This is a genomic window from Roseomonas sp. F4 (genome assembly GCF_053891155.1).
Genome location: NZ_JBSSHK010000006.1, coordinates 56,512 through 499,452, shown reverse-complemented (window position 1 = coordinate 499,452; position 442,941 = coordinate 56,512). Strand labels below are relative to the sequence as shown.

The following is a 442,941-nucleotide window of genomic DNA, read 5'->3' as shown; positions in this document are numbered from 1 at the left end:
ATGCCCGACCCGAATGCCGGCCTGCCGCCGCGCTATCTCCGCACCCCCGAGGCCGCCCGCTTCCTTGGCCTGTCCGGCCGCACCCTGGAAAAGCACCGCACCTATGGCACCGGCCCGCGCTACTCGAAGCTCGGTGGCCGCGTCGTGTATGCCGTCACAGACCTCCAGGCCTGGGTGAACCGCGGCACCAAGGCCTCGACCAGCGACGACACGGGCGCGACCGTGCTGCCCGCCAAGCGCCATGCGGCAGTCTCGCCGGCCTATGCCGGCGCGGCCCGGCGTTGAGGGCGTCGCCAAATGCACCCCAAAAATGCCGGCAGCGAACGGCTCCGGCTCAGCCCCTTTGACGCGCTGCCGGAGGACGGTCCGCCGCGCCGCGACCAGCGCGATCTCATGGAGCGACCGTTCTTCTCGCTGGCAAAAGGCCGTCGAACCGCACCGATCCTGTACCGCGCCGGCTGCATCGAGGTGCAGGTCCACGCCGTCCCCGAGCACGGCATGGCGACTATCTGGGACGCCGATGTGCTGATCTGGGCCGGTTCGCAGATCGTCGCAGCAGCGGAACGCGGGGTGACAACCTCACGGTTCCTCCGCTTCACGCCATATCACCTGCTGACGGCCATCGGCCGAGGCGCCGGCCAGCACCAGTACCTCCTCCTCAAGGCCGCCCTGGCGCGCCTGCAATCCACGGCCGTCCGCACCACGATCCGCAACGGCGCGCAGTGGCGGCGCCAGCAATTCTCCTGGATCAACGAATGGGAGGAGCGCGTCACGGCCTCCGGCCGCTGCGAGGGGATGGAGTTCATCCTGCCCGACTGGTTCCACCGCGGCGTCCTCGACCAACAACTCGTGCTGACGATCGACCCGGCCTATTTCCGTCTGACCGGTGGCATCGAGCGCTGGCTGTATCGCGTCGCACGCAAGCATGCCGGCCATCAGCCGCGCGGCTGGGCGTTCGAGTTTCGGCACCTGCACGCCAAATCCGGCAGCCTGGCGCGCTTTACCGACTTCGCGCTGGATCTGCGCCGCATCGCAGCCCGGCAGCCACTCCCGCGCTACCGGCTGGCTGTTCAACGGACGGCCGCAGGGGCCGAAGTTCTCCACATCTCGCCTGGACAACTCTGTGGGCAAACTGTGGATAACATACGTGCGCCTGTGGATCAGCACGGCAGATCAGGCGCAGAAGGTATCGGCACATCAGGCGCAGGACTATCGGCAGATCAGGCGCAGGAATGCCCCGCAAACCATTGCCACGACAACGAAATTCGGCCGCTTAATGAGTCTAATAGAGAGTCTAACTCTAAACTGGTAGTGGGGCGCCCGCCCGGCGGGAAAGCCGACCGAGACGGGGAACGGGAGGGCGCGCCATGACCGCGCTGACCGGCGTCGAGCTGCTCTGGCTCGAGGGCCGCGTCGAGCGCTGGATCCGCTTCGGGCGGATCGCCGAAGAGACGATCCTCGACCGCCGCCGCCGCGTCGTCGCCTTTGCGCCGGGTGAGGTCTTCGCGTTCGTGCGGTGGGCGTCGAACGGCTATGGCACCGTCGTCAGCCGCATCGACATCCTGCGCGCGGTTGGGCCTGGCGAGGCCTACAGCACGATCGGCTTCGTGACGCCGGGGGCAGAAATCCTGCTGCGCATCTCCGGCTGGCCGAAGGTCAACGAGGTGCTGCGCGCGATCGATGCGGTCGAGCAGACGGGCGTCGCGCCGGAGGAGGCCTGCCCCGACCATTGGCGGCACGTGATGAACCGCTTGGCAGCCGGCGAGCAGCCGCGCGCCTACACGCGCGAGCGCCACCGCGCCTGGCTGCTGCGCCGGAGGATCGACGCATGATGGCGCTGCGCAGACGCCGCGCGGTGCCCCTCGCGGCCATACTGGCCGGGCTGGGGCTGATCGCTGTCCCGGCAATCGCGGGTTGGCAGCCGCGCATCATCTGGAACGCATCAGCGAGCGTGCCGCTCGGCCTCTACATCGCGGCACCGGCCGACGATGTCGCACTGGGCGACCTGGTGCTTGTTAGCCCGCCCGAGCCGCTGGCGAGGTTCCTCGACGAGCGCGGCTACGTCGCGCGCGGGGTGCCGCTTCTAAAGCACGTCGTCGCTCTGCCGCCGCAGGTGGTGTGCGCGATGGGTGACGCCATCAAGGTAGACGACCAGAGGGTGGCGCATCGTCGCGTCGCCGACCGCCTGGGCCGCCCGCTGCCGGCCTGGCACGGATGCCACGGGCTCGAATCCGATCAGGTGTTCCTGCTCAATGCGGCGGAGCCCGACAGCCTTGACGGCCGCTACTTCGGACCCATCCCGCGCAACAGCATCGTCGCCAGGCTTCGCCCGATCTGGATCACGGAGCGCGGACTGTGAGCAAAACGCCCCCTTTCCACGCACGCCCATCGACGACGCACGGCGCTCCGACAGCGCGCGCTGGACGCCACGCGTCTTCCCTCCCGTCCCGGTCGCTCCACTTCATCGCGGCCTTGCTGCTGCTACTTGGTCTGCTGCCGACCGGGTCGGCGGCGCAGACGCTTCACGGCGCCGAGATTGCGGCTGCATCGGAGCGCTTCGGCATCCCAGAGGCTTGGATCAGGGCGGTCATGCGCGCCGAAAGCGCCGGCGATCGGCTCGCTGTGTCGCACCGTGGCGCCATGGGGCTGATGCAGGTGATGCCGGCGACCTGGGCAAGCCTGCGCACGCGGCACGGCCTCGGCGCCGATCCCTTCGCACCGCAGGACAACATCCTGGCGGGCACCGCCTACCTTCGGGAGATGCTGGACCGCTTTGGATCGGCGCCGCTCATGCTGGCGGCCTACAACGCCGGTCCGGGACGAGTGGAGGCCCATCTGGTGGCCGGACAGCCGCTGCCGGCGGAGACGCGAGCGTATGTCGCGGCCCTCGCGCCGATGATGACCGGCGGCGCTGGCAATGCGGCGCCTGGCCAGCTTGCGGCGAGAACGGCGCACGGTCCCGACGGCATCTTTGTGCTGCTCGGCGGTGACGCACCGGCGGAGACAGCAGCACTGGCCCGGTCGATCTTCGTGCCTGTCGCGGACACATCGATCACCGCCGGTGGGCAAGCGGCGCAGCCGATGGCTCGCAGATCCCGAACAGCCGAGGCGCCCGAGTTTGACGGCCCGGGAACCGATCGCGACCACATTTTCGCCATTCGTCGTGGCAGCGGTGGGCATGATCAGTGACCGCCACGCAGCGCGGGATCGCGCAGCCCCTTTCCGCTCAGCATGCGTCGCCCCCCCGCGCGCGCTGATGTGCTGCTGTAGTGTCATCGGATACCGCCGGGAGGGACAACGGAAGTGGAGAGCCGGGCATCTCAGGAACCCCGACCGCCGATTGCCAGATAAAAGCAGGGCTGGCGGTCGGACGTATGTCACTAATCCAACACAGAAATCCCCGCCTCGCGCCGAAGTGGCGGCTGGCTCTTCCTGCCAAAATCCAAAGCAAATCAACGGCCTCAGCGCCAGCCGCCGCTGCGCGCCGGCGGCTCGGCGGCCATGACGACCCGCGACGACGATCTGAACGTCCGCCCCGGCCGCATCGGCGACACACGTGCGCCAACCCGCCGGGCGCAGAGCTTCGTCGGTCAGGTCATGCGAGCTGTCCGCAAGGCCGGCCATACCGGCCCCGGCTTTGGCGGCGGGTCGCGGGCTAGCAACCGCTCGCGTTTCGGGCGGGGCCGCGCCGCTGCGGCACAGGCAGCGCTTCGCTCGCCGTCGCGCCGCGTCGTGATCAAGGCGCGCGTCGTGCGCCATCAGGGCACGCGCTTCCGCTCCGCCTCCCTCGCCACCCACATCTGCTACCTTCAGCGCGATGGGGTGACGCGCGTCGGCGCCAAGGCCCAGCTCTTCGGCGCGGGCACCGACAATGCCGACGGCCGGGATTTCGCGGAGCGCTGCGCCGATGACCGGCACCACTTCCGCTTCATCGTCAGCCCGGAGGACGCGCCCGCGCTCGCAGACCTGAAGGCCTGGACGCGCGACCTGATGCGCCAGGCCGAGCAGGATCTTGGCAGCCGCCTCGACTGGGTCGCGGTCGATCACTGGAACACCGACAACCCCCACGTCCATGTCCTGGTGCGCGGCCGGGCCCAGGATGGCGGCGACCTGGTGATCTCGCGCGACTACATCTCGCGCGGCTTCCGCGGCCGCGCCGAAGCGCTGGTCGAGCTGGAACTTGGGCCGCGGACCGAGAAGGAGATCCGCAGCGCATTGGAGGCTGAGGTCGGTGCCGAGCGCTGGACCGGTCTCGATCGTGCCCTCCGCGCCGCCGCCGATGAGGGTGGCGGCATCCTGGACCTGCGCCCCGGCGGCGCGGACGCTGCCGATCCGGAACTCCGCCGGCTGATGATCGGCCGGGCGCAGACCCTGGAGCGGTTCGGTCTCGCCGACCGGCATGGTCCCGCGGTCTGGACGCTCAAGCCCGGCATGGAGGAGACGCTTCGCGACCTCGGCACCCGCGGCGACATCATCAGGACCATGCACCGCGCCATGCAGGGCCTCGGTGCCGAGCGCGCGGCCGGTGACTTCGCCATCCATGGCGACCGTCCCGAGCCCATCATCGGCCGCCTCCTCGAGCGCGGCATCGCCGACGAGCTCAAGGGCAGCGGCTACGCGATCATCGACGGCGTCGATGGCCGCGTGCATCATGTCCGCTTCGCGGATATCGATGCAACCGGCGACGGGCACCCAGGTGCGGTCGTCGAACTCCGTCGCTACCAGGACGTCGGCGGGAGGGAACGCAGCGCTCTGGTCGTGCGGTCGGATCTTTCGGTCGAGGCGCAGGTCACCGCCAATGGCACGACCTGGCTGGACCGGCGCCTGCTGGACCGCGGGGCGCTACCACTGGCGGGGCAGGGCTTCGGTGCGGAAATCGAGGGCGCGCTCGCGCGCCGGACCGAGCATCTCGTCGCGGCCGGTCTCGCACGACGGCAGGGTCAGCGCGTGGTCTTCGCGCGCGACCTGCTCAACACGTTGCGCCAGCGCGAGGTGGAGGCGGCTGCCGCGCGGGTAGCGGCCGAGACGGGCAAGTCATGGCGGCCGGCGCGGGAGGGTGACCCTGTCTCCGGGGTGTTCACCCGACGCCTCGACCTGGCCTCGGGGCGCTTTGCGATAATCGAAGACGGGCTGGGCTTCCAGCTTGTACCGTGGAAGCCATCAATGGAGCGACAGCGAGGGCTGGCCGTGGCAGGGAGCATTGCGCCTGGCGGCGGTCTCGAGCTCACACCCACGCGCAAGCGAGGCCTCAGCCTCTGAGCGGATGCCGCGCCACCGCATCGGCTAGGTAGGCGTCCCCGCCGTTTCGCGCGATGCGCTCGCCGCGGGCACGATGCCGGCCGCTGGCCGCTTGAAGGTCACCGCGTCAATCGCGCACCTCTCATGGCATGTCCGCCGCGCTCCCCACCCGTCGATGACCGCCACCAAGATCCTCTGGGGTCAGGTCCTGGTCGTCTTCCTGATCGTCCTCGCCGCGGTCTGGGGTGCGACGCAGTGGGTCGCCTGGCGCCTTGGCTACCAAGCGCAGCTCGGGCAACCGATGGACGTCTGGGGGAGCGTGCCGGTCTACCCCCCGCCCGCCTTCTTCCTCTGGTGGTACTGGTATGACGCCTACGCGCCGAGCGTGTTCTACGAGGGCGCCATCATCGCCGTCGCCGGTGGCTTCGCGGCGATCGGCATCGCCATCGGCATGTCCGTCTGGCGCGCCCGCGAGGCCCGGGACGTGACCACCTACGGCTCGGCCCGCTGGGCGACGGAGCGCGAAGTGCGAGACGCCGGGCTGCTTGCCCCCGATGGCGTCGTCCTCGGCTGGTTCGCGCCGCGCTACCTCCGGCATGACGGCCCCGAGCATGTGCTGTGCTTCGCGCCGACCCGCTCCGGCAAGGGCGTGGGGCTCGTGGTGCCGACACTGCTGACCTGGCCCGGCTCGGCCATCGTCCACGACATCAAGGGCGAGAACTGGCAGCTCACCGCCGGCTGGCGGGCGCGCTTCGGCCGGGTGCGGCTCTTCGACCCCACCAACCCGGCGAGCGCCGCCTACAACCCGCTGCTCGAGGTGCGCCGCGGCGACAGCGAGGTGCGCGACGTGCAGAACATCGCCGACATCCTGGTCGACCCCGAAGGCGCGCTGGAGCGACGGAACCACTGGGAGAAGACCAGCCACTCCCTGCTGGTCGGCGCCATCCTGCACGTTCTCTACGCCGAGCAGGACAAGACGCTCGCCGGCGTCGCGGGCTTCCTCTCCGATCCACGCCGCCCGATCGAGCGCACACTGGCGGCGATGATGACGACGCCCCATCTCGGCAACCGGCCACACCCTGTCGTCGCCTCCGCCGCGCGAGAGCTGCTCAATAAGTCGGAAAATGAACGATCCGGTGTTCTATCGACCGCGATGAGCTTTCTCGGTCTATATCGTGATCCGGTCGTCGCGCAGGTGATCCGCCGCTGCGACTGGCGGATCGCCGACCTGGTCGAGGCGCGCGAGCCGGTCACGCTCTACCTCGTCGTCCCGCCCTCCGACATCGTGCGGACCAAGCCGCTGGTACGACTCGTGCTGAATCAGATCGGCCGGCGCCTGACCGAGGCGCTGGAAAACGATCGGCGACGTCATCGGCTGCTGCTGATGCTGGATGAGTTCCCCGCACTCGGGCGGCTCGACTTCTTCGAAAGCCAGCTCGCCTTCATGGCTGGATACGGCATCCGGTCCTTCCTCATCGCGCAGTCCCTGAACCAGATCGAGCGGGCCTACGGACCCAACAACGCGATCCTCGACAACTGCCATGTCCGCGTTGCCTTCGCGACGAATGACGAGCGCACGGCGAAGCGCGTCTCCGATGCGCTCGGCACTGCGACTGAGATTCGGGATAGCCGGAACTATGCGGGGCATCGCCTTTCGCCCTGGCTCGGCCACCTCATGGTCAGCCGCCAGGAGACCGCGCGGCCGCTGCTGACGCCGGGCGAGGTGATGCAGTTACCACCGACGGATGAGATCGTCCTGGTCTCGGGCTGCCCGCCAATCCGCGCGCTGAAGGCGCGCTACTACGAGGACAGGCAGCTTCGCGCACGCGTGGTGGCGCCGCCGGACCCCGTATCGGTTGAGCCGTCAGTGCCCCGCCCGGATGACTGGAGCGCGCTTAAGCCCCCCGCGTTTGAGGCAGCAAAATCCGCCTCCGCCGCGATCGACAATACGGAGGGCGGCATCCGACGGGAGCCTACCCTGCCGGAGCATGAGCAGATCGCGCCTGAGCCAGGGCCGCCGTCCGATAAAGAGTTCGTCTTCTCGGAGGACGAGCAGGACGACGATGTCGCCCGTACGCGGGCCCTCGCGGCGCGCGCACGTCGCTTGGTACGCCAGGCGGCGCTCGACCCCGATGACGGCATTGCCCTCTGACCCGCCATGAGGACCAAGGCAACTTTCCGGCTGCCCCCGGGTCTGATGCGCCGCCTCGCCGATTACGCGACGCGCAAGCGCATGAGCCAAGCCGTCGTGGTCGAGGCCGCACTCGAGAGCTACCTGTCGCCGGACGGTCCTGAGCGGCTGGAGGCAGCCCTCGCACGTCGGCTCGATCGCCTGTCGCGTGTCAGCGAGCGGCTGGAACGCCACACCACCATCGGCAATGAGGCGTTAGCCCTGTTCGTACGGTTCTGGCTGACCAGTACGCCCGCATTACCGGACACTGCTCCGGCCGCCACTCAGGCCAAGGGACGAGAACGTTACCAGGCATTTATAGAGGCGCTAGGACGCCGACTGGTTCAAAGCCGGGGTCTTGCAGATGAGGTCGCTTCTGAGCGTGAACCAAGTCAATCCGACTAGCGGCGGCGACGCTTTCGGTGGAGGTGACGAAGCGAAGGATGCCGTGACCATCCTCACCATCCCGCCCGAACGCCTCTGACCCATCAGCGCATCGCGCCTGATTCTACCGTGGCCAGCTCTGGTGAAGGTCGTCGATCACGAAGGCATGGCGGTGGCGAAGCGCGCCCGTCGGATCCGGTCGCGCATCATCCAGATGTGCATGCCCGGGTGGAAGCTGATCGTGAATGTGCTCGACCTCCTCGGCATCATTCCTCGGCCACAGCAGCATGGCCGCTACCAACCCCACGGCGCCGAGCGCAGCGAGCACCAGGAAGGTGGCATCCATGCCCGCTGCAGCGCCGAACCGCCCTGCCACCGGATAGGCGACAAGCCAGCAGGCGTGGCTGAGTGCGAACTGCGCCGCAAACAATGCAGGGCGATCGCCGGCATGAGCTGAGCGTCGTAGCAACCGTCCGCTCGGCGTCAGCACGAGCCCGTTGCCAAGGCCCAGCAGCATCCAAAGCGGCAGCAGCATCGACCAACTCGGCACCAGCAGCCCGATCAGCAAGCCCGCAACAAGCAGTCCGGCACCGGCCAACATGGCGGTGCGGTCGGTCATCACGCCGTCGAGCAGCCGCGGCACCGCGAGTGCGGCAAGCATGGAGCCGGCGCCATAGGCCGCCAGCGTCCAGCCCAGCTCGGCTGCGCCCAGGCCGAAGCCCGCGCGCACGAGCACCACGGTGTTCACGATCACCATCGCGCCGGCCATGGCCACTGTGACGTTCAGCGCGAGCAGCCCGCGCAGTCTGGGCGTGGCAAGGTAGATGCGCGCACCGCGCGTGATGCGGCCCCAGGCGCCCTCCTCCGTCGCCAGTGGCTTGGGCGAGGGCAGCGCCACGTTCAGCACGAGAACGGCCGAGGCGAGGAAGCCCAGCGCATTGCCGGCGAACAGCCAATGGAATCCGATCAACCCGAGCAGCGCAGCGGCGATCGCGGGGCTAACGAGCGCCTCCAGGTCGTAGGCGAGGCGCGAGAGAGACAGCGCCTTGGTGTAGCCGGCCTCATCCGGGAGAATGTCGGGGATGGTCGCCTGGAAGGTCGGCGTGAAGGCGGCGGAGCCAGTTTGCAGCACAAAGATCAGCACATAGACCTGCCAGATCTCGGTCACGAAGGGCAGCGCCAGTACAACCGCGGCGCGCAGCAGGTCGAGTGCCACCAGCAGGCTGCGCCGAGGCACCAGATGCACGAAGGCTCCGGCGACGGGCGCGATGCCCACATAGGCGATCATCTTGATTGCCAGCGCCGTGCCCAGCACGGTCCCGGCATCGGCGCCGGCGAGGTGATAGGCGAGCAGCCCCAGCGCGACCGTGGAGAGGCCCGTGCCGAGCAGCGACAAAACCTGCGCCGCGAACAGGCGGCGATAGGTCAGGTTGGCAAGCGGGCTGAACATGGAGGGCATCCGTGTGCCATTCTATGGCATCAAACGAACGGCGACACGCGCCGGTAGCGACACCAAAAGTCAGGATTCGATTGAACAGTAGGCATGCTGGACGTTTCCCCCCCCCATTATCGGCTGGCCCCTTTGGGAACGTCCTCCGCCCGGCGCCGGAGCTCTTGCGGCCAAGTGCTGGCAATATAGGCAATGACAGCCGCGATCTCTGCGTCGGTGAGCACGCCCTCGAAGGCGGGCATGTCACTCTCGTAGCCCGGCACAAGGCCGGTGACCCCCTTGCGGGTCAACTCGATCAACTGGGCAGTCGGGTGGTGCCAAGTGTGGCCTGTGGCGTCATGCGGCGGCGCGGGCAAGCGGCCGTTCGGCCGGCGCGTCCGCCAGTTCGGCTGGCCCTCGAGTTTCACACCGTGGCAGGAGGCGCAGTTCTCCGCATAAACGCGCCGCCCGAGATGGATACTTGCCTCGTCTCCCTCCAAGCTATCACTGCTTGGTCTCCACAGGTTCCACCCCCCCCCCCGCGAGCGCCGCCGCCACGACTACACCTACTGCCGCGGCGAGCAGGTGGGAATGAACCCGCATCAGTTGCGTCGTCCGAACACGTATTTGGCAAGCGCGAGGATCGCCAGGACAAGAAGGGCAAGGAACAGCAGCCCAACCACACCCATTCCCCAGAACATCCCGCCACTCATCATCGTTTCATTCATCATACTCTTCCGTGCCCTCCTCAGCAGCGATCAGGCATCTTCAATCGAGCCGCGTCGCCCTGAGCCGCAGCGCGTTGCCCACAACGCTCACCGACGATAGCGCCATCGCCGCCGCCGCGATGATGGGCGTGAGCAGAATCCCGAATATCGGATACAGCACGCCCGCGGCGATCGGCACGCCGGCAGCGTTGTAGGCGAAGGCGAAGAACAGGTTCTGCCGGATGTTGCCCATCACGGCCTCCGACAGCCGCCGCGCTCGAACGATCCCCATGAGGTCACCGCCGAGCAGCGTGATGCCCGCGCTTTCGATCGCAACGGCCGTACCCGTGCCCATGGCGATGCCGACCTCGGCAGCCGCCAGCGCAGGCGCGTCGTTCACGCCATCACCCGCCATCGCCACGCGACGCCCTTCGACCTTCAGCTTTTCGATGATGCGCTGCTTGTCCTCGGGCAGAACCTCCGCCTCGACCTCTGTGATGCCAAGGCGCCGCGCCACAGCCTCCGCCGTCGTGCGGTTATCGCCGGTCAGCATCACCACCCGCACGCCATCCTTCGCGAGACCCGCGAGCGCCGCTGGTGTCGTCGCCTTGACTGGATCGGCCACGGCGACAATTCCGAAGGCGCGGCCATCCACCCCCACGAAGAAGACGGTGGCGCCATCCCCACGCAGGCGCTCGGCTTCCGCCGACAGCGCGCCGACATCCACCTTCGCCTCGTCCATCAGACGGGCGTTACCAACCGCGACCTGGCGTCCCTCGACCGCCCCCGTCACGCCACGTCCGATTGGCGCATCGAAGCCCTCGACCGCCGGTACGGCCAAGCCGCGCTTCTCCGCCGCCCGCACCACGGCTTCAGCGAGCGGATGCTGGCTCGGCCGCTCCAACCCCGCAGCTAAGCGCAAAACCTCATCCTCGGCCACGCCCACCGCCGGGATCACCGCCACCACGTCCGGCCGCCCCTGGGTAAGGGTGCCGGTCTTGTCCACGACCAGCGTGTCGATCCGCTCCATGCGCTCCAGCGCCTCGGCGTTCTTGATGAGCACGCCGGCCTGCGCGCCCCGTCCCACGCCCACCATGATGGACATCGGTGTCGCCAGCCCTAGCGCACACGGGCAGGCGATGATCAGCACCGTCACCGCGGCGACCAAAGCAAAGGCGAGGCGCGGCTCTGGTCCCCATATCGCCCAGACCGCGAAGGCAACTATGGCTATTGCCACTACCACCGGCACAAACCAGCCAGAGACCTGATCGGCCAAGCGCTGGATCGGCGCGCGGGAACGTTGCGCTCCCGCGACCATGCGGACGATCTGCGCCAGTACCGTGTCCTGGCCGACGCGATCGGCGCGCATGATGAAGCTGCCCTGGCCGTTCAGCGTGCCGCCGACGACCTGATCGCCCACCGTCTTGGTGACCGGCACTGCCTCACCCGTCACCAGGCTCTCATCGACGTTGGAGGTGCCCTCCAGCACCGCGCCGTCGAGCGGCACCTTGTCGCCTGGGCGGACGCGGAGCCGATCGCCGACCACGATTGCGGCCAGCGGGACTTCCTCATCTGATCCGTCGTCCCGCAGCCGCCGGGCCTGGGCTGGTGCCAGATCGAGCAAGGCGCGGATTGCGCCGCCTGTCTGCTCGCGCGCCCGAAGTTCGAGCACCTGCCCGAGCAGCACCAGCACGACGATTACCGCAGCCGCCTCGAAATAAACGGCAACCGAGCCATCGGTCGCGCGGAAGGCCGCCGGGAAGATATCAGGCGCCAAGGTGGCCACGACGCTGAACACCCAGGCGACCCCAGTGCCCAGGGCGATCAGGGTGAACATGTTGAGGCTTCGGTTCACCAGGCTCTGCCAGCCCCGGACGAAGAACGGCCAGCCAGCCCAGAGCACCACGGGTGTCGCCAGCGCCAGCTGAATCCAGTTGCCGACGCGCGGCCCGCCGACGAGGTGCATCATCCCCGTCAGGTGGCCACCCATTTCCAGCAGGAAGACCGGGATGGTCAGCACAAGGCCGATCCAGAAGCGCCGGGTGAAATCCACAAGCTCCGGGTTGGGTCCCGTCTCGGCCGAGGGGGTTTCAGGTTCGAGTGCCATGCCGCAGATCGGGCAACTGCCGGGGCCCGGCTGTCGGATCTGCGGGTGCATCGGGCAGGTGTAGATGGTGCCCGGCGCCACAGCCTCGGCGCGCAGCGGGGCACCTGGCTGCAGATACTTACCAGGCTCGGCGATGAACTTGGTGCGGCAACCTGCTGAGCAAAAATGGTAGGCATGCCTTGCATGATCGGCGTGGTGAGCCGTCTTTGCCGGGTCCACCGTCATGCCACAGACCGGATCCTTCACGGTTCCCGATGCCGAGGCAGTCCCTTCAAGCTCAGGATCGTGCTTGCCGTGGGCGGTGTGGGGGCCGTGATGTTCCATGTCCGTCTAACTCCTCAGCGCGCGAAAGGTCGCGCGGGCGGCCGCACTGTCAGCATCGCCAGTGGCGGCAACAGCAGCCATTGAAGGAAAGGGGTGAGCCCGGTTCCCCACGGCGGAAGGCGCGGCATGGCGGCCGTGTAGGCCCACGACTGGCGCAGATCGACGTTCAGCCACTCGCTGAACACCGTGTATCCAAGGCCCGCCAGGGTCGTGGTAACGGTGACGCGTCCCCACCCCCGGCTCGGCCATTGCCAGGCTCTCGTCAGCAGTATCGCGATCGCCAGCGCGGCAGCGGCGATCATCGCGTCCCCGCCGGTGCAATGACCGACGGCGAAGGCAATCTCGCCCGGCGTTCCCTCCGCCCACAACGTGTAGAGGGGGAGCTGCGCCACTTCCCAGATCAGATTCAAGGCTACCATGACCGCGAGGTAGCGTGCCGCGGGGGTGGCCAAGGCAGCCCACCCTTGCGGCGCAAGTTGCATCATTTGGCGCCGGTGCCACGATCTGAACCAGCATTTTGCCCGCCTCCGCCGTGGCCATGCCCGTGGTGCATGAACAGGTGCAACAGCGGACAGGCGAGGAGGATAGAATACGGTAGCGCGCCGAACGCGTGGCCCCAATGCTCTCGCAGGACGTAGAAGGCCGCGACTAGCGCGAAGCCGATCACGGCGATTCCGGTGCGGGTGCGCCACCAGGATGGCGCGCCCTGCGCATGGACGCCAACCATGCGGTCCATGTCACCGCATCCCCATCCGCATGCCGCGCAGGTGCTCGGCCATTAGCTCGTCGGCGGTGCGGCGCTGCTCCTCGGACAGCGCTGCATAGAGCGGTGTCGCCGCCGCGCTGACCGCGCGAATCGCTTCCAGATGGGCGGAGAGCAGGGCGATACGGCGCTCCATCTGTTCTGGCGCGGTGCCAGGGCCGGTGCTGCTGCCCATCGCCTGCTGCATTGCCTGCCGAAGCCTGTCGCTCTGGGCGCGAACCGCATCCGCGAACGCGTTCCATTGAGAGATCTGGCCGTCCGTGATCCGCAGCTCAGCGCGGAAAAAGGCCAGATGTCCCTCAATCCGGCGGAAGGGCTGCATCGATGCAGCTGCCATCCGGCTCTGCATCATCTGCTGCATCATGCGGCCCATGTCGCCACCCATCATTCCGGCACCCGGGCCTGCCATGCCGGGACCTGGCGCGCCGTGTTGGGCTGGCGGCGTCGCTGGCTGCGGGGCGCCGGTGGGCGCTCCGGGATGATGGGGATCGGTTGCTCCGCCAGCAGGTGCTGGCGCTTGCGCGAGCGCCGTTCCGGCCACTCCGAGCGCCAGAATGGCTGCCGTTGTGAAACTGCTGAGCTTCCTCATGGTCTTGTCCTCTTCGGTTGTTGGGCAACCGTGTTGTGAGACGAACGGGAGCCGGTTGAGTGCGCGCAGGGTGCCGCCCGGCGTCGGCTCAGAGCGTCACCGGGGAGGCGTATGCGCCAAAAAGGCACGCAATTCGGTGATCTCCCGCTCCTGCTCGCGGATCACGGCTTCGGCCAGTCGGCGCATCGCCAAATCCCGACCGTGCGCAAACTGAATGCGCGCCATTGCGATCGCACCCCCATGATGGGGGATCATGGAGGCCGCGAAATCGAGGTCCGCATCGCCCGTGAAAGTGATGGCCATGTCGCGGTGCATCTTCTCGTTCGCAGCTAGAAAGGCGACGGTCGAGGGGACTGCCTGCCCGATGCGCCCAGCTGCTGCGCGGTGGGTGCGTGCTGCATCCCGGGCGTGTGACCAGGCGCATTCGGCATTTGGCCGTGCATCATCGTGCCGTCCGGCATGAGATGCCCTGGAGAAATGCCCTGCGACACGGCGTAACCGAGGCCAGCGCTAAAAAATATGCCGGCTGCGAGAGACAGCACGAAGGATTTGCGAGGCATCAGATGGCTTCCTTCCCTTGAACGATCTGCATCATCAAGTCGGCGTATATCTCCGGCTTCACAGCGCCAGGACGAAGCATGTCGCCGTGGGATCAGGCGGTGATGCGCTCGGCCTGCCAACCACCATCGCGCAGCGCCTGCTCGAGACGCGCTGTATCCATGGTCGACTTCACGGAGGCTTCGCGCGTGTCCAGCTTGATATCGATTTCCGCCTGCGGGTCGACCTGCCGGAGCGACGCCGTTACGCCCTTCGCGCAGCCGCCGCAGTTCATGTTTGTGATCCGAAAGCGATGCATAACGCCCCCCTAATGAAATCTCGCCTCCTCACATGTGGTGATTGCCACAAGGGTAAGGTCAAGAGGCGCAACAGTGTGCGACAAGCGATTTCCTGGACGGCCGATTTCGCGCAACCTTCCGCGCATCGGCCGCTGTCGCCAGGTTCGCCAGTAAGATTTAAATCGCCCCCTAACGCCCAGGTCTTTCGGCCAAGAGGACAAAGGCTGTCAGCGCGTCCGCTGCGATCCCATGGACCGGTCCATCTGGTCGCATTGTGTCATCATCTGCTGCATGTCAGAGGACAACTGCGCACCCTGCTGCACCGACTGCCGCATCTGGGCGCAGTGCGTCATCATCGCCTGATGATCCATGCCCCCCATACTGTGTCCCTGCATGCCGGACATTCCCTGGCCCGGCGGTGCCTGTGAGCCACTCGCGCTCCGCGCTGAGGCCGCTGCGGGAGAATTCTGCTGCGGTGCACACGCAGCTGCGCCCACGGCGAGCAGCACAGCCAAGCTCACGCCGATACCCCTGGTCAGTCCTATCACGGCATTCTCCTCTTGCTCGCCCTTGTTGACGCCGACCGAAGGACCTTTGAGCACCGTCGATTGGCGCGAGCCCTTCATAATGCGCGAATCTCCCCAATGGTTGTAAAAGTCCTCCACCAGCAATACTTTGTCTCATTGTAGCAGAGCCGTGGACACCTTTCTCGGCGATCATCCCTACGACATGCTGCGCGGCTCCGTCGCTGGTGGGTTGTGTGAGGAAGAGTAGGGATCTTCCGCTGTAGCTCCCCGGGCGTCCGGACGCTTCTTGAGCGCAATGCCTTAATGAGAACCAAGACGCTGGAGCGTCCCTTCGCGGCTGCTGCGAGGATCGGCGAGCGCAGTATGCAGAAGGCAGGATGCAGTGCGCCCGCGGCCACCGGGATCAGCGCGCCATTGTAGGCGGAAGCCGAGAACGGGTTCTGGCGGATGTTCCGGATCGTAGCATGGCCAAGAGCAATGGCGTTCGGCACGCCGAGTAGGTCGCCGCGTATAAGCACCCCGTCGGCGCTCTTGATGGCGATGTCAGTGCCTGCTCCGCGCCTCGAGCCGGCGGTCAAGCAGGATCAGGGTGGCGATGACAGCCTCCGCCTCGTAAAAACCGCCAGTGCCTGCGCAGGTAGCAGCCCCGGCGCGAAAGCTGCCACGACCGAGTAGGCCCAAGCGGTGCCGGTGCCGATCGCTACCAGCGAGAGTCCATGCTAGGCGCACCGCGCAGCAGGTCGGTCAGCCCTTCAAATGGAAGCACAGGCCAAGCCCGAAGAGCATCACCGCGGCCAGGGCGAAATGCAGTTACCAGAACACCTCCATCCGATCGCGCCGGCTATCCAAAGATGCAGCGCACGCACAAGGTGGCCCACCATCTCGAGTACGAACAGCGGCAGCGTAAGCGTCGCGGCAAGCAGTGTGGCGTGGCCAAGCGAGTGAATCTCGCGAACACGTGTCTCACATTCGCGATCCACACGGGCGCCAGCAGCCTCGAGCGAGATTCGGCGGGCTTCGCAACCCGCCTTGCGATCTTCTCCGCCCGCTACGTCTCGCCACTTCGAACCTCGGCGAACGGCTTCACATCTTTCCAATCGCCTGGCTTCACAGCGAGAACCGGCGTCGTCGGTTCCTTCTACGGCTTCGGCGGATATAGCGGGAACACCGGACGAGATTGCCGGGTGGCCGCGCAAAGCGGTCAGGCCGGCTCGCCGCCCCGGAAACGCATGAAGCTCATTCGGCCGCCAGTGCCGTCGAAAGCGATTACGTCGTAGGTATCCGGCGCTGCGCCAGGCATCTCCATGCCCGGCGATCCCAGCGGCATGGCCGGCACCGAGAGCCCGCGGACACCTGGGGGACGCGTTGCCAGCAGGCGCTTCACGGCAACCGCTGGCACATGGCCTTCCAGTACATAGCGGTCGACTAGCGCCGCATGGCAGGAGAGCAGGTCAGCCGGTGTGCCGAGCGCCCTGCGCGCAGCGGCTACCGATCCCACAACATTGTCTTCAACGGCGAAGCCTGCCGTGCGCATGTGCTCCACCCACGCGCCACAGCAGCCGCAGTTCGCATCTCGCCACACCTGAACGCGCGGTAGCCCCCCCGCGACCGCAGCGGCCGGTGCAGCCAGCAAGGTTAATCCCGCCGAAAACAGTCCACGTCTTCCTAGCGTCACGACGCACTCTCCTTTGTCGATGTGTTTGTTGATATCGGTAGCGTAACTACTGCCAACAACCCAGTAGCGGGCAGATTTGAAAGCCGCAGCGTACCGCCGTGCCGCTCGACAGCCTGACGAGCGATAGTCAAACCGAGCCCGCTGCCGCCGGTGCCGCGATTGCGCGATGTCTCGAGGCGCCGGAACGGCTCGAACACTGCCTGCATGTCCGCCTCTGGAATGCCGGGCCCGTCATCTTCAACTCGGATTAGGATCCGGGATCCCTCATCGATCAGCCCGACACGAGCGCCGCCTCCATATTTCACGGCATTGTCGATCAGGTTCGAGAACGCTCGCTTCAGCGTCACCGGGCTGCAGACCAGCCTCGCCTGCGATGGGCCGGTATAGGTCACGGCCGCGCCCGCATCGGCGGCCGCGTCGCACAGGGTCTCGATCATCGCCACCAAATCGGCCGCCTTGCGCGGCTCGCTTTCGGTTTCGCCACGCAGATAGGCGAGTGTTGAGTCAATCATTGCCTCCATTTCGTCGAGATCGGAATCAATCGCACGCGCCGCCTCGCCATCCTCGACGAAGCCGGCGCGCAGCCGCAGTCGCGCGATTGGTGTGCGCAGGTCGTGGCTGACGGCGGCCAGCGCCTGCGTGCGGTCGGCGATGAGACGGTCGATGCGCCCCTGCATTCGGTTGAAGGCCTGCGCCGCCTGGCGGACCTCACGTGGCCCCTCCTCCGGGATCGGCGCCTGCGACCCCACCCCGCCGATCCGGTCCGCCGCCTCCGACAGCGCGCGCAGCGGTCGGCTTATCAGCCGAACCACGAACAGCGCGAGGATGAGGATACCCACACCCATGGCCGTGGTGGACAATACTGTCGCGTGTTCGGGTGCACCCGAACGGAGCAGCGTCGCCGAGAAGTTGAGCCAAGTTCCATCCGCCATTGGCAGTGCGCCTAGAAGCAGGTGGCGCGCCGGGTCGGCCTGATTCGCGCCCTGCTCGGCATAGCCCAGCCGAAGGCCGGCAAGGTCGGATACTGGCACGAGTTCGCCGAGCCTTGCCCGGAGCGCCTCAATGCGTGAGCTTGCCTCCTCCACCAAGTTTACGGCCGGGTCTGCGGTCCAATGCAGGTCCAGGCTAGCGGTTGATAGGGCATGAGCTGTGCCGTCGCGCTCCGCAAGCGGCAGCGCGACCACCGCGCGCTTGACGGAAACCAGACGCTCCGCGAGCACTGCTTCCCACGTCGTGCCGAGCAGCGCCGCAGTTCCCGCCTGGTGCACCCAAAGGCTGCCGACATGGAAGGTGAGCAGGCCGACCAGCAGGACAAGGACGACGCGCCCGCCAAGCGTCCCGGGAACCAGCCAGCCGAGCCACCTCACACGCCGCGCTTCACGGCAGGCACCAACATATAGCCGGCGCCGCGGATCGTTTTGATCACTGTCGGGCTTTCGTCGGTCGGTTCAAGCTTCCGCCGCAAGCGACTCACCATCACATCCACCGACCGGTCGGTGCCGTTGAATGCATGGCGGTTCCGCGCCAGGTCGAGCAGCTGGTCCCGACTCAGAACCCGCTGTGCGTGCTCGCAGAAGGCCAGCAGCAAATCGTATTCGCCGCCCGAGAGGTCGACCGCCACGCCGTCCGGGGACGCCAGCTCCCGCCGCCGGGCATCAAGCGACCAACCGCCGAAGGTAATCGTGCCTCCCGTCGTGCCTGCCACCGGCTCGCCAGCTGCGCCGCTGGACCGACGCAGCAAAGCCCGCACACGCGCCAAAAGTTCTGCGCGGCCGAACGGCTTTGGGATATAGTCGTCTGCACCCAATTCGAGCCCGAGCACCCTATCTGCCTCTTCACCGCGCGCCGTCACCATGATGATCGGCACGCCTGACTTCGCGCGCAGGGCGCGGCACAGATCGAGGCCGGATTGCCCGGGAAGCATGACATCGAGAAGAATAAGGTCCACCGGGGCGCTGCCTAGCACGTCCCACATCTCCCGCCCGTCGCGCGCGCCAGTGACGCGGAAGCCGTTCTGGCGCAGGAATTTCGTGATCAGGTTTCGCATCTCCCCGTCATCCTCGACAACGAGGAGATGCGCTTCTGGTGACAATTGATCGGCCCGCATAGCTGACTACCTCCGTGTACGCGGGCCCTGTAACATCAGAACATCGATCGAATGCCAATGACAGCATAGCTGTTGGAAATTCGCTCTCCATTCGCGCGTGCCAGATTGGCGGTCTCGCCCAACTGACGCTCCCAGCCGACCTGGACGTAGGGCGCGATCTGAGGGGTAAATTCGTAGCGCAGCTGTAGCGACAGATCCATGTCCGTCAGTCCCCGCCTTATCTCCAACTCGCGGTCATTGCCCGCACTTGCGTTGATCTCGATTGCGGGCTTCAGATAGAGACCTGGTCCGTTGTCGTTGAAGATGCTTCGGGCGATCAGCAAGTCGGTTGAAGACTCCAGGCGCCCGCTCAGCACGCCTTCTTCGCTGACATAGGCGGTTGCCTCGACCTCAAAGAAGTAGGGCGCGATGCCCGAAAAGCCGAAAGCGCCGTAGTTCCTATTGGTCCGGAAGAAGTCGCGGCGCCACCCGACGTTGACGTCCCAGAATTCCGAGATGGGTCGGTTGTAGAAGAGTTGGATCTCGGCCTTGTCTGTCTGACCACGGATTTGCTCGCCTTCCGTACGGAACAGGAGCCGATGATCGTAAGTTCCAACCCGGGCATCGAGATCCCATGAGAATCGATCGCCCTGCGAAGACCCGCCGTAGTCGAGATTATTGAGGCGGACCACTGAGTTAATGGCGTTATGGCTGTGGGCCAGGGCGGGCATAGCGGGCGCCAGAAAGGCACCCGCGACGGCAGCAAGGACAACATTTCGCATCAACCGGCGCTCGCCACGCGAGCCGGCTCGACGATGAAGCGCGTCATCATGCCGGCTTCCATGTGGTACAGGAGGTGGCAGTGGAACGGCCAGTCGCCTACCTCGTCGGCGGTGAGCAGAACGGAGGCTTCGGCACCCGGGCGGACGAGCACAACATGCTTGTAGGGCAGCCGGTCGCCTGCGCCGTTCTCCATCTCCATGAACATCCCGTGCAGGTGCATGGGATGCGCCATCATCGTCTCATTCATGAATCGGATGCGAATGCGGTCACCCTCGCGGACCCGGATTCCCTCCTCCATGCCGAAGCGGCGGTCGTTCAGTGACCAGGAATAGCGCCCCATCTGGCCGGTGAGTCGCAGGATGATGTCCCGTGAAGGCTGCGGCGCGTTCGGGCGAGCTCGCGTGCTACGGAGGTCGGCGTAGCGCAGTGCACGCTTGCCTTCGGGTGTGCCGGCCTGTTCCCAACCCAAAGGGTTGTTCGGATCGGCCATGGCAGTGGCACTAGGCATTGCATGTCCCGCATGGGGGTCGGCTGCGGCTTGCGCCGGCGCGCCGGGCATCACATGCCCCGCATGAGGGTTGGCCGCGGCCGGGCCGGTGCCACTTCCACTCATCGGCATGCCACCATGGTTCATGCCCGCCATCGCCGAGCCACCCATCGCCATACCGCTATGATCCATGCCAGCCATCGCTGAGCCGCCCATCGCCATCCCGCCATGGGCCATGCCCATATCTGCCATGGTCAGCACGGTCCTCGGCCGACGTGGCGGAATAGCCGCCTCCATCCCTTCGCGCGGTGCCAGCGTGGCGCGCGCATAACCGCTGCGGTCGAGCGGCTCCGACATGATGGTGAAGGCTCGCGCCTCCGTCGGGTTGACCACCACGTCGTAGGTCTCGCCGACGCCGATGCGGAACTCGTCGACCGGCACCGGGATGACAGGCAACCCGTCCGCCGAGATCACCGTCATCCGCAGGTCGGGAATCGCTACGTCATACATGGACATGGCTGATCCGTTGATGAAGCGTAGCCGCACCCGCTCGCCCGGGGTGAAAAGGAAAGTCTTGTTGTCTTGCGGGCCGCGCCCGTTGACCAGGAAGCTGTAGCCGGTGACGTCGGCTAGGTCCGTCGGGTCCATCCGCATTTCGCCCCAGGCCTTTCGATCGGCCATTGTGGCACTCCAGCCATCACGTCGAACGTCACGCATGAAATCCAGAAACGTGCGCTGGCCACGGTTGTAGTAGCCTTCGCGGTTCCGGAGATTACGGAAGATAGCGTCCGGCGCTTCCGGGCTATGATCCGAGAGCAACACGACATAGTCGCGCGTCACGCGCACCGGCTCCGGTCTCGCCGGCTCAATGACGATCGCGCCGTACATGCCCGCCTGCTCCTGCGCCGCGGAGTGGCTATGGTACCAGTAGGTGCCGGCCTGCCGGAGCTGGAAGCGGTAGGTGTAGGTCTGACCGGGCTGGATCGCCTCATAGCCGTTGAAGCCGGGCGCGCCGTCCATGACGCCGGCGAGCAGCAGCCCGTGCCAGTGGATGGAGGTCGGCTCGCTCAGGCGGTTGGTGACCCGGATCACCACCTCCTCGCCCTCGCGCCACCGAAGTACCGGGCCGGGCACAGTGCCGCCGATGGTCAGCGCATTGGTCTGCGTGCCATCAACGGTGATGCGCGTAGCCTCCACCGCCAGATCCTGAACGCGATGCGCATTGGCGAAGCTCTGGCGGCCTGGGAAGGCGGTCACCACGCCCGCCATCCCGGCGGCGGCGGCCAGCTTCAGGGAGTCACGACGGGAAAGCGGGCTGGTCATGTGCGTTCTCCGTCGTTCAGCGCGGCGTCACGACGAGTTCGGCCGCCATGCCGCTCTCATAGTGGCCGGGGATGTTGCAGGCGATCTCAATGGTGCCGGCGCGCGTGAAGCGCCAGGAGATCTCGCCGGTCTTGCCCGGCTCCACGAGCACCGTGTTGGGCGCCGTGTGGTCCATGCGTGTGCCGTCCGGCATCGTCATCGTCAGGCTGACGACGCGCTCCGGCGTGATCATGCCGTGCTCGAACATGCGTGCCATCTCGGGCCGGTGCGCGGCCGCGACGGCAGCCGGCGCAAAGCTGAACTCATGCAGGAACTGGCCGCGATTCACCGCCACGAAGCGGATCGTCTCGCCGGCGCGAACCTGGATGCGTGGCACGCTGTAAGCGTTTTCCGTCATCTCGATCCGCACCACGCGGCCGGTGCCGCGCGCGGCTGGCTGGCCGAGCAACTGGGCGTTGTTGCCATGACCTTCTGGCGAGGCGAGCGCAGGGGCTGGAACGAGAATCGCAGGCGTCGCGGCGGCGGCCGCCAGCAACGTCAGGGCAGCCAAACGGGACATCTTGATCACAGGTCTCTCCTGGAATGGTTGGGCGGGGGGCGGACGGAACAACCCCTCGGCATGGAGGATGCCTTGCCAACATGTACGGGGCACGTCCCGATCATGACAAAATATTGCTGACCGGGACGTCCGGAGGATGGTCAGCGGACCGAATTGGACAGCCGCTGGAGGTTCCAGAGTGCCGAATTGTGGCCCCCACCCATGTCGGGCATCGTGTGAGGCGCGGCGGCGGTCGCGGCCTCGTCGCACTCGCTGCTGGCGTTCTCCCCAGTTCCGACAATGCGTGGATTGACGCAGCTGACGACAGGACTCGGTGTGGCGGAGGTGTCGTATTCGATCTCAACGTTCTCTCCGCTGCCGGTCACGCGCCGCACCGGTAGCGAGGTCACCATTGAAGCGCGGTTGGAGTAGATCAGCACAGGCAGGCGACCCAGGTACATCGGCTCCAGGGAGACCACCGGCTGACCGTTGGCGTGCGCCAAGGTTGGCGCCACGGCCAGGCCGGCGACGAGTGCGAGGGCTAATCCAGTGGGTGAAGTCGGGGACATGGTGGCTCTCTCCTTGCGTGGGCCGAGCACCTTGCGGTGCGGCACAGGCCACTTATGGAATGCCTCCGTTGCAGCGGTTTATCGGCTTGCCGACAAAGCATATTCAATACGTCGCATTGCGACGCTGCGTTCGCACCGCGACGCGTGAGCGTCTTGCATCGGGCGGACGACCGCAGCAGGGATGCCCTACGGGCCAGCGGAGGCGGCTGTCCGCGGCGGGGGTTGTCACAATATGTGAGACGCGTCTCGTCTTCGGAGTCGACGCGTCCCGTGTGTTGGATCCTCACAGTGCCCGTGGGCGAAGTCTGCAAGGGTCTCAATGATCCGACACTCTCCAACCACGCCGCCCTCGCAACTCGTCGCCATGCGCTGAAGTTCCGCGCGCAGAGCCGTGAGCCGCCGTAGCCGCGCGTCGATCTCGCCAATCTGCGCGGTCGCAAGCGTATGCGCCTGACCGCAGTCTGCGTCTGGCCTGTCCGCAAGGTCGAGCAATGCGCGGATCGCCTCGCTCTCGAAGCCCAGTTCTCGGGCGTGGCGAATGAACCCGAGGCGGCGCAGATGCGCGGCGCCATAGGCGCGATGGCCGCCCTCGGTCCTACTTGGCGGCGGCAGCCACCCCTCCTGCTCGTACCACCGGATCGTGGTTGGCTTGACGCCCGTGGCGCGCGCGAGATCGCCGATCGAGAATGTCGCGCTCACTTTGGGTCGGCCTCATGCTTGGCGAGAAAGCGTGCGAAGGCGGCCAGGGCTTTCTCGCTGGCATGATGCTCAAGCCCCTCGGCATCAGCCTCCGCAGTCTCGGGGTCGAGCCCCACCGCCAGCAGGAAGCGGACGACCAATTCGTGTCGCGCCCGGGCAGCGGATGCCACCGCCTGGCCGGCAGGCGTCAGGAACAGCCCGCGGTACGGTTTGGTTTCCACCAGGCCGTCGCGCTGCAGCCGCGCGACCGTCGCGGCGACGGTCGCCTGGGCAACACCCATGCGTCGGGCAATATCCACGGCACGCGCCTCGCCTTCCTCCTGAAGGAGGTCGGCGATCAGCTCGACGTAGTCTTCGGCAATGGCCGAGCGATCGGCTTCGCGCTGCTGCGTGAAGCGCGCTGCGTGATCTTCCGGGGGCGGGAGGGAACGTGGCGAGGCGCGAGGCATGCCTGACATTAGCGCCTCCGCTTGACATCAGCCATAGTCCGATCACTATAATTTAGCAGACACTAAGTTTTGGAGGCCGTGCGTGAACCCGCCATCCGAGGTTGTCGCCTCGCCCGCACCCGCCGGGCTGCCAAGCCTGCCGGAGGTGCACCGCTCGGTTGCGGTGCCAAACGCAGGCGGGTTCCTCCGCAAGCTCTTTGCCTTCATGGGTCCAGGCTACCTGGTTGCGGTCGGCTACATGGACCCGGGCAACTGGGCGACCTCGCTCGCCGGCGGATCGGCCTTCGGATACACCCTGCTCGCCGTCGCACTGACCTCCTCGCTGATGGCGATCCTGCTGCAGGCGCTGTGCGTCCGGATCGGCGTCGCCACCGGCCGCGACCTCGCCCAGCTCTGCCGTGAGCGGTTTCCAAAGGTGGTCGCCTATCCACTGTGGCTGTTTGCCGAGATTGCGATCTGCGCCACCGACCTCGCCGAGCTGATCGGCACGGCCATCGCGCTGGAATTGCTGTTCGGCATTCCGCTGCTGTACGGCGTGTTCCTGACCGCGCTCGACGCCTTCCTGATCCTGTGGCTCCAGAACAAAGGCGTGCGCTGGTTGGAAGCGCTGATCTTCGGCTTCATCATGCTGATCGTCGGCTGCTTCGGCATCCAGATCGTGTTGTCCGACCCGGACTGGGCGGCGGTGCTGAACGGCTATATCCCTGCCGTCTCGATCGTGACTAACCAGACGCAGCTCTACATCGCCATGGGCATCCTCGGGGCCACCGTGATGCCGCACAACCTGTACCTGCATACCGCCGTGGTGCAGTCGCGGTCCTGGAACTTCGATGAAGCGGGCAAGCGGGAGGCAATCAAGTTCGCCACCATCGACAGCACTCTGGCGCTGACCCTGGCGCTGCTGATCAATTCGGCGATCCTAATCACCGCAGCCGCCACGTTCCACGCAAGCGGCAATACCGAGGTGGCGGAAATTGGTGAGGCCTACCAGCTGCTGACGCCGCTATTGGGCGCAGGCATCGCGGCCACCGCCTTCGGCGTGGCGCTGCTGCTGTGCGGACTTAACGCCACCGTCACCGCCACCCTGGCGGGGCAGGTGGTGATGGAGGGCTTCCTGCGGTTCCGCTTGCCCCCGGTGTTGCGGCGGCTGGTGACGCGGCTGATCGCCATCATCCCCGCTGTGATCGTCACCTGGATGTATGGAGCGTCCGGCACCGCGCAGCTGCTGATCCTCAGCCAGGTTATCCTGTCGATCCAGCTGCCCTTCGCGGTGATCCCGCTGATGCTGTTCGCGCAGGACCGCAACCGCATGGGTGTCTTCACGGCACCGGCTTGGCAGATCGCGCTTGGCTGGGCGACGGCGGCGGTGATAGTCGGGCTGAACATGAAGCTTTTGTTTGACGCAGGGCTTGGGGATTAAGGCAGGTCCCGCGCGTCCGGCGGCGGTTGCACCGCATCCAGGTCTGCTGGCGCGATCTATGCTGTAGCCGGCTCCACTTGCCCAAGGGCGCCCGCAACGCCGGTACAGAGGCCCAACGGGCCGCGTCAGCGATGCAATGTGAGGCTATATTGGTGCTGCCCGCTAATCGCTCCCGTTGGCAACGAGCCATGGCACCGGTTCCGCTTGACCTTCCCACCGGGGCAAACCGGCTTATGTCGCCAGCTTAGTGTCACCGCCCGTCCGGCCGAGATGAGGAACACCCATGACGTCACGCCGCTCTCTCCTCGCCACCGCCACACTTGTTGCGCTGCCGATGCCCGTACTTGCCCAGCGCGCCACGCAGATCGGCGTATGGCGCGACCCGAATTGCGGCTGCTGTTCGGGCTGGATCGCGCATTTGCGCGCTGAGGGCTTTACCGTGGCGGACCAGGTGGTGCAGTCGGTCGCCCCAGTGCGGCGCCGCCTTGGGACGCCGGCCGACCTCCTGTCCTGCCACGCGGGCGAGGTCGAAGGCTTCGCGCTCGAAGGCCATGTGCCCGCGGCTGCCATCCGCCGGCTGCTGGCAGAGCGCCCCGCGGGCGTTCGTGGCCTCGCTGTGCCGGAGATGCCGGTTGGCTCGCCCGGCATGGAAGTGCCCGGCGCACCGGCTGACAGCTACGACGTGATCGCCTTCGGCACCGGCCCACACCGGCCTTTCATGCGCTTCAACGGGTGAACCCCGACTTGAGCTGGCCGATAAGAAGGGGCTTGAACCTCTAGCCACTAGAGGTCCCATACCTACCGCCTGTACGATCGGACGGATGTCATGGGCGCTGTAACAAGACAGACCTGGCGGGTGGAGGGCATGGATTGCGCCTCCTGCGTTGCCAAGGTCACCAAAGCCGTGGAACGGCTTCCGGGGGTCTCGGGTGTCGAGGTCAACCTCATGGCCGAGCGATTGACGCTCGACCTCGATACGGCCGGCCGGCCTGAGGCCGTCGAGGCGCAGGTTGCGGCACTCGGCTATTCGACGAAGCGGCTCGATGGCGCCGCGACGGCGGCAGGCCCAGGCGGTGCGGCGCCCACCTGTGGCCCTGACCATCCACACGATCATGATCACGAGGATGGCCATAGCCACGAGTCTGCCTCAGCGAAGCCCGCGGCACATGGCCACAGCCACACCGACCATGAAGATCCTGTCGACGCCACGAAGTCTTGGTGGGCGACCGGCAAGGCAAAGCTGGTCTGGCTGCTCGGCGCGCTGGTTCTTGGCGCCTATGCGCTATCGCTGGTTCTGCCTGAGCAGCTGACCTATCCGCTCTTCCTCGTCGCCACCGCCGTGGCGCTGTTTCCCTTTGGCCGGCGCGCCATCGCGCTGGCCCGTGTCGGCAGCCCCTTCAGCATCGAGACGCTGATGTGCACCGCGGCCATAGGCGCCGTGGTGATTGGCGCGGCGGAGGAGGCCGCGGTCGTCGTGCTGCTCTTCGCGATCGGCGAGTTGCTGGAAAACGTTGCCGCCGGCCGTGCCCGTGCCGGCATCCGCGCTTTGGCCGACCTTATGCCGCGCGTGGCGCTACGCGTGCGGCCAGATGGCACCACCGAGCAACTGCCCGCTGACAGGCTGGCGATCGGCGACTTGGTGCTGATCCGGCCAGGCGACCGGGTGCCCTGCGACGGCACCATCGAGGAAGGCACCTCAGCCCTGGATGAAAGCCCGGTGACCGGGGAAAGCATCCCGGTGGCACGCGGGCTGGGCGAGGCGGTGATCGCGGGATCGATCAACGCAGATGGCGTGCTGCGCGTCCGCGTGACGCGCGCGGCCTCCGATAACACCATCGCCCGTATCATTCGCATGGTGGAGGAAGCGGCCGCGTCTCGGGCGCCGACCCAGCGATTCATCGAGCGCTTCTCCGAGTGGTGGACGCCCGGGGCGATGATTGTATCGGCGCTGGTAATCCTGTTGCCGCCCTTCCTGTTCGGCTGGGATTGGGGCACCAGCGTCTATCGCGGCCTCGCGGTCCTGCTGATCGCCTGCCCCTGCGCGCTTGTGATCTCGGTACCGGCCGCCATGGCCTCCGGTCTCTCGGCCGGCGCCAGGCGCGGGTTGCTGGTGAAGGGTGGTGCTGCCCTGGAAGCCATCGGTGCCGCCCGGACGGTGGCCTTCGACAAGACCGGCACGCTCACCGAGGGTCACCCGCGCGTGACCGAGATCCTTCCGGCGCCCGGCCAGATGGAGCAGCAGGTCCTTGAACTGGCGGCTTCCGTCGAGCAGGGCTCGGCGCATCCGCTGGCCAAGGCGGTCCTGGCCGAGGCCTCGGCGCGGAGCCTTACCCTGCCGACAGCAACCGATCTCGCTGCCATCCCCGGCAAGGCGGTCACGGCCATGATCGGCGGGCGCCGCATTAGCGTCGGCAGCCCGCGCCATGCGCGCGAGGCAGGCGCGCAACTTGGCATCCTTGAGATGAGGCTGGCGCGGCTGGAGTCCCAGGGCAAGACGGTCGCCGTGGTGCTGGCAGACGGCACCACGCTCGGATTGATCGCGCTGCGCGATGAGCCACGCGTCGATGCGAAGGAGGGCATCGCAGCGCTCTCAACCCTCGGCGTGCGGTCGGTGATGCTGACTGGCGATAACCGCCGGACCGGCGAGGCCATCGCCGTCTCGCTCGGTCTGGACGTGAAGGCGGAACTGCTCCCGGATGACAAGCTGCGGGAGATCGGCCGCCTGATGGAGGGTGGCCCGGTCGTGATGGTCGGCGACGGCATCAACGATGCGCCAGCGCTGGCGGCGGCTTCTGTCGGCGTGGCGATGGGCGGCGGCACCGACGTGGCGCTGGAATCGGCGGATGCCGCAGTGCTGAAGGATCGTGTGACCGGCGTGGCGGAACTGGTCTCCCTCTCGCGGGCGACCATGGCCAACGTGAAGCAGAACGTGGCAGTGGCGGTCGGGCTGAAGGGCGTGTTCCTGGTGACGACGCTGATCGGCCTGACCGGCCTCTGGCCCGCGATCCTGGCTGACACTGGGGCCACGGTGCTTGTAACCCTCAACGCCCTGCGCCTGCTGCGCTGGCGGCCCCAGGCTTGATAGGGGGACCTGATGTCCGAGGGACATGACCATGCGCCGCACAACCATGCTGGGCCCGCGCACGGCGCGCGGGTGACGGCAGGCAGCGAGCGGCGGATCCGCACCGTCCTCATCATGACTGCCGGCTACGCCGCAGTGCAGGCCGTCGGCGGCTGGCTCTCAGGGTCCTTGGCGCTGATCGCTGATGCTGGTCACATGGTGTCCGACGCGGCGGCCCTGCTGCTGGCGCTGATCGCCTATCGTGTCGCGGCAAGGGCGCCGGATGCGGTACGGACCTATGGCTTCCACCGGCTCCGGGTGCTGGCCGCATTGGCCAACGGCGCCTCCCTGCTGCTGCTGGTCGCCTGGATCGCCTGGGAGGCCGTGTCGCGTCTGCGTGAGCCATCGGAAGTCCTGGCCGGACCCATGCTGGTGGTCGCGGCCATCGGTCTCGCCATCAATATCATCGGCGCCCTGATTCTGCGCCGCGGCGACCAGGGTGACAGCAACCTGCGCGGTGCGATGCTGCATGTGTTGGGCGACCTGCTAGGCTCGGTAGGCGCGATTGGCGCCGCCATCGGCATCATGCTGACCGGTTGGACCCTGCTTGACCCGATCCTGTCGGTCCTGGTCGCCGTGCTCGTGGTGCGTTCCGCATGGGGGCTGGTGTCTGAATCGATCCGCGTTCTGTTACAGGCCGTACCACGCGGCCTGGATGCCCGCGCCGCCGAGGCCGATCTTGCCACTCTTCCCGGCATTGCCGAGGCCGGACACTTCCATGCCTGGACGCTGACCGACGAGAGCAGCGTGGCCACGGTCCATGTCGTCCCGGAGGCCGGTGCCGATCCGCTGGCGCTGCCGGCGCTGGTCGCGTCACGGCTGCGCGAACGCTATGCTATCGACCACGTCACCACGCAGGTTGATCCACCTGGCGCCCTTGTCGCCGGCAAACACTGAGGATCTCACCGCATGACCGTTCCTTTCGACTGCCCACGCTGTGGCACCGTGCTGACAATGAGCGACCGCGCCGGCATTGAGATCGACTACTGCCCGAGCTGCCGAGGCGTGTGGCTAGACCGCGGCGAGCTGGACAAGATCATCGAGCGTGCGGAGGCCGCGCCTGCCGCGCCAAGTTCAGCCTGGACCAGGCCGAACGCAAGTGGATGGCGGCCGGAAGGCGGCCACCGCGAGGAGCACGGGGGCCATGGAAAGCAAGCCCTACATGGGCGCCGAAAGTCTTGGTTGCAGGAGATGTTCGATTGAAGGACCTGCATGAACCCCAACGCCGCTGGCTGGTGATGGCGATTGCCTTGGCTTGGCGGGCGATCTCGTCGCGCTCGGCCGAGGCGCAGGATGGACAGGGAGGACCGGTCGTCGTCAGCGGCGCGTGGGCGCGAGCCGTGCCGCCTGAAGCTCGCGAAAGTCAGGGATTTTTCATCGTCCGCAATGTCGGCGCGACAGCGGATCTTTTGGTCTCCGCCTGGTCGCCCGACGTCGAGACAACACGCGTGCTGGAGCGCGATCCGATCTCAGCCGGCGCATTCCGTCCCCCAGCCGAGGGGCTTCCCATTCTTCCTGGCGGAACTCTCACACTGGAACCCGGCGGGCCATACCTTGCGCTGAATGGACTGCGTCAGCCTCTCGGGTCGGGCAACATGATCCGGGTGTTCCTTAGGTTTGCGCAGGCCGGCGACGTACCTGTTGAACTTCGAGGTCATGACCATTGAACGATGACACGTCGCCCGATGCCCTCCGCATCCGTGCCCAAAAGCGCCGGTCGCGCGCCATCCTTGCCGTGCTCTTCACCCTCGTAGCCGTGTTCTTCGCCATCACCATAGCGCGGATGGACGAACAGGCGGAGGCGCGGAAGGCGCGTGCGACGGAGCAAAGATGAAGGCCGGCCCGCTGGTCGCAGCAGCCGGCACCGCATCGGTGGGCAATTCGACCTTGACGCCGCTCCGGCTTGGGGTGCGGTCGAGTGCGGCCGCACTTGCTCTCGGGGCTATGACGCCGCTCGCTTTCGCGCCGCTGTACCTTCTGCCGGCCTTCCTTCTCGGCTTCGGCGGGTTGTTTCTGCTGCTGGAGCGGACGCGCTCGGTCCAAGGCGCCTTCCTTCTTGGATGGCTGTTCGGCATCGGCAACTTCGCAGTCGGGCTTGGCTGGATCACCGAGGCATTCGCTGTGGATGCCGAGACCTTCGGTGCGCTTGCCGTTCCAGCACTCGTGGCGTTGTCGGCGGGTCTGGCCTTGTTTCCCGCCTTATCGCTCGCGGCTGCGCGATACGTGGCGGGTTCGGGGCGCGGTCCGCGTCTTCTCATCGCATTCACGATCTGCTGGACGGCGGGTGAATGGCTGCGCGGGACGGTCCTGACCGGCTTTCCATGGAATCTCGCAGGGCACGTCTGGGGGTTCGCCGACGCGCCCCTTCAGCTTGCCGCCTTCATTGGAATTCATGGCCTCGGTCTGGCGACCATCCTCCTCGCGGCGCTGCCGGCTTTCGCGCTTTCCGCTCGGCGGGTCTGGCCGTTCGGACTCGCAGCCTGCTGCGTCGCGCTGCTGTGGGCCGGCGGCGCGGCAAGGCTCGCGGTGCCGCCGCCACCGGACCTGCCGGATGTTCGGCTGCGCCTGGTGCAGCCCGACGTGGCGCAGTCCCTCAAGTGGGCGCCCTCGGAAAGGGCTCGCATCCTCGCGGATCTTCTTGCTCTCAGCCGCGTGCCGGGAGCATCGGGCGCAGAACCGACGCATCTAATTTGGCCCGAGACGGCAGTTCCCTACCTGATCGCAGAGGAGCCTGCCGTTCGCGCGGCAATCGCCGCTGTGGTGCCGCCGCGGGGCGCCCTCGTGACCGGCGGGGTGCAGCGCGGGCTGGACGTCGCTGGGCAGACCTCGATGCGGAACAGCGTGTTGGTCCTCGATGGCACGGCCCGGATCCTGTCGGCCTACGACAAGATGCGGCTGGTGCCCTTTGGCGAATACGTGCCCTTCCGCGCGTGGCTACCGGGGGTGCCGAAGCTGACGGATGGCGCAGTGGATTTCTCGCCGGGCACGGACCCGGCGCCATTGCTGGTTCCCGGCTTGCCCGCCGCCATGACGCTGATCTGCTACGAGGCAATCTTTCCTGGTGGTGGCGGTGGAACAGCACGCGACGCGGGTTGGATTCTGACCCTCACCAACGACGCCTGGTTCGGCCGCTCCTGGGGGCCGCATCAGCATGCGCTTGCGGCCAGGATGCGCGCGGTGGAACTTGGATTACCGATGGTGCGCGTTGCGAATGGCGGGGTTTCCTTCGTCACCGATGCCTACGGGCGGGTGCGGCAGCAGTTGGCACTCGGCACGCGGGGCGTACTGGACGTGGCGCTACCTGGAGCGTTGCCGAGCCAAACGCCCTACGCAAGCTTCGGAGACTGGCCGCTGCTGGCGGTCCTGTTCACAGGGCTGGCAGGCTTAGCCGCGACCCGCAGGGGAGGCGAGCCGCATGACGCTTGAATTCTCGGCCCTCGGCCTGCTCCTGGCGTTCGGCGGCGGCCTGGTCTCCTTTCTGTCGCCCTGCGTGCTGCCGCTGGTTCCGGGCTGGGTGGCCTACGCCTGCGGCACTGGCGTGCGGGATGCGCCGCCACGAAGCCGCGCCATGCTGCTGGGTGCCAGCTTTGTCCTAGGCTTTTCCCTGGTCTTCGTGCTGCTCGGGCTCGGTGCCTCGGCGCTGTCGCAATGGCTGCGGCGCTGGAGCCTGGAGTTCCAGGTCGCCGGCGGGGCACTGGTCCTGGCCTTTGGCCTGGTGCAGATCGGTGCGCTGCGCCCCTCCTGGCTGCTACGGGACGTGCGGCTGCCCGCCTTCGCAGCCGGCGGCACGCCCGGCGGCGCGGCGCTGCTCGGCGTCTCCTTCGGCTTTGCCTGGACGCCCTGCATTGGCCCTGTCCTCGGTGCAGTGCTGGCGGTCGCGGCTATCCAGGGTGATGGCGCAGGGGCACCGCTGCTGCTGGCCTACTCGTTGGGCCTGGGCGTGCCCTTCCTGCTGGTCGCCTTCTACCTGCCTGCGGCCGCGGCGACGTTGCGGCAATGGCGTGGCTTCGGCCGCGGAGCGCAAGTCGCCTCTGGCTTCGTCATGGCTGCGATGGGCGTGCTGATGATGCTGGGCGAAATGACCAGCATCGCGGGCTGGTTCGTCCAGACATTTCCCTTCCTGCTGAGGCTTGGCTGATGCGCTTGATCGGAATTATGGCGGCGCTGGCCGCCGGTGCGGTGGACCAGGCCACCAAAGCCTGGGCGCTCGGCGCCCTTTGGCCACCCTATAGTGAGGGCATCACGGTGCTGCCCGTGCTGAACCTGCGCCTCGGCTTCAACACCGGCGTGACCTTCGGCATGTTCGCCGACAGTGCAGCCGGCGCCGCCTGGGTGCTGGTGCTGGTCACCCTCGCCATCACAGGTGTTCTGCTGCGCTGGCTCTGGCGCAGGACATCAAGAGTGGAGGCCCTGGCGCTCGGCCTCATCATCGGCGGCGCCCTTGGCAATGCCGTCGACCGGCTGCGCATCGGGGCCGTCGTTGACTTCCTCGACGCGCATTACGCGGGCTGGCACTGGCCCACCTTCAACATGGCCGATGTTGCAATCGTCTGCGGTGTCGCCCTGCTCATCCTTGCCGGCCTGCGTCCCGCATCGGCCGAGAACACCACCGCCTTTCAAAATACTGGGAGCAAAATCCAATGAGCAAAGATCTTTCGCGCCGCGGCACCCTGACCGGCCTGGGCGTCCTGGTCCTGTCCGCCCCTGCCTTGGGACAGCAAGCGGCAGCCCCACCCTTCGCGGTCACCGAGCCTGGCCCGGAGACCCCGCGCCCACTGCCTAGCGAGCGCGCGATCGGGCGGGAGGACGCTCCTGTGACGGTGATCGAGTTCCACTCGCTGACCTGCGGCAACTGCGCCAATTTTCACACCCAGCATTTTCCCCGCATCAAGGCTGCCTATGTGGATCCTGGGCTGGTGCGCTTCGTGCTGAGGGACTTCCCGCTCGACCGCGTGGCGGTCGATGCCGCCGCGCTTGTCCACTGCGCGGGGCCGGAGCGGTTCGAGGCCCTGCTCTCCGTGCTCTACACCAACAAGGAGGCTTGGGCGCACAGCCCAGATGCTCGCGGCTGGCTGCGCCGTACGGCTGGTTTGGCGGGTCTTTCTCCCGCTCGCCTGGAAGCCTGTTGGACCGACCGCGGCTTCTCCGACCCCATCATCGCATCCCGGCTGCAAGCCGAACGGGAGTTCAGCATCAGCGCAACGCCTTCCTTCGTCATCGGCGGCCAGGTACAGCGCGGTGTGCTGACCTTCGAACGTTTCGCGCAGCTGGTGCAACCGCTTCTGCCGCCAGGGGCGGTCCCTGCTCCGGCTCCCAGAGTGCTTCCGCGCCTATGAGGCGCGCAGGGTTGCGCGTATGGCTACCCTGCGGCACATCCTGTCGCACTATGGGACTGCGTTGCATAATCCTGGGTATAACCCTTGCATTCGTCCCAGCCACTGGCATGGCGGCCCCGTGTCCGGCAGCCATGCCCGTGGCTGGGGAGCTTTCCTCGGGCTTCGGGCCCCGCCATGGCCGGATGCATTCGGGGATCGACTTGCGGGCCCCGGAAGGCACGACGGTGATCGCGGCCGGGCGAGGGGTTGTGCTTTTCGCCGGGCGCTACTTCGACTACGGCCTGATGGTCGAGATTGAACATCCGGACGGCTCACGCGCGCGTTACGCCCATCTTGCCCGCTTCGCGCCAGGCATCCGCGCTGGAACGCTTGTGAACGCGGCAGTGGAGATCGGCGTCGTTGGACGCACCGGACGCACCACCGGGGCCAACCTGCATGTCGAACTCCGCCGCGGGGGCAGGCCCGAGAACCCCTGGCCCTGGCTGACGCGAACCGCATGCGTGCCTTTGACCGAGGTCGCGGAAGCTCCGACAGCGCAATGAAATCTCTCGCGATCTACCTCGCGGCTGCCGCGGCCGAGATCGCCGGCTGTTATGCGATCTGGACCAGGTGGCGGCTCGGCGGGTCTATTGGCTGGGCTGCTGCTGGCGTCGTATCTCTTGCCCTGTTCGGCTGGCTGCTGTCGCTGACGGATGTGGAGAGCGCCGGCCGGGCCTTCGCGGTCTATGGCGGCATCTACATCGCGGCTTCGCTGGTCTGGCTGCGGGCGGTGGAGGGCGTTTCGCCCGATCGCTGGGACCTGATCGGTGGCGCCGTCTCCGTCATTGGCGCGCTGATCATCCTCTACGGACCGCGCCAAGCATGAGGCGCATCTGGGCAGAACTGCGCGCGCCTGTCTCGGCGCTGGTGCTGCTCGGGATCATCGCGCGCCTGTTGCTGCCGCTGCCGGCCTTCGCGACGGTGGAGCGTTCGGCCTTCGACGCGCTGCTGCGTTCATCGCTCTGCCTGCCCTCCGGACAACCCGGACCCGCGGAGGAAGAACAGGCTCCGCATGCGGCGCCGGCCGGGCATTGCCCACTGTGCCGTCTGCCGGATGGTGCCTGGGCGCTGCCGCCGGCCGACGTCGTTCTGCATCAGCCCGCTTGGGTGAACCTCGAACAGGCTCGTCCGCCTGGCCGTCGGCTCGTTTTCTCGCCGCCAGCGCGTGGCCCGCCGCCAGCGCGTGCACCGCCCACACCTCCGAATATCGGCTGATCGTCATCGCCGGCGTCGTGCGCCGGCTGCTTTCCATTCCGATTCGGAGTTCTCCTTCATGCGTCGCACTTTCCTGCGCGCGGCCCTCATGGCCGGCGCGACCCTCACTGCCTCTGCTCTGCCATCCGGGTCTGCCACCGCGCATGATTTCCGCGCCGGCGACCTGCAGATCGGCCATCCCTGGACGCGCGCGGTCACGGCCAGCGCCCCGACCGCGGCGGGTTACATGACCATCCGCAACACCGGCAGCGTCGCCGATCGGCTTGTTGGAGCCGAGATGTCGCGGGTGAACAAGGTCGAGCAGCACGAGATGACCTTGACTGACGGCATCATGCGCATGCGCCCAATCCCTGGCGGGATCGCCATTCCGCCCGGGCAAGAGGTCCGCCTCGCACCTGGCAGCCAGCACCTGATGCTGGTCGGCCCGCAGGGCGGCTTCACCCAGGGTGCGCGCATCCCACTCACGCTGGTGTTCGAGCGGGCCGGGCGCGTCGAAGTCGAACTTGCGGTCGAAGCAGCCGGCGCGCGCGGCTCCGGCCACGACGGGCATTGAGGCCGTGCGATGAAGCTCTTGCGCCTGATGCGTTGGCTCGCCTGGGGTGCCGTCGCTGTCGTGGGTTTCGCTCTCCTGGCGACCACCGGCGGCTGGCTGGTGACCGATGGGCCCTTGGCTCCCGAACGTGTCGCAACCGGCCCGTCGAGCCTTGCGATCGGCGGGCCATTCCGACTGACTGACCACCGCGGCCGGCCCGTGACCGAGCAGGATTTCCGCGGACGGCCTGTGGCGATCTTCTTCGGCTTCACGTCGTGTCCCGATGTCTGCCCGACCACCCTCAATGAGATGACGAGCTTCATCGAGGCCATGGGTGCGGATGCGGATCGGATCCAGTGGCTGTTCGTGAGTGTGGACAGCGAGCGCGACACACCGCAGGCGATGGCCAACTACCTCGAAGCCTTCGATCGGCGGATCACGGGCCTGTCTGGCACCGAGCCGCAGATTGCGGAGGCTGCGCGAAGCTTTCGCGTCTATTACCAGCGCGTTCCGCTGGAGGGCGGTGGCTACACGATGGACCACTCGGCGAGCATCTTCCTGCTGGATGCCGAGGGGCGCTTCGCCGGGACGGTCGACTACAAGGAGAGCGAGCGGGTCGCGTTGGAGAAACTGCGGCTGCTGGTGGGTCAGAATTGACGACGAGGGAGGGCACACTGAGCCTCTCGCTTGACTTGACGACTCCCACCGCCAAGTCGCCTTCAGCAACGGGGTCACGATGAGTGTCTGTCCGCAGACATCTTGATTCCTTTGAGTCACCTGTGATTCGCTCGGCTGGAGCGATTTGCGGAGGCGTTGCGGATGTGGACGACGGAGAACCGGTCCCGGTATGACCGGCGCGGGTTGCGCTACCCGAGTGACATGACCGATGCGGATTGGGCGCTGATCGCTGGGATGATCCCGCCGGCGAAGCGCGGCGGCAACGCGCGGACGGTGAACCTGCGCGAGGTGGTCAACGGTCTGCTCTACGTGCTCGGCACCGGCTGCCGGTCGCGTGCGATCCCGAAGGACCTGCCGCCGCGCAGAATGCTGCATGGGGCAAGAAGCGCCACGTCCTTGTCGACATGCTCGGTCTGATGCTGCACGCGGTGGTGCACAGCGCTGGTCTGCAAGACCGTGACGGCGGCGTGTTGGTGATGGCGACCTTGTTCAGGATGTTCCCTTTCCTGCGCAAGCTCTCCGCCGATGCCGGCTACCAGGGGCCGAAGTTCCAAGCCGCACTGAAGCGCGTGTTGCGCCAGGTGCAGATCCAGATCGTCAGGTGCTCCGACACAGCGCAGGGATTCGAGGTGCTGCCCCGGCGATGGGTCGTCGAACGCACCATCGCATGGCTCAATCGATGGCGCCGCCTCGCCAAGGACTGGGGGAACCTCAGCCGCACCGCGCTCGCATTCCTCCGCCTCGCATCCATTCGCCTCATGATGCAAAGGCTCTGCCAACCTTGAAAATGTTCGCGGACCGACTCTGAGACGTCACCATAGAGATGTCACGCGGATCAGCCGTGCCGCATCGCTAAACCAAGAATGACAGTTGGGCGTCAGAGATACTTGGTGAGCGCCTTGAGATCATCGATGGGCCCGCGATTGGCGCGCGGGATCGCGCCGACCATATGGTCCAAGCAATGGTCGAGATGGTCATGGATGAGGGTGCGCTTGGCGTTCGCAATCGCCGCTTCGACGGCGTGGAGCTGCTGCGCAATGTCCAGGCATGCCCGGCCCGCCTCGATCATCTCTACCACGCTGCGTAGATGACCCTCGGCCCGCTTCAGGCGCTTGGCGATCTCCGGGTGGGAGCCGTGGACATGGCGATCATTCATGAGTCTGTCCTATCCTCCTGGTAGGGATACCGTCAATCTGCAATCTGTCGCCGCGATGGCCGATTGGAGCAGCATCGCGGCATGAGGGCGTTTCGACCCATACTCAGGCTGCTGCTCGTGGCGCTGCTGATCAGCACCTTCGCGCCGCCCCTCGCCGCGGTGTCGACGCACATTGCCGGTGACCATGTCCACGCCACCGACGATCCGGGTCTGCCCGGGTCCCACGATGCTGCCGATCATGCGATCACAGACCATGTGCATGAGGCGGTGACCGTGCGCCTGACCTCCTTGGCACCGCGCTGGATGGCGCGTGCCCGGCTCGGAATACTGGGTCAGGACAACTTTGCGCCGGCGCCACGCAGCAGGATGGAACGGCAACCCCGCGGGCTGGACTGAGCAACCCTTGCCGTCGTCTTCGGACGGTTTCTTCCTTATCTCACCTGAGCGGTCTCATCTCATGATTTCCACCGTCGCGGGCGCCACGCGCCTTTCGCGAATTCCATGGCTATGCGTCCTGGTCCTCGGCCTCACCCTGCTCGGCGCCACCGCCGAGGCGCTCGCCCATGCCGTCGCCGAGGGCGACAAGGGCTACATCCAGGAGATCACCGGGGTTAACCTGCTGCCGTTCGTCTACCTGGGCGCCAAGCAGATGATGACGGGCTACGACCACATCCTGTTCCTGTTCGGTGTGATCTTCTTCCTCTATCGGCTGCAGCATATCGCCCTCTATGTGAGCCTGTTCTCGCGCCGGCCGGAGCTGCTGGAGCGGGGCAAGGCTTATTTCCTGCGGCGCGGCGCCAGCAGCATCCTGATCGCGCGTTTCGTCCCGGTGATGCGTTCCACCGTGCCGATTGCCGCCTGGATGCTCGGCATGGGGGCCGGGCGGTTCTATGCCGCCAACATTGCCTCCGCGCTGGTCTGGGCGCCAGCGCATGTCCTGCCGGGCGTGCTGGCGGCCACGGCTTTGGCGGGTGCCGGCGCCATCAGCCTGCGGCTGGGGCTGGCGATCGCCTTGCTTCTGGCCCTGCTACTGGCGACGCTGAAGGGGCTGCGGGCAGCGGCCCTGTTCGGACATCGCTGGGTCGGGCAAGGCCGCGCCGCGCTCGCCGCCTGGGCGGCGCCGCGGCGCGATCTCGCGGGCCGCCTCGGGCGCCTCGCGGCCGCGCCGGAGCATGCGGGGCTTCGTGGCAGCGCCCTGCTGATCGCGCTGGCCGCCTTCTGCCTGCTGGCCTTCCTGGCGCTGCTGGAAGGCGTGGTCGGGCGCGAGGCGATCGTCCGTGTCGATGCCGCGGTGCTGACGCTGGTCGGATCGCTGCACACCCAATGGACCGATCCTGTGATGCTGGCCGCAACGCGGCTTGGCGACACCGCGATGAACCTGGTGGTCAGCGGCGCGATGATCGGCTGGCTGCTGGTCCGGCGCCAGTTCCGGCTGGGCGCCGGGGTACTGGTCGCCATAGCCGCGACGGCGGCGCTGATGACCGCGATCAAGCTCGGCGTCCATGCCGGACGCCCGCCGTTGGTGACCCCGATTGCTCCCGGCTTCTCTTTCCCCAGCGGCCACAGCACGATGGCGGTGGTGACACTGGGGCTGCTCGCCTGGCTCGTCGCCGGCGGGCCAGGGGGGCGGTGGCGCCGGCTGGCGCTGGCCCCGATCCTGGCGCTGATCGTCCTGATCCCGTTCTCGCGCGTATATCTGGCCGCGCATTGGCCGTCCGATGTCGTGGGCGGGATGCTGCTGGGTGCGGCCGTGGTGGCGGGCTTCGCGCTCGTGTTCCGCGATCTTCGGCACGAGGCCGTGGCGCCCTTGGCGATGGCGGCCGTGGTGGGGGTGCTGCTGTTCGGCGTTGGCGGCGCGCGGATCGCCACGCATATCGGCCCTGACATGGCCGTGCTGCGCGGCAATGAATTGCGGCCGAGCCTGCTGGCCGAGCCCTGGCTGGCGGGCGGTTGGCGAAGCCTGCCCGCCCATCGCAGCGACCTCGGCGGCGAGGACGAGGAACCCATCCTCCTGCAATGGCAGGGCTCGGCCGCCGCCCTCGCGGCGGCGCTCGCGGCTGATCGCTGGCAGAGCCTGCCGGGCTGGTCGGCGTCGGCGCTCGGCCGCATGATTGCCCCCGGCACGCCGGCCATGGACCTGCCGGCCATGCCGGTGATGGACCGCGGCAGGATTCCGGCGCTGACCCTGGCCCGGCCAGCCGGGTCTCCTGACCAGCGGCTTGTCCTGCGGGCATGGTCATCCGGCTGGCAGGATCCGGAGCGACCAGACCAGGCGCTGCTGATCGCGTCGGTGATGTCGGAGACTTTGGCCCCGATCGCGGGCGTGTTGTCCTTGCCCCGGCCAAGCGCGCAGGGCGATCGCACTGCAATCGGTGGCCTGGCCGCGGCCGTGCAGACGGACCGCGGCCTGGCGCCACGCGACGGCGGCTGCGGAGGCGTGCTGCGCCTCGGCCAGGCCGCGCCATGATGGCCCGGGCATGGCAGGCACTGCGCGCCTGGGCGCGAGACCTCAAGCGCGAGGTTCTGGCGCTTTACCTCGCCGCTCGCGACAAGCGAACGCCCTGGCTGGCGCGGGTGCTGGCCCTGATGGTCGCGGCCTATGCCCTCTCGCCGATCGACCTGATCCCGGATTTCATCCCGGTGCTGGGCTATCTCGACGACATCATCCTGGTGCCGCTCGGTATCTGGCTCGTGCTGCGGCTGATCCCCGACGAGCTGATCGCGGAGCATCGTGCCGCAGCCATGGCCATGGCGCGGCGCCCGGTTAGCAGGATTGCTGCGGCAGTTATCGCCATTGTCTGGATCGGTACAGCGGCGCTGCTGGTTTGGGCAGTCATAGCCTGATGTGGCGCGATGTTCTCCGAAACCTGGGTTCCTCATCGTCCCTTGACCTTCGCATGGGGGCAATCGCCATTTTCTCCGAGCCGACCTGGGACTGATGTCCAAGATGGTGCGGATAGGGCTCGCTAGCTGGATTTGCAGGGTATGCGCGACGCGCTTCCGCGGCGGTCGCAGCCCTGTATGCCGGGGATTGAGTCGCGCGGCCCAGTACGACGACAGATGGCGCGCCGAAGCGCAAGGCCGCCGAAGGCCGCTTCTCTTCGCGCGCCTATCCACGACGCTAGCATTCGTCGATTGCGAGCTCGCCGTTCCAGCGCTCCTAAATCGTCCCAGCCTGCTTCGGCATCTCCGCCGCGGCACCACCACGGGGACCGCATGTCGCTGCATCTACTCAAGGCCGAGACGACCGCGCGTGGCGCGCGCATGCTGCGTACGGCCTTCGGTCCCGGCATCGCGGCATGGCTCGAGGACCCGGCCGTCGTTGAGGTCATGCTCAACCCCGACGGCCGGCTGTGGATCGACCGACTCGCGGAAGGCCTCGCCGACACGGGCCAGCGGCTCGCCTTCGCCGATGGCGAGCGCATCATCCGCCTCGTGGCCCACCATGTCGGGGCGGAGGTGCATGCGGACCGCCCCTGCGTCTCGGCGGAGCTGCCCGAGACGGGTGAGCGCTTCGAGGGACTGCTGCCCCCGGTCGTCGCGGCCCCGGCCTTCGTGATCCGCAAGCCCGCCGTCGCCGTGTTCACGCTGGAGGACTACGCCGCCTCCGGCATCATGACGGCCACGCAGGCGGCCGCGCTACGCTGTGCGATCGCAGAACGCAGCAACATTCTAGTGGCTGGTGGTACCTCGACCGGCAAAACAACGCTGACCAACGCCCTGCTCGCCGAGGTGGCGCGCGAGGGCGGCCGTGTCGTGCTGATCGAGGACACGCGCGAGCTCCAGTGCCGCGCGCCGAACCTGGTCGCGCTGCGTACCAAGGATGGCGTCGTCTCGCTCTCAGAACTCGTCCGGCGCGCGCTCCGCCTGCGCCCCGACCGTATCCCCATCGGCGAGGTCCGAGGCGCCGAAGCGCTCGACCTCCTAAAGGCCTGGGGCACAGGCCACCCCGGCGGCATCGGCACCATCCACGCGGGCTCTGCTCTGGGCGCACTGCGTCGTCTTGAACAACTGATCCAGGAAGCCGTCGTCACCGTTCCGCGCGCTTTGATCGCCGAGACGATCGACGTCATCGCCGTGCTCGCCGGCCGCGGCGTGGACCGCCGCCTCGTTGAACTCGCCCAGGTCCGTGGCCTGACCTCAACCGGCGACTACGACCTCACCCCATCAGGAGATACCCCATGACATCCACGCTGCGCACGCGCCTCGCCGGCGCGGCCGCCTTTGCGCTCTGCCTCGCGCTTGCCGCGCCCGCCCAAGCCGCAGGCTCCAACATGCCCTGGGAGCAGCCGCTGCAGCAGGTGCTGGAATCAATCGAAGGGCCGGTCGCCAAGATCATCGCGGTGATCATCATCATCGTCACCGGCCTGACGCTGGCCTTCGGGGACACATCTGGCGGGTTCCGACGGCTGGTGCAGATCGTCTTCGGGATCTCGATCGCCTTCGCGGCGTCGAGCTTTTTCCTCTCCTTCTTCCAGTTCGGCGGCGGGGCGCTGATCTGATGGCCGCGCCGGCCGATCTCGTCCCGGGCTTTTCGGCGCCGGTGCACCGCGCGCTGATCGAGCCGATCCTGCTCGCCGGCGCGCCGCGCGCAGTCGCGATTGCCAACGGCACGATCGCCGCGGCGATCGGCCTCGGGCTGCGCCTTTGGGTCGCCGGCTTATTGATCGGGCTGGCTGGCCATCTCGCCGCCGTCTGGGCGGCTCGACGCGATGCGCAGTTCGTCGAGGTGGTGCGCCGGCACCTGCGCTACCCCGCCTGGCTGCGCGCGTGAGGCGGCGATGCTGAACCTCGCCGAGTACCGCACGAAACCCCAGACGCTGGCGGACTTCCTCCCTTGGGCCGCCCTGGTCGCACCCGGCGTGGTGCTGAACAAGGACGGCTCCTTCCAGCGCAGCGCACGCTTCCGGGGCCCCGACCTGGACAGCGCCACCCCAGCAGAGCTCGCCGCGACCGCCGCGAGGCTGAACGGCGCGCTGCGCCGCCTCGGGTCAGGCTGGGCGGTCTTCGCGGAGGCCCAGCGGGTGCCGGCGCGCGGCTACCCGGCCAGCACCTTCCCCGACCCCGTCTCGGCCCTGGTCGATGCTGAGCGTCGCGCCCAGTTCGAGGAGGCCGGCTCGCATTTCGAGAGCCGCTACTTCCTCACCTTCGCCTGGCTGCCCCCGGCCGACGACGCCACCCGCGCCGAGGGCTGGCTCTACGAGGGCACGGAAGGCGCAGACGCTGCCACCGGCCGCGAGGCGCTACGCGGCTTTATCGACCGAACCACCCGCGTGCTCGACCAGATCGAGGCCTTCGTGCCGGAGGCGGGATGGCTCGACGATGGTGAGACCCTGACCTTCCTGCACTCGACGGTCTCGACCCGCCGCCACCTGGTGCGCGTCCCCGAGACGCCGATGCACCTGGATGCGCTATTGGCTGAGCAGCCGCTGGTGGGCGGCCTCGCGCCCCGGCTCGGCGATGCGCATCTGCGCGTGCTGACCGTCATTGGCTTCCCGAGCGCCACCTTCCCCGGGATTCTTGACGAGCTGAACGCGCTCGCCTTCGAATATCGCTGGTGCACCCGCGCCATCTGCCTCGACCGGACAGATGCGCAGAGGCTGCTCACGCGCATCCGCCGGCAGTGGTTCGCCAAGCGCAAGTCGATCGCCGCCATCCTGAAGGAGGTGATGACCAACGAGCAGAGCGTGTTGTTGGACAGTGACGCCGCCAACAAGGCCGCCGATGCCGACGAGGCGCTCCAGGAGCTCGGCCAGGACATCGCCGGCTGGGCCTATGTCACAGCAACCGTGACGGTCTGGGACGAGGACGCCCGCGCGGCGGACGACAAGCTCCGCCTGGTCGAGAAGGTCATTCAGTCCCGCGACTTCACGGTCATCCGCGAGGGGGTGAACGCCGTCGAGGCATGGCTCGGCAGTCTTCCTGGCCATCTGTACGCCAATGTTCGGCAGCCGCCGATCTCGACGCTCAACCTCGCCCACATCGTGCCGATCTCGGCGGTCTGGGCAGGGCCGGAGCGGAACGAGCATCTCGGTGGCCCGCCGCTCTTCCATGCGCGGACGGAGGGCACGACGCCTTTCCGCTTCTCGCTGCATGTGGGGGATGTCGGGCACACGCTGGTCATCGGTCCGACCGGCGCGGGCAAGTCGGTGCTGCTGGCGCTGATGGCGCTGCAGTTCCGCCGCTACGCGGGCGCGCAGGTCTTCGCCTTCGACTTCGGAGGCTCGATCCGCGCGGCGGCGATCGCCATGGGTGGAGACTGGCACGACCTCGGCGGCGCGCTGGCTGGCGACATGGCCCAGCCTGTCGCGCTGCAACCGCTCGCGCGGATCGATGCGTCGGAGGAGCGCGCCTGGGCAGCGGAGTGGATCGCCGGCCTCCTCGCCCGCGAGGGTGTCGCGATCGATCCGGCGGTGAAGGACCACCTCTGGTCCGCGCTGACCAGCCTTGCCTCCGCGCCGACCCACGAGCGCACCGTGACCGGCCTTGCAGTGCTGCTCCAGTCTCAGGCGCTCAAGCGCGCGCTCGAGCCGTACACCCTAGCCGGCCCCTGGGGCAGGCTGCTGGACGCCGAGGCGGAGCGGCTGGGCGAGGCCGAAGTGCAGGCCTTTGAGACCGAGGGGCTCATCGGCACCGCCGCCGCCCCCGCTGTGCTGGCCTATCTCTTCCACGCCATCGGCCGGCGCCTCGACGGCCGCCCGACGCTCATCATCGTCGACGAGGGCTGGCTCGCGCTGGATGACGCCACCTTCGGCGCGCAGCTGCGCGAATGGCTCAAGACGCTCCGCAAGAAGAACGCCTCGGTGGTCTTCGCGACCCAGTCGCTGGCCGACGTGGACGGCTCGGCTATCGCGCCGGCGATCATCGAGAGCTGTCCGACGCGCGTCTTCCTGCCGAACGAGCGGGCGCTGGAGCCGCAGATCGCCGCCATCTACACGCGCTTCGGTCTGAATGACCGCCAGATAGAGATCCTCGCCCGCGCCACGCCCAAGCGCGACTATTACTGCCAGTCTCGCCGCGGCAATCGGCTCTTCGAGCTGGGGCTGTCGGAGGTTGCGCTCACCTTCTGCGCGGCCTCCTCCAAGACCGACCAGGCCGCCATCGCCGAGACCCTCGCCAGCCATGGCCACGCGGGGTTCGCACGCGCCTGGCTGCTGCGCCACGGCCTGGAATGGGCTGCCGAACTGCTGCCCGACCCTATGGAGGATTCTCCCCCATGATCCGCCGCCCAATTCACGCTGCGCTGATCGGTGCGGCCCTGCTAGGCCTCCCTCTTCCCGTCGCGGTCACACCCGCCATGGCACAACGGACGGTCTTCGACCCGTGGAACTACGCCCAGAACATCCTCTCCGCCGCCCGCGCACTCGACCAGATCAACAATCAGATCGCCTCGCTCCAGAACGAGGCGCAGATGCTGGTCAACCAGTCGCGCAATCTCACGAGCCTGCCCTATTCGTCGCTGGCGCGGCTTCAGCAGTCCTTCGCGCGGACGGAAATGCTGATCGCCCGCGCTCAGCGCCTCGCCTACGACGTAACGGACATCGAGCGCGCCTTCGCGCAGGGCTACGGCAGCGCCGCCTCGCTCGGCTCCAGCCAGCAGATGTACGCCAATGCCCGCGAGCGCTGGCAGACCTCGGTCGCGGGCTTCCAGGACGCGCTGATGACCCAGGCGACCGTGATGGGCAACCTGACCGGAACGCGCGCCGAGGCCGAGACGCTGATGAGCCAGAGCCAAGGCGCGACCGGTGCGCTTCAGGCGGCGCAGGCGGGCAATCAGCTTCTCGCTCTCCAGTCGCAACAGATCGCAGACCTCACGGCCGTCGTCGCCGCCCAGGGCCGGGCAGAAGCCTTGGAGGCCGCACGCGTCGCCAGCGGCGAGGAGCAGGCCCGCGAGCAGAGGGAGCGCTTTTTGGCACCCGGCGTCGGCTATCAGCCCGGCTCCGCCCGCATGTTCCATGGTCCCTGAGAGCGTATCGTGGCGCCACATCCCTGCCGCCCCCTGGACGTGCCATGAACGGCACCGGCGTCATCGACAGCTTCCTCGACGTCTTCACCCGCTACATCGACAGCGGCTTCGGGCTGCTCGGCGGCGAGGTGGCCTTCCTTGCCGCGACGCTCATCGTCATCGACGTCACACTCGCCGCCCTGTTCTGGGCCTGGGGAGCCGACGACGACATCATCGCCCGCCTGATCAAGAAGACCCTCTTCGTGGGCGTCTTCGCCTGGATCATCGGCAACTGGAATTTTCTGGCTCAGGTCATCTTTGACAGCTTTGCCGGCCTCGGCCTGATCGCCTCTGGCTCGAGCATCACCGCCCAGCAGCTGCTCCAGCCCGGCCGCGTCGCGCAGGTCGGTCTCGATGCCGGGCGGCCGCTGCTCCAGGCGATCTCCGGATTGATGGGCTATATCTCCTTCTTCCAAAACTTCCTGCAGATCTTCGTCCTGCTCTTCGCCTGGGCGATCGTCCTGCTGTCCTTCTTCATCCTGGCGATCCAGCTCTTCGTGACGCTGATCGAGTTCAAGCTGACGACGCTGGCGGGCTTCGTGCTGGTGCCCTTCGGGCTGTTTGGCAAGACGGCCTTCCTCGCCGAACGCGTGCTCGGCAACGTCGTCTCCTCCGGCGTCAAGGTTCTGGTGCTGGCCGTGATTATCGGCATCGGCTCAACGCTCTTCACGCAGTTCACCGCGGGCTTCGGCGCCAACCAGCCGACCATCGACGAGGCGATGTCCATCGTCCTCGCCGCGCTGGCGCTGCTGGCACTCGGGATTTTTGGGCCGGGTATCGCCAATGGGCTGATCTCCGGCGGGCCGCAGCTCGGCGCTGGCGCGGCGGTCGGCACGGGCCTCGCGGCGGGGGGCGCCATGGTCGCCGGCGCGGCTGCCGTGCGCACGGGCGCGGCCGTGGTGGGTGCAGCAGGATCGGCCATCGGAGCCGGCGCGCGCGGCTCGGCCTACGCACTCGGCGCCGCGAGCACCGCCTACCGCAGCGGGGGCGCCTCGGGCGTTGCGATCGCCGCGGGCTCAGCCGCCATCAGCCCGCTGCGCAGCGTGGCGGGGAGCCTTCGCGCCAGCCACGCCGCCGGCAGCACGACTGTCTCCGACGCCGGCTCGCCGCCCGCCGACCCGCCACCATCCTCCGGTGCCCCGGCCTGGGCCCGCCGCATGCGGCGCGGCCAGGCGCTCAGCCACGGTGTCACGACCCTCGGCCACGCCATCCGCTCGGGTGACGGCGGCGGCGCCGGCACTTCCATCCGCCTCTCGGAGGATCGCTGATGTTCCGTCGCCCGTCCGTCCGCTACGGCCGCACCCCCGAGCCCGAGACGCCCTACCAGCGCGCCGCCCAGGCCTGGGATGAGCGCATCGGCTCCGCTCGCGTCCAGGCGCGCAACTGGCGCCTCATGGCGCTGGGTGAACTTGCCCTGATCGCCGGCTTGGCGGCCGCCCTGGTCTGGCAGTCCGCCCGGGGCACCATCGTGCCCTGGGTCGTGCAGGTGGACCGGCTCGGCGAGGCGCAGGCGGTCGCCCCCGCCGTCGCGAGTTTCCGGCCGACCGACCCGCAGATCGCCTGGCACCTTGCGCGCTTCATCGAACAGGTGCGCGGCATCGCCGCCGACCCGATCATCGTCCGCCAAAACTGGTTGCGCGCCTATGACTTCGCGACCGACCGCGGCGCGCTGGCGCTGAACGACTTCGCCCGCGTCAGCGACCCCTTTGGCCGTGTCGGGCGTGAGCAGGTCGCAATCGAGGTCTCCAGCGTCATCCGCGCCTCCGACGACAGCTTTCGCGTCGCCTGGATCGAACGGACCTACGAGAACGGGCAGCTCTCTCGTACCGAGCGCTGGACCGCGATCCTGACCATTGTCGTGCAGCCCGCACGCGATGCCGAGCGTCTGCGCAGGAACCCTCTCGGCATCTTCGTCCACGCCATCAACTGGTCACGGGAGCTCGGGCAATGAGGCAGGCACATATCATCCTGGCGCTGCTTCTCCTTGGCGCCTGCGCCTTCCGCCCGCCCGAGATCAGCTACGATGACGAGCCAATCCAGGCGACGCAGATACCGGAGCCGCCGCGATCGGTTGAGATCGTCGAGGTGCCAACGCCGCTACCGCTGCCAGGGCAGCTTCAGCGGCTCCCGCCCTCAAGGCGCACAGCCGAGCCGCCCGATCCCACCGTCCGAGTCAACCAGGCCAACGCCGCGGCCCGGGTACAGCCGCTCCGGGCTGGCTTTATCAACGCGGTGCAGGTCTACCCCTTCACGCCCGGCGCGCTCTACCAAGTCTACACAGCGCCCGGCCAGGTCACGGCCATCATGTTGCAGGAGGGCGAGACGCTGGTCGGCAATGGCCCCGTCGCCGCCGGCGACACGGTGCGCTGGATCATTGGCGACACCGAAAGCGGCACGGGTCCTGCGCGCCGCGTGCACATCATCGTCAAGCCAACGCGGCCCGACCTCACCACCAACCTCATCATCAATACCGACCGGCGCACCTACCTGCTGGAGCTGCGCTCCACCGAGCGCACCTTTATGGCCTCGGTCTCCTGGCAGTATCCGCAGGACGCGCTGATCGCTCTGCGCCGGCAGAATGCTGCGGCGCCCGTCGAGCAAGGACTCGATCTCTCGCGGCTGCGCTTCCGCTACGAGGTCGAGGGCGACAGCCCGGCCTGGCGGCCGCTGCGCGCCTTCGACGACGAGCGGCAGGTCTTCATCGAGTTCCCGCGCGGCATCGGCCAGGGCGAGATGCCGCCGCTCTTCGTCATCGGGCCGAAGGGCGAGGGGCAGCTGGTGAACTACCGCGTCCGGCAGAACTTCATGATCGTCGACCGGCTCTTCGCCGCGGCGGAGCTGCGCCTCGGCGACCGCCAGCAGCGCGTACGCATCGTGCGCACCGACGGCCGGGCGCGATGAGCGGGGCGGCACCGGAACGGGGCGGGAGCGAGCGCGACATCGCGGCGGCACTGCGCCTGCGCCCCGATCCGCCCAGGGTTATGCGGCTCTCCCGGCGGGTGTTGATTGGCCTTGGCGTCGCGGCCGGGCTCGGGATCGGCGGGGCGCTGATCGTGGCACTACAGAGCCGCAGCGGCGGCGAGGGCCCGCGCGAGCTCTACAGCACCGACAGGAATCCGGAGGCCGATGGCCTTGCCAACCTGCCGCGCGACTATGCGGGCATTCCGCAGCTGGGGCCGCCGCTGCCAGGCGATCTGGGCCGCCCGATCCTGCGCGCCCAGGAACGCGGTCAGCCGGTCGTGCCGCCGGCGATGCCGACAACCGCCGATCCTGCCGAGCAGCGCCGGCTACAGGAAATCGAAGCAGCGCGCACCAGCCGGCTCTTTGTGCAGGTCGAGGCGCGAGGTGCGCCGCGCGGCGCCGAGCCGGTCGGGCCGCAAGCTGTGGAACCCGGCGCATTGCCCATAGGCCAGGATGCGACCGATCGTCGCACCGCCTTCCTCGGAGGCCAGGCGGATCGGCGCACAACCTCAGCGGACCGCCTTCAGGCACCGGTTAGTCCGTTCGTCATCCAGGCCGGCAGCGTCATCCCCGCGGCGCTGCTCACCGGCCTCCGCTCCGACCTGCCCGGGCAGATCACCGCCCAGGTCACTGCAAACGTCTTCGACAGCCCAACGGGGCGGCATCTGCTCATCCCGCAGGGCGCGCGCCTGATCGGCGCCTACGACAGCCGGATCAGCTTCGGGCAGCGGCGCATCCTGCTGGCCTGGAACCGGCTGATTCTACCCAGCGGCCGCTCCATCGTGCTGGAGCGCATGCCGGGTACCGATGAGGCGGGCTATGCGGGGCTTGAGGACGGCGTCGACCACCATTGGGGACAGCTCTTTTTAGCCGCGGGCCTCGCGACACTGCTCAACCTCGGCCTGGAACTGGGCCAGGACGACGAGAGCGACATCGCCCGCGCCATCCGCGAAAGCGGCCAGGATACCGTCGGCCGCGCCGGCGAGGAGATCGTCCGCCGGCAGCTCTCGGTCCCGCCGACGCTGACCGTACGCCCGGGCTTCCCGGTCCGCGTCATCGTCCACCGCGATCTCGTGCTCGAACCGTATGGAGGCTGACCCATGCCGAAGCTAAAGCTCGGTCCGATCCTCGACGACCGTCCGGTCAAGCTCACCGTGGAGCTGCCGGCCGGACTGCATCGCGACCTGGTCGCCTACGCCGACGCGCTCTCACGCGAAACCAGCCAGCCGGTGGAGCCGACGAAGCTCGTAGCGCCGATGATGGCCAGCTTCTTGGCGAGTGACAGGGGGTTTCGCTCGGCCCGAAAGCCCGCGCCTAAGTCACGCATGCCGCAGCCTCAGACGCCGCCACGGGACCTCTGAGTGGCCCGAAGTAGCGCCAGGAACCGACGCAGGGCAGGGTTGTCTCGCTTGGGATCCCAATAGGCCGCAGCCTCCACCATCGTCGGCCCTGCCTCGTCACCGACTGGCCGGAACACGACGCCAGGATAGGATGCGCCCGAAGCGGACTCCGCGAGCACGGCAACGCCGAGCCCCGTGCCGACCAGGTTGAACATGCCCTCCCGACTGACATCGTGCGTCGCGAAGCGGGCTGGGTGCTCGTGAGGCAGCATCCTCTGGACCGTGGCGCGGGCCTCCCGTCCGGATCCACGGGATGTGGTGATGAATGTCTCGCCCGCGAGGCCCCGCCACGGGACCAGGTCCGAGGCGGAAAGGGGATGGCCCTCATTCAGGGCGACCATGCCTGTCTCCTGCCATAGTGCAAGTCGGTCCAGGCCCGTTTCGTCGTGGGGCCCGAGGAGGATCGCGACGTCTGTTCGGCCGCGGCGCAGTTCGCCAAGTAGGTGTTCGCGATCGCCCTCGACCACCGAAATTTCGACATGACGATTCCGTGCCACAAAGCGTAGGAGGGCATCGCGGAAGCGACCGCTCGAGGCCGAGAAGTAAGTGCCGATGACAAGCTGGCCGACCAGGCCAGAGCCCGCTGCTCGGGCTGCACCGGCCGCACCATCGAGCTCGGCTAGCATCCGGCGCGCGGCCTCCAAAAACCGAGCGCCCGCCGCGGTTGGCCGAAGACCTGACGTTCGCCGCTCGAACAGAGACACGCCCAGCTCATCTTCCAGAAGGGCGATCCGTCGGCTGACGACTGAAGCGGTAATGTTGGCGGCTTTAGCCGCGAGTCGAATGCTACCGTGACGCTCGACATGGATGGCGAGCTGAAGCGTCCGGAGATTGATCGATCCGTTTAGATGCCCTGGTACGGGGCCTAAACCGCGCTTTCCTTCCACCGCCACCGGCCACAATTTCGGCCGACCCCGACCCGCGCACGCCTTGGAGCGCAATCAACCTCAGCAGGACCGGCCTTGATTTAAAGGTTATCCTGCCGAACCTGCCTGAGCCTGCGATTTGGCTGCAATCACATTTCGGCGGGAAGGGCTGAGTTTGCGCGCTCGGGGGGGATCGGTAAGCCCCCCTTGCCTGACCGCGTGAGCGGTCGCCGGCTCAGAGTGTGGGCTCGAAACTGGCAGGCCAAGCCGCCGCGCATGCACCGACTAACTCAGGGCCGGTTTCAACCGCATGCTTCCGTGGTGCTTCCGTGCGCCTGCGCGACACGCTCCGGCCCGGAAGTGCTTCCACTAGCGCGTTGATTAGTGTAGATAAGTTGGCGGACCCGAAAGGATTCGAACCTTCGACCTCTGCCTTCGGAGGGCAGCGCTCTATCCAGCTGAGCTACGGGTCCTGGCCGCAACCTCCATAGCCCGGCCAAACGGCTTGGGGAAGTCCCGATCAACCGTGCATCAGCCGCCGTTTCACGTAGCGCCCGGTGCCCATGGCCGCGGGGTCCAGCGCCCCGTCACGCAGCGCCGGAAGGCCGCGGACCAGGGTATGCACGACGCGGCCGGTCAGCTCCCAGCCCTCATACAGGGAGTATCCAGCGGCGGAGAGCACCTCCTGCCGCTCCACCACCCAGCGCGCCTTCAGGTCCACCAGGGCCAGGTCGGCGTCCAGCCCCCGCGCGATCCGCCCCTTGGAGGACAGGCCCATGGCCCGCGCCGGCCCCTCCGCCACCAGTTCGGCGATCCGCGCCAAAGGCAGGCCGCGCCTGGCATGGCCCTCGGAGAGCAGGACGGGCAGCATCGTCTCCATCCCCGGGCAACCCGGGGAGGCCTTCCAGATGCCGCCTTCCTTGCCGGTCAGGTCGCGATGCACATGGTCCGTCGCCACCGTGTCGACGCTCCCATCGGCCAGTGCGGCCCACAGCGCCTCCCGGTCCGCAGCCTCCCGCAAGGGCGGGTTGATCTTGCCGATCACGCCGCCTTCCCAGCCGATGTCATGGGTCAGGTAATGCGGGCAGGTCTCGATGAAGATGCGGCCGCCGGCGGCGCGCTGGCGCAGCGCGGCCTCTAGCGCGGCGGCGGAGGAGGTGTGGACGATATAGACCGGCGCCCCCGCTTCTCGCCCCACCAGTCCCGCGCGCTGCACCGCATCCGCCTCGACGAAGGGGGGGCGGGAGGCGTTCCAGCTTGCCAGCCCGCCCTTGCCCTCCGGGTCCGCCGCCATGATCCGGGCGCGCCGGACCCAGGCGAGTTCGATGTTCTCGGGATGCGGGCAGACCATGCCGCCATGCGCGGCGGCCGCCTCCGCCAGGCGCAGCAGGAAGCCGTCATCGATGTCCGGCAGGCCGAGGCGCTTTCCCTCGCCGCCGCGGTTGTTCATGAAGATCTTGAAGCTCGGCGCGCCATAGTCGCGGGCATAGAGCGGCACCTCGGCCAGCTGCGCCTCGGTGGAGATGATCGGGTGGAAGCCGAAATCGATGCGCGACCCCGCCTCGGTGACGGCCACCACCTCCTCCCAGAAGGTCGAGAAGGGATCGGTCGCCATCAAATAGGGCAGGAAGCAGGTGATGCCGCCCGCCGCCGCCGCCCCACTCTCCCGCGCCGCATCCTCCGGGACCCGGGGACGGGAGATGTCGGCGCCGTGGCCGAGGTGCAGATGCGCGTCGATCGCCCCCGGCAGCGCCACCAGCCCGGTGATGTCCCAGACCTCCGCCGCCTCCGCCGCCGCGCCCGGGGCGAGCAGGGCGGCGATGCGGCCCTCCGCCACGGCGATGTCGCAGGCGGTCGGGCCGAGCCCCGGCAGCACCGCGGTTCCGCCGCGCAGCAGCAGGTCGTGGCGGGTCACGGCAGGGCGCCCAGCGCCGCCAGCGCCTCGTCCGTCGGCATCACATCGGCGTATTTCGCCGCCATGTCGAACAGGTTCACGGCGTGGGAGGTGGCGGAGCGGTCATAGACCGCGTCCTGCGGCACCAGCACCCGCCAGTTATAGGCAAAGGCATCGACGACGGAGCCGCGCACGCAGCCGCTGGTGGTGCAGCCGGTGACCACCAGCGTGTCGACGCCGAGATCCACCAGGTAGCTGGCCAGCGGCGTGCCGAAGAAGGCGCTGGGGTGCTTCTTAGGCAGCAGGATGTCACCGGGCTGCGGCGCCACCTCGGCGACGAAGGCGTAGCTTTCCTGCGGCACCGTCATCAGCGCCGGCACCTTGGCCGCCAGCCGGCCGGTGTCGAAGCTCTCCTTGGGCGAGACATGGGGGTACAGCACCGGCCAGCCCCGGCTGCGGAATAGGGCCATCAGGCGCTGAATCTGCGCCACCGCCTCCCAGCCGACCTGGCCGCAACTCGTGGGGTATTCCTTCACCGCGTCCCAGAAGGGCATTGGGCGGGTGCCGATGGTGCGGTACTGCACGTCGATCACCAGCAGCGCCGGCTTGCGGCCGAGCCCGGCGCGGCGACCGAAGCCGGCGGCGTTGTAGGCCCGCTGCTCCTCCTCCGAGATGATCCCATCCCACGGCTTCATGCGTCGCTCCCCCGGGCGCTTTGCGGGTGGCGAGGATGGCCGACCGCACACAAGATGTATCCTAGAAATGACCATCTCCGCAAATGATCTGGCCCGCCACTGCCGGGTCGTGGCACATGCCCGGGCATGCAGGATGACCCCTTCGACCTGATCCTCGCCGATCTGCGGATCGCCGGCGCCGCCCCCGAGCTGGGCTTGGTGGACCTGGGCCTTCGGGCCGGCCGAATCGCCCGCATCGCCCCAGCCAACACCCTGCCTGGCGACAGGGTGGAGGCCTGCGGCGGGCTGCTGGCGCTGCCCGGCCTGGTGGATGGGCATATCCATCTGGACAAGACCTTCCTCGGCCTGCCCTGGATGCCGCATCGGCCGGATGGCAGCGTCGCCGGCAGGATCGCCGCGGAAAAAGCGCAGCTGCGCGCCATCGCCGAGCCCATGGCGGTGCGCGCCCGGCGACTGGTGGACAAGATCTCCGCCCAGGGCACCACCGCCATCCGCACCCATGTCGACGTGGATTCCGACACCGGCCTGAAGGGGTTGGAGGCGCTGCTGGCGCTGCGCGAACAGGTGGCGCATCTGCTGTCGATGCAGATCGTCGCCTTCCCGCAATCCGGCGTGGTGCGGCATGCCGCGGTGCTGGAGGCCGCGGTGGCCGCCGGCGCCGATCTGGTGGGCGGCCTCGACCCCGCCGGCATCGATGAGGATATCGAGGCGCAGCTCGCCATCGTCTTCGGCATCGCCGAGCGCCATGGCGTGCCCATCGACATCCATCTGCACGACCCCGGCGAGCTGGGCGCCTTCGAGCTGCGCCGCATCGCCGCACGGACCAGGGCGGCCGGACTGCAAGGGCGCGTCGCCGTCAGCCACGCCTATGCGCTGGGCGAGGTCGCGGAGGGCACGCTGGCCCGCACCGCCGCCGCTTTGGCGGAAGCCGGCGTCGCCATCATGACCAATGGCCCGGGGCCGGAGGCGATTCCCCCGGTGAAGCGACTGGTGGCGGAGGGCGTCACGGTCTTCGTCGGCTCCGACAATATCCGCGACGCCTGGTCGCCCTATGGCCATGGCGACATGCTGGAACGCGCCCGCCTGGTCGGCTATCGCGCCGCGCTGCTGACCGATGCCGAACTGCGCCTGGCACTGGACCTCGTCACCACCGCCCCCGCCCGGGTGATGGGCCTGCCCGCGCCCCTGCTGGCCGAAGGCGCCCCCGCCGATCTGGTACTCGTCGCCGCCGGGGATGTGCCGGAAGCCGTCGCCGGCGCCCCGCCCCGCGCCTTGGTGGTCAAGGCCGGCCGCATCGTGGCTCGCCCGGCCGGCTAAACCCCCAGCCGCGCCCAGGCCGCCCTTTCCTCCACCGCCGCCATCGCCCCTTCCGCCAGAGTTGCGCCCGACAGCAGCCGCAGCGGCCAGGGTGGCCGGCGCCCACCGATGTTCAGCAATTGCGCCTTCTCCCCGAAGCGGGCGCGCAGATCGGCCGAGACCTCCCCCAGCCGGTCCGCCAGCCCCAGCTCCACCGCGCGCTTGCCGATCCAGAAGCGGCCGCTGAACAGCTCCGATTCCGGCGCCGTCAGCTTCGCGCCACGCCGGCTGCGGACCCAGTCCCGGAAGGTCTCGTGCAGGTCGTTCAGCAGCGCCTCCAGCCGCGCCACATCCTCCGGCTCCTCCGGCCGGAAGGGGTCCAAGAAGCTCTTGTTCTCGCCGGCGGTGTGCAGGCGGCGGCGCACGCCGATACGGCCGATCGCCTCCTCCAGCCCGAAGCCGGCGCTGATGACGCCGATGGACCCCAGAATGCTGGCCGGGTCGGCCACGATCTCATCCGCCGCGCAGGCCAGCCAATAACCGCCGGAGGCCGCCGCATCCTCGACATAGGCGGTGACGGGGACCTTCTTTTCCTCCGCCAGCCGGCGGATGCGCTGGGCCACAAGGCTGGACTGCACCGGGGACCCGCCGGGCGAGTTGATGATCAGCGCCACGGCCGACAGACGCTTGATAGCGAAGGCGCGCTCGATCAGCGGGCCGGTGGCCTGGGCGCTGATGCCGGCGGCGGCGAAGGCGCTGGCCGGGCGCGCCGCGATCAGGCCGGACAGCCGCAGCACGGCGATACGGGGGGCTTTGGACAGGAAGGGAATCTGCATCCTTCCCAGATACGCCGCCGCCCCCGCGGAACAAGGCGCCACCCCTTCCGCCCGGCCTCGTGACGGGTCATTGTCCGGACAACATCTCCCGAGGGTTCCCGATGGCCAAGCCTTCCCCTGTCCTGATTGCCGGCGCCGGACCGGTCGGCATGGTCGCCGCCGCCTATCTGGCCGGAGAGGCTATTCCCGTCACCGTGGTGGAGCAGGCGCGGGAGCTGCCGAGCGACCTTCGCGCCTCCACCTTCCACCCGCCGACGCTCGACATGCTCGGCAAATTCGGCGTGGTGGACAGCCTGATCGAACAGGGGCTGGTCTGCCCGAACTGGCAGTTCCGCGACCGCGCCACCGGCCCCATCGCCACCTTCGACATGGGCGTGCTCTCCGCCGACACCGACCATCCCTATCGCCTGCAATGCGAGCAGTGGCGGCTGACGCAGATGCTGCGCGACCGGATGGCGGCGAATCCGGATGTCACCTTCATCTACGACGCCCGCGCGGCGGATGTGGCGCAGGATGCGGATGGCGTGACTCTGACCATCGAGCGCGCGGATGGCAGCACGGAAAAGCTCTCCGGCAGCTACCTGATCGGCGCCGATGGCGCGCGCAGCGCCGTACGCCGCGCGGTGGGCACGGAATTCCGCGGCCAGACGATCCCCGAAATCTTCCTCTCCATGTCCACCACCTTCCCCTTCCATGAGGCGATCCCGGACCTCGCGGATATCTCCTACATCTCCGACCCGCAGGAATGGTTCGTACTGCTGCGCACCGCCTCGCTCTGGCGCGTGCTGTTCCCCACCGATCCGGAGGAGACGGAGGAACAGATGACCGCACCGGCGCGGATGAACGAGCGCCTTCAGGCGGTGGTGCCGAACCCGAAGGGCTATGAGGTGGTGCATCGCACCGGCTACCGGGTGCATGAGCGGGTGGTGGACGATTATGTCCATGGCCGGGTCTTCCTGGCCGGCGATGCCGCCCACATCAACAACCCGCTCGGCGGCATGGGCATGAATGGCGGTATCCATGATGCCTTCAACCTGGCGGAAAAGCTGACCGCCGTGTGGAAGGGTGCCGACCTTTCCAGCATGGGCCGCTACCAGCGCCAGCGTCGCAAGGTGGCGCTCGACGTCGTGCAGCAGCAGGCGCTGCGCAACCGGCAGATCCTGAACCAACGCGACCCCGAAGCGCGCCGCGCCTATCACGACGAGCTGCGCGCCACCGTGGCGGACTCGGCGAAGCACCGCGCCTATCTGCTGCGCTCGTCCATGATCCAATCCCTGCGAGACCTGGAGAGCGTGGCATGAGCGGACATCCCGAGGCCGAGATCTACCACCGCCAGGGCATGGGCCAGACCGCCGGCATGGGAAAGCGGCCGGCGCTGGTCATGGTCGATTTCGTCGTGGGTTTCGCCGACCCCGAGCATTTTGGTGGCGGCAACATCGCGCCCGCCATCGAGCAGACCGTGAAGCTGCTGGCCTTCGCCCGCGCCCATGGCTGGCCGGTGGCGCATACCCGCGTGGTCTATGCGGAGGATGGCTCGGATGCCGGCGTCTTCACGCTGAAGGCGCCCTCCCTGCTGAAGCTGACCGAGCATTCGCCGCTGTCGCAGATCGTGCCGGAGCTGACGCCTGTTCCGGGCGAACACATCGTGCGCAAGCAGGGCGCCAGCGGCTTCTTCGATACCAACCTCGCTTCCTGGCTGCGCTACCAGGGCGCCGATACGCTGGTGGTCACGGGCTGCACGACCAGCGGCTGCGTGCGCGCCACCGTGGTGGACAGCCTGCAGCACAACTTTCGGACCATCGTCGCGACGGATTGCGTCGGCGACCGCGCGATCGGGCCGCATGAGGCGAACCTGTTCGACATGGGCCAGAAATACGCGGATCTGATGACACGGTCGGAGATCGAGGCAGCGGCGGGGTAGACCGCAGGCTCTGCCAATGCCCTGCCGGGGGATAGCGGCCCGACGATCGAAAATGCGGCCGATTGCGCGCCCGGCATTCTATCCCACCCCGCGGCGGAGTGGTTATCTCTCCGTCCAATCCCGCAGGGGTAGAAAGAAATGCCTGGCCTGACCTACCTCTACCTCCCGGTAGGCTCTGCGGAGATGATGGACTTCGCCAATGACTGGAACGCCGACCTGCGCCGCACCGGCCGGCCGGAATGCCCGGTCATCGCCAATACCAGCTCCGGCGGGCTGAAGGCCGTGCGGCGGCTGTTCGGCAACGGTATGCTGAAGGTGCTTGGCACCGAGGACACGCTGTTCGTCATCGCCCACGGCGCCGCCAGGGGTTCCCGCCGCATCGGCGCGGATCGGGGCGGCGTGCAGGTCGGGCGGGAATGGGAAGGCGGGGTGATGAAGTCCTGGCTCGCCCCGGAATTCGCCCGGCACCTGGACAAGGAAGGGCTGCGCAAGGATTTCGTTGACCTGCGGCTTTTTGCCTGCGGCTCCGGCCTCGTCGCTGAATCAACGGGCGTGTCCTATGCGGAGGCGCTGTGGAACGCCATGCGGCGGTCCGGCTATGCCCGGCTGGAGATGACCGGCTATCTGGGGTCCGTCCGCACATCCTTCCTCGGGCAACCGGTGGTGGAATATGCGCCGCGTGGCGGCATCACCATGGTGCCCGTGCATGAGGCCTGCGTGCACTACCCCCAGGTGGAAACCCGCCCACGGCGCTGATGCGGCGTCATAATGCCTGGGTGAAGCGGTCGCGATGCGCCTCGGTGAAGCGCATCTCCCGCTCCGACCAGTCGATCACTTCCTGGATTTTTGCGCGCGGCGTCGGTGGCCCGTCAAAATGGGTCAGGCGCTGCTGCCACAGCACCTTGTTCGCCGCCTGCCGCTGGATGATGGCCGGCACCAGCCCCGACCGGGCGGCCGCATCCAAGCCATAGGCATCCGCCAGGCACCGCAGCTGCGCCGCCTGGATGGCCGGCGGCCCGCGATCGGGGCGGGAGGAGATGCACCAGCTCCAGCCCATATAGGCCAGGTCGACCAAGGGCTCGCCCGGCGCGGCATAGTCGAAATCGATGAAGGCCACGGGGCGGCCGGATCGGAACACCGTGTTGTTCGGCCCGGCATCGTGGTGACAGACCACCGGGCTCGGGCCGGCCACGGCGCTGCCGCGCGTCGCGTCGTGGAAGCCACGCAGCAGCCGCGCCGCCTCCGCCACCTGATCGTCCGCAAAATAGCGGAACTTGGCGGGCACCTCGCCGGGGATGTAGTCGAAAATCTCGCGCCCCGCCGCATCCTCGCCGAGATGCCGCGGCACGCCGCCGAATCCCGCCCGCTCCAGATGCCGCAGCAGCTCGCGGACAAAAGCGGAAGAAACTTTGCGCGGGCGCCGCACGGTCTCACCAACCCGCACCACGCCGCGCGTGTCGCGACCGCCCGAAAGCGGCTCCTCCCGCATCACTCCGCGGCGGCGGGCAGCTTCATCCAGCCCGGCACGAAGGGCGTCAGCACCGCCCCATCGGCGGTCAGCGCCACGCCCGGCGCCACCGCATCCAGCCGCAGCAGCGCCAGCCCGTGGCCATCGCGGGCGGAGCGCATGGCGCCCACCTCCACCCCATCGCGCAGCACCGGCGTGCCGGCCGGCGGCAGCCCACCTTCCACCGTCACCGGGAAAATCCGGCGCTTCAGCAAGCCGCGATACTTGGTCCGCGCCGTCAGCTCCTGCCCCATATAGCAGCCCTTGGACCAGGACACGCCGCCGAGCTCGTCGAAGCCGGCTTCCAGCAGCACGGTCTTCTCCGCCTCCAGGTCGCGCGTGCCATCGGGCAGGCCGAGACGCAGGCGGTGCAGGTCCCAATCCGCTTCCGTCGCATCCGCCACCGGCAGCGGCACGGAGCGGTCGGCCAGCAGGCGCCAGCCGGCCTCCGGCAGGCGGGGATCGGGGGCGGCGATCGTCCCGGGCGGCGGCATCGTGCCACCCCAGGCCGCCAGCACCGCCAACTCCGCCGAGGCATCGCGCAGCACCACCTTGGCGCGCAGCCGGAAGCGCGACAGCCGCTGCACCAGCATGTCCAGCTGATCGGCCTCCACATCCAGCAGCAGCCGCTCGGCTTCCGCCAGGATGAAGAAATCGGCCAGCCACTTGCCCTGCGGCGTCAGCAGCGCAGCCCAGACCGCGCGTTCGGGTGTGGCAGCGGCGACGTCATTGGACACAAGGCCTTGCAGGAAGCCGAGCCGGTCCGGCCCGGTCAGCTCCACAACACCACGTCCGCTCAGATGGGCTATCGGCATAAGCGCCAGATGGGCCGGCGACTGTGCGGTTGCAACATTCGGAAGCGCAATCGGCAGCGCGCCTGTTTGGGGCGGCTCCGATGGCCGTGCTATGGCCGCGTCCTGCATGCGCATCCTCTTCGTCACCGCCACCCGGATCGGCGATGCGGTCCTGTCCACGGGGCTGCTCGATCACCTGCTTCGCACCCATCCGGGGGCGCGGATCACCGTCGCCTGCGGCCCGGCGGCGGCCGGCGTCTTCACCCGCATGCCGGGTCTGGAAAAGCTGATCGTGCTGGCCAAGCGGCGCGGCTCGCTGCACTGGCTCGACCTCTGGCGGCAGGTGGCCTTCACCCGCTGGGACCTGGTGGTGGATCTGCGCGCCTCCGCGCTCGCCTGGCTGGTGCCGGCGCGGCGGCGGCTGACGGGCAAGGGCGGGCGCAGGGCGGGCCATCGCCTGACCCATCTCGGCGCGCTGTTCGGCCTGGCGCCGCCGCCGCTGCCGGTCGCCTGGACAGCGCCGGAGGATGCGGCCCGCGCCGCCGCCCTGCTGCCCGGCGGCCCCTGGCTGGTGCTGGGGCCGACCGCCAACTGGTCCGAGAAAGTCTGGCCGGCCGATCGCTTCGTGCAGGTGGCCCAGGCGCTGACCGCCCCCGGCGGCGCGCTGGCCGGCGCGCGGATCGCGGTGCTGGGTGGGCCGGGCACGGGGGAGCGGGAGATGGCGGCGCCGGTGCTGGCCGCCTTTCCGGGTGCGGTCGATCTCGTCGGCAACCTCACGCTGCCGGAGGTCGCGGCGGTGCTGCGCCGGGCGGCGCTGTTCCTCGGCAATGATTCCGGCCTGATGCATCTGGCCGCCGCCACCGGGGTGCCGACCATCGGCCTGTTCGGCCGCAGTAGCGCCGCGGAATATGGTCCGACCGGCCCGCATGCCGTGGCGGTGGAGGCCGATGGCCCGCCCTTCGAATCCCCGATGACCGACCTGCCCGCCGACCGCGTTCTGGCCGCAGCGGAACGGCTGCTGGCCGCGCCGGTGCCCGCATGAGGGTCGCGCATGTCATGGCCGGTGCCGCCCAGGGCGGGGCTGAGGCCTTCTTCGAGCGCCTGGTCCTGGCCCAGCACCGCGCCGGCATGGAGGTGCTGCCGGTGATCCGGCGTGAGCCCGGCCGCGCCGCGCGCCTGACCGAGGGCGGCCTGCCCCCCGTGCAGCTCCGCTTCGGCGGCCCCCTGGACTGGCTGACCGCACCGCGCCTGGGTCGCGAATTGAAAAAATTCCGGCCGCAGGTGGTGGTGGCCTGGATGAGCCGCGCCGCCGGCTTTGCCCGCGCCGCCTCCGGCCGCAATCCGCCCTGGGCCATGACGGGGCGGCTCGGCGGCGCCTATCCGCTGCGGCATTACAGCGCCTGCGACCTGCTGGCCGCCAATACCCAGGGGCTGTGCGACTGGATCACCGCGCAAGGCTGGCCGGCGGACCGGGTGCGACGGGTGCCCAATTTCGCCGCCGATCTTCTGGGGGCACCGCCCGCCACGCTGCCCTTCGCGCCGGGCGCCATCCCGCTGCTGGCCATGGGCCGGCTGCATCCCAACAAGGATTTCGCGACCCTGCTGCGCGCCATGGCGCTGCTGCCAGGGCAGGTACATCTGGCGCTGGCAGGGGAGGGGCCGGAACGGATCATGCTCGAAACCCTGGCCGGGGAACTCGGGCTGGGGCGGCGGGTTGCCTTCCTCGGATGGCGCCAGGATGTGGGGCCACTGCTGGCGGCCAGTCAGATGCTGGTGGTGCCGTCGCGGATCGAGCCCTTGGGGAATGTCGTGCTGGAAGGCTTTTCGGCGGGCCGCCCCGTGGTGGCAACCATGGCCGATGGACCCTGCGAGGTCATCAGGCCGGAGGAGAACGGGATGCTGGTGCCGATCGGCGATGCGCCGGCCCTGGCCGCCGCCATCACCACCCTGCTGGACCATCCGGACCGCGCCGCCGCGCTCGGCGCCGCGGGCCGCGCCGCCTTCCTGGACGAACATGCCGAAGCGGCCGCGCTGGCCGCCTGGTCGCGATTCCTGGAAGAAGCCGCCCAGCGCCACGGGGGAACGGCCTGATGTGCGGCATCGCCGGCCTCGCTTTGCGCCAGGGCCTGACGCCCGATCCGGCGATCCTCAAGGCCATGCTGGGCGCCCTGGCGCATCGCGGGCCGGATGGGGAGGGTGTGCATATCGCCGACAATGTCGGCCTCGCCCATAATCGCCTGGCGATCATCGACCTGGCGACCGGCGACCAGCCCCTGTTCGCCGGGCCGGCCACGCTGGTCGCGAACGGCGAGGTCTACAACTACATCGAGCTGCGGCAGGCGCATGCGCTGGTCTGCGCCACCGGTTCCGACTGCGAACCGCCGCTGCACCTGTACCGCCGCGACGGCATCGAGGCGACGGCGCAGGCGATGCGCGGCATGTATGCCATGGCGCTGCATGACCGCGCCACGCGCCGCCTGGTGCTGACGCGCGACCCCTTCGGCATCAAGCCCATGTACCTCGCCGAGGTGGAGGGCGGCATCGCCTTCGCCTCCGAGCCCCAGGCGCTGATCGCCGCCGGGCTGGTGAAGCCCGTGGTGCGGGCGGAGGCGCGGGACGAGCTGCTGCAATCGCAGTTCACCACCGGCGCCGAGACCATCTTTGGCGGCATTTCCCGAATTCTGCCCGGCGAAACCGTGGTGATCGCCGATGGCGCGATCGTGGAGCGCCACCGCCGCGCCGCGCTGCCGGAAGGCGGGCCGGTGCCGATGACGGAGGAGGAGGCGCTAACCCGCCTCGACGCCGCCTTCGAGGATAGCGTGCGGCTGCACCAGCGCAGCGACGTGCCCTATGGCCTGTTCCTGTCGGGCGGCATCGATTCCGGGGCGGTGCTGGCGATGATGGCGCGGCTGAACAGCCAGCCCGTGCGCGCCTTCACCGCGAGCTTCGACGTGCCCGGCGCGGCGGATGAGCGCGCGGCGGCGGAGGCGGCGGCGAAGGCCCACGGCGCGCTGCACACCACCATCACCGTGACCGAGGCGGATGTCTGGCGCGAGTTGCCCAAGATCGTCGCGGCGATGGACGATCCGGCGGCGGACTACGCCATCATCCCCACCTGGTTCCTGGCCCAGCGAGCGCGGCAGGATGTGAAGGTGGTGCTGTCCGGGGAGGGTGGGGACGAGCTGTTCGGCGGCTATGGCCGCTACCGCAGCGCCATGCGGCCCTGGTGGCTCTGGGGCCGCCGGCCCCGCGCCACGGGCGCTTTCGACCATGTGAAGAACGTGCTGCGGGAGACGCCCCGCGCCTGGCGGGACGGCATCACGGCGGCGGAGGCCGCGACCGCCCTGCCCGGCCGCAGCCGGCTGCAGGCGGCGCAGGCGGCGGACATCGCCGACTGGCTGCCGAACGACCTGCTGACGAAGCTCGACCGCTGCCTGATGGCCCATGCGCTGGAAGGGCGGACGCCCTTCCTCGACCCGGCCGTGGCGGACTGCGCCTTTCGGCTGCCGGATTCCCTGAAGGTGCGCGGCCGTACCGGCAAATGGCTTTTGCGCGCCTGGACCGCCCGGCATGTTCCGGGCGCGAAGCCCTTCGCGCCAAAGCAGGGTTTTACGGTGCCAGTCGCGGCCTGGATTGGCGGGGTGGGGGAACGCCTCGGGCCGCTGGTCGCGGCACAGGCCGGGGTGGCGGAAGTGGCCCGGCCCGACCGCGTCACCGCCCTGTTCCGCAACGCCGCCGGCGACAAGCATCGCGGCTTCGCCGCATGGCACTTGCTGTTTTATGCGCTGTGGCACCGCGCCCATGTGGAGCGGCGGGATGTGCGGGGCGATGTGTGGCAGGTGCTGGGGGGGTGAGAGCCGGTGTCCGAACGGGCGCGCAACATCGCATCCCGGCCCTGAGAGGACCTTCAGGCGACACAGCACGTCCAGGCGAGACAATGCGGTTCGACCGCCTCATTCCCTGAAGCGCAGCGCGTTCGCCAGCAGGGCGAAGGCCGGCGTGGGCTGACGTCGGCTCGGATAGTAGAGATGGTAGCCCGCAAAGGGCGGACACCAGTCGGCCAGCACGCGCACCAGCCGACCCTCCGCGAGGTGCGCCCGCGCCTGGTCCTCGAACACATAGGCCAGACCGAGCCCCGCAAGGGCCGCCCTCAGTAGCGGGGGTGCCACGTTGAACACCAGCGGCCCTTCGGCGCGCACGCGGAGCTCGCGCCCGTCCTTTTCAAACTCCCAGGCGTAGACCCCGCCATGCGTCGGCAGGCGTATGTTGATGCAGGCGTGGCCGATCAGATCCTGCGGCGTCTTCGGCGGCGGCCTCCGCTCGAAATACGCCGGCGCGCCGACCACCGCCATGCGCAGCTCCGGCCCGATGCGCACCGCCACCATGTCCTTCCCCACCAGCTCGCCGATGCGGATGCCGGCGTCGAAACGCCCGGCCGCGAGGTCGGCGAGCGTGTTGTCCACATGCACCTCGACCGTGATGTCCGGATAGGCCGGGAGCAGCCTCTCAAGCGCCGGCCACAGCACCATCTCGGTCGCGTGCTCCCCCGCGGTGATGCGGATGGTGCCGGACGGCCTCTCTCGCAGGTCGCCGAGCGCGGCAAGCGCAGCCTCGATCCCGTCGAAGGCCGGGCCCAGGGCTCTCAGCAGGCGCTCACCGGCTTCGGTGGGGGCGACGCTGCGGGTGGTGCGGGTCAGCAGTCGGAGCCCAAGCCGCGCCTCCAGCCCGCGGAGCGTCTGGCTCAGCGCCGAGGGTGACACGCCGATCTGCGCTGCGGCGCGCGTAAAACTCCGCTCCTGGGCCACGGCGCGGAAGGCCTGGAGGTCATTCAGGTCGGCCTGCGGCATTATGAAGTCCTGCTTCAAGGTCTATGCGGATTCTACCGGCTAATCGCGCCGGACCGCATCTGCCATCTGTTCCGCCACATGCAACAGGCATCGGGCCCTGGCCGGCCGCCGCAACGAAGCGGCTCCATCCTGGAGAAGACCACATGCTGAAATCCATCATCGGGGCGGCGGTCCTGACCGCCTCCCTCTCGGCTGGCCCCGCCATGGCACAGGAGCGCATCCGGATATCGTCCGACTGGGGCGAGGTCGTCGCCGAGCTGGCCGACAACGCCGCCACGCGCAGGCTCGTTCAGATGCTGCCGCTGTCGATCCCGATGCGCGACCACCTTCGGCAGGAGAAGACCGGCCGGCTGCCCGAGGCACTGCCCTCGGCGGAACGACAGGTGGATTTCGCGGCCGGAACCCTGGGTTTGTGGGGGGCGAGCGACTTCGTGGTCTACACCCGAAGCGGTCGCGTTCCAGCGCCCGGCATCGTCGTGCTCGGCCGCGTCACCGGCGATGTCTCGATCTTCGACCGACCGGGCGCCGTCACCATCCGCGTCGAGCGAGGCCGATGACGGCCATGGCTGCGCCGGGCCTGGCGCGTGATGACCGTGCCCACGGCATCGGATGCAAACCCCATACATCGCAAGGAGATACGCCGATGAATGACACCCACGAAGGTCCGAAGCAGGCCCGCAACCCGGCTGTCGATCTCAGCCGCCGCGGCCTGCTGCACCTGACCGGCGGCGGCGCCGCCTTGTCGATCCTCAATCTCCCCTCCGCAAAGGCCCAGGACATGTCGAACGGCGCCAACAACTTCTATACCAGCGACCGGGTGACCACGCAGAAAGTCGTCTTCAAGAACCAGTACCAGATGGACGTCGCGGGCAACCTCTTCACGCCCAACGGCCTCGACCGAAACGCGTCGACCCCGGCAATCGTGGTGGGGCATCCGATGGGCGCGGTGAAGGAGCAGAGCGCCAATCTCTACGCCACCAAGATGGCGGAGCAGGGTTTTGTGGCGATGTCCATCGACCTGCCCTTCTGGGGCGAGAGCGAGGGCCAACCCCGCAATCTGGTGGCGCCCGACGCCTACGCCGAGGCGTTCAGCGCCGCGGTGGACTTCCTCGGCACCCGAGCCTTCGTCGACCGGAACCGGATCGGCGCGATCGGGGTCTGCGGCAGTGGCAGCTTCGTTGTCAGCGCCGCCAAGATCGACCCCCGCATGCGCGCCATCGCGACTGTCAGCATGTACGATATGGGTGCTGCCACCCGCGATGCGCTCAACAAGTCGCAGACGGTGGAGCAGCGCAAGCAGATCATCGCGGTGGCCGCCCAGCAGCGCTATGCGGAATTCGCCGGTGGCGAGACGCAATATACCGGCGGTACGGTGCATGCGCTGGCGGCGGACACCCACCCGATCCAGCGCGAGTTCTACGACTTCTACCGCACACCACGGGGTGAGTTCACGCCCGCGGGCGGGTCGCCGCTGCGCACGACGCATCCCACGCTGACCAGCAACGTCAGGTTCATGAACTTCTATCCGTTCAACGACATCGAGACGATCTCGCCGCGCCCGATGCTGTTCATCACGGGGGACCAGGCGCACTCGCGAGAGTTCAGCGAAGACGCCTACAGGCGCGCGGCGGAGCCGAAGGAGCTTCACTACGTGCCGGGTGCAGGACATGTGGACCTGTACGACCGGGTGGATCTCATCCCGTTCGAAAAGCTGGCGTCGTTCTTCCGGCAGCATATGGTCTGAAGCCCTGGCTTTGGCGGGCGTCGGTCCAAGGGACCGCTGCCCGCCCATTTCGGCCGTTCCGGCATCATGCCGGAACGGCCGCTCAGTGGCTGTGCCGCCCGCCACGGGGCGTTTATAAAAACCCCGACAGCACAGGAAAGCGCCGCCATGACCCAGACCTATGACCTTGTCCTGCGCGGCGGCACCGTCGTCCTGCCCTGGGGGATGGAGGCCACGGATGTGGGCGTGCGCGCCGGGCGCATCGCCGCCATCGGTGACCTGCGCACCGCCACTTCGGCCGAAACCATCGACTGCGCCGGCCTGCATGTGCTGCCCGGGCTGATCGACAGCCATGTGCATCTGCGCGAGCCCGGCGACCCGGCGGTGGAAACCATCGCCACCGGCACCAAGGCCGCCGTGCTGGGCGGCATCACCACGGTGTTCGACATGCCGAACACCAACCCCTCCATCACCAACCGCGAAAGGCTGGACTGGAAGCGCGATTTCATCACCGGCCGGGCCTGGACCGATATCGGCTTCTATGTGGGCGCCGCGAAGTCCAACATCGCCGATCTGGCGGCGCTGGAAGCCGAGCCCAATGTCTGCGGCGTGAAGGTGTTCGCGGGCAGCTCCACCGGCGACCTGCTGGTCGAGGATGATGCCAGCCTGGAAGCCGTGATGCGCAGCGGGCGGCGCCGCATCAGCTACCATTCCGAGGATGAGTACCGGCTTCAGGCCCGCAAGGGCGCCTACACCACCGGCATGCCGCACCGGCTGCATGCCGAATGGCGCGACGTGGAATGTGCCTTCCTCGGCACCCGCCGCCTGATGGCACTGGCCCGCAAGACCGGCCGCCCTGCGCATATCCTGCACGTCTCCACCGCCGAGGAGCTGAACTACCTCAAGGATTTCCGGGATGTCTGCACGGTGGAGGTGCTGCTGAACCACCTGACCCAGACGGATGAGGCCTATGACCGCCTGGGCGGCTACGCCGTCATGAACCCGCCGATCCGCGATGCGCGCCACATGGAAGCGGCGTGGGAAGCGGTGGCGAATGGCACGGTGGACAGCATCGGCTCCGACCACGCACCGCATAGCCGGGCCTCGAAGGAAAAGCCCTGGCCGGATTGCGGCGCCGGGCTGACGGGGGTGCAGACGCTGGTGCCGGTGATGCTGGACCATGTCAGCGCCGGGCGGCTTTCGCTGCCGCGCCTGGTGGACCTGCTGAATGCCGGCCCGGCGCGCGTCTTCGGGCTGGTCGGCAAGGGTCGCATGGCCGCCGGCTACGACGCCGACTTCACCGTGGTGGATATGAAAAAGACCCGCACCATCGAGGAAAGCTGGATCGCCTCCCCCTGCGGCTGGACTCCCTTCGCCGGGCATAGCTGCACCGGCTGGCCGGTGATGACCATCATCCGGGGCCAGGCCGTGATGCGGGAAGACGCGGTGCTGGGCGAGCCCATCGGCGCCCCGGCGCGCTTCGCGCCGTAAGGTCGCTCGGCGGGACCGGTCGGTCCCGCCGTTATCACAACGGCCTGATCGCAGGCCCTTCAGCCGCCTGAGGCGGCCGTCGGCATCACGCCAGCTTGGTGGCGACCCAGTCCTTCAGCGCGCTGCGCGGCAGCGCGCCGACCTTGGTGTCCACCGGCTTGCCATCCTTGAACAGGATCATGGTGGGGATGCCGCGCACCGAATAATCGTTCGGCGTCATCGGGTTGTCGTCGATGTTCACCTTCGCGATGGTCAGCTTGCCGGCATATTCCTGGGCGATCTCGTCCAGGATCGGCGCGACCATGCGGCAGGGGCCGCACCATTCGGCCCAGAAATCGACCAGGACGGGGCCGGAGGCTTCCAGCACGTCCTGCTTGAAGCTGTCATCCGTGACAGCCTTGGTGAATTCGCTCATCGGGAGTCTCCGGGCGCCTCGCGGGGGGCTGGCGCTTTGAAGGCAAGATCGTGGCGGGGAGGGGCCGGGTCAAGCAAGGGGCATGTTGCGCCGGGCGCGGGTCGTCATGCACCCGGTGCATGGAGGTCCAGAAGACCTTCCGGAATGCGCATGAAACGCGCCCCAAATGTCCAAACCAGCGCGCATTCGATGGGCCGGTCCGGGAAGGCCTGGGCCAGCACGGCGCGATAGGCCGCCATCTGCCGCAGATACAGCGCCGGCACCTGTGCGGCCTCCGCCGGCGGCGGGCGGTTGGTCTTGTAGTCCAGCACCAGCACCCGATCGGGCGTTACCAGCAGCCGGTCCACCTGCCCACTGACCAGCCGGTCACCCACCCGCCCGGCGATCGGCGCTTCCGCCAGGGCTTTGGGGCCAAAGGCCTCGGCGAAATTTGGCGCGGACAGCAGCGCCATCACTTCCACGAGCGTCGCCGCCTGCTCCTCCTCCGCCAGCCCCTGGCCGCGCCGGGCGAGGAAGGCCTTCGCGGCCTGTTCCCGCTCCGCGGGCGGTCGGTCGGGCAGATGCTGCAACAGGGCATGCACCAGCCGGCCGCGACGAAAACGCCGGCCGGTGGGGTCGGCGGCGCCATGCGGGGCGGCGGCGGGGCCTTCGGTGTTCTCCCCGGGCACGGCGGAGGGGGCGAGCGCATCCACCACCACCTCCAGCGGCGCAGGGCGGCGCGCCCAGTCGGGCAGGTCGGCGGCGGCGGGCGGCGGGGCGTCGCGCCCATCCGGCCGGGGCGGTGCCTCCTGCGGCGTCTCCACACGGCGCAGGGTGGTGCCCGCGAAACCGCAATCGGCCGGGGCGCCGAACTCGCCCATCGGCAATTCGGCCGCGCCGAGCCGCCCGAAACCCTGGGCGATCAGGTCGTACCAGCAGCCCTCCGGCAGATCGCGGGTTTTCGGGCGTCGGCGCTGCCAGCCACAGACCAGCAGCCGGTCCTCCGCCCGGGTCAAGGCGACATAGAGCAGCCGGTGCTCCTCCGCCGCCCGCGCCGCCTTTTCCTCCGCCAGCAAAGCGGTGAAGGCGGGGGCGTGGTGGTCCTTGTTGGGGGCCCAGAGGGGCAACGGCGGCGAGGCCTCCGATTCCACCCACCGCACCTCCGTGCTGTCGCGGCCGCTGCCCACCGTGTCCGGCAGGATCACCACCGGGGCCTGCAAACCCTTGGCGCCATGCACGGTCATGATGCGCACGGCATCACCGGCGGCTTCCTGTTCCCGCTTCACCACCGCGCCGCCGCGCCGCAGCCATTCGACAAAGCCTTGCAGGCTGGGCGGGTGGCGGCTGCCATGGTCCAGCGCGGCGTTCAGGAATTCATCCACCGGATCCGCCGCATCCGGCCCCAGCCGCGCCAGCAGTTTTTGGCGGCCGCGATGCTCGCCCAGAATTTCGGCGAAGAGCGCATGAGGGGTGACGAGATCGGCGCGGGACATGAGGCCAGCGAGGAAATCGGCCGCACGACCCTCCGGCGTGGCCTGCCCGCGCGCCATCGCGAGCTGCCGCCACAGGCTGCCCTCCCGGCCCGCCGCAAGTGCCAAAAGTTGGTCGTCATCCAGCCCGACCAGGGGCGACTTCAGCGCCGCCGCCAGTTGCAGATCGTCCTCCGGCAGCAGCAGCGCATCAGCCAGCGCCAGCAGATCCTGCACGGCGATCTGCTCGACCAGCCGGATGCGGTCGGTGCCACCCACCTTCACGCCGCGCTCCTTCAGCGCCCGCACCAGCCGCGGCAGCAGCCCGCCGGAACGCTTGCGCACCAGCACCAGAATATCCCCGGCCTGCATCGCCCGGCCGCGGCTGGGCAGCATTTCGCCATCCCGCAGCCAGGTGGCGATGCGGGCGGCGATCGCTTCGGCCAGCTGGGCATCGGCGCCGGTCGCGCCGGCGGGGGTTTCGGGGACTTCCCAGGGCGGCGGCGGCTCGGTCTCCGCGCCGTCCAGCATGGGCCAGAGCTCGACACAGCCGGCCTGGCCGATGCGGTCGGGGCGGTGGCGCAGCGCCTCGCCTTCCGCCACCACACCCTCCCGCGCCGCGCCCTCGGCGAAGACGGCATCGACCAGCGCCAGGACCGGCGCGGTAGAGCGGAAGGAGACCTGAAGCTGCACATCCCGCAGCTTCGCCCCCCGCGTCGCCAGCCGGTCGGCAAAATGGCGCTTCCAGCGGCCGAAGCCGGCGGCATCGGCGCCCTGGAAGCCGTAGATGGACTGCTTGACGTCGCCCACCGCGAAGATGGTGCGCGGCGCTTCGCTGCGCCGTTCGGCGCCGTCGCCCGCGAAAAACTCCTCGGTCAAAGCGGCGGCGATGCCCCATTGCGCCGGGTTGCTGTCCTGCGCCTCGTCCAGCAGCACATGATCCAGCCCGCCATCCAGCTTGAACAGCACCCAGGCGCTGCCCGGGTCGCGCAGCACCTGCCGCGCGGCGAGGATCAGGTCGTCGTAATCCATCAGCCCACGCGCCTGCTTGCGAGCGCGGTAGCCCTCCAGCACCGGGGCGCCGAGGCTGAGCAAGGCGCGGGTCGCCGCCAGCAGCCGGCCGGCGCGGCGGCTGCCCTCCACGGCGGCGACACGTTCGCCCTCCCGCCGCAGGATTTCGGCGCATTCCGCCTGGCGCGGGCCGACATCCTTGGTCGCCATGCGGGCGCGTGGCGTGCCTTCCAGAGTCAGCAGGCATTCCACCCAGTCGGACCAGCGGGCGGCGCGGGTGGCGGGCGGCAGTTCCAGCCAGGCCAGCAGCCGGTCGCCCCGCGCCCGGTCATTGGCGTTGCGGCTGCCTTGCAGCAGCCGGGCGGCGACCACCGCCTGTTCGTCCACCATCTGTGCCCCGGCGCTGACCAGCGCCTGTTCCTCCGCCCCCTCCGGCAGGCCGAGATGGCGGCCGATGGCGTCGCAGAGTTCAGGGAGGGAGCCGGTGCCGCGCAAGGCCGCGCCCAGCCTTTCCCGGTCCCGGTCCAGAGCGCCCACCAAACGAGCAAAAGCATCCGGCGGCACCAAGCTGGCCAGGGCCTCCAGCGCCGGGGCCTGGGCGGGGCTGGCCAGCACCGCCTCCCGCGCCTCGGCCAGCAAGGCGGCGGCATCGGCATCCTCGACCACGCCGAATTGGGGGGCGAGGCCGGCTTCCAGCGGGAAGGCGCGCAGCAGGGACTGGCAGAAGGCGTGGATGGTGCTGATGCGCATGCCGCCCGGCAGGTCCAGCACCCGCGCGAAAAGGCCCCGCGCCGCATCCAGGTCGCGGCGTTCCGGCGCCCGGCCGAGCAGGCCCGCCAGCCGCGCGGCCAGGGCGGCTTCCGGCAGCACCGCCCAGTCGCCGAGGCTGCGCGCGAGGCGCTGCGCCATCTCGGCCGCCGCCGCCTTGGTGAAGGTCAGGCAGAGAATGGCGCCCGGCCGTGTACCCGGCGCCAGCAGCAACCGCAGCACGCGATCGGTCAGCACCTTGGTCTTGCCGGAGCCGGCGGAAGCACCGACCCAGGCGGAGGCGGCGGGGTCCGAGGCCGCCGCCTGGTCGCGCTCGGCTTCCTGGCGGGGGGTGAGGGTGAGGCTCATCCTTCCTCCGCCTCCGCATCCGCCCATTCCGCGATCCGCGACAGGTGGTCGTAATCGCCCCCCCTTGCCGCGCGCCCCGGATGCGGCCGCGCCGGAAAGGCGGCGTCGCCGAGCAAAAAGCGGTCAACCAGCCGGCCCAGGGAGTCCAGCGCCTGCGCCGCCAGCGCCGCCACATCCTCCGGCTCCGACAGCATCCCCTTCACCTCCCCGGCCGTCTCGCCGCCCGAGAGCTTCCAATAGGACAGCGCCCGCACCGTGGCGGCGGGCAGGCCGGTGAAGGCGCCGGCCTCAGCCAAGGCGGCCTCCAGCGGCAGCTGGGGTGCGCTGCCATCGGCCAAGTCGTCGGGCTTCGGCAGGGTGCCGGTCTTGTAGTCGAGGATTTGCAGGCTGCCGTCGCCCAGGCGGTCGATCCGGTCTGCCCGCGCCTTCAGCGCCACCGTGCCGCGCGCGCGTTTCAGCTCCATCCGGCCTTCCACCTCGGTCCAGCTCCGGGCGATCTGGCCGTCGCGCCGCATCTCCGCCTCCAGGGTCACGACGAAGGCGCCGATCCGGGCGAGGCGAGGCCGCCAGAAGGCGGCCAGCGAGGGGCGCGGCCCCTGCGCGGCCAAGGCGGCGGCGGCGGCCTCCCCCCAGGCGGCCAGCGCGGCCTCCTCCCCCGGCCAGCCGCCGGGGGCGGCGCCCACCGCCTGGATGAAATGCGCCAGGGTGGCATGGACGATGATGCCGTAGTCGAGCGCGCCGACATCGGCATCCAGCGGGTCCAGCCGCCGCAGCCGCAGCACGCGGCGGGCATGGAAGGCGTAGGGGTCGGCCAGAAGCGTGGCGACCTCCGTCACCGAAATCTCCTTCGGCCGCAGCGCCAAGGCCGGGCGCGGCGCCGGCCGGGCGATGGGGGTCACACGCGCCGGCGTATCCAGCGCCGCCGCCAGCCGCGCCGCCGCACTGTCGGCCAGCGCCAGCCCCTGGCCGGCCAGAAAGGTTTCGAGCCGCGTAAGCCAGCGCGCCGGCACCGTCGGCGCCCCACCGCGCCGCGCGGCGCGGGACAGCACGGCCTCCGGCGCCGCGCAGGCGAACAGCAAGAAGTCGGTGCAGACGCGGCCGATGCGCGCCTCGGGCTCCGGCAGGCCGAATTGCGCGCGCATCGGGCGGCTCATCCAGGGGCCGGGATCGGTGGCCAGCGGCCAGACCGTCTCGTCCAGCGCGCCGAGCACCAGCCGGTCGAAGGTCAGCAGCCGGGCTTCCAGCAGGCCGAGGATTTCGACGCGGGGATGCGCCGTCTCGTGTTTTCGGACCTGATAGGTCGCGACGCCTTCCAGGCAGGCCTCGAACAGCGCCGGCCAGCGGGCCGGATCGACCGGCGGCAGGTGCCGCAGGGCCGGGGCGAGGTCGGCCATGTGGCTGGCCAGCACCTCCCCCTCCTGCGCCGCGTAAAGCCGCAGCCCGCCCGGTTCCTCCGGCGTGGAGGCCAAGGCCTCCGCCGCCGCCAGATGCGCCGCCAGCAGATCGGCTGGCGGCCGGGCGGCGGCGTGGGACAGGGCAAAGTCGCCCAGCGCCCCCGCCAAAGCTTCATGCAGCCGAAGCAGCAGCGGCTTGCGGTCGTCGTCGCGCAACGCCTCGATGGCCTGCAAAAGCCCATCCAGCCCACCCAATGGCCTTGGCCCACGCAGCACGCGCCGTTCCAGTAGACGCACGGCGTCCAAAAAATCCGCGCGCGGCATGCCCGCCGCCGCCAGCGGGTGCTTTGTCAGGGCCAGCAGGGGGACCGGAGCAAAATCCTCCGCCACGGTGCGGGCCAGGAGGCGCAGGAAGACGCCGGTGGGGGTCTGGGCCAGGGGCTGGCCGGCGCTGTCATCGGCGCGGATGCCGTGGCGCACCAGCTCCGCCGAGACGCGGCGCGCTAAGTCGCGATCCGGGGTGACCAGAGCAGCGCGGGCGCCCGGTGATTCCAACGCCTCCCGCAGCAGCAGCGCGATGCCGGCGGCCTCCGCCTGGGCATCCGGCGCGGCGAGAATCTGCAATCCCGCCAGGCCTGGGGACCAGCGCGCGGGATCGGGGCGGGTCCAGTCGGCCATTCCCTCCGGCGGGCGCAGCGCCATGTCCAGCAGCCGGGGACGGGCGGCGGGGATGGTGCCGACCACCTCGGCACAGGCGGACCAGGGGCGCACCTGCCGTGGCTCCGCCCCCATCGCATCCAACAGCCGCGCCTGGCTGGAGAAGGGGTGGGTGGGCGCGGCGCGGATCGCGTCCCACACCTCGGCGAGGCCGATGCGGTCCACGCCGTGCAGCACCACCGCGCCCTGATCGAGCCCGGCCAGCACGCGCAAAAGCTCCACCGCCGCAGGGATGGTGCCACCAACGCCGATGCCCGCGGCGATCACCGGATGTGCGGGCGGATTGTCGCGCCACGCCTTGGTCTGTTCGCGCAGGGCCAGCACCCGGCGCAGGCCGATATCCAGCAGCCCCGCGTCCTCCAGCCATCCGGCCCAGGTGGTGGCGACGCCGCGCAGGAAGGTGGTGGTGATCTGCCAGTGGACAGCCTGGCTTTCCGGCACCAGGGCTTCGAGCCGGGCGAGCCAGGTCTCAGCGAAGTCGGCGGGGCTGCCCTCGGCGAGCAGGTCGGTGTCCTTCTCCTCCAGCGCGATCTCGTCGAACAGCCGCGCCATTTCGGCGGCGAGGCCCCAGGCCTGTTCCGGCGTGGTCGGGCCGCCATGGCGCGGCGGCAGGCGCAGCACCAGGCTGGTCAGCACCGCCTGGCGCGTCAGCGCCGGCACGGCCGGCGGCAGGTCGAGCAGCGCCGGCAGCGCCAGCTCATCCGCATCCTCGGTGGAAAGCCCGGCCAGCGCCCGCATGCGCGGCAGCAGCAAGGCGCGCCCGCCGGCTTGTGCCAGGAAGGCGTCGCGCAGCCCCCGGGCGGAACGGCGCGTCGGCAGCAGGATGGTGGCGCGGGACAGCGCCTCGGTTGGCTGATCGCGATGCTGCGCCAGCACCCCGGCCGCGAGGCAGTCCAGGAAGGGCAGCTCGGCGGGGATATCGAACAGATTCATGGTCCGTTCCCAGCCTAACAGCCCGCCGTCTTTCAGAACAGTGCGGTGAGCATCCCCGCCCGCAGCATCGTCTCCGCCCGTTCCAGGTCGCGCGGGGTGGAGAGGTGAAACCAGGCGCCGTCATGCACCAGGCCGAACAGCCGGCCGTTCTCGATGGCGCGGTCGTAAAGCAGGTTCAGGCTGAAGGGGCCTTCCGGCACATCCTGGAACAGCGCGGGCGAGAGGATCTGCACGCCGCCGAACATATAGGGGGAAATCTCCCGCTCCTTCGGCCGGCGCATGCGGCCCATCGGGTCGATGAAGAAGTCGCCGCGCCCGGCCTCCCCATCCACCTGGGCGGTGCGCACCAGCAGCAGCAGCGCGTCCATCTCCGCCGGGTCGAAGCGCGCCGCGAGCCGGTCGAGCGCCGGCGTCGGGCCGTCCAGCCAGAAGGCGTCGCCATTGATCACGGCGAAGGGGTCTTTTCCCAGATGCGGCAGGGCGTTGGCGACGCCGCCGCCAGTCTCCAGCAGCACATCCTCCCGCAACACCACCCGGCCGGGGGCGTCGTGGCTCTCCACGGCCGCGGCCACCTGGTCGGCGAACCAATGGGCGTTCACGACGTGATGCGCGACGCCGGCATCGCGCAGCCGGTCCAGCGCATGGTGCAGCAGGGACTTGCCGTCCAGCTCCAGCAAGGGCTTCGGCCGGTCGTCGGTCAGCGGCCGCATCCGCGTGCCGAGGCCGGCGGCGAGCACCATGCCATGGGTCAGGGTGATCATGCCGCGTCCGTCTCCAGCCCCACCGGATTTCGCCGCAGCGCCGGGGGAACATGCCTGTCGAGAAAATCCGCCAGCGGTGCCGCCGCAGGATGCGCCAGCGCCTGGCCCAGCAGCGCCCAGCAACGCGGGCCGTGGCGAAGGTAATGCCGCTTGCCGTCCCGCCGCGCCAGTCGCACCCAGAGGCAGGCGACGCGCAGATGGCGTTGCGCCGCATGGGCGGCCATGGCGGCGCGGAACTCCGACGCATCCAGATCGGGCCGCAAGGCCAAATAGTGGTCGATACAGGCCTCCCGCAGCGCCGGGTCCACATCCCGCCGCGCATCTTCCACAAGGGAGACCAGGTCATAGGCCGGGTGGCCCAGCGCGGCGTCCTGGAAGTCCAGCAGCCCAACATCGGCGGGCGCGGCGCGATCCGGCAGCGGCATCAGATTGGCGGGGAAATAGTCCCGGTGGACGAAGCCGGCAGCGGCGAAGGGTGCCAGCATGGCGTGGATCGCCTCCCCGAATTGAACGCCGATGGCCTCGGTCGGCGCCTCACCCAGCGCCTCCGGCCACCACCATTCCAGGAAGGTCGCGGCGGCGGTATCGGCCATGCGCACCGCGCCCCATTCCGGCAGGCCTTCGGGCGGCGGCACCGCATGCAGCCGGGCGAGGGCGGCGGTGGCAGCCAGGTAGTGCGGCGCCGGGTCTTCGCCGGCGTCCAGGCGCTGAGCCACCGTCTCGGTCCCAAAGTCCTCGATCAGGCCAAAACCCTGATGCGGATCGGCGGCCAGCACTTCCGGCGCCGAGAGGCCGGCGGCGGCGAGGTGTGCGGCGATGCGCAGATAGGGGCCGAGATCCTCCTGCGGCGGCGGCGCCTCCATCAGCAGGGCCGGGCGCGGCCCGCCGACCAGCCGCGTGTAGCGCCGGAAGGAGGCATCGGCCGGCAAGGGCTGCCGTTCGGCCTGGACGAAGCCATGCTCCGTCAAAAAGGCCACTGCCTCCGCCTTCATGCCGCCAATCCTTCGAGCCGGCCGTCCCAGCCGGTCAGTGTCGCCACGCGGGCATTCTCCGTCGCGCCGGGGGCGAGGGTGATGGCCAGCGCATCCTCCGGCCGCAGCGCGCCCAGCCGGTCGGGCCATTCGATCAGGCAGATACCCTCCCGCGCCTCCTCCCATCCCAGCTCGTCGAGCCCCTCCGGACCCTCCAGCCGCCAGAGGTCGAAATGGAAGGCCGGGCCGGCGGGCAGGTCGTAGGATTGCACCAGGGTGAAGGTGGGGGACGGCACCTCCAGCCCCGGATCGCCGCAGGCCGCTCGCAGGAAGGCACGCGCCAGGGCCGACTTGCCGGCGCCGAGCGGACCCTCCAGCAGGATCGCATCGCCCGGCCGTGCGCGCGCCGCCAGCTTCGCCGCCAGCGCCACGGTCGCGGCCTCATCGTCCAGGGGGAGGGTCAGGGTCATGCGCGCCGGCAATTTGCCCCGCCGCTGCCGCGCCGCACAAGACGCGGCCGTGATCCCGGGGCCTTGATCCAGCCGGCACCTTGGTCCAAGCACGCTGCCGATCTGGGGAATGAGGACGAGATGCCGGCAGTGGTCGAGACGGATGTGGCGATCATCGGCGCGGGTCCGGTCGGGCTCTTCGCCGTGTTCGAATGCGGCATGCTGCGGATGAAGACGGTGGTGATCGATGCACTGTCCGAAATCGGCGGCCAGTGCAGCGCGCTCTATCCCGAAAAGCCGATCTTCGACATCCCCGCCCATCCGGAGATTGCCGGCGCCGACCTGATCGCGGCGCTCCACAAGCAATGCGCGCCCTTCGACCCGCTGATGATGCTCGGCCGCCGCGTCGAATCCCTGCGGCAGGAGGGTGAGAAGCTGGTGCTGGGCACCAGCGAGGGCGACACCATCACCTGCCGCGCCGTCATCCTGGCCGCTGGCGCCGGCGCCTTCGGCCCGAACCGGCCGCCGCTGGAACGCCTGCCGGAATTCGAGGCCAGCGGCGCCGTGCGCTACCTGGTCAGCAAGCGGGAGGAGTTTCGCGGCAAGCGCGTGGTCATCGCCGGTGGTGGCGACAGCGCAGTGGACTGGGCGCTGAGCCTGAAGCAGGTGGCCGCGCAGGTGACGGTGGTGCATCGCCGCGACAAGTTCCGCTGCGCGCCCGAAAGCGCCGCCCAGTTGAAGCAGGCGGCGGAGCGCGGCGAGATCGAGATGGCCATCCCCTACCAGCTCCATGGCCTGGAAGGGGAGGGCGGCGTGCTGACGGGCGTGTCGCTGGCGACCCTGAAGGGGGAGGTGAAGACCGTGCCGGCGGACCATCTGTTGGCCTTCTTCGGCCTGTCGATGGAGCTCGGCCCGATTGCCGATTGGGGCCTCGACCTCGACCGCAGCCACATCACGGTGGAGCCCGCCACCTGCGCCACGAATATCCCCGGCGTGCATGCCATCGGCGACATCGCCACCTATCCCGGCAAGCTCAAGTTGATCCTGCAGGGCTTCTCGGAGGCCGCGATGGCCGCGCATGCGATCCATCCGCGGGTCTTCCCGGGGGAGGCGCTGCATTTTGAGTATTCGACCAGCAAGGGATTGCCGGTTCCCGGCTGACGACACGAATCGCCGAAATCAAGACGCATGCGACATGATCCAGGGCGCTAACCTCCCTCTTCAAGACCGCCCGGCAGGCGGCATGGGGAGGATGGGAGCATGCCGTTCGAGCCACCTTGGGCGGATTTTCGCCGGCGGGATCTCGTCTACGGGGTGGAGGAGGCGCCACTGCCGCACTGGTGCCGCAGGCGATATCTGGATGACCCGCACCTGTTCCTGGGCGGCCTGACGATCGAGGATTTTCACATCATGCAAGGCGAGGCCAACGCCAACAGGCGAGGCCAGGCGCATTTCAAGCTGATGCTCCAGACCCATAAATTCGGCAGCAGCGTCGATGCACCCATCACCAACGAGGCGGCGCGGCGGAAGGATAAAGGCGGCCTGCTCTGGGCTGCGCAGATCGGACGCACCGTCCACTTCGTGCTGGACGGGCTGGATATGGCGGCGGTGGTGAATAAGAACTTTGTCGGAGCGAACCCGGATCGGGAGGCGACGGCATTTGGACCCAAGAACCGGGCGGTGACAGGTTCCGAATTGCGATGGTTGTACCGAAATCGGTACATGCCGCAGGTAAAAAAAGTTGTGCAGTTCTGGTTCCGAGGCGTCCAGGTGCCGCCACCCTGGGTCGCCTATTATGAACTCGGCCATGACGACGAGGGAACCGTTCTGGTCATCCCTCATGCAGGCGCTGCGCTATGGGCCCAGTACCATCCTCACTTGGTGCCCGTGCCCGGCTGATCCGCCGGACGCGCGCCTGCACAGGCGCGCCGTCGGCGCGACCCGGGCATTAAGCCGCCTGCAACAGCCCCTCGATCCGCCCTGCATCCGCGCGCGGCACGCGCAGCTTCAAGGCCCGGCCCTCGAGCTCGGTGGCGCTCCGGTCCAGCGGCACGCTGCGCACCAGGCTTTCCAGCGCGAGCTTGGCGGCCTCGTGATCCGGGAAGTCGCGGGACAGGGTCACGGCGTCGCGCACCTCCGGCCCCTCCGAATCCCCCTGATCGGCCTGCACGGCGCGCGGACCCTGGGTGGAGGTGACGGAATTCGGGTCGCTGGCCGGGAAACTGTCGCGGACGCCGATCTCGACATCGACATCGGCTTCCTTGTCGGGCCGGTCGCTGGGCTTCTGCATGGCGGGACTCCCCTCTGTGAGCCAGCGTAACGCTTGGCTGCCCCAGAAGTTCGGCGCCCCGCCGGCGCCGATGGCCGCCAGCCGGGCCAGATTCGCGCTCATGCCCAGCCTCAGGCGAAGAGGAAATCGGCGGCGGTGAGCGACATGGTGCCGAGCACATGCCCCACCAGCTCATCCGTCGCGGTGAAGCGGCGGTCGCCGTCGGTATCGGCGTAGATCGCCGTCCCCGTCGCGCCGGACAGCGTTTCCGACCGCAGGAAGTAGCTCCCGACATCGTCCGAGAGCTGGATGCGGTCGCCGCGCTGAAAATCCAGGATGCGGCCGTAATCGGCCCGTCCGGCGGCGCCGGCCAGCCCGTCATTGTAGAACAGGCCGCGGGCATCGCCGAAGACGAAGATGTCGTTCCCGGCCAAGCCCCGCAGCGCGTCGATCGTGCCCTTACCCAAAAAGCTGCCGGATTGCGGCACACCGCTGAGGATATCGACGCCGGTCGTGCCGGTCAGCGTTTCGGACGCCGTGGTGCCGTACAGCCGGCCACCGGTCGAGGGCGGCAGGATCGGCACCGCATCGCCATCGCCGGCGCGCAGCATCGCCTCCGCATCCAGCCTGCCGCCGGTGGCGGTGCGGCCGGCGAGGGAGGCGGTCGCGGTGGTGGAACCCAGCAGCGCGGCGCGGATCTCCGCCGCGCTGTCGCCCTGGTTGGCCGCGGCATAAAGCGCGACGGCGCCGGTGACATGCGGCGCGGCCATGGAGGTGCCGCTCATCGTCCCATAGCCGCCATTGGCGGTGGTGGAGAGGATGCCCTGCCCCGGTGCCGCCAGGTCCACGGTGGTCGCGCCGTAATTGGAAAAGCTGGCCAGCCCGCCGGTGCTGGTGATGGCGGCGACGGAGACCACGGCCTCATATCCCGCGCTGGCCAGTGTGCTGTAATTCGCCGGGTAGCTGGCGGTGCCGTCGGTATTCACCGCGGAATTGCCAGCGGCGGCGATAAACAGATTGCCCGCCGAGGCCGTGCGGTCGATGGCCGCCTGCATGGCGCTGGAATAGCCGCCGCCGCCCCAGGAATTGTTGGTGGCGACGAAATCCTGCACCACCGTCGCCTTGCCGGCCGCCGTGTAATAGTCGAGCGCCTTCACGGCATTGCCCAGGCTGCCGGAGCCATTGGCCCCCAAAAATTTCAGCGCCAGGATCTGCACGTTCCAGGCGACGCCCGCGACGCCGGCGCCATTGCCGCCGATTGCGCCGATGGTGCCGCTGACATGGGTGCCGTGGCCGTTGTCGTCGAAGGGGTCGTTGTCGTTGTTGACGAAGTCCCAGCCGAACAGGTCGTCGCGATAGCCGTTGCGGTCCTGGTCGTCCTTGTTCGACCACCGCGTGTCGCGCAGCAGGTCCCCGGCATCGATCCGGCCGTTCTTGTTGAGGTCGGAGACGAAGCCGTTATTCGCCGCCTGGTTCAGGTCGCGAAAGGTGATCTGCCCGTCGCGGTCCACATCCGACAGCTTGCTGCGGAAGCTGACGGGGATCTCGCCCTGGTTGATCCAGACATTCAGATACAGGTCGGCATGGGTGTAGTTGATGCCGCTGTCGATGACGCCGACCACGATCTTGGAGGACCCCGTCGCGCCCGCCGCCCAGGCCTCCCCGGCCTGGCTGCCAAAGGCGTTCTTCTGGGCCGTCGCATCGCCGTACATGCCCCAGAGGGACCCGTTGGTGTAGCTGGCGTCATTCGAGACGGCCGTGACCGATACCGTGAAATTCTCCTCCGCGAATTCGACGCCGGGCTGGATCGACAGCAGCTCGATCGCGGCCGCTTCCTCCGTCCCCTCTGGCAGGGCGACGCGCAGCAGCAGCCCATCCTCCTGGCCCGGCAGGTTGCCGCGGATGATCTCGATGGCGGTGCCGGAGACGCGGGCCAGGGCCTGCTCAATGAGCGCCGGGTCCAGCCCGGGGCTGAACTGCACGAGCAGTTCCTCGGCGGCAGCCGGCGTCATGGCGGGCAGCGGGGCGACGGCGGGGGCAGCAGGCAGTTCCATGGCGGCGGCGGGGGCCAGGACCGGGATGGAGACCGGCGCGTCGGCCGGCTCGGTGGCGAGGCTGGGCCCCGGTACCCAGGCCTGGCCCTGGACCAGGTCCTCCTCCGGCAGGTCGGAGGACAGCGCGTGGGCGACGTTCAATTTTGGGATCAACACGCATCCTCCGGGATTCTTGGGCCACAAGGCCTGTTTTCCGGGAGAAAGGTGAAGGAGAGGTGAGCGCGCTCTGGTGGGGCTGTCAGGGCGCTACAGCCGCGCCTCCCGCCACAGCCCCAGCTTCTGCTGGGCGGCCGCGTCGGAATAGCCGAACAGCACCAATTCGCTCTCCGCCGCCAGGGTCAGACTCGCCCAGGAGGGCACGACCAGAAGGTCGCGAGGGCGCAGGGCGAAATCCTGCTCGCCGATCCGGGCCGTGCCCGTGCCTTCCACGACCACCAGCACCATCGCATCGGTGGCGCGACGCGGCCTTGTCGCAAAACCGGCGGGCAGCAGGCGGACATGGGCGGCGATGGTGGGCATGACCGGCCCGCCATCGGCCGGATTGATGAATTCCAGCGCGTGGCCGAGATGCGGATCGGGGTCCCCGGCGCGGGCCATGGCGGCCAGGCTCTCGCGCCACTCCGCATAGGGGTAATGGAACAGCGGCAGCGTCTGCGGCCGCCGCGCGCCCAAAGTGCCGCCATAGGGCCGCAGGTTGCGGCCGTAGCGGGCGGCGGTGTCGCCGGCCGGCGCCGTCTCGGGATGCGCCATGACGCCATCCGGCAGGCGTTCTGCGAAACTCGCGGCGAAATGGCGCACGGTGGGGATGTCCAACCCATCCAGCCAGATCATCGGCGCGGCGCTGGCATTGCCGTGGTCATGCCATTGCCAGTTCGGCGTCAGCACCAGGTCGAAGGGGCGCATCACCGCCTTCTCGCCATCCAGCGCCGTGAAGGCACCGTCGCCTTCCATCACGAAGCGCAGCGCGCATTGCGTGTGGCGGTGGCAGGGCGCGACCTCCCCGGGCAGGATCAGTTGCAGGCCCGCATAGAGGCTTGTGGTGACGGAGGATGTGCCGGGCAGCCCCGGATTTTCGAGGATCAGCACGCGGCGCTCGGCCTGTTCCGCGGTGATCAGGTCCCCGGCGCGCAGCAGATGGTCGCGCGCCGTATCGTAATGCCAGAGATGCGGCTGCACCGGGGAGGCCGGGGTCGGCGTGACCAGCGCGTGCAGCACTTCCCACAGGGGGAAAAGATGCTGCGGCGCCATCTCGGCATAAAGGCCCCGCAGCAGCGCCTTCGGGTCGTTTGTCCCGTCCATTGTCGTTCGCTCCCAACCCGCGGATCGGGAGCGGCTGCGCCCGATCAGCTCTTTCGGACAGCCTCCGCCAAATCACGCACCCGGTCCAGCACAGCCGGCACCGTGGCCGGCGTGGCGCGGCCCTGCGGGTCGAGGCTGGCGACCAGCCCCTCGATCAAGGCGGAGGCGACCACCGCGCCATCGGCGATGCGGGACGCCTCGGCCGCCTGTTCCGGCGACCGCACGCCGAAGCCGATGGCGATGGGCAGGTCGGTGAACTTGCGGATGCGCGGAATGGCGGCGGCCAGATCGGCCGTGCTGGCGCTGCGCGTGCCGGTGATGCCGGTGATCGCCACGTAATAGACGAAGCCGGTGGTGGCGGAGAGCACCTTGGGCAGCCGCGCCTCATCGGTCGTCGGCGCCACCAGGCGGATCAGATCGAGGCCGTTGGCCGTCGCTGCGGGCTGCAACTCATCGGCTTCCTCGGGCGGCACATCCACCACGATCAGCCCATCCACGCCCGCCTCGGACGCTTCGGCGCAGAAGCGGGGCACGCCATAGGACAGGATCGGGTTGAAATAGCCCATCAGGATGACCGGCGTTTCCCGATCCCCCTGGCGGAATTCGCGCACCATGCCGAGCGCGCCGGCCAGCGTGGCGCCGGCCTTCAGCCCGCGCTGCCCGGCCTTCTGGACCGTCGGCCCATCCGCCATCGGGTCGGTGAAGGGCACGCCGATCTCGATCAGATCGGCGCCGGCCGCCGGCATGCCGCGCAGGATCGCCATGGCGGTCTCGCGGTCCGGATCGAACGCCTCCAGGAACGGAATCAGGGCGCCGCGGCCCTGGGCCTTGAGGGCTGCGAAGCGGGTGGCAATGCGCGACATGTCAGATCTTCTCGCCCAGGTGCCGCGCCACGGTGAAGATATCCTTATCCCCACGGCCGCACAGATTCATCAGGATGATTTTGTCCGCCGGCATCTTGGGCGCCATTTTCATGACTTCGGCCAGCGCATGCGCGGGCTCAAGCGCCGGGATGATACCTTCCTGGCGGGAGCAGAGCTGAAAAGCTTCCAGCGCCTCGTCATCCGTCACGCCGCAATACTGCACGCGGCCCAGCTCATGCAGCCAGGAATGCTCGGGCCCGACGCCGGGATAGTCGAGGCCGGCGGAGATGGAATGCGCCTCCGTGATCTGGCCGTCGCCATCCTGCAGCAGGTAGGTGAGGTTGCCGTGCAGCACGCCCGGCCGGCCGCGCGACAGGGCAGCGGCATGTTCGCCGGAATCGAGGCCCCGCCCCGCGGCTTCCACGCCGACCATGGCGACGGAGGGATCGTCCAGGAAGGGGTAGAACAGCCCCATGGCGTTGGAGCCACCGCCAACGGCAGCCACCAGCACATCCGGCAGGCGCCCCTCGGCTTCCTGCATCTGGGCGCGCGCCTCGATGCCGATCACGCTCTGGAAATCGCGCACCATGGCAGGGTAGGGGTGCGGGCCGGCAACGGTGCCGATGCAGTAATAGGTGTCGTGGACATTCGCGACCCAGTCGCGCAGCCCTTCGTTCATCGCATCCTTCAGCGTCGCGGCGCCGGAGGTCACGGGCACCACCTCCGCGCCCAGCAGCTTCATGCGGAAGACGTTGGGCTGCTGCCGTTCCACGTCAGTGGCGCCCATATAGACCACGCAGGGCAGGTCCATCAGCGCGCAGGCGGTGGCGGTGGCCACGCCGTGCTGGCCGGCGCCGGTCTCCGCGATGATGCGCGTCTTGCCCATCTTCTTGGCGAGCAGGATCTGGCCGAGCACCGCGTTGATCTTGTGCGCGCCGGTGTGGTTCAGCTCGTCGCGCTTGAAATAGACCTTGGCGCCCATGCCGGGTGCCGCGTCCTTGCGCAGATGGGCCGTCAGGCGCTCCGCGAACCAGAGCGGGCTGGGGCGGCCGACATAATGGGTCAGCAGGCGGCGCCATTCGGCCTGGAAGGCGGCGTCGGTCTTGCTGGCCTCATAGGCGGCCTCGACCTCCAGGATCAGCGGCATCAGGGTTTCGGCGACGAAGCGGCCACCGAAATTGCCGAAGCGGCCACGCGCATCCGGGCCTTGGCGGAAGGAATTGGGCAGGGCTTGGGTCACGGGCACATTCCTGGACGTCAGGCGGGTCTTTAGCTCAGCCGGCGCGGCGGGTCACGCCATGCAGGTCGGCCCAGACCCGGGCGGTTTCCGCGATGGCGACATCGCCATGCCAGCCGATCTGGCTTGTGCCCGGCTTGGCGCCCGTGGCGGCGTAGAAGGCGCGGGCGCGCAGATTGCCATCCAGCGCCCAGGCGCCGGCATCGGCATGGCCCGCTTGCAGCAGCACCTCCGCCCCCGCCGCCAGCAGCGCCCGGCCCAGCCCACGCCCCTGGGCGCGGCGCAGCAGATACAGGCCGGAAACCTCGCCGGAGGCGCCGAGCGCCGGATCCCGCGCGGCGCAGACGGAGATGAAGCCCAGTATGGCGCCCGCCTCCTCCGCCACCAGGGTCCCGCCCGGCAACAGCGGCGTTGCCAGATTGCGCGCCCAGGCGGCGCGGCGGCGGGCGGGATCGGTCATCTCGGTGAGCAATTCGTCCGGCACCAGGCCAGGATAGGTCTCGGTCCAGGCCTCGGCATGCATCTCGCCGATCGCCGGTGCATCCGCCAGGGTGGCGGGTCGGATCACGCGGCCTTCGCGGCGGCCACGAAGGCGGCGATGCGCGCCGGGTCCTTGACCCCGCGCGAGGCCTCGACGCCGGAGGAGACATCGACGCCCGGTGCGCCGCTGGCAGCGATGGCCTGCGCCACATTGCCCGGCGTCAGCCCGCCCGCCAGAAGCCAGGGGCGCGGGATCGTGCGGCCGGCGGTCAGCGTCCAGTCGAAGGGCGCGGCATTGCCGCCAGGCCGCGACGCGCCGGGCGGCGCCTTGGCATCCAGCAGAAAGTAATCCACGGCCGGGGCGTAATCCTCCAGCGCATCCAGGTCAGCCGCCTGCGCGATGCCCAGCGCCTTCATCACCGGCCGCCCGCATTTCTGGCGGATTTCGGCGCAGCGTGCGGGGGATTCCTCGCCGTGCAATTGGATCACGTCCAGCGGCAGCGCCGCCAGGACCTCCACCAGAAGATCATCAGTCGGATCGACGAACAGCCCGACCCGCGCCGGCCCACCCGGCACGGCGGCGGAGAGCGCCGCCGCCCGCGCCGGCGTCACCGCGCGAGGCGAGGGTGGAAAGAAGACAAGCCCACAAAAATCGGCGCCGGCGTCGCGCGTCGCGCGCAGCCCGGCCTCATCCGAAATGCCGCAGATTTTCACCAGCATCAGTTCACCCGCAGCGCCTGGGCGATGGCCCAGGCCGCCTCCGCCGGATCGGCCGCCTGGGTGATCGGCCGTCCGACCACGATCCAGTCCGCGCCGTCCCGCGCCACCTGTTCCGGCGTTGCGGTGCGCGCCTGATCATCCGCCGCGCTGCCGGCCGGCCGCACGCCGGGCACCACCAGCACCGGCAATTCGCCCAGCGCATCTCGGATCGGCGCCACTTCCCGCGGCGAGCAGACCAGCCCATCGGCGCCGGCCGCCATGGCCAGACGCGCCAGCCGCAGCACCTGCTGCACCGGGCCGCCGGACACGCCGGTATCGGACAGCGTCGCGGCGTCGATGCTGGTCAGCACCGTCACCGCCAGGATGCGCGGCCGCGCCATGCCGGGCTGGCCCTTCACCGCCGCTTCCGCCGCCTGGCGCGCGGCAGCCACCATGGCCGGGCCACCGGCGGCGTGGATGGTGATCCAGGCCGGGCCGAGCGGTGCCAGGGACCGCACCGCGCCGGCCACCGTGTTCGGAATGTCGTGCAGCTTCACGTCGAGGAAGACCGGCCGCCGGGTGGCGATGCGGCGCACCGCTTCCCCGCCCTCGGCCGAGAACAGCTCCAGCCCCACCTTCAGCAGCCCGGCATGCGGCGCCACCGCATCCGCCCAGGTCTCTGCCGTGGACAGATCCGGCGCATCGAGCGCCACGCAGAGCCCGCAGCGGCGCATTCTCAGTGCCCGGCTGGCAAGGTGAGGGTCATGGGTGCCGGCGCGCCGGCATGCCGCGCCTGCGCTTCCTTCGCCTTCATCACGGCCAGTTCCGCTTCCACCAGCTTGGCGGCGGCGGCCACGTCCCGCGCCCTGCGGCGGGCGGGCAGGCCGGCGGCCCAGGCCAGCACGGCGCCGACCAGGAAGCCGACGCCGGACAGGATCAGCACCGCCACGCCCAGCGGCGCCGCCCAGGCGAGGTCGAAGGGCCAAAGACGCAGCTGCACCTCCTGCATGTTCGACAGCGCGAACAGCGCGAGGAGGATGAGCAGCGGCAGGAACAGCAGCCAGCGCATGGGGGGCCTCTCCGATCTTCGCGCCTGTCCTACAGCCCCGCGTTCCCGGTGTCACATCACCGGCGCGATGTCCGGTCGCCGAGGTGGCGGAGGGCTCAGCGGCTGCTGACGCCCTCGGCCTTGGCGCGGGGGCGGCGGGGCGGGTCCTGCAACGGGCCGCCATTCACCCTCTCCCGCAACTCCTTGCCCGGCTTGAAATAGGGCACCGCCTTGCCGTCCACCGACACGGCCGTGCCGGTGCGCGGGTTGCGGCCGGTGCGGGGTTCGCGGCGCTTGGTGGAAAAGGCGCCAAAGCCGCGCAGCTCCACCCTGTCGCCGCGCGCCAGGGCGCCGATGATCTCGTCGAAGATGGTGGTGACGATCAGCTCCACATCCAACTGCCGCAGATGCGGGTTGGCCGCAGCAAGCTGCGCGATCAGTTCCGACCTGGTCATCCTGCCCCCCGGCACCCCCAACCCCGGGCGCGCCGGCCCGAAGGGGTCGGCGGACTGCCCGGGACGTCTTGATGTCTCAAAGCGAAGGCTGCCAAAGCGCGCGCACGCGGTCAACGCCAACCCATTCATTCGCAAAGCTTTTTGTCACGAAGCCCAGAACGGCACCGAAAGTCCGTTCCGCCAGTCCACGAATCTCGACATCCCGTGCCGGCAGGCTGGCCGGAACCTCCCGCGTCTCGGCCAGCCAGGCGCGTGCCTCGGCCTCCCCGCCAATCGCATCCACCAGGCCCAGCGCCAGCGCCTCCCGCCCCGTGAAGACGCGGCCATCGGCCAATTCGCGCACCCGGGCGGGGTCCATCGAACGGCCTTCCGCGACCATGGTGATGAATTGCGTGTGCAGATCACTGACCACGCGGGCCAGTTCGGCGCGGCCTTCCTCGGTCAGCGGCCGGAACGGGCTGGGCTGGTCCTTGAAGGGGCCGGAGGCTACCGTTTCCGGCCGCACGCCGAGCCAGGCCAGCAGGCCGGAGGCATCGAAGCTTTGCAGAATGACACCGATGGAGCCGGTGACGGTTGCCTGACGGGCAAAAATCCGCTGCGCCGGCAGCGCCACCATATAGCCGGCGGAGGCCGCGGTGCCGGCCATCACCGCCACCACCGGCTTGTCGGCCGCCATCCGGGTCAGCGCCGCATGCAGCGACTCGCCGCCCGCCACGCTGCCGCCAGGGCTGTCGATCGTCACCACCACGGCGCGCACCGCATCGTCCCGCCGCAGCCGGTCCAGCTCCTCGATCAGCTTGCGGTCGTCGCCGATGAAGCCGGAGATGTTCAGCCGCGCGACATGGGCGCGGCCCGGCAGCAGCCCGGCCCCACGGTCATCCGCCAGTGTGAATGCCAGCACCACGGCGGCCACCGCCAGCACGGCGGCGGCGCGCCACAGGGAAAGCCGGCGCTTCAGGCGGCGGCGGTCGAACAGAAGGTCGGCATCGAGGGACATGATACGATCACTTGGTGCGGCGCTGGCGTGGGGCCAGGGCCTGATGGGGCCGGGTGGGCAGCCTATATCCGGCTGCCCAGATACCAGATCCACAGCGGCAGCGTGATGATGGACAGCACATGCTCGCTGGTCGTGATCGCGGCCATCAGCGGCGCGTCGCCGCCCATGGCCCGCGCCATCACATAGCTGGTGGCCGCGGTGGGCAGGGCCATCAGCATCACCGCGATGGCGGTGGGCAGCGGCCCTAGCCCCAGCGCGGTGGCGAGCCCCAGTGTCATCAGCGGCACCACCCCCAGCTTGAGCACAGCTGTCAGCGCCTGGGTCAGCGGCCGGTCGCCCAGGCCCCGCAGGGTCAGCGCCGCGCCGACGCAAAGCAGGCCGAGCGCCACCGAAGCCTGGCCCAGCGCCCGCACCATCGGACTGATCCCGGCCGGCAACCCGCCCGCGAAGGACAGCAGAAAGCCCAGGGCGCAGGCCAGGATCAGCGGATTCAGCACCACCTGGCGCAGCAGCCGCAGCGGCCGCATGCGGGATTCGCCACCCAGCGCGAAGGCCAGGGTGGAGATCACCTGCACCATGGGCACGATGAAGCCCGTGCAGATGGCGCAGAGCGCGATGCCCGGCGCGCCCCAGATCGCCCCGCCAATGGCGAAGCCCATCAGGTTGTTGAAGCGGATGCCGCCCTGCAAAATGGAGGTCATGGCCGCATGGCGCGCGCCGAGCATCCTCGACAGCAGCAGCGCCAGCCCCGTGCCGGCCAGCAGCGCCCCCCAGATGGTGCCCGCCAACCCACCCACCGGCAGTTCCGCCAGCCGCATGCCGGACAGGGCGTTGACGATCAGGCTGGGCAGCAGCACCCAGAAGACCAGCTTCTCGATCCCCGCCCAGATCGCATCGTCCCGCAGCAACTGCCGGCGCAGCAGCGCGCCAAGCCCGAGCAGGCCGAAGATCGGCACGAAGGCATCCAGCCAGTGGGTGATCATTGTGCTGCCCTCAAGCGCCGGGCGCGGCCTACGGCCGCTTGGCCACGCGCCACCTGGCGCGGCGGCCATTCGGCCGCTCGGCCGGCGGTGAAAGCCGGCCGCAGTGCGGCGCCAACTGTGGTCATACGCTGATCGCCCTGCCTGCCCTGCTGCGCTGCATCATCCTGGCCGACCGCTCAGCGCCGCGCCACCGCCACCACGTAGCGGCAGGGCTGCGTGGCGGAGGGGTTTTCATAGGCGCAATCGGCGGGCGGCCCGAGCGCGAGGCAGTCGCCGGGTTCCAGCCGGTGGGTCCGCGCGCCCTCATGAAACAGCAGCTCCCCCTCCAGCAGCCAGATGCAGCGCCCGTCGAGCAGGGCATAGGAGGCGGCGGGATAGGGCACCCGCGCCCCTGGCGGCAGCTCGACATGCACAAGCTCCGGATTGGCACCGGGGGGCGAGACCATGCGGCGCAGATAGCCGGTGCCGGGATCGCGCCACAGCGCCTGTTCCGCCGCCCGCACCACCACCCCGCCCGGCGCCGAGGCCTCCGCCCGCGCCAGCAGGGCGGAGACGGTCAGGCCGAAGGGGCCGGAGAGGCGGCCGAGCAAAGCCGCCGTCGGGCTCGCCTCCCCGCGCTCCACCTTGCTGATCATGGCGCGGGAGACACCGGACCTTTCGGCCAGCTCGGCGATCGACCAGCCCCGCGCCTCCCGCTCCGTCTTCAGGCGGGCGGCGAGCTGTCGGGAGGCGTCATCGGCCGGCGTCGCGGTATCGTCTTGCATGGTGGATTTCCGTCTACCATAGTTTCATCTCGCCGCACGAGAGGCCCGCCGCATGGATGACCGCATGCCCGCACCACCCGGCCACAATGGTGGACCGCCGCTGGAGGAGCCGGATCCCGAGGAAGGCTGGCGGCTGCATTGCTGGCGCCAGGCCCATCGCAAAGCCTGGCGCAACCCGGGGCGGGAGGTGGTGCTGCGTCGGCTGGCGCGGGCCGAGGAGCTCGGCATGAGCTACCGGGACTACACCTTGGAAATCCTGGAACGCGGTCGTTACCTGTAGAAAGGCGTCACAGCCCCGATGGCGCAGCCGGCTCCGCCGAGGCGGGCGCTGACTCGGCAGGATCGGCGGTCACGGGGATGGCGCCAGGCGGGGTGCCGCGGGCGATGTCGCGCAGGCAGGCGGCCTCGCTACGTCGGGCCGTGCCGATGGCGCGGGCCGCGGCGAAAGCCACGCGCAGCCCGCCGTCCCGCCCCGGATCGCGATAAAACACCAAGTCCAGATGGCATTGCGGACCCTGGTAGTGCCAGATCTCCGCCCCCTCCTCCTCCCGCCGCAGGCGCGGATTGCCGAACCAGCCGGTGATGCTGGCCGGAGGGTGCCCCACAAGCTGGCCTGCCATGCCGGGCGGCGCGCCAGGGATACGAGGGGCGGGGCGGGGCGGCGGTGGCACGGCCGGGGCGACCGAGCCCTCCCCGCCCGCAGCGGCGGGGCGCGGCGCGATGCCGGCCAGGCTGGCCTGATGCGAGGCCAGCGCCTCCTGCAACACCACAACCGGATCGACCTGATCCGGCTGGGTGCAGGCGGCGAGCAGCGGCAGCAGCAGAACCAGGCGGCGCATCCTGCGGCGCGGTGCCATGCGGTGGCGATCGGTCACCCGGCCGCCATCGCGATGCACGTCAGCCTTCGGCGTAGGCGCGGGGCGCCGGGCCGGCGGGCACCTGGCCTTCACCCAGCATTTCCATCTTGCCGGTGATCTGGCCGCCATCCTCGACCATCAGGCGGCGGCACCGTGCCGTGCCGATGACGCGGCCGGTGCCTCGGATCACCAGCTGGCCGCGCGCGGTCAGCGTGCCGTCGAACACGCCGGCAACCTCGGCATCCTCGACCTGGACCTCGCCCTTGAAGACGCCGGTCTGGCTGATCGACAGCTCGGTCGCCTGGATCATCTGGCTCTCGACCGTGCCTTCCACCACCAGGCGCTCGGCATCGGCCACCGTGCCCTGCAGGCTGATGCCGCGGCCCACCACCAGCGTGCGGCGGTCCGGCGTCTGAGCCCTGGGGGACGGCATGGTCGGAGAGCCCGGCATCTGGCCCGGCTGACCCCCCATCTGGCCGCCCATCTGCGGCGGGCGCGGCGGGATGGCGGTGCCGGCGGGCGGCGTCGGACCACCCGGCATGGTGGGCGACGGCGGCTTGGGGGCGAGGCTCATGGTCGAGGCATCCCTGGAAGGTCGGAGTGAGGACGCGCCCAGATCCGGGTCGCGGCTGGTTGGTACCGTGGTGGACTGGTCGGGGTTGGGCTCGGCCGGTTTTTCTTCCCGGCGACGGCCGAAGACATTCATCATCGTCCCCCTATCAAACTGTCGTGGCTGCCTGCCCGGGCGGTCCGTCGCGTCGCGCGGCGACCCTCACGGGCAGGACACCAGGCCGCGTCCCTGTCGCATGCCGGCAGGTACCGCCTGGCTTTGCATCAAGGCGCGGCACGGCGCTCCGTGCTGCCTCCTCGGCTAACACGCCCCGCCGCCGAGAGACAACGGCGGGGCGGGCCGCTTCGGCAATTCTTGCCGAACCATCCACCGGAAATTCCAACCGTAAGGTTTCGCCCACGGAGGGAATGGCCCCCCGGCCTGAGTCATCTCAGGCGATGCAGCAGATGCGTCATCGCCGCGGTGCCGAGCACCGGGACCAGCAGGTTCAGCACCGGCACCGCCGCCAGCAGCGCCAGCACACCGCCCAGGGCCCAGATCCGGCCACGATGCCGCCGGCGCAGCGCTTCCGCCGCGTCGCGGCCCATGCGGCGCAGGGCCACGCCCTCGAACAGCCCCTGGCCCAGGCCGATCGCGGCGACCACCCAGAGCAGCAGCACGCCCACCACCGGCAGCAACAGCGACAAGGGCAGCAGGATGAGCGTCAGCGCGCCCAGCTTGGCGGCCAGCACCAACGCCCCCCAGGCCTGCGCCGCCGCGCTGGCGCCGCGCGGCGGCGGCAGTTCCGGATAATGCCGCGCCTCCACCGCCGCGGCGACGCCATCCAGGAACTGGCCGGCGACGGCCAGCAGCAGCGGGATGAACAGCCACCAGGCGGCGAAGACCACCAGGACCGCCCCGGCGGTGGCCGCCGCCGTGGCAAGCCACCCCTCCCCGCCCGCCAGGGCGCCAAGACCCCAGGCGGATAACAGGCCAAGCCCCAGAAGTCCCAGCAGGGCCCCCAGCGCGCCAAGCCATAACGGCCGACGGAAGGCCGGGTCGGGGATCTGGCGCAGCGCCAGCAGCAGGGGGGTCAGCATGGCGGCCCAGATGGCCCGGCCGAGGCGCAGGGCCAAGCCAGGCGCCGGTCACATGACCTTGCAGCCGTACTGCCTCCAGGCCTTGCGGCCGTACTGCCTCCAGGCCTTGCGGCCTGGGGGCCGCTGGCGCAAACCACGCGCCGCACCTGACGCCGAGGCCCGAACCGCGATGACCGACGCCCCCCCGCCCAAGCTCGACCTGCTCGGAATCGGCAATGCCATCGTCGATGTGCTGGCCCGCGCCGAGGACAGCTTCCTCGATGCCCAGGGCATGGCCAAGGGCGGCATGGCGCTGATCGACACCGCCTCAGCCGAGCGCATCTACGCCGCCATGGGTCCGGGCGTGGAGGGCAGCGGCGGGTCTGCCGCCAATACCTGCGCGGTGGCCGCGGCGCTCGGCGCCCGCGTCGGCTTCCTCGGCAAGGTCGCGGCGGATGAGCTGGGGAAGGTCTTCGGGCACGACATCCAGGCCGCCGGCGTGCGCTTCCCCACCACGCCCCTGTCCGGCGGCGCGCCGACCGCGCGCTGCCTGATCCTGGTGACGCCGGACGGCCAGCGCACCATGAACACCTATCTGGGCGCCTGCGTCGCCTTCGGCCCGGACGATGTGTCGGAGGCGGAGGTGGCCTCCGCCGCCGTCACCTATCTCGAGGGCTATCTGTTCGACCCACCCGAGGCCAAGGCCGCCTTCTTCAAGGCCTCCAAGGCCGCGCATGCGGCCGGCCGGAAAATCGCGCTCACCCTCTCCGACCCCTTTTGCGTCGGGCGCCACCGCGCCGCCTTCCAGGATTTCGTGAAGAACGAGACCGACATCCTCTTCGCCAATGAGGCCGAGATCCTGTCGCTCTATGAGACCGACGACCTCTCGGCGGCGATCGCCAAGGTTCGGAAGGAGGTCTCCCTGGCGGCCATCACCCTGTCCGAAAAGGGCAGCCTGGTGGTCGCGGGCGATCAGGAATGGCGGGTCGCGGCGGTGCCGACCCAGGTGGTGGACACCACCGGCGCGGGCGATGCCTATGCCGCCGGCTTCCTGGCGGCGCTCGCCCAGGGCAAGCCCATGGCCGAATGCGGCCGCTGGGGATCGGTGGCGGCGGCGGAGGTGATCAGCCATTTCGGCGCCCGCCCGCAGGCCGATCTGAAGGCGCTGGTTTCCGGCTGAGCGCCGGAAACTTTCGCCAGATCAAGACGTTGCGCCGCCTGGAACCACAGGCGGCGGGCGGCGTTGGAATCGCCAACGGGCCAATTCAGGCCCAGGAAAGGAGGTTCCATGCGTATCCGTCCCACTCTCACCGTCGCCACGGTTCTGGCTCTGCCCTTCGCCTTGGCTGGTCTGGCCAATGCCCAGGGGATGAGCCCCACGCAGGGCGCCGCCTCGCGGCATGCAACGCCCAGCCACAGCATGGCCAGCCCCAGCCCGGTCGCCGCCGACCAGGCCGAGACGTTCCTGCGCCAGGCGCGGGAATCACTCGCCGCCGGCCGCATCGCCCAGGCGCGCGAAAACCTGGAACAGGCCGAGACGCGCATCCTGACCCGTTCCGTGATGCCCGATCTCGCCAGCACGCCCGCCAGCTCCGGCGCCATCAGCGAGATCGGCGCGGCGCGGGATGCTCTGAACCGGCGTGACCGGGCGGAGGTCAACCGCCGCATCGACCAGGCCATGGCTGCCCTGAGCGCCCCGAGCCCGGCGGCCGAGAGCACCGGCGCGGTGATGAACCGTGGCGCCATGGTGCCCGACAGCATGACCGGCACGGGCACCGCCACGCCGCCGGCGATGAGCGGCGGCGCGCCCCGGAACCTTGGCCCGGCCCCGGCGCCGATGTTCACGCCGGGCCCGATGCCGGCGCCGAGCACCCGATAAGCCCCTCCAGGCAGCCCCGCCCAGGAAGCGGGGCTGCCTTCCGGGCCGGCAATGCGCTTCGTGCTCGCTTTTTGCCCGCTTCCGCCCTATGTGTGCGCCGCATCAATGCCAATGGCCCAGCGTGGTGCCTGGATGATCGTCGTCAGACGGTCATGCCCGGGGCGGCGGGGGTCGGCGCGAAGGGTCCTTTTCGGATTCCTCGCTGAAACTCTTGTTGCCGGAACCCGGACAGAACCATGGATATTCGCAACGTCGCGATCATCGCCCACGTCGACCACGGCAAGACCACGCTCGTCGACAACCTTCTGAAGCAGGCCGGTGCGTTCCGCACCAACCAGGTCGTGGCCGAACGCGCCATGGACCGCAACGACCTGGAACGCGAACGGGGCATCACCATCCTCGCCAAGTCCACCGCGGTCGAGTGGAAGGGCGTGAAGATCAACATCGTCGACACCCCCGGCCACGCCGACTTCGGCGGCGAGGTGGAGCGCATCCTCTCGATGGTCGACGGCGCCGTGGTGCTGGTCGATGCCGCCGAGGGCGTGCTGCCGCAGACGAAGTTCGTGCTGACCAAGGCGCTGGCCCGTGGCATCCGCCCGATGGTCGTCGTCAACAAGGTGGACCGCCAGGACGCACGCCCTGACGAAGTCCATAACGAGATGTTCGACCTGTTCGCGGCGCTCGGCGCCGACGACAACCAGCTCGACTTCCCGATGCTCTTCGCCTCCGGCCGCCAGGGCTGGGCCGATGCGACGATGGACGGTCCGCGCAAGGACCTGTCGGCGATGTTCGACCTGATCCTGTCGCATGTGCCGGCGCCGGGCCTCGACCCGAACCTGCCCTTCGCCATGAACGCCGCGATCCTGGAGGCCGACAACTTCCTCGGCCGCATCCTGACCGGCCGCATCGAGCAGGGCACCGCCCGGCTGAACATGCCGGTGAAGGTGCTGCGCCGCGACGGTTCCGTGGTGGAAACCGGCCGCCTGACCAAGCTGATGACCTTCAGCGGCTTGGACCGCGTGGTGGTGGACACGGCCTATGCCGGCGACATCATCGCCATCGCCGGCCTGTCCAACGGCACCATCCCGGACACCATCTGCGATCCGTCCGTGGCCGAGCCGCTGCCGGCCATCCCGGTCGACCCGCCGACCCTGTCCATGACCTTCCGCATCAATGACGGCCCGCTCGGCGGCCGCGAGGGCAAGAAGGTCACCTCCCGCCAGATCCGCGACCGCCTGTTCAAGGAGGCCGAGGGCAATGTTGCGATCTCCATCAAGGTGTCCGAGGAAGTCGACGCCTTCGAGGTGGCCGGCCGCGGCGAACTCCAGCTCGGCGTGCTGATCGAGCAGATGCGCCGCGAGGGCTTCGAGCTGACCATCGGCCGCCCGCGCGTGCTGATGCGCGAGAATGCCGAGACCGGCGAGCGCGAGGAGCCGTTCGAGGAATGCCTGGTCGACGTCGACGAGGAATATTCGGGCGTGGTCGTCCAGAAGCTGTCCCTGCGTAAGGGCCAGATGCAGGACATGCGGCCCTCCGGCGGTGGCAAGCAGCGCCTGACCTTCCTGATCCCGTCGCGCGGCCTGATCGGCTATCACGGCGAGTTCCTGACGGACACGCGCGGCACCGGCATCATGAACCGCATCTTCGCGGGTTATCAGCCCTGGGCCGGCCCGATCGAGGGTCGCCGTAACGGTTCGCTGATCTCCAACTCCGATGGCGAGGCGATCCAGTATTCGCTGTTCTCGCTGCAGGAGCGGGGCACGCTGTTCGTCGATCCGGGCGTGAAGGTCTATGTCGGCATGATCCTGGGCGAGCACAGCCGGGACAACGACCTGGACGTGAACCCGATCAAGGAAAAGAAGCTGACCAACATCCGTGCCGCCGGCAAGGATGAGGCGCTTCTGCTGGTGCCGCCGCGCCGGATGAGCCTGGAACAGGCCATCGCCTATATCGAGGAAGACGAACTGGTGGAGGTGACGCCGACGGCCGTCCGCCTGCGCAAGCGCTACCTCGACCCGCATGAGCGCAAGAAGAACGCCCGGAAGTCGGAGAGCGAAGCGGCGTAAGCCGTTCGCGAACGTCTTTCAGTAGCCTTGCAAGGCCCATCCGCCACCGCGGATGGGCCTTTTGCTTTGGGGTCGAATGGTCAGGCGCAGCCTATCGCCGCTATCGGAACGGCCTGCCTGCCGGCCGCGCCAGCCCGGGCCTAGCTTCCCGCCACGATATTCGGGCAGGGGCCAGGACCATGGGCGTGAATCAGGGTGGATCAAGCGGGCGGCGGCGGGTCGGCAATCTGCCGAACTGGCGCGAAATGGCGCAGCATTGGGGCAAGGCCGGCCCGGCCCATGCGGCGCGGCCGCGCAGCCCGCGCCCGGCGCGACCCCCGGCGCCGCCGGAGGCCTGCGCGAGTTGGAGCCCGATGGATGGTGATGCCATGTTCAAGGGCGCGCCGGGGATGGACGTGCTGGCGCTGCGCCATGTCAGCCTTTCCCAGCTCGTCTACGCCATCAATATCCTGGAACCCGGCCTGTCCCTGCATCTCGACCAGGATGGCGGGATCGGCTTCCTCAACCGGATGGGGGAGGCGACGCCATTCAGCGGCGACCTCACGCTGAACGACTCGACGCTGCGCTTCCATAGCGTGTCGAAGCTTCTACTGGGATAAGGTTTCGCCCCCTTGGCCCCTTGGGCCGGGCAGAAGGCCCCGCGGCGCACCGCCGGAGGAGGTCCGGTGAAGGTGGTAGTGCGGCGCGCCGCAGGGGAACGGCTGAGCGGCGGGGGGCGCCACTCAGCCTCAATTGGTGAGAGTACACGGCGTGTCCCGCACCACCAAAAGGATTTCGGTCAAACGGCATGCGAGCCAGTCGTTGCACCCATGCCACGGACGCGACCCCCTTTGCACCGGGGCGTGAATCTGCGCCAAACTGCTCAACCGCAACGGTCGGATTTATCCATGCGTCCCCAGAGACTGCGCCTTGATACCCGCGGCCGGGTGCTGCTGACCCCGGCACTGCGCGACGCCACCGGGCTGGTGCCCGGCGTGAAGCTGATGGTGACGGTCGAGGATGACACGTTGCATGTGCAGCCGGGGGAAGGGGTGGCGGGCCGGGTGCCGACGCTGGATCGCAAGGGAAGGCTGACCCTGCCGGGTTCGCTGCGCAAATCCCTCGGCCTTCTGCCCGGCGCCACGCTGCTGATGAAGGTGGAGGCACCGGGCCTGCGGCTGGTGGCGCCCGGCCATCTGCTCGCCCGGCTGCGCGCCGCGCGGCAGGCGCTGAACGCGGCCTTGAATGAAAGCTAGCGCTTGCGGACGAATTCCGTCCGCAGCACCAGGCCCTTGATGCTGTCGTGACGACAGTCGATTTCCTCGGGATTGTCGGTCAGCCGGATGCTGCGGATGACGGTGCCCTGCTTCAGGGTCTGATTCGCGCCCTTCACCTTCAGATCCTTGATGAGGGTCACAGAATCCCCATCGGCCAGCACATTCCCGGCAGCGTCGACCACCTTGGCCGAGACCGCCTCCGCGGGGGCGGCGATCTCGCTGGCCGGGCGCCATTCGCCGGAGGCCTCGTCAAAGACATAGGCATCGTTCGTATCGGCCATGGTCGCCTGGTCTCCGGAAGGTGTGGCGTTCTCCGGCACGGCGGGGATCTCGGCAAGAGGTGGCGGGTTCCACCGCCCCCGCCGCCCCTGTAAGCAGCGAATTGGCGAGAGGAGTCCCGCTTGGCCAATCTGTTCCGCGACCGCCGCTTCCTGGTCCTGCTCGCGCTCGGCTTTTCCGCCGGCGTGCCGCTGCCCCTCACCGCCTTCACCCTGCGGCAGTGGTTTTCCGAATCCGGCATCTCGCTCACCGCCATCGGGCTGACGGCGCTGATCGGGCTCGCCTATGCCTTCAAGTTCCTCTGGTCCCCGGTGCTGGACCATGCGGCGCCGCCGGCCTTCGGCTGGCTCGGCCGGCGGCGCGGCTGGCTGGCGACGATCCAGCCGGTGCTGGCGGCGGCCATCCTCGGCCTCGGCTTCACCAATCCGGTGACGGCGGCGGAGGTGACGGTGATGGTGGCCGTGCTGGTCGCCTTCCTCTCGGCCAGCCAGGACATCGTGGTCGATGCCTATCGCATCGAGGTGCTGGAGGAGAGCAACCAGGGCTATGGCCTGGCCTGCTACATCTGGGGCTATCGCGGCGCCCTGCTCGCGGCCAATGCCGGGGCGCTGGCGATCGCCGAATTCGCCGGCTGGACCGCCGCCTTCGCCTATTGCGCCGCGCTGATCGGTGTCGGCTTCCTCGCCGTGCTGCTGGGGCCGGAGCCTGCGGCACCGCCGGTGGAGGTGCTGCCCTGGGCGCGCCGGCTGAAGCTCGCGGTGGTCGATCCCTTCGTCGATTTCATGGGCCGCCGCTACTGGGTGGCGATCCTGGCCTTCGTCGCCCTGTTCAAGCTGGGCGAGGCCCTGGCCGGCATCATGACCGCGCCCTTCTACCGCTCGCTCGGCTTCTCCCGACTGGAAGTGGCCGCGGTCGGCAGCGTCTTCGGCCTGTTCATGACGCTGGGCGGAGCGCTGGCGGGCGGCTGGGTGGTGGCGAAGCTGGGCACGGCGCGGGCACTGGTGGTGACCGGGCTGCTGCAGATGCTGTCCAACCTGATGTATGTGGCCCTGGCGCAGACCGGCTATTCCATGCCGATGCTCTGGACCCAGGTCGGGGTGGAGAATTTCACGGATGGCCTCGCCGACGCGGCCTTCGTCACCTACCTCTCCGCGCTGACCAGCCGGTCCTTCACCGCGACGCAATATGCGCTGCTGTCCTCGCTCGCCGCGGTGCCGCTGCGCACCCTGGGGGCGAGCAGCGGCTGGCTGGCGGAGGGGCTGGGCTGGTCCTGGTTCTTTGCCCTGACCACCCTGGCGGCGCTGCCCGCCATGGCGATCATGCTGTTCCTCCTCAAGCGGTTGCCGCCGCCCGCCCCACCCGTGGTCCAACCCGCGAGAGACCTTCCCGGATGACGAGCCCCTATTTCCTGACGCCGCTGCTGCTGGTGTTCTCCAACGTCTTGATGACCTTCGCCTGGTACGGCCATCTCAAGCAGCCCTCCTGGCCGCTGTGGTTGGCCGTGCTGGCCAGCTGGGGCATCGCCTTCTTCGAATACTGCTTTGCCGTGCCCGCCAACCGCATCGGCTACGGCACCTTCACGGGCCAGCAGCTGAAGGTGATGCAGGAAGTCATCACCCTGGCGGTCTTCGCCGTGTTCAGCGTGATGTTTTTGGGTGAGCAGCTGCGCTGGACCTATTTCGCGGCGATGGGCTGCCTGGTCGCGGCGGTGGTCTTCATCTTCCTGCCGGTGGACTGACCGCCGCCCCGGTGGTCAGGCAGCCAGCACGGACTCCGCCAGTGCGACCCAGTAGCGGATGCCATGCGGAATGGCCGCGTCGCTGAAGTCATAGGCCGGATCGTGCAGGCCGGCCGTATCGCCGTTGCCGATGATCATGATGGCGCCGGGCCGCCGCTCGAGCATGTAGGCAAAATCCTCGGAAGCCATGCGCGGCTCGATATCCGGATTGACGGCGGGCTCGCCGGCAACCGACCGCGCCGCCGCGATCGCCAGTTCGGTTTCCGGGCCGTGGTTGAAGGTCACGGGATAGCCGCGGCTGTAGGAAAACGCCGTCGTCGCTCCGTGCGCCGCCGCGATGGAGGCTGCCATGGTGGCCAGCCGGCGCTCCGCGAAGGCGCGCACCTCGGGACGCAGCGTGCGGACGGTTCCCAGCAGCCTGACCGTGCCCGGGATGACGTTATGCGTGGTGCCGCCATGGATGGAGGCCACCGTGATGACGGCGGCCTGCAGGGGATTCGTCTCGCGCGAGACAAGCGACTGCACGCCGACCACCACATGCGCGGCCGCGACGACGGGGTCCACCGAAAGATGTGGCATCCCCGCATGGCTGCCGCGCCCCTGGACCACGATCTCGAAGGTATCGGCGGCGGCGAGCATGGCGCCCTTGCGGATGGCGAAGTGTCCGATGGGCAGATGCGGCTCATTGTGCAGGCCGAAGACCTGCTCGATGCCGAACTTCTCCATCATGCCGTCCTCCAGCATGGCCAGGGCGCCCGCGCCGCCCTCCTCCGCCGGCTGGAAGATGACGGCCACCGTCCCCGCGAAATTGCGTGTCGCGGCGAGATGCCGGGCCGCGCCCAGCAGCATGGCGGTGTGCCCGTCATGGCCGCAGGAATGCGCCTTGCCGGGCGTGCGCGAGGCCCAGGGCTTGCCGCTGCGCTCCAGGATCGGCAGCGCGTCCATATCCGCACGCAGGCCAATCACCGGCCCCTTGCCACCGGCGCCCTTGATGACAGCGACCACGCCAGCCTTGCCGATGCCCGTCTCAATGACATCGCAGCCGAAGGTCCTCAGCTTCTCGACGACGAAGTCCGCCGTCTGATGCACGTCGTAGAGAAGCTCCGGATTCTGATGCAGGTGGCGCCGCCATGCGACGACATCGGCCTGGGCAAGCTGCTTCGTGATCTGCATGTGCGTGAATCCTGTCGACGTTGGACGATCCGTGCCCGTCTGCTGGCGGGACGGAGCGCGAGGCTTGGCTTGAAGCGGCAGCGGGCGACGCGGCCGGTGCAGCGAGGGGGGGAGTCGAGGCCGGGGATGCGGCCGGAACGCCGCTCAGTCGGCCGCGCCGAGATCCCGGAGGAACTGCTGCAGGCAGTCGTTGAAGGCTGGCGTGTTCTGCAGGAAGGGCGCGTGACCGGCGCCAGGAAGGCGGATGCATTCGCGGCGCCACAGACGCGAGAAGGGAACGCCGTCGATGTAGTCCAGGTTGACGACAGGATCGTCCGCCCCGTTCACGACGGCGGTCGGGATACTGGTCGTGCTCACCACCTGTCGCTGATCGCTCTTCTCCCCGAAGCGCGCCTGGGAGAAGAGGGTGCGGCGGAACGCGCCATCGACCCGCATCGCCGCCTGTTTGAACAGCGGGCTTCCGGCCTGGCCGAACACCTTCTCGACAAACTGGCGCGCCTGTTCCCGCGTGAACTGGCCCTGGGCGGCCAGGCCCTTCAGCAGGCTTCCCTTGAACCCCCCCGCCATATCGGGCCCGACCGGCGGTGCGCCGGTGATGAACAGCCCGCGAAAGGCCGCCCCGCGGGACAGCATCTCCATGGCGATGTGGCCGCCCAACGACCATCCGAGCAGGACGGGACGCTCGACGTGCAACTTCTCCAGCAGTTCAAGCGCCGCCTCGGCAAGTCCCGGCAGGGGGTAGGTCCTGTCCTTGTCCGGTGCATCGCTTGATTCGCCGTGGCCGGGAAGGTCGAAGCTGATCAGCCGGTGCTGCGCGCCGATCTCCGATTCGAGCTGCATCCGGAAGACGCCGCGGCAGGAGGAGTTGCCGTGCAGCAGGACCACATCCGGCCCTCTCCCCTTGCTCATCTCCACGGCGATCGTGCCATGGGATGTCTCAACCTGGCGCACCACACTGCCTGTCATGACTTCTACCCGATCCTGCCATCAGGAGATCGGCGCCCGGTCTGGTGGCGCGATCTCCGGCCCGCAGAGACGGTACAGTCGCGTCAATGTCCGACTGTTTCAGCGCAGAGGCGTCCGGCTACGACTGAAGCCTGGGCCGTGGCACCCCTGTGGGACGCGGCCCGTAAAACTGTGGAGCCTCAGGAATCCAGCACGCCGTGCTGCCGCAAAAAACGCAGCAGCGGCAGCAGGGGCAGGCCCAGGATGGCGCTGTGTTCGCCCTCCACCTTGGCCATCAGCTGCACGCCCAGCCCCTCCAGCCGATAGGCACCGACCGAGGCCAGCAGAACCTCACCCTCCGCCGCCAGATACTGGTCGAGAAAATCCTCGGAAAAATCGCGCAGCGTCAGGCGCGGCGTGGTGACGTCCTGCCAGATCCGCTCCCCGCCGCGCCAGGCGACGGTCGCCGTCACCAGCTCATGCCGCCGGCCACGCAGTTCCAGCAATTGGCGGCGGGCCGCGGCCATGTCGACCGGCTTGTCGTACCAGCGCAGCACGCCGGCCTCATCGGCACAGACCAGAAGCTGGTCGCCGCCGATCACCAAAGCGTCGGGCCGCTTGCGGGCAACGCGCATGGCCTTGGCCTCGGCCAGGATCAGCGCGGCCTCGGCCGGCGGAATCCCTTCCGCCTGCGCGCCTTCCTTGATCGCCGCCTCATCCACCGCGGCGGCGATCGCCTCGAAGCGCAGCCCGGCCGCGGCGAGCACGGCGCGGCGGCTGGCGGAGGCGCTGGCCAGGACCAGCTCGGGCGTTCCGGCCTGCATCACCCGCCACCCGCCTCGCGTGCCAGCACCGTGGAGGCCGGGTCGATGGACCGCAGCGGTTCCTGGGGCCGGGCGCCGCGGCGGGCGTGCCAGGCCTCCATCAACTGCAGCACGGTGGCCGCCGTCTCCTCGATGGAACGGCGAGTCACGTCGATCACCGGCCAGCCATATTTGGTGCAAAGCCGACGGGCCGCCTGGATCTCCGCCTTCACCGCCTCATGGTCCACATAATCGGTGACGTCGTGATGCACCCCATGGCCACCGATCAGCTTCAGCCGATGCCGCCGGATCTCGATCAGCGCATTGGTTTCGATATGCAGGCCGATCACCGGGCAGGGGGCCTGGTCCAGCTCCGGCGGCAAAGGCGCGCCGGGCACCAGGGGCACGTTGGCCGCCTTGATGCCGCGGTTCGCCAGGTAGAAGCAGGTGGGCGTCTTGGAACTGCGGGAGACGCCGACGATGCAGACATCGGCCTCCGCGATGCCGGCCGTGCCCTGGCCGTCATCATGCGCCAGCACATAGTGCATGGCGTCGATACGCCGGAAATAATCGGCATCCATCACATGCTGAGCGCCACGCTTTTCACGCGCCTGGGCGCCGATGGCCGTTTGCAGCAGCTCCATCACCGGCTCCAGCGGCGACAGATGCTCGATATGCAGGCGCTGGCAATGTTCCTCCAGGGCCAGGCGCAGCGATCGGTCGACCAGGGTGAACAGCACCGGTCCGGGCTCATGCTCGATACCCTCCAGCACCCGGTCGAGCTGAAGGCGGGATCGGATCAGCGACCAGCGGTGATGGATGACATGGGCGTCCTCGAAGCGGGACAGGGTGGCGCGGGCGATCGAATTCAGCGTCTCCCCGGTGCTGTCGGAGACCAGATGCAGGTTGATCGTGCGGCTGGGCATGGTGATGCGCCTGATCCCGGGGCCGGGGCGGCCCAAAAACTCCCCATCCGCAGGCTTACCGTAAGCGGATGGGTCGTGACAGGCCAAGCATGGCCGGTGGATGAGGGTGGATGATGGGGACAAGTCGGGGCGCCCGAGGCCCCTTTCCGATTCAATGGGGACAACCCCATTCCCGGCTGCACACGGGACTGATTCCCACGGCTGCGGACAGCTTCCGGGGACAGATGGAATCCACCTGCCGAGTCAGAGGCTTGGCGGACGCAGCGCGCGGGACAGGCCTGTGGATGAAAGGCGGGTCAGCCGTGATCCCCATCGCCCACAGGGCCCTACATCTACCCCAGACTCTTTAAGATTCTTTCTTTCTATTGGGGAATTGGCGTTTCGACGGCTGTGCCTTAGGCAAGGGAGCATGGGGCGGGACCAAGGGAGGCCGGTTTGACGGTGGAGCCAGCAGGCGTGGACGCACTCGAAAAGCCGCTTCTGCGGGCGTTGTCGGGGGAGGCGGTCTGGCCGCCACCCATGTGGCTGATGCGCCAGGCGGGCCGCTACCTGCCCGAATACCGGGAGGTGCGGGCCCAGGCCGGCGGCTTCATCACGCTCTGCACCACGCCGGAGATGGCGGCGGAGGTCACGCTGCAGCCGATCCGCCGCTACGGCATGGATGGCGCCATTCTGTTCTCCGACATCCTGATGGTGCCCTGGGCCATGGGCCAGCCGCTGCGCTTCGCCGAGGGCGAGGGGCCGCAACTGGAACCGTTGCGCGACCTGGCAGCGGTGAATGCTCTGGACGTGGGCGCCGTGCGGGAAAGGTCGGCCCCGATCTTCGAGACCGTGCGCCTGGTGCGCACGGCGCTGGAGGCGCAGCACCCGAAGACCGCGCTGATCGGCTTTGCCGGCAGCCCCTTCACCGTCGCCTGCTACATGGTGGAAGGCCATGGCAGCCGGGATTTCGCCACCACCCGCCAGATGGCCTATTCCGACCCGGCGCTGTTCGGAAAGCTGATCCGCACCCTGGTGGAGGCGACCACGGACTACCTGCTCGCCCAGGCGGAAGCAGGGGCGGAGGCGCTGATGCTGTTCGACAGCTGGGCCGGCCTGCTGCCGCCGGCGCAGTTCCGGCGCTGGGTGATCGAGCCCACCGCGACCATCGTGCGCTCGCTGAAGCGGCTGCACCCCTCCATCCCGATCATCGGCTTTCCGCGCCTCGCCGGCCCGCTGATCGGCGAATACACGCTGCGGACGGGGGTCAATACGGTCGCCATGGACACCAGCATGGACCCGCGCTTCGCCGCCACGGCGGTGGCGCCCACGGTCGGGCTTCAGGGCAATCTGGATCCGCTGGTGCTGATCGCCGGCGGCGCGGCGCTGGAGCTGGAGGCGCGGCAGATCCTGGCCGCCATGCGCGGCCGGCCTTTCGTGTTCAACCTGGGCCATGGCATCGAGAAGGTGACCCCACCCGAACATGTGGCGCAGCTGGTGCGGATCGTCCGCACCGGCGGCTGAGGCCTACTTCGGCAGCAGCACGAACAGCTCGGCCCGGTTGCGCATCCGGCCGGCCTGTTCGGCCGCGGCGTCGCCCCAGCCGGTGAACAGATCGGCCCGCGCCGCGCCGCGGATGGCGCCGCCGGTGTCCTGGGCCACCGCCAGTCGTCGCAGGGGCGCCTCCCCAGCCAGCCAGACGGGCGTGCCGAGGGGAGTCCTGGTGCGGTCCACCGCCACGGATCGCCCCGGCGTCAGCGGGGCGCCCAGGGCGCCGAGCGGCCCTTGCTCCGGTGGCAGGTTCAGGGGGCGGAAAAAGACGTAGCTGGGGTTGCGGGCCATCAGCGCCGCCGCTTCTTCCGGCGTCGCCGCGGCGAGCCAGGCGCGGATGGCCTGCATGGACATCTCCTCCCGCGTCAGCACGCCGGCTTCAAGCAGGGCGCGGCCGATGGCGTAGTAGGGATGGCCGTTCTGGGCGGCGTAGCCCAGGCGCAGCACCCGCCCATCGGTCAGGCGGACGCGGCCGGAACCCTGGATCTGCAGGAAAAAGGCATCCGCCGGGTCATCGACCCAGACCAGCTCCAGCCCGCGCCCGTCCAATGCGCCGGCCATGATCTCGGCACGGCTGGGGAAGGGATGCAGACGGCCATCGCGTACTAGGCCGGCGGTGCGGCGCCCGCGGAGGTCGCCGGCGAAGGCGCCAAGATCGACCTCCACCAACTCCGGCGGGCGGGCATGCAAGGGGGTGGCGTGGCGGGCATCGGGCGTCGGGCTGCCGCGCAACTCCGGCTCGTAATAGCCGGTCAGGGTATCGCTGCCGACCGCATGGGCGGTGAAGCGACTTTCGAAGAAGTCGCGTGCCGCGTCGTCATTCTGGGGAAGGTTTTGGGCGGCGGCGCAGGCTTCGGCGAAGTCGCCCGCCGTGCGGGCCAGCGCGCCCTCTCCGCCAAGCGGCCGGTCGGCTGGCAGTTCGGCGATGACCTCGCAACTGCGCCGAAAGGCCGGCAGTGCCTGCGCCAGCTGATCCTGCCGCCACCCCGGCAGTTCCGAAAACGCGACCTGCCGAAGCTCAGGCCCCGCCTCCGAACACCCCGCCAGAAGCACCACTGCCCCCAGCACCCATGTCCGCCAACCCGGAAAAACCTTCACCAATGGACCGCGGCAGCGTCCCAAAATCAGGCGGAGCGGGTGGCGGTGAGGCGCCAGGTGGGGTCGGTGCTGCGCAGGTCGCGCTGGAAGGTCCAGATATCGGTCAGTTCCGTGACTGCTTCCGCGCCGGCCGAAATGCTGCCGTCGCTGGCGGTCGTCAGGTTGATCTGGTCGGAGACGAAGCGGACGACGACATCCGCCACCGTGCCGCGCAGATCCGCGGATTCAATCCCGGCTTCCTGCATCGCGCGGACTTCGGAGCGCTGGGTCTCGCCGGCCTGTTCGCGGGCGGTGATCGCACCCTCGAAGCCGCCATAGACGTCATCGGCCAGCAGGGCGCGCAGGGTTTCGCGATCGCCGCGGGCGAAGGCGTCCACCACCATGCGGAAGGCGCCCTCGGCGCCGTTCAGAAAGGCATGCGGGTCGAAGCTGGGATCGATGCCCTTGATGCGAACCAGCGCCTGGCCGGTGGGCGTGCGCGGATCGGGGACCACGAGGCGGGTGGTGCTGGCGGCTGCGGCCGGGGGCAGTTCCGGCACGTCATCGCCCGCCGGGCGGGCCGCGCGCGGGTCATAGGGCGCGGTCGCGTCGCGGGGCGGGCGCTCATAGCCGGTGCGGCGGCCGAGCACGCTGCGCAGGCGCAGCACCAGGAAGGCCGCGACCATTGCGAACAGGATCAGATCGACAGGAAAGCCGCCCGACATTGCCAACTCCTCATCAAGCACTCACTTAAGGCGCCCTCTGCCCCCCCGCAACGCCCTGCCACGGATTGGCTGATCGATCCCCGGTCGGGATGTTGTTGACCAAAGCCTGCAACACCTGGCCGACGCGCAGTATTGACCGCGGCGCCGCCATTCGGGAGCCTCGCTTTCATGATCCTGCTGCGCCATGGCCAAAGCGAGTTCAACCTGCATTTCAGCGCCACACGGCGCGATCCCGGCATCATCGATCCGCGCCTGACGCCGCTGGGCCATTCCCAGGCGGCGGCGGCGGCGGAGGCGCTGGCGGCCGAGGGCATCACGCGCATCATCGCCTCCCCCTATAGCCGGGCGTTGCAGACGGCGGCGCCGCTGGCCGAGAGGCTCGGCCTGAAGGTGCTGGTACAGCCGCTGGTGCGCGAACGTTACGCTTTCACCTGCGATGTGGGCAGTCCTGTTACCGCCTTATCCGCCGAATGGCCGCATCTCGATTTCGGCCATGTGGAGGAGGTGTGGTGGCCGGCGCAGGAGGAACCGGCCGAGCAAGTCATGGCCCGCGCCGCGCTGTTCCGTGGTGAAATGGCGGCCTTAGGCGACTGGTCCAATACGCTGGTCGTGGCGCATTGGGGCTTTATTCTCGCGATGACGGGCCAGTCGGTCGCCAATGGCACCTGGCTGCGCTGCGATCCGACGGAACCGGCGCTGACCGAAGTGTCCTGGAAGCATCATTAGCTGCCCTCAAGCGCCGGGCGCCGCCTCCGGCGGCTTGGCTCGCCGCATAAGCGGCGGCGCCCATTCGGGCGCTCAGCCGGCGAAGCCGGCTGCATTTTCGGTATTTAGGTGGCGGTGGGCGCGGGACGGCCGCCAAAAATGGCGGTGCCAACGCGGATATGGGTGGCGCCCTCGGCGATCGCAGCCTCGAAATCGCCGCTCATGCCCATGGACAGCGTGCCCAGGCCATGGCGGCCGGCCATTGTGGCCAGGGCAGCAAAATACGGGCGCGGATCACCCTCCACCGGCGGGATGCACATCAGGCCGGTGACGTTGAGGCCATGCTCCTCGCGGCAGGCGCGGATGAAGGCATCGGCCTCGGCGCGGGCGATGCCGGCCTTTTGGGGCTCGTCGCCGATATTCACCTGGATCAGGAAGCTGGGCTGGCGGGCTTCCTTCACCATCGCCTCCCGCAGCGCCAGGGCCAGTTTGGGGCGATCCAGGCTCTCAATCACATCGGCGATCCGCACCGCGTCCCGCGCCTTGTTGGTCTGCAGCGGGCCGATCAGGTGCAGGCGCAGGGCCGGATGATCCGGGCGCAGGGCGGGAAATTTGGTCGCTGCCTCCTGCACCCGGTTCTCCCCGAACACCGTCTGACCGCAGGCCAGTGCCGCGACCACCGCCTCCGCCGGATGGGTCTTGGAGACGGCGACCAGGGTCACGGAGGCCGGGTCGCGGTTGGCGCGCAGGCAGGCCTCGGCGATCCTGTCCCGGATGCGGCCGAGGTTGGTGGCAATGGCGGCGTCGGCGGGGGAGAGTTCGGGCATGACGGGAAGGCTAGCGCAGGATCGCCACGCCGGAAATCGGTCTGGCGGTCTGGCCGGGCAGGCCGCCAGGCTGCGCGCGGCGCCGTTGCGCGGTGGCCTTGCCCTGCCGCGGCTTTGGCTGGTGTCCGACCCGCTGCGACTGCCCGATCCCTGCGCCGCGGCGGCCCGGCTTCCACGCGGGGCGGGGGTTTTGGCGCGCGGGTTGGCGCCGCCGGTGCTGGGGCGGCTGCGGCGGATCGCGGCGCGGCGCGGGCTTTGCCTGCTGTTGGGTGGCGATGCGCGGGCGGCCCTGCGGATGCGCTGCGGGCTGCATCTGCCGGATCGGCCCACGGGTGCGGGGATGGCGGCCTTCCTTCTGGCGAGGCGGCGGGGCGCACCGTGGGCGGTGCTGTCGTTGGCGGTGCATGGCCGGGCTGGCGTTGCGCGGGCGCGCCGGCTGGGCGGGGATTTCGGCTTCGTCTCCCCCGCCTTTCCCACCGCCAGCCATCCGGGCGCGCCGGCGCTGGGGCCGTTGCGCTGGGCCGCGCTGGCGGCGCGGCTGGGCCGGCCGGCGGTGGCTTTGGGTGGTGTCGCGCCGGCCAGCGCCCGGCGCCTGCCGCGCGGCGGGCCGGGCAAAGTCGCCGGGCTGGCGGCCATCGGGGCGCTGGCGGGCTGAGGCGCTGCGTCTTCGGGGTCACGAGGGTGTGTGGCGCGTCTGCCACAGTGTCTCAACGAAGTCGCTTAGACGCGCCAAGCGCCGTTGCCGGGGCTGCATCCCCAAGACCATTATCCGCCCGGGCCTGACTGCTACCGGGGGGGAACCTGGTGGCGGCGTCCTGCCGAGGGGGGCAGGCGGGTCGTGGCATGCCGGGGGCCACCCGGCGCAGGAGGAGGTTTTTGGATATGCGCAAGATTCTGTTGGGCACCACCGCGGTGGTTGGCGCCGCGCTGATGGGCATGGGTGTGGCCCAGGCGCAGGAAGCCCCGACCGTTCGCGTGGGCGGCTACTTCGAGTTCACCGGCGGCTACATCGACGACAACTTCGACACCGCCGCGACCACTGGCCTCCCGGCCTCCCGCTCCAAGGTTGATTTCCGCTCCGACATGGAAATCACCGTCATCGTGCGCGGCAAGGCGGCCAACGGCCTGTCCTACGGCGCCGAGATCGAGCTGCAGATGGACAACGTCACCAACGGTGGCAGCCAGAACAGCGGCAACGGCGGCATCGTCGACACCGACGAGATGTGGGGCTTCATCTCCTCCCCGACCCTCGGCACCCTGCAGTTCGGTGACCAGGACAGCGCCGCCGACCAGCTGAAGGTCGCCGCCCCGTCCGTCACCAACCTCGGTGAGTCGGGTGGCTGGGACGAGTTCATCGCGCCGGAAGCCCTCGGCACCCGCTACATCACCACGACGATCAACGACGGCAGCGACAGCACCAAGATCATCTATCTGTCCCCGCAGTTCTTCGGCTTCGACTTCGGCGTCAGCTATGCGCCGAACCAGTACGAGGGTGAGAACTACCTGCTGCCGAACGCGACGACCAACTCGGCCCTGCAGCGCAACACGAACGTCGGCTCCATCCGCAACGAGCTGTCCGGCGCCATCCGCTACCGCGGCAGCTTCGGCAACGTCGGCGTGGCCGCGGCCTTCTCCGCGATGCGCGGCGATGCCCCGACCGGCTCCGGCGTCCGCGACCCGAACGCCTACCAGGCTGGCCTGAACCTGTCCGCCTACGGCCTGACGGTCGGCGGTCACTACGTCTGGGGCCGCTTCACCGGTTCCGCTCCGGGCCGCGCTGGTCTGGCCCCGGGCCAGGACAACTCCACCAACTGGACGGTCGGTGCGACCTACCGCATCGGCGCCGTGCAGCTGGGCGCCTTCTACTCCCTGGCCAAGCAGGACGTTCTCCTGGCCGGCGTGTCGGATCGCGAGCAGCAGGTGATCGGCGTCGGCGCCGTCTACACCCTGGCGCCGGGCCTCGAGGCCTTCGCCAACTACACGAACATCGAGGACGAGAACGTCCGCGCCTTCGGTGCCGCGAACACGGTGGCGAACTACCGCAACCGCAGCATCGACGTGTTCATCGTCGGTACGCGCCTGGCCTTCTGATCTTCGGATCAGCGGACCGAAAGGGGGCGGCAGGGAAACCTGCCGCCCCTTTTTGTTGCGCCGGGTTTCCCTGGCGCACCCCCGGCTTTGCGATTGGCCGGCATGCGGGTAAAGACGCTGCCGAGAAAAGGCCCCGCCGGGCCGGGATGGGAAAGATGCGCCTGACGCGACCGATGATGCTGGGCTTCACGGCGATCCTGATCGCCGGGTGCAGTGCGCTTGAGGGCAATGTCCGCACGCCGGGGCTGGATGAATACAGCTCCGACCGCCGGCGCGACCAGGTGCGCGGGCGGCTGGGTGGAACCGATGGCATCCTGCTGTTCGGCACGGATCGCGACCGGCAGCGCGGTGGCGCCGGCGCCGGGGATGCCGCGGGCATCGGCGTCAACGCCTATCTCTGGCGCGCGGCGCTCGACACGCTGTCCTTCATGCCGCTTTCCTCGGCGGACCCCTTTGGCGGCGTGCTGATCACAGATTGGTATTCGCCCCCTGGCACCACCGGCGAGCGCTTCCGCGCCACCGCCTATATCCTCGGCCGCCAGCTGCGCTCGGACGGCGTGCGCGTGGCCCTGTTCCGGCAGGAACTGCGCGGCAGTGCCTGGGTCGATGTCCCCGTCGCCGCCTCCACCGCCTCCGAGCTGGAGGACCAGGTGCTGGCCCGGGCGCGGGAGCTGCGCGCACAATCCGCCGCGGCGTCGCGGTAAGGCCGCATATCATGGCTGACCGCCGGGGCGTTCCGCCCTGGCGGATAGTGCGCTATTCCCCAGGTTCAAACCCAGGCCAGCGCACCCCAGCACGATGAACGATATCGCCTCCCCCCCCGACCAGAAACAGCCGCCCCGGCATGATTTCGCCGCGGCGGAGCCGCGCTGGCAGGCGGAATGGGACCGCCGCGGCTGCTTCTCTGTGCCGGACGTGCCGCCCGAGGGGGCGAGCAAGTACTACGTGCTGGAGATGTTCCCCTACCCCTCCGGCAAGATCCATATGGGTCATGTGCGGAACTACACGCTGGGCGACGTGGTGGCGCGCTACAAGCGCGCCCGCGGCCATCTGGTGCTGCATCCGATGGGCTGGGACGCCTTCGGCCTGCCGGCGGAGAATGCCGCGCGCGAACGTGGCGTGCATCCGGGCGAGTGGACCTACCAGAACATCGCCAATATGCGCACCGAGCTGAAGCGCATGGGCCTGTCGCTGGACTGGTCCCGCGAATTCGCCACCTGCGACGTCGCCTATTACGGCAAGCAGCAGAAGCTGTTCCTGGATTTCTGGAAGGCCGGGCTGGTCGAGCGCAAGGAGTCCTGGGTCAATTGGGACCCGGTGGACGGCACCGTGCTGGCCAATGAGCAGGTAATCGACGGCCGCGGCTGGCGCTCCGGCGCGCTGGTCGAGAAGAAGAAGCTGTCCCAGTGGTTCCTGGCGATTACCAAGTATGCGCCGGATCTGCTGGAGGCGCTGGGCGGGCTGGATCGCTGGCCCGAGCGCGTGAAGCTGATGCAGTCCAACTGGATCGGCCGCAGCGAGGGCGCGCGCGTTAGGTTCAAGCTGACGCAGCCAGTAGCGGAGACGGCGGAGGTCGAGGTCTTCACCACCCGCCCCGACACGCTGTTCGGCATGTCCTTCCTGGCCGTTGCCGCGGAACACCCGCTGGCCGCCGCGGCGGCGGCGGCCAATCCGGATGCCCAAAAGTTCGTGGCGGAATGCCGCAGCATGGGCACCAGCGAAGTGGCCATCGAGCAGGCGGAAAAGCGCGGCTTCGACACCGGCTTCCGCGTGGCGCATCCCTTCCTGCCCGGAAAGACCTTCCCGGTCTGGATCGCGAATTTCGTGCTGATGGAATACGGCACCGGCGCCATCTTCGGCTGCCCCGGCCATGACGAGCGCGATTTCGAGTTCGCCACCAAGTACGGGCTGGAGATCAAGCCGGTGGTGCTGCCGCCGGGCGCCGACCCTGCGACCTTCAGCCTGGGTGACGCGGCCTTCACCGATGACGGCACGCTGTTCAATTCCGACTTCCTGGACGGCAAGCCGGTGCCCGCCGCCAAGCGCGCGGCCATCGAAAAGCTGGAAGCCCAGGGCCAGGGCACCGGCGTGGTCAATTGGCGCCTGCGCGACTGGGGCGTCTCCCGCCAGCGCTACTGGGGCTGCCCGATCCCGGTCATCCATTGCGATGCCTGCGGCGCGGTGCCGGTGCCCGAGGACCAGCTGCCGGTCGAACTGCCGCAGGACGTGGATTTCTCCCGCCCCGGCAATCCGCTCGACCACCATCCGAGCTGGAAGCACGTCAACTGCCCGTCCTGCGGCGCGCCGGCGCGGCGGGAGACGGATACCTGCGACACCTTCGTCGACAGTTCCTGGTATTTTGCGCGTTTCTGCTCGCCCGGCGCCGCCGAGCCCGTCACCCAGGCGGCGGTCAATGCCTGGCTGCCGGTGGACCAGTATATCGGCGGCATCGAGCACGCGATCCTGCACCTGCTCTATTCTCGCTTCTTCACCCGCGCCATGCAGGCCACCGGCCATCTGGATGTGAAGGAGCCCTTTGCGGGCCTCTTCACCCAGGGCATGGTCCAGCACGAAAGCTACAAGGGCCCCGACGGCCGCTGGCTTTATCCGGAGGAGGTGGATTTCAACCTCGCCCCGGATGGGACGCGCACGGCCACGCTGAAGGGTGGCAACGAACCGGTGACCATCGGCCGGGTCGAGGCGATGTCGAAGTCGAAGCGCAACACGGTCGACCCCGGCGCCATCATCGGCAAATACGGCGCCGACACCGCCCGCTGGTTCATCCTCTCCGACAACCCGCCGGAGCGGGACATGGAGTGGACGGAATCCGGCGTCGCCGGCGCGTTTCGCTTCACCCAGCGCGTCTGGCGTCTCGCCAACAACGCCTTGCCCAGCCTGCCGCCCGCCGGCACGCCCATGGGCGAGGCCACCGGTGCGGCGAAAAAGCTGCGGCAGGTGACGCATCGGACCATCGTCGCGATCACCGAGGCGCTGGACAGTTTTGCGTTCAATGTCGCGGTTGCCCGTATTCATGAATTCGCCAATGCGATCGGCGAGGCGGAGGCCCAGGCCGACGCCCCGGGGATGGCTACCGTGCGGCGGGAGGCGCTCGAAATCCTGGCCCGCTTGGCCGCGCCGATGATGCCGCATCTGGCGGAGGAGCTATACGCGCTGCTCAACCCCGCCGCTGACCAGCTGGTGGCGCAACTGCCCTGGCCGGAGGCGGAGGCCGCCCTGGTGAAGGCGGAGACGATGACCTTGGCCGTCCAGGTGCTCGGCAAGCTGCGCGCCACCATCGAGGTGGCGGTGGGTGCGGCGGATGACGAGATTTTCGCCCTGGCCGAGGCAGAGGAGAACGTGCAGCGTGCCTTCGGCGGCAAGCCAGTGAAGAAGCGGATTCATGTCCCTGGGCGGGTGGTCAATTACGTCGTCTGAAAACCTGACGCGGCGCGGGCTGCTCGGCCTCGGGCTGCTCGCGCTCGGCGGCTGCGGCTTCCGGCCGCTCTATGGCCGCGGCGGCATGGCGGCCGGGGAGCCGGATGTGCGGTCCCAGCTCGCCACGGTGCGCGTCACCCTGGTGCAGGAACGCTTCGGCCAGTTGCTGCGTCGGGCGCTGTATATGCGCATGGGCCAGGATATCGGTGGGCCGGCCCAGGCGGTCTATGAATTGCGCGTCTCCCCCGCCTTGCAGGCGGAAGGCGTGGGCATCCAGCTCGACGGCACCGCCACGCGGGTGCGCTATCTCGGCACCGCCAACTGGCTTCTGGCGCGCATCGGCCCACCGCCGGAAACCCAGGCCTCCGGCGTCGAGCGTGCGATCGAGGCCTATAACATCCCGCCGAACCAGTTCTTCGCCTCCGACAGCAGCCGCGAAGCGGCGGAGCAGCGGATGGCGGAAGTGCTGGCGGAGCTGGTGGTGACGCGCCTCGCCGTCGATTTCCGCCGCCGTGCCTCGGGCGCCGGCGGACTGGCGCAGGGCGCGCCGGAACCGCCCGCCGCCGCGCCCATGCCGGCGCTGCGGCCGGAGCTCGCGCCCGGGCTCACCTCGCCCAACCGCTGATACCGCCTTGGCCAAGCTCGACCCCAAGCGGATCAGCGGCTTCCTGGCCGATCCCGGCAAGACGCGCGTCGTGCTGCTGCATGGCGACGATGCCGGCCTGGCCCGTGAAAGGGCGGAGGCGCTGCTGCGCGCCGTGCTCGGCGGCGACCTTTCCGACCCCTTCCGCCTCGCCGAGCTGAGCCGGGAGGAAGCCGCCCGCCCCGGCGCCCTGGCCGGGGAGGCGGCGGCGCTGGCGATGACCGGCGGCCGCCGTGTGGTCCGGTTGCGCGACGCCACCGACGCCCATGCCACCCCGTTGAAGGACGCCCTGGCCGGAGCCGGGGAGGCGCTGCTGATCCTGGAAGGCGGGGAGATGACCGCGCGGTCCAAGCTGCGCGCCCTGGCGGAATCCGCGCCGGACGTGATGGTGATCGCCTGCTGGCGCGAGACGCCGGAGGAGCTGGTCGGCACCATCACCAGGCTGCTGCGGGAGCAGGGCGTGCAGGTGGAACGCCCCGTTGCCGCCTGGCTCGCCGCGCGGCTGGGCGAGGACCGCATGCTGCTGCGCCGCGCGGTGGAGGTGCTGGCCCTGCATGCCGGCCCGGGCGGCACGGTGGATGAGGCGACGGCGCTGGCCTGCGTGGCCGAAGGCGCCAGCGCCGACCTCGACACCGCCTTGATGGCGGCCACGGCTGGGGAGCCGCTGGCCGCCGATGCCGCGCTGGATGCCGCCTTCGCCGAGGGCGCGAATGCCGTGATGGTCGTGCGCGCCACGCTGCGCCATGTGCAGCGCCTGCATGAGGCGCAGATCGCTGGTGATTCCGGCGGTCTGCGGCCGCCGGTGTTTTTTCGGCACAAACCCGCCTTCGATCGCGCTGTCCGGCTGTGGCCCACCGCGGCGCTGGAAGCCCAGGGTGCCGCGCTTCTGGAGGCGGAGCGCCGCACCAAGACGACGGCGTTCCGCGAGGTGCATGAAGCCCTGGCCCGCGCCGGCATCGCCGCCCTGGCCCGCCAGGCCGCGGCCTACGCCCGGCGCTGATCGCCTCGGGTATTGCACCGCAATACTTCTCACGCAGAAATATTTCTTACTGCTTGAAGTCGCCCCACAAGCTGCGGTTGCATGTCCCCGTGATGTCGTGGGAGGTCGCGGATGCGCCGCAGGTCCCTTCTCGTCGCGGCGGGCGCCGCGGCCGGCTTGCCTCCCCCCCGACCCGCCAGGGCGGAGGAGCCGGTGGATGTCGCGCTGGTCCTCGCCGTCGATGTCAGCCGCTCGGTCGATGAGGATGAGGCGCGGCTGCAGCGAGAAGGTTATCGCAGCGCCATGACCGATCCCCGGCTGGTGGAGGCGATCCGCGGCGGCATGATGGGCGGCATCGCCGTGGCCTATGTCGAATGGGCCGGCATCGAATTCCAGCGCATGACCCTGCCCTGGACCCGCATCGCGGCACAGCGCGATGCGGAGCTCTGGGCGGACCGACTGGCGGAGGCTCCGCGCGCCTCCCTGTCCTGGACCTCCATCTCTGGCGCCATCGACTTCTCCCGCCGCGCGCTGGAGGACTGCCCCTATGAGGCGACGCGCAAGGTCATCGATGTCTCCGGCGACGGGGTGAACAACAGCGGCCCGCCGGCGGAGGAAGCCCGCGACCGGGCGGTGGCGGAGGGCATCACCATCAACGGCCTGCCGATCCTGAACGACCGCCCGACCTTCGGCCGCCGCCCGCCCGTGCCGCTCGACATCTACTATCGGGAAAGCGTCATCGGCGGCCCCGGCGCCTTCATGATCGCGGCGGAGGATTTCGAAGCCTTCGGGCAGGCGGTGCGCCGCAAGCTGATCCGCGAAATCGCCGCCCTGCCCGAAGTCTGGCGCGCCGGCTGATACGGCGCTGAGGCAGGCTACTCCGCCGCCTGCCGCGTCGCCTCCCCCGCCGCGCCCGGCCGGCGCACGCGCAGCCGACGGATGCGTCGCGGATCGGCATCCAGCACCCGGAATTCGAGGCCGGAGGGGTGGGAGATCAGTTCCCCTCGGGCGGGCACGCGCCCGGCCAGGGTGAAGATCAGCCCGCCGACCGTGTCGATATCCGCGCTGCGTTCCTCCTCCGTCAGCACCGCGCCGAATTTCCGCTCGAAGGCCTCGACCGTGGTGCGGGCATCCAGCTCCACTGTGCCGTCGGGGCGGTCCTGGATGGTGGCGGGCGCGACCTCGTCATGCTCGTCGGAGATGTCGCCCACGATGGTCTCGACCAGATCCTCGATCGTCACCAGCCCGTCGATGCCACCATATTCATCCACCACAAGCGCCATGTGGATGCGCGCGGCGCGCATCTGCAGCAGCAGGTCCAGCACCGGCACGGTGGGCACCACGAACAGGGGGCGGCGCAGGATGGCCTTCAGCGAGAAGCTGTCCGGGTCCTTGCCGACGCCGGCGAAGACATCCTTGATGTGCACCATGCCGACGATGTCATCGAGGTTCTCCCGATAGACCGGGAAGCGGCTATGGCCCTCGCGCTGGATCAGGCGGATGGCCTGGTCCAGGGTCAGGTCCTGCGGCATGGCCAGGATGTCGGCGCGCGGCACCATCACGTCATAGGCCGCCTTGTCGCGCAGCCGCAGCACATTGCCCAGCAGCGCACGCTCATTCAGGTCGAGGCCGCCGCCGATGCCGTCCGGCATGCGCGGCGCGCCTTCCTCCTGCCGGCCTTCGAGCAATTCCTCCACCTGGTCGCGCACCGTATCCGCGGTGCGGCGGCGCAGCAGGCCCTGGATGCGCCAGAGCAGGCTGTTGCGGCGTTCGATCGGTGTGGCCAGGGGGTGTCCGCGATCCCCCGTACTGCCCGGTTCTCCCTTGTCGCTCATGTCGCTGGCCGTCCCCGGCCCTCCTTCCAGGGGTTGGGGCGGCCGAGGCGGCGCATGATGCGGGCCTCCGCCTGTTCCATGCGCCGGGCCTCGCCGGCCAGCAGATGGTCGTGGCCGGCCAGATGCAGGGCGCCATGCGCCAGCAGATGCGCCAGGTGATCCTCCGGGCGGCGCCCGGCTTCCCGCGCTTCGCGCCGCACCACGCCGAGCGCGAGCGCGATGTCGCCCAGATGCCCCGGCATGCCGCCCGGGAAGGACAGGACGTTGGTTGGCTTCGCCTTGTCGCGATGCGCGTGGTTCAGCCGCTTCACCGCGTCGTCGTCGGTGAGAAGCACGGTCACGGCGCCTTCGGCACCGGCCTCCCGCAACGCGGCCGCCACGGCGCGGCGCGCCAGGTCTTCGGGACGGCGCACCGTGGCGCGCCATCCCTGTGTTGCCAGGACGACGGTGACATCCGCCGCCTTGACCTGCATCCCGGCCCTGGCGTTCCTGCCCGGGTCGGGACGACTACTTAACGGTTCCATCGCTCTCCAACTGCCTTCAACCCTTGCCCGGCCGTTTCAGGACCGGGGTGCAGGTCGCTCCGCCCGCATGCGGGCCTGGTCCATACGACCATAGGCCGCGACAATGCGCGCCACCAAGGGATGCCTTACCACATCCGTTTCCGCAAATCGCGCCACCGTGATGCCCTCCACGCCCTCGAGGATCGAGAGCGCCTCGACCAGCCCGGATTTCTGGCCGGGCGGCAGGTCCACCTGGGTGGGGTCGCCGGTGATGACCATCCGGCTGCCCTCGCCCATGCGGGTCAGGAACATCTTCATCTGGGCCGCGGTGGTGTTTTGGGCCTCGTCCAGGATCGCGTAGCAATGGGCCAGCGTCCGCCCGCGCATGAAGGCCAATGGCGCCACCTCGATCTCGCCGGCCGCCATGCGGCGGGTGAGCTGGTCGGCCGGCATCATGTCGTGCAGCGCGTCGTAGAGCGGGCGGAGATAGGGATCGACCTTCTCCTTCAGGTCGCCCGGCAGGTAGCCGAGCTTTTCGCCGGCCTCGACCGCGGGGCGGGACAGCACGATGCGATCGACCCGCCCGGCCTGGAGCAGCGCCACGCCCTGGGCGACGGCGAGGTAGGTCTTGCCGGTGCCGGCCGGGCCGACGCCGAAGACCATGTCGTTCCGCGCCAGTGCGTCGATATAGGCGGCCTGGGCCGGGGTACGTGGGGCGATGGCGCCCTTGCGGGTGCGGATCGCGGGCAGGTCCTGCAAGGGCAGGCGCGGGTCCTGGAGAGGCAGACGGGGATCGGCTTCCTGCGCCCCCTCGGCCATCCGCATCGCCGCTTCCACCTCTGCCCCGCCCACTGGTTCGCCCTTCTGCAATCGGCGCCACAGCGCCATCAGCGCCGCTTCCGCCACATCCGCCCGGTCCGGCGAGCCGGTGATGGTCAGGCGGTTGCCCCGGCTGCCGAGGCGGATGCCGAGGCGCATCTCCATCCGGGCCAGGTTGCGGTCATGCTCGCCGTAGAGCAGCGGCACCAGCGCATTGTCATCGAACTGCATGGTGACAACACGCTGCGTGTTCTGGTCCCGCAGGGCGGGACGCGGCGGGGGGCGGAGGCTGAGCGCGGCGGGGGGTGTGTTCAAGCGGCGGCCTTCTCCTGACGGGGCGTTTGTGGGGGCGGACCGAGCGCCTCATTCCCCTCGAGGCGGACAGTGAGCGAATTGCGCAGGGCAGCGGTGATGGTGACCTGCACCATCTGGCCCGCCATGCCCGCGGAACCAAGACCATGCACCGGCTGAAGCCAGGGCGAACGGCCGGCGAACTGGCCTTCATCCCGACCGGCGCCGGTGACCAGCACCTCGCAGCTGCGGCCGACGCAGGCGCGGTTGAAGGCATCCTGCTGGTCGCGCAGCAGGGCCTGGATTTCCTGCAACCGCCGGTCCTTCTCGGCCTCCGCCACCTGCATCTGGGCGGTGGCGGCCGGGGTGCCGGGGCGGGAGGAGTATTTGAAGGAATAGGCCAAGGCGAAGCCGACATCCTCGATCAGCTTCAGCGTCGCCTGGTGATCCGCCTCCGTCTCTCCGGGATGGCCGGCGATGAAATCGGAGGACAGGGCGATATCCGGGCGCACCGCGCGCAGCTTCTCGGCGATGCGGCGATAGGCATCGGCCTTGTGGCCCCGGTTCATGGCCTGGAGCATGCGGTCCGAGCCCGATTGCACCGGCAGATGCAGGAAGGGCATCAGCTGCGGGATTTGGCCATGGGCGGCGATCAGCGCGTCGTCCATGTCACGCGGATGGCTGGTGGTGTAGCGCAGCCGGGCGAGGCCCGGGATCTCGGCCAGCTCCAGCAGCAGGCGCGACAGGTTCCAGGTGCCGCCCGAAAGCCCCTCCCCATGCCAGGCATTCACATTCTGGCCGAGCAGCGCAATTTCCCGCGCACCCTGGGCGACCAGCCGCTTCGCTTCCGCGATCACGGCTGTGGCACTTCGAGAATATTCGCTGCCGCGGGTGTAGGGGACGACGCAGAAGGAGCAGAATTTGTCGCAGCCTTCCTGGATGGTCAGGAAGGCGCTGACGCCTTGGGGCGTGGTGGAATCCGGCAGGAAGTCGAACTTCTGTTCCGTCGGAAAATCCGTCTCGATGACGGAGCCCGTGGCGCGGCTGATCCGCGCCACCATTTCCGGCAGCCGGTGATAGCTCTGTGGGCCGAGCACCAGGTCCACATAGGGGGCGCGGGCGGTGATCTCCGCGCCTTCGGCCTGGGCGACGCAGCCGGCGACGGCCAGGATCATGCGCGCGCCGCCCTGTTCCTTCGCCTGTTTCAGGACCCGCAGCCGGCCGAGCTCGGAGAACAGCTTTTCGCTGGCCTTCTCCCGGATATGGCAGGTGTTCAGCACCACCATGTCGGCGTCTTCGGGTGTCTCGGTCGGCGCATAGCCGAGCGGGGCCAGCACATCGGCCATGCGGCCGCTGTCATAGACATTCATCTGGCAACCCCAGGAGCGGATAAAAAGCCGCTTGCGGGGGGGTGCGGGGGGAAGGGTCATTCCGGGCCAAGCTCCGTCGCCCCGCCGGGAAGGCCGCGGGGGGAAACGGGGGATTTGCGCAGGCCGCGCGGCTGGGTCAAGCGAAGTGCTGAAGCCAGGGTTGCGGGGAATGTCTCGCCATGGCGACAGGCTGCGGGATGCCGCCGCGCCGGGTCAAGCGGGAAGCGTCTCGGCCGGCAGGTCAGCGCGGCGCGGCGGGACCATCCGCAGCGGCCTGGCGGGGCGGTTCTGCCGCAGCGTGGAGCAGCCATCCCCAATGACCTCGGCGCAGGCCAGGGTCAGGGACTTGCGGTCGGGGAAGGCGGCGGGATCGACCGGCGCGTGCAGGATGATGGTGGCCCGCCCGCCGGGGCGCCGCGCCAGGCGCCAGAAATGGGTGAAGATGTCGGTGTCGCCGTACCAGGCGAAAAGCGGCCGGTCGCGGCGGCAGGCGGGCAGGCCGCCCAGCCGGTCGAACACCACGGAGATGGGCTGCACCTGCCGCGCGGTGTCCGCGACGGAGAGGAAGGCGCTGCGGAAGGGCAGCACCCTTCCGCCATCGCTGGTCGTGCCCTCGGGGAACAGGATCAGGCTGTCGCCTTCCGCCAGGCGGCCGCGGATGGCATCGGCCTCCCCCTTCGTCCCGGTGCGCTTGCGGCTGACGAAGACGGTGCGTCCCAGCTTGGCCACGGTGCGGATCAGCGGCCAGCCCTCGATATCGGCCTTGCCGACGAAGCTCGCCTCCAGCGTCGCACCCAGCACCAGCACATCGAGCCAGGAGGAATGGTTGGAGACGAACAGCACCGGCGCGTCGCGGGAGGCTTCGCCCACCACCTGGATGCGCAGCCCCATCAGGGCGCAGAGGGTGCTGTGGTAGAAGCGCGCGAAGCGCAGATGCAGCCGGCCCGGCAGGATCAGCAGAAGGGCCTGGATCGGAATGGCGATCAGAGTCCAGATCAGCAGGCTGACCAGCCGCCTGACCGCCCGGAAGCGCCCGCCGAGCGGACGCAAGCCCAGCACATCCCCCCAGAGACCCTCAGGGTCGGAGGAGGAGAACTGGATCGCCAGGCGCCGCTTCCGCGGGCGCAGGGCATCGGGGGCGGAGAGACGGGCTGTTGCCTGCATGGACTGGCATTAATACCGCGAACCAAGTCAGGGCAATGAATCCCTTGCGACGGTCCTGTGAACTCCGCGCCAGCGCCGCAAGTTTTGTTGGGGTTGTGGCAGGTTCGGCCCCGGTTTCCGCCGGCGCGGGGTGCGGAGCCCGGCAACTGGCTGTAAGGTTCAGGCAATGAGCGAGATTCGAAGCCCCTCCCGCCGCCGGCGCATGCCGCGCCAGATGGCCTGAACCGCATGCGCCTGGCCGTGCTCGGCGCCGGGTCGGTGGGTCCGGGGGCCGCGGCGCTCGCGGTCAGCCGCGGGCATGCGGTGGCGCTGTGGTCGCCGCGCGGGGGCGGCACCCATGGCATCGGCAGCAGCCTGACGGTCCAGGGCGCGCTGTCCGGCACCGCACGGGTGGATGTGGCGGTGGATGTGTCCCGCGCCCTGGCCGGCGCCGATGCGGTGCTGATCTGCGTGCCGCCCCATGCGCTGGGGCCGGTGCTGCGGCGCATCGTGCCGATGCTGGCGGAGGGCGTGCCGGTGCTTCTGGCGCCGAGCCAATCCCTCGCGCCCCTGCTGCTCGACCGGTTGCTGGCGCGCCAAGGCCGTCAGGCGCCGATCGGCGCCATGGCCGTGCCGCCCGTGCTGGCGGAACGTCTCGCAGGCGATGAGCTGCGCATCCTGGCGCTGGCGGAGCGGGTGCAGATCGCCGCGGTGCCGGCCAATGCCGCGCCTGGCCTGGCCGCGCTGTGCCAATCCCTGTTCGGCATGGAATTCGTGCCGCTGTCGGACGCGCTGGGCGCGGCGCTGGCGGCGCATGAGCCGGTGATGCAGGCCGCCCTGGTGCTCGGCAACGTCACCCGCATCGAGGCCGGGGAGGATTGGGACGAGCACGGCCGCATGACCCCCGCCATCTGCCGCCTGGCGGAGCGGCTGGATGCCGAGCGGTTGGCGCTCGCCCGCGCCCATGGCCATGCCGTGCCGAGCCTGGTGGCCGCGCTGCATCGCCAGCACGGGGTGGCGGAAGCGCCAATGCCGGTGATGGCCCGCGCCTTGGCTGCCGAGCGCCCCTCGCCCGGCCTGCGCGGGCTGGATGCCGCGCATCTGGCCCGCAGCGTGACCTACGGCCTGGCGCTGTGGCTGCATCTGGCGGGCGCGCGGGGGGTGGAGATGCCGCTGACCGGCGCGGCGGTGGCGGTGCTGGAGGCGATGTGGGGCACCGGGTTGTCGGGGGACGACCTGCTGGAGGGGTTGGATTTTGCGGCGTTGCCGGCGCTGCTCAGGGATGGGCATCGGAGGTAGCGGCGGGGCCTGTGGGCAAGTGCTACCTCCCCGCCGCCCGCCTCAGCCTCGGCTTCTCCCCCGCCGGAATCTCCCGGTCCAGCAGCCCGTGCATCGCCGCCACCGTCTGCGGCGTCAGCCGGTGGATGGCCTCCGCCAGCCGGTTGGCCAGCGCCGTCGCTTCCGGGGTCAGGCCGCCGGTGTCCAGCGTGACCTTGGGCTGCGACAGTTTCGCGAGTTCCGACAGCGCCTCCGCCTCGTCCCAGATCAGGCCGAAGAACTCATTGACCTGATGCACCAGCCCGGCGGAGGGCCGGCCGCGATGGCCGTGCTCCAGCGCCGAGAGATAGGCCGAGGAGACCTGCAAGTGGGTCGCCAGATCCTTCAACGTCACCCGCCGCTGACGCCGCAGCATCCGCAGCCGGGCGCCGAAGGGGGTCATCGGGCGGGGCTGCCATTGGTGCGGCGGCGGCGCAGCAGCAGGTTCACGGCGCCGGAATTGGTCGGGTGCGGATGCGCGGCGCCCAGCACCAGCGGCCGCAGGTCCGGCGCGTTCAGCCAATGCGGCAATTCGCGTTGCAGGATGCCGCCCTCCGGCTGCGGGCCCTTGCCGGTCACCACGGTGACGGTGCGGATGCCCTCCGCCGCCGCGCGATGCAGGAAGGCCCGGAACACCAGATGCGCCTCCGCCACCCGGCGCCCATGCAGGTCCAGCGTCCGTTCCGCCCGCATGTCGCCGCGGCGCAAGGCCTGCCAGCGCTTGCGGTCCAGCCCGCCCGGTACCTCCCCCACCCGGATTTCGGGCGGCGGGGCGGGGCGTGCCGGCTTGGGCGGGGGGGCGATGGCCAGCTGGGCGGGCGGCGCGGCGACCGGCACCGGCGCGGCTTCGGGCGGTGCCGGCGGGCGCTGGTGCCCGAACAGCGGCTTGATCTCCGCGGTGAAGGCGCGCCACAGCGCGAGATCGGCCTGATGCAGCCGCTTTTCGCGCATGTCAGCCGGCTGGAATGCTGACGCATTCCAGCCCCTTCAGTCGCCAGGCGGCTGCATCCGTGGCCTTGGCTTCGCGGCAAAAGCCGCGGGCCGCATCCGCGGCCTCAGCCCGCCTGAAGGGCGGCGGGCTGCATGTATCGCCGGCCTCGTGCATGTCTCAATCGCCCGGTGCGGCGGGCGCGCCCGGCTGGGTAGTGGCTTCCGGCCGCGCTTCGGCGGGGCTTTCCATGCGCGGCGCCGGCTCATCCTCCACCAGCAGGATATGCAGGCGGCGCGGGCCATGCGCGCCCAGTTCCAGCGTCTGCTCGATATCGGCGGAGCGGGAGGGGCCGGTGACGAACATGATGTTGCGCGGCATGAAGCCGCCGGTCAGCGCATCCGCCGGCCCGGCGCGCAGCCGGTCCCACACCTCCTCATAGGCGCCCACGATGTCAGAGGCGCGCAGCACCGCGATCTCGGTATCCGGCAGCAGGTTCAGCGTGGTCGGGCGGGTGGGGTCGGAGGGCAGGACCAGCGTGCCGGTCTCCGCCACGCCGGACCAGGCATGTTGCAGGGACACCGCATCGCCTTCCCGCGCCCGCCGCGCCTCCCGCTCCAGCATCGGGCGGCTCGACCAGTCGATGCCCAGCAGGTCCGGATGCGGCGCCATCACCAGGCGGGCCGGCAGGTTTTGGGCCGCCAGGTAATCCGCCACGGCGGCGGGGATGGCGGCGTGGTCGGGCACACGCTCGACCGTGCCGAATTCCTTTTCGACGTTGCGGATGAACAGCGCGATCTGCTCGGCGCGCGGCAGGCGCGACCGGGCCGGGATCAGGTGGCGCGGATGCGTCGCGATGCGGCCGGCCAGCATCGCCTGCTGGTCGGCGGGCAGCGGCCCGCGTTTCAGGCCACGGCGGATGCCGCCCAGGATCGCTTCCTTGCTCATCGCTGATCCTCCGCCATGGCGTCGCGCACCGCCTGTTCCAGCTTGGCCAGCGACTCCTCGATCCGGTCCAGATCCTCGTTCAGCCGCGCCGCCGGGGTGTCGGCATCGATGCGGGCGTAGATTTCCTCCAGCGTCCCGGTCGGCCGCGGGCCGATGCGGCTGGGGGAGCGCTGGTCCGGAAAGCGGTAGCCGTGGATGCGCTCGGCCTCGTCATTCTGGCTCATCGGCGCGTCCTCTTCTGCGCCTTGTAGCGGGCCATGAAGGTGCCGCCCGGCTCCGGCACCGGCAGGTCGCGCCCCGTCGTCCAGCCGCCGGCCAGCGGCAGGGAGGTGAAGGCGCCCTTGCCCCGGCCAAGCAGCGACAGCGCGCCGATGCCGAGCTTCGTCGCCATCCGATAGGCCGTCGGCCGCTTGGCGAACCAGGCCCAGATGCCGAGGCCGGTGCGGACGGATTGCGGCGACAGATGCCGCTCGAACTCCCGTTCCCGCCAATGGCGCATCAGTTTTGGCAGGGGGATCTTCACCGGGCAGACGCTTTCGCATTTGCCGCAGAAGGTCGACGCATTGGGCAGATTGCCGGCCTTGTCGATGCCGATCAGGGTCGGCGTCAGCACGGAGCCCATCGGGCCGGGATAGACCCAGCCATAGGCATGGCCGCCGGTCACGCCATAGACCGGGCAGTGGTTCATGCAGGCGGCGCAGCGGATGCAGCGCAGCATTTCCTGGAAGTCGGTGCCGATCATGTTCGACCGACCGTTGTCGATCAGCACCACATGATAGTCCTCCGGCCCATCCAGGTCTGGTTCGCGCCGGATGCCGGTGGAGAAGGTGGTGTAGACCGAGAAATCCTGGCCCGTGGCGGACCGTGCCAGCAGCCGCAGCAGGCTGGTCGCATCCTCCAGCGTCGGCACGACCTTTTCGATGCTGGCCAGCACAATGTGCGTCTTGGGCAGCGTCTGCGTCAGGTCGCCATTGCCCTCATTGGTGACGATGACGTTGCTGCCGGTCTCCGCGATCAGGAAGTTGGCGCCGGTGATGCCGACATCGGCCGCGAGGAAGCGCGACCGCAGTTTGGTGCGGGCTTCGGCCATGATGTCGCTGCGCTCGTGGAACACGCGGTCCTTCGGCAGCTCCGTGTGGATTTCGCGAAACGTCTTTTCCCAGTCTTCGCGATTGAGATGGAAGGCCGGGCCGATGATGTGGCTCGGCGGTTCCTTGCGAATCTGCAAAATGTATTCGCCGAGGTCGGTTTCGACCGGCTCGATGCCATGGGCTTCGAGGTGCTCGTTGATGCCGAGCTCCTCCGAGATCATCGACTTGCCCTTGGTGACCGTGCGCGCGCCCTTGTCGCGGCAGATCTTCAGGACCGCCGCGCGGGCCTCATCCGCCGTCGAGCACCAATGGACGGTGCCGCCCGCCTTCTCCACCTGAGCGGCATAGGCCTCCAGGTAGAAATCCAGGTTGGCGAGCGTGTGGTTCTTGATGTCGCGGCCGATCTCCCGCAGCCGCTCGAATTCCGGCAGGGCTGCGACGGCGGCGGCGCGCTTGGCGTGGGACGTGCCCTTGCTGCGGTCGAGCGCCTTTTGCAGCCCGGCATCGGCCAAAGCGCGGGTGGCATTCGCCTTGAAGGCGGGGGAGGTGATGTGGACCACGGGCGCTCTCCTGCTTCCTGCTGATATAGCGCGGAAAGCCGGCCCGTGCAGCCTTGGCCAGTGCTGGACCGCCGCTTATCCCAGCAGCCGCCCGATCACCCGCGCCGTGTAGTCCACCACCGGGATGATCCGCCCGTAATTGATCCGCGTCGGCCCGATCACCCCGATCGCCCCCACGATTTGCTCCGCCCCATTCCGGAAAGGCGAGACCACCATCGACAGGCCGGTGCTGTCGAACAGGCCGCTTTCCGCGCCGATGAAGATCTGCACACCCTCCCCACGCTGGGCGAGGTCGAGCAGGCGCAGCATGGTTTCCTGCGCTTCCAGCCGTTCGAACAGGGCCTGGATTTCCTGCACGCGCTGGGCGTGGTCCAGGTTTTGCCCAAGGTTCTGCAACAGTTTGGCCTGGCCGCGCAGGATCAGCGATCCGCCGGCGCCGCCGGCCCAGGTGCCCAGCCCGGCCTCGATCACCTGGTTGGTCAGGGCATCCAGCGCGGTGCGGTTGCTGGCGATTTCCTCCGCCACCGTGCCGCGCGTTTCCTCCAGCGTGCGGCCGGAAAGGCGGGCATTCAGGTAGTTGCTGGCCTGTTGCAGGGCGGAAGGCGGCAGGCCGAGCGGCACCTCGATGACGCGGTTTTCCACCTGGCCATCGGCCGTCACCAGCACCACCAGCGCCCGGCCGGTGCCGAGCGCCACGAATTCGATATGCCGCACGGGGGCTTCCCGCTTCGGCGCCACCACCAGCCCGGCCGCCCCGGCCAGGCCCGACAGCATCTGGCTGGCCTCGCCCAGGGTTTCCTGAAGCGAGCGCCCGCCGGCGGCGCAGCGGGCGGTGATAGCGTCCCGCTCCTCCTCCGGCAGGGCGCCGAATTGCAGCAGGCCATCGACGAACAGGCGCAGCCCGCGCTCCGTCGGCAGGCGCCCGGCGGAGGTATGGGGGGCAAAGAGAAGCCCGGCATCTTCCAGATCCGCCATCACATTGCGAATGGTGGCGGGCGACAGGGCCTGGGGCAGGCGGCGCGACAGGGTGCGGGACCCCACCGGCTCCCCGGTCTGGACGTAGGTTTCGACCAATTCGCGGAAAATCGCCGCGCTGCGGTCATCCAGGCCCGGCGGCAGCGGGATGGAGGTGGCGGAGTGGCTCATGGCGGGCGCCCCGGTGGGGCGGGGTGGCCTGGTGATCGGACCCATCGTGGGCGTTTTCCAAACCGTGAACATTCAAAGACCAAAGCTAGGGGCCGCCCGGTGGCCGGGTCAACCTTGCGTTGCCAGAAGGTCATGTCGCTGGGGCGCAACCGCAAGCCCAGGCCTGCGGCAAGGTTTCGACACAGTTGTGCCATGCGATGGTTACGACCCCTGGCCTAGCCTGACACCGGATCGGATACAGGAGTGGTCAAATGCCGAAGCAGGAGGCGACGGGGCTCTGGGCCGTGCTGCGGAATGTCTGGCTCAAGGGTGGCCAGGCGTGACGGCGGTGTTCACCGCGGCGTCCCTTCTGCTGGCCGGGGGTGCGGGGCTGCTGTCATCCCTGCTGGTGGCGCCGGTGCGCGGCGTGCTGCGCATGGCGGCGCTGCTGGTCGCCTCCGCCGCCGCGGTCGGGCTCGGGCTTCTGCTGCTGGCGGGGCCGCCGGAGCTGGACGTTTTGTTGACCGCGACGCGGACCGCCTTCGCTTGACGCCAGCCGCGCGGCGCGGGCAGGTGGGCGCATGCCGCGCCTCTGGATCCTTGCCGCGCTGCTTCTGGCCTGGCCCCTGACCGCCGCGGCGCAGGAGGAGGACCCCTGGACCGCCTGCACCCGCGCCATCGCGGCGGCGGAAGCGCGCAGCGGGATTCCGGACGGGCTGTTGCTGGCCATCGCCCGGGTGGAAAGCAGCCGCGCCCGCCCCGGCGGCGGCGCCGCCCCCTGGCCCTTCGCCCTGAATGCCGGCGGCGAGAGCCTGTTTCCCGAAACGGCGGCGGAAGCAGTGGCGCGGGTGGAAGCGCTGCGTGAGTCCGGGCGGCCTTCCATCGATGTCGGCTGCATGCAGATCAACCTGGCCTGGCACCCCGAGGCCTTCGACCGGCTGGAAGACGCCTTCCACCCCCCGACCAACGTCGCCTATGCGGTGCGCTTCCTGCGCGAGCTGCGCGGCCGCACCGGCGGATGGGCGGAGGCCGTGGCCCAGTACCATTCCATGGAGCCGGGGCGGGGCCTCGCCTATCACACACGGGTGCGGGTGGCGCAGGGGGCCGCGGCGCTGCCGCCGCGCGCGGTGGCGGGGCTCTGCGCGCCGGGGCTGCGGGCGCGGCTGGTGATCCCGCCCGGTGCCGGGGCAAGGCCGCGGCTGATCTGCCGCAGGTAGATTTATGTCACGGCGCGCAGGGAAAGAGTGCGGCGCAACATCGGCCTGGGGAACCCGGGATGATTCCCGCGCTTAGGGGCGCATCACGCGGAGGCGAGGGCTATGGGTTTCATCTGGACGATCATCATCGGCTTCCTGGCCGGCGCATTGGCGAAATTCCTCATGCCGGGGCGCGACCCCGGCGGCTTCATCATCACCATCCTGCTCGGCATTCTCGGTGCCCTGGTGGCGACCTGGCTGGGCCAGGCGATCGGCTGGTACAGGGCCGGAGAGGGCGCGGGCTTCATCGGCGCGGTGGTCGGCGCCGTGATCGTGCTGGCGGTGTACCGGGCGGTTGCCGGCCGGCGCGCCTGAGCCGACCAACGACTTTGGGTTGAAGGGGGTCCATCCGGTGGGATGGACCCCTTTTCGTTTTGGACCGCGGCACAAAGGATCAGCACATGGCCGGAACAGCTTTGGTCGTCGGAACCAGCGGCATCGTGGGCAGCGCGATGGCCGCGCTGCTGGCGCGGGAGGATTGGCAGGTTCTTGGACTGGCGCGCCGCCCCCCGGCGCAGCCGGGCGTCACCCCGATTGCCGGGGATTTGCAGGACCCCGAAGGGCTCGCGCAGGCGCTAGCAGGGGTGAAGCCGGACGCCGTCTTCATCGCCACCTGGTCCCGCCAAGCCAATGAGGCGGAGAACATCCGGGTGAATGGCGGCATGGTTCGCAACCTGCTGGCCGCGCTGCGCCCCGCCGGCAGCCTGCGCCATGCGGCGCTGGTGACCGGCCTGAAGCACTACCTCGGCCCCTTCGAGGCCTATGGCCAGGGCGCCCTGCCGCAGACGCCGTTTCGCGAGGAACAGGGGCGGCTCGATGTGCAGAATTTTTACTACGCGCAGGAGGATGAGCTGTTCGCCGCCGCCGCCCGCGACGGTTTCGGCTGGAGCGTGCATCGTCCGCACACCATCATCGGCAAGGCCGTGGGCAATGCGATGAACATGGGCACCACGCTGGCCGCCTATGCCACGCTGTGCCGGGAGACGGGGCGGCCCTTCCGCTTCCCCGGCTCCGCCATGCAGTGGAACGGCCTGACCGACATGACCGATGCGAGGCTGCTGGCGCGCCACATGCTGTGGGCCACGGAGACCCCGGCGGCGCGGGACCAGGCCTTCAACGTGGTGAATGGCGATGTCTTCCGCTGGAGCTGGGGCCGCATCGCCGGCTGGTTTGGCCTCGACCCGGCCCCCTTCGACGGCACGGTGCAGCCGCTGGAGGTCCAGATGGCCGGCGACGCCCCGACCTGGCGCGCGATCGCGGCGCGGGAGGGGCTGGTGGAGCCTGACCTGTCTCGCCTGGCCTCCGCCTGGCACACGGACGCCGATCTCGGCCGCCCGATCGAGGTGGTGACCGACATGGGCAAAAGCCGCCGGCTGGGCTTCACCGCCTACCAGCCCACCGACGACGCCTTCTTCGACCTGTTCGCGCAGCTGCGCGCGGACCGGCTGATTCCGTAGAGGACTGGGGCTTTAGCGCGAAACCTTCGCCTCGATCGCGTCCCACAGGGCGCGTTCCAGGTGGACGCCGTCGAAGCGGGCGATCTCCTGCAAGCCGGTGGGGGAGGTGACGTTGATCTCGGTCAGATAGCCGCCGATCACGTCGATGCCCACAAAGATCATGCCGCGGGCCTTCAACTCCGGCCCGATGGCGGCGCAGATTTCCTTCTCGCGGTCGGTGAGCGTGGTCGGCATGGGTGTGCCGCCGACATGCATGTTGGACCGCGCCTCCCCCTTCGCCGGCACGCGGTTGATGGCGCCCATGGCGACGCCATCCACCAGGATGATGCGCTTGTCGCCTTCCCGCACGGCGGGGACGTATTTCTGGATCACCAGCGGCTCCCGCGACCGCTCGGTGAACATCTCCACCAGGGCATTCATGTTCGGGTCTTCGGGGCGCAGGTGGAAGACGCCGGCGCCGCCATTGCCGAACAGGGGCTTGATGATGATGTCGCCATGCGCCTCGCGGAACTTGCGGATCTGGACGACATCCGCCGTCACCAGCGTGGTCGGCATCAGCTCGGGGAAATGGGTGACGAAGAGCTTCTCGGGCGCGTTGCGCACGCTGGCGGGGTCGTTCACCACCAGGGTCCTGGGGTGGATATGCTCCAGGATATGGGTGGCGGTGATATAGGCCATGTCGAAGGGCGGGTCCTGGCGCATCAGCACCACATCGACCTCGCCCAGGTCCAATTCCTCCGCCGCGCCCAGGGTGAAATGGTCGCCCTTCACCCGGCGCACCTCCACCGGCTGCGCCCGGGCGATGACCTTGCCGCCCAGCAGCGCCAGGTCCCGCACATGGTAGTGCCACAGGGCATGGCCGCGGCTCTGCGCCTCCAGCATCATGGCGAAGGTGCTGTCGGCGTCGATGTTGATGGAGGCGATCGGGTCCATCTGGACCGCGACCTTGAGGCTGCGCGCCATGGGGGTGGTTCTCCGCTTTCGGCCCTTCCTGTGGCATTGCCGGGCGCCGGTTGAAAGAGGGGGCGTCGCCATTGACCGGCGCGGCAGGGGCGGGGCACTTCAGGCGGCATGAACATCCTTTCCGGAAAGGCCCGCAAGGCGGGCGTGCTGGGCTGGCCCGTGGCGCATTCCCGCTCCCCCCGCCTGCACGGCTTCTGGCTGGCCCGGCACGGCATCGACGGCGCCTATCTGCCGCTGCCGGTGCGGCCGGAGCATTTTCGGGACGCTGTCATCGCCTTGTCCCGGCTGGGCTTTGCCGGGGCCAATGTGACCATCCCGCATAAGGAAGCGGCCTATGCGCTGTGCGATAGCGTCGATGCGGTGGGGCAGCGTGCCGGGTCGGTGAACACGCTGTTCTTCCGGGAGGATGGCCGCATCGAGGGCACCAGCACCGACGGCTACGGTTTTGTGGAATCCCTCCGTGAGCAGGCGCCGGGCTGGCAGGCGACGGATGGGCCGGCGGTGATCCTCGGCGCCGGCGGGGCGGTGCGGTCGGTGGCCGCCGCCTTGCTGGATGCCGGCTGCCCGAAGCTGGTGCTCGTCAACCGCACGCTGGCGCGGGCGGAGGCTTTGGCGCGGGACCTCGGCGGGCCGGTGGAGGTGACGGACCGTGCCCGGCTGGAAGGCGCCGCCCTGCTGGTGAACGGCACCTCCCTCGGCATGGTCGGGCAGCCGCCGCTGGAGATCGACCTCGCCCCCCTGCCCGGCCATGCCGTGGTGGCGGACCTTGTCTATGCGCCGCTGGAAACCGCGCTTCTGGCCCAGGCTCGGGCGCGTGGGCTGCGGGCGGTGGATGGGCTCGGCATGCTGCTGCACCAGGCGCGGCCCGGCTTTCATCAGTGGTTCGGCGTGGCCCCGATGGTGGATGCCGAATTGCGGGCCTTCGTTGCCGACGACCTGCTGCGATGAAGGTCATCGGCCTGACCGGCAGCATCGGCATGGGCAAGTCCACGGCCTCCAACACCTTCCGGCGGCTGCATGTGCCGGTCTTCGATGCCGATGCCGCGGTGCATTCCCTGCAAGGCCGAGGCGGCGCCGCCGTCGCCCCGATCGAGGCCGCCTTTCCCGGCACCACGGCCGACGGCCGTGTGAGCCGGGAGGCGCTGCGCGCCCGCGTCCTCGGCGACCCCGCCGCGCTGAAGCGGCTGGAGGCGATCATGCACCCGCTGGTGCGCCGCGCCGAGCAGCGCTTCCTCGCCGCCTGCTGCCGGCGGGGTGAGAGGCTGGCCGTGCTCGACGTGCCGCTGCTGCTGGAAACCGGTGGCCAGACGCGGGTGGATGTCGTGCTGGTGGTCTCCGCCCCCGCCGCCGTGCAGCGCGCCCGGGTGCTGCGCCGGAAGGGGATGACGCCGGACCGCCTGGCCGCCATCCTGGCCCGGCAGATGCCGGATGCCCGCAAGCGCAGCATGGCCGATCATGTCATTCATACCGGCCTGACCCGCCACCACGCCCAGCGCCAGATCCGCGCCTTGGTCCGGAGCCTCTGAGATGCGCCAAATCGTGCTGGATACCGAGACCACCGGCCTCGACCCCGCCTCCGGCGACCGGGTGATCGAGGTGGCGGCCATCGAGATCTTCAACTTCATGCCCACCGGCGCGACCTACCACCAGCTGGTCGACCCGGAGCGTGACGTGCCGGAGGAGGCGACGCGCGTCCACGGGATGACGGCCGAGATGCTGCGCGGCAAGCCGCTGTTCCGCGACATCGCCGGCGCGATGATGGATTTCCTGGGGGATTCGGAAATCATCGCCCATAACGCGCCCTTCGACTTCGGCTTCCTGGATGCCGAGCTGGTGCGCGCGGGCTTCCCGAAGCTGGACCGGACGCGGATGGTGGACAGCCTGGCGGTGGCCAAGCGGCGCTATCCCGGCCTGCCGAACAGCCTGGACGCGCTGTGCCGCCGCCTCGGCGTCGATAACTCCATGCGGACGGCGCATAACGCGCTGCTCGACGTGAAGCTGCTGGCCGAAGTCTATCTGGAACTGATGGGCGGCAAGCAGCCCGGCCTCGAACTGGCCGCCCGCCCGGCCCGTGCGCTGCCCATGGGCGCGGTGGTGGTGGCCCCCGTCATCCGGACGCCGCGCCCGATCATTGCCAGCGAGGCGGAACTGGCGGCCCATGCCGCGTTTGTGGCGAAGAAGCTGAAGGACCCGCTCTGGTCCACCCTCGCAGCGCCGGCCGGCTTGGCCTAGGCTTCCCAACCATGGACCAGACCCGCCCCCGCGTCGCGCTGTTCGTCACCTGCCTGGTGGACCTCTATCGCCCCTCGGTCGGCTTCGCCGCGATCAAGCTGCTGGAGCAGGCGGGGTGCCAGGTGGTGGTGCCCGAGAGCCAGACCTGCTGCGGTCAACCCGCCTATAATTCCGGCGACCGTGCCACGGCCATCGAACTGGCCCGCGCCGTGGTCGATGAATTTCTGGCCTATGATTATGTCGTGGCGCCCTCCGGCTCCTGCGCCGGGATGATCAGCCATCACTTCCCGGGCCTGTTTGCCGACGACCCGCATTACCGCGGCAAGGCGGAGGCGCTGGCCGCCAAGACGCATGAGCTGATCTCCTTCCTGACGGACGTGCGCGGCCTGACGCAGGTGGAGGCGCGCTTCGACAGCATCGCCACCTATCACGACAGCTGCTCCGGCCTGCGCGAACTCGGCGTGAAGGCGCAGCCGCGCAAGTTGTTGGGGACCGTCGCGGGGCTGGCCCTGCGGGAGATGGGCGACAGCGAGCTATGCTGCGGCTTCGGCGGCACCTTCTGCGTCAAATACCCCGACATCTCGACCCGCATGGTCGGCGACAAGACCAAGGACATCACCGCCACCGGCGCCGACACCTTGCTGGCCGGCGACCTCGGCTGCCTGCTGAACATGGCCGGCAAGCTGGCACGGGAGGGTTCGCCCGTTCAGGTGCGCCATGTGGCCGAGGTGCTGGCCGGCGTCACGGAGGATGTGGCGCCGATCGGGATGGTGAAGCGGTAGCGCTTCAGCGTGGGGCTGCGCCGTTGTCCCGCGCCATGAGCGGTTCCAGCGGTGCAAGCGCGAGAAGGCGCCCTACAGCCGGTGTGGTTATAAAGGTGACTGGGTCGTCTAACGATCCACTCGTTGTCATTATCAGGCCCGAGCGCATTGCGCTCGCAGCTGCCGCCCGCACTTCTGGTTCGGTTCCGAAGGGATCCGGAATAACTGCCTGCAGGACGGAAGCCCATTTGCCAGTGGGCACCCACATGAGGCGCGCCTTCTCATTGATGTCGGCCGGCATATTCGTCTCGGCGCGATGCATCGCGCCGATCAAGATCAGCTCCTCGCGGCGCAGGCCTTCCAAGGCATTCGCCCAAGCAAGAAATTCGTTGGCGGAGAATCCGGTCCTTGCTGCCTGACCTGCGGCCACCGCCGCCAAGAGACGCAAGTTCAGGCGAGCGGATCCTTCGATCGCTGCACGCTGGTAGCGGAACAGGATGGCGGCCAACTCATCCTCGTTCCCCACCTCCGAGAGTTGACGTTCGGCGTGGCTGATCTCGGCGATCCAGATCTTGCGTGCCGCCTCCAAACGCCCATCGACGATGCGTCGCACGGCCTCGCTCAACAGGCCGCCACCTGGCAGTGAGCATGCCGAAAGGATGTCGCCAGCAAGCGCGCCTATAAGTTGAAGCCCGCTCATGGTCCCCGCCAATCCGATTTCGTATCGAGATGGATTGGAGAGAACCTCAGCGCCAGCCCTGCGCGGTGGCATAGGCCACAATCCGGTCCGCCGTGCCACGCGCCAGCGCGCCGATTTCCTGCGGCCCGCGGGCCTCGCCCATGGCGCCGCGGATCGCGGTGCCGGCGACCACCATGCCGGCGCCACGCCCTGCGCCGATCACGCCGCCGGGCATGCGGCCGCTATCGGCATCCAACGCAAAACTGTCCACCTGGCGCGGCTCGGTCGTCGCGCTGTCCTGGAAGGCCAGCATCGCGGTCCCTGCCACCCGGCTGGCGCCGAGGCCGAAGCCGACGACGGTGCGGCGGGCGCGGTTGCCTTCCTGCAGCGCGCTGAACTGGCCGCGCACCAGCAGGCGGGGCGTGGCGGGGCTGGCCTCGGCGGCCGGCACTGCGGCAAAGCCGCGTTCGCGAAGGGCGGTGACCAAAGCGGTCTGGAAGCCGGCGACGGCCTCCTCCGCCGCCGTGCGGCGGGCGGCGCGGTCGTCGCCGCCCATGGCGCGCTGCGCGCGCAGCAGCGGCGCGCTGTCCAGCGTCACCTGGCTGGGATGAAGTGCGAAGCGCTCCACCACGATCTGCGCCGGCGCCGGCAGCCGTTCCGCCACGGGCTGGCCGGGCACCGGCGTGGCCATGGGGGCGACATTCGCCTGGGCGCAGGCGCCAAGAAGCAGCAAGGCGAACAGGGCGGACAGGCGATGGGTCATGGGGCGTTTCCTCTGGAGAACGCCCCTTTTGTACCGCAAGCGGTTCAGAAAGTGTTCAGACGATCCGCACGGACCCGTCATTCGGCATGTCCGGCGCGCCGAGCGCCACCAGCAGGGCGCTGCGCAGCGCCGCCAGCTTGCGTTCGTTCTCCACCTTCAGTCCGAAGACGTCCTTCACATAGAAGACGTCCACCGCCCGCACGCCATAGGTGGTGATATGGGCGCTGGCGATCTGCAGCCCCTGGCCGCTGATCGCCGCCGTCACCGCATGCAGCAGCCCCGGCCGATCGCGGCCGTTCACCTCGATCACCGTGTGGGTGTTGGAGGCGTGGTTGTCGAGCACGACGCGCGGCGGGATGGTCACCGCCCGCAGCCGCGCCGGTTCGCGCCGCAGCTTGGCGATTTCGCTGTCCAGCCGCAGGCGGCCGGAGAGGGCCTGTTCGATCAGCACCGAAAGCCGCGCCAGACGGTGCGGCGCGTCGAAGGCGCCGCCGGCGGCGTCCTGCACCCAGAAGGTGTCGAGCGCCATGCCATTGGTCATGGTGTGGATGCGCGCATCGACGATGGAAGCGCCGGCCACGGCCAGGGCGCCGGCGATGCGGCTGAACAGGCCGGGATGGTCGGAGCAGTAGACCGTCACCTCCGTGACCGAGCGCGCCTCGATCACGCGGGACCGGACGGTCAGCGGCGCGTTCTCCGCCTCCGCCTCCCGGATCATCTCCGCATGGCGGGCATGGGTCTCGGGGTCGAAGGACAGCCAGTAGCCGGGATAGCCGAGGCCGAGGAAGAAATCCGTCTCCGCCTGGGTCTGGTGCGTCAGCAGGCTGGCGGCGGCGGCGCGGGCGCGTGCCACGCGGGTGTCGCGTTCCGGCACGGAAAGCCCGCCGGCGAGCACTTCGGCCACGCGCCAGTACAGCTCCCGCAGCAGGGTCGCCTTCCAACCATTCCAGACTTTCGGGCCGACCGCGCGCATATCAGCGACGGTCAGCACCAGCAGCAGCCGCAACCGTTCGGGCGACTGCACCGTCTCGGCAATATCCAAAATGGTCTTGGGGTCGTCGATATCGCGCTTGAAGGCGGTCTGGCTGATCAGCAGGTGGTTCAGCACGAGCCAGGAGACGGTCTCCGTCTCCTCCGGCGATAGACCGAGGCGCGGGCAGATCTCCTGCGCCACCTGGGCGCCGAGTTCCGAATGGTCGCCGCCGCGGCCCTTGGCGATGTCATGCAGCAGGACGGAGACATACAGCGCCCGGCGCGACTGGATCTGGCCGATCAGCTCGGAGGCGACGGGCGCGATCTCGTTCAGCGCGGCGCCTTCCAGCTGGGACAGCACGCCGATCGCCTCGATCGTGTGCTCCTCCACCGTGAAGACATGATAGGTGTCGAACTGCATCAGCCCGACGATGCGCGCCCAGTCCGGCATGAAGCGGGACAGGAAGCCCACCTCGTTCAGCACCCGCATGAAGCGCGCCGGGTCGCGCCCGGTCAGCAGGTCGAGGAACAGGGCATTGGCCGGCGGATCGTCCCGCAGCTGCACCGCATAGCGCGCATTGCGGATCAGGGCGCGGTGGGCGAGGGGGTGGATTTCCAGATTGCGGTCCCGCGCCGCGCGCACCAGGCGCAGCATGATGGCGGGGTCCTCGGCGATATTGCGCTCCGGCGCGAACAGCACCTTGCCATCGGCCAGCGCCATCCCGGCCTGCGACAGCGCGGCATCGCCGGCGGGCAGCACGGCGGGGGGGCCGAGGGCGGCGCGTTCCAGCGCGGGTTCCAGCAGGCGGGTCAGGCGCACCACGTCCCGCGCCGTCAGGAACAGATGCTTCATGAAGCGCTCGACGCCGTCCTGCACACCATGCCGTGTGTATCCCATGCGGGCGCCGACGACGGGTTGCAGGTCGAAGGTCAGGCGTTCCTCCGCCCGGCCGGTCACGTAGTGCAGGTGGAAGCGGACGGTCCAAAGGAAGTTCCAGGCGCGGCGCACCGCGCGCGCTTCCTGCGGCGTCAGCAGCCCGCCGCCGGGGCTGTCCGGCCCCACCAGCTCCGGCATGCGCTGCACGCCGAAGGCATGGCGGGCCAGCCAGTACAGGGTTTGCAGGTCGCGCAGCCCGCCGCGGCCTTCCTTCACATGCGGCTCGACCAGGAAGGGGCTTTCGCCGTAGCGGGCGTGGCGCGCCTGGCGTTCGGCGCGTTTCGCGGCGAGGAAGGGGGCGAGGCCACTGGCCTTGCGGGCGGCGGCGAAGGCGATGTCGAAACGCTCGAAGACGGGCCGTTCGCCGGCCAGGAAGCGGGCATCGATCAGCGCGGTCTGGATGGTGACATCACCCCGCGCATCCTCCAGGCATTCAGGCAGGCTGCGCGTGGCGTGCCCCACCTTCAGCCCGAGATCCCAGAGCAGATAGAGCAGGAATTCGACGGAGCGCCGCCCCTGCGGGCCGAGCGGCTGGTCGGACAGGAACAGCAGGTCGATGTCGGAATAGGGGGCCAGAACGCCGCGACCATAGCCGCCGGTGGCGATCAGGGCGAAGGGGGGTTCGGACTGTGCCTCCGCCGGGCTGGTACAGCTCGCCAGGGTATAGGCGTGGATGGCGGAAACCAGCCCATCGGTGAGCGCCGCCAGCCAGCGGGCGGCGCCCAGGCCGGACAGGTCATGCGCCTCGAAGGCTCGTTGGACCCGGCCCTGGATGCGGCCCAATTGTCGCCGCAGCAGGCCGAGCGCGACGTCACGGGCGACGGGGCGACCGTTCTCGACCAGCCCTGCGATCAGGTCCGGAAGGACCTCGGGCGGTTCGGCAGGTAGCGCGAGTGCGGCCGCCTGGGTGGGCGGTTGGCCGAGGCTGGCGATCATTCCTGTCACACTACCGTGTCACCTGTCTCAGCAACAGGGTTCTCTTGCTGCGCTGCGATAACTTCCGCCGCCGTATCGTCTTTTCCAGCCGCCAGGGCTTTGAGGCGGTAGAGCGCATCCTGCGCCTCTCGCGGCGAAAGCGCATCCAGATCGATGCTGGCAAGCTCCGCGTGCAAAGGGCTCAGTGGCTGTGCCTTGGCCGGGGCGGGCTGGGCGAACAGCGGCAACTCCTCCGCCAGCGTGTCCGCGCCGCCGGCCCGGGCGCGGGCTTCCAGCGCCGCCAGTACTTCCGCCGCGCGCTTCAGCACCGGGCGGGGCACGCCGGCCAGTCGCGCCACATGCACGCCCCAGCTGCGTTCGCTGGCGCCGGGGCCGACCAGGTGCTGGAACACCACCTCCCCCCGCCATTCCCGCACCTGCATGCGGGCCAGCTGCAATTCCGGCAGGCGCCCGGCCAGCGCCGTCAATTCGTGAAAGTGGCTGGCAAAGACGGCGCGGCAGCGGATGCGGTCGTGCAGCGCCTCCAGCACCGACCAGGCGATGGCCAGGCCATCCCAGGTCGCGGTGCCGCGCCCGACCTCATCCAGCACCACCAGGGAACGGGCGGTGGCCTGGTTCAGGATGGCCGCCGTCTCCGCCATCTCCACCATGAAGGTGGATCGCCCGCCGGCGATGTCGTCGCCGCCGCCGACGCGGGAGAACAGCCGATCCACCAGCCCCATCCTTGCCCGCGTTGCCGGCACGAACAGGCCTGACTGGCCGAGCACGACCATCAGCGCATTTTGCCGCAGCCAGGTGGATTTGCCGGCCATGTTGGGGCCGGTCAGCAGGCACAGGCGGCGGCCCGGCGACAGGTCGCAGTCATTGGGGACGAAGGCGGGACCGCGCGCGCGTTTCTGCACCGCTTCCACCACCGGGTGCCGCCCGGCGGTGATGCAGAACTCCGCGCGCTCCGTCAGTTCGGGCCGGCACCAGCCGCCCTCGGCGGCCAGCGTCGCGGCGGCGGCGTGCAGGTCCAGCTCCGCCAAGGCGCGCGCCGCCTCTGCGATCTGGCTGCCCTGGCGCAGGGCCAGCGTCTTCAGATGGGTGACGCAGGTGCGTTCGCGAGTGGTGGCGCGCTCCCCGGCCTCCGCCACCTTGCGGTCCAGCTCGGCCAGCGCCGTGCAGGTGAAGCGCATGGCATTCGCCATGGTCTGGCGATGGATCGGCGCCATGGCGCCGCTGGCGGGCGGGGTCTGCACCAGCTTCTGGCCGGCCACTGCCGGTACCTCCGCCAGGAAGCCGAATTGCTGGTGGTGGCGGATTTTCAGGCTGGCGACGCCCCAGGCCTGGGCGAGCTCCATCTGCAAGGCGGCCACCGCCTCCCGCGCCCCATCGCGCAGCCGGCGCAGGGCATCGAGCTCGCCGTCATAGCCGGGGGCGATCACCCCCCCATCTTCCAGCCGCGCCGGCATTTTTTCGAGGTTCAGCGCCCGGCCGAACTCTTCGGTGAGACCGGGATCGAGCCGCAAAGCGGCTTCGGCCGCCTCGATCAGCGGCGGGCCGGGCAAGGCGGCTTCGGCCAGCGCGGCCCGCACCGCCTCGGCACGGGCAAAACCATGTGCCAGCGCGCCCAGGTCGCGCGGGAAGAAGCGGTCGAGCGCCAGGCGGCCCAGCGCGCGGGCCATGTCCGGCGCGCCCTTCAGCGCGGCACGCAGCCCGGCCCGCACGGCCTCGGCCTCCAGCAGGAAGGACACGGCATCATGCCGCGCGCCGACCGCCTCCGCCTCCGCCAGCGGCGCGGCCAGCCGCGCGGCGAGCTCGCGGGCGCCGGCGGCGGTCAGGGTGCGATCGACGGCGGCAAACAGCGTGGCCTCCGTGCCGCCGCGCTGGTCCCGCAGAATCTCCAGGCTGCGCCGCGTCGCCGCATCCAGCGCCAGCGTGCCGGCGGCGCCCGCCTGGGGGCGGGGCGGGTCGAGGCGCGGCAGGGCGCCGGCCTGGGTTTCCCGCACATAGGACAGGGCCAGGGCGGCGGCGGCCAGTTCGGCGTCTGTGAAGCGACCAAAGCCATCCAGCGTGGCGACGCCAAACGCCTCCCGCAACAACCGGCCCGGGTCGCGCGGCGGGGCGCGTTCGGCGATGCGGCCGGGCAGGCGCTGGGCGAGGTCGGGCAGTTCCGCCAATTCGCGCGGCGCGCAGGCCTCCACCGGCTCGATCCGCGCCAGCAGCGCGCCCAGATCCTCCCGCGCCAAAGCCATCGTCTCGAAACCGCCGGTCGAGACATCCACCCAGGCGGCGGCGAAGCCCGGTCCGACCTCGGCCAGGGCCAGCAGCCAGGCGGGGCGGGCGGCGTCGAGCAGACCGTCCTCCGTCACCGTGGCCGGGGTGACCACGCGCACCACCTCGCGCCGCAGGGTCGAGGCCTTGCGCTTCTTCGCCTGTTCCGGCGTTTCCATCTGGTCGCAGATGGCGACCCGATGGCCCTGGCGGATCAGCCGGGCGAGGTAGGATTCCCAGGCATGCACCGGCACGCCGCACATCGGCACCGGCTGGCCGCGATGCTCGCCGCGGAAGGACAGGGCGATGTCGAGCGCATCGGCGGCGATGCGCGCATCGCCGAAGAACATCTCGAAGAAATCGCCCATGCGGAAGAAGACCAGCGCATCGGGATGCGCATTCTTCGCCACGAACCATTGCGCGAGGGCTGGGGTGGCGCCTTCGGCCGGCGGGATGTCGTCGTCGGGGTTCGTCACGCTCCATCCCTAAACCGCCGCGCCCGCGCTGCGAAGGTGGGAAGCGGTACTTACCCTCATGCGTCGGGCGCCGCCTCCGGCGGCTTGGCTGCGCGGCATCGGCCGCGGCAGCCGTTCGGCCATGCTTACCCCCCCAAAGCCCCCCAACGCAGCTGCGAAGCGCCTGTCTTCCCAGGCCCGCCGCAGGCTGCAATGAAGGGGGGAGAGACGTGAGTTGGGGAAGACACGCACCATGGATGACGCGCGCAAGGAACCGGGCGAGGCGCTGGCGGATACCCGCACCGCCCGCATCACCGACCAGGAAGCGCTGGCGATGCATGCGGAGGGGCGGCCGGGCAAGCTGGAGATCCGGCTGACCAAGCCGCTGACCACGGCGCGCGACCTGTCGCTCGCCTATAGCCCCGGTGTGGCGGCGCCCTGCCTGCACATCCACAAGGACCCGGCGCTGGCCTATGACTACACCAGCAAGGGCAATTTCGTCGCCGTCATCAGCAACGGCACCGCCGTGCTCGGCCTCGGCAATCTCGGCGCGCTGGCCAGCAAGCCGGTGATGGAGGGCAAGGTCGCGCTGTTCAAGCGCTTCGCCGACGTGGACGGCATTGACCTCTGCGTCGACACGGAGGATGTGGACGCCTTCGTCAATTCGGTGCGCTACCTCGGCCCGTCCTTCGGCGGCATCAATCTGGAGGACATCAAGGCCCCCGAATGCTTCGTCATCGAGCAGCGGCTGCGCGAGCTGATGGACATTCCGGTCTTCCACGATGACCAGCACGGCACGGCCATCGTCGCCGCCGCCGGCCTGATCAATGCCTGCCACCTGACCGGCCGCGACCTGAAGACGGTGAAGCTGGTGATCAACGGCGCCGGCGCGGCGGCGGTGGCCTGCGCCGAGCTGGTGAAGGCCATGGGCATCCACCCGCAGCATGTGATCCTGGCCGATACCAAGGGCGTGATCTATCGCGGCCGGACGGAGGGCATGAACCAGTGGAAGTCGGCCCATGCCGCCGACACGCAGTGCCGCACGCTCGCGCAGGCCATGGAAGGCGCCGACTGCTTCATGGGCCTGTCCGTGAAGGGCGCCGTGACGCCCGAGATGGTGCGGTCCATGGCCGCCCATCCGATCATCTTCGCCATGGCGAACCCGGACCCGGAGATCACGCCGGATGAGGCGCGCGCCGTGCGGCCGGACTGCATCATCGCCACCGGGCGCAGCGACTATCCGAACCAGGTGAACAACGTCCTCGGCTTCCCCTTCATCTTCCGGGGCGCGCTGGACGTGCGGGCTTCCACCATCAACGATCAGATGAAGGTCGCCGCCGCGAACGCCCTGGCGCTGCTGGCGCGCGAACATGTGCCGGAGGAAGTGGCCGGCGCCGGTGCCGGCAAGTCGCTGCGCTTCGGGCCAGAGTACATCATTCCGAATGCCTTCGACCCGCGCCTGATCAGCCGCATCCCGCCCGCCGTCGCCAAGGCGGCGATGGACAGTGGCGTGGCGCGCAAGCCGATCATGGACCTGCACCGCTACGCCCGCGATCTGGCCGGGCGGATGGATTCCACCGCCCATGCGATGGAGGTGATCGCCGAGCGCGTGCAGGCGAACCCCCGCCGCGTGGTCTTCGCCGAAGGGGAGGAGGAGCGTGTGATCCGCGCCGCCATCGCCTTCCGCAATGCCGGCTACGGCACCCCGGTGCTGGTGGGGCGCGAGGACCGGGTGAATGCCGTGGTGGCCGGCCTCGGCATCGCGATGCCGGAGGGGATCGAGATCCACAACGCCCGGATCTCCGACCGCAACACCGCCTATGCCGCCTGGCTCTATGCCAAGAAGCAGCGCGAGGGCTTTTTGCAGCGCGACTGCCAGCGGCTGGTGAATCTGGACCGCAATGTATTCGCCGCCTGCATGGTGGCGGCGGGCGATGCGGATGCGATGGTCACGGGCGCCACGCGCAGCTACGCCGCGGCGCTGGAGGGCGTGCTGACGGCGATCGATCCGGCGCCCGGCACGGTGCTGTTCGGGCTGACGCTGATGCTGGCGCGGCGGTCCGGCACCGTGCTGGTGGCGGATACCGCCATCCATGAACGCCCGGATGCGCCGACGCTGGCCGAGATCGCCATCCAGGCCGCCGCGGCCGCGCGGCGTCTGGGGCATGAGCCGCGCGTCGCCTTCCTGGCCTTCTCCACCTTCGGCGACCCGAAGGGCAGCATCCCGGGCAATGTCCGCGACGCGGTGAAGCTGCTGGACCAGCGGCAGGTGGATTTCGAATATGACGGCGAAATGGCCGCCGACGTGGCGCTGGACCCGGGACTGCGCGCCGCGCTGTACCCCTTCTGCCGCCTGACTGGCCCGGCCAATGTGCTGGTGATGCCCGGCCTGCACGCCGCGCATATCCTGACCAAGGCGGCCCCGCGCCTGACCAGCGCCCAGACCATCGGGCCGCTGCTGATGGGGCTGTCGGCGCCGGTGCAGATCGTGGGGATGGAGGCTGGGGTGAACCAGATTCTGGACCTCGCCTGCCTCGCGGCGCATGCGGCCCTGCCGAAGTAGAGATGGCGGGGCCGGTCTTCACCATCGGCTATGAGGAGGCGACGCCGGCGCGGCTGATCGCCGCGCTGCGGGCCGAAGGCGTCACCACGCTGGTCGATGTCCGGGCGCTGGCCAATAGCCGCAAGCCCGGCTTCGCCAAGCGGGCGCTGGGCGCGGCGCTGGCGGAGGCGGGCATCGCCTATCAGCACGTGCCCGCGTTGGGCACGCCGGCCGAGGGCCGCGCGGCGGTGCGCGCGGGCCGCCCGGCCGAGATGCGCCGCATCTTCGGGGCAAAACTGGCGGGGCTGGAGGGGCAGGCGGCGCTGGCCGCGCTCACCGCCCAGGCGCGGGGGGAGCGGGTCTGCCTGCTGTGTCTGGAAGCCGACCCGGCGCAGTGCCATCGGACCCTGGTGGCGGAGGCGGTGGGCTTGCCGATCCGGCACCTGACGCCCTAGGCCGGTCCGGCTCAGCCTGCGCGATGACGTATTCTTGGGTCGCAGGACCAGCTCGATGCCTTACATCGGTGTCATGATCCGACCCCTCCTCACCCTCGCCGCCCTGCTCCCCCTTTTCAGCCCCCTGGCCGCCAAGGCGCAGGAGGGGGAGGTGGTGCGATCGGAACGCGCCAGCTTCCGCCTGACCACCTTCGCCACCGGGCTCGAAAGACCCTGGGGCGCCGCGCTGCTGCCGGATGGGCGGCTGCTGGTGACGGAGCGGCCGGGCCGGCTGCGGATCGTCGGCCGCGACGGCGCTGTCTCCGCCCCCCTCTCCGGCGTGCCGGAGGTTGAGGCCGCCGGCCAGGGCGGGCTTCTGGACGTGGCGCTCGGCCCGGATTTCGAAACCAGCCGCGAGATTTTCCTCTGCCAGGCCATGGTGGTGCAGGGCGGGGCCCTGACCCGGCTGGTCCGCGCCCGGCTGGGCGAGGCGGGGCTGGAGGCGGTGACGCCGATCCTGGATGCGACCCCGGCGCAATCCTCCGGCCGCCAGCATTACGGCTGCCGCATCGCCTTCGGCGCCGACGGGCGACTGTACCTCGCGACCGGCGACCGCAATGTGGACCGCATGCGCTCCCAGCGGCTGGACGACCTGGCGGGCAAGGTGATGCGGGTGGACCGGGAAGGCCGGCCGCAGCGGGACAACCCCTTCGCCGACCGTGCCGGCGCGCGGGCGGAGGTCTTCACCTATGGCCACCGCAACCCGCAGGGCATGGCGTCCAATCCCTGGACCGGCACGATGTGGCTGGTGGAGCACGGGCCGCGCGGCGGGGATGAACTAAACATCCTGCGCCCCGGCGCGAATTACGGCTGGCCGATGGTCACCCATGGGGTGAACTACTCCGGCACCCCGATCAGTGACCGGCAATCGGCCCCGGGCATGGAAGACCCGCAGCGGGTCTGGACCCCGGTCATCAGCCCCGCCGGCATCGCCTTCTACGACGCCACCGCCTTCCCCGAATGGCGCCGCAGCCTTTTCATCACTGCGCTGAACCAGCCCGGCCTGGTGCGCCTGACCACGGATGGCGACCGGGTGACGGGGGAGGAGCGCCTGCTGTTCGACCTGCGCGTCCGCATGCGGGACGTGTTGGTGGCGCAGGATGGCGCGCTGCTGGTGCTGACCGATGAGGCGCGCGGCCGCATCCTGCGGCTGGCGCCGGAGTGACCCTGCCGGAGCTGGTCTTCCGGCCCGCCGAGGCGGGTGAGGGCCAGATCCTTTTCGACCTGACCTTCCTCTCGGTCAGCGGCCTGGCGGCCGGGCATTATTCGGCTGCCCAGATCGCCGGCTGGATGGGCGCGCGCACGCCGGCGACCTATGAGGCCATGATCGCCCAGGGCGGCACGGTCGTCGCTGAGCGGCACGGCGTGATCCTGGGCTTCGTCGATGCCGTGCCGGGGGAGGTCACACGCCTGTTCCTGCACCCGGATGCCGCGGGCGGTGGGCTGGGCCGGCGGCTGCTGGAGATTGGTATCGCTGGCGCACGGCGCGGCCATGCCGGGCCGGTCCGGCTGGATGCGACATTGAATGCCGAGGGTTTTTATCAGCGCTGCGGCTTTCGGCGCATCGGCACCGGGGTGTTTTCCCAGGGCGACAACCCGATCGCGATCGTGACCATGGAACTGCCGGCGGCCTGACAAACGTCAGTGGTCGTAATGCAGCCGTAGCTCCTGCCGCCCATCCGGCAGCACCGCCTCGGTCGTGCGGTCGGCGGCGCGGCGCAGCATCAGCGCGGCGAGGCGGGCGGCCAGCGCCGCGTCCTCGGCATCCTCCAGCCGCGGGGCCTTCCCATCGGCGGGCAGCAGCGCCTCCCCCGCCCAGCGCAGCGTGGCGTCCAGGTTGAATTCGTCGAAGCGCGCCGTCAGCTCGACCGCCGCGCGAGGGGCGAGCAGGCCGGGCAGGGCCTGGGCCACCTCCTCCAGCGCCGCTTCCAGTCGCGCCACCACCTCCGCCCGCGCGCCCCAGGCGGCGCCGGACTGGTGGGCGAAGTCCTGGAGCACCACCGCCCCATCTTCCGGCCGCCAGACCAGCCGGCGCTGCTGCGCGGCGCCGATCCGGAAGGCCGCGACCAGCCCCAGCGCGACGACCATGGCGAGGACCAGGGAGGAGGAGACCAGCAGCCGCGCCGCCGGCGGCAAACTGGCAAAAATCTGCGGCGCGGCGTCGTAGGACAGGCCGATCACCAGCGCCGCGCCGACCACCAGGGTGCGGCGCGCATCCATCAGCCGCTGGGTGACGATGCCCATGCCGGTCACCGCGATGAAGGCCGCCGCGAAGAACAGCGCCGCCCCCAGCACCCCGCGCGGCACGGCCAGAACCACCGCCGCCGCCCCCGGCACCAGGGCAAGGCCGATCCATAGCGCACCCACCGCCAGCCCGACCCGCCGCGCCGTGACCCCGGTGGCGATGGCGAGGCCGACACTGGCCGTGTAGCTGTTCACCCCCGGAACGCCGAGCAGGCCGGCCAGGCAGGTGCCGAGCCCATCGGCCAGGGCGCCGGCCCGCATCTGCCCGTAATCCGGCCGCCGCCAGTGCGGGTCGGTCGCCCTCTGACAGGCCACCACATCGCCGCAGACCCGCACCAGACAGGCCAGCGCGCCCATGGCGAAGCCGGGCAGCAGCGTCCATTCCAGCGCCGGCATCGCCACCGGCCAGCTCGGCAATTGCCAGGCCACCGCCACCGGCAGCAGCACGCCGCCGGTGGCGAGCACCGTTCCGACATGGGTGGCGAAGCCCAGCACCAGCCCGGCCAGCACCGCCACCGGGCGCCAGCGCGGCCCGCCCCAGATGGTGGCCCCGATGATGACCAGCAGCGCGACCGCAGTGGCCGGCAGGTCATCCGTGCCGCGATCCTGCCCCGGCCCGAAGCCCAGCATCAGCCGCAGCGCCAGCAGGCCGAGGGCGACGCCAATCATCAGCACCACCAGCCCGACCAGCTCCGTCGGCAACCAGGGCCGCAGCCGCTTCACGGCGAAGGACAGCAGCACCTGCGTCACCCCTGCCATCAGCGTCATTGCCGCGACGGCTCCAAGCCCGCCCAGCTGCGCGGCGATCAGCGTCGGCGGCAGGTAGATGGCGGTGAAGACGGAGGGCAGCAGGAAGCCGGAGCCGACGCCATGTCGCCCCCAGGCCTGCAACAGCGTGCCAAGGCCCAGCGCCAGCATGGCCAGCGACAGATAGGAGGAGAGCATGGCCGGATCGGCGCCCGCCGCATCGGCGACGATCAGCGGAAAGACCAGGGTGACGGAGCCGAGGCCGATATGCTGGAGCGCGGCCGGCCAGAGGATGCCGGGCGGCGGCGCACTGCGCAGCGTCCAGCTCGTGGTGGTGTGCTCCATCCGCCTCCCTATCGGCCTGACCTGAATGGCCTCTGCGGGCCGATGGCGGGGGAAGACTACACGCGAAGGTTGCGAAGTGTGAACCGATCTGGCGCCGGCGCCATCACATCTCGAGCTTCAGCACTTCCCCGGCAAGATAGAGGCTGCCGCAGATCAGCACCCGGGCCGGGCCGCCAGCACGGGGCAAGGCGGCCAGCGCCTGGGCCACGGTGCCGCCCGGATGTGCCGTGCCACCGCTGGCGGCGACCACGCCCTCCACGCTCATCGCCAGATGCTGGCCGGGCTCGGCGACGGCCCAGAGGCTGCTGGCCACCGGGATGATCGGGGCGAGGAATTCCGGGACCTGCTTGCCGGCCTTCATGCCGACCAGCACATGCAGCGGCCGGTCGCCAAAACTCTCGCGGATATGCTGGCCGAGCACCACGCCGGCGCCGGCATTATGGCCGCCATCCAGCCACAGCTCCCAATCCGGTGGCAGCAGCGCCGCCAGCCGCCCGGTCAGGCGCTGCATCCGCGCCGGCCACTGCGCTTTGGCCACGCCTTCGCGGATCGCGGCCTCGGTCAGCCAGGGGGGGTTCCAGCCGCGCAGGGCGGCGATGGCGATCCCGGCATTGTCCGCCTGATGCGGGCCGATCAGGCCCGGCCGCGGCAGGTCGAGGGTGCCGGCCTGGTCGCGGAAGGTCAGCGTGCCATCGGCATGGCGCGTGACGTCCCAGGCCTTGCCGCGGGCCGACAGGGGCGCGCCCTGGGCCGCGGCCTCCGCCTCGATCACCGCCAGGGCGGCGGGCGGCTGGGCGCCAGTGGCGCAGGGCACGCCGGGCTTGATGATGCCGGCCTTCTCCCAGGCAATTCGGGAAATGTCCTCGCCGAAGAAGTCCATGTGGTCGAGGGAGATGCTGGCGATCGCGGCGGCCGCCGGGCGGTCCACCACATTGGTCGCGTCGAAGCGCCCGCCGAGGCCAACCTCCAGCACCAGGAGGTCGGCCGGGACGCTGGCGAAAAGATGCAGGGCGACGGCCGTCGTCACCTCGAACACCGTGATCGGCAGGCCGGCATTGGCCTGTTCCACATGCTCCAGCGCCGCGATCAGCGCCGGTTCCGTCACCAGCTCGCCGGCCAGCCGGATGCGTTCGTGGAAGGAGACCAGATGCGGGCTGGTAAAGACATGCACGCGCAGCCCGGCGGCTTCCGCGATGGCGCGCAGGAAGGCGCAGGTGCTGCCCTTGCCATTGGTGCCGGCCACATGAACCACTGGCGGCAGCCGCCGCTCCGGATGGTCCAGCGCCGCCAGGCAGCGCTGCAGCCGGTCCAGGCTGAGGTCGATCAGCTTCGGATGCAGGCTGTGCAGCCGGTTGATGATCTCCTCGCTGCGCGAGGCGGGTAGCTCGGTCACGCCGGCTTCACGGCCTCGGGCATCGACTCGGCGGGCTCCGGCGCGGGCAGGGCTGGCAGCGGCTCCGGCGTCGGCTCGCCCGGCAGGGTCGGTTCGCGCAGCAGGGAAATCACCTGGGCCAGGGTGGCGCGCATGTCATGCCGCTTCACCACCATGTCCAATATGCCATGTTCCAGCAGGTATTCGGCCCGCTGGAAGCCTTCGGGCAGCTTCTCCCGCACCGTCTGCTCAATGACGCGGGCGCCGGCGAAGCCGATCAGCGCATTCGGCTCGGCGATCTGGATGTCACCCAGCATGGCGAAGCTGGCGGTCACGCCGCCCGTGGTCGGGTCGCAGAGCACGACGATGAAGGGCAGCCCGGCCTCCTTCACCATGCGCGTCGCGATCACGGTGCGCGGCATCTGCATCAGGCTGATGGCGCCTTCCTGCATGCGGGCGCCGCCCGAGGCGGTGAAGACGATCAGCGGCGCGTCCTGCAACACGGCGAGCTTGGCCGCCGTGACCAGCGCCTCCCCCACCCCGGCGCCCATGGACCCGGCCATGAAGCCGAATTCGAAGACGCCGAGCACCGCCTTGCGCCCCAGGATCTGGCCCTGCGCCACCAGCACCGCGTCATCCATGCCGGATTTCTGCTGGGCTTCCTTCAGCCGGTCGGCGTATTTGCGCTGGTCGCGGAAGCGCAGCGGGTCGGCCGGGGCCTTCGGCAGCTCGATGCGCGACCAGCCCTCATCCAGCGTCGCCTTCACCCGCGCGGCGGCGGACAGCCGCATGTGATGCCCGCAATGGGTGCAGACATGCAGGTTCCGCTCCAGGTCGCGGTGGAAGATCATCTGCTCGCAGGACGGGCATTTGTGCCAGAGATTGTCCGGCACCTCCCGCGGCTGCCCGAACAGGGCTTTGACCTTCGGCAGCGCCCAGTCGGAAATCCAGTTCATCTGTCATGCCCTCAAGCGCCGGGCGCCGGACCCCGGCGGACCCCGTACAGGCCCTCGTCACGCGCCGCCAATATCGGGGCGGAGGTAGGAGCAATGGGGGTCGCGGCGCAAGAGGGGGCCGGCTGGCGGCCCGCGAAGCCAGGTCAGAAACGCCGGTTCAGGCCGATCCGCAGCGCATGCAGATCAAGCCGGTGGTCCCAGCCCGGCCCGCTGGCCGGCGGCAGCACCAACTCCTTCCGATAGGCGTGCCAGGCATAATCCGCCCGCACCCGCCAATCCGGCGCCACCGCATGCTCCACGCCCAGCCCCAGCACCAGGCCCAGCGTGGTGCCGCTGGCGCTGGCGCGGGAGGAGGTGCATGCGCCGGAACAGCTCTCCGTCGTGCTCGCCTCGAATTGCGCCAAACCGGCACCGGCCCGCAGGAACAGCAGCGTCTGCGGGGTGGCCAGCCAGCCGAGCCGGCCGGTCGCCGCGCCATGCAGGCCGAGCGAGGCTTCGCTGCGCACCGCCCCCGTCGCATTGGCGCTTCCGACATCGCCGGACTGGCCCAGATGACCAAGTTCCAGTTCCAGCCCCAGCACCAGGCGGTTGCGCTGCCAGTTATAGCCGGCCTGCACGCCACCGAGCGCGCCGCGCGTCTCCGCCTGCCAGGCGCGCGGCCCGTTGATCTCCGTGATGTCGTCGCCGCCCCCGGCATAGCCGAGATGCAGGCCGAGATAGGGGCCGGTCCAAACCTCCGCCCTTCCGGCGGCCGGCAGAAGACATAGGGGGGCGATCAAGAAGGCATTGCGCAGCAGGCGGGTCATGGCCTCTCCTTGTCGTTGCGGACGATAACCGCTACGATTTGCATCAATGTTTTTATGTTTTACGATAAGGATCGGCGCGCGGTCAACGCCGCCGTGGCACGACATGACGCTCGACCGGCTCGGCCTGACCCTGCGCCTCGCCACCCTCGCGGTGGTCGCCCTGCTGCTGCTGATCCCGCTGGTCGGCCTCGCCGCGCCCGGCGCCGTGCCGACCAACATGGCATTTCGGCACGTCGCCTCGTTGCCGCTGCCGTCGCGCTTGCCGGCGTCGCTGGCCCTGGCGCTGCCCTACCTCGCCACCGCGCTCGCCTTCGCGCAGCTGCACCGCTTCGCCACCAGGCTGCACAGCATGGAATTGTTCACCCTGGGAGCGGCCGAGGCGCTGCGACGTTTCGCCGGCTGGCTGCTGCTGGCGGCGCTGCTGTTGCCGGCGGCCCGCCTCGCCGCCCTCGGCCCCAGCGGATTGCTGGCCCCGGCCCCGCTGCTGGGCAGCGCCGTGGGCCTGGCCATCGGCCTGGTCTTCCTCAGCTTCGCCGCGGTGCTGCGCGAAGCCACGCGCGCCATCGAAGAGAATGCCACGATCATCTGATGCCCATTATCGTCCAGCTCGACATCATGCTCGCCCGCCGCAAGATGCGCTCCCGCGAACTGGCGGCGCGCATCGGCATCTCCGAGGTCAACCTCTCCCTGCTCAAGACCGGCCGCGTCAAAGGCATCCGCTTCGAGACGCTGGAGAAGCTCTGCCGGGAACTGGACTGCCAGCCGGGCGACCTGCTGGTGCACGTGCCGGAATAGGGCATTTTCCGGCCACGCGACGTCACAAAGCGAGACGGAAACGCGCGAAACGCCCGGACCTGCTGGAGCATGTCCGGGCGTCGAGGGCACGTGGGCCGATCGTTCGATCGGCCCGGCAGCTATTCCGCCGCCTGAGCCATCTGCCTGCGGCTGGCCACCGCGGCCCGCACCCCGGCGCCGTATTCCGGATGCACCTGGTCGAACAGCACGCATTGCCGTTCCACGATGAAGTCCGGCACGCCACCCATGGCATCGGCGATATTGTTGAACAGCCGCTGCCGCTGCGCCGCGTCGAACAGCCCGAACAGCGCCCGGGGCTGGCCGAAATCGTCATTGCCGTCGCGATGGTTCCAGCGCGCCGCATCGCCCGAAATCCGCAGCGGCGGCTCCGCCACGGACGGATCCTGCGTCGGCCCGCCAAAGCTGTTCGGCTCGTAATAGGCGTCCGGATTGCCGGTGTCGTTCTGGAAGAACCGCATGGCGCCGTCCTTGTGGTAATGCGCCACCGGCACCTTCGGCGCATTCACCGGCAGGGCCTCATAATGCGTGCCGATGCGGTGCCGATGTGCGTCGGCATAGCTGAAGATGCGCGCCTGGAGCATCTTGTCGGGGCTGGCGCCGATGCCGGGCACCAGGTTGGAGGGGCTGAACGCCGCCTGCTCGATCTCCGCGAAGTAGTTGTCGGCGTTGCGGTTCAGCTCCATCACGCCGATGTCGATCGGCGGATAGTCCTTGTGCGGCCAGACCTTCGTCAGGTCGAAGGGGTTGTAGGGCGTTTTCTCCGCATCCGCCTCCGGCATGATCTGCACCTGCACCTTCCAGCGCGGGAACTCGCCGCGCTCGATCGTGCCGAACAGCGCCTCCTGGTAGCTTTCCCGGGTCTGGCCGATCACCGCGGCGCTTTCCGAATTGGTGTAGTGCCGGTGGCCCTGCATCGTCTTGAAGTGGAACTTCACCCAGAAGCGCTCACCGGCGTCGTTCCAGAAGCCATAGGTATGGCTGCCATAGCCATTCATGAACATCGGCGCCGTCGGGCAGCCACGATCCGACATCAGGATCGTCACCTGGTGCAGGCTTTCCGGGCTCAGCGACCAGAAATCCCACATGGCGGTCGGGCTGCGCAGATGCGTCTTGGGATGGCGCTTCTGGGTGCGGATGAAGTCCGGGAACTTCAACGGATCGCGCACGAAGAACACCGGCGTGTTGTTGCCGACGAGGTCCCAGTTGCCGTCCTCGGTGTAGAACTTGATGGCGAAGCCGCGCACATCCCGCTCGGCATCCGCCGCGCCCAACTCCCCGGCCACGGTGGAAAAGCGCAGCAGCAGCTCGGTCTTCTTGCCAGGCTGCAAGGCCTTCACGCGGGTGTACTTGCTGATATCGCCGGTGATGGTCAGCGTGCCATGCGCGCCCCACCCCTTGGCATGCACCACCCGCTCCGGAATCCGTTCGCGGTTCTGATGCGCCAGCTTCTCGAGCAACTGCCAGTCCTGCAGCAGCACCGGGCCGCGCGGGCCGGCCGTCAGGCTGTTCTGATTGTCGGCGATCGGCGCGCCCGCCGATGTCGTCATGCGCTGGGTCATGGAACCTCTCCCTGGTTGGTTGATGGCCCGGGGAGGCTAAACCCTTCACACCTCCCCCTGGAAATCGGAACGATCAACCGCAACGATTGATGCCATGCATGACACAACCGCCTCCTCCCCTGGTAAAGACAATGACCAAGGCCAAACCAGGGAGGTCCGCACCCGATGAACCTGCGCGACCTGCGCTATGCGCTGGCCGTGGCGGAACAACGCCACTTCGGCCGCGCCGCCGAGCTGTGCCACATCAGCCAGCCCACCCTCTCCACCCAACTCCGCAAGCTGGAGGAAGAACTGGGCGTGGTGCTGTTCGAGCGCACCAACAAATCCGTGGCCCCCACCGCCGCCGGCGAAGCCCTGCTGGCCCATGCCCGCACCGCCATCGACGCCGCCGACGCCATGCTGGCCCTCGCCCAGGCCTCCCGCGACCCGCTGCGCGGCCGACTCCGCCTCGGCGTCATCCCCACCCTCGCACCCTACCTGCTGCCCCTGGTCTTCGGCCCTCTGCGCGACGCCCTGCCCGACCTGGTCGTCGAACCCTGGGAAGACGTCACCACCGTCCTGATCGACCGCCTGCGCAGCCACGACCTGGACGCCGCCCTGCTCGCCACCGACATCGACAGCCCCGACCTCGAAGCCCGGGACCTGTTCCACGAACCCTTCCTCGCCGCCCTGCCCCCCGACCACCCCCTGGCCAGCCAGGACCGCATCCACGAAGCCGACCTCGCCCCCGACATCCTGGTACTGGCCGACGGCCACTGCCTGCGCGAACAAGCCCTGGCCGCCTGCGGCCATATCGGCCTGCGCGCCGGCGCCCTCCGCGCCGCCTCCCTTTCCACCCTGATGAACATGGTCGCCGCGGGCTACGGCACCACCCTGATCCCCGGCCTCGCCGCCGGCATCGCCCGCGACACCGGCATCGCCCTCCGCCCCCTGCACGGCAACACCGGCCGCCACATCCGCCTGATCGCCCGCACCACCTTCCCCCGCCGCGCCGCCATCCACGCCATCGCCACCCTCATCCGCAGCCGCCTCGCCCCCTTCGCCGAAGGCGCGGCCGAGGGCGATGTCTGAAGGGTCTTGGCTTGGGGGAGGTGGCGCTGGGTGATTGCAAGGAGGGCTCTGCCCTCCCTGCACCCTCCCGCCAGGAGGCAGAGGCCTCCTGGACCTCAGGACCTTGAACGGAAAAGGAGAGGGGCCTGAGCGACCGCTTGTTCGCCGCGCCCGTTGGCCCCTCTCCTTTTCCGTTCATGAATCAAAGGGTTCCAAGGGGCCACTGCCCCTTGGCGGGAGGGTGTGGGGAGGACAGCGTCCTCCCCGCGAACAACCCGCGCTGCCCTTCCCCAAAGCCATTCCCTCAGGACATCGTCATCCGGCCCGCGTCCTCCGGTGGACAAGGGCTGGGTGGATGCGCACGGTGGCGGTTTGGTGAGAGGGGTTGGGGTGATGGTGGAGCGGGCGTTTGATCTGGTCGTGCGGGGTGGTGTGGTGGCCACGGCGGCGGAGGTGTTTGAGGGGGATATTGGCATTCTCGGCGGGCGGATTGTGGCGTTGGGCCGCGGTTTGTCGGCGGGGCGGGAGGAGGTGTCCGCGCGGGGCATGATTGTCACGCCGGGGGGGTTGGACCCGCATTGTCATCTGGAGGAGTTGGGCCAGGACGGGTCGGTGCATGAGGAGAGTTTCGCCAGGGGTTCGGCGGCGGCGCTGGCGGGTGGGACGACCTCGTTCATCTGTTTTCTGCCGCAGTGGAAGGGGCATTCCCTGGCGGCCAGCGCCCCGGGCTATGAGGCGCGCGCCGAAAAGTCGCGCTGTGACTATTCCTTCCATCAGATCATCACCGATCCGACGCCGGAGGTGCTGGAGCGGGAGATTCCGGCCTTGATCGCGCGGGGTGTGCGCAGCCTGAAGGTGTTTCTCACCTATGATCCGTTGCGGCTGGACGATGCGCAGCTGATCCAGGTGCTCGCGGTGGCGCGGCGGCACCAGGCCTTTGTCACCATCCATGCGGAGAACTACGAGGCGATTGGCTGGCGCATTGATGCGCTGCTGAAGGCCGGGCTGACGGACCCCTTGCAGCATGCCTGGTCGCGCCCGCCGGTGGTGGAGCGGGAGGCGACGCATCGCGCGATCGCGCTGGCGGAGCTGGTGGACCAGCCGGTGCAGATTTTCCACGTGAGCTGTGAGGAAGCGGCGGAGGAGATCGCCCGGGCACGGGCACGTGGCGTGAAGGTCTGGGGCGAGACCTGCCCGCAATACCTGACCCTGTCGCATGACGACTTGCAGGGGCCGGATTTCGCGGGCGCCAAGGCGGTCTGCTCCCCGGCTTTGCGGGCGAAGGGCGAGAACGAAAAGGTCTGGCGGCGCATCCTGGATGGCACGCTGGATGTCGTCTCCTCCGACCATTGCGGCTTTTCCTTCACCACGGCGAAGCGGGCGCCGGGCAGTGGCGGCTATGGCATGGGCAGTGCCAATCTGCGCGCGGATGGCACGCCGGCCTTCAATGCCATTCCGAATGGCGTGCCGGGCATCGAGACCCGGTTGCCGGTGCTGTTCAGCGAGGGTGTGTCGAAGGGCCGCATCGACCTGCCGCATTTCGTCCGGCTGAGTTCCGCCAATGCGGCGAAGCTGTTTGGACTGGGTGGCCGCAAGGGCAGCCTGATGCCGGGGGCGGATGCTGATCTGGTGGTCTGGGACCCGGATGCGGAGCGGACCATACGCAACGCCGATCTGCACCACGCCATCGACTACACACCGTGGGAAGGCTTCGCCGTGAAGGGTTTCCCCAAAGTCACCATTGCCGGTGGCAAGGTGGCGGTGCGGGACGGCGAAGTTCTGGCGCAGCCGGGTGATGGGCGGTTCCTCGCACGCGGTGCCTATGACCTGGCGAAGCCGAGCGGCCGCGTGCCGGATGGCTTCGACGCGGCCTCGGTCGGGTAGACTTTCGTCGCGCTGCAACATGAAGCGGCGCGACCTTCACGGTTTTACAACCACTCCCGGTCATTCTCTGGTCGTCAGCCGATGCGCTGCTGACGTTCAGGGGCGACACAGACCGTGGCGATCGAACTGAATCTGCGGGACGAGCCCGCGCCCTATCTGATGGCACGGCCTTTGGCCGCGCGGCGGCGGCAGGCAGCCCTGCCGCTGGCGGGTTTCGTGCTGGGGGCAGCGGGCGCCACGGCGGCGCTGCTGTTCTTCTGGCCAGGCACGCCAAGCTCCGCCGGTTCCACCGTGCCGGCGGTGGTGCTGGCGGTGGAGGACCGCGCCGCGGCGCTGGACACGCTGTTGCGCCAGACCTCGGCGCAGATGGCGGTGCAGGTGGGTCGCGCCGAAAGCGCCGCGCAGCTGGCGGAGGCGAGCGCGCAGCGTGTCGCCACCTTGTCCGAACATGGCCCGATGGCCGATCGCTTCATGATGGCGGCTCTGGTGCTGCAATCCAGCGTGGCGACTCAGCGCCCCTGGCTGCGGGAGTATCAGGCGATGGTGGCGCTCGCCCCGCCGGGCGCGCTGCCGCGCCCGCTGGCGGAGGTGCTGGCCAGCCATGCCGCGCGTGGCCTGCCCAGCGAGGCGGAGTTGCGCGACCGTTTTGCGATCCTGGCGCCGCAGCTTCTGGCGCGCGCGCCCAGCGGCACCTCGATGCTGGAACAGGCCGGCGGCACGATGCGTGGCTGGCTGGCGGGCTTTGGCCTTGTGGCGCCGCCCGAACCCGGCGCGCAGGCCGCGGCCATTGCCGGCATCGGGGAACATTTGCGGCGCGGCAATCTCGCCTCGGCGGTGGCCGATGCGGGCGCGCTGGACCCTGCCCTGCAGCCCTTGGTCGCCGGCTGGCTGGCCCAGGCGCGGGCGCGCATGGCGGTGGAACAGGCGGTGCAGGAGACGCTTCTGCGCGCGCTCGGGCCGCCCACACCGCCACCCAGCCTCGCCACCGCAGCCCGGCGGCCCTGATTTCCTTCCCGTCCCTTCATCGTCCGGAGTCCAACATGGGCCGTTTCCGCAGCCTTCTGATCGGCTTGGCGCTGGCTGCCGGCGTTGTGGCGCCTGCCGCTGCGCAGGGCACGATGCGCGACCGCCTGGTCGTCATCAGCTCCACCTCCGCCGGCACCGTCGCCCGCATGCTGGGAGCCAGCTTCACCGAGCGCTTCGAGGGTGTGCTGGAGCCGACCCGGCGTGCCCTGCCCAGCACCGCGGCGATGGAGCTGTTCTGCGCCGGTATCGGGCCGCAGACGCCGGACATCGCGATCATGGTGCGGCGCATGCCGCGCACCATGCTGGAGACCTGCCAGGGCAATGGCGTGCGCGATGTGATCGAGCTGCGGCTGGGCCTCAGCGCCGTGCTGCTGGCGGTGCGGCGTGGTGAGGCGACGCCGAGCCTGACCTCGCGCCAGGTGTGGGAAGCGCTGGCGGCGGAGCGGATCGACGATGAGGAGTTCGTGCCGAACCGGCGCGCCCTGTGGTCCGATGTCGCGCCGAGCCTGCCGCGCAGCGAGATCCGTGTGCTGGCACCGAATCTTGGCACCGGCACGAACGGGCTGTTCGAGGATATGGTGCTGGAGGGTGGCTGCCGCGACGTGAAGGCGATCCGGCTGCTGTTCGAGGCCGCCTATCGCCGCGGCAAATGCGTCACGGTGCGCGAGGATGGCCGGGTGCAGCGCATGGGCGGGCTGGAAGTGCCGGCCGCGCTGCTCGCCGCCCCGCCCGGCACCATCGGCGTGATCTCCTTCGACCAGCTTCTCGCCAGCGGCGGAAATCTGGTGGCGCTGTCGCTCGATGGCGTCCTGCCGACCCAGGCCTCGATCTACGCGCAGGACTATGTCGCGACGCGCACTGTCTATCTCTACGCCAAGCGGCAGCACACGCGGCTTCAGGAAGGCGTCGGCGTGGTGCGCGGTATCCGTGAATTCCTGAACGAGGCGACCAGCGAAGCAGCCTCCGGCCCCGGCGGCTACCTCTCCATCACCGGGCTGGTGCCGCTCGGCCCCGGGGAGCGTGCCGCGCAGCGGCGCATCGCCGAGCGCCTGACCCTGATCTCCCGATGACCCGAATGCAGGAGCGCCGCGCCATGCTGAAGTCCCTTCCCGCACGTCGCGCCACGGCTTGGCTGCTGGCTGGCGCGCTCGCCACCCTGCCGCTGTCCGCGGATATGGCGCAGGCGCAGTCCGCGGCGCCGGAGGATCGCACCAGGGTCACCGTGCCGTTGCAGGATCTGCCCGACAGCGTCGGGCTCGGCGAGCGGGCGGAAGCGTTGTGGGGCAGCGTGCTGGACCTGTTCGGCGCCAGCGGCGGCGCCAGCCACTTCATGCGCCGCCACGGCGCGCTGAATCGCGGCCGGTCGCAGGATGATGACTTCACCTGGCTGATGGACATCGCCGGCTACAAGCTAAAGGAGATCGAGAGCAGCATCGGCCTGATCCCGAGCTTCGGCCTCACCTTCGGCCAGGCGCGGGAGCTGACGGAAGCCGACCGCGACTATGTGGAGCGCATGCTGGAACGCCACGCGGCGCGTAATCCCGGGCCGATGGCGCTGGTGCAGCGGACCATCGTGCGCGGCATTCTGGATGCAACGGAAATCGGCGGCTTCACCGTGGACAAGGTGGATGTCGACCTGTTCCCGCTGCCCCGCGTGAAGTTCGTGCTGACGCCGACGGATGCGCCGCTGGGCATCGAAGCCAGCCGCATCCTGCGCGCCATCGACCGGTTGAATGCGCGGGTGCAGGGCATGTCGACGCAGCCGCAGGGCATGGACATGCCGCGCCAGCCGCAGCCGCCCTCGCTGCGCCCCGCGGCCCTGTAACGCCACGACGTGGCGCGGAGAGATCTCGATATGCATGCTCCCGACCAGGATGGCCGGATGCGCTTCGCCGAGCTGGTGAAGCTGCAACTGCAAGGCCGGCGCTTCCTCGATCGTGTTGAGGAACGCCGACTGCTGGAGGAAGGCCTGACCCGCTACGGCCTTCGGCTGGAGGAGGCGAGCGGGCTGTTGCGCGCCGCGGCGGAGCAGGACGGGATCACGCTGGAAGCCGAGCTCGGGCGCTCCTCCGGCATGCTGCTGAAAACCATGGCGGATCGTCGTGGCCGTGTCGCGCGACCGGATTTCGACAAGGCGGTCGCTTTCTACCGCGCCCGCGCCGGAGATGGGCTGACGCCCAAGGACGCGGCGCGGCGGGTGAAGCGGCAGATGGAGGAGCTGGAACTTCAGCCCAAGCCATCTGGTCGCCTGATCCGCACGCGGCGCTGGTATCGCGCGATCGATGGCTGATTTTTTCCACCATCAAGGGATCATCCGATGAAGACGTTTCTTGCCGCTTTGCTGTTGTTGGGTCTGGCGCTGGCGCCGCAGGCCGCCCGGGCGCAGGGCGGTGGAGCGCTGACGACGCCCGCGATTCCCTCCGTCACCCTGCCCTCGGTGACCCTGCCGGGGATTGCGCCGCAGCGTGTCACGGCGGGCCATGCCATGGCGCTGGGGGTCGGGCTGTTCGCCGGCGCGCTGGCAGGTTCCGCGCTGATTCATGGCGGCGCGCTGGCCACCACGATCGGCGCGGCGGCCGGGCTCGTCATCGGCCATTGGGTCTGGACCGAAGCGGATATCGACGTCGACTGAAGGTGATGACGCTGCGGTGGCCAGGATGGCCCCGCGGCGTGTCCGCCTGCCCAGGAGGGGCATGACTTGGAACTTTCCCTGCCACACCACATCGCCGCCATGTCGTGGTGGATGGCCATCGTCCTGACCACCGCGGTGCCGCTGGTTCTGGCGCTCGGCCTCGGCCACGTCATGCATCAGATCTTCACGCCGCAGGAATTGGCCGCGAATGTTCAGATCGGCGCGGTGAAGTACGGCTTCGTGGTGGAGATCTACGCCGTCGTTGCCGCTCTCGCCTTGGTGGGCGCCTGGGACATCTACCAGACCTCGCGCGACAACCTGCAACAGGAAACCACCGGCCTGTACATGCTGGCGCTGTCGGTGGACTCATTCAGCGGGCCGGATTTCGCGGCGCTGCGGCAGGAGATGCGCGGCGCCATCCGGCTTTATGCCGGCGCGGTGGTGGCGCAGGACTGGCCGGCGATGCAGGCGGGCCAGCCGAGCGCCGGATCGGAGATCGCCTTCCAGCATCTGTCGCGCACCTTCCTTGATGCCAATGGCACCAATGCCAGCCAGCAGGCGCTGGGTCAGGTGATGCCGACCTGGCTCGCGCAGGTGGCGGAAGCGCGCGTCGCGCGGCTTTCGGTGATGTCGCGCAGCCTGTCAGGGCTGATCTGGGCGCTCGTGCTGACCGTCTCCGTCGCCACCATCAGCTTCCAGTGGTTCTTCGGCGGCGGCCATGTCGCCCTTCACTACACCATGGGCGCAGTGATCGCGCTGATCGTCGGCGCGGTGCTGCTGGTGGCGCTGAAACTCGCCTTTCCCTTCGTCGGCGACGCGGCCTTGCTGACGCCGCGCCCCTTCCTGGCCTTGATGGAGGTGACGTGATTCCCCGCCCTTTAATGGCCCCGCCTTCAATGACCTCCACGCGGCGCGTAGCGCCAGCGCTGGAACAGAATCAGCAGAACGGCGAACAGCCAGAAATTCAGCAGCGCCAGCATCCAGGCGAGCAGATGGATGGCGTAGTGCAGCAGCAGCGCCGTGCTGGCGGCGAGCAGCAGGAAGGCGGCCAGCGCGCGCAGCCGGGCCCAGCCGCGCCACCAGCGCAGCGCCGCCAGCGGCCCGCTGGCCAGCAGCAGCAGCGCCAGCCCGGCGGGCACCGCGCCCCATCCGCCCTGGCGGAGCTGGTCCAGCGCCTGCGCCAGGGTCGCCCGCCCTGGCAGGCCGCGCTGCGCCAGGAAGCCCGGCAGGTCGAGGTTCCACGGCCCCTCCGCCACCAGGATGCGCGACAGGTGGAAATCCTCGCCATGCGGCACGGCGAACAGCAGCGCGATGCCACTGGCGAGCCCCGCGGCCAGCGCCAGCACATGCAGCAGCGGCACCGCTTCGGCATCGGCGGGCGCCAGCAGGCCGTACAGAATGCTGGCCAGTCGCAACACGCCAAGCGCGAGCAGCATGGCCAGCGCGGCCTCCGCGCCGCTCCACAGAATCGTCCCGATGCCGCCAAATGCCATGCGCCGAAGCTAGGTCGGATGGCAGGGCTGCGTCCATGGGTTGTGGCGGCCACCTTGCTGTTCGCCTTGCCGGTTTCCGCCGCGCCGATGGCGGTGCGCCACATGGATGGAAGCTGCGGGCTGCGCGACGTGCCGGAACAGGCCCTGGCGCGCTGGGATGCCCTGCTGGTGGCGGAAGCCACGCGGCTGGAGGCGATGGCCGGACGCCTGCTGGCCGATGCCGCCGCCATGCGCCTGGCCCCGGCGCGGGAAGCTGTGCCGGAATTCGGCGACTGGGCCTATGGCTGGGTGCAAAGCTACATGACCGCCTATCGCGTCCTCGGCCTCGCCATGCGCGGCCTGGCGGAGGGCGTGGCGGCCGGCGAGGACCCCGCCTCCGCCTTGCCGGATCGCATCGCCCAGGGCATGGCGGAGCCGCTACGCCAGGCCTTCCGCGACCGCGTGCTGCAACCGGTGCTGCCGCCCGGCGTGCTGGAGACGGACCGGGCCCATGCCGCCTTCATCATCGGCCTGGACTGGCAGGAAGCCTTGGCGCGGGTGGCGCGGGAGGCCTCGGCCCTGCCTCGCGTCACCCTCATCGCGCCCGGCGCCGTGGCAGTGCCGCGGCTTGATCTGCTGACGGCGTCGCGGCCACTGGCGGATGCGCTGCCCGACCCTGGCGGCATCGACCCGCTGGCCCTGGTGGTGGAGGAAGGCGCTGACAGCAGCAACGTCTTCCTGCGCGCCATGCGGCCGATGGCGGCCCGCGTTGGGGCGGTGGCGCTGCGGGTCAGCGAGGCCGGGTCGCTGGTCGCCACCGGTGGCGCCTTCGGCTACGCGCTGGGCGGCACGCCCGGCGTCGCCCTGGGTGTGGCGGGCGGCATCGGCCTGTCCTGGGGCCTCGACTACGCGCTGAACCGCGTCGATTCCGCGCTCAATCGCTCCAACTTCGAGGCCCAGGCGCTGGAAGCGCTGGAACGCGCGGAGCGGCGGCTGGCGGAGCAGGGAAGTGCCGCCGTGGCGGCGGCGCTGGCGACCCGCCGCGCCGCGCTGCGGCCTGATGTGACGGGCTGCGGCTGATGCGCTGGATCCTTCTTCTGTTGCTGGCCCTGGCCCTTCCCGCCCGTGCACAGACTACCGCGCCGGAGCCTGGCCTGCTGGCGCTGGCGGGGGCGGAGCTGCTGCTGCCGCACCTGGCGCGCCCCGCCCCCTTCGCGCGGCCGCTGGCCGTGACGCGGGCGCTGACCGAGGGTGATCCCAGCTGGGCGGCGGTGTTGGCGCCGCTGGAGGCGGTGGCCCCCTTGGGCGCGCCGCTGCCGCGCCAGCTCGCCGCCAGCTTCGGCGCGGCGGCAGAGGCGGCGGTGCTGGCAGAGATGGGCCAGGGTGACGGCCGCTGGCAGCGCTGGATGGCGGCCGCCATGCGCCTCGGGGCGCGTTTCGGCGGCGGTGACAGCCCGGCCCTGGCGGCGACGGCGGCGGCCGAGGCGCTGCTCGACCAGGGCGCGCTGGAGGCGGCGGACCAGGCGCTGGCCACGCTGCACGGCCCGGCCGCGGAGGCGCTGGCCGAATGGCGCGCCGCCCTGCAGCGTCGGCGCGCGGCGGATGCGGCGGGATCGGCGCTGGCCGGCCTGGTCACGCAGCGCGCGGCGGGCCGATGAGCGCGGCGCGCTTCGATTGGCGCGGTGTGGTGGCGCGGGGGCTGTTCAGCCTGTTCATCGTCTTCGCGCTGTATAACCCCTCCGGCTATTCCTACCTGCATTGGCTGCTGGATGGCTTCTCCTGGTTCTGGGCCAAGATCGCCATCGGCGCCCTGCTGGCGACGGCGCTGCTGCTGATGTGGAAGACCGCGCGCGGCGTGCTGAAGCGGCGCGGCATGATCCTGGTGGCGGTGTTCTGCCTCGGCGCCGGGATGACGCTGAGCCAGCTCTCCGGCACGTCCCTGCTTGCGCCGGATTCGCTGCTGATCTGGGCGCTGGTCAGCCTCGCCGCGCTCTTCACCGCGGGCCTGTCCTATTCCCACATTGATCACCGCCTGGGCGGCATCAGCCATACTGAGGAAGTCGGCAAATGACCCTTCCCGCCGCCCCGCCCCGCAAGGCGGATGCCTTCCTGGTCAGCTGCATCGACCCGCGCCTGGTCGATGACGTGACGCATCTGATGGATGCCGTGGGTCGCACCAACCGCTATTCGGAAATGCGCATCGCCGGCGCGGCGCTGGCCGCCGTCGATCCGGCGCGCCCGGCCTGGAGCCAGGCGCTGTGGGAAAACCTGGCGGCCTCGCGCCAGCTGCACGGCGTGCGCAAGGTGATCTTCGTCAATCACCGCGACTGCGGCGCCATGAACCTCTTCGCCAATCGTCGCCTGACGGAAGACCCGGTGGATGAGCTGATGCAGCACCAGGCGGTGATGGAACAGGCCGCCGCCGAGGTGCTGCGCCGCCATCCCGACATGACGGTCGAGCTACGGCTGATGGAGCTGGATGGCCGCACCACCCTGCTGCCCTGCGCCGCCTGCGCCACCTCCTCCGCCCGACCCGCGCTGCGGGCCGAAGCCGTCGCGCCGCCGCCCGATGGCTTCGCCGAACTGGTCCGCCTGCGTCTGGCCGATGGCCCGCTGGCACCGGAGGCGGAGCGCGCCTTGCTGGTGGAAGGCGTTGCCCGCCACGGCCTGACGGCGGAAGCCGCCCGCGCCACCCTGGCCGCTGCCGCCGCCGCGCGGGGGGAGGCGACCAGCGCGGGGGCGGAGCGGGAGGTCGCGGTCTTCCTGCGCAGCCGTGCCGACCGCGCAAGCCGCGTGGCGCGCGACGATGTGGCCCGCGCGGCGGCGCTGTACCGCCGGCTGGCGGGCGGGATGCTGCCGCCGGCGGAGGCCAGCCGGCGTACGGCAGGGTTGTTGCAGCGGGAGGGGATGGCGCCGCGGCCGGAGGGTGTGTGGCGCTCGGTCGCCTGGTTCAACAAGCTGCTGGATACGGGGCCGGCGAAAGCGGCGTGACCTATCCGCGCGCCGCCCCCGGCGTGATCCCGAAGGCGGCCCGAAAGGCGGCGCCGAAGGCCGGCGCGCTGGCATAGCCCACGGCGGCGGCGGCGCGCGCGGGGGGCTCGCCCCCGGCCAGCCGCGCGGCGGCCTCGGTCAGGCGCAGGGTCTGGCGCCAGCGGGCGAAGGACAGGCCGGTTTCCGCCCGGAAGCGGCGTTCCAGCGTGCGCGGGCTGGCGCCGGCCAGCTCGGCCCAATCCTCCAGTGTGCGGGTGCTGGCGGGGTCGGTGCGCAGCGCGGCGGCCAGGCGCTTCAGGCGCGGGTCCTGCGGCTCCGGCACCCGGAAGGGCAAGGCGGGCGCGCGGGCGATCTCATCCAGGATCAGCGCGGCCAGATGCCCGCCACGGCCTTGCGGGTCCCATTCCAATGGCTCGGCGCAGGCGGCCAGGATCAATTCCCGCAGTAAAGGCGACACGGCCAGCACGGTGGTGGCCGCCGGGCCGGCCCGCGCGGCGTCGGCGCGCAGGAACAGCGCCCGCATGGCCACCTGGCCCTGGGTTACCACCTGATGGGCGGTGGCTGCCGGCATCCACAGCGCATGCAGCGGCGGCACCATGAAGCCGGCCTCGTCCGTGGTGATCCGCATCACCCCCTGGGTGGCGTAGATCAGCTGGACCCGGCCGTGCATGTGGCGCGGCGTGTGTTCTCCATCCGCATAGTCCCGCGCGAAGGCGGCCAGCGGGCGGTCCACCGCGTCCTGCGGCATATCGGCGCGCAAAGGGGCCGGATTTTGGCGGGTTCGCGACATGACCTGTCCGGACGTCGATCAAGCGCCAGGACTAGCATGCTTCCAGCAAGGGGAAACACCACCATGGACGCGGCTCAGCGGCAGATCTGGTTCGTCAACGCGGCGCATATCTTCACCCATTACGGGCTGCTGATCCTGGCGACCGCGGTGCTGGCCATCGTCTTGCAGGAACCGGCCATGTTCGGCACGGATTACGGCCCGATCCTGGCGCTGGGGACGGGAATGTTCGTGCTCTACGGCCTGGGCAGCCTGCCCATGGGCTGGCTGGCGGAGCGGTTCGGGCGGCCGGCGCTGATGGTGGCCTTCTTCCTCGGCAGCGGTGCGGCGCTGGTGCTTTCGGCCTTTGCCCCCGGCCCGTACTGGCTGGCGGCGGGGCTGGCGCTGATGGGGGCCTTCAGCGCGATCTACCACCCGATCGGCACGGCGATGCTGGTGGATGCGGCGGGCGCGCGCGTGGGCGCGGCCATGGGCATCAACGGCGTCTTCGGCAATCTGGGCGTGGCGCTGGCCCCGGTCGTCACGGCTTTCCTCGCCGCCTGGCTCGGCTGGCGCTGGGCTTTTGCCGTGCCGGGCGTGCTCTGCATCCTGGTCGGCCTGCTGTATCTGCGGGAGGGTCCGGAGGACGTCGCCAAGAACAAGGCGGCCGGCAAACCCTTTCCAGAGATTCCGGCGGCGGTGGTGCGTCGCGCCGTGGTGGTGCTGCTGAGCCTCGCCACCGTCTCCGGCTTCATCTTCAACGCTTTCACCCTGCTGCTGCCGAAGCTGATGGCCGAACGGCTGGCGGACAGTCCGGACCTGCTGCCGGTGGTGGGGCTGCTCGCCTTCCTGGTGACGATCTGTGGCGGGCTGACGCAGTTCACCGTGGGGCGGATGATCGACCGCAACACGCTGAAGCGCGTCTTCCTGCCGCTGGCCTGCATCCAGATGCCCGGCTTTCTGCTGCTGTCGCAATTGCAGGGCTGGATGGTGCTGCCAGTGGCCGGCGTGATCGCGGCGGCGATTTTCGGCCAGGTGACGGTGAACGAGACGATGACGGCTCGCTACGTGGCGCCGGCGCTGCGGGCGAAGCTGTATTCGATTCGCTTCTTCGTGGGGTTTCTGGGTGCCGCCGCCGCGAGCCCCGTCATCGCCTGGCTGCATGCGACGGCGGGCGGGCTGGGCAGCGTGCTGCTGCTGCTGGCTGCCGTCGCCGCCGTGACCTTTGTCTGCGCGCTGGCCTTCCCGGATCGGAAGGAGGAACTGGCGCCGGAGCTTTGGGCGCAGCCGGCACCGCGGGGCGTTCCGCAGGCCGCGGAGTAGTTTAGGCCCGCAGCCGGGCGGTCCAGGCGACCAGCCCGGCCAGCACCTTCGCCACCGCCGCGCGGCTCGGCTCGTCCACCAGGTTGCTCTCCGCGTCGAACTTCCCCTTCGCGCCGGCGACAAAGGCGTCCGGCAACGGCATCACCAGCGTGCCGATGGATTGCAGCGACATGCGCAGATGCTGCTGCGCCCGCGCCGTGCCCAGCATGCCGGGCGAGGCGCCGATGATGGCCGTGGGCAGGCCGGCGAGCGGCGTGCGCCGCGTCTCGCCCTCCGGCGCCGTGGTGCCGCCGAGGCCTTCGGCGCGCGAAAGCCAGTCGATGGCGTTCTTCAGCGGGCCGGGGATGCCGGCATTGTATTCGGGGCAGGCGATCAGCAGCGCCTCGGCAGGCCAGACGGCGCGGCGCAGGCGCTGCACGGGCTGCGGCCATTCCGGCTTTTCCAGATCCTCGTTCATCAGCGGCAGGTCGCCGATCTCCACCACCTCCAGGCTCGCGCCTTCGGGCAGCAGGGTCGCGCAGGCGCGCAGCAGGCCGCGATTGTAGCTGGCGGCCCGCAGGCTGCCGCAGATGCCGATGATGCGCGTCACCTAATCCTCCGCCAGCAGCCCCAAGCGGCGCAGCTTGCGGCAAAGGCCCAGGCTTTCCAAGCCGAGCTCGGCGGGGGTCGCGCCCTCCGCCAGGCGTTCGACCCAGCCGGCCTCGATGGCGTTCAAGGTGACCGGCGCCCCGGCCCAGCGCAGGGAGGCGCCCTCCCCCTCCGGCATCGGCACCAGCGCATGCAGCACGCCGGGGGCGAGGCGCAGGCGGGTTTCGGGCGCGGGGTCGCGCAGGAACAGGCCGCGCCCCAGCAAGGGCGGCTGGTCCGCCGCCAGCTGGTCCATCAGCGCCAGCGCCACACGTTCCAATGCCGCCGGCTCCGCCAGCTTCGCAGCCACGGCCTGCGCCAGCGGTGCCAGCGCAGCCGGGCCATCGGCCAGGCGCCAGGTTGGGAAAGTGGCACGCAAGGCGGGCTCCGTTTCCTCCAGCAGGTCGACGGCCATGCGCAGCACCTGGGCGAAGGAGGGCTCCATGAAGCCCACGGTGACGTGCAGCGAATGCGCGCCATCCTGCGTCGCCGCATCATGCAGCACGCCGCGCGGCACATACAGCGCATCGCCCGGCCGCAGGGTCAGCGTCACCGCCTCCTCCAGCGGCTCGATGCCGCCGGGCCAGGGGGTGCGACGGGTCGGGTTGGGGAAGGGCTGGCCGGGCCAGACGCGCCATTCCTTCTCCCCCTCCACCTGCAGCACCAGCACGTCATGCGTGTCGTAATGCATCCGGAAGCCCTGGGCGCCCGGCGGGGTCAGGTAGATGTTCGCCTGCACCGCATGCAGGAACACCTGTTCCAGCCCCCGGCAGAAGCGGGCGAGCGGCGGATGCAGCTGGTTGAACTGCGAGACGACCAGCGTCGCGCCCCGGTCGAAGCAGTCATAGAGGCCGGGCAGGTCGGCCCCTCCATCCTCGAAGGCGTAATGCTCCTCCGGCACCGCGGCGCCGCCCTGGCGACTGCTATCGGCCATGGAGATGCGCGGCCGAGCCGCCGCGTCGCTGGCCAGGAAGGCGTCGATATCGGCGACCGACAGAAGATGCGCGTAGCGGCCCGGGTCGTTGCCGGGGAAGTGCCGCCAGGCCGCATCCTCCCGCATCGCCAGCCCGTCCTCCATCGGCAGGCTGCCGAAGGCGAGGCGCCAGGCCTCCTCCGCCAAAGTGGGGGCCGATGGGCGCATGCGGGACTCCGGTTTCAGTAGCCGCGACGACCGCGGCCGGGGCCGTCGGAGGGGTCGCTATCGGTCAGGTTGGTGCCGCGGCGATAGCCGCCCCGGCCATAGCCCGGACCATCGGAGGGGTCGTTATCCGTGACCCCGGTGCGGGCGCGGTAGACGCGGCTGCCACCCCGGCCACGGCCGGGGCCGTCGGAGGGGTCGCTGTCGGTGATGCCGGTGCCGCGATAGCCGCCACGGCCACGGCCCGGCGGGTCGTTCGGGTCGCTGTCGGAGACGCCGCTGGACCGGCGATAGCCACCGCGGCCGAAGCCGGGGGAATCATTCGGATCGCTGTCGGTGACGCCGCTGCCGCGATGCCCGCCCCGGCCATTGCCCGGCGGGTCGTTCGGGTCGCTGTCGCTGATCCCGGTGCCACGCTGTACCTGTGGCGGCGGGGCGTAATAGACGGGGCCTTGCTGCGGCACGCAGGCGGCGGCGGGCAGGGCGCCGGCAATGGCCGCCAGGCGCATAACGAAAAGCCGGCGCGTCCGCGGCGGCTTTCCCTCCGACTCTTCTGTCACCGGCTTGTTTCCTCATCCAGGCTGCGGCGCCTTGGGTCCGCAGGGGCCAGTCTAGGCCCAGGTCAGGATGATGTTACAGATCACCGGATGAAGAATTTCCAAATATTTCCCTAACCGGGCAGGCGTCGCATCATTGCGAATGATTCGCAAAAAGGCGAGCGCTCACCCGGGCGGGCCGACGCGCCGGCCGATCTCCTGCGCCAAGCGGGATTGTTCGGCCACGAAGCTGGCGAAGGCGGCCGGCGGCATGGCGATGCCCTGCAGGCCCTGGGTCTGGAACTGCCGCACCACCTCCGGCGCCGCCACGGCCTGGGCGACCGCCTGATGCACCTTCGCCACAACGGCGGGCGGCGCGCCGGCCGGCATCCACAGGCCGAACCAGTTCACCACGTCGAAGCCGGCCAGCCCGCCTTCCTGCATGGTCGGCACATCCGGCATTCCGTCCCAGCGCCGCGACCCGGTGATGGCAATGGCGCGCAGCCGGCCGGCGCGCACATGCTCCAGCGCGACATTCGTGCCGACGAAGAACATGTCGACCCGCCCGGCCAGCAGATCCGCCACGCCTTCCGCCACGCCGCGATAGGGCACCGGCAGGATGTCCGTGCCCGACATGCTTTTCATCAGCTCCGCCGGGATATGGCTTGCGGTGCCGTTGCCGGCGTTCACATAGGTCAGCCGCCCCGGCGCGGCCTTGGCCAGGGCGATCAGTTCCTGAAGCGTGTTCGCCTGGACGGAAGGATGCACCACCAGCGCCTGGCCGAAATTCTGCACGGCCAGCGTCACATGGGTGAAGTCGCCGATCGGGTCGAAATTGACGTTGGGATTGAAGGGCGGCGTGTTGACGTGCGACGCCGTGGTGAACAGCCAGGTATGCCCATCCGCCGGCTGGCGCGTGACATAGGAGGTGCCGACCACGCCGCCGGCGCCGGCCCGGTTTTCCGTGACGATGGGCTGGCCCAGCGCCGCGGTCAGGCCCGGGGCCATCATGCGCAGGATCAGGTCCGGCGGCCCGCCGGGCGGGGAGGGTACGACCACGCGGATCGGCTTGTTCGGGAAATCGCCCGCCGACTGCGCCCAGGCGGGTGCGGCGGAGAGCGCGGTGAGACCAAACAGGCCCTGGCGTCGGGTGAGAACGGGCATGGCGGAAACCTCCGGTTCAGGACAGGCGCACGGGTCCCTGCGACTGGATCGATTCCATGATGGCCGAGAGCAGCGCCACATTGTGCACGGCATCGCCGCCCGGCAGGGCCAGCGGCCGGCGCGCGGCGGCGTGGGCGGCAAAGTGCTCCAGCTCCGCCTTCTCCGTGCTGGTCTTCGGGAAGGTCATCACCTGCGGCCGCTGCTTCACCGTGATGTTGTCGGGATCGATGCGGCAGACGGTCAGGTCCCAGGTGGTCAGATGCTCGACATCGCCGACCTCGACCCAGGCCTTGCTGCCAAAGACCTGCAAGCGCCAGGTCTCCGCCGTGGCGATCACGGTGGCGACGGTGCCGCTGGCGCCATTGGCAAAGCGCAGCAACATCGACGTGGTGTCGTCCATGCCGAAATCCTGCACCAGGCGGAAGCTCTGCGCGGTGACCTGGGCGACGGGGCCGGCGAGGTAGAGCATCGCATCCACCACATGCACGCCACGTCCGGTCATGCCGCCGGCCGGGCCTTCGTTGCGGTCGTGCCGCCAATGGCCCTTGGGGAAGCGATAGGCGCTCGGGCCGCAGAAATTGCCCTCCATATGCAGCACGCGGCCCAGCGTGCCGTCATCGATCATGCCGCGGATCGCCTGAAGCGCCGGCTGGAAGCGCCAATTGTAGCCGACGCCGAGCGTCACGCCGGCATCGGCGCAGGCCTGGGCGGCGCGCTGCGCGCTGGCGGCATCGACGCCGAGGGGCTTTTCGCTGAACACCGGCTTGCCGGCCTTCGCGGCGGCGACGATCTGGTCAGTGTGCTGGGTATGTGGCGTGGCGAGCACCACCACGTCGACCTCCGGATCGGCCAGCGCGGCCTCATAGCTGTCGAGCATGCGCAGGCCGTGGGCGGCGGCGAAATCCGCCGCCTTGGCCGGGGTGCGGGTGGCGGCGGCAGTGAAGCGGATGCCGTCGCCCGGGGTCGTATTGCCGGGCCCCTGCACGCAGCGGACCAGATGCTGGCCCCAAGTGCCCAGCCCGATGATGGCGGCGCGGATCATGCCCGAATGCTTTCCCTCTGAACCTCGGTCCAAGGCAAGCATGCGGGCGGTATCCCAGCAAGCGGGCGGCGTGGATTCCGCCCGCTCAGCGGAATCCATGACGGCAGGCGGTCAGGGTGCCGCGGGCGGGTCCGCCGGGGGTTCGGGCGTGGCGGGGGCGGGTGCCGGCTGCTCGGGCGCGGATGGTTCAGGTTGCGCTGGTTCAGGCTCGGGCTGCGTGGGCGCGGCTGGGGCGGGTGCCGTTGGGGCGGGCGCCGACGGAGCTGGCGCTGCCGGTGCGGTTTCGGGCTCCGCTGGCGTGGGCTGTGTCGGCGCAGAGGGAGCGGGCGCAGTGGGGGCGGGTGCGGTCGGCGCGGGTGCCGAGGGAGCCGGCGCGGAAGGTGCCGGGGCGCTGGGGGCGGCGGGCAGCAGAACGATGGTCACGGCGCGGCTGCCAGGTTCGCGCACCCGGCCGCTGAAGGCGGCAACCCGCGCCTCCGCCCGCACCCGGTCGCGTTCCACGCCCTGCTCTGTCATGGCGGCGGTCACGGCGCGGGCACGCCGCGCCGCGATCTGCGTGCTGGTCTCCGCCCCGGCACGCCGATCGGCATGGCCGAGAACGCAGATCATCCGCCCCGGCTCCGCCTTGGCCGCCGCCACGGCCGCCGCGACCGCGCTGCGGCCCGCCGGGCCGAGGCTGGTGCTGTTGCCGGCGAAGGGCACGGCGATGATGTCATCCTCCAGCTGCTCGGCGCCGACGCAGTTGAAGGGGCGCGGCTGCGCCAAAGCAGGGGTGGCGGCCAGCGCCAGCAGAAGGGCCAGGGCGGTCCTCATGCCGCGCGCCCCAGCAGGCCGGCGCCGGCCAAGCGGTCCAGAAGCCCGTCCGCATCCACGGCCGGGGCCTTGGCGGCGAGTTCGGGCGCCGTCACATCCGGTCGCGCCAGCAGCCAGGCGGCGGCCTCGGCTTCCGGCGGGCTGACGACCACCATGCCCTGCGGCCCCTTTACCACCCAGTCCGCGCCGCGCCGCACCGGCTTGGCCCCTGGCGCCAGCACGCGGAAGGTGGGCGCCTCGACCCCACCGGCGGGGGCGGAGGGCGCCGCGATACCACGCGCCGCCAGCATGTCGTAGCCGCCGCGATGGTAGCGGTAATTGCCGACGAACTGCGCCAGCACCTCCATCACCTTCGGATCGCGGCAGAGCTCGGAAAGTCGCTGGCCGAGCAGCCCGGCGCGCTGCGTCAGCGCGAATTTCGCCGGATTGGAGCCATCCTGGCGCGGCAGCGGCTTGCGGAATTCGGGGTCGTAGAGCACGCGCTCCGACAGAATGTTCATAAGGTCCATGCCCAGTGGTGCATGCACGCCATAGGCGATGTGGACGCTGGAAGGTGCCTCCGCCAGCGCATCGTGATACCAGCCGCGCGGCAGGTAGAGCAGGTCGCCGGGCTGCATATGGACCGTGCCGCGCAGCTTGCCGCGCGCCTGGTCGTGATGCGCCTGCGGCTGGCCCCGGAAGGCGGGGTGGGCGATGGGGTAGTCGGCCCGGCCTTCCCAGATGTTCCAGATCTTCTCGCCCTCGACCTGCACCGCCCAGACATCATGCGTGTCGTAATGGGTGTGGAAGGCTTTGTGGCTCTGCCAGCTGATGTAGACATTGGCCTGGGCCTTGCCGAGGCCGGCCCCCTCCAGCGCCGTGGAGATGCCGGCGAGGCCGGGCGTCAGGCTGTCCACGTCGTTCATCACCACGCTGGCGCCCTTGGCGATCCAGCCCTGGACCAGCTTCGCATCCGGCTGCAGCACCGGCGCGCCATCGCGACTGGTGGCGCGGGTGCAGTACTGCTCCGGCGGCACCGCCACGCTGTCCATCACCAGCTTCAGGCTGGTGCCGGTCCAGATATGCGTCATGTCCAGCAGCCGGTTGATCTGCCGCCAGGACAGAACCTCCGCGAATTTGCCGGGCGTGCCGCGGATATGCAGCGGCTGACGGTCCAGATGCTCCGCGAGGAAGCTTTCGGCCGTGACGGGGGCGAGCAGGGCGGCGAGGCTGTCGATCATACGGAAAGAATAGCCCAGAAGCGGCCAGGGTTGCACCAGCGACACCGAGCCGCGCTTGCGGCGACCGGCCCGAAGGGCCAGCTTCCGGCCAGGAGGACCAGTGCATGACGGATTTGGCTGGCGAAACGGGCCCGGGTGCGCAACCGGCGGAAGATGGTGTGCGGCCGCAGGTGCTGGCGGCGGCCGCCGCCGCCATGGCCCGCCTCGCCCCCGCCCTGCCCCCGGCGGCGGCGGAGCTGCTGCGCCGCTTGCATGCCGCCGTGCCGACCGCCGAACTCGCCGCGACCCCGCCCGAGGCCCTGGCCGAGGCCGCCGCCAGCCTGTTCGCCTTCGCCGCCCAGCGCCGGCCGCGCGAGACCCGGCTGCGCGTGCTGCCGCCCGGCCCTGGCCGGGGTTCGGTCGCGGTGGCCGAGATCGTCACCGACGACATGCCCTTCCTGGTGGACAGCGCCCTGGCCGCGCTGACCGTCAGCGGCCGCGTGGTGCGGCAGTTCCTGCACCCGGTCGTGCCGATCCGCCGCGACGCGGAGGGCGCGCTGCTGGCGATCGAAGAAGGCGCGCCGCGCGAGAGCGTGATGCGCATCGCCATCGCCGCCGGCGCCACCCTGTCGCTGGCTGGCACCGGCCCGGCCGAATGGCCGGCGGTGGAGGCCGCCCTGCGCCGCGCCATGGGTGATGTGCGTCTCGCCGTGGGTGATTTCGGCGCCATGCTGACCTTGCTCGCGGCCGCGGGGCGGGAGGTGCAGGCCGAGGGCGGCGCCGCCGCCGACTTCCTGGGCTGGATGGGCGATGACAACTACGTGCTGCTCGGCCATCGCCGGCTGGCCGTGGCGCCCGATGGCGGGATCTCCGTCGTGGCGGAGGAAGATCTCGGCATGCTGCGCGACCCGGCTGTGCCGGTCTTCGACGCGCTGCGCGACCTCTCCGCCATTCCCGAGGCCGTGCGCACCACCTTCGCGGGCATGGAACCCGTGGTGGTCGCCAAGGCCAATATGCGCGCCACGGTGCACCGGCCCCAGCACGCCGATGTGGTGATGTCCCGCATCCGGGACGAGGCCGGGCGCATCACCGGGCTGCGGCTGTTCCTCGGCCTGTTCGCCGCCGATGCCTACAACCGCAACCCCCGCGCGATCCCCCTGCTGCGGGAAAAGGTTCTCCGGGTTCTGGCGATGGCGGGGCTCGATCCCGAAAGCCATGATGGCCGCGCGCTGCGCAACATCCTGGATACCTGGCCGCGCGACGAGCTGTTCCAGGCGCCGGAAGGCGAAATCCTGGCCGGCGCGCGGCGCGCGCTGGATCTGACCATCCGGCCGCGCGCGGCGCTGGTGCTGCGGCACGATCCCTTCGAACGCTTCGTCGCCGCCATCGCCTGGCTGCCGCGCGATACCTTCGACACCGCCTTGCGCCAGCGCGTCGGCCATCTGCTGGCGGATGCTTTCGGGGGACGGCTGTCGGCCTGGTACACGCTGATGGGCGATGCGCCGCTGGCGCGCGTGCATTACGTGATCGGCACCAAGCCGGGTGGCATCCCCAAGGTGGATGACGTGGCGCTGGAAGCCGCCGTGGCCCAGGTGGCGCGCGGCTTTTCCGAAAGGCTGGAGGAGGCGCTGGCCGAGGAATACGGCGCCGGTGCCGCGAAGCGCTTGTCCCGGTGGCGGGAGGCTTTTCCGCGCGCCTATCGCGACCTGGAAACCGCGCCCCAGGCGGTCGCCGATATCGACCTGGCGGAGCTGGCACTGGACCAGGGCCGCCCGCGCGCCACGCTGGACCGCGCCCCCGGCGCCGGCCCTCGCCGGCTGACCCTGCGCCTCGCCAGTCCGGGCCGGCCTCTGGCGCTGGCGGAGGCGCTGCCGCTGTTCAAAAGCCTCGATCTGCGCGCCATCGAGGAACAGCCCTATCGCCTGGCGCCGAAGGATGCGCAGGAGGTGGTGCTGCACGTCTTTCAGCTGGAAGCCGGGGCGGATGTGGCGGAGACGAATTTCGACACCATTCTCGGCGCGCTGTCCGCCCTGCTGGATGGCGATGCGGAGGCCGATGGCTTCAACCGCCTGGTGCTGCGGGCCGGCCTGTCCTGGAAGGAAGGCTGGCTGCTGCGCGCGATGTATCGCTGGCTGAAGCAGGTGGGTTTCCCCTTTGCGCAGGAAAGCGTGGAGGACGCGCTGGCCGAACATCCCGATGCCGCGCGGCTGCTGGCGGAGCTGTTCCAGGCGCGCTTCGACCCGCAGGCGATGGATCGTGACGAGACCGCGCTGCTGGCGCGCTGGACGGCGATTCTGGACGGCGTCGCCAATCCGGATGAGGACCGCATCCTGTCGCGCCTGCGGCTGCTGCTGGATGCGATGCTGCGCACCAATTTCTATCAGTCGAAGCCCTACCTTGCCTTCAAGGTGGATTCCGCCAGGGCCGGCGACATGCCGCTGCCCCGCCCCTGGCGCGAGATTTTTGTCCACTCGCCGCGGATGGAAGGCTGCCATCTGCGGGCGGGTCCCGTCGCGCGCGGCGGCATCCGCTGGTCGGACCGGCGCGAGGATTTCCGGACCGAGGTGCTGGGCCTGATGAAGGCGCAGCGTCTGAAGAACGTCGTCATCGTGCCGACCGGCGCCAAGGGCGGCTTCGTGCTGAAGCATCCGCCGCCCTCGACCGATCGCGAGGCGTTCCAGGCGGAGGGCATCGCTGCCTACAAGACCCTGGTGCGCGGCATGCTCGACCTGACCGACAATTTCTCGGACTCCGGCGGCGTGGTGACAGCGGCGGGCATCGTCCGCCGCGATGGCGACGACGCCTATATCGTCGCAGCTGCCGACAAGGGCACGGCCACCTTCAGCGATATCGCCAATGGGCTTTCGGCCGAATACGGCTTCTGGCTCGGCGACGCCTTTGCGAGTGGCGGCTCCGCTGGCTACGACCATAAGGGCATGGGCATCACGGCGCGCGGCGCCTGGGTGATGATCGACCGCCATTTTGCCGAGCTTCGCGGCCAGGGCGTGCAGGAAGCGGAGTTCACCTGCGCCGGCGTTGGCGACATGTCGGGCGACGTCTTTGGCAATGGGCTGCTGATCTCGAAGCGCACGAAGCTCGTCGCGGCCTTCGACCATCGGCACATTTTTGTCGATCCCAATCCGGACCCCGAAACCTCCTTTGCGGAACGCGCGCGGCTGTTCGCGTTGCCGCGGTCGAGCTGGGCGGATTACGATGCGCGGCTGCTGTCGCCGGGTGGCGCCATCCTGCCGCGCAATGCCAAGACGCTGCCGCTGTCGCCGGAGGTGCGGGCGCTGCTCGGCATCGAGCAGGACCGCGCGGAGCCCGCCGCCATCCTGCGCGCCATCCTGACACTGGATGTCGATCTGCTCTATTTCGGCGGCATCGGCACCTATGTGAAATCCAGCACGGAGACGCAGGCGGAAGCCGGCGACCGGGCCAATGACGCGATCCGCGTCGATGGCAGCGCGCTGCGCTGCAAGGTTCTGGGCGAGGGCGCCAATCTCGGCATCACCCAGGCCGGGCGCATCGAGGCCGCCCAGCATGGCGTGCGGCTTAACACCGACGCGCTGGACAATTCCGCCGGTGTCAGCACCTCCGACCACGAGGTGAACATCAAGATCCTGTTGGCCGATGTGGAACGCGCCGGCGCGCTGACGCGCCGCCAGCGCGACGTGCTGCTGGGCGAGATGACGGAGGAGGTCGGGCGGCTGGTGCTGACCGACAACCACGCGCAGTCGCTGGCCATCAGCCTGGAGACGATGACCGCCGTGCAGGACCTGCCCGCCCATGCGGCGCTGATGGCGCGGCTGGAGGCGGAGGGCGTGCTGGACCGCGCCGTGGCCGGCCTGCCGGACGCGGCGGTGCTGCGCGCCCGTGCCGCGGAAGGCCAGGGGCTGACGCGGCCCGAACTGGCCTCCCTGCTGGCACCCGCCAAGCTGTGGCTGACCGAGGCGATCGAGGCGAGCGGCCTGCCGAACGAGCCCGCCCTCGCCCCGCTGCTGCGCGACTATTTTCCGGGGGCGCTGCAGGACCGCTTTTCGGAGATCATTCCGCGCCACCGGCTGAAGCGCGAACTGGTGGCGACGGGCCTGGCCAATATGGTGGCGAACCAACTTGGCACCGCTGCTCTCGGCCGGTTGGCCGGCGCCGAGACCGGCGGGGCGGAGGTGGCGCGCGCGGCCTGGCTCGCCAGCGCGCTGTTCCGGCTGACCGCCGCTGCGACGGCCGCCGATGCGGCGCCTGTCCCGCCGGCCTTGCGGCTGGAGGCCATGGCCGCCCTGCGCCGGCTGCTGGAAGCGGCGACCCGCAAGGTGATGCTGGAGCACGGCACGGCGCCGCTGGATGCGGCGCTGACCGCCCTGGCGCCGGGCGTGGCCGCGCTGATCGCGGCGGAAGAAGCGGCGCCGGAGGAGGAAGCCAGGCGCCTGATGGAAGCGGGCCTTCCGGCCTCCCTCGCCGCGCTGGCGGGCGGCGCCGGGCGGCTCGCGGCCGCGCCTTCCGTCGTCCGGCTGGCGCAGGACAGCGGCGCGGACCCCGCCACCGCCGCCCAGGCCTGGCGCGAGGTGGGGGAGGCCTTCAGCCTGGACGCGCTGCGCGACGCGGCGGAGGCCGCCCGTGTCACCAGTGCTTTCGGCGCCCGCGCGCAGGCGGAAGCGCTGGCCGATCTCGCCGCGGTGCAGGCCCGCTTGGCCCGTGCCCGACTGGCCGGACAAGGCGATCCGGCGCGCGCGGCGGAGGCCACGCAACTGGCCCGTGAAGCGGCGCGGGCTGGCGACCTGGTGGCAATCGGCGTGGCAACGCGGGCGATTTCGGGGCTCGCGTGACGGGCGACGTCCTGCCGGACCTGCTACCGCCCGGGCTGCGCCTGGTGTTTTGCGGGATGGCGGCGGGGCCGGAATCGGCGCGGCGCGGCGCCTATTACGCCGCGCCGGGCAATCGCTTCTGGCGCGTGCTGCACGAGGCCGGCTTCACGCCGCGCCGGATGCGGCCGGAGGATTTTCCCGAACTCCCCAGCCTCGGCATCGGGCTGACGGATCTGGCAAAAACCCAGTGGGGCGTGGATCGGGTGGTGCGGGTGACGCAGGCGGATCGGGACCGGCTGCTGGCCGCGATCCGCGCCGCGCGGCCACGGGCCCTGGCCTTCACCAGTGGGCGCACGGCCGCGCTGGCGCTGGGGCTGAAGTCCTTGCCCTTCGGGCCGCTGGACGATGCCTTGCGGCCAGCGGGGTTTCCTCCGGTCTTCGTGCTGCCCAGCACGTCTGGTTCCAACAACGGGAACTGGGATAGGAACGGTTATCACAGGCATTGGATGGACATGGCGATGGCGCTCGGCTTCCGGACGGCGATCGCCGCATGACTCGCAAGGCCTGGGCCTGGGCGCTGTATGACTGGGCGAACAGCAGTTTTCCGACGGTTGTCTCCACCTTCGTCATCGCCGCCTATTTTGCCAGTGGCGTCGCCGCCGATCAGGTAACGGGGCAGGCGCAGTGGGGGTGGATGCAGTCGGCCGCCGGACTGGCCGTGGCACTGCTGTCGCCGGTGCTGGGCGCGGTGGCGGATGCGGGCGGGCGGCGGCGGCTGATGCTGGGCATCTTCACGCTGCTCACCGCGATCTCCACCGGCATGATCTGGTTCGCTCAGCCCAGCCCGGATTGGGCGGTCTATGCGCTGGTCTGCGTCGGGCTGGCGACGGTGTGTTTCGAGATCGGCACGGTGTTCTACAATTCGATGCTGCCCGGCGTAGCGCCGCCGGGGCGGCTTGGGCGGGTTTCCGGCCTCGGCTGGGGGCTGGGCTATGCGGGCGGGCTGGCCTGCCTCGCCATTTCGCTGCTGCTGCTGATCCAGCCCGATCCGGCGCTGTTCGGGCTCGACCGTGGCGCGGCGGAACATGTGCGGGCCACGGCGCTGCTGGTGGCCGCCTGGATCCTGCTTTTCGGCTGGCCCGTGCTGTTGGCGCTGCCCGACCCGGCAGGGCCGCGGCCGAGCTGGGCGCAGGCGGCCGCGCAGGGGCTGAACGAGATCGCGGCCCTGATCCGCACCCTGCCGCGCAATCCGGACCTGGCGCGCTTCCTGTTGGCGCGGCTGTTCTACACCGATGGGCTGAACACGCTGTTTGCCTTCGGCGCGATCTATGCCGCGGGCGTCTTCGGCATGGGGCTCGACCGCATCCTGCTGTTCGGCATCGCGATGAACGTCACCGCCGGGCTCGGTGCCGCCGGTTTCGCCATGATCGAGGACCGCGTCGGATCGCGCCGCATGGTGCTCGGCGCCTTGATGGCCATGGTCGTGCTGGGCAGCGGCCTGCTGATGGCGCAGACCGAGATGTGGTTCTGGATCATGGCGCTGACGCTCGGCCTGTTCTTCGGCCCTGCCCAGGCGGCCAGCCGCAGCTTCATGGCGCGCCTGGCGCCGCCCGAGGAAATCGCGGCGCATTTCGGCCTGTTCGCGCTATCCGGCCGCATCACCGGCTTCCTCGGCCCGGCGGCGCTGGCGGTGGTCACCACGGTGACGGGCAGCCAGCGCCTGGGCATGGCGACGGTGCTGGTCTTCCTGCTGATCGGCCTGGCGATCCTCGCCACGGTGCGGGAGCGTCGATGAGCGACTTCGCCTCCCGCCGCGTGGCGGGCCGCTACGTCAATCTGCACAGCGATGTGGATCACGGGCCGGCCGATGTGATGCGCTGGTTCCGCACGCGGCAGGTGGCGCCCTGGCCACGCTGGGTCACGGACCCGCCGCAACCGCCACCGCCGCGCGTGGCGGCCGGGCGGATCGCCGCCACCTTCATCGGCCATGCGAGCTGGCTGGTGCAGATCGGCGGCGTTTCCGTGCTGATCGACCCGGTCTGGTCGCCGCGCGCCAGCCCACTGCCCTTCGCCGGGCCAAAGCGCGTGCGCGCGCCGGGCCAGCCCTTGGCCGCCCTGCCCGGTGTCGATCTGCTGCTGGTCAGCCACAACCACTATGACCATTGCGATCTGGTGACGCTGAAGCGCGTGCAGGCCGGCTGGGCGCCGCCTTCCGTGACGTCGCTCGGCACCGGGCATTTGCTGGCGAAGGCGGGGCTTGCCGCGCCGCGCGAATGCGACTGGTGGGACAGTGTCGAGGTGGCGGGGCTGCGCATCATCTATGTGCCGTCCCAGCATTTCTCGGCGCGCAGCCTGCGGGACCGCAACCGCGCGCTGTGGGGCGGTTTCGTCATCCAGGCACCGGATGGCGCCACCGTCTATTTCGGCGGCGATTCCGGCTGGTGCCCGCATTTTGCCGAGATCGGCCGGCGCTTCCCCAGGATTGATCTCGCGCTGATTCCGATCGGCGCCTATGCGCCGCGCTGGTTCATGCGAACCCAGCACATGGATCCGGATGAGGCGGTGCAGGCCCACATCGCCTGCGGCGCGCGCGCCAGCCTGGCGATGCACTTCGGCACCTTCTTCCGCCTGACCGATGAGCCGATCGACGAGCCGGCGCGGCTTCTGGAAGAAGCCAAGGTCCGGCACGGGCTGGCGCCAGAGGCGTTCCGCGTGCCGGGGTTTGGCGAGACGCTGGTCTATCCGGCCGCGTAGAGATAGGCCGGCATCGGCATGCTGCGATCCTCCACGCGCTTCACGCCGGGCACATTCTCCGCCAGCACGCGCAAGGCGCGCTGCACTTCGGCGCTGCGGCTGAAGCCGTTCAGCTCCACCACGCCGTCCTTCACATCGACCAGCGTGTAGAAGGTATCCGCCCAGGGCTGCCTGCGCATCGCCGCCAGTACCGCGATGCGGATGCGGTCATCGGACAGTTCGACGGTTTCCTGCTGCGGCGCCACCAGCGCGCGCAGCAGATCGGCGCGGGACACCAGGCCGAGCAGCTTGCCATCCTGCACCACCAGCACGCGGCGGATGTTGCGGTCCTCCATCAGCTTCGCCACCTCGGCCGCCGGCGTTTCCGGGGCGACTGTGGCCAACTCGGTGGTCATCAGATCGGCCGCGGTGGCGCCATGGGCGCGGGCGAAGCGCGCCGCGTCGCGCTCGGCGCTGGCGAAGAGATTGGCGAACCAGGACGCCGGCTGCTCCGCCTCCCCGGCCAGGCGACGGATCAGATCCGCCTCGGTGACAATGCCGAGAAGCTTGCCGTTGCCGTCCAGAACCGGCACGGCGGAAATGCCGCGCTCGGCGAGCAGCCGGGCGATGGACAGAACGGGCGTGGCGGGCGGCACGGTGACCACCTCCGCCGTCATCAGGTCGCGTGCAGAAAGACGGGTCATGGCCTGCATCCTCTGTTTCGTGGGCGTTTGGCATCACGATACGTCACAGGTTAGGCGCGGCTTGCGGAGGCGACCTTGATGCAGGTCAAAATCTCCACCCTTTCCCATCCGCAAAGGCCCCTGTATTGCTGGGGGCGTCCAAGAATTAAAATAGGGAGATTCCGGAAAGATGACCCTCCATATCGGTCGACGTGCCCTTGCCATGGGCGCGACAGCGCTCGCCCTGCCGGGTCTCGCGCGCGCGCAGGGCGCCACGCAGATGGCCATCGCCACCGGCACCACGGGCGGCGTTTATTATCCGCTCGGTGGGGCGCTGGCGAATTACCTGTCGCGCAATATTCCTGGCATGTCCGCCACCGTGGAGGTCACGGGCGGTTCCGTTGCCAACTTCCAGCTGCTCGGCGCCGGGCGCGTCGGCCTGGTCTTCGGCCAGGTCGATGCGGCGGTGGACGGGCTGCGGGGCGCGGGTCCGTTCCGTGGCCGCGCCGTCGCCGCGCGTGCCATCGCCGTGCTCTACACCAACCGCATGCAGGTGGTGACGACGGCGGCGACGGGCATCCGCTCCATCGCCGACATGAAGGGCAAGCGCGTCTCCACCGGCGCGCCGGGTTCGGCGACGGAGCTGTTCGCCTTCCGCGTCATCGCCGCAGCCGGCCTCGACCGCGACAAGGATTTCCGCGCACGCGAAAGGCTGTCCCCGGCGGAGAGCACCAATGCGATCCGCGACGGCAAGATCGACGCCTATTTCTTCGTCTCCGGCGTGCCGACCAGCGCCATCACCGATCTGGCGGCGACGCCGGGCACGACGATGCATCTGGTCGACCATGCCGATCTGCATCAGAAGATCGTCGCCGAGAACGGCCCGGTCTATTTCCCCGAAGTCATCCCGGCCGGCACCTATCCAGGTCAGACGACGGAGAACAAGCAGCTCTCCGTCGCCAATATCCTCGCGGTCCGTGAAGACATGGGCGCGGAGATGGTCACCAATATCCTGCGCACCACCTGGGACAATCGCGCCGACTGGGCGCGGGTGCATGCCGAGGCACGCAACTTCGACCTCGACAAGCAGAAGACCGCGGCGGCCGGCATTCCCTGGCATCCGGCGGCCGAAGCCTTCTGGCGGGCGGCCGGCGCCAGCCTGGCCTGACCTTGTGCCGGGGCCGCCACCGCGCGGCCCCGGTTTTCATATCACCGGCACGATGCGACACCCGGGCATCCCAGCCACCGGCCCGTCGCGCTTTCCCGATCCGCCATCCGGCGCCGGAGGCTTTCCGCATGTCGTCCACCCTGCTGCCGCCCGAGGTGCCGAAGGGCGCCCTGGATGAGGCCACCACAGCCCGGCTCGAGGAGCTGATCGAGCAGGAGGAGGGCGCGCAGAATCGCCTGTCCGGCCTGCTCGGTCATGCCGCCGTCGCCGTCGCGGTGGCGATGAGCCTGTTTCACCTCTGGGCGGCCTGGGACATCGTGCCCACCACCACGCTGCGCTACGTGCATGTCGGCTTCGCCATGGTGCTGGGCTTCGCCCTGTTCCCCGCCAGCCGTCGCTTCCGCCATCGCGTGATGGTCTGGGACTGGGCGCTGGTCGCGGCCGGCATCTATTGCATCTGGTATCTGATCGCCGGCGGCGACGATCTTCAGGACCGCTATGTCTTCCCCGAGCCGATGGACATCGTCGTCGGCTGGATGCTGATCGCCCTGGTGCTGGAGGTGACGCGCCGCGCCACGGGCTGGATCATGCCGGCCGTGTCCATCGCCTTCCTGCTCTACGCCTTCTTCGGCAACCACCTGTCGCCACCCTGGCAGCACCAGGGCTACGACGCCGAACGGCTGGTGCCGCATATCACCATCACGCTGGAGGGTATCTTCGGCACGGCGATCGACGTTTCCGCCACGCTGATCGTGCTGTTCACCATCTATGGCGCGATCCTGCAGGCCAGCGGCGCCGGCAAGTTCTTCGTCGATTTCTCCTTCAGCCTGACCGGCGGCAAGCCCTCCAGCGCCGGGCGCACCGTGGTGCTCTCGTCCTTCCTGCTGGGCGGGCCATCGGGGTCGGGCGTTGCCACCACCGTCACGCTCGGCACCGTCGCCTGGCCGATGATGAAGCAGGTGGGCTACCGCGCGGATGATGCTGGCGGGCTGCTGGCGGCCGGTGGACTTGGGGCCATCATCTCTCCGCCCGTGATGGGGGCGGCCGCCTTCCTGATCTCGGAATATCTGAAGATCGGCTATCTCGACGTCATCCTGATGGCAGTGATTCCGACCTGCCTCTACTACGCCTCCCTGCTGTTCATGGTGGAGCTGGATCAGCGGCGCATTGCCGGGGTGCTGGCGGCGAACCCGGACGCGCCGCGGCCGGTGCCGATGAAGGTGGACCCGGTCGGCAAGCTGCTGCGCGAATACGGCTTCCACTTCTCCACCCTGGTCGCGATCATCGCCTTCATGGCGGTGGGCTATTCGCCGACGCTGTCGGTGCTCTACGCCATGCTGGTCGCCGTGGCGCTGTCCTACATCAAGCGGGAGACGGCGCTGACGCCGCGGCGGCTGATGGAGGCGCTGGCCGCCGGCGCCGTCCAGTCGGTCGGCATCGCCGCCACCTGCGCCTGCGCCGGCATCATCGTCGGCGTCATCACCCTGACCGGGCTTGGGCTGAAGTTCAGCGATATCGCGATCCAGGCGGCGGGCGGGTCGCTGGTGGTCACCGCGATCTACACCGCGTTGATCGTCTGGGTGGTCGGCCTCGCCGTGCCGGTGACGGCCAGCTACATCATCTGCGCGGTGGTCGCGGCACCGGCGCTGATGCGGCTCGGCGTGCCGGATTACGCGGCGCATATGTTCGTCTTCTACTATGCGGTGCTCAGCGAGGTCTCACCGCCCACCGCGCTGTCGCCCTTCGCCGCCAGCGCCATCACCGGCGCGGGGCCCTACCGCACCACCTTCCAGGCCTGGAAATACACCCTGCCCGCCTTCGTGCTGCCCTTCGTCTTCGTGACGGACCCGGAAGGCGTGGCGCTGCTGCTGAACCTGGAAGGCGACATGACCTGGGTGGATGTCGTCTGGCAGACCTTGCTGGCGACCATCGGCCTGGCCGCGCTGGCGGCGGCCTGCCAGGGCTATCTGCGGCGGAGCATGGCGGGCTGGGAACGCATGGTGCTGGCGGTGGCCGGCGTGCTGGTGATTTTCCCGGCGCTGCTGGGCGGGCTGGTGCCGCATCCGCATCTGGTCGGGCTGGCGGTGGTGGCCGGGTTGGTGGCGTTGCAGGTTCGCCCCAGGCCGGCGCTGGCCTGATGCGAACCATGCTGGCGCTGGCGGCGGCCCTGCTGCTGGCGCCTGTCGCCGGGCAGGCGCAGGCGCCCGCCAGCCGCGACTGGAATGCCGAGAAATGCGCCCGCTACGCGGAAATGTGGCCTGAGGCGCTGGCGCGCTTCGGGCGTGCGGGGCTGAGCGCGGAGTTCCTCGATCGGCATGAGACCTTCCTCGAATCCCGCTGCCGGTCGCGGGTGGAGGTCTGCCCGCGCTCGCCGCAGGAACTGGCGCTGGCCGATGCCATGACCATCGCCGCGATGAATGCCGGCACGGCCAGCAGCTTCGTGCCCTTCCGCTGCAGCGGCTGAAGGCGACCTGTTACGTTCTGTCACTTGAAGGCGAGGCAGTCTCGATATATCTGAAAATTCGATAGATCGAAACTGCTACGAAGAGAGTGACATGCATCATCATCGACATCACGACCGCCACCACGACCAGGGCGAACGGCGCTTCGCCCGGGGACCCTCGCGCGACGGGGACCATCATGGCCATGGCCACAATTTCGGGCGTCTGCACGGCCGCATGCGCGGCCAGGGCGGCGGGCGCAGCGGCCGCCTGTTCGACCATGGCGAGCTGCGCCTGGTCGTGCTGGCCCTGGTCGCGGAACAGCCGCGCCATGGCTATGAACTCATCAAGGAGATCGAGGACCGCGTCGCCGGCACCTACAGCCCCAGCCCCGGCGTCATCTATCCGACCCTGACGATGCTGGAGGAGTTGGGCCACACCACGGTGGCCGAGAGCGCCGGCAAGAAGCTCTATGCCATCACGGCGGAGGGCACGGCCTGGCTGGCGGCGAACCAGCCGGCCGTGGATGCGGCGCTGGCCCGCATGCAGGCGGTGAAGGCAGCCAACAGCGGCGGTCCCCTGCCGGAAGTGATGCGCGCGACCGAGAACCTGAAGCTGGCCCTGCGGCTCCGCCTCGGGCGTGGCCCGCTGAGCGAGGAGCAGGTGCGCGCCATCGCCGCCGCGCTGGATGCCGCCGCCACCGCTATCGAACGGAGCTGAGGCGATGGAGGTTTCCGCCCTGCTGCTTTTCGCAGCCTCCTACCTCGCGGTGCTGATCCTGCCGGGGCCGAGCGTCACGGCGCTGATCGCGCGGGTTCTGGCCCAGGGGATGGCCGGCGCGCCGGCCTTCGTCGCCGGCGTGGTCACCGCGGCGCTGCTCTGGTTCACCTTGGCCGCGACGGGCCTGGCGCTGCTGGCCGCCTCGCTGGGCGGTGTGTTCGAGGTGCTGCGCTATGCGGGCGCGGCCTATCTTCTGTACCTCGCCTGGAAGCTGTGGCGGGCGCCCATCCGGCCCTTCGCGGCACCGCCGATGGCCGCCGATGCGGGGCGGATGTTTCTGGCGGGGCTGGCGGTCAATCTCGGCAATCCGAAGGCGATGATGTTCTTCTTCGCCTTGCTGCCGACCGTGGTGGATCTCGGCGGGCTGACGCTGCTGGGGTTCTTCGAACTGGCCTTGGTCACGGCCTGCATCTGCGCCGGCGTGCTGATGGGCTATGCGCTGGCGGCGGCGCGGGCGCGGCGGCTGTTCACCTCGCCACGCGCCCTGCGGCTGATGAACCGGGGCGGCGGCGTGGTGATGGCCGGCACGGCGGTGACCATCGTGGCGCGGTGAGGCGCTACCGCCAGCCGAGGCCCGCCCTGCGCATCCGGCGAATGACGTAGGCCAGCCAAAGCCCCTGCACGGCCAGCGCCGGCAGCACGACAAGCGGCTTGGCCTCCGGCGCCAGGCGCAGGAACAGCAGTGCCAATGCGGCGTGAAACAGCGCAAAACCCCAGTGCAGGGCGGCGACCAGGCGGGTCGGCACGCCGCTGCGCTGGGCGAGCTGGTACAGATGGGTCCGGTGGCCCTCGGCCAGCCTTTCGCGCATCCATGCGCGTCGGGCGAGGGTGAAGCCGGCGTCGAACAGCAGCCCGAAGATCAGCAGCGGCACGATGAGGAAGGAGATCTGCTGGCCATCGAAGCGAGAACTGGCCACGGCCAGTACCGCGAACATGAAGCCGGAAAACTGGCTGCCGACATCGCCCATGAAGATGCGGGCGCGGTGCAGGTTGAAGGGCAGGAATCCGGCAAAGCCCGCGGCCAGGAACAGCGCGGCGGCATAGACGAACCAGCCGCCCTGCAGCGCCGCGATCAGCGCCAAGGCGGCGCTGGCCAGCAGCAGCGTGCCGCCCACCAGCCCGTCCAGCCCATCCATGAAGTTCACCGCATTGGTGCAGCCGATGATCCAGATCAGCGTCAGCACCACGCCGACCCAGCCCAGATCCACCACCCCGATCCAGGGCAGCGCGAGCCGCGACAGCACCAGCCCGCTGCCCACCGCGACCAGCGCCGCCAAAGCCTGCGCCCCCAGCCGCAGCCGCGCTGACAGGTCCTTCACATCATCGACCAGCGCCACCCCCGCGATCGCCACCGCGGCCAGGATCACGCCGATGAATTGCGGGTCGGCGATGCGGGCATAGGTGGCGGTCAGAAACAGCGCCGACATGCCGCCCAGGAAGGCCACCACCACGCCCAGCCCCCCGCCGCGCGGGGTCGGCCGGCTATGCGCGCTGCGCGCATTCGGCTGGTCCAGGATCGGGAAGGCGATCATCAGCCGCACCACCAGGGCGGAGAGCACGGCGAGCGATCCGGCGAAGGCGAGATGCTCGATCAGGGCGCGGAACTGCATGGCGCCGCCCTGTGCCCCTTGTGGGGCGCTTCGGCAAGGGTCACGGCATCAGCCGCGCCGGCTCCAGGCTGGCATAGACATCGCCGGAGTTGGCGGTGTGCGGCAGGGCGGCGATCCAGTCCGCCATGGCGGCGGCGGTCAGCGGCGTCCCATGGGCGAAGCGCATCCCCTCCCCCAGGCAGGCATTGAAGTGCCGGTAGCCGAGGGCCGAGAGCCGCTCCAGGCACTGCGCCGCCACGATCCGTTGGATGGTGGTGAATTCGAAGGACAGGCTGCGCGGGGGGCGGGTCAGGCCCGACAGGGCGACCGCCTCATAGCCCTCCACGTCGATCTTCAGGAAATCCGGCGCGCCGTGTTCGGCGGCCAGCGCATCCAGCGTCGTCACCGGCAGGGTCAGCTCCGTGTCCCAGACCTGGCCCTCCCAGCCCTCCGCGCCGGCGGCGGCGGCGATGAAATCGGGCGAGGCGCTGGCCACGGTGGGATTGTGCGAATTGACCCGCAGTGTGGCGGTGCCTGGCTCGGCGCCGACCAGGGCGGAGACCAGGGTGAAGCCGTGGGTGCGGCCATGCAGCAGGCGCAGCAGCCGGGCGAGGCGGGGCTGCGGCTCCACCGCCAGGGCACGGGCGCCGAGGCGCAGGAAGCTGGCGGCGCGGTCGCCGACATGGCTGCCGACATCAAAGCCCAGCTCACCCGGGCCGAGGAAGCGCGCGTAAAAACCGTCCAGTGCCGGGGCACGGCCGGGGGCGTAGTAACTACGCAGCGAATGGCGGATGGCGGCGGTGGTGGTCACGCGAAGACCACGGCCGCGCCGCCGGCCACCTCGGGCGGCACCATGATGCCGTCCGGTGCCTCCCGCGTCGGCAGCCCGGCCAGCACGGCACGGGCGGCCTTTCCGGCATCGTCGGTGCGGATCACCAGGCCGGCAATGAAGGGCAGGTCGGGCACGGCGACGCCGGGCAGCACCTGGTCCAGCACCGCGGGCGGCAGGATGCGCAGATGGGTCGGCAAAGCGGGCGAGAAGGGTCCCGCGCCGCCGGCCACACCCGGCAGGGTCAGCACGAAGCCGCCCAAGGGGTCCGGCCGCGCCGGCTGCCCGGTGAGGCGGGACAGGCGCGAGGCCGTCTCGGCAGGCTCCGCGGCGGCCAGAATGGTGGTTTCCAGCGCCACGGCGCCGTTGCGATGGCCCATCCAGCGGCGGTCCCAGACCAGTTCGGGCGTCAGGTGCTGGATCAGCTGCATGCGGCCCTCCGGCGCGTCCGGGAAGGGCAGGCGGGCGAAGCGGGCGATCGCGCCGCCTTCCTCCACCGGGCGTTGCAGCCAGGAGACGCCGGGGATGTCGAGCCCACCCTTGCGCAGCCGCGCCAGATTGCCCTCCGCATCCTGGATGCCGAAGGCGATGATATGGGCGCCGGTGTAGCGCGCCAGGAAGCGGTCCAGGCCATTGGCGAACAGGGCCGGGTCCACCAGCCCCAATAGCTCGATATAGCCATGGTCCAGGAAGGCGCAGCGATTGCCGGTGCCGAAGGGCTCCACCGGGCCTTCGGGCGTCCGCTTGCCGGATTGCTGGGCGAAGGGGGAGAGCGCGAAGCCCATGCGTTCCCAGGCGCTGATCAGCGCCGGCAGGTCGGCGGTGCAGAGGCCGACATGGTCGAGCGTGGTGGCAAAGCTCACAGCGCGGGGCTTTCGTATTTCGGCAGCAGCCATTCGGCGGGTTCGGCGGCGGCCTCCCGGTACCAGCGATCGACCAGGAGATGGGCGCGGACGGCCGCGACATAGGCCTGGCTGGCGGCCGAGAGATCGGGCTTCCAGGTCAGGAAGCGGGCGACGACGGGGGCGTACATGGCATCCACCAGGCCAAATTCCGCGCCCATCAGGAAGGGGCCGCCATAGAGGCCCAACGCCTCCGCCCAGATCGCCTCGATACGGGCGATGTCGGCCAGGCTGTCCGGATTGCGGCCATGGCCCGGGAATTCACGGCCGAGATTCATCGGCATGGCCATGCGCAGCCCGCGAAAGCCGGCATGCATTTCGGAGGCGATGGAGCGCGCATGGGCGCGCGCCGTGCGGTCGCGCGGCCAGAGGTCCGCCTTCATCTCCGCGCAGTATTCGGCGATGGCCAGGCTTTCCCAAATGCGGGCGCCGCGATGTTCCAGATAGGGAACCAGGGCGTTGGGAGAAACGGCCTTGATCGCCACCGTGCCGCCGCCACCGGCCAGCGGAATCACCTCCTCCGTCACATCGAGCTGCGCCAGATGCACCATGAGCCAGCCGCGCAGGCTCCAGGAGGAGTAGCGCTTGGTCCCGATCACCAGCCTGCCTTCGGACATCCTCTGCCCCCTTTTGTCTTGGCGAGAAATTGGCACGAAGACGGGGCGGCGTCGAACCTCCGGATGGCGTCGCCTTCCGGCGCGCCTCCGGCACGGCTAATAGAGCAAAATGGCGGCATCGGCGCGGGATCGCATTCTTCTCAATCTGGGGCTGGACGCGCTGGTGGCGGCGCTCGCCCTGCCTGCGGCCGTCTGGCTCGCGGCGCCGGGCCACTGGCCGCCGGGGCTCTGGTGGCTCGGCGCGGTGCCGGGCGCCGTGGCGGGGCTGCTGCTGGCCGGGCTGCCGCTGCGGCTGCCGCGGCAGTACTGGCGCTTCGCCTCCCTGCCCGAATTGCTGGCGAGTTCCGGCGCGGCGCTGGGCGGCGCGGTGCTGTTCTGGATCGGGCTGTACCTGATCGACGCCTGGCACCCGAACAATATCGGCTTTCCGGTGATCCATGCGCTGGTGCTGGCGGCGCTGCTGGCCGCGCCCCGCATCGCCGCGCGCTTGCAGCATGCCGGCCGCGCCGGGCCGCTGAGCGAGACGCCGGCGCAGCCCGCCTTGCTGGTGGGCGCAGGGGATGGGGCGGATCTGTTCATCCGGGCGCTGGCCCAGGAACGCAGCCCGGCCTACCGGGTGGTGGGGATTCTGTCGCAGCGGGCGCGGCAGCTCGGCCGGCGCATCCATGGCCTGCCGATCCTCGGCACGGTGGAGGATGCAGCGACCGTGCTGGATGGGCTGCGCGAGGAAGGGCGGCTGCCGGCCCAGATCATCCTGGCGACGCCCGATCTGCAAGGCGCGGCGCTGCAACGCCTGCTGGATGCGGCGGACCGCCACGGCGTGCCGGTGAAGCGCGCCCCGCGGGTGACGGCGCTCGGCCCGGCCAGCCGTCGGCCGGGCGAACGCGCGGAGCCGGAACAGCGCGTGCGGCTGCGCCCGGTGGAAATCGAGGATCTGTTGGACCGCCCGCAGGTGCCGCTGGACCGCGAAGGCATGGCCCGGCTGGTGCAGGGCAAGCGCGTGCTGGTGACGGGCGCCGGCGGGACCATCGGCGGGGAGTTGGCGCGGCAGGTGGCGGCGCTGGGTCCTGCCAGCCTGACGCTGCTCGATCACGGCGAATACGTGCTGTACGAAATCGACCTGGAGCTGCGGGAGCGGCACCCGGCCGTGCCTCGGCGGGCCGTGCTGGCCGATGTGCGCGATGCGGAGCGGATCGGGCGCCTGTTCGCCGAGATCAAGCCGGAGCTGGTCTTCCATGCGGCGGCGCTGAAGCATGTGCCGATGGTCGAGAACGACCCGATGGAAGGCCTGCTGACCAATGCCGCCGGCACCCGCGTGGTGGCCGATGCGGCCAGGGCCTCCGGCTGTTCGCTGATGGTGTTCATCTCCACCGACAAGGCGGTGAACCCGACCAGCGTTATGGGGGCGTCGAAGCGGCTGGCGGAAATGTATTGCCAGGCGCTGGACCGGACGGCGCGGGCCAGCGGAACGGGCATGCGGCTGGTGACGGTGCGCTTCGGCAATGTGCTGGGCTCCACCGGATCCGTGGTGCCGCTGTTCCGCCGCCAGCTGGAGCGCGGCGGGCCACTGACCGTGACCCACCCGGATATGCGCCGCTACTTCATGACGGTGCGGGAGGCGGTGGGGCTGGTGCTGCAGGCGAGCGTGGTCGGCGCCACCGACCGCGCCGACCAGCCGAAGGAGCTGCGCGAGGGCGGTATCTTCGTGCTCGACATGGGCGAGCCCGTGAAGATCGTGGACCTGGCGCGGCGCATGATCCGCCTGGCGGGGCTGCGGCCGGAGGAGGATGTGGAAATCCGCTTCACGGGGCTGCGGCCGGGCGAAAAACTGTTCGAGGAGTTGTTCCACGGGCAGGAGCCGCCGCAGCCGACGAATTTTGCGGGGCTGCTGGTGGCGGTGCCGCGAACGACGGATGTGGCGGAGATGGGGCGGGCGATCGACGAGATCGCGGGGCTGGCCGAGCGAGGCGAGGGCGCGGCGGCACTGGCGCGGCTTTCGGCGCTGGTGCCGGAGTTTGCGCATGAGGATGGGACGGGCGGGGGTTAGATCGGTCTCCTTACCTCGTAGCAGCTATAAAAAATCGTGAGGCATGTTGCTCGGGAGCGTAAATCGAGTCGGATCAATGGGTTGTGGCGGCGCAGCGGCTGCCTGTAAATCCTTGAATATCTTGAGTGAATCTGTCAGATTCCTTCTGGCGAGCTTCGCCGGATAAAACCCGAGTCTCCCTCTAGTGGAGGCAGCCGAACCGACGGTTACCCGCTGATGGGTAGCCTATCCGCGGCCGGTGGTGTGAGGGGCCGGGGGCTCGCCGCTTCTCGTTTTGGGCGCGCCGTAAAACTCAAAGATTTCTCTTTGAGAGTCGCTAAGTGGCGCCCGCTCAAAATTTGGCATAAATTTTACGCCGGTGCCGAAGGCGGTTCCGTGCGGCGCTTTCGCCATTAGTGGCTCCAATATTTTAGCGTAGCTGGGGTCGGCGGGCCGCCCGTCTGATTCTCCCAAAGCTTGGTAAAATGCACTTGTGGCGACATCAGCCAGTTGCAAGCCAGGGCTATTGGCATGATCAAAATTATGAATATCTTGAATATCGAGCGACGACCAGTTAATCTCGTCTCCCCTAAGGAAGAGCGAACCGTTCTTTGACTGAATGTATAATTTCCCCAGATACCCCCTCATAAGGCTGTATGAGTGTCCGCCTCGATTTGAGAATTCGATCCTGACATGGCGTGGTTCCCTATGGCGCCTCATTGAGTGAAGGAAGCAATATCTAGTTATTTTTTCTAGAAGAATTCTAGCCATGAAATTATAAAATACGTTTTTTCCTCCACCCACTCGTTCTGCTCGTGGATTTCTGTACCCCCTCATGTTCGGCTTGTGCGATATCGCCATGAAGCATCTTGTCGATCTATGTTTTGCAAGCTCTTGGCAAGCTATCAGTCGCCTTGATGCGCCCAGCCTCGCAAAATGGACGTCGGATCTTTGGCTTGCTTTCATTGCTTCTAAAATCGTCCGAACGCGCTGCGGTGTTTCTGGAGCTTTGTCCGCCTCTACAACGTAGGCTCCAAGAACAAACCACTCTGATGCGCCACCTGGATCGATTGGGCGGACGCGCTTGATGCCATCATCCCCTGCTTCGTCTATATATGCGACGTAACCTGCGGTTGGCACTTGCTCACCCGACGAAGACAATTCAGCAACAAACCAGCTTCAGAGTCGATTAGCCAGCGGTTTGATGGCTGGGTCGCCTCGGACCATCCCGAGGTTGCAAAAAAAAGGAGGGGGCGCGGGGGAGTTCACTCCCCCGTCTTCTCTGGTCGTGATACGCGCTAGCCCCATGATCGATTTCCCTGCCGGCTTCAAAGCCCCCTTCGTCCGTCCCTCTGGCCGTGTCGCCGATGCGATGCGGGAGGTGACCTTCACCCCTGGTGCCGCGCGGCATGCGGAGGGGTCGTGCCTCATCCGTTTTGGCCTGACGGAGGTGCTCTGCACCGCCAGTGTGGAAAGCCGGGTGCCGCCCTTCCTGCGCAACACGGGCCAGGGCTGGGTCACCGCGGAGTACGGCATGTTGCCGCGTGCCACCCATACGCGGGGGGACCGGGAAGCGGCGCGGGGCAAGCAGTCGGGTCGGACGCAGGAGATTCAGCGGCTGATCGGGCGGTCCTTGCGGGCGGTGACGGATCTCAAGGCGATGGGGGAGATGTCGATCACCCTCGATTGCGATGTGCTGACGGCGGATGGCGGCACGCGCTGCGCCTCCATCACCGGGGCCTGGGTGGCGTTGCACCTCGCCTTCCAGCATTGCGTGAAGATGAATGTGTTGAAGGCGATTCCGCTGCGCGATCATGTCGCCGCCATTTCCTGCGGCATCTGGCAGGGCACGCCGGTGTTGGACCTCGACTATGAGGAGGACAGCAAGGCGGAGACGGACGGCAATTTCGTCATGACCGGTTCGGGCGGCGTGGTGGAGGTGCAGGCGACGGCGGAGGGTGCGCCGTTCAGCGAGGCGGAGCTGCTGAAGCTGATGGCGCTGGCCAAGGCGGGCACCACGAAGCTGTTCGAGATGCAGAAGGTGGCGATCCGCGGATGACTGGGCGGCGGCGACTGACGGAGACCCGGATTGTGCTGGCCTCGCACAATGCGGGGAAGGTGCGGGAAAATGCGGCCTTGTTGGCGCCGCACGGGATTTCCATCGTCAGCGCCAAGGAGCTTGGGCTGCCGGAGCCGGAGGAGACCGAGGACACGTTTTTGGGCAATGCCAGCATCAAGGCGCTGGCGGCGGCGCGGGCCTCCGGCCTTATCGCGCTGGCGGATGACAGCGGGTTTTCCGTCGCCGCGCTGGATGGCGCGCCGGGCGTGCGGACGGCGGATTGGGCGGAGACGCCCGCGGGCCGCGACTACCAGATGGCCATGGCGAAGGTCGAGAAACTGGCGCGGCATGCGTCGGACCGGCGGGCCTGGTTCTCCTGCGCCCTGGTGCTCGCCTGGCCCGATGGGCACACAGAAGGCTTCCTGGGGGAGGCGCATGGCAGCTGGGTCTGGCCGCCGCGCGGGGCCAATGGCTTTGGCTATGACCCGATGTTCGTGCCGGACGGCCTGGCCGAGACGTTTGGGGAGATGACGGCGGAGGCCAAGCACGCCATCAGCCACCGCGCCGCGGCCTTCCGGCTGCTGGCGGAGGCCTGCCTGCCGCCGCCGGGATGATCCGCTGGGGCCTGCTGCTTCTGCTGCTGGCCCTCCCGGCGATGGCGGAGGAGGCCGGGCCGCTGCGGACGGAGGCTGGCGTGGTGGCGCGGGATGCGGCGGCGCTTGGCGCGCTGGTTTGGCTGCATCCGCACTATACCGAGGGGCCGCCCCCCACGGCGCCGGCCTGGACGGCGCGGCTGACGGCGGCGGGCTGGGACCTCTGGCGCTACGACCGCGCCGGCGGGCGGGACCCGCTGGAGGCTGGCGCGGCGGGGCTCGCCGTGGGCAGCGCGGCGTTGCGGGCGCGGGGGTATCGTCGCGTGGTGCTGGTCGGCGAAAGCCGCGGCGCCTTCGTCGCTTTGGTGGCGCTCCGCACCCTGGGCCTGGCGGATGCCGTGGTGCTGGCGGCGCCGGCCGCGCATGGCAGGCAGCTGGAACGGCGCCCGCAGGCGCTGGCCGATTTCAGCGCGGCACTGGCGGCCGCCCGGCTGGGCCCGGGCCAGCGCCTGGCGCTTCTGCTGTTCCGCGACGATGCCTGGGACCCGGACCCCGCCGCCCGCGCCGCCGCCTTCCGCGCCGCCACGGAACGGCTGGGTTTTGCGGGGCTGCTGCTGGACCGGCCGCCCGCACCGATCGGGCATGGCGGGGTGCAGGATGAGGCCTTTGATGGCCTGTTCGGCGCCTGCCTGGCGGGCTTCCTGGATTTTTCGCGCCCGCCGGTTTCGCACTGCCCCTGAGGCGGCTCAGCCCTTCCGCAGCCAGTAGGCGTAGCGATAGTGCTCGGTCAGGCCGAGCCCCGCATTCATCGTGAGAGAGGCGATATTGGTGCAGGAGACCTGGGCATAGGCCCAGTCCGCGCCCTGGTCCGCCGCCCAGGCGCCGGCGGCCGCCATCACCCGCTGGCCGAGGCCGCGGCGGCGGAATTCGGGGCGCACCGCCAGATCGAAAAGCCCGGCGCAGCGGCCCTGGGCGGTGACGAAGGCGCTGGCGGCGGCGGTGCCTTCGATCTCCAGCAGCACCCAGGCGGCGGGGACGCCGAGCAGTTCGGCCATGCGGGCCTTTTCGGCACGGCGGGCGGGCGCCTGATGCTCGGCGGTGGCGACCACGGCCATCCATTCGGGATCGGCGCCGGTCAGGAAGCGCACGGCCGGATCGTGGCGGGCGAAGGCGGCGAGCGGGCCGCCAATCACCTGGCTGTGGTCATGGGCGGTGTAGCCGCGCGCGGCCAGAACGTCGGTGAGGCCCTCCGGGTCAAGCGGCGTGGATCGGAAGCGGCAGGTCTGGCCGGCGGCGGCATAAAAGGCCTCGGCGCGGGCGATGCGGGCGGGCAGGTCGGGGTCCGGGTGCGGGTCCAGGCCGCAGACGGCATTGGCGCGGCCTGTGCCGCCCAGGAAGCGCCGAAACACGAAGGGGCCGTCGAAGGCGAGGACGGGGGCGGGCACGGCGGTCAGCGTCGCCTGCTCGATCTCCAGTATGTCGGGTCGCGCCATGCTCAGGCCTCGGCCGCCAGGCGGGCCATGGCGTCGCGATAGGTGGCGTCGAACAGCACATCCAAACCCGGGTTGGCGCCCTTCAGCCCGCCGGCAACGCGCCCGGCCCAGCCGACATATTCGACGCGCCGCGCATGGTCCCAGCCGGCCGGCGGGCTGGCGGCGATGGCGCGCAGGTTGGAGATCTTGTCGGCCAGCTTCAGCATCTTGGCCCCGGGCGTGCGGCTGAGGGCGTGGCGCACCTGCAAGGCCTTGCGGGATTCCTTGGGCAGGGATTTGTCATCCGTCGCCTCCGCCACCAGGCCTGCGACCGTCTCGCCGAATTCGGCGACCAGGCGGGCATGGGTGATGGGGTCCGGGTCGGTGTCGCTGTCCTCCACCGTGTCGTGCAGCAGCGCGGCGAGGATCGCCTCCTCCGGCGCGCCATGTTCGGCCAGAAGCTGCGCCACCTCGATCACGTGGTTCACATAGGGCTCGGCGGCCGCGCCCTTGCGGCGATGGCCCGCATGGACGCGGGCGGCGAAGGCGGTGGCGCGCAGCAGGCGGGCCGTTGGGCTCTCTAAGACGCCGGCCTGGGCGCCTTCCGGGGTGTCGGTCATGGCTGACTTTGCGATTGGGGCGGCTGCTGGATGGTTAAGGCGCCGCCGCCGGCGGCGAGCACGGCCGCGACGATGCGGGCGACGTCATTGTCCCTGTCCCGCAACTGGTGGGTCAACAGGCGGTACCAGGAAAAGCCGAAGAGAAGGTCGAGCATCAGCGCGGTGTCAGCGGCCGGGTTCAGCTCCCCGCGCGCCATGGCGCGGGTCAGGATGGCCTTGGCCGATTCGCGCGCCCGGGGCAGGAATTCGTCGCGCAGGCTGCGCAGCACGGTGGGGTCCGCCTGGGCCTCCGCCAGGATGCTGCGATAGGCTTGGCCGGCGGGCGACAGGCGCCAGAAGTCGTGCAGCCGGGTCAGCAGCGCCACCAGTTCCCGCTGGGCGGAGCCGAGATCGGGGATGGGGGGCTGGGCCTGCTTTTCGCGGGCATAGACTTCCATCAGCAGGGCGGCCTTCGTCGGCCACCAGCGGTAGAGGGTGGGCTTGCCCGCCCCGGCGCGGCGGGCCACGGCTTCCATGGTCACGCCGGCATAGCCGGCCTCCGCCAGCAGGGCGGCGGCGGCGTCCAGAATGGCCTTGTGGCTGGCCGGGTTGCGGCTGCTGCCGATGGAGCCGCGGCGCGGCGAGGGATCCTCGGAATCCGACATGCGTCGTCCGTAGCACGGCGCTTGACGGAACGGAACGGCCCGTTCTATTGATACGAGCCGTACCGTTTAGTTGGATCATACCATGTCGAAGCCACCCACCGTGTCCCGCCCGCGCCTGGCACTCGCCTTGAGCGTCGGCGCCTATCCGCTGATCACCGCCTTGCTTTATCTCTGGGCGCCGATCCTGGGGCCCCGTCCGCCTTGGCAGACTGCGCTGGTGATCGTGCCCCAGATGATCGTGGGCATGATCTGGGGGATCACGCCGCTCGTTCACCGTCTGTTCGGGAGGTTCCTGCTGCGGCCGGCGCGTTGAGCCGTTGCCGCAACCCGGGGCGGTCGCCATTTTGGCCCTGTGGCGACCGAAAGCTCTGCAATGACCATCGAGAATCAGGACCAGCTCGAAAAACTCCGCATCGTCGGCAGGCTGGTGGCGCGCACCCTCGCGGCGATGGGCCAGGCGCTGGAGCCGGGCATGACCACCAAGGAGCTGGACGATTACGGCCGCGCCTTGCTGGAGAAGGAGGGTGCGCGCCCGGCGCCGGAGCTCGCCTATAATTTCCCGGGGGCGACCTGCATCTCGGTGGGGCCTGACTGCGCCCATGGCATTCCGGACGGCACCGTGGTGAAGCCGGGCGATCTCATCAATATCGACGTCTCGGCTGAGCTGGACGGGTATTTTGGGGACACTGGCGCCAGCTTCGCCGTCCCGCCGACCAGCGCCCGTATCGAGCGGCTTTGCCGCGACGGCCGGCGCGCGATGTGGGCCGGCATCCGCGCCGTGAAGCCCGGCGCCCGGCTGAACACGGTCGGCAAATCCATCGAGAGCTTCGCCCGGAAGAACGGCTACAGCCTGGTGCGCAATCTGGCGAGCCACGGCCTCGGCCGCTCGCTGCATGACGAGCCGGGCGAAATCCCGACCTGGTATGAGCCGCGCGACCGCCGCGTGATTCCGGAGGGCCTGGTCTTCACCATCGAGCCCTTCCTGTCGCTGGGCGCGGAAGGGGTCGAGGAACAGGATGACGGCTGGACGCTGCGTCCGCCGCGGCACCAGGCCACGGTGCAGTATGAGCACACACTGGTCGCGACCCGCCGCGGGCCGGTGATCCTGACGCTGGCCTGACCGCGATAAGTGCCGGCCGGCGCGAGGAGCGCGCCGACCGGCAGCGGATCAGGTGTTCATCGCGTCGAAGAAGTCCTGGTTGGTCTTGCTGTACTTCAGCTTGTCCAGCAGGAACTCCATGGAGTCCTGGGTGCCCATCGGGTTCAGGATGCGGCGCAGGACCCACATCTTCGACAGCGTCGCACGGTCCACCAGCAGCTCTTCCTTGCGGGTGCCGGACTTGGTGATGTCGATCGCCGGGAAGGTGCGCTTGTCCGACAGCTTGCGGTCGAGGATGAGCTCCGAGTTACCGGTGCCCTTGAACTCCTCGAAGATCACCTCGTCCATGCGGCTGCCGGTGTCGATCAGCGCGGTGGCGATGATGGTCAGCGAACCGCCTTCCTCGATGTTGCGCGCCGCGCCGAAGAAGCGCTTCGGGCGCTGCAAGGCATTGGCGTCCACGCCGCCGGTCAGCACCTTGCCGGAGGACGGCACGACCGAGTTGTAGGCGCGGCCGAGGCGGGTGATGGAGTCCAGCAGGATCACCACATCCCGCTTGTGCTCGACCAGGCGCTTGGCCTTTTCCAGCACCATTTCCGTGACCTGGACGTGGCGGGTGGCCGGCTCGTCGAAGGTGGAGGCGACGACCTCGCCGCGCACGGTGCGGGCCATGTCGGTGACTTCCTCGGGGCGCTCGTCGATCAGCAGGACGATGAGGAAGACGTCGGGGTGGTTGGCGGTGATGGACTTGGCGATGTTCTGCAGCATCACCGTCTTGCCAGTGCGCGGCGGCGCCACGACCAGGGCGCGCTGGCCCATGCCGATGGGGGCGACCAGGTCGATGATGCGATGCGTGTAGTCCTTGGTCGGACCCTTCGCGACGGCCTCGGCCTCGGGGTTTTCCATCTTCAGGCGCCGCGTCGGGTACAGCGGCGTCAGGTTGTCGAAGTTGATGCGGTGCTTGAGCGCCTCGGGCGGCTCGAAATTGATGGTGTCGACCTTCAGCAGGGCGAAGTAGCGCTCGCCATCCTTCGGCGCCCGGATCTGGCCTTCCACCGTATCGCCGGTGCGCAGGCCGAAGCGGCGCACCTGGGCGGGGGAGACGTAGATGTCGTCGGGGCCGGGCAGGAAGTTGGCCTGCGGGCTGCGCAGGAAGCCGAAACCGTCCGGCAGGATTTCCAGCGTGCCGTCGCCGTAGATGGCCTGCTCATTCTCCGCGAGCGTCTTCAGGATCGCGAACATGATGTCCTGCTTGCGCAGCGACGACGCGTTCTCGACCTGCAGGGACTCTGCGAAGGCGAGGAGATCGGCCGGGGACTTGGCCTTGAGTTCGGAGAGATGCATGTGCGGACGCGTCCGTCGTGCGCGAGGAAGGGGGCCTGGGGTCTCGGTCTGGCCCCTGCCGCCGCCACTGCGCGTGGCGGGGTGAAGGCCATTCCCGCGCCGCGATCCCGTTGCACGGGCTGGGTTGCGGCGACCAGGAGAAGTCTGAGGAGAGGAGGGACCAGCTACGCCGCAGAACGCGACGCTACGCCGATTTGTCGGAACGACACCACGACCCTATGGGCCACGGGCTGCACCGTCAATCCGCACATGGCGGTTTTTGCAGGGCTTTGCAAGCCCGCCATGCCATGTGCCGGCGTGGCGGGGGTTTAGCGCTTCTGTTGCAGGAAGACCGGGCGATCCGTCATGCCGGTGTGCCGGTCGCCGAATTCGCCGATATACAGGCCGTATTGATGATGCTCGGCCAGCGCCTTGTTCATCCGTCGGCTCGCCTTGGCGAAGACGGCCCCATAGCCAGGGATATCGTCGCACATCATCCGTTCCGCCACGATCCGCTCCCGCAGCGTGCCGTTGCCGCCGATCACCGCCTGGGCATCGTGCCAGCGCGTGTAGCTGCTGTCGCTGCTGCCGATGAAGTTGAGCAGGGCGCTGACATCCGTCTCGACGGGCCAGGCCTCCCCCTCGCGCTGGCTGGTCCAGGGATAGATCACCATCAGCCACAGCTTCGGCCCGGCGATGACGAAGTGCAGGCGGATGTCGAACCTGCGGTCGGGTGGGGGGATGACACCGAGGAAGATGCCGATGTCCTCGGTCGAGAAGCCGATCGAGGCCGTGTTGCACATCTTCTGCTTGTAGGGATGCACATGCCAGTTTCCGACATAACTCGGGATCTGGCTGTTCTCCCTCGTATTGAGCTGCACCCCGGTCTGATGGCCCCGGATCGGCTCGTCAGTCACCACACGATTGGCCGCCCAGTAAAGGCTGGAGCCGTATTCCACCCCCTCTGCCTCGGCTTCTTCACGTCCCTGGAAGAAGACCTGCGCCAGCCCACCCCCCACCTCGAGCTGCGAGGGGATGGCAAGGTGTGGATTGCTGCGGGACTGGACGAGAAAGTCCTCGATCACCATCGCGACGTAACCCTCCCCACGGTTGTTGTGGACAGGATCGCAACAACCTGCGCGGGCGGGCAAGCACGGAACCGTCAGAACGGCTTCACGATCACCATGATGACGATGACGATCATCAGCAGCGTCGGCGCCTCGTTCCAGTAGCGCCAGGCGCGCTCCGTGCGCGGCCGTCCATCTGCTTCGAAGCGCTTGCGGGCGGCGCCCAGCATGCCGTGGAAGCCGGACATCAGCAGCACCGCGGTCAGCTTCATGTGCCACCAGCCGGCGGTCCAATCGACCACGCCCGGGGTCAGCACCAGCGCCAGGCCGAGCACCCAGGTGGCGATCATCGCCGGGTTCATAATGGCCTTCAGCAGGCGGCGCTCCATCACCTTGAACAGCTCGGACCGCGGATCGCCGACCGGCGTCTGGAAATGGTAGATGTAGAGCCGAGGCAGGTAGAACAGCCCGGCCATCCAGGCGATCACGGCGATCAGATGCAGCGCCTTGGTCCAGGGGTAGAGCGGCGCCAGCAGGTCGAGCGTCATGCGGCCGGCTCTAGACCCAGCAACCCGGGCAGGGCCGACATCTCGAAGAAGGGCTCGGCGCCCACGGCGCGCAGCGCGGCCGGATCGCTGGCATGGGCGAAGCCCAGCACGCGGCAGCCGGCGGCGCGGCCGGCGCGGCTGCCCGTCACGCTGTCCTCCACCACCACGCAATGATGCGGATCGGCGCCACAGGATTCGGCCGCCGCGCGGTACATGTCCGGCGCCGGCTTAGGCTGGGCCACGTCGTCATAGGAGAAGGTGCGGCCCCGAAAGGTCGCGGTCAGGCCCAACCGGCGCAGCTTGGTGGCGAGTTCGGCGCGGGAGGAGTTGCTGGCCACCGCGACGGGGATGCCGGCGGCGACGATGGCCTGCACAGCGGCAAGCGCGCCGGGCACCGCCGGCACCTCCTGCTCCAGCGCTAGCAGCACGCGGCGCACAATGCCCTCGACGAAATCGCCCGGCACACTGTCCGGGCCCAGCCGCGCCTCGATGAGCGGAACGATGCCGCGCCAGGACAGGCCGATGAAGCGGCGCTCCGCCTCCGCCGCATCCATCTCCCAGCCCAGCTCGGTGATGGCCTGGGCGATGACCTGGTTGTGCATCGCCTCGCTATCGGCCAGCACGCCGTCGCAATCGAACAGCACCGCCTGGGGGCGGGCGATGGCGTGGCTCATGCTGGCACCTTGGCGCGGCCGCCGGTGTTCACATCCCGCAGCAGCACATGGGAGCAATCGCCGAAGCGGTTCGGGCATTGCCGGGGGCCGGCGAAGGAACACAACGGCCGGCCCTGGCCACGCGCATGGCGCACCAGCGCGGCCAAGGCGGCGATGAAGCCGGGGTCGGAATTCTGGGCCGGCGCCCGGAAGTAGCCGGGTACGCCGAGTTTCTCGGCTTCCTCCCGGTATTCCACATCGAGTTCGACCAGGGTTTCGGAATGCTCTGCCGTGAAGGCGATCGGCACCACCAGCACCGCCACCTTGTCATGCGCCGCCCGCTCCAGCTCCACCTCGGTGGAGGGGGAGATCCACTTTTGGGGGGTGACGCGGGACTGGTAGCAGACGACGTGATCGAGCCCGGGCAGGTCCAGGCGTTCCACCACGCGCTCCACCGTCTGCTCGACCTGCCACTGATAGGGGTCGCCGGCCTCCACGATGGTCTCGGGCAGGCCGTGGGCGCTGAACAGCACGCGGAGCGGAATGGCCGGGTCCAGCTCCGCCCGTGCCTTGTCCCAGGCGGCGCGCACCTGGCGTGCGGTGGCGGCGGAGAAATCGGGGAAGGAGTGGAAGCAGCAGAGCGTCGTGGTCGGCGCCACCAGCCCGGCGCGCTTCGCCGCCTTCTCCCAGGCAATGGCGCTGCTGCCCGTGGTGGTGGTGGAGAATTGCGGATAGAGCGGCAGCAGCAGCACTTCCTCCGCCCCCCAGGCCTTCACCGCGGCGGCGGTCTCGTCGCTCATCGGGTGCCAGTAGCGCATGGCGACGAAGCACTTGGCCTCCACCTCGTCCTCCGCGTTCAGCACCGCTTCCAGAGCCTCGCCCTGGGCGATGGTCAGCTCCAGCAGCGGCGATTTGCCGCCGAGGATGGCGTAGTTCTCGGTGGCCGGCTTGGTCCGGCGATAGGCAATCAGCCGGCCGAGGAGCGGGCGGATGAAGCCCGGCACCCGCAGGATCGCGGGGTCGGTGAACAGGTTGACCAGGAAGGGCCGGATGCTCTCCGGCTTGTCCGGCCCGCCGAGGTTGAGCAGCACGACCGCGAGCCGCTTCCGGCTGGCAGGGGCGGCGGGGAACGGCACGGTCGGGGCGTTGGATTGCATCACCGACCGGACATGCCACGTCGCGGCCCGGGGTCAAGGGGAAGCGGTCCCGGATGCTGCGATGCCGTCCGAATTTCACGGGATGGCGGCGTCCGCCGCGCTACGCCGACGGCAGCCAGACCCGGAAGGTGGAGCCGACACCTTCCTCGCTGTCGATCTGCATCTGGCCACGATGGCGGTTGACGATGTGCTTGACGATGGCGAGCCCCAGCCCGGTGCCGCCGGCGTTGCGACCCCGACCGCGATCCACCCGGTAGAAGCGCTCCGTCAGGCGCGGCAGGTGCTGGCGCGGGATGCCCGGCCCGTCATCGGCCACGGTCAGCACCAGGCCGGGGCGGGCGGGCCAGCGGGGGGGCATCGTCTCCTCCGCCCGCGCCACGCTCAGGCGGATGGTGCCACCCTCCCGCCCATAGCGGACGGCATTTTCCAGCAGGTTGCGCAGCACCTGGGCGAGCTGGCCGGCATCGGCCGGGCTGGCGATCAGGCCGGGCGCGGCATCGATCGCCACCTGGGCGCCCCGGCCGGCCAGGATCGGACCCATGGCCTCCACCTCCGCCGCCGCCAGCGCGCTGAGATCGACCTGTCCGGTCGGCGGCTGATGTTCCGTGATCTCGATGCGGGACAGGCCCAGCAGGTCGTCGATCAGCCGGCGCATGCGATCCGCCTGTTCAGCCATGATGCTGAGGAATCGGGCGCTGGCCTCCCGGTCATCCTCGGCCGGGCCACGCAGGGTCTCGATGAAGCCGATCAGGCTGGCGAGTGGGGTGCGCAGCTCATGGCTGGCATTGGCGACGAAATCCGCGCGCATCCGCTCCACCGCCCGATCGCGCGTGCGGTCCGACAGCACCAGCAGCAGGCGGCCGCCATCGCCCAGTGGCGGGTCCATCGGCACGGCATGGATGCGCAATTCACGCGGCACGGGCACCGGCAGGGCGATATCCGCCGTCTGTGGCACGCCGCCGGACAAGGCGGCCGCCACGGCCTCGGCCAAGGCGGGATGGCGCAGCAGCGCGGCGAGGTCGCCGCCGCTGCCGGGGGCGCCGCCGAACAGGCTGCGCGCCTCCGCATTCGCGCGCAGCGGGGCGCCATCGGCATCCAGCACCACCAGCGGGTCGGGCAGGCGTTCGATGATCGCCTCATCGGCCTGGCGCAGGCGGGAGATTTGTTCGGTGCGGGCCTGGAGCACGCGGGCGACGCGCCGGGCGGTTTCCGCCACCTCCGCCACCGAGGGCAGCAGCAGCGGCCCGGCGAGTTCCGGCACGGTGCCGGTGCCGCCTTCCGCCGCCTGCCGCAGGGCGGCGGCGAGACTGTCCAGATTGCCGAGCCAGATGCGGGAGACGGTGAGCGCCGCGACCATGGTGCTGGCCAGCGCCAGCATGCCGGGAAGCGCCGCCAACTCACCGCCCAGCAGCAGCAGCAGCAGGGCGATGGCCGGCACGCCGCCGATCAGCGCAGCGCCGGCCAGCCAGCGGCCTGTGGGGGGGGCGGCGACCGGCATCCGGAGGCGGGGGCTAGGAGCCCGGCGCGCCGGGTTGCGGCGCCTGCTCGATGAGCTGGGGCTCGCTGCCGGTGCCCACGGCATAGACCGCCAGGCCGCGCCGCGTCTGGCCATCCGGCAGCAGCAGCACGGGCCCGTCGGCGCCCGCGAAACCCTCCCCACCCAGGCCGTCACCGGCCATGGCCTGGCCCGGCGTGGTGCCGTTGCGCAGCGCACGGGTGGCGATGGCTGCGGCGTCATAGGCCGTGGCGGCGATGCGCGGCGGCGTTTCGCGGAAGGCGTCGCGGTAGCGGGCCTCGAAGCGGGCGCGGGCGCGGCCATCGGGGCCTGCGAACCAGGCGCCGGCCAACGCCGGTTCCCGGCCCAGGCTGCTGTCGCTGAGCCAGAGCGCCGTGCCGAGCATGCGCGGCGTCTGGCCGCCGGCCTGGGCTTCCGACATCCAGGTGGCGGCGAAGCGGCGGGCGCGTTCACCGGTCTCCCCGATCAGCACCGCATCGGCCCGGCTGCCGGAGACGCGGGCGCCGGAGGCGGCCATGGCCGGCTCGGCATTGGCCGGATGCAGCGCAATGCTGGGCGCCGGCAGGCCGAGATCGGAGGTGGCGCCGCGCAGCGCCGTGGCCAAGGCGCGGCCGAACTCGTTATCCGGCGCGCCAAGGGCGAAGTTCTGCGCGCCCTGCGCCGCGGCGGCGGCCACCACGCGGCGGACCTGCTGCTGCGGCGTGATGCCAAGCACCCAGACACCACCGCCGGCGCGCTGCGAATCATTGGTGAAGGCCAGCACCGGGACATTGGCGGCCCGTGCCGGGCCGGCAACGGCGGCGACCTCGGCGCTGGTCAGCGGGCCGATCAGGATGCGCGCGCCATCGGCGATGGCGGCGCGGGCGGCGGCGGCGGCGCCGTTGGGGGTGCCGCCGGTGTCCCGCGGGGCGATCTCGATGCCCGACTGCGATTCATCGAACAGCGCCATGTAGCCGGCATTCAGCATGGCTTGGCCGAGCGGCGCCTGCGGACCGGTCAGCGGCAGCAGCATCGCGGCGCGCTGCGGGCCGACGGGTCCAGGCATCTGCGCGCCACCGATGGGCGGCGCCACGCCGATGAAGGAGGGGCGGGGGGCTTGCGGCGCACAGGCGGCGAGGCCCAGAACGGTGGCCAGCAACGCGCCAAGCGATGCCCGGCCAAGGCGGCGGCGGCCCTGCGGCGCTGCCACCGACCGAGGCGCAACGGGCGCTTGGGGCTGCGGAGCGGTGAACAGGTGGCGGGACGAGTGACGTGGCAAACGGCGACCCTCCTGAGCGTGTGACGCCCCCGGAAGCCCCGCTTGGGCTTTCCCTGGTGGCGACACCCATCGGCAATCTCGGCGACCTGTCGCCCCGGGCGCTCGCTGTGCTCGGCGCGGTGGATGCCGTGCTCTGCGAGGACACCAGGGTAACAGGCCAGTTGTTACAGCGTTATGGCGCCTCTGCGACGCTGCTGCCACTGCATGACCACAACGAGGCGGAAATGATACCCCGCTTGTTGGCTCGTCTTGAAGGCGGGGCGCGGTTGGCGCTCGCTTCCGATGCCGGCACGCCGCTGGTCTCCGACCCCGGATACCGGCTGGTGCGTGCTGTCATCGAAGCTGGCCTCCCGGTCACCGCCATTCCCGGACCCAACGCGGCGGTGGTCGCCCTGACGCTGTCGGGCCTGCCGCCTCACCCTTTCGTGTTCCTGGGCTTCCTGCCGCCGAAGGAGGGGCCCAGATCGGCCGCGATCGCGCGGCATCGGGCGGCGGAGCGGGCGGGGCTTTCCGCCACGCTGGTGCTGCATGAGGCGCCACACCGTCTGGCCGAGACCCTGGCCTCGCTGGCCGAGGGTTTGGGCGGCGAGCGGCCAGCGGCGGTGGCGCGGGAATTGACCAAGCGCTTTGAGGAGGTGCGGCGCGGCAGCCTGACGGCGCTCGCAGCGCATTACGCGACGGAGGCAGCGCGCGGCGAGATCTGCATCTGTGTCGGCCCGGCGCCGGAGGAGACGACGGAGGCCGCAGATCTCGACGCCCAGCTTCGGGCGGCCATGGCCGGTCAGAGCCTGCGGGATGCGGCGGCGATGGTGGCGGCGGCGACCGGCCTGCCGCGCAAGCAGGTCTATGCGCGGGCTCTGGAGCTTTCGGCGGGGCGCTGAGGCGCCGTGGGCGTCACCTTCAGGCTGAACAGCCGCACGCCCTGCGCCACCAGGCTGCGGGTGTCACCCAGCAGGCCGGGGATCACCGTCTGGTCCGGCCGCAGGGTGATGGAGAGTGGCTGTGGCGCGGTTGTCGGCGGCAATTTCAGCGAAGCCGTCAGCTGGCCCTTCATGGAGATCGCCACCTGCTGGGTCGGCAGGTCCAGGCCGTCCGTGCTGATCTGGACCTTGTTGTTGAGGAAGCGGTTGCCACCGAGGTCCAGTGTCAGGCGGGCGCCTGAGGGCAGAGGCGGGAGGGTCATGGTGAGAAGCGCGGCATTGCCGTCGGTCCAGACACCCCGGTCCTCGGGCTTCGACCAATTGGCCGCGAGCAGCGCCTGTTGGGCATCGCCGTTGAGTGTCTTGCCAAAGGCGTAGCGCCGGCCGCTCTCCAGCAAGGGCCAGCTTTCGGGTGACAGGCGGCTGACAACCGGCAACTGGGCCTCCAGCTCATCCAGGATGCCGTCACGGGTGGCGACGAAGGCGGGGCTCAGATAGTCCCGTTCCCGGATGGTGTAGCCCAGGCCCCTGATCTTCCGAACGATATAGGCCGGGTCGTGCATGATGCGGCTGGCCTCGAGGAAGGGGAATTTCATGAATTCCTGATCGAGGGCCTGAATCGAATGCACATAGCCCCAGCCCCGCTTCCGCAGGCTGTGGATCACCGCCCGCAGGTCGCGCCGGATATAGAGGACCTGGAACCGGTCGGGATGGTCCCGCAAATAGCGCAGCGTGTGGAAGGGCTGCACCACGTCCTTCATCAGATGAGGAATGCCGGAGCTGAAGATATCGTCATAGACCTGAGCGATGCCGGCGTAGTTTTCCGGACGCTGGTCGAAGAACTTCATGTCGTAGATGGCGGGCGGACAATTCTCCGGCCAACGCTGCCAGTTCAGGACCTCGCCGGCTGTCGCGCTTGGCTTGGCCAGATCCATGGCCTCGAACATGATCCGGTAAGTTTCACTGGTGAAGCCACGCGGAAAGCCGATGAGCAGGATGGATTTGGTGTTCATGCAAGGCGGGGTCCGGTTCCAGGGCCGATCGCGTGGGGGGCTGATGCGTGGCGGATGCGTGACGGTGGAGGCTGTGTAACCTCAACCCGTCCATGTGACCAACATCCGGCCCGCGGGGCGGGCCCGACTCAGCGGACCAGATGCGGCAGCAGCGCATCCAGGCGCAGCAGGCCGTCCGGCGTGGCCCTCAGCCGCGTTGGTCCCTGCCAGGCCAGGAGTCCCTCTTCCAACAGGGCAGTCAGGGCGTCGGGCTCGACACATTCGAGGAAGGGAAGGCCGCTGCGGCGTTCGATGCGCGTCGTGTCGATGCCTTCCGTCAGCCGCAGCCCCATCAGCAACGCCTCCCGCGCCCGGTCGCGGGGGGAGAGGGCTTCCTCCTCCACCACCGCATGGCCATCGCGCTGGACCCGGGCGAGCCATTCCTCCGGCGCGCGGTGGCGGCGGGCGGCCATCAGGCTGCCGTCGGGCAGGGTCAGGCGCTGATGCGCGCCGGCGCCGATGCCGAGATAGTCGCCATAGCGCCAATAGGCGAGGTTGTGGCGGCTTTCGGCGCCGGGCTGGGCGTAGTTGGAAATCTCATAGGGCAGCAGGCCGAAGCGCCCGGCTTCCTCGGCGGTGGCGGTGTAGAGGCGGGCGGCCTCGTCACCCTCCGGCAGGGTGAAGGCGCCGCGGCCGAACAGGGTAGCGAATTGCGTGCCTGGCTCGATGGTGAGCTGGTAGAGCGAGAGATGGTCGGCCGCCAGCGCCAGGGCCTGTCGCAGCTCCGCCCGCCAGGCGGCTTCGGCCTGGCCGGGGCGGGCATAGATCAGGTCGAAGGAGACACGCGGGAAGGTGGCGCGGGCCTGTTCCAGGGCCGTGATCGCCTCCCTCGTATCGTGCTTGCGGCCAAGGAAGGCCAGCGCTGCGGGGTCGAGCGCCTGGACGCCGAGCGAGACGCGGTTGACGCCGGCCGCGCGGAAGTCGCGGAGTTTTTGCAGCTCGACGCTGGTGGGATTGGCCTCCAGCGTGATTTCGAGATCCGGCTCGGCGTCGAACAGGCGCGCCGCATCCTCGATCAACGCGGCGGCGGTGGCGGGCGCCATCAGGCTCGGCGTGCCGCCACCGAAGAAGATGCTGGCCAGGCGGCGGCGCCCGCTGTGGTTGGCGCGGGCGGCTTCCCGCGACAACTCCTGGCGCAGCGCGGCGGCGAAGGCGGCCTGGTCCACGCGGTCGCGGACATGGCTGTTGAAGTCGCAATAGGGGCACTTGGCGGCGCAGAAGGGCCAGTGGATGTAGAGGGCGAGAGGTTCCATTGGCGGGAGATATGGCGATGTCGGGCGGGTCTGTCGAACGGGTGAGGGCGGCGCTTCGGGCGGCGGGGCATGCGGACAGTGTGGCGGCCTTCCCCGATGGCACCCGCAGCGCGGCGGAGGCCGCGGCGGCCGTGGGCTGCGACGTGGCGCAGATCGCCAAATCCATCATCTTTCGGGCGGGGGATCGCCCGGTGTTGGTCATCGCCTCCGGCGCCAACCGTGTCGACATGGCGAAGGTGGCGGCGGCGCTGAGTGCTGGCGCGGCCGCGCCGCTGTTTCACGTGAAACGCGCCGATGGGAGCTGGGTGCGGGAGGTGACGGGCTTCGCCATCGGTGGCGTGGCGCCGCTGGGCCATGCGACGCCGCCGCTGGTGCTGGTCGATGAGGACCTGTTCCGCTTCGAGCGGGTCTGGGCGGCCGCGGGCTCGCCCATGCATGTCTTCGAGACCACGCCGGAGGCGCTGCTCAGCCTTTCTGGCGGTCAGCGCGCGGAGGTGCGCGAAGGCTGAGTTGCATCTTCAGGGGAGCAGGACCGTGCTGCCGGTGGTCTTGCGGGCTTCCAGAGCGCGATGGGCCTCCGCTGCATCCTTCAGCGCAAAAGTCTGGTTGACGCGGATCTTCACGGCCCCCTTGGCGACCACATCGAACAAGGCCGCCGAATGGGCTTCCAGGTCTTCGCGCTTGGCCGTGTAGGTCGCGAGCGTCGGGCGGGTGAGGTAGAGCGAGCCCTTGGCGGCCAGGATGCCGATATCGGTGGTGACCGGGCCGGAGGCGTTGCCGTAGGACACCATCATCCCGTAGGGCGCCAGGCAGTCTAGCGAGGGCGTGAAGCTGTCGCGGCCAACGCTGTCATAGACCACGGGCAGCATGGCACCGCCGGTGATCTCCTTCACCTGGGCCGGCAGGGTCTCCAGCCCGATGACGATGTGATCCGCGCCATGCGCTTTGGCGAGCGCCGCTTTTTCCTCGGTGCTGACGCAGCCGATGACCGTGCAGCCGAGATGCTTGGCCCATTGCGTCATGATGAGGCCAACGCCGCCGGCCGCAGCGTGGACCAGAATGGTCTGGCCTGGCTGCACCTTGTAGGTGCGGGTCAGCAGGAAGCCCGCCGTCATGCCCTGCAGCATCATGGCGGCGGCCTGTTCGGGGGCAATCGCCTCCGGCACCTTCACCAGGCGGTCGGCCTTGATGGTGCGCGCTTCGGCATAGGCCCCGATCGGCGCGGTGGCATAGGCGACGCGATCGCCAGGGGCGACATGGGTAACACCTTCGCCCACGGCCTCGACCACGCCGGCGGCCTCCATGCCGATCGTGGCGGGCAGGGACGGCGCCTTGTAGAGCCCCGTGCGGAAATAGACGTCGATGTAGTTCAGGCCGACGGCCTGGTGCCGGACCAGAGCCTCCCCGGGTTTGGGGGCGGGGACGGGCACTTCCTCCCACACCAGCTTCTCGGGACCGCCATATTCGTGCACGCGGATGGCATGGTTCATGGGGGTGTCGTCCCTGGGGCTTGATGGAGGGGGAGGTCGGCCTGCGGGCCTTCAGAGGTCGGACGGGTGCGCCGCTCCAGTTCGAGCAACACGCGCTTGGTGGGGGCGCCTTCGCCCCCGGAATAGCCGCCGATCCTGCCGCCGGCGGCCACCACCCGGTGGCAGGGGATCAGGATCGGGATCGGGTTCGCGCCATTGGCCTGGCCGATGGCGCGGGCGGAGGAACCGAGCAGGCGGGCCAGATCGCCATAGGATCGGGTCTCGCCGGGCGGAATGGCCCGCAACGCGGCCCATACCCTTTGCTGGAAGGCGGATCCGAAGGGGGCGAGCGGAAGGTCGAATTCCGTCCGGACCCCATCGAAGTAGTCCTGAAGCTGGGTGACCGCGGCGCGCAGCAGCGGTGTCGCCGACTGATCGCGGCCGCGGCCCCAGTCGAGTGCCACGATCGCGTCGTCTTCGGCCGATAACGTCACCTCCCCGATCGGGGTGAGGCAGGAGAGCTGGGGCATTCACATTCGTCCAGGGGACCGCCATGCGCCACATTCCGCAGACGGTCGTCAAGCGGGGCTCATTCTACAACCCTTTCGGCCCGCCTGTCGCGGCATCCGCCCGCGCCCGCCCTGGCGGCGTCGTCGCGGCCTCGCTAAATGACGCCGAGACCCAGGCTGCCCGCGCCATCCGGAGGTTTCCATGACCGATGCCCTGACCGACCCGGCAGCGGAGATGCGGGATCCGCCCGCCTATTTCCGGGCGCATGTCTTCGTCTGCTGCAATCGGCGCCCGGATGGCCACAAGCGCGGATCCTGCGCGGCGCGGGGCAGTGAGGCCCTGCGGGACTATATGAAGGTCCGGGCGAAGGAGCTCGGCCTGGGCGGCGTTCGCATCAATCAGGCCGGCTGCCTGGATCGTTGCGAATTCGGTCCGGTCCTGGTGATCTACCCTGAAGGCGTCTGGTACAGCCCGCAGACGCGGGAGGATGTGGACACCATCCTGCAAGCGCACCTGGTCGAGGGCGGTCGGGCGCGGCACCTGATGCTGACAGAGCATGACGTCCCGCCGCCGAAGGGCTGAGCGCCGTCGGGTGTTTCACGTGAAACAGACCGCATGAGCGGCATGACCGATACCATCATGGCGCGGGCCTCCGGCGCCGGGCAGGCGGCCGTCGCCGTGCTGCGCCTGTCGGGCGCGCAGGTGGGGCGGATGGTGGCCGTCTTGGCCAAGGGCCTGCCGCCGCCTCGCCGGGCAAGTCTGCGCCGTCTGGTGGACAGCAAGGGTGATCTGCTCGACCAGGCTCTGGTCCTCTGGTTCCCCGGCCCCCAGAGCTACACCGGCGAAGACGCGGCGGAGCTGCATCTGCATGGCGGGGCTGCTGTGATCGCCGCAGTGGAGGCGGCGCTGCTGGAACTGGGCTGCCGCCCCGCCGAGCCCGGCGAATTCACCCGCCGCGCCTTTCTGCATGGTCGGATGGACCTGACTCAGGCGGAGGCCATCGCCGACCTGATCGCCGCGGAGACGGACACCCAGCGACGCCAGGCCCTGCGGCAGGCCGATGGCGCCCTGGCCCGGCTCTATGGCGGCTGGACCGCGCGGCTGACGCGCATTTTGGCCCAGCAGGAAGCGGCCATCGAGTTCGAGATGGATGACCTGCCGAGCGACCTGTCCCACCAGGCGCGATCCGCTGCCGCGGCCTTGCGGGGCGAAATTGAGCGGCATCTGACCGATGGCGGTCGTGGCGAGAAGCTGCGGGAGGGCCTGTCCATCGCCATCATCGGCGCTCCCAATGCCGGTAAATCCTCCCTGTTGAATGCTCTGGTGGAGCAGGAGGCGGCGATCGTCTCGCCACAGCCCGGCACCACACGCGACATCGTGGAATGCCGGCTGGTCCTGGGCGGTGTGCCAGTTGTGATCGCCGACACCGCCGGGCTGCGCGCCACCGAGGACGCGGTGGAGCAGGAGGGGGTGCGCCGCGCCACCCGCCGTGCCGGCGCCGCCCACCTGCTGATCGCCGCCTTCGCCTGCGACCGTGCGCCCGATGTCGGCACCCTGGCCCTGCTGGCGGAGGCTGAAGGCGCCATCGTCGTGGCCACCAAATGCGATCTGGCGTCGGCACCCGCGACGATCCAGGGCCATCCAACCTTGCCCACCAGCGTCCGGACGGGGCAGGGGCTAAGCGCGTTGAAACAGGCGCTGACCGAGGCCGCGCAGCGCCATGCCGGCCTGGGCGACGCCCCAGCTCTGACCCGCACGCGCCACCGTGCCGCCCTGTCCGAAGCGGTGACGCACCTCGCGGAGGCTGAATCGGCGGGCCTGCCGGAGGTCGCGGCGGAGGGTTTTCGCGCAGCGCTGATGGCGCTCGGGCGGCTTACGGGACGGGTCGAGGTCGAACAGGTGCTCGATGCCGTATTCCGCGACTTCTGCATCGGCAAGTAGTCGGCCTATACCGCCCCCATGGCGACGATCCCTGACTTCGACGTGGTGGTGGTGGGTGGCGGGCATGCGGGCTGCGAGGCCGCAGCGGCTGCCGCGCGATGTGGCGCGCGCACGCTGCTGTTGACGCATCGCCTCGACACCATCGGCGAGATGTCCTGCAACCCGGCCATCGGCGGCATTGGCAAGGGCCATCTGGTGCGGGAGGTCGATGCGCTGGACGGGCTGATCGCCCGCGCGGCGGATGCCGCCGCCATCCATTGCAAGGTGCTGAACCGCAGCAAGGGGCCCGCCGTGCGCGGCCCCCGCATCCAGGCTGACCGCCGGCTCTATCGCCAGGCCATGCAGGCGCTGCTCGCCGAAACGCCGAACCTGACCCTGCGCGGCGAGGCGGCCGAGGATCTGGAGATCGACGCCAGCGGCCATGTCCGCGCCGTGCTGACCGCCGACGGCACCCGCATCCCCTGCGGCGCAGTCATCCTCACCACCGGCACTTTTTTGCGCGGCGAGATCCACCTGGGCGACACACGCACCCCGGCCGGTCGGGTGGGGGAGGCGCCCTCCATCGGTCTGGCTCGCACCCTGGACCGCCTCGGCTTGCCACTGGCCCGGCTGAAGACCGGCACGCCGCCACGCCTCGATGGCCGTACCATCGACTGGGATGCGCTGGAGCCCCAGCCTGGCGACGATCCGGCTGAGCCCATGTCCTGGCTGACGGAGCGCATCACCAATCCGCAGATGCTCTGCCGCATCACCTGGACCACGCCGGCGACCCATGCGCTGATCCAGGCCAATCTGCACCGCTCCGCCGTCTATAGCGGTCAGATCCAGGGCGTCGGCCCACGCTATTGCCCCTCCATCGAGGACAAGGTGGTCCGCTTCGCCGACCGCCAGCGGCACCAGATCTTCCTGGAGCCAGAGGGGCTGGATGACGACACCGTCTATCCCAACGGTATTTCCACCAGCCTGCCGGAGGATGTGCAGGCGGCGCTGATCGCCTCCATCCCGGGGCTGGAACGCGCCCGCATCCTGCGGCCCGGCTATGCCATCGAATACGACCATGTGGACCCGCGCGCCCTGCATCGCACGCTGGAACTGCGCGCGGTGCCAGGCCTGTTCCTGGCGGGGCAGATCAACGGCACCACGGGCTATGAGGAGGCTGCCGCCCAGGGCCTGATGGCCGGCCTCAACGCCGCGCAGCGCGCCGCCGGCCAGACGCCCGATCGCGTCCTGAACCGGGCCGAGGCCTATATCGGCGTCATGCTGGACGACCTCGTCGGCCAGGGCGTCAGCGAGCCCTATCGGATGCTGACGGCCCGGTCTGAACATCGGCTCAGCCTGCGGGCCGACAATGCCGGGCTGCGCCTGACGGATCGCGGTCTCGCCTGGGGCTGTGTCGGTTCTGCCCGCGCCGCCCGCCATGCCGACTTCGCCGCCCAGGTCGCCGGCGCCTTGCAGCGCGCGGCCCTGGACGAGGCGACCCCCTACGCGCTGACCGCCGCCGGCGTGCCAATCCGCCAGGACGGCCGCCGCCGCACGGTGTTGGAGGTGCTGGCCCTGCCAGATGTCACCGCCACCATGGCCGCCGCCGCGTTTCCCTGGCTCGCCGACCTGCCGCCCGCCGTCGCCGTCCAGCTCGAAGCCGAAGCCTTCTACGCCCCGCATCTCCGGCGGCAGGAGGTGGAGCGGCGCATGTTGGCGCGGGAAGAATCCTTCACCTTCCCCGCCACGCTCGATTTCCGCGGCATCCCGGGATTGTCCACCGAGATGCAGCAGCGCCTGGCGCGCGCGCGGCCGGACAGCCTCGGCAGCGCCAGCCGAGTCCCCGGCGTGACCCCCGCCGCCATCGCCGCTTTGGCTGTGCACCTTCGACGCGGCGTGGCCGAATCGGTATAGGGCTGTTTCACGTGAAACATCCCGATCCCTTGCCACCGCATCCGGCGCCCGACCTCCCGCAGCTCGACGCCGAGGCGATCACGCGCCTGCACGCCTATGCGGATTTGCTGCTGCGCTGGAACAGCCGGATCAACCTGATCGGCCGCGCCACCACCGAATCCCTCCGCCAGCGCCATGTCGAGGACTGCCTGCAACTGGTCCCGCTGCTGCCCGAAAGTGACGGCCCCATTGGCGATCTCGGCTCCGGCGCCGGCCTGCCCGGACTCATCCTCGCCATCGCCACCGGCCGCCCCACCCATCTGGTGGAATCCGATCGTCGCAAGGCCGCCTTTCTCACCGAGGCCGCCGCCCGACTCGGCCTGACCCGGGTTATCATCCACCCGACCCGAATCGAGGAGGCCCGCCTGCCGCCGCTTGCCCTCCTCACCGCCCGTGCCCTTGCACCGATGAAGGTGTTGCTGCCGGAGGCCGTGCGCCTGCTCGCCCCCGGCGGCACCGCGATTTTCCCGAAGGGCCGCACCGCCGACGCCGAACTGGCTGAGGTTGCCTCCGACTGGAGCTTTACCCTGGACCGCTTCGCCAGCCGCACCGACCCGGAGGCCACCATCTTCCGCCTCAGCGATATCCGCCATGTCCAGCCATAAGACCGGCGGCGCGGCGCCGCGCGTCCTGGCCTTCGCCAACCAGAAGGGCGGCGTCGGCAAGACGACCACCGCCATCAATCTGGCGACAGCCCTGGCCGCCGATCACAAGGTTCTGCTGCTCGACCTCGACCCTCAGGGCAATGCCTCGACCGGCCTCGGCATCGGCCGCCAGGACCGCGCCGCCGGCAGCTATGCCCTGCTGGTCGATGGCCGGCCCTTGGCGGAACTGCTGCGGCCGACCCAGGTGGCCAACCTTGCCATCCTGCCCGCCGATCCCGACCTCGCCGGCGCGGAGATCGAGCTTGTCGCGCTGGAAGATCGCGAGCGTCGCCTCGCCAATATCTTCGTCGAGGCCAGGACAACCCTGGCCGATTTCGACTATGTCTTCCTCGACTGCCCGCCATCCCTGGGTCTCATCACCCTCAACGCCCTGGTCGCGGCGGATGGCGTGCTCGTGCCGTTGCAGGCCGAGTTCTTCGCCTTGGAAGGCATCAGCCAGATCACCCGCACCATCGACCGTGTGCGCCGCGCCCTGAATCCGCGGCTGCATCTGGACGGAATCGTGCTGACGATGATGGATCGCCGGAACAACCTGTCGGAGCTGGTGGCCAGCGACGTGCGCGGCTTTTTCAAGGACAAGGTCTTCGAAACCTCCATCCCCCGCAACGTCCGGGTCAGCGAGGCCCCTTCCCATGGCCTGCCCGTCCTGCTCTACGATTTCCGATCACCCGGTGCCCAGGCCTATGTCAGGCTTGCGGCGGAATTCCTCAAAAGGGAGCGTGCGCGGATCCGCGCCTCATGAGCAGCACAACTCGCAAACCCATCTCCCGTCTTGGTCGTGGCCTCTCGGCCCTGATTCCCGACGCCCCGGCCAATCCCGCGAGCGGAGACGCGCTGCGCAATGTGCCGGTCGAGGCGCTGGAACCCGGCCCCTTCCAGCCGCGCGGTGGCATGGATCGCGCCAGCCTGGAGGAGCTTGCCAGCTCGATCCGCGAACACGGCATCCTCCAGCCCATCCTGGTCCGCCCCAAGGCAGGTAGCCCCGGCAGCTATGAGATCATCGGCGGCGAGCGCCGCTGGCGCGCCGCCCAGGCTGCCCAGCTGCATGAGGTGCCGGTCGTCATCCGCGAACTCGGCGACCGTGAAGCCATGGCCGCCGGCCTGGTCGAAAACCTCCAGCGCCAGGACCTGAACGCGCTGGAGGAGGCCGAGGGCTACAAACGCCTGCTGGAGGAATTCGGCCTGACCCAGGAAGGACTGGGCCAGTCGGTGGGCAAAAGCCGCAGCCATGTCGCCAATACGCTGCGCCTGCTGACCCTGCCCGATCCGGTGCGCGAATTGCTGCGCGGCGGCGTGCTCACCGCCGGCCATGCCCGCGCCTTGGTCGGCACGGCGGAACCCGCAAAGCTCGCCGCCCAGATCGTCGCCCGCGGCCTAAGCGTGCGCCAAGCGGAGGCCCTGGCCACCGCCCGCCCGAAGGCAGAGCCCGCCGGCGGCCCACCCCGTCCGCAGGACCCCGAAACCCGGGCGCTGGAACGCGACCTCACGGAACGCCTCGGCCTGAAGGTGGCGGTGCGCCACCAGGGCAAGGGCGGCGAGGTCACCATACGCTACAGCGACCTCGACCAACTCGACGGCTTGGTCCGCCTCCTCTCCGGCGGCTGACTTTCTGCTCCTTCCCCCGCAAAGCGGGGGAGGGTCGGGGTGGGGGCCTTTGCGACCTACCCCGTCAAATCCCTCAGACCGCGCTTGCCACCGCCGCGACCACCCGCGAAACCTCTGCCTCGGTCAGATAGGGATGCATGGGCAGCGACAGGATGCGCTGGCACAGCATTTCCGCCACCGGCAATTCCGGTGCGCCCGCCGCGATGCCCTCGGCATGGGCCCTCGCATAGGCCGGCTGCCGGTGCAGCGACTTCGGATAGTAGATTGCGGTCGGCACACCGGCGGCCTTGCAGGCCTCCTGCACCCTGGTCCGTTCGGCGGAATCCGCCAGCAGGATCGAATAGAGGCCCCAGGCATGGCCCGGCACCATCGCCGGCACCTGCACCTTGTCCGCCAGCCCCGCCGCATAGCCCGCGGCCACCTTGGTCCGCGCCGCCAGCTCGCCTTCCAGCAGCGGCAGCTTGGCCAGCAGCACCGCGGCCTGGATCGTGTCCAGGCGGCCATTCATGCCGGTGCGCTCCACCTCGTAGCGGGTCTTGCCCTCGCCATGGGTGCGCAGGCTGCGCCACAGCTCGGCCCGGTCAGCATCGTCGGTCAGCAGCGCGCCGCCATCGCCGTAGCAGCCCAGGGTCTTGGTCGGGTAGAAGCTCAGGGCCGTCGCATGGCCCCAGCGTCCGAGCCGCTTATTGCCCAGCGAGGCGCCAAAAGCCTGGGCCGCGTCATCCAGCGCGAACATGCCCTTCTCGGCGCAGATCGCCTCGATCGCCGGCCAGTCGGCGGCCAGGCCGAACAGGTCCACGCCCACCACAGCCGCCGGGCGCAAGCGGCCCTCGGCCTCCACCAGCGCGATGCGGCGCTTCAGATCGGCGATGTCGATGTTGAAGGTTACCGGGTCCACATCGACGAAGATCGGCGTGGCGCCGAGCACCAGCGGCACCTCGGCCGTCGCGGTATAGGTGAAGGCCGGCAGGAACACTGCGTCGCCGCGGCCGATGCCCTCGCCCATCATGGCGATCACCAGCGCATCGGTGCCGGAGGATACGCCCACGCCATGCGCGCAGCCGGCGAAGGCGGCGAGCTTCTGTTCCAGCTCCACCACTTCCGGCCCGTTGATGAAGCGCCCGCTGTCCAGGACGGAGGCCAGGCGCTGGTCCAGCTCGGCGCGGATCAGCGCCTGCTGCGCCTTCATGTCGAAGAGGGCGATGGGAGGAAGGCTGGTCATGAGGATCCATCGGCAGGTTGCGGCGCCTTCCTTAGACCCCACGCCCCGTGCCGGCCAAATCACCCCGCATTTCCCTGCTTTGCGGCCTGGCCGCGAAGGCTGGCAGGGATGGGTCGTTAGCTGCTTCGCAATGCCATTGCGTCATGATCCCGTGGAATCGCGATCAGGACCTTGGCTCACATGCGTATCCGCAGCGTCTTCCTGTTGGGTTTCGGCCTGCTCGCCATCCCTGGGCTCGCGCTCTCGCTCTGGGTCGCCGCCGGTGCCTGGCAGGAGGCCCAGCGCGCGGACCGCGCCATCCTCGCCACCCGCACCATCAGCGACGTGCTCCGCGCTCAATCCACCTATGGCATCCAGTCGGGGCGGCTAAACAGCGCGCTTCTTGTCCCGCAGCCCGATCTTGCTGATCTGCGCCAAGGTCATGCCGAAATCAGCGGGTTGCTCACCGCTGCCACCGCGAGCGCGCAGGCGGCGGGCTTTGATCCCGCCTCACTGCAAGCGACACAGGCGCGACTGGACGACCTGCTGCGTCGCGTGACCGCTGCCGCCCCGCAACCGCCCGCCGCGCGTGATCCCGCCATTGTCCGCGATTTGACAGTCGCCAGGACCGAGCTGGGCCAGGGCATGACCAACCTGGCGTTGACGGTCGGCCAGCGCCTGGCGCTGACCGCGCCGGAGCTCGCGGTGCGTCTGGAGATCGCCGTGCAGGTCGCGGCCCTGCGTGAGCTGGCGGGCCGCAGATCCCTGTCCATCACCGGCTGGATCGGCGGCCAAGGCGTACAGGCCCCGCAGCTTCTCCAGGCCCGTGAATTGAGCGGTGCCATCCGGGAGACCTTCGCCAATGTCGAGCGGCTGAGCCAGGCCATCGGCACGCCGCGCCTGCTGCAGGCGCTTGCCGCCCAGCGCCGCGACTTCGTGGGGAATGCGGAGCCGACCTGGCGCCGGATCGTGGAGGAAGCCGCCGCGAATTTGGCCTCCAGCGGCAACACTTGGTCCATGACGATGCCGCAGATCCGCGCCTTCTCGCCGCCGGCGCTGAACGGGATCGTGGAGATGCGCGACGCCGCGCTGGAGGAAGCGCTGGAAGTTGGGCTCTCCAACAGTGCTGAAAGCTGGCGCAGCCTCGGACTGGCCCTGGCCGCCATCGCGGTGATCCTCGGCATCGCCATCGCCAGCCTGGTGATGCTGCTGCGCCGTGTCGTGGCGCCGCTGGGTGTACTGACCGGGGTGGTGGGCCGCATCGGTGGCGGCGAACTGACGCTGGATGTCCCTGGCCGCGACCGCTCCGATGAACTCGGTGAGATGGCCGTCGCCATCGAGCACCTGCGCCAGGCCTCGCTGGAGCGGGTCGCGCTGGAAGCCGCCCAGAGCCGCGAACAGCAGGCCCGCCTGGCGCGCGCCACCCAGGTCGAGACCCTTCTCCACGGCTTCGAGGAAGAAACCGCGGACGTTCTCCGCACCGTCGCTTCCGCCGCCACCGAGCTCGACGCCACCGCCGGCTCCATGGCCGCCACGGCCGAAAGCGGCGCGGTCCGCGCCACGGCGGTGGCCGACGCTTCGGCGCTGGCCAGCACCAATGTGGGCAGCGTGGCTGCGGCTACAGAGGAGCTTTCGGCCTCGATCACCGAGGTGGTGCGCCAGATCGAGGCCTCCGCCGCCGCGGCGCGGGAGGCCACGGCAGCGGCTGAGGCCACCGATGCCACCGTCCGCGGCCTGTCCGATGCGGCGTCGCGGATCGGCGATGTGGTGCGGCTGATCGGCGATATCGCCGGCCAGACCAATCTGCTGGCGCTGAATGCGACGATCGAGGCGGCCCGCGCCGGCGAGGCCGGGAAGGGCTTCGCGGTGGTGGCTTCCGAGGTGAAGCTCCTTGCCGCGCAGACCGCCAAAGCGACGGAGGAGATCGGCACCCAGATCGGTGCGATGCAGATGGAGACGAGCCGGACAGTGGAGGTGGTGCGCGCCATCGCGCGGACGATCGAGACGCTGAACGCGACGACGGCGCAGGTGGCGGAGACGGCATCGCAGCAGGCGCAGGCCACGGCGGAAATCGGCCAGGCGGTGGCGGAGGCCGCGAGCGGCACGCAGCAGGCCTCGCACCACGCCATCGGGGTCAGCGAGGACGCGTCGCGGACCGGGGCGGCGGCGAATGACGTGCGCTCGGCCTCGGCGGAGCTGGCGCGTCAGGCGGAGACCCTGCGCGGCAAGGTCGACACCTTCCTCAGCAGCATCCGGGCCGCGTGAGGCCAGCCCTCACGCCACCCCGAAATACCCGGCGAAGCGTTCACGCAGCCGCGTCTTGAGGATCTTGCCGGTGGCGGTGTGCGGGATCTCGTCCACCACCACCACATCATCCGGCAGCCACCATTTGGCGACATGTGGCGCCAGATGCGCCACCATCCCTTCCCGCGTCACCTCCCGCCCAGGCTTCGCCACCACCACCAGCAGCGGCCGCTCGTCCCACTTCGGATGGCGTGCGGCGATCACGGCGGCCTCGGCCACATCCGGATGGCCCATGGCGAGATTCTCCAGCGCGATGGAGGAAATCCACTCGCCACCGGATTTGATGACATCCTTGGTGCGGTCGGTGATGTGCATGTAGCCGGCGGCGTCGATGGTCGCGACATCGCCCGTTTCGAACCAGCCATCCGCCGTCAGCGCGTCGCCGGTTCGGAAATAGCCCCGCGTCACGGTGGGGCCGCGCACCTGGAGATTGCCGAAGGTCTCGCCATCCCAGGGTTTTTCAGCGCCATCGTCGCCCACGATGCGCATGTCGACGGTAAAGGGCGGAAAGCCCTGGGTTTCCTGGAGGTCCAGCACCCCCTCCGCATCGCGTCCCGCCGCTTCCGGCTTGGTGCCGCAGATGGTGCCGATGGGGCTGGTCTCGGTCATGCCCCAGGCATGCACCACATGCACGCCGCGCCGCTCGAAGGCCGCGGTCAGGGCGCGCGGGCAGGCGGAGCCGCCGATGACCACGCGCTTGAGCGTGGTGAGTTCGGCCCCCGTCGCCTCCATGTGCTGCAACAACCCGAGCCAGACGGTGGGCACGGCGGCGGTGAAGGTCACGCCCTCCGCCTCCATCAGCGCATGCAGCGAAGCCCCATCCAGCTTCGGCCCCGGCAGCACCAGCCCGGCGCCGGTCAGCGGCGCGACGAAGGGCAGGCACCAGCCATTGGCATGGAACATCGGCACCACCGGCATCACCCGGTCCATGGCCGAAAGCCCCATCATATCCGGTGCCGCGACGGCCAGGGCATGCAGCAGGTTGGAGCGGTGCGAATACAGCACCCCCTTCGGCTCCCCGGTGGTGCCGGAGGTGTAGCAGAGGCCGGCGGCGGCGTTTTCCTCGCCTGCCACCCAGTCGAAATCGCCATCCGCCTCCGCCAGCCAGCTCTCGTAATCCACCGCGCCCGGTAGCTTCGTCTCCGGCATATGCGCCGCATCGGTCAGCACCACATAGCGCGAGATATGCGGCAGCTTTTCCGAAATGCCTTCCGCCAGCGCCACGAAGGAAAGATCCACAAACATCAGCCGGCTTTCGGCATGGTTGAGGATCCAGGCGATCTGATCCGGGAACAGGCGGGGGTTCAGCGTGTGGTAGACGGCACCCGCGCCGGTGATGCCGTACCAGGCCTCGATATGGCGCCAGGTGTTCCAGGCCAGCGTCGCCACCCGGTCGCCGGGCCGCACACCCTCCCGCGCCATGCGCTGGGACAGGCGCAGCGCGCGCAGGCGCAGGGTGGCATAGTCGGTCCGGTGGATCGGCCCCTCCACGCTGCGACTGACCACGGCGCGGCCGCCATGGTGGCGGGCGGCGTGGTCGATCAGGCGGTGGACACGAAGCGGCCAGTCCTGCATCAGCCCAAGCATCTTTCGCGCTTCCCCATTTTGATTGACCGGAAGTCTTCGCCCTTCCACGCCGCCACGCAACCGCCATGGCCTTGCGGCAGCCTCCCGCGTTAGCTTCCTCGCAGCAGCCACAGGGATCCCTGGACCCATGCCCGATTCGGGCGGCGCCCCTCCGCTCTCGGCCACCCCGCCTTCCCATAAGGCGAAGGCGGAGCCGCATCGCCGGCGCTGGATGTCGCCGTTGCTGCGGCGCATCCTGCTGATGAACGCCCTGCCGCCGGCGCTGCTCGCCGCGTCACTGCTCTATTTGGACCAGTACCAGAACGGGTTGCTGGCGGCGGAGGTCGAATCGCTGCGCACCCAGGCGCGCATCTATGCCGCAGCGATCGGGGAGGCGGCGGCGACGCCGCGGGATGATCGCACCATCCTGGTGCCGGAAGCCGCCCGCCCGCTGCTGCGCCGGCTGGTGGAGCCTTCCCCCAACACCCAGGCGCGGCTGTTCGACAATACCGGCCTGCTGGTCGCCGACAGCCGGGTGCGGGAAGGCCCAGGTGGTGCCATCGTCACGGAGCCCCTGCCACCGCCCGAACCGCGCGGCGCCTTCGCCGGCACCGTCGCCGGGCTTTATGAACAGGTGCTCGCCGTGCTGCCGCGGGGTGCGCAGGACGAGGTGCGGGTGGATGTGAATCCCAACGCGCCCTCCTTCGACTGGCAGCCCGAATTCGGCGGCGCCAGCGGCACCGATCGGCGGGAGGAGCTGCGCCTGGCACTGGAAGGCGGTGTCCGCCCCTATATCCGCCGCACCGCCGAGGGCCGCCTGCTGGTCTCGGTGGCCGAGCCCGCCCGCCGTGGCGCCGCTTCCGTCGGCATCGTGCTGCTGACGCGGGAGGCGCGGGAGGTGGATGCGCGGCTGCTGGATATCCGCGTCTCGGTCCTCGCGCTCTTCGCCCTGGCGCTGGTGCTGACGGTGCTGCTGTCGCTCTATCTGTCGCGCACCATCGCGACGCCGATCCTGCAACTCGCCAGATCTGCCGCGGCGATGCGCGAGGGTGAGGGGCGTGGCGGCAGCGTGCCCGCGCCGCTGCTGCGGCGGGAGGATGAGATCGGCGTGCTGGCGCGGGATCTGCAAACCGCCGCACGCGCGCTCTGGGCCCGCATCGACGCCAATGAACGTTTTGCCGCCGATGTGGCGCATGAGTTGCGCAACCCGCTGACCAGCGTGCGCAGCGCGATCGAGACGCTGCGTCGCATCGAGGATCCCGTAAAACAGCGCCGGCTGCTGGCCATCATCTCCGACGACGCGGTGCGGATGGACCGCCTCATCAACGATATCGCCGACAGCTCACGGGTCGATGCCGAGCTGTCGCGGACCATCGCCGCGCCCGTCGATGTCGCCCCCATCCTGGGCGCGCTGGGGGAGCTGCATGCCGCGACGCGGGAGGATGGCGACCCGACGCTGGAGATCGAGGCGCCAGCGGAGGGGCTGATCGTGCGGGGTGTGGAGGGCCGGCTGGTGCAGGTGTTCCGCAACCTGATCGGCAATGCCATCTCCTTCAGCCCGAAGGATGGCCATGTGCTGGTCCGCGCCCGGCCGACCGGCCAGATGGTGGAATTCATCGTCGAGGATGACGGCCCCGGCATTCCCGATGCCAAGCTGGAAAGCATCTTCGACCGCTTCTACAGCGAACGCCCCACCGGAGAGCGCTTCGGCCAGCATTCTGGCCTAGGCCTTTCGATCTCCCGCCAGATCGTGGAGGGGCTGCGCGGCCGCATCGCGGCCGAGAACCGCCGCGACGCCAGCGGCGCCATCCTGGGCGCGCGATTCATCGTCAGTCTACCAGCAGCGTGAGAATCTTGGCGCCGGGCTAAGCGGGGATGCACAGTCGATTGACAGGGAGGAGCGCACAGCTTTATGCGTTCATCCGGAAAATTTAGCATAGTATTATTTTTTGTTCACGGGAGATGCCGAAAATGGCCGGTGCGCTGGTGGGCCTTTCGCTGTTGATCATTGGTGACAGCCACTTCGTCTACCCTGGATCGCTGATTACCCATCTGCATGATCAACTTCAGCGCGAGGGTGCGACCGTCGCCACCTACAGCGCCTGCGGCGTCGGCGCCGCGGCCTGGGTGGTGCCGCGCACCGTCGCCTGCGGCACCGCCACCCGGGTCGGCAATCAGCGCATGCAGACCAACCGGACCCCCACCGCGCAGAGCTTCTCCATCGACGAGCTGGTGCAGCGCCACCGCCCCAATCTGGTGATCGTCGGTATCGGCGACACCATGGGCGGCTATTCGCAGCGGGAAATGCCGCGCGCCTGGATCACCGAGCAGGTCCGCACCCTGACCACCCGCTTCCAGGCCACCTCCATGCCCTGCATCTGGGTCGGCCCCACCTGGGGCACGGAAGGCGGTCCCTTCTTCAAGACCTTCGAACGCGCGAAGGAATTGTCGGACTACTTGGCCGGCCAGGTCGCCCCCTGCGCCTATATCGACAGCACCGCCTTTTCCCGCCCTGGCGCCTGGGCGACCTATGACGGCCAGCACCATACGGCGGAGGGCTATTCGGCCTGGGCGCGGGCGCTGAACACGCAGATCGTCACGCTCATCAACTCCGTGCGGCGGCGCTGATCCGATGCGCCGCATCCTTCTCCTCCTCGCCGGGCTCGCGCTGCTGCCGCTCACCCCCGCCTTTGCCCAGGCGCCGATGCTCTATGAGCTGCGGCTGCCCGACGGCTTCGCGCTGATCCGTTACGCGAATGGGCTGGAGGGTCCGACCTCCCTCCGCTCCGACTTCGACCTGCCGCGTGAATTGGGCACGGAGGATGCGGCGCGCATCTCGCATTACTTCGTGGTGGAGAATGCCGCCGGGAAGACGCTGGAACTGCGGATCACCAGTGGCGGCACCACCACAACGGCCCGCTTCCAGGTGAACGGCAACACCTTCAACACCGTGCTGCTGATGCGCGAGGGCAACCAGGTGGTGGCGCGGCATCTGGAGGATACGACCGAATACAACCGCCTGCGCGCCCGGCTGACCTTCTACAACGCCGCGCCGGGCTGCCCCACCGCCACCCTGGCGCTGGACCCCAGCGGCCGTGCGGTGATCTCCAACGTGCCCTCGCCCGGCATGCAGGCCCGCACCATCGCCCCGGCCGCGGCGCGGCTGCACGCCCAATGTGGGGCGACGCGGGTCGGGCCGCTGGATCTCGGGCGGCTGGAAGCGGGGCAGCTCGCCAGCCTCTGGCTGATGGCGCCGGGTGGACGGCCGGTGCTCTTCACCTCCCGCGACCTTATCGCGCCGCCGGGCCGCTAAGCGGCATGCGCCAAATCCTTGTCTTGCTCGGCCTCGCTGCGGGTCTGCTGGCCATGCCGGCACTGGCGGCTCCTGGCTGCCCTGCTTTGCCGGCCCCGGCCACCCTGCCGCGGGAGGCGCGGGCGGAGGCGATGGAATTCCCCGGCTGGCGCGGCCGGGTGGCGGAGATCGACCAGTACCTGTCCCGCATCGACCGCAGTCAGGCGGAACTGGTCTTCCTGGGGGATTCCCTGACCCAGTCCTGGGAGCCCACCATGTATGCCCAGTTCTTCGGGCACCGCCGCGCGGTCAATCTCGGCGTCTTCGGCGACTTTACCCAGGGCATGCTGTTTCGCCTGCGCGCCGGGCAATGGGGCAGTTTGCGGCCGAAGCTGGTGGTGCTGCTGATCGGCACCAACAATTCCGCCTCCGGCTCGCGGCCCGAGGATACGGCGGTGGGCGTCGCGGAGATCATCCGCTTCATCCATACCCAGTCGCCCCGCACCCGCATCCTGCTGGTCGGCACCCTGCCGCGCGGCGTCGACCGCAACGACCCGGTGCGGGCGGTGAATGCCCGGCTGAACGCGCTGATCGCGCGCTGCGCCGATGGCACCAGCACCGTCTATATCGAGCCCGGGCCGCTGCTGCTGATGCCGGACGGGCAGTTGACCGAACATGTGGCCTTCGACCGGCTGCACCTGACGATGGTGGGCTACGCCATTCTGGGCGCGGCCATCACGCCGCAGATCAATCGGATGCTGGCGGAATAGGCTGGCAGCTCTGGGCGCGCGTGGGCGCCCAGAGCCTCAGGGCAGCTTGCGCGTCTGCGCCGCGCGCACCAACGCCTTCGGCCGCGCCGCCTTCTCCGCGATGCCGGAAATGCCCTGGCGGCGGGCGAGCTCGGTCCAGACCTCGCTGGGCTCGATCCCCGCATCCACCCAGACGACCATCAGGTGGTACAGCAGGTCGGCGCTTTCGAGCACCGTCGCGGCACGGTTGCCCAGCGTCGCCTCGATGACGCATTCCACCGCCTCCTCCCCCAGCTTCTGGGCAACCTTCGGCGTGCCGCGCGCCAGCAGCCGAGCGGAGTGGGAGGTCGCGATGTCGCCGGATTGGCGCCGCGCCTCCACCGTTTGCCACAGCGTGTCGAGGATCGAGGCCTCGGCCCCGGCCACGCTGAAGGGCGCCAGCGCCGTGGCGCCGGCATCCATGGCGCGCGGGCGCTTCAGGGTTTCGGGCACGGGAATGGAGGCGGGCAGCGGCAGCGCGGCGGCGATCCTGGCCGATTTGCGCTGGGCCTTGGCCGGTTTCAGCTTGGCCGCCTTGGCCTTCACCTTGGCCTCCGCCGGCGCTTTCGGCTTGGCCTTCAGGGCCACAATCTTGCGCGCTGCCTTGCCGCCGGCCTTGGGGGCCGCCGGCCGCTTCACCGTCTTCGCCATCTAGATTGCCTCCGCCAGGGGTCGCACCGGCAGGCCGGCGGCGTCCAGAGCCGCCTTCGCCTCCGCGATCCGCATCTGGCCGTAGTGAAAAACGCTGGCGGCGAGCAGCCCGGTCGCCCCGGCCTGCGCACCCTCCACGAAATGCGTGGCTTCGCCCACGCCGCCGGAGGCGACGATGGGCAGCCGCACCGCCGCGCGCACGGCGCGCAGCAGGTCGAGGTCGAAGCCGGATTTGGTGCCGTCCCGGTCCATCGAGGTCAGCAGGATCTCGCCGGCCCCGCGTTCCTCCGCCTGGCGGCACCAGGCCACTGCGTCGATCCCGGTGCCGCGGCGGCCGCCATGGGTGAAGATCTCCCACCGCCCCGGGCCGCTGGCGCGGGCATCGACGGCGACGACGATCGCCTGGCTGCCGAACGCTTCCGCGCCACGGGTGATCAGGGCCGGGTCGGCGATGGCGGCGGAATTGACCGAGATCTTGTCGGCACCGGCCAGCAGCAGCCGGCGCATATCCTCCACGCTGCGCACGCCGCCGCCCACCGTCATCGGGATGAACACCTGCGCCGCGGTGCGGGAGACGACATCGAGGATGGTGTCCCGCCCCTCATGCGACGCGCCGATATCGAGGAAGGTGATCTCATCCGCGCCTTCCCGGTCATAGATGCGCGCCTGCTCCACAGGATCGCCCGCGTCGCGCAGTTCCAGAAAATTCACGCCCTTGACGACGCGGCCATCCTTCACGTCCAGGCAGGGGATCACACGCAGGGCCAGCACCGGCAGCACTCCGGAGGGGACGGGGGGACAAATTCCCGACATGTCGCTTGCCGCGCCGGCCCGGCTGGAAATCCGGCGCGAGGCGGGTGATTGCGACGCGCGGGCGTCGCGGTCAAGCGATCGGAGGCGCAAGCGCCCCGGCGGTCATCCGGCGCCGGTGATTCCCAGCTCCTGCACCAGGGCGACGTAGCGCGTCTGTTCGCGCTGCATATGGTCCAGGAAGGCCTCCGGCGTGCCGCCCACCACCTCGGCGCCCAGCAGAGCCAGGCGTTCCTTCACCTCGGCCTCCGCCAGTATCTCGTTCACCGCCGCGTTCAGCCGTGCCACCGTCGCCGCGGGGGTGCCCTTCGGCGCCAGTAGCCCGCCCCAGGAGGTGGCACCGTAGCCAGCAAAACCCTGTTCGGCGATGGTCGGCAGGTCCGGCAGCAGGGCGCTGCGGCTGGGGCCGGCCAGGCCCAGCAGCCGCAGCGATCCCGCCTGCACATGCGGCAGCACGGCGGCATAGGCGTCGAACATCATCTGCGTGCGGCCGGCCAGCAGATCCGCATGCGCGGCGGTGGAGCCGCGATAGGGCACATGCTCCATCGCGACGCCGGCGCGCTTCAGGAAATCCGCCGCGAAGATATGGGGGTTGGAGCCGTTGCCGGAGGAAGCGAAGGCGCCGCCGCCCGGCTGCGCCTTCGCCCATTCCGCAAAGTCGCGCGGGGTAAGGGCGGGATGGGTGGCGGGCACCACCATGACCAGCTGCACCTGCGCCGTCAGCACCACCGGGGCAAAATCCGCCAGCGGGTCGAAGGGGATGGTGGGGAACAGTGCCCGATTCACGACGTGGCTCGAGGCGACCAGCGCCAGCGTGTGCCCATCCGCCGGGGCCTTGGCCACGATCTCCGTCCCGATGATACCGGAAGCCCCCGCACGGTTCTCCACCACCCCCGGCTGGCCCAGCCGCGCTCGCAGCCGATCGGCGACCAGGCGGGCCGAGATGTCGGAAGCGCCGCCCGCCGTATAGGGCACGATGATCCGGATCGGCCGGTCTGGCGCCCAGTTGCCGCCCTGGGCGCGGGCGATGGCGGGCATGGCGAGGGCGGCGGCAATCAGACTGCGGCGGTGCATCTCGGGGTTCCTCCGGCGGCCACTCCGGGCCATTCCCTGCGAAGGCTAGCCGATGCCGCGCCTTTGCATCCAGAGGTGCCGGCCCCGGCTACCGCGCCGTGAAAAGCGCCCCTAGCATCGTCGGCCTGCAAGGGAAGAAACGCATGCACGACCTCGCCATCGTCAAGGCGGAGCACTGGATGGTCCGCATCCCGTTCCACAGCGACATGGAATGGGCCTCCGGCCGCCGCACCGGCGTGACGCGGCTGGTGGTAAAGCTGACCACGGCCGGCGGCGTGATCGGCTGGGGCGAGACGATCTGCCTGCTGGACGCCATCCCCGCCGTGCTGGAACGCATCGTTCTGCCGATCGCACTGACCAAACGGGTGGACCAGGCGGAGGCGCTGCACCGCCATGTGCTCGGCGCCGGCTACTACCACCACAAGCGCGCCGCAGTGATGGCGATCTGCGCGGTGGAAATGGCGATGTGGGACGCGCTGGGCCATGCCACCGGCCAGCCGCTGCACGCGCTGTGGGGCGGGCTGTTCCGGGATCGCGCGGAGATGTCCGCCTATATCCTGGCGGCCGATCCCGGCGCGGCTGCGGAGGCGGCGCGGGAATATGCCCGGCGCGGCCATCGCAGCTACAAGGTGAAGATCGGCATGACCGAGGCCACCGATATTTCGCTGGTCCGCGCGGTGCGCGAGGTGGTGGGCGATGCCGTGCCGATCCGCGCCGATGTGAACGGCGCCTGGACCCCAGGTACGGCGCGACGCCAGTTGGAAAAACTGCGCGGCTTCGACCTGCAATATATCGAGCAGCCGCTGGAGCTGGACGACCTGGCCGGCCATGCCGCGCTGCGCCGCGCCCAGCCGGTGCCCGTGGCGCTGGATGAAAGTGCCTATACACTGCAGGACGTGGGCAACATCATCCGCGCGGAGGCCGCCGACGTGGTGCTGCTCGATCCGCATGAGGCCGGCGGGCTTTGGCCGGTGGTGAAACAGGCCGGCATCTGTGAGAGCGTCGGCATACCCGTGCTGCTGCATTCGGGCGGAGAGCTCGGCCTGTCCCAGGCAGCCTATCTCCACCTGGCGGGCAGCATCCCCAACATGACCATCAGCCTCGACACCGAATACGCGCATCTGGCCGCCGACATCGTGGCGGAGCGCTTCGTGCTGGACGAAGGCTGCTTCGCTGTCCCCACCGGCCCCGGCCTGGGCGTGACGGTGGAGGAGGGGCAGCTGGAAAAATATCGCGTGGAGCGGATCGAGGGCGCCTATCTGGACGACCGGCGCCCGGGCTGGTTTCCGGTGAAGCCGGCCTATTGAGGGGGGATTAGCCGCTGAAGCTGTAGCGTGCCGCCGGTTTGGTCCAGGCCCGCAGCGTCGCGAACGTATCGCTGCCGTCGTCGGCCGGGCTCCGCGCCTCATACAACTCCAGCAGCTTGGCCTGGGAGCTGTCCGGTGGAAGTCCTGCCCGCAACGCCGCGATGCTGTCGGCCTTGTCGAAGTCGAGCGGCTGCGGCTTGCCGGCGCAACCGAGCGCCAGATGCAGCATCAGCGCATGTGAATCACGACCAACGAAGCCGCGCAGCGCGTCTCCATGCAGGCTGCCGCGAATAACGCGGTAGACATTCAGGAAGCGCAGGATTTGACGAGGCGAACCGCCGAGATGTGGCGCCAACAGAGTCATGAAGTCCCGCTCGACGGCATCCAGACTGAGCCAGTCGGCCGGCGGCCCGATATCTGGTTGACCGGACCCGGCTTGCGTCTCGGTGGCGTTCGCCGCCGCCCCCGCTTCCGTGTATGTCTGACCGGCTGACCCAGACTCATCAGTCGATGCTGCCTCGTCAGGTGTCGCGCCGGATGCAGGGTCGGACGCTTCATCGCGCTTCGGCGCTTCGCCGAAAGGGGTTGTTCGATATGGTCCGGCGGCTGGCCGGTGGCTGTCCAGCGCGACGCTGCGCCGGTCCAGGAGGAGCGTGGCCGTGGCACCATCCATTGGCCGCACCCAGTAGGGAATCTGGAAGATCTTCTCGAGATAGTCGTAGGGCGTCGCCGCATGCCCCGCGCCCGGTCGCGCGCCGTCATCCAGCAATTCAGGGAAATGACGCAGCAAGGCCCGGCTCACCCAGCGAATGTCCGCGGCCACCACGGCGACAAACAGCGGGAAGGTCAGCAACAGATGTACCGCCTGTAGCACCTCTACGACCTTTTCCGCAGGACACCGGTCGAGATCGTCGATGTACAGTACGATGCGCGCGAAGCCTTCCCCAACCGGATCCTTCGCGGCAGCCTGAACACCCTGCCGCAACTTCTCGATCTCCGCTGCGGACAGCAGGGCGCCACTGTCCTCGGCTTCCTTCACAAGCGCTGCGACTTCCCTGGCGTGCCATTCGCGGTGGCGTTCGGCCCGTGCCGTCACCTCGTCATCCGCCTCGGCCGAGGCCATGGCCGTCGCCAGTTCCTCGAAATCTCGACGCACGGCGGCAACCAGACCTACGTGCCGGCGGTAATCCTCCGCCGCGGCCCGCTCGCGTACGAAGCGGTAGAGCCTCGAACGACCGGTGCCTCCGTCGAACAGCCGCGCAGCCTCCGCCGCACGTTCGGTGGTGGCGGCCAGAAGCTGACGCGCCTCTGCCTCCTCTGCCTGCGCCTTGGCGAGACGTTCCGCGGCCAGCTTGGCCGCCTGTCCCTGGCTGGTTTCCGCTTGCCGGTGTTCCACAGCCTCACGCAGCGCCGCATCGAAGGCGCGAAGCTGCGCCAGTGCCTTCTGCGCGCGCTGCTCAGCCCACCCCGCCGCGCCCGCGGCGCCGACCAGCAGCGCAGAGAGGCTGGCGGTCAGTGCAGGCAGCCCGCCAAGCCAGTTCTGGATGCTGTCGACAAGCAATGCCGGACCCAGGATCAAGCCGCCGACCAGCAATACCGCCGGCGCCAGCATCGCCAGTCGCTGCCACAGGCGGCAACTTTCGAACCAGATGAAGGCCTGCCCGGCCGCCCCACACAGCATGCGATAGGTGGAGGTCCCGTTTCGCGCCAGTGCGTCACCTGTTTCCAGCAGGTGCGCGGCGGCGTCCCGGACGGCCGCCGCATCATCAGCCAGCGGTGCGATACCCAGCCGCCCCAACGCCGCGCGTGCCTGGGGAAGCAAGGCTGCACGATCCGGGGATGAATTCTGGAGTGTCGCCCAGGCTGCCAGAGCCACGTCACGCGGGCCGGGCGAAGTGGCCGCGCGTGCCTCGGCGAGAGCGGTCTCGGCGGCAGCGAACTGCACCGTGGCTTGGCGCAGGTCCTGCCGTCGCCGCACCAGTTGTCGGGCGGCCTCCAGCGACAAGGTCCGAGCGGTCGCGAGACGTTCAAATAGCTCCGCCGCCTCCCCGGCCGCGTCGGGACTGGACTGGCGCATCACCCACCGATCCAGCTCGGTAAAGATATGGGTGACTAGAGAGGCCCAGAGGTTGGTATCCACATAGTGCCAGGCATTGAAGCGAATCTGCACGATGCCGGCATGAAACGGATTCTCGTCCCGTCGATCAGGCGGCAGACGGGCGGCGCTCATGGCGCAATCCTCCACGGCCTCGTGCAACTGGCGCAGGAAGAAGCTCTTGCCGCTGCCCCACGGACCGAAGACACCGATGGCGAGGGGCGGGCGCATGCCTCGGGCGGCGACGAGACGGCCGAAGGCGCGTGCCTCCTGCTCCATCCCAAGACAGTCCACGAGTCCGCCGGCCCCGACGTCATCAGCGCCGATGCCGGGGATGGTGGGACGAAACCCGATTGGTTTCGCTGCGGCCACGGGCCTTACCGGCAATTCGAAACCGGCCGCCGCCAGAACCCCGCTCAATTCGGGACCAGGCTTTTCAAGGATGGCCCAGGCCAGATCAGCGAGCCCGAGAGTGCTCGGCGTGCTCCTGCGTCCTAACGCAGCGTTCCAAAGATCGGCGGCCTCCGATGCGAGGTAGTAGGGCTGCGGCTCCATCATACGCGGAAGCCCATCACGCAGACGCTGCAGGGCCCCGGGCTGGGACCTTGCGGCCTCGCCCAGCAAAGCGTCGTCGCCTGACAACTGCGTGGGACTCGCTTCGACCATGTCGAGAGCCGCCTCGATGACGCCGACGGTGAAGGCCGGTGCGGTGACCAGGCCGGCGTCGAATCCGGACAAGGTCCGGGTGACGAATCGGGCCAGCTTCAGAGTCCCGGTGACCGCACGCCCCTGTTCCGAATGCTCGGCATCGTCGGGATGTGCAAAGCGGGCGTAGGGTGAGGCCAGGTCCAGCAGCGCGGCGAAGGCCTCGTCGGAGGCTGTGGTCAGCGTGATGCGGCGAAGACTGGTCGGCGTCATATCGCGGCCGCAGACCGCGACGACGGTCTCGGCCGCCTCCTGTGGATCGGCGCGACCACGGCCGATCCCTGGCAACGGCAGGACCAGGCTGGCGATTCCATGGTCGCGGCAAGCGTTCAATATGCCTCGTATCGCGCGCGCCGATACCACCTCCTCGTCCGGTGTGAAGGCGGTCGCGAGCAGCATCGACCGGGCTTCGCCTGGTTTGCCTGCGGCCTTTTCGAACGGCCACATCACCGGCTTGTCGGGGCTCAGGCCGTGCTGACCAATGACCTCCTGCAGGTGCTGCCCAAAGTCCGCGTTTTGTGTTCGCTTCACGAACTGGGCAGCGATCTCGCCCATTTGCCCCAGGGGGCCCAGCGGCAGCACGAAGGCTTCGCCATTAAGGTCCCACGGCCAATGGTTCAGAGCCGCATCCAGGCGGATATTGCCGGCATTACCCAGCCAGATAGGCTGGATGCTGGCGATCCGGAACGTCTTCGGCGCTTTGCGCTTGGCAGCGCGAGCCCCTGAAGCCGGCGCCGGATTTTCAGGTGCGGAAGACATGAGGCTGCTCCAGGATCCAGATCCCGAGCATGACCCATGTTATTACAAACTCAAATCAATTCGATAGCTCGTCGATGAGCGCTACCCCGCCAGCTTCAACGCCGCCACCGGGTCCACCCGCCCGTCATACAGCGCCCGCCCCAAAATCGCCCCGGCCACCACGCCATCCGCCTTCAGCGCCACGATATCATCCGTCGAGGCCACGCCGCCCGAGGCGATCACCGGAATCGGCACGGCACGCGCCAGGGCCGCCGTCGCCGCCACGTTCACGCCGGTCAGCATCCCGTCCCGGGCGATGTCGGTGTAGATGATCGCCGCCGCGCCGCTATCGGCGAAGCCGGTGGCGAGATCGGTCGCCGTCGTTCCGCTGGTCTCGGCCCAGCCCTCGGTTGCGACAAACCCGTCCCGCGCATCGATGCCGAGCGCCACCCGGCCCGGAAAAGCGCGGCAGGCGGCGCGGGCGAAATCCGGGTCCTTCACCGCGGCCGAGCCCAGGATGATGCGGGTGACGCCAGCCGCCAGCCAGGCCTCGGCCGTTGCCATGTCGCGGATGCCGCCGCCCAGCTGCACCGACAATCCCGGCACCGCCGCGATGATGGCCTTCACCGCCGCCGCATTGGCGGGCCGCCCGGCGAAGGCGCCGTCGAGGTCCACCACATGCACCCAGGCGAAGCCCGCGCGGGCGAAATCGGCGGCCTGGGCGGCGGGGTCGGCGTTGTAGATGGTGGCCTGCGCCATGTCGCCGCGCTTCAGCCGCACCACCTGCCCGGCCTTCAGGTCGATGGCCGGATACAAGGTCAATGCCATGGTCTCGTCCTTCAGCGCGCGCCGATCAGGCTGTCCGTGGACCGGCCTCGGCCTGGCTCCAGCAGCTTGTGATAGAAATGCCCCGCGACGGTGCGGCCATCGACCCGCGCATAGGCGGGGTGGGTGCCCCAGCGCGTGTAGCCCAGCGTCTCGAACAGCGCGATGGCGCTTTCCTGGGTTTCCCGCACATCCAGGTTCAGCACGCGCAGCCCCGTGCCGGCGGCATATTCCTCGACCCGATGCACCAGCTTACGCGCCAGCCCATGGCCGCGCGCATAGGGGGCGATATAGGCGTGGGTGAGCTGGGCGGCGAAGGCCTGCGCCTCGTTGTTGCGTGGCGGGCGCAGCAGTTGCGCGCTGCCGACCACGATCCCGTCCAGCCGGGCGATGAACAGGGTGCGGTCCGGCACCAGCAGCACGCCGCGAAAATGCCGCGCCAGGGCGGCGCGGTCCTGGCTCTGCACCCAGCCGAAGCCGCCACCCTCGATGATCGCGGCATTGGTTGCCTCGCAGAGATCGGCGAGGTCGTGCGGGGTCAGGGAGGTCACGACCTCCACCGCCATCTCATGCGTGCCGGCGCGCAGGCTGCTCATGGCTGCCAGGCCAGGAAGTTGGACAGGATGCGCAGCCCGACCAGGCTGCTTTTCTCCACATGGAACTGCGTGCCGGCCAGATTGTCCCGCCCGACGATCGCCGCGACCGGGCCGCCGTAATCGGTGCTGGCCAGAAGCTGCGCCGGATCGCCACCCGACAGGGCATAGGAATGCACGAAATAGGCATGCGCGCCCGGGGCCATGCCGGCCAGCAGCGGATGCGCCGGCTGGTGCAGGGTCAGGCCGTTCCAGCCCATCTGCGGCAGCGGCAATGCGCCGCCGCTGGCATCGCGCGGGTCCATTGGCGCGATTTCGCCGGCGATCCAGCCAAGGCCCGGTGTCACGCCATGTTCCAGCCCGCGCTCCGCCATCAGCTGCATGCCGACGCAGATGCCGAGGAACGGCTTTCGGGCGCCCAGCACCGCCTCCTCCAGCGCTGCGACCATGCCGGGCAGCGCATCCAACCCGCGCCGGCAGGCGGCGAAGGCCCCCTGGCCGGGCAGCAGGATGCGATCGGCGGCGCGCACATCGGCGGCCTCGGTGGTGACTGTGATCTCCGCGGCGAGGTCCGATTCCGCCACCACCCGCTCCAGCGCCCGCTGGACGGAGGCGAGGTTGCCCGAGCCGGGATCGACGATGACGATCTTCATGGCGCGGCCCGCACCAGATCGGGGCGTTGCTGCATCAGCCGGAACCAGGCGATCTCCCGATCCGGCGCCGCCACCACGGCCGCCAGCGGCTGGCCGCGCCGCATCAGGCGGGCGCGCAGCCGGTCCCGCGCCTCGAAGCCAGCGAGGACATGCAGGGCGGGGATGACGACGCTGGCCCAGGCTTCCGGCAGCAGCAGCCCTGCTGCGATGACCAGCGCGAACATCGCCAGCGCCTCCCACCACAGGCGATTGGCCAGGAACCAGATCGGCCCGAGCACGGCGGCCCAGAAGGCGAAACCCTCCTTGACCAGCACCGGCGGACGCGATTTCGGCTCGGGCCAGCCCTCCGGCCCGGGGGGCGGGGGCGCCTCGGCATGGACGGTGAAGAGCCTCATCTCAGCCCTCCAGGGAGCCCTTGGTGGACGGGATCACGCCCGCGGCGCGCGGGTCCAGCTCCACGGCCATCCGCAAAGCACGTGCGACGGCCTTGAAGCAGGCCTCCGCCACATGGTGCGCATTGCTGCCGGCCTTCAAGGTGACATGCAGGGTGATGCCGGCATTGAAGGCGAAGGCGCGAAAGAATTCCTCCACCAGCTCGGTGTCGAAGGTTCCGATCTTGGGACGCTGGAAGGGCACCGACCAGGCGAGGAAGGGCCGCCCTGAAATGTCGATCGCGGCCTCGGCCAGCGCTTCGTCCATCGGCAGCAGGCATTGGCCGTAGCGCCGGATGCCGCGCTTGTCGCCCAGGGCCTGGCGCAGTGCCTGGCCGAGCACGATGCCCACATCCTCCACCGTGTGGTGGTCGTCGATATGCAGGTCGCCCTTGGCCGCGACCGTCAGGTCCAGCAGCCCGTGCCGCGCGAGGGCGGTCAGCATGTGGTCGAAGAAGCCGACCCCGGTCGCGACATCGGCGCTGCCGCGGCCATCCAGGTCCAGCGTCAGGCGGATCTCGGTTTCCGAGGTGGCGCGGGCGAGGGTGGCTTGGCGCGTCATGGCGCTGCACTACCCGATAGGGCGCGCGGGGTCCACGTCTTCGGCGGTTGCCGCAGCAGCAGGGTTGCAACGGGCGCTGGTCGCCCCGGCTTGCCGCGGGCCATGCCCCGCGCCATCTGGGCGGCATGCACGCGACACACGCTCCCCCCTCCGCCGGTCACGACCCCCTCGGCTGGCACGGCACCACCATTCTCTGCGTCCGCAAGGACGGGCATGTGGCCATGGCCGGCGACGGCCAGGTCTCGCTTGGCCAGACCGTGGTCAAGGGCAATGCCCGCAAGGTCCGCCGCATCGCCCAGGGCAAGGTCCTGGCCGGCTTCGCCGGCGCCACGGCCGATGCCTTCACGCTGCTGGAACGGCTCGAAGCCAAGCTGGAGCGTTTCCCTGATCAGCTCGAGCGTGCCTGCGTCGAGCTCGCCAAGGACTGGCGCACGGATCGCTACCTGCGACGGCTGGAAGCGCTGCTCGCTGTCGCCGACGGCAAGCGCAGCCTGCTGCTGACCGGCCAGGGCGATGTGCTGGAGCCGGAGGACGCCGTGATCGGCATCGGCTCCGGCGGCAATTTTGCCCTCGCCGCGGCCCGCGCGCTGCTGCCGGTGGATGGTCTGTCGGCGGAGGAGATCGCGCGGCGATCCATGGCCATCGCGGCCGGCATCTGTGTCTACACCAACGGCAATATCGTCATGGAGACCATCCAGTCGTGACCGAGACCGTCAATCTCTCCCCGCGGGAAATCGTCTCGGAGCTGGACCGCCACATCGTCGGCCAGAACGACGCCAAGCGCGCGGTCGCCATCGCGCTCCGCAATCGTTGGCGCCGGCAACAACTTCCGTCCGGGTTGCGGGAGGAGGTGGTGCCGAAGAACATCCTGATGATCGGCCCGACCGGCTGCGGCAAGACGGAAATCGCCCGCCGCCTGGCGCGCCTAGCCAATGCCCCCTTCCTGAAGGTGGAGGCCACGAAGTTCACCGAGGTCGGCTATGTCGGCCGCGACGTGGAAAGCATCATTCGCGATCTGATCGAGGTTTCGATCACCCAGACCCGCGACCAGTCCCGCAAGGCCGTGCAGGCGAAGGCTGAGCTGGCGGCGGAGGAACGGCTGGTGACGGCGCTGGTGGGCGAGGGTGCCGCCGGTGAAACCCGCCAGAAATTCCGCCGCATGCTGCGCGAGGAAACGCTGGAGACTCGCGAGATCGAGGTGCAGGTCGCCGAGCAGCCGGCCGCCATCGGCATGATGGACATGCCCGGCATGCCCCCGCAGATGGGCAATATGCAGGAGATGCTGGGCAAGATGTTCGGCGGCCGCACCAAGCCGCGCAAGATGCAGGTGGCGGAAGCCCGCCAGCACCTGATCAAGGATGAGGCCGACAAGCTGTTGGACCAGGAGGCGCTGAACCGCGAGGCGATCTCCAACGCCGAGAATAACGGCATCGTCTTCATCGACGAGATCGACAAGGTCTGCGCCCGCACTGGTGAGGGCGGTGTGCGCGGCGGCGACGTTTCGCGCGAGGGTGTGCAGCGGGACCTGCTGCCGCTGATCGAAGGCACCACGGTGACGACCAAGCATGGGCCGGTGAAGACCGACCACATCCTGTTCATCACCTCCGGCGCTTTCCACCAGGCGAAGCCGTCCGACCTGCTGCCGGAATTGCAGGGCCGCCTGCCGATCCGCGTGGAGCTTTCCGCCCTGACCCGCGAGGATTTCCGGCGCATCCTGACGGAGCCGGAGCACTCGCTGGTGAAGCAGTACATCGCGCTGCTGGGGACGGAGGGCGTGACGCTCGACATCACCGAGGGTGCGACGGATGCCATCGCGGACCTCGCCGCGGAGATCAACGCGACCGTCGAGAACATCGGCGCAAGGCGGCTGGCGACGGTGATGGAACGGCTGCTGGACGAGATCTCTTTCACCGCTTCGGACCGGGGTGGGGAGAGCATCTCGGTGGATGCGGAGCTGGTGCGCACGCGCGTGGCGCCGCTGGCCGGGAATGCGGATCTGTCGAAGTTCATCCTGTAGCCACGGACGTGGACACGGGCGGGGTGGCCTGTTATAACCGCCGTATTAACGGAGGGTTCGACATGGCCACCCTGAAACTGCGCGCTGTGGGCAATTCGGTGGGCCTGGTCCTGCCGAAAGACATCCTGGCGCGAATGAACCTGGCGGAGGGAGATACCGTGCAGGTGGTGGAAAGCCAGGGCGGTCTGCTGCTGACCACCATGCCACAGGAGACCGAGGCACAGCTCGAGCTCGGCCGCGAGCTGATGCGGAAGTACCGCGAAACCTTCGCGGCGCTGGCGAAGTGACGGAGCCGCGCTGGCTGGACAGGCCGGCGCTGCTCTACCTGCACCGGGAAGGGCTGCGCCAGTTCGGCGGGGCGGACGGGCTGCGCGATGAGGGGTTGCTGGACAGCGCCCTCGCCCGACCGCGCAACCGCTTCGCCTATGAGGCTGAGCACGACATGTGCGTGCTGGCTGCCGCCTACGCCCATGGCATCGTCCGCAACCACCCTTTCGTGGACGGCAACAAGCGTGCGGCGCTTGCGGCGGCGGGCGTGTTCCTCATGGCCAATGGGCTGGATCTCGTCGCCCCGCCGGCGATGGTCACGGTGGCGGTGCTGGATCTCGCCGCGGATGACATGTCCGAGGGCGACTTCGCAATTTGGCTACGCGCCCATACCGAACGGCGCCCCTGACACCCCATATCGTAAAAATGTCCATCACCCTGGCCCCCCCGCCCCCCGACATCCTGCCCGCCGAGGCCCGTGCCGAGTTGGCGCGCGCCGTGGCGCAGTTGGAGGATGTGTCCCTTGCCGCTCGCTTTAGCGCTGCCATTGGCACGCCGATCGAGGCGCTGAAGAACCGGCTGCCCGCCAGTGCGCAGTCGCTGCTGGACGGCGCCGTGAAGCGCGCGTTGTCCAGCGCCATGCAGGCCGCGCTGAAGGCGCAGCCTTCGGCCAATCCCACGCCATTGCCGGCCGCCTGGTTCCATCGCGGGCTGGCGGCCGCCGCCGGCGCGGCGGGGGGCGCCTTCGGCCTGCCGGGCACGCTGGTGGAACTGCCGGTCTCCACCACGCTCCTGCTGCGGCAGATCGCGGCGGTGGCGGAAGCGAATGGCGAAACGCTGGGCGATCCGCTGATCGCCGCCGAATGCCTGAAGGTTTTCGCGCTCGGCGGGCGCGACAAGCAGGATGACGCGGCCGAATCCGGCTATTTCGCCGTGCGCCTGGCCTTGGCGGAGGCGCTGAAGGGCGCGGTGGGCAAGGGCATGGCCGGAGCCCTGCTGCCCGGCTTCCTGGGCACCATCGCCGCGCGTTTCGGCGGGCCGGTGGCGCTCAAACTTTCGGCCCAGGCGGCGCCGGTGATCGGCGCGGCGGCGGGCGCGGCGGTGAACATCGCCTTCCTCGAGCATTTCCGGGGCATCGCCGAGGGCCACTTCACGGTCCGCCGGCTGGAACGGCTGCATGGCAAGGTGGCGGTGAAGGCCGCCTATACCGAGATCGCGGCCCAGCGGGACGCCCGCTTCCTGGACTGATCGTTCCGCGCCACTCTGCCGCGCATGACGGATCGCGCGGCACGACAGGGGGTGACGGAGGCGCTGGGCGCGCCGGCGCTGGCCATGGGCGCCACCTTCGTGGCCTTTGGCGCTGCGGTGGCGGAGGCCGGGCTGTCGCTGGGCTGGGCGCTGCTCTGTACCGGCGCAGTCTATGGCATGGCCGGGCAGCTGGTGTTGTTGCAGGTGGCCACGGGCGGCGGCGCGGCGCTGCCGGCGACCCTGGCCGCCACCGCCGCCAATGCGCGCTTCCTGCCCATGGCGGTGGCCATCGCGCCATTGCTGGGCCGCCGCGCGCCGCGCTGGCTGGCCCTGCCCTTCATCGCCATCACCCCCTGGGCCGCTGGCATGCGCCGCCTGCCCGCGCTGGGTGAATCCGCGCGGCTGCCCTGGTTCCTGGGTTTTTCGGTGGCGTCCTGGTGCGCGGCGATGGCGGCGACGGCGACGGGCCACCTGGCTGCACCCGCCTTGCCGATGCCGCTGCGGGCCGCGCTGCTCTTCACCAATCCGCTCTACTTCGCCCTGCTACTGGCCGCCGATGCGGGCCGGCCCGGCGTCGCGCCGGCCTTGCTGGCAGGAATCCTGGCCGCGCCACTCGCCTATGGGGTGGGCGGCGCCTGGGGCCTGCCGCTGGCCGGGTTGCTGGGCGGCAGCCTCGCCTTTCTGTGGCAGCGCCGCCGGCGATGAGCCAGCCTGACCTGGCGCTGCTGCTGACGGTGCTGATCGGCCTGGCCCTGCGCGGCTTCGGCCTGCTGCTGGGCGGCGCGCTGCGGCCGGACCATCCGATGATCGCCTGGGCCTCCGCCGTGTCTGTCGCCACCCTGGCCGCCTTCGTCACCCTGGCGATCGTGGCGCCCGCCGGGCTGCTGGCAACTGTGCCGCTGGCGGCCCGGCTGTCGGGGCTGGCGGCGGGGGGCATCGCCTATCGGCTGCTGGGACAGCGACTGCTGCCGGCCATGGCGGTGGGGCTGGGGACGCTGCTGCTGATGCGGATGGTGACCGGCTGAACCCCTCCTTCCCAACCGTCCATCATGCGCTAGATTTCATGCAGGATGGCACAATGCCGCCGCTGGAGGAGCGTCCCTCGATCCCAGGCCGGGTCCCCGAGGCATGATCGGATTCGACCTCGGCTCCGAGATGGGGCGCGAGCGGGCGCGGCTGGCGATCGAGAATTTCGGCATCGCCTTCTTCGAATCCGACATGACCACCGGTCTGGTGATGGTCACCCCCAACGCCTTCGCGATGTTCGGCCTGCCCGTGCCGGATCGCATGCCGGTGGCCCGCACCGGCTTCTGGGAGTGCTACCACCCGGATGACAGGGCCGCCGCCCAGGCCACCTTCGAGGCCGATCTGCGCGGCGAGCGTCAGCGCGATGTCTATTGCGAGCGGGTGCGCATCATCCGCCAGACCGATGGCGCCATCCGCTGGATCGAATTTCTGGGGCGCATGTTCGGCCCCCCCGGCGCACGCAGCCATATCGTCGGCATGCTGCGCGACGTGACCGAGGCGGCGGAGGCGGAGGAACGCCAGGCCCTGCTGGTCCGGGAGGTGAAGCACCGCGCCAACAACACCCTGGCGGTGGTGCAATCCCTGGTGCGGCTGACCCAGGGCGCGGATGTGGCGGATTACCGGCGCAGCCTGGAAGGTCGCATCCTGTCATTGGCCCGCACTCAGAGCCTGATCGAGCGCACGCCAGGCTCCTGCTCCTCCCTTGCCGCGCTGATCGCGGCGGAACTCGCGGCCTATCTCGACCATGTCGACCTGATGCTGCGATCGCCACCGGCCCTGGCCGCCGCCGCGGTGCAGCCGGTGGCGATGATCCTGCATGAGCTGGCGACCAATGCCGCCAAGCACGGCGCTCTCGCCACGGCCGCGGGCCGGGTGCGCCTGGAAGCGATGGTGGAGGGGGCGGAGATGGTGCTGCGCTGGAGCGAAAGCGGCGGCGCGCCGATCCCCGAGCCGCCGCGCCGCAAGGGTACGGGCATGGCGGTGATCCTGGCGCAGATCCGCCGGCTCGGCGGCCATTGGCAGACTGACTGGGCCGCCGCCGGACTTTTGGTGGAGGTTCGTATTCCGTTGTCGCGCTGGGGTGGCGGGGCTCAACCGCCGCCAAAACCATAGAGACGCGCCGGATTGGCCGCCAGAATGGCCTCGCGCCGCGCCGGCTCCGGCGCCCAATCCGCCAGCAGGTCGAGCAGCGCGGCATCGTCGGGGATGGTGGTGGCGTTGGGATGCGGCCAGTTGGTGCCCCAGACCATCCGCTCCGGCGCCGCGGCCACCAGCGCCCGGGCCAGCGGCCCGACGGCCGCTGGCCTCGCCTGATCCAGGCTGTAGGGCGAGGACAGCTTCACCCAGCCCTGCCCGGCCTGCACCAGATCCATCACCACGGCCCAGGCCGGATGGCTCGCCCAGCCCTCCAGCGGCAATTGCGCAAAATGGTCGAAGACCACCGGGCAGGGCGCGGCGCGCAGCACCGGTGCGAGATCGGCGATCATGTCGGCCGTGGCAAAGATCTGAAGGTGCCAGCCGAGATCGGCCATGCGCCGCGCCAGCGGTGCCACATCCGCCGCGCTGAGGGGGATGCCCTGCACCAGATTGGCCCGGGCGCCGACCACGCCGGCCTCCGCCATGTCCCGCAAAAGGCCCGCATCCGCCTCCGGCCGCACCACCGCCACCATCCGTGCGCGTGCCGGGCCGGCCTGCCGCAAAGCGGCCAGGTGCAGCGCATTGTCGAGGCCATAGCTGGAAGGCTGCACCAGCACCTGCCGCTGCACGCCGAGCCGCGCCATCAGCCGGGCATGGTCGGCCAAGGTCGCGCTGGCATGCGGCCGGCCGCCGGGCACCACCGGCCAGTCGGCGTCATAGACATGATGGTGGCAATCCACCGCGCCCGGCGGCACCGCCAGGGCTGGGGAATCGTGACCTTCGGTGAAGGGAATTCTCGCGGCGTGTTCCATGCCGCATAAGCTACATCCCTGTCATACTAAATCCCACTGATCGCAACCTGCGGCCAGCGAAGCTGGCCGAGCGCCCGAATGGGCGCCGCGCCAAGTGGCGCGTAGCCAAGCCGGCGGATGCCGGCGCCGGCGACTGAGGCGGTGATCGGTCACGATCACCGGGATTTGGTATAACCCGGCGCCGGAAGCCGGGAGGGTGGCCAGGGAAGGGGACGGATCATCGTGCTGCGGGTTTTTCTCACGCATACGCCGGAAATGCGCGGTGGCTATTATGCCGAGGCGCCGCTGGCTGCGCTGCGGCAGGTGGCGGAGGTCACGCTGCATACCGGCGATCGGCCGCTCTCCGGCGCCGAGTTGGCACAGGCCGCCGCCGGCTGCCACTGCATCGTCGCCGACCGCGCCACCCCCGGCACGCCCGAGACCTTTGCCCATTCGCCCGACCTGCTGGCCTTCCTGCGAGTCGCGGTCGATATCTCGACCATCGATGTGCCGGCCGCCTCCGCCGCCGGGGTGCTGGTGACGCAGGCGACGCCGGGTTTTGTGGACAGCGTGGCGGAGCTTGCGATTGGCATGATGATCGACCTGGCGCGCGGCGTCTCGCCGCTGGCCGGCGCCTATCACGCCGGCAGCCCACCGGGGTCCCGCATGGGCACACAGCTTTCGGGCAAGACGCTGGGCGTGATCGGCTGGGGCCGCATCGCCCGGCGCTTGGCGGAGCTGGCGCTGACCTTTCGGATGCGGGTGCTGGTGCACGACCCCTACAACCCGCCCAGCGAGGCGGGCGTGCAGGCGGCGGCGATGGCGCAGCTCTTGGCGGAGGCGGATTTCCTCGTGCCGCTGGCGGTCTCCTCGCCGGAAACCCGCCACATCGTCGGCGCCACCGCCTTCGCCGCGCTGAAGGACGGCGCCTTCCTGGTGAACCTGTCGCGCGGCGAGCTGGTGGATGAGGCGGCGCTGGCCGCCGCCCTGGATTCGGGACGGCTGCGCGGCGCGGCCATGGATGTCGGCAGCGCGCCGGACCAGCGGCCCGACCCGGCGCTGGCCGCCCGTCCCAATGTCGTCGCCACACCCCATATCGGCGGGCTGACGCCGGAAGCCGCCGAGCATCAGGCGATGGATACCGTCCGCCAGGTCGCCGCCTTGGCCCGGGGCGAGATGCCGCCCGGCGCGGTGAATGGGGACGCCGCCCAAAGGCTGCGCCGCTGGTGGGAGGGCCGGCCGACCCGATGAATCTTCGTCGCCTTCGCCCCGGGCCGGGCCGCCAGATGATCGCGGACCTGTCCTGGGCCTCTTTGCGCGTGCCGCGCTGCACGCTGACGGCGCGGCTGGCCATTCCCCGCGCCCTCGCCGCCCGCAACAATCTGGCGGCCCCGCGCCCGCCCTGGACCGTGCTCTTCACCAAGGCCTTCGCCCTGGCGGCGGAGGCGCAGCCGGTGCTGCGCCGCCTGCATGCCACCCTGCCCCGGCCGCATCTGCTGGAGGCGCCGCATGCCGTGGGCTGCATCGTGCTGGAACGGGAGCATGAGGGGGTCGCGACCCTGGCCCTCGCCCGCTTCACCGAACCCCATGCCACACCGATCGCCGAGCTCGCCGAGCGGCTGCACCACGCCAAGACCGCGCCGCCGGGGGAAAGTCGGCATTTCCACCGGCTGCTGCGCTTTGCCCGCCTGCCCTGGCCGCTGCGCCGGCTGATGCTGCGCTGGGCGGTGGCCCGCGCCACGCCGCTGCTGCGCTACGGCGGCACCTTCGCCATCTCCGCCCTCGGGGCGCGGGGCGCTGTGATCGTGGACAGCGTCAGCGTGCTGCCGGGATTTTTATCCTACGGCCCAATCGGCGCCGATGGCGCGGTGCAGGTCTTCCTGTCCTTCGACCATCGCGTGATGGATGGCGCCGATGGCGCCGCGGCGCTGGAGGGGCTGGAAGCGGCCATGGAGACTCTGGTGGCGGAGGAACTGGCCGGGATGCGGCAGCTCAGCCTGGCTGATTGAGCAGCCGCGCCCGCGCCCAGATCGCCAGCCCCAGCACCCCGGCGCCGGAGACCAGGAAGGCGGTGGTATAGCTGGTGGCGACGATCAGACTGCCGAAGACCACCGAACCTAGGCTCTGGCCGAAGAACAGCGCCATGGCGAAGGCGGCCACCGCTGTGCCGCGTGCCTCCGGCAGGGCTTCCGTCGCGCGAGCCTGCAACACGCCATGCAGCATGAAGAACAGCAGCCCGACCGCGCATTGCGCCAGCGCCACCATCCACCAGGCATTGGCCAGGGCGAAGATCACCATGGCCAGCGTCAGCCCGATACCGCCCCACAGCACCTGCCGCCGCTCCCCCAGCCGCCGCGCCAGCCGCGCGGCGTTCTGGGTGTAGACGAAGGACCCGAGGCCGAAGCTCGCCACCACCAGCCCGGCCGTGGCTGCCGTCAGGCCGAACCGCTCGATCAGCAGCGAGGCCAGGAACGGAAAAGCGCCGCCAAACAGAAAAAAGCCGTCTGCCGCCGCCGCCATCAGCAGCCGGCGCCCGGGCCGGCGTTCCAGGATGCGCAGGAAGCCCGACAGCCCCATGGTGCGGCCGCCCGCGGCGGGCGATTGCCACAGCGCGGCGCCCTGCTTCGCCATGAAGAACAGCGTCATCCCCACCGTCATCAGCCCGAGGCCCAGGAAGGCGGTGCGCCAGCCGGCATATTCCGCGATGGTGCCGGAGAGTGGCGCCGCCAGAAGCTGGGAAGCGACCATGCCCGTCATCAACTGGCCGATCATCCCCTGGCGCTGCTCATAGGGCACCTGGTCGCCGATATGCGCCATGAACAGCGGCATCACCGCCGCGCAGGCAAAGCCGGCCATCACCCGCACCGTCAGCAGTGTGCCGAGATCCCCCGACATCGAAGCGGCGATCTGCGTCGCGCCATAAAGGCCCATGGAAATGGCCACGATCCGCATCTTGCCGAAGCGGTCGCCGAGCGGCCCCATCACCAGCTGGCCGATGCCATAGGCGAGCGCAAAACCGCCGATCAGCGGCGCCACCGCCCCCAGCCCCACGCCGAATTCCCGCGCCATCATCGGCAGCAGCGGGTCCAGCATGCGCATGCCGCAGCCGATGGTGAAGGCGGCCAGCGCCATCAGCCAGATGGGAGGATTGAGGGGGGATGCCGCGGGGGAGGGCCGCGGCGGGGTACTCACGCGGCGTCAGCCTTCACGCGGCGCGCCCGCTCACTTTCGGTCTTCAACTGCCCGCAGGCGGCCGAGATGTCGCGGCCGCGCGGGCGGCGGACCGGGCTGGAATAGCCGCCGGCCTCCAGGATCTCGGCGAAGGCGCGCACCGCCTCCCCGCTGCTGGTCTTGTAGGGGCTGCCCGGCCAGGGGTTGAAGGGAATGAGGTTCACCTTCGCCGGCAATCCCTTCAGCAGCCGCACCAGCTCCCGCGCTTCCGCCGGACTGTCATTCACGCCGCGCAGCATCACATATTCGAAGGTGATCCGCCGGGCGTTGGACGCGCCGGGATAGCGCCGGCAGGCGGCCATCAGCTCCTCGATCGGGTATTTGCGGTTCAGCGGCACAATCTCATTGCGCAGCTCATCGGTCACCGCATGCAGGCTGACGGCGAGGTTCACATTCAGCTCCGCCCCGCAGCGGTCCATCATCGGCACGACGCCGGAAGTGGACAGCGTGATGCGCCGGCGGGACAGGGCGATGCCCTCATTGTCCATGACGATGCGCAGCGCCTTGGCGGTGTTCTCGTAATTGTAGAGCGGCTCGCCCATGCCCATCACGACGATGTTGGACAGGTGCCGCGCCGTGCCGTCCTTCGGGCTTGGCCATTCGCCATAGCTGTCGCGCGCCGCCATGAACTGGCCGACGATCTCGGCCGCGCCCAGGTTCCGCACGAGCTTCTGGGTGCCGGTGTGGCAGAATTTGCAGGACAGGGTGCAGCCGACCTGGGTCGAGATGCAGACGGCGCCGCGATCCTCGTCGAGGGAGGGAATGTAGACGGTCTCCACCTCCTGCCCATCGCGGTAGCGGAACAGGAATTTGCGGGTGCCGTCGGTGCTGGTCTGCACCGTCGTCGCCTCCGGCCGTCCCACCACGAAGCTTTCGGCGAGCTTCGCCTGCATCGGCTTGGCGATGGAGGGCATCCGCGAAAAATCGGTGACGCCTTGGTGGTAGATCCAGTGCCAGAGCTGCTTGGCCCGAAAGGGCTTTTCGCCGATCGCCACCATCTCGGCGGCCAGTTCCTCTCGCGTCAGGCCCACCAGGTCACGGCGGCCATCGGGAAGGGTCGCCGGCGGCGGCGCGAAGATCGCCGCCTTGGCCAGGATGCGCGCCCGCTCGGCCGAGTCGAGCTCGGCAACGGGTGCCGGGGCGGTCATCGCCCCGCCGGACATTCGCGCGAAATCGCCTCATAGGCCGCGGTGAAGCCGCTGAGCGAGAAGGTGTCGGTGACCGCCGCGCGGCCCTGACCCGGGCTGCGCACCGTCGCATCGCGGCCGCCGCGGAAGGCGGCCATCAGCTGCGGCGTGCCCTGGAAGAAGGCGCTGGACTGCACCACGCCATAGCTGCGGAATTCGCTGTTGCCGGAGGAGGAGGCGACGGTCATCACCGCCTCCGCCTGCCGCGCCAGCGGCGCGCCGAGCGAGATGGCCACCTGGTCGCGCCCGGCCGGGCGATGGGTGATGGTCAGCGTCACATTCTGGCGCGCCTGCGCGCCGGTGGCGCGGGTGAAGGCGTAGCACACCTTCTGTCCGCCTTCCTGATGCGTCGCGGCCGTCCAGGCCTGATGCGCGCCAAGTCGCTGCGGGGCGCGCTGGGCCTCCGCGGCATGGGGAAGGACCAGTGCGGCGATGAGGGGAAGGGCAATACGGACCATGCCCCGCTAGATACGGCGCCCGGCCTTGGCCGGCAACCGCCGACATGGTTTCCGCGGCCACGGCGCATGCTCTATGCAGGCAGGAATGACCGCATCCGATCGCACCGACGCGCAGCTCGCCGCCCAGTACGAGGCCTATCCCTATCCGGCGCGGGAGGCGCGGGAGGAGGCGAAGCGCCTCATCCTTGGCAGCCCTTCACACCTGCGGGAAATCGACCACTGGGTCTTCGGCGGCCGCCGCGCGGCCAGCCAGCCGCTGCGGGCCCTGATGGCCGGCGGCGGATCGGGCGATGGCACCATCATGCTGGCGCAGCAGATGACCAGCCTCGGCCGGCCCGGCCAGGTCACCTGGCTCGACCGCTCCGCCCAGGCGCGGCGGGTGGCGGAGGCGCGGGCGGCGGTGCGGAAGCTGGAAAACATCCGCTTCGAGTCCGGCTCGCTGCTGGAGGTGGCTGGATCGGGCCTCGGCCCCTTCGACTACATCGATTGCTGCGGTGTGCTGCACCACCTGCCGGACCCGGCGGCGGGGCTGGCGGCGCTGGCCTCCGTCCTCGCCCCCGGCGGCGGCATGGGCATCATGGTCTATGCCCCGCATGGCCGCACCGGCGTCTATATGCTGCAGGACGCGCTGCGCCTGCTGGCGCCGCCGGAGGAAGATGCGCCGCCCGCGCGCGTCGAACTGGCCAAGCGCCTGTGGAAGCAGACACCGGAGACCGCCTGGCTGCGCAAGAACCCCTGGATCACCGACCACATCAAGGGCGGCGATGCCGGGCTGTACGACCTGCTGCTGAACCCGCGCGACCGCGCCTTCACCGTGCCGGAACTGGCGGCGCTGGTGGCCGGCGCGGGGCTGCGGATCGAGGCGCTGCTGGAGCCGCTGCGCTACGACCCCGACAGCTACCTGACCGACCCGAAGCTGCGCGCCCGCGCCGCCGGCCTGGACCCCATTGGTCGCGCCGCGTTGGCCGAGGCGATCTGCGGCAATATGGGCATCCACATCGCCTATCTGACCCGCGCCGATGATCCGGAGGTGACCCGGCCCTGGGCCGAGGACAGCACCATCCCCGTGCTTCGGGAGCTGGACGGGCCGACCCTGGCGCGCGGGCTGCGGCCGGATGGGGTGCTTCCGGTCAGCTTCGACGGGCTGCGTGTCGCGGTGCCGCTGCCGCGCCTGGCCGGGGCCATTCTGGCCCGGATCGATGGGCGCACGCCCTGGGGGGAGATCATGCAGGCCGTGATCGCCGCCGGCGCCAGCCCGGACCAGGCGGCGCGGGATCGCGTGGCGCTGGTGCATGCGATGGAACGGATGAACCGGCTGCTGATCGCGGCACCGCCTTCTTGAGCATGGACGGCCCGCCCACCGCGGTGGTGATTTTCGGCGCCGCGGTGCGGCCGGACGGCACGCCGAGCCCGGCCCTGCGCGCCCGCGTCCAGGCGGCGCTGGGCTGGGGCGAGCGGCAGAGCCCCCCGGCGCTCTACATCCCCACCGGCGCCATCGGCCAGCACTCGCCGGCCGAGAGCGTGGCGATGGCGGCGATCCTGATGGCGGCGGGGGTGCCGGAGGCGCGCATCCTCCAGGAACCGACAGGGACCGACACCTTCTCCTCCGTCCTCGCCTGCCTGGCGCTGCTGCGCGGCCTGCCGCCGGGGACGGAGCTGCGGGTGGCCACGCATCGCTACCACCTGCCGCGCTGCCTGCTGCTGTTCCGCCTGGCCGGCGTGGCGGCCCGGGCCGTGCCACCCCCCGCCGGCCCGGCCGAAACCGGCCAGCCGCGCCGCTGGTTCTGGCGGATGCGGGAAGTGCCGGCGGTGCCCTATGACGCGGCGCTGATGCTTTGGGCGCGCGCGCGGCGGCGTCTGTAACCGCGGATGCGCGCTTCAAAGGTCGGTGCGCCTGGGCGTCCCGCGCCATAACGCCGCGACGCCGCCCCAATCCCCCGCTATCTTCCAGACCTGCGTCCAGGATGGGCCGATGCGCCACGCCTTTCAATCCGATATCGACACCATCTCCGCCATCGCTGCCGTGCCGCGCATTCTGGATGTCGTCTGCGACGTCACCGGCATGGGCTTCGCCGCCGTGGCCCGGGTGACGGAGGCGAATTGGGTGACCTGCGCGGTGCGGGACGACATCCGCTTCGGCCTTCGCCCCGGCGACGAGCTGAAGGTGGAAACCACCATCTGCCATGAGATCCGCCAGCACCGCGCGCCGGTGACGATCGACGATGTCGCCGGGCACGACCTCTACGGCACCCATCACACCCCCGCGCAGTATGGGTTCCGCAGCTATATCTCCGTGCCCATCACCCTGGCCGATGGGCGCTTCTTCGGCACGCTTTGCGCCATCGACCCGCAGCCGCGCCAACTCGACACCCCGGCGACGCTCGGCATGTTCAAGCTGTTCGCGGAGATGATCGGCTTTCAGATCGACGCGCAGGAACGGGTGCTCGCCAGCCAGGCGGCGCTGGGGGAGGAGCGGGAGGCGGCGGTGCTGCGGGAACAGTTCATCGCCGTGATGGGCCATGACCTGCGCAACCCGCTCGCCTCGGTCGATGCCTGCCTGCGCATGCTGGCCCGCACGGAGCTGGCAGAAAAGCCCGCTGAACTTGTGCGGATGGCGCAGCGCAGCGTCCGCCGTATGGCCGGGTTGATCTCGGACGTCATGGACCTGGCCAGCAGCCGCCTGCGCGGCGGCCTGTCCTTCGAGCCCGGCGCCGGCGCGGCGCTGGAGGCCGGGCTGCGCCAGGTGGTGGAGGAGGTGGCGGCGAGCGCGCCGGACCGCCGGATCGAGGCGGAATTCCGGCTCGACCGGCCGGTGCGCTGCGACGTCGAACGGATGGCGCAGCTCTGCTCGAACCTGCTGACCAATGCGGCAATGCATGGTTCTGCGGCGGCGCCGATCCGACTGCGCGCGGTCTCGGGGCCGGAGGATTTCGTGCTGGAGGTGAGCAATGGCGGGGATCCGATCCCGCCGGTGGCGCTGGACCGGCTGTTCCAGCCCTATTTCCGCGCCTCGACGCGATCGGACCGGCAGGGGCTGGGTCTGGGCCTGTACATCGCAGCTGAGATCGCCCGCGCCCATGGCGCAACGCTGCGCGTCGTCTCCGAAGCCGGGGAGACGTGCTTCACGCTGACCATGCCGCTGGCGGCGGCGCCGGCCGATCAGGCCCGCCGCGAGATGGCGGGCTGATCGCGGTTCGGAACCGGCGGCGAGGCCGGGCCTGAACCGGCTTTCTCAGACCTCTTCTTCGCGGTCGGTCTCGACGACCAGGTCGTCGCCGAGCTCCTCATCCGCATCCTCCAGCTCCTCGGCGTCCTCGATCGCCTCGTCGCCGTCATCCGCCTCGACCTCGACGCCGTCCTCGACTTCGCTTTCCGCCACCACCGCGCGCTTCTTGCGGTCCTCGGGCAGCGGGGCGGCACGCTTCAGGCGCGGCTGTTCGGCCGGCTGTTCGGTGCCGCATTTCGGGCAGATCGCGGGCTGGCGGGTCAGGTCGTAGAACTTCGTGCCACAGGACACGCAGACGCGCTTCAGTCCAAGTTCGGGCTTCGCCATGGGGAAGAAGAGCCTCGTGCCAGGCCACGGCGCACGCAGGGGTCCGCGAGCCGCCGGGGCGTAAAGGGTGCGCGCGATTGCCACTTACCGCCCTGCATGTCAAACGCCGCGTCATGCAAAACCCGCCCGATATGGCTCCAAGGCCACTCCGCGCCGGTGTTCCGGCCGGTCCCTTGACCGGGCGGATCACCGTGCCGGGCGACAAGTCCATCAGCCACCGGGCGTTGATGCTGGGCGCCCTGGCCGTCGGCACGACCGAGATCTCCGGGCTGCTGGAAGGCGAGGATGTGCTGCGCACCGCCGCCGCGATGCGGGCGCTGGGCGCGGTGGTGGAGCGTAAGGGCGGCGGGCATTGGCAGGTGGCCGGTCGCGGCATCGGCGGGCTGGTGGAGCCGGCGGATGTGCTCGACATGGGCAATTCCGGCACCGCGGCGCGGCTGCTTTGCGGGCTGCTGGCCGGGCATCCGATTTTCGCGGTGCTGACCGGGGATGCCTCGCTCCGCCAGCGGCCGATGCGGCGGGTGACCGATCCGCTATCCGCCACAGGCGCCCGATTCGCGGGGCGCGCGGGCGGCCGGCTGCCGCTGGCGGTGGAAGGGGCCGCGGACCCGCTGCCGCTGGATTTACGGGTGCCGGTGCCCTCCGCCCAGGTGAAGTCCGCCTGCCTGCTCGCCGGCCTCGCCGCGCGGGGCGTGACACGGGTGACGGAGGCGGAGGCGACGCGGGATCATACGGAAAACATGCTGCGGCATTTCGGCGCCGCGCTGTCGGTCACGCCCGAGGGTGCCGGCCGGGTGATCGAGCTGACCGGCCAGCCGGAGCTGATCGCCGCCCCCGTGATGGTGCCAGGCGACCCTTCCTCCGCCGCCTTTATGGTTGTCGCGGCGCTGCTGGTGCCGGGTTCTGTGCTCACCATCACCGGCGTCGGGCTGAATCCACTCCGCGCCGGCATCTTCGGCACGCTGCGCGAGATGGGCGCCGATATCACCGAGGAGAATGCGCGGATCGAGGGCGGGGAGGCCGTGGCGGACCTCGTCATCCGCGCCTCGACCCTCACCGGCATCGACGTGCCGGCGGATCGCGCGCCATCGATGATCGACGAATATCCGGTGTTGGCCGTGGCGGCCGCCTGCGCACGTGGCACAAGCCGGATGCGGGGATTGAAGGAATTGCGGGTGAAGGAAAGCGACCGCCTGGCCGCCACCGCCGCGCTGCTGGCGGCCAATGGCATTGGCTGCGACATTGAGGGGGATGACCTGATCGTGCAGGGCCAGGGCGGTCCGCCGCCGGGGGGCGGGCTGGTGGAGACGCATATGGACCATCGCATCGCCATGTCGGCCCTGGTGCTGGGGCTGGCCACGCGCCAGCCGGTGCGGGTCGATGATGGCGCCTTCATCGACACCTCCTTCCCTGGCTTCGCCGCTCTGCTCAACGGCCTCGTGGCCGGTGCCAGCCCGATCGGCCCGGCATGAGCGCGCTGGTCATCGCGGTGGATGGGCCGGCGGCGGCGGGCAAGGGCACGCTGGCGCGGCGCCTCGCCGCCACCCTCGGCCTGCCCTATCTCGACACGGGCCTGCTGTACCGCGCCGTTGGCCGCCGGCTGCTGGATCGCGGCGCCGATCCGCGGGATGCGGCGGCGGCGACCGCGGAGGCGCGGGCGCTGACCCCAGCCGACCTGGCCCGCAACGACCTGCGCGGCCCGGCCGCCGACATGGCCGCCAGCGCGGTCGCCGCCATTCCGGAGGTGCGTGCCGCGCTGCTCGACTGGCAGCGCGATTTCGGCCGCCGCCATGGCGCGGTGATGGATGGCCGCGACATCGGCACCGTGGTGTTCCCGGAAGCCCAGGCCAAGCTGTTCGTCAGCGCGGCGCCTGAGGAACGCGCCCGCCGCCGCTGGCTGGAGCTGCGCGGCCGGGGCGTGGCGGCCGATCTGGCCCAGGTGGAGGCGGAGATGCGCGCCCGCGATGCGCAGGACAGCGCGCGCAGCGTGGCGCCGCTGAAGCCCGCCGCCGATGCCGTGCTGATCGACACCACCAGCCTGGATGCCGATGCCGCCTTCGAAACGGCGCTGGCGCTGGTGCGCGCCCGGATTCCCCTTGACTCCACAACCCGGACGGGCCTACCCGCTCCCCCGTGATCCGCACGCCCGTCAGGGCGGCGGTGCCCTGGCCCGGGGGAATGGTGGCGGCTGTGGGACCTTGGTCCCGCCGCAGGCACCGCTCCGGCCGGGGCCGGATTGGATGCTCCGTCAATGCAATCCGCAAGCCTAGGGTCGGCTGCGACCGGAACCGCTCCCGAGGGACGGCCGGCGCCGCATTCCGATCACGTCGTGTTCGTGGTTCGCCACGAAGGCGCATGCCCCAGTGCCCCGCGAGCGGGGCATTTGACCGGGAAACAACCGTTACATGGCAACCGCCACCGCCTTCGCTGATCCTGGCGAAGATTTTGCTGCCCTTCTCGATGCGACGCTGGGTGAGAACACCTCCTTCCACGGCTCCGTCATCTCCGGGAAGGTTATCCGCATCGATGACGACTTCGCCGTCGTTGATGTCGGTCTGAAGTCCGAGGGCCGCGTCCCTCTCAAGGAATTCGCCCCGCAGGGCCAGAAGCCGGAAATCCAGGTCGGCGACGTCATCGAGCTGTTCGTTGAACGCTACGAAGACCGCGACGGCGCCATCATTCTTTCCCGCGAGAAGGCTCGCCGGGAAGAGGCCTGGACCAACCTGGAGAAGTCGTTCACCGCGCAGCAGCGCGTCAACGGCGTGATCTTCGGCCGGGTCAAGGGCGGCTTCACCGTCGACCTCGGCGGCGCCGTGGCCTTCCTGCCGGGCAGCCAGGTGGATATCCGCCCGGTGCGCGACGTGACGCCGCTGATGGGCAGCCCGCAGCCCTTCCAGATCCTCAAGATGGACCGCGCCCGCGGCAACATCGTCGTCAGCCGCCGTGCGGTGCTGGAAGAGACGCGCGCCGAGCAGCGCAGCGAGCTCATCCAGGGCCTCAAGGAAGGCATGGTTCTCGACGGCGTGGTCAAGAACATCACCGACTATGGTGCGTTCGTGGACCTCGGCGGCGTGGACGGCCTGCTGCATGTCACCGACATCGCCTGGCGCCGCATCAACCACCCGAGCGAGGCCCTGACCATCGGCCAGGCCGTGAAGGTGCAGGTCATCCGCTTCAACCCGGAAACCCAGCGCATCAGCCTCGGCATGAAGCAGCTGATGTCCGACCCCTGGGAAGGTGTCGCCATCAAGTACCCGGTGGGTGGCAAGTTCAGCGGCCGCGTCACGAACATCACCGACTACGGCGCCTTCGTGGAGCTGGAGCCGGGCGTCGAGGGCCTCGTGCACGTGTCCGAGATGTCCTGGACGAAGAAGAACGTCCATCCGGGCAAGATCGTCGCCACTTCGCAGGAAGTCGACGTGCTGATCCTGGACGTGGACGGTCCGAAGCGCCGGATTTCGCTGGGCCTCAAGCAGGCGCAGGGCAATCCGTGGGAGCTGTTCGCGGAAGCGAATCCCCCGGGCACCGTCATCGAGGGCGAGATCCGCAACATCACCGAATTCGGGCTGTTCGTTGGCCTGGGTCCGGATCTGGATGGCATGGTCCATATGTCCGACCTGTCCTGGGATCTCCCGGGCGAGCAGGCGATGGCCAACTTCGAGAAGGGCTCGACCGTCAAAGCCAAGGTGCTCGACGTCGATGTGGAGAAGGAGCGCATCTCCCTCGGCATCAAGCAGCTTGAGGCCGACCCGGCCGCCGAAGTGCTGGATCGGATCAAGAAGGGCGATGTCGTCACCTGCACCGTGACGAAGATCGAGCCGAACGGCATCGAGGTGAAGGTCGACGAGGTCCTGATCGGCTTCATCCGCCGCGCCGAGCTGGCCCGTGACCGTGGCGACCAGCGCCCCGACCGCTTCGCCGTGGGCGAGAAGGTCGATGCGAAGATCACCGCCGTTGACCGCGCCGGCCGCCGCCTGGCCCTGACCATCAAGGGCAAGGAAGTCGAGGAGGAGCGCGAGGCGGTCCGTGAATACGGCACCACTGACAGCGGCGCTTCGCTCGGCGACATCCTGGGTGCGGCGATCCGCCGCCGGGCCCAGACCGGCGAGGAGTAATCCCCCGAAGCCCTCTCCCCCGACGGGGGGAGAGGGTTTGGGTGCTGCCCCATTTCCAAAAGAAAAGCCGCCAGGGTGGGTTCACCCTGGCGGCTTTTTGCTGTCCGGCGGCGGCGCGCCAGGCGCTATCCGCGCTCGGTGACGCCGCTCGCAAAACCGTCGACCAACTCTCGGATCCGGGCCGGGTCCGACTGTTCCATCACCCGCCGGGCGAAGCGGGCGCAATCGCCGATGTCCAGGCTGCGCACCGCCTGCTTCACGCGGGGAATGGCGCTGGCATTCATCGACAGGCAGCGTAGGCCGAGACCCAGCAGCAGCGGCACCAGCCGCGGATTGCCGCCCATCTCGCCGCAGACCGAAACCGGCATGCGCAGCCGCAGCGCCGCTTCCGTCGCGAACTGCATCAGCCGCAGCACGGCGGGGTGCAGCGGATCGTACAAATGGCTGACCTCCGCATCCGCGCGGTCCACGGCCAGCGTGTACATCGCCAGGTCATTGGTACCGATGGCGAAGAAATCTGCCTCCAGCGCGATGGCATCGGCCGCCAGGGCGGCACCCGGCGTCTCGATCATCGCGCCCAGCTCGGGCAGCTTGTCCGGCAGCCGTTCGCCGCGCCGGCGCAGGCGGCGGGCGACACGCTCATAGATCTCGCGCGCCTGTTTCACCTCCGCCGGGATGGTGATCATCGGCAGCAGCACGCGCACCACGCCATCGGGCGCCGCGCCGGCCACCCGCAGGATGGCGGCGAATTGCGCCTCCAGCAGTTCCGGCCGCTTCAGCAGCATGCGCGTGCCGCGCAGGCCGAGCGCCGGGTTGGGGCTGGAATGCAGCGGGCCGATCCCCTCGGCCAGGGCCTGCATGTCCTTCTCCCCGCCCCAGTCCAGCACGCGGATGGTCACCGGGTCGCCGCCCATCGCCTCGACGATCGGGGCATAGGCGGCCATCTGGGCCTCCTCGTCTGGCAGGTCCTCGCGGTTCATGAACAGGAATTCGGTGCGCAGCAGGCCGATGCCCTGGGCGCCGGCTTGGGCGATCAGCGGCAGCTCCGCCGGGATCTCCATATTGGCGAGCAGCTCCACCGCCTCGCCATCCGTCGTCACCGCCGGCAGGCGCCGCAGTTTCGCCAGTCGCGTGCGTTCGCGGGCGTAGCCGGCGACCTGGTCCTTGGCCCAGACCAAAGTGGCGGCGGTGGGATGCAGGGAAATGGTCCCCGCCGCCCCATCCAGCACCATCTGGTCGCCACGCCGTGCGGCTTCCGTCAGCCCATGGGCGCCGAGCACGGCCGGAATCCCCAGCGCGCGCAGCATGATGGCGGTATGGCCATCGGCGCCGCCTTCCTCCGTCGCCACACCGGCGATGCGGGCGGGGTCGAGCAGCGCGGCATCGGCCGGCGTCACCTCATCCGCCACCAGGATGGCGCCTTCCGGCACGTCCTTGAAGCTGCGGAAGGGGTTGGAGGTCAGGTTGCGGGTCAGGCGGCGGGCAATCTCCCGCACCTCGCCGGCGCGGCGGCGCAGCCCGGCCTTGTCGTCATCCTTGGCGGAGAGGATCACCTCCGCGATCGCCTCCGCCTCGTCGCCCACGGCGGTCTCGGCGGCCAGCAGCCCGGTCTCGATGCGCTTGCGCGCGCCGCGCAGCAGCCGGCTTTCGCCCAGCATCATCGCATAGGCATCGAGCAGCGGTTCCAGCTCCTCCTGCGCCTCCTCCGGCAGGACGCCCAGGCGCATCTTCAGCTTGGCGACCTGCTTGCGGGAGGCGGTGACGGCGGCGGCCAGGCGCTGCTTTTCCGCCTCCACCGCCGTCTCGGCGATGTTGCGCCGCGGCGCTTCCGCCGGGGGTTCAGTGGTGTCGAAGACCGTGCCGATGGCAATGCCCTGGGCGACGGGGATGCCGCGGATGACGATTTCCTTCGTCCGGCGCGGTGCGCGACGGGGGGATTCGGTTCCGGGCTTATCTGGCTTCATGCGGCGCCCTGGGCGTTACAGCGTGATCGCTTCGCGACGAGGCCGGGGCCATGATCTTTTGCGATCAGTTCCACAGCCTTATGGAGCGCCGCGCGATTCGACATCAAGCGATACCGCGCTAATCCTCATGAAAGCCGGCTTCCATCAGCTCCACGATGGCATCCAGCGCTTCCTTGGCGTCCCAGCCCTCGGCCTCCACCAGCACTTCGCTGCCCTGGCCGGCACCCAGCATCATCAGCCCCATGATGGAGCAGGCGGGCACGGTCTGGCCGTGGCGGGTGACGTTGACGCAGGCGGAGAAGCGTTCGGCGACGGTGACCAGCTTGGCGGCGGCACGGGCATGCAGGCCGCGGCTGTTGATGATCTTCACCGTGTGCCGTAGGGAAATACCGCCGGAGGGATCGCAACCACAGGCGCCCAGCCCGTCCCCCGGCCCACCCGCCAGCGGGTCCGCCGGCATCGGCCTGGCCTTGGATTCCCCGGCTTCGTCGGGCCATTCATTCATGTGGCATTCCCCTGGCCTGGCCCCTTGGCCGGGCCTGCCTCGGGCGGCGGGCTGCCGTTCAGGGGCCTCGGCCCCTCCGGCATCTCCGCCGCGCTGGCGATGTATTTTCGGCCCGCAGCCGTGGCATGGGCCACCGCCTCGGACAAGGGCTCGCTGCCCCGAATCTTCGCGAGCTTGACCAGCAGCGGCAGGTTCACCCCGGCGATCACCTCGACCGAGCGATGGTCGCAGAGCTGGAAAGCGAGGTTGGAGGGCGTGCCGCCCAGGATGTCGGTCAGCACCACCACGCCATCGCCCTGGTCGACGCGCGCGATGCAGTGGCGGATATCCTCCCGCCGCGCCTCGAGCTTGTCCTCGGGATAGATGCAGACCGTGGCGACCGCGCCCTGCGGCCCGACCACATGCTCCATGGCGAGGCGAAGCTCCTCGGCCAGACGACCGTGGGTGACGAGGACAAGACCGATCATGATGTGTGCGCCAGGGCCTCCTGCCCCGCAACCGATGCTCCCCCGGTTGTCGCGGGGGAGGTGGCCAGTTCACGGTGGATCAGATCCACACGCCAGCCAAGAGAAGCGAGATGGGATGCCAGACGCTCCGCCACAAGGACGGAGCGATGACGACCCCCGGTGCAGCCGATGGCCACGGTGAGGTACTTCTTCCCTTCCGCGGCGTAACGGGGCAACAGCAGCTCCATCATCCCGGTCATGCGATCCCAGAATGGGGTGAAGGCGGTATCGGCCTCGACAAAGTCGGCCACCGCGGCATCGCGGCCCGTCAGTGGCCGCAGTTCCGCGTCGTAATGGGGGTTGCGGAGAAACCGCACGTCCCACACGAGGTCAGCTTCGCGCGGTAATCCTTTCGGAAATCCGAAGGAGACGATGCCAATCGCGAGTCCCAGCGCACGATCAGGGCGGAAGCGCCGCTCGATCAGCCGGCGCAGCTCCGGCAAGGGCAGGTCGGAGGTGTCCACCACCCAGTCCGCGGCCTCCCGCAACGGGGCCAGCAGCGCGGCCTCCCGCGCCACGCCTTCCGTCACCCGGCTGCCTAGCGGGCCGCCGGGGGCCAGCGGGTGGCGGCGGCGGGTTTCGGAAAAGCGGCGCAGCAGCACCGGCTCCTCCGCCGTGGCGAAGATCAGGCTGGCGGCGAGGCCGGGCATGGCCCGCAGGGCCGCCAGCTCCGCCAGCAGCGCGGCGGCGTCGAAGCCGCGGGAACGGGCATCCACGCCGATCGCCAGCGGCGCATCGCCATCCCCCACCAGCTCCCGCAGGATGGTGACCGGGGGATTGTCCACCGTCTCGAAGCCCAGATCCTCCAGCGTGCGCAGGATGCTGGCCTTGCCGGCGCCCGACAGGCCGGTGACCAGCAGCACGGGGCGGTGCGGGGCGGTCATGCCGGGCTGGGGGCCAGGGCGCCGGCGGCCATGCGAAGCCGGCCGCGCGCCACCGCCAGCGCATGGATGACGCGGTCGGGCGCCGAGGGCTCCAGCCCATGCAGCGCCACCTTCGGCAGGGCATGGCCGAGCATTTCGTGGTGGTCCGGCTCGGGAAGCCGCGGCAGCGCAGCATTGGGCGGCAAAAGCTGCACCACCAGGCGCAGCGGCACGTCGCTGGCCACCGGCAGGTCCTGCATCAGCCCCAGGCCCCGGATTTCGAGCATGCCGCGCAGCGGCGCCGGGGCGCTGGCCCGCAGCGTGCCCTGCGCCGTCGCCAGCGCCACCTGGTCGTCCGCCACCAGCGTGAAGCCGCGGCCGAGCAGGCGCAGGACGAGGTCGGACTTGCCGGAGCCGGAGGGACCCAGGATCAAAACGCCTTCCCAATCCGGGCCCCAATCCAGGGCCACACAGGACCCATGCAGCGACATGACAGCCGGTTAATCCCCTCGAGGCCGGCGGACCATGGCAGAAAGGTGGCGAAGGTAAAAGGGGACTCGGCCATGCTGTCGCCGGGTCTGCAATGAAGAAGGTTACGGCGACGCAGGCCTGGCCACCGGTGGACAGCCTCGGCCCCGGCTGCCAGCCTGCCGCGCCATGTCCCCTACCCTGCCCCACCAAGCTGCCATCACCGCCGCCGCCGCGCGGATCGCCCCCTATATCCGCCGCACCCCGGTGCTGCGGATGGCCGGCGGCGATCTGGGCCTGGAGACCCCGCTGATCCTGAAGCTGGAACTGCTGCAGGCCAGCGGGTCCTTCAAGCCGCGCGGCGCCTTCAACCGCATGCTCTCCGTCCCCGTGCCGCCGGCCGGGGTGGTCACCGCCTCCGGCGGCAATCACGGCGCGGCGGTGGCCTATGCCGCCCGGGCGCTGGGACATCGGGCGGAGGTGTTCTGCCCCGTGCCGACGCCGGCCGCCAAGACCGCGCGGATCGAGGCCTATGGCGCCACCCTGCACCGCATCGGCGCCGCCTATGACGAGGCGCGCATCGCCAGCGAGGCCCATGCCGCCGCCACCGGCGCGCTGCTGGTCCATGCCTATGACCAGCCGGAGATCCTGGCCGGCCAGGGCACGGTCGGGCTGGAACTGGCGGAAGACGCGCCGGAGGCCACGCATGTGCTGGTCGCGACCGGCGGCGGCGGGCTGATTGGCGGCATCGCCGGCTGGTATGCCGGGACTGGCGTGCAGGTCATCAGCATCGAGCCCGAAAGCTGCCCCACCTTGCACACGGCGCTGCGGGAGGGCCGGCCGGTGCCCGCGCCGGTGGGCGGGCTGGCGGCGGACAGCCTGGGCGCCCGACAGGTCGGCGCGCTGTCCTTCGCGGTGGCGCGGGACCATGTGGCCCAGGCCCTTCTGGTGCCCGATGCGGCGATCGCGGAGGCCCAGCGGCGCCTGTTCGATGCGCTGCGCCTGGTGGCGGAGCCGGGTGGCGCGACGGCGCTGGCCGCCCTGACCTGCGGTGTTTTCACGCCACCGCCGGGCGCGCGGGTGGCGGTGGTGCTCTGCGGCTCCAACACCGATCCGGCGAAGCTGTCGGGCTGACAGCCGCGCCTTACCGCGAATTCAGCATCGCCCCACCCTGGCGACATCCGCGGCGGCGCAGTCTCGCCGCGTCGAAGGCGATTCCCCCCGGCCGCCAGCGAAACCCCACGCCCCCTGGCCACAGCCTAAGAATCAGGACCTTCATCCATGCGTACCATGTTCCGCCTTCTGCTTGGCGCCCTGCTGCTCGGCGCCCCTCTGTTGCTGGCTGAGCCCGCCGCCGCGCAGTTCACGGCGCCGACGCCGCAGGCCACCACCGGGGAACCCCCGGCCGCCACCACCCCGCGCCGCACCCGCCGGGCCCAGTCTGCCACTCCCCGCCGGACGCGCAGCGCGGAAGCCCGCCAGGCCCGCCGCGCCCGCGCCGCCGAGGCTCGCCGCCAGCGCAGCGCGGAGGCCCGTCAGGCGCGCGCCGCGCGTCAGCAAGGCCAGCCGCGCCGCAGCCGTGCGCCGGTGACGCCCAGCCAGGGCTGATCCAGGCCAGAGATCGGTGGCGGCCGATATCCCGGACGCCGTCACCGATATCCGGGCCGGAGGGGCCGATCCCCTCGGGCCCGGCTACCTTGGGCCGGCTGCGATACCGCGGCCGGCCCTTTCTTTTTGCGCGGGCGGCCTATGGCCGGGCTGACTGTGCTTCCAGCAGCGCCAGCAGCCCTTCCAGGATCTGCGCCGGGGCGGGCGGGCAGCCGGGGATCAGCAGGTCGACCGGCAGCACCTGGCCGACGCCGCCCTCCACCGCATAGCTGCCCTTGAAGACGCCGCCATCCACCGCGCAGTCCCCCACCGCCACCACCCAGCAGGGCTCCGCCGCGCTGGCCCGCGTGCGCTCCAGCGCCTCCCGCATATTGCGGGTGACAGGGCCGGTCACCAGCAGCACATCGGCATGGCGGGGGGATGCGACGAAGCGCAGGCCGAGCAGTTCGAGGTCGTAGATCACGCCGGACATGGCGTTGATCTCCAGCTCGCAGCCATTGCAGGACCCGGCATTGACCTGCCGGATCGCCAGGCTGCGGCCGAGCCGGGCGCGGCCCGTCGCCTCCAGCTTCGCGGCCAGCGCGGCCACCACCTCCGCCGGCGGCGAGGGCACTGGCTCGGTCAGGGGGCGGGAGACCAGGCCGCGGGCGAGCTTTGGCCAGAGCATCTTGGATGGCCCCCTCATGCGATCCGCGCCAGGCGGAACAGGTCGTTGCCCTCCGGATCGCGCAGCACCAGTTCGGTGCCGCTGGCGACCCGCTGGGCCAGCCAGCCGATTTCGTCCAGCGCATGGGCGCGATCGTCATAGGCCCAGTGTTCCAGCACACCACGTGTCGGGCCGGGCCGGATCAGCGTGATGGTGAACAACCCGCTGGCGCCGGCGGCCTCCCCCGACTTCGTCGGATAGCGGCCGCTCATTTTTGGGTGCCCTGGGGCGCGGGGCGCATCACAGGTCCACCCCGCTGTAGGAACAGTTGAAGCTTTTGTTGCACAGCGGAAAATCGGCGATGATGTTGTCCTCGACCACCGCCTCCAGCAGCGGCCATTGCAGCCAGGACGGGTCGCGCGGGAAGACGGCGCGGATCAGCCCGCCATCGTCCAGCGCCATCCAGGTGGCGATCTCCCCACGAAAACTCTCGACCAGCGCAAACCCTTCCCCGCCCCGCTGCGGCAGCGGGGCATGGATCTCGCCCGCCGGCAGGCCCGCCAGCAGGCGGCGGATCAGGCGGATGCTGTCCGTCAGCTCTTCGATCCGCACCCGCATCCGCGCCGCCACATCGCCGTCCTGCCGCAGCACCGATGCGGGCGGTGCGCCGGCATAGGGGGCGGAGGGAAAAGCCAGCCGCGCGTCAAAAGCCCGGCCGGAGGCGCGGCCGATGACGCCGCCGGCGGCAAACGCCCGCGCCAGCTCCGGCGTCAGCACCCCGGTGCCGACCAGGCGGTCCTGCAGGCTGGCGTGATCCTCATAGATCGCGTGCAGCCAAGGCATCTCCGCCTCTACCTGGGCCAGCGCGGCGAGCAGCGCATCCGCCCCTTCCTGCGCCAGATCCATGGCGACCCCGCCGGGGATCACCCGGTCCATCATCAGCCGGTGGCCGAAGGCGGCCAGCTGGGCACGCAGCATCGCCTCCCGCAACATGCCGCAGCGGGCATGCGGGAAGGCGAAGCTGGCGTCGTTGCAGATGAAACCCCAGTCGCTGAGGTGATTCGCGATCCGCTCCGATTCGAGCATCACCGCGCGCAGCCAGGCGGCCCGCGGCGGGGCGGTGGTCTCGCAGGCGGCCTCGGCGGCCTCCGCGAAGCCCAGGGAATGGGCGACGGTGCTGTCGCCGGACAGGCGGGCGGCGAAGCGCGCGGCGGTGCGCGGGGACTTGCCGAGCATCAGACCGAGCGTGCCCTTATGGGCATAGCCCAGCCGCTGCTCCAGCCGCACCACCATCTCCCCCTGCACGGTGAAGCGGAAATGGCCGGGCTCGATGATGCCGGCATGCACCGGGCCGACGGGAATCTGGTGCCAGCCTTCACCCTCGATCGGCAGGAAGGTCGGCTGTTCCGGCGGCGCGCCGTGGCGGGCCGGGCGGGCGGAAAGCGGGGCGGTCAGCGGCCAGCGGCCATGATCCAGCCAGGGGCGCAGATCGACGCCGCCCTCCGCCACCAGGCCCCAGAGGTCGTGGATCATCCGCTCGAACCGCACCGCGCCGGGTCGGGCGGGGGACAGCGCGGGGTAGAGGCCGCCCTCCGCCGGAGTGCTGGCCAGCAGCAGGGCGCCCGATTCTTCGTCCAGGAATGCGGCATGGACCATCGCCGGCTCCGCCCACAGGGACAGCAAGGCGAGCGTCGGCTCCTCGATCAGCCCCGCCGAAAGCAAGGCGAAATCGGTGGGCGACAGAAGATGGCGGGGCACCGGCCGGCAGGGCTGCGGCGTGCCGCGGCGGATGATGGTGGAAGCCTTCATCCGAGCAGCCTCGCCGCATCCATCAGCAACGCCTCCAGCCCCGCCGGCAGGGCGAAGCCGAGCGCGGCGGCCAGTGCCAGCAGCGTCCACATCGGAACGCTGGCCCAGGCCAACCCGCCGGGCAGGCCGAAGGCCCCCGGCACGGGTGAGTCCGGACTCGGCGGGCCGAGGCACATCCGCTGCAAGGCCCGCACCAGCGCCGTGCCGGCCAGCAGCAGCCCAAGGCCGAGCGGCAGCAGCAGCCAGGGCTGCCCCGCCGCGGCCGCCGCCACCAGCCGGAATTCGGAGACGAACAGCGCGAAGGGCGGCATGCCCGCCAGCCCGGCAATGCCCAGCGCCAGTCCCCAGCCCAGCACCGGGTGGCTCGCCGCCAGGCCCTTGATGGCCTCGATCTTCTGGCTGCCCTTGAGCTGCGCGGCGGCGCCGACACCAAAGAACACCGCGCTCTTCACCAGGGAATGGCCCATCAGATGCAGCATCCCGGCCAGGGGCGCGCCGAGCCCGAAGGCCATGGTGGCGAGGCCCATATGCTCGATGCTGCTCCAGGCGAAGAAGCGCCGCGCATCCCGCCGCCGCCACAAGGCGAGCGAGGCCAGCAGCAGGGAGGCCAGCCCGAACCCCACCAGCAGCGGCCCGGGCGCCAGCACGCCCGGATTGAGATCGACAATCGCCTTGGCCCGCAGGATGGCGAGCAGGGAGGCATTCAACAGCAGGCCGGACAGCACCGCGCTGATCGGCAGCGGCCCCTCGGCTTCCGCGTCCGGCAGCCAGGTGTGCAGCGGCACCAGCCCGGCCTTGGTGCCGTAACCCACCATGATGAAGATGAAGGCGAGCGAGAGAATCCCCGCATCGCAATGCGCCGCCACCGCCCGCAGCGCCGCCCAGGACAGGCCGGGATCGCCATGGCCCACCAGCGGCTGGGCCGCCAGATACAGCAGGATGGTGCCGAACAGCGCCAGCGCGATGCCGACGCCGCAGAGCAGGAAGAACTTCCACGCCGCCTCGATGGCCGCCGGCGTGCCATGCACCGCGACCATCAGGACGGAAGCGAGGGTGGCGATTTCGATCGCCACCCACATCACGCCCAGATTGTCCGACAGCAGCGCCAGGAACTGCGCGCCCATGAAGACCTGGAAGGCGGCGTGATAGGCGCGGGCGCGCAGCGGGTCGAAGCGCTCGCCCTCCACCGTGGCCGCGGAAAAGGCGGCGGTGGCCAAGCCGATGATGCCGGCCAGGGCGATCAGCGGCAGGTTCACCGAATCCGTGCGGGTCCAGCCCTGCACCCCCTGCGGCAGCGCCAGCAGCCAGAACGCCAGGCCGCAGCTGGCGGCCGAAACCCCCAGATTGACCCAGGCCGGCAGCCGCCCGCGCGGGCGCAGCAGCAACAGCAGAAGCGCCCCGGCCCAAGGGAAGAACACGACGATCCAGGCCAGCGGGAAGCCGGGGACGGTCATGGCGGCTCCCCCTCCCCGCGCTGGCGGCTGAGCGATTCGGTGTCCAGCGTCGCCATGCGGTCGCGCAGCAGGAAGACGACGATGCCGGCGACCAGGGCCAGCATCAGCACCAGGGCGGCGGTCGAAAGCTCCACCACCAGCGGCATGCCCTGCACGCCGACGGCGGCCAGGATCAGCCCGTTCTCCAGGCTCAGCAGGCCGATCACCTGGCTGACGGCATTGCGCCGGGCGATCATCATCAGCATGCCCAGCATCACCACGGACAGTGCCAAGGCGAGGTTTTCGCGCGTCAGCGCCTGCGCCTGGCCGGCGGTGGCGGGCAACACCACCATCACCGCGAGCCCGACCAGCGCGGCGGCGGCGAGCAGGGAGGGGCCGACGCCCAGCGCCGTCTCCATGGTCCGATGCAGGCCGAGCCGGCGGAGCAGCAGGCGCAAAGCGAGCGGAATCAGCACCGCCTTGGCAGCGAAGGCCAGCAGCGCCGTGACATAAAGCTCCCCATTGTGCTGGCTGTAGCCCTGCCAGGCCGCGGCCGCCGCCAGCAGCGCGCCCTGCACGGCAAAAGCGTTGATCACCGCATCCAGCCGCCGCTGGTACAGCAGCACAAAGGACAACAGCAGCACGCCCCCGCCGAGGAGGTGGGCGACGTCATAGCCGGTGCTGCCGAAGCTCACGCCAGCCTCGTCGACAAAAACAGCAGCAACGCCCCCAACAACCCCAGCAGCAGCGCCGTCCCCAAAAACTCCGGCACCCGGAACACCCGCATCTTGGCGATGGCGCTTTCGAAGACGGCCAGTGCCACGCACAGCACCCCCATTTTCGCCACCCACGCGCCGATACCCACCACCCAGCCCAGCGGCGCGAAGCCCACAGGCGCGGTGCCGAAGGGGAAGAAGATCGCGGCCAGCAGGGCCAGCCACAGGGTCAGCCGCAGCGCGGAAGCCGCCTGCCACAGCGCCAGATGCCGGCCGGAGGCCTCCAGCAGCATCGCCTCATGCACCATGGTGAGTTCCAGATGGGTGGCGGGGTTGTCCACCGGGATGCGGGCGTTTTCCGCCACCGCCACTGCCAGCATCGCGACCAAAGCCAGGCCGAGCGACACGCGCAGGCCCAGGCTGCCATCCTGGAACAGCGTGCCGATCGCCTCCAGCCCCGTATTGCCGGCCAGCATGGCCAGCACCAACACCACCAGCAGCAGCGCTGGCTCCGCCAGGGCCGCGAAGGACATTTCGCGGGCGGCGCCGAGGCCGCCAAAGGCGGTGCCGGCATCCATTCCCGCCAGCGCCAGCGCCATCCGCCCCGCCGCCAGCAGCCCGGCGATCAACACCAAATCCGCCAGCGGCGCCAAGGCCATGCCGCGCGCGAAACTCGGCACCAGGGCAAGCGCGCCCAAGGCGAGCGTGACCCCGGCATAGGGCGCGGCGCGGCTGATCCAGCTCGCATTCTCCGCCAGCACCGGCCGCTTGCGCAGCAGCTTCCGAAAATCCCGCAACGGCTGCAGGGGGGAGGCGCCGATGCGGCCCTGCATCCGCGCCTTCAGCCAGCGGATGCAACCCTCCACCAGCGCGGCGGCCAGCAGCACCAGCACCAGATGCAGCGCCTGGGTCAGCAGGGCGGCGAGGCTGTCCATTCAGCGCGCCTCCAGCCAGGCGGTCAGCGCCAGCAGCGCGACCAGGGTGGAGAAGGGCAGGATCAGGCAGGCGGTCAGCGACAGGTCACGCAGCCTGTCCGCCCAACCGGCCAGCGCATCCCGGAGTCGCGCCGCGGGCGCCAGCAACAGCGTCTCGGTGGGGTCCATCTGGCCGGATTTGACCTGCGCCGGGCCGGGGTCGCCCGGGCGGGGCATCACCACGGATTCATGCGCGGCCAGCAGCGACCCGCCCAGCATGCGCCGCAGCGGCTGGCCGAAGCCGGTGGCGGAGGGCTGGGTCATCGGGTCGCCGAAGGGCAGGTGCGGCGGCGACGCCATGAAGCCGCCATCCCAGGCCGGGCTGCGCGCCACGCCGCCCGGGCTGCGCTGGCGCAGCAGCCACCAGATCACGCCGCCCAGCGCCGCCAGCACCAGCGCCACGCCGATCGGCCAGTAGCGCGCGCCGCCATCGCCGACGCGCAGCACGGTCAGGCTGCCGCGCTCCGCCATGCCCTGGGTCGCCAGGATCTGCACCGCCCCCGCCGCCAGATCCAGCAGCGGCCCGGGCATCAGCCCGAACAGCACCGTCAGCCCCGCCGGCAGCAGCAGGGCGAGCCGCGCCGCCAGCCGCCCATCCTGTGCCCCGGCCGCACGCGGTGTGCGCGGCCGGCCGAGGAAGATCAGGCCATACATCCGCAGCATCGCCGCCGCCGCCAGCGCAGCCGCCAGCGCCACCGCCGCCACCGCCACCACGCCCATCACCTGGAAGGCGAGGTCGCCCACCCGCCAGGCGGCCAGCAGCGCCTGCAACAGCAGCCATTCGCTGGCGAAGCCGGAGAGTGGGGGCAGGCTGGCCGCCGCCGCGGCGCCCACCAGCACCGCCGCCGCCGTCACCGGCATCACGTGGATCAGCCCGCCCAGCCGGTCCAGATGGCGGGAGGCGGCGGCGTGCTGCACCTCCCCCAGGCCCAGGAACAGCAGCGACTTGAACAGCGCATGGTTCAGCGCATGCAGCAGCGCCGCCCCCGCCGCCAGCCCGGCCAGCACGCCGAGATCGGCAGCGCGGAAACAGGCGGCCAGCCCCAGGCCCACCGCGATCAGCCCGACATTTTCGATAGTGGAGCAGGCCAGCAGCGTCTTGCCATCGGTCTCCAGATTGGCGCGCAGCGCGCCGAACACGGCCGAGGCCGCGCCCAGCACCAGCAGCGGCACGCCCCACCACAGCGGCTGCGTCGGCCCGGACAGGTCCAGCAGCACCCGCGCCAGGACATACAGCGCCACCTTGCTCATCGCGCCCGACATCAGCGCGGCGACATGGCTGGGTGCGGCAGCATAGGGCGGCAGCCAGACCATCATCGGCAGCAGCCCGGCCTTGGACCCCGCCCCGGCCAGCACCAGCCCCAGCACCGCCGCGGCCACGCAGCCTTCCGGCGGCGCGGCGCGGATGGCGGCAAAGGAAACGTCCCCCGCCGCCCCGCCCAGCAGCCCCATGGCCGGGATCAGGCAGGCGCCGGCGAACAGGGCGAAGGCGAGGTACAGCCGGGCGGCGCGGCGATGCGCCGCATCCTCATGCTCCGCCGCGATCAGGATCCAGGAGGCGACGGACATCGCCTCGAACCCCAGAACCAGGGTGAAGCCATCCGCCGCGATCAGCGTCAGCGCCATGCCGGCCAGGAACAGCGGATAGGCGGCCAGCAGCCGCGGCGGCGCGTGGCGCGCATGGGCCAGGGCGAACAGCGAGGCGCAGGCCCCGGCGAGACCCAGGATCAGCAGGAACCAGGCCGAGAGCGCATCCACCGCCACCTGCGCCGCCACGCCCGGAATCGCCAGCGGCAGCGCCTGCGCGGGCAAGGCCCCGCCAGCCAGCACTGCCAAGCCCAGTCCCGCGAACAGCGCGGAGGCGACCAGCGCCCCCCCATGCACCACCATCCATCCCCAGCGCGCGCGGGAGAGTGGCACGGCGCAAAGTCCCAGCAGGCCAAGGCCCGCCAGGTTGAGAAGGAGCGCCGTCAGCACGGCAGGCTTTGGGAACGGGTCACCGACTCGCAGGATAGCACCCCCACCCCGCCACAGAAGGGGGCGGCCAGTCCATGCGGCATCACGTCACCATCCCGGGGGCGATTTTCGGGGCCGTCGCGCAGCCGCCGGCCCGCTCCACTGCTTTCCAAGCCTGTCCGCTGGCGCTACAGCAGCCCGCCCGGCTCGGCGGGGCGCCGGGAATGCCGCGCGCGCCGCGCCGGCCCGCCAACCCACGGGCATGCCGCCCGCCTGTCTTCAGCCTCGGGGGTACGTCTCCTTTGGGACCGTTGCTCGCCTTCAGCCGCGGGGTCGATGCCCTGACCACGGCTTTTGGACGGATCGCCGACTGGCTGGTGCTGATCGCCTGCACCGTCAGCGCCGCCAATGCCTTCGCCCGCTACGGCTTCTCCTCCGGCTCCAATGCCTGGCTGGAGGTGCAGTGGTACTGCTTCGCCGGCATGGTCATGCTGGGCGCCAGCCATACCCTGTTCCGCAACGAGCATGTGCGCGTCGACCTGGTCTATGGATCGCTGCGCATGCGCGCGCGGATCTGGGTGGATGTGCTGGGCATCACCTTCTTCCTGCTGCCCGCCATGGCGCTGCTGGCCTGGATGACCTGGCCCTTCTTCGTCGAATCCTGGGTGCGGGCGGAGGTTTCGTCCTCCCCCGGCGGCTTGATCCGCTGGCCGGCCAAGCTGCTGATGCCGCTGGGATTTTTCCTGATGTCGCTGCAAGGGCTTTCCGAATTGGTCAAGCGCGTCGCCGTGTTGCGCGGCATCGAACTGGCCAAGGGGCAGTTGCACGCTGTCTATGCGAGGCCTGATCAGTGATGGGCATGCTGCATGAGGACATCATGCCGCCGCTGATGTTCGGCGGGCTGGTGGTGTTCCTGCTGATCGGCTTCCCGGCGGCCTTTTCGCTGGCGGCGGTGGGGCTGTTCTTCGGCTTCATCTCGATCGAGCTCGGCTTCTTCCCGGAAGCCTGGATGTTCAACCTGCCGCTGCGGGTCTTCGGCATCCTGTCCAACGACCTGCTGCTGGCGATTCCCTTCTTCACCCTGATGGGCGCGGTGCTGGAACGCTGCGGCCTGGCGGAGGATCTGCTGGAGGGTACTGGGCAGCTCTTCGGCAAGATCCCCGGCGGGCTGGCCTATGCGGTCATCATCGTCGGCGCGATCCTGGGCGCCATCACCGGCACCGTCGCCGCCAGCGTGATCTCCATGGGCATGATCAGCCTGCCGATCATGATCCGCTATGGCTACGACATGCGGATCGCCACCGGCGTGATCGCGGCGTCGGGCACCATCACCCAGCTGATTCCGCCCTCCCTCGTGCTGATCGTGCTGTCGGATCAGCTCGGCCAGAGCGTCGGCGACATGTATGCGGGGGCCATCGGGCCTTCGATGCTGCAGGTGGCGCTGTTCCTGCTGTTCATCTGGCTGGTGTCCATCTTCCGCCCGCACAAGGTGCCGCCGCTGCCCCCCGAAGCCTTGGCGCCGCGCGACTGGAAGCTGTGGTGGCGGGTGCTGAAGGGCATGGTCCCGTCCATGGCCCTCATCTTCATGGTGTTGGGCACCATCTTCATGGGCCTGGCGACGCCGACGGAAGCCGGCGCCATGGGCGTGGTCGGCGCCGTGCTGCTGGCCGCGCTGAACCGCCGCCTGACCTGGCCGCTGATCCGCGAAGCCATGGGCAACACCATGCGCATCACCAGCATGGTCATCTTCATCCTGATCGGCGCCACGGTCTTCACCCTGGTCTTCCAGGGCGTCGATGGCGGCATCTGGATCGAGCATCTGCTGAGCCTGCTGCCTGGCGGTCAGACCGGCTTCCTGATCTTCGTCAACGTCTTCGTCTTCTTCCTGGCCTTCTTCCTCGACTTCTTCGAGATCGCCTTCATCGTCATCCCGCTGCTGGCGCCGGCGGCGAAGGCCCTGGGCATCGATCTGGTGTGGTTCGGCGTGCTGCTCTGCATCAACATGCAGACCGCCTTCATGCATCCGCCCTTCGGCTTCGCCCTGTTCTACCTGCGCGGCGTGGCGCCGAAATCGGTGCTGACCAAGGACATCTACTGGGGCGCCATCCCCTGGCTGTGCCTGCAATTGCTGCTGGTGGCGGTGGTGATCTTCTGGCCGCAGAGCGTGACCTACTGGCTCGACCGCTCCCCGCGGCAGGACCCGAGCACGGTGATCATCGACCTGCCGCCGCCCGTCGCGGTGCCGGATGTGCCGGCGATGCCGGTCTTCCAATGAGGATCGCGCCCATCGGCACGGTCCGCGGTGGCCGTGCGGAGCCTCTGGACGATGGCTGGGACGCCGTGGAGGCCGAGATCGTGCTGGACCCGGCGGTGCTGGGGCCGGATGCGGCGCTCGGGCTCGACGCCTTCAGCCATGTGGTGGTGGTCTTCGGCTTCCACCGCCTGGACCCCGAGGCGGTGGAGCGCAACGCCCGCCACCCGCGCGGCCGTCAGGACTGGCCGAAGGTCGGTATCCTGGCCCAACGCGGCGCCCCGCGCCCGAACCGCATCGGCGTGAGCACCTGCGCACTGCTGGGCGTGGAGGGGCTGGTGCTGCGGGTGCGCGGGCTGGATGCGGTGGAAGGGTCGCCGGTCTTCGACGTGAAGCCGCATATGACCGGCTTCGACCCGCGCGGTGCGGTGCGGGAGCCGGATTGGGCGCGGGAGATCATGGCGGGGTATTGGTAGAGCGCGATCCCTCAAGATGCGAGGGCAGCGCAGGTTTGAAGGGGCGTCCACCTGGGCGTCAGTCGGCTTGCAACTGCTGCTGCTGCTGGCAGTGGTGATCTCTGGCCAAAGAGCGTGACCTACTGACTGGACCGTTCCCCGAGCCAGGACCCCGGCACGGTGATCATAGACCTGCCGCCGCCGGTTGCGGTGGAGGACGTGCCGGCGATGCCGAGCTTTCAGTGGGACTTCGGCCGAAACTTACCACTCGAAACAGATGTCACCCGTAGTGAGGCGTCTGACTCTCGATATAGGCGGCGCGATAGGGGAGCAGCAGGTTGAAGACGTAGTCCTCGTGTTCGCTTAGGAATTTCAAGAGGTTGCCGACAGAGGGAACCGGTACCGGCAAACCCCGCCATTCATAGAAAATCTTGAATATGATGGGAACCGAATAGCCGAGAGCTTCAGGTTCCGAATACGGCGAGAAAACGACGAGATCATACGCGGGCCGCATGTAGCGTTCCCCGTGGATTTCCACGCGCCAGCCATCGGCACGCCGATAAGCTGCGGAAAAATCTTCATCGCTTTCCCGCGTGAAACCAATGCGCGACAGCGCCGTCTCTGTCGGAATTTGCACAACTTCGAAGTCGGGATGCATCTGTCAGCGAACCATTTCTGAACTTACGGGATCATAGCGGTAACCCTGCTCAACGAGATAGTCGTATTCGCGGCCGAAACCGGAGCGCACGGAACTTCCATCGGGCATCAGGCGATCCGGGCCGGGCGGCGGCGGCCTGGTTGCCATCGGAATGCGGTCGCCGCGGGCGATCGCTTCATCTAGGAATGGCTTGTTGTATTCCTTCCAGAACTGCTCTGGATTTTTGTATTTTTCGTCTGGCACATTTAACACGTTGAAGCCACCCTTCTTGGGCCCGAAATCTTCGTTTTTCGGTATATTAAGCTCCTCAATGACATGTTTTACATCGGCGTGATAATTTCCGAGAACTGTAGTTGTCTTGTTTGGGTCCGCAACAATCGGCACACCACTGCTCGGAGTTCTCTGTATTTGCCGTGGACCTGGTAGTCTAGAATGCTGCTCCGGCGCGGCTTTGGAAGGTTTCGGTGGCCCGCCAACCGGCTTCTCCACAACCGCAAAGTCACCCCCTCGTCTTCGCTTCGGCCCGGCCCGCGCGATGATCTTGATGAACAGCTCCACCCCGATCATCGTCACTGCCGCCGCCAACATCGCCGCCGCCGCGTCGAGATCCGCCTTCGTCTTCGCGGACTCCACCCGATCGAAGACTTCGGACAGCTTGGCGATCCCCTCCAGAATCGCGTCCTTGGCAAAGAGCAGCGTTATGCCCAGCATCAACCCGCCGGCCAGCAGGGCCAGGATGCCGGCCGGGTTCATCATCATCACGGCCATGGTGGCCGCCAGCATCGCCAGGGACTCCGGTGAGAAGAAGTCCCGGACGCGGCCCTTCATCTCCTCGCCCATGCCGGCCATGCTGAGATGGTCGGGCACTTGCCCCAGCACGATCAGCCAGCGTTCCCGCATCGGCAGGCCGGCGATGTTCTGGTTAATGTCGGGAGGTCTCTGGTGGGTCGCCGGAACATCCAGGGCGCGCAGCATGGCCAGCGGTTCGCCCTCGATCTCCCGGGCGCCGGGCAGGTGGGCGAAGCGCATCACCAGCACGCGCCGGTCCTGCACGCCGCGGGTGATGGTGGCGATCACCTCCCGGTCCGACAGGCTGGGTCCGGTGACGAAAAAGGGGCTGCCGCGCAGTTCCGCGACCAGGTCCAGCAAGGCGGCGCGGGTTCCGCTGCCCTCCTGCAAGGCGCGCATCAGCGCCGCTTCCAGCGTCAGAAGCCCGACGCCCCGGCTGATGCCCGGCTGGCGCACCGCCGCATCCGATCTCCATGCGGAAGCCGGAATCAGCAGGAAGCCTCCCGCAGCCTCCCGCAATGTGATGACCCGATCCGGCATGAAGAACGATAGTCGGTTCGATCCGGTTTCGAGTCCATAGCGCCAACCCGGCCGGCAACTGCGCTCAGATCATCTCCAGCGCCTGCTTGCGCGACGGCGGCGGGAAGGCCCGGTCCAACTCGGCCATATCCTCCGCCGTCAGTCGCAGGTCGCGTGCCGCCACATTGGCGCGCAGATGCGCCGGGTCCGACGCCTTCGGAATCGCGATCACCCCCGGTCGCGCCAGCACGAAGGCCAGCGCCACCTGTGCCGGCGCCACGCCATGCCGCGCGGCCACTGCGCGCATGGCCCTGTGCCGCAACAGCGCCCCACCCTGGCCGAGCGGGGAATAGGCCATCACCGGCATGGCGCGTTCCGCGCAGAAGGGCAGCAGGTCGAATTCCGGGCCGCGCGCTTCGAGGTTCCACAGCACCTGGTCCGTCGCGCAATCGGCCAGCGCCGGGCCGAGCTCCCGCAGATCCGCCACATCCAGGTTGGAGACGCCCCATCGCGCGATCTGCCCCTTGGCGCGCGCGGCCTCCATCGCCTGCACCGTCTCCGCCAGCGGTACGCTGCCGCGCCAATGCAGCAGATAAAGGTCGATCCGCTCCACCCGCAGCCGCTTCAGGCTGGCCGCCAGCGCCACCGGTAGTTTTCGCGCCGAAGCGTTGTGGGGATAGACCTTGGAGACGAGGAACACCTCGTCCCGCCGGCCGGCGATGGCCTCGCCCACCACCTCCTCCGCCCCGCCCTCGGCATACATCTCCGCCGTGTCGATCAGGGTCAGGCCGAGGTCGAGGCCGAGCCGCAATGCATCGGCCTCCGCCCGGCTGTTGCCGCCTTCCCCCATATGCCAGGTGCCCTGGCCCAGTGCTGGCACCACGACCCCATCAGGAAACCGCACATCCGCCATGGAACCCGCCCCTTCGCTTCCTATCTGCCAGGGTATGACCCGCATGGCCCGCCCCAGTTCCCTCGCCGCCGCCCTCATGCTGGCCGGCACGGCCACTTTGGCGCAACCCGCGCCGCAGCTTCAGGCCCAGGTGCCGGAGGAGATCGGCAGTTGGCGCCTGTCCTGCGTCGCCGACCGCATGACGGACCAGTCCAACTGCCTGCTGCGGCATCGCAACCCGGTGGAGGCGGCGCAAAGCGCCACCGGCTCCTCCCTGTTGCTGGAGGTGCAGGAGCGGCATGGGCGGCTGGTGCCAGTGGTCACGGCGCGCGACCTGTCGCTGGATGCGGCGAGCCGCGGGTTGTTGGCCTTCACCGGCACGGCGCAGCTGCGCTTCCCACCAAGCCGGTTCTTTGAGCTGCCCTGCGGGCTGGAAGGCCGCAACCTGGTCTGCGCGCCGAAGGCGGAGGATGCCGCGCGGGCGGCGGAGGAACTGGCGGCCAGCCCTGCGGCGCTGGTGCGCATGACCGGCCTCGGCGCCGGATCGAACCAGGCGGAGCCGGTGGAACTGCGGCTGGAGGGCACGCGGGATGCCCTGGCGCGCTACCGCAGCCGGGTGCCGGAGGGCACGGTGACACCGGCGCCCAGCGGCCTGTCCCTGCCCGAGATCATGGGGCGGATGCAGCGGCTCTTCGGGAACTGAAAATGCGAAAAGGGCCGGACGTCGCCATCCGGCCCTCTCCCATATCGGCCCTGTCGGGAAAACTATTCGAGGCGGGCGGCCTCGTCGAAGCTCAGGCGCGGGCTGCGGGGGAACAGGCCCGCCGGGTCGCCATAGCCGAGATTGACCAGGAAGTTGGACTTCCAGCTGGTGCCGGAGAAGAAGGCCTCGTCCACCTTGGCATTGTCGAAGCCGCTCATCGGCCCGGCATCGAGGCCCGCCGCGCGGGCGGCCAGGATCAGATAGGCGCCCTGCAGCGTGCCGTTGCGGAAGGCGGTGGTCTCGGCCAGCGCCGGGGTGCTGACGAACCAGGACCGCGCATCGGCATGCGGGAACAGGAAGGGCAGCTTGTCGTAGAAGGCCATGTCATGCGCCACGATGGCGATGACCGGCGCGGTCATGGTCTTTTCCATGTTGCCGGACGACAGCGCCGGCTTCAGCTTGGCCTTGCCTTCCGCGGTGCGGATGAAGACGAAGCGGGCCGGGGAGGCATTGGCCGAGGTCGGCGCGAATTTGAGAAGGTTGTAGACCTCCTCGAGCTTGCTGTCCGGCACCTGCCGGTCCTGCCACTTGTTCTGGGTGCGGGCTTCCCGGAACAGGATGTCCAGGGCCTGGTCGTCAAGCGTCGGGTGGTCAGTCATAGGTTTCTCCGTCAACAGCCAGCGGTGCCCGAAGGCGCGGCTTTGCGAACGGGATAGGCCTATTGGCGGCCGGGGCCAATCGCCCGGCACCAATGGTGATTATCGGCGGCCCGAATGGCCCGATCCCACGGATGGGACCCTGCGCCCGCTGAAGGCGGACGAGCGGCCGCTGCCGGTGATCGTTACGATCACCGGGATTTGGGTGTCAGGCCTCCACCTGCTCCACCCGGAGCACTTCCGGCACGTAGTGCCGCAGCATGGTCTCGACCCCGTGCTTGAGCGTGGCGCGGGAGGAGGGGCAGCCGGCGCAGGCGCCCTGCATGTGCAGCTTCACCACGCCTTCCCGGAAGCCGCGGAAGACGATGTCGCCACCGTCGCCGGCCACCGCCGGGCGCACGCGGGTGTCCAGCAGTTCCTTGATCTGGGTGACGATCTCGCCGTCTTCCTCGGCGAAATCCTCGGCCTCGGCTTCCGCGTCCTCGCCTTCCATCACAGGCAGGCCGGCCAGGTAGTGTTCCATCACCGCACCCAGCACGCGCGGGCGCAGGGCCTGCCAGTCGGAGGCCTCGGTCTTGGTGACGGTGACGAAGTCCTGGCCGAGGAAGACGCGGGCGACATCGCCCACGGCGAAGATGCGCGCGGCAAGCGGGCTGCGCCCGACGGCGTCCTCGGCGGCGGTGAAGTCGGCGGTGCCGAGATGCGCCATCACGTCCCGGCCCGGCAGGAACTTCAATGTGGCGGGGTTCGGCGTGGCTTCCGTCTCGATGAACATTTTTGGGGTTCCGCGATGGTCTGGCGATTCCCGACCTATGTGGTCCGTTTTACCCAGGGCTGCAACGGGTGGGGCATAAGGCGCTGCGACGGCCCTGCGGTGCGCCGTGCGCGGGGCTGCGACGCCCTGCGGCCGTGCGCCGGAAACGCGCCCGCCGCCTATGCGGCGAGCCAAGTGCGCAGAGCGCGCGCCCGGCACCTGAGGGCCACAAAAGGCAGCCGGCGAAGCCGGCTGAGCGGCCGAATGGCCGCCGCCGCCTATGCGGCGAGCCAAGCCGCCGGAGGCGGCGCCCGGCGCCTGAGGGCAAGAATCCTGAGGGCAAGAATCAGGTCACGCGATCCAGCTCGGCATCGCTCATCGCGCCCGGCACGATGGTCATCGGCACCAGTAGCTTGGTGGCGTAGCGGCCGGTCAGGGCCTGGATCAGCGGGCCGGGGCCGGACCCGCCGGTGGCACTGGCCAGCACCAGGATGGAGATGCGCGGATCTTCGGCCAACAGGGCCAGCAGCTCGTCGCGCGGATCACCCTCCCGGATCAGCAGGATCGGCAGGCCGCCGGTGATCTCATTCACCTCCGCCGCGAGGCCGGAGAGCATGCGCTCTGCCTCCTCCCGCCGTTCCTCGGCCAGCATGGCGCCGACGCCGGCCCATTCCACCTGGCCGGCGGGCTCGATCACCCGCAGCAAAGCGACGCGGCCGCCGGATTTGCGCACCCGCAGCGATGCGTAGCGCAGGGCCAGCCGGCGCTCCGCGCTGTCATCCACCACCACCAGGAAGACCCGGTCCCGCCGCGCCTGCGCCGCCTCCGCCGTTTCGCCCATCGCTCGATCCCCCAGGCCCGGGGCGGGGCGGAAGGCTGGTCAGCCGCGCCGGAAGACGACGCTGCCGATCCAGCCGGCCAGGCCCGCCATGACAATGCAGGCGATGCCATACAGCACCGGCTCGTTGCGCGCGATGTCCGCTATCCAGGCGGCGCTGCCGGTGCGCACCACATCCAACCGCAATTCCTGCCGCGCCACCAGCCGCCGGTCGCGCACCAGCATCACCTGTACCTGATAGATGCCATGCGCCACGGTGGCCGGCAGCGGCAGCCGGGCGTGGAACAGCCGGCCGCCCGAAACCTCGATCGGCCTTTCCCGGTCCACCCAGAGCCCGGCCTCCTGCTGCAGCCCGGCCAGGGCAGTGCGGAATTCCCGCCCCTGGGCGCCGAGCTGCACCAGCGGCAGTTGGTCCAGCGTCAGCCGCAGATCGGCGCGTTCCACCCGGTCCAGCATCGCCGGCACCGGGCGGGTGGAGGCCAGCGCCCAGTAGCTGGGCACGCGGTTGAAGCGGGCGGCGGCGCCATTGATCCAGAAGCCCAGCACATTGGTCTTCTCGCGCACGATCATCGCCGTCTCGGGGCCGGTGACCAGCACCAGGATCTCGTCCCCCAGCGGGCCGATCAGCCGTTCGGTGGCGCCGAAGACCAGGATCTCGGCGCCGGAAAAGGCGGTGGTCACCTCGATCCGGCGGGTGGAAAGCTCCACGGCGAGGGAGGGCGGCGCCACCGCGGTTGCCTGGGCCAGGGCCAAGCGCGGCGTGGCGAGCAAGGTCAGCAGCAGCAGAAGCAGGCCGAGGCAGAGCCTCATGGCACCGGCCCGATGACGAACAGCGCCTCCGGCACCCGCAGCAGGTCCCAGAGCAGCGACAGCGCGACGGACAGCACCAGCGCGCCGAGCAGCGCGCGCATCTCCTCGCCGCGCAGCTTCGTGCCCATGGCGGCGCCGAACTGCGCGCCGGCGACGCCGCCGGCCAGCAGCAGCAGGGTGAGCACGATATCGACGCTGCCGACCTGGATCGCCTGCAGGAAGGTCACGTTGGCGGTGACGAAGACCACCTGGAACAGGGAGGTGCCGATCACCACCGCGGTCGGCATGCCGAGCAGATAGATCATCGCCGGCACCAGCATGAAGCCGCCGCCGACACCCATGATGGCCGAGAGCACGCCGATGGCGAAGCCGATGCCGAGCGGCGGGATGACGGAGATGTACAGGCGCGACTTGCGGAAGCGCATCTTGAAGGGCAGGCCGTGCATCCAGAGATGCTCGTGCAGCCGCGCCGGGCGCGATCGCTTGCGGCGCAGGATGGCAGTGACGCTTTCCCGCACCATCAGCGCGCCGACGCTGCCCAGCACGACAACATAGAAGATGGCGACGGCCAGATCGACCTGCCCGGCACGCCGCAGCCAGGCGAACAGCTGCACGCCGGCGAGCGAGCCCAGGAAGCCGCCGATGATGAGCACCGTGCCCATCCGCACATCGACATTGCCCCGCCGCCACTGCGCGATGAGTCCGGAGACGGAGGCGCCGAGTGTCTGGTTGGCGCCGGACCCGACCGCGACGGGCGCGGGGATGCCAATCAGGATCAGCAGCGGCGTCAGCAGGAAGCCACCGCCGACGCCGAACAGGCCCGACAGCCAGCCCACACCAAAGCCGATGCCGAGCAACAGCAGGGCATCGACCGACATTTCGGCAATCGGGAGATAGACCTGCATCGCGCGGGCGAGTCTCGGCTGGCGGCGTGTCAACAAGAAGGCGGGGGAAACGGCAAGGCGGGGTATCAACCTCCACGTCCCGCGCCGCAACCCGGCTTCTTGCGCGCGCAGACATCATCGCGGTCAGATCGGCGTGCGCGCGGAGCGGGTGATGATTGAATGACGCCGCCACGATGCCGCATGACGTGGCCGCGCCGATCCGCTACCCAGGGCCGCCCCGCCCGGGAATGCCACCGATGATCCTGCGCCGCCGTCTTCTGCTCAGCCTGCCGCTGGCCGCCCCCGCCTTGCGCGCGCCGCGGGCGCAGGCGGTGCGGCGGGTGACGCTGCTGCATGTGAACGATTTTCACAGCCGGCATGAGGGGGCCCAGAGTTCCACCGCCGCTTGCCGCGCCGGCGCGCCCTGCTTCGGCGGCGCGGCGCGGCTGGTCGCCGCCGTCCAGGCCGCGCGCGCGGCGGCGCTGGCGGAAGGTCGCGCAGTGCTGGCGCTGGATGCCGGCGACCAGTTCCTCGGCAGCCTGTTCTTCACCCTGCATCGCGGCCGCGCGGAAGCGGCGGTGCAGCGGCAATGGGGCGTGCAGGCCATGGCGCCCGGCAACCACGACTTCACCGGTGGGCCGGAGACGCTGGCCGCCTATCTGCGCCTGCTCGGCGTGCCGCTTCTTGCCGCCAATATGGATATTGCGCGGGAGCCGGCGCTGGCCGGACTGGTCGCGCCCTATGCCGTCTTCACCACAGGCGGCGCGCGCATCGGCGTCATCGGCCTGACGCTGGAGACGATTCCGCAGGTCTCCTCCCCTGGCCCGAACCTGCGCTTCACCTCCGGCGAGGCGGAGGTGGCGCGAGCGATCGCCGAGATCCGGGCGGCGGGGCCGGCCACCATCGTCATCCTGTCGCATCAGGGCGTCGCGGCGGATCGGGTGCTGGCGCAGGCTGTGCCGGGCATCGATGTGATCGTCGGCGGCCATTCCCATACGCTGGTCACGCCGCCGCTGGTGATCGAAGGCGTCGACCGCCCGGTGCGCATCGTCCAGGCCGGCGCCTTCGGCCGCTGGCATGGGCGGCTCGACCTGGATCTGGCCGCCGATGGCCGCATCGCCGCGCATGGCGGCGGCGCGGAGGAGATCACCGAGGTGATGCCGGAGGACCCGGCGACGGCAAGGCTGGTGGCGGAATTCGCCGCGCCGATCGGGGCCTTCCGCGAACGGCCGGTCGCGCGCAATGCCGGCGGGCTGGAGAACACCACCTGCCGGATCGGCGAATGCGCCGTGGGCAATCTTCTGGCGGAAGCGCTGCTGGCGTCGGTGCCGGGGGCGGACCTGGCGCTGACCAATGCGGGCGGCATCCGCACCGGCCTGCCCGCTGGCAGCATCACACTGGGCGACGTGCTGACCACGCTGCCCTTCTCCAACACCGTCGCCACGCTGCGGCTGCGCGGCGCCGACCTGCTGGCGGCGCTGGAGAATGGCGTTTCCACCCCCGGCAGTGGGCGCTTCCCGCAAGTGGCTGGGCTGCGCTTCACCTGGACCCCCGCCGCCCCGGCCGGCCAGCGCATCCGGGAGGCGGTTGTGACCACGGGCCAAAGGCCCGGGCCGGTGGACCCCGCCGCCGTCTATCTGGTGGTGACCAACAACTTCCTGCGCACCGGCGGCGACGGCTACGCCACCTTCCGTGATGCGGCGCTGGAGGCCTATGATTCCGGGCCGCCGATGGAAGATGCCTTCGCCGCCCATCTGACGGGGCTGGGCGAGGTGGTGGCGCGGCTGGATGGTCGCATCGCGGCGCGCTGAGACGGCGCGGCGATCCGTGCGACAAGGAGGGGAACGAACGGACCAGCCCGCTCGCCAGATCCGGAGTCGCCCCGCGTGAAGCGTCACCATCGCCACATCGAAAGCCATCTCGTTTCCCGCATCGGCTGGCTGCGCGCCGCCGTGCTGGGCGCCAATGACGGCATCGTTTCCACCGCCAGCCTGATCGTCGGCGTCGCCGCCGCGGCCGCCACCAATGCCGATGTGCTGCTGGCCGGCACCGCCGGGCTGGTTGCCGGCGCGATGTCCATGGCGGCAGGCGAATATGTCTCGGTCAGCTCGCAATCCGACACTGAACGGGCGGATCTGGCGCGGGAGACCGCCGAACTCACCACCCAGCCGGAGTCGGAGCGGGAGGAACTCGCCCAGATCTATGTCGCGCGCGGCGTGGAGCCGGACCTGGCCCGCCAGGTCGCCGTGCAGCTGATGGCGCGGGATGCGCTCGGGTCGCATGCGCGGGACGAGCTGGGCATCACGGAGATCACCACGGCACGACCGGTGCAGGCGGCGATGGCCTCGGCGGCGAGTTTCGCGGTCGGCGCGGCGATGCCGCTCGCCATGGTGCTGCTGCTGCCACGAGCTGCGCTGGTGGCGGGCGTGTCGCTGGCCTCGCTCGCCTTCCTCGCGTTGCTTGGCGCCATCGGCGCGCGGGCCGGCGGGGCGGATGTGCTGAAGGCAACGGTGCGGGTGACGTTCTGGGGGGCGCTGGCCATGGCGATCACGGCGGCGATCGGCGCGTTGGTCGGAACGGTGGTATGAGCCAGGACCCGCGCCGCGCCGCGCCCGCCGCCGCCCGCAACCGGGACCCGATCCTGGCGGCGCTGCGCCCGCTGCTGCCGGCCACCGGCCTGGTGCTGGAGGTGGCGAGTGGCACCGGGGAGCACGCGCTGCATTTCGCCGCCGCCCTGCCGGGCCTGACCTTCCAGCCGAGCGATCCGGATGCGGAGTCGCGCGCCAGCATCGATGCCTGGTGCGCGGGCCAGCCCCGCATCCGCCCGGCCCTGGCGCTGGATGCCATGGCGGCGGACTGGCCGATCACGGCCGCCGATGCGGTGCTCTGCATCAACATGATCCATATCGCGCCCTGGGCGGCGACGCTGGGCCTGCTGCGCGGCGCGGCGCGGCTGCTGCCGGCGGGGGCGCCGCTGCTGCTCTACGGCCCCTATCGCCGGGACGGCGTGCCGACCGCGCCGAGCAATGAGGATTTCGACGCCAGCTTGCGCGCGCGCAATCCGGAATGGGGGCTCCGGGCGTTGGAGATTGTGGCGGCACAGGCGGTGACGGACGGCTTTGGCCCGCCGACGGTCATCGAAATGCCGGCCAACAACCTGCTGGTGGCCTTCCGGCGTCGGCCCGACTGAGCGTCAGCCGGCCTGGTCGGAGACCGGCCGGGGCGCCACCACCACCCGTTCCACCTCCTCATCCACAATCTGAAGGCAGGGTTGTTCCGACGCCAGGGCGCGGGCGGTGCGAGCCTCCGCCACGGCGGAGAGCGGGGCGAGCCAGACGGCGAGCAGGCCGGTGACGGCGGCGCGGCGGATATGGCGCATGGGCAGTCCCCTTTCCCGAAGCCAGCCCATTGCGGCCGCCCGTCGGGGCAGATGGGTGGCGCGACCGTGGCAGGAAAGCGGCGGTGCGTTCACGCGGCTGCGAGCCGTGGAACTTTTTGGCCGAGGGCGCCGGCCAGCACGCGGAGGGGCATGGATCGGCGGCCCATCGCGGGCGGCGGCGCCAAGGCTTCTGACGGGCCAAGAAAAAATAGCATAAAAATCTTTAGATTGACGAATATGGCCATATGCATGGAAAAAACTTCCATGATGAAGCCTCATTCGCCGCGTCAGCGCCTGCCGCGATGTCGCCGGAGCCCACCTCCGCCGCGCAGCCCCTGACCCTGGAGACCTCCATGACTTTCGTACCTCGTGACCATTTCCGCCGTCGCCTCCTGTTGCGCACCCTTGCCGCCGCCCCGCTGGCGACGCCGTATCTGGCCCGTGCCCAATCCACCTGGCCGGACCGGCCGATCCGCCTGGTCGTGCCCTGGCCGCCCGGCGGCGCGGTGGACCAGCTGGCGCGCGCGGTGCAGCAGGCGCTGAGCGCGCAGCTGGGCCAGAGCGTCGTTATCGAGAATATCGGCGGCGCCTCCGGCCGCGTCGGTGGCCAGGCAGCGGCGCGCGCCAATGCCGATGGCCTGACCCTGCTGCTGGCCAATGACACCTTCGCGGCGACGGAGGCCGTGCCCGTGGCGGGCGCGCCATCCCAGCGCAGCACGCTGCGGCCGGTGGCGCTGACGGTGACGGCGGAACACGGCTTCTTCACCCATCCGCGCTCCGGCATCGCCAGCGCGCAGGACTTCGCCGCGGCGGCCAAGGCGCGGCCGGGCGGGCTGAATGTCGGCGTGCCGGGCATCGGCGCGTCGCAGCACTTGACCAGCGAATTGCTGCTGCGGGAGGCAGGCGGCCTGCGGGTGGAGCATGTGCCCTATCGCGGCGGCGGGCCGGTGCTGCAGGATCTGCTGGCAGGGAACATCGACGTGGGCATCGTCACTTTCTCCGCCGGCGTGCCGCATGCCCGCGACCGCAGCCTGGTGCCGCTGTTCGTCACCAGCGCGGAGCGGCCGCCCAGCCTGCCGGACGTGCCGACGGCGGCGGAGACCATCGCACCGCGCTTCGTGCAGGACACCTGGATCGGCTTCTTCGCCCCCGCCGGCACCCCTGCCGTGGCGCTGGAGAAGCTGCAGGCGGCCAACCGCGCCATGCTGGCCGATCCGGCGCTGCGGGAGCGCCTGGCCGGGCTGGGCTTCACGCCCTCCGGCCTCGGCCAGGCGGAGTTTGCCGCATTGTTCGACCGCACGGTGACAACCTTCGCCGGTATCGCGCGGGAGAGGGGCATCACGGGGAGCTGATCGCGCGCGTCAACCTGCTATCCCGGCCTGCGCCATTCCATGATGTGAAAATAGGGCACGCGGCGGTAGCGCGCCGCCGCGTGCGGGTCACCGCCCTCGCGCGGCGCGGGCTCGGCGAAATGGGTCATCACCAGCCCCTGGCTCAGCAGAAGGGTCATGTACAGGCTCATCGGCCGGTGCCAGTTCTGGATGCGGATGCCGCGCCAGCCGACCCAATGGGCGCGTTCCTCCAGATAGTGGTCGATGGCGAAGTGGGTCTTTTCCTCGCCATCCCGCGCCCAGCCCTCGGGCAGGCCGGCGGTGAAGAAGCTATTCAGGTTGGCGATCAGCAATCGGCCGCCGGGGGCCAGCACCCGGGCCATCTCGGCGATGGCGGTGGCGGCGTCCGGGATGTCGATCAGGCTGAGGTAGCTCACCACCAGGTCGCAGGCGCCATCCGGCAGGGGCAGCGCCTCCGCCCGGCCGGCGCGGTAATCACCCTCCGGGTCGCGCTTCCGGGCTTCGTCCAGAAGTGCCTCGGTCGGGTCGATGCCGATGGCCGAGATGCCGCGCGCGCGCAGCATCCGGCAGAAGCGGCCCTCGCCGCAGCCGACATCCAGCGCCAGCTGTACCGGCGCCGCATCCACCCGCGCCAGCATCGGCGCGTCCAGCACGAAGCGGCGGCCGTAATCGCCTTCTTCCGCCATCACCGCGATCCAGGCCGCCGCCGATTCCGCCCATCCATCCATGCCCGCCACCTTTCGCGACCCGGCCGCAGGAAGCGCCCGGCCGTGGCGCTGTCAAATGGTTGACGCACGTCATGGCCGCGTGCCCCATTCACCTCCTATGAACCGGCCAGCAGGCCGGAACGAGACTGCGAGGACGCCCATGACCGACAATAGCCTGATCGCCGTGAAGCCCGAGATCGCCGCGCGCGCGCATGTCGATGCCGCCGGCTACAAGGCGATGGTCGCGGCCGCCGCGACCGACCCCAATGCCTTCTGGGCGAAGGAGGCGGGGCGGATCGCCTGGATGCGGGCGCCGACCGTCATCAAGAATGTCGATTTCGGCGGCGAGTCGGGCAAGGTCTCGATCAAGTGGTTCGAGGATGGGGTGCTGAACGCCTCCGTCTCCTGCCTCGACCGGCATCTGGCGGAGCGCGGCGATCAGGTGGCGATCATCTGGGAAGGGGATGACCCGGCCAGCGATGCCAAGGTCACCTACCGGGAACTGCATGGCCGGGTCTGCCAATTGGCCAATGCCATGCGCGGCATGGGCGTGCAGAAGGGCGACCGGGTCTGCATCTACCTGCCGATGATCGTCGAAGCCGCGGTCGCCATGCTGGCCTGCGCCCGCATCGGCGCGGTGCATTCCATCGTCTTCGGCGGCTTCTCGCCCGACAGCCTGGCGTCGCGCATCCAGGATTCGGACTGCGTGCTGCTGATCACGGCCGATGAAGGCCGGCGCGGCGGCCGCAAGGTGCCGCTGAAGGCCAATGCGGATGAGGCGCTGAAGACCTGCCCCAGCATCCGCAACGTCATCGTCGCCCAGAACACCGGCGGTGCGGTGGCGATGCTGCCAGAGCGCGATATCTGGTGGTCCGATGCCTGCGACACCCAGCCGGAGACGGCGGAGCCGGAGGCGATGGGCGCGGAGGACCCGCTGTTCATCCTTTACACCAGCGGCAGCACCGGAAAGCCGAAGGGCGTGCTGCACACCACCGGTGGCTACATGGTCTGGGCCAGCTTCACCCATGAGAATGTCTTCGACTACCGCCCCGGTGAGATCTACTGGTGCACGGCGGATGTCGGCTGGGTGACCGGCCACACCTATATCGTCTACGGCCCGCTCGCGAATGGCGCGACTAGTCTGATGTTCGAGGGCGTGCCCAACTACCCGACCGTGTCGCGGTTCTGGGAGGTGGTGGACAAGCATCAGGTCAATATCTTCTACACCGCGCCCACCGCCATCCGCGCCCTGATGCGCGAAGGTGAGGCGCCGGTGAAGAAGACCAGCCGCGCCAGCCTGCGCATCCTGGGCAGCGTGGGGGAGCCGATCAACCCGGAAGCCTGGCTCTGGTACTACCGCAATGTGGGCGATGAGCGCTGCCCGATCGTGGACACCTGGTGGCAGACCGAGACCGGCGGCATCCTGATCAGCCCGCTGCCCGGCGCCATCGCCCAAAAACCCGGCTCCGCCACCCTGCCGCTGCCCGGCGTGCTGCCGGCGCTGGTGGACAATGACGGCCATGTCCTGGAGGGCGCGACGGAGGGGAACCTCGTGCTGCTGGATAGCTGGCCCGGGCAGATGCGCACGGTCTATGGCGACCATGAGCGCTTCGTGCAGACCTACTTCTCGACATTCAAGGGCACCTACTTCACCGGTGACGGCGCCCGGCGCGATGCCGACGGCTATTACTGGATCACGGGCCGGGTGGACGACGTGATCAACGTCGCCGGCCACCGCATGGGCACGGCGGAGGTGGAATCCGCGCTGGTCGCCCATCCCAAGGTGGCGGAGGCGGCCGTGGTCGGCATGCCGCACGACATCAAGGGCCAGGGCATCTACGCCTATGTCACGCTGAAGACCGGCGAGGAGCCGAGCGAGGCGCTGCGCAAGGAACTGGTGGCCTGGGTGCGCAAGGAGATCGGGCCCATTGCCAGCCCCGACGCGATCCAATGGGCCCCGGGACTCCCCAAGACCCGTTCCGGCAAGATCATGCGTCGTATTCTGCGCAAGATTGCTGCGAATGAGACGGACGCGCTGGGCGATACCTCGACACTGGCCGATCCGGCGGTGGTGCAGGACCTGGTGGACAACCGCGTCAGGTAGAGGCGCAGCGCTCGACGCCGACCGAGGACCATCGCGGCACGCGCAGCCAAACCTCTCCACGATCGGGCCGCGTGACGGCCTTCAACATTGCGGCGCGGACCAGTTATTTATGTTGCCAACACGGTAAGAAACGGTATCGTTATTGGGCCACATCGCTGGGCGCTACGATGTTCGGATCGGAAATCCTGGAGGTCGCCGTCGGGCTGATCCTCATGTTTTTATTATTTAGCCTTCTCATGACGGCAGCACGCGAGTCGTTAGAAGCTGTGCTGAAAAGCCGCGCCAACAATCTCCAGCAGGCGCTTGTGGAGTTGCTGGGTCCGCCGGGCGATCGCAGTTTGTCGGAACAGAAGACAGCTGAGGCGCTGAAGGCATTTCAGCAGCACCCGCTCATCTATGCGCTCTACCGAGGTGATACAGTCAAGACCGGCCTCGGAACCAACGCGCCATCCTACATTCCATCCATGGCTTTCGCCGCGGCCGTGGCGGACCTCATAAATGCAGGCGAGCAACTGCCGCCCGACAGCGCCGCGGCAAGGGCCTATCAGATGTTCACTCGGCAGGGGGGCGAGGGCTCCGAGCAGATCAAGGCCGAGATGGCCGCATGGTACGACAGCGCGATGGACCGCACTTCCGGCATGTATCGCCGCCACACCCAATGGTTCATGTTCCTCGGCGGCCTCGTCTTCGCAGTAGCTCTCAACTTCAATGCGGTAGTTATCGCCAAGCATCTCTCTGTCGACCAGACAACGCGCGAGAGCATCGTGCGGATGGCGGAGCGGACCTCTGCCGAAGGTGCTCCGCTGTCGGCAGACGAGGTCATTGCGCTGGACGCCGCGGTCCGAGTCACGGGCCTCCCAATCGGCTGGGGCGAAAGCGTGCGGCCAAGCATGCCGAAGCTGCTGTTTGGTGGCTTCGGCGGCACTACGCTTCTCGAACTGGCCATGGGCTACCTGGCCTTTGCGCTCGCCGCGACGCTGGGTGCACCTTTCTGGTTCGACCTGCTGAGCAAGGTCATTGCAATACGCTCTACTATGAAGCCGGAGACAGCCCAGAGTTCCTCTGCGCCAACACCTGCCGCTCTCCAGCCAGCTACGCAGGTGGTCGTCACCACAACCGATGGTGAGGGGAGACCGGTACCCGACCGGCTCACCGCTCCAGACCAACCATTCGTCTACGGGTGAGCACAATGACCCTGGAGCCTGACAGCTACCCGGTCGTCCCCTACCTTGTGCCCCTCGGATCGAGGCGCCGCCCCGGCGCGAAGATTCAGAAGGTAGTCTTCCTCGTCGCCCACGATACTGGGAACCCCGGCGCCAGCGCGCGCGCCCATGCGCGATGGTACCAGAACGATCCCAATCCGCCTCGCGACATGGTCTCCTCCGCCCACCTCTTCGTGGACGACCGCGACGTGATCGAGACGGTGCCCTCTGGCCTTGTCGCCGGGAGCGCCGCGGAGATCGCCTATCACGTCTTCTACAATGTGCCGACCGACAACCAGATGTTCGGCCACGACGCGAACAGCGCGGCGATTGGCGTCGAACTTTGTTATGGCGGCACGATCGTACCAAGTGAGACATATCGCCGCTATGTCTGGACCCTGGCGAAGCTCTGCGTCACCTACCAACTCGATCCCGCACGGCGGATCGTTGGTCATGAGGTACTCGACCCGAAGCGGAAGCGGGATCCGACCCAGGGGCTTGCTGCCATCGGCAAGAACTACGATGGGCTCATCGACGACGTGGTCGCAACGGTCGCAAGCTTCGGAGGCAATCTTGCCGGCACCGCCGCGCTGATCGCCCCTGCGAGCCGCACAGCTAAAGTTCATCTGAATGTGCGCGATGGCAGGTCGTCATCGGCGAAGCAACTTTTCATGCTGGCGCCAGGGGAGGTGGTTGACATACGCGACGTCCAGCCTGGCGAGCGGGTGCACGGTATCGCGGATTGGTGCGAGATCAAACACGCCCAGCGAGGCTCCGGCTGGTGCTGGGCTGGGGGCTTGGCGTGACGCCTAAGTCCCGCCACCCGAAGCAACGATGAGCGCGAGCGGATAGTAGGTATCCTCGCTCGCTCGCCGCGCCGTCCAGATACTCTGTGCCGGCAGTTACGCATTGAGAAAGTCGGGCTAGGGCCTATGCTGGCGACAGTAGAGGCGAAGGTTAGCGCAGGGCGGGGGCGCAACGATCTGCGAAAAATGCTCTACAGTGCGCTCCACCGTGGCACCACCGGCACCGGCAGCACGCCCAGCCCCGGCCGGGCGAACAGGTAGCCCTGCATCGCCCGCACGCCGAGGCGGCGCAGCGCCGCCAATTCGCCTGGCGTCTCGACACCCTCCACCACCGGCACCATGCCGAAGGCCTGGAGCTGTTCCAGCGTGTCCCGCACCCGCTCAAAGCGGGCCTCGTCCTTGTCCAGGCCCATGATGACCTCCCGCGCGATCTTGGCGCCGTCCGGACGCCAGACCATCAGCAGCGGGATTCGCGCATGGCCGGTGCCGACATCGTCCAGCGCCACGCGCAGCCCACGCCGTTGCAACTCGGTCAGCGCCTGGGCCAGCGCTTCCGGGTCCTCCACCGGCTCCATCTCGCTGATCTCGAAGATCAGGCGGTCGGTGGGAAATCCCATGGCCTCCGCCTCCGCCACCGTCTGGGTGGCGCAGTAATCCGGCGCGCCGATGCAGCCGGGGAAGATGTTCAGGGTCAGGGAGGCCTGGGTCGCCGGCAGGCCGAGGCGCAGCGCCTCCGCCATCGCGCCACGGCGGATTTCGGCATCGACGCGGTAGCGGTCCTGCGGCGCCACGGCGCTGAGCACGCTGCCCGCCGGTTCCCCATTGGGTCCGCGCACCAGGGCTTCCTGGGCCAGGGTCAGCCCGGTCTCGACGTCGACAATCGGTTGAAAGGCAATGGTAAAGGGCGGGGTCGCTTCCACCATCATGGTTAATCCAGTCCATAATTACTTAACTTAACACACAATCTGATACGCTTTGCCAGACTCATCCGCGGCGCCCGCCAGGATTGCGCCTGGCGCGGTTGTGTCGTCGCGGCCTTGCCCGCAGCATTGCCGCAATGGCCGAACCCCCCGAACGACGCCCTTCCGAGACGCGCCGCCTGATTCTCGTGCTCGGCCTGGCCTGCCTCGCCTCGGCCCTGGCCATGCGGTCCTTCGATCCGCTGGTCGGTGTCATGGCCGCGGAATTCGCCGCCACGCCGGCCACCATCGCCCTGCTCTCCACGGCCTTCGCCCTGCCCTATGCGCTGGTGCAGCCGGTGCTGGGGCCGCTGGGCGATGCGGTGGGAAAGCGCCGAGTGATCCGCATCTGCCTGCTGGCGCTGGCGGCCGCCCTGGCCGCCGCCTCGCTGGCGCCGGACCTGTCGGCGCTGACCCTGCTGCGCATCCTGGCGGGGGCCGCGGCGGGGGGCATTTTCCCACTCGCCATTGCCTCGGTCGGCGACCAGGTGCCGATGGAGCGCCGCCAGCTCGTGCTCTCCCGGCTTCTGGTCGCCGGGCTGACCGGTTCGAGCGGTGGCGCGCTGCTGTCAGCGGCGCTGGAGCCCTGGGTCGGCTGGCGAGGCGTGACGTTGGTCTGCGCGGCGGTGACGCTGGCGGCGGTGCCGATGCTGCGGGCCGATCCGCAACGACCCGATCCGCGAGGGCCGCGGCTGAACCTGTTCGACACGCTGCGCCGCTACCGGCAGATCATCGCCCAGCCGGCGGCGCGGGTGCTCTATGCCTGCGTGTTCCTGGAGGGGATGCTGATCTTCGGCATCTTCCCCTTCATCGCCCCGCTGCTGACCGAGCGCGGCCAGGGCGGGGTGGCGGAGGCCGGGCTGGCGGTGGGTTTCTTCGGCCTGGGCGGCTTCCTCTTCGCCATCCTGGCCGGGCTGATGCTGCGCCGCATGGGCCAGAACCGCATGGTGGTGCTGGGCGGCATCGTCGCCGCGGCCGGGCTGCTGGCCCAGGCGCTGGCGCCGGTGGCGGCGGTGCTGATCAGCGGCTGCCTGCTGCTTGGGCTCGGCTTCTACATGATGCACAGCTCCATCCAGACCCGGGTGACGGAGGTCGCGCCAATGGCGCGCGGCAGCGCGGTGGCGCTGCATGCCTTCAGTTTCTTCCTTGGCCAGTCCCTGGGGCCGGCGGCGATGGGTCTCGGGCGGGCGGCGCTGGGGCCGGAATGGGCGCTGGCGGCCTGCGCTCTGGGCGTGCTGGGGCTCGGCGTATGGTTGGCGCGACGCGGGCGCTGACAGGCCCGAATCGGACGCGTTGCAGCCGTTCCGGTTCCCGATTCGCCCCGTTTCGGAACAGGGGGTGAATCGTGGCTTGTTGGGCGCGACCAACACCGTTTGGAATCAACAAGCTGTTCCGAGTCGCGCGAACGAATCGCTGACTCGCTGATTCCGTTCTCCCACCACAAGACCTGGGGGGCGCCCGGCGCAGGACCCACAATCGCGTTCCCCGAGTCGCGCCCGAGTCGCTCCCCGAGTCGCGAAACGCCAAATCAGCGGCTCAAAAGTCGCTGACGCGGCCCTTCTGTTCCCAATCGCCATAGCGCGTCGGCTCCGGCCCCTTGGGGCCACCGATCTCGGGCGGCAGGGTCAGGCGGATCGGCGCCTCGCTGGGCGGGTCACCCAAGGGCGGGGTCGGCGGATCGCCCGGGACGGGCATGTCGCCATCCGGCGGCGGCTGGATCGGGGCCGGGTCGGGCTCCGGCACCGGGTGCCCGGGCGGCGGCCCCGGCGGTTCCTGGGGTGGCAGCGGCACCTGCTGGGCCATGGCCGGGGGATTCGTGATGGAGGCGGCGGTGCCCGCCCCCCCGTGATTCGCGTTGCTCATATCCCACATGTAGGTCATCCCCGGGTGGCTTGCAGAGGTTGCAACGCAGGACCGGGCATCGAGATCGGAGGAAGGATGAGCGGGTATCTGCGGACCGCGGTGCTGCTGGCGGGGCTGACAGCGATCTTCGTCGGCGTCGGCTTCATGCTGGGAGGCCAGCAGGGCATGGTCATCGCCTTCCTGGTCGCCTGCGGCATGAATGTCTTCGCCTGGTGGAACAGCGACCGGATGCTGCTGCGCATGCACAATGCCCAGCCGATCGGGCCGGCCGACGCGCCACGGCTGTTCCAGATGACGCAGCAGCTGGCCAGCAATGCCGGCCTGCCCATGCCGGCGCTCTATGTGATCCATGAGGACCAGCCCAATGCCTTCGCCACCGGCCGCAGCCCGGACCGTGCGGCGGTGGCGCTGAACACCGGCCTGCTGGACATGATGCCGGAGCGGGAGGTGGCGGGCGTGATCGCGCATGAGCTGGCGCATATCCGCAACCGCGACACCCTGATCATGACCATGACGGCGACCATCGCGGGCGCCATCGGCATGCTGGCGCAGTTCGGCTTCCTGTTCGGCCGCGGCGACAACCGTCAGAACCCTTTTGGCATGATCGGCATGCTGGCGATGATGGTGCTTGGCCCGATCGCCGCGATGATCGTGCAGATGGCGATCAGCCGGTCCCGCGAATATGAGGCCGACCGCGTGGGGGCGGAGATTGCCGGCGATCCGGAAGGCCTCGCCTCCGCGCTTCTGCACCTGGAATCCTACAAGGAAGGCCGGGTGAACTATGCGGCGGAGGCCAATCCGGCGACCGCGCATATGTTCATCATCAACCCCCTGTCGGGGCTGCGCATGGATGGGCTGTTCTCCACCCATCCGAAGACCGCGAACCGCGTGGCCGCGCTACGCGCCATGGGGGGCGGCCCCGGCCGGCCCATGCCACGGCCGGCCACCGTCGCTCCGGCAGCCTCTGGTCCATGGGCGCGGCCTGCCTCCGCACCGCGACGCAATCCCTGGGGCTGAAGCGCCCGCCCTGCGGGCCTTGATTCCTGTACCATCGCTCATCCGCTTCCCATGTCCGACGGGCCTCGGATTGGGGGCGACAGCCAATATTTTCAGCGACCTGCCTCCCGCTCCGCCTCCTGGCGAGGCGGGGTTTGGCGTTGACCTCACATTAGCGTGATAGCAAGAATTCCAAAGTTAAATAGCGCATGCAGATCAGGCATCCCCATATCATGCGTATACGAAACGTCTTTTTAATTGGATTCACGCTGATTGCGCTGCCCGGCCTCGCGCTGTCTGGCTGGCTTGTCCATACCGCCCAGCGCGAGGCGCGCCTGGCCGACCGTGCCACCCTCGCCGCCAGGACCATCGGCGATGTGCTGCGTGCCCAGGCCACCTATGCCGTGCAGTCGGGCCGGCTGAGCGCCGCCCTGCTGCAGCCGCGCCCGAACCTCGCCGAGCTGCAGGAGGGGCACGAGGCGGCCATCCGGCAACTGGAAACCGCCACCGGCACGGCCCGCGCCGCGGGCTTCGACCCCGCCGCCCTGGAGCGCACCCAGTCCGTCGCCCACGATCTGCTGCGGCGTGTCACGGCGGCGGTTCCCGCCGCCGTCGAAGCGCGCGACACCGCCATCCTGCGCGATCTGACCGCGGCGCGCTCGACGATCGGCAATGAGCTGAGCGCGCTGGCCCTGGCCGTCTCCAAGGAACTCGCCACCACCGCGGCGGATCTGGCGATCCGTACGGAAATCGCGATCCATTCGGCCAATCTGCGCGACCTCGCCGGCCGTCGCGCCCTGTTCATCACCTCCTGGCTCGGCGGGCAGCCGGTGCGCTTCGAGACCTTCGCGGCGGCCCAGCAACTGTCGGGCCGCATGGCGGAATCCTTCGGCAATATCGAGCGTCTGGCGGAAGCCCTGGGCACGCCGCGGCTGATGCGGGCGCTGGAGGCGCAGCGCGAGGGCTATGTCCGCCGGTCGGAGCCCGGCTGGGCAAAGCTGGTCGAGGAGGCCGGGGCCCGTCTTGGCAATTCTGCCACGCCCTGGAGCACGGATCTGGCGACCTTCCGTCCCTTCTCCGTCGCGGGCCTAGCCGATCTTCTGGCCATGCGCGACGCGGCGCTGGAGGAAGCCCTGGCCAATGGCGAGGCGGATAGCGACCAGCATTGGCGCGAAGTGTTCTTCGCCGGGCTGTCCGTGGCGGCCGCGCTTGGCCTGCTGCTGAGCGTCCTCTTTTTCCTTCTACGCCGGGTGGTGGCGCCGCTGGGGGCGCTGACGGGGGTGGTGGGCCGTATCGGTGGCGGCGAACTGACCCTGGAAGTGCCGGGCCGCGACCGCTCCGATGAGCTCGGTGAGATGGCCTTGGCCATCGAGCAGCTGCGCCAGGCCTCGCTGGAGCGGGCCGCGCTGGAAGCCGCCCAGAGCCGCGAACAACAGGCCCGCCTGGCCCGCGCCGCCCAGGTCGAGGCCCTGCTGCATGGCTTCGAGGCGGAGACGGCGGGCGTGCTGCGGACGGTGGCTTCCGCGGCGACGGAGCTGGACGCGACGGCGGCCTCGATGGCGGAGACAGCGGAAAGCGGCGCGGCGCGCGCCACGGCGGTGGCGGATGCCTCGGCGCTGGCCAGCACCAATGTCGGCAGCGTCGCGGCGGCGACAGAGGAGCTTTCGGCCTCGATCGCCGAGGTGGTGCGCCAGATCGAGGCCTCGGCCACCGCGGCGCGAGAGGCAACGGCGGCCGCCGAGGCGACGGATACGACGGTGCGCGGCCTGTCGGATGCGGCGTCGCGGATCGGCGATGTGGTGCGGCTGATTGGCGACATTGCCGGCCAAACAAATCTTCTGGCGCTGAATGCGACGATCGAGGCGGCCCGCGCCGGCGAGGCCGGAAAGGGCTTTGCCGTGGTGGCGTCTGAGGTGAAGCAGTTGGCGGCGCAGACGGCGAAGGCGACGGAGGAGATCGGCACGCAGATCGGCGCGATGCAGATGGAGACGAGCCGGACGGTGGAGGTGGTGCGGGCGATCGCTCGGACGATCGAGACGCTGAACACGGCGACGGCGCAGGTGGCGGAGACGGCATCGCAGCAGGCGCAGGCGACGGCGGAGATCGGCCAGGCGGTGGCGGAGGCCGCGAGCGGCACGCAGCAGGCGGCGCATCATGCCAGCGGCGTGTCGGAAGACGCGGCACGCACCGGCTCAGCGGCCAGCGACGTGCGCTCGGCCTCGGCGGAGCTGGCGCGTCAGGCGGAGGTCCTGCGTGGCAAGGTCGACACCTTCCTCAGCGACATCCGCGCCGCATGAGTCCGCTCAGCCCGGCCCGGCGGTGCGCTCGTAGTGCCGGAAATACTTGTCGGTGATCAGGTCTGTCTTCACCACGATGCAGACATCGGTGGTGTTGAACTGCCGGTCGATCACCGCGCCGTCGCCGACGAAGCCGCCCAGGCGCAGATAGCCCTTCACCAGCGGCGGCAACGCGCCCAGCGCGGCGCGCATGTTGAGCGCCTCGGCCGGTAGCCGGTCCATCCGCACATAGCGCTCCGGCAGGGCGCGGGGGCGGAGTGCCGGCGGGGCCAGGTGGTTGGCGTAGAGGTAGCTGAGCTGCGGGGCCAAAGCCTCCAGATCCGTGCCGGGCAGGGAGGCGCAGCCGAACATCAGGTCGATGCGGTGGCGGAAGACGAAGGCAGCGATGCCCCGCCAGAGCAATTGCAGCGTGCCCCGGGTGCGATAGGCCTCCGCCACGCAGGACCGACCCAGCTCCAGCACCTGGCCATCGAAGGCGAGAAGCGGGGAAATGTCGTATTCCGCGGCGGAATAGAAGCCGCCCAGCCGGTCGGCGCCCTGACGGCGGATCAGCCGATAGGTACCGACCACCGCCTGCGGCCCCTGGCCCAGATCATGGTCGAGAACCAGCAGGTGGTCGGCCACGGCGTCGAAATCATCGACATCGCGCCCTGCGGCCCGCATGGCGGGATCGGCATGGGCGCCCATTTCCTCATAGAAGACCTGGTAGCGAAGCGCCTGGGCGGCATCGATCTCCGCCGGCGTTTCGGCCAGGCGCAGGCCAAGATTGCCGGCGCGGAGCTCCTCGAACCTTCCGCCCATGGGGGCGGCGAGGTCGGGCCGCTCGGCCGGCGGGCCGGCGTCTTCCGGCAGGGGGCCGTCCACACTCATGCGAATCCTTTCGCGCTTTACCGTTTCGGACGCATGCCCGGCGCCCCCCGATCCCGCCCTGGACGACCAGGGTGGGCCGGGGTCAGCCGCGGGTCTTCACCGGCCGGGCCGGGCGCGTCGGAGGGTTGGCGGGGGCCTTGCGACCAAACAGCTCCAGCCGCTGGCCCACCAGGGTGAAGCCGAGGCGGCGGGCGATGGCCTGGGCCAGCTTCTCGTGCTCAGGATCCTCGAATTCCAGCACGCGGCCGGTATCGACATCAATCAGATGGTGGTGGTGGCCGCGATCGGTGGGGTCGTAGCGGGCGCGGCCACCGCCGAAGTCGCGGCGCTCGACGATGCCCTTCTCCTCCAGCAGCCGGACCGTGCGGTAGACGGTGGCGACGGAGATGCGGGCATCCAGCGTGACGGCGCGGCGGTAGAGCTCCTCGACATCCGGATGATCCTCGGCCTCGCTGAGGACGCGGGCGATCAACCGGCGCTGCCCGGTCATTTTCAGGCCGCGCTCGATGCACAGCCTCTCGATCCGCGACGGATCGGGGCGGTCCGCGTCAGCGCGTGTGGTGGCGTCGGAACTCTGCATATTCGGGCGCGGCACCTTCCGGCGATCCGACCCCTGCGGGCCGGCACGCTATCCATAGCGCCGACCGCGCGGCTCGGCCACCCGCCTGATAAAGGGCCGGTGCGCGCGCTTCGGCCTGCGCCGTTGCTTCAGCCTTCCCGGGCCGCGGCGGCGGGCCGGCCACGCCCCGGGGGACGGCCGCGCGGCTTGGTGCCGAGGCCGATCCGCTTGGCCAGGGTCGAACGATGCTTGGTGTAGTTCGGCGCCACCATCGGATAGTCGGAAGGAAGGCCCCAACGTTCCCGATACTGGTCCGGCGTCATGTCGAAGGAGGTCTTAAGATGCCGCTTCAGCATCTTCAGCTTCTTGCCGTCTTCCAGGCAGATCAGATATTCCGGCGTCACGGACTTCTTGATGGGAACGGCGGGCTGCGGCCGTTCTGCCACCTCCACCACCGGTTGGCCCATGTTGGACAGCGTCCGATAGACTTCCTGGATGAGATTCGGCAGGTCGGAGACAGCCACGGAGTTGTTCGAGACATGGGCTGACACGATTTCGGCGGTCAGGCCCAGAAGGTCGGAATTTGCCGTTGTTTCAGCCATGTTTTTTGATCTCGCTCGTGCGATCGGCCGGCGCGGGCCAAGGACTTTGCCGAAGACTTCCTGGCATTCGGACGAGAGGTCCTGTGCCGAAACGCTTCTCGCGACTATATTGCGTCGAATCGTCGTGACGCAACGAGGATTTCCAAACAAAATAGGTCGGTTGCGATGAATTTTAGCGCGGGTGAAGAACAGACCCACGATCGGGACCTGGATATCACCACCGAGACTTGCCCGATGACCTTCGTGCGCACCCGTCTGGCCCTGGATCGCATGGCGCCGGGACAGGTGCTGCGGTTGCAACTGAAGGGGGAGGAGCCGCGCCGCAACGTGCCGCGCACCGCCACCGAGCAAGGCCATCAGGTCCTCAGCACCCGGGAAGCGGCGGATGACGTGATGATTTTGTGGATCCGCAAGAAAGGCTGAGGTCAGCCGTCCAGGTCGCGCCGTAATACCAGAGCGTCGCTGCCGTCGGGATAGTAACGTTGGCGTCGGCCCACCTCCGCGAAGCCTGCGGCGGCATACAGGGACCGCGCCGCCACATTGCCCGCGGAGACTTCCAGGAACATCGCCCGCGCGCCGCGCAACACCGCGCCGGCCATCGCCTCCGCCAGCAGTGCCGCGCCCAGCCCGGCGCGGCGTGCCGCCGGGACCACCGCCAGGGTCAGAATCTCCGCCTCATCCGCCGCGACGCGGGCCAGCACGAAACCCTGGCCGGGACGCAGCACGCCAAAACAACCGGGCAGTTCCAGCATCAGCGCGATGGCATCGGCCCCCCAGGCCTCCCCAACCGGGAAAGAGGCGGCATGCAGCCGGGCGGCCTCGGCGGGGTTCATCCCGGCAGCCGCACCGCCGGTGGCTCGACATAAAGCGGCGTCGCATCCCGCATCGGAATTCGCCCCGCGAGGCGTTCCAGCGCCACCCGGCCCGCCGCCGCCGCCAAGGGCAGGCGCACCCCGGTCAGCAACACCGCCGCGCCCCGCGCCAAAAGCGCCGCCGCAGCATCCTCCGCCGCATCGCCGACCAGCGCCACCGGCCCCTCGGGCCAGGGCAGATCGGCCACGGCCATCGGCTCCGGCGGCGCCTCCGCCTGCCAGGCGCCCGGCGCCAGACGCTCCAGCACCAGCCGGCCGCGTCGCGTATCCACCACCGACCACACCGCCCGCCTGGCGCGCTCCGCCGCCGGCAAGGCGGCCGCCAAAGCCTCGCCGGTCGTCACGCCGACCAGCCGCGCGCCGGCCCCGAGTGCCAGCCCCTGCGCCAAAGCGATCGCAGCCCGCAGCCCGGTAAAGCCGCCCGGCCCCACCACCACCGCCACCACATCCACCCCCCCCAGGGCGCGCACCACACGCTGCGCCATCGGCGGCAAATCCACCGGCTGCCGCCGCGCACCCTCCGCCACCTCCTCCGCCACCAGCACCCCATCGACGAAACCCGCCGCGGAACACCGGGCCAAAGCCCCATCCAGAACCAGAAGCTTCATCGACAGCCTGCGACGTGTAAGGGTGACGCGGATGGTTGCGAGGGGCGCTGCCCCTCGCGCTCCCCGCAAAGGGCCAGTGGGCCCTTTGAACCCATGGATTTAAGGGAAGATCGAGGGAGGGGCCCGAACGACCGCGGTGTCGGCGGTACCGCCGGCCCCTCCCTCGATCTTCCCTCAGGTCGCGGTTTCCAAAGGCCCTCTGGCCTTTGGCAGGGGGTGCAGGGGGACAGCGTCCCCCTGCGGACCAGCCGCGTCACCGCTTGCCGCCGCGCGCGGCGCTTGCTTTGCTGGCTGGGCAGAAGGATGTCTTCCGATGAATGAGATGCAGATTCCGCGTCGCAACAACCTCGACGCGTTCTGGATGCCCTATAGCGACAACAAGTATTTCAAATCCACCCCGCGTCTTTTGGCGCGGGCCGAGGGCATGTCCTATTTCACGCCGGATGGGCAGGAGATTCTGGACGGTACCGCCGGCCTGTGGTGCTGCAATGCCGGACACGGGCGGCGGGAGATTGTCGAGGCGATCCAGAAGCAGGCGGCGGTGATGGATTTCGCGCCGACCTTCCAATTGGGTCACCCCATTGCCTTCGAGGCGGCGGCCCGGGTGGCCGAGATGACGCCGGAGGGGATGGATCGCGTCTTCTTCGTCAATTCCGGGTCGGAAGCGGCGGACACCGCGCTGAAGATCGCGCTGGCCTATCACAAGGCGCGTGGGGAATCGCAGCGGGTGCGGCTGGTGGGGCGCGAGCGTGGGTATCACGGCGTGGGCTTCGGCGGCATGTCGGTGGGTGGCATCGGCGGCAACCGCAAGCAGTTCGGCGCGCAGCTTCCCTATGTGGACCATCTGCCGCACACGCATCTGCTGGCCAAGAACGCCTTTTCGCGCGACCAGCCGGAGCATGGCGCCGACCTGGCGGAGGTGCTCGAGAATCTGGTGCAGCTGCATGGCGACACCATCGCGGCGGTGATGGTGGAGCCGCTGGCCGGCAGCACCGGCGTGCTGGTGCCGCCCAAGGGCTATCTGGAAAAGCTGCGCCAGCTCTGCACCAAGCATGGCATTCTGCTGATCTTCGACGAGGTCATCACCGGCTTCGGCCGCATCGGCGCGAATTTCGGCGCGGAGCGGCTGGGCGTGACGCCGGATATCATGACCATGGCCAAGGGGCTGACCAATGCCGCCGTGCCGATGGGCGCGGTGGCCACCAGCAACCTGGTCTATGAGACCATTGTCGATGGCGTGCCGGCGGGGATCGAGCTGTTCCACGGCTATACCTATTCCGGCCATCCGCTGGCCTCGGCCGCCGCGATCGCCACGCTCGACCTGCACCGGGCGGAGGATCTGCCCGGCCGTTCGCGCGCCATGGAGGGGTATTTCGGCGATGCGGCGCATGCCATGCGGGATGCGCCGGGCGTCATCGATGTGCGCAATTTCGGCCTGGTCGCCGGGATCGAGCTGGAGCCGCGCGCCGGCAAGCCGGGCGCGCGTGCCATGGATATCTTCCGGACCTGCTTCGACAAGGGCGTGCTGACGCGGGTGACCGGTGACATCGTGGCCCTGTCGCCGCCGCTGATCGTCGAGCGGCCGCATGTGGACCGGCTGTTCGGTACGCTGGCCGAGGCGATCCACGCCGTGCCGGCCTGAGCTGCACCACGTCATGCCCCGACCGGCCGGACGCATTCTGCGAGCCTGGCGTCGTCGGCGGGGTCTTGCGTGACCAGCCCCGGCCCAGCCTGGCTTCTGCTGCTGCTTCCAACCGTCGCCGGCCTCGGCGTGGTGGGGCTGACGGCGGCTGGGTGGGTGGAGGAGCCGGTGCCGGCGCTGGTCTTGGTGGTGCTGGCGCAGGCGGTGTCGGTCGCGCTGCTGCTGCTGGTGTGCTGGCGGCGGATGCGGCAGGCCGCGCGGGCTGTGGCCGCGGCGGATGAACATGCGGCTTCGGAAGCGATGCGCCGGGCCGCGGACTTGCGGCGCGACATGCTGGCGACCGCGGCGCATGAGGTGCGGACACCGCTGAGCGGTATGGTCGGGCTGATCGACATGGTGCTGGACCAGCCCGGGCTGCCCGCCGCGGCGCGTGCCGATGCCAGCGCGGCGCGGCAGGCGGCGAGCGACCTGATGGTGGTGCTGCGCGACCTGATCGAGGTGCCGGGCGCGGCGGCGCAGCCCTTGGCCGCGCAGCCCTTCCGGGTGGATGAGCTGATGACGGAGGTGGTGGCCTTGCTGCGGGCGCGGGCGACCCAGCGTGGCGATCGCCTGGCCATGGCGGTCGCCGCCGGCACGCATCCGGCCTGGCGCGGCGATCCGCCGCGCATCCGGCAGATCCTCATCAACATGGTGGTCAACGCCATTCGCTTCACCGAGGGCGGCGAGGTGCGGATCGAGGCGCGGGAGACGGTTTCCGGTGCGCTGGAGCTGCGGGTTTCCGACACCGGGCGGGGCATCGCACCGGATCGGATGGGGTCCTTGTTCGACCGGTTCCAGGACAGTGAGGGCGGCACCGGGCTTGGCCTGTCGATCTGCCGGGACCTGGTGGCGCGCATGGGCGGCGCGATCGAGGCGCGGAGCGCCCCGGGCCATGGCACGGGCTTCACGGTGACCCTGCCGCTGCCCCAGGTGTCGGAGGCGGAGCTGCCGCCATCGGTCGCGCCGGCTGCCTTCCTCCCTGTCCGGGGGGTCACCGCGCCGCGCGGCGTGGCGCCGGTGCTGGTGGTTGATGATGTGGAGGTGAACCGGCGCCTTCTGGGTTCGGTGCTGGAGCGTGCCGGCTATGCCTTCGAGCCGGCCGCCGACGCGGATGCGGCGCTGGCGCTGCTGCGGACAAGGCCCTTCTCCGCCGTGCTGATGGATCTGGAGATGCCGGGCACCGATGGACTCGCTGCCCTGCGGCGGCTGCGGGCGCTGCCCGACCCGGCCGGACGCCTGCCCGTGCTGGCGGTGACGGCGCATGATGACGCCACGGTGCGGGCGGCGACGCTGGCGGCCGGGATGGACGGCTATCTGGTGAAGCCGGTCCAGCTGGCGGAACTGATCCAGGCCCTGGACGCGGTTCTGCCGAACCGGTCGGCAGGGTTGCAGCCCCCGCACGGGTAGCGGCCCGCCGCAATCCCATATATGCGCCCAAACCGATCCCGGAGACTGCCCCGATGGCCGATGCCCCCCTCGCCCCCGTTCCCGTCACTGTCCTGACCGGCTACCTCGGCGCCGGCAAGACAACGCTGCTGAACCGCATCCTGTCGGAGAATCACGGCAAGAAGTTCGCCGTGGTCATCAATGAATTCGGGGAGCTGGGCGTGGACAACGACCTTGTCGTCGATGCCGACGAGGAAGTGTTCGAGATGAACAATGGCTGCATCTGCTGCACCGTGCGCGGCGACCTGATCCGCATCATCGGCGGGCTGATGAAGCGCAAGGGCAAGTTCGACGGCATCATCGTCGAGACCACCGGCCTGGCGGACCCCGCCCCGGTGGCCCAGACCTTCTTCGCGGATGAGGATGTGAAGCGAGCAACCAAGCTCGATGCCATCGTCACCGTGGTGGATGCCAAGCATCTGTTTGCCCGGCTGGATGACAGCAAGGAGGCGCAGGAGCAGATCGCCTTCGCCGACATCATCGTGCTGAACAAGATCGACCTGGTGACGGCGGAGGAGGCGGATGCGGTGGAGCGCCGCATCCGTGGCATCAACCCCTATGCCGAGATCCGCCGCGCCACGAAGTCCGATGTGCCGATCGACACCGTGATCGGCCGCGATGCCTTCAACCTGGAACGCATCCTGGAGCGCGACCCCGAATTCCTGTCCGGTGAGGACGACCACAGCCATGACGATGCGGTGATGAGCCTGTCCTTCGAGGCCAGCCGCCCGCTGGACCCGGAAAAGTTCAACGCCTGGATCAGCGACCTGCTGCAGAAGAAGGGCCAGGACCTGCTGCGCACCAAGGGCATTCTTTCTTACGCCAATGACGACCGGCGCTTCGCCTTCCAGGCGGTGCATATGATCGCGGATGGCGACTACATCGGGAACTGGAAGGACGGCGATCCGCGGCGGTCGAAGATCGTCTTCATCGGCCGCGACCTGAACCGCCCGCAGCTGCGCCGCGGCTTCGAATCCTGTCAGGTGCCGGCCTGATGGCAGGCGTCACGGAAGCCGATTTCCTGCTCGCCCAGCGGGGTGCGACGCAGGAGCTTGGTGCCTGGGTGGTGGCCGCGCTGTTTGACCGGTCGGGGCGGCTGGGTTTCGCCCTGGCGGACGGCACGCTGCGGATCGGTGACCAGGTGGTGGAGGCGCATGATGGCGCCATCCTCTCGGCCTGCGCCGATGCCAAGGGCGGCTTCCTGACCGGCGGCGATGATGGCCGCCTGGTGCAGACGGCGCCGGACGGGACGGTGACGCAGGTCCAGAAATTCGGCAGCAAATGGGTGGATCACGTCGCCGCGCATGCCTCCGGGGTGCGCGCGGCCTCGGTCGGCAAGATCGCCCATGTGCTGGATGACTCCGGCAAGCTGCTGAAATCGCTGCCGCATCCGTCCTCGGTCGGCGGGCTGGCCTTCGACGCCAAGGGCAAGCGGCTGGCGGTGAGCCATTATGGCGGCGCCTCGCTGTGGTTCGTCGCGGCGAAGGAAGACAAGCCCAAGGTGCTGGAGTGGAAGGGCAGCCACCACGCCATCGCCTTCAGCCCGGACGGGACCCATGTGGTGACGGCGATGCAGGAAACCGCGCTGCATGGCTGGCGGCTGGCGGACGGCCAGCACATGCGCATGTCCGGCTACCCGGCCAAGACGCATTCCATCTCCTTCAGCAGCCGGGGCCGCTGGCTGGCGACCAGCGGCGCGGAATCCGTGGTGCTCTGGCCCTTCTTCGGCGGCGGCCCGATGGGCAAGGCGCCGACCGAACTCGCCGGGGGGGATGAGGTGCTGTGCAGCGCCGTCGCCTGCCATCCCCAGCATGAGGTGGTGGCCGCCGGCTTCAGCGACGGCATGGTGCTGATGGCCGAGGTGGCCAGCGGCAAGGTGGTGCCCGTGGCCCCGCCGCGCGATTCCGCCATCACCACCCTGGCCTGGGACGCCGCCGGCACAAGATTGGCTTTCGGCACGGAGGCGGGCTTCGCCGGCTTCGTCGATCTTTCCCAACGCTGACAGCCCGTCTGAGAACACCGGACGGGTCGCCTCCGCCGTGCTTTCCCGCCCCTGCGGCGTTGCTGGACCAAAAAATCCCAGGCGGATGCTCAGCCGCCGGTCTTCTCAAACGGACTCTGAGGACGCGCCCCATCATGCAGATCCCCGCCATCGAGACGCCGAACATCCGCATGCCGCGCCTGGGCCTCGGCACCTGGCCGATGAAAGGAGAGGCCTGCACCAAGGCGGTCGAATCCGCCCTGTCGCTCGGCTACCGCCACATCGACACGGCGGAGATGTATGGCAATGAAGAGGCGGTGGGCCTCGGCCTCGCGGCGTCCGGCGTGGCGCGGGGGGAGATCTTCCTCACCACCAAGATCTGGAACGACAAGCCGAATGGCGCGGCGATCCGCACGGCCTTCGACGCCAGCCTGAAGCGCCTGGTGACGCCCTATGTCGACCTGCTGCTGATCCATTGGCCGAGCCCGGAGCTGGACCTGCCGGATGCGCTGGCGGGCCTCGCCGCGATCCGGGCGGAGGGCCGCGCCAAGGCCATCGGCGTGTCCAACTTCCCGCCCAAGCTGCTGCAACGGGCGATCGACCAGGGTGTGGGCCTCGCCTGCCTGCAGGTCGAATGCCATGCGCTGCTGGACCAGTCGAAGCTGCTGGAGATCTGCCGCGCCAATGGCATGGCGCTGACCGCCTATTCGCCGCTCGGCAAGGGCAATGCCCCGAACGAGCCCGCCTTGCAGGCGATCGCGCAAAAACATGGGGCGACGGCGGCGCAGGTGGCGCTGGCCTGGCTGCTGGCGCAGCCCGGCATCGCCATGGTGCCGAAGGCCGAGAGCCCGGCGCGGCAGGCGGAAAACCTGGCGGCGCTGAAGCTGACGCTGGACGCGGCCGACATGGCCGCCATCGCGGCGCTGCCGAAGGACCGTCGTTTCGTAAACCCGGCCATGGCCCCCGACTGGGTCAACGGCTAGTTATTTGAGGCCCGGTCCTGGAACTGGATCGGATTTCAGCGCTCATCATCGCAGCAACGACGTGACAAAGGGACGGCCCCATGGCGGAGCCTTCGGAAGACGATCTCGACCTCGGCATCAGCCTGGAGGTGGTGGCGACCCTGGTGGACCATGCCAGGGCGGTGCAGGGGACGGAGGTCGTGGATCTCGACCTCGATCCCGATGCCGAGCCCGGCGAGGTGAACGAGGATGAGGAGGAGCTGGATGAGGACAGCCTGCGCGCTGCCATCCTGGCCCTGAACGAGGACGAGCAGGCGGCCGTCATCGCCCTGGCCCTGGTCGGCCGCGGCGACTTCACCGCCGAGGAGTGGGAGGAGGCCCTGGAACAGGCCGCCGAACGCGAGGATGGCGAGGACGCGGCCGCGCTGCTTCTCGGCATGGACAATTTCGGCGACCTGCTGGCGGAAGGCGTGGCCGCCTTCGGCCTGTCCATCGAGGAAATCGAGCGCTGATGGGCCAGTGGGCCGGCGCTCCGCGCCGGCCTCAGCGGACCGGAGGGGCCAGCATCTTCTCCGGATAGTGGCAATGGGCGACGGCGGCGCAGCGCCAGCATTCCGGCAGCCGCGCCTTGCAGATATAGCGGCCGTGCAGGATCAGCCAGTGATGCGCATCCCGCAGCATGTCAGGCGGGCAGCGCTTCATCAGCCCGTCTTCCACCTGGCGCGGCGTCTTGCCCGGCGCCAGCCCGGTGCGGTTGCCCAGGCGGAAGATGTGGGTATCCACCGCCATCGTCTCCTGCCCGAAGGCGACGTTCAGCACCACATTGGCGGTCTTGCGGCCGACGCCGGGCAGCGCCTCCAGCGCCGCGCGGTCCTGCGGCACCTCCCCGCCATGCCGGTCCAATAGCAGCTGCGACATCGCCACCACATTGCGCGCCTTGCCCTGCCACAAGCCGATGCGGCGGATATGCGGCGCCACGCCGTCCACACCGAGCGCCACCATGGCGGCGGGGGTGGCGGCGGCCTCGAACAGGGTGGCGGTGGCCTTGTTCACCGCGACATCGGTGGTCTGCGCCGAGAGGGCGACGGCGACCAGCAGCGTATAGGCATCGCGAAAGTGCAGCTCCGTCTCCGGCGCCGGATTGGCGGCGGCCAGGGCTCGCAGGAAGGCTTCCGCCTGCACGCGGTTCATCGGCCCTGCCTTGCGCGGGGCGCGGGGCTTGCGGAGGGTGGGGCGGGGGGCGGGATTGGCGATTTCGGACATGGCGGAAATCATGCCCTACCCCATAGTAGGATGCGATGTCAGCCGCGGCCGAAGCCATCCTGTTCGAAGCCTTCAGCACCCCATCGCAAAGCCTGTCGGCGCGGGGAATGCGGCTGCTGTGCCTGTTCAGCGCCATGGGCGCGGCGGTGCCGGGCGGGCTGTTCCTGATTCTCGGCGCCTGGCCGGTGCTGGGCTTCCTGGGGGTGGAGGTGACGCTGGTGCTGGGCCTGGTGGCGCTGCATCGCCGCTGGGCGGCCCGGGCCTGGGAGACGGTGCAACTGACGGAGCGCCAGTTGCGCGTGGTCACCGCCGATGGTCGCGGCGGGCGGCGAGAGGCCGTGCTGCAGCCCTATTGGACCCATGTGATGCTGGAGGAGCAGGCGGGCGGCGTGGCCCGGCTCGCCTTGGTGCAGAGGAACCGCCGGGTGGAGCTGGGCGGCTTCCTCTCAGATGCTGAGAAACGTGACCTGGGCGAGGCGTTGGCAACAGCACTGCGACGTTACAAACGCCCGGAATTCGACAACCCCCAGTTGCGCTGACCCGACCGCTATTCGGTCGGTGTCAGGCTCTTGATGAGGTCGAAAACGCGCTTGCGGACGGAGGCATCGGTGATCCGGTAATAGGCGCGGACCAGCTCCAGCGTCTCCCGCCGATGCAGCGTATCGTCCTCGAAACCGTCCGGCTGTTCCTGGAATCCACCGAAACGACGGTTGCCCTGATTGCCGCCCATCTCCGGCGGCATGTCGTCGAAGAAGAAGCCGATCGGCACATCCAGAACGCGCGAAATATCGAACAACCGGCTGGCGCCGATACGGTTAACACCGCGCTCATACTTCTGAACCTGCTGAAAAGTCAGCCCCAGGGCCTCCCCCAGCTTTTCCTGACTCATGCCAAGCAGGGTTCTGCGCAGACGCACACGGCTGCCAACATGCACATCGATCGGGCTGGGGCGATGCTCACGCTCCGTCCGCTCGACAACGTCTTCGCTGGGGATGGCCAACACTCGCACTCCAATCCACGGGGCGTTCAGGTCCTGCCCTTCAGGGGGCCGTCCTGGCCAGGGCGGAGCCGACGCACGCACTAGAGTTGAGACGCACATGCAGCGGCACGTCCAAGGGGTATGCGTGCGGTCAGAGTTTGTCAACTCTTTTGAGAAATCTCAATAAATTGCTCACCATCCGAATTGTGGCACTTAAGGTGACGTCTCCTCACTCGGCGTGCCTCTTCGCGCAAACGAAGCCGTGATCGTGGCGGCGCATACTATGACGAGCAGAAGAATCGGTATCCACAATCCCAGGTGGGCGAAGGGCGTTGGCACTGCCGCGCGCGGCAGGGGCGCCACCACCACGCCGGTCTCGGCGAGTCCCATCCGCGCCACGGTCCGGCCTCGTGCGTCGAAGACGGTCGAGATCCCGGTCTGGGCGGCCCGCACCAGCGGCAGCCCCTCCTCCACCGCGCGCAGGCGGGCGGCGGCCAGGTGCTGGTGCGGCCCGGCGGAGACGCCGAACCAGGCGTCGTTGGTGATGTTCAGCAGGAAGCCCGGGCGGTCGGCTGGCGTCACCCGGCCGGGGAAGATCACCTCGTAGCAGATCAGCCCCCCGAAGGCGGGCAGGCCGGGCAGCCGGATGGAGCGAAGTCCGGTGCCGGCCGAGAAATCCAGCGCCGAGACCACCAGCCGGATCGGCAGCAGCCCGCGCAGCGGCGTGTATTCACCGAAGGGCACCAGATGCGCCTTGTCATAGGCATCGAGCACGCTGCCCTGCGCATCCAGCGCCACCAGGCTGTTCCAGACCCGCGTGGCGCGGCCATCGGCGCCGAATTCCGCCCGCACGCTGCCGGCCAGCAGCAGCGCGCCGGGCGGCAGCGGTGCCGTCGCCATGTCCGCCGCCTGGGGGTCGCTGGCCAGCAGGAAGGGGCTGGCGGTTTCCGGCCAGACCACGACAACGCGGCTGTCCGGCGCTTCCTGAATCGCGGTGCGGACGCCGCCGGCGGTCAGGTCGATATAGCGCTGGAAGATTGGCATGCGGGTGTCCTCCCGCCACTTCGTCTCCTGCGCCACATTGCCTTGGACCAGCACCATGGTGACCGGCTCCGGCTCCGGCTCCATGGGCCAGAGGCGGATCAGGCCGATGGCGGCGAAGCCGAGCAGCGCCACGCCGCCGCCCATCCAGCCACGCCGGCCCGCCAGTGGCGCCAGGGCCAGCAGGACCGTTGCCAGCGACAGCCCATGCACGCCTATCCAGGCCGCGGCCTGGATCGGAAAACTCCCAAAGGCCCAGACGGTGCCGAGCAGGTTCCAGGGAAAGCCGGTGAACAGCACGCCGCGCAACAGCTCCGCCGCCAGCCAGGCTCCGGCGAAGGCGAGGCCTTGCGGCCAGCCCGGCCGCGCCAGCCGGGTCAACAGCGCCGGCAGCAGATTGAAGGCGGCCAGCGGCAAAGCGAGCCCCGGCACGGCCAGCGGCACCAGCCACCAGAAGCGCTCCACCTCCGTCAGGATGGCATTGGTCAGCCAATGCAGCCCGGCGATGTGGAAGCCCCAGCCCCAGGCGAGGCCGATCCAGGCGGCGCGGCGCGCGCTGGGCGCCTGGGTCACCATGATGAACAGGCCGGGCAGGGAAATCAGCAGCACCGGCAGCAGATGCACCGGCGGCAGGGCCAGCGCGGCGATGGCGCCGAGGCCGAAGGCGGTGGCCAGCGCCCGCCAGAAGCCGGGGCCTTCCAGCCGCCGGGTCAGCGCGTGACGCCAGCGGCTGGTGGTGAGAAGGCGACGGGCCAGCCCGCCACCGGAGGGGGGGCGGGCGGGCACGGTGCCGGCGGCCTTCAGGCCAGGCCGACCGGCGGCTGCTGGGCGGCGCCCGGCCCGCGACGGCTCTGCCACAGCGCCACGAAGTCGATCGGCGCCAGCATCACCGGCGGGAAGCCGCCGTCACGGGTGATGTCGGCCAGGATGTTGCGGGCGAAGGGGAACAGCAGCCGCGGGCATTCCACCAGCAGAACCGGCTCCAGGTGCTGCTGCTCCACATTGATGGTGAAGACGCCGCAATAGACCAGCTCGGCGATGAAGCAGGGGGTGTCGCCCACCTTGGCGTCGGCGCGGATCTGCAGCGACACCTCATAGACATTCTGGCCCTGCTCCAGCGGGCGGGCCTGCACATCCAGCGCCAGGTCCACGCGCGGCTGCTCGCGCACCGTCACATAGATCTCCGGCGCGCCGGGAACCTCGAAGGACAGGTCCTTGGTGTACTGGATATTGAGCTGCAGCGGCGGCGGCGGCGGGGCCTGGCCGGCATCGCCGTTCGGGATGGGGGAGGAGGGGGCGTTCAGGTCGGACATTCGGGGATTCCCGCTCAAGCGAAGATCGGCTGCCGCCCGCTACCACGACCCACCCTGGCCGGCCAGCCTCGCCCCCGCTTGACGTGAGCCGCACGGCCGGCACAACGGGGGCGCCCCTGTGCAGAGTGACCTGACCGATGACCCGCGCCCAGCCCCGCGTCTTTTCCGGCATCCAGCCCTCCGGCGTGCCGACCCTCGGCAACTATCTCGGCGCCATCCGCAACTGGGTGCCGATGCAGGACACGCATGAGGCGATCTTCTGCGTGGTGGACCTGCACGCCATCACCGTCTGGCAGGACCCGAAGGAGCTGGCGCGGCAGACGCGTGAGATGGCGGCGGCGCTGATCGCCTGCGGCCTGGACCCGAAACGCTGCACCCTGTTCCTGCAATCCCATGTCCATGCCCATACCCGGCTGGCCTGGATCATGAACTGCGTGGCGCGGCTCGGCTGGCTGAACCGGATGACCCAGTTCAAGGACAAGGCCGGCAAGGACAAGGAGGCGGCCTCGGCTGGCCTTTATGTCTATCCGAACCTGATGGCCGCCGACATCCTGACCTACCACGCCACTTTGGTGCCGGTGGGCGACGACCAGCGCCAGCATCTGGAGCTGGCCAATGACATCGCCCAGAAGTTCAACCACGACTATGGCGTGGAGTTCTTCCCGCGGATCGAGCCGATGATCCAGGGCGTCGCCGCGCGCGTGATGTCGCTGCGGGACGGCACAAAGAAGATGAGCAAGTCGGACCCCTCCGACCAGTCGCGCATCAACCTGACCGACGACCACGACGCCATCGCCCAGAAGATCCGCAAGGCCCGCACCGATGCCGAGCCGCTGCCCGGCCATACTTCCGGCCTGGAGAACCGGCCCGAAGCCCGCAACCTGACCGGCATCCTGGCCGCCATCACCGGAACCCTGCCCGAAAACGTGCTGCGCGAGCACGAGGGCAAGGGATTCGGGGCCTTCAAGGAGGTGCTGGTGGCCGCCCTTGTGGCGCATCTGGACCCGATCCGGAAGGAAATGGCCCGGCTGCTGGACGACCCTGCGACACTGGATGCCCAGCTTCGGCTGGGGGCGGACCGGGCGGAGGCGGTGGCGGCGCCGATCTGCGCGCGGGCGGAGGAGATCGTGGGGTTCTTGCCGCGGCGGTAGGGCGGGCCAGTTGAGGGGGCGTTGCCCCCTCAAACTCCCCGACCAGGGGCCAGTGGGCCCCTGGACCCCCCGAATATGGTGGTATGTCCAAACGAAAACCGCCGGCCTCCATTCCTGGAAGCCGGCGGTTTCGAAAATCTGGTGGAGCCAAGGGGAGTCGAACCCCTGACCTCTTGAATGCCATTCAAGCGCTCTACCAACTGAGCTATGGCCCCGCACACAGTAGCGAGGCCGGCCGTATAGCGGCCGGTCGGGGGGGGCGCAAGACACCCTCATGTCGGTTTTGCGCGCCCCCTTTCACGCCGCCCCGGACCCGCATAGGTTTCTGCCAGACGGGACGGAGGATGGCGGCAGGACGATGGGCAAGATCTACGACGATGCGACCTCGGCGCTCGCGGGGCTGCTGCGGGACGACATGACCATCATGTCCGGCGGCTTCGGCCTCGGCGGCATCCCCTCCGTCCTGATCGAGGCGATCCGGGCCAGCGGGGTGAAAGGCCTCACCGTCATCTCCAACAATGCGGGTGTCGACGATGCCGGGCTGGGCCTGCTGCTGCACACCAGGCAGATCCGCAAGATGATCTCCTCCTATGTCGGGGAGAATGCGACCTTCGCGAAGCAGTACCTGGCCGGGGAGCTGGAGATCGAGTTCAACCCACAGGGCACGCTGGCGGAGCGCATCCGCGCCGGCGGCGCCGGCATCCCCGCCTTCTTCACCAAGACCGGCTACGGCACCGCGGTGGCGGAGGGGAAGGAGACCCGGGAATTCGACGGCAGCCACTATGTGATGGAGCGCGGCCTGTTCGCCGACCTCGCCATCATCCATGCCTGGATGGGCGACCATGAGGGCAACCTCGTCTATCGGAAGACGGCGCGGAATTTTAACCCGGTGATGGCCACCGCGGCGAAGGTCACGGTCGCGCAGGTGGAACACCTGGTCCCCTCCGGCCAGATTGACGCCGACCACATCCATACGCCCGGCATCTTCGTGAAGCGGATGATCGCTTTGCCGCCCGGCTTCGAGAAGCGGATCGAGCAGCGCACCGTGCGCAAGCGCCCGGCGGCGGCCGCCGCTGGCGTCGAATCGCAGGCCTGAGGAGACACGACCATGCCCTGGACCCGCGACGAAATGGCCGCCCGCGCGGCGCGTGAATTGCAGGACGGATTCTACGTCAATCTCGGTATCGGCATCCCGACGCTGGTGGCCAACCACGTGCCGGATGGCATGACGGTGCAGCTGCAGTCGGAAAACGGCATGCTCGGCCTCGGCCCCTTCCCTTATGAGGGGGAGGAGGATCCGGACCTGATCAATGCCGGCAAGCAGACCATCACCGCGCTGCCCACCAGCAGCTTCTTCGACAGCGCCCAGAGCTTCGGCATGATCCGCGGCGGCCATATCGACCTGTCGATCCTGGGCGCCTTGCAGGTGGCCCAGAATGGCGACCTGGCGAACTGGATGATCCCGGGCAAGATGGTGAAGGGGATGGGCGGCGCCATGGATCTGGTGGCGGGCGTCAAGCGCGTGATCGTGCTGATGGAACACACCGCCGGCGGCAAACCGAAGCTGCTGAAGGAATGCAACCTGCCGCTGACCGGCCGCCGCGTGGTGGATGTGGTGGTGACGGAGCTCGGCGTCTTCGCCATCGACAAGGCGGGCGATGGCGGCATGCGGCTGCTGGAAATGGCGCCTGGCGTGACCGAGGCGGAAATCCGCGAGAAGACCGAGGCCGATTACGAGGTGGCGCTGCTCAACGCCTGACCCATGGGGCGGGGGGTGGCCCCCCCCGCCTAGCTACTGGAGCTGGGGCTGGCGGTTCTGCTGATAGCGCAGACGGTCTTCCTCCAGGATGCGGCGCAGCCGTTCCAGCTCCCGCTCCCGCTCGGACAGGGAGCGTTCCCAGTCGCCGCCGGGCTGGGCCGTCGGCTGGGCGCGCGCCGGGGTCGCGCTGGGCAGCGGCGTGGTGTCCCGCACCACATCGCGGCGCACCGGGGCGCGACGGGGCGTGCGGCGCGCGGTGTTGGTGGCGCGGCGCGTGGTCGGCGCGACGGCTGGCACGGGCGGTGGCGGCACCCAGTCCAGCAGCGGGATCGGGCCGCGGGCCTGGGTCGTCGCGGCCGGGCCGCTTTCGGAGGAGAAGCTGGGCGCGGCGGGGGTGCGCTGGCGGAAGGAGTCGAAATCGGTGACGGTCGAGCTCAGCAGGTCGCGCCCCGGTCCGGCGTCGTTCCAGTGCTGCGCGGCGACGGGCTGGGCCAGCAGCAGGCCGAGGGGCAAGGCGAGGAAGGCGAAGCGGCGCATCGGCTGGGTTCCAACTCTGGCGGCACATCGGGCAAACGGCCCGGCCCCGGATTCGCCAAGGAAGATGAACGGCGCCGCCGCGTCGCACAAGCTTTGAAAACCGCGACGGGACGCTGTCCCACCTGGCGCACTATAACAACACTATAACAAACAGAGCGCTTCCAGCGCGCGGCGCATCTCAGGGGGCAGGGCCTCGATCCCATCCGCCGCCTGGCTGCCGCGCGGCGCATCCGGCGGGGCCGCTTCCGCCGTCAGGTAGCGCCAGCCCTGGAAGGGCTTTTGCGGACGGGGCTGCAACAGCACCAGCTCCGGGTCCAGCACCAGGCCGGCGCAGCTTGTGCCATCGTCCCAGCGTTCCTCCCGCACCTCCAGAATGCGCTGGCGCACGCGGATCAGCCCGGCCACCACCCAGTAGAGCGAGCCGCCATCCGCCAGTTCCGCCGCCCGCTTCGGCACCATGCGGGTCTGGTGGCGCAGGGGCGGGTCCAGCGCGGCGCGGCGGGCCTGGGAGGCGGCAAGTTCCGCCACCTCCTTCGGGCCGACGCAGAGTTTCAGCAGATGCAGCATGGCTGATGGATGTGGCAGGCGGTCGAGTCCGTGCAAGCCCTGTGGGTTCGTGACCTGCATCCAAGCTTGCCGCGACCTTCGATCCGGGCATAAAACCTTGGTAACGAAACCGTCCAAGGGAGACAAACCATGTTGCGCCGCAACCTGCTGGCCGCCACCGTGCTGGGTGCCACGACGCCCGCGCTGTTCACCCCCGCCATCGCCCAGCCGCGCAACGCCGCCTGGCCGCGGGCGCTGAACATGGGCACGGCCGCCCCCGGCGGCACCTATGCGCTCTATGGGCCGGCCTGGGGGCAGATCGCCCAGGAAGGCACCGGGGTGCAGATTTCCTACCGCACCACCCAGGGGCCGAACCAGAACATCATCCTGGTGAATCGCAAGGAAGTCGAACTGGGCATGGTCACCATGGGGGTGGCGTTGCAGGCCTGGAACGGCGTCGGCGCCTGGACCCAGGGCAACCGCTTCCGCGATATCCGCGCCCTGTTCCCGATGTATGACACGCCCTTCCACGGCATCGCGCTGAAGCGCAGCAATATCACCAAGCATGGTGACCTGGCTGGCCGCAGCGTCGGCGTCGGCCCGCGCGGCGGCACGCCCGGCACCTATTATCCGCTGCTGTTGCAGGAGCTGGGCATCGCCCCCTCCGCCGTTCGCTACGGCTCGGCCTCCGACCTTGTGGGGCAGATTCAGGACGGGTTGCTGGACGCCTTCCTGTTCGCCTCCGGCGTGCCGGTGCCGGCCTTCAGCGAGATCGAGGTGCAGGCGGAAGTGAACTTCCTCGATTTCTCGCAGGAGGAAATCGCCAAGCTGACGGCGAAGTATCCGGAACTGGCGGGCGGAGCCCTGCCCATGGGCACCTATCGCACCCAGGCGAAGCCGCTGGGCATTGTCGGCATGTACAATTTCGCCATTGCCCACAAGTCGCTGCCCGACGACCTGGTCTATGAAATCACCAAGTCGGTGCTGTCGCAGAATGCCCGCTTCAAGGCGGCGATCGCGGCGGCGTCGGAAACCGTGGCGGGCAATTGGAACAAGAACACCTTCCTGCCCTTTCACCCCGGCGCGGCGCGCTATCTGCGGGAAGTGGGCCAGCAGGTGCCGGAGAATCTGGTCCAGGCCTGACCGGCGGCGACCCGGGCGGCATCGTTGCCCGGGACTATATTTGAGACTAAACATAAATTTGACAAAACTGTCTCATTTTATATGATGCTCGCGATCGCGTGAACGAATGCGTCGTTTCCAGCGACGCATCTTCATCAGATGGCAAGGCCATGCTGGCAGCCTGACGGCTCAAATGCCGTGGAGCCGGTCCCATGCGTTTTCTCCTGGACTTGTCAGTAGGTCGAAAATTGGCGGCCTCGGCCGCCCTCGCCTTGATCCTGGTCGTCGGACTCGTGGTGATGACTTGGCGGGAAACCTCCCAGATCATTTTCCAGCAGGCAGGCGCCGCGCGGGTGCAGGCCGCGATGGATGCCATGGGCGACGGCGTGAACCGCCTTCTGGATGTGGCGGTTCTGGAACGCGATCTTCTGCTGACCCACGATGAGGCGGGCCAGGCACCGGCCTGGCAGGCCATCGACACGGCGATCACCCAGGGTGCGCAGGCCGCGCGCGCTGCCGCGACGAATTTCGGCGATCCGCGGATGGTGGAGACGGCGACCACCCTGGCCGGCGCGGCGGAACGCTATCGCGTCGCCCTGCGGAAAGTGGCCGAACAGCGCATGGTGATGATCACGGCTCGTGACCGGGAGCTGTTTCCCCTCTCCGGCGAATACGACTCCCTGTTCGAGGCGGTATCGGCCAGCTTCGGCTTCGATCTGCCCGCTGACCAGCAAGATGAGGCAAGGCACCGGCTGCTGACCGTGCATGGTGCGGCGAACGAGGTGCGGATCGGCGTGCAGCGCCTGCTCGCGACCGGCGACGAGGCGCAGAACCGCCGCGTGCGGCGCGGCATCGCGCAGGCCCGGGTGCATAGCCGCGGCCTGCTCTCCGTCGAGGCGCCGGCCCGGTTGAAGGAGGATGTGGCCCGTCTGGCGGAGCGTGCGCAGTCCATCGGCGTCGCCGCCACGAAGATCCTCGATGCCGGTGAGGAGGTGGCGAAGCTGCGGCGGGATGAGGTGTCCCCGGCCCGTGCCGCCATGCAGGAGGCGGCCCAGGCCCTGTCCTCCGCCGGCCTCGCCATGGCCACGACGCAGCGCGAGCAGGTTCAGCACCGCGCGGAGCTGGTGCGCAGCACCGCCCTGTGGTCCGGCACCGCCATCGCGCTGGTGCTGCTGCTGTCCTCCTTCGGCCTGGCGCGTGGCATCGGCGCCCCGGTGCGCAGGCTCTCCACCGTGATGACCCGCATCGCCGGCGGCCAGACCGACGTCACCGTGCCGGATCGCGGCCGTCGCGACGAGATCGGCGCCATGGCGGAATCGCTGGAAGCGCTGCGCAGCACCGTGGACCGTGCCTTCTCCCAGGGTCAGATGATCGAGCAGTTGCCGGCGGCGGTGATGAGCGCCGACCCCAAGGACGGCTTCCGCATGACCTATATGAATGCGGAGAGCACCCGCCTGCTCACCCAGCTGCGCAAGCTGCTGCCCTGCGGGCCGGAGGAGATGATCGGCAAGCCGATCGACATCTTCCACAAGGACGCGGCGCAGCAGATGGACATCCTGTCCGACCCCACGCGCCTGCCGCATACCGCGCGGATCCATCTGGGGAACGAGGTGCTGGAACTGCGGGTCTCCGCCATCCGCGATGCCGCCGGCACCTATTCCGCCACCATGCTGACCTGGACCGTGGCGACGGAGCAGGTGCGCCTGGCCGATACCTTCGAGACCGAAGTCGGCGCCGTGGTTGCCGCCGTGGCGGAATCGGCCGCCCGGCTGCAATCCTCGGCCGAGGCGCTGTCCGGCACGGCGCAGACCTCCGGCCAGGAAGCCGCCGCGGTGGCCGCGGCCGGCGGCAGGGCGCAGGGGGATGTGCAGGCCGTCGCCGCGGCGGCGGAGGAAATGGCCAGCTCGGTCACCGAGATCGCCCGCCAGGTGGGCGAGGCGGCGCAGGTGGCTGGCCGGGCGGTGGAGGAGGCGCGGGCGACCGACGCCACGGTGCAGGGCCTGTCGGAAGCGGCAGCCCGCATCGGCGACGTGGTTCGCCTGATCGGCGACATCGCCGGCCAGACCAATCTGCTCGCCCTGAACGCCACCATCGAGGCGGCGCGGGCCGGGGAAGCCGGCAAGGGCTTCGCCGTGGTCGCCAGCGAGGTGAAGTCGCTGGCCGGCCAGACCGCCAAGGCGACGGAGGAGATCGCGGCCCAGATCGGCCAGATGCAGCAGGCCACCACTCAGGCGGTGACGGCCATCCGCGGCATCGGCGCCACCGTCGAGCGCACCAGCGAGATCGCGACGGCGATCGCCGCCGCGGTCGAGGAACAGGGCGCCGCGACGCAGGAGATCGCACGCAGCGCGTCCCAGGTCGCGGAGGCCACGCAGACGGTGGCCCAGCGCATCGAGGGCGTGCGCGCCGCGGCGGAATCGACCGGCGATGCCGCCGGCACCATGCGCGACGACAGCGGCGCCCTGGCCGGCCAGGCGCGGCAGTTGAAGGAGAAGACCGACAGCTTCCTGCGCGCCGTCCGGGCGATCTGAGACGTATTGAGCCGCCCCGGCGCTTGCCGGGGCGGGTCCGGAACGCCTAAGCCGCCCCTACAGCAAGCGCAGGAGCGGCAGCATGGGCTATCGTTTGGCCGTGGTCGGCGCCACCGGGGCGGTGGGGCGGGAAATCCTCAAGACCCTGGCGGAGCGTGCCTTCCCGGTGGACGCCATGGTGGCCCTGACCTCCGGCCGGTCGCCGGGCAGCCAGGTGTCCTTCGGCGAGGACCAGGTGCTGACGGTGAAGGCGCTCGACAGCTTCGACTTCAAGGGCACCCACCTTGTCTTCTTCGCCGGCGCGGCGGCAGTCAGCGCCCTGCATGCGCCACGGGCGGCCGCCGCCGGCTGCCTGGTGATCGACGGCAGCGGCCAGTTCGACATGGAACATGACGTGCCGCTGGTGGTGCCGGAGGTGAATCCCCAGGCCCTGGCCCGGTCCCGCAAGCGGCGGATCATCGCCAATCCGACGGATGCGATCATTCCCGTGGTGATGGCCCTGAAGCCGTTGCACGATCTGGCGCCGGTCCGCCGCGCGGTGGTCGCCACCTACCAGGCCGTGTCCGGCGCGGGGCGGGAGGCGATGGACGAGCTGTGGTCGCAGACGCGCGGCGTCTATGTGAACGAGACGCCGCCCTCGGAGCAGTTTCCGAAGCAGATCGCCTTCAACTGCATCCCCCAGGTCGATTCCATCCTGCCCGAGGGCCCGACGCGGGCTGAGGCGGCGATGGCCTTGCAGGCCCGCAAGATCCTCAGCCCCGACCTGGCGCTGGTCGCCACCTGTGTCCGGGTGCCGGTCTTCATCGGTAACGCCGCCGCGGTGCATGCGGAATTCGAGGCGGAGATCACCGAGGACCAGGCGCGGGAGGCGCTGCGCGAGGCGCCGGGGATGATCCTGCTCGATCGGCGGGAGGATGCCGGCTACACGACCCAGGCCGAGATCGGCGGGGAAGATGCTGTCTATGTCAGCCGCCTGCGCCGCGACACGACCGTGCCGCATGGCCTGGCCTTCTGGTGCCTGACCGACAATCTGCGCAAGGGCGCGGCCCTGAACGCGGTGCAGATCGCGGAGGAAGCCTTGGCGCAGGGGCTGCTGGCGGGATGATCCGCCGGGATGGTTGGCTGGCCGGCTGAGCCGGATTTCACCTGATCGGCCGGCAGGATCGCCGGCCTTGGCCTGCCGTCCCACCGAAAAATCCGCGCCGGCAGGGCGGAAAGTCATGCTTCGTTCTCCTATTCGCGCCAGGCTGCGTTGACGCTATGGCGCGCTGCACCATAAAACCCTGTCAACAGTGTGCGGCGCGCCCGAGGCATGGCGCGCCTTGAGGAGCGGGCACCGCATGTCATCGATCCAGGATGCACGGGAGGCGACCATGTTGGGTCGCCGGACGGATGGAACCCCGGTGCGCCGGCCACTTTCGCCGCATCTGCAAGTCTACGACATGCTGCAGATGAGCAGCGCCATGTCGATCAGCAATCGCGCGACGGGCATCATCTGGACATTCGGCACCGTCCTGATGGTCTGGTGGCTGGTCGCCGCCGCCTCCGGCCCCGCGGCCTTCGACTGGGTGCAGTGGTTCCTGGGCTCCTTCCTCGGCATCATCATGCTGATGGGGCTGACCGCCGCGGCCTGGTTCCACACCCTGTCCGGCATCCGTCACCTGGTCTGGGATGCAGGCTATGGCTATGGCATCCCGACCATGTACAAGTCCGGCCATGCCGTGCTGATCGGCACCGCGGTGCTGACGGCGCTGACCTGGCTCGCCATGCTGCTGTCCTGGTAAGGAGCGAGAACATGGCCAACCCCGCCGGCGAAGCCGCCCGTCCGACCATCCTCCGCACGCCGCTCGGCCGCGTGCGCGGTTCCGGTTCCGCCAAGTCCGGCACGCATCACTGGTGGATGCAGCGCGTCACCTCGATCGCGCTGCTGCCGCTGACCATCTGGTTCATCTTCGCCCTGTCCACCTCCGCCGGCATGACCCATGCGGAGGCGGCGGCCTGGATCGGCCATCCCCTCAACGCCGTGCTGCTGCTGGCGCTGATCGGCCTGACCTTCCACCACGCCGCCGCCGGCCTTCAGGTGGTGCTGGAGGATTACGCGAAGCCGGAATGGGTGAAGATCACCAGCGTGCTCGCGGTGAAGGCGGTCTGCGCGCTGCTGGCACTGGCCGCCGCGCTGGCCGTGATTCGCCTTGCGGTCTGAGACAGCGCACCAAACTCGGTAGCATCACGGCGCGGGCCATTTCGCCCCGCCACACGGATGGACGGCAGATCAGATGAACGCCATCTCCAAGCCCGCGATCGGCGGCGGAGCCTATCGGATCGTTGACCACACTTATGATGTGGTTGTGGTCGGCGCGGGCGGCGCGGGTTTGCGCGCCACCTTCGGCATGGGGGCCTCCGGCCTCAAGACCGCCTGCATCACCAAGGTCTTCCCGACCCGCAGCCACACCGTGGCGGCCCAGGGCGGCGTCGGCGCCGCGCTCGGCAATATGGGCGAGGATGACTGGCGCTGGCACATGTACGACACCGTGAAGGGGTCGGACTGGCTGGGTGACCAGGACGCCATCGAATACATGTGCCGCGAGGCGATCCCGGCGATCATCGAGCTGGAACACTACGGCGTTCCGTTCAGCCGCACCGAGGACGGCAAGATCTACCAGCGCCCCTTCGGCGGGCACATGCAGGATTACGGCAAGACACCGGCGATGCGCGCCTGCGCCGCCGCTGACCGCACCGGCCACGCCATCCTGCACACGCTGTACCAGCAGGCGCTGAAGGCCAATTGCGAGTTCTTCGTCGAATACATCGCGCTCGACCTCATCATGGACGATGAGGGTGTGTGCCGCGGCGTCACCGCCTGGAACCTGGAAGACGGCAGCCTGCACCGCTTCCGCGCGCAGAGCGTGGTGATGGCGACCGGCGGCTATGGCCGCGCCTATTTCTCCTGCACCTCCGCCCATACCTGCACCGGCGACGGCGGCGGCATGATCCTGCGGGCGGGCCTGCCGTTGCAGGACAATGAGTTCGTGCAGTTCCACCCGACCGGCATCTATGGCTCGGGCTGCCTCGTCACCGAAGGTGCGCGCGGCGAGGGTGGCTATCTGACGAATTCGGAGGGTGAGCGCTTCATGGAGCGCTACGCCCCGACCGCGAAGGACCTGGCGTCGCGCGACGTCGTCTCCCGCGCCATGTCGGTGGAAATCCGCGAGGGCCGCGGCGTCGGCCCGCTGAAGGACCATATCCATCTGCATCTGGAACACCTCGGCGGCGACCTGCTGCATGAGCGCCTGCCGGGCATCTCCGAAACCGCGAAGATCTTCGCGGGCGTGGATGTGACGAAGGAGCCGATCCCGATGCTGCCGACCGTCCATTACAACATGGGCGGCATCCCGACGAACATCCACACCGAGGTCCTGAACCCGACGGCGCAGGACCAGGACCGGGTGGTGCGTGGGTTGATGGCGGTGGGCGAGGCGGCCTGCGTTTCGGTCCACGGCGCCAACCGCCTCGGCACCAATTCGCTGCTCGACCTGGTGGTGTTCGGCCGTGCGGCGGCGCATCGCGCGGCGGAGACCATCAAGCCGGGCGCCAGCCAGGCGCCGCTGCCCCCCGGTGCGGGCGAGTCCAGCTGGGCGCGCTTCGACAAGGTGCGCAACGCCAAGGGTTCCTCCACCGTCTCCGATGTCCGCCTGCAGATGCAGCGCACGATGCAGGAGCATGCCGCGGTGTTCCGCACCAGCGAGCTGCTGCGTGAGGGCGTGGCGAAGATGGGCAAGGTCGCGGCGAGCTATGACGACATCAAGATCGCCGACCGCAGCCTGATCTGGAACAGCGACCTAGTCGAGGCGCTGGAGCTGGACAATCTGATCGGCAATGCGCTGACCACGATCCACGGCGCCGAGGCGCGCAAGGAATCCCGTGGCGCCCATGCGCATGAGGATTTCCCCGATCGCGACGACGCCAACTGGATGAAGCACACCCTCGCCTGGGTGGATGACAACCGGAACGTCAAGCTGGACTACCGGGACGTGAAGATGCGGACCCTCACCAACGAGGTCCAGGTCTTCCCGCCCAAGGCCCGCGTGTACTAGGAGCCCCGATCAGAGCCATGGCCACCTTCACGCTGCCGAAGAATTCGACGATCACCAAGGGCAAGCACTTTCCCGCGCCGGCCGGCGCGACGAAGGTGCGGTCCTTCAAGATCTATCGCTGGGACCCCGATTCCGGCGAGAATCCGCGCACCGACACCTATGACATCGACCTCGACCAGTGCGGGCCGATGGTTCTCGATGCGCTCATCAAGATCAAGAACGAGGTCGACAGCACGCTGACCTTCCGGCGTTCGTGCCGGGAGGGCATCTGCGGCTCCTGCTCGATGAACATCGACGGGCTGAACACGCTGGCCTGCCTGAAGCCGATCGAGGATGTGAAGGCGGAGGTCCGCATCCATCCGCTGCCGCATATGCCGGTGGTGAAGGACCTCGTGCCCGACCTGTCGCAGGTCTATGCGCAGCTCCGCTCCGTCGAGCCCTGGCTGAAGGCCGACACCCCCCCGCCGCCGGATGGCGAGCGCCTTCAGTCGAAGGAGGAGCGCGCCAAGCTCGACGGGCTGTGGGAATGCATCCTGTGCTTCTGCTGCTCCACCTCCTGCCCCTCCTATTGGTGGAATGGCGACCGCTATCTCGGCCCGGCCGTGCTGCTCCAGGCCTATCGCTGGATCGCCGATAGCCGCGACGAGCATACGGGTGAGCGGCTGGATGCGCTGGAGGATCCCTTCAAGCTCTATCGCTGCCACACCATCATGAACTGCACCCGGACCTGCCCGAAGGGGCTGAACCCGGCGCAGGCCATTGGTGACATCAAGAAGATGCTGGCCGAACGGGTGGTGTGACCCGGGCCGCTTGGATGAGGGGGGCTTTGCAGCTTCGCAACGCCTCCCACATCCAGCCGGCATGACCGCCCTTCTCCTCATCGCGCTGTTCGCCACGGCGCTTCTGTTCGGCGGCATGGCCTTTTTCGCCGCCGTCCTGGCGCCGCTGGTGTTCCGGCTGCTGCCGGCCGAACAGGCCGGCCGCTTTCTGCGGGGGATCTTTCCCCGCTACTATCTCTGGGTGCTTGGCACCTCCGCCGCCGCGGCCGTGGCGCTGTTTCCCCTCTCCAAACTCGATTCCGGAATCATGGCGGCGATCGCGGCCCTGACCTTCTGGCTGCGCCAGGTGCTGATGCCGCGCATCAACGCTCTGTCGGACCAGGCCAAGGCGGGCGATGCCGAGGCCCAGCGCGGCTTCGCCTTCGCCCATCGCCTGTCGGTGGCCGCCAACCTGCTGCAACTGGTGGCGGCCGGTGCCGTGCTGGCCGGCTTCCTCACGTGATGGCTTCGCGCCGCCAGGATCGGTCGCCCCACCCCGAATTTTCGTAGCAAAGCGCCACTTTCCGGCCGCCCCGGGATGGATTACTGCTGCTGCCAGAAGCGGGACGTGCCCGCGCGCCCGATCCGGGAGGAAGTTCCATGAACCGCCGTGCCATGCTGGGCGCCGCCGCCGCGGCTGCGCCCCTCGCCCTCGCCACCCCTGCTCTGGCCCAGGCCAATCCGGAGGTGCGCTGGCGCGCCGCCTCCTCCTTCCCGCGCGTCTTCGACGTGCTCTATGGCACGTTCGAGAAGGTGGCCGCCCGGGTCGCCCAGCTCACCGACGGCAAGTTCCGCATCCAGACCTTCCCGGCCGGCGAGATCGTCGGCGGCTTGCAGGTGCTGGACGCGGTGCAGGCCGGCACCATCGAGGCCGGTCACACCGCCTCCTACTACTATATCGGCAAGGAGCCGGGCTTCGCCCCCTTCACCGCCATGTGCTTCGGCCTGAACACGCGGCAGATGACCTCCTGGTTCCGCTATGGCGGCGGCAACCAGCTCGCGGCCGAGCTTTTCAACGAATACAATGTCCATGGCATCACCTGCGGCGACACCGGCGCGCAGATGGGTGGCTGGTTCCGCAATGAGATCACCTCGGTCGACCAGCTGCGCGGCCTGAAGTTCCGCATCACCGGCCTGGCCGGCCAGCTCTTCACCCGCCTCGGCGCGGCGCCGACCCTGATTGCCCCGGCGGATATCTATCCCTCGCTTGAGCGCGGCGTGATCGACGCGGCGGAATTCGTCGGCCCGCATGACGATGAGCGCGCCAATTACGTGCGCGTCGCCCGCTACTACTACGCCCCGGGCTTCTGGGAGCCGGGCGCGCGGCTGCATTTCATGTCGAACATGCGCGCCTGGAACGCCCTGCCGGACCTGTACAAACACGCCCTGGAAGTCGCCTGCGGCGAGGCGGATGCGGATATGGTCGCCCGCTACGACTTCATGAACCCGCAGGCCCTGCGACGCCTCGTCGCCGCCGGCGCCCAGCTCCGCTTCTGGCCGCGCCCTGTGCTGGAAGCCGCCTGGAAAGCGAATGAGGAAATGAACGCGGACCTGGCCCGCGGCAATCCGCGCTTCGCCAAGATCATGGAAAGCTACAATCGCTTCCGGACCGAGCAGTTCCAGTGGTTCCGCATCGCCGAGAACAGCTACGACAACTTTGCCTTCTCGGCCGCCCAGACGGTTCGCTGAGCGGCGAGATGGAGGGCGGATCGGCCAGGATCCGCCAGGCCTTGGTATAAAATCGCGGCCATCCAGGGCGGCGCGCATCGCGGCGCGCCGCCGACTGCCCTATAGCGGCCGCTCACCGCCACGGATGACGCGCTGATGGATCTAGGGACCCTGCTTTCTGCCCTCGCCATGGGTGTGGTCGAGGGGGCGACGGAGTTCCTGCCGATCTCCTCCACGGGTCATCTGATCCTGCTGGGCGAGATGATCGGCTTCCAGGGCCCGCCCGGCAAAACCTTCGAGATCTGCATCCAGCTTGGCGCCGTGCTGGCCGTGGTCGTGCTGTTCCGGGCCACGCTCTGGCGGCTGGCCACCCTGGCCTGGCGCCCGGGGCCGGAGCGGTTCTACGCCCAGAACCTGATCCTGGCCTTCCTGCCGGCCGCCTTCCTGGGGGCGACCTTCCACGGCACCATCACCCGGCTGCTGTTCAGCCCCTGGGTGGTGTGCTTCGCGCTGATTCTGGGCGGTATCGCCATCATCGCGATCGAGCGCTGGCGGCCCGAGCCCTCCATCCACTCGGTGCCGCAGATGGGGCCGCTGGCAGCGCTGCTGATCGGCTTTGGCCAGGCGCTGGCCATGATCCCCGGCACCTCCCGCTCCGGCGCCACCATCATCACGGCGCTGCTGGTGGGGGTGGAACGGCGGACGGCGGCGGAATTCAGCTTCGTGCTGGCGATCCCGACCATGGTCGCCGCCACCGCCTACAGCCTCTACAAGGCGCGGGCGGAACTCGACCTGTCCGATCTCGGCCAGATCGGCATCGGCTTCGTCACGGCCTTCATCGTGGCGCTGGTGGTGGTGCGCTGGCTGATGCAGGCGATCTCCCGCATCGGCTTCACGCCCTTCGGCTGGTACCGCATCGCGCTCGGCACGCTGATGCTGGTGTTTCTCATCCTGCGCTGAGGGCGCGCCGAAGCGCCTTCAGGCGGCCTGGGCGCGTCCGGCGGTCGGGTCCAGCCTGTAGCCACCACCCTCGGTGACCAGCAGGCGGGCATTGCCGGGATCGGGCTCGATCTTCTGCCGCAGCCGGTAGATGTGGGTCTCCAGCGTGTGGGTGGTGACCGAGCTGTTGTAGCCCCAGACCTCGTTCAGCAGGATCTGCCGCCCCACCGGACGGCCACCGGCGCGGTAGAGGTACTTCAGGATGGCGGCTTCCTTTTCCGTCAGCCGGATCTTCCGGTTGCGCGCCGCATCCAGCAGCAGCTTCGCGGAAGGGCGGAAGGTGTAGGGGCCGACGCTGAAGACGGCGTCCTCGGAATTGTCGAACACGCGAAGTTGCGCGCGCAGCCGCGCCATCAATTCGGAGACGCGGAACGGCTTGCCAATATAGTCGTTGGCACCCGAATCCAGTCCACGAATGATATCCTGTTCCCCGTCCGCTCCCGTCAGCATGAGGATCGGCATGCGGATGCCTTGCTTTCGCAGGCGTGCGCAGAGGTCGCGCCCGTCGCCATCGGGCAGGCCGATGTCGAGCACGATCGCGTCGAAGCGGGCATCCTCGGCATTGAGATGCGTCATGGCTTCCGCCATGCTGCCCGCTTCCGTCGCGACGAACTCGCCGTCATGCGCCAATTGGTCCGCAAGTGTTTGGCGAAGGGCCTCGTCGTCGTCCACGACGAGGATGGGGCGTGGACCGGCCATGATAGCTCCCATATCTGTGAGGCACCGTCACAACGGGGCCGAAGCGGATCGGTTTCACGTCTCCGTGCCGTCACCGTGAAGATAGATGGCGGAACGGACCGACCCCGACAAGCGATTTTGCAGGGCGTCCGTGATGCCAGCAAGCCTCGCGGCGTCGTTGTGACGATTTGCAGCAATGCCGCATGTTCTGCCGTACGATCCGGTTTTTCTTGTGGCGGGCCCCCTTTCAAACGCCTTTGGCGCGCCACATTCGGCATCGTCAATGGGCGACTACGGAACGCCAGAATCACATGAGCAAAATGGCCCCCCTCGCTTCCCCGCGCCCCAACGGCGCTGTCGATGCCGCCGTGCCCGACCCCCGGGTGCTGGCGTTGCGATCGGTGCATCGCGCCGCCAGCGAGCTGCGCCGCGGCACGCCGGTCGTCCTGCTGGGGCCGGAAGGCCCGCTGGTCGTCGCGGCGGCGGAGGTGGTCTCGGCCCGTGGCCTTGCGGAGTTGCAGGCGGCCTCCCGCGGCGCGCCCGTGCTGCTGCTGGCGCCGGTGCGGGCCGCGGCCGTCCTGCAACGGCCGGTGCCACAGGCGCTGGGTGCGCCGGCGGTCGGCGCCGGTGCGGCGGAGATGGGCGCGGTGGCGCTGCGACTGCCCCCGGCCCTGCTCGACCCGGCCGCGCTGAAATCGCTGGCCGATCCCACGGCCGAACGCCTTCTGCCGGAACAGCCGGAGCGCACGGCGATGCCGCCCGAGGCGCTGCCCGCCATCGCCCTGGCCAAGCTGGCCCGGCTGCTGCCGGCGCTGGTTGTCGCCCCGGCGGCGGAAGCCGTGGCGCGGCGGCTCGATCTGCTGTCGGTCTCGGTGGCGGATGTGCTCGCCTATCCCGTCGCCGCGGCGGCCAGCCTGACCCGCGTGGCGGAGGCCCGGGTGCCGCTGGAGGATGCGCCGGAGGCGCGCATCATCGCCTTCCGCGCGGCCGATGGCGGCATCGAGCATCTGGCGATCCTGGTGGACAGCACGGCGCCTCAGGACGGCCTGGTGCCGCTGGTGCGGGTGCATTCCGAATGCTTCACCGGCGACCTGCTGGGCAGCCTGCGCTGCGATTGCGGTCCGCAGCTGCGCGGCGCGATCCGGCGGATGGCGGCGGACCCGGCGGGCGGCGTGCTGTTGTACCTGGCGCAGGAAGGCCGTGGCATCGGCCTGGTGAACAAGCTGCGGGCCTATGCCTTGCAGGACCAGGGGCTGGACACGCTGGATGCCAATCGGGCCCTGGGCTATGGCGCGGATGAGCGGAATTTCTGGGTGGCGGCCGAAATGCTGCGCGCCGTCGGCGTCGGGCGCGTGCGGCTGCTGACCAACAATCCGGACAAGATCGCCGGCCTCGCCGCTTGCGGCATCGAGGTGGAGCGCCGGGAGGCGCATCAATTCGATGCCAATGGCGTGAATGACGGCTATCTGGAAACCAAGGCCCGCCGTTTCGGCCATCTGCTGACCTGAAGGCCGCGCGGCATGGGGTTTGCTCTACTATGCGCAACCTCCTGCCAAGGACCGGCCGCCATGACCGTCGCCGCAACCACCGCCGTAACCGCACCGTCCTCTTCCGCCGCCGTCCTGCCCCGGCTGGGGCCGGATGAGCATGTGCCGGTGCCGGGCACGCTGCGGTTCGAAGAGGTGCTCCAGGCGCTGAACCCGCTGCAACATCTGCCGGTGGTGGGCAGCATCTACCGGGCTGCGACCGGCGAGGGCCTGAACCCGGCTCTGCGAGTGCTGGGCGCCGGGCTGCTGGGCGGGCCGATCGGCATGCTCTCCACCGCCGCCTTCGCCGCCATCGAGGAATTCACTGCGGCGCGGGGGACCTCACGCCTTGGATGACAGCGGCTGGGCCGTGGTGGCGGAGGGATGTTTTCGCTTCGAGGGGCAGGTGCTGCGCTGCGCCCTGGGCAAAGGCGGGGTCGTGCCGGCAACGCGCAAGCAGGAAGGGGACGGTGCCACGCCGGCGGCGCGGATGCCGCTGCGCCGGGTGTTCTACCGCGCTGATCGCGGCCCGGCGCCGGTCTGCGCCGTGCCGGTGGAGCCGTTGGACCCGGCCGATGGCTGGTGCGACGACCCCGGCGACCGCGCCTATAACCGCCCTGTCCGGCTGCCCTTCGGCGGGCGGCATGAGGCGCTGTGGCGCGCCGATGCGGTCTATGACGTGATCGGGGTGCTGGGCTGGAATGACGACCCGGTGGAACGCGGCCGCGGCAGCGCCATTTTTCTCCATCTTGCCCGCACGGACTTTTCGCCCACCGAGGGCTGCGTGGCGCTGGAGCTGCGGGATCTGCGGGCCGTGCTGGCGCGCGGCTTGCGCGGCATCGCGGTGCTGTAGCGTGGCGCTCACGGACAGGTGAAGGCGCCGCCCGGTACGCAGGGCGACCCCAGGCTTTCTCCCCCGGGACAATAACGGGGTGACGAAGTGCGGTTTCTGCTGATGGGCGCGGCGCTGGGGCTGCTGGGAATCACGGCGCAGGCGGAGGCGACGACGCCTCGGGACCGAAGCTGGTTCGTCACCGCCTATCACGGCCAGTGGATGTCGCCGCGTGGCTTTGTCGGCGGCGATCTCGACGTGCAGGACGCGCATTTCACCGCCCTGGCGCTCAGCCATGTGCTGGTGCCGGAGCTGCGGCTGGACCTGCCGGTGCTCGGCCGGCTTCTGGATGGCGGGTCGCTGGAGGTCGAAGGCCAGTTCGGCCTGCATTCCGGCCTGCAACATCACACGGAGGCGACCCTGTCCCTGGCCTGGCGTTCCGCGGACGTTGTTCTGCCGGGGCCGATGCGGATGAACCTGGCGGTGGCGGAGGGTGTCTCCTACGCCCTGGCGCGCCCGGCCCATGAGGGTGTGGTGAACGGCCTGCGCCCGCGCAAATTCCTCAACTACCTGGCCTTCGAGGCCGAGATCACCCACGCCGCCCTGCCCCACCTCGCCTTGGTGCCGCGCGTCCACCATCGCTCCGGCATCTTCGGCGTCATCGCCCCGCAGCGCAGCGGGTCGGATTTCATCGGGCTGGGGGTGCGGATGACCCTGCGCTGAGGGGGGCGGCGCTGTCCCGCCGCCGGCGCCGCATGCGCAGCCAGACCAGCGCGGCGACCACCGGAACCAGCACGGCCAGCGCCATCTCCACCTTCACGCTGCCGATCGGCCAGGGCAGCGGCTTCAGCGCATAGGCGGCCAGCGACAGCAGGTAGTAGCTGATGCCGGCCACCGAGAGCCCCTCCACCGTCTCCTGCAGCCGAAGCTGGGCGCGGCCGGTCTCCGCCATGGCGGCGAGCAGCTTCTGGGTCTGCGCTTCCTGCGCCACGGCGACGCGGGCGCGCAAAAGGTCCACCGCCCGGCCGCAGCGCACCGACAGGCTGGCGATCCGGGCCCCGGTGGCGGCGACGGTGGCCAAGGCCGGGTCGAGCCGGCGTTCCAGGTATTCCGCCAGGGTCGGCAGGCCGGGCAGTCTTTCCTCCCGCAGCGCCTGCAAGCGCTGCCCGACCAGAACGTGATAGGCGCGGGAGGCGGAGAATCGATCCGCCGTGGCGGCGGCCAATTGCTCGATGCCGGTGGCCAGCGCGCTCAGCTCCTCCAGCGCACCGCGCTCCGCCTGCAATTCCTGCAGGCCGGAGAGCCGGGCGGTCTGCACCGCCAGGCGTTCGGAGGCGCGGCCGAGCTCGGCGGAGGCGGCGCGGGCCGGCGGCAGGGCCAATAGGGCACACAGGCGGTAGGTCTCGATCTCCCACAGTGCCTGGGCCAGGCGCCCGGCCAGGGCCGGGGTCAGGCCCTGGTCCCAGAGCAGGATGCGGCTGAAGCCGTCCGGCCCGGCGCGGAAATCGGTCCAGGCCGTGGCGGCGCCCCCGGCCAGGGTGGCCCCGGCCAGATTGTCCTGGGCGAAGCAGCCGGGCGGCGGCGCATCCCGTGCCGCCTCGCCGCGCAGCACCGTTATATGGGCGGCGACCAGGGTGCTGCCGGGCAGGGCACGCAGCCAGTCGGCCGGCACCGCGGCGATGGCGGTGGCGGCGAAGGGGTCCTCCAGCGCCGCTTCAGCCTCGAAGATCGGGCGCAGGAAGGTCCAGCCGTCAAATTCGGTGTGGCGTTCGTAGCGCAGGCGGAAGGCGCCGAAATCGGCCAGCACGAAATCCGCCCCCGCGGCGGGGGGCGTCACGCCGTAGCGGCGGCAGAGCAGGGCGAGATGCGCCACCGCGGCGCCGCGATCCCCGCCCGGCTCCCCCATCAGGGCCAGGCGACTGATCGCCACCGGGGTGGCGATGGGCAGTGCCGGCCGGGCGTGCAGTTCGCCGGTCAGCAGGTCGCGCTGCGGATGGGGGGGGAGGTGCTGGATCATCTCGTTGACGCATCCTACAGCAGGTCTGGCGTGGTGGGGCGTGCAAAAAGCCGAGTCTTTCCAAGACACGGGCCGCCTCCGGGTCTTGTCCACCCCGCCCTGCCTGAATACATGACGCCTGCGCGGTTTGCCGGGTGTCTCGTTCCCGGTTTGGCCGCCCCATAACCCAACCCGCATCCGTCACGGATCAGGGGGCGGGCGCGGTGCCGTAAGGGCCGCCCCCGTCCGCCGCATAGGAGATAGACTCGGATGAGCAAGGTCATCGGCATCGACCTCGGCACCACCAATTCCTGCGTCGCCATCATGGAAGGCAAGGACGTCAGGGTCATCGAGAACGCCGAGGGTGCGCGCACCACCCCCTCCATGGTCGCCTTCGCCAAGAATGGGGAGCGTCTGGTCGGCCAGTCCGCCAAGCGCCAGGCGGTCACCAACCCCACCAACACGCTCTACGCCGTGAAGCGCCTGATCGGCCGCCGCTTCGACGACCCGATGGTGAACAAGGACAAGGGCCTGGTGCCCTACACCATCACCCGCGCCGCCAATGGCGATGCCTGGGTCGAGGCGGATGGCAAGGCCTATGCGCCGCAGCAGATCAGCTCCGACATCCTGACCAAGATGAAGGAGACGGCGGAGGCTTATCTGGGCGAGAAGGTCACCCAGGCGGTCATCACCGTCCCGGCCTATTTCAACGACGCCCAGCGCCAGGCGACCAAGGAAGCCGGCGCGATCGCGGGCCTCGAGGTGCTGCGCATCATCAATGAGCCGACCGCGGCTGCGCTCGCCTACGGCATGGACCAGAAGAAGGGCGGCACCATCGCGGTCTACGACCTCGGCGGCGGCACCTTCGACGTCTCGATCCTGGAAATCGGCGACGGCGTCTTCGAGGTGAAGTCCACCAACGGCGACACCTTCCTCGGCGGCGAGGATTTTGACGCGCGGATCATCGATTACCTGGCGGATGAGTTCAAGAAAGAGCAGGGCATCGACCTGCGCGGCGACAAGCTCGCCCTGCAGCGCCTGAAGGAAGCCGCCGAGAAGGCGAAGATCGAGCTGTCCAGCTCGAAGCAGACCGAGGTGAACCTGCCCTTCATCACCGCCGACGCCTCCGGGCCGAAGCACCTGGTGATGCAGCTGAGCCGCGCGAAGCTGGAAGCGTTGGTCGACGACCTGATCACCAAGACCCTCGAGCCCTGCAAGCAGGCGCTGAAGGATGCCCAGGTCACCGCCGGCGAGATCGACGAGGTGATCCTGGTCGGCGGCATGACCCGCATGCCCAAGGTCATCGAGCTGGTGAAGCAGTTCTTCGGCAAGGAGCCTGCGCGCAACGTCAACCCGGATGAGGTGGTCGCCATCGGTGCCGCCATCCAGGGCGGCGTGCTGAAGGGCGACGTCAAGGACGTGCTGCTGCTGGACGTGACGCCGCTGTCGCTGGGTATCGAGACGCTGGGTGGCGTGTTCACCCGGTTGATCGACCGCAACACGACGATCCCGACCAAGAAGAGCCAGGTCTTCTCGACGGCCGACGACAACCAGTCCGCGGTCACCATCAAGGTGTTCCAGGGCGAGCGCGAGATGGCGGCGGACAACAAGCTGCTCGGTCAGTTCGACCTGACCGGCCTGCCGCCGGCGCCGCGTGGCGTGCCGCAGGTGGAGGTGACCTTCGACATCGACGCCAACGGCATCGTGTCGGTCTCCGCCAAGGACAAGGCGACGGGCAAGGAGCAGCAGGTTCGCATCCAGGCCAAGTCCGGCCTGTCGGATGCGGATATCGAGCGGATGGTGCGAGAGGCGGAGGCGAATGCCGATGCCGACAAGCAGCGCCGCGCGGCGGTCGAGGCCCGCAACGGCCTGGACGCCCTGGTGCATGCCACGGAGAAGACCATCCGCGAGAACGGCGACAAGCTGCCCGCGGCCGAGAAGGCGGAGGCAGAATCCGCCATCGCCGCTGCTCGCACCGCGATGGAAGGCCAGGATGTCGAGGTGATCACCAAGGCGCAGGAGACCCTGTCCCAGGCCTCGATGAAGCTGGGCGAGGCGCTGTACAAGGCGCAGGCCGCCCAGGCCGAGGCCGGCGGCGGTGCCGAGGGTGCGGCGGGTGGCCCGGGTGGCAATCCGAGCGACAAGGTGGTGGACGCCGAGTTCGAGGAAGTCGACCCGACCAAGAAGAAGCCCTCGTAACGCCGGGCCTTCTTCGGAACGGATTGAGCGGCGCGCCCGGCTTCGCAAGAAGTCGGGCGCTGCCACGTTGACCACGCCGCCCCGCGAGGACCCACGGGACCATGGCCAAGCGCGACTATTACGAAGTTCTGGGCGTTCCCCGGAATGCGAGCGAGGAGGACCTGAAGAAGGCCTATCGCAAGCTCGCCATGCAGCATCACCCCGACCGCAACAAGGGCGATGCGGGATCGGAGGCCAAGTTCAAGGAGGCCAACGAGGCCTACGACATCCTGAAGGACGCCGAGAAGCGGGCCGCCTATGACCGCTTCGGCCATGCCGCCTTCGAACAGGGCGGCGGTGGCGGTGGCGGGGCCGGCATGGGGGGCAATCCCTTCGGCGGGGCCTTCGAGGATATCTTCGAGGAGATGTTCGGCGGGCTCGGTCGCGGCCGGGGTGGCGCGCGCGCGGCCGCCGGGCGCGGCAACGACCTGCGCCACCAGGTGGAGGTCTCGCTGGAGGAAGCCTATGCGGGGGTCAAGAAGACCATCCGCGTGCCCTCCTCCGTCGTCTGCGAGGCCTGCAAGGGCACCGGCAGCGAAGGCCCCGCGGCGCAGGCCGCGCAGACCTGCCCGACCTGCAACGGCGCCGGCAAGGTGCGGGCGCAGCAGGGCTTCTTCCTGATCGAACGCACATGCCCCACCTGTTCGGGCAGTGGCCGCATCATCAAGAACCCCTGCAAGGTCTGTGCGGGCCAGGGCCGCGTGCAGCGCGACCGGACGCTGGCCGTGACCATCCCGGCGGGTGTCGAGGACGGCACGCGCATCCGCCTGTCCGGCGAGGGCGAGGCCGGGCTGCGTGGCGCCCCGGCGGGGGACCTGTATGTCGATGTCGCAGTGCGCCAGCACGCCATCTTCCAGCGCGACGGCGCCAACATCTTTGTTCGTGTCCCGCTGCGGATGACGCAGGCGGCGCTGGGCGGGGGTGTCGAGGTGCCGGTGATCGACGGGGGGCGGGCGCGGGTGACGATCCCGGCCGGCACTCAGACCGGCGACCAGTTCCGCCTGCGCGGTAAGGGCTTCTCCGTGCTGCGTTCCGCCGCGCGGGGCGACATGTATGTGCAGGTGGCGGTGGAAACGCCCCAGAACCTGTCGAAGCGGCAGCAGGATCTGCTGGCCGAGTTCGAGGCCGAAAGCGAGAAGACCGGCCGTTCCAACCCGGAAACGGAGGGCTTCTTCGCCAAGGTGAAGGAATTCTGGGACGGGCTGGGGCGGTAAAACCCGCCCCGGCCGTCACCCCGCGCGGTCCTGCGCCATCCGCGCCAGGATCTCGGGCATCCTGTCCTGCGCCTGCTGGGACAGGGTCTCGAACAGGCTGTTGCCATGCGCGTCGATGCCAACGGTGACCGGGCCCAACCCGTTCACCGCCAGGCGCACCAGGCGGTAATGCGCCACCAGGTCGTTCCAGGCGACCTCCTTCACCGCGGTGATCGCCGAGGAATGCAGCGGCGCGCCGCCGCCGAGGAAGGAGAAGTAGACGCAGCCGACTTCCTGCATCGCTTCCCGGCAGGCGGCGTCCAGTCCGCCCTTCCCACCCACGGCGGTCAGGCCGAAATGGCGGATCAGCCGGGGCATCAGCGGGTTGAAACGGGTGCTGGTGGTGGGGTTCATGTACAGAACCTCCAGCCCGCCATCCGGCTTGTCCTGGCTGTAGCTGCCGAGATGCAGCAGCGATCCATTGCGCAGATCGATGGGCGGATCGGTGCCGTCCTCGACGCATTTCAGGATGCGGTGATGCGTCGGCAGGCCGGCGGTGATGGTGATTTCGCCATCCAGCAGCACCATGTCTCCTGCGCGCAGCGAGCGTGCATCCTCCCGCGACAGCGGCATGGTGACGCGGCGATAGTCCGCAAAGAGCTCGCTCATTCCATCCGCTCCACGGTCCCATCGGCATGGATTCGCGCCCTGGTGCGGCGGTTGATCCAGCAGTTGAAGCAGACGGCGACCGGCGTGTAGCCGTGGCCGGCGCTGTAATCGACATGCACGGCCAGCGCCGTGGTGTCACCGCCCGTGCCCATCGGGCCGAAGCCGGTGGCGTTCACCGCGCGCAGCAGCCGTTCCTCCATCGCCGCCAGCACCGGTTCCGGGTTCACGCTGCCGATGGCGCGGTAGGTGGCCTTGCTGGCGATCTTCGCGGCGACGTCGAAACTGCCGCCGATGCCAACGCCGATGATGACCGGCGGGCAGTGCTGCGACCCGGCCTGCATCACCGCCTTCATCACATAGGCCTCGATATCCGCGAGGCTGGGGAAGCTGAAGGTCTCGGCCTGCGCCCAGCGGCCGGAACCCAGCGCCTTGGGCTGGCAGGCGATCTCGATCCAGTCGACGCCCGATTCCACCTCCCAGGTCACCAGGGGCATGTCCTTGCCCTTGTAGCCGCGCTCATTGGTCAGCGGATTGGTGACATGCTTGAGCAGCGGCGGCTGGATGCGGCCGACCAGCTCGTCGAACCCTTCGGTGATGGCGGCCTTGAGGTCGCCTTCCCACCGGGCATTGGCGCCGAGCGTGACCCGAAAAACCGGCACGCCGGCATCGGAACAGACGAAGCGGTCGGTCTGTTCCGCCCGCAGAGCGCTGCCGAGCATGATCTCCAGCACCCGCTGGGCGCCCTCATGCGTCTCGGTGGCGCGGGCGCGGCGCAGGGCGTCCTTGGTGTCGTCGGGCACGCGACGCAGCGACCAGTCATAGAGCTGGGCGGAGAGCGTCTTCACGGCCTCCTGGGTAATCGGCATGGCGGACAGGCTTTCCTTCCCCAAAAAGGTCATTACTCTGGCCTTTTGGCTATCATAGCCCGACAGGACACGTCCCATGCAAGCCATCCAAGGCGAATCCCTTCTCGTGATGACCGCGGTGCCCGCCGATCTCCGCCAGGCGCTGGAAGCCGATGGGCATAGCCTGGTGGATCTTTCCACCCTGCCCCCCGGCCCGGTCACCGGCTTCCGCATCGGCGTCAGCAGCGCCATGGCCGGCTGCGATGCCGCGATGTTCGCCCGCATCCAGGGCATGAAGCTGCTGGCCAGCACCGGCACGGGGCTCGATCGGATCGACCTGAACGCCGCCCGGGCGGCGGGCTGCGCGGTGCTGAACACGCCGGATGTGCTGACCGAGGATACGGCGGATTTCGCCATCGCCCTGCTCTATGGCATCGCCCGGCGGGTGATCTATGCGGACCAGTTTGTGCGCTCCGGCGCCTGGACCAAGGGCCGGCCGGAGTCCGGCACCCGCCTGTTCGGCAAGACCTGCGGCATATTTGGCCTGGGTCGCATCGGCGCCGCCGTGGCCCGCCGCGCGCAGGGCATCGGCATGAAGGTCCTGTGGTCCGGCCCGCGCCCGAAGCCGGAAGCGCCCTGGACCTATGTGCCCAGCATTGCCGAGCTTGCGGAACAGTCGGACGTGCTGGTGATGTGCTGCCCCGGCGGCAAGGAGACCGCCGGGATCGTGGATGCGGCGATCCTGCGGAAGCTGGGGTCGGCCGGATTCCTCATCAACATCGCCCGCGGTTCGGTGGTGAATGAGGCCGCGCTGGTCGCGGCGCTGCGGGATAGCACCATCCGCGGCGCCGGCACCGATGTCTTCCAATCCGAGCCCGTGCCCGATCCGGCGATGCTGGAGGCGCCCAATCTGGTGGTGGCGCCGCACTACGCCTCCCTGACCCGGGAGACGCGGGTAGATATCGTGCGGATGATCGTGGACGGCATCGCCGCCTTCCGTGCAGGCCTGCCGCATCACGACGCGACGCGGGGGTAGATCCCAAGGGACAGACTGGACGCACCCCTCCGATCCGGATTAAGGTCATAGGACTGACCTAAGTAGGTTCGGAGGAAACAACCGTGTCCATGCTGCTGCACTGGTCGCCGCGCTCGCCCTTCGTGCGCAAGGTGATGATCTTCGCGCATGAGACCGGTCTGGCGGATCGCATCACCACCACCCGCACCGTGGTGGCGATGAGCAAGCCGCATGCGGCGCTGATGACCGAAAACCCGCTGAGCAAAATTCCGACGCTGCGTCTGGAAGACGGCGCGGTGCTCTACGACAGCTACGTCATCTGCGAATATCTCGACACGCTGCATGGCGGCCCGCGCCTGATCCCGACGGAAGGCCCGGCGCGATTCCTGGAACTGCGACGCCACGCCATGGCGACCGGATTCCTCGACCTGCTGATCCTGTGGCGGAACGAGCGCGACAAGCCGCATCCGATGCCGGAACTGCTGGCGGCCTTCGAGGCGAAGGCCAAGTCCGCGCTGGCGGCGGTGGAAGCGGAGATCGACAGCATCCCGCGCGGCCTGGCGCAATTCACCCTGGCGGTGCTCGGCAGCTACCTGGATTTCCGTTTCGCCGATATCGACTGGCGCGCCACCTGCCCGCGCTTCGCCGCCTTCCATGCCGAGTTTGAAAAGCGCCCCTCGATGCAGGCGACGCTGGTGACGGAAGGCTGAGATGGCACAGCCCGCGCGCACCGGCCCGCTCTCGCATTTGCGGGTTCTCGACCTCGGCCGCATCATGGCGGCGCCCTGGTCCACCCAGATCCTGGCCGATCTCGGCGCCGATGTGATCAAGATCGAGCGCCCCGGCGTCGGCGACGACACGCGCGCCTGGGGGCCGCCCTTCCTGAAGGATGCGGCGGGCAATCCGACCAAGGAGGCCGGCTACTTCCTCGCGGTGAACCGCGGCAAGCGTTCCGTCACCATCGACATCACCAAGCCCGAGGGCCAGGCGGTGGTGCGCAAGATCGCGCAGACCGCCGATATCGTGGTGGAGAATTTCAAGGCCGGGGCCCTGGCCAAATACGGGCTGGACGCCGCCAGCCTGCGCGCCCAGAAGCCGAGCCTGATCTGCTGTTCCGTCACCGGCTTCGGCCAGGACGGCCCGCGCGCCGACCAGGCCGCCTACGACTTCATGATCCAGGCCATGGGCGGGCTGATGAGCGTGACCGGCGCGCCGGAGACGCCGCCCCAAAAAGTGGGCGTGCCGATCGTCGATCTGATGACCGGCATGTACGCCACCGTCGCCATCCTGGCCGCCGTGGCGCGGCGGGCGGAGACGGGGCAGGGCGAGACCATCGACCTCGCCATGCTGGACGTGCAGGCGGCCTTCCTGGCCAACCAGGCGATGAACCATTTTGTCGGCGGCCGCGTGCCGCAGCGGGCGGGCAACCGGCATCCGAATATCCAGCCGCAGGACGTGTTCCCGGTCTCTGACGGGTTCATCGTGCTGGCGGTCGGCAATGACGGGCAGTTCGCAAAGCTGTGCGAGGCGATCGGCCGCGCGGACTGGGCGCAGGACCCGCGTTTCGTGCGCAACGCCGACCGCGTGAAGAACGAATCCTTGTTGACGCCACTGCTCACCCAGCGTTTTGCCGATTTCACCCGCAGCGATCTCACCGCGCTGTTGGATGCCGCCGGCGTGCCCTGCGGGCCGATCAACACGGTGCCGGATGTCTTCGCCGACCCGCAGATCCAGCACCGCCAGATGCTGCGGCAATTGCCGCATCCGCATGGCAGCGTGCCGCAGGTGGTCAGCCCGATCCGCCTGACCGACGCCCCACTCAGCTACGACCGGCCGCCGCCCCTGCTCGGCCAACATACGGAGGAAGTGCTTGCCGAACTGGGATTGGATGACGCTGCCCGCGCGGCCCTCGCCGAGGGAGGCGTGACATGACCGCCCCCCGCATTCCCCTGCCCACCCGCGAGGATCTGGACGAGGCGCAGCGCGCGGTCTGGGACAAGGTGGTCTCCGGCCCGCGCGGCCAGGTCATCGGCCCGCTGCGTGCCGCGATTCACAATGCGGAGCTGGCCGGGCGCTGGTCCGCGCTGGGCGAATCGCTGCGCTTTTCCACCAGCCTGCCGAAGCGCCTTTCGGAACTCGCGATCTGCGTGACGGGCCGGCGCTGGAGCGCGCAGGTGGAGTGGTTCGTCCATGCCCGCACCGCCGAGCAGAATGGCATTTCGTCCACGATCCTGGATGCGATGCGTGAAGGTCGCCCGCCTGTCTTCGACAAGGCGGACGAAAAGCTGGTCTATGAATTCGCCCGCGCCCTGCAACAGGAAGGCCGCGTGCCGGATGCGATCTACGCTGCCGGCGTCGAGGCTTTTGGCGTGCGCGGCGTGGTCGAGCTGACGGCACTGGTGGGCTACTACACCATGGTGTCGATGACGCTGAACGCGCATGGCATTCCGCTGCCCGATGGCGAGGTGCCGCCGCTGACGGCGCCGGAACGCGGGCTGTTCACCTTGCCGGAAGCGGCTGCGTGACCGTCGCCGCGCCCAGCGTCTCCGCGCCCAGACACGCGGTGCCGGCGGGCGCCTGTGACACGCATACCCATGTCTTCGACACGCGCTTCGCGGCCGGCCCCGCGCCCTATGCGTTGCCGCGTGCCGACCTCGCCACCCATGCGGCGATGCGCGCCACACTCGGCACGCCGCGCGCGGTGCTGGTGCAGCCGGCGCCCTATGGCCGTGATCCGGCCTGCCTGCTGGATGCGCTGGCGCGCAGCGGCGGCACGCTGCGCGGCGTGATGAGCGCGGAGGCCTCGGTCAGCGATGCGACGCTGGAGGAATGGCACGCGGCCGGCGTGCGGGCCCTGCGCTTCGTCGAGATGCAGGCGCCGAATGGCGGCGGCCGCTATCCCGGCAGCATCGGCGTCGACGCGCTGCGGGCGCTGGCGCCAAGGCTGCGCGCGGTGGGCTGGCAGGCGCATATCTGGGCCAGCGCGGCGCAGTTCTCGGAACTTCTGCCGGAACTGATGCCACTCGGCGTGCCGTTGGTGCTGGATCATCTGGCCATGCCGGATGGCGTGGCGGACCCGGCCTTCGACACTGTGCTGCGCCATCTGCGGGATGGCGACGTCTGGGTGAAGATCACCCTATGCCGCGTGACGCGTGGCGCGTCGGCGGAGACTTTGCGGCCTTTGCAGGATGCATTGGTCGCGGCCAATCCGGATCGGCTGCTCTGGGGCTCGGACTGGCCCTATGTCCGCATGGAGCCGCCGCCTGATGCGGGCGCGATGCTGGATCTGTTTCTCGACTGGCTGGGCGATGACGCGCTCGCCCGTCGCATCCTTGTGGACAATCCGCGGGAGCTGTTCGCCTTCGAAGACTGACGACCAAGAACAATCAAAGGAGGATACAAGAATGAACATCACCCGCCGCGCCACAATGGGCGCCACCTTCGGCGCCCTAGGCCTTGCCGCGCTGCCGCGCCTTGCCAGCGCCCAGGCGGCCTTTCCTGACCAGCCGATCCGCATGATCGTGCCCTTCGCCGCGGGCGGCCCGGCCGATATCATCGCGCGCATCACGGCCCGGGTGATGTCGGAGCGTCTCGGCAAGCCCATCGTCATCGACGCGCGTGCCGGCGCCGGCGGCGCCATCGGCGTGGATGCGGCGGCGAAGGCCCGGCCGGATGGGCACACCATCGTCATGGCCAGCAGCGGCGCCATCGTCATCCTGCCGCATCTGCAGGCCAGCATGCCCTATGACGCGCAGAAGGATCTTGCGCCGATCACCCAGGTGCTGGCGGTGCCGCAGATCATCGCCATCGCGCCGGGCCTTGGCCCGAAGAACCTGGCGGAGCTGGTGGCGATGGCCAAGGCGCAGCCCGGGGCGCTGTCCTTCGGCTCGGCGGGTGTCGGCTCCTCCCTGCACATGGCCGGCGAGTTGCTGAAGATCCGCGCCGGCATCGACATCGTCCATATCCCCTATCGCGGCGCCGCACCGGCGGTGACGGATCTGCTGGCCGGGCGCATCCAGATGCTGGCGGCGGACGTGCCGGCGCTGCTCAGCCATGTGCGCGCGGGCAGCGTGCCGGCGCTGGCCGTGACCTCCGCCGAACGGCTTAGCATCCTGCCGGACCTGCCCACCGCCATCGAGGCAGGCGTGCCGGATATGATCAGCGAGACCTGGTACGGGCTGCTCGGCCCGGCCGGCATTCCGCGGGACCGCCAGGCGATCCTGTTCGAGGCCGCCCAGGCGGCGCTGCGCGATCCGCAGACGCGGGATGCGCTGGTCGCCCAGGGCGGCCGCGTGGTCGGCAGCAATCCGGACGATTTCGCCAGCTTCATCCGCCAGACCTCCGCCACCTGGGCCGAAGTGGTGCGCATCAACAACATCAAGCTGGATTGATCCCATGCAGCGACGCACGCTTCTTCTCGCCGGCGCCGCCCTGGCCGCCTCCTCCGCCGCGCGGGCACAGGGCTGGGCGCCGTCCCGGCCGATCCGCCTCGTCGTGCCCTTCGCACCAGGCGGCGCGGCGGACACGGTCGGCCGGTTGCTGGCGGAGCCGCTGGGCACCGCCCTCGGCCAGACGGTGACGATCGACAACCGCCCGGGCGGCGGCACCACCATCGGCGCGCAGGCGGTGGCGCGGTCGGCACCGGATGGGCTGACGCTGCTCTACGCCACGCCGAATGTGCAGATCCTGAACCCGCATCTGATGCGCAACCTCAGCTACGATCCGCAGAAGGACTTCACCCCCGTCATCGCGATTCTGCGGGCGCCGAAGCTGCTGGTGGTGCGGCCGGATTTCCCGGCGCAGGACGTGGCGGGGCTGATCGCCTACGGCAAGACGAAGTCGGAAGGCCTCACCTATGCCAGCGCCGGCGTTGCCTCCTCCGGCCATCTGGCCGCGGCGATGTTCGGGCAGATGGCGGGGCTGGAGATGCTGCACATCCCCTTCCGCGGCACCGCGCCGGCGACGCAGGATGTGATCGCCGGGCGCGTCGACTTCATGATGGACAATATCGCCACGCTGCTGCCGCTGGTGCGCGACGGGCGGATGCGGGCGCTGGGCGTCAGCACGGCGGAGCCGGCGGCGGCGGCGCCCGAACTGCCGCCCATCGGCCGCACCCTGCCCGGCTTCCACGATGCCAGCTTCAACTACCTGCTGGCACCGGCCGGCACACCGCCCGAGATCATCGCGCGGCTCAACACGGTGCTGAATGAGATCCTGGCCTCCCCCGCTCTGACCAGTCGTTTCGACGTATTGGGCATCGAGAAGCTGGGCGGCACGCCGCAGGCGCTGGAGGCCATGGTGAAGGAAGAATACGACCGTTGGGGTCCCGTGATCGAGCGCGGAGGGATCCGGCTGCAATGAACCCGGCCCTCAGCCGTCGCGCGCTGATCGCGGCGGGCCTTGCGGCGTCGTCCGCTGGGCCGTCCCTGGCGCAGGCGCAGGATTTCCCCAGCCGTCCGCTGCGGCTGATCGTGCCCTATGCAGCCGGCGGTTCCGCCGATGCCTCCGCGCGCCAATTGGCGGAGGCGATGGCCGGCCCGCTTGGCCAGCCCGTGGTGGTGGAAAACCGCCCGGGCGGCGCCGCGACCATCGGCGCGCAGGCGGTGGCGCGCGCGGCACCGGATGGGCTGACGCTGCTCTACGGCACGCCGGCGCCGCAGATCATCAGCCCGCATCTGATGCGCAGCGTGCCCTATGACCCGATCCGGGATTTCGCGCCCGTTTCCGGCTACAAGCGCGCGCCGAACCTGCTGGCGGTGCATCCCTCCGTCCCCGCGCGCAACCTGGCGGAGCTGATCGCCCTGGCCAAGGCGCGGCCGGGCACGCTGACCTTTGCCTCCTCCGGCGTCGGCTCCTCCTCCCACCTGGCGGGGGAGTTGCTGAAGTTCATGGCGCAGATCGACATCACCCATGTGCCCTATCGCGGCACCTCCGCGGCGCTGACCGACCTGCTGGGCGGCACCGTCTCCATGGCGCTGGATACGCTCTCCGTGCTGCTGCCGCAGGCGCGGGACGGCCGGCTGCGGGCGCTGGGCGTGACCACGCCGGAGCGTTCGAAGCTGGCGGCGGATGTGCCGGCCATCGCCGAAACCCTGCCGGGCTTCGACGCCGCGCCCTTCAACTACATCGCCACCACCGGCGGCACGCCCGCGCCGGTGGTGGCGAAGCTGAACCAGGTCATCGTCACCATCCTGCGCCGCCCGGACTATCTGGCGCGGATGGAGGAGCTGGGCGAGGAGGCGACACCCTCCACGCCACAGGAGCTGGCGGCGGTGATCGAGCGCGAAAGCGCGCGGTGGAAACAGGTGATTGAGGCGGCAGGGATACGCGTGGAATGAGCTATTCGACTTTGCGGTTGGAGGTGGCGGATTTCGTCGCCACCGTGACCATCGACCGCCCGCCGGTGAACGCCCAGAACGGCGCATTCCGCGAGGAGATCGTGCAGGTCTTCGACGAACTGCACGACCGCGAGGATGTGCGCGCGATCGTGTTGACGGGCGCGGGCAAGACCTTCTCGGCCGGCGCTGATCTCAAGGACAGGCCGGATCGCAGCGCGCCCGGCGCCTTCCCGCGCCACAACCGCCTGGTGCGCGCCGGCTTCGACTGCGTGCTGGAATGCGAGAAGCCGGTGATCGCCGCGGTGAATGGCGCCGCCATCGGCGCTGGCTGCGTGCTGGCGCTGTGCTGCGACATCCTGGTGGTGGCGGAGGAGAGCTTTCTCTCCATGACCGAGGTCGATGTGGGCCTCGCCGGCGGCGTGAAGCATGTGCGCCGCCACCTGGGTGAATCCAATGCGCGGCTGATGATCTACACCGCGCGCCGCATCACCGGGCCGGAGCTGTACCGGATGAACGCCGCTTCCGTCTGCGTGCCGCGTGACAAGGTGGTGGAAGCCGCGCAGGGCATCGCGGCGGAGATCGCCCAGAAGGTGCCGCTGGCGGTGCGGGCGGCGAAGCGCAGCTTCCAGGTGACGGAAGATCTGCCGCTGCATGAGGGCTATCGCTACGAGCAGTCGCAGACCGTGGCACTGGCATCCACCGAGGATACGCAGGAGGCGCTGCGCGCTTTCGCGGAGAAGCGGAAGCCCGTCTTTAAGGGTCGCTGACGTCCCAAAGGCTGGGGAGGAAACGACAATGCGATTCACCAAACGGGGGCTGCTCTCAGTGGCTCTGACCACCCCCTTCGTCGCGCGCGCACAAGAAGCATGGCCGCAGCGCCCTGTGGTGCTGGTGGTGCCTTTCGCCCCCGGCGGCCCGGTGGACAATGTGGCGCGGCCGGTGGCGGAGGGTCTGCGCCGGCGCCTGGGCCAGACGGTGGTGGTGGAGAACCGGGCCGGTGGCGGTGGGCTGGTCGGCAGTCGCGTGGTCGCGGCGGCGCGGCCGGATGGCTACACCATGCTGGTGGGCTCACCCGGTCCGCTAGTGATCGCGCCGGCGGCCGGCGCCGCGGATGCGCCGGACCCGTTGCGGGCGCTGGCGCCGGTGGCGCTGATCGCCGACAGCCCGCAGATCCTGGCGGTGGCAAAGGACCTGCCGGCGACGAGCCTGGCGGAATTCGTGGCCCTGGCGAAGGCGCGGCCCGGCGCGCTGAACTTCGGTTCCGCCGGCATCGGCACCACGCCGCATCTGGCGATGGAGTTGCTGGCGCAGCTCGCCGATATCCGGCTGGAACATGTGCCCTATCGCGGCACCGGCGCCGCCCTGCCGGACCTGATCGGCGGCAAGATCGAGGCACTGTTCGGCGATATCTCCGCCCTGCTGCCGGTGACGGACACCGGGCGGGTGCGGGCGCTGGCGATCACCGCCGATACGCGTTCGCCCCTGGCCCCCTCCATTCCCACTACGGCGGAGCTGGGCTTCCCGGCGCTGGTGGTGCGCAATTTCCAGGCGCTGCTGGCCCCCGCCGGCACCCCGCCCGCCGTGTTGGACCGCATGGCGGCGGCGCTGGGGGAGGCCTTGGGCGATGAGCAGGTGCGTGCCGCGCTGGACCGGATCGGCGCCCTGCCGGCGCGCAGCGGCCCGGACCATCTGGCCGCCTACCTGGCGGCGGAACGTGCGACCTGGGAGCCAGTGATCCGCCGCATCGGGCTGCGGCTGGACTGAGGGGTTCTGGCGGCGGCCCTACAGCCGCCAGCCGGAATGGATGGCCACGATGCCGCCTGAGAGGTTGCGATGCGCCACCCGTTCCAGCCCGGCGTCGCGCATCATGCCTTCCAGCGTTTCCTGATCCGGGAAGCGGCGGATGGACTCGGCCAGGTATTCGTAGCTGTCGCGGTCCTTGGCGACGCGGGCGCCGATCTCGGGCAGGACCTTGAAGGACCAGATGTCGTAGACTTTCGCGAGTGGCTCGATCGCGACTCTCGAAAATTCCAGGCAGTGGAAGCGGCCGCCGGGGCGCAGCACGCGGCGGGCTTCGCGCAGCACGGCGGATTTGTCGGTGCAGTTGCGCAGGCCGAAGGCGATGGAGACCTTTTCGACCGAGCGGTCCGGCAGGGGAATGTGTTCCGCATCGACCACGGCGAAGTCGAGGCCGGTGGTGATGCCGCGGTCCAGCGCCCGCTTCTGCGCGACTTCCAGCATGGCGGGATTCACATCGGTGAGGATCACACGCTTGGCACCCCGCGCCAGGGCGCCGAAGGCGATGTCCCCCGTGCCGCCGGCCAGGTCCAGCAGGGTCTCCCGCGGCGACGCCGCGATGGCATTCACGAAAATGCGTTTCCAGATGCGATGGATGCCCAGCGACATCAGGTCGTTCATCAGGTCGTAGCGGGGGGCCACGCTTTCGAAGACCTCCCGCACCAGGGAGGCTTTTTGGGTGCGCGGCACCTCGCGGAAGCCGAAATCGGTTGTGTCGCTCATCGCCCCATCCTGCCCGTTCGGCGGGTGCCTTGCCAGTGCCGCGCCCCCGCACGACAACACATGGTACCGCGCCCCACCCAGGCCAGCGCCCCGCTGTGCCAATGGCTCGCGGCAGCACGGAAAAAAGATGCCGGAATTGCCGGAGGTGGAGACGGTGATGCGGGGGCTTCGGGCGGTGCTCGAGGGGCGGCGCATCGCGCGGGCGGCAACGATGCGGGAGGGGCTGCGCTGGCCGTTTCCGGAGGGGTTGGCGCGGCGGCTGACCGGCGCGACGGTCACCGGCTTCCGACGGCGCGGCAAGTACATGCTGGCGCGGCTGGATACGGGCGAAAGCCTGCTGATCCATCTCGGTATGTCGGGGCGGATGGTGGCGCGGCCAATGGCCGGGGCGGCCATGCCTTGGATGGGGCCGAACGGCCTGTTTTCCGACGCGCGGGGCCATAACCAGCCGCCGGAGGCGCATGAGCATCTGGTGATGGAGACCGAGGACGGCACGCGGGTCGGCTTCGTCGATCCGCGCCGCTTCGGCAGCGTGGATCTGGTGCCGACCCTGGCCGAGGACTCGCACAAGTTGCTGATGGGGATGGGGCCGGAGCCGCTGGAGGACGGGTTTACCGTCGCCAGCCTGTCAGACGCCCTGGCGGGCAAGGCCACGCCGATCAAGGCGGCGCTGCTGGACCAGCGGGTCGTGGCGGGCCTCGGCAATATCTATGTGGCGGAGGCGCTGTTTCGCGCGCGGATCTCGCCGCGGCGCCTGGCGGGCACCATTCCCGGGGCGCGGGCGGTGCGGCTGGTGCCGGCGGTGAAGGCGGTGCTGGAGGAGGCGATCGGCGCCGGCGGGTCCAGCCTGCGGGATTATGTGCGGGCGGATGGCGAGCTGGGCCGGTTCCAGGACAGTTTCTCGGTGTACGACCGGGAGGGCCAGCCCTGCCCGCTATGTCCCGGCCCGGGCAGCGGCTGCGCGGGTGTTTCCCGGATTGTGCAGTCCGGGCGCAGCACCTTCTACTGTGCGCGCACGCAGCGTTGAGCGGAGCTCACCAGGCGGCGTTGAGGTGATCCGGCGGCTGCGCTACCGCTTGGGCCGCAGAAGGGGAGACGGCGCATGGCCTACGAAATGATCCTTGTCGAGACCGAGGGCCGGGTCGGTCTCATCACCCTGAACCGCCCCAAGGCGCTGAACGCGCTCTGCGACCAACTGATGACGGAACTGGGGGAGGCCCTGCGCGCCTTCGACGCCGATCCGGCGATTGGCGCCATTGTGGTCACCGGCTCCGAAAAGGCCTTCGCGGCGGGCGCCGACATCAAGGAAATGAAGGACCGCGCCTTCCCCGCCATCTACTTCGACGATTTCATCGGCAAGCGGTGGGAGGATGTGCTGCGCATCCAGAAGCCGGTGATCGCGGCGGTGGCCGGCTTCGCCCTGGGTGGTGGCTGCGAGCTTGCCATGATGTGCGACCTGATCCTGGCCGCCGACAATGCGAAATTCGGCCAGCCGGAGATCAATCTGGGCGTCATCCCTGGCGCCGGTGGCAGCCAGCGCCTGACGCGGGCCATCGGCAAGTCCAAGGCCATGGAGATGATCCTGACGGCGCGCATGATGGATGCAACGGAGGCGGAGCGCGCCAACCTGGTGGCCCGCGTGGTCCCGCTGGCGGATCTGCGGGCGGAAGCGCTGAAAATGGGCGAGAAGATCGCCAGCCTGTCCGCGCCTTCGGTCGCCATGGCGAAGGAGGCGGTGAACGCGGCCTTCGAGACGACGCTGCATGAGGGCGTTCGTCTCGAAAGGCGGTTGTTCCACTCACTTTTCGGAACCGAGGACCAGAAGGAAGGCATGGCCGCCTTTGCCGAGAAGCGAAAGCCAGATTTCCGCCATCGGTGACAGTCCCGCGAAAGCCGCGCATTGACTCCCGAAGGCGCCAAAGGGTAGTAACCCGGCCTTCGCCGATGGGTCACACCATCGGGCCCTGAAACTTTTGACTGGTCAGACACAGAACGCCATGGCGAACACGGCTTCCGCGCGCAAGCGCATCCGGCAGACCGAGAAGCGCACCGAGCGCAACCGCGCACGCCGTTCCCGCGTGCGCAGCTTCCTCCGCAAGGTGGAGCAGGCGATTTCCGGTGGTGACAAGGCGGTGGCCCAGGAAGCCTTCAGGGCCGCGCAGCCGGAAATGCAGCGCGCCGCCGACAAGGGCGTGTTCCACGACAACACCGTCGCCCGCAAGCTGTCCCGGCTTTCGGCGCGGATCAAGGCCCTGGGCGCTACCGCCCAGGCTTGATCTCCAGTCACGCCTGCATAAAGCAGGCGAGTGCTGAATAGCGACATTCCTACTTCTACCATTGTCTTGAAGCAGCCTGCCGGAAGGTGGGCGGCTTCATGCTGCTTTGGGGAGTTGGATGATTGTTGCTGTGGTGACTACTTTATTCAGCAGCGTCACGATTTCCAAAACCCAGAGTAATCATTTGCGCCGGCCCAGCGCGTCGCGGTAGCCTCGGCTCAGTCGCGCTCATCCCCCCGGAGCTGCGCGCCTGTCCTTCGCGGCCGGATCCTCCGCTGCCGATCGGTCAAATGCATCGCCCGCAAGGGCCCACGAGGTTGGCAGGTGCATCACATGGAGAATACGGTCGGCCCGTCGTCTCCGTCCTCCCCCACCCAGGTGGCGGAGGTCTGGGCACGCATTCGCGGCAGATTGAAGGAAGAGGTCGGCGAGGTCGAATACCGCACCTGGCTGCGGCAGATGACCTTGTCCGCCGTGCAGGGGGAGGAGGTAATTGTCCTTCTGCCCACACGCTTCCTGCGCGATTGGGTCCGCGGCCATTACGGCGACCGTTTGCGCGCGCTGTGGCAGGCGGAACTGCCGGTGATCCGTCGCCTGGAGTTCCGGGTGATGCCGGACAGCCGTGCCGGTGAAGCCCGCGCCCAGTCGCTGGCGGAGCCGCGCCCCATGCCCGCCATCGAAACCCTGCAGTCCGAGGACGCCGTCCCGCCCAGCCGAGCGCCCGCCCGCAGCTTCGCGGCGGAGCCGGCCGAGACGACCGGCCTCGCGGAACCGCTGGGCCGCCCCGCGGAGCCCCGCCCCGGCGATGCGCGCGGGGACTGGACCGCGCCGCTGGACCCGCGCTTCACCTTCGACAGCTTCGTCGTCGGCAAGCCGAATGAATTCGCCTATGCCTGCGCGCGCCGCGTCTCCGAACGGCCGGCCAGCCCGGGCTTCAACCCGCTGTTCCTCTATGGCGGCGTTGGGCTGGGCAAGACGCATCTGATGCATGCCTGCGCCTGGGCCATCCGCGACCACGGCGCGGCCGATGGCCGGCCGCCGCTGACCGTCGCCTATATGTCCGCCGAGAAATTCATGTACCGCTTCATCGCGGCGCTGCGCAGCCAGAGCACTATGGAGTTCAAGGAAAGCCTGCGCAGCGTTGACGTGTTGCTGATCGACGACCTGCAATTCCTGATCGGCAAGGACAACACCCAGGAAGAGTTCTTCCACACCTTCAATGCGCTGGTGGATGCCGGCAAGCAGATCATCGTGTCCTCCGACAAGTCGCCTTCCGACCTGTCGGGCATCGAGGACCGTCTGCGCACGCGGCTGGGCTGCGGCATGGTCGCCGACCTGCACGCCACCACCTACGAACTCCGCATCTCCATCCTGCAGGCCAAGGCGCAGAGCCAGGGCGTGCCGGTGCCGGCCAAGGTGATGGAATTCCTGGCTCACAAGATCACCTCCAATGTCCGGGAGCTGGAGGGCGCGCTGAACCGCCTGATCGCGCACGCCAATCTGTTCGGCCGCCCGGTGACGCTGGAGGGCGCGCAGGAGGTGCTGCACGACATTTTGCGTGCGCATGACCGGCGTGTGACGATCGAGGAAATCCAGAAGCGGGTGGCGGAACACTACAACATCCGCCTGACCGACATGTCCTCCCCCCGCCGGGCGCGCGCGGTGGCGCGGCCGCGGCAGGTGGCGATGTATCTGGCGAAGCAGCTCACCAGCCGGTCCCTGCCCGAAATCGGCCGCCGCTTCGGCGGGCGCGACCACACCACCGTGATGCACGCCGTCAGCCGCGTGGCGGAGCTGATGCAGGCCGACAGCGCCTTTGCGGAAGATGTCGAGCTGCTGCGCCGGATGCTGGAAACCTGATTCCTGCCCTCAAGCGCCGGGAGCGCGCTTGGCTCGTCGCGCCGAAGGCGTGCCTTCGTCACGACGCATAGGCGGCGGCCGCCCAGCCGGCCTTGCCGGCTGGCTCTCCCGATTAGGCCGCCTTCGCGACGTGCTGCGGCAGCACGGCGGCCAACAGATCCTCCAGCAATTCCGGCAGCGCCAGCGGTGTGGCATCGCCGCCACCGCGCCCGAAGTGGCCGGCGGCCTCCGCCGGCGTCTTGCCCAGGCGATGCGCCAGGCGGCGCAACGCCTCCGCGCATTGCTGACGCGTCGGCAGCGCCGTGAGGGCAAGCTCCGGCGCCAGAAGGTCGTTCGCGCCGGTCAGCGCCAAGCGCGCGTCACCCACCTGCCGCGTCGCCACAATGCCATGCGCCGGGCGCTCCGCCTTCGCCACCACAAAACTGCGATGCGTCAGCCCTGGCGCGACCCAGGAGATGCGGCGCGTATAGATAGGACCGAAGCGCGACAGCGCCTCCGCCACCGCCTGCGCCATGGCATTGTGCATCTCGACATAGGCGCGCTTTTCCGCCGGCCCCCATTTCCAGCGGGAGGCGGAGACGCGCACCGCGGTGGAATCCGCGCGCCAGGGCGAGACGGCATTGCCGCGATCCTCGAACAGGCCGGGATCGTCGTAGAGCACGGCCGGTGACGTGCCGCCTGGATAGGTCAGCATATGCTCATAGGGCACCAGGCCGAGCGGCTCGCTGATGACCGCGCGATGCACCACCACGCCACTGGGATGGACTAGCGGCGCCAGGCTCAACAGCGCCTCCGGCTCCTCCTCCGCGCGGAAGGCCAGCAGCACCGGATCGGCTGGCGCGGTGGGCACGAAGCCCGCGGCGATCAGCGCGGCATTGATGCGGCGATGCTCGGTCGAGAGGATATAGGGCTTTGTTCGTGTGCAGGGCAGCAACAGCAGCACATGCTCACGGGCCTCGGGCAGCTTTGGCACGTAGTCCTTGCCGACGAACGCTATCCAGGCGGCGATGCGCGGATGCTTCAATGAATCCACATTGTCCTGCGGCGAATACAGCGCCAGTGACGGATCCAGCGTGAAGGGCGCGCGGAATTTCTGGGCGGATTCGATAAGCCGCTGGGCGCGGTCATCGGTGGTGACCATGGGTCAGGTTTCCAGCAGCGAGGCGGGGAAGAGATCCTCCGGCATCAGGTCGCGGGTCAGCAGGCCCTCGGCGCGGATGTAGCGGATCAGGGTCGCGAACATGTCGCGATTGGCGGCGAAGCCGGTGGACCAGAAGGCAGGGCCGAGCAGGCGTTCCGTCTCCTCCAGCTGCTGGGCCAGGAAGGGCAGGCCGACGGCCAGCGTCGCGCTGTCATGCAGCCGCAACCGCGCCAGCCGCTGCGAGTCCGCGAAGGCGTTGTACAGCGCGCGCGGCAGCCAAGGATTGTCGTCCACGAAGTGGCGTTTCACGGCGATGAGGTGCATCGGCGGAAAGATTTTCGTGCGCGCGAAATAATCCAGCTCCGCCGCCATCGGATTGGCGAAGAGGCGTCCCACCTTGTCAGGCGCGCTGAAAAAACTGTCAGGCGCGCGGGCGGTGTAGAGGGCGTCGATGTCGCCCGATTCCAGCATCTCGGACAAGCTACGATCGGTGACATGCTCGATGCTGACACCATCCGGATATTTTTGGGGATGATCCTCGCCGGCGCGGGTCTCGTTCAGCCCAGCATTGACGTAGACGGGCGACCGCCACGGCAAATCGTAATGTTCATCGAAGACGCCGCGCAGCCAGACGGCGGCGGCCATGTCCCAGACCATGGTGCCGATGCGCTTGCCCACGAGATCGGCCGGCTTGGTCAGCCCCTTCGCCTTGTTCACGAAGACGCAGGAGAAGCGGAAATGCCGCGAGGGAAAGACCGGGATGCCGACGTAATCCTGCTGCGGCCGATCGAAATGCCGCAGCCAGGTGGCAATGGGGAATTCGCAGCAATCGAAGCGGTGCTGCGTCATCTGCAGATTGAACAGCGGTTGCAGCGGCATGACGGTGGTCTCCGCCGCGACGCCCGCGATCGACACGCGGCCTTCCGCCAGCGCGCGGGCGCGATCGCAATCCGAAACGCCGATGGTCAGGCGCAAAGCGTGGGTCATGACAGGCGGGCTCCAAGCGCTTCGGCGGCGGCCAGCAGCGCCGCATCCTGATAGGGTGCACCGATCAGCGACAGGCCGATGGGAATGCCATCCAGCGTGCCGGCCGGGATATTCACCTGTGGCAGGCGGCACAGGCTGGCGACGCAGGTCAGCGCGAGCGTCCTGTCACGGAAGGCGACCTGCGCGGAAACCGGCGCGTCGCGGAAGGGTGGCAGGTCATGCGCCGTCGGCATCACCAGCACGCCATCCGTGCCGAGCAGCGCATGCATCCGTGCGGTCAACCTCTCCCGCGCCTGCCAGGCGATGGCGATGGCATCCTGTGTGACGGTGGCAGCGAGTTCGATGCGATCCGCCACGGCGGGGCTGAGCCGTCGGCCTGGCTCCCGCGCCCAGGTGCCATGGGTGGTCCAGAGCTCGCCGAGTTGCAGTGGCCGAAACGTGTCGAGCCAGTGCGCGGCGCCTTCCGCATAGAGCGTGATGCTTTGGGCCGGGCCGAGGCCCTGGGCCGCGTCGCGCAGGGCGACACCAAGCGTGGGCAGGGGAATCTCAAAGGCATCCTCGGCGATCAGCAGGCGCGGCACGACTTTGGGCGCGGGGCCGAAGAAGACCTCCCCGATGCGGCGCAGCAGCGCGGCATCCCGGGCGAACCAGCCCACCGTGTCGATGCTGGGTGCCATCGGCATCACGCCGGCGACGGAAACGCGGCCATGCGTCGTGCGGATGCCGTAGAGGCCGCAGAAGGAGGAAGGCACGCGGACGGAGCCGCCGGTATCCGTGCCGAAGGCGAAGTCGCAGAGCCCGGCGGCGACGGCGGCGGCGGAGCCGGAGGAAGACCCGCCCGGCACGCGGTCCGGCGCGCGCGGATTGATCGGCGCGCCGTAATGCGGATTCTCGCCGAACAGCCCGCTGGCGATCTCATCCGTATGCGTCTTGCCGATCAGCGTCGCCCCGGCATCCAGCACCGGCAGCAAGGCGGAGGCGGTGGTGAGCGAGACGGGCGCATCGCGCAGCCGGTCCGGATTGCCCCAGCCGCTGCGCGTGCCCGCCACATCGAACAGATCCTTCACCGCGAAGGTCAGGCCGGCGAGCGGGCCGGTGGCGGCGCCCTCGATGCGGATGTCGCCATGCGCGACGAAGGCGCTGGCGCGGATTTTTTCCAGGCTCATTCCGCGGCGGCCTTGTGGGTGGTGCGGTCGAGGCCGTAGCTGTCCATGAAACCCTCCACGAAGCTCTTCTCCCGCGCCCAGTCGTGGAAGCGGTAGCTGTTGCCGCGCGTCACGAAGGGCGCGCCGGAATAGAACATCTCGTATTGCAGATGGCGCGATCCGAATTCGGAACCGATTGCGTCCCAGACAAGCTTCATCAGCTTCACGCGACCTTCGCTGTTCGTCACCGGGGAGCGTTGCGCGGAATGGATCAGCCCCTCGATCTCGCCGCTGTCGAAATCCGCCGCGGAGGAGGGCACCATGATGACGCCACCGCCAGCGAGGCCGCGGATGGCTTCGATGAATTCGGGATAGGTGGTCTGGGCGATGACCTGGGCCGTGACAAGCATCGGGCGGTTGGGCACGAAATAGCCGTGAAATTCCTCGCCGGCTGCTTCCATGGCGACAACCAACGCCTCGATGTTCTGGGATTTCGCTGCGAGCAGGCCGAGTGTCTCGCGCGTCTGCGGAAAGCCCAGAATGCCGTTCACTTCGGCTACCTTATGGGCCAAGCCGAGCAGAAAACGCAGCTTCACCATCAGGCGGACGATGCATTGGTAGTTCTGCATCACATGCGCCCGCGTCTCATGCCACTGCGCCTGGGCCATGCGCAGGTCCTTGTGGACGAAGACGCGGTCCCAGGGGATTTTCACATCGTCGAAGAATACCACGGCATCATTCTCATCGAAGCGGGATGAGAGCGGGTAGTCGAAAGTGGAAGTGGCGGCGGCCTCGTAGCTGCGGCGCGAATGCAGTTTCACGCCACGTGTCGCCATGGGCGTGACGGCGGTGAAGGCAAAAGCCTCGTCGCCGGCGCCAAGCGCAGCGAAGCCAGAGACCATCAGGTCATTCGCCATGATGCCGCTGGTTGCGAGCATCTTGGCGCCGCGGATGGTGATGCCGTGGCTGTCCTCATCCACCACGCTGGCGACCAACCCGCCGCCGGGCTGATCCTTTGCGGATTTGGATTTGTCCGCCTGCGGATTGACGATGACGTAGGACAGGAAGCGGTCCTCGTCACGCGCCTGCCGGAAGTAATCCGCCAGCGCCGCGGCGCGCTTCGGCTCATAGGCGTGCAGGCCCATCATGAAGCCGACGAAGGTGGAGGCGACATGGTCCGGCGAGCGGCCGATCATGCCGCAGCTCTGCTCCGCCCAGCGTTCCATGGCGCGACGGCGCGTGACCAGCTCCGCATGATTGCGGGGCAGCAACCAGGACAGATTTGCGCGCGCGCCTGTCTCGGTCGCGAAAGTCATCTCGTCGGCATGCCGCGCCTGGTAGTCGTACAGCGCGGCAGCGGAGGCAACGGCGCCGGCGAAAGCGGGATCGGTGGTGACATCCTGCACGCGCCGGCCATCGATGAAGATGGTGCGGTCATCCCGCAGGCTGCGCAGATGGGCGGCGCCGTCCTTCACCATGTCAGGCTCCCATTCGATCCGAGGCGAGGGTAAGGTCCACAAGCTCCGCCTCGTCATAGACGAGCAGCGAGTCGTAATCCGCGCCCGCCTGTTCCAGGAACAGATCGCGGGCGATGCCACGCGCGATGCGCTCCACCGTCGGCCGCAACGTCGAAATGCCGGCGGAGGAGGCGGTGGAGGGCATGGCGGCGAAGGAGGAGGAGCGCAGCCGCGCGAGCCAGGGCGCGGCGCCGGGTACACGTTCGGTGAAGGTGAAACTGTCGGTGAGATAGGGATAGGCGCCGAGCAACCTGTCTTCCGCCGCCGGCGCGAAACGGTCGCGCCACAGGGCGATGTCACTGGCGAAGGACGAAAGCTCCGGGCGCAGCGAGAGGTCGACGACCAGCCCGGTGCCAACAATCAGGAAGTCGGCCTCCAGCGTTGCGCGTGGCGTCTCCAGGCGGATCGCGTCCCCCGCCGTGCCGACCGCCGTCAGCGGCGCGCCGAGATGCAGGAAGAAGCGGTCATGTGACGCGCAGCGCGAAAACGTCTCCTGCGGTGGCGGCTGGTTCAGCGCGAAGAGCGTCTGCATGAAGCGCCACTTCTGGGCGTCCGGCAGATCGACAAAATAGTGCAGGAAGCCGAAAAATTCCATCCAGCGGTTGGGATTCACCGAGGGCAGTACTGGCCGCCGCGCCAGCAGATCGACCCGCGCCGCGCCGGCTTCCAGCGCCGTTGCGGCATTGTCGAAAGCGGACGCACCTGCGCCCAACACAGCGACGCGCTTGCCCGCCAGCGCGGCAAAATCCACCGCCTGCGCAGTATGGGCGTAATGGGAGGCGGGCAGCGCTTCCGCGATCATCGCCGGCACCTGCCAAGCGCCATTGCCGTCCAGCCCCGTGGCCAGCACCACCTGCCGCGCCAGCAGCCGCCGCGCCGTGCCATCCGCATGAACGGCCTGCACGGCCAGCAGCGAATCGCCTTCGGGCGCGATGCGGGTCACGCGCCAGCCATGTCGCACGGGCAGTGCCAGCACGCTCTGCAGCCAGGTGAGGTAGGCCTGCCAATCCTCCCGCCCGATCTTATGCAGGGCGTCCCAGGCGGCAGCGCCATGCCGCGCCTCATACCAGGCGCGCACGGAAAGCGAGGGCAGGCCCAGCTCCGGCCCCGTTACATGCTTCGGCGTGCGCAGCGTGTGCATGCGGGCGAAGCGCGTCCAGACGCCGGCCTGGCCCTCGGGCTCCGCTTCCAGCACCGCGATATTCTCGATCCGCGCGCGCTTCAGCGCGAAGGCGGTCGCCAGCCCGCACTGCCCGCCGCCCACCACAAGCACGTCCAGCACAGGCCCTTCCGGATGCGCCATGGGCCGCACCCAGGGTCGCGCCGGATAGGCGAGCGTCGCCAATTCCCAGGCCACACGCCTTTCCAACCGCGCGAGGCCGTCATTCAGATGCGGAGGCGGAAGGCTGTCCATGGTGGCGTGGAATCCTGGCGACGATGATGCAGTTCCCCAAAGGGGTCCTGCCAATCCATGTCGCCCAGGCCCGTTCTTACGGCCAACCGGGGCGACAGCATTCTAGCATGGTGCGAGGCGCCGTAAACCGTTCAGCTGGCCTGCGCGAACCATTTCGTGTCGAGCGAGGCGAGGAAGCCATCGGCCTGCATGGCGGCGAGATGCCGGTTGATCTCCGCCATCAGCGTGGCGTCTTCCTTGCGCGTATTGATGCCCACATCCCGCGCGTCCCAGACCGGGGAGACGCCGAGCCGCACGCGGCTGTTGCGGGCGATGTTCCAGCGCAGCACGGGCTGGGTGTTCACCACGCATTCCACGCGGCCGATCACCAGATCCTGCAAGGCCAGCGGGAATTCGTTGTAGACACGAATCTCCTTCACCGCCGTGCCGTGATTGTCGCGCACATAGCGTTCGCCGGAGGTGCCGACCTGCACGCCGACGACGCGGCCGGCCAGATCCTCCGGCCTGTCAATCACCAGGTTGGGGCGATAGCCGGCGGCGATGCCGGTCTTGTAGTAGGGGACGGAGAAGGCGATGCGATCGGCGCGATCCTGCGTCCAGGTCATCGCGGTGATGAGGGTATCGACGCGGCCGGAGGTCAGTCCGGCAATCAACCCGGCGAAGGAAATCACCTGCCACTGGATGCGCAGCCCCATGCGCTTGCCGAGCTCCTCGCCAAGATCGACGTCGAAGCCCGTCAGCGTGCCGGCCTGCATGAACTCGAAGGGCGGAAAGGCGCCGCCATTGCCGACATTCAGCACGCCGGCGGCGCGCACCCGCGCCAGGGTGTCATCCGTCTGCGCCAAGGCGAGGGAAGGTGCGGCGAGAGTCGCGGCCAGCGCCGCGCGGCGGGTGAGGATCATGTGTGTGTCCTTCATGCGGGAATCGAATCGGGTCGCAGGACGCGGCCCAGAAAGGCGCGGGTGCGCGGCTCGCGCGGATTGCCGAGCACCTCGGCCGGTGCGCCCTGTTCCACCACCAGCCCGCCATCCATGAAGACGACGCGGTCGGCGACATCGCGCGCAAAGCCCATCTCATGGGTGACGACCAGCATGGTCATCCCCTCCTCCGCCAGCTTGCGCATCACGGCCAGCACTTCGCCGACCAGTTCGGGATCGAGGGCGGAGGTCACCTCGTCGAACAGCATCACCGCGGGCTGCATGGCCAAAGCGCGGGCGATGGCGACGCGCTGTTGCTGTCCACCGGACAGGTCTGCCGGATAGGCCAGCATTCTGTGCGCTAGGCCAACGCGATCCAGCAGCGCGCGGGCGGTCGCCTCCGTCTCCGCACGCGGGCGCCGCAGCACCTGCACGGGCGCTTCCATGACATTGCCGAGGGCGGTCATATGGGGGAACAGGTTGAAGGCCTGGAAGACGATGCCGATGCGCCGCCGTGCCAGAGTCATCGCGCGTTCCGGCACGCGCAACCGCGCGCCGCCGCGTTCGGGACCCCAGCCGATATGCTGGCCGTCGACGATGACCTCGCCCGATTCAAAGGGCTCCAGCCCATTCAGGCAGGCGAGCAGCGTGGATTTGCCGCTGCCGGAGGGGCCGATGACGCAGACCACTTCGCCCGGCGCGACATCGAGGTCCACGCCGCGCAGCACGGGGGTGGCGCCGTAGGATTTGTGCAGGTTGCGGATGTGGATGGTGCTCATGGCAGGTGCGCCAAAGCAGGCGGCATCAGTGTGCCGTCGCGCATCAGGAAGGCGCCATCGGCCAGCACATGCTTCAGGTCGCGCGGGCGCGCGGCCATCAGCAGGCGGGGCACGATCTCCTCTGGCTTCGTATCGGTGAAAGCGGCGGCCCGGAGGTCAAAAGCCAAAAGATCGGCGCGCGCGCCTGTCGCCAAGGTCGCGCCATCGGTGGCGATGGTCATGATCTGCGCGGGCGTCGGCCATTCCGCATCGGGTCGGCCGGCGCGGGGCAGCAGCAACGCGAATTTCGCGGCCTCCAGCATGTCCTGCGTGTCGTTGCTGCCGGGGCCATCGGAACCGATGCCGAGCCGCACGCCGCGCGCGATGGCGCGTGCCACCGGGGCGATGCCGCTGCCCAGGCGCAGATTGGCGAGCGGGTTATGCGCCATCCGGGTGCCGGAGGCCGCCAGCAGGTCCAGCTCCGCATCCGTCAGATGCACGCAATGGGCATAGTCCACATGCGGCCCAGCGAGACCGAGCCGTTCCAGATGCGTCACCGGGTCCGTGCCAAAGCGTGCGCGGCAATCGGCGGCGTCCTTGGTGGTTTCGCACAAATGCAAATGCACGAAGGCGCCATGTTCGCGTGCCACCGCGCCGATCCCCGCCAGAAGTGCATCGGTGCAGCGCTGCGGGGCGGAGGGGCCGAGGCCGATTTCGGCGCCCTTCGGCGGCGCTTTCACCAGCACTTCGGCGACCGCCAGCGCAGCCTCCGTGCTCGGCGGCGTGAAGCTGGCGGAGGGGGAGGGCAGGTCGCGCAGCATCATCGCGACGCGGGCGCGGATGCCGCCCTCGGCCCAGGCGGCGGCGGCGATGGCAACCGACTCCACATTCGGCGGAATCTGCCGGAAATGATCCGTCACCCGAATTGCGCCACCGCGGATCGCTTCCGCCGCCGAGATCAGGATGGCCTGGCGGATGCGCGCCTCCGGCAGGGCGTCCTGGCCATCGGCATACTCGGCGGCGAGCCATTCATCCAGCCGGGCCATGGGTGCGCGGCCGCGCGCCAGGCTTTCGGGCGAATGGGTATGAGCATTGACGAAGGCAGGCAGCAGTAGCAGGTGGCCAGCCTCGACAACCTCCGCATCGCTGACGTCCAGCGACACGCCGATATCGACGACGCGGCCATCGCGCAGCAGCACATCCACGCCGAGGCGTGGCGCCCAGTCCCCACCGCCCGCCAGCAGCATGGCGCCCCGGAACAGCAACGGCCTCATGCGACTCTCCAGCGGGATTCCAGGCGTGCCACCAGCCAGACCAGCGGCAGCGTCATCGCCAGATACATCAGCGCCACGCCCGCGAAGGGGCTGAAGGTATTGGCCTGCCAAGTCATGATATCCGTGCCCGCGCGCAAAAGATCGGGGATGGCGATGACCGAGACCAGCGCGGTGTTCTTCAGCAGCGTGATCGCCTCATTGCCGATCGGCGGCAGCACGCGGCGCAGCGCCTGGGGCAGCACGATGCGCCGCATTGCCAGCGCCCAGCCCATGCCCAGCGACCGTGCCGCGCGCATCTGGCCGCGGTCGATGGACTGGATGCCGGCGCGGACGATTTCCGTCACATAGGCACCATTGGTCAGCGACAGCGCCAGGATCGCCACCGCCTTCGCCTCCAGCAGCAGGCCCAGTGAGGGCAGGCCGTAATAGAGGAACAGCATGGTCACCAGCAGCGGCACGCCACGCAGCAGTGTCACATAGAACACCGCCACCGCATTCAACGGCGCAAAGCCGGAAACCCGCGCCAGCCCGCCCACCAAGCCGATGGCCAGCCCAATGACGATGGAGACGATGGCGAGCTGTGCCGTGGTGATGGCGCCGGCGGCCAGGGTCGGCAGCGATTCGACGAAGAGGTCCCACTCGAAATCCATCGGCTACAGAACCTTGCGGGCATGCGCCGCGATCTCACCCGGTCGGGCCAGCCAGATGCGCGGCCGGGCGGCGGCGATATGGGCCAGCACGCGGCGCAGATGCAGCAGGCGGAAGGGGTGACCGACGAGGAAGGGATGCAGCGACAGGTTGAACACCAGCGGCCATTTTTGCGAAAGGCGAAGCTGTTCCTTGAACTGGTCGATCAGCAGGTCGGCCCAGACGGAGGGCGGCCACTTGGCCGCATGCAAGGCGGGGATGTCGTTGGTCGGGCGGGAATAGGGCACGGTCACCAGTGTGCCGGCGCGCGTTGTCAGCAGCGTCGGCTGGTCATCATGCGTCCAGTCCATGCTGTAGTCGAAGCCCGCCTCCGCCAGCAGGTCCGGCGTCACATGCGTCTGCGCCACCCAGGGGCCCATCCAGCCGCGCGGCGCGGCGCCTTCCTCCGCCGCGATGCGGTCGCGGCATTGCGCGATCATCGCGGCCTCGGCGGCCTCGTCCATCTCGGACTGGCGTTCGGCATTGGTGCGGCCATGGCCCACAAACTCATCGCCGCGTGCGCGAAAAGCAGCGGCGACATCCGGGCACAGATCGTAGATCGCCGTGTTCAGCAGTGCCGCCGCGGGAATCGCATGCTCGTCCAGCGCATCGAGCAGGTTCCACACGCCGACGCGATTGCCCCAGTCCCGAAAGCCGTAGTTTTGGACATCCGGCTCGGGCGAGGGATTCACGAGCGGAATCCCCATTCCCTCCGCGAAGGGAAAGGCTTCGAGATTCACCGCGACATGCACGGCCAGCCGAGCCCCGCCTGGCCAGTCCCAGGCCGGGCGTTTCGCGATGGCAGAATAGGCGTAGCGGCCATGCTGGCGCATCAGGCGCCCATCGGCGGCAGCATGCGCTCGGCAGCCGGCGGCAGGAATTGCGTCAGCATGAAGCTCTCGGCGGAAGGCGGATTGGAGACGTCGAAGGCTTCCGCCATGGCCGTCACCATGGCGGCGGCACGCGCTGGGTCGACATGGCCCACGCCCTTCTCCCGCGCCGTCGGCGTCAGCACGGCTTCGCGCATGATGAAGCGCATGCGTTCCGTTTCCAGCGGCACATCGGCCAGCGGTTCCCGCGCCCGCACGGCGGCGATGGCGGCGTTGGGGTCGGTCAGGGCGTCCTTCAGCCCCGCCAGCGTGGCGCGCACGAAGCCGCGCACCATCTCCGGCTCCTTCGCCGCCAGTTCCGCCGGCAGCAGCAGCGCATTGCCGAACACGTCCACGCCGTAGTCGTTGAAGCGGAACATGCGGATATCCGCCTCCTTCTGCCCCAGGGCGCGCAGATTGAAGAAGGCGCCGGAGACGAAGGCGGTGATGGCGTCGGCCTCGCCCCGATGCAGCATCGGCTCCCGCAACGGCGGGGCCACCGTGATCCAGGTGACGTCGCCGGGCGCCAGCCCATTGGCCTTTGCAAAGACCGGGAACAGCACGCGGCCGCTATCGCCCGCCGGCGCCGCGATGCGCTTGCCGCGCAGATCGGCCGGCGTTTCGATGCCCCGCCCCGCCACGGTGATGACGCCGGCCAAGGTGCGATCAAAATACTGGAACACATTGACCACGGCGCGGGCCGGGTGGTCGGCATTGTGCTTCACCACCGCGCCCGGATCGCCAAAGCCGATCTCCGCCGCGCCCGCCGCCAGCTTGGTGACGACGTCGCCGGAGCCGAAGCCGCGCTGGATCGTCACATTCAGCCCCTCGCGGGCAAAATATCCCCGCTCGGCAGCCAGGAACCAGGCGGCGTGGTAGCCCTGCGGTGTCCAATCCAGCATCAGCCGCAGCGCGCGCGGCTGGGCCAGAGCAGGGGTGGCGAGCAGGGCGCCGGTGGCGGCGAGGAAGGTGCGGCGTTGCATGAACTCTCTCCTCAAGCGGCGATGGCTAGGGCGACACCGAAGGTCGTGTCGATGCGCACGGTGTCGTGGTCGGTCTCGTTGGTGTCGGACAGTTCCAGGTTGAAGAAATCCTGGCGCTCCGCGGTGAAGAACGGGCCGGCATGCCAGGTGCCGCGATGCAGGCACAGCGCGGTGCCGCCGGGGATGCGGAAGACGGTGATGCCCTCCGCCGTCAGCGGCGCATCGGCGGGCGCCAGGCCGATGAACCAGTCGGCGCCATCGGTGGAAGCCAGGCATTGCGTCACGCGCAGATGCCGCGTGATGCCGCGGATCAACAGCGGCCGGTGCGGCAGGCGCATGATGTAGAAGCGCGGCGTGCCCTGCGTCAGGTCCAGCACGGCGTCTTGCGCGCCAAAGGGCGTGCCGTCCTCGCCCGGCAGCACCAGCGTGCCGAAGGGGGCGATGGTCTCCGGCGTGGCGTCCACCGGGGTGGTCGGAATGGTGTTCATGCGGCGACGGTCTCCGGCAGGTCGAAGGGGGCGAGTTCGGCGTGGTCGCCGTGCAGGAAATGCGCCCAGTCGCTGTCCTGTTGGTCGAGGAACAGCCGGCGTTTCACGCCTTCCACCAGGCGCGGCAGCGCGTATTTCATGCCGCTGACGCTGGCCGCCACGGGGCCGAGGCTGAGCGAGGCGGCGCCGGTGATGCTGAAGACGCGCGTGACCCAGGGTGCCGCGCCCGCCACCTTTTCCTGAAACCCGCCGAGGCGGTCGAGATAGGGCTGGCGCAGCAGGCGGGGTTCCGCCGCATCGGCCGGCGGCGTGAATCGGTCGCCCCAGACCGCGATCTCCGGCACCAGCGCCGCATATTCGGGGCACAGCGACATGTCGGAGAGGAAGCCGGTGGCGATCACCAGCCGGTCAAAGACCTGGCGGCGGCCATTGCCTTCCACCACGATTTCCTCGCCCGTCCAGCGCACGGCATCCCAGGGCATGCCGGTGGCGATGCGGAAGCCGGGCAAGGCGATGGCGGTGTCGAAGGTGGGCTGCGGCGGCGGCTGGCCAATGCGGCGCAGGCGCATCGCATAGGCCCATTTCGCCGCATCGGGCAGGTCGACGTAATGCGCCAGGAAGCCGGCGCTTTCCATCCAGCGACGCGGATTGTCGCGCGGCACCTCGGGGCGGCGGATGCAGATGGTGGCGGTGGCGGCGCCGGTCTGAAGTGCGGTGATGGCGATGTCGAAGGCGGTGGCGCCGGCGCCGAGCACGCCCACCCGTTCACCTGCAAAGCCTGCGGGGTCCAGCATGTCATTGGCATGCAGCACACGCCCCGCCGGCAGGGCGGCGGCGATCTCCGGCGGAATCTTGTGGCCACCGCTGCCGCCCGATCCGGTGGCCATCACCACGCTGCGGGCATGGCACAGCAACGGGCCATCGGGCGTGTCGAAACGCAGCGCCAGCAGGGTGCCGCCTTCCACCGGCTCCATCGCCACCAGCCGGTGGTGATTGCGCACCGGCAGGTCCATCACCCGGCGGAACCAGTTCAGATAATCCATCCAGGCGGTGCGCGGCACGCGGTACATCGCGTTCCAGCCCTCGGCGCCGTGCTGTGCTTCCCACCAGGCCCGGAAGCTGGCGGCAGGCAGGCCGCCATCCGGGCCGGTGAGGTCCTTGGGCGTCCGCAGCATCGCCATGCGGCCGAACGTCACCCAGGGACCTTCCTGGCCGGCCGGTGCGGCATCGAAGATGCCGATCCGTGTCACCTGTTCGCGCCGCAGCGCGGCGGCGGTGGCCAGGCCGTACATGCCGCCGCCGATGATGGCGCAATCCAGCACCTCTGGTCCCTTCGAGACCACCCAGGGCGTCGCGGGATAGGCGAGCAAGGTCATCTGGATCGCCAATTGGCGCTCCAGCTCGGCCAGGGATGTGGCGAGGACAGGGGGTGCGGTCACGCGGGTCTCCGCGACAGGAAGGGAAAGGCGGGCAGGGCGCAGAACGGCAGCCGCGCGACCCGGTGCGGGGCGCGACGGTGCGGGGTCAGGCGGTTGGTCGCCACCGGCCACGGGCGCGGGCCAGGCCATGGGCGCGCGGCGGCCGGCCCGGGCGCTTAGGGCGACCGGCGGCGGCATTGCGGCAAGGGGGCCAGCGCTTCATGCGTTTAGCCAACGCAAATGTCATGCCAATTGCCGTGACTGGGCCGCACGGGCCACGGTGCGTCGGTCTGGCGCGGCTTTCGGCAGGGCAGCCCCCGCATTGCCCGCATGGCGTGCAGCACGGTCCGGGTTGCCTGCATCGCGCCGGCATGGTCATTCTGCCGGCCAATGGACGCCGCCACGGACCTCACCCCGCTGCTTTCCGCCGTCGCCGGCGGCGACCGCGCCGCCCTGCGCGCGATCTATGATCGGCAGGCGACGCGGCTGTTCGGCGTGGCCAATGCCATATTGCGCGACCGTGACGCCGCCGCCGATGCGATGCAGGACGCCTTCCTGCGCATCGCCCGCCGCGCCGACCAGTTCGACCCGGCTCGCGGCACGCCGGAAGCCTGGCTCGCCGCCATCGTCCGCTACGCCGCCCTGGACCTGGTCCGGGCGCGCGGCCGCGAAATCCCCACCGATGACCCCGCTTTGGGCGACCAGCCTGTGCCGGCGGAGGCATTGGACCAGGTGGAAAGCAGCGCCGAGGGCCGCCGCCTGCGCCAGTGCCTGGCGACGCTGGAGGAGCGCAACCGGCGCGGCATCGTGCTGGCCTTCGTGCATGGGCTGAGCCATGCGCAGATCGCGGCGCGGCTGGAACTGCCGCTCGGCACGGTCAAGGCCTGGATCCGGCGCGGGTTGCTGCGGCTGCGGGAGTGTCTGGCGTGACCCCCGAGGAACGCGACGCCCTCGCCGCCGAATATGTGCTGGGCACGCTGGAAGCGCGGGAGGCCAAGGCCGTGGCCGCCGCGCTGCCGGGTGACCCCGCTTTGGCCGAGGCGGTGGCGGCGTGGGAGGCGCGACTGGCGCCGCTCACCGTGCTCGCCCCGCCCGAGGCGCCCCCGCCCGGGCTGTGGGACCGGATCGCCGCGGCGCTGGACCCCGCGGCGGCCGCCGCACCCAGATCCGCGCCGGTGGCGAAGCCGAAATCCTGGCTCGCCGGGCTGCTCGACCCCTGGCGCATCGGGGCCATTGGCGGCACCGCCGTGGCCGCCACCCTGGCCGCCTTCATACTGCTGCGGCCGGAGCCCGCGCCGCGCATGATGACCGTGCTGCTGACCGACCGCGACCAGCCGGCCTGGCTGGTGGAAGCCGATCAGGGCGGGTTGCGCCTCGCCTCGCTCAACCCGCGTCCGGCGCCGGAAGGCCGGGCGCTGCAGCTCTGGGCGCTGCCGCAGGGCGCCACCGCGCCGACCTCGCTGGGCCTGATTCCGGCGGAAGGGCGCATCAGCGTCGCGCCGCGGGTTATCCAGCCGAGCCCGGGCATGCTGATCGAGATCACGGTGGAGCCGCCGGGCGGTTCGCCCACCGGCCGCCCGACCGGGCCGATCCTGTTCATCGGCCGCTTGGCGCCCGCCAGCGCGAGCTGATTCTTTTTCGTGGCTGGCTGCATCCAGTCGCATCCGCCCTCCGTAACGCCAGCAGCAAGGCCGCCAAGGCCTGCCTGGAAATGGAGAGACGCTGATGTCCAACACCCTTCGCACTGCCCTTGCCGCCGCCGCCCTTCTGACCGGCGGCGTCGCCGCCGCCGAGGCTGCGACGTTGATCGGCCTGACCGCCGACAACCGCCTGGTTCGCATCGACAGCGACACCCGCCAGGCCAGCGCGCCGGTGCGCGTGACCGGCGCCGAGGGCCGCCTGCTCGGCATCGATCAGCGGCCGCAGAACGGCATGCTCTATGGCGTGACCGATGCCGGCCAGATCGTGACCATCGACCCCGCCAGCGGCCGCGCCACCCAGGTCTCCCGCCTCAACATGCCCTTCGAGAACGGTGGCCGCGCCGTGGTGGACTTCAACCCGGCGGCGAACCGCCTGCGCCTGATGGGCATGAGCGGCGTGAACTTCCGGGTGAATGTCGAGACGGGTGAGGTCGTGCGCGACGGCCAGCTCAAGTATCAGGACGGCTCCGCGCAGGCCGGTACCACGCCGCGCGTCACCGCCGGCGCCTATACCAACAGCGTCGCCCCGCCCGCGGGTGCGCCGGCCGCCGGACAGCCGGGGGCGCCGACCACGGCGCTCTATACGATCGACACGCTGCTCGGCAGCTACAACCTTCAGGCGCCGCCGAATGACGGCGTGCAGCAGGTGAAGGGCATGCTGGGCAGGACCCTGCCGGTGCAGGTGGGCTTCGACATCCTGTCCAATGGTTCGGGCGGCAATATGGGCTTCGTCCTGGCCGGCAATACGCTGCATACGATCAATCTGGAGAACGGCGCGCTGACCGCCACCGGTGCCGTCACCGGCCTGCCGGATGGCGAGATCCTCGACATCGCCGCGATGCGCTGACCTCACCCTCCCGGCACACCGTGAGTGTCGCCGCCGTCGCGCAACCGCGTGACGGCGGCGTTTTTTTGCGCGGTCGATCTGGACAGCGCCCCGACTTGCGTCGATGGCTTCCGGGTAAGGGGAGAACATTCGGCGATGCGGATGCTGGTGCTGGGGGCCGGGGCGCTCGGTGGCTATTTCGGCGGACGCGCGCTGGAACGCGGGCTGGACGTCACCTTCCTGGTCCGGCCTGGCCGCGCGGCGGTGCTGGCCAGGGACGGGCTGCGGGTGCGCAGCACCTATGGCGACATCGACCGGCCCGTGGCCACCATTCAGCAAGCCGGGCCGGGCTTCGATGTCGTGCTGCTGTCCTGCAAGGCCTATGACCTGGATAGCGCCATCACCGCCATCACCCCGGCGGTGAAGGCCGGCGCGGTGGTGCTGCCGATCCTGAACGGCATGGCGCATCTGGACCGGCTGAACGCCGCCTTCGGCGCCGACCGCGTCTGGGGCGGGCTGGCGAAATGCGCCGCGACGCTGACGCCGCAGGGCGTGGTCCAGCATCTGGGTGACTGGCACTGGCTGACCTTCGGCGAACAGGATGGCCGCATGGATGGCCGCGCCGCGGCCCTGGCCGCCGCGCTGGGCGAGACGCCGGGGCTGATCGCCCAGGCCGTGCCCGACATTCAGCGGCGGATGTGGGAAAAGCTGGTGCATCTGGGTACCGTGGCCGCCGGCAGCGTGTTGATGCGCGCCAGCGTCGGCGAAATCGTCCGCGCTGGCGGCGCCCCCTTCCTGCTCAGGCTGCTGGAGGGCAATGCCGCCATCGCCGCGGCGAAGGGCCATGTGATGACCACGGCCTTCCTGGACAGCTACCGCGCCATGTTCTCCGACCCCAGCAGCGCCTACACCGCCTCCATGCTGCGGGACCTGGAGGCCGGCGGGCGGACCGAGGCGGATCATATCCTGGGCTACCTCGCCACGGAGGCGCGTACCGCCGGGCTGGCGACGGAGCTGCTGGACCTCGCTTATCTGCACGCCCGTGCCTACGACCAGCGCCGCGATGCGGGGCGCCTGGCATGAGCGACCGGGTGCGCCTGACCTCCGACCAGTTGAGCGTGGAGGTGAAGCCGGAAGGGGCGGAACTCGCCAGCCTGAAGGCGGCCGACGGGCAGGAATACCTTTGGCAGGCCGGGCCGGAATGGAAGCGCCATTCGCCCGTCCTCTTTCCCATCGTGGGCAAGCTGCGCCACGACACGTTGCATGTCGGCAGCGACTCCTTCCCCATGGGCCAGCACGGCTTCGCCCGTGACAGCCGCTTCGAACTGGTGGAGCAGAACGCCAGCGCCTGCCGCTTCCTGCTGGCCGACAGCGCCGCGACCCGCGCGGTCTATCCCTTCCCCTTCCGGCTGGAGATTGGCTACGCGCTGCATGGGGCGTCGCTGACCGTCAGCTACACGGTGCACAATCCGGGGGAGGGCACGCTGCCCTTCTCGCTCGGCGCGCATCCGGCCTTTCGCTGGCCGCTGCCGGGCGCGGGCAGCAAGCCGGCGCATCGGATCGAATTCGAGCAGGTGGAAGCCGGGCCGGTCTGGCGGCTGGATGGCGAAGGGCTGATCGATGCCACGCCGCAGGCTCTGCCCCTGCATGGCCGCAACCTCGGCCTGCGGGAGGATCTGTTCCGCCCCTCCGCCATGATCCTGATGAACCTGGCCAGCCGCCGCCTCCGCTATGCCGCCGTGGGCGCGACGGGGCTGGAGATCACCTGGCAGGGCTTTGGCCATCTGGGCCTGTGGATGCTGCCGGGGGCGGAGTTCCTGTGCATCGAGCCCTGGGCCGGCTTCGCCGATCCGGCGTCCTTCCACGGCGACATCTGGGCCAAGCCGGGGATGGAGATGCTGGGGGCCGGGGAGAGCCGGCGCTTCATGTGGCGGGTCGGTCTGGCCTGAGCGCACCGGGCCTGACCCCCCTGGCTTTGCGCCGCCATGGCGCGGGGCTATGGTCCATCGCATCGCGTGCTCGAAGGATCCGCTCCGCATGGCTGATTACGTCATTCCGCCGCCCGCCCAGGCCTCCATCCCCGTCAAGGGCGGTGGGTCTTTCCCGGTCCGCCGCATCTTCTGCGTCGGCCGCAACTATGCCGAGCATGCCATCGAGATGGGCAGCGACCCGACGCGGGAGCCGCCCTTCTACTTCACCAAGCCGGCCGATGCCGTCGTCATCAACGATGCCGACATGCCCTACCCGCCCGCCAGCAAGTCGCTGCACCATGAGATGGAGCTGGTGGTCGCCATCGGCACCGGCGGCGCCGATATCAGCCAGGCCGACGCGCTGAAGCATGTCTGGGGCTATTGCTGCGGCCTGGATATGACGCGCCGCGACCTGCAGAACGAGGCCAAGAAGACCGGCCGCCCCTGGGACATGGGCAAGGGTTTCGACAAATCCGCCCCGATGGGCCTGCTGATCCCCGCCGGCGATTTCGACCCCTCCAAGGGCAAGATCGAGCTGAAGGTGAACGGCAAGGTCACCCAGACCTCCGACCTGTCCAAGCTGATCTGGTCGGTGCCGGAAGTGATCGCCAACCTCTCCGGCCTGGTGCGGCTGGAGCCGGGCGACCTGATCATGACCGGCACGCCGGAAGGCGTGGCCGCCGTGGTCAAGGGCGACCTGCTGGAAGGCATGGTCGAGGGCGTCGGCACGGTCACCGTCAAGATCGTCTAATCTCTACTTCTCCCTCCCCCCGCTGTTGCGGGGGGTTGCGGCGCTGCCGCAACGCCGAAGGCTGGTCGGGGTGGGGGCACACCACCGCACCCATCTCGAACGCAGGCCGCATGACCCTCCGCATCGTCACCTGGAACATCAATTCCATCCGGCTGCGCCTGCCGCTGCTGGCCGATCTCGTCGCCGCGCTGGCGCCGGACGTGATCTGCCTGCAGGAAACCAAGTGCCCCGACGAATTCTTCCCGCATGAGGGGGTCGCCGCGCTCGGCTTCGAACACCGCGCGGTGCGCGGGATGAAGGGCTACAACGGCGTCGCCATCCTTTCGAAACTGCCCTTCACGCGGCGGGACGGCGTGGACCCTGACTGGTGCGCCAAGGGCGATTGCCGCCACATCGCGGTGGAGCTGGATGCCCCCGGCGGCCCGGTGGAGCTGCACGACTTCTACATCCCCGCCGGCGGCGACATCCCCGACCGCGACCTCAATGTGAAATTCGCCCATAAGCTGGACTTCGTCGCGGAGGCCATGGCCTGGTCCGCATCACGGGCGGCAGCCGGTGGCTTCAAGCGTGCAGTCCTGGTGGGCGACCTGAACATCGCGCCGCTGGAACATGACGTCTGGTCGCACAAGCAGCTTCTGAAAATCGTCTCCCACACCCCGGTCGAGACGACGGCGCTGAACGCCATGATGGCCGCCGGCGACTGGTACGACGCGCTGCGCCATTTCGTGCCAGCGGATCAGAAGCTTTACACGTGGTGGTCCTATCGCGCCGCGGATTGGCGCGCGGCGGATCGCGGGCGGCGGCTGGACCATGTCTGGGTCTCGCCCGACCTCGCCGGAAGTCTGCGCGGCATGACCGTGCTGAAGGATGCGCGCGGCTGGGCCGGGCCTTCGGACCATGTGCCGGTGCTGGTGGAGTTGGCGACCTAAGGCGAGCTGTGGTCAGACTTCCGGCTGGGAGGAACTGTCCATGCTCGAAAGCCTCAGCGGGGCCACGCGCGTTTTCGTCATCATCGGCGATCCGATCGCGCAGGTGCAGTCGCCCGGCGCCATCACACGCGATTTCGTGGCGCGTGGCCAAAATGCGGTGCTGGTGCCCGCCCATGTGACGGCGGCGGAGGTGGATGACTACATCCGCGGCGTGTCGAAAGCCCGCAACCTCGACGGCATCGTGGCGACGGTGCCGCATAAATTCGCCGCCTTCCCGCATTGCGCCACCACGACCGACCGCGCGGGCTTTCTCGAATCCGTCAATGTCCTGCGGCGCGACGCGCAGGGGCGCTGGCATGGCGACATGACCGATGGCGCGGCCTTCGTCGCAGGCCTTCGCGCCGCCGGCTGCGAGCCAAGGGGGCAGCGCGTGCTGCTGGTCGGCGCGGGCGGGGCCGGCACGGCGATCGCGCTGGCGCTGCTGGAGGCTGGCGTGGCGGAACTCGCAATCCACGACCAGGACACGGCGCGGCGCGACCGGCTGCTGGCGCGCCTGGCCGGGCGCCACCCGGCCCGGCTCGTGCCCGGCAGCGACGATCCCACGGGCTTCGATATCATCGCCCAGGCAACGCCCGCAGGCATGCAACCCGATGACGCGCTGCCGCTGCAAGTCGATCGCCTGACGCCGGCGATGTTCGTGGGCGATGTCATCACCAGCCCCGAAATCACGCCGCTGCTGCGCGCCGCGCGTGCTTTGGGCTGCGGCACGCAGACCGGCATCGGCATGTATGCCGCCGGCCGCGCCATGATCGTGGATTTTTTGCTGGGCGCGTGAAGCCTTTCCAGCCCTCAAACGCCGGGCGCCTTTTCGGCCGTTGGTATCACCCCACCACATCCGCCGCATGCGGGTCGTTCGCCACCCGCCGCAGCCGCCAGCCCAGTGTTGCGAACAGCCCGCCGGCGATGATGGCCTGCAAGGCCACCAGCCAGATCAGCGCCAGCAGGCCCGGCCCGGGGGAGACGATCATCCAGGCGCCGACCAGCACCGCCAGGGCGCCCAGCGCGCCCAGCAGCACGCTGCCGCTGCGGAAGGCCAGCACCAGCCGGATCACGCCCACCACGATCGACCAGGCGCCCACCATCACCACCAGGAAGACGGCGGAAATCACCGGCAGCAACAGCAGCGCGGCCGCCGCGGCGAGGGAAGCGACGCCATCGATCCACAGCCAGGTCTTTGACTGCGCCGCGCCGCCGCCGCCCCGCACCGCCTGGCTGATGGAGGAAATGCCGTCGATCGCCAGGAAGGCCGCCAGGAAGCCGAGGATGAAGGCCAGCCCGATGCCCGGCATCAGCAGCGCCACCAGCCCGAACAGGATGCCCGCCACACCCCGCAGCAGGAACAGCCACCAGCCCTTGGCCAGCATCCGCACCACCGCGAAGCGCCCCATCGCCTGCACATCCGACATCATCCGACTCCTGACTCTACCGCCCCCATCTCACACCGGCAGCGGCGCCTCGGCGATCACTTCCTCGATGACGGCGTAGGTATGGCTGGATTTCACGCCGGGCAGGCTGAGCAGCACATCACCGAGGAAGCGGCGATACGCCGCCATGTCCCCCACCCGCGCCTTCACCAGATAGTCGAAGCCACCGGCCACCATGTGGCATTCCAGCACTTCCGGCACGCGCTTCACCGCGGTGGCAAAGCGGTCGAAGGCATCCGGCGTGGTGTGATCCAGGCTGATCTCGACGAAGACCAACAGGCCCAGCCCGATCCGCGCCGCGTCCAGCCGCGCGCCCCAGCCGGTGATGAAGCCCTGCGCCTGCAGGCGCCGCAGCCGTTCGGAGGCGGCGGAGGGCGACAGGCCGATGCGCGCCGCGAGTTCCGCCACCGTCGCCCGGCCCTCCCGTTGCAGCAGCGCCAGAAGGCGACGGTCGATCCTGTCGATATCATGGTCCATAGGGTGATCCGCCGGCGATTCATCGGCTGATACGGCAAAATGACCGCTCCATCCACGGCGAAATCCCCGGCATGCTGCGCGCATGTTCGAAGCCCCGTACTCCCCCTCCGAGGAAGCCGCGCGCGCCGCGCTGCTTGCCGCCGCCCCCGCCCCGCAGCCCTCCGCCGCGCCCCTGGCGCTGGACCTCGCCCGTGCCGCACGGGACGGCGGAGGTCCCCTGGCCGTGGAGGAAATTCTGCGCGGCTGGCCGCTTTCGACACGCGAAGGCCTGGCCCTGATGGCGCTGGCGGAGGCGCTGCTGCGCGTGCCGGATGACGCGACGGCGGATGCGTTGATCGCGGAAAAACTGGCGGAGGGCGATTGGCGCCACCATGCGGAAGGCTTTGCCAGCGCGGCCTCTGGCTGGGCGCTCGCCATGGGGTCGCGGCTGGTGGGCCAGGGGGAAACACCTGGCGGGGTGCTGGCGCCGATGGTCAGGCGCCTCGGCGTGCCCACGGTGCGCAATGCGGCGCGGCAGGCGGTGCGGCTGATGGGCGGGCAGTTCGTGCTCGGCGAGACCATCCAGACGGCGCTGGCCCGCGCTGCCAAGGCCCCGCCGAACACGCGCCATTCCTACGACATGCTGGGAGAGGGCGCGCGCACGGCGGCGGATGCCCGCAAATACCTCGGTGCCTATCACGCCGCTTGCGAGGCGATCGGCCGCGCCGCCCAGGGCAGCCTGCCGGCGCGCCCCGGCCTGTCCGTGAAGTTGTCCGCCATTCATCCGCGTTACGAGGCGGTTTCGCGTGATCGGGTGATGGCGGAGCTGCTGCCGGACCTGATCGGCCTGGCCCAGGCGGCGCGCGCCCATGACCTGAACCTGACCCTGGATGCGGAGGAGGCGGACCGGCTGGAGCTGTCGCTGGAGCTGTTTGACCGGCTGCTGACGGAGCCGAGCCTGTCGGGCTGGGAAGGTCTGGGCCTCGCGGTGCAGGCCTACCAGAAACGCGCCGGGGCGGTGGTGTCCTGGCTGGCGGATCGGTCCGCGGCGACCGGGCGGCGGCTGATGGTGCGGCTGGTGAAGGGTGCCTATTGGGATGCGGAGATCAAGCGCGCGCAGGAACGCGGGCTGGACGACTTCCCGGTCTGGACCCGCAAGGCGGCGACCGACCTGGCCTGGCTGACCCATGCCGCCGCGCTGCTGGATGTGGCGAAGCAGGGCCGCATTTTTCCGCAGTTGGCGACCCATAATGCGGCAAGCATCGCGGAGGCGCTGGCCCTGGCCGAGGCCAAGGGCGTCGGCACCGACCGGTTTGAATTCCAGCGGCTGCACGGCATGGGCGGCGCGCTTTACGCCAAATTGGCGGAGAAGCGGTCGGATGTGGCGCTGCGCCTCTATGCGCCGGTGGGCGTGCATGAGGATCTGCTGGCCTATCTGGTGCGGCGCCTGCTGGAGAACGGCGCGAATGGCGGCTTTGTCGCGGCGGTGGCGGATGAGTCCGTGTCGTTCGAGCGGCTGCTGCGGCATCCTTCCCTGGCCCTGGCCGAAGGCCCGCCACGCCATCCGCGGGTGAAGCGCCCGGCGGCGCTGTTCGGGGATCGCCCGAACAGCCGCGGCGTGGAATTCGGCGAACGCCGCGCGCTGGCCGCGCTGATCGCCGCGCGCGATGCGGCGCCGCCCTTGCCGGAGGTGCCGGTGCAGGACCCGGCCGCCGCCGTGGCGCGTGCCCAGGCCGCCTTTCCCGCCTGGAGCGCGACGCCGGTGGCTCAGCGTGCCGCCGTGCTGCGCCGCGCGGCGGATGCGCTGGAGGCGGATTCGGGAAGGTTTATCGCGGCGATTCAGGAGGAGGGGTTTCGCACGCTGGACGACGCCCTGTCCGAATTGCGGGAGGCCGTGGATTTCTGCCGCTACTACGCCGATGCGGCGGAACGCCTCGGCACACCCACCGCGCTGCCGGGGCCGGTGGGGGAGAGCAATGTGCTGAGCCTGTCCGGGCGCGGCGTGTTCCTGTGCATCTCACCCTGGAATTTTCCGCTCGCGATCTTCCTCGGCCAGGTGGCGGCGGCGCTGGTCGCCGGCAATGCGGTGGTGGCCAAGCCGGCGCCGCAGACACCACGCATCGCGGGCCTCGCCGCGCGGGCGCTGCGGGCGGCGGGGCTGCCGGAGGGCGTGCTGGAACTGGTGCCGGGCGGGCCGGAGGTGGGCGCGGCGCTGGTGGCGCATCCCGCCATTGCCGGCATCGCCTTCACCGGCAGCACGGCGACGGCGCGTGGCATCAACCAGGTGCTGGCGGCGAAGGACGGGCCGATCATCCCCTTCATCGCGGAGACAGGCGGGCTGAACGCCATGGTGGTGGATGCGACGGCCCTGCCGGAACAGGTCACCGACGATGTGCTGACCAGCGCCTTTCGCTCGGCCGGCCAGCGCTGCTCCGCGTTGCGGCTGCTCTGTGTGCAGGCGGAAGCGGCGGACCGGATGCTGGAGATGATCGCCGGCGCTGCGCGCGAATTGAAGCTGGGCGATCCACGCGATCCGGCGACGCATGTCGGGCCGCTGATCGATGCGGCGGCCAAGGCGCGCATCGGCGATTGGCTGGCAAAGCTGCCCGATGGCGCGCGCGAAGTGTTCCGGCATCCGGCGGAGGAGCCCGGCAATGTCCTCGCGCCCCGCATCGTCGAATTGCGGCGGGTGGAGGATCTGACCCAGGAAGTCTTCGGCCCCGTGCTGCATGTGGTGCGCTGGCGCGGGGCGGAGGAAGCGGCGCTGCTGCGGGCGCTGGCCGGCACCGGCTATGGCCTGACGCTCGGCGTGCAGAGCCGGCGCGCGGGGTTTGCCGCGCGGGTGGCGGCGGCGGTGCCGGCGGGGAATGTCTATGTGAACCGCAACATGGTGGGCGCCGTGGTGGGCAGCCAGCCTTTTGGGGGCCAGGGACTGTCCGGCACCGGCCCCAAGGCGGGCGGGCCGCATTACCTGCCGCGCTTCATACAGGAGAGGGTGGTGACGGTGAACACCGCCGCCGCCGGCGGCGACGCGGCCCTGCTGGCGGAGGGCGAATAGCGCCGCTGCGAGGCAATGGAATGGCGCGGACAGGCAAGTATCCGCCCGCCCGCCTGCCACCCTGGCGGCCATGCGCTATTCCGCCTTGGCCCTGCTGCGCCATGCCCTGACCGGCAATCGGTCCTGGACCCCCGCCTGGCGCGATCCGGCGCCGAAGCCGGCTTATGACACGCTGATCATCGGCGGCGGCGGGCACGGGCTGGCCACCGCGCATTACCTGGCGAAGCTGCACGGCATCACGGATGTGGCGGTGCTGGAGAAGGGCTATCTCGGTTCCGGCAATGTCGGCCGCAACACCACCATCATCCGTTCCAACTACCTGCTGCCCGGTAACACGCCCTTCTACGAGCACTCGATGAAGCTGTGGGAAGGGCTGGAGCGCGACCTGAACTACAACGCCATGGTCAGCCAGCGCGGCGTGCTGAACCTGTTCCACAGCGACAGCCAGCGCGATGCCTATGCACGCCGCGGCAACGCCATGCGCCTGGCCGGCGTGGATGCCGAATTGCTGGATGCGGCGCAGGTGCGGGCAATGGTGCCGGGGCTGAACATGGAGGCCGCGCGCTTTCCCGTAAAAGGCGGGCTGCTGCAACGGCGCGGCGGCACCGCGCGACATGATGCCGTCGCCTGGGGCTATGCCCGCGCCGCAGACCAGCGTGGCGTGGACCTGTTGCAGAACACCGAAGTCACCGGCATCCGCGTGGAAGCCGGGCGCGTGACGGGCGTGGAGACGACGCGCGGCTTCATCGGCGCGAAGCGTGTCGGTCTCGCCGTCGCTGGCAATACCTCCCGAGTCGCGGCCATGGCGGGGCTGCGGCTGCCGATCGAAAGCCATGTGTTGCAGGCCTTCGTGTCGGAGGCGGTGAAGCCGATGATCGACACGGTCGTCACCTATGGCGCCGGCCATTTGTATGTCAGCCAGTCGGACAAGGGCGGGCTGGTTTTTGGTGGCGATATCGACGGCTATAACTCCTACGCCCAGCGCGGCAATCTGCCGGTGGTGCATGACGTGATGGAATGCGCGGTGCAGCTTTTCCCGGCCATGTCGCGGTTGCGCTACCTGCGCCAATGGGGCGGCATCATGGACATGTCGATGGACGGATCGCCGATCATCGACCGCACGCCGATCGAGGGCCTCTTCCTGAATTGCGGCTGGTGCTATGGCGGCTTCAAGGCGACGCCGGCCAGCGGCTGGTGCTTTGCGCATACTATCGCCACTGGCCAGCCGCACGCGCTGAACGCAGCCTTCCGGCTGGACCGTTTTGCCAGCGGCCATGTGATCGATGAGAAGGGCGCCGGCGCCCAGGCGAATCTGCACTGATGCGCATTCCCTGTCCCTTCTGCGGTGACCGCGACTCCGCCGAGTTTCTGACCAACGGCAGCGCGCCGCCACCGCGCCCGCAGGCCGATGCGCCCTTTGAGGCGTGGCACGATTACCTCCACCTGCGCGACAATCCGGCGGGCGCACATGTCGAGTTGTGGCAGCACCTCCATGGCTGCCGGCAATGGCTGCGCGTGACGCGCGACACGCGCAGCCATGCGGTGCTTGGCGCCGAGGCCTGCCGCCCATGACGCGCCTCGCCACCGGCGGGCGGATCGACCGCAGCGAATCGCTGCGCTTCAGCTTCGACGGCCGCGCCTTCACCGGCCATCCGGGCGATACGCTGGCTTCCGCGCTGCTGGCCAATGGCGTGCGGCTTGTGGGGCGATCGTTCAAATACCACCGGCCGCGCGGCGTCTGGGGCCTCGGCGTGGAGGAGCCGAACGCGCTGGTCGAATTGCGCAGCGCCGCGCGGCAGGAACCGAACACACGCGCCACCACGGCGGAGCTGTTCGAGGGGCTGGTTGCGAACAGCCAGAACCGTTGGCCCTCGCTGCGCTTCGACCTGCGCGCGATGAATGGGCTGTTCGGCCCTCTGCTCTCGGCCGGCTTCTACTACAAGACCTTCATGTGGCCCGCCGCCTTCTGGGAGAAGGTCTATGAGCCGCTGATCCGCCGCGCCGCCGGCCTCGGCCGCGCGGCCACGGCGGCTGATCCTGACCACTATGAACGCATGCACGCGCATTGCGACGTGCTGGTGATCGGCGCCGGCCCCGCCGGCCTCAGCGCCGCTTTGACCGCGGCCCGGGGCGGCGCGCGGGTGATTTTGGCCGATGAGGATTTTGCGCCCGGGGGCCGGTTGCTGGCGGAGCGGCAGGAGATCGACGGCGCCCCGGCGGCGGAGTGGGCGGCGCGCATCTGGGCAGAACTCGGCGCCATGCCAGATGTCACCCTGCTGCCGCGCACCACCGTCTTCGGCGTCTTCGACCAGGGCAGTTATGGCGCAGTCCAGCGGGTGGCGGACCATCTGGTGGAACCCGCCCCCGGCCAGCCGCGCCAGCGCGGCTGGACCATTGTCGCGAAGCGCGCGGTGCTGGCCACCGGCGCGCTGGAACGCCCCATCGCCTTTTCGGGCAATGACCGCCCCGGCGTGATGTCCGCCGCCGCTGCGCGCGGCTATGTCAACCGCTTCGCCGTGCTGCCCGGCCATCGTGCGGTTGTCTTCACCAGTGGCGATGACGGCTGGCGCAGCGCCGCCGATCTTTTGTACGCAGGCGCGGAGGTGACAGTGGTGGAGGCGCGGGATGCCGTCGCGCCTGCCCTCCTGGCCAGTGCCGCACGGGCGCGCCATGTCCTGGGCGCGCGTGTGATTGGCACTCGCGGGCGGCTCGGCTTGTCCGAAGTGCTACTCGACAACGGCGAGAAGATCGTCGCCGATCTTCTTGCCGTGGCCGGCGGCTGGAACCCCACGTTGCACCTCGCCGGCCATCACGGCGGGCGACCACGCTGGGATGACTCCCTGCACGCCTTCGTGCCCGACACGACCCCACCCGGCATGATGGTTGCCGGCGCCGCTGCCGGACGCATGACGCTCGCCACCTGCCTCGCCGATGGGGCCGCCGCCGGGCGCCGCGCGGCGGAGGAGACAGGGCATGCCGCCCCACCGCTCGATCTGCCACATGCGGAAGACGAGCCTTCGGCGCTGCGCCCGCTGTTCCATGTGCCGGGCCGTACCAAAGCTTTTGTCGATTTCCAGCACGATGTCACCGCCGCCGATATCGAACTCGCCGCGCGCGAAGGCTATCGCAGCGTCGAGCATGCCAAGCGCTACACCACCCTTGGCATGGCCACCGATCAGGGCCGCACCGCCAATGTCGTGGGGCTCGCCATCCTGGCGGCGGCGACCGGGCATGGCATCGCGGAAACTGGCACCACCCTGTTCCGCCCGCCCTATACGCCCGTCACCATCGGCGCCCTTGCCGGCCACCAGACCGGCCGCGATTTTCGCCCCACCCGCCGCACGCCGCTGCATGACTGGGCCGCCGCCCATGGCGCCAGCTTCGTCGAGACAGGCCCCTGGCTGCGCGCGCAATGGTACGCCCGCCCCGGCGAGGCTGGCTGGCGCGATAGCGTGGATCGCGAAGCGCAGGCCGTGCGCGCGGATGTCGGCTTCTGCGATGTCTCGACCTTGGGAAAGATCGAGGTGGTGGGGCCGGATGCCGCGGCGCTGCTCGACCTTGCCTATGCCAATGACATCGCCAGCCTAAAGCCCGGCCGGATCCGCTACGGCATCATGCTGCGCGAGGACGGCTTTGTGTTCGATGACGGCACCTGCGCGCGGCTGGAACAGGACCGCTTTCTGCTGACCACCACCACGGCGAATGCGGCGCGCGTGTTGCAGCATCTGGAATATGTCCATCAGGTGCTGCGCCCCGAACTGCGCCTGGTGATGCTCTCGGTCACTGACGCCTGGGCGCAGATTGCCTTGGCTGGTCCCCGCGCGCGCGATGTGCTGGCGGGGCTGGCCGCCGAAGCCGATGTCTCCAACGCCGCCTTTCCGCACATGTCCTGCATGTCGGCAACATTGGCGGGGGGCGTGGCGGCGCGGCTGTACCGCCTCTCCTTCTCCGGCGAGCTCGGTTATGAGGTCGGCGTGGCGCCCGAAAATGCGGCGGCGCTGGCGGATCGGCTGCTGGCCGCCGGCGCCACGCCCTATGGGACGGAGGCCTTGGGCGTGCTGCGCATCGAGAAGGGCCATGCCGGCGGTGGCGAGCTGAACGGCCAGACCACGGCGGGCGATCTCGGCCTCGGCCGCATGCTGTCCCGGCGCAAGGATTTTGTGGGGCGCGTCATGGCGCAGCGGCCCGCGCTGACCGATCCGGCCCGACAGGTGCTGGTCGGCCTGCGCGGCGCGGCGACGCTGCGGACCGGCGCGCATCTGCTGGCACCGGGCACCGCCGCCACGACGGAGAACGACCTCGGCCATGTCACGGCTTCCTGCTGGTCGCCGCATCTGGGGGGGATGATCGGCCTCGGCCTGCTCTCCGGTGGCCAGGCGCGCATCGGCACGCGCATCCGCGTTCACGATCCGCTGCGCGGTGGAGATGCGGAGGCGGAGGTGGTGTCGCCTATCTTCATCGATCCTGAAGGGCAGCGCAGCCGTGAGTGAGCTGGCGCTGCGCGAAGTGCGGGGCCTCGGGCAGGTGGCGCTGCACGGGCCGAGCGATCTGCTGCCCGGCCTTCCGGACGGGCCCGGCTGGGCGGCGCTGGCTGGCGCCACGGTGATCTGGACGGCACCCGGGGTCTGGCTCTGGCTCGGCGAGGAACCGCCGGTTCCGCCCGCCCCCGCCCACCGCACCGAACTGCACGGCGCCCGCTGCATCCTGGAACTGACCGGCGAGGGCGCATCCGACCTGCTGGCGACGCTTCTGGCCACCGACCTGCATCCGCGCGCCTTTCCGGAAGGTGCCGCGGCGGCGACGATCGCGGCCCATGTGCCGGTGCTGGTCTGGCGTGTCGCGGGTGGTTTCCGGCTCGCCTGCGCCCGCTCTTACGCCCAGTCCTTCACGCAATCGCTGGTCGAGGCCGGCCGCGGCCGCGGGCTGGTCTGGATCGACGCGTGATGCGCCGTGGCGCGGTGCGGCTGCGCTGGCTGATGCCGGAGATGGCGGGTGACTCCACGCTCGCCGCTTGGCACGCCACGCTGGATGCCGAGGAACAGGCCCGCGCGGCGCACTTCCGGGCAGAGGCCGATCGCCGCGCCTATATCGCCGCCCATGCCCTGATGCGCGCCATGCTGGAACAGGCCGGCGGCCTGCCCGCCGCCGCCTGGCGTTTTGCGCGGGGCCCGCAGGGGCGGCCGGAGCCTGAGCCGGCGGAGGACCTGCGCTTCAGCCTGTCCCACACCCGCAGCCTGGTCGCCTGCGCCGTCACCCTGACCGATGATATCGGCCTGGATGTGGAGGACCTCGCGCGGCCGCCCGCCAGCCCGAGCCTCGCCGAACGCTATTTCGCGCCGCAGGAGGCCGCGCTTCTGGCCGCCACGCCGCCGGAGCGCCGCCACGAAACGTTTCTGCGGCTGTGGACGCTGAAGGAGGCCTATGTGAAGGCGACCGGGGAGGGGATTGCCGCCGGGCTCGACCGTTTCGCTTTCACCCTGGACCCGCCGCGCCTGGCCTTCGCGCCGGGCGGCACGGCGCCCTGGCGGGTGCTGCAATGGCAGCCGACGCCAGGGCATGTGTTGGCCTTGGCGCTCAGGCGCCGCTGAAGCTCAAAGCTGCGATTCAATCGGCAGCCAGCGCAGCACCCGTGCCAGCACGCGGCGGCGCAGAGAGGCATCGGGTTCGCGATACAGCCGGCAGGGCTGGCCCTGGGCGTCCAGCCCGCTCCAGACCAGCCGGCCCTCCTCCAGTTCCAGCCGCCAGCTTCGGGCCGGGTCGGCAAGCCGGTCGTGTTCCGCCCGCAACTCCGCCGCCAGCCCGTCATGCCGCACGAAGGCGCCCATTTCGGTGTTCAGCCGGGCGGATCGCGGGTCCAGGTTGAAGGAGCCGACAAAGACCTGCGCGCCATCCACCGCGAAAGCCTTGGTGTGCAGGCTGGCGCCGCGGGAGCCGAAGACGCTGGTATCCTCCTCCTCCCCGCTCGGCTTCAACTCGAACAGGCTGATGCCGGCGCGCAGCAGTTTGGGGCGGTAGCCGGCATAGCCGCCATGCACCGCCACCACATCGGTCGCGGCAAGGGAATTGGTGATGACGGAAATCTCCACCCCCCGCGCCACCATCTCCAGCATCAGGGCCAGGCCGGCCGGGCCGGGGACGAAATAGGGCGAGATCAGCAGCGCCTGGCGTTTTGCCGCGCGCAGGGCATCGGCGATGTCGGGGGCGATGCCGCCGGCGGCGCGGGCTTCCCGCCGTGCCGTCAGGCCGCGCTTGGCCTTCTCCGGCGGGTCCGCCACCACGCGCACGGCACGCGGCGGCACCGCCACCATGCCCCGTCGCAGCCGCTCCGCCGGGTCCGGCCGATGCGCGAAATGGGCGAGATAGCGTTGCGCGGCGGGGCGCGCGGCGGCCTCCGCCAGGGATTGCCGCAGATGTGGCAGGCCCCGATTGGGGCCGGCGGGCGGGCAGACCTTCGCGGCCGGCAGGGCCAGCCGGCTGGCCCAGTAGCGTTCGAACACCTTCACCGTGCCGGCCACCGCATCGCCGGCTAGCACCAGATCCAGATCGCGAAAATTGAAGTCCTCTGCCTTGGCGCCAAAATACTCGTCGCCCAGGTTGCGGCCACCGGCGATAGCGACGCAGCCATCGGCGATCCAAGATTTGTTGTGCATACGGCGGTTCAGGTGCCAGCCGCCGAAAGCCATTTCCAGCAGGAAGCCGAATTTGCCGAACAGCCGCCAGCGCGTGGCGTTGAACACCTTCACGGTGATGTTCGGATGCGAATCCAGCGCCACCAGGGTGCGTTCGCGGCCGATGGCATAGGCATCGTCCAGCAGCAGCCGCACCCGCACGCCGCGATCGGCGGCCGCCAGAACCTCCCCGGCCAGCAGGGTGCCGGTCACGTCGCCGTGCCACATGTAGTATTGCAGGTCGAGCGTCTGGCCGGCGGCGCGGGCGGTGGCGACGCGGGCAGCGAAGGCGTCCAGACCCTCCGGCAGCAGGGCGGCGCCGGCCTCCGCATTTTCCAACCCGGCGAGCACCTGGCCGACGGCGCGATGCAGGGCCGATTCCGCCGCTGCCTGCGCCTCGGGCTGAGGCGCTATCAGGATGGCCTGGGTCCGGGGGGCGGACATGTTGTTCCTTGGGCTGGACGTTGGCGGCATGTGGCGCGCGGCCAGGGCCGCTGCAAGCGAACGGTCCAGCAGCGCGGCGGTTGCAACGCCGCCGCGCCCGATTCAGGCGGCGGCATCCTCCTGCCGCGCCAGGGTGCCCAGCCGCACCGTCGCGGTCAGCGGCAGGTGGTCGGAGGCGATGCGCGCCAGGGCGCTGTCATGCGCCCTGACGTCGCTGACCAGGCCACGCGGCCAGCCCAGGATACGGTCCAGCGCCAGCACTGGCAGGCGGGTGGGGAAGCTGGGCGGGCCCTGCATCACCGGGCCGAAAAAGGGCTCGAAGGCCCGCAGTGACGAGCGGTGGCCGGGGCGCCATTCGTTGAGGTCGCCGAGCAGCAGGGTGGGTAGCGGTTCCTCGCCCTCCGGCGTCTCCGCCAAGGCGCGCAGGATCGCCGCGGCCTGCTGTGCCCGGCTGCGTCGCAGCAGGCCGAGATGCGCTGCCACCACCCGCAGCCGGCCCGAGGGCAGGTCGAGATCGGCCACCAGCGCGCCGCGCGGCTCCGCGCCCGGCAAAGCGAGCCGGCGGATGCGGGCCAGGGTGCCGGGGCGCACCAGCAGGGCATTGCCGTGCCAGCCATGGCCATCCGGCAGGTCGGAAACCGGCAGCGGTGCGAGCCCCGTCTCCCGCTCCAGCGCCGCGAGATCGAGCAGGCCGGTGCGGCGGCCGAAGCGGCGATCCGCCTCCTGCACCGCCACCAGATCGGCACCCAACTCGGCAATGACGGCGGCCGTGCGAGCCGGTTCGAAGCGGCGGTCGATGCCGACGCATTTGTGGATGTTGTAGGAGGCAACGCGCAGCGTGCCAGGCACAGGCTGCGGGGCCGGCGCCGGGCCGGGTTCCGGCCGCGCCGGGCGGCGCAGATCCACCAGCAGACCCTGCACCGCATCGCCTGTGCGGCGAAGATGGGCGGAGACGCTGAACCGGCCACGTTCGCTACGGCGGCGGTTTGAACCGTCGCGTGGGGAGGAGGGGTGGTGCTGGTCGATCATGCGTCGGTGCGGGCCGGATCCGTGAGGCGGGACGCTCCGGCGGCCCGAGGAGATATGCAGCACCCTGAAAATAGTCACGGAGACTGCCACTTCCAAGATGCCATGCGGGGCGCAGGACGTGAACATCCTATGCCTGATGCGTGAAGGCCCCGTTGCAACGCCGGCGGAAGCGGACCGTTCCGCGCCGGGTCAGGCGTCCCGCGCCCAGGCGACGCGGTCGAGATAGGTTTGCAGGAAGCTGCGCACGCGGGGTTCCGCCTGGGCCGCGAACAGCTCCGCCGGCGGGGCCGCCTGCACCACCACGCCATGGTCGAGGAAGACCACCCGGGTCGAAAGCCGTGCGATGAAGCCCATTTCGTGGCTGACGACCAGCATGGTGGTGCCGGCGGCGGCCAGGTCGCGAATCACGTCCAGCACCTCCGTCGTCAGCTCCGGGTCCAGCGCGGCGGTGGGTTCGTCGAACAGCAACACGCGTGGTTCCATCGCCAGCGTGCGGGCGATGGCGACGCGCTGCTGCTGGCCGCCGGACAGGGCCGCCGGCTTGCGCCCGCCAAAGGCCGCCAGCCCGACGCGGGCCAGCGCGGCTTCCGCCTTCTCGGCGGCGGCGGCGGCCGGCATCTTGCGCACCAGCCGCAGCGCCAGCGCCACATTTTCGCGCGCTGTCAGATGCGGCCAGAGGTTGAACTGCTGGAAGACCATGCCGACCGCGCCATCGCCCGGCCGGGTCTGGCGCCCCTCCACCATCACCGCGCCGCCCGAAACCTCGTCCAGCCCGGCGATGCAGCGCAACAGGGAGGATTTGCCGGAGCCGCTGGGGCCGATCACGCCGATCGCCTCGCCCGGCATCACATCCAGGTCGATGCGGCGCAGGATTTCCACATCGCCGACGCGCCGTTCCAGCGCGCGGACCGACAGAATGGGGGCCGTCATGCCGCCAGCGCCCGGGCGATGCGGCGTTCGGTATGGCGGGAGGCCCAGGCCGTGGCCTCCACCAGCGCCCAATAGACCAGCGCCAGCACCAGCGTGGTCTCGGCGAAGGCGAAGGTGGCGGAGCCCACGCCCTGCACCCGAAAGGTGAGTTCCGGCACGGTGATGATGGACAGGATGGCGGTTTCCTTGATGAGGATGACGGCCAGATTGGCCAGCGAGGGCAGCACCGCCAGCGCCATCATCGGCAGCATGATGCGCAGCACCGCCTGGTGGCGCGGAATGCCCAGCATGCGCGCCGCTTCCAACTGCCCCGGCGGCACGGAGAGGAAGCCGGCGCGGAAGACTTCCGAGAAATAGGCCGCGCCATAGACGGACAGCGCGACCCAGCCGGCCATGATCGGGCTCAGGTCGATGCCGATGAAGGGCCCGCCGAAGTAGAGAAGAAAACACTGAACCAGGAAGGGCACGCCGCGCACCACCTCCACCGCCGTGGCCAGCGGCCAGGACAGGACCAGGGGCGCGAAGAAGCGGATGGCGGCGATCAGGAAGCCGACGGCCAGCCCGGTGGCCACTCCCGCGCCCCAGATGGCGATGGTCAGCGGCAGGCCGCGCGCGGCGGCCAGCAGGCTGTCGGCCAGTGCTGCCATCATGCGCGCCGCGCCTCGCCGCGCCCTTGCGCCAGAAATGTCAGCGTCAGGTTGATCACCAGATAGATGGCGCCGCAGAGCGCATAGGCCGGCAGCGGCTCGAAGGTGCTCGACGCCAGCGCCTGGGCGCTGCGCGTCAGCTCCAGGATGCCGACGACGGAAATCAGGGAGGAGGCTTTGACGATCAGGATCGCCTCGCTGATCAGCGCCGGGCGCATCGCTTGGGCGGAGATTGGCAGGCGGATGCGCAGCAGCGTCTGCAAGGGCGTCAGCCCCAGCAGCCGCGCCGCCTCAAGCCCGCCCTTGGGTACCAAGGCAAAGCCGCCGCGGATGATCTCCGCCATATAGGCCGCGCAGCACAAAGCGAGCGTACCCACGGCTGCGACGATGGCGGGCAGGTCCACGCCCAGGAAGGGCAGGGCGTAATAGGCCAATAGGAGCTGGATCAGCAGCGGCACGCCGCGGAAGAAGCTGACATAGAGATTGGCCCAGACCCGCCCCGCCGAGCAGGCCACGGCGATCGGCACGCCGAGGATGAAGCCGATGGCGACCGCGACGGCGGAGATCCAGATGGTCGCCGCCGTCGCTTCCAGCATCGAGGGCAGGGCCTCGGCCAGGAACTCCAAGGTCTGCCCTTCCCGCGATCAGGCGTTGGCTTCGACGACGCGGGCCGGCACTTCGAAGGACTGGCCGAACCACTTGGTCTGCAGGGCGGCCAGCCGGCCATCGCCGCGCATCGCGTCGATCACCGTATCCACCGCATCCAGCAGCGGCGCCGTCTCGGCATCCTTGCGGCCGAGATAGCCGAAATAGACCTTCGCGCCGAAGGGCGGCTGCACCACGGAGAAAACGCGGCGCTGCTGCGCGACATAGGCGATATTGGGCAGCGAATTGGCCACCGCGACGATGCGGCCGGCGGCGAGGTCGGCATAGGTTTCGCTGAAGGACTGGTATTCGCGGATCTGCACGTTCAGCGACTTGTCGCGGATGAAGTTCTGCAACTGGGTCAGCTGCGCGGTGGCCTGGGCGCAGCCGACGGTCTTGCCGTCGATATCCTCCGGCTTCGCGATGGAGGCATCGCTGGCGCGCTTCAGCAGGGCCACGGTGGCGTCAGCCACGGGGGCGGTGAAGCGGTAGCGCTCCATGCGGGCCTTGGTGATGGTGGCGGGGCCGGCGACCAGGTCGAAGCGGCCGGCTTCGAGGCCGGGCAGAACGCCGGGCCAGGGCAGGTCCTGGAAGCGGATGCGCAGGTTCAGCGCCTTGCCGACCTCGGCGAAGAGCTCGATGTTCATGCCGACCTGGCGGCCGCCCTCGGTGAAGTCGAAGGGGGCGAAGTGCAGCTCCGTCGCGATCAGCAATTCGCCGGCGCGCTGCGCCTTTTCCAGGTTGTTGGCACTGGCGCTGCGCGCGGCCAGCAAGGCGGGTGCGGCCAGGGCGGCGGCGGCAAGCGCGGCGCGCCGCGAGATCAGCAGCTTCGTCATCATGCTCTCCTCGGCCTTGACGGCCTGCGTGATTCCATCCGGCCGGGCCGGCACTTCCCCGTCTGGCCACGCTCCCGCGCTGAATCCCTGGGCTTGGCCCTGGCACGCGAAGGTTGACATGACAGGTCATGACCGTAGGCTTGGCCATCCCGGCAATCAAGCCCGGATCGATCGGACCATTGCATCATGCCCGATGGCCTCCTCCAACAAGGACTTCCGGTGATCGACATCGCGGATTGCGCCGAGGGTGGCGATCTGCACAAAGTCGCGGCAGCCATCCGGGCGGCCTGCACAGGTCCTGGCTTCTTCTACGTCCGGAACCACGGTGTGCCCGCGGAGGTGATCGCCGGCGCGGTGGAAGCCAGCCGCCGCTTCTTCCATCTGCCAGAGGCGGTGAAGGCGGAAACCCGCGCCAATCTGGTGCATCGCGGCTGGCACCGGGCCGGCGGCGCGGTGATGGAAGGCGCCACCAAGCCCGACCTGAAGGAGTTTTTCTCGATTGGCCTCGACCTGCCGGAGGATCACCCGGTGGTGCTGGCGGGCGAGAAGCTGCGCGGGCCGAACCAGTGGCCGGCCGCGGTGCCGGAACTGCGCCCGGCGATGGAGGCCTATTTCGCCGCCGTCGGCGCCTGCGGCGCCCGGCTGCTGCGGGCCGTCGCCGTCAGCCTGGACCTGCCGGCCGATTTCTTTGCCCCCAGCTATACGCTGCCTTTGCAGCGCACCCAGGCCATCTTCTACCCGCCGCAGGCCCCTGACGACCTGGACGGTTTCGGTGTGGCCCCGCACACCGATTTCGGTTGCATCACCCTGCTCTGGCAGGATGACAGCGGCGGGCTGGAGGTGAAGGAACGCCAGTCCGGCGCCTGGATTCCGGCGCCGCCGCTGCCGGGGACGCTGGTGGTGAATGTGGGGGACCTGCTCGGCCGCTGGTCGAATGACCGCTTCGCCAGCACGCCGCATCGCGTGGTCAACCGCTCGGGCCATGAGCGCATGTCGATCGCCACCTTCTACGACCCGAATTTCGACGCGGCGATCGACCCGCGCGCGCTCGGCGCCACCCAGCCGATCTACGAGCCTACCACCTGCGGCGCGCATATCCTCGGCCGCTTCGCCCAGGCCTTCGCCTATCGCAAGACGGCATGAGCCTGCCGCAGGCGGCGAAGCCACTCTATGCCGTGGTGAAGGACCATGTGACCACGCGCATCCGCGACGGAAGCTGGCCCCCCGGCACGCGCATTCCCTCCGAGAATGCGCTGGGGCCGGAACTCGGCGTCTCGCGCATCACCATCAACCGCGCCTTCGCGGAACTGGCGCGGGATGGGGTGCTGCATAAGGTGGCCGGCGTCGGCACCTTCGTGGCGCGCCCAAAGCCGCGCTTCGGCCTGGTGACCATCGAGGACATCGCGGAGGAGATCACCGCGCGCGGCATGGCCTGGTCCTGCCGGGTGCTGAAGCTGGCGCCGGACCCCCTGCCGGCGGAGGCTGCCGCCGCGCTTGGCCTGCCGCCCGGACAGGCGGTGCCGCATAGCGCTATCCTGCATCTGGGCGACGGGGCGCCGATCCAGCAGGAATCGCGCTGGCTGCGGCCCAACTATTCCGCCGGTTATCTGGAGCAGGATTTCACCCGGGGCACGACCTTCGCGCATCTGGTGCGGACCGGGCAGGCGAATGAGATGGAGCAGGCGATCACCGCCATCCTGCCCGACGCGGCGCTGGCGCGGCTGCTGGACGTGCCGCGCACCCAGCCCTGCCTGGTGATCCGCCGGATCACCTTCACGGAGGGGGTGGCAATGACCTTTTCGCGGCTGGTGCAGCCGGCGGACCGGTTCGAGATCGCGGGACGCGCGGCGCTGGCGCCGCCTTAGCGGGCTGGGGCCTGCCGCCTCAGGACATCTCCGAAAACCCATGGATCGAGGCGAGGTGGGCGTAGATGGCCTCCAGATGCCCCGCATCCCGCAGCCCGGCCAGCGCCGCCCCGTCCAGCTTCGCCAGCGCCGCGCGATCCACCGCCCGAAAGCCGGTGATGTCGAAGGCCGCCGCCCCCGGCCGCGCCGGCTGCACCCGGGCGGTGGAGGCGCTGAGCAGGCCCAGCGTCGTCAAAGCCTCGCAAAAGGCGCGGGTGCGGCGAAAGGCGGCCTCGGCGTCGCGGGCCAGGGCGAAGGCCTGCTGCAACGCCGCGGCCGGCTGGCCGTCCTCGGCATAAAGCGGGTCCCCCGCCTCCACCGACAGGCAGGGGGCGAGCGGGTCCAGGCACAGCACCAGCTCCTCCGCCTTCCCGCTCGGCACCATCAGGAAGGGGTGGCGGCGCAGATGCGCGGGCTGGTAGCGCCCGGCGCGCCAATGCCCCTCCGCCTCCACGGCCGGGGAGGGCTGCCCCGGCGCCAGGCGCAGCAGCGCCACCGGCATATGCGGCGCCTGTTCGGCGAAGAGGACGGGCAGTTGCCGCCCGACCAGGGCAATCTCCTCCACCGCCAGGGGCAGCGCGGCGATACCGGTCAGGTCCGGCTGGCGCCGCGCCGAGAGCAGACGCAAGGCGCCGTGGCGGTCGGCATTCACCACCTCCAGCGCCTGGTAGAGGACGGGCAGGGTGGGTGCGGCCTGGCTCTGGGTCATGCCGGCCAGGATAAGCGGGGCGCGGTGCGGCGGGAAGCCGGATCGGCATCGAACTGGTCTGGTTTCATCGCAGCAGAGACGGGCCAATCGGCCGCATCCGCGACACACATGAAACTATTAAAAAATAGATAAAAGCGCTGGAACCGTGTTGTTGTGCATGTAACAAATTCGGCCCGGCAGCCGCACGGCGCTTGGCCGGCACGATCAAGTGGGGCTTATCGACCATGCGGCATATTCTGGGCCTGGCGCTGACGCTTGTTGTGCCGGCGGCCTTGGCCCAGACACCTCTGCCACCAGCGCCCCCGCCTCTCAGCCCCGGCCAGATCCAGCAGATCGCGCCCACTGAGCCGCTTCGCCTGGCCCCCAGTCTGCGCCCTGTCATTCCCGCCCCAGCCCAGGGTCCCGGCGCCGCGATGCGCGTGCGGCTGGTGGATGCCCGCATCACCGGCAACCAATTGCTGCCCGAGGCCCAGCTGCGCCCTCTGCTGGCGCCCCTGCTGGGGCAGGAGGTGCCGCTGGCCAGCATCGAGGATGCGCGCATCGCGGTGATCTCCGCCTATGGTCAGGCCGGCTACCCCTTCGTCACCGCCACCGCCGGCCTGGAACCCACGGCCGGCGGCAGCACGCTGGTGCTGGCGGTGATCGAGGGGCGGATCGGGTCGGTGAAGCTCGATGGCGATATCGGCCCGGCCGGTACCCAGGTGCTGCGCTTCCTGTCGCCGCTGGTCGATGGCGGGGCCGTGACGACGGCGGCGCTTGAACGCGCCCTGCTGCTGGCCGGTGACGTGCCGGGCGTGTCGGTGCGCAGCGTGGTGCGGCCGCTGGAAGGCGGCGATCCCGGCACGCTGGAATTGGTGGCGCAGGTCACCCGACGGCCGTTCAGCGGCTATCTGTCCATCGACAACCGCGGCTACCGGCTGACCGGGCCGCTGCAGGGCATCCTCGCCGTCGGTGCCAATTCCTTCACCGATATGGGGGAGCGGGTGGAGGTGTTGCTGTTCCAGACGCAGGGCTGGGAACAGACGTTGGGCCAGGTCTCCGGCGAAGTCTTCCTCGGCAGTTCGGGGCTGCGGCTGCGCGGCTATGCCGGCAGCGGCGTGACCCGCCCCGGCTCCTTCCTGGCGCAGCTCGGCTATGAGGGCACGGCCCATCTGGCCGGGCTGGCCGCCAGTTACCCGATCATCCGCAGCCGGCAACGCAACCTCTACACCGGCCTGCAATTCGACTGGCTGGATACGGAGGTGGAGGTCGGCACCCCCGGCGAACGGCAGAGCCGGGACCAGACCCGCGTGCTGCGCTTCGGGCTGGAAGGCAGCGCGCTGGACACGCTGCTGCCCTTCGCCCCGGCCGCGGGCACCACGGCCGGCAGCCTGCGCGTGCATCACGGCACCGCCTGGCTCGGCGCGACCCGCGCCAGCGAGGTGCCGGGACCGGCCCGCGTGGGCAGCGATTTCGACTTCACCAGATGGACCGCGGAGCTGTCCCGCACCCAGCCGATCTTCGTGCCGGCCGATGGCATGATGATCAGCCTGCATGGCCTGCTGGCGGGCCAGTTGAGCGACGACGTGCTGCCGCTGTCGGAGAAGTTCCTGTTCGGTGGCAACCGCCTGGGCCGCGGCTTCTATGCCGGGCAGGTCACCGGCGACAATGCCTTCGGCGCCAGCCTGGAACTGCAATTCGATGTGCGGCCGCAGCCCTTTTCCATGCCGGGCCTGTCCGGCACCGATGTGATGGTGCAGCCCGGCGCGCAATTCTACCTGTTCCGCGATTTCGGCCGTACCTGGGAGAATGTGGCGACGGATACAAGCCGCACGGTGGAATCCTGGGGCGGCGGCGTGCGCATGTTCCTGACCGATGATGTGCAGCTGGATATCGAAGGCGTGCGCCGGCTGACCCGGCAGGTGGATGCGGCGGGCGGCACGGTGAAGCCGCTGTCCGAGACCGCCGGCTTCTTCCGCCTGCTGACCCGTTTCTGAAGGGCGCGCGCCATGTCGACGAACTTCCGCCTTGCCGCCCGTCGCCACCTTCTGGCCAGCACCGCCCTGCTGCCGGTGATGGCGGCGGGGCCGGTTCTGGCCCAGGCGCCGAATGCCGCCCCGACCGGCGGGCAGGTGGTGGCCGGCAGCGCCGCCATCAGCCAATCCGGCACCACCACCACGATCAACCAGTCGAGCAACCGCGCGGCGATCGACTGGCGCAGCTTCAATGTCGGCAGCAACCAGTCGGTGCAGTTCAACCAGCCCAATGCCGGGTCCTGGACGCTGAACCGCGTGACCACCCCCGATCCGTCATTGATCGCGGGCCGCATCACGGCGAATGGCGGGGTCGCCATCGTCAATCAGTCCGGCGTCGTCTTCACACCGGGCGCGCAGGTGAATGTCGGCAGCCTGATCGCCAGCGCCGCCAATATCACCAACGAGAATTTCATGGCCGGCCGCATGGTCTTCGACGGCCCGGCGCGCCCCGGCGCGCGGGTGGAGAACCACGGCAGCATCACCGTCGCCGATCGCGGCCTGGCGTCCCTGGTGGCGCCGGGCGTGGCCAATTCGGGACTGATCCGCGCCCGGCTCGGCCGCGTGGCGCTGGCGGGGGCGGAGACCTTCACGCTCGATCTGGCCGGCGATGGGCTGGTGTCGCTGGATGTCACGCAATCGGTGCGCCAGGGGCCGGGTGGCGGTGTGGCGCTGGTGACCAATTCCGGCGTGGTGGAGGCGGCCGGCGGGTCCGTGCTGCTGACCGCCGATGCGGCGCGGGGCGTGGTGGATACGCTGGTGCGCAACACCGGCCGGATCAGCGTGGATGCCGCCAGCGGCCAGGCGGCGGGCCAGGTGGCGATCACCGGCAGCGGCGGCGATGTGCGGCTGGAAGGCGGCCGTGTTTCCGCCACCGGCACCGCGCCGGGCGTGCGCGGCGGCCGGGTTTCCGTCACGGCGCGGGATGGCGCGGTGGTGGTCGGTGCCACCGCCACGGTCGATGCCTCCGGCGCCGGGGGCGGCGGCAGCGTCCAGCTCGGCGGGGCGGAAACGCGGCGCGTGGCCATTGCCGGCCAGGTTTCTGCGCGGGGCACCGGTGCCAGCGTGCGCGGCGGGCTGGTGGCGGCGCAGGCGAAGCAGGATGTGCTGGTGGAAGGCGGCGGCAAGCTCGATGCCTCCGGCACCGGCGGCGGCGGCACCGTGCTGGCCGGCACCACCGGCTTCGGCCGGGGGCAGGAGATGGCGGAGACCACGCGCATCGCCGCCGGCGCCACGCTGGTGGCCGATGCGACGGAGGCCGGAACGGGCGGCCTCATCGCCGTGAACAGCACGGCGCGGACGGAAATGCGCGGCGCGATCTCCGCGCGTGGCGGTGCGGCGGGCGGCGATGGCGGCTTCGTGGAAATCTCCGGCCAGGGCGCGTTTTCCATCGCCGGCACGGTGGATGTGCGGGCGCCGGCCGGGCGCAATGGCACGCTGTTCCTTGACCCCAACGACATCGTCATCGTCAATGGCGCCGATGATTCCGGGCTGGATGGCGTGGCCGGCACCGTGGTGGCGACGGAGGCCGGTCTCGGCGATCCCGCCAATATCACCAATGGCACCATCGCCGCCTTCGCCGGCACGGTGCGGCTGGAGGCGGTGGACACGCTGACCGTCTCCGCCGCGGTCACCAAGGCGAATGGCGGGCTGACCCTGGTGGCGGGCACCAGCATCGCCATCAATGCCGACATCACCCTGTCCGGCGCCGGCGATGGCTTCACCGCGACCTCCGGCACCATCAGCGGCAACGGGGTCCTGCTGGTGGCGGATGGCAGCAGCATCGTGTTGCGCAGCGATGTGCTGACGCTGACCGGCGCGCTGAATGCCGGCGCGACGGGGCTGGTGGAGATTGGCCCACGCACCGCCGGCGCGGCCTATACCGCCACCTTGCCGGCCGGCGGCGTCACCGCGGGGCGGCTGCGCCTGGGCGAGACCCGCAGCGGCGACTTCGTGGATTGGGGCCAGGACCCGCTGGCGCAGGGCACCACGACGGCCGGCGTGGTGACCGTTTCATCGGCGCTTGACGCCAGCGGCATCAGCCTGGAGCTGATCGGCGCCAGCGTCGCCGTGGAGGCCGCGGTGACGGCGCTGGACATCACGCTGCGCGCCGATACGGGCGACATCACCCAGACCGCGGCGGGAAGGCTGACCGGCAACTCGCTGTCCGCTGTGGCCACGGGCGGATCGGTGGATCTGACGACCGCGACCCCGCGCAACGCGGTGGGCGCCGTCACCGGATCAGCCTCGGACAATTTCGCCTTCAGCGGCAGCCAGGCGGTGACGGTGGGGCCGGTGACGGCGGGTGACGACCTGACCATCACCGCCACCGCCGTGACGGTGACCGGCGCGCTGGATGCCGGCGGCGCCCTGTCCCTGGAAGCGACGGCCGGACAGGTCGCGTTGCAGGCCAGCGCCACGGCCGATGGCAGCATCAGCCTGATCGCGACAGGCGACATCACCCAGACCGCCGCCGGCCTTCTGACAACGCCGACGCTCTCGGCCAGCTCCAGCGGCGGCTCGGTGCTGCTCGCCACGGCGTCGCCCTTGAATGCGGTGGATGCGGTCAGCGGCTCCGCCGATGGGGATTTCACCTTCGGCAGCGCCAATAGCCTGCAGGTGGGGCCAGTGACGGCGGGCGATGACCTGACCATCGAAGCGCCCAGCATGACCGTGGTCAGCGCGCTGGAGGCCGGTGCGGTGGCGCGCCTGACGGCGGATACCACGCTCGCGGTGGATGCGCCGGTGGAAGGCGCCACCGGTGTCGTGCTGACGGCCGGCAGCATCAGCCTGACCCAGCTGGTGGCCAGCGGCGCCGGGGCGGATATCACCCTGGTGACGGACCTGCTGACCGCCAGTGGCGGCGCTTCGCTGCAAGCGGGCATCGCGGGGGATGGCGGCACGCTGTCCATCGCGCCGCGCACGGCCGGGCGGGACGTGGCGCTGGGCGGCGCTGCGGTGGCCAATACGCTGGTGGTGGGCGATGACGTCCTCGCGGCGATCGCGGCGGAGACGCAGCGGCTGCTGGTCGATGGTTCCACGACCTCCGCCGTGACGGTCGCCGCGACGGCGGATCTGGCGGCGCGCGATGTCGAGCAGGTGGAGCTGCGTGGCCTGAGCGTGGCGGTGAATGCGGCGCTGACGGCCGATAGCGGCATCACCCTGGCGGCGCAGAACAACGTGACCCAGTCGGCGCTAGGGCGCCTGACGGCGACCACGCTGGCGGCCAGTTCTTCGGCCGGTTCGGTGCTGCTGGCGACGGCCTCGCCCAGCAATGCGGTGGGCACGGTCAGCGGTTCGGCCGATGGGGATTTCGTCTTCAGCGGTGGCGGTGCGCTGACGGTGGGTGCGGTGACGGCGGGCGACGCGGTCACGGTCACCGGGACCAGCATGACCGTGACCGGGGCGGTGCAGGCGGGGACGGTGGCGATGCTGACGGCGTCGGCCGGCACGCTGGATGTGCAAGCCAATATCACCGGCACGACTGGCGTGGCGCTGACGGCTGACAGCATCAACCTGACGCAGCAGGTGGCCAGCGGCGCCGGGGCGGGTATCACCCTGGTGACGGACCTGCTGACCGCCAGCGGCGCCGCATCCTTGCGGGCCGGCGTCGCCGGGGACGGTGGCACGCTGTCCATCGCGCCACGCACGGCCGGGCGGGACGTGGCGCTGGGCGGCGCTGCGGTGGCCAATACGCTGGTGGTGGGCGATGACGTCATCGCGGCGATCGCGGCGGAGACACAGCGGCTGCTGGTCGATGGTAGCAATACCTCCACTGTCACGGTGCAGGGTGATGTCGACCTGGTGGCCCGCGATGTCGAGGAGTTGGAACTGCGCGGCCTGAGCGTGGCGGTGGACGCCGCCCTGACCGTAGATACGGTACTGTTGCGCAGCGATGGGGCGGTGACGCAGACGGCGCTGATCACGGCGGGGACCCTGGATGTGCGCGGCGAGAGCGGCGCGGCGGCCGGTGCGGTCACGCTGGATCTGGCGAACGCGGTCGACAGCTTTGCGGCGGTGTCCTCGGCGGCGGTGAATTTCCGCTCGACCCAGGCGCTGACAGTCACCGAGGTGACGGCGGCGGCGGATTCGACGCTGCGCGGCGATGTGTCGCTGGCGATGAGTGGCGCGGTGGATGTGGGGGCGGCCAATCTGCTGAACCTGCGCAGCGATGGCGCGGTGACGCAGACGGCGGTGATCACGGCGGGAACGCTGGATGTGCGCGGCGCCAGTGGCGCGGCGGCCGGGGCGGTCACGTTGAATCAGGCGAATGCTGTCGGCAGCTTTGCGGCGGAGTCCAGCGCCGGCGTGGACTTCCGCTCGGCGCAGGCGCTGACGGTCACCGGGGTGACGGCGGCGGGGGATTCGACGCTGCGCGGCGATGTGTCGCTGGCGTTGGATGGCGCGGTGGATGTGGGGGCGGCCAATCTGCTGAACCTGCGCAGCGATGGTGCGGTGACCCAGACGGCGGTGATCACGGCGGGGACGCTGGATGTGCGCGGTGCCAGCGGCGCGGCGGCCGGGGCGGTCACGCTGGATCTGGCGAATGCGGTGGACAGCTTTGCGGCGGTGTCTTCGGCGGGTGTGGACTTCCGCTCGGCGCAGGCGCTGACGGTAACAGGCGTGACGGCGGCGGCGGATTCGACGCTGCGCGGCGATGTGTCGCTGGCGCTGGATGGCTCGGTGGATGTGGGCGCGGCCAATCTGTTGAACCTGCGCAGCGATGGGGCGGTGACGCAGACGGCGGTGATCACGTCGGGGACGCTGGATGTGCGTGGTGCCAGCGGCGCGGCGGCCGGGGCGATCACATTGGATCTGGCGAACGTGGTCGGCAGCTTCGCGGCCGAGTCTTCGGCGGGTATGAATTTCCGCTCGACCCAGGCGCTGACGGTCACGGCTGTGACGGCGGCGGCGGATTCGACGCTGCGCGGCGATGTGTCGCTGGCGCTGGATGGCGCGGTGGATGTCGGGGCGGCCAATCTGCTGAACCTGCGCAGCGACGGCGCGGTGACGCAGACGGCGGTGATCACGGCGGGAACGCTGGATGTGCGCGGCGCCAGCGGCGCGGCGGCCGGGGCGGTCACGCTGGACCTGGCGAATGCGGTCGACAATTTTGCAGCGGCGTCTTCGGCGGGCGTGGACTTCCGCTCGGCGCAGGCGCTGACGGTCACTGGCGTGACGGCGGCGGCGGATTCGACGCTGCGGGGCGATGTGTCGCTGGCGCTGGATGGCGCGGTGGATGTGGGGGCGGCCAATCTGCTGAACCTGCGCAGCGATGGCGCCATCACCCAACAGCCCGCGGGCCTGATAACGGCCGGCACGGTGGATCTCGGCGGCGCCACGGGCGCGGCGGCCGGCTCTGTCCTGCTGGACCAGGCCAATGTGGTGGCAAATGTCACCGGCGCGGCGACGGGCGGCCTCACCTTCCGCTCGGCGCGGACAGGCGGGCTGACCGCGACCGATGTCGAGGCGGGTGCGGCGCTGTTAGTGACCGCGGATACCACCCTGACCACGGCGGGCACGCTGCGCAGCACGGGCGCCACGGTGACGTTGAGCGGCGACACGGGGGTGACGCAGACCGGGGGCCTGATCGATGGCGTCAACGCGGTGGAGCTGACCGCCGCCAATGGCGCGGTGAGCACCGCCGGCGACGTGATCTCCTCGGCGGCGGGTGTGACGCTGAGCGGCGAGACAGGGGTGACGCAAACGGCGGGCAGCATCACCGGCAGCGGCGCCGTGATCTTGACCTCGGCCAGTGGTGAAGTGAGCACATCCGGCGACGTGACCTCCTCGGCGGCTGGGGTGACGCTGAGTGGCGCGGCGGGGGTGACTCAAACAGCCGGCAGCATCACCGGCGCCGGAGCGGTTGCCATGACCGCCACGGGCGGCGCGGTGGCGACCAGCGGCGCGGTGCAAGGCACCGATGTGACGCTGACGGGCCAGGACGGCGTGACACAAACAGCTGGTAGCATCATTGGCAGCGGCGCCGTGGCCCTGACCTCTGCCGGCGGTGGGGTGACCACGGCAGCGACGGTGCAGGGCACGACGGTGACGATCAGCGGCGAGGCGGGCGTCACGCAGTCGGGCGGCAGCATCACCGGCAGCGGTGCGGTCGCCATGACCTCGGCCAGCGGCGCGGTGGAGACCAGCGGCGCGGTGCAGGGCACGGATGTGACCCTGACGGGCCAGGACGGCGTGACACAAACAGCGGGCAGCATCATCGGCAGCGGCGCCGTGGCCCTGACCTCGACCGGCGGCGGGGTGACCACGGCAGCGACGGTGCAGGGCGCGACGGTCACGCTCAGCGGCGAGACGGGCGTCACGCAGTCGGGCGGCAGCATCACCGGCAGCGGTGCGGTCGCCATGACCTCGGCCAGCGGCGCGGTGGAGACCAGCGGCGTGGTGCAGGGCACCGACGTGACGCTGACGGGCCAGGACGGCGTGACACAAACCGCGGGCAGCATCATCGGCAGTGGCGCCGTGGCCCTGACCTCGACCGCGGGCGAGGTGACCACGGCGGCGACGGTGCAGGGCGCGACGGTGACGCTCAGCGGCGAGGCGGGCGTCACGCAATCGGGCGGCACGATCACGGCCAGCGGTGCGGTCGCCATGACTTCGGGTGGCGGCTCGGTGGCGGCCCACGGCGCGGTGCAGGGCACCGAGGTGACCATGACCTCGGACGGCGGTGGGGTGACCATATCCGGCGACGTGACCTCCTCGGCGGGCGATGTGACGGTGAGTGGCCTGGCGGGGGTGAGGCAGCTCGCCGGCAACCTCATCGGCAGCGGCGCTGTGGCCCTGACCTCGCTCGGCGGCGAGGTGACCACGGCTGCGACGGTGCAGGGCACCGACGTGAGCCTGACGGGCCAAAGCGGCGTGACCCAATCTGCGGGTAGTATCACCGGTAGCGGGGCCGTGGCCCTGACCTCGGCCGGTGGCGCGGTGACCACGGCGGCGATGGTGCAGGGCGCGACGGTGTCGCTCAGCGGCCAGACAGGCGTCACGCAATCGGGCGGCAGCATCACTGGCAACGGCGCGGTGGTGCTGAACGCTGCCGCTGGCGCGGTCAGTGCCGCCGGTATGGTGCGATCCACCGCCTCCGACGTGACGATCACCGGCCTGTCGGGCAATCTGGCCGCCGGCAGCACGGTGCGCGCAGCCGGGTCGGTGACGGTCACAGCCAGTGCGGGCGGCCTTGCCAGCAACGGCACGCTGGTCAGCGATGGTGGCGCGGTCAGCCTGCAGGCGCAGGGGGGCATCACCCAGGCGGCCTCCGGCCAGATCACCGCCGGAACCGTGGCCTTGCAGGCGACGGGCGAGATCGAGACGCTTGGCGCCATCCAGGCCGACCGGCTGACCGCCACCGGCGCGGCGATCACGATCGGCGTGCCCCGCGGCGACTCGCTCGACCCCACGCCGGTCATTCGCCTGCGCGAACTCGGCGAGGTCCGCGCGACGGCCGGCGCCGCGGTGATCCAGTTGCAAGGCCTGTCGGATGGCAGCGAGACGGTAGTGACCGGCGCGCAGAGCGGCATCAGCGGCTACACGCTGCGCTCGACCGGCCATCTGCGGCTGCAGGGCGTCACCGTGCAGACCCAGGCGGGCAATGCCAGCATCCTGGCGGATGGCTACCTGCAGCTCGACCCCGGCAGCAGCGTGACGGCGCCAGGCACGGTGCGCCTCGCCGCCGGCCAGTCGCCGACGCTGACGCAAGCGCTGTTGCTGGATGGCGTGACGTTGCGGGGCGAGCTGGTGGAGATGGTGGTGGGCGCCGCCGGCAATACCGATGGCCGGCTGGTGGCCAATGCCAGCACGATCAACGCCGGCACCGCCGTGCTCTTCGCCGCCGGCGGCAGCATCGTGACCAGCGATGTCACCGTGGCGCCGACCGACCCCGCGCGACTGCCCCTGGTGATCTATGACAGCCGTCGCACGGCCACGGCGCTGCGCGCGATTCCGGGTGCGATCACTGCGGATACGGCCGATCGCCCCGGCCTGCCGGCCATCCAGCAGAGCTGGCAGGTCAGCAGCGCCGACACTCGGGGCGCGCAGCGCCTGTTCGGCCGGGATGACGGCAGCGGCCCCGCCACCGCCGCCGCCGCCGGCCCGCTGACCCTGGCGCTGGATGCCGGCGAAAGCCCGGTCTTCCTGTTGCTGGATGGCGGCACCGCCACCGGCGTGCTGACCGCAGGCCGGCTCGGCGTGCATGGCATCACGGGCGCGGAGAGGGTGGAGGGTGACAATACCGTCGCCCTGTCCGGCACGCTGAACGGCCTTTCCGCCGGCATCGCCGCGCAGTTCGGTCGCGCCACGGCGACCCTGCCGAGCGACCAGGTGCGCTATCGCTTCAACGAATGCGTCGTGGGCTCCGTCACCTGCGCCGCGCCGTCGATCATCCAGCCCTTCGTGCTGCCAGTGCAGAATCGCATCGACATCCGCAGCGACCGGCCGCGGCTCGACCCCGATGTACTGCTGCCCAATATCGCCGAGGAGGACTATTGAGCATGGCCGCCGCCACGTTCCGTCTTCTGCCCCTGCTCGGCCTGCTGGCCGCCTGCACCACGCCGCCGCCCGAGGCCTATACCGCGCTCGGCTCGGCCCGCGCCGCGGAGTCGCGCCCCGCGGGCACCGATACGCGCGGCGACAGCTGCATCAGCCAGGATGGCCGCAGCATCGCGCTGGACCTGCCGCTGGTCTTCGCGGTCGATGCCTATTGCGGCGGCTGGACCCAGCCGGCGGCGCGCATCTTCGCCCTGCGCGGGCCGGAGGATGCGGCGACGCTGGACCGAATCGCGACCGGCGGCGTCTGGCGCAGCTGGCTTGACCAGCGGCTGGTCTGCGCCGCGCCGCAGGCCACCCGGCTCGGCGACGGCAGTCCCGCGCGGGTGCTGCAATGCACGCGCCGCCAGGGCGGCTGGGCGCATGTGGCCGTGGTGGCCCAGGGCCCCGAAGGCCCGGTCGTGGCCGATGGCATCCCCACCACCATGCCGGTGATCGAACGGCTGGCGCGAAGCCTGGCGCCGACCGGCGTCGTCGTGCGTTCCGCGGCGCTGGAGCTGGAGACGGTGCGCCTGGCCGCGCGCGCCTTCGGCGCCGGCGATGTGCGGGACTTCGAACGCGCCATGCAACTCGGCCAGGAACAGAACCTGGTGGAGAATTACGCCGGCGCGGAAAACGCCTATCGCGCCGCGCTCGCCATCCAGGAACGTGTGCTGGGGGCGAACAACGCCGATACCGTCGGGCCGGTGATGCATCTGGCGATGAACCTGTCCAACCAGCAGCGCTACCGGGAAGCCGATGCGCTGTTCATGCGCGCCGAGGCCCTGGCCCCTGGCGCCTCCGACCCCACCGTGCCGGCGCGCCTTGCGCATTACCGTGGTCTGCACGCGCTGAACCAGGGCCAGGTCGCCGAGGCCGGCACGCTGCTGGCGCGGGCGGAGACTCTGTATCGGGGCTACGTGCCGACCAGCCTGTTGCAGGATCGCGTCGACTTCGATGCCTTCGGCTCTGCCGGCGTCATCAACCCGATCGCGCAGACCGCCATCATGGGACTGGCGGAGGCGCGGCGTGGCCGGGCCACCGTGCTGGCGCGCAGCGGTGCGCCCGTCGAAGCCCGCGCCCTGCTCGAGGAATCGCGCGGCCTGCTGCGCCGGGTGGATTACGATCGCGCGATGGTGGGCGGAAGGTCGCTGCGCACGGAAGCCGCCGCACTCCGCGCCGGCCGCGATCCTGCCCGGGCGGGCCAATTGCTGTCCCAGGCGGCGGCCCGCTTCGGCCAGGCCTCTCCGGGTGAGCGGGCGGAGGCGCGGACGCTGTTCCTGCTCGGCCAGAGCCGCGCCGAGGCGGGCCAGACCGAGCCGGCGCTGGAGGCCTTCCGCGCAGGGGCAGAGATCCTGCGGCAGCGGCGTATCGCCCTCGAACCCGATCAGGTGCTGGTTTACGTCGACACGCTGGCACGCCAGGCGCAGGCGCGGCCGGCGGCGGCGACGGAACTGGCGCGGGAGATGTTCGGCGCGGCGCAACTGGCCCAGCGCGGCCAGACCCAGCGCTTCCTCGCCCAGGCCGCGGCCCGGCTGGCGACCGGCGGCGGCGACGCCCGCGTGGCCACGGCGGTGCGCCGGATGCAGGACCTGGATCAGGATCTGCGCGAGCTCTTCGCCCAGCGCGACGGCCTGGGGGCCGCCGGGGCCGAGGCTCTGGCCGAGATCGATGGGCGCATCGCCGCGCGGCAGGAAGCGCGGGCGGAGGCGGAAAGCGAAGTGGCCGCCGCCGCGCCGGCCTATCGCCAATTGCTGCTCAGCGCCGTCAGTGCCGCCGATGTCAGCGGCGTGCTCGGCGACAAGGAGGGGCTGGTGCAGATCCTGCTCGGCCCGCGCTTCGGCTATGCGATGGCGCTGCGGGCCGATGGCAGCGTGCTGGCGCGGCGCGTGGCGCTGACAGAGGCCGAGGTCGCCGCCTTGGTGGCCCGTGTGCGGGCCGGTATCGACCAGGGGGCCGGCAGCTTCGACACGGCGGCGGCCCAGGCGCTGCACGCCGCCCTTCTGGCACCGCTGGCGACGGCGCTGGAAGGGGCGGACAGGCTGGTGGTGGTGCCGGACGGGCCGTTGCTGTCGATCCCCTTCGGCCTGCTGCTGACCGGCCCGGCCGAGACCGCCGATCTGCGGGGCGCGCCCTGGCTGATCCGGCAATTCGCCATCGTCCATGCCACCTCGCCCCAGACGCTGGTGACCATTCGGCGAGGCGCGCCGGTCTCCGCCGCGCCGAACCCCTATATCGGCTTCGGCGCTTTCGAACCGCCGACTGCCGCCCAGTTGGCGCGCAGCTTCCCGGCGGATCGCTGCGCGGAGGATGCACGGCTCGCCTCGGGCCTCGGCCCCCTGCCTGGCACGCGGCCAGAGGTGGAGGCGGCGGCACGCTTCCTCGGCGCGCGCTCCACCTTCTTCGGGGCCAGCTTCACCGCCGCGGCGCTGCGCAGTGCCGATCTCGGCAGCCACCGCGTCGTGCATCTGGCCACCCATGCGCTGCTGCCGGGCGAGCTCAGCTGCGTGACGGAGCCGGCGATCGTCGTCTCCGCCCCTCGCGGCGCGGCGGACGCCAATGCGGCGCTGCTGCGGGCGAGCGAGGTGCTGGCGCTGCGGCTGGATGCCGACCTCGTCATCCTCTCCGCCTGCAATACGGCGGGGCCAGCCACGGGAGTGGCCGGCGGGGCGGGCGGCGCGGGTGAGGCATTGTCGGGCCTGGCGCGGTCCTTCTTCTTCGCCGGCGCGCGGGGATTGCTGGTGACGCATTGGCCGGTGGCGGACCAGGCCGCGGCCTTCACCGTGGCCTATATGATGCAGCGCCAGCAGGTGGGGGGCGATTCGGCGACGGCGCTGCGCGAATCCCAGATGGTGCTGCTGAACGAGGCCGGGGTGAACCTGCCGGTCGAATTCGCGCATCCCTTCTACTGGGCCGGCTTCGCCATGGTCGGCGATGGGCGGCTGGCGCAGCCGGTGCGGCGCGTCGCGGGAGGCGGCGCGGCGATCGGCGGCTGATCTCGCGATGGTTTGAGGTGGCGGGAGGCGGGGGCACCCCCAGCTGATGGCGGATGATGCCCCGCACCGCCCCCCACCTTCGTCCGCAAGCCTGAGCCATGCGGGGGGTGGGGTGGCTGGCCGTGCTCGGCCTGTTGGTGGCCGGCGCGTTCTGGGGGCTGCGATATCTTCCGCCGGAATGGGACCCGCGCGCGCCGCTCGATGTCACCGCGCCGCCCAATATGATGACGGGAGTGAAGCTGCGTCGCCTTGCCCTGCAACCCGCCGCCTGCTTCGCGGCGCTGGAAAGCAGCGGCCTGCCGGTGCAACGCGTGGCGGACCGGGCTTCGGACATCGGCTGTGCGCTGGAGAACGTGGTGCGGTTGCCCTCCGCCAGCCGCGTCACGCCGGCAGGGCCTGTCACCACCTGCCGCGTCGCCGCGGCCTGGCTGCTGTTCGAGACGCATGTGATGCAGCCCGCCGCGCAGCGGCACCTGGGCAGCGAGGTCGCCGCCGTTCGCCATCTCGGCACCCAGAACTGCCGCAACGTCAATCACCGCGCCAGCGGCCGACGCAGCCAGCACGCCACGGCGAATGCAATCGACATCGCCGGCTTCACCCTGAGGGACGGGCGCCAGATCACGCTGCTACGCCATTGGGGCTCCGGCGGGGCGGAGGCCGCTTTTCTGCGCGAGGTGCGAGACGGCGCCTGTGAGTGGTTCCGGGCCGTTCTGGGTCCGGATTACAACGCCGCCCATCGCGACCATTTCCACTTCGACATGGGCCCTTGGCGGGCCTGCCGCTGAGATCAGGAATCGCCGGCCCATTTCCGACCCGCGCCGGCGCCACCGCTGGCCTCCGGCGAGAGTGTTTCACCCGGCTTCTGTTCAACCTTCTTCAACTGGCGGCGCCCGCTGGTCGTGCCGCCAATGTCGGGGCGGGTTTCGGTGCCGTCGCGGGCGGTGCCGGCCGGAATGCCGGCGCCGCTATCGCCCTCTGCGACGGGCTTTCGGGTGTCAGGCATTGACGACGGTCCCCCCATTCGGATGCAGCACCTGGCCGGTGAAATAGGAACTGTCCTGTTCGGCGGCCAGGAATAGGAAGGCCGGCGCCACCTCATCCGGCTGGCCGGCTCGTTCCAGCAGTGTCGCCGCGCCGTGCTGCGCTGTGCGTTCCTCGTCAAAGGAGGCCGGGATCAGCGGCGTCCAGATCGGCCCGGGCGCCACCGCATTCACCCGGATGCGCCGCTGCGGCCACAGCGCCTTGGCCAGGCTACGGGTGAAGCCGACGATGGCCCCCTTGGTGGAGGCGTAGTCGATCAGCTCCGCGCTGCCCTGATAGGCGGTGATGGAGGTGGTGTTGATGATGGACGAACCCTCCCGCATATGCGGCAGCGCCGCCTTGGTCAGCCACATCATGCCCAGGATATTGGTGCGGAAGGTGCGTTCGACCTGGGCTTCCGGGATCTCGGCGAAGTCCTTGCAAGGGTGCTGCTCGGCGGCGTTGTTCACCAGGATGTCGATGCGCCCGCCGAGAAAGCGCGCGGCCTGTTCGACGGCATCGCGGCAGAAGGCGGCGTCGCCGATGTCGCCGGCGATCACCTCGCAACGACGGCCACTGGCCTCGATATGGGCCCGCGTTTCCTCGGCATCCTGCGGCTCCTCCTTATGCAGGATGACGACGTCGGCGCCTTCCTTGGCAAAACCGATGGCAACCGCGCGGCCGATGCCGGAATCGCCACCGCTGATCAGCGCGGTGCGGCCTTCCAATTTGCCGGCGGCCCGCCAGCCCTCCATGGCGGAGCGCGGACGCGGCTGCATCTCCGTTTCCAGCCCAGGTTGCCGCGACTGATGCTGCGGCGGTTGCAAAGTCTTCGAATTTTCGGGCATGGACCACGACCCTCCTGGCGTGTGGAAGGTCAACCGGTGGCAGGGATCAGGGTTGCATCCGGGTCCGGAGGCGGAATCTTCGGTAGCCGGGCGAAACTCCCGGGTGCCGCTGCGTTTGGAAGGCAGCACGGCCACGGGACGCGGCTGGCACCTCCGGAGAGACGCCATGAAAACGATGGATGATTTGTTCCTGCTGACGCTCAAGGACATTTATTACGCCGAGCGGCAGATCCTCAAGGCGCTGCCGAAGATGGCGCGCGCCGCGCAGAACGACATGCTGAAGCAGGCCTTCCTCCAACACCGCGAGGAGACGGAGGGCCAGGTGGAGCGGCTGCAGGAAGTGTTCCAGATCCTCGGCAAGCGCGCCCAGGGCAAAACCTGCGAGGCGATCCAGGGCCTGATCCAGGAATGCGAGGAACTGCTGGAGGAGGCGACCGAGCCGAGCGCCGTGCGCGACGCCGGGCTGATCGCCTGCGGCCAGGCGGTGGAGCATTACGAGATGGCGCGCTACGGCACGCTGATCGCCTGGGCGGAAGCGCAGGGGAAGGCTGACATCGTTGCGCTGCTGAAGGCGACGCTGGATCAGGAAAAGGCCGCCGACAAGCTGCTGACGCAGATGGCGGTGAAGACGATCCACAAGGAAGCGCTGAAGGCGGCCTGAGGGTCGGAAAGGAGACGGGGTGATGGCGGCTCGGCCGACCTGGAACGGGCATTTGCGGCTGTCGCTGGTCGCCTGCCCCGTCTCGCTGTTTCCGGCGACGACCAGCGCGCATGACGTGCGCTTCCACCTCATCAACCCGGAAACGGGCAATCGCATCCGCACCAAGACGTTCGATGCGGATGGGGAGGAGGTGGAGCGCAAGGACCTCGTGCGTGGCTATGAGATCGAGAAGGACGAATACGTCCTGCTGACGGATGAGGAGATCAAATCCGTCCGCCTGGAATCGACCCGCAGCATCGACATCGAGCGCTTCGTCGATGCGGCGGAGATCGACCGCATCTGGTGGAACGATCCCTATTACCTGGTGCCGGACGGCAAGGCGGCGGTGGATGCCTTCGTGGTGATCCGCGCCGCCATGGAACAGGCCGGCAAGGTGGCACTGGCGCGTGTGGTGCTGGGGACGCGGGAACGTATCGTGGCGATCGAGCCGCGCGAGGCCGGCATGCTGCTGACCACGTTGCGCACACGTGACGAGGTGCGCGACGCCGAGGAACTGTTCGAGGATATCCCGAACCGCAAGGCTGATGCGGGCATGATCGAGATTGCCGAGCGCATCATCGCGCAGAAGCAGGGGCCTTTCGACCCCTCCGAATTCACCGACCGCTATGAGGAAGCCCTGCGCGCGCTGATCGCGAGCAAGCGTGATGGCGACGGCGGCGGCACCAAATCCGCGCCGCCGCGCGAGGACAATGTGATCGACCTGATGGAAGCGCTGCGGCGCAGCCTGGAGGGGTCATCGGAAAAGCCCTCGAAGCGCGCCGCCGCGGCGAAGGCCAAGCCCGCCGCGAAGACGAAGCCCGCGTCCAAGACGCCACCGAAGAAGGCGCCGCCGCGCAAGCGCGCCGCATCCCGCTGATGGGGGCCGCCGCGCCCGATCGGCTTGCGCCCTATCGCGCCAAGCGGAATTTCCAGCGCAGCCGGGAGCCGGAGGGTGTGCCGGGGGTTGCCGGGGAACGCCTGGCCTTCATCGTGCATCGCCATGATGCGCGTCGGCTGCATTACGACCTGCGCCTGGAATGGGGCGGCGTGCTGAAATCCTGGGCCGTGACCCGCGGCCCCTCCCTCGACCCTGCCGACAAGCGGCTGGCGGTGGAGGTGGAGGATCACCCTATCGATTATGGGCGCTTCGAGGGCACGATTCCGAAGCCGGATTACGGCGGCGGCACGGTGCAGATCTTCGATCGCGGCTTCTGGGCTCCGCTGAACCCGGACAGCGTCGATGCCGACCTGGAAAAGGGCGAGCTGAAATTTGTGCTGGCCGGTGAAAGGCTGCGTGGCGGCTTCGTGCTGGTGCGGATGAAGCCGCGTGGGTCGAAGCCGGAGCCACGCAACAACTGGCTGCTCATCAAGGAAAAGGACAGCATGGCGACGCCCGGCGAGGGCGATGCCGTGTTGCGGGCGGAGACCTCCGTCGCCAGCGGCCGCACGCTCGCACAGATCGCCAAGGGCGATGCGCCGCCACTGCGAACGCGGCCGAGCGGCACCGCCAAGGCGGCACCAAGAACCGCAGCCAAAGTCCCGCCGGCCACGCCCGAAGCTGCACTGCCGCGCTTCGTCCCGCCCCAGCTCTGCCGCCTCGTCACCACCCCGCCGCGGGGCGAGGGTTGGCTGCATGAGTTGAAGATCGACGGCTATCGTCTGCAAATGCGCATCCAGGGTGGCAAGGTCACGCTGCGCACCCGCACCGGACTCGATTGGACCGATCGCTTTCCCGACATTGCCAAGGCGGCCGCCGGCTTGCCGGATGCCCTGATCGACGGGGAAGCAGCCGCGCTGGACGCCAAGGGCCAGCCGGATTTTCCGGCGTTGCAGGCGGTGCTGTCCGGTATGCGGCAGGGAAAGTTGGTGTTCTTCGCCTTTGACCTGCTGCATGACGGCAGGAAGGACTTGCAGGCCCTGCCGTTGGATGCGCGCAAGCAGGCGCTGCGCAAGCTGCTGCCGGCGAAGGGCGCGGTGCTGCGCTATCTCGACCATTTCCCGGCGCCGGGCGATGCCGTGCTCGCCTCCGCCTGCCGGCTGGAGATGGAGGGCATCGTCTCCAAGCGCCGCGACGCGCCCTATGCCTCCGGCCGTGGCGACTCTTGGACCAAGGCGAAGTGCCGGGGACGGGATGAGGTGGTGATCGGGGGGTTCACGGAGGGCCAGGCCCGCAACGGGTTGGGGGCGCTGCTTGTCGGCGCCTGGCGGGATGACAAGCTGACCTATCTCGGCCGCGTCGGCACCGGCTTTCCGGCCCGCGTCGCGGCGGATCTGCTGCGGCGGATGAAGCCCTTGCATCGGAAGACCACGCCGTTCGCTGGGCGGCAGCCGGCCAAGACCAGCGATGTGGTCTGGGTCAAGCCGGCGCTGGTGGCGGAGGTCGCCTATGGCGGCTGGACCGAGGAAGGTATCCTGCGCCATGCCAGCTTCCAGGGCCTGCGGGAGGACAAGCCGGCCGGGACCGTCACGCCGCCACCCAAGCCGGCGCCACCGCCCGTCGCGCCGAAACGCGCCAAGCCGACGCCCGGCCTGACCAATCCGGATCGGGTGCTGTGGCCGGCCACCGATGACAGCCCGGCGCTGACCAAGGCGGACCTCGCCGCCTATTATGCGCGCTTCGCAGACCTTATTCTGGAACACGTCGCCGGCCGCCCTCTGTCGCTGCTGCGTGCGCCGGACGGCATTTCGGGAGAACTGTTCTTCCAACGCCATGCCATGAACGGCCAGTCGCCGCTGATCGGCGCCGTCACCGTCGCCGGCCAGGCGCGGCCCTATATGCGCATCGACGATGCGGCTGGGCTATTGGCGCTGGCGCAGATTTCGGCGGTGGAATTGCATCCCTGGGGTGCCCGCGCCGACACGCCCGAGGTGCCGGAACGGCTGGTCTTTGACCTGGACCCGGATGAGGGCGTCGGCTTCGACCGAGTGCTGGATGGCGCCAAGGCGTTGCGGGAGCGGCTGCGCGCGCTCGGCCTGACGCCCTTCGCCCGCGTCACCGGCGGCAAGGGCCTGCATCTGGTGGTGCCGCTGGCGCCGCCGAAACGCGGCGAGAGCCCGGACTGGAAGGCGGCCAAGGCATTTGCCCGGCTGGTCTGCGAGATGCTGCGGCGGGACGAGCCGGATCGCTACACCACCACCCTGGCGAAGAAGGCCCGCAAGGGTCGCATTTTTCTCGATTACCTGCGCAATGACAGGCTTTCCACCGCCGTCGCGTCCTGGTCCCCGCGCGGCCGGCCGGGCGCGCCGGTGGCGCGGCCAATTCCCTGGTCGGCGGTGAAGAAGGGGCTGGACCCGGCGGGTTGGCGTGTGGCCGATCTGATGGAGGGCAAACTTCCGGCCGATCCCTGGGCCGATTTCGCCGCCGCCGGGAGCAGCCTGCGTGACGCCATGACGCGGCTGGCCGGCAAGGATAGTGCATGAAGCCCCTGTTCTCCCCCGCCGCCGACCGGAAGCTCCGCGGTATCCTGGTGGTGATGGCCGCGGCGCTGGTGCTGGCGGGCACGGTCGCCTTCGCTGTGGCGCGTTCGGACGGCGCCTGGGGCGTCGGCACACCGGCCGCGCAGCCCATCCCCTTCAGCCACGCCATCCATGCCGGGCAGATCGGCCTGGACTGCCGCTTCTGCCATGCCACGGTCGAAAATGCCGCACAGGCGGGCATGCCCTCGGCGGAAACCTGCCTCGGCTGCCACAGCCAGGTCTGGAACGTCACCGCGCAATTCGCCCCGCTCGAGACGGCACTGACGCTGGGCACGCCGGTCACCTGGGCCTCCGTTCATCGCATGCCGGAACATGTGCGCTTCCAGCACGCCGCGCATATCGGCGCGGGCCTGACCTGTGCGCAGTGCCACGGCCCGGTTGAGACCATGGCGCGCACGGTGAAGACGGAAATGCAGTCCATGGGGTGGTGCCTGGATTGCCACCGCGATGCAGCGCCGGAAGCGGCGGCGCGGCATGCGCAGTTGGGTGTCGAGATATCTCCGCTGACCAGTTGCTCCACCTGCCATCGCTGATCGCCACCCCGGCGGAACCGTTCTGAGCACAGCGCGTTGCCCGTCCGACGGATGGGGGACTGGGATGCGTCGAACCGCGCCATATCTGGTGCTGCTGGGCCTGGGCGCGTGCAGCGGCGTGCAGACGCCGCTCGATCCCTGGGGGGACCACGCGGCGCGTATCGCCGTTCTCAGCTGGGTGCTGTTCATTGGCGGCACCGCCATCTTCGCACTGGTGATGGGCCTGCTGGCCTATGCGCTGTTTGCCCCGGCGCGTGCGCGCCAGGCGATGGGCACGCGCGGCTTCGTCATCGGCGGCGGCATCGTCTTTCCCACCGTCACGCTGCTGATCCTGCTGGTCTACAGCCTGGGCGTTTCCCGCGCCGTGGTGCTGCCCGGCAGCGACGACCCGCTGCGCATCGAGGTCATCGGCCGGCAATACTGGTGGGAAGTGCGCTACCCCGATGCGGGGGAAGGCGCAGTCACCGCCAATGAGCTGCGCCTGCCGGTGGGGCGGGAGGTGGAGCTGCTGCTGTCCTCCGGCGACGTCATCCACAGCCTGTGGATTCCCAATCTGCACGGCAAGATGGACATGATCCCGGGCCGCGTGAATCGCCAACGTGTGCGCGCGGATCGCCCTGGCGCCATGCGCGGCCAATGCACCGAATATTGCGGTGTGCAGCACACCTTCATGGCCTTCTGGGCGGTGGCGCAGGAACCCGCCGAGTTCGACGCCTGGCTGGCGCGCCAGCGTGAACCGGTGCCGGCACCCGCGACGGAGGAACAGGCGCGCGGCCGGCAGGTGTTCGGCGAGGCCGGCTGCGGCGCCTGCCACACCGTGCGCGGCACGGAATGGCAGGGCCGGCTGGGTCCGGACCTTTCGCGCGTGGGGTCTCGGCTGAGCATCGGCGCGGGGATGATGGAGACGCATCGCGGCACGCTGGCCGGCTGGATCGCCGGCGCGCAGGACATCAAGCCGGGCAATGCCATGCCGGCCTATGGCCGCGTTATCGAAGGCGCTGACCTTATCGCCATCTCCGTCTGGTTGGAGTCATTGCGATGAGCGTCAGCCCGGTCGAAACCCCGAACACCCTGCCGCGCCCGGCGGAGGAGCTGGAAGCGCTGAAGCATGTCTGGCGCATGCCCAAGGGCTGGCGCCTGATCAGCGAGGTGAACAACAGCGTCGTCGGGCCGATGTTTGTCGCCACCGCGCTGCTGTTCTTCCTGCTGGCCGGAATCCTCGGCCTCATCATCCGCGCGCAACTCGCCTTTCCCGGGCTGACGCTGGTCGATCCGGACACCTACAATCAGGTCTTCACCATGCATGGCACGGTGATGATGTTCCTGTTTGCCGTGCCGGCGGTGGAGGCGGTGGCGATCGCCCTGCTGCCGGGCATGCTCGGCGCGCGCGAACTGCCCTTTCCGCGCCTCGGCGCCTATTCCTTCATGATCTACCTGGTTGGCGGGCTGATCTTCTACGCCAGCATCCTGTTCGGCATCGCGCCTGACGGCGGCTGGTTCATGTATCCGCCGCTGACTAGCAAGGCCTTCTCGCCCGGCATCAACACCGACATGTATCTGCTGGGCATCGGCTTCATCGAGATCTCGGCAATTGCCGGCGCGATCGAGCTGATCGTCGGCATCCTGCGCTGCCGCGCGCCGGGCATGACGCTGGGGCGCATGCCGATCTATGCCTGGGCGATCCTGGTCTTCGCCACCATGGTGATCTTCGCCTTCCCCGCGGTCATCATCGCCTCCACCCTGCTTGAGCTGGAACGCGCCTTCGACTGGCCCTTCTTCCTGCCGGAGCGCGGCGGCGATCCGATGCTGTGGCAGCATCTGTTCTGGTTCTTCGGCCATCCGGAAGTCTATGTGATCTTCCTGCCGGCGGCGGGCATGGTTTCCATGATCGTGCCGGCGATGGCCGGTGCCCGGCTGGTCGGCTATTCGATGGTGGTGGCGGCGCTGGTGGGCACCGGCTTCCTCAGCTTCGGGCTGTGGGTCCACCACATGTACACGACGGGGATTCCGCCCCTGTCGCTGTCCTTTTTCGCCGCCGCGGGCTTCGCGGTGTCCATCCCCTCCGGCCTTCAGGTCTTTGTCTGGATCGCGACCTTCGCGCGGGCCGGCAGGCGCATCCAGTTCAGCACGCCGGCACTGTTCATCCTGGGCTTCCTGTTCATCTTCGTCATCGGCGGGCTGACCGGTGTCATGGTCTCCGTCACGCCCTTCGATTGGCAGGCGCACGATACCTATTTCATCGTCGCGCATCTGCATTACGTGCTGATCGGCGGCATGGTCTTCCCGCTGTTCGCGGCGCTGTACTACTGGGCGCCGGCGGTCGGCAGCCAGTTGTCGGAACGGCTGGGCAAATGGGCCTTCTGGCTGCTGTTCCTCGGCACCAATGTGACCTTCTTCCCGATGCATATCAGCGGGCTGATGGGGATGCCGCGCCGCATCTACACCTACCCCGCCGGCTTCGGGCTGGAGCTGCACAACCTCGTCTCCTCGATCGGCGCGGCGATGTTCGCCTTGGGCTCGCTTGTGCTGCTGATCGACGTGGTGAAGAATTTCCGGATCGGCGGCGACCAGACGCGCCAGCCGAACCCCTGGCGCGCCGGCACGATGGAATGGCTCGCCGGGCCGGAATACGGGCTGCGCAGCATTCCGCTGGTGCGGGACCGCTATCCGCTCTGGCACGACCCGGAATTGAAGGCGCAGGTGGAGGCCGGCGGCCACTACTTCCCCTTCACCGCGACCGGGCGGCGCGAGGCGCTGATCAGCAGCCCGGCGGAGGCCACACCGCAATACATCGCCTTCGTCGCCGGCCCGGGCTGGTGGCATGTGGTGGCGGCGGTCGGCACCGCCTTCTTCTTCCTGTCGCTGACCGGCCCCTTTCTGATCCCCGCGGCGATCTTCGGGCTGATCGGGCTGGTGGGCTTCATCGCCTGGCTGTGGAACGGTTCCGACTTCGGCCCGGTCGGGCCGGCGGAGGCCAATATCGGCGGCGGCATCGTGCTGCCGACACATGCGACGGGACCCATCACCGCCTCCTGGTGGGCCATGGTCTGCGTCATGCTGGTCAGCGGCACCGCCTATGCCTGCCTGATCGGCAGCTACCTGTTCCTGTGGCTGGTGAATGGAGAGGGGATGTGGCCACCGCCCGGTCAGGGGATTCCCGTGGCCAGCTGGGGCGCCCTGGCCTCCGCGCTGTATGCCGCGGCGGGGCTCTCGGTGGTGGTGGCATCCTGGACGTTGGGCGGGGGCCGCGGCTGGCTGCACCGACTGGCGCTGCTGGCCGGCGTCGCGGCGCTGGCAGCGGGCGTCATGGCCGATGGCTGGGCCCTGTGGCAGGGGCCCATCTGGCCGACCGTTCATGCCTATGGCGCTGCCGTCTGGGGCCTTTTCGTCTGGCAGGCGGCGCATGTCGCCATCGCGATGCTGATGGGGCTGTACACCCTCGCCCGGTCGCTGACCGGCAAGCTCGGCGGGCAGCGGCGGCTCACCTTGGACAATACGCGGCTGTTCTGGCTGTACACCATCGGCCAGGGCGCGGTTGGCCTTGCCCTGGTCCATGGCTTTCCGAGGTTGCTGCCATGAATGCCCGCACAATCCGTCCGCCGCGCCACGCCGCCACGGTCTTCGCGGGGGCTTCGGGCCTAGTGCTCTGGGCGCTGCATTTCACCGCGATCTACGCGATCAACGCCTTTGCCTGCGAAAGGGGCCGTGAGGACGCGCTGCTGTTCGGCCTGCCCTGGGTGCCGGTGATGGTCGGCCTCGCCACGCTGGCCATCCTGCTGCCCCTGGCGCTGGTGCTGGCCTTCTCGCTGCGCGGTCTGGGCCGCCCGGTGACGGAGGGCGGGCAGGCGGAGCCGCGCTTCACCCTGTGGTTCGCCGCTGCCACCAGCCTCTACGCCGTGCTGGCGGTGCTGTTCCAGGCGGCGCCGTCGTTGGTGCTGCCGGCCTGCGGGGTGGGTTATTGACCGCGCCGGCGCGGCTCGGCGAGGGCATCGCGGCGCGGGCGGATGCGGGGTTCGGGCAGGGTGCCGGCCTCCCCTTCCGCCATCGGCTGGCCGGGCGGCACATCCTGGGCGCGGCCCAGCGTGTAGAGGAAGGCGGCAGCATCCCGCGCCTCCGCCTCGCTGAGGCCCAGCGTCGGCATGGCGGTGCCGGGGGAGGCTGCATCCGGGTTCTGCAGGAAGGCCGCCAGATGCGCCGGCGCATTGGGCAAGCGCCCGGCGATATAGCTGCGCCGCGACCATTCCATCAGCGGCGGGCCAACCCAGGCCACGGCGCCCGGCACGCCCGGAATCACATGGCAGGCGCCGCAGCCATATTCGACGATCACCGCCTTGCCGCGTGTGGCGTCGCCGCCGGCCACCTGCAATTCGGCGGGCGGTGCGGGCTCGCCACAGGCAGCCAGCATCAGGGTGGCGCAGGCCAGCAGGGGCGGGATGATGTGCATGTCCTGGCAACGTGGAAAGGCCCATCGCGGTTGCAGCGTGGGGGAACCGATGCGGCGCTGTTGCGTAGGCCTGCAGAGATGGAGCCGCTGCAATCATGACCCCACCCGACGCTCTGCCGCCGCCCGACCCAGCGCGGCGCAGTGTGCTGCGCGCGGCCGGTGCCTCCCTGGCCTTGGCCGCGGCGGCGGGCTGCGACGGCGCGCCGGCGGAATTCGGCAGCCCGCTCTATGCGCCCGCACGCGGCGATGACGTCGGGCCGCGCCGCTATGCCACGGTGCTGGACCTCGATGGGCTCGGGCGCGGTGTGATTGTGAACACGCGCGGCGGGCATGCCATCAAGGTGGAGGGCAATCCGCGCCATCCGGCCAGCCTCGGCGCCACCGATATCTTTCTGGAATCGGCGGTGCTCGGCCTGCATGATCCGGCGCGATCGCGGCGGCTGCGGCGGGATGGCCAGGCGCTGCGCGATGCCGGCGTGTTCGGAGGCTTTCTGGCGGAACAGCGCACGGCGCTGGCGGCGCGGGGCGGCGAGGGCTTCCGGCTGGTCACCGGCCCCATCGCTTCCCCCACCCAGCGGCGGCTGATCGCGGCGCTGCTGGCGCAATGGCCCGGCGCGCGCTGGCATGTGCATGCGCCGCTGGCCGATACGGCGGGCGGCGAGATGCTGCCGTTGCCCGATTTTTCCCGTGCTCGCTGCGTGCTGGCGCTGGGCGCGGATCCGCTCGGGCCAGGACCGGCGCAACTTGCCTGGGCGCGGCAATGGGCGGAGGCGCGGCGCTTGGGGCGCGAAGCGGGACGACTGCCGGCGCTATTGGTGGCCGAGACCTCGCCCAGCCTGACCGGCGCCAAGGCTGACCGCCTGCTGCCCTTGCCCCCCGCCGGCATTGCCGCTTTGGCCCGCGCCGTGGCGGCGGCGCTGGGCGTGGCGGCGGCGGCGGGCGCCACCCATCCCGAGGCGCGCGGCTTGGCCGCCGCCCTGCGCGCCGCGGGGCCGGAGGCGTTGGTGCTGGCGGGGCGCGGCATGCCGGCGGAGGTGCATCTTCTTGCCCAGGCGATGAACGCGGCGCTCGGCGTCGAGCTGCCTGCCATTCCCGATCCCCGCGCGGCGCCTGAAGCCGGCACGCTGGCGGAGCTGGCGGCGGAGATCGATCGCGTCACCCATCTGCTGATCCTGGACGCCAACCCGGTCTTCGACGCCCCCTCGGATCTGGATTTTTCCGCGCTGCTGCGTCGCTTGCCGCATAGCGTGCATGCGGGCCTTCAGGTGGATGAGACGGCGCTGCGCTGCGGCTGGCATGTGCCGCTGCGCCATCCGCTGGAAAGCTGGGGCGACAGCCGCGCCTTCGACGGCACAGCCGCCCTGCGCCAGCCCGCGACGCGTCCGCTGGTGGAACAGGCCGTGGCGGCGGAGGTGGTGCTGGCGCGCCTTGCCGGGATGCAGGGCGATGACCAGACGCTGCTGCGCGAGACCTGGCGCGCCACCTGGGGTGAGGCGGATTTCGAATCGCGCTGGCTGGCGTCGCTGGAAGATGGCGTGGTGGCGGACAGCGCGCCGGCACCCCAGGCCTTTCGCAACGATGGCGAACTGCCGGCAGCCGCGCCGACGCCGCGTGGGCTGGTGGCGGTGTTCGCGCCTGATCCGAACCTCTGGGATGGCCGCTTCGCCAGCGAGGCCTGGTTGCAGGAATTGCCGCGCCAACTCGGCCAGGTCGCCTGGGGCCAGGCGGTTCTGATCGCCCCGCGTGATGCACAAGCGGCAGGGCTGGCCGATGGGGCGGAGGTGGAGATTTCCGTCGGCGGCCGCACCCTGCGCGCGCCGGTGCTGGTCATGCCGGGCCAGGCGCCGGGGGCGGTGACGCTGCCGTTGGGCGGCGGGCGCCGCGCGGCGGGCGGCGTGCCCGGCGGTATCGGGCTCGACATCTATCGCCTGCGGGAGACAACAAACCCCTGGGTGGCGGAGGGTGTGACGCTGCGCGCCACCTCCGGCGCCGGCTGGGAAGCGCGGCCGGACCAGGCGATGGCCGGCGATGCGCCGCGCGTGCGGCGGCTGGCGCCGGACCAGGCTGTGCCGCCATTGCCGCCGCCGCGCTCGCTCTATCAGGACTGGAGCTATCCCGGCGCGGCCTGGGGCATGGCGATCGATCTCGATACCTGCATCGGCTGCAATGCCTGCGTCGTCGCTTGCCAGGCGGAGAACAACACGCCGGTGGTGGGGCCGGAGGAGGCGGCGCGTGGCCGCGCCATGCACTGGCTGCGCGTGGACCGCGTGGTGAGCGGGCCGGAGGACGCGCCGGAGATCGATTTCCAGCCCGTCCCCTGCATGCATTGCGAGAAGGCGCCCTGCGAAGTGGTCTGCCCCGTCAATGCGACGGTGCATGACCATGAAGGTCTGAATCTGATGATCTATCCGCGCTGCATCGGCACGCGCACCTGTTCCAACAACTGCCCCTACAAGGTCCGGAAATTCAACTGGGCGGGCTATGCGCGGGCGGCGGATGCGGTGCCGGTGCGCAACCCCGATGTGCCGCTGCGCCCGCGCGGCGTGATCGAGAAATGCACCTATTGCCAGCACCGCATCAAGGGCGCGCAGGACAGCGCGCGGCAGGAAGGCCGCACCGTGCGCGACGGTGAGATCGTGACGGCCTGCCAAAGCGCCTGCCCGACGCGCGCCATCCACTTCGGCGATATCAACGATCCTGACAGCGACGTTTCCCGGGCCAAGGCGCAAGGGCGCAACTACGCGCTGCTCGGCAACCTGGATACGCGGCCGCGCACCACCTATCTCGCGCGGCTGGTGCCGGGGGCATGATACCAACGTCCGTATTTTCTGACCTGCGGCCGGCGTCTTTCGCCGGTCGAGCCGCCGAATGGCCGCCGCGGCAACTGCCGCGCAGCCAAGGCCGCGGAGCGGCCGCCCGGCGTCTGAGGGCCGAAATGCGTCAGCATTTCGGAGTATCAATATGAGCGAGTTCACGACACGCCCGGTCTCCGACGCGCCACTGCGGTCCGATTTCGGCTGGCGCTTTGCCTTCGCCGTGGCGGGGGCGGGGCTGCTGACGCTGCTGCTGGCCTATGCCGTGGTGGCGCTGCTGCTGCGCGGCACGGCGCTATGGGGCACGAACATCCCCTTCGTCTGGGGCTTCGACCTCATCAACTACGTCTGGTGGATCGGCATCGCCAATGCGGCCAGCCTGTTTGCTGTGGTGCTGGTACTGCGAAAGCACGGGCTGCGCACGGCGGTGAATCGCTTCGCGGAGGCCGCGGCGCTGGCGGCGGTGGCGGCCGCGGCGATCTATCCGATTCTGCATCTCGGCCGGCCCTGGCTGTTCTACTGGACCTTTCCCTATCCAGCGACGACGCAACTCTGGCCGCAATTCCGCAGCACTCTGGTCTGGGATTTCTGGGGGATCATGTCCCATGTCGTGGTCACCAGCCTGTTCTGGTACACCGGCCTGATTCCGGATCTCGCCACCATGCGCGACCGCGCCGCGGCGAAGGGGCGCCGTGCTCGGGCAAGGATTTATGGCGTGGCGGCGCTGGGCTGGCGCGGATCGGTGCGGCACTGGGCGCGGCACCAGGCGGCCTATCGCATCGTTGCGGCGATGGTGCTGCCAATGCTGGTCTCAGCGCAGACCATCGTCGCGCTGGAATTCGCCACCACCCTGGTGCCGGAATGGCATCAGGCGCGCGTACCGCTGCACATCGTCGCCACCGGCATCCCCTCCGGCCTCGGCGTGGTGCTGGCCCTGGCGGCGCTGCTGCGCGGCGGGCTGGGGCTGGGCCGCTACATCGATGACGAGGACATGCATCTGCTCGGCAAGCTCACCGCCGCGGCGGCGCTGGTCTGTGGCTACGTCTATGCGGAAGGCCTGCTGGTGGCGCTGCTGGAGGATCAGGTGACGCGCCAGGCCATCGCGGCGCGCGCCTTCGGCGCCTATGCCGGGCTGTATTGGGGTGGCGCGGTACTGGTGGTGCTGGTGCCACAACTGCTGTGGCTGCCGGCGCTGCGGCTGCGTGCGATCTGGGTGGTGCCGATCGGCATCGGCGCAGCGGCGGGGGTGTGGCTCGACCGCTTCTCCCTGGTGACGGGCGGGCTGCTGCGGGACCATCTGCCGCGCGTCGGCCCGCTTTATACGCCAACCGTGCCGGAATGGACGCTGCTGGCCGGCAGTGTCGGGCTCTTCGCCCTGCTGATGTTGGCCTTCGCCCGCTTCGTCCCGGTGGTGTCGATGTTCGAGACGCGGCACGAGGAAAGCGAGGCGGAGGTGCCATGAGCAAGCCCGCCCCAATCGGCGTGATCGCCGAATTCGACGATGCGGAGGCGATGGTCGCGGCGCTGCGCGCGGCCCGTCAGGCGGGCTGGCGGCGGCTGGACGCCTATTCGCCCTTTCCGGTGCCGGAGGCCGCCGCGCTGCTGGGCGTGAATGGCGCGCGCGTGGCCTGGATCGCGCTGGCCGCCGGGTTGTTCGGCGCGGCGTTGGCCTATGGCACGCAATGGTGGCTCAGCGTGCAGGCCTACCCGATCAATATCGGCGGTCGGCCGCTGCACGCACTGCCGGCTTTCCTGCCCGCCACCACCATCGTCGGTATTCTGTGGGCGGCGGTGGGCGCGCTGCTGGGCATGCTGGCGCTGAACCGCCTGCCTCGGCTGCACCATCCGGTTTTTGCGGCGCCCGGCTTTGGGCGCGCCAGTGAGGACCGCTTCTTCGTCTGCCTCTTCACCGGCGATCCGGGCCTCGGGGCCTGGGAGGCGCGGCACCTTCTCAACCGGCACCAACCCCTTTCGGTGGCGGAGCTGGAGGCATGAGGCGTCTGCTGCCTTTGTTGCTCGCCCTGTCCGCCTGCGATGGCTGGACGTCGAGCGCGCCACCGCCGCCGCCCCTGCCGCCACCCCCCGGCGCCGTGGCGCAGGGGGAGGCCGCGCGGCGGCAGGCTCTGGCCGGGCCGGGGCCGGCGGTGACGCCGGCTCTGCTGGCCCATGGCGCCGATCGCTACGCCATCTTCTGCGCCCCTTGCCACGGCCCGGCCGGTGCCGGCGATGGCCCTGTGGTGGCGCGCGGCTTCCCCGCCCCGCCACGCCTGCCCGCGCCTGCGGAAACGACCATGGCCGTGATCGCGGAGAATCGCGGCCGCGCGCATCCCTTTGCCGACCGGCTGACCCCGCAGGATCGCTGGGCCATCGCCCGCTATGTGGAAGGTCTGGTGCCATGAGGCCGCTCACCGCCTTGGCCGTGGCGCTGGGCGCCGCGGGCGTGGTGCTGCTGGGCAGCCCGGCCCTGGCTGAGGCCTGGCTGCTGGCCGCCCTGTTCTGGCTGCATCTTGGGGCCGGCGCGCTCGGCGTGCTGGCGCTGGGCCATCTGCTGCGGGAGGACTGGCTGGCGCCGGTGCGCCCTCCGCTGGAAGGGGCCGCGCGCAGCCTGCCGCTGCTGGCGCTGATGCTGGCGCCCGTGCTGCTGGCGCCGCAACTGCTGTATCCCTGGGCCGTCGCCGAGACCCTGGAAGGGCCGCCCGCCGCCTTGCTGCAACCCTGGGCCTTTGGGCTGCGCGGTCTGGCCTGCATCGGCGTCTGGGTGGCGCTGGGCTGGGCGCTGACCTGGCCCGGGATGGGCAAGGGTGCGCGCCGCGCTGTCTCCGCGCTGACGCTGGTGCTGCTGCTGCCGACGGCGACGCTGGCCACCTATGACTGGGTGCTGTCCCGCGACACCGCCTGGTACGCCAGCCTGCAAGGCTTTTCGCTGTTCGTGCAGGGGCTGGCGGTGGGCCTTTCCGCCGCCATCCTGGCCGCCCGCAAGCATCCGGATGCGGAGGCCCTGCCGGGGCTGGAACGGGCGCTGCTGATGCTCGGCCTGGCCATGCTGTGGCTGTTCTTCACCCAGTACATCACCGTCTGGATGGCCGATTTGCCGGAGGAGGCGGATTGGTATCTGCGCCGGCTGGACACGGCCGGTGCCGCGCAGATGTGGATCGCCCTGCCGGCGCTGCTGCTGGCCATCGTGCTGGCCGCGCCGCCCGACCATGGACGCTGGCGCATGGTGACGGTGTGCTGGCTGCTGCTGGCGCAGTCCGGCGCGCATCTATGGTGGGTGGTGCGACCGGATGCGCCGCTGGGGCGGCCGGCCATCTGGCTGGATGTGGTGGTGTTTGCGGGGCTCGGCCTGGCTTTCCTGGCCTATGCCGAGGCGGAGCGGCGGCGGGTGGTCAGCCGTGCTCCTTCCGTTTCTCCGGATGCCGGTGCCAGGGCCAGCGCCCTTCGATCTCCACCTCCAGCGACAGGCTGAGCACGGTCCGGATCAGAACGATCAGGCCAAGCGTGGCCACCGTCTCGAAGGTCAGTGGTGCGGCGACGGTGTGGACGATGTCGGCGGCCACCAGCAGTTCCAGCCCGATCAGGATCGCCCGGCCGAGATGGGCGCGATAGGGCACGAAGGCCGAGGCCCAGCCTTTGCCGCCCTGCCGCAAGCCGCGCGTGAGGAAGATCAGGCTCGTGGCGGTGACGCCGACCAGCAAGGCGAGGATGCCGGCCAGTTCCAGCCCGGCCGCCACCCATTCCGCGAATTCGCCCACCCAGGCGCCGGGTCCATCCTGAATCATGCGGCGTTAAACCGCCGCATCTGGTGAAGTTGCGCGGCGCTCTCAGGCCGGGATCAGATCCGCCACCGCCTGGGTCACCTCCTTCGTGCCCACGCCGCCGAATTCGGCGCTGCGCAGCCCGGCGGCGAAGGCGCCATCCACCGCGGCCTCCAGCTCCGTCGCCGCATCCGCCCAGGCCTGGCCGGCACCGCGCACCGCCAGCCAATCCAGCATCAGCGCGGCCGAGAGCAGCATGGCTGTGGGGTTGGCCACGCCTTTGCCGGCGATGTCCGGACCCGTGCCGTGGCTCGGCTGGAACACCGCATGGGTGTCGCCGATATCGGCCGAGGGCGCATAGCCCATGCCACCGACCAGCCCGGCGCCGAGGTCGGAGATGATGTCCCCGAACATGTTCTCCATCGGCAGCACGTCAAAGTCCCAGGGGCGGCGCACCAGGTCCAGCGCCATGGCGTCGATATAGTGGTTGGCATGCGGCACGCCGGGGAATTCGGCGGCGACCTCGCCGAAGACGCGGCGCATGAAGGCCATGCTGAGGAAGACATTCGCCTTGTCCACGAGCGTCACCGTCTGCGACCGACCGAGCCTTTCGGCGCGGCGCTGCGCCAGGCGGAAGGCGAAGCGGGCAAGGCGTTCGGTGGTGGCGCGGGTGATGACCATGGTGTCGCGCGCCTCGCGATCCTCGATCATCTCACCACGGCCGCGCGCCCAGAACAGGCCCTCCGTGCTTTCGCGCAGGATCACCATGTCGATCTTGGCCGCACGCTCATCCCGCAGGGCGAGGGGCACGCCCGGGATCGCACGAATCGGGCGCACACCGGCATAGAGGCCCAGCCGAAAGCGAAGGTCGAGCTGCGGCGCGATCTCCGTCCCATCCGGATAGCGGATGCCGGGCCAGCCCATGGCGCCGAGCAGGATGGCATCCGACGCCTCGGCCTTCCGAAAAGTGTCCTCCGTCATCGCCGTGCCGGTTTCCTGGTACAGGAAGGCGCCGGCCTGGAGGGTCTCCGTGGTGATGCCGAGGCCGTGGCGGCGCGCCAGCCGGTCCAGCACGAAGGACGCGGCCTCCGTCACCTCCACACCGATGCCATCCCCCGGCATCACGGCGATGCGGACGGCGTTTGAGGTCACAGCCATGCCAGGCCACTCCGTTCAATGAGGTCAATGAGTTCCGCGCCGCCGCGCTGGCGGTGCTGGCGGTAGAGTTCTCGCGCGCCATCCGCATCGCCGGCGCGGATGGCGACAAGCGTGGCGCGATGTTCGGCGGTGGAGCGTTCGGGCAAGGGCCGCATGTTCAACGTGAACATTCGCGCGCGATGCGACTGGTCCCAGACCTGCATCACCATGGCCGAGAGCCGCCGGTTGCCGCAGAGATCGGCGAGGCCGAGATGGAAGCCCTCATCCGCCCGTGCCCAGGCCACACGATCGCCGGTGCCGATCGCGGCTTCCATGGCGTCGCAGGACGCCGCAAGGGGGCGCAGCGCGGCATCCGGCAGGCGGCGGCGGGCGAGGAGCTCGGCGGCCTTGGGCTCCAGGCTTTCCAGCACGTCGTAGATGTCGCGCATGTCGCCGGCCGAGATATGCTGCACTCGCATGCCGTGGCGCGGCGTGACCGTCACCAGCCCGTCCTGTTGCAGGCGCAGCATCGCCTCCCGCACCGGGGTGCGGGACAGGCCGAGCTGCATCGCCAGTTCAGCCTCCAGCCGCTGGGTGCCGGGGGGCAGGAGATTGTCCAGGATCAGGGCCTTGAGCCGCTGATAGGCGGTTTCCGCCGCGGTCGCGCCGCGCGGGGGCGGCAGGGGGTTCTGGACATTCACCCATGCATTAACGCATGCGTTGTTGCATGCGGCAAGGGGTGGGCTTCCGCGTGGCAGGGCGCCATGCGATGCGAGGGCCATGACGAAGATCTGGCGGGATTACGATCAGGCCGGGCTGGACGCGGCCTATGACCAGCGGGTCTGGGCGCCGGACATGGCGGCCTGGCTGGCGCGCTACCGTGCGGATACGGCCGCTGCCCGCGCGGCGCTGAAGCCCGAGGTGCTATCCTACGGCCCGCATGACTGCGACCTTTATCCCGCGCAGGGCGCGCCGCGCGGGGTGCAACTGCACATCCATGGCGGGGCCTGGCGGGCGCAGGGGCGGGATGATTCGGGCTTCCTGGCACCGGCCTTCTGCGCCGCGGGCTTCGAGGTGGCGGTGCCGGATTTCAGTCTGCTGCCGGCGCGGCGCCTGCCGGATGTGGTGGCGGAGCTGCGCGCCTGCGTCGCCTGGCTGCGGCCGCGTGGACCGATCCATCTGTCGGGCCATTCCTCCGGCGCGCATCTGGCCGCCGTGCTGGCGACGGAGATGGATTTTGCCAGTGTCACGCTGGTCTCGGGCGTCTACGACATGGAACCGGTGCTGTTCTCCGCCCGGCGTCTCTATGTCGAGCTGAGCCCGGCGGAGGCGGCGGCGCTGAGCCCGATCCGCCACGCCTCCCGCATCCATGCCCCGCTGCGCCTCGCTTGGGGCAGTGAAGAAAGCCCTGAATTCATCCGCCAGTCTGAAGCCATGGCGGAGGCGACCGGTGCCGAGACCTTCGTGCTGCCCGGCCAGAACCATTTTGCCGCCGCCTATGCGCCCGCGCAGGGCGCGCTCCACGCTGCCTTGACCGCTTGAGGACATCCGCATGACGCCCAGCTACGCCATCACCTTCTTCTACTATCCCGACCTGTCGGCGGTGATTCCCTTCTACGAACAGACGCTCGGCTTCGAACTGGTGCTGGACCAGGGCATGGCCCGCATCTACCGCATCGCGCCCGGCAGCTATTTTGGGATTGTCGATGGCAAAAAGGGCCATCTAAAGCACCAGCCGAGCAGCGCCGTGCTGCTGACCATCGTGGCGGAGGATGTGGCGGGCTGGCATGCGAAGCTGGTGGCGGCCGGCGTGCCGAAGCTCGGCGCGATCCAGCGCGGCACCTATTGCGAGCACTTCTTCTTCGAGGACCCGGCGGGCTACGCGATCGAAGTGCAGCGCTTCCACAACCCGGAGGTGGCGAAGCTCTTCGCCTGATGTCCATGGGGCCAGGGACCCACTGGTCCCTGGTGGGGGAGTGTGAGGGGGCAACGCCCCCTCATCCTTCCTTCGGCGTAATCCCCATCCGCGGCGTCCGCGGCTGATTGTACAGCGTCGCCCCCTCGGTCCCCTTCGGCCAGCCACCCGAGGGCAGCCCCGTATTCCGGATCGAGGGATTGGCCGCGACGAAGGCCTCGTCGATGGTCACGCCAAGCCCCGGCCGATCTGGCACCACCACATGGCCATCTTCCAGCACTGGCATGGCGCCGTTGATGACCTGCGCACGGCCCTGCCAGTCCGGGTCCATGCGTTCCAGGATCAGCGCATTGGGAATGGCGGCCAGCAGATGGATCGCCGCGTATTCCGCGACCGGCCCGAGCGAGCCGGAATGCGGCGCCACCGTCGCGAAGCGCGCCTCCGCGATTGCGGCCAGCTTGCGCAGCCCGGTAAAGCCGCCGGCGCGGCCGGAATCGGGCTGGATGACATCCACCAGATTCTCGAACAGCAGCGGCGCCACGCCATGCAACCCGCCATGCCGCTCGCCGGAAGCAAGTGGCACGTCCACGGCGCGGCGCAGGGCGCGATAGCCCTCCATGTTCTCGGGCGCCAAGGGCTCCTCGACGAACAAGGGCCGCAGCTTGCCGAGTTCGCGGCAGATCTCGATGGCGTCCGGCAGGTTCAGCCAGGGCGGGCCGTGCAGGTCGATCATCAGATCGGCCTCGTCACCGATGGCGGCGCGGATGGCCTGCGCCTTGGCGACGGGGTTGGCGACGCCGCCGGTTTTCACCGCGGTGTAGCCGCGCGCCAGCGCCGACTTCGCCTGTTCGGGCGTCGCGGCATGGGTGTAGCAGCGGATGCGGTCGCGCATCTTGCCGCCGAGCAGCTGCCACACCGGCACGCCCAGCGCCTTCCCCTTGATGTCCCACAGCGCCATGTCGATGGCTGCGATGGCGCCCTGGCCGACCACGCCATTCATGCCATGGCCCATCATGGCGACCGTCAGGCGCTGGGTGATGCGTTCGATGTCGAAGGCATTCTGGCCGATGACGATATGCGCCAGGTCGCCCACCGCCGTTTCCACCACGCGCGGCCAGCCGCTGCCCTCACCCAGGCCGGTGATGCCGGCATCTGTTTCCACCGTCACGAACAGCCAGTTGCGCGTGCCGGTGGTGATGCTGGTCTTCACATCGCCCCAGCCGGACACGCCGAGCGGCCCCGCCTGCATCAGATGCGTGCGGATCGCGGTGATGCGCGGGTTGGAACTGGTCATTGTGCGGTGATCCCGGCTTCGCGGATGACGCGCGTCCAGCGCTCGGTCTCGGCCTGGACGAAGTGGGTGAAGGCGGCGGGGCTTTCGCTGGCGCGGGGCGTGATGCCGGAACGGGCGAAGCCGTCCTGCACCGCCGGCGCGCGCAGCGCTTCCGTCACCGCCTCGAACCAGCGTTGCTTCACGGCCTCCGGCGTGCCGGCGCGCAGCATGATGCCGTGCCAGGAGCTGATGAAGACCTCAGGGCCATAACCGGCCTCGGCGATGGCAGGCGTGTCCGGTGCCGCCGCCAGCCGCGCGGGCTGCATCAGGGCGAGGCCCCGGATGCGCCCGGCGGCGATATTGCCTGGGATAGAGGCCTCCGCCACGGTGAAGGAGCATTGCACCTCCCCCGACAGCAGCGATTGCATGGAGGGGCCGCCGCCGCGAAACGGCACATGGGTGAAGCGGAAGCCGGCGCGGCGCGCGAAGAGCTCCGCTGCGAGGTGGGAGGAGGTGCCGACGCCACCGGAGGAGAAGGTGAGGTCGCCACCGGCCTCCCGCGCCCGGGACACCGCCTGTTCCACGCTGGTGATGCCGCTGCGCAGACTCGCCAGGAAGAAGACCGGCACGTCGCCGGTCTGGGTCAGCATCTCGATATCCTGTGCCTCATAGCCCAGCGGCATCAGTGCCGGGTTGGTGGCGAGGTGGATGGCGGCGAAGCCGAGGCTGTGGCCATCCGCCGGGGCGCGCACCAGCGCCTGTGTGGCGAGGTTGCCCGAAGCGCCGGTGCGGTTTTCCACCACCACGGACTGGCCCAGCATCGGGCCAAGCTCCCGCGCCAGCAACCGCGCACAGAAATCGATGTTGCCGCCGGCGGGGAAGCCGACCTGGAAGCCCACGGGGCGGTTCGGCGCCCAGCGCGTCTGCGCAAGTGCCGGCAGGGGCAGAAGGGAAGCCGCGACCAGGCCGCGGCGGGTGATGCCTTGCGTTTGCGGTGCCATCAGAAATAGCCCCCCTTGGCGCTGATCTCCGCGACGGAATCGCCCCGCTCGATCCAGCCGAAAATCTCCTTCTCCAGGCCCAGTATCTCCTCGCAGCGTTCCAGCACGGGCAGGGCGATGCCGCGCGGCACCACCACCACGCCATCCATATCCGCCACCACGATGTCGCCGGGATGGACCATGACGGCGCCGATGCGCAGCGGCACCTGGAAGTGGGACAGCATGGCGCGGCCGAGCGCGGCATTGGGGTGGCGGAAGCGGCAGAAGACCGGGAAATCCGCATCCATTACCTGCCGCGTGTCGCGCACGCCGCCATCGATGGCCGCGCCGCGCACGCCACGCGCCTTGGCCGCTGCCGTCATCACGCCGCCCCAGGCGGTGGAATCCTCGGCACCGCCGGCGTCCCAGATGATGAAATGGCCGTCTCCCATCGCCTCCAGCATCGCGCCGCGCAGGGTCATCTCGCCGGTCACCTGGGTGTTCGGCGCACTTTTCGCGGTGAAGGCGAAGCCGGCGGTGCAGGGCTGCTCGGGGCGCAGCGGCTGGATGCGCATGGGCAGCGCCTGGTCCATCAGCGCATGTTCGCGCAACACGTCGGAGACGGCGCCGGTGTAGAGCAGCGCATAGCGGTCCAGCAGCGGCTTTTCGGCCATCGGCAGCGGGGCTGGCACACGTGCCTCCCGTTCCGCCACCAGCCAGTCGAGGCGCATGGCCTTCACCTCCGCGCGCAGCCGCGCGGCAGGGTCGTCGCTGCGCGCGCTCATTGCACAGTAATTCCGGCGTCGCGGATCAAGGAGGTCCAGCGCCCCAGTTCCGCGCGATACAGCGTATCGAAGGCGGCGGGGCTGGCACTGGCGACCGGCTCGATCGACAGCGCCTTCATCCGCGCCGTGAATTCCGGCGCGCGCACGGCTGCGACGGTCGCGGCATGCAGCGCGGCGATGGCGGCTTCCGGCGCGCCGGCGCGCACGCAGATACCCTGCCAGGACCGCATCTGCGCTTCCGCCGGCAGGCCGGCCTCACCGAAGGAGCGGATATCCGGCATGCCCTCGGCCCGGTCCTGCTGCATCACGCCCAGGATCTTCACACGGCCCTCCGCGGCGGCCGGCGCCTGGTAGCTGGCGACCAGGTCGAACATCATTTCCACATCGCCCGAAAGCAGCGCCTGGAAGGCCGGCGCGCCGCCGCGATACTGCACACCCTCGAACCGCCCGCCGACGGTGCGGAACAGCAGCTCCGCCCCGAGATGGGAGGATGTGCCCACGCCCGCCGTGCCGATGGTGACGCCGGCGCCCTTGGCGCGGGCGATGGCTTCCTCGATGGTGGTGATGCCGGATTTGGCGCTGGCCATCACCACCACGGGCAGGGCAGTGAGCTGGCCGCACATCTGCAAGTCGCGCGCGGGATCGTAGCCGAGCTGCGCGATCAGCCCGGGATTGGTCACCAGCTGCAGCCCAGCCAGGGCCAGTGTGTGGCCATCCGCCGGGGCCTGCACCACGGCCTGCGTCGCGATATTGCCGGAGGCACCGACGCGGTTTTCCACCACGACATTCTGGCCCAGCGACTTCGACATCTCCGCCGCCGCCATCCGAGCCACGAGGTCGGCCGTGCCGCCGGGTGCGAAACCCACGATCAGCCGCAGCGGCCGGTCCGGCCGCCAGGCCTGGGCGCGCGCCGCGTCGGGCAGGGTGAGGGCGGCCAGGGTGATGCCGAGCAGGGTTCGGCGCGTTGTCCTCATGGAACCTGTTTCCTTCCGGGATCTTCCGCGAACCGTTCGAGCAGATCGCGTTTGGCGGATTCGACATGGGCGAAGGCGGCCTCCGCCGCCGCCTCCGCATCCCCGGCGCGCAGCGCGGCCAGGATGATCTCGTGCTGTTCGGCGGCGCGGCGCATGCGGGCCGGGCCGTAGCCAAGGCGCAGCCGCACCGCATTCACGAAGGCGGTGCGCGCGGCGAGGATGGATTGCGCCTGCGGATTGCCGGCGGCGCTGTCGATGGCGGCGTGCAAAGCCTCGTTGTGGCGCAGCGCTTCCGCCGCATCCTCCCGCTCCGCGGCGGCGGCGAAGGCCGCGGCATGGCGGGCGATGCCGTCGATCTCGGCGGGGGTCGCGCGTTCGGCGGCGCGGCGGGCGAGCAACGATTGCAGGGCGCCGCGCAGGTCGTACAGGTCTGCGAACAGCTTGGCGTCCAGCAGCGGCACGATGGCGCCGCGATGCTGGCGGATCTCGACCAGCCCTTCGCCTTCCAGGGAGATCAGCGCCTCCCTGACCGGGGAGATGGACACGCCATGCTCCTCCGCCAGCGTGCCCAGGGTGCGGTGGGTGCCGGGCTGCCAGGAGCCGCTCAGGATGGCGCTGCGCAGGCGGTCGCGCAGGATGGCATAGGCGGGGATGGAGGCGGCTGGGAGGGTCATGGGTCATCCTACACATTCGATTTCATAAAATGCAAGATGGCTGTCCGCCCCCATCGAAACACTGTTTCCGGGCGTTTCGTGCAACTGCGGCGGGAACGCTTTGTCCTTGCAACGACCGTCGGGCGGATTAGCGTGGCGACCTTCACGCCGGCCATGATCGTACAAGCGGGGGGCTGACCGATGTCGAATGTCGCGGGCAAGGCCTATGGGATGAACGTCGTCACCCCCATGCGGCCCTGGAAGACCTGGATCAACCGGCTGCTCTTCATGGTGGCGCGCACCCAGCCGCAGCAACTGGGCGGGCTGCTGGGCCTTTCGATCATCCACTTCGCCCGCTGGGTGATGATCCGCCGCGACCAATGGCCCGACCTTGGCCAGGGCAGGCCGGTCATCGGCAATGACTACATGCTGTTCTGCAGCAACTTCAACGGCACCTGGGACCAGTATATCGACGCTTTCAGCGACGGCATTCCCAACGGGCTCGACCTGTTCTGGTATTCCAGCACGAAGTATCCGGGCTCCATCCCGATCACGCCCTTCAAGAACTACATCCGCGCCAATCAGGTCGACACCGGCTACTACTACAACGCCACCCCCGGCGCGGCGCAGCGCGACATCAAGGCGGCGCTGCGGGTCTGGTCGGTGCTGGACGACCTGCGCGCCCAGCATGCGAAGCTGCCCCCGGCCGAATTCGCCGAGGCCTGGCGCCGCGCCTTCGTCGCCATCCAGAACGACCTGCCCTCCCCAGGGCACGCTCCGGTGGCGAGCAATGACACACAGAATGCCGATATGAATCGTGAGGCGCTGATCCGCCGGCCACCAGGCTGAGGGGAGACGATCCATGCCCAATTTCGACGGCGGCCATTATTTCCTGACGGCCCTGGTGCCGATCCGCGGCGACCTCTGCGCCGACCCGCGCACGGATGCGACCGTCACCTCCCATCTGCATGAGTTGCGGGCGACTTTGGCGGCGCTGCCGACGGCCTTGCAGACTCCGGCCACGGAAAAGATCGGCATCAACAGCCCCTTCGCGCGCGGCAACCGCACGCATTTCGCGCGCTTCGCCATTCTCGACGACGTTGCCTTCAACGGACGCGGCCAGCGCGACCCGATCGCGGTGGCGGTGGGCCTCGGCAAGCAGCCCAGCGTGGCGGACCCGGTGGACCGGCTGCCCTGTTCCTATCTGATCTTCGTCGCGGATTTCGATGCGCCGGATGGCAGCCAGGCGGCGCTGGACGACTACCTCACGCATCTCTGGCAGATCATGGAGCCGGAGTTGCGGGATATCTTCGGCCATTGCGACGGCCATGCGCGGCTGACCGATGCGGCGGGTTTTGCAGGGCTGATCCGCGCCTGCCAGGTCGAGACCACCATGCCCTTCAACGACTATTGGCAGGGTGCCCCGCCGCTGGTGCCGCTGCCGCTGAAGCGCCTGCTGCTGCCGGCGCTGGTCGCGGCCGGGGCGCTGGTGCTGGGCCTGGTGATCGGCATCTTCGCGCATCGCTGGCTGTGGCTTCCGCTCGCCGGGCTGGTGGCGCTGCCGGTCGCGCTGTGGTGGGCCTATTCCCGGGTGATGGCGGCCGCGGCCGTGCCCTTCCCGATGGCGCCACGCTCCGACCTGCCTTCGGTGCTGAAGGCGCTGTATCTGCAACAGAAGATCACCCGCTTCGCCATCGACACCCAGGGCGCCGACCCCGCGACGCTGCATGCCGCCTTCGGCGACTTCCTGGCGCGCCACAAGCCGGAGGATGCGGCGGCACCGACGCAGCGGCCCGGCGTGGTCAAGTGCTGAGGAGATCATGAGCATGGCCGTTCAGCTCGACCTGGCGGATATCCAGGGCAATGTCCTCACCGCCTATGGCCGCCTTGGCTTTCCCAAGGGGCGCTTCCTGCTGTTGAACATCGCCGATGCGCGGGCGGGACGCACCCTGCTCGATCTGGTGCGGCCCTATGTCACCACGGCGCTGCGCTGGCCCTCCTCCAAGGACCAGGAACCGGCGCCCGGCACGGTGTTCCAGCGCCGGCCGCGGGTGGCGGTGAATGTCGCCTTCACCTTCTGGGGGCTGCTGGCGCTCGGCGTGCCGATCCGCACGCTGCGCGGCATGCCGGACGAGTTCATCGACGGCATGCCCGCCCGCGCCGACATCCTGTGCGACAATTTCCCGAAGCACATCGACGAGGCTTGGGACCCGGTCTGGCTGTGGCGCGAGGACCCGAAGCGGCGCGTGCATGTGCTGCTGACGCTGAACGCGCAGATGAATGACGATGGCACGCCGGTGGAGCGCCTCGATGAGCTCACTCGGGAAATCCTCGGCTTCATTCATGCGATGCAGGGCAAGGTCACGCTGCTGTCCGGCCATCGGGGCACCGATGAGCGCTGGCAGGATCTGTCGGCGCTGCTCGGCACCCTTCCGGATGGCAAGAAAACGCCCCTGCCCAGCGAGCATTTCGGGTTTGTCGATGCCATCGGCGACCCCGTCTTCGAGGGCCAGCATGAGCCCGACAAAATGGCCGCGCGGGTGGTTGGTCAGGGCAAACTGTTGCCGGATCAGAGCTGGGCGCCGCTTGCCGCCGGTGAATTCCTGCTCGGCCATCCGGATGAATCGCAGGAGATCGCCGGCGGCCCCATGCCGCTGGATTTCGCCCGCAACGGCACCTTCATCGCCTATCGCAAGCTGCACCAGAACGTCGCCGCCTTTCGCGACGCCATGGACCGCATGGCGGGCAAGTTTGCCCAGGTGATGCAGGTGGGGCAGGAGGAAGCCTGCGAGACACTGAAGGCGAAGATCGCCGGCCGCTGGTCGGATGGAGTGCCGCTGATGTCGGCGCCCACCTATCCCGAATGGCGCGCCGTGCAGGCGCGGCGCATCGCGGCGGCAAAGGCGGAGGATAAGGCGACGCTGGCGGCACTCGACCGTGCCCTGGTGGACTTCACCTTCCGCGACGATCCGCTGGGCGCCAAATGCCCCTTTGGATCGCATCTGCGCCGGTCCAATACGCGCGACATGATGGACCCTCTGCTCGCCTCCGACGACCCGAAGAAATGGGGTGGTTCCGTACTCAACAACCGGCGCCGGTTGTTGCGCCGTGGCCTGCCCTATGGCGAGGCGGCGCCAGGCGCCACGGCGGATGACCAGGAACATGGCATCGTCATGCTGGCCACCTGCGCCAGCCTGTTCCGGCAGTTCGAATTCGTGCAGCAGCAGTGGATGCAGTACGGGCTGGACTTCAACACCGGCAACGACACTTGCCCCATCGTCGGCAATCACGGCGAGGATGCGAAATTCGTCATCGCCACTGACCCTGCCTCCGGCAAGCCACCCTTCATCTGCGACCGCCTGCCGCAATTCGTGGAGACGCGCGGTGGCGAATATTTCTTTGTCCCCAGCATGACAGCGCTGCGCATGATCGCCGCCGGAATCGTGGACCCGACATGAGCGGCTTTTTGGGAAATGTCGTGCATACCGCTGGCCTGCGCCTGGGCATGGCGGGTTCGGCCTTGGGCGCGGCCGGGCAACTCGCCATGCGTGGGGCCAAGGCCTATTCCGGCGGTGCCGATGGAAGAAAGCAACGTATCGCCGCGCTGCTCGGGGCGACCCAGAACCAGCGCTTGGTCTTCGCATTGCTGCGTGCCGCGAAGCCGAACCTGTCGCTGAGCCGCAAACTGATCGCGGCCTATGACAACACCGGCACGGTCATCGTCACCCGCCACGCCGATGTGACGGAAGTGCTGGAGCGTGAGACGGATTTCGCCGTCGTCTACGAACCCAAGATGCGCGCCATCACCGCCGGCCAGAACTTCTTCCTCGGCATGCAGGACAGCCCGGCCTACACGCGCGACGTTTCCAACATGCGCCTCGCCGTGCGGCGCAGCGACCTGCCGGATGTGGTGATTCCCTATGTGGCATCGCAGGCGGAGGCGATCGTGGCGGGCAGCGGTGGCGCGCTGGACGTGCCGCAGGCTTTGACCCTGCCGGTGCTGACTGGCTTGCTCGGCCATTACTTCGGAACGCCCGGCCCCTCCGGCCCCGTCATGGCCGACTGGACCACGCGGATGTTCTGGTACCTCTTCGTCGATCTGGCGGGGGAGGAAGCGGTGACGCAGGCAGCGATGCGGGCCGCCGCCGAATGCCGCGGCTGGCTGGATGTGGCCATCGCGGCGCGCAAGACGGCGCCGACCGGCACGGACCAGGTGCTGGACCGCTGCCTCGCTTTGCAGGCGGCGGGCGTGCCGGGGATGGACGACCTGGGCATCCGCAACAACCTCATCGGGTTGTTGATCGGCCTCGTGCCCACCCTGTCCAAGGCCAGCGTCAAGGCGTTGGACGTGCTGCTCGACCGGCCGGAAGCGCTGGAAGCGGCCCAGGCCGCCGCGCGCGCCGATGACGACGCGGCGCTGGCGGCCATCCTGTGGGAGGCGCTGCGCTTCGACCCCGTGAATCCCTTCATCTACCGGCGCGCGGTACGGGAAACGGTGATCGCGCGCGGCACGCTGCGGGCGCAGCGCGTGCCGGAAGGGGCGATGGTGCTGGCCGCCAACCTCTCCGCCATGTTCGACCCCATCGCGCTGCAAAGGCCCGAGGAGTTCCGGGCGGGGCGGGAGGCTGGCAGCTACATCCTCTGGGGCTATGGCATGCACACCTGCTTCGGCGCGCATATCAACCAGGCGGTGATTCCGCAGATGCTGAAGCCGCTGCTACGCCGCCAGGGTTTGCGACGCGCACCCGGCGCGGCCGGGCAGGTGAATGGCGCGGGCACGCCTTTTCCGGTGCACTTCCGGCTGGAATTCGACAGTATGTAACCGCTTGCGGGCGCCGCCGCGCAATGGTCTGCTGACCAAAAGCGGAGGACACGAAATGGCGCGCCTGCCCTATCGCGATGTCGCGGACCTACCGGCGGAGGACCAGCCGCTGCTGGTGCGGCCGGTCAATCTGTACCGCGCCATGGTGAACAATCCTGGCATCACCCGCGCCTTCCTCGGCCTGGCCAACCAGATCCGCCATCAGGGCGTGCTGGATGGGCGGCTGCGCGAATTGGCGATCCTCCAGGTCGGCTGGGTCACGCGCTCGCCCTATGAATGGTCGCACCATGTGGCGATCGGGCGCGGCTTTGGCGTGACCGATGCCGATCTGCACGCCATTGCCGCGGAGACCAAGGGCGAGGCCACCGAGCTCGAGCCCGCCGCCCGCGCCGTGCTGCGCGCGGCGCGCGAAATGGCGGAGGGCGCGGATGCGCTACGCGAGGTGACCTTCACCGAATTGCGCGCCTATCTTGACGATCCGGCGCTGACCGAGCTGCTGGTGGTGATCGCCTTCTATTGCGGCGTGGTGCGCTTCCTGGGCGCGGCGGGTATCGAGGTGGAGCCGGATTACCAGCCGCATCTCGACGCCTTTCCGCTGCCGCAGGATTGACCCGCGGCCCGCATGGCGGGCCGAGCAGCCGCCTGAGGTTGAAATGATCAGCCCGTCAGCCAATCCGGCGTGACGATCAGCCCCAGCAATTCCGCCAAGGCGCGCCACTCCGGCTGGACGGTCTCCGCCGCGAACAGGAAGTTCACCGTGCCGAGGCAGGCGCCGGCATGCAGGATCGGCACGTTCACGATGCTGCGCAGGCCGAGCCCGAGGATCAGCGCGTGGTCGTTGAAGAAGGTCGTGATGGCGCCAGGGCCTTCGCCGACAAAGACCTCCCGCTCCTCCAGCACATGCCTTCCCCAGGCGGTGTCCCGCTTCGGCTTGGCGCCGCCGACCGGATAGGCGGCGGCGTCGGTGCTGAAGATGCGGCGCACCGTCATGGTCGCCGCGTCGAAGCGCATGGCGGTGCACAGCCCATGGCCCATGGCTTGCCGCGCCACCGCCTCCGCCGCCGCCAGCAAGGCCAGCGGCCGCGCATCCTGCGCGGCCGCCGTCAGCAGGGCCAGTTGCGGCCCGGTCAGTGCGGTATCAGGCATCGGTCATGCTGATGCCCAGTTCCCGGATCACGCGGCCCCATTTTTCGGCGTCGGCCCGCACCGTGCGGCTGAAGGACTCGGCGGATTCATTCACCACCTCCACGCCGATCGCCGCCATGCGGTCCTTCACCTCCGGCTGCATCAGCGCCTTGTTGATCTCGGCGTTGAGCTGGGTGACGAGCCCGGCCGGCATGCCCTTCGGCCCCAGCGCGCCGTACCATACCGCCATCTCATAGCCCGGCACGGATTCCGCGACGGTGGGGACATCCGGCAGCAGGGAGGAACGACGGCCTTCCGTCACCGCCAGCAGCCGCAGCCGGCCATCGCGCACATGGCCGAGCGTCTGGGTGCCGGCGCTGAAGAACAGTTGGGTCTGGCCGGCCAACGTGTCCTGCACCGCGGGCGCGCCGCCGCGATAGGGCACATGCACCATCTCCACGCCCGCCATGCGTTCGAACATCGCCGCGCAGAGATGGTTGGTGGAACCGAGGCCGGCGGAGGCATAGGCCACCTTGCCGGGGTTCGCCTTGCAATAGGCGATGAACTCCGGGACCGTATTGGCGGGCACGGAGGGGTGGATGACCATCGTGTTCAGCACATAGGCCAGCAGCGCGATGGCGGTGAAATCCTCGGCGCCGTTGAAGGGCATGTTGTTGAACAGCGCATCGTTCATCGCATGCGTGCTCATCGACCCGAACAGCAGCGCATAGCCATCCGGCCGCGACCGCGCCACGAAGTTGGAGCCGATATTGCCGGAGGCGCCGGACCGGTTCTCCACCACGAAGGGCTGGCCGAGCGACCGGCGCAACGGCTCCGCCAGCACGCGCGCAAGAATGTCCGTGGTGCCGCCGGCGGCCCAGGGCACGACGATGCTGACGGGGCGGTTCGGGTAGCGGTCCTGCGCGAAAGCCGGAGCTGCGGCGAGGCCAATGCATGAGGCCAAAGCCGTGCGGCGGGTGATCTGGGTCATGCTCTGCATCCTAATGCCGGAGGCTGGTCGGTGGCTGGGAGGGTGGTTACGCGGCGTCGGAAAAGCGTCCGGCGTCGGTCGCCTGGATCGCCTGGTGGATGGATTGCAGGTGCTGCCACATGGTGCGGTGCGCGGCGGCGGCATCCCGGTCGGCAATCGCCTCCGCCACCATCTGGTGCTCGGTGGCGGCCTGGCGGCGCAGGGCGGGGGTGGCGATCAACCCGCGCAGATGGCCCCAGGCGGTGCCGGCGCGGCAGGCTTCGATCTGCTCGAATGCGTCGCGCAGCAGGGTGTTCTGGCAGGCGGCGGCGACGGCGCGGTGGAAGCTGGCGTCCCAGCGGCCCCAGCTTTCCTCGTCCTTCGCCTCCACCCCGCGGCTGGCGCAGCGGCGGATCGCCTCGATATCGGCGGGCGTCGCCTTCAACGCAGCCAGGGAGGCGAGCGCCGGTTCCAGCGTGCGCCGAGCTTCCATCACCGCCAGCGGGTCGCTGGCCAAGGCGCGGCTGGCGGGGCCGGCGGCGGGTTTCAGCCCGAGCCAAGTGCCCTGGCCGACGCCACGCCAGACGCGCCGTTCCAGCTCCATACGTTGTAGCACGCCGCGCAGGGCACGACGGCTTAGGCCCAGCAGCGGGGCGAGTTCGCGTTCCGGCGGCAGGCGGTCGCCCTCTCGCAGCCCAGCTTCGTGCAGGTGCCGTTCCAGGCGCGCGCGGGCGTCATCTTCGGTCGTCATGGAACCAAACTAGTATTGGTCCTGGAAAATGGGAAGGGGATGCGGCAAGTAGGCGTGGATATCCGCCAGTCTGGCGGAACCAATCCAGAATGGTTCAAGGAGAGGTTCCATCTTCACCACGCGCCCAGAGCTTCGCGGCACCTTCGGGGCCATCGCCACAACCCATTGGATCGCCAGCGCCGTCGGCATGTCGGTGCTGGAGCGCGGCGGCAATGCCTTCGACGCCGCCATAGCCGCCGGCTTCGTGTTGCAGGTCGTGGAGCCGCATCTGAACGGCCCGGGCGGTGAAGTGCCGATCATCCTGCAACGCCCCGGCCAGGTGCCGCAGGTGATCTGCGGCCAGGGTCCCATGCCGATGGCGGCGACGCCGGAACGCTTCTTCGAACTGGGCCTGAAGCAGGTGCCTGGCACCGGCCTGCTGCCCGCCGTGGTGCCCGGCGCCTTCGACGCCTGGATGCTGCTGCTGCGCGACCACGGCACCTGGTCGCCCCGCGCCGTGCTGGAAGCCGCCATCGGCTATGCCGAGGATGGCTTTCCGGTCCTGCCCCGCGTCGCCTCCAGCATCCTGCCGGCCAAGGATTTCTTCCCCGCCGAATGGCCCAGCTCCGCTGAGGTGTGGCTGCCGGGCGGGGAGGTGCCGCGCCCGCGCGCCTTGCTGCGCACGCCCGGCATCGCCGCCACCTATCGCCGCATCCTGGCCGAGGCAGAGGCCGTGGGCGGCGACCGCGACGCACAGATCGAGGCCGCCCGCCGCGCCTTCTACCAGGGCTTCGTGGCGGAGGCGGTGGACCGCTTCTACCGCGAGGAGGAACTGATGGATTCCTCCGGCCGCCGCCATGGTGGCCTGCTGACCGGCGAGGACATGGCTCGCTACAGCGCCCGTGTGGAGCCCACCGTCGCCCGCGATTATCACGGCGTGACCGTCCACAAGACGGGCCCCTGGGGCCAGGGTCCCGTGCTGTTGCAGGCGCTGGCGCTGCTGGAGGGTTTTGACCTCGCGGCGATGGACCCGGCGGGGGAGCGCTTCATCCACACCATCGTGGAATGCCTGAAGCTGGCTTATGCGGACCGGGAGGTGTTCTACGGCGACCCGGATGCGGTGGAGGTGCCGTTGGCCACTCTGCTCTCGGCCGACTACGCCGCCACACGCCGTGCCCTGGTGACGGAGACGGCCTCGATGGAGCTGCGCCCCGGTGACCTGCCGGGCGCGGCGCAGCGAATGCGGGAAGTGCTGGCGATGGCCGGCGCGGAGACACCCGTGGGCCTCGGCCATGGCGAGCCCACCTTCGCGCCGCTGCCGGTGGAATGGGGCGATACGGTGCATCTGGATGTGGTGGACCGCTGGGGCAACATGATCTCCGCCACCCCCTCCGGCGGCTGGCTGCAAAGCTCGCCGGCGGTGCCGGGGCTGGGCTTCTCCATCTCCACCCGCGGGCAGATGTGCTGGCTGGCACCCGGCCATCCCAGCACGCTGCGCCCGGGCATGCGCCCGCGCACCACGCTGACGCCGACCCTGGTGACGCGGGATGGCGAGGCCTTCCTGGCGCTCGGCACGCCGGGTGGCGACCAGCAGGACCAATGGACCCTGGCGGTGCTGCTGCGGCATCTGCATCACGGGCTGGACTTGCAGGCCGCCATCGACCTGCCGCTGTTCACCAGCCGTCATTTTCCGCAGAGCTTCTATCCGCGCACGGTGGAGCCCGGAAAGCTGCTGCTGGAGGAACGCTTCGGGCCGGAGGTCATCGGGGCGCTACAGGCGCGCGGCCACGGCGTGAAGGTGGAGCCGCCCTGGTCGCTCGGCCGCGTCTGCGCCGTAGGGCGGCGCGACGGTTTTGTCCTCGCCGCCGCCACGCCCCGGCTGATGCAGGCCTATGCCATCGGGCGGTGATGCTTTGTGTGATCGCGTGATTCAGACCTTCGGTGCCTTCGCACCTTCGGTCACCACGCTCTCGCGGAAGGCGAAGCCAATGCCGGGGCGGTCGGGCAGCTGCATCACGCCCCGCTCCGGCGTCATGTCCTCCGACAGGCGCTGGCGCAAGGCAAGCTGCGCGCCGTGCATCTCCAGCAGCCCGCCCTGGGCATGGCCGCCCATCAGCGCCGCATTGGCGATGTCCCAGCCGCCAGCATGCGCCACCGGCGTGCCATAGGCTTCGGCGAGGGTCAGGATGCGCAGCGCGGCGCTGATGCCGCCGCAGAAGGCGGCATTGGGTTGCAGCCAATCCACCGCGCCCATCGCCAGCGCATCCCGGAACCAGGCCATGGACTGCACCATCTGCCCGGCGCCAATCGGGATGCGGATGGCGCGGCGCAGGCTGGCGAGCGCGGCGAGGTCATTGCCCAGCACCGGCTCCTCGAACCAGGCGATGTCGCACTCCTCCACCATCAGCGCGAGGCGCCGGGCGGTGGCGACATCCAGCCCGCAATTGGCGTCGAGCATCAGCAGCGGCTCGGGACCGAGCGCGTCCCGCACGGCGCGCACCCGCCGCGCATCTTCCGCCACGCCGCGCCCGCCGGCGGCGACCAGCATCTTCACGCCGCGAAAGCCTTCCGCGACGGCGTTGCGGCACACCTCCACCAGCTGCGCCTCATCATAGCCCGGCAGGCCGACGGTGGCGTAGCAGGGCACCGATGATCGCGCGCCGCCCAGCAGCCGCCACAAGGGCTCCCCCAGCGTGCGCGCGCGCAAATCCCACAGCGCCATGTCCAGCGCCGACAGGGCGGAAACGAAGGCGCCGGTGGCGTTGCGGGTATTGTATTGCGCGGTCAGGCGCGGGCCGATGGCCTCGATGGACCGCGCATCCTCGCCGCGCAGCGGGTCCTCCATGCGCTGGATCAGCGTGGCCACCTCCTCCGCCAGGAAGCGTCCGGTGACGCCGGTGCCGACCAGGCCTTCCTCCGTCTCGACGCGGCAGCGCACGAAGGTGGGCGTTTCGCGCCCGGCGTAATTGGCGGCGGCCTTCACGGCCGGCAGGCGCTCGACCTGGGCGGTGATGGCGCGGATGCGGCTCATGCGGTTCTCTCCCTCATCTGCCGTTCTGCGCGGCATGTTCGACGGCGTCCAGGAAGCGGGCGCGGCCGAGCTGCGCATGCGCTTCCGCCAGGGCGCGCGCCCGCGCCGCATCGCCGCGCAGGATCGCGCGCATCAGCGCGCGATGTTCCGCATTCGCCTCCGCCATATGTCCCGGATGTTCGAAGGATCGGCGGCGCAGCAGCATCAGCTTGCGGGTGAGCTGGCCATAGAGCGCCTCCGCTTCCCGATTGCCGCTGAAGGCCAGGATACGGGCGTGGAAATCGGAGTTGATCCGAAAGAAACCCTCCCGATCGCCGCGCGCGATCGCCGCATCCATCGCATCGACCATGATGCGCAGGACAAGCGCCTGGCTGGGGCTGATCCGATCCGCCGCGCGGGCGGCGGCCAGGCCGAACAGCGCGCCGTTGATCTCATAGATCTCCATGGCCTCGTCCTGGCCGAGGCTGCGGACGAAGGCGCCGCGATTCATGATGACGGTGACAAGGCCGGTCTTTTCCAGCGCCCGCGCCGCTTCCCGCACCGGGCCGCGCGACACGCCGAGCGCGCGCGCCAGCGCCACCTCGTTCAGCCTCTCGCCGGGCCGCAACGTGCCTTCCAGGATCAGACCCTGCAAACGCCGCGCGACATCGAGGCCAAGCGAATATGTGCGACGCAGCAAGGTGTTTGCGTGCGGCGCAGCATCGGGCAGCGGCGAAGACGTCAGCACATTTGCCATCCGGGAAAGTGTTTACAGTTTCGCCGGAGCCTGACAAGCTGCCGCCAGAGACAAAAAGAACCACCTCGGGAGGAGGTCGCCCATGGCCATGCCAAGGCGAAGCCGCGCATGACGCGAGATGCCACCAACACTGCCCTGCCGCTATCCGGCTTGCGTGTGCTGGACCTGACGGTCGCGCGCGCCGGCCCCACCTGCGTGCGCCATCTGGCGGATTGGGGGGCGGAGGTGATCCGCATCGCGCCGCCCTCCGCCGATGCCGGCGACATCACCGGCGACCAGGACGGTTTCGACTATCAGAACCTGCATCGCAACAAGCGCGCGATGCAGATCGACCTGAAGACGGAGGAGGGGAAGGCGATCTTCTTCCAGCTCGCCGCCACGGCCGATGTGGTGATCGAGAATATGCGTGCGGCGGTGAAGTTCCGGCTCGGCGTGGACTATGCCAGCGTCAGCGCGGTCAATCCGCGCATCGTCTATGGCAGCATTTCGGGCTTCGGCCAGGACGGCCCCTATGGCCACCGCGCCGGCGTCGACCAGATCGCGCAGGGCATGGGCGGGCTGATGAGCATCACCGGCGTGCCCGGCGCTGGCCTGGTGCGCGTCGGCATCCCGATCGCTGACCTCACCGCCGGAAACCTGCTGGCGCTGGCGGTGATGATGGCGCTGTACGATCGTGGCCGCACGGGGCGCGGGCGCTGGGTGCATACGAGCCTGCTGGAAGTCATGGTCTTCATGCTCGACTTCCAGGCGAGCCGATGGCTGTTGGCCGGCGAAGTGGCCGGGCAGGCGGGCAACGACCACCCGACCTCCATCCCCACCGGCGTCTATCCCACGGCGGATCGGCCCATCGCCTTGGCAGCATCTTCCCCGCGCATGTGGGAACGCTTCTGCGATGCGCTGGACAAGCCGGAATGGAAGACGCGCCCGGGCTGGAACACGCGTGATGGCCGCTCCGCCGACCGCGCCGCGATCAATGCGGCGATCAGCGAGGTGACGCGCACCAAGCCGAGCCTGCATTGGATCGAGATCCTGGACCCCGCCGGTATTCCCTGCGGCCCAATCAACACCATCGACCAGACGTTCGGCGATCCGCAGGTGCAGCACCTGCAAATGGCGAAGCCCGTCGCGCATCCGCGCCTCGGCGACCAGAAGCTGGTGCGCAATCCGATCAACATGAATGATGTGGATTGGAACATCCGCGACGCCACACCGGATGCCGGCCAGCATACGGATGCAGTGCTGGCGGAACTGGGTCATTCCCCCGACGACATCGCGAAGCTGCGCGCCGCGCGCGTCGTGCAATAGGAGCGCCAGATGGACGGCATGATTCTCAGCCTGACCACACCCAAGATCCTGGCGCGAATCGAGGACGGCATCGGCTGGTTGACCTTCAACCAGCCGGAGAAACGCAACGCCATTTCGCTGGAGATGTGGGAGGCGGTGGCCGATGCGGCGCAGCGCTTCACCGATGACCCTTCGGTGCGCGTCGTCGTCATGCACGGCGCAGGCGGCAAGGCCTTCGCCTCCGGCGCCGATATCAGCCAGTTCGAGAAGCTGCGCGACAGCGCGGAGGCGGAGGCGAAGTACTCCGCCGTTTCCGCCCTGGCGCGGCAGCGGCTGGAAGGCATGGGCAAGCCGCTGATCGCCATGATCAACGGCTTCTGCATCGGCGGCGGCTGCGCCACGGCGATGGTCGCCGATATCCGCATCACCGCGGAGGATGGGCGCTTCGGCATCCCCGCCGCCAAGCTTGGCGTCGCCTATGCCTGGCACAGCCTGCGCCGGCTGGTTTCGCTGGTCGGCCCGGCCATGGCGAAGGAGATCATGTTCACCGGCCGCTTCCTGGATGCGCAGGAAGCGCTGCGCGCCGGGCTGGTGAACCGCGTGGTGCCTGTGGACCAGTTGGAATCCACGGTGCGTGACATGGCGTTGACCATCGCGCGCAACGCGCCCCTGTCGATCCGCGCCTCCAAGGAAGGCATCGACCAGATTGCCGGCGAGCCTTCGAAGATCGACCAGTCGCGCTTCGAGGCCCTGTACCGCGCCTGCTTCGACAGCGCCGATTATGCGGAAGGACGCACAGCCTTCATGGCCAAACGTCCCCCCGTCTTCAAGGGGGGATAAGGCCGGGACGTGCCTGCCAAGCCCAGGGAGGAGAACAACAATGAGCGGCTTCACCAAGCGCCAGATCCTGACCCTCACCACCGGCTTCGCCATCGGCGGCGCCAGCTTCCGCGCCGCGGCGCAGGACCTGCCGGCGCATGAGCGCCAGCTGTATGAGGCAGCGCGGCGGGAAGGCCAGATCACCTGGTATTCCGGCCAGTACAATGCCGAAACCTCGGAGGCCGTCGGCCGCGCCTTCAACGAACGCTATCCGGGCGTGCGCTGCAATGTGGTGCGCAGCACATCCCAGGTCGCCTTCCAGCGGCTGTCGCAGGATACCCGCGCCAATGCTGCGCAATGCGACGTCTTCAGCTCCACCAATTCCGGCCACTTCACCCAGTTGAAGCGGCAGGGTCAGTTGACGCAGTACCGGCCGGTGAATGCGGATGGGATGCTGCCGGCGATCCGAAACATGGATCCAGACAACTTCTTCCACACCAGCTTCCTCGGCCTGTTCCTGATGACGCACAATACGCGCCTGGTGCCGGAGGCCGAAGCACCGCAGAGCTGGCGGGACGCGCTGGATACCAAGTGGAAGGACAAGCTGGCGGTCGGCCATCCCGGCTTCAGCGGCGCCATCGGCGTCTGGGCCGTGCAGATGCGCAAGATGTATGGCTGGGACTATTTCACACGGCTGGAGCGCAACAACCCGCAGATCGGAAGGTCAAGCCAGGACCCGGTGACGACGCTGAATGCGGGGGAGCGCAGCGTCGGGCTTTGCGTGCCTGTGGGCACCACGGCGCTCGCCATCTCACGCGGCAATCCGCTGAAGCTGATCTATCCGCGGGAAGGTGTGCTGGCGGCGATCTCGCCTTCCGGCATCCCCTCCAACGCGCCGCATCCAAACGCGGCAAAGCTGTTCATGGAATTCCAGGCCGGCAAGGCATTGTCGGAGACGGTGCGGCTGACCTTCAACGAGCCGCTGCGCGCCGACGTGCCGCCGCCGGAAGGCGGCCGCCCATTGGCCGATGTGACGCTGCTGACGCCGAGCCTGGAAGAACAGGAAAAGGGCGTGCCGGAAGTGCGGGAAGCCTGGCGCGACACCTTTGGCGTCTGACGCCAAAAAAAGCTGGCGGCGTCTGACGCCGACGAATTTGGGAGAGAACGATGACGGATATCACGAAGCGGCGGCTGTTCGGCGGCACGGCGGCGCTGACGGCGGCAGCGATCCTGCCCTTCCGCCATGCATCGGCGCAGGACATGCCGGCGCATGAGCGGGAGCTGCATCAGGCGGCGCAGCGGGAGGGCGAGGTCACCTGGTACACCGGGCAGCTTCAGGCCGAACCTTCCGAGGCGGTTGGGCGAGCCTTCGCCGAACGCTATCCTGGCGTGCGCTGCAATGTCGTGCGCACCACCTCCCAGGTCGCCTTTCAGCGCTTGTCGCAGGATGCGCGGGCGCGCGTGGCGCAGTGCGATGTCTTCAGCTCCACCGACTACAGCCACTTCACCTTCCTGAAGGGCGAGCGGCGGCTGATGGCGTACAAGCCGCAGAACGCTGCCGGCATGGTGAAGGCGGCGCGCGACGCGGCCGATCCGGACGGGCATTTCCAGGTCACCTATCTGGCGCTCTACATGCTCGCGCGTCGCAGTGATCGGCTGAGCGAGGCGGAGGCGCCGAAAAGCTGGCGGGAGCTGACCGACCCGAAATGGCGCGACAAGCTGGCGGTCGGTCATCCCGGCTTCAGCGGCGCCATCGGCAATTGGGCGATCATGATGCGCGCCGCCTATGGCGAGGCCTATTTCCGCGAGCTGGAACGGAACAAGCCGCAGATTGGCCGTTCGGCCGGCGATCCGGTGACCACGCTGAATGCCGGGGAGCGCATTGTGGGCGTCGCGATTCCGTCCGCCGCCACGCTGTTCAGCATCTCCCGCGGCAATCCGCTGTCGTTGATCTACCCGACCGACGGCACGCTGCTTGTGCCCTCACCGAGCGGCGCCATCGCCAATGCGCCGCGGCCCAATGCCGCCAAGCTGTTCATGGAGTTCGTCACCGGCCCCGCCTATTCCCGCACCGTGCGCGAATATTCCGCCGAATCACTGCGCCCGGAGGTGCCGCCGCCGGAGGGATCGCGGCCGTTGGACGAAATCCGCACCATCACGCCGACGCCGCAGCAGATCGAGCGGGAGATCACCGAGGTGAAGGAGGTCTGGCGTGACATCTTCGGCGTCTGAGCCCAACCGATGAGCGAGGCCCCCGCATTGCCGCGACGCGCAGCGGCGCCATCCGGCTGGTTGGCCGGCCGGATGGCACGTTTCGAACCTGTCACCCTGCTCTGGATCGCGCTGATCGCGATCCTGCTGTTCCTGGTTGCCTTCCCGCTGGGCAAGCTGCTGGTCGTCAGCTTCGAGACGCGCGGCACCGGCGCCTTCACCCTGTCCAACTATGTCACCGCCTATGGCCGTGCGCGCTACGTCGATGCGCTGATCAATTCGCTGCGGTTGGGGCTCACCTCCGCCACCATCGCGGTGGTGATGGCGGTGCCCATGGCCTGGGCGGTGTCGCGCACCGATATGCCCGGCAAGGGTCTCACCTGGGCCGTAGTGCTCGGCGCCTTCATCCTGCCGCCCTATCTCAGCGCGGTGGGCTGGATTCTGCTTGCCGGCCCCAATTCCGGCTTCATCAACCTGGCCTGGCGCTGGGTGACGGGGGCGGAAGGCGCGCTGGTCAACATCTACAGCTTCAGCGGCATGGCGTTGGTCATCGCGTTGAATGCCTTCCCGCTGGTCTTCATCTTCGTCAAATCGGCGCTCGACCTTGTCTCCTCCGAAATGGAGGACGCCGCCAATATCCTCGGCGCCGGCACCTGGACGGCAATGCGCAAGGTATCCCTGCCGCTGGTCTGGCCGGCGATCATGGCCGGCTTCATCATCGTCTTCCTGGAAGCCATCGCGCTGTTCGGCACGCCGGCCATCATCGGCATTCCGGCGCGCATCAACGTGGTCACCACGCAGCTCTGGCAGTTCTTCGAATATCCGGTGCGGGTGGAGGTCGCGGCGGCCTATGCCATGCCGCTTCTGCTGGTCACCGCTGGCATGATCGTGGTGCAGAAGCTGATGCTGGCGCGCAAAGGCTATGTCTCGCAGACCGGCAAGGGTGGTGAGCGGCGGCCGATCAAGCTTGGCCCCTGGCGTTGGGTGGCCTTCGCCTGGTGCGCCATGGTCGGGTTGATGGCGGTGATCGCGCCGCTCTTCGTGCTGTTGCAGGCGAGTTTCGCCAAGGCCTGGGGTCGTGGCCTGGCCTGGGACAATCTGACGCTGGCCAATTACCGGCTGCTGATCTTCGAGCATGAGATGGCGATGACCTCCATCTGGAACACCATCTGGTTCTCCGCCACGGCGGCGACCATCGCGGTGCTCCTCGCCCTGCTGATCGCCTATATCGTCAACCGGCGGCTGGTACCCTTTGGGGAAGCGCTGGGCTTCATGGCGATGGCGCCCTTCGTCATCCCCGGCATCGTCATGGCGATCGGCTTCTACGCGGCCTATGCCTCCCCGCCCTTCGCCCTGTACGGCACGGCGGCGATCATCATCCTGGCCTTCGCGGCGCGCTTCCTGCCCATTGCCTATGCCAATTCCTCCTCCGCCATCCGGGCCGTGCATCCGGAGATGGAGGAGGCGGCGCGCATCCTGGGCAGCGGCCGGCTGCATGCCATCCGCATGATCACGGCGCCGCTGGTGCGGAAGTCGCTGCTCGGCGGCTGGCTGATCGTCTTCATCGTCGCCTCGCGCGAATTGTCGGCGGCAATCTTCCTGGTCGGGCCACGCACCCGGACCATGTCCGTGTTGCTGTACGACCTCAGCGAGGCCGGCAATTTCGAGGTGCTGGCGGCCTTCGGCGGCCTGCTGCTGCTGGTGACGATGGTCTTCGTCGGCATCGGGATGAAGCTGGTCGGGCGCGACTTCATGCTGCGGAGAAACTGAGAATGTCGCGTCTTTCGATTCAGGGCCTGACCAAGGCCTATGGCCCCAACCGCGTCGTCGATTCCATCGACCTGACCTTGCAGGAAGGCGAGTTCGTCTCCCTGCTTGGACCGTCCGGCTGCGGCAAGACGACGACGCTGCGCATGATCGCGGGTTTCATCGACCCCAATGGCGGCAGCATCTCGCTCGATGGGCAGGTCATCTCCGCCCCCGGCGCGGTGCTGCCGCCCGAAAAGCGCGGCATGTCGATGATCTTCCA

The 442,941-nt window shown here is 69.6% G+C and carries 444 protein-coding genes, 2 tRNA genes and 1 pseudogene (1 of these 447 only partly in view); 243 read left to right on the top strand and 204 right to left on the bottom strand.

Going from position 1 to position 442,941, the window contains the following annotated elements; translation table 11 throughout:
* From ACVFYP_RS25440 to ACVFYP_RS25405, 8 genes are all read left to right on the top strand, one after another.
* On the top strand, positions 1-285 hold the full coding sequence (locus ACVFYP_RS25440) for a helix-turn-helix transcriptional regulator (protein WP_168049753.1): 285 nt from the start codon (positions 1-3) through the stop codon (positions 283-285).
* A 12-nt stretch (positions 286-297) separates the two neighbouring features.
* Positions 298-1,371, top strand: a complete 1,074-nt coding sequence (locus ACVFYP_RS25435) for a replication initiator protein A (RefSeq protein WP_216879202.1) — start codon at positions 298-300, stop codon at positions 1,369-1,371.
* On the top strand, positions 1,368-1,832 hold the full coding sequence (locus ACVFYP_RS25430) for a DUF2840 domain-containing protein (RefSeq protein ID WP_168049751.1): 465 nt from the start codon (positions 1,368-1,370) through the stop codon (positions 1,830-1,832). The genes ACVFYP_RS25435 and ACVFYP_RS25430 overlap by 4 nt, the downstream gene beginning before the upstream one ends.
* Positions 1,829-2,359, top strand: a complete 531-nt coding sequence (locus tag ACVFYP_RS25425) for a S26 family signal peptidase (RefSeq protein ID WP_230411003.1) — start codon at positions 1,829-1,831, stop codon at positions 2,357-2,359. The genes ACVFYP_RS25430 and ACVFYP_RS25425 overlap by 4 nt, the downstream gene beginning before the upstream one ends.
* Positions 2,360-2,472: 113 nt before the next feature.
* Positions 2,473-3,189 carry a lytic transglycosylase domain-containing protein gene (locus ACVFYP_RS25420; protein ID WP_209443226.1) on the top strand — a complete coding sequence of 239 codons (717 nt, stop codon included), beginning with the start codon at positions 2,473-2,475 and terminating at the stop codon, positions 3,187-3,189.
* 312 nt (positions 3,190-3,501) lie between these two features.
* On the top strand, positions 3,502-5,259 hold the full coding sequence (locus tag ACVFYP_RS25415) for a relaxase/mobilization nuclease domain-containing protein (RefSeq protein WP_216879203.1): 1,758 nt from the start codon (positions 3,502-3,504) through the stop codon (positions 5,257-5,259).
* Between the two features lie 154 nt (positions 5,260-5,413).
* On the top strand, positions 5,414-7,390 hold the full coding sequence (locus ACVFYP_RS25410) for a conjugal transfer protein TraG (RefSeq protein WP_168049749.1): 1,977 nt from the start codon (positions 5,414-5,416) through the stop codon (positions 7,388-7,390).
* 6 nt (positions 7,391-7,396) lie between these two features.
* Positions 7,397-7,813: a CopG family transcriptional regulator gene (locus tag ACVFYP_RS25405; protein WP_168049748.1), complete on the top strand. Its 417-nt coding sequence runs from the start codon at positions 7,397-7,399 to the stop codon at positions 7,811-7,813.
* A 103-nt stretch (positions 7,814-7,916) separates the two neighbouring features.
* On the opposite strand, the gene ACVFYP_RS25400 is transcribed toward ACVFYP_RS25405, so the two are convergent.
* The 19 genes from ACVFYP_RS25400 to mntR form a co-directional block, all read right to left on the bottom strand.
* On the bottom strand, positions 7,917-9,242 hold the full coding sequence (locus ACVFYP_RS25400; RefSeq protein ID WP_168049747.1) for an MFS transporter: 1,326 nt from the start codon (positions 9,240-9,242) through the stop codon (positions 7,917-7,919).
* Positions 9,243-9,358: 116 nt separating this feature from the next.
* Complete coding sequence (locus ACVFYP_RS25395) at positions 9,359-9,721, bottom strand: c-type cytochrome (RefSeq protein ID WP_245185575.1); 363 nt, start codon at positions 9,719-9,721, stop codon at positions 9,359-9,361.
* A 102-nt stretch (positions 9,722-9,823) separates the two neighbouring features.
* A complete protein-coding gene (locus tag ACVFYP_RS25390) occupies positions 9,824-9,949 on the bottom strand; it encodes a hypothetical protein (protein ID WP_268958725.1) in 126 nt (41 codons plus the stop codon).
* A gap of 40 nt (positions 9,950-9,989) precedes the next feature.
* Positions 9,990-12,359, bottom strand: coding sequence for a heavy metal translocating P-type ATPase (locus ACVFYP_RS25385; RefSeq protein WP_168049746.1), 2,370 nt, complete (start codon positions 12,357-12,359; stop codon positions 9,990-9,992).
* A 14-nt stretch (positions 12,360-12,373) separates the two neighbouring features.
* Complete coding sequence (locus ACVFYP_RS25380) at positions 12,374-12,811, bottom strand: hypothetical protein (RefSeq protein WP_209443225.1); 438 nt, start codon at positions 12,809-12,811, stop codon at positions 12,374-12,376.
* 29 nt (positions 12,812-12,840) lie between these two features.
* Positions 12,841-13,095, bottom strand: a complete 255-nt coding sequence (locus tag ACVFYP_RS25375; RefSeq protein ID WP_209443224.1) for a DUF2933 domain-containing protein — start codon at positions 13,093-13,095, stop codon at positions 12,841-12,843.
* A gap of 1 nt (position 13,096) precedes the next feature.
* Complete coding sequence (locus ACVFYP_RS25370) at positions 13,097-13,711, bottom strand: Spy/CpxP family protein refolding chaperone (RefSeq protein ID WP_168049745.1); 615 nt, start codon at positions 13,709-13,711, stop codon at positions 13,097-13,099.
* Positions 13,712-13,807: 96 nt separating this feature from the next.
* On the bottom strand, positions 13,808-14,077 hold the full coding sequence (gene copM / locus ACVFYP_RS25365; protein ID WP_168050077.1) for a CopM family metallochaperone: 270 nt from the start codon (positions 14,075-14,077) through the stop codon (positions 13,808-13,810).
* A 286-nt stretch (positions 14,078-14,363) separates the two neighbouring features.
* Complete coding sequence (locus tag ACVFYP_RS25360) at positions 14,364-14,567, bottom strand: heavy-metal-associated domain-containing protein (RefSeq protein ID WP_168049744.1); 204 nt, start codon at positions 14,565-14,567, stop codon at positions 14,364-14,366.
* 207 nt (positions 14,568-14,774) lie between these two features.
* A complete protein-coding gene (locus ACVFYP_RS25355; RefSeq protein ID WP_230411004.1) occupies positions 14,775-15,218 on the bottom strand; it encodes a hypothetical protein in 444 nt (147 codons plus the stop codon).
* Positions 15,219-16,275: 1,057 nt separating this feature from the next.
* The gene (locus tag ACVFYP_RS25350) at positions 16,276-16,608 is read right to left on the bottom strand and encodes a DUF411 domain-containing protein (protein WP_230411005.1); all 333 of its coding nucleotides are present in this window, start codon (positions 16,606-16,608) and stop codon (positions 16,276-16,278) included.
* A gap of 137 nt (positions 16,609-16,745) precedes the next feature.
* A complete protein-coding gene (locus tag ACVFYP_RS25345; protein WP_168049740.1) occupies positions 16,746-18,116 on the bottom strand; it encodes an ATP-binding protein in 1,371 nt (456 codons plus the stop codon).
* Positions 18,113-18,856 (bottom strand): response regulator transcription factor, encoded by a 744-nt coding sequence (locus ACVFYP_RS25340; RefSeq protein ID WP_168049739.1) that lies wholly within the window; start codon positions 18,854-18,856, stop codon positions 18,113-18,115. Before ACVFYP_RS25340 ends, ACVFYP_RS25345 begins: the two co-directional genes overlap by 4 nt.
* A gap of 35 nt (positions 18,857-18,891) precedes the next feature.
* Positions 18,892-19,617 carry a copper resistance protein B gene (locus ACVFYP_RS25335; protein ID WP_168049738.1) on the bottom strand — a complete coding sequence of 242 codons (726 nt, stop codon included), beginning with the start codon at positions 19,615-19,617 and terminating at the stop codon, positions 18,892-18,894.
* On the bottom strand, positions 19,617-21,428 hold the full coding sequence (locus ACVFYP_RS25330; protein ID WP_168049737.1) for a copper resistance system multicopper oxidase: 1,812 nt from the start codon (positions 21,426-21,428) through the stop codon (positions 19,617-19,619). The genes ACVFYP_RS25335 and ACVFYP_RS25330 overlap by 1 nt, the downstream gene beginning before the upstream one ends.
* A 16-nt stretch (positions 21,429-21,444) precedes the next feature.
* Positions 21,445-21,996 carry a cupredoxin domain-containing protein gene (locus tag ACVFYP_RS25325; protein ID WP_456305470.1) on the bottom strand — a complete coding sequence of 184 codons (552 nt, stop codon included), beginning with the start codon at positions 21,994-21,996 and terminating at the stop codon, positions 21,445-21,447.
* A 131-nt stretch (positions 21,997-22,127) separates the two neighbouring features.
* The gene (locus ACVFYP_RS25320) at positions 22,128-22,535 is read right to left on the bottom strand and encodes a hypothetical protein (protein WP_168049736.1); all 408 of its coding nucleotides are present in this window, start codon (positions 22,533-22,535) and stop codon (positions 22,128-22,130) included.
* A gap of 225 nt (positions 22,536-22,760) precedes the next feature.
* On the bottom strand, positions 22,761-23,234 hold the full coding sequence (locus ACVFYP_RS25315) for a MerR family transcriptional regulator (protein ID WP_168049735.1): 474 nt from the start codon (positions 23,232-23,234) through the stop codon (positions 22,761-22,763).
* Complete coding sequence (gene mntR, locus ACVFYP_RS25310; protein ID WP_168049734.1) at positions 23,231-23,683, bottom strand: manganese-binding transcriptional regulator MntR; 453 nt, start codon at positions 23,681-23,683, stop codon at positions 23,231-23,233. The genes ACVFYP_RS25315 and mntR overlap by 4 nt, the downstream gene beginning before the upstream one ends.
* A gap of 82 nt (positions 23,684-23,765) precedes the next feature.
* Between mntR and ACVFYP_RS25305 the strand changes: the two genes are divergently transcribed.
* The 17 genes and pseudogenes from ACVFYP_RS25305 to ACVFYP_RS25225 all read left to right on the top strand — a co-directional run bounded on the left by ACVFYP_RS25305 (position 23,766) and on the right by ACVFYP_RS25225 (position 36,809).
* Complete coding sequence (locus ACVFYP_RS25305) at positions 23,766-25,103, top strand: Nramp family divalent metal transporter (protein WP_168049733.1); 1,338 nt, start codon at positions 23,766-23,768, stop codon at positions 25,101-25,103.
* 283 nt (positions 25,104-25,386) lie between these two features.
* A complete protein-coding gene (locus ACVFYP_RS25300) occupies positions 25,387-25,839 on the top strand; it encodes a DUF411 domain-containing protein (protein WP_168049732.1) in 453 nt (150 codons plus the stop codon).
* Between the two features lie 129 nt (positions 25,840-25,968).
* On the top strand, positions 25,969-28,185 hold the full coding sequence (locus tag ACVFYP_RS25295; RefSeq protein WP_171970238.1) for a heavy metal translocating P-type ATPase: 2,217 nt from the start codon (positions 25,969-25,971) through the stop codon (positions 28,183-28,185).
* Between the two features lie 12 nt (positions 28,186-28,197).
* On the top strand, positions 28,198-29,121 hold the full coding sequence (locus tag ACVFYP_RS25290) for a cation diffusion facilitator family transporter (RefSeq protein ID WP_168049730.1): 924 nt from the start codon (positions 28,198-28,200) through the stop codon (positions 29,119-29,121).
* Between the two features lie 12 nt (positions 29,122-29,133).
* Entirely contained in the window at positions 29,134-29,427 is a 294-nt protein-coding gene (locus tag ACVFYP_RS25285) for a TFIIB-type zinc ribbon-containing protein (RefSeq protein WP_168049729.1), read from the top strand.
* The gene (locus ACVFYP_RS25280; RefSeq protein WP_168049728.1) at positions 29,424-29,891 is read left to right on the top strand and encodes a copper chaperone PCu(A)C; all 468 of its coding nucleotides are present in this window, start codon (positions 29,424-29,426) and stop codon (positions 29,889-29,891) included. Before ACVFYP_RS25285 ends, ACVFYP_RS25280 begins: the two co-directional genes overlap by 4 nt.
* Positions 29,888-30,058, top strand: a complete 171-nt coding sequence (locus ACVFYP_RS25275) for a hypothetical protein (protein ID WP_216879209.1) — start codon at positions 29,888-29,890, stop codon at positions 30,056-30,058. The genes ACVFYP_RS25280 and ACVFYP_RS25275 overlap by 4 nt, the downstream gene beginning before the upstream one ends.
* Entirely contained in the window at positions 30,055-31,650 is a 1,596-nt protein-coding gene (gene lnt, locus ACVFYP_RS25270) for an apolipoprotein N-acyltransferase (protein WP_499202985.1), read from the top strand. Before ACVFYP_RS25275 ends, lnt (ACVFYP_RS25270) begins: the two co-directional genes overlap by 4 nt.
* Positions 31,640-32,362 (top strand): cytochrome c biogenesis CcdA family protein, encoded by a 723-nt coding sequence (locus tag ACVFYP_RS25265; RefSeq protein WP_499202984.1) that lies wholly within the window; start codon positions 31,640-31,642, stop codon positions 32,360-32,362. Before lnt (ACVFYP_RS25270) ends, ACVFYP_RS25265 begins: the two co-directional genes overlap by 11 nt.
* Positions 32,362-32,868: a signal peptidase II gene (gene lspA / locus ACVFYP_RS25260; RefSeq protein ID WP_230411006.1), complete on the top strand. Its 507-nt coding sequence runs from the start codon at positions 32,362-32,364 to the stop codon at positions 32,866-32,868. The genes ACVFYP_RS25265 and lspA overlap by 1 nt, the downstream gene beginning before the upstream one ends.
* A complete protein-coding gene (locus ACVFYP_RS25255; protein WP_168049725.1) occupies positions 32,865-33,560 on the top strand; it encodes a thioredoxin domain-containing protein in 696 nt (231 codons plus the stop codon). Before lspA ends, ACVFYP_RS25255 begins: the two co-directional genes overlap by 4 nt.
* Before the next feature lie 131 nt (positions 33,561-33,691).
* Positions 33,692-34,102 (top strand): M23 family metallopeptidase, encoded by a 411-nt coding sequence (locus ACVFYP_RS25250; protein WP_230411007.1) that lies wholly within the window; start codon positions 33,692-33,694, stop codon positions 34,100-34,102.
* Entirely contained in the window at positions 34,099-34,425 is a 327-nt protein-coding gene (locus ACVFYP_RS25245) for a YnfA family protein (RefSeq protein WP_168049723.1), read from the top strand. Before ACVFYP_RS25250 ends, ACVFYP_RS25245 begins: the two co-directional genes overlap by 4 nt.
* The gene (locus ACVFYP_RS25240) at positions 34,422-34,814 is read left to right on the top strand and encodes a hypothetical protein (RefSeq protein ID WP_168049722.1); all 393 of its coding nucleotides are present in this window, start codon (positions 34,422-34,424) and stop codon (positions 34,812-34,814) included. Before ACVFYP_RS25245 ends, ACVFYP_RS25240 begins: the two co-directional genes overlap by 4 nt.
* Positions 34,815-34,872: 58 nt before the next feature.
* Positions 34,873-35,367, top strand: coding sequence for a copper chaperone PCu(A)C (locus ACVFYP_RS25235; protein WP_168049721.1), 495 nt, complete (start codon positions 34,873-34,875; stop codon positions 35,365-35,367).
* A gap of 9 nt (positions 35,368-35,376) precedes the next feature.
* Positions 35,377-36,003, top strand: a complete 627-nt coding sequence (locus ACVFYP_RS25230; protein ID WP_216879211.1) for an SCO family protein — start codon at positions 35,377-35,379, stop codon at positions 36,001-36,003.
* Between the two features lie 162 nt (positions 36,004-36,165).
* Positions 36,166-36,809, top strand: a pseudogene (locus tag ACVFYP_RS25225) (transposase).
* Between the two features lie 92 nt (positions 36,810-36,901).
* On the opposite strand, the gene ACVFYP_RS25220 reads toward ACVFYP_RS25225, so the two are convergent.
* Entirely contained in the window at positions 36,902-37,180 is a 279-nt protein-coding gene (locus tag ACVFYP_RS25220; RefSeq protein WP_168049719.1) for a metal-sensing transcriptional repressor, read from the bottom strand.
* A 117-nt stretch (positions 37,181-37,297) separates the two neighbouring features.
* Between ACVFYP_RS25220 and ACVFYP_RS25215 the strand changes: the two genes are divergently transcribed.
* From ACVFYP_RS25215 to ACVFYP_RS25155, 13 genes are all read left to right on the top strand, one after another.
* A complete protein-coding gene (locus ACVFYP_RS25215) occupies positions 37,298-37,576 on the top strand; it encodes a hypothetical protein (RefSeq protein WP_168049718.1) in 279 nt (92 codons plus the stop codon).
* Between the two features lie 61 nt (positions 37,577-37,637).
* Complete coding sequence (locus ACVFYP_RS25210; RefSeq protein ID WP_499202983.1) at positions 37,638-39,647, top strand: bifunctional DedA family/phosphatase PAP2 family protein; 2,010 nt, start codon at positions 37,638-37,640, stop codon at positions 39,645-39,647.
* Entirely contained in the window at positions 39,644-40,024 is a 381-nt protein-coding gene (locus ACVFYP_RS25205; RefSeq protein WP_168049716.1) for a YkvA family protein, read from the top strand. Before ACVFYP_RS25210 ends, ACVFYP_RS25205 begins: the two co-directional genes overlap by 4 nt.
* 372 nt (positions 40,025-40,396) lie before the next feature.
* Entirely contained in the window at positions 40,397-41,365 is a 969-nt protein-coding gene (gene trbB, locus ACVFYP_RS25200) for a P-type conjugative transfer ATPase TrbB (protein WP_168049715.1), read from the top strand.
* On the top strand, positions 41,362-41,682 hold the full coding sequence (locus ACVFYP_RS25195; protein ID WP_168049714.1) for a TrbC/VirB2 family type IV secretion system protein: 321 nt from the start codon (positions 41,362-41,364) through the stop codon (positions 41,680-41,682). The genes trbB and ACVFYP_RS25195 overlap by 4 nt, the downstream gene beginning before the upstream one ends.
* Complete coding sequence (locus tag ACVFYP_RS25190; protein WP_499202982.1) at positions 41,682-41,954, top strand: VirB3 family type IV secretion system protein; 273 nt, start codon at positions 41,682-41,684, stop codon at positions 41,952-41,954. The genes ACVFYP_RS25195 and ACVFYP_RS25190 overlap by 1 nt, the downstream gene beginning before the upstream one ends.
* A gap of 7 nt (positions 41,955-41,961) precedes the next feature.
* A complete protein-coding gene (gene trbE, locus ACVFYP_RS25185; RefSeq protein WP_499202981.1) occupies positions 41,962-44,400 on the top strand; it encodes a conjugal transfer protein TrbE in 2,439 nt (812 codons plus the stop codon).
* Positions 44,397-45,146: a P-type conjugative transfer protein TrbJ gene (gene trbJ, locus ACVFYP_RS25180; protein WP_499202980.1), complete on the top strand. Its 750-nt coding sequence runs from the start codon at positions 44,397-44,399 to the stop codon at positions 45,144-45,146. The genes trbE and trbJ overlap by 4 nt, the downstream gene beginning before the upstream one ends.
* Before the next feature lie 44 nt (positions 45,147-45,190).
* Positions 45,191-46,453 (top strand): P-type conjugative transfer protein TrbL, encoded by a 1,263-nt coding sequence (gene trbL, locus ACVFYP_RS25175; protein ID WP_305672312.1) that lies wholly within the window; start codon positions 45,191-45,193, stop codon positions 46,451-46,453.
* Positions 46,453-47,136 carry a conjugal transfer protein TrbF gene (gene trbF / locus ACVFYP_RS25170; protein WP_168049709.1) on the top strand — a complete coding sequence of 228 codons (684 nt, stop codon included), beginning with the start codon at positions 46,453-46,455 and terminating at the stop codon, positions 47,134-47,136. The genes trbL and trbF overlap by 1 nt, the downstream gene beginning before the upstream one ends.
* Positions 47,133-48,086, top strand: a complete 954-nt coding sequence (gene trbG / locus ACVFYP_RS25165; protein WP_168049708.1) for a P-type conjugative transfer protein TrbG — start codon at positions 47,133-47,135, stop codon at positions 48,084-48,086. Before trbF ends, trbG begins: the two co-directional genes overlap by 4 nt.
* On the top strand, positions 48,083-49,243 hold the full coding sequence (locus ACVFYP_RS25160; protein WP_168049707.1) for a TraB/TrbI/VirB10 family type IV secretion system protein: 1,161 nt from the start codon (positions 48,083-48,085) through the stop codon (positions 49,241-49,243). The genes trbG and ACVFYP_RS25160 overlap by 4 nt, the downstream gene beginning before the upstream one ends.
* A 3-nt stretch (positions 49,244-49,246) precedes the next feature.
* Positions 49,247-49,507 carry a DUF2274 domain-containing protein gene (locus ACVFYP_RS25155; protein ID WP_168049706.1) on the top strand — a complete coding sequence of 87 codons (261 nt, stop codon included), beginning with the start codon at positions 49,247-49,249 and terminating at the stop codon, positions 49,505-49,507.
* Here ACVFYP_RS25155 and ACVFYP_RS25150 read toward each other — a convergent pair.
* From ACVFYP_RS25150 to ACVFYP_RS25135, 4 genes are all read right to left on the bottom strand, one after another.
* Entirely contained in the window at positions 49,483-50,439 is a 957-nt protein-coding gene (locus ACVFYP_RS25150) for a LysR family transcriptional regulator (protein WP_168049705.1), read from the bottom strand. The genes ACVFYP_RS25155 and ACVFYP_RS25150 overlap by 25 nt on opposite strands.
* A 369-nt stretch (positions 50,440-50,808) precedes the next feature.
* A tRNA-Arg gene (locus ACVFYP_RS25145) sits at positions 50,809-50,885 on the bottom strand.
* A 47-nt stretch (positions 50,886-50,932) separates the two neighbouring features.
* Positions 50,933-52,327, bottom strand: a complete 1,395-nt coding sequence (locus ACVFYP_RS25140) for a dihydroorotase (protein WP_499202979.1) — start codon at positions 52,325-52,327, stop codon at positions 50,933-50,935.
* The gene (locus ACVFYP_RS25135; RefSeq protein ID WP_499202978.1) at positions 52,324-53,001 is read right to left on the bottom strand and encodes an isochorismatase family protein; all 678 of its coding nucleotides are present in this window, start codon (positions 52,999-53,001) and stop codon (positions 52,324-52,326) included. The genes ACVFYP_RS25140 and ACVFYP_RS25135 overlap by 4 nt, the downstream gene beginning before the upstream one ends.
* A gap of 126 nt (positions 53,002-53,127) precedes the next feature.
* Here ACVFYP_RS25135 and ACVFYP_RS25130 point away from each other — a divergent pair, with 126 nt between their 5' ends.
* Positions 53,128-54,318, top strand: a complete 1,191-nt coding sequence (locus ACVFYP_RS25130) for an amidohydrolase (protein ID WP_499202977.1) — start codon at positions 53,128-53,130, stop codon at positions 54,316-54,318.
* Here ACVFYP_RS25130 and ACVFYP_RS25125 read toward each other — a convergent pair.
* Complete coding sequence (locus ACVFYP_RS25125) at positions 54,315-55,133, bottom strand: S49 family peptidase (protein WP_499202976.1); 819 nt, start codon at positions 55,131-55,133, stop codon at positions 54,315-54,317. The two genes, ACVFYP_RS25130 and ACVFYP_RS25125, sit on opposite strands and share 4 nt — an antisense overlap.
* A gap of 101 nt (positions 55,134-55,234) precedes the next feature.
* Here ACVFYP_RS25125 and ACVFYP_RS25120 point away from each other — a divergent pair, with 101 nt between their 5' ends.
* The 3 genes from ACVFYP_RS25120 (at position 55,235) to ACVFYP_RS25110 (ending at position 57,810) form a co-directional block, all read left to right on the top strand.
* On the top strand, positions 55,235-56,434 hold the full coding sequence (locus ACVFYP_RS25120; RefSeq protein WP_499202975.1) for an FAD-dependent oxidoreductase: 1,200 nt from the start codon (positions 55,235-55,237) through the stop codon (positions 56,432-56,434).
* Entirely contained in the window at positions 56,431-57,054 is a 624-nt protein-coding gene (locus tag ACVFYP_RS25115) for an isochorismatase family protein (protein ID WP_499202974.1), read from the top strand. The genes ACVFYP_RS25120 and ACVFYP_RS25115 overlap by 4 nt, the downstream gene beginning before the upstream one ends.
* Before the next feature lie 138 nt (positions 57,055-57,192).
* Complete coding sequence (locus ACVFYP_RS25110) at positions 57,193-57,810, top strand: hypothetical protein (protein WP_499202973.1); 618 nt, start codon at positions 57,193-57,195, stop codon at positions 57,808-57,810.
* A 7-nt stretch (positions 57,811-57,817) separates the two neighbouring features.
* Here the strand turns inward: ACVFYP_RS25110 and ACVFYP_RS25105 are convergent, their stop codons facing one another.
* Positions 57,818-58,543: a phosphotransferase gene (locus ACVFYP_RS25105; RefSeq protein ID WP_499202972.1), complete on the bottom strand. Its 726-nt coding sequence runs from the start codon at positions 58,541-58,543 to the stop codon at positions 57,818-57,820.
* Positions 58,543-59,376 carry a CAF17-like 4Fe-4S cluster assembly/insertion protein YgfZ gene (gene ygfZ, locus ACVFYP_RS25100; RefSeq protein WP_499202971.1) on the bottom strand — a complete coding sequence of 278 codons (834 nt, stop codon included), beginning with the start codon at positions 59,374-59,376 and terminating at the stop codon, positions 58,543-58,545. The genes ACVFYP_RS25105 and ygfZ overlap by 1 nt, the downstream gene beginning before the upstream one ends.
* Positions 59,377-59,482: 106 nt before the next feature.
* Between ygfZ and ACVFYP_RS25095 the strand changes: the two genes are divergently transcribed.
* From ACVFYP_RS25095 to asnB, 3 genes are read left to right on the top strand one after another with little or no spacing between them, the layout of a single operon-like run.
* Entirely contained in the window at positions 59,483-60,397 is a 915-nt protein-coding gene (locus tag ACVFYP_RS25095) for a glycosyltransferase family 9 protein (RefSeq protein ID WP_499202970.1), read from the top strand.
* Entirely contained in the window at positions 60,394-61,446 is a 1,053-nt protein-coding gene (locus ACVFYP_RS25090; RefSeq protein ID WP_499202969.1) for a glycosyltransferase, read from the top strand. The genes ACVFYP_RS25095 and ACVFYP_RS25090 overlap by 4 nt, the downstream gene beginning before the upstream one ends.
* Positions 61,446-63,209, top strand: coding sequence for an asparagine synthase (glutamine-hydrolyzing) (gene asnB, locus ACVFYP_RS25085; protein WP_499202968.1), 1,764 nt, complete (start codon positions 61,446-61,448; stop codon positions 63,207-63,209). The genes ACVFYP_RS25090 and asnB overlap by 1 nt, the downstream gene beginning before the upstream one ends.
* 99 nt (positions 63,210-63,308) lie before the next feature.
* Here the strand turns inward: asnB and ACVFYP_RS25080 are convergent, their stop codons facing one another.
* Positions 63,309-64,202 carry a LysR family transcriptional regulator gene (locus ACVFYP_RS25080; RefSeq protein WP_499202967.1) on the bottom strand — a complete coding sequence of 298 codons (894 nt, stop codon included), beginning with the start codon at positions 64,200-64,202 and terminating at the stop codon, positions 63,309-63,311.
* Positions 64,203-64,345: 143 nt separating this feature from the next.
* Between ACVFYP_RS25080 and ACVFYP_RS25075 the strand changes: the two genes are divergently transcribed.
* The 3 genes from ACVFYP_RS25075 (at position 64,346) to ACVFYP_RS25065 (ending at position 67,416) form a co-directional block, all read left to right on the top strand.
* Positions 64,346-64,759, top strand: coding sequence for a cyclophilin-like fold protein (locus tag ACVFYP_RS25075; protein WP_499202966.1), 414 nt, complete (start codon positions 64,346-64,348; stop codon positions 64,757-64,759).
* 86 nt (positions 64,760-64,845) lie between these two features.
* The gene (locus tag ACVFYP_RS25070; protein WP_499202965.1) at positions 64,846-65,946 is read left to right on the top strand and encodes an alpha/beta hydrolase; all 1,101 of its coding nucleotides are present in this window, start codon (positions 64,846-64,848) and stop codon (positions 65,944-65,946) included.
* A 147-nt stretch (positions 65,947-66,093) separates the two neighbouring features.
* Positions 66,094-67,416 (top strand): dihydroorotase, encoded by a 1,323-nt coding sequence (locus ACVFYP_RS25065; protein WP_499202964.1) that lies wholly within the window; start codon positions 66,094-66,096, stop codon positions 67,414-67,416.
* Between the two features lie 85 nt (positions 67,417-67,501).
* Here the strand turns inward: ACVFYP_RS25065 and trxA are convergent, their stop codons facing one another.
* The 6 genes from trxA to tsaE form a co-directional block, all read right to left on the bottom strand.
* Complete coding sequence (gene trxA / locus ACVFYP_RS25060; RefSeq protein WP_216878244.1) at positions 67,502-67,831, bottom strand: thioredoxin TrxA; 330 nt, start codon at positions 67,829-67,831, stop codon at positions 67,502-67,504.
* 104 nt (positions 67,832-67,935) lie between these two features.
* Positions 67,936-71,406 (bottom strand): double-strand break repair helicase AddA, encoded by a 3,471-nt coding sequence (addA, locus tag ACVFYP_RS25055; protein ID WP_499202963.1) that lies wholly within the window; start codon positions 71,404-71,406, stop codon positions 67,936-67,938.
* Positions 71,403-74,450, bottom strand: coding sequence for a double-strand break repair protein AddB (gene addB / locus ACVFYP_RS25050; protein ID WP_499202962.1), 3,048 nt, complete (start codon positions 74,448-74,450; stop codon positions 71,403-71,405). Before addB ends, addA begins: the two co-directional genes overlap by 4 nt.
* A 32-nt stretch (positions 74,451-74,482) precedes the next feature.
* Positions 74,483-75,211, bottom strand: a complete 729-nt coding sequence (locus ACVFYP_RS25045) for a nucleotidyltransferase family protein (protein ID WP_499202961.1) — start codon at positions 75,209-75,211, stop codon at positions 74,483-74,485.
* Positions 75,208-76,203, bottom strand: a complete 996-nt coding sequence (locus tag ACVFYP_RS25040) for an aminoglycoside phosphotransferase family protein (RefSeq protein ID WP_499202960.1) — start codon at positions 76,201-76,203, stop codon at positions 75,208-75,210. Before ACVFYP_RS25040 ends, ACVFYP_RS25045 begins: the two co-directional genes overlap by 4 nt.
* Positions 76,200-76,652 (bottom strand): tRNA (adenosine(37)-N6)-threonylcarbamoyltransferase complex ATPase subunit type 1 TsaE, encoded by a 453-nt coding sequence (gene tsaE / locus ACVFYP_RS25035; RefSeq protein WP_499202959.1) that lies wholly within the window; start codon positions 76,650-76,652, stop codon positions 76,200-76,202. Before tsaE ends, ACVFYP_RS25040 begins: the two co-directional genes overlap by 4 nt.
* Positions 76,653-76,772: 120 nt before the next feature.
* Here tsaE and ACVFYP_RS25030 point away from each other — a divergent pair, with 120 nt between their 5' ends.
* Positions 76,773-77,792, top strand: a complete 1,020-nt coding sequence (locus ACVFYP_RS25030) for an NAD(P)/FAD-dependent oxidoreductase (protein ID WP_499202958.1) — start codon at positions 76,773-76,775, stop codon at positions 77,790-77,792.
* A gap of 99 nt (positions 77,793-77,891) precedes the next feature.
* The gene (locus tag ACVFYP_RS25025; protein WP_499202957.1) at positions 77,892-78,530 is read left to right on the top strand and encodes a hypothetical protein; all 639 of its coding nucleotides are present in this window, start codon (positions 77,892-77,894) and stop codon (positions 78,528-78,530) included.
* A 49-nt stretch (positions 78,531-78,579) separates the two neighbouring features.
* Here the strand turns inward: ACVFYP_RS25025 and ACVFYP_RS25020 are convergent, their stop codons facing one another.
* From ACVFYP_RS25020 to ACVFYP_RS24960, 13 genes are all read right to left on the bottom strand, one after another.
* On the bottom strand, positions 78,580-79,023 hold the full coding sequence (locus tag ACVFYP_RS25020) for a hypothetical protein (protein ID WP_499202956.1): 444 nt from the start codon (positions 79,021-79,023) through the stop codon (positions 78,580-78,582).
* Positions 79,024-79,031: 8 nt separating this feature from the next.
* On the bottom strand, positions 79,032-81,095 hold the full coding sequence (locus ACVFYP_RS25015; RefSeq protein ID WP_499202955.1) for a S8 family peptidase: 2,064 nt from the start codon (positions 81,093-81,095) through the stop codon (positions 79,032-79,034).
* A gap of 105 nt (positions 81,096-81,200) precedes the next feature.
* Positions 81,201-82,253, bottom strand: a complete 1,053-nt coding sequence (gene gtdA, locus ACVFYP_RS25010; RefSeq protein ID WP_499202954.1) for a gentisate 1,2-dioxygenase — start codon at positions 82,251-82,253, stop codon at positions 81,201-81,203.
* A 44-nt stretch (positions 82,254-82,297) separates the two neighbouring features.
* Positions 82,298-83,116 carry a tryptophan synthase subunit alpha gene (gene trpA / locus ACVFYP_RS25005; RefSeq protein ID WP_499202953.1) on the bottom strand — a complete coding sequence of 273 codons (819 nt, stop codon included), beginning with the start codon at positions 83,114-83,116 and terminating at the stop codon, positions 82,298-82,300.
* A gap of 1 nt (position 83,117) precedes the next feature.
* On the bottom strand, positions 83,118-84,356 hold the full coding sequence (gene trpB / locus ACVFYP_RS25000) for a tryptophan synthase subunit beta (RefSeq protein WP_499202952.1): 1,239 nt from the start codon (positions 84,354-84,356) through the stop codon (positions 83,118-83,120).
* A gap of 34 nt (positions 84,357-84,390) precedes the next feature.
* Entirely contained in the window at positions 84,391-84,921 is a 531-nt protein-coding gene (locus tag ACVFYP_RS24995; RefSeq protein ID WP_499202951.1) for a GNAT family N-acetyltransferase, read from the bottom strand.
* Positions 84,918-85,553: a phosphoribosylanthranilate isomerase gene (locus ACVFYP_RS24990; protein ID WP_499202950.1), complete on the bottom strand. Its 636-nt coding sequence runs from the start codon at positions 85,551-85,553 to the stop codon at positions 84,918-84,920. The genes ACVFYP_RS24995 and ACVFYP_RS24990 overlap by 4 nt, the downstream gene beginning before the upstream one ends.
* Positions 85,553-86,266 (bottom strand): orotidine-5'-phosphate decarboxylase, encoded by a 714-nt coding sequence (gene pyrF / locus ACVFYP_RS24985; RefSeq protein WP_499202949.1) that lies wholly within the window; start codon positions 86,264-86,266, stop codon positions 85,553-85,555. Before pyrF ends, ACVFYP_RS24990 begins: the two co-directional genes overlap by 1 nt.
* 2 nt (positions 86,267-86,268) lie before the next feature.
* Positions 86,269-86,601, bottom strand: coding sequence for a LapA family protein (locus tag ACVFYP_RS24980; RefSeq protein WP_499202948.1), 333 nt, complete (start codon positions 86,599-86,601; stop codon positions 86,269-86,271).
* Between the two features lie 95 nt (positions 86,602-86,696).
* Complete coding sequence (gene ihfB / locus ACVFYP_RS24975; protein WP_499202947.1) at positions 86,697-87,050, bottom strand: integration host factor subunit beta; 354 nt, start codon at positions 87,048-87,050, stop codon at positions 86,697-86,699.
* Between the two features lie 61 nt (positions 87,051-87,111).
* A complete protein-coding gene (gene sppA, locus ACVFYP_RS24970; protein ID WP_499202946.1) occupies positions 87,112-88,032 on the bottom strand; it encodes a signal peptide peptidase SppA in 921 nt (306 codons plus the stop codon).
* A 62-nt stretch (positions 88,033-88,094) separates the two neighbouring features.
* Positions 88,095-89,015: an AEC family transporter gene (locus ACVFYP_RS24965; protein WP_499202945.1), complete on the bottom strand. Its 921-nt coding sequence runs from the start codon at positions 89,013-89,015 to the stop codon at positions 88,095-88,097.
* Positions 89,016-89,191: 176 nt separating this feature from the next.
* The gene (locus ACVFYP_RS24960; protein ID WP_499202944.1) at positions 89,192-89,779 is read right to left on the bottom strand and encodes a helix-turn-helix domain-containing protein; all 588 of its coding nucleotides are present in this window, start codon (positions 89,777-89,779) and stop codon (positions 89,192-89,194) included.
* A gap of 64 nt (positions 89,780-89,843) precedes the next feature.
* On the opposite strand from ACVFYP_RS24960, the gene ACVFYP_RS24955 reads away from it, so the two are divergent.
* The gene (locus ACVFYP_RS24955) at positions 89,844-90,059 is read left to right on the top strand and encodes a hypothetical protein (protein ID WP_499202943.1); all 216 of its coding nucleotides are present in this window, start codon (positions 89,844-89,846) and stop codon (positions 90,057-90,059) included.
* A gap of 7 nt (positions 90,060-90,066) precedes the next feature.
* Here the strand turns inward: ACVFYP_RS24955 and ACVFYP_RS24950 are convergent, their stop codons facing one another.
* From ACVFYP_RS24950 to ACVFYP_RS24940, 3 genes are all read right to left on the bottom strand, one after another.
* Positions 90,067-90,618 carry a hypothetical protein gene (locus ACVFYP_RS24950; RefSeq protein ID WP_499202942.1) on the bottom strand — a complete coding sequence of 184 codons (552 nt, stop codon included), beginning with the start codon at positions 90,616-90,618 and terminating at the stop codon, positions 90,067-90,069.
* 58 nt (positions 90,619-90,676) lie between these two features.
* On the bottom strand, positions 90,677-91,210 hold the full coding sequence (locus tag ACVFYP_RS24945; RefSeq protein ID WP_499202941.1) for a bactofilin family protein: 534 nt from the start codon (positions 91,208-91,210) through the stop codon (positions 90,677-90,679).
* Positions 91,211-91,632: 422 nt separating this feature from the next.
* The gene (locus ACVFYP_RS24940) at positions 91,633-92,322 is read right to left on the bottom strand and encodes an EI24 domain-containing protein (RefSeq protein WP_499202940.1); all 690 of its coding nucleotides are present in this window, start codon (positions 92,320-92,322) and stop codon (positions 91,633-91,635) included.
* 133 nt (positions 92,323-92,455) lie between these two features.
* Between ACVFYP_RS24940 and ACVFYP_RS24935 the strand changes: the two genes are divergently transcribed.
* From ACVFYP_RS24935 to ACVFYP_RS24915, 5 genes are all read left to right on the top strand, one after another.
* Positions 92,456-93,445, top strand: a complete 990-nt coding sequence (locus ACVFYP_RS24935; protein WP_499202939.1) for an adenosine kinase — start codon at positions 92,456-92,458, stop codon at positions 93,443-93,445.
* Positions 93,446-93,553: 108 nt separating this feature from the next.
* Positions 93,554-94,144, top strand: a complete 591-nt coding sequence (locus ACVFYP_RS24930) for a hypothetical protein (RefSeq protein WP_499202938.1) — start codon at positions 93,554-93,556, stop codon at positions 94,142-94,144.
* Between the two features lie 236 nt (positions 94,145-94,380).
* Positions 94,381-96,210, top strand: coding sequence for a translational GTPase TypA (gene typA / locus ACVFYP_RS24925; RefSeq protein ID WP_499202937.1), 1,830 nt, complete (start codon positions 94,381-94,383; stop codon positions 96,208-96,210).
* Positions 96,211-96,389: 179 nt separating this feature from the next.
* On the top strand, positions 96,390-96,809 hold the full coding sequence (locus ACVFYP_RS24920; protein WP_499202936.1) for a hypothetical protein: 420 nt from the start codon (positions 96,390-96,392) through the stop codon (positions 96,807-96,809).
* Between the two features lie 288 nt (positions 96,810-97,097).
* On the top strand, positions 97,098-97,445 hold the full coding sequence (locus ACVFYP_RS24915) for a hypothetical protein (RefSeq protein ID WP_499202935.1): 348 nt from the start codon (positions 97,098-97,100) through the stop codon (positions 97,443-97,445).
* On the opposite strand, the gene ACVFYP_RS24910 is transcribed toward ACVFYP_RS24915, so the two are convergent.
* Positions 97,442-97,747, bottom strand: a complete 306-nt coding sequence (locus ACVFYP_RS24910) for an alkylphosphonate utilization protein (RefSeq protein WP_499202934.1) — start codon at positions 97,745-97,747, stop codon at positions 97,442-97,444. The two genes, ACVFYP_RS24915 and ACVFYP_RS24910, sit on opposite strands and share 4 nt — an antisense overlap.
* Before the next feature lie 120 nt (positions 97,748-97,867).
* Between ACVFYP_RS24910 and ACVFYP_RS24905 the strand changes: the two genes are divergently transcribed.
* Both ACVFYP_RS24905 and ACVFYP_RS24900 read left to right on the top strand, forming a co-directional pair.
* A complete protein-coding gene (locus tag ACVFYP_RS24905) occupies positions 97,868-99,139 on the top strand; it encodes an AmpG family muropeptide MFS transporter (RefSeq protein ID WP_499202933.1) in 1,272 nt (423 codons plus the stop codon).
* Entirely contained in the window at positions 99,136-99,483 is a 348-nt protein-coding gene (locus tag ACVFYP_RS24900; RefSeq protein WP_499202932.1) for a DMT family protein, read from the top strand. Before ACVFYP_RS24905 ends, ACVFYP_RS24900 begins: the two co-directional genes overlap by 4 nt.
* A gap of 15 nt (positions 99,484-99,498) precedes the next feature.
* Here ACVFYP_RS24900 and ACVFYP_RS24895 read toward each other — a convergent pair whose 3' ends face one another.
* From ACVFYP_RS24895 to ACVFYP_RS24880, 4 genes are all read right to left on the bottom strand, one after another.
* On the bottom strand, positions 99,499-100,656 hold the full coding sequence (locus tag ACVFYP_RS24895; RefSeq protein ID WP_499202931.1) for an amidohydrolase: 1,158 nt from the start codon (positions 100,654-100,656) through the stop codon (positions 99,499-99,501).
* 144 nt (positions 100,657-100,800) lie between these two features.
* The gene (locus ACVFYP_RS24890; protein WP_499202930.1) at positions 100,801-101,622 is read right to left on the bottom strand and encodes an alpha/beta fold hydrolase; all 822 of its coding nucleotides are present in this window, start codon (positions 101,620-101,622) and stop codon (positions 100,801-100,803) included.
* Positions 101,623-101,801: 179 nt separating this feature from the next.
* The gene (locus ACVFYP_RS24885) at positions 101,802-102,425 is read right to left on the bottom strand and encodes a Maf family protein (protein ID WP_499202929.1); all 624 of its coding nucleotides are present in this window, start codon (positions 102,423-102,425) and stop codon (positions 101,802-101,804) included.
* Positions 102,425-103,330, bottom strand: coding sequence for a pyruvate, water dikinase regulatory protein (locus tag ACVFYP_RS24880; protein ID WP_499202928.1), 906 nt, complete (start codon positions 103,328-103,330; stop codon positions 102,425-102,427). The genes ACVFYP_RS24885 and ACVFYP_RS24880 overlap by 1 nt, the downstream gene beginning before the upstream one ends.
* Positions 103,331-103,786: 456 nt before the next feature.
* On the opposite strand from ACVFYP_RS24880, the gene hemE reads away from it, so the two are divergent.
* Positions 103,787-104,833 carry a uroporphyrinogen decarboxylase gene (hemE, locus tag ACVFYP_RS24875; protein ID WP_499202927.1) on the top strand — a complete coding sequence of 349 codons (1,047 nt, stop codon included), beginning with the start codon at positions 103,787-103,789 and terminating at the stop codon, positions 104,831-104,833.
* A gap of 3 nt (positions 104,834-104,836) precedes the next feature.
* Here the strand turns inward: hemE and mltA are convergent, their stop codons facing one another.
* Positions 104,837-105,928: a murein transglycosylase A gene (gene mltA / locus ACVFYP_RS24870; protein ID WP_499202926.1), complete on the bottom strand. Its 1,092-nt coding sequence runs from the start codon at positions 105,926-105,928 to the stop codon at positions 104,837-104,839.
* A gap of 56 nt (positions 105,929-105,984) precedes the next feature.
* Entirely contained in the window at positions 105,985-106,662 is a 678-nt protein-coding gene (locus ACVFYP_RS24865; RefSeq protein WP_499202925.1) for a Tim44/TimA family putative adaptor protein, read from the bottom strand.
* A gap of 168 nt (positions 106,663-106,830) precedes the next feature.
* Between ACVFYP_RS24865 and ACVFYP_RS24860 the strand changes: the two genes are divergently transcribed.
* Positions 106,831-107,388: a histidine phosphatase family protein gene (locus tag ACVFYP_RS24860; protein ID WP_499202924.1), complete on the top strand. Its 558-nt coding sequence runs from the start codon at positions 106,831-106,833 to the stop codon at positions 107,386-107,388.
* 104 nt (positions 107,389-107,492) lie between these two features.
* Here ACVFYP_RS24860 and ACVFYP_RS24855 read toward each other — a convergent pair whose 3' ends face one another.
* Positions 107,493-108,194 (bottom strand): YggS family pyridoxal phosphate-dependent enzyme, encoded by a 702-nt coding sequence (locus tag ACVFYP_RS24855; RefSeq protein WP_499202923.1) that lies wholly within the window; start codon positions 108,192-108,194, stop codon positions 107,493-107,495.
* On the opposite strand from ACVFYP_RS24855, the gene ACVFYP_RS24850 reads away from it, so the two are divergent.
* The 7 genes from ACVFYP_RS24850 (at position 108,193) to ACVFYP_RS24820 (ending at position 116,200) form a co-directional block, all read left to right on the top strand.
* Positions 108,193-108,849 (top strand): thiamine phosphate synthase, encoded by a 657-nt coding sequence (locus tag ACVFYP_RS24850; protein WP_499202922.1) that lies wholly within the window; start codon positions 108,193-108,195, stop codon positions 108,847-108,849. The genes ACVFYP_RS24855 and ACVFYP_RS24850 overlap by 2 nt on opposite strands.
* A 227-nt stretch (positions 108,850-109,076) precedes the next feature.
* A complete protein-coding gene (locus ACVFYP_RS24845; protein ID WP_499202921.1) occupies positions 109,077-110,285 on the top strand; it encodes a porin in 1,209 nt (402 codons plus the stop codon).
* 155 nt (positions 110,286-110,440) lie between these two features.
* On the top strand, positions 110,441-110,989 hold the full coding sequence (locus ACVFYP_RS24840; RefSeq protein ID WP_499202920.1) for a DUF3576 domain-containing protein: 549 nt from the start codon (positions 110,441-110,443) through the stop codon (positions 110,987-110,989).
* Between the two features lie 94 nt (positions 110,990-111,083).
* Positions 111,084-113,720 (top strand): leucine--tRNA ligase, encoded by a 2,637-nt coding sequence (leuS, locus tag ACVFYP_RS24835; RefSeq protein WP_499202919.1) that lies wholly within the window; start codon positions 111,084-111,086, stop codon positions 113,718-113,720.
* Entirely contained in the window at positions 113,686-114,345 is a 660-nt protein-coding gene (gene lptE / locus ACVFYP_RS24830; RefSeq protein WP_499202918.1) for an LPS assembly lipoprotein LptE, read from the top strand. Before leuS ends, lptE begins: the two co-directional genes overlap by 35 nt.
* Positions 114,346-114,352: 7 nt before the next feature.
* The gene (holA, locus tag ACVFYP_RS24825; protein WP_499202917.1) at positions 114,353-115,363 is read left to right on the top strand and encodes a DNA polymerase III subunit delta; all 1,011 of its coding nucleotides are present in this window, start codon (positions 114,353-114,355) and stop codon (positions 115,361-115,363) included.
* Positions 115,364-115,474: 111 nt separating this feature from the next.
* Entirely contained in the window at positions 115,475-116,200 is a 726-nt protein-coding gene (locus ACVFYP_RS24820) for a DUF1194 domain-containing protein (RefSeq protein WP_499202916.1), read from the top strand.
* A gap of 17 nt (positions 116,201-116,217) precedes the next feature.
* On the opposite strand, the gene ACVFYP_RS24815 is transcribed toward ACVFYP_RS24820, so the two are convergent.
* From ACVFYP_RS24815 to ACVFYP_RS24795, 5 genes are all read right to left on the bottom strand, one after another.
* A complete protein-coding gene (locus ACVFYP_RS24815) occupies positions 116,218-117,177 on the bottom strand; it encodes a hemolysin family protein (RefSeq protein WP_499202915.1) in 960 nt (319 codons plus the stop codon).
* Entirely contained in the window at positions 117,174-117,650 is a 477-nt protein-coding gene (gene ybeY, locus ACVFYP_RS24810) for an rRNA maturation RNase YbeY (protein ID WP_499202914.1), read from the bottom strand. The genes ACVFYP_RS24815 and ybeY overlap by 4 nt, the downstream gene beginning before the upstream one ends.
* A gap of 87 nt (positions 117,651-117,737) precedes the next feature.
* Positions 117,738-118,814 (bottom strand): PhoH family protein, encoded by a 1,077-nt coding sequence (locus ACVFYP_RS24805; RefSeq protein ID WP_499202913.1) that lies wholly within the window; start codon positions 118,812-118,814, stop codon positions 117,738-117,740.
* Positions 118,811-120,220 (bottom strand): tRNA (N6-isopentenyl adenosine(37)-C2)-methylthiotransferase MiaB, encoded by a 1,410-nt coding sequence (gene miaB / locus ACVFYP_RS24800; RefSeq protein WP_499202912.1) that lies wholly within the window; start codon positions 120,218-120,220, stop codon positions 118,811-118,813. Before miaB ends, ACVFYP_RS24805 begins: the two co-directional genes overlap by 4 nt.
* Before the next feature lie 153 nt (positions 120,221-120,373).
* Positions 120,374-121,324, bottom strand: coding sequence for a lysophospholipid acyltransferase family protein (locus ACVFYP_RS24795; protein WP_499202911.1), 951 nt, complete (start codon positions 121,322-121,324; stop codon positions 120,374-120,376).
* A 228-nt stretch (positions 121,325-121,552) separates the two neighbouring features.
* Here ACVFYP_RS24795 and ACVFYP_RS24790 point away from each other — a divergent pair, with 228 nt between their 5' ends.
* The gene (locus ACVFYP_RS24790) at positions 121,553-122,602 is read left to right on the top strand and encodes an NAD/NADP octopine/nopaline dehydrogenase family protein (protein ID WP_499202910.1); all 1,050 of its coding nucleotides are present in this window, start codon (positions 121,553-121,555) and stop codon (positions 122,600-122,602) included.
* Between the two features lie 22 nt (positions 122,603-122,624).
* Here ACVFYP_RS24790 and ACVFYP_RS24785 read toward each other — a convergent pair whose 3' ends face one another.
* The 6 genes from ACVFYP_RS24785 to hrcA all read right to left on the bottom strand — a co-directional run bounded on the left by ACVFYP_RS24785 (position 122,625) and on the right by hrcA (position 127,293).
* On the bottom strand, positions 122,625-123,023 hold the full coding sequence (locus ACVFYP_RS24785; RefSeq protein WP_499202909.1) for a helix-turn-helix domain-containing protein: 399 nt from the start codon (positions 123,021-123,023) through the stop codon (positions 122,625-122,627).
* On the bottom strand, positions 123,020-123,571 hold the full coding sequence (locus ACVFYP_RS24780) for a Smr/MutS family protein (RefSeq protein WP_499202908.1): 552 nt from the start codon (positions 123,569-123,571) through the stop codon (positions 123,020-123,022). Before ACVFYP_RS24780 ends, ACVFYP_RS24785 begins: the two co-directional genes overlap by 4 nt.
* A gap of 157 nt (positions 123,572-123,728) precedes the next feature.
* Entirely contained in the window at positions 123,729-124,496 is a 768-nt protein-coding gene (locus ACVFYP_RS24775) for a LutC/YkgG family protein (RefSeq protein ID WP_499202907.1), read from the bottom strand.
* Entirely contained in the window at positions 124,493-124,720 is a 228-nt protein-coding gene (locus ACVFYP_RS24770) for a hypothetical protein (RefSeq protein ID WP_499202906.1), read from the bottom strand. Before ACVFYP_RS24770 ends, ACVFYP_RS24775 begins: the two co-directional genes overlap by 4 nt.
* Positions 124,717-126,147 (bottom strand): LutB/LldF family L-lactate oxidation iron-sulfur protein, encoded by a 1,431-nt coding sequence (locus ACVFYP_RS24765; RefSeq protein ID WP_499202905.1) that lies wholly within the window; start codon positions 126,145-126,147, stop codon positions 124,717-124,719. Before ACVFYP_RS24765 ends, ACVFYP_RS24770 begins: the two co-directional genes overlap by 4 nt.
* A gap of 75 nt (positions 126,148-126,222) precedes the next feature.
* A complete protein-coding gene (gene hrcA, locus ACVFYP_RS24760; protein WP_499202904.1) occupies positions 126,223-127,293 on the bottom strand; it encodes a heat-inducible transcriptional repressor HrcA in 1,071 nt (356 codons plus the stop codon).
* 319 nt (positions 127,294-127,612) lie between these two features.
* On the opposite strand from hrcA, the gene ACVFYP_RS24755 reads away from it, so the two are divergent.
* The 4 genes from ACVFYP_RS24755 (at position 127,613) to ACVFYP_RS24740 (ending at position 129,985) form a co-directional block, all read left to right on the top strand.
* The gene (locus tag ACVFYP_RS24755; RefSeq protein WP_499202903.1) at positions 127,613-127,822 is read left to right on the top strand and encodes a hypothetical protein; all 210 of its coding nucleotides are present in this window, start codon (positions 127,613-127,615) and stop codon (positions 127,820-127,822) included.
* Between the two features lie 31 nt (positions 127,823-127,853).
* Positions 127,854-128,489, top strand: coding sequence for a lysozyme family protein (locus ACVFYP_RS24750; protein ID WP_499202902.1), 636 nt, complete (start codon positions 127,854-127,856; stop codon positions 128,487-128,489).
* 102 nt (positions 128,490-128,591) lie between these two features.
* The gene (locus ACVFYP_RS24745; RefSeq protein WP_499202901.1) at positions 128,592-128,843 is read left to right on the top strand and encodes a GlsB/YeaQ/YmgE family stress response membrane protein; all 252 of its coding nucleotides are present in this window, start codon (positions 128,592-128,594) and stop codon (positions 128,841-128,843) included.
* Between the two features lie 86 nt (positions 128,844-128,929).
* A complete protein-coding gene (locus tag ACVFYP_RS24740) occupies positions 128,930-129,985 on the top strand; it encodes an SDR family oxidoreductase (RefSeq protein ID WP_499202900.1) in 1,056 nt (351 codons plus the stop codon).
* 12 nt (positions 129,986-129,997) lie between these two features.
* Here ACVFYP_RS24740 and gshB read toward each other — a convergent pair whose 3' ends face one another.
* A complete protein-coding gene (gene gshB, locus ACVFYP_RS24735) occupies positions 129,998-130,948 on the bottom strand; it encodes a glutathione synthase (protein ID WP_499202899.1) in 951 nt (316 codons plus the stop codon).
* A 108-nt stretch (positions 130,949-131,056) separates the two neighbouring features.
* On the opposite strand from gshB, the gene ACVFYP_RS24730 reads away from it, so the two are divergent.
* The 4 genes from ACVFYP_RS24730 to ACVFYP_RS24715 are packed head-to-tail and all read left to right on the top strand — an operon-like array spanning position 131,057 to position 133,962.
* A complete protein-coding gene (locus ACVFYP_RS24730) occupies positions 131,057-131,896 on the top strand; it encodes a shikimate dehydrogenase (protein ID WP_499202898.1) in 840 nt (279 codons plus the stop codon).
* Complete coding sequence (coaE, locus tag ACVFYP_RS24725; protein WP_499202897.1) at positions 131,893-132,474, top strand: dephospho-CoA kinase; 582 nt, start codon at positions 131,893-131,895, stop codon at positions 132,472-132,474. Before ACVFYP_RS24730 ends, coaE begins: the two co-directional genes overlap by 4 nt.
* A gap of 1 nt (position 132,475) precedes the next feature.
* Positions 132,476-133,180 carry a DNA polymerase III subunit epsilon gene (gene dnaQ, locus ACVFYP_RS24720; RefSeq protein ID WP_499202896.1) on the top strand — a complete coding sequence of 235 codons (705 nt, stop codon included), beginning with the start codon at positions 132,476-132,478 and terminating at the stop codon, positions 133,178-133,180.
* Between the two features lie 11 nt (positions 133,181-133,191).
* Positions 133,192-133,962: a (Fe-S)-binding protein gene (locus ACVFYP_RS24715; RefSeq protein WP_499202895.1), complete on the top strand. Its 771-nt coding sequence runs from the start codon at positions 133,192-133,194 to the stop codon at positions 133,960-133,962.
* 4 nt (positions 133,963-133,966) lie between these two features.
* Here ACVFYP_RS24715 and ACVFYP_RS24710 read toward each other — a convergent pair whose 3' ends face one another.
* From ACVFYP_RS24710 to mutS, 4 genes are all read right to left on the bottom strand, one after another.
* Entirely contained in the window at positions 133,967-134,566 is a 600-nt protein-coding gene (locus ACVFYP_RS24710) for a hypothetical protein (protein WP_499202894.1), read from the bottom strand.
* Between the two features lie 121 nt (positions 134,567-134,687).
* Entirely contained in the window at positions 134,688-135,383 is a 696-nt protein-coding gene (locus ACVFYP_RS24705) for a DUF4410 domain-containing protein (protein ID WP_499202893.1), read from the bottom strand.
* Positions 135,384-135,438: 55 nt separating this feature from the next.
* The gene (locus ACVFYP_RS24700; protein ID WP_499202892.1) at positions 135,439-138,228 is read right to left on the bottom strand and encodes a [protein-PII] uridylyltransferase; all 2,790 of its coding nucleotides are present in this window, start codon (positions 138,226-138,228) and stop codon (positions 135,439-135,441) included.
* 5 nt (positions 138,229-138,233) lie between these two features.
* A complete protein-coding gene (gene mutS / locus ACVFYP_RS24695; RefSeq protein ID WP_499202891.1) occupies positions 138,234-140,960 on the bottom strand; it encodes a DNA mismatch repair protein MutS in 2,727 nt (908 codons plus the stop codon).
* A 232-nt stretch (positions 140,961-141,192) separates the two neighbouring features.
* Between mutS and ACVFYP_RS24690 the strand changes: the two genes are divergently transcribed.
* Genes ACVFYP_RS24690 through ACVFYP_RS24675 form a run of 4 tightly spaced genes read left to right on the top strand, consistent with a single transcriptional unit; the run spans position 141,193 to position 145,610 of the window.
* Positions 141,193-143,502, top strand: coding sequence for an NADP-dependent malic enzyme (locus tag ACVFYP_RS24690; protein WP_499202890.1), 2,310 nt, complete (start codon positions 141,193-141,195; stop codon positions 143,500-143,502).
* Positions 143,503-143,504: 2 nt separating this feature from the next.
* On the top strand, positions 143,505-143,936 hold the full coding sequence (locus ACVFYP_RS24685; protein WP_499202889.1) for a DUF488 domain-containing protein: 432 nt from the start codon (positions 143,505-143,507) through the stop codon (positions 143,934-143,936).
* Between the two features lie 55 nt (positions 143,937-143,991).
* Positions 143,992-145,140 carry a PQQ-dependent sugar dehydrogenase gene (locus tag ACVFYP_RS24680; protein ID WP_499202888.1) on the top strand — a complete coding sequence of 383 codons (1,149 nt, stop codon included), beginning with the start codon at positions 143,992-143,994 and terminating at the stop codon, positions 145,138-145,140.
* Complete coding sequence (locus ACVFYP_RS24675) at positions 145,137-145,610, top strand: GNAT family N-acetyltransferase (RefSeq protein WP_499202887.1); 474 nt, start codon at positions 145,137-145,139, stop codon at positions 145,608-145,610. Before ACVFYP_RS24680 ends, ACVFYP_RS24675 begins: the two co-directional genes overlap by 4 nt.
* A gap of 6 nt (positions 145,611-145,616) precedes the next feature.
* Here ACVFYP_RS24675 and ACVFYP_RS24670 read toward each other — a convergent pair whose 3' ends face one another.
* From ACVFYP_RS24670 to ACVFYP_RS24655, 4 genes are all read right to left on the bottom strand, one after another.
* Entirely contained in the window at positions 145,617-147,311 is a 1,695-nt protein-coding gene (locus ACVFYP_RS24670) for a solute carrier family 23 protein (protein WP_499202886.1), read from the bottom strand.
* Positions 147,312-147,414: 103 nt separating this feature from the next.
* Positions 147,415-148,704, bottom strand: coding sequence for a bifunctional folylpolyglutamate synthase/dihydrofolate synthase (locus tag ACVFYP_RS24665; RefSeq protein ID WP_499202885.1), 1,290 nt, complete (start codon positions 148,702-148,704; stop codon positions 147,415-147,417).
* Positions 148,701-149,639, bottom strand: a complete 939-nt coding sequence (accD, locus tag ACVFYP_RS24660) for an acetyl-CoA carboxylase, carboxyltransferase subunit beta (protein ID WP_499202884.1) — start codon at positions 149,637-149,639, stop codon at positions 148,701-148,703. Before accD ends, ACVFYP_RS24665 begins: the two co-directional genes overlap by 4 nt.
* A 143-nt stretch (positions 149,640-149,782) precedes the next feature.
* Positions 149,783-150,445, bottom strand: coding sequence for an outer membrane protein (locus ACVFYP_RS24655; RefSeq protein ID WP_499202883.1), 663 nt, complete (start codon positions 150,443-150,445; stop codon positions 149,783-149,785).
* A 103-nt stretch (positions 150,446-150,548) separates the two neighbouring features.
* Between ACVFYP_RS24655 and ACVFYP_RS24650 the strand changes: the two genes are divergently transcribed.
* Entirely contained in the window at positions 150,549-151,034 is a 486-nt protein-coding gene (locus ACVFYP_RS24650) for a DUF2975 domain-containing protein (RefSeq protein WP_499202882.1), read from the top strand.
* Entirely contained in the window at positions 151,034-151,240 is a 207-nt protein-coding gene (locus tag ACVFYP_RS24645; protein ID WP_499202881.1) for a helix-turn-helix domain-containing protein, read from the top strand. The genes ACVFYP_RS24650 and ACVFYP_RS24645 overlap by 1 nt, the downstream gene beginning before the upstream one ends.
* Before the next feature lie 119 nt (positions 151,241-151,359).
* Here the strand turns inward: ACVFYP_RS24645 and ACVFYP_RS24640 are convergent, their stop codons facing one another.
* A complete protein-coding gene (locus ACVFYP_RS24640) occupies positions 151,360-152,820 on the bottom strand; it encodes a catalase (protein ID WP_499202880.1) in 1,461 nt (486 codons plus the stop codon).
* Between the two features lie 165 nt (positions 152,821-152,985).
* Between ACVFYP_RS24640 and ACVFYP_RS24635 the strand changes: the two genes are divergently transcribed.
* The 8 genes from ACVFYP_RS24635 (at position 152,986) to ACVFYP_RS24600 (ending at position 160,279) form a co-directional block, all read left to right on the top strand.
* Positions 152,986-153,891 carry a LysR substrate-binding domain-containing protein gene (locus ACVFYP_RS24635; RefSeq protein ID WP_499202879.1) on the top strand — a complete coding sequence of 302 codons (906 nt, stop codon included), beginning with the start codon at positions 152,986-152,988 and terminating at the stop codon, positions 153,889-153,891.
* A gap of 372 nt (positions 153,892-154,263) precedes the next feature.
* Positions 154,264-155,754: a dihydropyrimidinase gene (gene hydA / locus ACVFYP_RS24630; protein WP_499202878.1), complete on the top strand. Its 1,491-nt coding sequence runs from the start codon at positions 154,264-154,266 to the stop codon at positions 155,752-155,754.
* 114 nt (positions 155,755-155,868) lie between these two features.
* The gene (locus ACVFYP_RS24625; protein WP_499202877.1) at positions 155,869-156,759 is read left to right on the top strand and encodes a hypothetical protein; all 891 of its coding nucleotides are present in this window, start codon (positions 155,869-155,871) and stop codon (positions 156,757-156,759) included.
* Positions 156,760-156,794: 35 nt separating this feature from the next.
* A complete protein-coding gene (locus ACVFYP_RS24620) occupies positions 156,795-157,850 on the top strand; it encodes a PstS family phosphate ABC transporter substrate-binding protein (RefSeq protein WP_499202876.1) in 1,056 nt (351 codons plus the stop codon).
* A 23-nt stretch (positions 157,851-157,873) separates the two neighbouring features.
* Positions 157,874-158,605, top strand: a complete 732-nt coding sequence (locus tag ACVFYP_RS24615; RefSeq protein ID WP_499202875.1) for a hypothetical protein — start codon at positions 157,874-157,876, stop codon at positions 158,603-158,605.
* A 30-nt stretch (positions 158,606-158,635) separates the two neighbouring features.
* Complete coding sequence (locus ACVFYP_RS24610; protein ID WP_499202874.1) at positions 158,636-159,070, top strand: hypothetical protein; 435 nt, start codon at positions 158,636-158,638, stop codon at positions 159,068-159,070.
* Positions 159,071-159,097: 27 nt separating this feature from the next.
* The gene (locus ACVFYP_RS24605) at positions 159,098-159,412 is read left to right on the top strand and encodes a hypothetical protein (RefSeq protein ID WP_499202873.1); all 315 of its coding nucleotides are present in this window, start codon (positions 159,098-159,100) and stop codon (positions 159,410-159,412) included.
* Positions 159,413-159,478: 66 nt separating this feature from the next.
* Entirely contained in the window at positions 159,479-160,279 is an 801-nt protein-coding gene (locus ACVFYP_RS24600) for a bestrophin-like domain (RefSeq protein ID WP_499202872.1), read from the top strand.
* A 26-nt stretch (positions 160,280-160,305) separates the two neighbouring features.
* Here ACVFYP_RS24600 and ACVFYP_RS24595 read toward each other — a convergent pair whose 3' ends face one another.
* Entirely contained in the window at positions 160,306-160,905 is a 600-nt protein-coding gene (locus ACVFYP_RS24595) for a hypothetical protein (RefSeq protein WP_499202871.1), read from the bottom strand.
* Positions 160,906-160,959: 54 nt separating this feature from the next.
* On the opposite strand from ACVFYP_RS24595, the gene ACVFYP_RS24590 reads away from it, so the two are divergent.
* The 4 genes from ACVFYP_RS24590 to ACVFYP_RS24575 are packed head-to-tail and all read left to right on the top strand — an operon-like array spanning position 160,960 to position 163,875.
* Positions 160,960-161,964 (top strand): hypothetical protein, encoded by a 1,005-nt coding sequence (locus ACVFYP_RS24590; RefSeq protein WP_499202870.1) that lies wholly within the window; start codon positions 160,960-160,962, stop codon positions 161,962-161,964.
* Positions 161,964-162,542 (top strand): hypothetical protein, encoded by a 579-nt coding sequence (locus tag ACVFYP_RS24585; RefSeq protein WP_499202869.1) that lies wholly within the window; start codon positions 161,964-161,966, stop codon positions 162,540-162,542. The genes ACVFYP_RS24590 and ACVFYP_RS24585 overlap by 1 nt, the downstream gene beginning before the upstream one ends.
* Positions 162,539-162,955 (top strand): DUF6524 family protein, encoded by a 417-nt coding sequence (locus ACVFYP_RS24580; protein WP_499202868.1) that lies wholly within the window; start codon positions 162,539-162,541, stop codon positions 162,953-162,955. The genes ACVFYP_RS24585 and ACVFYP_RS24580 overlap by 4 nt, the downstream gene beginning before the upstream one ends.
* A complete protein-coding gene (locus tag ACVFYP_RS24575; protein WP_499202867.1) occupies positions 162,952-163,875 on the top strand; it encodes a hypothetical protein in 924 nt (307 codons plus the stop codon). Before ACVFYP_RS24580 ends, ACVFYP_RS24575 begins: the two co-directional genes overlap by 4 nt.
* Before the next feature lies 1 nt (position 163,876).
* Here ACVFYP_RS24575 and ACVFYP_RS24570 read toward each other — a convergent pair whose 3' ends face one another.
* Positions 163,877-164,665, bottom strand: coding sequence for an AraC family ligand binding domain-containing protein (locus tag ACVFYP_RS24570; RefSeq protein WP_499202866.1), 789 nt, complete (start codon positions 164,663-164,665; stop codon positions 163,877-163,879).
* A gap of 63 nt (positions 164,666-164,728) precedes the next feature.
* On the opposite strand from ACVFYP_RS24570, the gene ACVFYP_RS24565 reads away from it, so the two are divergent.
* Positions 164,729-165,964 carry an MFS transporter gene (locus ACVFYP_RS24565; protein ID WP_499202865.1) on the top strand — a complete coding sequence of 412 codons (1,236 nt, stop codon included), beginning with the start codon at positions 164,729-164,731 and terminating at the stop codon, positions 165,962-165,964.
* A 1-nt stretch (position 165,965) separates the two neighbouring features.
* Here ACVFYP_RS24565 and ACVFYP_RS24560 read toward each other — a convergent pair whose 3' ends face one another.
* The 7 genes from ACVFYP_RS24560 to ACVFYP_RS24530 all read right to left on the bottom strand — a co-directional run bounded on the left by ACVFYP_RS24560 (position 165,966) and on the right by ACVFYP_RS24530 (position 172,504).
* On the bottom strand, positions 165,966-166,553 hold the full coding sequence (locus ACVFYP_RS24560; protein ID WP_499202864.1) for an NADPH-dependent FMN reductase: 588 nt from the start codon (positions 166,551-166,553) through the stop codon (positions 165,966-165,968).
* Positions 166,554-167,732: a cupin domain-containing protein gene (locus ACVFYP_RS24555; protein WP_499202863.1), complete on the bottom strand. Its 1,179-nt coding sequence runs from the start codon at positions 167,730-167,732 to the stop codon at positions 166,554-166,556.
* Positions 167,733-167,746: 14 nt separating this feature from the next.
* The gene (locus ACVFYP_RS24550) at positions 167,747-168,289 is read right to left on the bottom strand and encodes a hypothetical protein (protein ID WP_499202862.1); all 543 of its coding nucleotides are present in this window, start codon (positions 168,287-168,289) and stop codon (positions 167,747-167,749) included.
* A 162-nt stretch (positions 168,290-168,451) separates the two neighbouring features.
* The gene (locus tag ACVFYP_RS24545) at positions 168,452-169,429 is read right to left on the bottom strand and encodes a Bug family tripartite tricarboxylate transporter substrate binding protein (protein WP_499202861.1); all 978 of its coding nucleotides are present in this window, start codon (positions 169,427-169,429) and stop codon (positions 168,452-168,454) included.
* A 16-nt stretch (positions 169,430-169,445) separates the two neighbouring features.
* Positions 169,446-170,471: a Gfo/Idh/MocA family protein gene (locus ACVFYP_RS24540; protein WP_499202860.1), complete on the bottom strand. Its 1,026-nt coding sequence runs from the start codon at positions 170,469-170,471 to the stop codon at positions 169,446-169,448.
* Positions 170,472-170,582: 111 nt separating this feature from the next.
* Entirely contained in the window at positions 170,583-171,284 is a 702-nt protein-coding gene (locus ACVFYP_RS24535; protein ID WP_499202859.1) for an OmpA family protein, read from the bottom strand.
* A complete protein-coding gene (locus ACVFYP_RS24530) occupies positions 171,281-172,504 on the bottom strand; it encodes a cupin domain-containing protein (protein WP_499202858.1) in 1,224 nt (407 codons plus the stop codon). The genes ACVFYP_RS24535 and ACVFYP_RS24530 overlap by 4 nt, the downstream gene beginning before the upstream one ends.
* A 104-nt stretch (positions 172,505-172,608) precedes the next feature.
* Between ACVFYP_RS24530 and ACVFYP_RS24525 the strand changes: the two genes are divergently transcribed.
* From ACVFYP_RS24525 to ACVFYP_RS24510, 4 genes are read left to right on the top strand one after another with little or no spacing between them, the layout of a single operon-like run.
* Positions 172,609-177,309 carry an NAD-glutamate dehydrogenase gene (locus ACVFYP_RS24525; RefSeq protein ID WP_499202857.1) on the top strand — a complete coding sequence of 1,567 codons (4,701 nt, stop codon included), beginning with the start codon at positions 172,609-172,611 and terminating at the stop codon, positions 177,307-177,309.
* On the top strand, positions 177,306-177,842 hold the full coding sequence (locus tag ACVFYP_RS24520; protein WP_499202856.1) for a mismatch-specific DNA-glycosylase: 537 nt from the start codon (positions 177,306-177,308) through the stop codon (positions 177,840-177,842). The genes ACVFYP_RS24525 and ACVFYP_RS24520 overlap by 4 nt, the downstream gene beginning before the upstream one ends.
* Positions 177,839-179,083: an MFS transporter gene (locus ACVFYP_RS24515; RefSeq protein ID WP_499202855.1), complete on the top strand. Its 1,245-nt coding sequence runs from the start codon at positions 177,839-177,841 to the stop codon at positions 179,081-179,083. The genes ACVFYP_RS24520 and ACVFYP_RS24515 overlap by 4 nt, the downstream gene beginning before the upstream one ends.
* Positions 179,080-180,042 carry an MBL fold metallo-hydrolase gene (locus ACVFYP_RS24510; protein ID WP_499202854.1) on the top strand — a complete coding sequence of 321 codons (963 nt, stop codon included), beginning with the start codon at positions 179,080-179,082 and terminating at the stop codon, positions 180,040-180,042. Before ACVFYP_RS24515 ends, ACVFYP_RS24510 begins: the two co-directional genes overlap by 4 nt.
* Here ACVFYP_RS24510 and ACVFYP_RS24505 read toward each other — a convergent pair.
* Positions 180,027-180,725 carry a CBS domain-containing protein gene (locus tag ACVFYP_RS24505; protein WP_499202853.1) on the bottom strand — a complete coding sequence of 233 codons (699 nt, stop codon included), beginning with the start codon at positions 180,723-180,725 and terminating at the stop codon, positions 180,027-180,029. The genes ACVFYP_RS24510 and ACVFYP_RS24505 overlap by 16 nt on opposite strands.
* A 169-nt stretch (positions 180,726-180,894) precedes the next feature.
* On the opposite strand from ACVFYP_RS24505, the gene ACVFYP_RS24500 reads away from it, so the two are divergent.
* From ACVFYP_RS24500 to ACVFYP_RS24480, 5 genes are all read left to right on the top strand, one after another.
* The gene (locus tag ACVFYP_RS24500; protein WP_499202852.1) at positions 180,895-181,872 is read left to right on the top strand and encodes a TAXI family TRAP transporter solute-binding subunit; all 978 of its coding nucleotides are present in this window, start codon (positions 180,895-180,897) and stop codon (positions 181,870-181,872) included.
* 128 nt (positions 181,873-182,000) lie between these two features.
* A complete protein-coding gene (locus ACVFYP_RS24495; RefSeq protein WP_499202851.1) occupies positions 182,001-184,010 on the top strand; it encodes a TRAP transporter permease in 2,010 nt (669 codons plus the stop codon).
* On the top strand, positions 184,010-184,336 hold the full coding sequence (locus tag ACVFYP_RS24490) for a hypothetical protein (protein ID WP_499202850.1): 327 nt from the start codon (positions 184,010-184,012) through the stop codon (positions 184,334-184,336). The genes ACVFYP_RS24495 and ACVFYP_RS24490 overlap by 1 nt, the downstream gene beginning before the upstream one ends.
* 91 nt (positions 184,337-184,427) lie before the next feature.
* Positions 184,428-185,033 (top strand): PadR family transcriptional regulator, encoded by a 606-nt coding sequence (locus ACVFYP_RS24485; protein ID WP_499202849.1) that lies wholly within the window; start codon positions 184,428-184,430, stop codon positions 185,031-185,033.
* A 4-nt stretch (positions 185,034-185,037) separates the two neighbouring features.
* A complete protein-coding gene (locus ACVFYP_RS24480; protein WP_499202848.1) occupies positions 185,038-185,646 on the top strand; it encodes a LysE family translocator in 609 nt (202 codons plus the stop codon).
* Between the two features lie 4 nt (positions 185,647-185,650).
* On the opposite strand, the gene ACVFYP_RS24475 is transcribed toward ACVFYP_RS24480, so the two are convergent.
* From ACVFYP_RS24475 to ACVFYP_RS24460, 4 genes are read right to left on the bottom strand one after another with little or no spacing between them, the layout of a single operon-like run.
* Positions 185,651-186,703 carry a glycosyltransferase family 4 protein gene (locus ACVFYP_RS24475; RefSeq protein WP_499202847.1) on the bottom strand — a complete coding sequence of 351 codons (1,053 nt, stop codon included), beginning with the start codon at positions 186,701-186,703 and terminating at the stop codon, positions 185,651-185,653.
* 40 nt (positions 186,704-186,743) lie between these two features.
* Positions 186,744-187,493, bottom strand: coding sequence for an FkbM family methyltransferase (locus ACVFYP_RS24470; protein ID WP_499202846.1), 750 nt, complete (start codon positions 187,491-187,493; stop codon positions 186,744-186,746).
* Positions 187,490-188,374, bottom strand: a complete 885-nt coding sequence (locus tag ACVFYP_RS24465) for a VOC family protein (RefSeq protein ID WP_499202845.1) — start codon at positions 188,372-188,374, stop codon at positions 187,490-187,492. Before ACVFYP_RS24465 ends, ACVFYP_RS24470 begins: the two co-directional genes overlap by 4 nt.
* Complete coding sequence (locus tag ACVFYP_RS24460) at positions 188,371-189,030, bottom strand: glutathione S-transferase (protein ID WP_499202844.1); 660 nt, start codon at positions 189,028-189,030, stop codon at positions 188,371-188,373. Before ACVFYP_RS24460 ends, ACVFYP_RS24465 begins: the two co-directional genes overlap by 4 nt.
* 109 nt (positions 189,031-189,139) lie before the next feature.
* Here ACVFYP_RS24460 and ACVFYP_RS24455 point away from each other — a divergent pair, with 109 nt between their 5' ends.
* Positions 189,140-191,077, top strand: coding sequence for a polysaccharide biosynthesis protein (locus ACVFYP_RS24455; protein WP_499202843.1), 1,938 nt, complete (start codon positions 189,140-189,142; stop codon positions 191,075-191,077).
* A 225-nt stretch (positions 191,078-191,302) separates the two neighbouring features.
* On the opposite strand, the gene ACVFYP_RS24450 is transcribed toward ACVFYP_RS24455, so the two are convergent.
* Positions 191,303-192,196: a DUF3800 domain-containing protein gene (locus tag ACVFYP_RS24450; RefSeq protein WP_499202842.1), complete on the bottom strand. Its 894-nt coding sequence runs from the start codon at positions 192,194-192,196 to the stop codon at positions 191,303-191,305.
* Positions 192,197-192,362: 166 nt separating this feature from the next.
* Here ACVFYP_RS24450 and rph point away from each other — a divergent pair, with 166 nt between their 5' ends.
* Genes rph through ACVFYP_RS24435 form a run of 3 tightly spaced genes read left to right on the top strand, consistent with a single transcriptional unit; the run spans position 192,363 to position 194,448 of the window.
* The gene (rph, locus tag ACVFYP_RS24445; RefSeq protein ID WP_499202841.1) at positions 192,363-193,115 is read left to right on the top strand and encodes a ribonuclease PH; all 753 of its coding nucleotides are present in this window, start codon (positions 192,363-192,365) and stop codon (positions 193,113-193,115) included.
* Positions 193,112-193,729 carry a non-canonical purine NTP pyrophosphatase gene (locus ACVFYP_RS24440; protein WP_499202840.1) on the top strand — a complete coding sequence of 206 codons (618 nt, stop codon included), beginning with the start codon at positions 193,112-193,114 and terminating at the stop codon, positions 193,727-193,729. Before rph ends, ACVFYP_RS24440 begins: the two co-directional genes overlap by 4 nt.
* The gene (locus tag ACVFYP_RS24435) at positions 193,726-194,448 is read left to right on the top strand and encodes a hypothetical protein (RefSeq protein WP_499202839.1); all 723 of its coding nucleotides are present in this window, start codon (positions 193,726-193,728) and stop codon (positions 194,446-194,448) included. Before ACVFYP_RS24440 ends, ACVFYP_RS24435 begins: the two co-directional genes overlap by 4 nt.
* 6 nt (positions 194,449-194,454) lie before the next feature.
* Here the strand turns inward: ACVFYP_RS24435 and ACVFYP_RS24430 are convergent, their stop codons facing one another.
* From ACVFYP_RS24430 to ACVFYP_RS24420, 3 genes are read right to left on the bottom strand one after another with little or no spacing between them, the layout of a single operon-like run.
* Complete coding sequence (locus ACVFYP_RS24430; RefSeq protein WP_499202838.1) at positions 194,455-195,201, bottom strand: GNAT family N-acetyltransferase; 747 nt, start codon at positions 195,199-195,201, stop codon at positions 194,455-194,457.
* Positions 195,202-195,203: 2 nt separating this feature from the next.
* Positions 195,204-195,800 (bottom strand): HD domain-containing protein, encoded by a 597-nt coding sequence (locus tag ACVFYP_RS24425; protein WP_499202837.1) that lies wholly within the window; start codon positions 195,798-195,800, stop codon positions 195,204-195,206.
* The gene (locus ACVFYP_RS24420) at positions 195,797-196,444 is read right to left on the bottom strand and encodes a TetR/AcrR family transcriptional regulator (RefSeq protein ID WP_499202836.1); all 648 of its coding nucleotides are present in this window, start codon (positions 196,442-196,444) and stop codon (positions 195,797-195,799) included. Before ACVFYP_RS24420 ends, ACVFYP_RS24425 begins: the two co-directional genes overlap by 4 nt.
* A gap of 82 nt (positions 196,445-196,526) precedes the next feature.
* Here ACVFYP_RS24420 and ACVFYP_RS24415 point away from each other — a divergent pair, with 82 nt between their 5' ends.
* Both ACVFYP_RS24415 and map read left to right on the top strand, forming a co-directional pair.
* The gene (locus tag ACVFYP_RS24415) at positions 196,527-196,757 is read left to right on the top strand and encodes a putative antibiotic biosynthesis monooxygenase (RefSeq protein ID WP_499202835.1); all 231 of its coding nucleotides are present in this window, start codon (positions 196,527-196,529) and stop codon (positions 196,755-196,757) included.
* A gap of 60 nt (positions 196,758-196,817) precedes the next feature.
* On the top strand, positions 196,818-197,564 hold the full coding sequence (gene map / locus ACVFYP_RS24410; protein ID WP_499202834.1) for a type I methionyl aminopeptidase: 747 nt from the start codon (positions 196,818-196,820) through the stop codon (positions 197,562-197,564).
* Positions 197,565-197,612: 48 nt separating this feature from the next.
* On the opposite strand, the gene rho is transcribed toward map, so the two are convergent.
* From rho to ACVFYP_RS24375, 7 genes are all read right to left on the bottom strand, one after another.
* Entirely contained in the window at positions 197,613-198,887 is a 1,275-nt protein-coding gene (gene rho / locus ACVFYP_RS24405) for a transcription termination factor Rho (protein WP_216834699.1), read from the bottom strand.
* Positions 198,888-199,195: 308 nt separating this feature from the next.
* Complete coding sequence (locus ACVFYP_RS24400; RefSeq protein WP_499202833.1) at positions 199,196-199,954, bottom strand: hypothetical protein; 759 nt, start codon at positions 199,952-199,954, stop codon at positions 199,196-199,198.
* A gap of 74 nt (positions 199,955-200,028) precedes the next feature.
* On the bottom strand, positions 200,029-200,481 hold the full coding sequence (gene hemJ / locus ACVFYP_RS24395) for a protoporphyrinogen oxidase HemJ (RefSeq protein ID WP_216875768.1): 453 nt from the start codon (positions 200,479-200,481) through the stop codon (positions 200,029-200,031).
* Entirely contained in the window at positions 200,478-201,155 is a 678-nt protein-coding gene (locus tag ACVFYP_RS24390; RefSeq protein WP_499202832.1) for an HAD family hydrolase, read from the bottom strand. Before ACVFYP_RS24390 ends, hemJ begins: the two co-directional genes overlap by 4 nt.
* Positions 201,152-202,291, bottom strand: a complete 1,140-nt coding sequence (gene hemH / locus ACVFYP_RS24385; RefSeq protein WP_499202831.1) for a ferrochelatase — start codon at positions 202,289-202,291, stop codon at positions 201,152-201,154. The genes ACVFYP_RS24390 and hemH overlap by 4 nt, the downstream gene beginning before the upstream one ends.
* Positions 202,292-202,391: 100 nt before the next feature.
* Positions 202,392-203,789, bottom strand: coding sequence for an ATP-binding protein (locus ACVFYP_RS24380; protein WP_499202830.1), 1,398 nt, complete (start codon positions 203,787-203,789; stop codon positions 202,392-202,394).
* 13 nt (positions 203,790-203,802) lie between these two features.
* Entirely contained in the window at positions 203,803-204,945 is a 1,143-nt protein-coding gene (locus ACVFYP_RS24375; RefSeq protein WP_499202829.1) for a penicillin-binding protein activator, read from the bottom strand.
* Between the two features lie 113 nt (positions 204,946-205,058).
* Between ACVFYP_RS24375 and rsmI the strand changes: the two genes are divergently transcribed.
* On the top strand, positions 205,059-205,946 hold the full coding sequence (gene rsmI / locus ACVFYP_RS24370; protein ID WP_499202828.1) for a 16S rRNA (cytidine(1402)-2'-O)-methyltransferase: 888 nt from the start codon (positions 205,059-205,061) through the stop codon (positions 205,944-205,946).
* Here rsmI and ACVFYP_RS24365 read toward each other — a convergent pair.
* Entirely contained in the window at positions 205,910-206,998 is a 1,089-nt protein-coding gene (locus ACVFYP_RS24365) for a hypothetical protein (protein ID WP_499202827.1), read from the bottom strand. The genes rsmI and ACVFYP_RS24365 overlap by 37 nt on opposite strands.
* 128 nt (positions 206,999-207,126) lie before the next feature.
* A complete protein-coding gene (gene hemW, locus ACVFYP_RS24360; RefSeq protein ID WP_499202826.1) occupies positions 207,127-208,290 on the bottom strand; it encodes a radical SAM family heme chaperone HemW in 1,164 nt (387 codons plus the stop codon).
* Between the two features lie 17 nt (positions 208,291-208,307).
* Between hemW and ACVFYP_RS24355 the strand changes: the two genes are divergently transcribed.
* Positions 208,308-208,799: a YbaK/EbsC family protein gene (locus ACVFYP_RS24355; protein WP_499202825.1), complete on the top strand. Its 492-nt coding sequence runs from the start codon at positions 208,308-208,310 to the stop codon at positions 208,797-208,799.
* A 9-nt stretch (positions 208,800-208,808) separates the two neighbouring features.
* Here ACVFYP_RS24355 and ACVFYP_RS24350 read toward each other — a convergent pair whose 3' ends face one another.
* The gene (locus ACVFYP_RS24350) at positions 208,809-209,780 is read right to left on the bottom strand and encodes a quinone oxidoreductase family protein (protein ID WP_499202824.1); all 972 of its coding nucleotides are present in this window, start codon (positions 209,778-209,780) and stop codon (positions 208,809-208,811) included.
* Positions 209,777-210,289, bottom strand: a complete 513-nt coding sequence (locus ACVFYP_RS24345; RefSeq protein ID WP_499202823.1) for a methylated-DNA--[protein]-cysteine S-methyltransferase — start codon at positions 210,287-210,289, stop codon at positions 209,777-209,779. The genes ACVFYP_RS24350 and ACVFYP_RS24345 overlap by 4 nt, the downstream gene beginning before the upstream one ends.
* Positions 210,290-210,470: 181 nt before the next feature.
* Here ACVFYP_RS24345 and ACVFYP_RS24340 point away from each other — a divergent pair, with 181 nt between their 5' ends.
* From ACVFYP_RS24340 to ACVFYP_RS24315, 6 genes are read left to right on the top strand one after another with little or no spacing between them, the layout of a single operon-like run.
* Positions 210,471-210,851, top strand: coding sequence for a (2Fe-2S) ferredoxin domain-containing protein (locus tag ACVFYP_RS24340; RefSeq protein ID WP_499202822.1), 381 nt, complete (start codon positions 210,471-210,473; stop codon positions 210,849-210,851).
* Between the two features lie 33 nt (positions 210,852-210,884).
* A complete protein-coding gene (gene mnmE / locus ACVFYP_RS24335; protein ID WP_499202821.1) occupies positions 210,885-212,210 on the top strand; it encodes a tRNA uridine-5-carboxymethylaminomethyl(34) synthesis GTPase MnmE in 1,326 nt (441 codons plus the stop codon).
* Between the two features lie 18 nt (positions 212,211-212,228).
* Complete coding sequence (gene mnmG, locus ACVFYP_RS24330; RefSeq protein WP_499202820.1) at positions 212,229-214,103, top strand: tRNA uridine-5-carboxymethylaminomethyl(34) synthesis enzyme MnmG; 1,875 nt, start codon at positions 212,229-212,231, stop codon at positions 214,101-214,103.
* 11 nt (positions 214,104-214,114) lie between these two features.
* Positions 214,115-214,747, top strand: coding sequence for a 16S rRNA (guanine(527)-N(7))-methyltransferase RsmG (gene rsmG / locus ACVFYP_RS24325; protein ID WP_499202819.1), 633 nt, complete (start codon positions 214,115-214,117; stop codon positions 214,745-214,747).
* The gene (locus tag ACVFYP_RS24320; RefSeq protein WP_499202818.1) at positions 214,734-215,549 is read left to right on the top strand and encodes a ParA family protein; all 816 of its coding nucleotides are present in this window, start codon (positions 214,734-214,736) and stop codon (positions 215,547-215,549) included. Before rsmG ends, ACVFYP_RS24320 begins: the two co-directional genes overlap by 14 nt.
* A complete protein-coding gene (locus tag ACVFYP_RS24315) occupies positions 215,546-216,412 on the top strand; it encodes a ParB/RepB/Spo0J family partition protein (protein ID WP_499202817.1) in 867 nt (288 codons plus the stop codon). Before ACVFYP_RS24320 ends, ACVFYP_RS24315 begins: the two co-directional genes overlap by 4 nt.
* A 73-nt stretch (positions 216,413-216,485) precedes the next feature.
* Here ACVFYP_RS24315 and ACVFYP_RS24310 read toward each other — a convergent pair whose 3' ends face one another.
* Entirely contained in the window at positions 216,486-217,634 is a 1,149-nt protein-coding gene (locus tag ACVFYP_RS24310) for a DegT/DnrJ/EryC1/StrS family aminotransferase (RefSeq protein WP_499202816.1), read from the bottom strand.
* Between the two features lie 180 nt (positions 217,635-217,814).
* Between ACVFYP_RS24310 and ACVFYP_RS24305 the strand changes: the two genes are divergently transcribed.
* Complete coding sequence (locus ACVFYP_RS24305; protein ID WP_499202815.1) at positions 217,815-219,878, top strand: methyl-accepting chemotaxis protein; 2,064 nt, start codon at positions 217,815-217,817, stop codon at positions 219,876-219,878.
* A 9-nt stretch (positions 219,879-219,887) separates the two neighbouring features.
* Here the strand turns inward: ACVFYP_RS24305 and ACVFYP_RS24300 are convergent, their stop codons facing one another.
* Positions 219,888-221,504, bottom strand: coding sequence for a long-chain-fatty-acid--CoA ligase (locus ACVFYP_RS24300; RefSeq protein ID WP_499202814.1), 1,617 nt, complete (start codon positions 221,502-221,504; stop codon positions 219,888-219,890).
* Positions 221,505-221,631: 127 nt separating this feature from the next.
* Between ACVFYP_RS24300 and ACVFYP_RS24295 the strand changes: the two genes are divergently transcribed.
* From ACVFYP_RS24295 to ACVFYP_RS24280, 4 genes are all read left to right on the top strand, one after another.
* Positions 221,632-223,332, top strand: coding sequence for a stimulus-sensing domain-containing protein (locus tag ACVFYP_RS24295; protein ID WP_499202813.1), 1,701 nt, complete (start codon positions 221,632-221,634; stop codon positions 223,330-223,332).
* Positions 223,333-223,454: 122 nt separating this feature from the next.
* Positions 223,455-224,111, top strand: coding sequence for an SGNH/GDSL hydrolase family protein (locus tag ACVFYP_RS24290; RefSeq protein WP_499202812.1), 657 nt, complete (start codon positions 223,455-223,457; stop codon positions 224,109-224,111).
* Positions 224,112-224,115: 4 nt separating this feature from the next.
* Positions 224,116-224,796, top strand: coding sequence for an ABC transporter permease (locus ACVFYP_RS24285; RefSeq protein WP_499202811.1), 681 nt, complete (start codon positions 224,116-224,118; stop codon positions 224,794-224,796).
* A gap of 5 nt (positions 224,797-224,801) precedes the next feature.
* A complete protein-coding gene (locus ACVFYP_RS24280; RefSeq protein ID WP_499202810.1) occupies positions 224,802-225,545 on the top strand; it encodes a GDSL-type esterase/lipase family protein in 744 nt (247 codons plus the stop codon).
* A 36-nt stretch (positions 225,546-225,581) separates the two neighbouring features.
* On the opposite strand, the gene ACVFYP_RS24275 is transcribed toward ACVFYP_RS24280, so the two are convergent.
* The 3 genes from ACVFYP_RS24275 to ACVFYP_RS24265 all read right to left on the bottom strand — a co-directional run bounded on the left by ACVFYP_RS24275 (position 225,582) and on the right by ACVFYP_RS24265 (position 228,098).
* Positions 225,582-226,214, bottom strand: a complete 633-nt coding sequence (locus ACVFYP_RS24275) for a phosphoribosyl-ATP diphosphatase (protein ID WP_499202809.1) — start codon at positions 226,212-226,214, stop codon at positions 225,582-225,584.
* Entirely contained in the window at positions 226,215-226,985 is a 771-nt protein-coding gene (gene hisF, locus ACVFYP_RS24270; protein ID WP_499202808.1) for an imidazole glycerol phosphate synthase subunit HisF, read from the bottom strand.
* A 144-nt stretch (positions 226,986-227,129) separates the two neighbouring features.
* On the bottom strand, positions 227,130-228,098 hold the full coding sequence (locus ACVFYP_RS24265) for a tripartite tricarboxylate transporter substrate binding protein (RefSeq protein ID WP_499202807.1): 969 nt from the start codon (positions 228,096-228,098) through the stop codon (positions 227,130-227,132).
* Between the two features lie 143 nt (positions 228,099-228,241).
* Between ACVFYP_RS24265 and ACVFYP_RS24260 the strand changes: the two genes are divergently transcribed.
* Positions 228,242-229,405: a mandelate racemase/muconate lactonizing enzyme family protein gene (locus ACVFYP_RS24260; protein WP_499202806.1), complete on the top strand. Its 1,164-nt coding sequence runs from the start codon at positions 228,242-228,244 to the stop codon at positions 229,403-229,405.
* 7 nt (positions 229,406-229,412) lie between these two features.
* Here ACVFYP_RS24260 and ACVFYP_RS24255 read toward each other — a convergent pair whose 3' ends face one another.
* The 6 genes from ACVFYP_RS24255 to hisB all read right to left on the bottom strand — a co-directional run bounded on the left by ACVFYP_RS24255 (position 229,413) and on the right by hisB (position 236,007).
* Positions 229,413-232,964 carry a P-loop NTPase fold protein gene (locus ACVFYP_RS24255; protein WP_499202805.1) on the bottom strand — a complete coding sequence of 1,184 codons (3,552 nt, stop codon included), beginning with the start codon at positions 232,962-232,964 and terminating at the stop codon, positions 229,413-229,415.
* An 81-nt stretch (positions 232,965-233,045) separates the two neighbouring features.
* Positions 233,046-233,771, bottom strand: coding sequence for a 1-(5-phosphoribosyl)-5-[(5-phosphoribosylamino)methylideneamino]imidazole-4-carboxamide isomerase (gene hisA, locus ACVFYP_RS24250; RefSeq protein ID WP_499202804.1), 726 nt, complete (start codon positions 233,769-233,771; stop codon positions 233,046-233,048).
* 11 nt (positions 233,772-233,782) lie between these two features.
* Positions 233,783-234,364, bottom strand: a complete 582-nt coding sequence (locus ACVFYP_RS24245; protein WP_499202803.1) for a GNAT family N-acetyltransferase — start codon at positions 234,362-234,364, stop codon at positions 233,783-233,785.
* Positions 234,361-235,014 (bottom strand): imidazole glycerol phosphate synthase subunit HisH, encoded by a 654-nt coding sequence (gene hisH, locus ACVFYP_RS24240; protein WP_499202802.1) that lies wholly within the window; start codon positions 235,012-235,014, stop codon positions 234,361-234,363. The genes ACVFYP_RS24245 and hisH overlap by 4 nt, the downstream gene beginning before the upstream one ends.
* Positions 235,011-235,409, bottom strand: coding sequence for a DUF2628 domain-containing protein (locus tag ACVFYP_RS24235; protein ID WP_499202801.1), 399 nt, complete (start codon positions 235,407-235,409; stop codon positions 235,011-235,013). Before ACVFYP_RS24235 ends, hisH begins: the two co-directional genes overlap by 4 nt.
* A 1-nt stretch (position 235,410) precedes the next feature.
* Positions 235,411-236,007, bottom strand: a complete 597-nt coding sequence (gene hisB, locus ACVFYP_RS24230; RefSeq protein WP_499202800.1) for an imidazoleglycerol-phosphate dehydratase HisB — start codon at positions 236,005-236,007, stop codon at positions 235,411-235,413.
* Positions 236,008-236,132: 125 nt separating this feature from the next.
* On the opposite strand from hisB, the gene hslV reads away from it, so the two are divergent.
* The 8 genes from hslV to ACVFYP_RS24190 all read left to right on the top strand — a co-directional run bounded on the left by hslV (position 236,133) and on the right by ACVFYP_RS24190 (position 241,678).
* Entirely contained in the window at positions 236,133-236,711 is a 579-nt protein-coding gene (gene hslV, locus ACVFYP_RS24225) for an ATP-dependent protease subunit HslV (RefSeq protein WP_499202799.1), read from the top strand.
* The gene (gene hslU / locus ACVFYP_RS24220) at positions 236,708-238,024 is read left to right on the top strand and encodes an ATP-dependent protease ATPase subunit HslU (RefSeq protein WP_499202798.1); all 1,317 of its coding nucleotides are present in this window, start codon (positions 236,708-236,710) and stop codon (positions 238,022-238,024) included. Before hslV ends, hslU begins: the two co-directional genes overlap by 4 nt.
* A 62-nt stretch (positions 238,025-238,086) precedes the next feature.
* Positions 238,087-238,311 (top strand): AbrB/MazE/SpoVT family DNA-binding domain-containing protein, encoded by a 225-nt coding sequence (locus tag ACVFYP_RS24215; protein WP_499202797.1) that lies wholly within the window; start codon positions 238,087-238,089, stop codon positions 238,309-238,311.
* On the top strand, positions 238,308-238,700 hold the full coding sequence (locus ACVFYP_RS24210; protein ID WP_499202796.1) for a type II toxin-antitoxin system death-on-curing family toxin: 393 nt from the start codon (positions 238,308-238,310) through the stop codon (positions 238,698-238,700). Before ACVFYP_RS24215 ends, ACVFYP_RS24210 begins: the two co-directional genes overlap by 4 nt.
* A 17-nt stretch (positions 238,701-238,717) precedes the next feature.
* On the top strand, positions 238,718-239,539 hold the full coding sequence (locus ACVFYP_RS24205) for an EcsC family protein (protein ID WP_499202795.1): 822 nt from the start codon (positions 238,718-238,720) through the stop codon (positions 239,537-239,539).
* A 24-nt stretch (positions 239,540-239,563) separates the two neighbouring features.
* Positions 239,564-240,244 (top strand): AzlC family ABC transporter permease, encoded by a 681-nt coding sequence (locus ACVFYP_RS24200; RefSeq protein ID WP_499202794.1) that lies wholly within the window; start codon positions 239,564-239,566, stop codon positions 240,242-240,244.
* Entirely contained in the window at positions 240,241-240,564 is a 324-nt protein-coding gene (locus ACVFYP_RS24195) for a hypothetical protein (protein WP_499202793.1), read from the top strand. The genes ACVFYP_RS24200 and ACVFYP_RS24195 overlap by 4 nt, the downstream gene beginning before the upstream one ends.
* A 103-nt stretch (positions 240,565-240,667) precedes the next feature.
* Positions 240,668-241,678 carry an HWE histidine kinase domain-containing protein gene (locus ACVFYP_RS24190; RefSeq protein ID WP_499202792.1) on the top strand — a complete coding sequence of 337 codons (1,011 nt, stop codon included), beginning with the start codon at positions 240,668-240,670 and terminating at the stop codon, positions 241,676-241,678.
* On the opposite strand, the gene ACVFYP_RS24185 is transcribed toward ACVFYP_RS24190, so the two are convergent.
* Entirely contained in the window at positions 241,657-242,514 is an 858-nt protein-coding gene (locus ACVFYP_RS24185; protein WP_499202791.1) for an amidohydrolase family protein, read from the bottom strand. The genes ACVFYP_RS24190 and ACVFYP_RS24185 overlap by 22 nt on opposite strands.
* A 222-nt stretch (positions 242,515-242,736) precedes the next feature.
* Between ACVFYP_RS24185 and ACVFYP_RS24180 the strand changes: the two genes are divergently transcribed.
* Together ACVFYP_RS24180 and ACVFYP_RS24175 are read left to right on the top strand one after the other, a co-directional pair.
* Positions 242,737-243,744 carry an NAD(P)-dependent oxidoreductase gene (locus ACVFYP_RS24180; protein ID WP_499202790.1) on the top strand — a complete coding sequence of 336 codons (1,008 nt, stop codon included), beginning with the start codon at positions 242,737-242,739 and terminating at the stop codon, positions 243,742-243,744.
* Positions 243,741-244,502 carry a hypothetical protein gene (locus tag ACVFYP_RS24175; protein ID WP_499202789.1) on the top strand — a complete coding sequence of 254 codons (762 nt, stop codon included), beginning with the start codon at positions 243,741-243,743 and terminating at the stop codon, positions 244,500-244,502. Before ACVFYP_RS24180 ends, ACVFYP_RS24175 begins: the two co-directional genes overlap by 4 nt.
* On the opposite strand, the gene ACVFYP_RS24170 is transcribed toward ACVFYP_RS24175, so the two are convergent.
* Genes ACVFYP_RS24170 through ACVFYP_RS24160 form a run of 3 tightly spaced genes read right to left on the bottom strand, consistent with a single transcriptional unit; the run spans position 244,486 to position 247,369 of the window.
* Complete coding sequence (locus ACVFYP_RS24170) at positions 244,486-245,685, bottom strand: MFS transporter (RefSeq protein ID WP_499202788.1); 1,200 nt, start codon at positions 245,683-245,685, stop codon at positions 244,486-244,488. The two genes, ACVFYP_RS24175 and ACVFYP_RS24170, sit on opposite strands and share 17 nt — an antisense overlap.
* Positions 245,682-246,872 (bottom strand): dual-specificity RNA methyltransferase RlmN, encoded by a 1,191-nt coding sequence (gene rlmN, locus ACVFYP_RS24165; protein ID WP_499202787.1) that lies wholly within the window; start codon positions 246,870-246,872, stop codon positions 245,682-245,684. Before rlmN ends, ACVFYP_RS24170 begins: the two co-directional genes overlap by 4 nt.
* On the bottom strand, positions 246,869-247,369 hold the full coding sequence (locus ACVFYP_RS24160; protein WP_499202786.1) for an invasion associated locus B family protein: 501 nt from the start codon (positions 247,367-247,369) through the stop codon (positions 246,869-246,871). Before ACVFYP_RS24160 ends, rlmN begins: the two co-directional genes overlap by 4 nt.
* Before the next feature lie 85 nt (positions 247,370-247,454).
* Between ACVFYP_RS24160 and ACVFYP_RS24155 the strand changes: the two genes are divergently transcribed.
* From ACVFYP_RS24155 to ACVFYP_RS24145, 3 genes are all read left to right on the top strand, one after another.
* Positions 247,455-248,711, top strand: coding sequence for a class I SAM-dependent methyltransferase (locus ACVFYP_RS24155; protein ID WP_499202785.1), 1,257 nt, complete (start codon positions 247,455-247,457; stop codon positions 248,709-248,711).
* Positions 248,712-248,713: 2 nt separating this feature from the next.
* On the top strand, positions 248,714-249,232 hold the full coding sequence (locus ACVFYP_RS24150; protein ID WP_499203001.1) for a YdcF family protein: 519 nt from the start codon (positions 248,714-248,716) through the stop codon (positions 249,230-249,232).
* 109 nt (positions 249,233-249,341) lie between these two features.
* Positions 249,342-250,556 (top strand): GAF domain-containing sensor histidine kinase, encoded by a 1,215-nt coding sequence (locus ACVFYP_RS24145; protein ID WP_499202784.1) that lies wholly within the window; start codon positions 249,342-249,344, stop codon positions 250,554-250,556.
* 45 nt (positions 250,557-250,601) lie between these two features.
* On the opposite strand, the gene ACVFYP_RS24140 is transcribed toward ACVFYP_RS24145, so the two are convergent.
* On the bottom strand, positions 250,602-250,922 hold the full coding sequence (locus ACVFYP_RS24140) for a TIGR02300 family protein (RefSeq protein ID WP_499202783.1): 321 nt from the start codon (positions 250,920-250,922) through the stop codon (positions 250,602-250,604).
* A gap of 131 nt (positions 250,923-251,053) precedes the next feature.
* On the opposite strand from ACVFYP_RS24140, the gene aroA reads away from it, so the two are divergent.
* The 3 genes from aroA (at position 251,054) to rpsA (ending at position 255,037) form a co-directional block, all read left to right on the top strand.
* Positions 251,054-252,394 (top strand): 3-phosphoshikimate 1-carboxyvinyltransferase, encoded by a 1,341-nt coding sequence (aroA, locus tag ACVFYP_RS24135; RefSeq protein WP_499202782.1) that lies wholly within the window; start codon positions 251,054-251,056, stop codon positions 252,392-252,394.
* Positions 252,391-253,059: a (d)CMP kinase gene (gene cmk, locus ACVFYP_RS24130; protein WP_499202781.1), complete on the top strand. Its 669-nt coding sequence runs from the start codon at positions 252,391-252,393 to the stop codon at positions 253,057-253,059. Before aroA ends, cmk begins: the two co-directional genes overlap by 4 nt.
* A gap of 268 nt (positions 253,060-253,327) precedes the next feature.
* Positions 253,328-255,037: a 30S ribosomal protein S1 gene (gene rpsA / locus ACVFYP_RS24125; protein WP_499202780.1), complete on the top strand. Its 1,710-nt coding sequence runs from the start codon at positions 253,328-253,330 to the stop codon at positions 255,035-255,037.
* A 125-nt stretch (positions 255,038-255,162) separates the two neighbouring features.
* On the opposite strand, the gene ptsP is transcribed toward rpsA, so the two are convergent.
* From ptsP to ACVFYP_RS24100, 5 genes are all read right to left on the bottom strand, one after another.
* Positions 255,163-257,001, bottom strand: coding sequence for a phosphoenolpyruvate--protein phosphotransferase (gene ptsP, locus ACVFYP_RS24120; protein ID WP_499202779.1), 1,839 nt, complete (start codon positions 256,999-257,001; stop codon positions 255,163-255,165).
* A gap of 118 nt (positions 257,002-257,119) precedes the next feature.
* Positions 257,120-257,461, bottom strand: coding sequence for an HPr family phosphocarrier protein (locus ACVFYP_RS24115; RefSeq protein ID WP_499203000.1), 342 nt, complete (start codon positions 257,459-257,461; stop codon positions 257,120-257,122).
* 41 nt (positions 257,462-257,502) lie between these two features.
* A complete protein-coding gene (locus ACVFYP_RS24110) occupies positions 257,503-257,973 on the bottom strand; it encodes a PTS sugar transporter subunit IIA (RefSeq protein WP_499202778.1) in 471 nt (156 codons plus the stop codon).
* Positions 257,970-258,896: an RNase adapter RapZ gene (gene rapZ / locus ACVFYP_RS24105; protein ID WP_499202777.1), complete on the bottom strand. Its 927-nt coding sequence runs from the start codon at positions 258,894-258,896 to the stop codon at positions 257,970-257,972. The genes ACVFYP_RS24110 and rapZ overlap by 4 nt, the downstream gene beginning before the upstream one ends.
* A complete protein-coding gene (locus ACVFYP_RS24100; RefSeq protein WP_499202776.1) occupies positions 258,893-259,366 on the bottom strand; it encodes an HPr kinase/phosphorylase in 474 nt (157 codons plus the stop codon). The genes rapZ and ACVFYP_RS24100 overlap by 4 nt, the downstream gene beginning before the upstream one ends.
* Before the next feature lie 166 nt (positions 259,367-259,532).
* Here ACVFYP_RS24100 and ACVFYP_RS24095 point away from each other — a divergent pair, with 166 nt between their 5' ends.
* Positions 259,533-260,477 (top strand): threonine/serine dehydratase, encoded by a 945-nt coding sequence (locus ACVFYP_RS24095; protein WP_499202775.1) that lies wholly within the window; start codon positions 259,533-259,535, stop codon positions 260,475-260,477.
* Between the two features lie 147 nt (positions 260,478-260,624).
* A complete protein-coding gene (locus ACVFYP_RS24090; protein ID WP_499202774.1) occupies positions 260,625-260,951 on the top strand; it encodes a hypothetical protein in 327 nt (108 codons plus the stop codon).
* A gap of 139 nt (positions 260,952-261,090) precedes the next feature.
* Here ACVFYP_RS24090 and ACVFYP_RS24085 read toward each other — a convergent pair whose 3' ends face one another.
* The 7 genes from ACVFYP_RS24085 to ACVFYP_RS24055 are packed head-to-tail and all read right to left on the bottom strand — an operon-like array spanning position 261,091 to position 268,506.
* Positions 261,091-261,618, bottom strand: coding sequence for an NADH-quinone oxidoreductase subunit B family protein (locus ACVFYP_RS24085; RefSeq protein WP_499202773.1), 528 nt, complete (start codon positions 261,616-261,618; stop codon positions 261,091-261,093).
* A gap of 14 nt (positions 261,619-261,632) precedes the next feature.
* Positions 261,633-261,869 (bottom strand): hypothetical protein, encoded by a 237-nt coding sequence (locus ACVFYP_RS24080; RefSeq protein WP_499202772.1) that lies wholly within the window; start codon positions 261,867-261,869, stop codon positions 261,633-261,635.
* A 28-nt stretch (positions 261,870-261,897) separates the two neighbouring features.
* Positions 261,898-263,406 carry a hydrogenase large subunit gene (locus tag ACVFYP_RS24075; protein ID WP_499202771.1) on the bottom strand — a complete coding sequence of 503 codons (1,509 nt, stop codon included), beginning with the start codon at positions 263,404-263,406 and terminating at the stop codon, positions 261,898-261,900.
* Positions 263,403-264,860, bottom strand: a complete 1,458-nt coding sequence (locus tag ACVFYP_RS24070) for a proton-conducting transporter transmembrane domain-containing protein (protein WP_499202770.1) — start codon at positions 264,858-264,860, stop codon at positions 263,403-263,405. Before ACVFYP_RS24070 ends, ACVFYP_RS24075 begins: the two co-directional genes overlap by 4 nt.
* Positions 264,857-265,534: a hydrogenase-4 component E gene (locus ACVFYP_RS24065; RefSeq protein ID WP_499202769.1), complete on the bottom strand. Its 678-nt coding sequence runs from the start codon at positions 265,532-265,534 to the stop codon at positions 264,857-264,859. The genes ACVFYP_RS24070 and ACVFYP_RS24065 overlap by 4 nt, the downstream gene beginning before the upstream one ends.
* A complete protein-coding gene (locus ACVFYP_RS24060; protein ID WP_499202768.1) occupies positions 265,531-266,490 on the bottom strand; it encodes a respiratory chain complex I subunit 1 family protein in 960 nt (319 codons plus the stop codon). Before ACVFYP_RS24060 ends, ACVFYP_RS24065 begins: the two co-directional genes overlap by 4 nt.
* Positions 266,491-268,506 carry a proton-conducting transporter transmembrane domain-containing protein gene (locus ACVFYP_RS24055; protein ID WP_499202767.1) on the bottom strand — a complete coding sequence of 672 codons (2,016 nt, stop codon included), beginning with the start codon at positions 268,504-268,506 and terminating at the stop codon, positions 266,491-266,493. It lies immediately after the preceding gene.
* A gap of 290 nt (positions 268,507-268,796) precedes the next feature.
* On the opposite strand from ACVFYP_RS24055, the gene ACVFYP_RS24050 reads away from it, so the two are divergent.
* The 3 genes from ACVFYP_RS24050 to ACVFYP_RS24040 are packed head-to-tail and all read left to right on the top strand — an operon-like array spanning position 268,797 to position 271,212.
* Positions 268,797-269,339, top strand: a complete 543-nt coding sequence (locus ACVFYP_RS24050) for a TRAP transporter small permease subunit (protein ID WP_499202766.1) — start codon at positions 268,797-268,799, stop codon at positions 269,337-269,339.
* Positions 269,340-269,344: 5 nt separating this feature from the next.
* Entirely contained in the window at positions 269,345-270,760 is a 1,416-nt protein-coding gene (locus ACVFYP_RS24045; RefSeq protein WP_499202765.1) for a TRAP transporter large permease, read from the top strand.
* On the top strand, positions 270,757-271,212 hold the full coding sequence (locus ACVFYP_RS24040; protein ID WP_499202764.1) for a TrmO family methyltransferase domain-containing protein: 456 nt from the start codon (positions 270,757-270,759) through the stop codon (positions 271,210-271,212). The genes ACVFYP_RS24045 and ACVFYP_RS24040 overlap by 4 nt, the downstream gene beginning before the upstream one ends.
* Before the next feature lie 259 nt (positions 271,213-271,471).
* On the opposite strand, the gene ACVFYP_RS24035 is transcribed toward ACVFYP_RS24040, so the two are convergent.
* From ACVFYP_RS24035 to ACVFYP_RS24025, 3 genes are all read right to left on the bottom strand, one after another.
* On the bottom strand, positions 271,472-271,849 hold the full coding sequence (locus ACVFYP_RS24035) for a hypothetical protein (RefSeq protein ID WP_499202763.1): 378 nt from the start codon (positions 271,847-271,849) through the stop codon (positions 271,472-271,474).
* Between the two features lie 3 nt (positions 271,850-271,852).
* Positions 271,853-273,178 carry a hypothetical protein gene (locus ACVFYP_RS24030; protein WP_499202762.1) on the bottom strand — a complete coding sequence of 442 codons (1,326 nt, stop codon included), beginning with the start codon at positions 273,176-273,178 and terminating at the stop codon, positions 271,853-271,855.
* A 64-nt stretch (positions 273,179-273,242) separates the two neighbouring features.
* Entirely contained in the window at positions 273,243-274,070 is an 828-nt protein-coding gene (locus ACVFYP_RS24025; protein ID WP_499202761.1) for an aldo/keto reductase, read from the bottom strand.
* A 43-nt stretch (positions 274,071-274,113) separates the two neighbouring features.
* On the opposite strand from ACVFYP_RS24025, the gene ACVFYP_RS24020 reads away from it, so the two are divergent.
* Positions 274,114-274,752: a hypothetical protein gene (locus tag ACVFYP_RS24020; RefSeq protein WP_499202760.1), complete on the top strand. Its 639-nt coding sequence runs from the start codon at positions 274,114-274,116 to the stop codon at positions 274,750-274,752.
* A gap of 62 nt (positions 274,753-274,814) precedes the next feature.
* Here the strand turns inward: ACVFYP_RS24020 and ACVFYP_RS24015 are convergent, their stop codons facing one another.
* The 5 genes from ACVFYP_RS24015 to ACVFYP_RS23995 all read right to left on the bottom strand — a co-directional run bounded on the left by ACVFYP_RS24015 (position 274,815) and on the right by ACVFYP_RS23995 (position 278,715).
* On the bottom strand, positions 274,815-275,411 hold the full coding sequence (locus ACVFYP_RS24015; RefSeq protein ID WP_499202759.1) for a malonic semialdehyde reductase: 597 nt from the start codon (positions 275,409-275,411) through the stop codon (positions 274,815-274,817).
* Between the two features lie 205 nt (positions 275,412-275,616).
* A complete protein-coding gene (locus tag ACVFYP_RS24010) occupies positions 275,617-276,183 on the bottom strand; it encodes a NifU family protein (protein ID WP_499202758.1) in 567 nt (188 codons plus the stop codon).
* Positions 276,184-276,508: 325 nt separating this feature from the next.
* Positions 276,509-277,003: a universal stress protein gene (locus ACVFYP_RS24005; protein ID WP_499202757.1), complete on the bottom strand. Its 495-nt coding sequence runs from the start codon at positions 277,001-277,003 to the stop codon at positions 276,509-276,511.
* A gap of 39 nt (positions 277,004-277,042) precedes the next feature.
* Entirely contained in the window at positions 277,043-277,810 is a 768-nt protein-coding gene (locus tag ACVFYP_RS24000; RefSeq protein ID WP_499202756.1) for a TIGR02186 family protein, read from the bottom strand.
* Positions 277,807-278,715, bottom strand: a complete 909-nt coding sequence (locus tag ACVFYP_RS23995; RefSeq protein WP_499202755.1) for a sulfite exporter TauE/SafE family protein — start codon at positions 278,713-278,715, stop codon at positions 277,807-277,809. The genes ACVFYP_RS24000 and ACVFYP_RS23995 overlap by 4 nt, the downstream gene beginning before the upstream one ends.
* Positions 278,716-278,951: 236 nt before the next feature.
* On the opposite strand from ACVFYP_RS23995, the gene ACVFYP_RS23990 reads away from it, so the two are divergent.
* The 3 genes from ACVFYP_RS23990 to ACVFYP_RS23980 all read left to right on the top strand — a co-directional run bounded on the left by ACVFYP_RS23990 (position 278,952) and on the right by ACVFYP_RS23980 (position 281,884).
* Complete coding sequence (locus ACVFYP_RS23990) at positions 278,952-280,505, top strand: bifunctional metallophosphatase/5'-nucleotidase (RefSeq protein WP_499202754.1); 1,554 nt, start codon at positions 278,952-278,954, stop codon at positions 280,503-280,505.
* A 75-nt stretch (positions 280,506-280,580) separates the two neighbouring features.
* Positions 280,581-281,282: a VIT1/CCC1 transporter family protein gene (locus ACVFYP_RS23985; RefSeq protein ID WP_499202753.1), complete on the top strand. Its 702-nt coding sequence runs from the start codon at positions 280,581-280,583 to the stop codon at positions 281,280-281,282.
* Positions 281,279-281,884: a DUF938 domain-containing protein gene (locus ACVFYP_RS23980; protein WP_499202752.1), complete on the top strand. Its 606-nt coding sequence runs from the start codon at positions 281,279-281,281 to the stop codon at positions 281,882-281,884. Before ACVFYP_RS23985 ends, ACVFYP_RS23980 begins: the two co-directional genes overlap by 4 nt.
* 3 nt (positions 281,885-281,887) lie before the next feature.
* Here ACVFYP_RS23980 and ACVFYP_RS23975 read toward each other — a convergent pair whose 3' ends face one another.
* Complete coding sequence (locus ACVFYP_RS23975) at positions 281,888-282,073, bottom strand: hypothetical protein (protein WP_499202751.1); 186 nt, start codon at positions 282,071-282,073, stop codon at positions 281,888-281,890.
* 89 nt (positions 282,074-282,162) lie between these two features.
* Complete coding sequence (locus tag ACVFYP_RS23970) at positions 282,163-282,339, bottom strand: hypothetical protein (RefSeq protein ID WP_499202750.1); 177 nt, start codon at positions 282,337-282,339, stop codon at positions 282,163-282,165.
* 87 nt (positions 282,340-282,426) lie between these two features.
* Between ACVFYP_RS23970 and ACVFYP_RS23965 the strand changes: the two genes are divergently transcribed.
* Positions 282,427-283,425 (top strand): Bug family tripartite tricarboxylate transporter substrate binding protein, encoded by a 999-nt coding sequence (locus ACVFYP_RS23965; RefSeq protein ID WP_499202749.1) that lies wholly within the window; start codon positions 282,427-282,429, stop codon positions 283,423-283,425.
* Positions 283,426-283,442: 17 nt separating this feature from the next.
* Here ACVFYP_RS23965 and ACVFYP_RS23960 read toward each other — a convergent pair whose 3' ends face one another.
* Complete coding sequence (locus ACVFYP_RS23960) at positions 283,443-284,153, bottom strand: class I SAM-dependent methyltransferase (protein ID WP_499202748.1); 711 nt, start codon at positions 284,151-284,153, stop codon at positions 283,443-283,445.
* A 139-nt stretch (positions 284,154-284,292) separates the two neighbouring features.
* Between ACVFYP_RS23960 and acs the strand changes: the two genes are divergently transcribed.
* The 3 genes from acs to ACVFYP_RS23945 all read left to right on the top strand — a co-directional run bounded on the left by acs (position 284,293) and on the right by ACVFYP_RS23945 (position 288,244).
* Positions 284,293-286,236, top strand: a complete 1,944-nt coding sequence (gene acs, locus ACVFYP_RS23955) for an acetate--CoA ligase (protein WP_499202747.1) — start codon at positions 284,293-284,295, stop codon at positions 286,234-286,236.
* Positions 286,237-286,307: 71 nt separating this feature from the next.
* A complete protein-coding gene (locus tag ACVFYP_RS23950; RefSeq protein WP_499202746.1) occupies positions 286,308-287,420 on the top strand; it encodes a hypothetical protein in 1,113 nt (370 codons plus the stop codon).
* A gap of 5 nt (positions 287,421-287,425) precedes the next feature.
* Complete coding sequence (locus tag ACVFYP_RS23945) at positions 287,426-288,244, top strand: N-acetylmuramoyl-L-alanine amidase (RefSeq protein ID WP_499202745.1); 819 nt, start codon at positions 287,426-287,428, stop codon at positions 288,242-288,244.
* 191 nt (positions 288,245-288,435) lie between these two features.
* Here ACVFYP_RS23945 and ACVFYP_RS23940 read toward each other — a convergent pair whose 3' ends face one another.
* Positions 288,436-289,170, bottom strand: coding sequence for an EAL domain-containing protein (locus ACVFYP_RS23940; RefSeq protein ID WP_499202744.1), 735 nt, complete (start codon positions 289,168-289,170; stop codon positions 288,436-288,438).
* A 131-nt stretch (positions 289,171-289,301) separates the two neighbouring features.
* Here ACVFYP_RS23940 and ACVFYP_RS23935 point away from each other — a divergent pair, with 131 nt between their 5' ends.
* A complete protein-coding gene (locus ACVFYP_RS23935; protein ID WP_499202743.1) occupies positions 289,302-290,477 on the top strand; it encodes an MFS transporter in 1,176 nt (391 codons plus the stop codon).
* A gap of 262 nt (positions 290,478-290,739) precedes the next feature.
* Here ACVFYP_RS23935 and ACVFYP_RS23930 read toward each other — a convergent pair whose 3' ends face one another.
* Positions 290,740-291,006 (bottom strand): DUF1674 domain-containing protein, encoded by a 267-nt coding sequence (locus tag ACVFYP_RS23930; protein WP_499202742.1) that lies wholly within the window; start codon positions 291,004-291,006, stop codon positions 290,740-290,742.
* A gap of 135 nt (positions 291,007-291,141) precedes the next feature.
* Here ACVFYP_RS23930 and htpX point away from each other — a divergent pair, with 135 nt between their 5' ends.
* Entirely contained in the window at positions 291,142-292,083 is a 942-nt protein-coding gene (gene htpX / locus ACVFYP_RS23925) for a zinc metalloprotease HtpX (protein WP_499202741.1), read from the top strand.
* A 212-nt stretch (positions 292,084-292,295) separates the two neighbouring features.
* Entirely contained in the window at positions 292,296-294,359 is a 2,064-nt protein-coding gene (locus ACVFYP_RS23920; protein WP_499202740.1) for a methyl-accepting chemotaxis protein, read from the top strand.
* A 6-nt stretch (positions 294,360-294,365) separates the two neighbouring features.
* Here ACVFYP_RS23920 and ACVFYP_RS23915 read toward each other — a convergent pair whose 3' ends face one another.
* The 3 genes from ACVFYP_RS23915 to ACVFYP_RS23905 form a co-directional block, all read right to left on the bottom strand.
* Complete coding sequence (locus tag ACVFYP_RS23915; RefSeq protein ID WP_499202999.1) at positions 294,366-295,160, bottom strand: GNAT family N-acetyltransferase; 795 nt, start codon at positions 295,158-295,160, stop codon at positions 294,366-294,368.
* A 151-nt stretch (positions 295,161-295,311) separates the two neighbouring features.
* Positions 295,312-295,809, bottom strand: a complete 498-nt coding sequence (locus tag ACVFYP_RS23910; protein WP_499202998.1) for a Fur family transcriptional regulator — start codon at positions 295,807-295,809, stop codon at positions 295,312-295,314.
* A 128-nt stretch (positions 295,810-295,937) separates the two neighbouring features.
* The gene (locus ACVFYP_RS23905) at positions 295,938-296,390 is read right to left on the bottom strand and encodes a Ros/MucR family transcriptional regulator (protein WP_499202739.1); all 453 of its coding nucleotides are present in this window, start codon (positions 296,388-296,390) and stop codon (positions 295,938-295,940) included.
* A 165-nt stretch (positions 296,391-296,555) separates the two neighbouring features.
* Between ACVFYP_RS23905 and ACVFYP_RS23900 the strand changes: the two genes are divergently transcribed.
* Positions 296,556-296,813, top strand: a complete 258-nt coding sequence (locus ACVFYP_RS23900; RefSeq protein ID WP_499202738.1) for a sulfurtransferase TusA family protein — start codon at positions 296,556-296,558, stop codon at positions 296,811-296,813.
* 2 nt (positions 296,814-296,815) lie between these two features.
* On the opposite strand, the gene ACVFYP_RS23895 is transcribed toward ACVFYP_RS23900, so the two are convergent.
* Together ACVFYP_RS23895 and tsaB are read right to left on the bottom strand one after the other, a co-directional pair.
* Positions 296,816-297,223 (bottom strand): GNAT family N-acetyltransferase, encoded by a 408-nt coding sequence (locus tag ACVFYP_RS23895; RefSeq protein ID WP_499202737.1) that lies wholly within the window; start codon positions 297,221-297,223, stop codon positions 296,816-296,818.
* Positions 297,220-297,870, bottom strand: coding sequence for a tRNA (adenosine(37)-N6)-threonylcarbamoyltransferase complex dimerization subunit type 1 TsaB (tsaB, locus tag ACVFYP_RS23890; RefSeq protein WP_499202736.1), 651 nt, complete (start codon positions 297,868-297,870; stop codon positions 297,220-297,222). The genes ACVFYP_RS23895 and tsaB overlap by 4 nt, the downstream gene beginning before the upstream one ends.
* A gap of 313 nt (positions 297,871-298,183) precedes the next feature.
* Here tsaB and aptA point away from each other — a divergent pair, with 313 nt between their 5' ends.
* From aptA to ACVFYP_RS23860, 6 genes are all read left to right on the top strand, one after another.
* On the top strand, positions 298,184-299,512 hold the full coding sequence (gene aptA, locus ACVFYP_RS23885; protein ID WP_499202735.1) for an omega-aminotransferase AptA: 1,329 nt from the start codon (positions 298,184-298,186) through the stop codon (positions 299,510-299,512).
* A 69-nt stretch (positions 299,513-299,581) separates the two neighbouring features.
* Positions 299,582-300,958 carry a sensor histidine kinase gene (locus tag ACVFYP_RS23880; RefSeq protein ID WP_499202734.1) on the top strand — a complete coding sequence of 459 codons (1,377 nt, stop codon included), beginning with the start codon at positions 299,582-299,584 and terminating at the stop codon, positions 300,956-300,958.
* 53 nt (positions 300,959-301,011) lie between these two features.
* A complete protein-coding gene (locus ACVFYP_RS23875) occupies positions 301,012-301,992 on the top strand; it encodes a CobW family GTP-binding protein (protein ID WP_499202733.1) in 981 nt (326 codons plus the stop codon).
* Positions 301,992-302,999 carry a WD40 repeat domain-containing protein gene (locus ACVFYP_RS23870; RefSeq protein ID WP_499202732.1) on the top strand — a complete coding sequence of 336 codons (1,008 nt, stop codon included), beginning with the start codon at positions 301,992-301,994 and terminating at the stop codon, positions 302,997-302,999. Before ACVFYP_RS23875 ends, ACVFYP_RS23870 begins: the two co-directional genes overlap by 1 nt.
* Positions 303,000-303,133: 134 nt before the next feature.
* Positions 303,134-303,961: an aldo/keto reductase gene (locus tag ACVFYP_RS23865; protein WP_499202731.1), complete on the top strand. Its 828-nt coding sequence runs from the start codon at positions 303,134-303,136 to the stop codon at positions 303,959-303,961.
* 80 nt (positions 303,962-304,041) lie between these two features.
* Positions 304,042-304,452: a DUF3775 domain-containing protein gene (locus tag ACVFYP_RS23860; RefSeq protein WP_499202730.1), complete on the top strand. Its 411-nt coding sequence runs from the start codon at positions 304,042-304,044 to the stop codon at positions 304,450-304,452.
* Between the two features lie 31 nt (positions 304,453-304,483).
* Here ACVFYP_RS23860 and nth read toward each other — a convergent pair whose 3' ends face one another.
* Positions 304,484-305,131, bottom strand: a complete 648-nt coding sequence (nth, locus tag ACVFYP_RS23855) for an endonuclease III (RefSeq protein ID WP_499202997.1) — start codon at positions 305,129-305,131, stop codon at positions 304,484-304,486.
* Positions 305,132-305,238: 107 nt separating this feature from the next.
* On the opposite strand from nth, the gene ACVFYP_RS23850 reads away from it, so the two are divergent.
* Positions 305,239-305,742 (top strand): DUF2244 domain-containing protein, encoded by a 504-nt coding sequence (locus ACVFYP_RS23850; RefSeq protein WP_499202729.1) that lies wholly within the window; start codon positions 305,239-305,241, stop codon positions 305,740-305,742.
* An 8-nt stretch (positions 305,743-305,750) separates the two neighbouring features.
* On the opposite strand, the gene ACVFYP_RS23845 is transcribed toward ACVFYP_RS23850, so the two are convergent.
* From ACVFYP_RS23845 to secB, 3 genes are all read right to left on the bottom strand, one after another.
* Positions 305,751-306,197, bottom strand: coding sequence for a helix-turn-helix domain-containing protein (locus tag ACVFYP_RS23845; RefSeq protein ID WP_499202996.1), 447 nt, complete (start codon positions 306,195-306,197; stop codon positions 305,751-305,753).
* A gap of 198 nt (positions 306,198-306,395) precedes the next feature.
* Positions 306,396-308,009: an apolipoprotein N-acyltransferase gene (gene lnt / locus ACVFYP_RS23840; protein ID WP_499202728.1), complete on the bottom strand. Its 1,614-nt coding sequence runs from the start codon at positions 308,007-308,009 to the stop codon at positions 306,396-306,398.
* A gap of 14 nt (positions 308,010-308,023) precedes the next feature.
* On the bottom strand, positions 308,024-308,536 hold the full coding sequence (gene secB, locus ACVFYP_RS23835) for a protein-export chaperone SecB (RefSeq protein WP_499202727.1): 513 nt from the start codon (positions 308,534-308,536) through the stop codon (positions 308,024-308,026).
* A 137-nt stretch (positions 308,537-308,673) separates the two neighbouring features.
* Here secB and trpS point away from each other — a divergent pair, with 137 nt between their 5' ends.
* Positions 308,674-309,687, top strand: coding sequence for a tryptophan--tRNA ligase (gene trpS, locus ACVFYP_RS23830; RefSeq protein ID WP_499202726.1), 1,014 nt, complete (start codon positions 308,674-308,676; stop codon positions 309,685-309,687).
* A 139-nt stretch (positions 309,688-309,826) separates the two neighbouring features.
* Here the strand turns inward: trpS and ACVFYP_RS23825 are convergent.
* Positions 309,827-309,902: transfer RNA gene (locus ACVFYP_RS23825), tRNA-Ala, on the bottom strand.
* Positions 309,903-310,045: 143 nt separating this feature from the next.
* Here ACVFYP_RS23825 and ACVFYP_RS23820 point away from each other — a divergent pair.
* Together ACVFYP_RS23820 and ACVFYP_RS23815 are read left to right on the top strand one after the other, a co-directional pair.
* A complete protein-coding gene (locus ACVFYP_RS23820) occupies positions 310,046-310,783 on the top strand; it encodes a CoA transferase subunit A (protein WP_499202725.1) in 738 nt (245 codons plus the stop codon).
* 12 nt (positions 310,784-310,795) lie between these two features.
* Positions 310,796-311,446: a CoA transferase subunit B gene (locus tag ACVFYP_RS23815; protein ID WP_499202724.1), complete on the top strand. Its 651-nt coding sequence runs from the start codon at positions 310,796-310,798 to the stop codon at positions 311,444-311,446.
* A 33-nt stretch (positions 311,447-311,479) separates the two neighbouring features.
* Here ACVFYP_RS23815 and ACVFYP_RS23810 read toward each other — a convergent pair whose 3' ends face one another.
* Entirely contained in the window at positions 311,480-311,983 is a 504-nt protein-coding gene (locus tag ACVFYP_RS23810; RefSeq protein ID WP_499202723.1) for a hypothetical protein, read from the bottom strand.
* Between the two features lie 141 nt (positions 311,984-312,124).
* Positions 312,125-312,610 carry a DUF1489 family protein gene (locus ACVFYP_RS23805; RefSeq protein WP_499202722.1) on the bottom strand — a complete coding sequence of 162 codons (486 nt, stop codon included), beginning with the start codon at positions 312,608-312,610 and terminating at the stop codon, positions 312,125-312,127.
* A gap of 69 nt (positions 312,611-312,679) precedes the next feature.
* On the opposite strand from ACVFYP_RS23805, the gene ACVFYP_RS23800 reads away from it, so the two are divergent.
* The 10 genes from ACVFYP_RS23800 to ACVFYP_RS23755 all read left to right on the top strand — a co-directional run bounded on the left by ACVFYP_RS23800 (position 312,680) and on the right by ACVFYP_RS23755 (position 323,722).
* Positions 312,680-313,672: a TAXI family TRAP transporter solute-binding subunit gene (locus ACVFYP_RS23800; protein WP_499202721.1), complete on the top strand. Its 993-nt coding sequence runs from the start codon at positions 312,680-312,682 to the stop codon at positions 313,670-313,672.
* A 191-nt stretch (positions 313,673-313,863) separates the two neighbouring features.
* Positions 313,864-316,182 carry a methyl-accepting chemotaxis protein gene (locus ACVFYP_RS23795; protein WP_499202720.1) on the top strand — a complete coding sequence of 773 codons (2,319 nt, stop codon included), beginning with the start codon at positions 313,864-313,866 and terminating at the stop codon, positions 316,180-316,182.
* Positions 316,183-316,264: 82 nt separating this feature from the next.
* Positions 316,265-317,287, top strand: coding sequence for an aspartate-semialdehyde dehydrogenase (locus ACVFYP_RS23790; RefSeq protein ID WP_499202719.1), 1,023 nt, complete (start codon positions 316,265-316,267; stop codon positions 317,285-317,287).
* Positions 317,288-317,522: 235 nt separating this feature from the next.
* Positions 317,523-317,966 (top strand): succinate dehydrogenase, cytochrome b556 subunit, encoded by a 444-nt coding sequence (gene sdhC, locus ACVFYP_RS23785; protein ID WP_499202718.1) that lies wholly within the window; start codon positions 317,523-317,525, stop codon positions 317,964-317,966.
* Positions 317,967-317,977: 11 nt separating this feature from the next.
* Positions 317,978-318,385, top strand: a complete 408-nt coding sequence (gene sdhD, locus ACVFYP_RS23780) for a succinate dehydrogenase, hydrophobic membrane anchor protein (protein ID WP_499202717.1) — start codon at positions 317,978-317,980, stop codon at positions 318,383-318,385.
* A 73-nt stretch (positions 318,386-318,458) separates the two neighbouring features.
* Positions 318,459-320,276 carry a succinate dehydrogenase flavoprotein subunit gene (gene sdhA, locus ACVFYP_RS23775; protein ID WP_499202716.1) on the top strand — a complete coding sequence of 606 codons (1,818 nt, stop codon included), beginning with the start codon at positions 318,459-318,461 and terminating at the stop codon, positions 320,274-320,276.
* Positions 320,277-320,293: 17 nt separating this feature from the next.
* Entirely contained in the window at positions 320,294-321,076 is a 783-nt protein-coding gene (locus ACVFYP_RS23770; protein WP_499202715.1) for a succinate dehydrogenase iron-sulfur subunit, read from the top strand.
* Between the two features lie 61 nt (positions 321,077-321,137).
* Complete coding sequence (locus tag ACVFYP_RS23765; RefSeq protein ID WP_499202714.1) at positions 321,138-321,557, top strand: DUF4149 domain-containing protein; 420 nt, start codon at positions 321,138-321,140, stop codon at positions 321,555-321,557.
* Between the two features lie 137 nt (positions 321,558-321,694).
* Complete coding sequence (locus ACVFYP_RS23760) at positions 321,695-322,783, top strand: TRAP transporter substrate-binding protein (protein ID WP_499202713.1); 1,089 nt, start codon at positions 321,695-321,697, stop codon at positions 322,781-322,783.
* A gap of 135 nt (positions 322,784-322,918) precedes the next feature.
* Complete coding sequence (locus ACVFYP_RS23755; protein ID WP_499202712.1) at positions 322,919-323,722, top strand: undecaprenyl-diphosphate phosphatase; 804 nt, start codon at positions 322,919-322,921, stop codon at positions 323,720-323,722.
* 18 nt (positions 323,723-323,740) lie between these two features.
* Here the strand turns inward: ACVFYP_RS23755 and ACVFYP_RS23750 are convergent, their stop codons facing one another.
* Entirely contained in the window at positions 323,741-324,460 is a 720-nt protein-coding gene (locus ACVFYP_RS23750) for a response regulator transcription factor (protein WP_499202711.1), read from the bottom strand.
* Positions 324,461-324,750: 290 nt separating this feature from the next.
* On the opposite strand from ACVFYP_RS23750, the gene ACVFYP_RS23745 reads away from it, so the two are divergent.
* The 4 genes from ACVFYP_RS23745 to ACVFYP_RS23730 all read left to right on the top strand — a co-directional run bounded on the left by ACVFYP_RS23745 (position 324,751) and on the right by ACVFYP_RS23730 (position 327,520).
* The gene (locus ACVFYP_RS23745; RefSeq protein WP_499202710.1) at positions 324,751-325,947 is read left to right on the top strand and encodes a GTP cyclohydrolase II; all 1,197 of its coding nucleotides are present in this window, start codon (positions 324,751-324,753) and stop codon (positions 325,945-325,947) included.
* A 60-nt stretch (positions 325,948-326,007) separates the two neighbouring features.
* Positions 326,008-326,322 carry a hypothetical protein gene (locus ACVFYP_RS23740; RefSeq protein ID WP_499202709.1) on the top strand — a complete coding sequence of 105 codons (315 nt, stop codon included), beginning with the start codon at positions 326,008-326,010 and terminating at the stop codon, positions 326,320-326,322.
* Complete coding sequence (locus ACVFYP_RS23735; protein WP_499202708.1) at positions 326,315-326,818, top strand: L,D-transpeptidase family protein; 504 nt, start codon at positions 326,315-326,317, stop codon at positions 326,816-326,818. Before ACVFYP_RS23740 ends, ACVFYP_RS23735 begins: the two co-directional genes overlap by 8 nt.
* An 87-nt stretch (positions 326,819-326,905) precedes the next feature.
* The gene (locus ACVFYP_RS23730) at positions 326,906-327,520 is read left to right on the top strand and encodes a hypothetical protein (RefSeq protein WP_499202707.1); all 615 of its coding nucleotides are present in this window, start codon (positions 326,906-326,908) and stop codon (positions 327,518-327,520) included.
* Here the strand turns inward: ACVFYP_RS23730 and ACVFYP_RS23725 are convergent.
* Positions 327,486-328,814 carry a DUF3422 family protein gene (locus ACVFYP_RS23725; protein WP_499202706.1) on the bottom strand — a complete coding sequence of 443 codons (1,329 nt, stop codon included), beginning with the start codon at positions 328,812-328,814 and terminating at the stop codon, positions 327,486-327,488. The two genes, ACVFYP_RS23730 and ACVFYP_RS23725, sit on opposite strands and share 35 nt — an antisense overlap.
* Before the next feature lie 249 nt (positions 328,815-329,063).
* On the opposite strand from ACVFYP_RS23725, the gene dnaK reads away from it, so the two are divergent.
* Positions 329,064-330,992, top strand: a complete 1,929-nt coding sequence (dnaK, locus tag ACVFYP_RS23720) for a molecular chaperone DnaK (protein ID WP_499202705.1) — start codon at positions 329,064-329,066, stop codon at positions 330,990-330,992.
* 101 nt (positions 330,993-331,093) lie between these two features.
* A complete protein-coding gene (gene dnaJ, locus ACVFYP_RS23715) occupies positions 331,094-332,245 on the top strand; it encodes a molecular chaperone DnaJ (protein WP_499202704.1) in 1,152 nt (383 codons plus the stop codon).
* 15 nt (positions 332,246-332,260) lie between these two features.
* Here the strand turns inward: dnaJ and ACVFYP_RS23710 are convergent, their stop codons facing one another.
* Both ACVFYP_RS23710 and ACVFYP_RS23705 read right to left on the bottom strand, forming a co-directional pair.
* Positions 332,261-332,893, bottom strand: a complete 633-nt coding sequence (locus ACVFYP_RS23710) for a fumarate hydratase C-terminal domain-containing protein (RefSeq protein WP_499202703.1) — start codon at positions 332,891-332,893, stop codon at positions 332,261-332,263.
* Positions 332,890-333,759: a fumarate hydratase gene (locus ACVFYP_RS23705; protein ID WP_499202702.1), complete on the bottom strand. Its 870-nt coding sequence runs from the start codon at positions 333,757-333,759 to the stop codon at positions 332,890-332,892. Before ACVFYP_RS23705 ends, ACVFYP_RS23710 begins: the two co-directional genes overlap by 4 nt.
* A 76-nt stretch (positions 333,760-333,835) precedes the next feature.
* On the opposite strand from ACVFYP_RS23705, the gene ACVFYP_RS23700 reads away from it, so the two are divergent.
* From ACVFYP_RS23700 to ACVFYP_RS23655, 10 genes are all read left to right on the top strand, one after another.
* Entirely contained in the window at positions 333,836-334,774 is a 939-nt protein-coding gene (locus tag ACVFYP_RS23700; protein ID WP_499202701.1) for an NAD(P)-dependent oxidoreductase, read from the top strand.
* Between the two features lie 89 nt (positions 334,775-334,863).
* A complete protein-coding gene (locus tag ACVFYP_RS23695) occupies positions 334,864-335,463 on the top strand; it encodes a glutathione S-transferase family protein (RefSeq protein ID WP_499202995.1) in 600 nt (199 codons plus the stop codon).
* A 1-nt stretch (position 335,464) separates the two neighbouring features.
* A complete protein-coding gene (locus ACVFYP_RS23690) occupies positions 335,465-336,685 on the top strand; it encodes a CaiB/BaiF CoA transferase family protein (RefSeq protein ID WP_499202700.1) in 1,221 nt (406 codons plus the stop codon).
* Positions 336,682-337,278: a carboxymuconolactone decarboxylase family protein gene (locus ACVFYP_RS23685; protein ID WP_499202699.1), complete on the top strand. Its 597-nt coding sequence runs from the start codon at positions 336,682-336,684 to the stop codon at positions 337,276-337,278. Before ACVFYP_RS23690 ends, ACVFYP_RS23685 begins: the two co-directional genes overlap by 4 nt.
* On the top strand, positions 337,275-338,126 hold the full coding sequence (locus ACVFYP_RS23680) for an amidohydrolase family protein (protein ID WP_499202698.1): 852 nt from the start codon (positions 337,275-337,277) through the stop codon (positions 338,124-338,126). Before ACVFYP_RS23685 ends, ACVFYP_RS23680 begins: the two co-directional genes overlap by 4 nt.
* Before the next feature lie 31 nt (positions 338,127-338,157).
* Positions 338,158-339,144 carry a Bug family tripartite tricarboxylate transporter substrate binding protein gene (locus ACVFYP_RS23675; RefSeq protein WP_499202697.1) on the top strand — a complete coding sequence of 329 codons (987 nt, stop codon included), beginning with the start codon at positions 338,158-338,160 and terminating at the stop codon, positions 339,142-339,144.
* Positions 339,145-339,148: 4 nt separating this feature from the next.
* Positions 339,149-340,114 carry a Bug family tripartite tricarboxylate transporter substrate binding protein gene (locus tag ACVFYP_RS23670; RefSeq protein WP_499202696.1) on the top strand — a complete coding sequence of 322 codons (966 nt, stop codon included), beginning with the start codon at positions 339,149-339,151 and terminating at the stop codon, positions 340,112-340,114.
* The gene (locus ACVFYP_RS23665; protein ID WP_499202695.1) at positions 340,111-341,091 is read left to right on the top strand and encodes a Bug family tripartite tricarboxylate transporter substrate binding protein; all 981 of its coding nucleotides are present in this window, start codon (positions 340,111-340,113) and stop codon (positions 341,089-341,091) included. Before ACVFYP_RS23670 ends, ACVFYP_RS23665 begins: the two co-directional genes overlap by 4 nt.
* Positions 341,088-341,858: an enoyl-CoA hydratase/isomerase family protein gene (locus tag ACVFYP_RS23660; protein WP_499202694.1), complete on the top strand. Its 771-nt coding sequence runs from the start codon at positions 341,088-341,090 to the stop codon at positions 341,856-341,858. Before ACVFYP_RS23665 ends, ACVFYP_RS23660 begins: the two co-directional genes overlap by 4 nt.
* A 28-nt stretch (positions 341,859-341,886) precedes the next feature.
* A complete protein-coding gene (locus ACVFYP_RS23655; protein WP_499202693.1) occupies positions 341,887-342,855 on the top strand; it encodes a Bug family tripartite tricarboxylate transporter substrate binding protein in 969 nt (322 codons plus the stop codon).
* An 18-nt stretch (positions 342,856-342,873) separates the two neighbouring features.
* On the opposite strand, the gene ACVFYP_RS23650 is transcribed toward ACVFYP_RS23655, so the two are convergent.
* Positions 342,874-343,611, bottom strand: coding sequence for a class I SAM-dependent methyltransferase (locus ACVFYP_RS23650; protein ID WP_499202692.1), 738 nt, complete (start codon positions 343,609-343,611; stop codon positions 342,874-342,876).
* Between the two features lie 127 nt (positions 343,612-343,738).
* Here ACVFYP_RS23650 and mutM point away from each other — a divergent pair, with 127 nt between their 5' ends.
* The 4 genes from mutM (at position 343,739) to dnaA (ending at position 347,747) form a co-directional block, all read left to right on the top strand.
* The gene (mutM, locus tag ACVFYP_RS23645) at positions 343,739-344,638 is read left to right on the top strand and encodes a bifunctional DNA-formamidopyrimidine glycosylase/DNA-(apurinic or apyrimidinic site) lyase (RefSeq protein WP_499202691.1); all 900 of its coding nucleotides are present in this window, start codon (positions 343,739-343,741) and stop codon (positions 344,636-344,638) included.
* Between the two features lie 75 nt (positions 344,639-344,713).
* Entirely contained in the window at positions 344,714-345,490 is a 777-nt protein-coding gene (locus ACVFYP_RS23640; RefSeq protein WP_499202690.1) for an enoyl-CoA hydratase, read from the top strand.
* A 118-nt stretch (positions 345,491-345,608) separates the two neighbouring features.
* Entirely contained in the window at positions 345,609-345,887 is a 279-nt protein-coding gene (gene rpsT / locus ACVFYP_RS23635; RefSeq protein ID WP_499202689.1) for a 30S ribosomal protein S20, read from the top strand.
* 333 nt (positions 345,888-346,220) lie between these two features.
* The gene (gene dnaA / locus ACVFYP_RS23630) at positions 346,221-347,747 is read left to right on the top strand and encodes a chromosomal replication initiator protein DnaA (protein WP_499202688.1); all 1,527 of its coding nucleotides are present in this window, start codon (positions 346,221-346,223) and stop codon (positions 347,745-347,747) included.
* A 112-nt stretch (positions 347,748-347,859) separates the two neighbouring features.
* On the opposite strand, the gene ACVFYP_RS23625 is transcribed toward dnaA, so the two are convergent.
* The 13 genes from ACVFYP_RS23625 to ACVFYP_RS23565 all read right to left on the bottom strand — a co-directional run bounded on the left by ACVFYP_RS23625 (position 347,860) and on the right by ACVFYP_RS23565 (position 361,366).
* Positions 347,860-348,888: a hypothetical protein gene (locus ACVFYP_RS23625; RefSeq protein ID WP_499202687.1), complete on the bottom strand. Its 1,029-nt coding sequence runs from the start codon at positions 348,886-348,888 to the stop codon at positions 347,860-347,862.
* Positions 348,889-348,891: 3 nt separating this feature from the next.
* Complete coding sequence (locus tag ACVFYP_RS23620) at positions 348,892-349,875, bottom strand: substrate-binding domain-containing protein (RefSeq protein ID WP_499202686.1); 984 nt, start codon at positions 349,873-349,875, stop codon at positions 348,892-348,894.
* Entirely contained in the window at positions 349,872-351,041 is a 1,170-nt protein-coding gene (locus tag ACVFYP_RS23615) for an amidase (protein ID WP_499202685.1), read from the bottom strand. The genes ACVFYP_RS23620 and ACVFYP_RS23615 overlap by 4 nt, the downstream gene beginning before the upstream one ends.
* A complete protein-coding gene (locus ACVFYP_RS23610) occupies positions 351,038-352,498 on the bottom strand; it encodes a 4-hydroxyphenylacetate 3-hydroxylase family protein (protein WP_499202684.1) in 1,461 nt (486 codons plus the stop codon). The genes ACVFYP_RS23615 and ACVFYP_RS23610 overlap by 4 nt, the downstream gene beginning before the upstream one ends.
* 1 nt (position 352,499) lies before the next feature.
* The gene (locus ACVFYP_RS23605; protein ID WP_499202683.1) at positions 352,500-353,951 is read right to left on the bottom strand and encodes an NAD(P)-binding domain-containing protein; all 1,452 of its coding nucleotides are present in this window, start codon (positions 353,949-353,951) and stop codon (positions 352,500-352,502) included.
* A gap of 131 nt (positions 353,952-354,082) precedes the next feature.
* The gene (locus ACVFYP_RS23600; RefSeq protein ID WP_499202682.1) at positions 354,083-354,853 is read right to left on the bottom strand and encodes an ABC transporter substrate-binding protein; all 771 of its coding nucleotides are present in this window, start codon (positions 354,851-354,853) and stop codon (positions 354,083-354,085) included.
* 11 nt (positions 354,854-354,864) lie between these two features.
* Entirely contained in the window at positions 354,865-355,647 is a 783-nt protein-coding gene (locus ACVFYP_RS23595; RefSeq protein WP_499202681.1) for an amino acid ABC transporter ATP-binding protein, read from the bottom strand.
* The gene (locus ACVFYP_RS23590; RefSeq protein ID WP_499202680.1) at positions 355,644-356,900 is read right to left on the bottom strand and encodes an amidohydrolase family protein; all 1,257 of its coding nucleotides are present in this window, start codon (positions 356,898-356,900) and stop codon (positions 355,644-355,646) included. Before ACVFYP_RS23590 ends, ACVFYP_RS23595 begins: the two co-directional genes overlap by 4 nt.
* Positions 356,897-357,550, bottom strand: coding sequence for an amino acid ABC transporter permease (locus ACVFYP_RS23585; protein ID WP_499202679.1), 654 nt, complete (start codon positions 357,548-357,550; stop codon positions 356,897-356,899). Before ACVFYP_RS23585 ends, ACVFYP_RS23590 begins: the two co-directional genes overlap by 4 nt.
* A 3-nt stretch (positions 357,551-357,553) precedes the next feature.
* A complete protein-coding gene (locus ACVFYP_RS23580) occupies positions 357,554-358,420 on the bottom strand; it encodes a polysaccharide deacetylase family protein (RefSeq protein WP_499202678.1) in 867 nt (288 codons plus the stop codon).
* Positions 358,420-359,439: an ABC transporter substrate-binding protein gene (locus ACVFYP_RS23575; protein ID WP_499202677.1), complete on the bottom strand. Its 1,020-nt coding sequence runs from the start codon at positions 359,437-359,439 to the stop codon at positions 358,420-358,422. The genes ACVFYP_RS23580 and ACVFYP_RS23575 overlap by 1 nt, the downstream gene beginning before the upstream one ends.
* 11 nt (positions 359,440-359,450) lie before the next feature.
* Positions 359,451-359,927: an ureidoglycolate lyase gene (locus ACVFYP_RS23570; RefSeq protein ID WP_499202676.1), complete on the bottom strand. Its 477-nt coding sequence runs from the start codon at positions 359,925-359,927 to the stop codon at positions 359,451-359,453.
* Complete coding sequence (locus ACVFYP_RS23565; RefSeq protein WP_499202675.1) at positions 359,924-361,366, bottom strand: FAD/NAD(P)-binding protein; 1,443 nt, start codon at positions 361,364-361,366, stop codon at positions 359,924-359,926. Before ACVFYP_RS23565 ends, ACVFYP_RS23570 begins: the two co-directional genes overlap by 4 nt.
* 369 nt (positions 361,367-361,735) lie before the next feature.
* Between ACVFYP_RS23565 and ACVFYP_RS23560 the strand changes: the two genes are divergently transcribed.
* From ACVFYP_RS23560 to ACVFYP_RS23525, 8 genes are all read left to right on the top strand, one after another.
* Positions 361,736-362,275 (top strand): sigma-70 family RNA polymerase sigma factor, encoded by a 540-nt coding sequence (locus ACVFYP_RS23560; RefSeq protein WP_499202674.1) that lies wholly within the window; start codon positions 361,736-361,738, stop codon positions 362,273-362,275.
* Positions 362,272-362,976, top strand: a complete 705-nt coding sequence (locus ACVFYP_RS23555) for an anti-sigma factor (RefSeq protein WP_499202673.1) — start codon at positions 362,272-362,274, stop codon at positions 362,974-362,976. Before ACVFYP_RS23560 ends, ACVFYP_RS23555 begins: the two co-directional genes overlap by 4 nt.
* A 94-nt stretch (positions 362,977-363,070) precedes the next feature.
* A complete protein-coding gene (locus ACVFYP_RS23550) occupies positions 363,071-363,892 on the top strand; it encodes a DUF4394 domain-containing protein (RefSeq protein ID WP_499202672.1) in 822 nt (273 codons plus the stop codon).
* Between the two features lie 135 nt (positions 363,893-364,027).
* Positions 364,028-364,954, top strand: a complete 927-nt coding sequence (locus tag ACVFYP_RS23545; RefSeq protein WP_499202671.1) for a ketopantoate reductase family protein — start codon at positions 364,028-364,030, stop codon at positions 364,952-364,954.
* Positions 364,951-365,820 (top strand): aldose 1-epimerase family protein, encoded by an 870-nt coding sequence (locus ACVFYP_RS23540; RefSeq protein WP_499202670.1) that lies wholly within the window; start codon positions 364,951-364,953, stop codon positions 365,818-365,820. The genes ACVFYP_RS23545 and ACVFYP_RS23540 overlap by 4 nt, the downstream gene beginning before the upstream one ends.
* A gap of 88 nt (positions 365,821-365,908) precedes the next feature.
* Positions 365,909-366,592, top strand: a complete 684-nt coding sequence (locus tag ACVFYP_RS23535) for a fumarylacetoacetate hydrolase family protein (protein WP_499202669.1) — start codon at positions 365,909-365,911, stop codon at positions 366,590-366,592.
* Between the two features lie 110 nt (positions 366,593-366,702).
* Positions 366,703-367,521, top strand: coding sequence for an exodeoxyribonuclease III (locus ACVFYP_RS23530; protein ID WP_499202668.1), 819 nt, complete (start codon positions 366,703-366,705; stop codon positions 367,519-367,521).
* 40 nt (positions 367,522-367,561) lie between these two features.
* On the top strand, positions 367,562-368,356 hold the full coding sequence (locus tag ACVFYP_RS23525) for a shikimate dehydrogenase family protein (RefSeq protein WP_499202667.1): 795 nt from the start codon (positions 367,562-367,564) through the stop codon (positions 368,354-368,356).
* 46 nt (positions 368,357-368,402) lie between these two features.
* On the opposite strand, the gene ACVFYP_RS23520 is transcribed toward ACVFYP_RS23525, so the two are convergent.
* Complete coding sequence (locus ACVFYP_RS23520) at positions 368,403-368,987, bottom strand: HdeD family acid-resistance protein (RefSeq protein ID WP_499202666.1); 585 nt, start codon at positions 368,985-368,987, stop codon at positions 368,403-368,405.
* Positions 368,988-369,017: 30 nt separating this feature from the next.
* Positions 369,018-369,482 (bottom strand): Lrp/AsnC ligand binding domain-containing protein, encoded by a 465-nt coding sequence (locus tag ACVFYP_RS23515; RefSeq protein WP_499202665.1) that lies wholly within the window; start codon positions 369,480-369,482, stop codon positions 369,018-369,020.
* A gap of 82 nt (positions 369,483-369,564) precedes the next feature.
* Here ACVFYP_RS23515 and ACVFYP_RS23510 point away from each other — a divergent pair, with 82 nt between their 5' ends.
* From ACVFYP_RS23510 to ACVFYP_RS23485, 6 genes are all read left to right on the top strand, one after another.
* Positions 369,565-372,519: an L-glutamate gamma-semialdehyde dehydrogenase gene (locus ACVFYP_RS23510; RefSeq protein WP_499202664.1), complete on the top strand. Its 2,955-nt coding sequence runs from the start codon at positions 369,565-369,567 to the stop codon at positions 372,517-372,519.
* 70 nt (positions 372,520-372,589) lie between these two features.
* On the top strand, positions 372,590-373,840 hold the full coding sequence (locus ACVFYP_RS23505; protein WP_499202663.1) for a sarcosine oxidase subunit beta family protein: 1,251 nt from the start codon (positions 372,590-372,592) through the stop codon (positions 373,838-373,840).
* Positions 373,840-374,091, top strand: a complete 252-nt coding sequence (locus ACVFYP_RS23500; protein ID WP_499202662.1) for a sarcosine oxidase subunit delta — start codon at positions 373,840-373,842, stop codon at positions 374,089-374,091. Before ACVFYP_RS23505 ends, ACVFYP_RS23500 begins: the two co-directional genes overlap by 1 nt.
* Positions 374,088-377,009, top strand: a complete 2,922-nt coding sequence (locus tag ACVFYP_RS23495) for a sarcosine oxidase subunit alpha family protein (protein ID WP_499202661.1) — start codon at positions 374,088-374,090, stop codon at positions 377,007-377,009. Before ACVFYP_RS23500 ends, ACVFYP_RS23495 begins: the two co-directional genes overlap by 4 nt.
* Positions 377,002-377,463 carry a sarcosine oxidase subunit gamma family protein gene (locus ACVFYP_RS23490; RefSeq protein WP_499202660.1) on the top strand — a complete coding sequence of 154 codons (462 nt, stop codon included), beginning with the start codon at positions 377,002-377,004 and terminating at the stop codon, positions 377,461-377,463. The genes ACVFYP_RS23495 and ACVFYP_RS23490 overlap by 8 nt, the downstream gene beginning before the upstream one ends.
* Positions 377,463-378,107, top strand: a complete 645-nt coding sequence (locus ACVFYP_RS23485) for a 4'-phosphopantetheinyl transferase family protein (RefSeq protein WP_499202994.1) — start codon at positions 377,463-377,465, stop codon at positions 378,105-378,107. Before ACVFYP_RS23490 ends, ACVFYP_RS23485 begins: the two co-directional genes overlap by 1 nt.
* 3 nt (positions 378,108-378,110) lie before the next feature.
* Here ACVFYP_RS23485 and ACVFYP_RS23480 read toward each other — a convergent pair whose 3' ends face one another.
* The 6 genes from ACVFYP_RS23480 to ACVFYP_RS23455 form a co-directional block, all read right to left on the bottom strand.
* Entirely contained in the window at positions 378,111-379,631 is a 1,521-nt protein-coding gene (locus ACVFYP_RS23480; RefSeq protein ID WP_499202659.1) for a phospholipase D family protein, read from the bottom strand.
* Positions 379,632-379,733: 102 nt separating this feature from the next.
* Positions 379,734-380,660, bottom strand: a complete 927-nt coding sequence (locus ACVFYP_RS23475; RefSeq protein ID WP_499202658.1) for an endonuclease/exonuclease/phosphatase family protein — start codon at positions 380,658-380,660, stop codon at positions 379,734-379,736.
* 189 nt (positions 380,661-380,849) lie between these two features.
* A complete protein-coding gene (locus ACVFYP_RS23470; protein ID WP_499202657.1) occupies positions 380,850-381,590 on the bottom strand; it encodes an amino acid ABC transporter ATP-binding protein in 741 nt (246 codons plus the stop codon).
* The gene (locus tag ACVFYP_RS23465) at positions 381,587-382,240 is read right to left on the bottom strand and encodes an amino acid ABC transporter permease (protein WP_499202656.1); all 654 of its coding nucleotides are present in this window, start codon (positions 382,238-382,240) and stop codon (positions 381,587-381,589) included. Before ACVFYP_RS23465 ends, ACVFYP_RS23470 begins: the two co-directional genes overlap by 4 nt.
* A complete protein-coding gene (locus ACVFYP_RS23460) occupies positions 382,237-382,863 on the bottom strand; it encodes an amino acid ABC transporter permease (protein WP_499202655.1) in 627 nt (208 codons plus the stop codon). The genes ACVFYP_RS23465 and ACVFYP_RS23460 overlap by 4 nt, the downstream gene beginning before the upstream one ends.
* An 18-nt stretch (positions 382,864-382,881) precedes the next feature.
* Positions 382,882-383,718, bottom strand: coding sequence for a transporter substrate-binding domain-containing protein (locus ACVFYP_RS23455; RefSeq protein ID WP_499202654.1), 837 nt, complete (start codon positions 383,716-383,718; stop codon positions 382,882-382,884).
* A 219-nt stretch (positions 383,719-383,937) separates the two neighbouring features.
* Here ACVFYP_RS23455 and ACVFYP_RS23450 point away from each other — a divergent pair, with 219 nt between their 5' ends.
* Positions 383,938-384,861: an isopenicillin N synthase family dioxygenase gene (locus ACVFYP_RS23450; RefSeq protein WP_499202653.1), complete on the top strand. Its 924-nt coding sequence runs from the start codon at positions 383,938-383,940 to the stop codon at positions 384,859-384,861.
* Positions 384,858-385,583 carry a histidine utilization transcriptional repressor HutC gene (gene hutC, locus ACVFYP_RS23445; protein ID WP_499202652.1) on the top strand — a complete coding sequence of 242 codons (726 nt, stop codon included), beginning with the start codon at positions 384,858-384,860 and terminating at the stop codon, positions 385,581-385,583. Before ACVFYP_RS23450 ends, hutC begins: the two co-directional genes overlap by 4 nt.
* A gap of 19 nt (positions 385,584-385,602) precedes the next feature.
* On the opposite strand, the gene ACVFYP_RS23440 is transcribed toward hutC, so the two are convergent.
* The gene (locus ACVFYP_RS23440) at positions 385,603-386,331 is read right to left on the bottom strand and encodes a SapC family protein (RefSeq protein ID WP_499202651.1); all 729 of its coding nucleotides are present in this window, start codon (positions 386,329-386,331) and stop codon (positions 385,603-385,605) included.
* Positions 386,332-386,555: 224 nt separating this feature from the next.
* Here ACVFYP_RS23440 and ACVFYP_RS23435 point away from each other — a divergent pair, with 224 nt between their 5' ends.
* From ACVFYP_RS23435 to ACVFYP_RS23420, 4 genes are all read left to right on the top strand, one after another.
* Positions 386,556-388,307, top strand: a complete 1,752-nt coding sequence (locus ACVFYP_RS23435; protein ID WP_499202650.1) for a ShlB/FhaC/HecB family hemolysin secretion/activation protein — start codon at positions 386,556-386,558, stop codon at positions 388,305-388,307.
* A gap of 12 nt (positions 388,308-388,319) precedes the next feature.
* Positions 388,320-396,845 (top strand): beta strand repeat-containing protein, encoded by an 8,526-nt coding sequence (locus ACVFYP_RS23430; RefSeq protein WP_499202649.1) that lies wholly within the window; start codon positions 388,320-388,322, stop codon positions 396,843-396,845.
* A 2-nt stretch (positions 396,846-396,847) separates the two neighbouring features.
* Positions 396,848-399,877 carry a CHAT domain-containing protein gene (locus ACVFYP_RS23425; protein WP_499202648.1) on the top strand — a complete coding sequence of 1,010 codons (3,030 nt, stop codon included), beginning with the start codon at positions 396,848-396,850 and terminating at the stop codon, positions 399,875-399,877.
* 98 nt (positions 399,878-399,975) lie between these two features.
* Positions 399,976-400,662, top strand: a complete 687-nt coding sequence (locus tag ACVFYP_RS23420; protein WP_499202647.1) for an extensin-like domain-containing protein — start codon at positions 399,976-399,978, stop codon at positions 400,660-400,662.
* 2 nt (positions 400,663-400,664) lie between these two features.
* On the opposite strand, the gene ACVFYP_RS23415 is transcribed toward ACVFYP_RS23420, so the two are convergent.
* Both ACVFYP_RS23415 and ACVFYP_RS23410 read right to left on the bottom strand, forming a co-directional pair.
* Positions 400,665-400,880, bottom strand: a complete 216-nt coding sequence (locus tag ACVFYP_RS23415) for a hypothetical protein (protein ID WP_499202646.1) — start codon at positions 400,878-400,880, stop codon at positions 400,665-400,667.
* Positions 400,873-401,676, bottom strand: a complete 804-nt coding sequence (locus ACVFYP_RS23410) for an SDR family oxidoreductase (RefSeq protein ID WP_499202645.1) — start codon at positions 401,674-401,676, stop codon at positions 400,873-400,875. Before ACVFYP_RS23410 ends, ACVFYP_RS23415 begins: the two co-directional genes overlap by 8 nt.
* Before the next feature lie 67 nt (positions 401,677-401,743).
* Between ACVFYP_RS23410 and ACVFYP_RS23405 the strand changes: the two genes are divergently transcribed.
* From ACVFYP_RS23405 to ACVFYP_RS23375, 7 genes are all read left to right on the top strand, one after another.
* Positions 401,744-402,406, top strand: coding sequence for a YciE/YciF ferroxidase family protein (locus ACVFYP_RS23405; protein ID WP_499202644.1), 663 nt, complete (start codon positions 401,744-401,746; stop codon positions 402,404-402,406).
* 22 nt (positions 402,407-402,428) lie between these two features.
* Entirely contained in the window at positions 402,429-403,322 is an 894-nt protein-coding gene (gene ku / locus ACVFYP_RS23400; protein WP_499202643.1) for a non-homologous end joining protein Ku, read from the top strand.
* A complete protein-coding gene (ligD, locus tag ACVFYP_RS23395) occupies positions 403,322-405,865 on the top strand; it encodes a DNA ligase D (RefSeq protein WP_499202642.1) in 2,544 nt (847 codons plus the stop codon). The genes ku and ligD overlap by 1 nt, the downstream gene beginning before the upstream one ends.
* Positions 405,862-406,455: a cytochrome c3 family protein gene (locus ACVFYP_RS23390; protein ID WP_499202641.1), complete on the top strand. Its 594-nt coding sequence runs from the start codon at positions 405,862-405,864 to the stop codon at positions 406,453-406,455. The genes ligD and ACVFYP_RS23390 overlap by 4 nt, the downstream gene beginning before the upstream one ends.
* A 64-nt stretch (positions 406,456-406,519) precedes the next feature.
* The gene (gene coxB, locus ACVFYP_RS23385) at positions 406,520-407,497 is read left to right on the top strand and encodes a cytochrome c oxidase subunit II (RefSeq protein WP_499202640.1); all 978 of its coding nucleotides are present in this window, start codon (positions 406,520-406,522) and stop codon (positions 407,495-407,497) included.
* Positions 407,494-410,034 carry a cbb3-type cytochrome c oxidase subunit I gene (locus tag ACVFYP_RS23380; protein ID WP_499202639.1) on the top strand — a complete coding sequence of 847 codons (2,541 nt, stop codon included), beginning with the start codon at positions 407,494-407,496 and terminating at the stop codon, positions 410,032-410,034. The genes coxB and ACVFYP_RS23380 overlap by 4 nt, the downstream gene beginning before the upstream one ends.
* Positions 410,031-410,417 (top strand): hypothetical protein, encoded by a 387-nt coding sequence (locus ACVFYP_RS23375; RefSeq protein WP_499202638.1) that lies wholly within the window; start codon positions 410,031-410,033, stop codon positions 410,415-410,417. Before ACVFYP_RS23380 ends, ACVFYP_RS23375 begins: the two co-directional genes overlap by 4 nt.
* Here the strand turns inward: ACVFYP_RS23375 and ACVFYP_RS23370 are convergent.
* On the bottom strand, positions 410,411-410,899 hold the full coding sequence (locus ACVFYP_RS23370; protein WP_499202637.1) for a c-type cytochrome: 489 nt from the start codon (positions 410,897-410,899) through the stop codon (positions 410,411-410,413). The genes ACVFYP_RS23375 and ACVFYP_RS23370 overlap by 7 nt on opposite strands.
* Before the next feature lie 95 nt (positions 410,900-410,994).
* Between ACVFYP_RS23370 and ACVFYP_RS23365 the strand changes: the two genes are divergently transcribed.
* From ACVFYP_RS23365 to ACVFYP_RS23345, 5 genes are all read left to right on the top strand, one after another.
* On the top strand, positions 410,995-413,709 hold the full coding sequence (locus ACVFYP_RS23365) for a 4Fe-4S dicluster domain-containing protein (RefSeq protein ID WP_499202636.1): 2,715 nt from the start codon (positions 410,995-410,997) through the stop codon (positions 413,707-413,709).
* 151 nt (positions 413,710-413,860) lie between these two features.
* Positions 413,861-415,174, top strand: a complete 1,314-nt coding sequence (gene nrfD / locus ACVFYP_RS23360; RefSeq protein ID WP_499202635.1) for an NrfD/PsrC family molybdoenzyme membrane anchor subunit — start codon at positions 413,861-413,863, stop codon at positions 415,172-415,174.
* On the top strand, positions 415,171-415,707 hold the full coding sequence (locus ACVFYP_RS23355) for a DUF3341 domain-containing protein (RefSeq protein ID WP_499202634.1): 537 nt from the start codon (positions 415,171-415,173) through the stop codon (positions 415,705-415,707). Before nrfD ends, ACVFYP_RS23355 begins: the two co-directional genes overlap by 4 nt.
* Positions 415,704-416,111: a c-type cytochrome gene (locus ACVFYP_RS23350; protein WP_499202633.1), complete on the top strand. Its 408-nt coding sequence runs from the start codon at positions 415,704-415,706 to the stop codon at positions 416,109-416,111. Before ACVFYP_RS23355 ends, ACVFYP_RS23350 begins: the two co-directional genes overlap by 4 nt.
* Positions 416,108-417,178, top strand: a complete 1,071-nt coding sequence (locus ACVFYP_RS23345) for a hypothetical protein (RefSeq protein ID WP_499202632.1) — start codon at positions 416,108-416,110, stop codon at positions 417,176-417,178. Before ACVFYP_RS23350 ends, ACVFYP_RS23345 begins: the two co-directional genes overlap by 4 nt.
* Here the strand turns inward: ACVFYP_RS23345 and ACVFYP_RS23340 are convergent.
* The 3 genes from ACVFYP_RS23340 to ACVFYP_RS23330 are packed head-to-tail and all read right to left on the bottom strand — an operon-like array spanning position 417,099 to position 419,305.
* Positions 417,099-417,491, bottom strand: coding sequence for a DUF1622 domain-containing protein (locus ACVFYP_RS23340; protein ID WP_499202631.1), 393 nt, complete (start codon positions 417,489-417,491; stop codon positions 417,099-417,101). The two genes, ACVFYP_RS23345 and ACVFYP_RS23340, sit on opposite strands and share 80 nt — an antisense overlap.
* A 42-nt stretch (positions 417,492-417,533) precedes the next feature.
* The gene (locus ACVFYP_RS23335) at positions 417,534-418,625 is read right to left on the bottom strand and encodes an isocitrate/isopropylmalate dehydrogenase family protein (protein WP_499202630.1); all 1,092 of its coding nucleotides are present in this window, start codon (positions 418,623-418,625) and stop codon (positions 417,534-417,536) included.
* Complete coding sequence (locus tag ACVFYP_RS23330) at positions 418,616-419,305, bottom strand: GntR family transcriptional regulator (protein ID WP_499202629.1); 690 nt, start codon at positions 419,303-419,305, stop codon at positions 418,616-418,618. The genes ACVFYP_RS23335 and ACVFYP_RS23330 overlap by 10 nt, the downstream gene beginning before the upstream one ends.
* A 79-nt stretch (positions 419,306-419,384) precedes the next feature.
* Between ACVFYP_RS23330 and ACVFYP_RS23325 the strand changes: the two genes are divergently transcribed.
* The gene (locus ACVFYP_RS23325; protein ID WP_499202628.1) at positions 419,385-420,146 is read left to right on the top strand and encodes an alpha/beta hydrolase; all 762 of its coding nucleotides are present in this window, start codon (positions 419,385-419,387) and stop codon (positions 420,144-420,146) included.
* A 10-nt stretch (positions 420,147-420,156) separates the two neighbouring features.
* Positions 420,157-420,540, top strand: coding sequence for a VOC family protein (locus ACVFYP_RS23320; RefSeq protein WP_499202627.1), 384 nt, complete (start codon positions 420,157-420,159; stop codon positions 420,538-420,540).
* A gap of 61 nt (positions 420,541-420,601) precedes the next feature.
* Here the strand turns inward: ACVFYP_RS23320 and ACVFYP_RS23315 are convergent, their stop codons facing one another.
* From ACVFYP_RS23315 to ACVFYP_RS23295, 5 genes are read right to left on the bottom strand one after another with little or no spacing between them, the layout of a single operon-like run.
* Positions 420,602-421,813, bottom strand: a complete 1,212-nt coding sequence (locus ACVFYP_RS23315) for a mandelate racemase/muconate lactonizing enzyme family protein (protein WP_499202626.1) — start codon at positions 421,811-421,813, stop codon at positions 420,602-420,604.
* Positions 421,810-422,793, bottom strand: a complete 984-nt coding sequence (locus ACVFYP_RS23310; protein ID WP_499202625.1) for a Bug family tripartite tricarboxylate transporter substrate binding protein — start codon at positions 422,791-422,793, stop codon at positions 421,810-421,812. The genes ACVFYP_RS23315 and ACVFYP_RS23310 overlap by 4 nt, the downstream gene beginning before the upstream one ends.
* Positions 422,793-423,557 (bottom strand): RraA family protein, encoded by a 765-nt coding sequence (locus ACVFYP_RS23305; RefSeq protein ID WP_499202624.1) that lies wholly within the window; start codon positions 423,555-423,557, stop codon positions 422,793-422,795. The genes ACVFYP_RS23310 and ACVFYP_RS23305 overlap by 1 nt, the downstream gene beginning before the upstream one ends.
* The gene (locus tag ACVFYP_RS23300; RefSeq protein ID WP_499202623.1) at positions 423,554-424,531 is read right to left on the bottom strand and encodes a Bug family tripartite tricarboxylate transporter substrate binding protein; all 978 of its coding nucleotides are present in this window, start codon (positions 424,529-424,531) and stop codon (positions 423,554-423,556) included. The genes ACVFYP_RS23305 and ACVFYP_RS23300 overlap by 4 nt, the downstream gene beginning before the upstream one ends.
* Positions 424,528-425,205 (bottom strand): GntR family transcriptional regulator, encoded by a 678-nt coding sequence (locus tag ACVFYP_RS23295; protein WP_499202622.1) that lies wholly within the window; start codon positions 425,203-425,205, stop codon positions 424,528-424,530. Before ACVFYP_RS23295 ends, ACVFYP_RS23300 begins: the two co-directional genes overlap by 4 nt.
* Before the next feature lie 180 nt (positions 425,206-425,385).
* Between ACVFYP_RS23295 and ACVFYP_RS23290 the strand changes: the two genes are divergently transcribed.
* Genes ACVFYP_RS23290 through ACVFYP_RS23270 form a run of 5 tightly spaced genes read left to right on the top strand, consistent with a single transcriptional unit; the run spans position 425,386 to position 430,616 of the window.
* A complete protein-coding gene (locus ACVFYP_RS23290; RefSeq protein WP_499202621.1) occupies positions 425,386-426,033 on the top strand; it encodes a hypothetical protein in 648 nt (215 codons plus the stop codon).
* A gap of 13 nt (positions 426,034-426,046) precedes the next feature.
* Complete coding sequence (locus ACVFYP_RS23285) at positions 426,047-426,997, top strand: hypothetical protein (RefSeq protein ID WP_499202620.1); 951 nt, start codon at positions 426,047-426,049, stop codon at positions 426,995-426,997.
* A gap of 7 nt (positions 426,998-427,004) precedes the next feature.
* A complete protein-coding gene (locus ACVFYP_RS23280) occupies positions 427,005-428,642 on the top strand; it encodes a Dyp-type peroxidase (protein WP_499202619.1) in 1,638 nt (545 codons plus the stop codon).
* A gap of 20 nt (positions 428,643-428,662) precedes the next feature.
* On the top strand, positions 428,663-430,006 hold the full coding sequence (locus ACVFYP_RS23275; protein ID WP_499202618.1) for a cytochrome P450: 1,344 nt from the start codon (positions 428,663-428,665) through the stop codon (positions 430,004-430,006).
* Between the two features lie 55 nt (positions 430,007-430,061).
* The gene (locus ACVFYP_RS23270; RefSeq protein ID WP_499202617.1) at positions 430,062-430,616 is read left to right on the top strand and encodes a carboxymuconolactone decarboxylase family protein; all 555 of its coding nucleotides are present in this window, start codon (positions 430,062-430,064) and stop codon (positions 430,614-430,616) included.
* Positions 430,617-430,663: 47 nt separating this feature from the next.
* Here the strand turns inward: ACVFYP_RS23270 and ACVFYP_RS23265 are convergent, their stop codons facing one another.
* Genes ACVFYP_RS23265 through ACVFYP_RS23255 form a run of 3 tightly spaced genes read right to left on the bottom strand, consistent with a single transcriptional unit; the run spans position 430,664 to position 432,852 of the window.
* Positions 430,664-431,152: a GAF domain-containing protein gene (locus ACVFYP_RS23265; protein ID WP_499202616.1), complete on the bottom strand. Its 489-nt coding sequence runs from the start codon at positions 431,150-431,152 to the stop codon at positions 430,664-430,666.
* Positions 431,145-432,122, bottom strand: a complete 978-nt coding sequence (locus ACVFYP_RS23260; protein WP_499202615.1) for a Bug family tripartite tricarboxylate transporter substrate binding protein — start codon at positions 432,120-432,122, stop codon at positions 431,145-431,147. Before ACVFYP_RS23260 ends, ACVFYP_RS23265 begins: the two co-directional genes overlap by 8 nt.
* Before the next feature lie 46 nt (positions 432,123-432,168).
* Positions 432,169-432,852, bottom strand: coding sequence for a FadR/GntR family transcriptional regulator (locus tag ACVFYP_RS23255; RefSeq protein WP_499202614.1), 684 nt, complete (start codon positions 432,850-432,852; stop codon positions 432,169-432,171).
* 58 nt (positions 432,853-432,910) lie between these two features.
* Here ACVFYP_RS23255 and ACVFYP_RS23250 point away from each other — a divergent pair, with 58 nt between their 5' ends.
* Positions 432,911-434,740, top strand: coding sequence for a gamma-glutamyltransferase family protein (locus ACVFYP_RS23250; RefSeq protein ID WP_499202993.1), 1,830 nt, complete (start codon positions 432,911-432,913; stop codon positions 434,738-434,740).
* Positions 434,741-434,761: 21 nt separating this feature from the next.
* On the opposite strand, the gene ACVFYP_RS23245 is transcribed toward ACVFYP_RS23250, so the two are convergent.
* Positions 434,762-435,862: a mandelate racemase/muconate lactonizing enzyme family protein gene (locus tag ACVFYP_RS23245; RefSeq protein WP_499202613.1), complete on the bottom strand. Its 1,101-nt coding sequence runs from the start codon at positions 435,860-435,862 to the stop codon at positions 434,762-434,764.
* 13 nt (positions 435,863-435,875) lie between these two features.
* A complete protein-coding gene (locus ACVFYP_RS23240) occupies positions 435,876-436,541 on the bottom strand; it encodes a GntR family transcriptional regulator (RefSeq protein WP_499202612.1) in 666 nt (221 codons plus the stop codon).
* 165 nt (positions 436,542-436,706) lie between these two features.
* Between ACVFYP_RS23240 and ACVFYP_RS23235 the strand changes: the two genes are divergently transcribed.
* The 6 genes in view from ACVFYP_RS23235 to ACVFYP_RS23210 are tightly spaced (at most 50 nt apart) and all read left to right on the top strand, a layout consistent with a single transcriptional unit that may run on beyond the window.
* The gene (locus tag ACVFYP_RS23235) at positions 436,707-437,903 is read left to right on the top strand and encodes a CaiB/BaiF CoA transferase family protein (protein ID WP_499202611.1); all 1,197 of its coding nucleotides are present in this window, start codon (positions 436,707-436,709) and stop codon (positions 437,901-437,903) included.
* A gap of 9 nt (positions 437,904-437,912) precedes the next feature.
* Positions 437,913-438,722, top strand: a complete 810-nt coding sequence (locus ACVFYP_RS23230) for an enoyl-CoA hydratase (RefSeq protein ID WP_499202610.1) — start codon at positions 437,913-437,915, stop codon at positions 438,720-438,722.
* 40 nt (positions 438,723-438,762) lie between these two features.
* The gene (locus tag ACVFYP_RS23225) at positions 438,763-439,818 is read left to right on the top strand and encodes an ABC transporter substrate-binding protein (protein WP_499202609.1); all 1,056 of its coding nucleotides are present in this window, start codon (positions 438,763-438,765) and stop codon (positions 439,816-439,818) included.
* Between the two features lie 50 nt (positions 439,819-439,868).
* Complete coding sequence (locus tag ACVFYP_RS23220; RefSeq protein ID WP_499202608.1) at positions 439,869-440,933, top strand: ABC transporter substrate-binding protein; 1,065 nt, start codon at positions 439,869-439,871, stop codon at positions 440,931-440,933.
* A gap of 9 nt (positions 440,934-440,942) precedes the next feature.
* Positions 440,943-442,682, top strand: coding sequence for an ABC transporter permease (locus tag ACVFYP_RS23215; RefSeq protein WP_499202607.1), 1,740 nt, complete (start codon positions 440,943-440,945; stop codon positions 442,680-442,682).
* Between the two features lie 2 nt (positions 442,683-442,684).
* Positions 442,685-442,941: the start of an ABC transporter ATP-binding protein gene (locus ACVFYP_RS23210; protein WP_499202606.1), read on the top strand. 811 nt of this gene lie beyond the right edge of the window; the window shows 257 of its 1,068 coding nt (coding positions 1-257); its start codon is at positions 442,685-442,687; its stop codon lies beyond the right edge, outside the window.

Coding starts and splice junctions, on each gene's coding strand:
- ACVFYP_RS23980 (WP_499202752.1), top strand. CDS start 281,279: ATGAGCCAGGACCCGCGCCGCGCCGCGCCCGCCGCCGCCCGCAACCGG.
- ACVFYP_RS24455 (WP_499202843.1), top strand. CDS start 189,140: ATGGCGGCATCGGCGCGGGATCGCATTCTTCTCAATCTGGGGCTGGAC.
- ACVFYP_RS24750 (WP_499202902.1), top strand. CDS start 127,854: ATGCCGCGCCTCTGGATCCTTGCCGCGCTGCTTCTGGCCTGGCCCCTG.
- trpS (WP_499202726.1), top strand. CDS start 308,674: ATGACCCGCGCCCAGCCCCGCGTCTTTTCCGGCATCCAGCCCTCCGGC.
- ACVFYP_RS23760 (WP_499202713.1), top strand. CDS start 321,695: ATGAACCGCCGTGCCATGCTGGGCGCCGCCGCCGCGGCTGCGCCCCTC.
- ACVFYP_RS24820 (WP_499202916.1), top strand. CDS start 115,475: ATGCGCCGCAGGTCCCTTCTCGTCGCGGCGGGCGCCGCGGCCGGCTTG.
- trbB (WP_168049715.1), top strand. CDS start 40,397: ATGTCGCTGCATCTACTCAAGGCCGAGACGACCGCGCGTGGCGCGCGC.
- ACVFYP_RS24865 (WP_499202925.1), bottom strand. CDS start 106,662: ATGTCGGGCGGCTTTCCTGTCGATCTGATCCTGTTCGCAATGGTCGCG.
- hemH (WP_499202831.1), bottom strand. CDS start 202,291: ATGCAATCCAACGCCCCGACCGTGCCGTTCCCCGCCGCCCCTGCCAGC.
- ACVFYP_RS23685 (WP_499202699.1), top strand. CDS start 336,682: ATGACCGCCCCCCGCATTCCCCTGCCCACCCGCGAGGATCTGGACGAG.
- ACVFYP_RS25425 (WP_230411003.1), top strand. CDS start 1,829: ATGATGGCGCTGCGCAGACGCCGCGCGGTGCCCCTCGCGGCCATACTG.
- ACVFYP_RS23260 (WP_499202615.1), bottom strand. CDS start 432,122: ATGACCCAGATCACCCGCCGCACGGCTTTGGCCTCATGCATTGGCCTC.
- ACVFYP_RS23990 (WP_499202754.1), top strand. CDS start 278,952: ATGATCCTGCGCCGCCGTCTTCTGCTCAGCCTGCCGCTGGCCGCCCCC.
- ACVFYP_RS23675 (WP_499202697.1), top strand. CDS start 338,158: ATGAACATCACCCGCCGCGCCACAATGGGCGCCACCTTCGGCGCCCTA.
- ACVFYP_RS24950 (WP_499202942.1), bottom strand. CDS start 90,618: ATGCGCCGCCTGGTTCTGCTGCTGCCGCTGCTCGCCGCCTGCACCCAG.
- ACVFYP_RS24790 (WP_499202910.1), top strand. CDS start 121,553: ATGCGCCTGGCCGTGCTCGGCGCCGGGTCGGTGGGTCCGGGGGCCGCG.
- ACVFYP_RS23965 (WP_499202749.1), top strand. CDS start 282,427: ATGACTTTCGTACCTCGTGACCATTTCCGCCGTCGCCTCCTGTTGCGC.
- ACVFYP_RS23540 (WP_499202670.1), top strand. CDS start 364,951: ATGAGCGACCGGGTGCGCCTGACCTCCGACCAGTTGAGCGTGGAGGTG.
- ACVFYP_RS24045 (WP_499202765.1), top strand. CDS start 269,345: ATGCTGCATGAGGACATCATGCCGCCGCTGATGTTCGGCGGGCTGGTG.
- ACVFYP_RS23495 (WP_499202661.1), top strand. CDS start 374,088: ATGACGCGCCTCGCCACCGGCGGGCGGATCGACCGCAGCGAATCGCTG.
- ACVFYP_RS24010 (WP_499202758.1), bottom strand. CDS start 276,183: ATGTTCATCGAGACGGAAGCCACGCCGAACCCCGCCACATTGAAGTTC.
- ACVFYP_RS23660 (WP_499202694.1), top strand. CDS start 341,088: ATGAGCTATTCGACTTTGCGGTTGGAGGTGGCGGATTTCGTCGCCACC.
- ACVFYP_RS24510 (WP_499202854.1), top strand. CDS start 179,080: ATGAGCGACTTCGCCTCCCGCCGCGTGGCGGGCCGCTACGTCAATCTG.
- ACVFYP_RS25205 (WP_168049716.1), top strand. CDS start 39,644: ATGATGGCCCGGGCATGGCAGGCACTGCGCGCCTGGGCGCGAGACCTC.
- ACVFYP_RS24860 (WP_499202924.1), top strand. CDS start 106,831: ATGATCCTGCTGCGCCATGGCCAAAGCGAGTTCAACCTGCATTTCAGC.
- ACVFYP_RS25080 (WP_499202967.1), bottom strand. CDS start 64,202: ATGCCGCAGGCCGACCTGAATGACCTCCAGGCCTTCCGCGCCGTGGCC.
- ACVFYP_RS24285 (WP_499202811.1), top strand. CDS start 224,116: ATGCGCCGCATCCTTCTCCTCCTCGCCGGGCTCGCGCTGCTGCCGCTC.
- ACVFYP_RS24365 (WP_499202827.1), bottom strand. CDS start 206,998: ATGAACACCAAATCCATCCTGCTCATCGGCTTTCCGCGTGGCTTCACC.
- hemW (WP_499202826.1), bottom strand. CDS start 208,290: ATGGAACCTCTCGCCCTCTACATCCACTGGCCCTTCTGCGCCGCCAAG.
- acs (WP_499202747.1), top strand. CDS start 284,293: ATGACCGACAATAGCCTGATCGCCGTGAAGCCCGAGATCGCCGCGCGC.
- ACVFYP_RS23415 (WP_499202646.1), bottom strand. CDS start 400,880: ATGCCTGACACCCGAAAGCCCGTCGCAGAGGGCGATAGCGGCGCCGGC.
- ACVFYP_RS24680 (WP_499202888.1), top strand. CDS start 143,992: ATGCCTTACATCGGTGTCATGATCCGACCCCTCCTCACCCTCGCCGCC.
- ACVFYP_RS23970 (WP_499202750.1), bottom strand. CDS start 282,339: ATGGAAGTTTTTTCCATGCATATGGCCATATTCGTCAATCTAAAGATT.
- ACVFYP_RS23810 (WP_499202723.1), bottom strand. CDS start 311,983: ATGCGCCGCTTCGCCTTCCTCGCCTTGCCCCTCGGCCTGCTGCTGGCC.
- ACVFYP_RS23365 (WP_499202636.1), top strand. CDS start 410,995: ATGACCCCACCCGACGCTCTGCCGCCGCCCGACCCAGCGCGGCGCAGT.
- mnmG (WP_499202820.1), top strand. CDS start 212,229: ATGGCGACGATCCCTGACTTCGACGTGGTGGTGGTGGGTGGCGGGCAT.
- ACVFYP_RS25030 (WP_499202958.1), top strand. CDS start 76,773: ATGCCGGCAGTGGTCGAGACGGATGTGGCGATCATCGGCGCGGGTCCG.
- ACVFYP_RS23430 (WP_499202649.1), top strand. CDS start 388,320: ATGTCGACGAACTTCCGCCTTGCCGCCCGTCGCCACCTTCTGGCCAGC.
- ACVFYP_RS23560 (WP_499202674.1), top strand. CDS start 361,736: ATGGACGCCGCCACGGACCTCACCCCGCTGCTTTCCGCCGTCGCCGGC.
- dnaK (WP_499202705.1), top strand. CDS start 329,064: ATGAGCAAGGTCATCGGCATCGACCTCGGCACCACCAATTCCTGCGTC.
- ACVFYP_RS24890 (WP_499202930.1), bottom strand. CDS start 101,622: ATGACAGGCAGTGTGGTGCGCCAGGTTGAGACATCCCATGGCACGATC.
- accD (WP_499202884.1), bottom strand. CDS start 149,639: ATGAACTGGATTTCCGACTGGGCGCTGCCGAAGGTCAAAGCCCTGTTC.
- ACVFYP_RS25220 (WP_168049719.1), bottom strand. CDS start 37,180: ATGAATGATCGCCATGTCCACGGCTCCCACCCGGAGATCGCCAAGCGC.
- ACVFYP_RS24555 (WP_499202863.1), bottom strand. CDS start 167,732: ATGCGCCCATCGGCCCCCACTTTGGCGGAGGAGGCCTGGCGCCTCGCC.
- trpA (WP_499202953.1), bottom strand. CDS start 83,116: ATGTCGCGCATTGCCACCCGCTTCGCAGCCCTCAAGGCCCAGGGCCGC.
- lspA (WP_230411006.1), top strand. CDS start 32,362: ATGCGCTTGATCGGAATTATGGCGGCGCTGGCCGCCGGTGCGGTGGAC.
- ACVFYP_RS24430 (WP_499202838.1), bottom strand. CDS start 195,201: ATGGCGCGACCCGACATACTGGAGATCGAGCAGGCGACGCTGACCGCC.
- ACVFYP_RS23530 (WP_499202668.1), top strand. CDS start 366,703: ATGACCCTCCGCATCGTCACCTGGAACATCAATTCCATCCGGCTGCGC.
- ACVFYP_RS24040 (WP_499202764.1), top strand. CDS start 270,757: ATGAGGATCGCGCCCATCGGCACGGTCCGCGGTGGCCGTGCGGAGCCT.
- ACVFYP_RS23605 (WP_499202683.1), bottom strand. CDS start 353,951: ATGGACAGCCTTCCGCCTCCGCATCTGAATGACGGCCTCGCGCGGTTG.
- ACVFYP_RS24715 (WP_499202895.1), top strand. CDS start 133,192: ATGGACCAGACCCGCCCCCGCGTCGCGCTGTTCGTCACCTGCCTGGTG.
- ACVFYP_RS23525 (WP_499202667.1), top strand. CDS start 367,562: ATGCTCGAAAGCCTCAGCGGGGCCACGCGCGTTTTCGTCATCATCGGC.
- ACVFYP_RS25095 (WP_499202970.1), top strand. CDS start 59,483: ATGCGCATCCTCTTCGTCACCGCCACCCGGATCGGCGATGCGGTCCTG.
- ACVFYP_RS25295 (WP_171970238.1), top strand. CDS start 25,969: ATGGATTGCGCCTCCTGCGTTGCCAAGGTCACCAAAGCCGTGGAACGG.
- ACVFYP_RS24150 (WP_499203001.1), top strand. CDS start 248,714: ATGGACGGCCCGCCCACCGCGGTGGTGATTTTCGGCGCCGCGGTGCGG.
- ACVFYP_RS24345 (WP_499202823.1), bottom strand. CDS start 210,289: ATGCCCCAGCTCTCCTGCCTCACCCCGATCGGGGAGGTGACGTTATCG.
- ACVFYP_RS23595 (WP_499202681.1), bottom strand. CDS start 355,647: ATGAGCACCATCCACATCCGCAACCTGCACAAATCCTACGGCGCCACC.
- hisH (WP_499202802.1), bottom strand. CDS start 235,014: ATGAAGATCGTCATCGTCGATCCCGGCTCGGGCAACCTCGCCTCCGTC.
- ACVFYP_RS24640 (WP_499202880.1), bottom strand. CDS start 152,820: ATGACCCAGCGCATGACGACATCGGCGGGCGCGCCGATCGCCGACAAT.
- ACVFYP_RS23815 (WP_499202724.1), top strand. CDS start 310,796: ATGCCCTGGACCCGCGACGAAATGGCCGCCCGCGCGGCGCGTGAATTG.
- ACVFYP_RS24190 (WP_499202792.1), top strand. CDS start 240,668: ATGATCGGATTCGACCTCGGCTCCGAGATGGGGCGCGAGCGGGCGCGG.
- gtdA (WP_499202954.1), bottom strand. CDS start 82,253: ATGGACGGGACAAACGACCCGAAGGCGCTGCTGCGGGGCCTTTATGCC.
- ACVFYP_RS24565 (WP_499202865.1), top strand. CDS start 164,729: ATGGACGCGGCTCAGCGGCAGATCTGGTTCGTCAACGCGGCGCATATC.
- ACVFYP_RS24685 (WP_499202889.1), top strand. CDS start 143,505: ATGGCGGGGCCGGTCTTCACCATCGGCTATGAGGAGGCGACGCCGGCG.
- ACVFYP_RS24845 (WP_499202921.1), top strand. CDS start 109,077: ATGCGCAAGATTCTGTTGGGCACCACCGCGGTGGTTGGCGCCGCGCTG.
- ACVFYP_RS24185 (WP_499202791.1), bottom strand. CDS start 242,514: ATGGAACACGCCGCGAGAATTCCCTTCACCGAAGGTCACGATTCCCCA.
- ACVFYP_RS23470 (WP_499202657.1), bottom strand. CDS start 381,590: ATGACGGCCCCCATTCTGTCGGTCCGCGCGCTGGAACGGCGCGTCGGC.
- ACVFYP_RS23315 (WP_499202626.1), bottom strand. CDS start 421,813: ATGACCAGTTCCAACCCGCGCATCACCGCGATCCGCACGCATCTGATG.
- ACVFYP_RS25265 (WP_499202984.1), top strand. CDS start 31,640: ATGACGCTTGAATTCTCGGCCCTCGGCCTGCTCCTGGCGTTCGGCGGC.
- ACVFYP_RS24575 (WP_499202867.1), top strand. CDS start 162,952: ATGACCCTTCCCGCCGCCCCGCCCCGCAAGGCGGATGCCTTCCTGGTC.
- ACVFYP_RS23905 (WP_499202739.1), bottom strand. CDS start 296,390: ATGGCTGAAACAACGGCAAATTCCGACCTTCTGGGCCTGACCGCCGAA.
- ACVFYP_RS25210 (WP_499202983.1), top strand. CDS start 37,638: ATGATTTCCACCGTCGCGGGCGCCACGCGCCTTTCGCGAATTCCATGG.
- ACVFYP_RS23585 (WP_499202679.1), bottom strand. CDS start 357,550: ATGGATTTCGAGTGGGACCTCTTCGTCGAATCGCTGCCGACCCTGGCC.
- ACVFYP_RS24160 (WP_499202786.1), bottom strand. CDS start 247,369: ATGGTCCGTATTGCCCTTCCCCTCATCGCCGCACTGGTCCTTCCCCAT.
- sppA (WP_499202946.1), bottom strand. CDS start 88,032: ATGTCCCTCGATGCCGACCTTCTGTTCGACCGCCGCCGCCTGAAGCGC.
- ACVFYP_RS23670 (WP_499202696.1), top strand. CDS start 339,149: ATGCAGCGACGCACGCTTCTTCTCGCCGGCGCCGCCCTGGCCGCCTCC.
- ACVFYP_RS23325 (WP_499202628.1), top strand. CDS start 419,385: ATGACGAAGATCTGGCGGGATTACGATCAGGCCGGGCTGGACGCGGCC.
- ACVFYP_RS25075 (WP_499202966.1), top strand. CDS start 64,346: ATGCTGAAATCCATCATCGGGGCGGCGGTCCTGACCGCCTCCCTCTCG.
- ybeY (WP_499202914.1), bottom strand. CDS start 117,650: ATGCAGGTCAAGGCGGCGGATGTCACCGTCGTCCTGGCAACACAGGGA.
- ACVFYP_RS25045 (WP_499202961.1), bottom strand. CDS start 75,211: ATGATCACCCTGACCCATGGCATGGTGCTCGCCGCCGGCCTCGGCACG.
- ACVFYP_RS23710 (WP_499202703.1), bottom strand. CDS start 332,893: ATGAGCGAGCTCTTTGCGGACTATCGCCGCGTCACCATGCCGCTGTCG.
- ACVFYP_RS24885 (WP_499202929.1), bottom strand. CDS start 102,425: ATGCAGGCCGGAACGCCCGAGCTGGTCCTGGCCAGCGCCTCCGCCAGC.
- trbJ (WP_499202980.1), top strand. CDS start 44,397: ATGATCCGCCGCCCAATTCACGCTGCGCTGATCGGTGCGGCCCTGCTA.
- ACVFYP_RS23650 (WP_499202692.1), bottom strand. CDS start 343,611: ATGAGCGACACAACCGATTTCGGCTTCCGCGAGGTGCCGCGCACCCAA.
- ACVFYP_RS23255 (WP_499202614.1), bottom strand. CDS start 432,852: ATGACGACCGAAGATGACGCCCGCGCGCGCCTGGAACGGCACCTGCAC.
- ACVFYP_RS23995 (WP_499202755.1), bottom strand. CDS start 278,715: ATGCAGGTCTATCTCCCGATTGCCGAAATGTCGGTCGATGCCCTGCTG.
- ACVFYP_RS24705 (WP_499202893.1), bottom strand. CDS start 135,383: ATGACCCATCGCCTGTCCGCCCTGTTCGCCTTGCTGCTTCTTGGCGCC.
- ACVFYP_RS24080 (WP_499202772.1), bottom strand. CDS start 261,869: ATGAGCGGCCGCTATCCGACGAAGTCGGGGGAGGCCGCCGGCGCCAGC.
- coxB (WP_499202640.1), top strand. CDS start 406,520: ATGCGTCGAACCGCGCCATATCTGGTGCTGCTGGGCCTGGGCGCGTGC.
- ACVFYP_RS25300 (WP_168049732.1), top strand. CDS start 25,387: ATGACGTCACGCCGCTCTCTCCTCGCCACCGCCACACTTGTTGCGCTG.
- aptA (WP_499202735.1), top strand. CDS start 298,184: ATGAATGAGATGCAGATTCCGCGTCGCAACAACCTCGACGCGTTCTGG.
- pyrF (WP_499202949.1), bottom strand. CDS start 86,266: ATGCGCCGCTGCGGGCTCTGCGTGGCGCTCGATGCGCCGGATCTGTCC.
- ACVFYP_RS23500 (WP_499202662.1), top strand. CDS start 373,840: ATGCGCATTCCCTGTCCCTTCTGCGGTGACCGCGACTCCGCCGAGTTT.
- ACVFYP_RS24915 (WP_499202935.1), top strand. CDS start 97,098: ATGCGTCCCCAGAGACTGCGCCTTGATACCCGCGGCCGGGTGCTGCTG.
- ACVFYP_RS23755 (WP_499202712.1), top strand. CDS start 322,919: ATGGATCTAGGGACCCTGCTTTCTGCCCTCGCCATGGGTGTGGTCGAG.
- ACVFYP_RS25415 (WP_216879203.1), top strand. CDS start 3,502: ATGACGACCCGCGACGACGATCTGAACGTCCGCCCCGGCCGCATCGGC.
- ACVFYP_RS24475 (WP_499202847.1), bottom strand. CDS start 186,703: ATGCAGTTCCGCGCCCTGATCGAGCATCTCGCCTTCGCCGGATCGCTC.
- ACVFYP_RS24280 (WP_499202810.1), top strand. CDS start 224,802: ATGCGCCAAATCCTTGTCTTGCTCGGCCTCGCTGCGGGTCTGCTGGCC.
- ACVFYP_RS23915 (WP_499202999.1), bottom strand. CDS start 295,160: ATGGGCGGAAGGTTCGAGGAGCTCCGCGCCGGCAATCTTGGCCTGCGC.
- ACVFYP_RS24815 (WP_499202915.1), bottom strand. CDS start 117,177: ATGAGCGACAAGGGAGAACCGGGCAGTACGGGGGATCGCGGACACCCC.
- ACVFYP_RS25090 (WP_499202969.1), top strand. CDS start 60,394: ATGAGGGTCGCGCATGTCATGGCCGGTGCCGCCCAGGGCGGGGCTGAG.
- ACVFYP_RS25105 (WP_499202972.1), bottom strand. CDS start 58,543: ATGCGGGAGGAGCCGCTTTCGGGCGGTCGCGACACGCGCGGCGTGGTG.
- ACVFYP_RS24075 (WP_499202771.1), bottom strand. CDS start 263,406: ATGAAGGCTTCCACCATCATCCGCCGCGGCACGCCGCAGCCCTGCCGG.
- ACVFYP_RS23355 (WP_499202634.1), top strand. CDS start 415,171: ATGAGCAAGCCCGCCCCAATCGGCGTGATCGCCGAATTCGACGATGCG.
- ACVFYP_RS25040 (WP_499202960.1), bottom strand. CDS start 76,203: ATGAAGGCGGAGGCAGTGGCCTTTTTGACGGAGCATGGCTTCGTCCAG.
- ACVFYP_RS24245 (WP_499202803.1), bottom strand. CDS start 234,364: ATGAGCAGCCTGCGCGCCGGCACGCATGAGATGGCGGTGGAGGTCGTG.
- ACVFYP_RS23535 (WP_499202669.1), top strand. CDS start 365,909: ATGGCTGATTACGTCATTCCGCCGCCCGCCCAGGCCTCCATCCCCGTC.
- ACVFYP_RS23300 (WP_499202623.1), bottom strand. CDS start 424,531: ATGAGGACAACGCGCCGAACCCTGCTCGGCATCACCCTGGCCGCCCTC.
- ACVFYP_RS23465 (WP_499202656.1), bottom strand. CDS start 382,240: ATGATGGCAGCACTGGCCGACAGCCTGCTGGCCGCCGCGCGCGGCCTG.
- ACVFYP_RS23345 (WP_499202632.1), top strand. CDS start 416,108: ATGAGGCCGCTCACCGCCTTGGCCGTGGCGCTGGGCGCCGCGGGCGTG.
- ACVFYP_RS25335 (WP_168049738.1), bottom strand. CDS start 19,617: ATGCGAAATGTTGTCCTTGCTGCCGTCGCGGGTGCCTTTCTGGCGCCC.
- rlmN (WP_499202787.1), bottom strand. CDS start 246,872: ATGACCGCCCCGGCACCCGTTGCCGAGCTCGACTCGGCCGAGCGGGCG.
- ACVFYP_RS24380 (WP_499202830.1), bottom strand. CDS start 203,789: ATGCCGGTCGCCGCCCCCCCCACAGGCCGCTGGCTGGCCGGCGCTGCG.
- rho (WP_216834699.1), bottom strand. CDS start 198,887: ATGCATCTCTCCGAACTCAAGGCCAAGTCCCCGGCCGATCTCCTCGCC.
- ACVFYP_RS23930 (WP_499202742.1), bottom strand. CDS start 291,006: ATGGCCCAGCAGGTGCCGCTGCCACCCCAGGAACCGCCGGGGCCGCCG.
- ACVFYP_RS25410 (WP_168049749.1), top strand. CDS start 5,414: ATGACCGCCACCAAGATCCTCTGGGGTCAGGTCCTGGTCGTCTTCCTG.
- cmk (WP_499202781.1), top strand. CDS start 252,391: ATGAGCGCGCTGGTCATCGCGGTGGATGGGCCGGCGGCGGCGGGCAAG.
- ygfZ (WP_499202971.1), bottom strand. CDS start 59,376: ATGCCGATAGCCCATCTGAGCGGACGTGGTGTTGTGGAGCTGACCGGG.
- ACVFYP_RS24200 (WP_499202794.1), top strand. CDS start 239,564: ATGACGGATCGCGCGGCACGACAGGGGGTGACGGAGGCGCTGGGCGCG.
- ACVFYP_RS25390 (WP_268958725.1), bottom strand. CDS start 9,949: ATGAATGAAACGATGATGAGTGGCGGGATGTTCTGGGGAATGGGTGTG.
- miaB (WP_499202912.1), bottom strand. CDS start 120,220: ATGACCCTTCCCCCCGCACCCCCCCGCAAGCGGCTTTTTATCCGCTCC.
- ACVFYP_RS23380 (WP_499202639.1), top strand. CDS start 407,494: ATGAGCGTCAGCCCGGTCGAAACCCCGAACACCCTGCCGCGCCCGGCG.
- ACVFYP_RS23265 (WP_499202616.1), bottom strand. CDS start 431,152: ATGCCTGATACCGCACTGACCGGGCCGCAACTGGCCCTGCTGACGGCG.
- ACVFYP_RS24645 (WP_499202881.1), top strand. CDS start 151,034: ATGCCCATTATCGTCCAGCTCGACATCATGCTCGCCCGCCGCAAGATG.
- ACVFYP_RS23945 (WP_499202745.1), top strand. CDS start 287,426: ATGACCCTGGAGCCTGACAGCTACCCGGTCGTCCCCTACCTTGTGCCC.
- ACVFYP_RS24305 (WP_499202815.1), top strand. CDS start 217,815: ATGCGTATCCGCAGCGTCTTCCTGTTGGGTTTCGGCCTGCTCGCCATC.
- ACVFYP_RS23900 (WP_499202738.1), top strand. CDS start 296,556: ATGAATTTTAGCGCGGGTGAAGAACAGACCCACGATCGGGACCTGGAT.
- ACVFYP_RS23235 (WP_499202611.1), top strand. CDS start 436,707: ATGACGCGAGATGCCACCAACACTGCCCTGCCGCTATCCGGCTTGCGT.
- ACVFYP_RS24935 (WP_499202939.1), top strand. CDS start 92,456: ATGACCGACGCCCCCCCGCCCAAGCTCGACCTGCTCGGAATCGGCAAT.
- ACVFYP_RS24070 (WP_499202770.1), bottom strand. CDS start 264,860: ATGACCGTCCCCGGCTTCCCGCTGGCCTGGATCGTCGTGTTCTTCCCT.
- ACVFYP_RS23850 (WP_499202729.1), top strand. CDS start 305,239: ATGTCAGCCGCGGCCGAAGCCATCCTGTTCGAAGCCTTCAGCACCCCA.
- ACVFYP_RS23505 (WP_499202663.1), top strand. CDS start 372,590: ATGCGCTATTCCGCCTTGGCCCTGCTGCGCCATGCCCTGACCGGCAAT.
- ACVFYP_RS24880 (WP_499202928.1), bottom strand. CDS start 103,330: ATGCCCAGCCGCACGATCAACCTGCATCTGGTCTCCGACAGCACCGGG.
- ACVFYP_RS25240 (WP_168049722.1), top strand. CDS start 34,422: ATGAGGCGCATCTGGGCAGAACTGCGCGCGCCTGTCTCGGCGCTGGTG.
- ACVFYP_RS23510 (WP_499202664.1), top strand. CDS start 369,565: ATGTTCGAAGCCCCGTACTCCCCCTCCGAGGAAGCCGCGCGCGCCGCG.
- lptE (WP_499202918.1), top strand. CDS start 113,686: ATGTCCCTGGGCGGGTGGTCAATTACGTCGTCTGAAAACCTGACGCGG.
- ACVFYP_RS25065 (WP_499202964.1), top strand. CDS start 66,094: ATGACCCAGACCTATGACCTTGTCCTGCGCGGCGGCACCGTCGTCCTG.
- mutM (WP_499202691.1), top strand. CDS start 343,739: ATGCCGGAATTGCCGGAGGTGGAGACGGTGATGCGGGGGCTTCGGGCG.
- gshB (WP_499202899.1), bottom strand. CDS start 130,948: ATGGCGCGCAGCCTCAAGGTCGCGGTCCAGATGGACCCGATCGCCTCC.
- lnt (WP_499202985.1), top strand. CDS start 30,055: ATGAAGGCCGGCCCGCTGGTCGCAGCAGCCGGCACCGCATCGGTGGGC.
- ACVFYP_RS25435 (WP_216879202.1), top strand. CDS start 298: ATGCACCCCAAAAATGCCGGCAGCGAACGGCTCCGGCTCAGCCCCTTT.
- ACVFYP_RS24570 (WP_499202866.1), bottom strand. CDS start 164,665: ATGTCGCGAACCCGCCAAAATCCGGCCCCTTTGCGCGCCGATATGCCG.
- ACVFYP_RS23425 (WP_499202648.1), top strand. CDS start 396,848: ATGGCCGCCGCCACGTTCCGTCTTCTGCCCCTGCTCGGCCTGCTGGCC.
- hemJ (WP_216875768.1), bottom strand. CDS start 200,481: ATGACGCTCGACCTGCTGGCGCCGCTCTACCCCTGGACCAAGGCGCTG.
- ACVFYP_RS24035 (WP_499202763.1), bottom strand. CDS start 271,849: ATGCATCCCGACTTCGAAGTTGTGCAAATTCCGACAGAGACGGCGCTG.
- ACVFYP_RS24300 (WP_499202814.1), bottom strand. CDS start 221,504: ATGCTTGGGCTGATGCAGGACTGGCCGCTTCGTGTCCACCGCCTGATC.
- ACVFYP_RS24785 (WP_499202909.1), bottom strand. CDS start 123,023: ATGACCCCCTTCGGCGCCCGGCTGCGGATGCTGCGGCGTCAGCGGCGG.
- ACVFYP_RS24635 (WP_499202879.1), top strand. CDS start 152,986: ATGAACCTGCGCGACCTGCGCTATGCGCTGGCCGTGGCGGAACAACGC.
- trbF (WP_168049709.1), top strand. CDS start 46,453: ATGTTCCGTCGCCCGTCCGTCCGCTACGGCCGCACCCCCGAGCCCGAG.
- ACVFYP_RS23435 (WP_499202650.1), top strand. CDS start 386,556: ATGCGGCATATTCTGGGCCTGGCGCTGACGCTTGTTGTGCCGGCGGCC.
- ACVFYP_RS23455 (WP_499202654.1), bottom strand. CDS start 383,718: ATGACGAAGCTGCTGATCTCGCGGCGCGCCGCGCTTGCCGCCGCCGCC.
- ACVFYP_RS23725 (WP_499202706.1), bottom strand. CDS start 328,814: ATGATCCAGCACCTCCCCCCCCATCCGCAGCGCGACCTGCTGACCGGC.
- ACVFYP_RS23940 (WP_499202744.1), bottom strand. CDS start 289,170: ATGATGGTGGAAGCGACCCCGCCCTTTACCATTGCCTTTCAACCGATT.
- ACVFYP_RS25255 (WP_168049725.1), top strand. CDS start 32,865: ATGAGCAAAGATCTTTCGCGCCGCGGCACCCTGACCGGCCTGGGCGTC.
- ACVFYP_RS24700 (WP_499202892.1), bottom strand. CDS start 138,228: ATGATCGCCAGCCTCGGCCAACCGCCCACCCAGGCGGCCGCACTCGCG.
- typA (WP_499202937.1), top strand. CDS start 94,381: ATGGATATTCGCAACGTCGCGATCATCGCCCACGTCGACCACGGCAAG.
- trxA (WP_216878244.1), bottom strand. CDS start 67,831: ATGAGCGAATTCACCAAGGCTGTCACGGATGACAGCTTCAAGCAGGAC.
- map (WP_499202834.1), top strand. CDS start 196,818: ATGACCATCGAGAATCAGGACCAGCTCGAAAAACTCCGCATCGTCGGC.
- ACVFYP_RS24260 (WP_499202806.1), top strand. CDS start 228,242: ATGCACGACCTCGCCATCGTCAAGGCGGAGCACTGGATGGTCCGCATC.
- leuS (WP_499202919.1), top strand. CDS start 111,084: ATGAACGATATCGCCTCCCCCCCCGACCAGAAACAGCCGCCCCGGCAT.
- ACVFYP_RS24315 (WP_499202817.1), top strand. CDS start 215,546: ATGAGCAGCACAACTCGCAAACCCATCTCCCGTCTTGGTCGTGGCCTC.
- ACVFYP_RS24020 (WP_499202760.1), top strand. CDS start 274,114: ATGGCCCGCCCCAGTTCCCTCGCCGCCGCCCTCATGCTGGCCGGCACG.
- ACVFYP_RS23405 (WP_499202644.1), top strand. CDS start 401,744: ATGGACCACGACCCTCCTGGCGTGTGGAAGGTCAACCGGTGGCAGGGA.
- ACVFYP_RS23575 (WP_499202677.1), bottom strand. CDS start 359,439: ATGCAACGCCGCACCTTCCTCGCCGCCACCGGCGCCCTGCTCGCCACC.
- ACVFYP_RS23225 (WP_499202609.1), top strand. CDS start 438,763: ATGAGCGGCTTCACCAAGCGCCAGATCCTGACCCTCACCACCGGCTTC.
- ACVFYP_RS24605 (WP_499202873.1), top strand. CDS start 159,098: ATGAAGACGTTTCTTGCCGCTTTGCTGTTGTTGGGTCTGGCGCTGGCG.
- ACVFYP_RS25350 (WP_230411005.1), bottom strand. CDS start 16,608: ATGCGCACGGCAGGCTTCGCCGTTGAAGACAATGTTGTGGGATCGGTA.
- dnaQ (WP_499202896.1), top strand. CDS start 132,476: ATGCGCCAAATCGTGCTGGATACCGAGACCACCGGCCTCGACCCCGCC.
- ACVFYP_RS24610 (WP_499202874.1), top strand. CDS start 158,636: ATGCATGCTCCCGACCAGGATGGCCGGATGCGCTTCGCCGAGCTGGTG.
- ACVFYP_RS23485 (WP_499202994.1), top strand. CDS start 377,463: ATGCGCCGTGGCGCGGTGCGGCTGCGCTGGCTGATGCCGGAGATGGCG.
- ACVFYP_RS24030 (WP_499202762.1), bottom strand. CDS start 273,178: ATGCCGGATCGGGTCATCACATTGCGGGAGGCTGCGGGAGGCTTCCTG.
- trbL (WP_305672312.1), top strand. CDS start 45,191: ATGAACGGCACCGGCGTCATCGACAGCTTCCTCGACGTCTTCACCCGC.
- ACVFYP_RS24320 (WP_499202818.1), top strand. CDS start 214,734: ATGTCCAGCCATAAGACCGGCGGCGCGGCGCCGCGCGTCCTGGCCTTC.
- ACVFYP_RS24920 (WP_499202936.1), top strand. CDS start 96,390: ATGGGCGTGAATCAGGGTGGATCAAGCGGGCGGCGGCGGGTCGGCAAT.
- ACVFYP_RS24855 (WP_499202923.1), bottom strand. CDS start 108,194: ATGCCCGAACTCTCCCCCGCCGACGCCGCCATTGCCACCAACCTCGGC.
- ACVFYP_RS24005 (WP_499202757.1), bottom strand. CDS start 277,003: ATGGGCGAAACGGCGGAGGCGGCGCAGGCGCGGCGGGACCGGGTCTTC.
- ACVFYP_RS24350 (WP_499202824.1), bottom strand. CDS start 209,780: ATGAACCATGCCATCCGCGTGCACGAATATGGCGGTCCCGAGAAGCTG.
- aroA (WP_499202782.1), top strand. CDS start 251,054: ATGGCTCCAAGGCCACTCCGCGCCGGTGTTCCGGCCGGTCCCTTGACC.
- ACVFYP_RS23820 (WP_499202725.1), top strand. CDS start 310,046: ATGGGCAAGATCTACGACGATGCGACCTCGGCGCTCGCGGGGCTGCTG.
- ACVFYP_RS24515 (WP_499202855.1), top strand. CDS start 177,839: ATGACTCGCAAGGCCTGGGCCTGGGCGCTGTATGACTGGGCGAACAGC.
- ACVFYP_RS24585 (WP_499202869.1), top strand. CDS start 161,964: ATGCGCTGGATCCTTCTTCTGTTGCTGGCCCTGGCCCTTCCCGCCCGT.
- ACVFYP_RS23295 (WP_499202622.1), bottom strand. CDS start 425,205: ATGACCCTCCCAGCCGCCTCCATCCCCGCCTATGCCATCCTGCGCGAC.
- ACVFYP_RS24850 (WP_499202922.1), top strand. CDS start 108,193: ATGACGGGAAGGCTAGCGCAGGATCGCCACGCCGGAAATCGGTCTGGC.
- ACVFYP_RS23280 (WP_499202619.1), top strand. CDS start 427,005: ATGAGCATGGCCGTTCAGCTCGACCTGGCGGATATCCAGGGCAATGTC.
- coaE (WP_499202897.1), top strand. CDS start 131,893: ATGAAGGTCATCGGCCTGACCGGCAGCATCGGCATGGGCAAGTCCACG.
- tsaB (WP_499202736.1), bottom strand. CDS start 297,870: ATGAAGCTTCTGGTTCTGGATGGGGCTTTGGCCCGGTGTTCCGCGGCG.
- ACVFYP_RS24530 (WP_499202858.1), bottom strand. CDS start 172,504: ATGATCGACAGCCTCGCCGCCCTGCTCGCCCCCGTCACGGCCGAAAGC.
- ACVFYP_RS24085 (WP_499202773.1), bottom strand. CDS start 261,618: ATGCTCTGGCCAAAGCTCGCCCGCGGCCTGGTCTCCCGCCCCCTGACC.
- ACVFYP_RS24960 (WP_499202944.1), bottom strand. CDS start 89,779: ATGCAAGACGATACCGCGACGCCGGCCGATGACGCCTCCCGACAGCTC.
- ACVFYP_RS24670 (WP_499202886.1), bottom strand. CDS start 147,311: ATGGAGCACACCACCACGAGCTGGACGCTGCGCAGTGCGCCGCCGCCC.
- rph (WP_499202841.1), top strand. CDS start 192,363: ATGATCGATTTCCCTGCCGGCTTCAAAGCCCCCTTCGTCCGTCCCTCT.
- hslV (WP_499202799.1), top strand. CDS start 236,133: ATGCACGCGACACACGCTCCCCCCTCCGCCGGTCACGACCCCCTCGGC.
- ACVFYP_RS23270 (WP_499202617.1), top strand. CDS start 430,062: ATGGCGCGCCTGCCCTATCGCGATGTCGCGGACCTACCGGCGGAGGAC.
- ACVFYP_RS23580 (WP_499202678.1), bottom strand. CDS start 358,420: ATGCGCCAGCATGGCCGCTACGCCTATTCTGCCATCGCGAAACGCCCG.
- ACVFYP_RS24400 (WP_499202833.1), bottom strand. CDS start 199,954: ATGGTGATCGAGGACTTTCTCGTCCAGTCCCGCAGCAATCCACACCTT.
- ACVFYP_RS24990 (WP_499202950.1), bottom strand. CDS start 85,553: ATGCTGGTGAAAATCTGCGGCATTTCGGATGAGGCCGGGCTGCGCGCG.
- ACVFYP_RS23620 (WP_499202686.1), bottom strand. CDS start 349,875: ATGACCCACGCTTTGCGCCTGACCATCGGCGTTTCGGATTGCGATCGC.
- ACVFYP_RS24140 (WP_499202783.1), bottom strand. CDS start 250,922: ATGGCGAAGCCCGAACTTGGACTGAAGCGCGTCTGCGTGTCCTGTGGC.
- ACVFYP_RS23305 (WP_499202624.1), bottom strand. CDS start 423,557: ATGAGCGCGCGCAGCGACGACCCTGCCGCGCGGCTGCGCGCGGAGGTG.
- ACVFYP_RS23310 (WP_499202625.1), bottom strand. CDS start 422,793: ATGGCACCGCAAACGCAAGGCATCACCCGCCGCGGCCTGGTCGCGGCT.
- ACVFYP_RS24390 (WP_499202832.1), bottom strand. CDS start 201,155: ATGAGCCACGCCATCGCCCGCCCCCAGGCGGTGCTGTTCGATTGCGAC.
- ACVFYP_RS23700 (WP_499202701.1), top strand. CDS start 333,836: ATGCAAGCCATCCAAGGCGAATCCCTTCTCGTGATGACCGCGGTGCCC.
- ACVFYP_RS23695 (WP_499202995.1), top strand. CDS start 334,864: ATGCTGCTGCACTGGTCGCCGCGCTCGCCCTTCGTGCGCAAGGTGATG.
- ACVFYP_RS24415 (WP_499202835.1), top strand. CDS start 196,527: ATGTCGAAGCCACCCACCGTGTCCCGCCCGCGCCTGGCACTCGCCTTG.
- ACVFYP_RS25440 (WP_168049753.1), top strand. CDS start 1: ATGCCCGACCCGAATGCCGGCCTGCCGCCGCGCTATCTCCGCACCCCC.
- dnaJ (WP_499202704.1), top strand. CDS start 331,094: ATGGCCAAGCGCGACTATTACGAAGTTCTGGGCGTTCCCCGGAATGCG.
- ACVFYP_RS24895 (WP_499202931.1), bottom strand. CDS start 100,656: ATGCAGATCACGAAGCAGCTTGCCCAGGCCGATGTCGTCGCATGGCGG.
- ACVFYP_RS23800 (WP_499202721.1), top strand. CDS start 312,680: ATGTTGCGCCGCAACCTGCTGGCCGCCACCGTGCTGGGTGCCACGACG.
- ACVFYP_RS24540 (WP_499202860.1), bottom strand. CDS start 170,471: ATGATCCGCGCCGCCATCATCGGGCTGGGCACTTGGGGCCAGCATCTG.
- ACVFYP_RS23795 (WP_499202720.1), top strand. CDS start 313,864: ATGCGTTTTCTCCTGGACTTGTCAGTAGGTCGAAAATTGGCGGCCTCG.
- ACVFYP_RS23975 (WP_499202751.1), bottom strand. CDS start 282,073: ATGCGCCATATCCGCCGCGCCGCCGTCACCGGCCTGCTCGCCGTCTGG.
- ACVFYP_RS24015 (WP_499202759.1), bottom strand. CDS start 275,411: ATGACTGACCACCCGACGCTTGACGACCAGGCCCTGGACATCCTGTTC.
- ACVFYP_RS25115 (WP_499202974.1), top strand. CDS start 56,431: ATGAGCGGACATCCCGAGGCCGAGATCTACCACCGCCAGGGCATGGGC.
- ACVFYP_RS23390 (WP_499202641.1), top strand. CDS start 405,862: ATGAAGCCCCTGTTCTCCCCCGCCGCCGACCGGAAGCTCCGCGGTATC.
- ACVFYP_RS24775 (WP_499202907.1), bottom strand. CDS start 124,496: ATGAGCAAGGAAGCGATCCTGGGCGGCATCCGCCGTGGCCTGAAACGC.
- ACVFYP_RS24460 (WP_499202844.1), bottom strand. CDS start 189,030: ATGTCCGAAGGCAGGCTGGTGATCGGGACCAAGCGCTACTCCTCCTGG.
- ACVFYP_RS24115 (WP_499203000.1), bottom strand. CDS start 257,461: ATGCCGGCGGACCCGCTGGCGGGTGGGCCGGGGGACGGGCTGGGCGCC.
- ACVFYP_RS24955 (WP_499202943.1), top strand. CDS start 89,844: ATGCCCGCACCACCCGGCCACAATGGTGGACCGCCGCTGGAGGAGCCG.
- ACVFYP_RS25125 (WP_499202976.1), bottom strand. CDS start 55,133: ATGCAGATTCCCTTCCTGTCCAAAGCCCCCCGTATCGCCGTGCTGCGG.
- ACVFYP_RS25190 (WP_499202982.1), top strand. CDS start 41,682: ATGGCCGCGCCGGCCGATCTCGTCCCGGGCTTTTCGGCGCCGGTGCAC.
- ACVFYP_RS23215 (WP_499202607.1), top strand. CDS start 440,943: ATGAGCGAGGCCCCCGCATTGCCGCGACGCGCAGCGGCGCCATCCGGC.
- sdhC (WP_499202718.1), top strand. CDS start 317,523: ATGTCATCGATCCAGGATGCACGGGAGGCGACCATGTTGGGTCGCCGG.
- ACVFYP_RS24095 (WP_499202775.1), top strand. CDS start 259,533: ATGTCCCCTACCCTGCCCCACCAAGCTGCCATCACCGCCGCCGCCGCG.
- ACVFYP_RS23960 (WP_499202748.1), bottom strand. CDS start 284,153: ATGGATGGATGGGCGGAATCGGCGGCGGCCTGGATCGCGGTGATGGCG.
- ACVFYP_RS24100 (WP_499202776.1), bottom strand. CDS start 259,366: ATGTCGCTGCATGGGTCCTGTGTGGCCCTGGATTGGGGCCCGGATTGG.
- ACVFYP_RS25135 (WP_499202978.1), bottom strand. CDS start 53,001: ATGAAGCCGTGGGATGGGATCATCTCGGAGGAGGAGCAGCGGGCCTAC.
- ACVFYP_RS24945 (WP_499202941.1), bottom strand. CDS start 91,210: ATGAGCCTCGCCCCCAAGCCGCCGTCGCCCACCATGCCGGGTGGTCCG.
- mntR (WP_168049734.1), bottom strand. CDS start 23,683: ATGCCTCGCGCCTCGCCACGTTCCCTCCCGCCCCCGGAAGATCACGCA.
- ACVFYP_RS23765 (WP_499202714.1), top strand. CDS start 321,138: ATGACCGCCCTTCTCCTCATCGCGCTGTTCGCCACGGCGCTTCTGTTC.
- ACVFYP_RS23615 (WP_499202685.1), bottom strand. CDS start 351,041: ATGAGCCTGGAAAAAATCCGCGCCAGCGCCTTCGTCGCGCATGGCGAC.
- nrfD (WP_499202635.1), top strand. CDS start 413,861: ATGAGCGAGTTCACGACACGCCCGGTCTCCGACGCGCCACTGCGGTCC.
- ACVFYP_RS24215 (WP_499202797.1), top strand. CDS start 238,087: ATGGCCACCCTGAAACTGCGCGCTGTGGGCAATTCGGTGGGCCTGGTC.
- tsaE (WP_499202959.1), bottom strand. CDS start 76,652: ATGACCCTGACCCTCCCCCTGGACGATGAGGCCGCGACCGTGGCGCTG.
- ACVFYP_RS23665 (WP_499202695.1), top strand. CDS start 340,111: ATGAACCCGGCCCTCAGCCGTCGCGCGCTGATCGCGGCGGGCCTTGCG.
- ACVFYP_RS24205 (WP_499202795.1), top strand. CDS start 238,718: ATGTCCATCACCCTGGCCCCCCCGCCCCCCGACATCCTGCCCGCCGAG.
- ACVFYP_RS25245 (WP_168049723.1), top strand. CDS start 34,099: ATGAAATCTCTCGCGATCTACCTCGCGGCTGCCGCGGCCGAGATCGCC.
- dnaA (WP_499202688.1), top strand. CDS start 346,221: ATGGAGAATACGGTCGGCCCGTCGTCTCCGTCCTCCCCCACCCAGGTG.
- ACVFYP_RS23805 (WP_499202722.1), bottom strand. CDS start 312,610: ATGCAGGTCACGAACCCACAGGGCTTGCACGGACTCGACCGCCTGCCA.
- ACVFYP_RS25195 (WP_168049714.1), top strand. CDS start 41,362: ATGACATCCACGCTGCGCACGCGCCTCGCCGGCGCGGCCGCCTTTGCG.
- hisA (WP_499202804.1), bottom strand. CDS start 233,771: ATGGCATTGACCTTGTATCCGGCCATCGACCTGAAGGCCGGGCAGGTG.
- ACVFYP_RS24655 (WP_499202883.1), bottom strand. CDS start 150,445: ATGACCCGCCTGCTGCGCAATGCCTTCTTGATCGCCCCCCTATGTCTT.
- ACVFYP_RS24000 (WP_499202756.1), bottom strand. CDS start 277,810: ATGAGGCTCTGCCTCGGCCTGCTTCTGCTGCTGCTGACCTTGCTCGCC.
- ACVFYP_RS24900 (WP_499202932.1), top strand. CDS start 99,136: ATGACGAGCCCCTATTTCCTGACGCCGCTGCTGCTGGTGTTCTCCAAC.
- ACVFYP_RS25405 (WP_168049748.1), top strand. CDS start 7,397: ATGAGGACCAAGGCAACTTTCCGGCTGCCCCCGGGTCTGATGCGCCGC.
- ACVFYP_RS25250 (WP_230411007.1), top strand. CDS start 33,692: ATGCCCGTGGCTGGGGAGCTTTCCTCGGGCTTCGGGCCCCGCCATGGC.
- ACVFYP_RS24420 (WP_499202836.1), bottom strand. CDS start 196,444: ATGTCGGATTCCGAGGATCCCTCGCCGCGCCGCGGCTCCATCGGCAGC.
- ACVFYP_RS24195 (WP_499202793.1), top strand. CDS start 240,241: ATGAGCCAGCCTGACCTGGCGCTGCTGCTGACGGTGCTGATCGGCCTG.
- ACVFYP_RS24980 (WP_499202948.1), bottom strand. CDS start 86,601: ATGCGCTGGCTGCTGTTCCTGCCGCTGCTCATCCTCCTCGCGCTGTTC.
- ACVFYP_RS23600 (WP_499202682.1), bottom strand. CDS start 354,853: ATGATCCTCACCCGCCGCGCGGCGCTGGCCGCGACTCTCGCCGCACCT.
- ACVFYP_RS25400 (WP_168049747.1), bottom strand. CDS start 9,242: ATGTTCAGCCCGCTTGCCAACCTGACCTATCGCCGCCTGTTCGCGGCG.
- ACVFYP_RS23705 (WP_499202702.1), bottom strand. CDS start 333,759: ATGCCGATTACCCAGGAGGCCGTGAAGACGCTCTCCGCCCAGCTCTAT.
- ACVFYP_RS25340 (WP_168049739.1), bottom strand. CDS start 18,856: ATGCGGGCCGATCAATTGTCACCAGAAGCGCATCTCCTCGTTGTCGAG.
- ACVFYP_RS23690 (WP_499202700.1), top strand. CDS start 335,465: ATGGCACAGCCCGCGCGCACCGGCCCGCTCTCGCATTTGCGGGTTCTC.
- ACVFYP_RS25235 (WP_168049721.1), top strand. CDS start 34,873: ATGCGTCGCACTTTCCTGCGCGCGGCCCTCATGGCCGGCGCGACCCTC.
- ACVFYP_RS24295 (WP_499202813.1), top strand. CDS start 221,632: ATGCCCGATTCGGGCGGCGCCCCTCCGCTCTCGGCCACCCCGCCTTCC.
- rpsT (WP_499202689.1), top strand. CDS start 345,609: ATGGCGAACACGGCTTCCGCGCGCAAGCGCATCCGGCAGACCGAGAAG.
- ACVFYP_RS24060 (WP_499202768.1), bottom strand. CDS start 266,490: ATGGACAGCCTCGCCGCCCTGCTGACCCAGGCGCTGCATCTGGTGCTG.
- ACVFYP_RS23895 (WP_499202737.1), bottom strand. CDS start 297,223: ATGAACCCCGCCGAGGCCGCCCGGCTGCATGCCGCCTCTTTCCCGGTT.
- ACVFYP_RS25290 (WP_168049730.1), top strand. CDS start 28,198: ATGTCCGAGGGACATGACCATGCGCCGCACAACCATGCTGGGCCCGCG.
- ACVFYP_RS25155 (WP_168049706.1), top strand. CDS start 49,247: ATGCCGAAGCTAAAGCTCGGTCCGATCCTCGACGACCGTCCGGTCAAG.
- rpsA (WP_499202780.1), top strand. CDS start 253,328: ATGGCAACCGCCACCGCCTTCGCTGATCCTGGCGAAGATTTTGCTGCC.
- trbE (WP_499202981.1), top strand. CDS start 41,962: ATGCTGAACCTCGCCGAGTACCGCACGAAACCCCAGACGCTGGCGGAC.
- hisB (WP_499202800.1), bottom strand. CDS start 236,007: ATGACGCGCCAAGCCACCCTCGCCCGCGCCACCTCGGAAACCGAGATC.
- ACVFYP_RS24175 (WP_499202789.1), top strand. CDS start 243,741: ATGAATCTTCGTCGCCTTCGCCCCGGGCCGGGCCGCCAGATGATCGCG.
- ACVFYP_RS24495 (WP_499202851.1), top strand. CDS start 182,001: ATGTCGTCCACCCTGCTGCCGCCCGAGGTGCCGAAGGGCGCCCTGGAT.
- ACVFYP_RS24770 (WP_499202906.1), bottom strand. CDS start 124,720: ATGAGCCAGAATGACGAGGCCGAGCGCATCCACGGCTACCGCTTTCCG.
- ACVFYP_RS23790 (WP_499202719.1), top strand. CDS start 316,265: ATGGGCTATCGTTTGGCCGTGGTCGGCGCCACCGGGGCGGTGGGGCGG.
- ACVFYP_RS23860 (WP_499202730.1), top strand. CDS start 304,042: ATGGCGGAGCCTTCGGAAGACGATCTCGACCTCGGCATCAGCCTGGAG.
- asnB (WP_499202968.1), top strand. CDS start 61,446: ATGTGCGGCATCGCCGGCCTCGCTTTGCGCCAGGGCCTGACGCCCGAT.
- ACVFYP_RS23770 (WP_499202715.1), top strand. CDS start 320,294: ATGGCCACCTTCACGCTGCCGAAGAATTCGACGATCACCAAGGGCAAG.
- addB (WP_499202962.1), bottom strand. CDS start 74,450: ATGAATCTGTTCGATATCCCCGCCGAGCTGCCCTTCCTGGACTGCCTC.
- rapZ (WP_499202777.1), bottom strand. CDS start 258,896: ATGACCGCCCCGCACCGCCCCGTGCTGCTGGTCACCGGCCTGTCGGGC.
- ACVFYP_RS24930 (WP_499202938.1), top strand. CDS start 93,554: ATGCGTATCCGTCCCACTCTCACCGTCGCCACGGTTCTGGCTCTGCCC.
- hrcA (WP_499202904.1), bottom strand. CDS start 127,293: ATGAGCCACTCCGCCACCTCCATCCCGCTGCCGCCGGGCCTGGATGAC.
- ACVFYP_RS23545 (WP_499202671.1), top strand. CDS start 364,028: ATGCGGATGCTGGTGCTGGGGGCCGGGGCGCTCGGTGGCTATTTCGGC.
- ACVFYP_RS23910 (WP_499202998.1), bottom strand. CDS start 295,809: ATGCAGAGTTCCGACGCCACCACACGCGCTGACGCGGACCGCCCCGAT.
- ACVFYP_RS24155 (WP_499202785.1), top strand. CDS start 247,455: ATGACCGCATCCGATCGCACCGACGCGCAGCTCGCCGCCCAGTACGAG.
- ACVFYP_RS24425 (WP_499202837.1), bottom strand. CDS start 195,800: ATGACCGACACCCCGGAAGGCGCCCAGGCCGGCGTCTTAGAGAGCCCA.
- ACVFYP_RS23350 (WP_499202633.1), top strand. CDS start 415,704: ATGAGGCGTCTGCTGCCTTTGTTGCTCGCCCTGTCCGCCTGCGATGGC.
- ACVFYP_RS23920 (WP_499202740.1), top strand. CDS start 292,296: ATGCGTATACGAAACGTCTTTTTAATTGGATTCACGCTGATTGCGCTG.
- ACVFYP_RS24265 (WP_499202807.1), bottom strand. CDS start 228,098: ATGCACCGCCGCAGTCTGATTGCCGCCGCCCTCGCCATGCCCGCCATC.
- ACVFYP_RS24355 (WP_499202825.1), top strand. CDS start 208,308: ATGTCGGGCGGGTCTGTCGAACGGGTGAGGGCGGCGCTTCGGGCGGCG.
- ACVFYP_RS24090 (WP_499202774.1), top strand. CDS start 260,625: ATGCGTACCATGTTCCGCCTTCTGCTTGGCGCCCTGCTGCTCGGCGCC.
- ACVFYP_RS24275 (WP_499202809.1), bottom strand. CDS start 226,214: ATGGCGAAGACGGTGAAGCGGCCGGCGGCCCCCAAGGCCGGCGGCAAG.
- ACVFYP_RS25020 (WP_499202956.1), bottom strand. CDS start 79,023: ATGAGCGCGAATCTGGCCCGGCTGGCGGCCATCGGCGCCGGCGGGGCG.
- ACVFYP_RS25070 (WP_499202965.1), top strand. CDS start 64,846: ATGAATGACACCCACGAAGGTCCGAAGCAGGCCCGCAACCCGGCTGTC.
- ACVFYP_RS24535 (WP_499202859.1), bottom strand. CDS start 171,284: ATGAGGACCGCCCTGGCCCTTCTGCTGGCGCTGGCCGCCACCCCTGCT.
- ACVFYP_RS24235 (WP_499202801.1), bottom strand. CDS start 235,409: ATGAGGCTCTTCACCGTCCATGCCGAGGCGCCCCCGCCCCCCGGGCCG.
- ACVFYP_RS23375 (WP_499202638.1), top strand. CDS start 410,031: ATGAATGCCCGCACAATCCGTCCGCCGCGCCACGCCGCCACGGTCTTC.
- ACVFYP_RS24780 (WP_499202908.1), bottom strand. CDS start 123,571: ATGCGCGAAAAGCGGCTGCATCAGGCCGATCTCGCGCTGTGGCGCGCC.
- ACVFYP_RS24795 (WP_499202911.1), bottom strand. CDS start 121,324: ATGCAGGCAACAGCCCGTCTCTCCGCCCCCGATGCCCTGCGCCCGCGG.
- ACVFYP_RS23550 (WP_499202672.1), top strand. CDS start 363,071: ATGTCCAACACCCTTCGCACTGCCCTTGCCGCCGCCGCCCTTCTGACC.
- ACVFYP_RS24480 (WP_499202848.1), top strand. CDS start 185,038: ATGGAGGTTTCCGCCCTGCTGCTTTTCGCAGCCTCCTACCTCGCGGTG.
- ACVFYP_RS25385 (WP_168049746.1), bottom strand. CDS start 12,359: ATGGAACATCACGGCCCCCACACCGCCCACGGCAAGCACGATCCTGAG.
- ACVFYP_RS25320 (WP_168049736.1), bottom strand. CDS start 22,535: ATGTCCCCGACTTCACCCACTGGATTAGCCCTCGCACTCGTCGCCGGC.
- ACVFYP_RS23245 (WP_499202613.1), bottom strand. CDS start 435,862: ATGAGCCGCATCCGCGCCATCACCGCCCAGGTCGAGCGCCTGCCGGCC.
- ACVFYP_RS24840 (WP_499202920.1), top strand. CDS start 110,441: ATGCGCCTGACGCGACCGATGATGCTGGGCTTCACGGCGATCCTGATC.
- hydA (WP_499202878.1), top strand. CDS start 154,264: ATGGTGGAGCGGGCGTTTGATCTGGTCGTGCGGGGTGGTGTGGTGGCC.
- ACVFYP_RS23875 (WP_499202733.1), top strand. CDS start 301,012: ATGGCCGATGCCCCCCTCGCCCCCGTTCCCGTCACTGTCCTGACCGGC.
- ACVFYP_RS24965 (WP_499202945.1), bottom strand. CDS start 89,015: ATGATCACCCACTGGCTGGATGCCTTCGTGCCGATCTTCGGCCTGCTC.
- ACVFYP_RS24730 (WP_499202898.1), top strand. CDS start 131,057: ATGAACATCCTTTCCGGAAAGGCCCGCAAGGCGGGCGTGCTGGGCTGG.
- ACVFYP_RS25430 (WP_168049751.1), top strand. CDS start 1,368: ATGACCGCGCTGACCGGCGTCGAGCTGCTCTGGCTCGAGGGCCGCGTC.
- ACVFYP_RS23290 (WP_499202621.1), top strand. CDS start 425,386: ATGTCGAATGTCGCGGGCAAGGCCTATGGGATGAACGTCGTCACCCCC.
- ACVFYP_RS23655 (WP_499202693.1), top strand. CDS start 341,887: ATGCGATTCACCAAACGGGGGCTGCTCTCAGTGGCTCTGACCACCCCC.
- ACVFYP_RS23370 (WP_499202637.1), bottom strand. CDS start 410,899: ATGCACATCATCCCGCCCCTGCTGGCCTGCGCCACCCTGATGCTGGCT.
- ACVFYP_RS23865 (WP_499202731.1), top strand. CDS start 303,134: ATGCAGATCCCCGCCATCGAGACGCCGAACATCCGCATGCCGCGCCTG.
- ACVFYP_RS23475 (WP_499202658.1), bottom strand. CDS start 380,660: ATGATCGACCAGCACCACCCCTCCTCCCCACGCGACGGTTCAAACCGC.
- ACVFYP_RS25370 (WP_168049745.1), bottom strand. CDS start 13,711: ATGAGGAAGCTCAGCAGTTTCACAACGGCAGCCATTCTGGCGCTCGGA.
- hutC (WP_499202652.1), top strand. CDS start 384,858: ATGAGCCTGCCGCAGGCGGCGAAGCCACTCTATGCCGTGGTGAAGGAC.
- ACVFYP_RS24310 (WP_499202816.1), bottom strand. CDS start 217,634: ATGACCAGCCTTCCTCCCATCGCCCTCTTCGACATGAAGGCGCAGCAG.
- ACVFYP_RS25130 (WP_499202977.1), top strand. CDS start 53,128: ATGCAGGATGACCCCTTCGACCTGATCCTCGCCGATCTGCGGATCGCC.
- ACVFYP_RS25330 (WP_168049737.1), bottom strand. CDS start 21,428: ATGACCAGCCCGCTTTCCCGTCGTGACTCCCTGAAGCTGGCCGCCGCC.
- ACVFYP_RS23520 (WP_499202666.1), bottom strand. CDS start 368,987: ATGTCGGATGTGCAGGCGATGGGGCGCTTCGCGGTGGTGCGGATGCTG.
- ACVFYP_RS23340 (WP_499202631.1), bottom strand. CDS start 417,491: ATGATTCAGGATGGACCCGGCGCCTGGGTGGGCGAATTCGCGGAATGG.
- ACVFYP_RS23285 (WP_499202620.1), top strand. CDS start 426,047: ATGCCCAATTTCGACGGCGGCCATTATTTCCTGACGGCCCTGGTGCCG.
- ACVFYP_RS24910 (WP_499202934.1), bottom strand. CDS start 97,747: ATGGCCGATACGAACGATGCCTATGTCTTTGACGAGGCCTCCGGCGAA.
- ACVFYP_RS23410 (WP_499202645.1), bottom strand. CDS start 401,676: ATGCAGCCGCGTCCGCGCTCCGCCATGGAGGGCTGGCGGGCCGCCGGC.
- ACVFYP_RS23570 (WP_499202676.1), bottom strand. CDS start 359,927: ATGAACACCATTCCGACCACCCCGGTGGACGCCACGCCGGAGACCATC.
- ACVFYP_RS24745 (WP_499202901.1), top strand. CDS start 128,592: ATGGGTTTCATCTGGACGATCATCATCGGCTTCCTGGCCGGCGCATTG.
- ACVFYP_RS23590 (WP_499202680.1), bottom strand. CDS start 356,900: ATGAGGCCGTTGCTGTTCCGGGGCGCCATGCTGCTGGCGGGCGGTGGG.
- ACVFYP_RS24025 (WP_499202761.1), bottom strand. CDS start 274,070: ATGGCGGATGTGCGGTTTCCTGATGGGGTCGTGGTGCCAGCACTGGGC.
- ACVFYP_RS24290 (WP_499202812.1), top strand. CDS start 223,455: ATGGCCGGTGCGCTGGTGGGCCTTTCGCTGTTGATCATTGGTGACAGC.
- ACVFYP_RS24580 (WP_499202868.1), top strand. CDS start 162,539: ATGAGCGCGGCGCGCTTCGATTGGCGCGGTGTGGTGGCGCGGGGGCTG.
- ACVFYP_RS25360 (WP_168049744.1), bottom strand. CDS start 14,567: ATGCATCGCTTTCGGATCACAAACATGAACTGCGGCGGCTGCGCGAAG.
- ACVFYP_RS23610 (WP_499202684.1), bottom strand. CDS start 352,498: ATGGTGAAGGACGGCGCCGCCCATCTGCGCAGCCTGCGGGATGACCGC.
- ACVFYP_RS23335 (WP_499202630.1), bottom strand. CDS start 418,625: ATGGCTGTGACCTCAAACGCCGTCCGCATCGCCGTGATGCCGGGGGAT.
- ACVFYP_RS24545 (WP_499202861.1), bottom strand. CDS start 169,429: ATGCCCGTTCTCACCCGACGCCAGGGCCTGTTTGGTCTCACCGCGCTC.
- nth (WP_499202997.1), bottom strand. CDS start 305,131: ATGAACCGCGTGCAGGCGGAAGCCTTCCTGCGAGCCCTGGCCGCCGCC.
- ACVFYP_RS23640 (WP_499202690.1), top strand. CDS start 344,714: ATGGCCTACGAAATGATCCTTGTCGAGACCGAGGGCCGGGTCGGTCTC.
- ACVFYP_RS24255 (WP_499202805.1), bottom strand. CDS start 232,964: ATGTCTTCCGCACCTGAAAATCCGGCGCCGGCTTCAGGGGCTCGCGCT.
- ACVFYP_RS24650 (WP_499202882.1), top strand. CDS start 150,549: ATGACGCTCGACCGGCTCGGCCTGACCCTGCGCCTCGCCACCCTCGCG.
- ACVFYP_RS23480 (WP_499202659.1), bottom strand. CDS start 379,631: ATGTCCGCCCCCCGGACCCAGGCCATCCTGATAGCGCCTCAGCCCGAG.
- ACVFYP_RS24620 (WP_499202876.1), top strand. CDS start 156,795: ATGGGCCGTTTCCGCAGCCTTCTGATCGGCTTGGCGCTGGCTGCCGGC.
- ACVFYP_RS23515 (WP_499202665.1), bottom strand. CDS start 369,482: ATGGACCATGATATCGACAGGATCGACCGTCGCCTTCTGGCGCTGCTG.
- ACVFYP_RS24340 (WP_499202822.1), top strand. CDS start 210,471: ATGACCGATGCCCTGACCGACCCGGCAGCGGAGATGCGGGATCCGCCC.
- ACVFYP_RS24490 (WP_499202850.1), top strand. CDS start 184,010: ATGCGAACCATGCTGGCGCTGGCGGCGGCCCTGCTGCTGGCGCCTGTC.
- addA (WP_499202963.1), bottom strand. CDS start 71,406: ATGAGCCTCACCCTCACCCCCCGCCAGGAAGCCGAGCGCGACCAGGCG.
- ACVFYP_RS23745 (WP_499202710.1), top strand. CDS start 324,751: ATGAGCAAAATGGCCCCCCTCGCTTCCCCGCGCCCCAACGGCGCTGTC.
- ACVFYP_RS25120 (WP_499202975.1), top strand. CDS start 55,235: ATGGCCAAGCCTTCCCCTGTCCTGATTGCCGGCGCCGGACCGGTCGGC.
- ACVFYP_RS23870 (WP_499202732.1), top strand. CDS start 301,992: ATGGCAGGCGTCACGGAAGCCGATTTCCTGCTCGCCCAGCGGGGTGCG.
- ACVFYP_RS24525 (WP_499202857.1), top strand. CDS start 172,609: ATGACGGATTTGGCTGGCGAAACGGGCCCGGGTGCGCAACCGGCGGAA.
- mnmE (WP_499202821.1), top strand. CDS start 210,885: ATGAGCGGCATGACCGATACCATCATGGCGCGGGCCTCCGGCGCCGGG.
- sdhA (WP_499202716.1), top strand. CDS start 318,459: ATGAACGCCATCTCCAAGCCCGCGATCGGCGGCGGAGCCTATCGGATC.
- ACVFYP_RS25230 (WP_216879211.1), top strand. CDS start 35,377: ATGAAGCTCTTGCGCCTGATGCGTTGGCTCGCCTGGGGTGCCGTCGCT.
- ACVFYP_RS24690 (WP_499202890.1), top strand. CDS start 141,193: ATGGATGACGCGCGCAAGGAACCGGGCGAGGCGCTGGCGGATACCCGC.
- ACVFYP_RS24485 (WP_499202849.1), top strand. CDS start 184,428: ATGCATCATCATCGACATCACGACCGCCACCACGACCAGGGCGAACGG.
- ACVFYP_RS24615 (WP_499202875.1), top strand. CDS start 157,874: ATGCTGAAGTCCCTTCCCGCACGTCGCGCCACGGCTTGGCTGCTGGCT.
- ACVFYP_RS23440 (WP_499202651.1), bottom strand. CDS start 386,331: ATGACCCAGAGCCAGGCCGCACCCACCCTGCCCGTCCTCTACCAGGCG.
- htpX (WP_499202741.1), top strand. CDS start 291,142: ATGAGCGGGTATCTGCGGACCGCGGTGCTGCTGGCGGGGCTGACAGCG.
- ACVFYP_RS23750 (WP_499202711.1), bottom strand. CDS start 324,460: ATGGCCGGTCCACGCCCCATCCTCGTCGTGGACGACGACGAGGCCCTT.
- secB (WP_499202727.1), bottom strand. CDS start 308,536: ATGTCCGACCTGAACGCCCCCTCCTCCCCCATCCCGAACGGCGATGCC.
- ACVFYP_RS23625 (WP_499202687.1), bottom strand. CDS start 348,888: ATGGTCACCACCGATGACCGCGCCCAGCGGCTTATCGAATCCGCCCAG.
- trbG (WP_168049708.1), top strand. CDS start 47,133: ATGAGGCAGGCACATATCATCCTGGCGCTGCTTCTCCTTGGCGCCTGC.
- ACVFYP_RS25110 (WP_499202973.1), top strand. CDS start 57,193: ATGCCTGGCCTGACCTACCTCTACCTCCCGGTAGGCTCTGCGGAGATG.
- ACVFYP_RS25160 (WP_168049707.1), top strand. CDS start 48,083: ATGAGCGGGGCGGCACCGGAACGGGGCGGGAGCGAGCGCGACATCGCG.
- ACVFYP_RS25375 (WP_209443224.1), bottom strand. CDS start 13,095: ATGGACCGCATGGTTGGCGTCCATGCGCAGGGCGCGCCATCCTGGTGG.
- ACVFYP_RS23420 (WP_499202647.1), top strand. CDS start 399,976: ATGCGGGGGGTGGGGTGGCTGGCCGTGCTCGGCCTGTTGGTGGCCGGC.
- ACVFYP_RS24500 (WP_499202852.1), top strand. CDS start 180,895: ATGACCCTCCATATCGGTCGACGTGCCCTTGCCATGGGCGCGACAGCG.
- ptsP (WP_499202779.1), bottom strand. CDS start 257,001: ATGAAGCCAGATAAGCCCGGAACCGAATCCCCCCGTCGCGCACCGCGC.
- ACVFYP_RS23320 (WP_499202627.1), top strand. CDS start 420,157: ATGACGCCCAGCTACGCCATCACCTTCTTCTACTATCCCGACCTGTCG.
- ACVFYP_RS24740 (WP_499202900.1), top strand. CDS start 128,930: ATGGCCGGAACAGCTTTGGTCGTCGGAACCAGCGGCATCGTGGGCAGC.
- ligD (WP_499202642.1), top strand. CDS start 403,322: ATGGGGGCCGCCGCGCCCGATCGGCTTGCGCCCTATCGCGCCAAGCGG.
- ACVFYP_RS24440 (WP_499202840.1), top strand. CDS start 193,112: ATGACTGGGCGGCGGCGACTGACGGAGACCCGGATTGTGCTGGCCTCG.
- ACVFYP_RS23220 (WP_499202608.1), top strand. CDS start 439,869: ATGACGGATATCACGAAGCGGCGGCTGTTCGGCGGCACGGCGGCGCTG.
- ACVFYP_RS24110 (WP_499202778.1), bottom strand. CDS start 257,973: ATGATCGGTCTTGTCCTCGTCACCCACGGTCGTCTGGCCGAGGAGCTT.
- ku (WP_499202643.1), top strand. CDS start 402,429: ATGGCGGCTCGGCCGACCTGGAACGGGCATTTGCGGCTGTCGCTGGTC.
- ACVFYP_RS23740 (WP_499202709.1), top strand. CDS start 326,008: ATGACCGTCGCCGCAACCACCGCCGTAACCGCACCGTCCTCTTCCGCC.
- ACVFYP_RS25025 (WP_499202957.1), top strand. CDS start 77,892: ATGCCGTTCGAGCCACCTTGGGCGGATTTTCGCCGGCGGGATCTCGTC.
- ACVFYP_RS24595 (WP_499202871.1), bottom strand. CDS start 160,905: ATGGCATTTGGCGGCATCGGGACGATTCTGTGGAGCGGCGCGGAGGCC.
- ACVFYP_RS23935 (WP_499202743.1), top strand. CDS start 289,302: ATGGCCGAACCCCCCGAACGACGCCCTTCCGAGACGCGCCGCCTGATT.
- ACVFYP_RS25285 (WP_168049729.1), top strand. CDS start 29,134: ATGACCGTTCCTTTCGACTGCCCACGCTGTGGCACCGTGCTGACAATG.
- ACVFYP_RS24505 (WP_499202853.1), bottom strand. CDS start 180,725: ATGACCCGTCTTTCTGCACGCGACCTGATGACGGCGGAGGTGGTCACC.
- ACVFYP_RS24145 (WP_499202784.1), top strand. CDS start 249,342: ATGCGCCACGCCTTTCAATCCGATATCGACACCATCTCCGCCATCGCT.
- ACVFYP_RS24435 (WP_499202839.1), top strand. CDS start 193,726: ATGATCCGCTGGGGCCTGCTGCTTCTGCTGCTGGCCCTCCCGGCGATG.
- ACVFYP_RS23230 (WP_499202610.1), top strand. CDS start 437,913: ATGGACGGCATGATTCTCAGCCTGACCACACCCAAGATCCTGGCGCGA.
- sdhD (WP_499202717.1), top strand. CDS start 317,978: ATGGCCAACCCCGCCGGCGAAGCCGCCCGTCCGACCATCCTCCGCACG.